This window comes from Acinetobacter indicus (assembly GCF_009914475.1).
Classification (GTDB): domain Bacteria; phylum Pseudomonadota; class Gammaproteobacteria; order Pseudomonadales; family Moraxellaceae; genus Acinetobacter; species Acinetobacter indicus.
In genome coordinates, this window is record NZ_CP045198.1 from 633,289 (window position 1) to 1,094,661 (window position 461,373).

Annotated in this window: 419 protein-coding genes, 3 tRNA genes, 3 rRNA genes, 20 pseudogenes and 1 riboswitch (2 of these 446 cut by a window edge); of the genes and pseudogenes, 256 read left to right on the top strand and 189 right to left on the bottom strand. The window is 45.2% G+C overall.

Going from position 1 to position 461,373, the window contains the following annotated elements; genetic code table 11:
* Positions 1 to 166 carry the start of a hydroxyacylglutathione hydrolase gene (gloB, locus tag GA693_RS03530; RefSeq protein WP_005177169.1) on the bottom strand. 569 nt of this gene lie to the left of the window's left edge, so only the first 166 of its 735 coding nucleotides appear in the window; it begins with the start codon at positions 164 to 166; its stop codon lies off the left edge, out of view.
* A 129-nt stretch (positions 167 to 295) separates the two neighbouring features.
* Here gloB and GA693_RS03535 point away from each other — a divergent pair, with 129 nt between their 5' ends.
* Positions 296 to 2,272, top strand: a complete 1,977-nt coding sequence (locus GA693_RS03535; RefSeq protein ID WP_160241423.1) for an acyltransferase family protein — start codon at positions 296 to 298, stop codon at positions 2,270 to 2,272.
* Positions 2,273 to 2,333: 61 nt separating this feature from the next.
* On the opposite strand, the gene GA693_RS03540 is transcribed toward GA693_RS03535, so the two are convergent.
* Positions 2,334 to 3,566: a pyridoxal phosphate-dependent aminotransferase gene (locus tag GA693_RS03540; RefSeq protein WP_005177173.1), complete on the bottom strand. Its 1,233-nt coding sequence runs from the start codon at positions 3,564 to 3,566 to the stop codon at positions 2,334 to 2,336.
* 155 nt (positions 3,567 to 3,721) lie between these two features.
* On the opposite strand from GA693_RS03540, the gene msrB reads away from it, so the two are divergent.
* Together msrB and GA693_RS03550 are read left to right on the top strand one after the other, a co-directional pair.
* Positions 3,722 to 4,141 (top strand): peptide-methionine (R)-S-oxide reductase MsrB, encoded by a 420-nt coding sequence (msrB, locus tag GA693_RS03545; RefSeq protein WP_005177175.1) that lies wholly within the window; start codon positions 3,722 to 3,724, stop codon positions 4,139 to 4,141.
* Positions 4,138 to 4,620 (top strand): glutathione peroxidase, encoded by a 483-nt coding sequence (locus GA693_RS03550; protein ID WP_005177178.1) that lies wholly within the window; start codon positions 4,138 to 4,140, stop codon positions 4,618 to 4,620. Before msrB ends, GA693_RS03550 begins: the two co-directional genes overlap by 4 nt.
* A 148-nt stretch (positions 4,621 to 4,768) precedes the next feature.
* Here GA693_RS03550 and dapC read toward each other — a convergent pair whose 3' ends face one another.
* From dapC to GA693_RS03575, 5 genes are all read right to left on the bottom strand, one after another.
* Positions 4,769 to 5,938 carry a succinyldiaminopimelate transaminase gene (gene dapC / locus GA693_RS03555; RefSeq protein ID WP_160241422.1) on the bottom strand — a complete coding sequence of 390 codons (1,170 nt, stop codon included), beginning with the start codon at positions 5,936 to 5,938 and terminating at the stop codon, positions 4,769 to 4,771.
* Between the two features lie 24 nt (positions 5,939 to 5,962).
* On the bottom strand, positions 5,963 to 8,626 hold the full coding sequence (glnD, locus tag GA693_RS03560) for a [protein-PII] uridylyltransferase (protein WP_160241421.1): 2,664 nt from the start codon (positions 8,624 to 8,626) through the stop codon (positions 5,963 to 5,965).
* A 23-nt stretch (positions 8,627 to 8,649) separates the two neighbouring features.
* A complete protein-coding gene (purT, locus tag GA693_RS03565; RefSeq protein WP_160241420.1) occupies positions 8,650 to 9,855 on the bottom strand; it encodes a formate-dependent phosphoribosylglycinamide formyltransferase in 1,206 nt (401 codons plus the stop codon).
* A gap of 190 nt (positions 9,856 to 10,045) precedes the next feature.
* Positions 10,046 to 10,393, bottom strand: a complete 348-nt coding sequence (gene ygaH / locus GA693_RS03570) for an L-valine transporter subunit YgaH (RefSeq protein ID WP_104472645.1) — start codon at positions 10,391 to 10,393, stop codon at positions 10,046 to 10,048.
* Positions 10,383 to 11,141 carry an AzlC family ABC transporter permease gene (locus GA693_RS03575; protein ID WP_045795021.1) on the bottom strand — a complete coding sequence of 253 codons (759 nt, stop codon included), beginning with the start codon at positions 11,139 to 11,141 and terminating at the stop codon, positions 10,383 to 10,385. The genes ygaH and GA693_RS03575 overlap by 11 nt, the downstream gene beginning before the upstream one ends.
* 102 nt (positions 11,142 to 11,243) lie before the next feature.
* Between GA693_RS03575 and GA693_RS03580 the strand changes: the two genes are divergently transcribed.
* Positions 11,244 to 11,738 (top strand): hypothetical protein, encoded by a 495-nt coding sequence (locus GA693_RS03580; RefSeq protein ID WP_005177204.1) that lies wholly within the window; start codon positions 11,244 to 11,246, stop codon positions 11,736 to 11,738.
* A gap of 353 nt (positions 11,739 to 12,091) precedes the next feature.
* On the opposite strand, the gene ychF is transcribed toward GA693_RS03580, so the two are convergent.
* A complete protein-coding gene (gene ychF / locus GA693_RS03585) occupies positions 12,092 to 13,183 on the bottom strand; it encodes a redox-regulated ATPase YchF (protein WP_005177206.1) in 1,092 nt (363 codons plus the stop codon).
* Positions 13,184 to 13,506: 323 nt separating this feature from the next.
* On the opposite strand from ychF, the gene GA693_RS03590 reads away from it, so the two are divergent.
* Positions 13,507 to 14,271, top strand: coding sequence for a glutathione S-transferase family protein (locus GA693_RS03590; RefSeq protein ID WP_005177208.1), 765 nt, complete (start codon positions 13,507 to 13,509; stop codon positions 14,269 to 14,271).
* Positions 14,272 to 14,330: 59 nt separating this feature from the next.
* Here the strand turns inward: GA693_RS03590 and GA693_RS03595 are convergent, their stop codons facing one another.
* The gene (locus GA693_RS03595) at positions 14,331 to 15,326 is read right to left on the bottom strand and encodes a hypothetical protein (protein ID WP_160241419.1); all 996 of its coding nucleotides are present in this window, start codon (positions 15,324 to 15,326) and stop codon (positions 14,331 to 14,333) included.
* 375 nt (positions 15,327 to 15,701) lie between these two features.
* On the opposite strand from GA693_RS03595, the gene GA693_RS03600 reads away from it, so the two are divergent.
* Positions 15,702 to 16,172, top strand: a complete 471-nt coding sequence (locus GA693_RS03600) for an Lrp/AsnC family transcriptional regulator (protein WP_104490323.1) — start codon at positions 15,702 to 15,704, stop codon at positions 16,170 to 16,172.
* A gap of 52 nt (positions 16,173 to 16,224) precedes the next feature.
* Here GA693_RS03600 and GA693_RS03605 read toward each other — a convergent pair whose 3' ends face one another.
* Positions 16,225 to 16,974, bottom strand: a complete 750-nt coding sequence (locus GA693_RS03605) for a YebC/PmpR family DNA-binding transcriptional regulator (RefSeq protein ID WP_005177213.1) — start codon at positions 16,972 to 16,974, stop codon at positions 16,225 to 16,227.
* Positions 16,975 to 17,083: 109 nt separating this feature from the next.
* Positions 17,084 to 17,650, bottom strand: a complete 567-nt coding sequence (locus GA693_RS03610; RefSeq protein ID WP_005177219.1) for a 1-acyl-sn-glycerol-3-phosphate acyltransferase — start codon at positions 17,648 to 17,650, stop codon at positions 17,084 to 17,086.
* A gap of 752 nt (positions 17,651 to 18,402) precedes the next feature.
* On the opposite strand from GA693_RS03610, the gene GA693_RS03615 reads away from it, so the two are divergent.
* The 15 genes and pseudogenes from GA693_RS03615 to GA693_RS03680 form a co-directional block, all read left to right on the top strand.
* Positions 18,403 to 18,479: transfer RNA gene (locus GA693_RS03615), tRNA-Ile, on the top strand.
* A 194-nt stretch (positions 18,480 to 18,673) separates the two neighbouring features.
* Positions 18,674 to 19,876 (top strand): tyrosine-type recombinase/integrase, encoded by a 1,203-nt coding sequence (locus GA693_RS03620; RefSeq protein ID WP_160241418.1) that lies wholly within the window; start codon positions 18,674 to 18,676, stop codon positions 19,874 to 19,876.
* A 41-nt stretch (positions 19,877 to 19,917) separates the two neighbouring features.
* Positions 19,918 to 21,126 carry an AAA family ATPase gene (locus GA693_RS03625; RefSeq protein ID WP_228718902.1) on the top strand — a complete coding sequence of 403 codons (1,209 nt, stop codon included), beginning with the start codon at positions 19,918 to 19,920 and terminating at the stop codon, positions 21,124 to 21,126.
* A gap of 3 nt (positions 21,127 to 21,129) precedes the next feature.
* Entirely contained in the window at positions 21,130 to 21,852 is a 723-nt protein-coding gene (locus GA693_RS03630; protein WP_071321205.1) for an HNH endonuclease family protein, read from the top strand.
* 1,691 nt (positions 21,853 to 23,543) lie between these two features.
* A complete protein-coding gene (locus GA693_RS03635) occupies positions 23,544 to 24,548 on the top strand; it encodes a hypothetical protein (RefSeq protein WP_160241417.1) in 1,005 nt (334 codons plus the stop codon).
* A 252-nt stretch (positions 24,549 to 24,800) separates the two neighbouring features.
* Positions 24,801 to 26,369: a type I restriction-modification system subunit M gene (locus tag GA693_RS03640; protein WP_160241416.1), complete on the top strand. Its 1,569-nt coding sequence runs from the start codon at positions 24,801 to 24,803 to the stop codon at positions 26,367 to 26,369.
* A pseudogene (locus GA693_RS15000) lies at positions 26,369 to 26,797 on the top strand (restriction endonuclease subunit S); the annotation flags it as partial. The gene GA693_RS03640 and the pseudogene GA693_RS15000, both read left to right, overlap by 1 nt.
* Positions 26,783 to 27,472, top strand: a pseudogene (locus GA693_RS15005) (restriction endonuclease subunit S); the annotation flags it as partial. The pseudogenes GA693_RS15000 and GA693_RS15005, both read left to right, overlap by 15 nt.
* Before the next feature lie 8 nt (positions 27,473 to 27,480).
* On the top strand, positions 27,481 to 28,167 hold the full coding sequence (locus GA693_RS03650; RefSeq protein WP_160241414.1) for an abortive infection protein: 687 nt from the start codon (positions 27,481 to 27,483) through the stop codon (positions 28,165 to 28,167).
* Between the two features lie 57 nt (positions 28,168 to 28,224).
* Positions 28,225 to 31,104 (top strand): type I restriction endonuclease subunit R, encoded by a 2,880-nt coding sequence (locus GA693_RS03655; protein ID WP_160241413.1) that lies wholly within the window; start codon positions 28,225 to 28,227, stop codon positions 31,102 to 31,104.
* An 82-nt stretch (positions 31,105 to 31,186) separates the two neighbouring features.
* A complete protein-coding gene (locus tag GA693_RS03660; protein WP_160241412.1) occupies positions 31,187 to 31,699 on the top strand; it encodes a hypothetical protein in 513 nt (170 codons plus the stop codon).
* Positions 31,700 to 31,779: 80 nt separating this feature from the next.
* Positions 31,780 to 32,688, top strand: coding sequence for a hypothetical protein (locus GA693_RS03665; protein WP_160241411.1), 909 nt, complete (start codon positions 31,780 to 31,782; stop codon positions 32,686 to 32,688).
* Positions 32,689 to 33,031: 343 nt separating this feature from the next.
* On the top strand, positions 33,032 to 33,238 hold the full coding sequence (locus GA693_RS03670) for a helix-turn-helix transcriptional regulator (RefSeq protein WP_160241410.1): 207 nt from the start codon (positions 33,032 to 33,034) through the stop codon (positions 33,236 to 33,238).
* On the top strand, positions 33,235 to 35,358 hold the full coding sequence (locus GA693_RS03675; protein WP_160241409.1) for a DUF3987 domain-containing protein: 2,124 nt from the start codon (positions 33,235 to 33,237) through the stop codon (positions 35,356 to 35,358). The genes GA693_RS03670 and GA693_RS03675 overlap by 4 nt, the downstream gene beginning before the upstream one ends.
* Positions 35,359 to 36,046: 688 nt before the next feature.
* Positions 36,047 to 36,217, top strand: a pseudogene (locus GA693_RS03680) (IS5/IS1182 family transposase); the annotation flags it as partial.
* Between the two features lie 54 nt (positions 36,218 to 36,271).
* On the opposite strand, the pseudogene GA693_RS03685 reads toward GA693_RS03680, so the two are convergent.
* Positions 36,272 to 36,840, bottom strand: a pseudogene (locus tag GA693_RS03685) (transposase); the annotation flags it as partial.
* A 407-nt stretch (positions 36,841 to 37,247) separates the two neighbouring features.
* Here GA693_RS03685 and GA693_RS14865 point away from each other — a divergent pair.
* Complete coding sequence (locus GA693_RS14865; RefSeq protein ID WP_228127892.1) at positions 37,248 to 37,361, top strand: hypothetical protein; 114 nt, start codon at positions 37,248 to 37,250, stop codon at positions 37,359 to 37,361.
* 133 nt (positions 37,362 to 37,494) lie between these two features.
* Here the strand turns inward: GA693_RS14865 and GA693_RS03690 are convergent, their stop codons facing one another.
* The 3 genes and pseudogenes from GA693_RS03690 to GA693_RS03705 form a co-directional block, all read right to left on the bottom strand.
* Positions 37,495 to 38,898 (bottom strand): aminotransferase-like domain-containing protein, encoded by a 1,404-nt coding sequence (locus tag GA693_RS03690; RefSeq protein ID WP_160241408.1) that lies wholly within the window; start codon positions 38,896 to 38,898, stop codon positions 37,495 to 37,497.
* Between the two features lie 209 nt (positions 38,899 to 39,107).
* A complete protein-coding gene (cydB, locus tag GA693_RS03700; protein WP_160241407.1) occupies positions 39,108 to 40,112 on the bottom strand; it encodes a cytochrome d ubiquinol oxidase subunit II in 1,005 nt (334 codons plus the stop codon).
* Positions 40,105 to 41,525, bottom strand: a pseudogene (locus GA693_RS03705) (cytochrome ubiquinol oxidase subunit I). Before GA693_RS03705 ends, cydB (GA693_RS03700) begins: the two are co-directional and overlap by 8 nt.
* Positions 41,526 to 41,851: 326 nt before the next feature.
* On the opposite strand from GA693_RS03705, the gene GA693_RS03710 reads away from it, so the two are divergent.
* From GA693_RS03710 to GA693_RS03725, 4 genes are all read left to right on the top strand, one after another.
* On the top strand, positions 41,852 to 42,673 hold the full coding sequence (locus tag GA693_RS03710) for a hypothetical protein (RefSeq protein ID WP_160241804.1): 822 nt from the start codon (positions 41,852 to 41,854) through the stop codon (positions 42,671 to 42,673).
* Between the two features lie 408 nt (positions 42,674 to 43,081).
* Positions 43,082 to 44,314 (top strand): efflux RND transporter periplasmic adaptor subunit, encoded by a 1,233-nt coding sequence (locus tag GA693_RS03715; protein ID WP_171502409.1) that lies wholly within the window; start codon positions 43,082 to 43,084, stop codon positions 44,312 to 44,314.
* Complete coding sequence (locus GA693_RS03720) at positions 44,311 to 45,534, top strand: ABC transporter permease (protein ID WP_078194314.1); 1,224 nt, start codon at positions 44,311 to 44,313, stop codon at positions 45,532 to 45,534. The genes GA693_RS03715 and GA693_RS03720 overlap by 4 nt, the downstream gene beginning before the upstream one ends.
* Positions 45,527 to 46,231, top strand: a complete 705-nt coding sequence (locus GA693_RS03725; RefSeq protein ID WP_078194313.1) for an ABC transporter ATP-binding protein — start codon at positions 45,527 to 45,529, stop codon at positions 46,229 to 46,231. Before GA693_RS03720 ends, GA693_RS03725 begins: the two co-directional genes overlap by 8 nt.
* 23 nt (positions 46,232 to 46,254) lie before the next feature.
* Here the strand turns inward: GA693_RS03725 and GA693_RS03730 are convergent, their stop codons facing one another.
* Positions 46,255 to 47,637 (bottom strand): heavy metal sensor histidine kinase, encoded by a 1,383-nt coding sequence (locus GA693_RS03730; RefSeq protein ID WP_155756615.1) that lies wholly within the window; start codon positions 47,635 to 47,637, stop codon positions 46,255 to 46,257.
* Positions 47,634 to 48,305: a heavy metal response regulator transcription factor gene (locus GA693_RS03735; RefSeq protein WP_005177241.1), complete on the bottom strand. Its 672-nt coding sequence runs from the start codon at positions 48,303 to 48,305 to the stop codon at positions 47,634 to 47,636. The genes GA693_RS03730 and GA693_RS03735 overlap by 4 nt, the downstream gene beginning before the upstream one ends.
* A 105-nt stretch (positions 48,306 to 48,410) precedes the next feature.
* Here GA693_RS03735 and GA693_RS03740 point away from each other — a divergent pair, with 105 nt between their 5' ends.
* The 3 genes from GA693_RS03740 (at position 48,411) to GA693_RS03750 (ending at position 49,724) form a co-directional block, all read left to right on the top strand.
* Positions 48,411 to 48,899, top strand: a complete 489-nt coding sequence (locus GA693_RS03740; protein ID WP_171263817.1) for a GlcG/HbpS family heme-binding protein — start codon at positions 48,411 to 48,413, stop codon at positions 48,897 to 48,899.
* Positions 48,900 to 48,909: 10 nt separating this feature from the next.
* A complete protein-coding gene (gene uraH, locus GA693_RS03745) occupies positions 48,910 to 49,311 on the top strand; it encodes a hydroxyisourate hydrolase (protein WP_004981585.1) in 402 nt (133 codons plus the stop codon).
* A gap of 158 nt (positions 49,312 to 49,469) precedes the next feature.
* Positions 49,470 to 49,724, top strand: a complete 255-nt coding sequence (locus GA693_RS03750; protein ID WP_078194347.1) for a TIGR03643 family protein — start codon at positions 49,470 to 49,472, stop codon at positions 49,722 to 49,724.
* Here the strand turns inward: GA693_RS03750 and GA693_RS03755 are convergent.
* Positions 49,721 to 49,873: a DUF2256 domain-containing protein gene (locus tag GA693_RS03755; protein WP_160241406.1), complete on the bottom strand. Its 153-nt coding sequence runs from the start codon at positions 49,871 to 49,873 to the stop codon at positions 49,721 to 49,723. The two genes, GA693_RS03750 and GA693_RS03755, sit on opposite strands and share 4 nt — an antisense overlap.
* Positions 49,874 to 49,876: 3 nt before the next feature.
* Positions 49,877 to 51,180 (bottom strand): annotated as a pseudogene (locus GA693_RS03760) (cryptochrome/photolyase family protein).
* Between the two features lie 392 nt (positions 51,181 to 51,572).
* Here GA693_RS03760 and nudC point away from each other — a divergent pair.
* The 9 genes from nudC (at position 51,573) to GA693_RS03805 (ending at position 60,640) form a co-directional block, all read left to right on the top strand.
* Positions 51,573 to 52,346, top strand: coding sequence for an NAD(+) diphosphatase (gene nudC, locus GA693_RS03765; RefSeq protein ID WP_168369535.1), 774 nt, complete (start codon positions 51,573 to 51,575; stop codon positions 52,344 to 52,346).
* Between the two features lie 120 nt (positions 52,347 to 52,466).
* On the top strand, positions 52,467 to 53,015 hold the full coding sequence (locus GA693_RS03770) for a lipocalin family protein (protein ID WP_005177261.1): 549 nt from the start codon (positions 52,467 to 52,469) through the stop codon (positions 53,013 to 53,015).
* Between the two features lie 136 nt (positions 53,016 to 53,151).
* Positions 53,152 to 54,138, top strand: a complete 987-nt coding sequence (locus GA693_RS03775; RefSeq protein WP_160241405.1) for an acyl-CoA desaturase — start codon at positions 53,152 to 53,154, stop codon at positions 54,136 to 54,138.
* On the top strand, positions 54,135 to 55,418 hold the full coding sequence (locus GA693_RS03780) for an NAD(P)/FAD-dependent oxidoreductase (protein WP_160241404.1): 1,284 nt from the start codon (positions 54,135 to 54,137) through the stop codon (positions 55,416 to 55,418). The genes GA693_RS03775 and GA693_RS03780 overlap by 4 nt, the downstream gene beginning before the upstream one ends.
* 9 nt (positions 55,419 to 55,427) lie before the next feature.
* Positions 55,428 to 56,222: a DUF1365 domain-containing protein gene (locus GA693_RS03785; protein ID WP_160241403.1), complete on the top strand. Its 795-nt coding sequence runs from the start codon at positions 55,428 to 55,430 to the stop codon at positions 56,220 to 56,222.
* Positions 56,219 to 57,415: an SAM-dependent methyltransferase gene (locus GA693_RS03790; RefSeq protein WP_160241402.1), complete on the top strand. Its 1,197-nt coding sequence runs from the start codon at positions 56,219 to 56,221 to the stop codon at positions 57,413 to 57,415. Before GA693_RS03785 ends, GA693_RS03790 begins: the two co-directional genes overlap by 4 nt.
* A gap of 25 nt (positions 57,416 to 57,440) precedes the next feature.
* Entirely contained in the window at positions 57,441 to 58,220 is a 780-nt protein-coding gene (locus tag GA693_RS03795) for a DUF1295 domain-containing protein (protein ID WP_160241401.1), read from the top strand.
* Positions 58,221 to 58,228: 8 nt separating this feature from the next.
* Positions 58,229 to 59,278 (top strand): SAM-dependent methyltransferase, encoded by a 1,050-nt coding sequence (locus tag GA693_RS03800; RefSeq protein WP_005177277.1) that lies wholly within the window; start codon positions 58,229 to 58,231, stop codon positions 59,276 to 59,278.
* A gap of 39 nt (positions 59,279 to 59,317) precedes the next feature.
* Positions 59,318 to 60,640, top strand: a complete 1,323-nt coding sequence (locus GA693_RS03805) for a sensor histidine kinase (protein WP_005177279.1) — start codon at positions 59,318 to 59,320, stop codon at positions 60,638 to 60,640.
* On the opposite strand, the gene GA693_RS03810 is transcribed toward GA693_RS03805, so the two are convergent.
* From GA693_RS03810 to GA693_RS03825, 4 genes are all read right to left on the bottom strand, one after another.
* A complete protein-coding gene (locus tag GA693_RS03810; protein ID WP_005177281.1) occupies positions 60,637 to 61,329 on the bottom strand; it encodes a response regulator transcription factor in 693 nt (230 codons plus the stop codon). The two genes, GA693_RS03805 and GA693_RS03810, sit on opposite strands and share 4 nt — an antisense overlap.
* Positions 61,330 to 61,340: 11 nt before the next feature.
* A complete protein-coding gene (locus GA693_RS03815) occupies positions 61,341 to 61,841 on the bottom strand; it encodes a chalcone isomerase family protein (protein ID WP_005177287.1) in 501 nt (166 codons plus the stop codon).
* Entirely contained in the window at positions 61,817 to 62,389 is a 573-nt protein-coding gene (locus GA693_RS03820; RefSeq protein ID WP_171065058.1) for a nuclear transport factor 2 family protein, read from the bottom strand. Before GA693_RS03820 ends, GA693_RS03815 begins: the two co-directional genes overlap by 25 nt.
* 118 nt (positions 62,390 to 62,507) lie before the next feature.
* Positions 62,508 to 63,389, bottom strand: coding sequence for a LysR family transcriptional regulator (locus GA693_RS03825; protein WP_160241400.1), 882 nt, complete (start codon positions 63,387 to 63,389; stop codon positions 62,508 to 62,510).
* A gap of 102 nt (positions 63,390 to 63,491) precedes the next feature.
* Between GA693_RS03825 and trpB (GA693_RS03830) the strand changes: the two genes are divergently transcribed.
* Both trpB (GA693_RS03830) and trpA read left to right on the top strand, forming a co-directional pair.
* Positions 63,492 to 64,703, top strand: coding sequence for a tryptophan synthase subunit beta (trpB, locus tag GA693_RS03830; protein ID WP_160241399.1), 1,212 nt, complete (start codon positions 63,492 to 63,494; stop codon positions 64,701 to 64,703).
* Entirely contained in the window at positions 64,700 to 65,485 is a 786-nt protein-coding gene (gene trpA, locus GA693_RS03835; RefSeq protein ID WP_160241398.1) for a tryptophan synthase subunit alpha, read from the top strand. Before trpB (GA693_RS03830) ends, trpA begins: the two co-directional genes overlap by 4 nt.
* Positions 65,486 to 65,568: 83 nt before the next feature.
* Here the strand turns inward: trpA and GA693_RS14870 are convergent.
* The 3 genes and pseudogenes from GA693_RS14870 to GA693_RS03845 form a co-directional block, all read right to left on the bottom strand.
* A pseudogene (locus tag GA693_RS14870) lies at positions 65,569 to 65,785 on the bottom strand (hypothetical protein); the annotation flags it as partial.
* Between the two features lie 215 nt (positions 65,786 to 66,000).
* Positions 66,001 to 67,133, bottom strand: a protein-coding gene (locus tag GA693_RS03840) for an IS3-like element ISAba14 family transposase (RefSeq protein ID WP_223155595.1) whose coding sequence is annotated in 2 segments (ribosomal slippage) — positions 66,001 to 66,881 and positions 66,881 to 67,133 — 1,134 coding nt in all. Because the reading frame shifts where the segments join, the coding sequence is not laid out codon by codon here.
* A 238-nt stretch (positions 67,134 to 67,371) separates the two neighbouring features.
* A pseudogene (locus tag GA693_RS03845) lies at positions 67,372 to 67,539 on the bottom strand (GTP cyclohydrolase II); the annotation flags it as partial.
* A gap of 89 nt (positions 67,540 to 67,628) precedes the next feature.
* Here GA693_RS03845 and GA693_RS03850 point away from each other — a divergent pair.
* The 10 genes from GA693_RS03850 (at position 67,629) to GA693_RS03895 (ending at position 77,771) form a co-directional block, all read left to right on the top strand.
* A complete protein-coding gene (locus tag GA693_RS03850; RefSeq protein WP_075166718.1) occupies positions 67,629 to 68,024 on the top strand; it encodes a transposase family protein in 396 nt (131 codons plus the stop codon).
* A complete protein-coding gene (locus tag GA693_RS03855) occupies positions 67,972 to 68,442 on the top strand; it encodes a transposase family protein (protein ID WP_104470204.1) in 471 nt (156 codons plus the stop codon). The genes GA693_RS03850 and GA693_RS03855 overlap by 53 nt, the downstream gene beginning before the upstream one ends.
* 295 nt (positions 68,443 to 68,737) lie before the next feature.
* Positions 68,738 to 69,772 carry a cupin domain-containing protein gene (locus tag GA693_RS03860; protein ID WP_160241397.1) on the top strand — a complete coding sequence of 345 codons (1,035 nt, stop codon included), beginning with the start codon at positions 68,738 to 68,740 and terminating at the stop codon, positions 69,770 to 69,772.
* Between the two features lie 25 nt (positions 69,773 to 69,797).
* Positions 69,798 to 71,018: a 3-hydroxybenzoate 6-monooxygenase gene (locus GA693_RS03865; RefSeq protein ID WP_160241396.1), complete on the top strand. Its 1,221-nt coding sequence runs from the start codon at positions 69,798 to 69,800 to the stop codon at positions 71,016 to 71,018.
* Positions 71,015 to 71,653: a maleylacetoacetate isomerase gene (maiA, locus tag GA693_RS03870; protein ID WP_160241395.1), complete on the top strand. Its 639-nt coding sequence runs from the start codon at positions 71,015 to 71,017 to the stop codon at positions 71,651 to 71,653. Before GA693_RS03865 ends, maiA begins: the two co-directional genes overlap by 4 nt.
* A 31-nt stretch (positions 71,654 to 71,684) precedes the next feature.
* Entirely contained in the window at positions 71,685 to 72,389 is a 705-nt protein-coding gene (locus tag GA693_RS03875) for a fumarylacetoacetate hydrolase family protein (RefSeq protein WP_160241394.1), read from the top strand.
* 219 nt (positions 72,390 to 72,608) lie between these two features.
* A complete protein-coding gene (locus GA693_RS03880) occupies positions 72,609 to 73,841 on the top strand; it encodes an OprD family outer membrane porin (protein WP_160241393.1) in 1,233 nt (410 codons plus the stop codon).
* Positions 73,842 to 73,972: 131 nt separating this feature from the next.
* Positions 73,973 to 75,445: an aldehyde dehydrogenase family protein gene (locus GA693_RS03885; RefSeq protein WP_160241392.1), complete on the top strand. Its 1,473-nt coding sequence runs from the start codon at positions 73,973 to 73,975 to the stop codon at positions 75,443 to 75,445.
* A 178-nt stretch (positions 75,446 to 75,623) separates the two neighbouring features.
* Positions 75,624 to 76,853, top strand: a complete 1,230-nt coding sequence (locus tag GA693_RS03890; RefSeq protein WP_160241391.1) for a CaiB/BaiF CoA transferase family protein — start codon at positions 75,624 to 75,626, stop codon at positions 76,851 to 76,853.
* Between the two features lie 249 nt (positions 76,854 to 77,102).
* Complete coding sequence (locus GA693_RS03895; protein WP_160241390.1) at positions 77,103 to 77,771, top strand: TetR/AcrR family transcriptional regulator; 669 nt, start codon at positions 77,103 to 77,105, stop codon at positions 77,769 to 77,771.
* Between the two features lie 283 nt (positions 77,772 to 78,054).
* Here GA693_RS03895 and GA693_RS03900 read toward each other — a convergent pair whose 3' ends face one another.
* Positions 78,055 to 79,212, bottom strand: coding sequence for an acyl-CoA dehydrogenase family protein (locus GA693_RS03900; RefSeq protein WP_216071806.1), 1,158 nt, complete (start codon positions 79,210 to 79,212; stop codon positions 78,055 to 78,057).
* A gap of 412 nt (positions 79,213 to 79,624) precedes the next feature.
* Here GA693_RS03900 and GA693_RS03905 point away from each other — a divergent pair, with 412 nt between their 5' ends.
* From GA693_RS03905 to GA693_RS03915, 3 genes are all read left to right on the top strand, one after another.
* On the top strand, positions 79,625 to 80,818 hold the full coding sequence (locus tag GA693_RS03905) for a mandelate racemase/muconate lactonizing enzyme family protein (RefSeq protein WP_160241389.1): 1,194 nt from the start codon (positions 79,625 to 79,627) through the stop codon (positions 80,816 to 80,818).
* Positions 80,818 to 81,987: a CaiB/BaiF CoA transferase family protein gene (locus GA693_RS03910; RefSeq protein WP_160241388.1), complete on the top strand. Its 1,170-nt coding sequence runs from the start codon at positions 80,818 to 80,820 to the stop codon at positions 81,985 to 81,987. Before GA693_RS03905 ends, GA693_RS03910 begins: the two co-directional genes overlap by 1 nt.
* A 135-nt stretch (positions 81,988 to 82,122) precedes the next feature.
* The gene (locus GA693_RS03915; RefSeq protein WP_160241387.1) at positions 82,123 to 83,490 is read left to right on the top strand and encodes an MFS transporter; all 1,368 of its coding nucleotides are present in this window, start codon (positions 82,123 to 82,125) and stop codon (positions 83,488 to 83,490) included.
* Positions 83,491 to 84,280: 790 nt separating this feature from the next.
* Here the strand turns inward: GA693_RS03915 and GA693_RS03920 are convergent.
* Positions 84,281 to 85,501: a multidrug effflux MFS transporter gene (locus tag GA693_RS03920; protein WP_160241386.1), complete on the bottom strand. Its 1,221-nt coding sequence runs from the start codon at positions 85,499 to 85,501 to the stop codon at positions 84,281 to 84,283.
* 419 nt (positions 85,502 to 85,920) lie between these two features.
* On the opposite strand from GA693_RS03920, the gene GA693_RS03925 reads away from it, so the two are divergent.
* Both GA693_RS03925 and GA693_RS03930 read left to right on the top strand, forming a co-directional pair.
* On the top strand, positions 85,921 to 87,621 hold the full coding sequence (locus tag GA693_RS03925) for an FAD-dependent monooxygenase (protein WP_160241385.1): 1,701 nt from the start codon (positions 85,921 to 85,923) through the stop codon (positions 87,619 to 87,621).
* On the top strand, positions 87,621 to 87,806 hold the full coding sequence (locus tag GA693_RS03930; protein ID WP_160241384.1) for a hypothetical protein: 186 nt from the start codon (positions 87,621 to 87,623) through the stop codon (positions 87,804 to 87,806). The genes GA693_RS03925 and GA693_RS03930 overlap by 1 nt, the downstream gene beginning before the upstream one ends.
* Positions 87,807 to 88,074: 268 nt before the next feature.
* On the opposite strand, the gene GA693_RS03935 is transcribed toward GA693_RS03930, so the two are convergent.
* From GA693_RS03935 to paaZ, 3 genes are all read right to left on the bottom strand, one after another.
* Positions 88,075 to 88,569 carry a Dps family protein gene (locus GA693_RS03935; RefSeq protein WP_005177343.1) on the bottom strand — a complete coding sequence of 165 codons (495 nt, stop codon included), beginning with the start codon at positions 88,567 to 88,569 and terminating at the stop codon, positions 88,075 to 88,077.
* A 267-nt stretch (positions 88,570 to 88,836) separates the two neighbouring features.
* The gene (locus tag GA693_RS03940; protein WP_160241383.1) at positions 88,837 to 90,261 is read right to left on the bottom strand and encodes a spinster family MFS transporter; all 1,425 of its coding nucleotides are present in this window, start codon (positions 90,259 to 90,261) and stop codon (positions 88,837 to 88,839) included.
* 200 nt (positions 90,262 to 90,461) lie between these two features.
* Complete coding sequence (gene paaZ, locus GA693_RS03945) at positions 90,462 to 92,579, bottom strand: phenylacetic acid degradation bifunctional protein PaaZ (RefSeq protein WP_160241382.1); 2,118 nt, start codon at positions 92,577 to 92,579, stop codon at positions 90,462 to 90,464.
* 261 nt (positions 92,580 to 92,840) lie between these two features.
* Between paaZ and paaA the strand changes: the two genes are divergently transcribed.
* From paaA to GA693_RS04005, 12 genes are all read left to right on the top strand, one after another.
* Positions 92,841 to 93,785 carry a 1,2-phenylacetyl-CoA epoxidase subunit PaaA gene (paaA, locus tag GA693_RS03950; protein WP_104490639.1) on the top strand — a complete coding sequence of 315 codons (945 nt, stop codon included), beginning with the start codon at positions 92,841 to 92,843 and terminating at the stop codon, positions 93,783 to 93,785.
* A 36-nt stretch (positions 93,786 to 93,821) separates the two neighbouring features.
* On the top strand, positions 93,822 to 94,112 hold the full coding sequence (gene paaB / locus GA693_RS03955) for a 1,2-phenylacetyl-CoA epoxidase subunit PaaB (RefSeq protein WP_005177351.1): 291 nt from the start codon (positions 93,822 to 93,824) through the stop codon (positions 94,110 to 94,112).
* Positions 94,113 to 94,123: 11 nt separating this feature from the next.
* Positions 94,124 to 94,879, top strand: coding sequence for a 1,2-phenylacetyl-CoA epoxidase subunit PaaC (gene paaC / locus GA693_RS03960; protein WP_160241381.1), 756 nt, complete (start codon positions 94,124 to 94,126; stop codon positions 94,877 to 94,879).
* A 28-nt stretch (positions 94,880 to 94,907) separates the two neighbouring features.
* Positions 94,908 to 95,408: a 1,2-phenylacetyl-CoA epoxidase subunit PaaD gene (gene paaD, locus GA693_RS03965; RefSeq protein WP_160241380.1), complete on the top strand. Its 501-nt coding sequence runs from the start codon at positions 94,908 to 94,910 to the stop codon at positions 95,406 to 95,408.
* Positions 95,409 to 95,447: 39 nt separating this feature from the next.
* On the top strand, positions 95,448 to 96,506 hold the full coding sequence (gene paaE / locus GA693_RS03970; RefSeq protein WP_075174494.1) for a 1,2-phenylacetyl-CoA epoxidase subunit PaaE: 1,059 nt from the start codon (positions 95,448 to 95,450) through the stop codon (positions 96,504 to 96,506).
* 24 nt (positions 96,507 to 96,530) lie between these two features.
* Positions 96,531 to 97,301: an enoyl-CoA hydratase-related protein gene (locus GA693_RS03975; protein ID WP_160241379.1), complete on the top strand. Its 771-nt coding sequence runs from the start codon at positions 96,531 to 96,533 to the stop codon at positions 97,299 to 97,301.
* Entirely contained in the window at positions 97,301 to 98,092 is a 792-nt protein-coding gene (gene paaG / locus GA693_RS03980; protein ID WP_160241378.1) for a 2-(1,2-epoxy-1,2-dihydrophenyl)acetyl-CoA isomerase PaaG, read from the top strand. The genes GA693_RS03975 and paaG overlap by 1 nt, the downstream gene beginning before the upstream one ends.
* 2 nt (positions 98,093 to 98,094) lie before the next feature.
* A complete protein-coding gene (locus GA693_RS03985; RefSeq protein ID WP_160241377.1) occupies positions 98,095 to 99,648 on the top strand; it encodes a 3-hydroxyacyl-CoA dehydrogenase in 1,554 nt (517 codons plus the stop codon).
* A 14-nt stretch (positions 99,649 to 99,662) separates the two neighbouring features.
* On the top strand, positions 99,663 to 100,889 hold the full coding sequence (gene pcaF, locus GA693_RS03990) for a 3-oxoadipyl-CoA thiolase (protein WP_160241376.1): 1,227 nt from the start codon (positions 99,663 to 99,665) through the stop codon (positions 100,887 to 100,889).
* Between the two features lie 43 nt (positions 100,890 to 100,932).
* Positions 100,933 to 102,225, top strand: a complete 1,293-nt coding sequence (paaK, locus tag GA693_RS03995; RefSeq protein ID WP_005177377.1) for a phenylacetate--CoA ligase PaaK — start codon at positions 100,933 to 100,935, stop codon at positions 102,223 to 102,225.
* A gap of 60 nt (positions 102,226 to 102,285) precedes the next feature.
* Positions 102,286 to 103,233, top strand: a complete 948-nt coding sequence (paaX, locus tag GA693_RS04000; protein WP_160241375.1) for a phenylacetic acid degradation operon negative regulatory protein PaaX — start codon at positions 102,286 to 102,288, stop codon at positions 103,231 to 103,233.
* A 70-nt stretch (positions 103,234 to 103,303) separates the two neighbouring features.
* Positions 103,304 to 103,903 carry a hypothetical protein gene (locus GA693_RS04005; RefSeq protein WP_005177381.1) on the top strand — a complete coding sequence of 200 codons (600 nt, stop codon included), beginning with the start codon at positions 103,304 to 103,306 and terminating at the stop codon, positions 103,901 to 103,903.
* Positions 103,904 to 104,010: 107 nt separating this feature from the next.
* On the opposite strand, the gene GA693_RS04010 is transcribed toward GA693_RS04005, so the two are convergent.
* Positions 104,011 to 105,645 carry a long-chain-fatty-acid--CoA ligase gene (locus GA693_RS04010; protein WP_104484307.1) on the bottom strand — a complete coding sequence of 545 codons (1,635 nt, stop codon included), beginning with the start codon at positions 105,643 to 105,645 and terminating at the stop codon, positions 104,011 to 104,013.
* 662 nt (positions 105,646 to 106,307) lie between these two features.
* Between GA693_RS04010 and GA693_RS04015 the strand changes: the two genes are divergently transcribed.
* On the top strand, positions 106,308 to 106,517 hold the full coding sequence (locus GA693_RS04015) for a hypothetical protein (protein WP_075166751.1): 210 nt from the start codon (positions 106,308 to 106,310) through the stop codon (positions 106,515 to 106,517).
* 42 nt (positions 106,518 to 106,559) lie between these two features.
* On the opposite strand, the gene bioB is transcribed toward GA693_RS04015, so the two are convergent.
* From bioB to queG, 3 genes are all read right to left on the bottom strand, one after another.
* A complete protein-coding gene (bioB, locus tag GA693_RS04020) occupies positions 106,560 to 107,561 on the bottom strand; it encodes a biotin synthase BioB (protein ID WP_104489004.1) in 1,002 nt (333 codons plus the stop codon).
* 143 nt (positions 107,562 to 107,704) lie between these two features.
* Positions 107,705 to 107,920: a hypothetical protein gene (locus GA693_RS04025; protein ID WP_005177388.1), complete on the bottom strand. Its 216-nt coding sequence runs from the start codon at positions 107,918 to 107,920 to the stop codon at positions 107,705 to 107,707.
* A gap of 120 nt (positions 107,921 to 108,040) precedes the next feature.
* Positions 108,041 to 109,117, bottom strand: a complete 1,077-nt coding sequence (queG, locus tag GA693_RS04030; RefSeq protein WP_160241800.1) for a tRNA epoxyqueuosine(34) reductase QueG — start codon at positions 109,115 to 109,117, stop codon at positions 108,041 to 108,043.
* Positions 109,118 to 109,158: 41 nt separating this feature from the next.
* Here queG and GA693_RS04035 point away from each other — a divergent pair, with 41 nt between their 5' ends.
* Together GA693_RS04035 and GA693_RS04040 are read left to right on the top strand one after the other, a co-directional pair.
* Positions 109,159 to 110,616, top strand: a complete 1,458-nt coding sequence (locus GA693_RS04035) for an NAD(P)H-hydrate dehydratase (protein WP_160241374.1) — start codon at positions 109,159 to 109,161, stop codon at positions 110,614 to 110,616.
* Between the two features lie 3 nt (positions 110,617 to 110,619).
* The gene (locus tag GA693_RS04040) at positions 110,620 to 110,895 is read left to right on the top strand and encodes an acylphosphatase (RefSeq protein WP_005177399.1); all 276 of its coding nucleotides are present in this window, start codon (positions 110,620 to 110,622) and stop codon (positions 110,893 to 110,895) included.
* Between the two features lie 52 nt (positions 110,896 to 110,947).
* Here the strand turns inward: GA693_RS04040 and ruvC are convergent, their stop codons facing one another.
* Positions 110,948 to 111,493: a crossover junction endodeoxyribonuclease RuvC gene (ruvC, locus tag GA693_RS04045; protein ID WP_045795787.1), complete on the bottom strand. Its 546-nt coding sequence runs from the start codon at positions 111,491 to 111,493 to the stop codon at positions 110,948 to 110,950.
* A 482-nt stretch (positions 111,494 to 111,975) separates the two neighbouring features.
* Here ruvC and GA693_RS04050 point away from each other — a divergent pair, with 482 nt between their 5' ends.
* Together GA693_RS04050 and GA693_RS04055 are read left to right on the top strand one after the other, a co-directional pair.
* Positions 111,976 to 112,551, top strand: a complete 576-nt coding sequence (locus tag GA693_RS04050) for an FxsA family protein (RefSeq protein WP_016658253.1) — start codon at positions 111,976 to 111,978, stop codon at positions 112,549 to 112,551.
* A gap of 116 nt (positions 112,552 to 112,667) precedes the next feature.
* Complete coding sequence (locus GA693_RS04055) at positions 112,668 to 113,303, top strand: LysE family transporter (protein WP_005177415.1); 636 nt, start codon at positions 112,668 to 112,670, stop codon at positions 113,301 to 113,303.
* Here the strand turns inward: GA693_RS04055 and GA693_RS04060 are convergent.
* Entirely contained in the window at positions 113,250 to 113,480 is a 231-nt protein-coding gene (locus GA693_RS04060) for a hypothetical protein (protein ID WP_160241373.1), read from the bottom strand. The genes GA693_RS04055 and GA693_RS04060 overlap by 54 nt on opposite strands.
* 319 nt (positions 113,481 to 113,799) lie before the next feature.
* Between GA693_RS04060 and GA693_RS04065 the strand changes: the two genes are divergently transcribed.
* Positions 113,800 to 114,036 carry a hypothetical protein gene (locus tag GA693_RS04065; RefSeq protein ID WP_370459256.1) on the top strand — a complete coding sequence of 79 codons (237 nt, stop codon included), beginning with the start codon at positions 113,800 to 113,802 and terminating at the stop codon, positions 114,034 to 114,036.
* 40 nt (positions 114,037 to 114,076) lie between these two features.
* Here the strand turns inward: GA693_RS04065 and GA693_RS04070 are convergent, their stop codons facing one another.
* Together GA693_RS04070 and metK are read right to left on the bottom strand one after the other, a co-directional pair.
* Positions 114,077 to 114,394, bottom strand: a complete 318-nt coding sequence (locus GA693_RS04070) for a monooxygenase (protein ID WP_104489002.1) — start codon at positions 114,392 to 114,394, stop codon at positions 114,077 to 114,079.
* Between the two features lie 139 nt (positions 114,395 to 114,533).
* A complete protein-coding gene (gene metK, locus GA693_RS04075) occupies positions 114,534 to 115,700 on the bottom strand; it encodes a methionine adenosyltransferase (protein WP_005177421.1) in 1,167 nt (388 codons plus the stop codon).
* A 642-nt stretch (positions 115,701 to 116,342) separates the two neighbouring features.
* Here metK and tkt point away from each other — a divergent pair.
* From tkt to GA693_RS04090, 3 genes are all read left to right on the top strand, one after another.
* A complete protein-coding gene (tkt, locus tag GA693_RS04080) occupies positions 116,343 to 118,331 on the top strand; it encodes a transketolase (RefSeq protein ID WP_005177422.1) in 1,989 nt (662 codons plus the stop codon).
* An 87-nt stretch (positions 118,332 to 118,418) separates the two neighbouring features.
* Positions 118,419 to 118,868, top strand: a complete 450-nt coding sequence (locus GA693_RS04085; protein ID WP_005177423.1) for a GNAT family N-acetyltransferase — start codon at positions 118,419 to 118,421, stop codon at positions 118,866 to 118,868.
* A 112-nt stretch (positions 118,869 to 118,980) separates the two neighbouring features.
* Complete coding sequence (locus GA693_RS04090; protein WP_005177424.1) at positions 118,981 to 119,565, top strand: YceI family protein; 585 nt, start codon at positions 118,981 to 118,983, stop codon at positions 119,563 to 119,565.
* 85 nt (positions 119,566 to 119,650) lie between these two features.
* On the opposite strand, the gene GA693_RS04095 is transcribed toward GA693_RS04090, so the two are convergent.
* Both GA693_RS04095 and exaC read right to left on the bottom strand, forming a co-directional pair.
* On the bottom strand, positions 119,651 to 120,361 hold the full coding sequence (locus tag GA693_RS04095) for a glutamine amidotransferase (RefSeq protein ID WP_160241372.1): 711 nt from the start codon (positions 120,359 to 120,361) through the stop codon (positions 119,651 to 119,653).
* A 237-nt stretch (positions 120,362 to 120,598) separates the two neighbouring features.
* Positions 120,599 to 122,110 (bottom strand): acetaldehyde dehydrogenase ExaC, encoded by a 1,512-nt coding sequence (gene exaC, locus GA693_RS04100; RefSeq protein WP_005177426.1) that lies wholly within the window; start codon positions 122,108 to 122,110, stop codon positions 120,599 to 120,601.
* 245 nt (positions 122,111 to 122,355) lie between these two features.
* Here exaC and GA693_RS04105 point away from each other — a divergent pair, with 245 nt between their 5' ends.
* Entirely contained in the window at positions 122,356 to 123,537 is a 1,182-nt protein-coding gene (locus GA693_RS04105; RefSeq protein WP_070155198.1) for a sigma-54-dependent transcriptional regulator family protein, read from the top strand.
* 57 nt (positions 123,538 to 123,594) lie between these two features.
* On the opposite strand, the gene GA693_RS04110 is transcribed toward GA693_RS04105, so the two are convergent.
* Together GA693_RS04110 and mdh are read right to left on the bottom strand one after the other, a co-directional pair.
* Positions 123,595 to 124,590 carry an alpha/beta hydrolase gene (locus GA693_RS04110; protein WP_160241371.1) on the bottom strand — a complete coding sequence of 332 codons (996 nt, stop codon included), beginning with the start codon at positions 124,588 to 124,590 and terminating at the stop codon, positions 123,595 to 123,597.
* Between the two features lie 247 nt (positions 124,591 to 124,837).
* Complete coding sequence (gene mdh / locus GA693_RS04115) at positions 124,838 to 126,010, bottom strand: iron-dependent methanol dehydrogenase (RefSeq protein ID WP_160241370.1); 1,173 nt, start codon at positions 126,008 to 126,010, stop codon at positions 124,838 to 124,840.
* Positions 126,011 to 126,464: 454 nt separating this feature from the next.
* Here mdh and GA693_RS04120 point away from each other — a divergent pair, with 454 nt between their 5' ends.
* From GA693_RS04120 to GA693_RS04135, 4 genes are all read left to right on the top strand, one after another.
* Positions 126,465 to 128,483 carry a hypothetical protein gene (locus GA693_RS04120; protein ID WP_160241369.1) on the top strand — a complete coding sequence of 673 codons (2,019 nt, stop codon included), beginning with the start codon at positions 126,465 to 126,467 and terminating at the stop codon, positions 128,481 to 128,483.
* Positions 128,484 to 128,570: 87 nt separating this feature from the next.
* Positions 128,571 to 130,286: an AAA family ATPase gene (locus tag GA693_RS04125; RefSeq protein WP_152342351.1), complete on the top strand. Its 1,716-nt coding sequence runs from the start codon at positions 128,571 to 128,573 to the stop codon at positions 130,284 to 130,286.
* A gap of 252 nt (positions 130,287 to 130,538) precedes the next feature.
* Positions 130,539 to 131,459, top strand: coding sequence for a LysR family transcriptional regulator (locus tag GA693_RS04130; protein WP_005177438.1), 921 nt, complete (start codon positions 130,539 to 130,541; stop codon positions 131,457 to 131,459).
* Between the two features lie 173 nt (positions 131,460 to 131,632).
* Complete coding sequence (locus tag GA693_RS04135) at positions 131,633 to 132,814, top strand: MFS transporter (RefSeq protein WP_228153082.1); 1,182 nt, start codon at positions 131,633 to 131,635, stop codon at positions 132,812 to 132,814.
* A 43-nt stretch (positions 132,815 to 132,857) separates the two neighbouring features.
* Here GA693_RS04135 and GA693_RS04140 read toward each other — a convergent pair whose 3' ends face one another.
* Entirely contained in the window at positions 132,858 to 133,310 is a 453-nt protein-coding gene (locus GA693_RS04140) for a DUF441 domain-containing protein (protein WP_034597660.1), read from the bottom strand.
* 151 nt (positions 133,311 to 133,461) lie between these two features.
* On the opposite strand from GA693_RS04140, the gene GA693_RS04145 reads away from it, so the two are divergent.
* Positions 133,462 to 134,172 carry a pseudouridine synthase gene (locus tag GA693_RS04145; RefSeq protein ID WP_005177444.1) on the top strand — a complete coding sequence of 237 codons (711 nt, stop codon included), beginning with the start codon at positions 133,462 to 133,464 and terminating at the stop codon, positions 134,170 to 134,172.
* Between the two features lie 21 nt (positions 134,173 to 134,193).
* On the opposite strand, the gene GA693_RS04150 is transcribed toward GA693_RS04145, so the two are convergent.
* From GA693_RS04150 to GA693_RS04160, 3 genes are all read right to left on the bottom strand, one after another.
* Complete coding sequence (locus GA693_RS04150; RefSeq protein ID WP_005177446.1) at positions 134,194 to 134,637, bottom strand: GNAT family N-acetyltransferase; 444 nt, start codon at positions 134,635 to 134,637, stop codon at positions 134,194 to 134,196.
* 92 nt (positions 134,638 to 134,729) lie between these two features.
* Entirely contained in the window at positions 134,730 to 135,065 is a 336-nt protein-coding gene (locus tag GA693_RS04155) for a type II toxin-antitoxin system RelB/DinJ family antitoxin (RefSeq protein ID WP_005177448.1), read from the bottom strand.
* A 112-nt stretch (positions 135,066 to 135,177) separates the two neighbouring features.
* The gene (locus GA693_RS04160; RefSeq protein ID WP_160241368.1) at positions 135,178 to 136,080 is read right to left on the bottom strand and encodes an RluA family pseudouridine synthase; all 903 of its coding nucleotides are present in this window, start codon (positions 136,078 to 136,080) and stop codon (positions 135,178 to 135,180) included.
* Positions 136,081 to 136,208: 128 nt separating this feature from the next.
* Here GA693_RS04160 and tsaE point away from each other — a divergent pair, with 128 nt between their 5' ends.
* The 4 genes from tsaE (at position 136,209) to hfq (ending at position 140,225) form a co-directional block, all read left to right on the top strand.
* A complete protein-coding gene (gene tsaE / locus GA693_RS04165) occupies positions 136,209 to 136,688 on the top strand; it encodes a tRNA (adenosine(37)-N6)-threonylcarbamoyltransferase complex ATPase subunit type 1 TsaE (protein ID WP_075166770.1) in 480 nt (159 codons plus the stop codon).
* Entirely contained in the window at positions 136,678 to 138,660 is a 1,983-nt protein-coding gene (gene mutL, locus GA693_RS04170) for a DNA mismatch repair endonuclease MutL (RefSeq protein WP_160241367.1), read from the top strand. Before tsaE ends, mutL begins: the two co-directional genes overlap by 11 nt.
* Before the next feature lie 6 nt (positions 138,661 to 138,666).
* Complete coding sequence (miaA, locus tag GA693_RS04175) at positions 138,667 to 139,611, top strand: tRNA (adenosine(37)-N6)-dimethylallyltransferase MiaA (RefSeq protein WP_005177459.1); 945 nt, start codon at positions 138,667 to 138,669, stop codon at positions 139,609 to 139,611.
* A 92-nt stretch (positions 139,612 to 139,703) separates the two neighbouring features.
* Positions 139,704 to 140,225 carry an RNA chaperone Hfq gene (hfq, locus tag GA693_RS04180; protein ID WP_104505486.1) on the top strand — a complete coding sequence of 174 codons (522 nt, stop codon included), beginning with the start codon at positions 139,704 to 139,706 and terminating at the stop codon, positions 140,223 to 140,225.
* A 132-nt stretch (positions 140,226 to 140,357) separates the two neighbouring features.
* On the opposite strand, the gene GA693_RS04185 is transcribed toward hfq, so the two are convergent.
* Complete coding sequence (locus GA693_RS04185) at positions 140,358 to 141,656, bottom strand: peptidylprolyl isomerase (RefSeq protein ID WP_016658233.1); 1,299 nt, start codon at positions 141,654 to 141,656, stop codon at positions 140,358 to 140,360.
* Positions 141,656 to 144,121 (bottom strand): LPS-assembly protein LptD, encoded by a 2,466-nt coding sequence (locus GA693_RS04190; protein WP_160241366.1) that lies wholly within the window; start codon positions 144,119 to 144,121, stop codon positions 141,656 to 141,658. Before GA693_RS04190 ends, GA693_RS04185 begins: the two co-directional genes overlap by 1 nt.
* A gap of 120 nt (positions 144,122 to 144,241) precedes the next feature.
* Here GA693_RS04190 and GA693_RS04195 point away from each other — a divergent pair, with 120 nt between their 5' ends.
* The 28 genes from GA693_RS04195 (at position 144,242) to pyrF (ending at position 166,368) form a co-directional block, all read left to right on the top strand.
* Positions 144,242 to 145,255, top strand: a complete 1,014-nt coding sequence (locus GA693_RS04195) for an aminoglycoside phosphotransferase family protein (RefSeq protein ID WP_160241365.1) — start codon at positions 144,242 to 144,244, stop codon at positions 145,253 to 145,255.
* Entirely contained in the window at positions 145,255 to 145,944 is a 690-nt protein-coding gene (gene murU, locus GA693_RS04200) for an N-acetylmuramate alpha-1-phosphate uridylyltransferase MurU (RefSeq protein WP_160241364.1), read from the top strand. The genes GA693_RS04195 and murU overlap by 1 nt, the downstream gene beginning before the upstream one ends.
* Positions 145,945 to 146,030: 86 nt before the next feature.
* Positions 146,031 to 146,663: a 16S rRNA (guanine(527)-N(7))-methyltransferase RsmG gene (rsmG, locus tag GA693_RS04205; protein WP_016658229.1), complete on the top strand. Its 633-nt coding sequence runs from the start codon at positions 146,031 to 146,033 to the stop codon at positions 146,661 to 146,663.
* 24 nt (positions 146,664 to 146,687) lie between these two features.
* On the top strand, positions 146,688 to 147,470 hold the full coding sequence (locus GA693_RS04210) for a ParA family protein (RefSeq protein ID WP_005177476.1): 783 nt from the start codon (positions 146,688 to 146,690) through the stop codon (positions 147,468 to 147,470).
* Positions 147,467 to 148,354 carry a ParB/RepB/Spo0J family partition protein gene (locus GA693_RS04215; RefSeq protein WP_005177477.1) on the top strand — a complete coding sequence of 296 codons (888 nt, stop codon included), beginning with the start codon at positions 147,467 to 147,469 and terminating at the stop codon, positions 148,352 to 148,354. The genes GA693_RS04210 and GA693_RS04215 overlap by 4 nt, the downstream gene beginning before the upstream one ends.
* A gap of 31 nt (positions 148,355 to 148,385) precedes the next feature.
* Positions 148,386 to 149,018, top strand: coding sequence for a MotA/TolQ/ExbB proton channel family protein (locus GA693_RS04220; RefSeq protein ID WP_005177480.1), 633 nt, complete (start codon positions 148,386 to 148,388; stop codon positions 149,016 to 149,018).
* Positions 149,019 to 149,026: 8 nt separating this feature from the next.
* Complete coding sequence (locus GA693_RS04225; protein ID WP_005177483.1) at positions 149,027 to 149,449, top strand: ExbD/TolR family protein; 423 nt, start codon at positions 149,027 to 149,029, stop codon at positions 149,447 to 149,449.
* A complete protein-coding gene (msbA, locus tag GA693_RS04230) occupies positions 149,449 to 151,173 on the top strand; it encodes a lipid A export permease/ATP-binding protein MsbA (protein ID WP_104488988.1) in 1,725 nt (574 codons plus the stop codon). The genes GA693_RS04225 and msbA overlap by 1 nt, the downstream gene beginning before the upstream one ends.
* Before the next feature lie 6 nt (positions 151,174 to 151,179).
* Positions 151,180 to 152,196, top strand: a complete 1,017-nt coding sequence (gene lpxK / locus GA693_RS04235) for a tetraacyldisaccharide 4'-kinase (protein WP_160241363.1) — start codon at positions 151,180 to 151,182, stop codon at positions 152,194 to 152,196.
* Positions 152,193 to 152,957: a 3-deoxy-manno-octulosonate cytidylyltransferase gene (gene kdsB / locus GA693_RS04240; RefSeq protein ID WP_160241362.1), complete on the top strand. Its 765-nt coding sequence runs from the start codon at positions 152,193 to 152,195 to the stop codon at positions 152,955 to 152,957. The genes lpxK and kdsB overlap by 4 nt, the downstream gene beginning before the upstream one ends.
* Positions 152,958 to 152,965: 8 nt before the next feature.
* Positions 152,966 to 153,949 carry a DNA polymerase III subunit delta' gene (locus GA693_RS04245; RefSeq protein ID WP_160241361.1) on the top strand — a complete coding sequence of 328 codons (984 nt, stop codon included), beginning with the start codon at positions 152,966 to 152,968 and terminating at the stop codon, positions 153,947 to 153,949.
* A gap of 11 nt (positions 153,950 to 153,960) precedes the next feature.
* The gene (locus tag GA693_RS04250; protein ID WP_005177501.1) at positions 153,961 to 154,302 is read left to right on the top strand and encodes a PilZ domain-containing protein; all 342 of its coding nucleotides are present in this window, start codon (positions 153,961 to 153,963) and stop codon (positions 154,300 to 154,302) included.
* Between the two features lie 29 nt (positions 154,303 to 154,331).
* Positions 154,332 to 155,105, top strand: a complete 774-nt coding sequence (locus GA693_RS04255; protein WP_005177502.1) for a TatD family hydrolase — start codon at positions 154,332 to 154,334, stop codon at positions 155,103 to 155,105.
* A 60-nt stretch (positions 155,106 to 155,165) separates the two neighbouring features.
* Positions 155,166 to 155,780, top strand: coding sequence for a TetR/AcrR family transcriptional regulator (locus GA693_RS04260; RefSeq protein ID WP_075166784.1), 615 nt, complete (start codon positions 155,166 to 155,168; stop codon positions 155,778 to 155,780).
* Between the two features lie 5 nt (positions 155,781 to 155,785).
* Positions 155,786 to 156,358: a prepilin-type N-terminal cleavage/methylation domain-containing protein gene (locus GA693_RS04265; protein ID WP_160241360.1), complete on the top strand. Its 573-nt coding sequence runs from the start codon at positions 155,786 to 155,788 to the stop codon at positions 156,356 to 156,358.
* A 142-nt stretch (positions 156,359 to 156,500) separates the two neighbouring features.
* A complete protein-coding gene (locus GA693_RS04270) occupies positions 156,501 to 156,845 on the top strand; it encodes a type II secretion system protein (RefSeq protein WP_252725315.1) in 345 nt (114 codons plus the stop codon).
* Entirely contained in the window at positions 156,842 to 157,477 is a 636-nt protein-coding gene (gspJ, locus tag GA693_RS04275; RefSeq protein ID WP_160241358.1) for a type II secretion system minor pseudopilin GspJ, read from the top strand. Before GA693_RS04270 ends, gspJ begins: the two co-directional genes overlap by 4 nt.
* Before the next feature lie 20 nt (positions 157,478 to 157,497).
* Positions 157,498 to 158,457: a type II secretion system minor pseudopilin GspK gene (gene gspK / locus GA693_RS04280; RefSeq protein ID WP_171296439.1), complete on the top strand. Its 960-nt coding sequence runs from the start codon at positions 157,498 to 157,500 to the stop codon at positions 158,455 to 158,457.
* Between the two features lie 147 nt (positions 158,458 to 158,604).
* Positions 158,605 to 159,201 carry a 6-pyruvoyl trahydropterin synthase family protein gene (locus GA693_RS04285; protein ID WP_045795751.1) on the top strand — a complete coding sequence of 199 codons (597 nt, stop codon included), beginning with the start codon at positions 158,605 to 158,607 and terminating at the stop codon, positions 159,199 to 159,201.
* A gap of 41 nt (positions 159,202 to 159,242) precedes the next feature.
* Positions 159,243 to 159,956, top strand: coding sequence for a uracil-DNA glycosylase (ung, locus tag GA693_RS04290; protein WP_005177514.1), 714 nt, complete (start codon positions 159,243 to 159,245; stop codon positions 159,954 to 159,956).
* A complete protein-coding gene (locus GA693_RS04295) occupies positions 159,953 to 161,077 on the top strand; it encodes an enoyl-CoA hydratase/isomerase family protein (protein WP_005177517.1) in 1,125 nt (374 codons plus the stop codon). The genes ung and GA693_RS04295 overlap by 4 nt, the downstream gene beginning before the upstream one ends.
* Before the next feature lie 3 nt (positions 161,078 to 161,080).
* Entirely contained in the window at positions 161,081 to 161,602 is a 522-nt protein-coding gene (tadA, locus tag GA693_RS04300) for a tRNA adenosine(34) deaminase TadA (RefSeq protein ID WP_160241357.1), read from the top strand.
* Positions 161,603 to 161,659: 57 nt separating this feature from the next.
* On the top strand, positions 161,660 to 162,091 hold the full coding sequence (locus GA693_RS04305) for an SRPBCC family protein (RefSeq protein ID WP_160241356.1): 432 nt from the start codon (positions 161,660 to 161,662) through the stop codon (positions 162,089 to 162,091).
* A gap of 27 nt (positions 162,092 to 162,118) precedes the next feature.
* The gene (cmk, locus tag GA693_RS04310) at positions 162,119 to 162,802 is read left to right on the top strand and encodes a (d)CMP kinase (RefSeq protein ID WP_016658215.1); all 684 of its coding nucleotides are present in this window, start codon (positions 162,119 to 162,121) and stop codon (positions 162,800 to 162,802) included.
* A 106-nt stretch (positions 162,803 to 162,908) separates the two neighbouring features.
* On the top strand, positions 162,909 to 164,585 hold the full coding sequence (gene rpsA / locus GA693_RS04315; RefSeq protein WP_005177527.1) for a 30S ribosomal protein S1: 1,677 nt from the start codon (positions 162,909 to 162,911) through the stop codon (positions 164,583 to 164,585).
* 160 nt (positions 164,586 to 164,745) lie between these two features.
* A complete protein-coding gene (locus GA693_RS04320; RefSeq protein WP_005177533.1) occupies positions 164,746 to 165,051 on the top strand; it encodes an integration host factor subunit beta in 306 nt (101 codons plus the stop codon).
* 25 nt (positions 165,052 to 165,076) lie between these two features.
* A complete protein-coding gene (locus GA693_RS04325) occupies positions 165,077 to 165,442 on the top strand; it encodes a lipopolysaccharide assembly protein LapA domain-containing protein (RefSeq protein ID WP_005177535.1) in 366 nt (121 codons plus the stop codon).
* Positions 165,443 to 165,687: 245 nt separating this feature from the next.
* A complete protein-coding gene (pyrF, locus tag GA693_RS04330) occupies positions 165,688 to 166,368 on the top strand; it encodes an orotidine-5'-phosphate decarboxylase (RefSeq protein WP_104488985.1) in 681 nt (226 codons plus the stop codon).
* Between the two features lie 69 nt (positions 166,369 to 166,437).
* On the opposite strand, the gene GA693_RS04335 is transcribed toward pyrF, so the two are convergent.
* Together GA693_RS04335 and GA693_RS04340 are read right to left on the bottom strand one after the other, a co-directional pair.
* A complete protein-coding gene (locus tag GA693_RS04335; RefSeq protein ID WP_160241355.1) occupies positions 166,438 to 167,346 on the bottom strand; it encodes a lysine exporter LysO family protein in 909 nt (302 codons plus the stop codon).
* Positions 167,347 to 167,387: 41 nt separating this feature from the next.
* Positions 167,388 to 168,917 (bottom strand): flavin-containing monooxygenase, encoded by a 1,530-nt coding sequence (locus GA693_RS04340; protein ID WP_160241354.1) that lies wholly within the window; start codon positions 168,915 to 168,917, stop codon positions 167,388 to 167,390.
* A 157-nt stretch (positions 168,918 to 169,074) separates the two neighbouring features.
* On the opposite strand from GA693_RS04340, the gene GA693_RS04345 reads away from it, so the two are divergent.
* The 3 genes from GA693_RS04345 (at position 169,075) to GA693_RS04355 (ending at position 173,865) form a co-directional block, all read left to right on the top strand.
* Positions 169,075 to 170,082, top strand: a complete 1,008-nt coding sequence (locus tag GA693_RS04345; RefSeq protein WP_045795742.1) for an AraC family transcriptional regulator — start codon at positions 169,075 to 169,077, stop codon at positions 170,080 to 170,082.
* A gap of 83 nt (positions 170,083 to 170,165) precedes the next feature.
* A complete protein-coding gene (zapE, locus tag GA693_RS04350; RefSeq protein ID WP_005177549.1) occupies positions 170,166 to 171,320 on the top strand; it encodes a cell division protein ZapE in 1,155 nt (384 codons plus the stop codon).
* Between the two features lie 379 nt (positions 171,321 to 171,699).
* Positions 171,700 to 173,865 (top strand): malate synthase G, encoded by a 2,166-nt coding sequence (locus GA693_RS04355; protein ID WP_160241353.1) that lies wholly within the window; start codon positions 171,700 to 171,702, stop codon positions 173,863 to 173,865.
* Positions 173,866 to 173,916: 51 nt separating this feature from the next.
* On the opposite strand, the gene GA693_RS04360 is transcribed toward GA693_RS04355, so the two are convergent.
* Positions 173,917 to 175,221 (bottom strand): IS4 family transposase, encoded by a 1,305-nt coding sequence (locus GA693_RS04360; protein ID WP_160241679.1) that lies wholly within the window; start codon positions 175,219 to 175,221, stop codon positions 173,917 to 173,919.
* Between the two features lie 181 nt (positions 175,222 to 175,402).
* Here GA693_RS04360 and GA693_RS04365 point away from each other — a divergent pair, with 181 nt between their 5' ends.
* Entirely contained in the window at positions 175,403 to 176,845 is a 1,443-nt protein-coding gene (locus GA693_RS04365; protein WP_160241352.1) for an aldehyde dehydrogenase family protein, read from the top strand.
* Between the two features lie 68 nt (positions 176,846 to 176,913).
* Positions 176,914 to 177,582, top strand: coding sequence for an SOS response-associated peptidase (locus tag GA693_RS04370; protein WP_160241351.1), 669 nt, complete (start codon positions 176,914 to 176,916; stop codon positions 177,580 to 177,582).
* A gap of 23 nt (positions 177,583 to 177,605) precedes the next feature.
* Here GA693_RS04370 and GA693_RS04375 read toward each other — a convergent pair whose 3' ends face one another.
* On the bottom strand, positions 177,606 to 178,070 hold the full coding sequence (locus tag GA693_RS04375) for a MarR family winged helix-turn-helix transcriptional regulator (protein ID WP_005177561.1): 465 nt from the start codon (positions 178,068 to 178,070) through the stop codon (positions 177,606 to 177,608).
* Positions 178,071 to 179,055: 985 nt separating this feature from the next.
* Between GA693_RS04375 and GA693_RS04380 the strand changes: the two genes are divergently transcribed.
* Positions 179,056 to 180,576, top strand: a complete 1,521-nt coding sequence (locus GA693_RS04380; protein WP_104488977.1) for a TerC family protein — start codon at positions 179,056 to 179,058, stop codon at positions 180,574 to 180,576.
* Between the two features lie 98 nt (positions 180,577 to 180,674).
* Here the strand turns inward: GA693_RS04380 and GA693_RS04385 are convergent, their stop codons facing one another.
* A complete protein-coding gene (locus GA693_RS04385) occupies positions 180,675 to 181,532 on the bottom strand; it encodes an alpha/beta hydrolase family protein (protein WP_035363003.1) in 858 nt (285 codons plus the stop codon).
* 116 nt (positions 181,533 to 181,648) lie between these two features.
* Here GA693_RS04385 and GA693_RS04390 point away from each other — a divergent pair, with 116 nt between their 5' ends.
* On the top strand, positions 181,649 to 182,110 hold the full coding sequence (locus tag GA693_RS04390; protein WP_005177567.1) for a hypothetical protein: 462 nt from the start codon (positions 181,649 to 181,651) through the stop codon (positions 182,108 to 182,110).
* A gap of 85 nt (positions 182,111 to 182,195) precedes the next feature.
* Here GA693_RS04390 and GA693_RS04395 read toward each other — a convergent pair whose 3' ends face one another.
* A complete protein-coding gene (locus GA693_RS04395; RefSeq protein ID WP_016658209.1) occupies positions 182,196 to 182,441 on the bottom strand; it encodes a hypothetical protein in 246 nt (81 codons plus the stop codon).
* A 489-nt stretch (positions 182,442 to 182,930) separates the two neighbouring features.
* Positions 182,931 to 184,223 carry a branched-chain amino acid transport system II carrier protein gene (gene brnQ / locus GA693_RS04400; protein ID WP_160241350.1) on the bottom strand — a complete coding sequence of 431 codons (1,293 nt, stop codon included), beginning with the start codon at positions 184,221 to 184,223 and terminating at the stop codon, positions 182,931 to 182,933.
* Positions 184,224 to 184,566: 343 nt separating this feature from the next.
* Between brnQ and map the strand changes: the two genes are divergently transcribed.
* Complete coding sequence (gene map / locus GA693_RS04405) at positions 184,567 to 185,361, top strand: type I methionyl aminopeptidase (RefSeq protein ID WP_104488974.1); 795 nt, start codon at positions 184,567 to 184,569, stop codon at positions 185,359 to 185,361.
* Positions 185,362 to 185,534: 173 nt separating this feature from the next.
* Here the strand turns inward: map and GA693_RS04410 are convergent, their stop codons facing one another.
* Positions 185,535 to 186,434, bottom strand: coding sequence for a LysR family transcriptional regulator (locus GA693_RS04410; protein WP_016658206.1), 900 nt, complete (start codon positions 186,432 to 186,434; stop codon positions 185,535 to 185,537).
* Between the two features lie 176 nt (positions 186,435 to 186,610).
* Between GA693_RS04410 and GA693_RS04415 the strand changes: the two genes are divergently transcribed.
* The gene (locus tag GA693_RS04415) at positions 186,611 to 186,946 is read left to right on the top strand and encodes a hypothetical protein (protein ID WP_005177579.1); all 336 of its coding nucleotides are present in this window, start codon (positions 186,611 to 186,613) and stop codon (positions 186,944 to 186,946) included.
* Positions 186,947 to 186,996: 50 nt separating this feature from the next.
* Here the strand turns inward: GA693_RS04415 and glnG are convergent, their stop codons facing one another.
* Positions 186,997 to 188,472: a nitrogen regulation protein NR(I) gene (gene glnG / locus GA693_RS04420; protein WP_005177581.1), complete on the bottom strand. Its 1,476-nt coding sequence runs from the start codon at positions 188,470 to 188,472 to the stop codon at positions 186,997 to 186,999.
* Complete coding sequence (glnL, locus tag GA693_RS04425; RefSeq protein WP_160241349.1) at positions 188,459 to 189,568, bottom strand: nitrogen regulation protein NR(II); 1,110 nt, start codon at positions 189,566 to 189,568, stop codon at positions 188,459 to 188,461. Before glnL ends, glnG begins: the two co-directional genes overlap by 14 nt.
* Before the next feature lie 350 nt (positions 189,569 to 189,918).
* Between glnL and rimO the strand changes: the two genes are divergently transcribed.
* The 14 genes from rimO (at position 189,919) to GA693_RS04495 (ending at position 205,012) form a co-directional block, all read left to right on the top strand.
* Positions 189,919 to 191,262: a 30S ribosomal protein S12 methylthiotransferase RimO gene (gene rimO / locus GA693_RS04430; RefSeq protein ID WP_005177586.1), complete on the top strand. Its 1,344-nt coding sequence runs from the start codon at positions 189,919 to 189,921 to the stop codon at positions 191,260 to 191,262.
* Between the two features lie 48 nt (positions 191,263 to 191,310).
* On the top strand, positions 191,311 to 192,039 hold the full coding sequence (gene pyrH, locus GA693_RS04435; protein ID WP_005177594.1) for a UMP kinase: 729 nt from the start codon (positions 191,311 to 191,313) through the stop codon (positions 192,037 to 192,039).
* 79 nt (positions 192,040 to 192,118) lie between these two features.
* A complete protein-coding gene (gene frr / locus GA693_RS04440) occupies positions 192,119 to 192,673 on the top strand; it encodes a ribosome recycling factor (RefSeq protein ID WP_005177597.1) in 555 nt (184 codons plus the stop codon).
* A gap of 6 nt (positions 192,674 to 192,679) precedes the next feature.
* Positions 192,680 to 193,432, top strand: coding sequence for a polyprenyl diphosphate synthase (gene uppS, locus GA693_RS04445; protein ID WP_005177599.1), 753 nt, complete (start codon positions 192,680 to 192,682; stop codon positions 193,430 to 193,432).
* Positions 193,433 to 193,435: 3 nt separating this feature from the next.
* Positions 193,436 to 194,260 carry a phosphatidate cytidylyltransferase gene (locus GA693_RS04450; protein WP_045795728.1) on the top strand — a complete coding sequence of 275 codons (825 nt, stop codon included), beginning with the start codon at positions 193,436 to 193,438 and terminating at the stop codon, positions 194,258 to 194,260.
* On the top strand, positions 194,261 to 195,457 hold the full coding sequence (gene ispC, locus GA693_RS04455) for a 1-deoxy-D-xylulose-5-phosphate reductoisomerase (RefSeq protein WP_005177604.1): 1,197 nt from the start codon (positions 194,261 to 194,263) through the stop codon (positions 195,455 to 195,457).
* A gap of 3 nt (positions 195,458 to 195,460) precedes the next feature.
* Positions 195,461 to 196,816, top strand: a complete 1,356-nt coding sequence (rseP, locus tag GA693_RS04460) for an RIP metalloprotease RseP (RefSeq protein WP_104498766.1) — start codon at positions 195,461 to 195,463, stop codon at positions 196,814 to 196,816.
* A gap of 42 nt (positions 196,817 to 196,858) precedes the next feature.
* On the top strand, positions 196,859 to 199,360 hold the full coding sequence (bamA, locus tag GA693_RS04465; RefSeq protein ID WP_160241348.1) for an outer membrane protein assembly factor BamA: 2,502 nt from the start codon (positions 196,859 to 196,861) through the stop codon (positions 199,358 to 199,360).
* Positions 199,361 to 199,402: 42 nt separating this feature from the next.
* Positions 199,403 to 199,900: an OmpH family outer membrane protein gene (locus GA693_RS04470; RefSeq protein WP_075168192.1), complete on the top strand. Its 498-nt coding sequence runs from the start codon at positions 199,403 to 199,405 to the stop codon at positions 199,898 to 199,900.
* Positions 199,901 to 199,903: 3 nt separating this feature from the next.
* A complete protein-coding gene (lpxD, locus tag GA693_RS04475; RefSeq protein ID WP_075174889.1) occupies positions 199,904 to 200,974 on the top strand; it encodes a UDP-3-O-(3-hydroxymyristoyl)glucosamine N-acyltransferase in 1,071 nt (356 codons plus the stop codon).
* 5 nt (positions 200,975 to 200,979) lie between these two features.
* Positions 200,980 to 201,465 (top strand): 3-hydroxyacyl-ACP dehydratase FabZ, encoded by a 486-nt coding sequence (gene fabZ / locus GA693_RS04480; protein WP_087662207.1) that lies wholly within the window; start codon positions 200,980 to 200,982, stop codon positions 201,463 to 201,465.
* The gene (gene lpxA / locus GA693_RS04485) at positions 201,462 to 202,250 is read left to right on the top strand and encodes an acyl-ACP--UDP-N-acetylglucosamine O-acyltransferase (RefSeq protein ID WP_016658197.1); all 789 of its coding nucleotides are present in this window, start codon (positions 201,462 to 201,464) and stop codon (positions 202,248 to 202,250) included. The genes fabZ and lpxA overlap by 4 nt, the downstream gene beginning before the upstream one ends.
* Positions 202,251 to 202,391: 141 nt before the next feature.
* Positions 202,392 to 202,478: riboswitch (glycine riboswitch) on the top strand.
* A gap of 132 nt (positions 202,479 to 202,610) precedes the next feature.
* A complete protein-coding gene (locus GA693_RS04490; RefSeq protein ID WP_160241347.1) occupies positions 202,611 to 203,861 on the top strand; it encodes a D-amino acid dehydrogenase in 1,251 nt (416 codons plus the stop codon).
* A gap of 242 nt (positions 203,862 to 204,103) precedes the next feature.
* Positions 204,104 to 205,012 carry an AEC family transporter gene (locus GA693_RS04495; RefSeq protein WP_160241346.1) on the top strand — a complete coding sequence of 303 codons (909 nt, stop codon included), beginning with the start codon at positions 204,104 to 204,106 and terminating at the stop codon, positions 205,010 to 205,012.
* A gap of 14 nt (positions 205,013 to 205,026) precedes the next feature.
* On the opposite strand, the gene GA693_RS04500 is transcribed toward GA693_RS04495, so the two are convergent.
* Positions 205,027 to 205,677 (bottom strand): A1S_1983 family putative colistin resistance protein, encoded by a 651-nt coding sequence (locus GA693_RS04500; RefSeq protein ID WP_005177627.1) that lies wholly within the window; start codon positions 205,675 to 205,677, stop codon positions 205,027 to 205,029.
* Between the two features lie 97 nt (positions 205,678 to 205,774).
* Between GA693_RS04500 and ispF the strand changes: the two genes are divergently transcribed.
* On the top strand, positions 205,775 to 206,263 hold the full coding sequence (gene ispF / locus GA693_RS04505; RefSeq protein WP_005177629.1) for a 2-C-methyl-D-erythritol 2,4-cyclodiphosphate synthase: 489 nt from the start codon (positions 205,775 to 205,777) through the stop codon (positions 206,261 to 206,263).
* On the opposite strand, the gene GA693_RS04510 is transcribed toward ispF, so the two are convergent.
* The 3 genes from GA693_RS04510 to GA693_RS04520 form a co-directional block, all read right to left on the bottom strand.
* Positions 206,251 to 206,775: a protein tyrosine phosphatase family protein gene (locus GA693_RS04510; RefSeq protein ID WP_016658194.1), complete on the bottom strand. Its 525-nt coding sequence runs from the start codon at positions 206,773 to 206,775 to the stop codon at positions 206,251 to 206,253. The genes ispF and GA693_RS04510 overlap by 13 nt on opposite strands.
* A gap of 64 nt (positions 206,776 to 206,839) precedes the next feature.
* Positions 206,840 to 207,931 carry a 3-deoxy-7-phosphoheptulonate synthase gene (locus tag GA693_RS04515; RefSeq protein WP_005177632.1) on the bottom strand — a complete coding sequence of 364 codons (1,092 nt, stop codon included), beginning with the start codon at positions 207,929 to 207,931 and terminating at the stop codon, positions 206,840 to 206,842.
* Positions 207,932 to 208,058: 127 nt separating this feature from the next.
* Entirely contained in the window at positions 208,059 to 208,949 is an 891-nt protein-coding gene (locus GA693_RS04520; RefSeq protein WP_160241345.1) for a sulfite exporter TauE/SafE family protein, read from the bottom strand.
* Positions 208,950 to 209,581: 632 nt separating this feature from the next.
* Between GA693_RS04520 and lpxB the strand changes: the two genes are divergently transcribed.
* The gene (gene lpxB / locus GA693_RS04525) at positions 209,582 to 210,751 is read left to right on the top strand and encodes a lipid-A-disaccharide synthase (protein WP_045795717.1); all 1,170 of its coding nucleotides are present in this window, start codon (positions 209,582 to 209,584) and stop codon (positions 210,749 to 210,751) included.
* Here lpxB and GA693_RS04530 read toward each other — a convergent pair.
* Entirely contained in the window at positions 210,741 to 211,679 is a 939-nt protein-coding gene (locus GA693_RS04530; protein ID WP_016658191.1) for an AraC family transcriptional regulator, read from the bottom strand. The genes lpxB and GA693_RS04530 overlap by 11 nt on opposite strands.
* A gap of 192 nt (positions 211,680 to 211,871) precedes the next feature.
* On the opposite strand from GA693_RS04530, the gene GA693_RS04535 reads away from it, so the two are divergent.
* Positions 211,872 to 213,077, top strand: coding sequence for an alkane 1-monooxygenase (locus tag GA693_RS04535; RefSeq protein ID WP_016658190.1), 1,206 nt, complete (start codon positions 211,872 to 211,874; stop codon positions 213,075 to 213,077).
* Between the two features lie 91 nt (positions 213,078 to 213,168).
* On the opposite strand, the gene GA693_RS04540 is transcribed toward GA693_RS04535, so the two are convergent.
* The 5 genes from GA693_RS04540 to GA693_RS04560 all read right to left on the bottom strand — a co-directional run bounded on the left by GA693_RS04540 (position 213,169) and on the right by GA693_RS04560 (position 218,363).
* Positions 213,169 to 213,657: a GNAT family N-acetyltransferase gene (locus tag GA693_RS04540; RefSeq protein ID WP_160241344.1), complete on the bottom strand. Its 489-nt coding sequence runs from the start codon at positions 213,655 to 213,657 to the stop codon at positions 213,169 to 213,171.
* 115 nt (positions 213,658 to 213,772) lie between these two features.
* A complete protein-coding gene (locus GA693_RS04545) occupies positions 213,773 to 214,972 on the bottom strand; it encodes an acyl-CoA dehydrogenase family protein (RefSeq protein ID WP_075174883.1) in 1,200 nt (399 codons plus the stop codon).
* Between the two features lie 26 nt (positions 214,973 to 214,998).
* The gene (locus tag GA693_RS04550) at positions 214,999 to 216,294 is read right to left on the bottom strand and encodes an acyl-CoA dehydrogenase family protein (RefSeq protein WP_005177643.1); all 1,296 of its coding nucleotides are present in this window, start codon (positions 216,292 to 216,294) and stop codon (positions 214,999 to 215,001) included.
* A 224-nt stretch (positions 216,295 to 216,518) separates the two neighbouring features.
* Positions 216,519 to 217,892 (bottom strand): ABC1 kinase family protein, encoded by a 1,374-nt coding sequence (locus GA693_RS04555; RefSeq protein WP_160241343.1) that lies wholly within the window; start codon positions 217,890 to 217,892, stop codon positions 216,519 to 216,521.
* A 165-nt stretch (positions 217,893 to 218,057) separates the two neighbouring features.
* A complete protein-coding gene (locus GA693_RS04560; protein ID WP_160241342.1) occupies positions 218,058 to 218,363 on the bottom strand; it encodes a hypothetical protein in 306 nt (101 codons plus the stop codon).
* Between the two features lie 197 nt (positions 218,364 to 218,560).
* Here GA693_RS04560 and GA693_RS04565 point away from each other — a divergent pair, with 197 nt between their 5' ends.
* The 3 genes from GA693_RS04565 to aroC all read left to right on the top strand — a co-directional run bounded on the left by GA693_RS04565 (position 218,561) and on the right by aroC (position 221,223).
* Positions 218,561 to 218,938: a lysozyme inhibitor LprI family protein gene (locus GA693_RS04565; RefSeq protein WP_227554581.1), complete on the top strand. Its 378-nt coding sequence runs from the start codon at positions 218,561 to 218,563 to the stop codon at positions 218,936 to 218,938.
* A gap of 168 nt (positions 218,939 to 219,106) precedes the next feature.
* Positions 219,107 to 220,117: a 50S ribosomal protein L3 N(5)-glutamine methyltransferase gene (prmB, locus tag GA693_RS04570; protein ID WP_045795711.1), complete on the top strand. Its 1,011-nt coding sequence runs from the start codon at positions 219,107 to 219,109 to the stop codon at positions 220,115 to 220,117.
* Between the two features lie 14 nt (positions 220,118 to 220,131).
* Positions 220,132 to 221,223, top strand: coding sequence for a chorismate synthase (aroC, locus tag GA693_RS04575; protein WP_016658184.1), 1,092 nt, complete (start codon positions 220,132 to 220,134; stop codon positions 221,221 to 221,223).
* 361 nt (positions 221,224 to 221,584) lie between these two features.
* Here the strand turns inward: aroC and GA693_RS04580 are convergent, their stop codons facing one another.
* From GA693_RS04580 to GA693_RS04615, 8 genes are all read right to left on the bottom strand, one after another.
* Complete coding sequence (locus GA693_RS04580; protein ID WP_005177656.1) at positions 221,585 to 221,887, bottom strand: cyd operon YbgE family protein; 303 nt, start codon at positions 221,885 to 221,887, stop codon at positions 221,585 to 221,587.
* A 3-nt stretch (positions 221,888 to 221,890) separates the two neighbouring features.
* On the bottom strand, positions 221,891 to 221,992 hold the full coding sequence (cydX, locus tag GA693_RS04585; RefSeq protein WP_002120988.1) for a cytochrome bd-I oxidase subunit CydX: 102 nt from the start codon (positions 221,990 to 221,992) through the stop codon (positions 221,891 to 221,893).
* Positions 221,993 to 222,018: 26 nt separating this feature from the next.
* Entirely contained in the window at positions 222,019 to 223,164 is a 1,146-nt protein-coding gene (cydB, locus tag GA693_RS04590; protein WP_160241340.1) for a cytochrome d ubiquinol oxidase subunit II, read from the bottom strand.
* Positions 223,161 to 224,747, bottom strand: a complete 1,587-nt coding sequence (locus GA693_RS04595) for a cytochrome ubiquinol oxidase subunit I (protein WP_005177660.1) — start codon at positions 224,745 to 224,747, stop codon at positions 223,161 to 223,163. Before GA693_RS04595 ends, cydB (GA693_RS04590) begins: the two co-directional genes overlap by 4 nt.
* The gene (gene cydP / locus GA693_RS04600) at positions 224,747 to 224,938 is read right to left on the bottom strand and encodes a cytochrome oxidase putative small subunit CydP (protein WP_005177663.1); all 192 of its coding nucleotides are present in this window, start codon (positions 224,936 to 224,938) and stop codon (positions 224,747 to 224,749) included. Before cydP ends, GA693_RS04595 begins: the two co-directional genes overlap by 1 nt.
* Positions 224,939 to 225,640: 702 nt before the next feature.
* Positions 225,641 to 226,258 carry an OB-fold-containig protein gene (locus GA693_RS04605; RefSeq protein ID WP_104489428.1) on the bottom strand — a complete coding sequence of 206 codons (618 nt, stop codon included), beginning with the start codon at positions 226,256 to 226,258 and terminating at the stop codon, positions 225,641 to 225,643.
* Between the two features lie 27 nt (positions 226,259 to 226,285).
* Positions 226,286 to 226,594: a Rieske (2Fe-2S) protein gene (locus GA693_RS04610; protein ID WP_171065079.1), complete on the bottom strand. Its 309-nt coding sequence runs from the start codon at positions 226,592 to 226,594 to the stop codon at positions 226,286 to 226,288.
* 14 nt (positions 226,595 to 226,608) lie between these two features.
* Positions 226,609 to 227,613, bottom strand: a complete 1,005-nt coding sequence (locus tag GA693_RS04615) for an adenosine kinase (protein ID WP_160241339.1) — start codon at positions 227,611 to 227,613, stop codon at positions 226,609 to 226,611.
* 136 nt (positions 227,614 to 227,749) lie between these two features.
* Here GA693_RS04615 and GA693_RS04620 point away from each other — a divergent pair, with 136 nt between their 5' ends.
* From GA693_RS04620 to GA693_RS04630, 3 genes are all read left to right on the top strand, one after another.
* Positions 227,750 to 228,199 carry a GNAT family N-acetyltransferase gene (locus GA693_RS04620; RefSeq protein ID WP_005177673.1) on the top strand — a complete coding sequence of 150 codons (450 nt, stop codon included), beginning with the start codon at positions 227,750 to 227,752 and terminating at the stop codon, positions 228,197 to 228,199.
* A 145-nt stretch (positions 228,200 to 228,344) separates the two neighbouring features.
* Positions 228,345 to 231,284: an insulinase family protein gene (locus tag GA693_RS04625; RefSeq protein ID WP_160241338.1), complete on the top strand. Its 2,940-nt coding sequence runs from the start codon at positions 228,345 to 228,347 to the stop codon at positions 231,282 to 231,284.
* Positions 231,285 to 231,305: 21 nt separating this feature from the next.
* Entirely contained in the window at positions 231,306 to 232,451 is a 1,146-nt protein-coding gene (locus GA693_RS04630) for a phospholipase A (protein ID WP_160241337.1), read from the top strand.
* Positions 232,452 to 232,522: 71 nt separating this feature from the next.
* On the opposite strand, the gene GA693_RS04635 is transcribed toward GA693_RS04630, so the two are convergent.
* The 3 genes from GA693_RS04635 to ilvA all read right to left on the bottom strand — a co-directional run bounded on the left by GA693_RS04635 (position 232,523) and on the right by ilvA (position 236,233).
* On the bottom strand, positions 232,523 to 233,887 hold the full coding sequence (locus tag GA693_RS04635) for a TrkH family potassium uptake protein (RefSeq protein ID WP_104489433.1): 1,365 nt from the start codon (positions 233,885 to 233,887) through the stop codon (positions 232,523 to 232,525).
* 11 nt (positions 233,888 to 233,898) lie between these two features.
* Positions 233,899 to 234,549: a potassium channel family protein gene (locus GA693_RS04640; RefSeq protein WP_005177682.1), complete on the bottom strand. Its 651-nt coding sequence runs from the start codon at positions 234,547 to 234,549 to the stop codon at positions 233,899 to 233,901.
* Positions 234,550 to 234,694: 145 nt separating this feature from the next.
* A complete protein-coding gene (gene ilvA / locus GA693_RS04645) occupies positions 234,695 to 236,233 on the bottom strand; it encodes a threonine ammonia-lyase, biosynthetic (protein ID WP_005177685.1) in 1,539 nt (512 codons plus the stop codon).
* Positions 236,234 to 236,340: 107 nt separating this feature from the next.
* On the opposite strand from ilvA, the gene rpiA reads away from it, so the two are divergent.
* From rpiA to GA693_RS04680, 7 genes are all read left to right on the top strand, one after another.
* Positions 236,341 to 237,012 (top strand): ribose-5-phosphate isomerase RpiA, encoded by a 672-nt coding sequence (gene rpiA / locus GA693_RS04650; protein ID WP_005177689.1) that lies wholly within the window; start codon positions 236,341 to 236,343, stop codon positions 237,010 to 237,012.
* 110 nt (positions 237,013 to 237,122) lie between these two features.
* Entirely contained in the window at positions 237,123 to 237,803 is a 681-nt protein-coding gene (locus tag GA693_RS04655) for a M48 family metallopeptidase (protein WP_160241336.1), read from the top strand.
* Positions 237,804 to 237,986: 183 nt separating this feature from the next.
* Positions 237,987 to 239,042, top strand: coding sequence for an N-acetyl-gamma-glutamyl-phosphate reductase (gene argC, locus GA693_RS04660; RefSeq protein WP_171502408.1), 1,056 nt, complete (start codon positions 237,987 to 237,989; stop codon positions 239,040 to 239,042).
* A gap of 79 nt (positions 239,043 to 239,121) precedes the next feature.
* On the top strand, positions 239,122 to 239,868 hold the full coding sequence (locus tag GA693_RS04665) for a DUF6776 family protein (protein ID WP_005177701.1): 747 nt from the start codon (positions 239,122 to 239,124) through the stop codon (positions 239,866 to 239,868).
* A gap of 18 nt (positions 239,869 to 239,886) precedes the next feature.
* Positions 239,887 to 240,303, top strand: a complete 417-nt coding sequence (clpS, locus tag GA693_RS04670; RefSeq protein ID WP_035363010.1) for an ATP-dependent Clp protease adapter ClpS — start codon at positions 239,887 to 239,889, stop codon at positions 240,301 to 240,303.
* Positions 240,304 to 240,312: 9 nt separating this feature from the next.
* Positions 240,313 to 242,589: an ATP-dependent Clp protease ATP-binding subunit ClpA gene (clpA, locus tag GA693_RS04675; protein WP_005177712.1), complete on the top strand. Its 2,277-nt coding sequence runs from the start codon at positions 240,313 to 240,315 to the stop codon at positions 242,587 to 242,589.
* Between the two features lie 111 nt (positions 242,590 to 242,700).
* Positions 242,701 to 243,054 (top strand): YnfA family protein, encoded by a 354-nt coding sequence (locus GA693_RS04680; RefSeq protein WP_005177718.1) that lies wholly within the window; start codon positions 242,701 to 242,703, stop codon positions 243,052 to 243,054.
* Positions 243,055 to 243,137: 83 nt separating this feature from the next.
* Here the strand turns inward: GA693_RS04680 and GA693_RS04685 are convergent, their stop codons facing one another.
* Complete coding sequence (locus tag GA693_RS04685; protein WP_160241335.1) at positions 243,138 to 243,611, bottom strand: hypothetical protein; 474 nt, start codon at positions 243,609 to 243,611, stop codon at positions 243,138 to 243,140.
* A gap of 319 nt (positions 243,612 to 243,930) precedes the next feature.
* Between GA693_RS04685 and GA693_RS04690 the strand changes: the two are divergent.
* Positions 243,931 to 245,223 (top strand): annotated as a pseudogene (locus GA693_RS04690) (MFS transporter).
* Between the two features lie 78 nt (positions 245,224 to 245,301).
* Here the strand turns inward: GA693_RS04690 and argF are convergent.
* Both argF and GA693_RS04700 read right to left on the bottom strand, forming a co-directional pair.
* The gene (gene argF, locus GA693_RS04695) at positions 245,302 to 246,216 is read right to left on the bottom strand and encodes an ornithine carbamoyltransferase (protein WP_005177730.1); all 915 of its coding nucleotides are present in this window, start codon (positions 246,214 to 246,216) and stop codon (positions 245,302 to 245,304) included.
* A 114-nt stretch (positions 246,217 to 246,330) separates the two neighbouring features.
* Positions 246,331 to 246,981 carry a TetR/AcrR family transcriptional regulator gene (locus GA693_RS04700; RefSeq protein WP_075167741.1) on the bottom strand — a complete coding sequence of 217 codons (651 nt, stop codon included), beginning with the start codon at positions 246,979 to 246,981 and terminating at the stop codon, positions 246,331 to 246,333.
* 226 nt (positions 246,982 to 247,207) lie between these two features.
* Between GA693_RS04700 and prpB the strand changes: the two genes are divergently transcribed.
* The gene (prpB, locus tag GA693_RS04705; protein WP_045795692.1) at positions 247,208 to 248,092 is read left to right on the top strand and encodes a methylisocitrate lyase; all 885 of its coding nucleotides are present in this window, start codon (positions 247,208 to 247,210) and stop codon (positions 248,090 to 248,092) included.
* Between the two features lie 4 nt (positions 248,093 to 248,096).
* Positions 248,097 to 249,236, top strand: a complete 1,140-nt coding sequence (gene prpC / locus GA693_RS04710; protein ID WP_045795691.1) for a bifunctional 2-methylcitrate synthase/citrate synthase — start codon at positions 248,097 to 248,099, stop codon at positions 249,234 to 249,236.
* 63 nt (positions 249,237 to 249,299) lie between these two features.
* On the opposite strand, the gene GA693_RS04715 is transcribed toward prpC, so the two are convergent.
* Both GA693_RS04715 and GA693_RS04720 read right to left on the bottom strand, forming a co-directional pair.
* On the bottom strand, positions 249,300 to 249,920 hold the full coding sequence (locus GA693_RS04715) for an aminotransferase (protein WP_160241334.1): 621 nt from the start codon (positions 249,918 to 249,920) through the stop codon (positions 249,300 to 249,302).
* A gap of 74 nt (positions 249,921 to 249,994) precedes the next feature.
* Positions 249,995 to 250,477: a CinA family protein gene (locus GA693_RS04720; protein ID WP_005177742.1), complete on the bottom strand. Its 483-nt coding sequence runs from the start codon at positions 250,475 to 250,477 to the stop codon at positions 249,995 to 249,997.
* A 209-nt stretch (positions 250,478 to 250,686) separates the two neighbouring features.
* Here GA693_RS04720 and GA693_RS04725 point away from each other — a divergent pair, with 209 nt between their 5' ends.
* The 4 genes from GA693_RS04725 (at position 250,687) to GA693_RS04735 (ending at position 252,331) form a co-directional block, all read left to right on the top strand.
* Positions 250,687 to 250,920 (top strand): hypothetical protein, encoded by a 234-nt coding sequence (locus tag GA693_RS04725; RefSeq protein WP_005177745.1) that lies wholly within the window; start codon positions 250,687 to 250,689, stop codon positions 250,918 to 250,920.
* Positions 250,921 to 251,097: 177 nt separating this feature from the next.
* On the top strand, positions 251,098 to 251,241 hold the full coding sequence (locus GA693_RS14755; RefSeq protein ID WP_171502407.1) for a hypothetical protein: 144 nt from the start codon (positions 251,098 to 251,100) through the stop codon (positions 251,239 to 251,241).
* Between the two features lie 118 nt (positions 251,242 to 251,359).
* Complete coding sequence (locus GA693_RS04730; protein ID WP_160241333.1) at positions 251,360 to 251,692, top strand: hypothetical protein; 333 nt, start codon at positions 251,360 to 251,362, stop codon at positions 251,690 to 251,692.
* A gap of 402 nt (positions 251,693 to 252,094) precedes the next feature.
* Complete coding sequence (locus GA693_RS04735) at positions 252,095 to 252,331, top strand: hypothetical protein (protein WP_160241332.1); 237 nt, start codon at positions 252,095 to 252,097, stop codon at positions 252,329 to 252,331.
* A 377-nt stretch (positions 252,332 to 252,708) separates the two neighbouring features.
* On the opposite strand, the gene GA693_RS04740 is transcribed toward GA693_RS04735, so the two are convergent.
* The 3 genes and pseudogenes from GA693_RS04740 to GA693_RS04750 form a co-directional block, all read right to left on the bottom strand.
* Positions 252,709 to 253,056: a four-helix bundle copper-binding protein gene (locus GA693_RS04740; protein ID WP_016658164.1), complete on the bottom strand. Its 348-nt coding sequence runs from the start codon at positions 253,054 to 253,056 to the stop codon at positions 252,709 to 252,711.
* Between the two features lie 38 nt (positions 253,057 to 253,094).
* Complete coding sequence (locus tag GA693_RS04745; protein WP_075174873.1) at positions 253,095 to 253,331, bottom strand: DUF2171 domain-containing protein; 237 nt, start codon at positions 253,329 to 253,331, stop codon at positions 253,095 to 253,097.
* Between the two features lie 377 nt (positions 253,332 to 253,708).
* Positions 253,709 to 253,873, bottom strand: a pseudogene (locus GA693_RS04750) (cytochrome b); the annotation flags it as partial.
* A gap of 203 nt (positions 253,874 to 254,076) precedes the next feature.
* Between GA693_RS04750 and GA693_RS04755 the strand changes: the two are divergent.
* Positions 254,077 to 255,237 carry an MFS transporter gene (locus GA693_RS04755; protein ID WP_160241330.1) on the top strand — a complete coding sequence of 387 codons (1,161 nt, stop codon included), beginning with the start codon at positions 254,077 to 254,079 and terminating at the stop codon, positions 255,235 to 255,237.
* Between the two features lie 48 nt (positions 255,238 to 255,285).
* Here GA693_RS04755 and GA693_RS04760 read toward each other — a convergent pair whose 3' ends face one another.
* Entirely contained in the window at positions 255,286 to 256,773 is a 1,488-nt protein-coding gene (locus GA693_RS04760) for an amidase (RefSeq protein WP_160241329.1), read from the bottom strand.
* Positions 256,774 to 256,970: 197 nt separating this feature from the next.
* Between GA693_RS04760 and GA693_RS04765 the strand changes: the two genes are divergently transcribed.
* Positions 256,971 to 257,462, top strand: a complete 492-nt coding sequence (locus tag GA693_RS04765; protein ID WP_034597534.1) for a hypothetical protein — start codon at positions 256,971 to 256,973, stop codon at positions 257,460 to 257,462.
* A 65-nt stretch (positions 257,463 to 257,527) separates the two neighbouring features.
* On the opposite strand, the gene accC is transcribed toward GA693_RS04765, so the two are convergent.
* Genes accC through aroQ form a run of 3 tightly spaced genes read right to left on the bottom strand, consistent with a single transcriptional unit; the run spans position 257,528 to position 259,804 of the window.
* A complete protein-coding gene (gene accC, locus GA693_RS04770) occupies positions 257,528 to 258,892 on the bottom strand; it encodes an acetyl-CoA carboxylase biotin carboxylase subunit (protein ID WP_005177767.1) in 1,365 nt (454 codons plus the stop codon).
* Between the two features lie 17 nt (positions 258,893 to 258,909).
* Positions 258,910 to 259,332, bottom strand: coding sequence for an acetyl-CoA carboxylase biotin carboxyl carrier protein (gene accB / locus GA693_RS04775; RefSeq protein ID WP_005177770.1), 423 nt, complete (start codon positions 259,330 to 259,332; stop codon positions 258,910 to 258,912).
* A 16-nt stretch (positions 259,333 to 259,348) separates the two neighbouring features.
* Positions 259,349 to 259,804, bottom strand: coding sequence for a type II 3-dehydroquinate dehydratase (gene aroQ / locus GA693_RS04780; RefSeq protein WP_005177772.1), 456 nt, complete (start codon positions 259,802 to 259,804; stop codon positions 259,349 to 259,351).
* Positions 259,805 to 260,865: 1,061 nt separating this feature from the next.
* Between aroQ and GA693_RS04785 the strand changes: the two genes are divergently transcribed.
* The 6 genes from GA693_RS04785 to GA693_RS04810 all read left to right on the top strand — a co-directional run bounded on the left by GA693_RS04785 (position 260,866) and on the right by GA693_RS04810 (position 264,987).
* Positions 260,866 to 261,123 carry a hypothetical protein gene (locus GA693_RS04785; protein WP_160241328.1) on the top strand — a complete coding sequence of 86 codons (258 nt, stop codon included), beginning with the start codon at positions 260,866 to 260,868 and terminating at the stop codon, positions 261,121 to 261,123.
* Between the two features lie 3 nt (positions 261,124 to 261,126).
* Positions 261,127 to 261,873 (top strand): hypothetical protein, encoded by a 747-nt coding sequence (locus GA693_RS04790; protein WP_016658159.1) that lies wholly within the window; start codon positions 261,127 to 261,129, stop codon positions 261,871 to 261,873.
* A gap of 495 nt (positions 261,874 to 262,368) precedes the next feature.
* Positions 262,369 to 262,785 carry a YeeE/YedE family protein gene (locus GA693_RS04795; RefSeq protein ID WP_016658158.1) on the top strand — a complete coding sequence of 139 codons (417 nt, stop codon included), beginning with the start codon at positions 262,369 to 262,371 and terminating at the stop codon, positions 262,783 to 262,785.
* 1 nt (position 262,786) lies between these two features.
* The gene (locus GA693_RS04800) at positions 262,787 to 263,209 is read left to right on the top strand and encodes a DUF6691 family protein (protein WP_005177782.1); all 423 of its coding nucleotides are present in this window, start codon (positions 262,787 to 262,789) and stop codon (positions 263,207 to 263,209) included.
* The gene (locus tag GA693_RS04805) at positions 263,206 to 264,081 is read left to right on the top strand and encodes an MBL fold metallo-hydrolase (RefSeq protein ID WP_005177784.1); all 876 of its coding nucleotides are present in this window, start codon (positions 263,206 to 263,208) and stop codon (positions 264,079 to 264,081) included. Before GA693_RS04800 ends, GA693_RS04805 begins: the two co-directional genes overlap by 4 nt.
* A 141-nt stretch (positions 264,082 to 264,222) precedes the next feature.
* Entirely contained in the window at positions 264,223 to 264,987 is a 765-nt protein-coding gene (locus tag GA693_RS04810; RefSeq protein WP_160241327.1) for an alpha/beta fold hydrolase, read from the top strand.
* Between the two features lie 13 nt (positions 264,988 to 265,000).
* Here the strand turns inward: GA693_RS04810 and GA693_RS04815 are convergent, their stop codons facing one another.
* The 6 genes from GA693_RS04815 to tssH are packed head-to-tail and all read right to left on the bottom strand — an operon-like array spanning position 265,001 to position 272,621.
* Positions 265,001 to 265,963, bottom strand: coding sequence for a M15 family metallopeptidase (locus GA693_RS04815; RefSeq protein WP_075167752.1), 963 nt, complete (start codon positions 265,961 to 265,963; stop codon positions 265,001 to 265,003).
* Positions 265,960 to 266,604: a hypothetical protein gene (locus GA693_RS04820; RefSeq protein ID WP_160241326.1), complete on the bottom strand. Its 645-nt coding sequence runs from the start codon at positions 266,602 to 266,604 to the stop codon at positions 265,960 to 265,962. The genes GA693_RS04815 and GA693_RS04820 overlap by 4 nt, the downstream gene beginning before the upstream one ends.
* Before the next feature lie 14 nt (positions 266,605 to 266,618).
* Positions 266,619 to 267,425, bottom strand: a complete 807-nt coding sequence (gene icmH / locus GA693_RS04825) for a type IVB secretion system protein IcmH/DotU (RefSeq protein WP_075167754.1) — start codon at positions 267,423 to 267,425, stop codon at positions 266,619 to 266,621.
* A 12-nt stretch (positions 267,426 to 267,437) separates the two neighbouring features.
* On the bottom strand, positions 267,438 to 268,802 hold the full coding sequence (gene tssK, locus GA693_RS04830) for a type VI secretion system baseplate subunit TssK (protein WP_160241325.1): 1,365 nt from the start codon (positions 268,800 to 268,802) through the stop codon (positions 267,438 to 267,440).
* A gap of 5 nt (positions 268,803 to 268,807) precedes the next feature.
* Positions 268,808 to 269,923: a type VI secretion system protein TssA gene (gene tssA / locus GA693_RS04835; protein ID WP_005177797.1), complete on the bottom strand. Its 1,116-nt coding sequence runs from the start codon at positions 269,921 to 269,923 to the stop codon at positions 268,808 to 268,810.
* 19 nt (positions 269,924 to 269,942) lie between these two features.
* A complete protein-coding gene (gene tssH / locus GA693_RS04840; protein WP_160241324.1) occupies positions 269,943 to 272,621 on the bottom strand; it encodes a type VI secretion system ATPase TssH in 2,679 nt (892 codons plus the stop codon).
* Between the two features lie 390 nt (positions 272,622 to 273,011).
* Here tssH and GA693_RS04845 point away from each other — a divergent pair, with 390 nt between their 5' ends.
* From GA693_RS04845 to GA693_RS04895, 11 genes are all read left to right on the top strand, one after another.
* Complete coding sequence (locus GA693_RS04845) at positions 273,012 to 273,650, top strand: hypothetical protein (protein WP_104483770.1); 639 nt, start codon at positions 273,012 to 273,014, stop codon at positions 273,648 to 273,650.
* A 20-nt stretch (positions 273,651 to 273,670) separates the two neighbouring features.
* Positions 273,671 to 274,174: a type VI secretion system contractile sheath small subunit gene (gene tssB, locus GA693_RS04850; protein ID WP_045795670.1), complete on the top strand. Its 504-nt coding sequence runs from the start codon at positions 273,671 to 273,673 to the stop codon at positions 274,172 to 274,174.
* A complete protein-coding gene (gene tssC, locus GA693_RS04855) occupies positions 274,167 to 275,648 on the top strand; it encodes a type VI secretion system contractile sheath large subunit (protein WP_005177804.1) in 1,482 nt (493 codons plus the stop codon). The genes tssB and tssC overlap by 8 nt, the downstream gene beginning before the upstream one ends.
* Before the next feature lie 44 nt (positions 275,649 to 275,692).
* A complete protein-coding gene (locus GA693_RS04860; RefSeq protein ID WP_005177807.1) occupies positions 275,693 to 276,196 on the top strand; it encodes an Hcp family type VI secretion system effector in 504 nt (167 codons plus the stop codon).
* 67 nt (positions 276,197 to 276,263) lie between these two features.
* A complete protein-coding gene (gene tssE, locus GA693_RS04865; protein WP_045795669.1) occupies positions 276,264 to 276,740 on the top strand; it encodes a type VI secretion system baseplate subunit TssE in 477 nt (158 codons plus the stop codon).
* Between the two features lie 11 nt (positions 276,741 to 276,751).
* Positions 276,752 to 278,557: a type VI secretion system baseplate subunit TssF gene (gene tssF / locus GA693_RS04870; RefSeq protein WP_075175233.1), complete on the top strand. Its 1,806-nt coding sequence runs from the start codon at positions 276,752 to 276,754 to the stop codon at positions 278,555 to 278,557.
* The gene (tssG, locus tag GA693_RS04875) at positions 278,521 to 279,516 is read left to right on the top strand and encodes a type VI secretion system baseplate subunit TssG (protein WP_160241323.1); all 996 of its coding nucleotides are present in this window, start codon (positions 278,521 to 278,523) and stop codon (positions 279,514 to 279,516) included. Before tssF ends, tssG begins: the two co-directional genes overlap by 37 nt.
* On the top strand, positions 279,513 to 280,931 hold the full coding sequence (locus tag GA693_RS04880; RefSeq protein WP_160241322.1) for a hypothetical protein: 1,419 nt from the start codon (positions 279,513 to 279,515) through the stop codon (positions 280,929 to 280,931). The genes tssG and GA693_RS04880 overlap by 4 nt, the downstream gene beginning before the upstream one ends.
* Before the next feature lie 40 nt (positions 280,932 to 280,971).
* Positions 280,972 to 284,787 carry a type VI secretion system membrane subunit TssM gene (gene tssM / locus GA693_RS04885; RefSeq protein ID WP_160241321.1) on the top strand — a complete coding sequence of 1,272 codons (3,816 nt, stop codon included), beginning with the start codon at positions 280,972 to 280,974 and terminating at the stop codon, positions 284,785 to 284,787.
* A 31-nt stretch (positions 284,788 to 284,818) separates the two neighbouring features.
* Entirely contained in the window at positions 284,819 to 285,778 is a 960-nt protein-coding gene (tagF, locus tag GA693_RS04890) for a type VI secretion system-associated protein TagF (RefSeq protein ID WP_160241320.1), read from the top strand.
* 1 nt (position 285,779) lies between these two features.
* The gene (locus GA693_RS04895) at positions 285,780 to 286,547 is read left to right on the top strand and encodes an OmpA family protein (RefSeq protein WP_075175237.1); all 768 of its coding nucleotides are present in this window, start codon (positions 285,780 to 285,782) and stop codon (positions 286,545 to 286,547) included.
* 400 nt (positions 286,548 to 286,947) lie between these two features.
* Here the strand turns inward: GA693_RS04895 and GA693_RS04900 are convergent.
* The 5 genes and pseudogenes from GA693_RS04900 to GA693_RS04920 all read right to left on the bottom strand — a co-directional run bounded on the left by GA693_RS04900 (position 286,948) and on the right by GA693_RS04920 (position 291,295).
* Positions 286,948 to 287,540 (bottom strand): annotated as a pseudogene (locus GA693_RS04900) (IS5 family transposase).
* Positions 287,541 to 287,808: 268 nt separating this feature from the next.
* Complete coding sequence (locus GA693_RS04905) at positions 287,809 to 288,609, bottom strand: sulfite exporter TauE/SafE family protein (protein ID WP_045795662.1); 801 nt, start codon at positions 288,607 to 288,609, stop codon at positions 287,809 to 287,811.
* A 41-nt stretch (positions 288,610 to 288,650) separates the two neighbouring features.
* The gene (locus GA693_RS04910; protein ID WP_005177877.1) at positions 288,651 to 289,142 is read right to left on the bottom strand and encodes a flavin reductase; all 492 of its coding nucleotides are present in this window, start codon (positions 289,140 to 289,142) and stop codon (positions 288,651 to 288,653) included.
* Positions 289,143 to 289,251: 109 nt separating this feature from the next.
* Positions 289,252 to 290,280, bottom strand: coding sequence for a methionine synthase (locus GA693_RS04915; RefSeq protein ID WP_104498182.1), 1,029 nt, complete (start codon positions 290,278 to 290,280; stop codon positions 289,252 to 289,254).
* A gap of 28 nt (positions 290,281 to 290,308) precedes the next feature.
* On the bottom strand, positions 290,309 to 291,295 hold the full coding sequence (locus tag GA693_RS04920) for a DUF1852 domain-containing protein (RefSeq protein WP_160241319.1): 987 nt from the start codon (positions 291,293 to 291,295) through the stop codon (positions 290,309 to 290,311).
* Between the two features lie 659 nt (positions 291,296 to 291,954).
* Here GA693_RS04920 and GA693_RS04925 point away from each other — a divergent pair.
* Positions 291,955 to 292,959 carry an OmpA family protein gene (locus tag GA693_RS04925; protein WP_160241318.1) on the top strand — a complete coding sequence of 335 codons (1,005 nt, stop codon included), beginning with the start codon at positions 291,955 to 291,957 and terminating at the stop codon, positions 292,957 to 292,959.
* 276 nt (positions 292,960 to 293,235) lie between these two features.
* On the opposite strand, the gene GA693_RS04930 is transcribed toward GA693_RS04925, so the two are convergent.
* From GA693_RS04930 to dsbD, 4 genes are all read right to left on the bottom strand, one after another.
* Positions 293,236 to 293,943: an Abi family protein gene (locus GA693_RS04930; protein ID WP_267313206.1), complete on the bottom strand. Its 708-nt coding sequence runs from the start codon at positions 293,941 to 293,943 to the stop codon at positions 293,236 to 293,238.
* A gap of 392 nt (positions 293,944 to 294,335) precedes the next feature.
* A complete protein-coding gene (gene dsbG, locus GA693_RS04935) occupies positions 294,336 to 295,076 on the bottom strand; it encodes a thiol:disulfide interchange protein DsbG (protein WP_075175219.1) in 741 nt (246 codons plus the stop codon).
* A 12-nt stretch (positions 295,077 to 295,088) separates the two neighbouring features.
* Complete coding sequence (locus GA693_RS04940; protein ID WP_160241317.1) at positions 295,089 to 295,931, bottom strand: TlpA disulfide reductase family protein; 843 nt, start codon at positions 295,929 to 295,931, stop codon at positions 295,089 to 295,091.
* On the bottom strand, positions 295,928 to 297,910 hold the full coding sequence (dsbD, locus tag GA693_RS04945) for a protein-disulfide reductase DsbD (protein ID WP_160241316.1): 1,983 nt from the start codon (positions 297,908 to 297,910) through the stop codon (positions 295,928 to 295,930). The genes GA693_RS04940 and dsbD overlap by 4 nt, the downstream gene beginning before the upstream one ends.
* Before the next feature lie 109 nt (positions 297,911 to 298,019).
* Between dsbD and GA693_RS04950 the strand changes: the two genes are divergently transcribed.
* Together GA693_RS04950 and GA693_RS04955 are read left to right on the top strand one after the other, a co-directional pair.
* Positions 298,020 to 298,691 (top strand): response regulator transcription factor, encoded by a 672-nt coding sequence (locus GA693_RS04950; protein WP_016658141.1) that lies wholly within the window; start codon positions 298,020 to 298,022, stop codon positions 298,689 to 298,691.
* Positions 298,692 to 298,693: 2 nt separating this feature from the next.
* Positions 298,694 to 300,085 carry an ATP-binding protein gene (locus GA693_RS04955; RefSeq protein WP_160241315.1) on the top strand — a complete coding sequence of 464 codons (1,392 nt, stop codon included), beginning with the start codon at positions 298,694 to 298,696 and terminating at the stop codon, positions 300,083 to 300,085.
* 23 nt (positions 300,086 to 300,108) lie between these two features.
* Here the strand turns inward: GA693_RS04955 and GA693_RS04960 are convergent, their stop codons facing one another.
* From GA693_RS04960 to betI, 4 genes are all read right to left on the bottom strand, one after another.
* On the bottom strand, positions 300,109 to 300,882 hold the full coding sequence (locus GA693_RS04960) for a TorF family putative porin (protein WP_160241314.1): 774 nt from the start codon (positions 300,880 to 300,882) through the stop codon (positions 300,109 to 300,111).
* Positions 300,883 to 301,039: 157 nt separating this feature from the next.
* Positions 301,040 to 302,707 carry a choline dehydrogenase gene (gene betA, locus GA693_RS04965; protein ID WP_104513487.1) on the bottom strand — a complete coding sequence of 556 codons (1,668 nt, stop codon included), beginning with the start codon at positions 302,705 to 302,707 and terminating at the stop codon, positions 301,040 to 301,042.
* A gap of 16 nt (positions 302,708 to 302,723) precedes the next feature.
* Positions 302,724 to 304,199, bottom strand: coding sequence for a betaine-aldehyde dehydrogenase (gene betB, locus GA693_RS04970; RefSeq protein ID WP_171066688.1), 1,476 nt, complete (start codon positions 304,197 to 304,199; stop codon positions 302,724 to 302,726).
* A 17-nt stretch (positions 304,200 to 304,216) separates the two neighbouring features.
* Entirely contained in the window at positions 304,217 to 304,801 is a 585-nt protein-coding gene (gene betI, locus GA693_RS04975; protein ID WP_034597681.1) for a transcriptional regulator BetI, read from the bottom strand.
* 230 nt (positions 304,802 to 305,031) lie between these two features.
* Between betI and GA693_RS04980 the strand changes: the two genes are divergently transcribed.
* Positions 305,032 to 307,068 carry a choline transporter gene (locus tag GA693_RS04980; RefSeq protein WP_160241313.1) on the top strand — a complete coding sequence of 679 codons (2,037 nt, stop codon included), beginning with the start codon at positions 305,032 to 305,034 and terminating at the stop codon, positions 307,066 to 307,068.
* A 12-nt stretch (positions 307,069 to 307,080) separates the two neighbouring features.
* Positions 307,081 to 307,689: a MarC family protein gene (locus GA693_RS04985; protein ID WP_045795652.1), complete on the top strand. Its 609-nt coding sequence runs from the start codon at positions 307,081 to 307,083 to the stop codon at positions 307,687 to 307,689.
* Positions 307,690 to 307,767: 78 nt separating this feature from the next.
* Here GA693_RS04985 and GA693_RS14875 read toward each other — a convergent pair.
* Positions 307,768 to 307,905, bottom strand: a pseudogene (locus GA693_RS14875) (IS982 family transposase); the annotation flags it as partial.
* Between the two features lie 54 nt (positions 307,906 to 307,959).
* On the opposite strand from GA693_RS14875, the pseudogene GA693_RS04995 reads away from it, so the two are divergent.
* Positions 307,960 to 308,061: pseudogene (locus GA693_RS04995) on the top strand (transposase-like zinc-binding domain-containing protein); the annotation flags it as partial.
* An 11-nt stretch (positions 308,062 to 308,072) separates the two neighbouring features.
* On the opposite strand, the pseudogene GA693_RS05000 reads toward GA693_RS04995, so the two are convergent.
* A pseudogene (locus tag GA693_RS05000) lies at positions 308,073 to 308,557 on the bottom strand (IS3 family transposase); the annotation flags it as partial.
* Positions 308,558 to 308,584: 27 nt separating this feature from the next.
* On the opposite strand from GA693_RS05000, the pseudogene GA693_RS05005 reads away from it, so the two are divergent.
* The 5 genes and pseudogenes from GA693_RS05005 to GA693_RS05025 form a co-directional block, all read left to right on the top strand.
* Positions 308,585 to 309,073 (top strand): annotated as a pseudogene (locus GA693_RS05005) (IS3 family transposase); the annotation flags it as partial.
* A 171-nt stretch (positions 309,074 to 309,244) separates the two neighbouring features.
* On the top strand, positions 309,245 to 310,705 hold the full coding sequence (locus tag GA693_RS05010) for a TolC family protein (protein ID WP_160241312.1): 1,461 nt from the start codon (positions 309,245 to 309,247) through the stop codon (positions 310,703 to 310,705).
* Positions 310,706 to 310,716: 11 nt separating this feature from the next.
* A complete protein-coding gene (locus GA693_RS05015) occupies positions 310,717 to 311,847 on the top strand; it encodes an HlyD family secretion protein (RefSeq protein WP_005177920.1) in 1,131 nt (376 codons plus the stop codon).
* Positions 311,847 to 312,977: an ABC transporter permease gene (locus GA693_RS05020; protein WP_160241311.1), complete on the top strand. Its 1,131-nt coding sequence runs from the start codon at positions 311,847 to 311,849 to the stop codon at positions 312,975 to 312,977. Before GA693_RS05015 ends, GA693_RS05020 begins: the two co-directional genes overlap by 1 nt.
* Positions 312,974 to 314,074, top strand: a complete 1,101-nt coding sequence (locus GA693_RS05025; RefSeq protein WP_127800767.1) for an ABC transporter permease — start codon at positions 312,974 to 312,976, stop codon at positions 314,072 to 314,074. Before GA693_RS05020 ends, GA693_RS05025 begins: the two co-directional genes overlap by 4 nt.
* Before the next feature lie 549 nt (positions 314,075 to 314,623).
* On the opposite strand, the pseudogene GA693_RS05030 reads toward GA693_RS05025, so the two are convergent.
* Positions 314,624 to 315,514 (bottom strand): annotated as a pseudogene (locus GA693_RS05030) (aldehyde dehydrogenase family protein); the annotation flags it as partial.
* Positions 315,515 to 315,691: 177 nt separating this feature from the next.
* Between GA693_RS05030 and GA693_RS05035 the strand changes: the two are divergent.
* Both GA693_RS05035 and GA693_RS05040 read left to right on the top strand, forming a co-directional pair.
* Positions 315,692 to 316,576, top strand: a complete 885-nt coding sequence (locus GA693_RS05035) for a LysR family transcriptional regulator (RefSeq protein ID WP_104471333.1) — start codon at positions 315,692 to 315,694, stop codon at positions 316,574 to 316,576.
* A 132-nt stretch (positions 316,577 to 316,708) separates the two neighbouring features.
* Positions 316,709 to 317,386 (top strand): type 1 glutamine amidotransferase domain-containing protein, encoded by a 678-nt coding sequence (locus GA693_RS05040; RefSeq protein WP_005177934.1) that lies wholly within the window; start codon positions 316,709 to 316,711, stop codon positions 317,384 to 317,386.
* 131 nt (positions 317,387 to 317,517) lie between these two features.
* On the opposite strand, the gene GA693_RS05045 is transcribed toward GA693_RS05040, so the two are convergent.
* A complete protein-coding gene (locus GA693_RS05045; protein WP_160241310.1) occupies positions 317,518 to 319,272 on the bottom strand; it encodes a bifunctional protein-serine/threonine kinase/phosphatase in 1,755 nt (584 codons plus the stop codon).
* A 62-nt stretch (positions 319,273 to 319,334) separates the two neighbouring features.
* The gene (locus GA693_RS05050; protein WP_005178046.1) at positions 319,335 to 320,144 is read right to left on the bottom strand and encodes a formate/nitrite transporter family protein; all 810 of its coding nucleotides are present in this window, start codon (positions 320,142 to 320,144) and stop codon (positions 319,335 to 319,337) included.
* A 292-nt stretch (positions 320,145 to 320,436) separates the two neighbouring features.
* Here GA693_RS05050 and cynS point away from each other — a divergent pair, with 292 nt between their 5' ends.
* A complete protein-coding gene (cynS, locus tag GA693_RS05055) occupies positions 320,437 to 320,886 on the top strand; it encodes a cyanase (protein ID WP_005178047.1) in 450 nt (149 codons plus the stop codon).
* Between the two features lie 209 nt (positions 320,887 to 321,095).
* Here the strand turns inward: cynS and GA693_RS05060 are convergent.
* Positions 321,096 to 321,359, bottom strand: a pseudogene (locus GA693_RS05060) (KGG domain-containing protein); the annotation flags it as partial.
* Positions 321,360 to 321,796: 437 nt separating this feature from the next.
* Positions 321,797 to 323,038 (bottom strand): MFS transporter, encoded by a 1,242-nt coding sequence (locus tag GA693_RS05065; RefSeq protein ID WP_016658127.1) that lies wholly within the window; start codon positions 323,036 to 323,038, stop codon positions 321,797 to 321,799.
* Positions 323,039 to 323,696: 658 nt separating this feature from the next.
* On the opposite strand from GA693_RS05065, the gene GA693_RS05070 reads away from it, so the two are divergent.
* The 3 genes from GA693_RS05070 (at position 323,697) to GA693_RS05080 (ending at position 325,154) form a co-directional block, all read left to right on the top strand.
* Complete coding sequence (locus tag GA693_RS05070) at positions 323,697 to 323,936, top strand: DUF2171 domain-containing protein (RefSeq protein WP_104471337.1); 240 nt, start codon at positions 323,697 to 323,699, stop codon at positions 323,934 to 323,936.
* Positions 323,937 to 324,026: 90 nt separating this feature from the next.
* Positions 324,027 to 324,908 (top strand): SDR family oxidoreductase, encoded by an 882-nt coding sequence (locus GA693_RS05075; protein WP_228718899.1) that lies wholly within the window; start codon positions 324,027 to 324,029, stop codon positions 324,906 to 324,908.
* A gap of 81 nt (positions 324,909 to 324,989) precedes the next feature.
* Positions 324,990 to 325,154 carry a hypothetical protein gene (locus GA693_RS05080; protein WP_016658124.1) on the top strand — a complete coding sequence of 55 codons (165 nt, stop codon included), beginning with the start codon at positions 324,990 to 324,992 and terminating at the stop codon, positions 325,152 to 325,154.
* A gap of 99 nt (positions 325,155 to 325,253) precedes the next feature.
* Here GA693_RS05080 and GA693_RS05085 read toward each other — a convergent pair whose 3' ends face one another.
* The 6 genes from GA693_RS05085 to GA693_RS05110 all read right to left on the bottom strand — a co-directional run bounded on the left by GA693_RS05085 (position 325,254) and on the right by GA693_RS05110 (position 333,552).
* The gene (locus tag GA693_RS05085) at positions 325,254 to 326,657 is read right to left on the bottom strand and encodes an iron-containing redox enzyme family protein (RefSeq protein WP_228718898.1); all 1,404 of its coding nucleotides are present in this window, start codon (positions 326,655 to 326,657) and stop codon (positions 325,254 to 325,256) included.
* 316 nt (positions 326,658 to 326,973) lie between these two features.
* A complete protein-coding gene (locus GA693_RS05090) occupies positions 326,974 to 328,137 on the bottom strand; it encodes a fatty acid desaturase family protein (RefSeq protein ID WP_160241306.1) in 1,164 nt (387 codons plus the stop codon).
* Between the two features lie 17 nt (positions 328,138 to 328,154).
* The gene (locus GA693_RS05095; protein ID WP_160241305.1) at positions 328,155 to 329,177 is read right to left on the bottom strand and encodes a ferredoxin reductase; all 1,023 of its coding nucleotides are present in this window, start codon (positions 329,175 to 329,177) and stop codon (positions 328,155 to 328,157) included.
* A 372-nt stretch (positions 329,178 to 329,549) separates the two neighbouring features.
* A complete protein-coding gene (locus GA693_RS05100; RefSeq protein WP_407646727.1) occupies positions 329,550 to 330,848 on the bottom strand; it encodes a DcaP family trimeric outer membrane transporter in 1,299 nt (432 codons plus the stop codon).
* Positions 330,849 to 330,963: 115 nt separating this feature from the next.
* The gene (locus tag GA693_RS05105) at positions 330,964 to 332,346 is read right to left on the bottom strand and encodes an aromatic acid/H+ symport family MFS transporter (protein WP_005178072.1); all 1,383 of its coding nucleotides are present in this window, start codon (positions 332,344 to 332,346) and stop codon (positions 330,964 to 330,966) included.
* Positions 332,347 to 332,637: 291 nt separating this feature from the next.
* Complete coding sequence (locus tag GA693_RS05110; RefSeq protein ID WP_104473128.1) at positions 332,638 to 333,552, bottom strand: LysR family transcriptional regulator; 915 nt, start codon at positions 333,550 to 333,552, stop codon at positions 332,638 to 332,640.
* A gap of 118 nt (positions 333,553 to 333,670) precedes the next feature.
* Here GA693_RS05110 and GA693_RS05115 point away from each other — a divergent pair, with 118 nt between their 5' ends.
* The 12 genes from GA693_RS05115 to pcaD all read left to right on the top strand — a co-directional run bounded on the left by GA693_RS05115 (position 333,671) and on the right by pcaD (position 344,897).
* The gene (locus GA693_RS05115; protein ID WP_160241303.1) at positions 333,671 to 334,780 is read left to right on the top strand and encodes a muconate/chloromuconate family cycloisomerase; all 1,110 of its coding nucleotides are present in this window, start codon (positions 333,671 to 333,673) and stop codon (positions 334,778 to 334,780) included.
* An 11-nt stretch (positions 334,781 to 334,791) separates the two neighbouring features.
* Complete coding sequence (gene catC / locus GA693_RS05120) at positions 334,792 to 335,082, top strand: muconolactone Delta-isomerase (RefSeq protein WP_005178078.1); 291 nt, start codon at positions 334,792 to 334,794, stop codon at positions 335,080 to 335,082.
* A gap of 166 nt (positions 335,083 to 335,248) precedes the next feature.
* Positions 335,249 to 336,169: a catechol 1,2-dioxygenase gene (catA, locus tag GA693_RS05125; RefSeq protein WP_160241302.1), complete on the top strand. Its 921-nt coding sequence runs from the start codon at positions 335,249 to 335,251 to the stop codon at positions 336,167 to 336,169.
* A 74-nt stretch (positions 336,170 to 336,243) separates the two neighbouring features.
* Positions 336,244 to 337,629, top strand: coding sequence for a benzoate 1,2-dioxygenase large subunit (benA, locus tag GA693_RS05130; protein WP_160241301.1), 1,386 nt, complete (start codon positions 336,244 to 336,246; stop codon positions 337,627 to 337,629).
* A complete protein-coding gene (benB, locus tag GA693_RS05135; protein ID WP_131261937.1) occupies positions 337,626 to 338,117 on the top strand; it encodes a benzoate 1,2-dioxygenase small subunit in 492 nt (163 codons plus the stop codon). The genes benA and benB overlap by 4 nt, the downstream gene beginning before the upstream one ends.
* Before the next feature lie 95 nt (positions 338,118 to 338,212).
* Complete coding sequence (benC, locus tag GA693_RS05140) at positions 338,213 to 339,229, top strand: benzoate 1,2-dioxygenase electron transfer component BenC (RefSeq protein ID WP_160241300.1); 1,017 nt, start codon at positions 338,213 to 338,215, stop codon at positions 339,227 to 339,229.
* A 38-nt stretch (positions 339,230 to 339,267) separates the two neighbouring features.
* Positions 339,268 to 340,053 carry a benzoate diol dehydrogenase BenD gene (gene benD / locus GA693_RS05145; protein WP_160241299.1) on the top strand — a complete coding sequence of 262 codons (786 nt, stop codon included), beginning with the start codon at positions 339,268 to 339,270 and terminating at the stop codon, positions 340,051 to 340,053.
* Positions 340,054 to 340,106: 53 nt separating this feature from the next.
* Positions 340,107 to 341,333, top strand: coding sequence for a benzoate/H(+) symporter BenE (benE, locus tag GA693_RS05150; RefSeq protein ID WP_087662389.1), 1,227 nt, complete (start codon positions 340,107 to 340,109; stop codon positions 341,331 to 341,333).
* A 24-nt stretch (positions 341,334 to 341,357) separates the two neighbouring features.
* Complete coding sequence (locus tag GA693_RS05155; RefSeq protein ID WP_016658116.1) at positions 341,358 to 342,044, top strand: 3-oxoacid CoA-transferase subunit A; 687 nt, start codon at positions 341,358 to 341,360, stop codon at positions 342,042 to 342,044.
* A gap of 19 nt (positions 342,045 to 342,063) precedes the next feature.
* The gene (locus GA693_RS05160; RefSeq protein WP_016658115.1) at positions 342,064 to 342,717 is read left to right on the top strand and encodes a 3-oxoacid CoA-transferase subunit B; all 654 of its coding nucleotides are present in this window, start codon (positions 342,064 to 342,066) and stop codon (positions 342,715 to 342,717) included.
* A gap of 134 nt (positions 342,718 to 342,851) precedes the next feature.
* On the top strand, positions 342,852 to 344,057 hold the full coding sequence (gene pcaF / locus GA693_RS05165) for a 3-oxoadipyl-CoA thiolase (protein WP_160241298.1): 1,206 nt from the start codon (positions 342,852 to 342,854) through the stop codon (positions 344,055 to 344,057).
* Positions 344,058 to 344,117: 60 nt separating this feature from the next.
* Entirely contained in the window at positions 344,118 to 344,897 is a 780-nt protein-coding gene (gene pcaD, locus GA693_RS05170; RefSeq protein ID WP_005178103.1) for a 3-oxoadipate enol-lactonase, read from the top strand.
* A 120-nt stretch (positions 344,898 to 345,017) separates the two neighbouring features.
* On the opposite strand, the gene GA693_RS05175 is transcribed toward pcaD, so the two are convergent.
* Positions 345,018 to 345,905 (bottom strand): DMT family transporter, encoded by an 888-nt coding sequence (locus tag GA693_RS05175; RefSeq protein ID WP_160241297.1) that lies wholly within the window; start codon positions 345,903 to 345,905, stop codon positions 345,018 to 345,020.
* Between the two features lie 338 nt (positions 345,906 to 346,243).
* Between GA693_RS05175 and GA693_RS05180 the strand changes: the two genes are divergently transcribed.
* On the top strand, positions 346,244 to 347,335 hold the full coding sequence (locus tag GA693_RS05180; protein ID WP_160241296.1) for a zinc-binding metallopeptidase family protein: 1,092 nt from the start codon (positions 346,244 to 346,246) through the stop codon (positions 347,333 to 347,335).
* 26 nt (positions 347,336 to 347,361) lie between these two features.
* Here the strand turns inward: GA693_RS05180 and GA693_RS05185 are convergent, their stop codons facing one another.
* A complete protein-coding gene (locus GA693_RS05185; RefSeq protein WP_160241295.1) occupies positions 347,362 to 348,417 on the bottom strand; it encodes an aromatic ring-hydroxylating oxygenase subunit alpha in 1,056 nt (351 codons plus the stop codon).
* Between the two features lie 237 nt (positions 348,418 to 348,654).
* Here GA693_RS05185 and GA693_RS05190 point away from each other — a divergent pair, with 237 nt between their 5' ends.
* Positions 348,655 to 349,578: a LysR family transcriptional regulator gene (locus tag GA693_RS05190; protein WP_160241294.1), complete on the top strand. Its 924-nt coding sequence runs from the start codon at positions 348,655 to 348,657 to the stop codon at positions 349,576 to 349,578.
* Here the strand turns inward: GA693_RS05190 and GA693_RS05195 are convergent.
* The 13 genes and pseudogenes from GA693_RS05195 to GA693_RS05255 form a co-directional block, all read right to left on the bottom strand.
* Positions 349,575 to 350,233, bottom strand: a pseudogene (locus GA693_RS05195) (ATP-binding cassette domain-containing protein). The gene GA693_RS05190 and the pseudogene GA693_RS05195 sit on opposite strands and share 4 nt — an antisense overlap.
* Positions 350,233 to 350,918, bottom strand: a pseudogene (gene modB, locus GA693_RS05200) (molybdate ABC transporter permease subunit). The pseudogenes GA693_RS05195 and modB overlap by 1 nt, the downstream one beginning before the upstream one ends.
* 12 nt (positions 350,919 to 350,930) lie before the next feature.
* Positions 350,931 to 351,686 carry a molybdate ABC transporter substrate-binding protein gene (gene modA / locus GA693_RS05205; RefSeq protein ID WP_160241293.1) on the bottom strand — a complete coding sequence of 252 codons (756 nt, stop codon included), beginning with the start codon at positions 351,684 to 351,686 and terminating at the stop codon, positions 350,931 to 350,933.
* Positions 351,687 to 351,697: 11 nt separating this feature from the next.
* Entirely contained in the window at positions 351,698 to 352,930 is a 1,233-nt protein-coding gene (locus GA693_RS05210) for a molybdopterin molybdotransferase MoeA (RefSeq protein WP_160241292.1), read from the bottom strand.
* Positions 352,930 to 353,853: a bifunctional molybdenum cofactor biosynthesis protein MoaC/MoaB gene (moaCB, locus tag GA693_RS05215; RefSeq protein WP_160241291.1), complete on the bottom strand. Its 924-nt coding sequence runs from the start codon at positions 353,851 to 353,853 to the stop codon at positions 352,930 to 352,932. The genes GA693_RS05210 and moaCB overlap by 1 nt, the downstream gene beginning before the upstream one ends.
* Before the next feature lie 50 nt (positions 353,854 to 353,903).
* Positions 353,904 to 354,428: a molybdenum cofactor biosynthesis protein MoaE gene (locus GA693_RS05220; protein WP_160241290.1), complete on the bottom strand. Its 525-nt coding sequence runs from the start codon at positions 354,426 to 354,428 to the stop codon at positions 353,904 to 353,906.
* Positions 354,429 to 354,431: 3 nt separating this feature from the next.
* Positions 354,432 to 354,683 (bottom strand): MoaD/ThiS family protein, encoded by a 252-nt coding sequence (locus tag GA693_RS05225; protein ID WP_016658102.1) that lies wholly within the window; start codon positions 354,681 to 354,683, stop codon positions 354,432 to 354,434.
* A gap of 2 nt (positions 354,684 to 354,685) precedes the next feature.
* Positions 354,686 to 355,723 (bottom strand): GTP 3',8-cyclase MoaA, encoded by a 1,038-nt coding sequence (moaA, locus tag GA693_RS05230; RefSeq protein WP_160241289.1) that lies wholly within the window; start codon positions 355,721 to 355,723, stop codon positions 354,686 to 354,688.
* Positions 355,724 to 355,900: 177 nt separating this feature from the next.
* A complete protein-coding gene (gene mobA, locus GA693_RS05235; protein WP_160241288.1) occupies positions 355,901 to 356,530 on the bottom strand; it encodes a molybdenum cofactor guanylyltransferase in 630 nt (209 codons plus the stop codon).
* Entirely contained in the window at positions 356,527 to 359,304 is a 2,778-nt protein-coding gene (locus GA693_RS05240) for a nitrate reductase (protein WP_160241287.1), read from the bottom strand. The genes mobA and GA693_RS05240 overlap by 4 nt, the downstream gene beginning before the upstream one ends.
* A 274-nt stretch (positions 359,305 to 359,578) precedes the next feature.
* Positions 359,579 to 361,189: a nitrite reductase small subunit NirD gene (gene nirD, locus GA693_RS05245; RefSeq protein ID WP_160241286.1), complete on the bottom strand. Its 1,611-nt coding sequence runs from the start codon at positions 361,187 to 361,189 to the stop codon at positions 359,579 to 359,581.
* Positions 361,190 to 361,282: 93 nt separating this feature from the next.
* Positions 361,283 to 363,829, bottom strand: a complete 2,547-nt coding sequence (gene nirB, locus GA693_RS05250) for a nitrite reductase large subunit NirB (protein ID WP_016658097.1) — start codon at positions 363,827 to 363,829, stop codon at positions 361,283 to 361,285.
* A 31-nt stretch (positions 363,830 to 363,860) separates the two neighbouring features.
* The gene (locus GA693_RS05255) at positions 363,861 to 365,201 is read right to left on the bottom strand and encodes an MFS transporter (protein ID WP_005178146.1); all 1,341 of its coding nucleotides are present in this window, start codon (positions 365,199 to 365,201) and stop codon (positions 363,861 to 363,863) included.
* Positions 365,202 to 365,645: 444 nt separating this feature from the next.
* Here GA693_RS05255 and GA693_RS05260 point away from each other — a divergent pair, with 444 nt between their 5' ends.
* Both GA693_RS05260 and GA693_RS05265 read left to right on the top strand, forming a co-directional pair.
* Positions 365,646 to 366,233 carry an ANTAR domain-containing response regulator gene (locus GA693_RS05260; RefSeq protein WP_160241285.1) on the top strand — a complete coding sequence of 196 codons (588 nt, stop codon included), beginning with the start codon at positions 365,646 to 365,648 and terminating at the stop codon, positions 366,231 to 366,233.
* Between the two features lie 2 nt (positions 366,234 to 366,235).
* Entirely contained in the window at positions 366,236 to 367,243 is a 1,008-nt protein-coding gene (locus tag GA693_RS05265) for an ABC transporter substrate-binding protein (RefSeq protein WP_160241284.1), read from the top strand.
* A gap of 54 nt (positions 367,244 to 367,297) precedes the next feature.
* Here the strand turns inward: GA693_RS05265 and cysK are convergent, their stop codons facing one another.
* The gene (cysK, locus tag GA693_RS05270) at positions 367,298 to 368,296 is read right to left on the bottom strand and encodes a cysteine synthase A (RefSeq protein ID WP_016658093.1); all 999 of its coding nucleotides are present in this window, start codon (positions 368,294 to 368,296) and stop codon (positions 367,298 to 367,300) included.
* Positions 368,297 to 368,594: 298 nt separating this feature from the next.
* Between cysK and plsB the strand changes: the two genes are divergently transcribed.
* From plsB to GA693_RS05310, 8 genes are all read left to right on the top strand, one after another.
* Entirely contained in the window at positions 368,595 to 371,090 is a 2,496-nt protein-coding gene (gene plsB / locus GA693_RS05275) for a glycerol-3-phosphate 1-O-acyltransferase PlsB (protein ID WP_160241283.1), read from the top strand.
* A 161-nt stretch (positions 371,091 to 371,251) separates the two neighbouring features.
* Positions 371,252 to 371,569 carry an ArsR/SmtB family transcription factor gene (locus tag GA693_RS05280; protein ID WP_005178157.1) on the top strand — a complete coding sequence of 106 codons (318 nt, stop codon included), beginning with the start codon at positions 371,252 to 371,254 and terminating at the stop codon, positions 371,567 to 371,569.
* Between the two features lie 73 nt (positions 371,570 to 371,642).
* On the top strand, positions 371,643 to 373,367 hold the full coding sequence (locus tag GA693_RS05285; RefSeq protein ID WP_104494982.1) for a SulP family inorganic anion transporter: 1,725 nt from the start codon (positions 371,643 to 371,645) through the stop codon (positions 373,365 to 373,367).
* 230 nt (positions 373,368 to 373,597) lie between these two features.
* On the top strand, positions 373,598 to 374,791 hold the full coding sequence (gene sstT, locus GA693_RS05290) for a serine/threonine transporter SstT (RefSeq protein ID WP_045794785.1): 1,194 nt from the start codon (positions 373,598 to 373,600) through the stop codon (positions 374,789 to 374,791).
* Positions 374,792 to 374,826: 35 nt separating this feature from the next.
* Entirely contained in the window at positions 374,827 to 375,501 is a 675-nt protein-coding gene (locus GA693_RS05295; RefSeq protein ID WP_005178167.1) for a YoaK family protein, read from the top strand.
* A 15-nt stretch (positions 375,502 to 375,516) separates the two neighbouring features.
* Positions 375,517 to 376,050, top strand: coding sequence for a DUF2058 domain-containing protein (locus GA693_RS05300; RefSeq protein ID WP_016658090.1), 534 nt, complete (start codon positions 375,517 to 375,519; stop codon positions 376,048 to 376,050).
* Between the two features lie 178 nt (positions 376,051 to 376,228).
* Positions 376,229 to 377,467 carry a mechanosensitive ion channel family protein gene (locus GA693_RS05305; RefSeq protein ID WP_160241282.1) on the top strand — a complete coding sequence of 413 codons (1,239 nt, stop codon included), beginning with the start codon at positions 376,229 to 376,231 and terminating at the stop codon, positions 377,465 to 377,467.
* 204 nt (positions 377,468 to 377,671) lie between these two features.
* Complete coding sequence (locus GA693_RS05310; RefSeq protein WP_075166578.1) at positions 377,672 to 378,034, top strand: NirD/YgiW/YdeI family stress tolerance protein; 363 nt, start codon at positions 377,672 to 377,674, stop codon at positions 378,032 to 378,034.
* 84 nt (positions 378,035 to 378,118) lie between these two features.
* Here GA693_RS05310 and GA693_RS05315 read toward each other — a convergent pair whose 3' ends face one another.
* The gene (locus GA693_RS05315; RefSeq protein ID WP_155757083.1) at positions 378,119 to 378,283 is read right to left on the bottom strand and encodes a hypothetical protein; all 165 of its coding nucleotides are present in this window, start codon (positions 378,281 to 378,283) and stop codon (positions 378,119 to 378,121) included.
* Positions 378,284 to 378,312: 29 nt separating this feature from the next.
* Between GA693_RS05315 and GA693_RS05320 the strand changes: the two genes are divergently transcribed.
* From GA693_RS05320 to GA693_RS05340, 5 genes are all read left to right on the top strand, one after another.
* Positions 378,313 to 380,166: an ABC transporter ATP-binding protein gene (locus tag GA693_RS05320; RefSeq protein WP_005178171.1), complete on the top strand. Its 1,854-nt coding sequence runs from the start codon at positions 378,313 to 378,315 to the stop codon at positions 380,164 to 380,166.
* Between the two features lies 1 nt (position 380,167).
* Positions 380,168 to 380,617, top strand: a complete 450-nt coding sequence (locus GA693_RS05325; protein WP_016658087.1) for a MaoC family dehydratase — start codon at positions 380,168 to 380,170, stop codon at positions 380,615 to 380,617.
* A gap of 103 nt (positions 380,618 to 380,720) precedes the next feature.
* The gene (locus GA693_RS05330) at positions 380,721 to 381,749 is read left to right on the top strand and encodes a helix-turn-helix transcriptional regulator (protein ID WP_005178175.1); all 1,029 of its coding nucleotides are present in this window, start codon (positions 380,721 to 380,723) and stop codon (positions 381,747 to 381,749) included.
* A 68-nt stretch (positions 381,750 to 381,817) separates the two neighbouring features.
* Positions 381,818 to 382,192 (top strand): glycine cleavage system protein GcvH, encoded by a 375-nt coding sequence (gcvH, locus tag GA693_RS05335; RefSeq protein ID WP_005178176.1) that lies wholly within the window; start codon positions 381,818 to 381,820, stop codon positions 382,190 to 382,192.
* A 255-nt stretch (positions 382,193 to 382,447) separates the two neighbouring features.
* Positions 382,448 to 383,629 (top strand): MFS transporter, encoded by a 1,182-nt coding sequence (locus GA693_RS05340; protein ID WP_160241281.1) that lies wholly within the window; start codon positions 382,448 to 382,450, stop codon positions 383,627 to 383,629.
* A 58-nt stretch (positions 383,630 to 383,687) separates the two neighbouring features.
* Here the strand turns inward: GA693_RS05340 and GA693_RS05345 are convergent, their stop codons facing one another.
* Entirely contained in the window at positions 383,688 to 384,881 is a 1,194-nt protein-coding gene (locus GA693_RS05345; RefSeq protein WP_045794791.1) for a PilT/PilU family type 4a pilus ATPase, read from the bottom strand.
* A 253-nt stretch (positions 384,882 to 385,134) separates the two neighbouring features.
* Positions 385,135 to 386,190, bottom strand: a complete 1,056-nt coding sequence (locus tag GA693_RS05350; protein WP_104471376.1) for a 3-deoxy-7-phosphoheptulonate synthase — start codon at positions 386,188 to 386,190, stop codon at positions 385,135 to 385,137.
* Positions 386,191 to 387,063: 873 nt separating this feature from the next.
* Between GA693_RS05350 and hppD the strand changes: the two genes are divergently transcribed.
* From hppD to GA693_RS05365, 3 genes are all read left to right on the top strand, one after another.
* The gene (hppD, locus tag GA693_RS05355; RefSeq protein ID WP_016658083.1) at positions 387,064 to 388,122 is read left to right on the top strand and encodes a 4-hydroxyphenylpyruvate dioxygenase; all 1,059 of its coding nucleotides are present in this window, start codon (positions 387,064 to 387,066) and stop codon (positions 388,120 to 388,122) included.
* Positions 388,123 to 388,273: 151 nt separating this feature from the next.
* Positions 388,274 to 389,656, top strand: a complete 1,383-nt coding sequence (locus tag GA693_RS05360) for an amino acid permease (protein ID WP_016658082.1) — start codon at positions 388,274 to 388,276, stop codon at positions 389,654 to 389,656.
* Positions 389,657 to 389,670: 14 nt separating this feature from the next.
* Complete coding sequence (locus GA693_RS05365) at positions 389,671 to 390,891, top strand: amino acid aminotransferase (RefSeq protein WP_160241280.1); 1,221 nt, start codon at positions 389,671 to 389,673, stop codon at positions 390,889 to 390,891.
* A gap of 73 nt (positions 390,892 to 390,964) precedes the next feature.
* On the opposite strand, the gene GA693_RS05370 is transcribed toward GA693_RS05365, so the two are convergent.
* Together GA693_RS05370 and GA693_RS05375 are read right to left on the bottom strand one after the other, a co-directional pair.
* The gene (locus GA693_RS05370) at positions 390,965 to 393,073 is read right to left on the bottom strand and encodes a sensor domain-containing protein (protein ID WP_160241279.1); all 2,109 of its coding nucleotides are present in this window, start codon (positions 393,071 to 393,073) and stop codon (positions 390,965 to 390,967) included.
* A 313-nt stretch (positions 393,074 to 393,386) separates the two neighbouring features.
* Positions 393,387 to 394,502: an S-(hydroxymethyl)glutathione dehydrogenase/class III alcohol dehydrogenase gene (locus GA693_RS05375; protein WP_160241278.1), complete on the bottom strand. Its 1,116-nt coding sequence runs from the start codon at positions 394,500 to 394,502 to the stop codon at positions 393,387 to 393,389.
* 123 nt (positions 394,503 to 394,625) lie between these two features.
* On the opposite strand from GA693_RS05375, the gene GA693_RS05380 reads away from it, so the two are divergent.
* The 3 genes from GA693_RS05380 (at position 394,626) to GA693_RS05390 (ending at position 397,534) form a co-directional block, all read left to right on the top strand.
* Complete coding sequence (locus GA693_RS05380; protein ID WP_160241277.1) at positions 394,626 to 396,194, top strand: phospholipase D family protein; 1,569 nt, start codon at positions 394,626 to 394,628, stop codon at positions 396,192 to 396,194.
* A 196-nt stretch (positions 396,195 to 396,390) separates the two neighbouring features.
* Complete coding sequence (locus GA693_RS05385; protein WP_005178205.1) at positions 396,391 to 396,828, top strand: hypothetical protein; 438 nt, start codon at positions 396,391 to 396,393, stop codon at positions 396,826 to 396,828.
* 196 nt (positions 396,829 to 397,024) lie between these two features.
* Positions 397,025 to 397,534 carry a pyridoxamine 5'-phosphate oxidase family protein gene (locus GA693_RS05390; protein ID WP_160241276.1) on the top strand — a complete coding sequence of 170 codons (510 nt, stop codon included), beginning with the start codon at positions 397,025 to 397,027 and terminating at the stop codon, positions 397,532 to 397,534.
* Here the strand turns inward: GA693_RS05390 and GA693_RS05395 are convergent.
* The 6 genes from GA693_RS05395 to GA693_RS05420 all read right to left on the bottom strand — a co-directional run bounded on the left by GA693_RS05395 (position 397,531) and on the right by GA693_RS05420 (position 402,941).
* Entirely contained in the window at positions 397,531 to 398,121 is a 591-nt protein-coding gene (locus GA693_RS05395; RefSeq protein ID WP_171065083.1) for a uracil-DNA glycosylase family protein, read from the bottom strand. The two genes, GA693_RS05390 and GA693_RS05395, sit on opposite strands and share 4 nt — an antisense overlap.
* Positions 398,122 to 398,136: 15 nt before the next feature.
* Positions 398,137 to 398,865: an SGNH/GDSL hydrolase family protein gene (locus tag GA693_RS05400; RefSeq protein WP_160241275.1), complete on the bottom strand. Its 729-nt coding sequence runs from the start codon at positions 398,863 to 398,865 to the stop codon at positions 398,137 to 398,139.
* Positions 398,866 to 399,032: 167 nt separating this feature from the next.
* Positions 399,033 to 399,776: an SDR family oxidoreductase gene (locus tag GA693_RS05405; protein WP_016658074.1), complete on the bottom strand. Its 744-nt coding sequence runs from the start codon at positions 399,774 to 399,776 to the stop codon at positions 399,033 to 399,035.
* A gap of 15 nt (positions 399,777 to 399,791) precedes the next feature.
* Positions 399,792 to 400,490: a histidine phosphatase family protein gene (locus tag GA693_RS05410; protein WP_016658073.1), complete on the bottom strand. Its 699-nt coding sequence runs from the start codon at positions 400,488 to 400,490 to the stop codon at positions 399,792 to 399,794.
* A complete protein-coding gene (locus GA693_RS05415; RefSeq protein WP_104487283.1) occupies positions 400,487 to 401,608 on the bottom strand; it encodes a phosphotransferase family protein in 1,122 nt (373 codons plus the stop codon). Before GA693_RS05415 ends, GA693_RS05410 begins: the two co-directional genes overlap by 4 nt.
* Positions 401,609 to 401,699: 91 nt before the next feature.
* Entirely contained in the window at positions 401,700 to 402,941 is a 1,242-nt protein-coding gene (locus tag GA693_RS05420) for an acyl-CoA dehydrogenase family protein (protein WP_127801468.1), read from the bottom strand.
* Positions 402,942 to 403,035: 94 nt separating this feature from the next.
* On the opposite strand from GA693_RS05420, the gene GA693_RS05425 reads away from it, so the two are divergent.
* Positions 403,036 to 403,953 carry a LysR family transcriptional regulator gene (locus GA693_RS05425; protein ID WP_160241274.1) on the top strand — a complete coding sequence of 306 codons (918 nt, stop codon included), beginning with the start codon at positions 403,036 to 403,038 and terminating at the stop codon, positions 403,951 to 403,953.
* Between the two features lie 87 nt (positions 403,954 to 404,040).
* Here the strand turns inward: GA693_RS05425 and GA693_RS05430 are convergent, their stop codons facing one another.
* A complete protein-coding gene (locus GA693_RS05430) occupies positions 404,041 to 404,196 on the bottom strand; it encodes a hypothetical protein (protein WP_160241273.1) in 156 nt (51 codons plus the stop codon).
* A gap of 43 nt (positions 404,197 to 404,239) precedes the next feature.
* Between GA693_RS05430 and GA693_RS05435 the strand changes: the two genes are divergently transcribed.
* Entirely contained in the window at positions 404,240 to 404,797 is a 558-nt protein-coding gene (locus tag GA693_RS05435) for a thermonuclease family protein (protein WP_160241272.1), read from the top strand.
* A 40-nt stretch (positions 404,798 to 404,837) separates the two neighbouring features.
* On the opposite strand, the gene GA693_RS05440 is transcribed toward GA693_RS05435, so the two are convergent.
* From GA693_RS05440 to GA693_RS05450, 3 genes and pseudogenes are all read right to left on the bottom strand, one after another.
* Positions 404,838 to 404,945: a hypothetical protein gene (locus tag GA693_RS05440; RefSeq protein ID WP_005178219.1), complete on the bottom strand. Its 108-nt coding sequence runs from the start codon at positions 404,943 to 404,945 to the stop codon at positions 404,838 to 404,840.
* A 63-nt stretch (positions 404,946 to 405,008) separates the two neighbouring features.
* Positions 405,009 to 406,013 (bottom strand): cytochrome d ubiquinol oxidase subunit II, encoded by a 1,005-nt coding sequence (gene cydB, locus GA693_RS05445; protein WP_160241271.1) that lies wholly within the window; start codon positions 406,011 to 406,013, stop codon positions 405,009 to 405,011.
* Positions 406,010 to 407,454, bottom strand: a pseudogene (locus GA693_RS05450) (cytochrome ubiquinol oxidase subunit I). Before GA693_RS05450 ends, cydB (GA693_RS05445) begins: the two are co-directional and overlap by 4 nt.
* Positions 407,455 to 407,870: 416 nt before the next feature.
* Here GA693_RS05450 and GA693_RS05455 point away from each other — a divergent pair.
* Both GA693_RS05455 and GA693_RS05460 read left to right on the top strand, forming a co-directional pair.
* Positions 407,871 to 408,314 (top strand): MarR family winged helix-turn-helix transcriptional regulator, encoded by a 444-nt coding sequence (locus GA693_RS05455; protein WP_104487291.1) that lies wholly within the window; start codon positions 407,871 to 407,873, stop codon positions 408,312 to 408,314.
* Entirely contained in the window at positions 408,311 to 409,519 is a 1,209-nt protein-coding gene (locus GA693_RS05460) for an MFS transporter (protein WP_160241270.1), read from the top strand. Before GA693_RS05455 ends, GA693_RS05460 begins: the two co-directional genes overlap by 4 nt.
* Positions 409,520 to 409,533: 14 nt before the next feature.
* On the opposite strand, the gene GA693_RS05465 is transcribed toward GA693_RS05460, so the two are convergent.
* Positions 409,534 to 410,514, bottom strand: coding sequence for a GlxA family transcriptional regulator (locus tag GA693_RS05465; protein WP_016658064.1), 981 nt, complete (start codon positions 410,512 to 410,514; stop codon positions 409,534 to 409,536).
* Positions 410,515 to 410,628: 114 nt separating this feature from the next.
* Between GA693_RS05465 and GA693_RS05470 the strand changes: the two genes are divergently transcribed.
* Positions 410,629 to 412,416: an acyl-CoA dehydrogenase gene (locus tag GA693_RS05470; protein WP_160241269.1), complete on the top strand. Its 1,788-nt coding sequence runs from the start codon at positions 410,629 to 410,631 to the stop codon at positions 412,414 to 412,416.
* Positions 412,417 to 412,522: 106 nt separating this feature from the next.
* Here the strand turns inward: GA693_RS05470 and GA693_RS05475 are convergent, their stop codons facing one another.
* From GA693_RS05475 to GA693_RS05495, 5 genes are all read right to left on the bottom strand, one after another.
* Positions 412,523 to 413,014, bottom strand: a complete 492-nt coding sequence (locus GA693_RS05475; protein ID WP_104471392.1) for a hypothetical protein — start codon at positions 413,012 to 413,014, stop codon at positions 412,523 to 412,525.
* Positions 413,015 to 415,081: 2,067 nt separating this feature from the next.
* Positions 415,082 to 417,442: a TonB-dependent receptor gene (locus GA693_RS05480; protein WP_160241268.1), complete on the bottom strand. Its 2,361-nt coding sequence runs from the start codon at positions 417,440 to 417,442 to the stop codon at positions 415,082 to 415,084.
* A 222-nt stretch (positions 417,443 to 417,664) separates the two neighbouring features.
* Positions 417,665 to 418,117 carry a DUF2147 domain-containing protein gene (locus GA693_RS05485; RefSeq protein ID WP_160241267.1) on the bottom strand — a complete coding sequence of 151 codons (453 nt, stop codon included), beginning with the start codon at positions 418,115 to 418,117 and terminating at the stop codon, positions 417,665 to 417,667.
* Positions 418,118 to 418,536: 419 nt separating this feature from the next.
* Entirely contained in the window at positions 418,537 to 419,931 is a 1,395-nt protein-coding gene (gene fumC, locus GA693_RS05490) for a class II fumarate hydratase (protein ID WP_016658056.1), read from the bottom strand.
* Positions 419,932 to 420,066: 135 nt separating this feature from the next.
* Entirely contained in the window at positions 420,067 to 421,074 is a 1,008-nt protein-coding gene (locus tag GA693_RS05495) for an SDR family NAD(P)-dependent oxidoreductase (protein ID WP_160241266.1), read from the bottom strand.
* A 71-nt stretch (positions 421,075 to 421,145) separates the two neighbouring features.
* On the opposite strand from GA693_RS05495, the gene tusD reads away from it, so the two are divergent.
* The 4 genes from tusD to GA693_RS05515 are packed head-to-tail and all read left to right on the top strand — an operon-like array spanning position 421,146 to position 422,540.
* Positions 421,146 to 421,514 (top strand): sulfurtransferase complex subunit TusD, encoded by a 369-nt coding sequence (tusD, locus tag GA693_RS05500; RefSeq protein WP_005178259.1) that lies wholly within the window; start codon positions 421,146 to 421,148, stop codon positions 421,512 to 421,514.
* 43 nt (positions 421,515 to 421,557) lie between these two features.
* A complete protein-coding gene (locus GA693_RS05505) occupies positions 421,558 to 421,908 on the top strand; it encodes a hypothetical protein (RefSeq protein WP_005178260.1) in 351 nt (116 codons plus the stop codon).
* 17 nt (positions 421,909 to 421,925) lie between these two features.
* Complete coding sequence (locus tag GA693_RS05510; RefSeq protein ID WP_016658053.1) at positions 421,926 to 422,210, top strand: DsrH/TusB family sulfur metabolism protein; 285 nt, start codon at positions 421,926 to 421,928, stop codon at positions 422,208 to 422,210.
* An 18-nt stretch (positions 422,211 to 422,228) separates the two neighbouring features.
* Positions 422,229 to 422,540, top strand: a complete 312-nt coding sequence (locus tag GA693_RS05515; RefSeq protein ID WP_005178263.1) for a TusE/DsrC/DsvC family sulfur relay protein — start codon at positions 422,229 to 422,231, stop codon at positions 422,538 to 422,540.
* A gap of 70 nt (positions 422,541 to 422,610) precedes the next feature.
* Here GA693_RS05515 and GA693_RS05520 read toward each other — a convergent pair whose 3' ends face one another.
* On the bottom strand, positions 422,611 to 423,510 hold the full coding sequence (locus tag GA693_RS05520; protein WP_171502406.1) for a LysR substrate-binding domain-containing protein: 900 nt from the start codon (positions 423,508 to 423,510) through the stop codon (positions 422,611 to 422,613).
* A gap of 101 nt (positions 423,511 to 423,611) precedes the next feature.
* Between GA693_RS05520 and GA693_RS05525 the strand changes: the two genes are divergently transcribed.
* Together GA693_RS05525 and GA693_RS05530 are read left to right on the top strand one after the other, a co-directional pair.
* Positions 423,612 to 424,025: a CidA/LrgA family protein gene (locus GA693_RS05525; RefSeq protein ID WP_005178267.1), complete on the top strand. Its 414-nt coding sequence runs from the start codon at positions 423,612 to 423,614 to the stop codon at positions 424,023 to 424,025.
* Between the two features lies 1 nt (position 424,026).
* Complete coding sequence (locus GA693_RS05530) at positions 424,027 to 424,719, top strand: LrgB family protein (RefSeq protein WP_160241264.1); 693 nt, start codon at positions 424,027 to 424,029, stop codon at positions 424,717 to 424,719.
* A gap of 33 nt (positions 424,720 to 424,752) precedes the next feature.
* Here the strand turns inward: GA693_RS05530 and ybaK are convergent, their stop codons facing one another.
* Together ybaK and GA693_RS05540 are read right to left on the bottom strand one after the other, a co-directional pair.
* Positions 424,753 to 425,223 carry a Cys-tRNA(Pro) deacylase gene (gene ybaK, locus GA693_RS05535; RefSeq protein WP_160241263.1) on the bottom strand — a complete coding sequence of 157 codons (471 nt, stop codon included), beginning with the start codon at positions 425,221 to 425,223 and terminating at the stop codon, positions 424,753 to 424,755.
* A gap of 75 nt (positions 425,224 to 425,298) precedes the next feature.
* Positions 425,299 to 426,924, bottom strand: a complete 1,626-nt coding sequence (locus GA693_RS05540; protein WP_160241262.1) for a Na/Pi cotransporter family protein — start codon at positions 426,922 to 426,924, stop codon at positions 425,299 to 425,301.
* A 312-nt stretch (positions 426,925 to 427,236) separates the two neighbouring features.
* Between GA693_RS05540 and GA693_RS05545 the strand changes: the two genes are divergently transcribed.
* Both GA693_RS05545 and GA693_RS05550 read left to right on the top strand, forming a co-directional pair.
* Positions 427,237 to 427,779, top strand: coding sequence for a lytic transglycosylase domain-containing protein (locus GA693_RS05545; protein WP_005178276.1), 543 nt, complete (start codon positions 427,237 to 427,239; stop codon positions 427,777 to 427,779).
* A 149-nt stretch (positions 427,780 to 427,928) separates the two neighbouring features.
* Positions 427,929 to 428,477, top strand: a complete 549-nt coding sequence (locus GA693_RS05550) for a type 1 glutamine amidotransferase domain-containing protein (protein ID WP_016658048.1) — start codon at positions 427,929 to 427,931, stop codon at positions 428,475 to 428,477.
* A gap of 67 nt (positions 428,478 to 428,544) precedes the next feature.
* Here GA693_RS05550 and GA693_RS05555 read toward each other — a convergent pair whose 3' ends face one another.
* The 9 genes from GA693_RS05555 to ftsY form a co-directional block, all read right to left on the bottom strand.
* The gene (locus GA693_RS05555) at positions 428,545 to 428,868 is read right to left on the bottom strand and encodes an ankyrin repeat domain-containing protein (protein ID WP_005178280.1); all 324 of its coding nucleotides are present in this window, start codon (positions 428,866 to 428,868) and stop codon (positions 428,545 to 428,547) included.
* Positions 428,869 to 429,132: 264 nt separating this feature from the next.
* A 5S ribosomal RNA gene (rrf, locus tag GA693_RS05560) occupies positions 429,133 to 429,247 on the bottom strand.
* A gap of 191 nt (positions 429,248 to 429,438) precedes the next feature.
* Positions 429,439 to 432,328 (bottom strand): 23S ribosomal RNA (locus GA693_RS05565).
* Between the two features lie 453 nt (positions 432,329 to 432,781).
* Positions 432,782 to 432,857, bottom strand: a tRNA-Ala gene (locus GA693_RS05570).
* A gap of 63 nt (positions 432,858 to 432,920) precedes the next feature.
* Positions 432,921 to 432,997, bottom strand: a tRNA-Ile gene (locus GA693_RS05575).
* 61 nt (positions 432,998 to 433,058) lie between these two features.
* A 16S ribosomal RNA gene (locus tag GA693_RS05580) occupies positions 433,059 to 434,595 on the bottom strand.
* Together the 16S, 23S and 5S rRNA genes with 2 tRNA genes alongside form the textbook arrangement of a ribosomal RNA operon.
* Positions 434,596 to 435,088: 493 nt before the next feature.
* Positions 435,089 to 435,748, bottom strand: a complete 660-nt coding sequence (locus GA693_RS05585; RefSeq protein WP_005178385.1) for a DUF2057 domain-containing protein — start codon at positions 435,746 to 435,748, stop codon at positions 435,089 to 435,091.
* Between the two features lie 162 nt (positions 435,749 to 435,910).
* Entirely contained in the window at positions 435,911 to 436,504 is a 594-nt protein-coding gene (locus GA693_RS05590; RefSeq protein ID WP_016658994.1) for a nitroreductase family protein, read from the bottom strand.
* A 274-nt stretch (positions 436,505 to 436,778) separates the two neighbouring features.
* Positions 436,779 to 437,879 (bottom strand): signal recognition particle-docking protein FtsY, encoded by a 1,101-nt coding sequence (ftsY, locus tag GA693_RS05595; protein WP_016658995.1) that lies wholly within the window; start codon positions 437,877 to 437,879, stop codon positions 436,779 to 436,781.
* 176 nt (positions 437,880 to 438,055) lie between these two features.
* Here ftsY and GA693_RS05600 point away from each other — a divergent pair, with 176 nt between their 5' ends.
* Both GA693_RS05600 and GA693_RS05605 read left to right on the top strand, forming a co-directional pair.
* Positions 438,056 to 439,450: a M16 family metallopeptidase gene (locus GA693_RS05600; RefSeq protein WP_160241261.1), complete on the top strand. Its 1,395-nt coding sequence runs from the start codon at positions 438,056 to 438,058 to the stop codon at positions 439,448 to 439,450.
* An 11-nt stretch (positions 439,451 to 439,461) separates the two neighbouring features.
* Positions 439,462 to 441,045 (top strand): M16 family metallopeptidase, encoded by a 1,584-nt coding sequence (locus GA693_RS05605; protein WP_160241260.1) that lies wholly within the window; start codon positions 439,462 to 439,464, stop codon positions 441,043 to 441,045.
* On the opposite strand, the gene GA693_RS05610 is transcribed toward GA693_RS05605, so the two are convergent.
* Both GA693_RS05610 and GA693_RS05615 read right to left on the bottom strand, forming a co-directional pair.
* Positions 440,969 to 441,304, bottom strand: a complete 336-nt coding sequence (locus GA693_RS05610) for a hypothetical protein (RefSeq protein ID WP_005178398.1) — start codon at positions 441,302 to 441,304, stop codon at positions 440,969 to 440,971. The two genes, GA693_RS05605 and GA693_RS05610, sit on opposite strands and share 77 nt — an antisense overlap.
* A gap of 102 nt (positions 441,305 to 441,406) precedes the next feature.
* On the bottom strand, positions 441,407 to 441,766 hold the full coding sequence (locus tag GA693_RS05615) for a hypothetical protein (RefSeq protein ID WP_005178401.1): 360 nt from the start codon (positions 441,764 to 441,766) through the stop codon (positions 441,407 to 441,409).
* Positions 441,767 to 441,990: 224 nt separating this feature from the next.
* Here GA693_RS05615 and GA693_RS05620 point away from each other — a divergent pair, with 224 nt between their 5' ends.
* The 3 genes from GA693_RS05620 (at position 441,991) to GA693_RS05630 (ending at position 443,312) form a co-directional block, all read left to right on the top strand.
* Positions 441,991 to 442,224, top strand: coding sequence for an SEL1-like repeat protein (locus tag GA693_RS05620; RefSeq protein ID WP_005178404.1), 234 nt, complete (start codon positions 441,991 to 441,993; stop codon positions 442,222 to 442,224).
* Between the two features lie 136 nt (positions 442,225 to 442,360).
* The gene (locus GA693_RS05625; RefSeq protein WP_160241259.1) at positions 442,361 to 442,735 is read left to right on the top strand and encodes a DUF2750 domain-containing protein; all 375 of its coding nucleotides are present in this window, start codon (positions 442,361 to 442,363) and stop codon (positions 442,733 to 442,735) included.
* Between the two features lie 145 nt (positions 442,736 to 442,880).
* Complete coding sequence (locus tag GA693_RS05630) at positions 442,881 to 443,312, top strand: CBS domain-containing protein (protein ID WP_005178410.1); 432 nt, start codon at positions 442,881 to 442,883, stop codon at positions 443,310 to 443,312.
* Positions 443,313 to 443,406: 94 nt separating this feature from the next.
* Here the strand turns inward: GA693_RS05630 and trpB (GA693_RS05635) are convergent, their stop codons facing one another.
* From trpB (GA693_RS05635) to GA693_RS05675, 9 genes are all read right to left on the bottom strand, one after another.
* Positions 443,407 to 444,615 (bottom strand): tryptophan synthase subunit beta, encoded by a 1,209-nt coding sequence (gene trpB / locus GA693_RS05635; protein ID WP_075167962.1) that lies wholly within the window; start codon positions 444,613 to 444,615, stop codon positions 443,407 to 443,409.
* A gap of 26 nt (positions 444,616 to 444,641) precedes the next feature.
* Positions 444,642 to 445,829 carry a vWA domain-containing protein gene (locus tag GA693_RS05640; RefSeq protein WP_104505803.1) on the bottom strand — a complete coding sequence of 396 codons (1,188 nt, stop codon included), beginning with the start codon at positions 445,827 to 445,829 and terminating at the stop codon, positions 444,642 to 444,644.
* Between the two features lie 15 nt (positions 445,830 to 445,844).
* The gene (locus GA693_RS05645) at positions 445,845 to 446,696 is read right to left on the bottom strand and encodes an AAA family ATPase (protein WP_045795395.1); all 852 of its coding nucleotides are present in this window, start codon (positions 446,694 to 446,696) and stop codon (positions 445,845 to 445,847) included.
* A 37-nt stretch (positions 446,697 to 446,733) separates the two neighbouring features.
* Positions 446,734 to 447,117 carry a hypothetical protein gene (locus tag GA693_RS05650; RefSeq protein ID WP_045795396.1) on the bottom strand — a complete coding sequence of 128 codons (384 nt, stop codon included), beginning with the start codon at positions 447,115 to 447,117 and terminating at the stop codon, positions 446,734 to 446,736.
* A 21-nt stretch (positions 447,118 to 447,138) separates the two neighbouring features.
* On the bottom strand, positions 447,139 to 447,408 hold the full coding sequence (locus tag GA693_RS05655) for a YcgL domain-containing protein (protein ID WP_374855823.1): 270 nt from the start codon (positions 447,406 to 447,408) through the stop codon (positions 447,139 to 447,141).
* A 168-nt stretch (positions 447,409 to 447,576) separates the two neighbouring features.
* A complete protein-coding gene (locus GA693_RS05660; protein WP_104472778.1) occupies positions 447,577 to 448,719 on the bottom strand; it encodes a ribonuclease D in 1,143 nt (380 codons plus the stop codon).
* A 220-nt stretch (positions 448,720 to 448,939) separates the two neighbouring features.
* Positions 448,940 to 449,536 (bottom strand): recombination mediator RecR, encoded by a 597-nt coding sequence (gene recR, locus GA693_RS05665; protein WP_005178420.1) that lies wholly within the window; start codon positions 449,534 to 449,536, stop codon positions 448,940 to 448,942.
* A gap of 12 nt (positions 449,537 to 449,548) precedes the next feature.
* Positions 449,549 to 449,878, bottom strand: coding sequence for a YbaB/EbfC family nucleoid-associated protein (locus GA693_RS05670; protein ID WP_005178423.1), 330 nt, complete (start codon positions 449,876 to 449,878; stop codon positions 449,549 to 449,551).
* Positions 449,879 to 449,958: 80 nt separating this feature from the next.
* Positions 449,959 to 451,146 carry an O-succinylhomoserine sulfhydrylase gene (locus GA693_RS05675; RefSeq protein ID WP_005178426.1) on the bottom strand — a complete coding sequence of 396 codons (1,188 nt, stop codon included), beginning with the start codon at positions 451,144 to 451,146 and terminating at the stop codon, positions 449,959 to 449,961.
* A 137-nt stretch (positions 451,147 to 451,283) separates the two neighbouring features.
* On the opposite strand from GA693_RS05675, the gene GA693_RS05680 reads away from it, so the two are divergent.
* The 5 genes from GA693_RS05680 (at position 451,284) to GA693_RS05700 (ending at position 455,532) form a co-directional block, all read left to right on the top strand.
* Positions 451,284 to 452,390: an alpha/beta fold hydrolase gene (locus GA693_RS05680; RefSeq protein ID WP_171502405.1), complete on the top strand. Its 1,107-nt coding sequence runs from the start codon at positions 451,284 to 451,286 to the stop codon at positions 452,388 to 452,390.
* Positions 452,387 to 453,259 (top strand): NAD(P)-dependent oxidoreductase, encoded by an 873-nt coding sequence (locus tag GA693_RS05685; RefSeq protein WP_160241257.1) that lies wholly within the window; start codon positions 452,387 to 452,389, stop codon positions 453,257 to 453,259. Before GA693_RS05680 ends, GA693_RS05685 begins: the two co-directional genes overlap by 4 nt.
* Positions 453,260 to 453,341: 82 nt before the next feature.
* The gene (locus tag GA693_RS05690) at positions 453,342 to 453,611 is read left to right on the top strand and encodes a YARHG domain-containing protein (RefSeq protein WP_045795400.1); all 270 of its coding nucleotides are present in this window, start codon (positions 453,342 to 453,344) and stop codon (positions 453,609 to 453,611) included.
* Positions 453,612 to 453,638: 27 nt separating this feature from the next.
* Positions 453,639 to 454,052 (top strand): HIT family protein, encoded by a 414-nt coding sequence (locus tag GA693_RS05695; protein ID WP_005178433.1) that lies wholly within the window; start codon positions 453,639 to 453,641, stop codon positions 454,050 to 454,052.
* A 346-nt stretch (positions 454,053 to 454,398) separates the two neighbouring features.
* Positions 454,399 to 455,532 (top strand): porin, encoded by a 1,134-nt coding sequence (locus GA693_RS05700; protein ID WP_160241256.1) that lies wholly within the window; start codon positions 454,399 to 454,401, stop codon positions 455,530 to 455,532.
* Positions 455,533 to 455,641: 109 nt separating this feature from the next.
* On the opposite strand, the gene GA693_RS05705 is transcribed toward GA693_RS05700, so the two are convergent.
* Together GA693_RS05705 and GA693_RS05710 are read right to left on the bottom strand one after the other, a co-directional pair.
* Positions 455,642 to 456,253 (bottom strand): YidB family protein, encoded by a 612-nt coding sequence (locus GA693_RS05705; RefSeq protein WP_005178435.1) that lies wholly within the window; start codon positions 456,251 to 456,253, stop codon positions 455,642 to 455,644.
* Between the two features lie 107 nt (positions 456,254 to 456,360).
* Positions 456,361 to 456,831: a DUF6231 family protein gene (locus GA693_RS05710; protein ID WP_005178437.1), complete on the bottom strand. Its 471-nt coding sequence runs from the start codon at positions 456,829 to 456,831 to the stop codon at positions 456,361 to 456,363.
* Between the two features lie 35 nt (positions 456,832 to 456,866).
* On the opposite strand from GA693_RS05710, the gene GA693_RS05715 reads away from it, so the two are divergent.
* The gene (locus GA693_RS05715) at positions 456,867 to 457,739 is read left to right on the top strand and encodes a DUF2797 domain-containing protein (protein WP_075174536.1); all 873 of its coding nucleotides are present in this window, start codon (positions 456,867 to 456,869) and stop codon (positions 457,737 to 457,739) included.
* A 70-nt stretch (positions 457,740 to 457,809) separates the two neighbouring features.
* Here the strand turns inward: GA693_RS05715 and GA693_RS05720 are convergent, their stop codons facing one another.
* From GA693_RS05720 to GA693_RS05730, 3 genes are all read right to left on the bottom strand, one after another.
* Positions 457,810 to 459,681: a SurA N-terminal domain-containing protein gene (locus tag GA693_RS05720; RefSeq protein ID WP_160241255.1), complete on the bottom strand. Its 1,872-nt coding sequence runs from the start codon at positions 459,679 to 459,681 to the stop codon at positions 457,810 to 457,812.
* A gap of 129 nt (positions 459,682 to 459,810) precedes the next feature.
* A complete protein-coding gene (locus GA693_RS05725; protein ID WP_005178445.1) occupies positions 459,811 to 460,083 on the bottom strand; it encodes an HU family DNA-binding protein in 273 nt (90 codons plus the stop codon).
* A gap of 168 nt (positions 460,084 to 460,251) precedes the next feature.
* Positions 460,252 to 460,719, bottom strand: a complete 468-nt coding sequence (locus GA693_RS05730; protein ID WP_005178447.1) for a phasin family protein — start codon at positions 460,717 to 460,719, stop codon at positions 460,252 to 460,254.
* Between the two features lie 186 nt (positions 460,720 to 460,905).
* Here GA693_RS05730 and GA693_RS05735 point away from each other — a divergent pair, with 186 nt between their 5' ends.
* A protein-coding gene (locus GA693_RS05735; protein ID WP_160241254.1) for a hypothetical protein crosses the window boundary here: on the top strand, positions 460,906 to 461,373 show its 5' portion. 180 nt of this gene lie beyond the right edge of the window; only the first 468 of its 648 coding nucleotides appear in the window; the start codon lies at positions 460,906 to 460,908; its stop codon lies off the right edge, out of view.

Below are 461,373 nucleotides of genomic sequence, written 5' to 3' on the forward strand. Positions count from 1 at the left end.
AGATCTGGCTTAAATTTAAACCATGTTCACGGCAATACTGTTCCACCGGTTCGGCTTCGGTGGGGTCGACCACAATCACATCTCTGGATGTAGTATGTTCCAGCAGCCAAATATAATTCTGTAACTGGTTCTGAATATCCAGCAGATGCACTTTATAGTTGCTCATCCCTCACCCCCACATAATATAATGCCCAGTATAGCCTGAAAGCGATGTTGTCGTCGCTGTGTATCCAAAATTGATCTTTGACTGAAAAGGTCTACAATAAGCCACGTTTCAATTTTCCCCTGCACGTTCATGAGTTTTGCCTATCGCGCCGATATTGACGGTTTAAGAGCGATTGCCGTCCTGTTGGTGATTTTTAATCATATTGGCCTGTCTATTTTCCCCGGTGGTTATATTGGCGTCGATATTTTCTTTGTGATTTCGGGCTATTTAATTACCTTAATTTTAAGCAAAGAAATCCAGAACCAGACTTTCTCAATTGGTCGCTTTTATAAAAAGCGGGTGGTGCGTTTGGCACCGGCCTATTTTACTGTACTGAGTGTGGTGAGTCTGGTGGCCTGGCAGGTGATGCTGCCCGATGAGCTGAGTCGTTATTTCGACAGTGTCTTTTATGCCACGTTTCTGATGGCCAATATTTATATGCAGCGTGAAGTCGGTGATTACTTCAGTCAGAGTGTCAATGAAGTGCCGCTGCTGCATTTATGGTCGTTGGGCGTTGAAGAGCAGTTCTATATTTTCTGGCCGCTGATTCTGCTGTGCTTTATGAAAAGAAGTAACCGGCAATGGGGTCTGCTGATGGTCGGATCTTTTATTCTCATGTCGTTGCTGTATGCGCAGCAGCAGTTGAGCGTGAATGCCGAGAAAGCCTATTACAGTATGCCGGTCCGCGCCTTTGAACTGCTCTTGGGTGCGCTGATCTGCTTTTTGCCACAAATAAAATGGTCAAAATGGCTGGTACAAACGCTGGTCTGGAGTTGTCTGGCGCTGTTGTTAGGCACGGCAATGTGGTTGGATCATGCCACACCATTTCCGGGCGCACTGGCGCTGATTCCATGTCTGGCAACGGCCTTGATTATTTATATCGGTCAGAGCGTGCAGTCACAGAATGTGGTACTGACCAACCGTTTTAGCCTCTGGATGGGCAAAATTTCCTATCCTTTATATTTATGGCACTGGCCGGTGATCGTGCTGTTCAGTATCTATATGCTGCCGGTTAATGCCGGTTATCAGCTGGCTATGGTGCTGCTTAGTATCGCGCTGGCCTATCTGACTTATCGTTATATTGAACAGCCGAGCAAAGGTTTTGTGATGGCTGCCAATTACAAGGTCATTCTGAGCGGTTTTGTGGCGCCGGCGCTCTGTTTTATTGGCGTGGCGCAGCTGGTCAGTCAGCATCAGGGTTTTCCGGAGCGGCTAAGTCCGCAAGTGCAAAACCAGATGGCAGCCTTAAATTCGTTTGCGCATGGCATCCGGCAGAAATGTCACAGCTTTCCCAATCCTGGAACGCTGGCCAATCCGCAAGACTGTGTGCTGGGTGTGGAAAAACCGCAGATTGATTTTATGCTGATTGGTGACTCACATGCCAACAGTTATACCGGACTGCTGGATGTCTGGGCCAAAGATGCCGGACTGCGTGGTTATGACAGCACTCAGGACACCACCATTTATTTACCGGGTGTCCAGCGTGGCCGTGGTGAGCATGAAGTGGCTGCCTTTCAAGCCCGCAATGACGCAATTGAGGCGCATTTAAAACAGCATCATTATCAGTTTGTGGTGATGTCAGCTGCCTTTAGCCAGTATCTGGATGCCGGGCATGATCTGCATCCGAGCGCAGAAGAGGACAGTCAGGTCGCGAATCATTTAGACAGTTATTTTGCCGGTTTACAGGCTGCGGTGGATAGTGCACTGGCCAGCAGCGAGTATGTAGTGATGCTGATGGATGTTCCGGTGATTGATCCGGATCAGGCCAATTGTTCATTACGCCGTGAATGGCTGGGGATTGAGCGTGAATGCGCGGTGTCGGCAGATGAATTCCAGCAGAGCAATGCACCAATTTATCAGTGGATGAGCGAATTGCAGCAGCAGTACCCACAACTGATTGTGGTCGAGCCGACCAAGGTGCTGTGTGATGCGCAGCAATGTGATTTAAGTGTCGAGGGAACGCCGCTGTATCGAAATCAGGATGATGATCATCTCAGTTTTAAAGGTTCGGAAGCGCTGGGGCAGGCCTATTTACAGCAATACGGCAATCCGCTGAAATCGCTTTAATCTTTCTCGTCTGCATAAAAAAGCCGTGAATTGGTCACGGCTTTTTTTATTGTATTTCAGCTTAGCGGATTTTCGCCAGGAAGCGGCCTAAACGGCTAAGCGCTTCACGTAATTCATTTTCAGCTGGCAGGAACACCACACGGAAATGATCTGGGGTTGGCCAGTTAAAGCCGGTGCCTTGAACCAGCAGCACTTTTTCGGCTTTCAGGAAATCCAGCATCAGTTTTTCATCATCTTCAATGGCGTAGACATTTGGGTCCAGTTTCGGGAAGCAGTACATTGCACCTTCTGGCTTGACGCAAGACACACCCGGAATTTCGTTCAGCATTTCCCAGGCAATATTGCGCTGTTCATACAGACGGCCACCCGGACGGATCAGGTCATTAATTGACTGATAGCCACCAAGCGCGGTCTGAATCGCATATTGCGCCTGATGGTTGGCACACAGACGCATAGAGGCCAGCATGTCCAGACCTTCAATATAGTCGGCTGCGCGTGAACGGTCGCCAGTAATGGCCATCCAGCCAGAACGGTAGCCGGCAATACGGTAGGCTTTAGATAAACCGTTGAATGAAATACACAGCTGATCACCAGCCAGGGCTGCAACCGACACATGTTCAATGCCGTCATACACGATTTTGTCGTAAATTTCGTCGGCAAATAAAATCAGATCATATTTTTTTGCCAGCGCGACAATCTGTTCCAGCACATGACGTGGATAAACTGCACCGGTCGGGTTGTTCGGGTTAATAATCACAATACCGCGGGTATTGGGTGTGATTTTGCTTTCCATATCGGCCAGATCTGGATACCAGTGGTTTTCTTCATCACATTTATAGTGAATGGCTGTACCACCCGACAGATTAACCGCCGCCGTCCACAGTGGATAGTCCGGCATTGGAATTAGCATTTCATCGCCATCATCCAGCAGGCCTTGCATGGCCATTACGATTAGCTCAGACACGCCATTGCCGATATAGACATCATTAACGTGCAGGTCAAAAATGCCTTTTTGCTGATAATACTGGCAAATAGCCTTACGTGCCGGGAAAATCCCTTTGGAGTCGGTATAACCGACTGCATTCGGCAGGTTCAGCGCCACATCGTTAATAATTTCCTGTGGGGCTTCAAAGCCGAAGGGGGCGGGGTTACCAATATTCAGTTTAATAATTTTATGGCCGGCCTCTTCCATTTCATTGGCCGCTCGTAACACAGGTCCGCGAATGTCGTAGCATACATGCTCGAGTTTTGAGGATTTTTTAATTTCGCGAGGAGTCGTGTTACCTGTGGACATAATTCCATCCAATTATATGTTTCTGTTAGCAAAAAATAGATTACGCAATTATCACAATCTATACTGAAATTTAGCTAGATATTTTGCAAGCTCTAGCGTAAATATGGAAGTACTGAAGCATGACATTGAATGTCAAAGATTTAAAGGAGTTAGTGATGGGAAAACTCAATAAAACAGACCGAGAATGGCAAAGAGAGTTATCACCAGAAGAGTTTCGGATTACACGACAAAAAGGAACCGAACCGGCCTTTACAGGGAAATACTGGAATAGCAAACAGGATGGGGTGTATGTGTGCCGTTGCTGTGGAGAAGCCTTATTTTCTTCCGACACCAAATACGACAGCGGCAGTGGCTGGCCAAGTTTCTACCGTCCGATTGCCCCGGGGGTTGTGGAAGAACATAACGATCAGTCGCATGGCATGGTGCGTACCGAAATTGTCTGTCATCATTGTGATGCACATTTGGGCCATGTTTTTGATGATGGACCGCAACCGACCGGCTTGCGCTATTGCGTCAACTCGGCGTCATTAGAACTAAAAACACAAGAAAAAAGTGATGAGGAAACCTATCCATGACCAACATTTATCAGTTTGAGGCTGAGTTGTTAGATGGGAAAAATAAATCATTTGCCGATTATGAAGGCAAGGTTTTATTGGTGGTGAATACCGCCAGCAAATGCGGTTTTACCCCGCAGTTTGCCGGACTGGAAAAGCTGTATGAAAAATACAAGACCCAAGGCTTTGAGGTGCTCGGCTTTCCCTGTAACCAGTTTGGTGGCCAGGACCCCGGTTCCAATGAGCAGATCGGGGCCTTTTGCCAGAAAAATTATGGGGTCAGCTTTCCCATGTTTGCCAAGGTCGATGTCAAAGGCCCGGAAGCACACGCAATTTTCCGTTATTTAACCAATAACAGCAAAGGCATTTTGGGCAACGGCATCAAGTGGAACTTTACCAAGTTTTTAATTGGCAAAGATGGCAAAGTGCTGAATCGCTATGCACCAACCACCAAGCCGGATGCGCTGGAACAGGATATTGAACAGGCCTTACAGGGTTAAGATAGGGCAGATGATTTCAGCATCAGCTTTAATTTTGGGGGTGATGCTTATCCACGCAAACAGTGCTTAATCCTGCCTAAAATAAAAAATGCGCTGAAAGCAGCCATAAAAAATCCACTCAATAGAGTGGATTTTTTAATATCAGCACTTACAAAATTGCTTTTAGGCGCTGAATCACCTGTTCGCACTGGGCGATATCGGCCACCAAGGCTAAACGGACATGGTTTTCACCCGGATTCCCTTGCTCAGTTTCACGCGATAAATACCGGCCCGGCAATACTTTAATGTGCGCTTTTTCCATCAGCATTTTGGCAAAGGCTTCATCATTGTCGACTTTGAGCCAGTAATAGAAACCGGCGTCCGGTTTCTGTAAAGGGAGTAGATGCCCCAGTTCGCTTTGGAACAAGTCAAATTTGGCGCGGTATTGCACGCGGTTGTCTTCAACGTGCTGCTCATCATCCCAAGCTGCAATAGAGGCCAGTTGATGCTGTACCGGCATGGCTGCACCATGATAGGTACGGTATTGCAAATACGGTTTCAGTAAATCGGCATCGCCGGCAACAAAGCCTGAACGCATCCCCGGCAGATTGGAACGCTTGGACAGCGAATGGAAAACCACGCAGTTTTTATAGTCGTCGCGGCCTATTTCGGCACAAACTTCGAGCAGGCCCGTTGGTGCTTCATCAAACCACAGTTCTGAATAGCATTCATCCGAGGCAATTACAAAACCGTATTGATCGGACAGTGCAATCAGCTTTTTAAACTGGTCTTTGGACAGTACCGCACCGGTCGGGTTGCCCGGCGTACAGACAAATAGCAACGCGGTTTTTTCCCAGACTTCGGCTGGTACGGCATCAAAGTCACCTAAATACTGGTTGTCTTCGGTACAGTTAATGAAATACGGCTTGGCCCCGGCCAGTAAGGTTGCGCCTTCATAAATCTGGTAAAACGGGTTTGGCATCACCACATACGGTGCATCTTCACGTTTCACCAGTGCCTGTACAAAAGAGAAGATCGCTTCACGGGTACCTGAAACCGGTAAAACATGGTGATCTGCACTGATGCTGTTCAGCTTGAAACGGCGACTTAGCCACTGGGCAATGCTGTGGCGTAATTCAGGCAGACCCTTGCTGTTCGGGTAAGTCGATAAATGCTGGAAGTTGTCAATAATGGCCTGTTTTACAAATTCCGGTGCCGGGTGCTTCGGTTCTCCAATTGAGAGGGAAATCAGCGGTAAATCGGCCGGTTGTATATCCTGAAAAAGTCGGTTTAACTTTTCAAATGGATAAGGGTGCAATAAAGACAAACTTGAGTTCATGTAATCGTTACCGATAGGTTGATGTTAATGTTGGCACACCTGATTTGAGGCTTCATCAAGTGCTGCCTTTAATTTGGCCGCAAAGCTTTTGGCTTCTTCTGCATTCATAGGCGTACCATCTTTTTTGGTGACAAAGAAAATATCTTCAGCACGTTCGCCTAGGGTGGCAATTTTAGCAGAATGAATATCCAGCCCCTGCATCATAAACAAGCCGCCGACTTTGGCAAGTAAGCCCGGCTGGTCAAGTGTCGCAATTTCCACCATGTTCTGGTTGAGTGCGGCATTCAGGCTAATGTCTACAGTATTTTCAATATCAAAATGGCGCAGCTGGCGCGGAATCAGGCGCTGCATCAGTCCCGGATATTTATCCGACTGGCTTAATGCGGTGACCAGTGATTGAATCACGGTGTCCTGACGCTCGGCATCGGTTAACAGGGTGCCAAAACGGTCCAGCACCACATAAGTATCTAAACTAAAGGCTTTGGTGGCGGTAATAATCCGCGCGTCCTGCACATCCAGATTCATGCGGTCTAAAATCGCCACGGTGGTGGCAAACAGGTTTGGCTGATCCTGAGTATAAATAAAGATCTGCACGGCATCTTGCGCATATTTACGATGCGCGCGCATCAGTACTAAAGGTGCCGGATTGTCACCGTGCTGCAAGATGGCGCGGGTATGCCAGGCAATTTCATCGGCGGTTTCTTTCAGGAAGTATTCATCGCCCAGTTCCTGCCAGACTTTTTCCACTTCTTCCAGCGAGAAATCCTCGACCAGTAATTCGCTGGCCGCAAATTTGGTGTCTTCAATCAGCATCTGATAATCCACCGGACGACCCAGGCCGGAACGGATCACATCACGGGCATGGGTGTATAGCTGGCGCATCAGCGAGGCGCGCCAGGTGTTCCATAAGGTTGGATTGGTGGCGTTAATATCGGCCACAGTTAGGGTATACAGATAATCCAGATGTTCCATATCGCCCATCAGTTCGGCGAAAGCTTTGACCACATCCGGATCGGAAATATCTTTTTTCTGTGCAGTGACTGACATCAGCAGGTGGTTTTGCACCAGCCAGGCCACCAGATTACATTCACGCTCGGTAAAGCCATGCGTGCGGCAGAAGGCAATTGCATCGGCGGCACCAAGCTCACTATGATCGCCGCCACGACCTTTGGCAATGTCATGGAAAATTGCGGCGAGATAGACAATGTCACGACGCGCCAGACGCTGGAACACCGAGCTGACCACCGGAAAATCTTTGGCAAATTCCGGTTCTTTAAAGCGGTTCAGGTTGCGAATCAGCAGCAGGGTGTGCGCATCGACGGTATAAATATGGAACAGGTCATATTGCATCAGGCCGGTAATTTGCCCGAAAGCCGGAATATAGTTGCCCAATACACCATAGCGTTTCATTGCCACCATGGTGTCATATAAACGGTACGGCGAGCGTAAAATCGCCATAAACAGCGCCTGATGGACTGGATTATCACGAAAATCGCGGTCAATGCGTTTGGCAGCCAGGGTCAGCAGGCGTAAGGTGCGGGCACGAATCCCGGTAATTTCAGGACGATTGGCCAGCAAGTAGAAAATTTCCAGAATCGCACTGGGCTTTTCAGAAAAAATCTTGTGATGCTGCACCGCCAGTTTGCCATCGACCAGTTTGAAGTTTTCATTAATTTCTTCAATCTGGCGTTCATATTGCGGCAGGCGCGGGGTAATCACCGATTCATTAAAATAGGCCAGTAACATTTCATTTAGCGTCGACACCTGCTGCGCGGTGCGGTAATAACGCTTCATGAACTGTTCAATCGGATAATTGGGTGATTTGCCTTCTTCACGGACATAGCCGAACTTGGCTGCAATATCACGCTGATAATCAAACAGCAGGCGGTTTTCATCGCGTTTGGTCAGCAGGTGCAAATAATGGCGAATTTCCCAGAGGAAACTTTCAGCCTCTTCCAGCACGCCCAGCTCAAACTCGGAAATAAAACCCAGATGCACCAGATCATAAATACGGTTGACACGGAAATGCCGTTTGGCAATCCAGCCAATCTGGTTAATATCGCGGATGCCACCCGGTGCAGTTTTAATATCCGGCTCTAAATTGCTTTCGGTATGGTTGTGCTGAGCATAGCGTTTGGCTTGCTCTTCCATCTTGGCATCAAAAAAGGTTTTATCGGTCCAGGTTTGCGACACAATCCGGCGTGGCCATTTGGCCAGATGTTCATTGCCAATAATCAGTCGTGCTTCAATTAAAGCGGTGGCCACAGTCAGGTCATTGGTGGCCTGAATCACGCAATCCTGAATGGTACGCACGCTAATGCCGGGTTTGAAATTACCGACATCCCACAGCGATGAAATAAAGGTTGAAATCAGCTTTTCCTGTTCCGGCGAGATTTCATCTTCTGACAGGATCATGATGTCGACATCGGAATAGGGCAACATTTCGCGGCGGCCATAACCGCCCACCGCAAACAGGCCTAAATCGGTCTGGTCCAGTCCGGCATGTTGCCACAGGAATTTTAGCGCCTCATCAATAAAATTGGAGCGCGCCAGAATAATGTCACGGATCGAATGTCCATTTTCAAAACATTCCCCCAGCTGATGTTCAACATCACTTCGCCACTGATTAATGGCCTGAATGTCATGGTTACTTTTTACGTAATTCAGCAAGGGTAAGGTGTTGATCATGAACAGCGTTCCGTGTTGTGCGACTAGTTTTGATTGACACTGACGTTTTGTGCAGTAGCGTAAGCCAGCTCACGTGCCTGCTCAGTGGTTTCTGCGCGGGCGGTGGCCACACCCATGCGGCGACGCTTGAAGCCTTCCGGTTTACCAAACAGACGTAAATCAGTATCCGGGTGAGCTAAAGCAAGATTCAAGCCAGAAAATGACAGGTTCTGGTCATCCACACCGGCATAAATCACTGCACTGGCAGCCACACTATGACGCGCCGTGTTCACTGGCAAGCCGAGAATCGCACGGGCATGTAATTCGAATTCACTCTGGTATTGTGAGGCCAACGTGACTAAACCGGTATCGTGTGGACGAGGTGACACTTCACTAAACCACACTTGATCGCCTTTGACAAACAGTTCTACCCCAAAAATACCGCAGCCGCCAAGTGCGCTGGTAACCTTGTGGGCAATACGTTTGGCTTCTGCTAAGGCCTGGCTGCTCATTGGTTGTGGCTGCCAGCTTTCCACATAATCACCGGCATCCTGACGATGGCCAATCGGGTCGCAGAATGAGGTTTCAATTTCACCAGTTTCTGGATGTTTAGAGCGTACCGTGAGTAGGGTAATTTCAAAATCAAAATCAATCTGCGATTCAACAATCACGGTGCCCTGATTCACACGGCCACCGGTTTGCGCATAGTCCCAGGCGGCATCGACTTCATCAAAGCTTTTTACCCGGGATTGGCCTTTGCCTGAGGAGGACATCACCGGCTTCACAAAGTTTGGATAGCCAATATCATCACAGGCTGCGCGGAAGCTTTCCAGAGAGTCGGCAAAACGGTAGGCAGAGGTTGGCAGTCCCAGTTCTTCTGCAGCTAGACGGCGGATGCCTTCGCGGTTCATGGTCAGATTGACTGCTTTGGCTGATGGAATCACGGTAGCAACGTTTTGCGCTTCAATATCCAGCAGCACTTCTGTGGCAATGGCTTCAATTTCCGGCACAATCAGATGCGGTTGCACCTGAGCAATCAGCTGTTTCAGTGCGTTAGGATCGGCCATATTAATGGTATGGGCATGATGCGCCACTTGCATGGCAGGGGCATGATCATATCGGTCGGCGGCATGCACTTCTATACCTAAACGCTGTAAAGAAATCACCACCTCTTTCCCCAATTCTCCTGAACCCAATAGCAATACTTTAAATGCCGAAGCTTGAAGAGGAGTACCAATCGTCACGCTCATGTAATTCATCCATGCTTGATTTTATGGACTTTTAGCATAGCAGAACTGCACCGCGATGTTAGTGCCGATTCGGAGAAAATCGTGATTTTGTCCAACAATTTTTAGACGCAGTGGGCAAGAGGAAATACAGTGTTGAAAACGCAGCACAACTGCAGCACTGCGTCAATGGGTCTGGTGTTGAAGTCAAAACCTAGAAGGAAAATGGAATATAGGTATAAATCAGGCCATAGGTCACGGCCGCAGTCAAGGTGGCCGGTACAATTTTCTTGTATTTAAAATACAGCCCGGCCAGCACTATAAATCCGACCAGCATGGCAAAACTTTTATTGGGCGTTTCCAGTAACGGTGGCAAGGTCGCGACCACCAGCATTGAACTGATTGCGGCAATACCAATTGAACCCAAAGCAATCTTTAGCCAGAGGGCACCCCGTTTTTGTGAGTCCTGCTGAAACTTCTGAATCACAAAAAACGGTCCAAAGCGTGAAGCAAAATTGGCGATGCCGACCACAATCCCGACCAGAATAATTTCAAGATTCATGTGAGCCTCCTGCGTATGCATCATCCGGTTGTTTTAAGACATAGTGTTTGAACAGACCTGCAAAAATGCCCGATAAAATACCAATAAAGATGGCCGCGGACAGGTCAATGAAATAGCAGGCGATAGCTGATACCACCAAAGTAACACTGACCACAAAGGTATGTTTTTTCTCAAAGGCGGCCAGCAGGAAACTCAGGAACAGGGCCGGTAACAGGAAATCCAGTGCGGCTTGTAAAAACTGCGGCAGCTTACTGACCTGATCGGCAAACAGACCGCCCAGTAAAGAACCGAGCGCCCATGACATCCAGCTAAACAGACTTAAACCCAGCATCCAGGATTCCGACCATTGTTGCCGGCGCTGCGACAGCTTGATCATGCCGGAAGCAAAGACTTCATCGGTCAGGCCCCAGGCCCAGATCGCGGTTTTCTTTAAATTGAGCCGGTCCTGAATCAGGTTGGTTAAGGCCGGGCCATAGAGCAGATGGCGAATATCCAGTGCAATGACAGTCAGGGCGGTCATCCAGATGGAGGTGCCGCTGCCTAACAGGGCCACCACCAGAAACTGGCTGGCACCGGCATACATGGTGCAGGATAAAAACAGGGCTTCCCAGGCGCTAAAACCGAATTGGGTCGCCGAAACGCCAAATGCAAAAGAAACGGGGAGATAAGTAAAAATAATGGCTTGGCTATCTTTAGCGCCTTGCCAAAAACCGGCTGGCTGTGTGGAAAGCGTTTTGTGTTCAGACACGACACACCTGAAGGAGAGTTGAACAAGGAGTCAAATGATGATTGTGTATTGTACCCGAATTCACTAGCATAGTGCCGAAATGTTTGTTGAAGCGAGCCAGATATGTGGATGTTCAAAACACGTCAATTTGTGGTTGCAACTGTACTGGGCAGTAGCCTGTTATTACAGGCCTGTGGGGGCGATCAGTCCGGTGAAAAGCCGGAAATTAAACCTGCACCGAAACTGACCAATGATGCAACGGCGTATGCAGAAGCGGCCTGGAAGCTGATGAATGAGGTGGAACCTTATGTTTATCGCAAACAGCGCAATTTAATTGAAGATAATGTACGCAAACCGGCGCGCCAGTTAAGCACCGAATGGCGCATTAACGTCAAAATGACCGATTCAGTCACCGAAGGAAAATATGCCTTATGCCGTAAAGCACTCACCAGTCTGGAAATCTGGGCGCGTGCCACTTTGGAAAGTAGCGCAACGGTAAGCCAGAAACAGGCCGATTATGAACGCGATAAACAGCAATGTGCCGATGCGATTGCCCATCCGGAACTGGGCAATACCGATCCCAAACAAAAAGGCAATGCGATTGCGACAGCATCCTGAAGCATCAATAAGCGGAGTTCTGGCTCCGCTTTTTTAATGGCGCCGCCGTATTAAATTGATCTTTGCAATCAGAATAGCGATTACATTACACAATTAGTCTGCAAGATATTGGCGCATCTTTCACGGTGCTGAACGGTTATGGTGCGCTTGAGTGCACTGAAATCAAGCGCTTTCGAGAACTGGAAAGCGTAGGGAATTCAATAACATCTCAGTAAATCAAAGAAGATATCAAGATCGGCTCGCTGATTGATTAATTTTCTTGCTTAAATTGTGGTGAGCCAAAGATTGCTCTTCAAAAAAAGAGTATAAAAAAACCCTCAAATATTTGAGGGTTTTTCACTGATATCAGGCGATTACACGTTAAAACGGAAGTGTAAAACATCACCGTCTTGTACGATGTAAGTTTTACCTTCTAAACGCCATTTACCTGCTTCTTTGGCACCAGCTTCGCCATTGTATTGTACGAAGTCATCATAGGCCACACATTCAGCACGGATAAAGCCTTTTTCGAAGTCAGTGTGAATCACACCTGCTGCTTGTGGAGCGGTTGCACCGACTTTCACCGTCCAGGCACGTACTTCCTGCACACCGGCAGTGAAGTAAGTTTGCAGACCGAGTAAGCCATAACCTGCGCGGATAACCACGTTCAGACCAGGTTCTTCCATACCCATCGCTTCTAAGAATTCAGCACGTTCATCATCTTCTAACAATGAAATTTCAGCTTCAATCTGGTTGCAGAGTGGTACTACAATCGCATTTTCAGCTGCTGCCAGTTCACGTACTGCATCTAAGTGCGGGTTGTTTTCAAAGCCATCTTCCGCCACGTTGGCAATATACATGGTTGGTTTTAAGGTTAATAAACCAAAACCACGAATCAGTTTACGTTCGTCATCGTCCAGATTGGCTGCACGTGCCGGTTTGCCTTCATCCAGCAATGGCAGGATTTTTTCTAAAACGGCTTTGGTCGCAACCGCTTCTTTGTCACCGCCTTTGGCGGTTTTGGTTAAACGGGTGACGGCTTTCGATACCGTTTCTAAGTCGGCCAGCGCTAGCTCGGTGTTGATGGTGGCAATATCGTCCAGCGGGTCAATTTTACCATTCACATGAATGACGTTTTCATCTTCAAAACAACGCACCACGTGGGCAATCGCGTCAGTTTCACGGATGTTGGCGAGGAACTGGTTACCCAGACCTTCACCTTTTGAAGCACCTGCAACCAGACCGGCGATATCCACAAATTCCATGGTGGTCGGCAGGACACGTTGTGGGTTTACAATGGCCGCCAGTTTGTCTAAACGCGCATCCGGCACCGGCACAATACCGGTGTTTGGCTCAATGGTACAGAACGGGAAGTTTTCAGCAGCAATTGCAGCTTTGGTTAAGGCGTTGAAAAGAGTCGATTTACCAACGTTAGGCAGACCTACAATACCACAATTAAAACCCATGAAATGACTCACAAAGTGTTATTCAAAAATTGTGGCTGATTTTACATGAAAGCCAGCATAAAGTCAGGTCATGGCAGGGATGTTTGTTGAAAAAGCATATTTCTAAAATATGTGCTGCGGATGGCGGGGTAATGTGTGCCGTATCTTTGTTGATTTTTAAACAAGATAGTCTGACCTAAATACACTTGATGAAGCGTTTGGCCGAATACCGGCGATTTTTGAGTAAAAAGCGCATTGTTTTTCGGTAGCAGTATGACTAAAGTAGCCAATGGATGTTGGCTGTTCAAATTATTGAACAAAAAATAAAAATTGACGGAGAAGATATGCGTATTTTGTACCAGTTTCCTTTATCTCATTTTTGTGAAAAAGCACGCTGGCTGCTGGATCATAAGGAACTGGATTATAACGCGCAGAATTTAATTCCGGGTGTGCACCGGGCTTTTGCCAAGCTAAAAACCGGACAAAACAAGCTGCCGATTTTACGCGATCAGGATCAATGGATTGCAGACAGTACCCAAATTGCCCTGTATTTAGATGAAGTGTATCCGGAGCATACCTTATTACGCCCAGACCCGACGCAGCGCAATGAAGCACTGGAGATTGACCAGTTGGCCTCGACTCTGGGCTATCACGTTCGTCGCTGGGGCTTGGCACATACTTTATCTGAAAGTGAGCAGCCTTTAGATTTGCTGATTGGTGAAAAAGGTTATTTACGTCAATTTGAAAAATACTCCAAACCCATTATGAAGATGCTGATTTCCAAAGGCTATCAGCTGGATCAGGACAAGGTTGATGAATCGGAACGGGAAATGCGCCGTTTAATAGCCGAATTAAACCAGCGTCTGATTGCCAATGGCGGCGCATATTTTGTCGGTGAGCGTTTAGGCCTGGCGGATATTGCGGTCTGTTCCATGCTGGCTCCGATTCTGGAAATTCAGGATACACCGTGGGAAAAAGAGCAGGGCGAAACCTTGTCCGAACAATTCCTGCAATTTAAACAGGAACTCAGTGATTTACCTTTAGGGCAATATGTACTGAGAATTTATCAGACCGAGCGTCATGCCCGTGTGGACTGGCGCGGTATCTAAACGGCAACCATAAAAAATACGCGCCTGTAGCGCGTATTTTTATGACTTTATCAAATCCATTAAATGAATGGGGTAGATGAATCCAGATCAATTGCAGGCAGTTGCGGCGCAAGGCTGAGCAGGTCAAAGTTGCTGCTACTGCTTTCTGTACTGGTCGATTGCAGAGCTTCTTGAAGTTCAGGTAACAGGTTGTCCAGACTCAGACTGCTGTCTGCTCCTGTACTGGCGCCTTGTAACAGATCTTCCAGATTAAAGTCAGTTGAACCAAATGCATCGCCCAAGCTGTCAGTAAGATTGCCTAGGTCAAAGTCTGTGCCACCGTCAGTCAGACCTTCCAGTAAGCCACCTAAATCAAAACCACTGCCGATGTCTGGGAGACCGCCAAGTAAGGCACTTAAGTCAAACTCACTGCTGCCACCTGTTAAGCCTTCAAATAACTGGGTCAGTGTTTCAAGGTTCAGATCACCGGTGTTATTGCCGATGAGTCCTTCAAACAGTTCAGAAATCGTTTCAAGGTTAATTTCACCCGTATTACCACCGATTAAGCCACCGACCAGTTCTGAAATTGCACCAATATCAAAGTCGCCGGCGCCACCGCCAATCAGACTACCGACCAGATCAGCAATGGTACCAATATCCAGGTCGCCCGTATTACCGCCAATCAAGCCACCAATCAGCTGGCTGATGGCTTCAAAATCCAGATCAGCAGTATCACCGCCAATCAGACCACCGATTAAATTGCTAATTGAGCCCAGATCAAAACTGCCCCCATTGGCTTGGGTCAGTTGATTAATCAGGCTAGAAATATCTAAACTGCCGCTATTATTTCCTGTAAACTGGCTGATTAAATTGCTAAGACTGCTACTGTCCAGGCTGTTTCCAGACAACAGACTTTGCAATAAGCTGTCGAGGGTTGGGGTAGAGGGGCTGGTGAGTTGTCCAAACCAGTTCGACAAGGTCGAGCTGATGCCACTGAAAAAGCTGCTGGTTTGGGTTTCGACAGTTAAAACCGGGCTGAGCTTGCTTTTCAGCAAACTGAAAGATTTAAAAGCCATGAAGACGATTCCTTGTGTTCTTATGTTTTTGTTTTGCTGGTGTTGAAACGCATCTTTTTTTAATCTATTTGTATACACTTGTAAAAGATGAACGTTCTGGAATTAGCTGTATTTGGGCAGAGAAGGCAATTTAAACGCAGTAGAGAGAAGGAAATTTTTGAGAAAACAGCGGTTTATTGAAGCTAACCGTTTATCTGTTTTTAAAAGATCAAGATAAGTGGCAGAGGTCTGATCCGTTAGGCTACAGTTGTGTCTGCACATCATATCTTGAAAAAAAATTTCAATAGATGAAAAAATAATGAGAAATAAATATTGTTGTGGTACTGATTCGGCTAAAATTATAAAGTGTCATTGCCTGCTAAAAAGAGTATAAAAATGGAACTGGATCGCTTTGATAAGCATATTCTTGAAATTTTAAGTCATGAAGATGTCAATTTAAATGAATTGTCGGAGCGGGTGAATTTGTCGGTGAGTTCGGTACATCGCCGGATTAAAAGCCTGATTGATCATAATATTATTTCAGGTTTAAAACGGGAAATTAATTACCAGAAACTCGGCTTTAGTCTGCATGTCCTGTTGCAGGTGTCGCTGAGTAAACATGATACCGATACCTTTGCCAAGTTTCTGGAAGAACTGGAAAATATTCCCGAAGTGATTAATGCCTTTTTGGTGACCGGGCAAACCGCTGACTTTATTGTAGAAGTGATTGCGCGGGATATGGAAAACTACAGTGACATTTTACTCAAACGCATTGGTAAAATTGACCATGTGGTGGCGCTGCATTCGAGCTTCGTGATTAAAGAATATAATGTTTTAAACTGCTCGAATTTGCTCAGTAAAGTTTAATTTCTAAGAAATAAAAAACGCGCCAGATGAGCGCGTTTTTTATATGTAAGTTTTAAGCATCTAAGGCAGCTAAAACGTCATCAGAGAATTCAACGTTGGTATAAACGTTCTGAACATCATCCAAATCTTCAAGCATATCAATCATTTTCATGATTTTTTTAGCCTGGTCGATGTCGGTGATTTCAGCTTTGGTTGATGGGCTCATCACCACTTCAGCATTGTCAGATTTTAAACCTGCTGCTGCTAAAGCATCCTGAACGGTACCAAACGTTTCTGGAGTGGTAATCACCAGAATTTCATCTTCAGAGACTTCAATATCTTCTGCACCGGCTTCTAATGCCACGTCCATGATCTGATCTTCTAAAGACACATCTTCAAACGTAATTTCACCACGTTTGGTGAATAAGAAGGCCACGGAACCGTTGGTGCCTAAGTTACCATCGGTTTTAGAGAAGCAGTGACGAACGTCTGGTACGGTACGGTTTAAGTTGTCGGTCATGGTTTCTACAATCACAGCCACACCGCCGACACCATAACCTTCATAGGTGACTTCTTTTAAGTCATCGTTATCTTCACCGCCAGCACCACGTTGAATCGCACGGTTAATCACATCACGTGTCATGTTGACCGATAATGCTTTTTCGACTACAGCACGTAAGCGAGGGTTGCTCCCTGCATCCGGACCGCCGAGTTTAGCAGCAGTTGTCAGTTCACGAATGTATTTGGTAAACAACTTACCACGACTAGCATCTTGTTTGGCTTTACGATGCTTGATATTGGCCCACTTGGAATGACCCGCCATGCGAAATATGCTCCTTGTAGATTGGCTGTATGCCGATCGAATTGCACAGATTCTACCATAAGCCCTTTTTCTGAAAAAAGGGCAGGGTTTTAAGTTTTAACTGAAAAATTTACGCTGTTTTCACGTCTGGAATAATAATATCCAATCCGGTGTTTTCTTTATAGAGCTGTTTGATCAGCGCGAGATCATGCGCCAGGTCGGTTGGATAAATTTTACCAAAAATCCCGCCTTGCTTGGTTTTAGAGTTGGCATACATCAGCACAATCGGCACATTGGCGGCTTTGGCAATATGCCAGAAACCGGTACGAATTGGCTTACGTGCTTCACCATTTTTGGCACGGGTCGCTTCAGGAGCAATCACCAGATTGAATTTTTCATTGCGCTGGAACAGCTCCACCATTTGTCCCACGATGTCCTGATTGGCTTTACGATCAACCGCAATACCGCCCACGGCTTCAAGTACCGGTTTAAGTGGACCTTTGAATAATTCTTTCTTGATTAATGTATGAATTTTCATGTCGAAAATTTGGAAGATGGCCAGTGATAGCACTGCATCGAGCATCGAGGTATGCTCAAAACCAATAATGACCTGTTTATCTTCCAGAATATCAGGTTCGACATTATAGCTCCATCCGGCAACTTTAAATGCAGCTTCGCCAATAAATTTTTTTAACATGGGTACAGAGTAAAACAAACGAAAGCGCATAATTTGTGCTTGTTCGGCTTTAGAGTCAAGGGTTAATTTGTGCAACTGTGCAGAAAAAATAAAGACCTGTTTAGCCGCAGAATATAATCTAACAACTTATTGTTTTTAGATATAAATTAAAAGTTATTAAGACTTAAAATAAATGAGTATATAGAAAATTACTATTAAAAAAGTGAAAAAAAAGCTATTCAGTAGATAATTTAAGCATTAGACTTTTGTCGTAGATAGGTCGTAGTTCAGGCCAATGTCCAACTTTAGGCTTAACCTCAACAGGAATAGCAAAATGACATATTTGACCGCACTAATTGTTGCTTCGCTCATTTTAATGGTGATTGTGCTTTGGTCTATTGCTGAACTTGTGTTCGAATCGCGCAAAGAAAAGTCACTGAACTCAAAAAGAGTTTAAAATTTCAGCAATACGAATACTTTATAAGTTTTTGTACTCACGATATAAAGTTATTTCAAAAAAGTATAATTTTTTATTGATTTATTGCTTTTTTATCTTAAAAAAATAAATTTCGAATTTACCTCTCATGATATGAGCGCAGTTTCAGTGCAATGCTTGATGATATGATGTTGTGCAATTTCCTGCTAATTTTTGAGCTTCTGGTTAACTGTTGTCTTACTGTACAAGCGATTTTGAAAGGGCTTGTATTTTAAAAAAATCTTCGATAGTATTCATGGCGCCTGAACTTGTTGATATATAACAATTTCAGTGAAAAGGGCCTATAGCTCAGTTGGTTAGAGCAGCGGACTCATAATCCGTTGGTCGACAGTTCAAGTCTGTCTGGGCCCACCAGTTTTTTGTAATCATATGCACAGTTTTGTAATGATTTGATATATAAACCCATGAATTATAATGATTCATGGGTTTTTTATTTCTGCTTTTTGCACAACTATGTTTGGCTATGCACAGCTTTATTTGACCCTCTTGTGTATCCAATCTTGTATCCGATACTCTTTCTGCATTACTCGGATACAAGAGATTTTGTTATGAAAAGAGCGGCTTTAGATAACATCAAACAAATCAAAGATACCCATCTTCTCAATCTTGAACCTGAGGATAAGGAGTATCGTATTTCATGTGATGCTGGGCTTTATTTTCGTGTATCACCAAAAGGAAAAAAAACTTGGCAAGTCCGCTTTAAGGATGAGGTAGGGAAGTGGAAATGGCACAGTATTGGAAGTTATCCGCAGTTATCGCTTGTAGCAGCTAAACTTGAAGCTTCAACTATTTTTCTTAAGTTACAGCAAAATGAAAAAGTATTAACAAAAAAAGAAATTGAATTGCAAAAGATTGAGGAACAACAACTTAATTTAAAAAGTTTGATGTATGACTGGCTTGATACTAAGAAAACAACTTGGGCTGCAATAACAATAAAGAAAGAAACTCAATCAATTGAAAAACGTATCTTGTCTGTTTTTGGTGAATTGGATTTCACCAAAATTTCACCTCAACAATGGCTGACATTTTTTCAGGATATGCTTAGAAGTGAAAGTATTTACAATCGTGTAGAGAAATTAGTTTCACATTGTCGCAATGCCTATGATCTTGCAAAGTTTCATGGACAAATAGAGTCGAACCCTTTGGATGGTATTTTGAAGTATCTTGATAAAGGTAGTAAAGGGAATATGAAGCATGTCAGCCTTCAGGAATTGCCAGATTTGGTTCAATCTATTCGAGGCTATAAGAATGCCCATACCGCGATTGCTTTGGAGTTACTCGTTATTCTTTTCCCACGACCCCAAGAATTACGCTATGCGAAATGGCAAGATTTTGATTTTGAGAAAAAAATATGGATAAAGCCTGCCGTAACTATGAAATGTGGTATTAGCCATGTTGTACCATTACCACGGCAAGCAATTCAATTGTTATTAGAGTTGAAAAATATTAGATCAGTATCTGACTTCTTATTTCCAAGTCGAGATAGCCTTGCACAGCCAATGAGTGAAGCAACTTTAAATAATGCTTTAAAAAATCTTGGTTATCGAGGCCGTCAAAGTCCACATGGATTTCGACATATTGCAAGTACTGCCTTAAATAATCAATTCAGTGATAAAGAACAAGTTATTGAAGCATGTTTAGCTCATAAAAAACATGGTGTAAAAGCTGTGTATGATAAATCCACGCATTTAGGGGAACGTATTGAAATTATGCAATGGTGGGCTGATTATTTAGAACAGTTATGTTTCTAATAGTGATTAAGACAAGCATTGCTTAAATCTCTATTGGATGTATGATTAATGCATTAAATAACAATGGTCTAGATACAATGAAAGTCACATCTTTAGAATTAAAGGATGTTGGGGGAATCCCATACCTAAAATTAGAGGAAATTAATCCACGAATGAATATTATTTGTGGAGAAAATGGGGTTGGGAAAACAACGGTTCTTGAAACCATAGGACATATTTTTACAAATCAACATACTCCAACTCTAAAAAAGAAAATAAATTCTGAAAATGCTTTGATTGTAGCTTTTGTTTTAGATGATCATAATAATATGCAAAATACCCAAATCACGCTTTATGAACATGAGCCTCAAAAAACTTTTCATATACCTGGGCTAGGTGCATATTCAAAGAAATTACTCTCTTTTAAAGTTGATCGTACTTTTACATATCAAAGAATTGATGCGATAAGAAAAGATGAAGATAAGAATGAACATCATACAAGTCAGCAGTCGATCACGGGAATTAATTATCATGATATAAAAACGTGGTTTATTCACCGACATTTATATTCAGTTCATCCACAAGCACTAGAAAAAGAACAATTAGAAAATTTTGAATTTGCAAAAAGTTGTTTTTCTATTTTAAATAATAATTTTACATTTAGTAGGGTTGATCCCAATGAGAATGAAATCATGATAAACACTCCAAGCGGAGAAATTTATTATGAGTATTTATCTTCTGGATTTAAGTCAACAATATCTATTGTATTCGGAATTATTAAAGAAATAGAAATGCGCTTCAAAGCACCTTACATGATTGCACAAGATTTCGATGGAATAATATTAATTGATGAAATTGAACTTCATCTTCATCCAGAATGGCAAGGTCGTATTTGCTCGGTTCTTAAAGAAGTGTTTCCTGAAGCTCAGTTTTTTATCTCAACTCATAGTCCTCATGTGGTACAAACTGCGCTTAAGGATGAAGTTATTGCACTTGAGAGAAGAAATAACGAAGTAGTAAGACGAGAATTACCAACCTCGGAATATGGTTATCAAGGATGGACGATTGAAGAAATTCTTGAAGATGTAATGGGGATGACTGATCTACGGACCCAGAAATACAATGAAGTAAAAAAACGATTTGATGAAGCATTGGAATCGAAAAACAAACAAAAAGCTCAGCTTGCATTTAATGAGCTGGAGAGAATGCTTCATCCTAACTATCCATTAAAACCAGTTTTTAAAATACAGTTAGATAGTCTTGGAGATTAATCCATGATTAAACTCCAACGTGAACCTAAACCAGCATTTCTAACTGAAGAAAAAGTTACTGAACTGACTGCAAATTTTAAAGCGAACCCTAAACTAACTGTTTGGAAACATGAAGAAATTGGAAAAACACTTTTAAGAAGTAGTGCTAATAAATGTGCATATTGTGAATGTGAACTACAAATTGAAGATTCATATATGCAGGTGGAGCATTTTAAAGATAAGGATACTTATCCTGATGATGTTATTAATTGGGATAATTTATTACCATCTTGCGGACGTTGTAATCGAAAAAAATGGACTCTGGATGTAATTGCTGAACCAATTGTAAATCCGTACGTAGACGTGCCAAAAGATCATCTCTCTCAGGAGGCTTTCAGGCTTTATGGTAAAGATGAAAAGGGAAATATTACCATCAAAAAGCTTTTTTTAAATGATGATGATCGTTTGGTATTGCCAAGATTTTTAGCGTGTAATGAAGTTAATCGACAATTATCTAAAATAGTAGCTAACCTAGCAGATATTGATGATACAAGAGATTCAATATCAACCCTATTACAGTCTTGTCAGGCCGATAAAGCATACTCAGCTTTTTTAACATCTACTTTACATGCAAATAGAGATTACTTGATGATTAAAAACCAACTTCAGACAACTGGGATGTGGGATCAGGACTTAGAAGATTTACATAATAATTCTATGTTGTTGATGTTAGATAAAAGAATTTAATCGAAATAGTCTTAATATAATAAGACAAGGCTCGTCCCTAAGGGATCGAGCCTAATGCATTTGTTAATGCTCTTTGTTGAGCAGATGATTACGCCTGTACTGGCGGTTCAATTTTTTCATGCCGACTTAGGCCATATTCCATTTCATATTTCTACTGCTAGGCAATAGTTTTATGCTTGTCTAATCTGGAAGAACAAGCCACGATTTTTTTCATGCTGGTGTAGCATTATCCTGATTTAAGTCTCAGGCAAACCCGTATAAGTTTATTTTCATCAGTGACCAAACTTCAGAATACTTACACTGTACCAATCTCGGCCTAGTCAGAGAGACCAATCCCCGACTGAGAAACACGACCAGTGTTCCATTAACCTTTCTTTTCTACATATTGTCCAACATGCTCACGCATGTGCCGACTCAAGTTTTCGCAATGAGCATCCCGACTGAAAAAATCGAAATGTTTTAGGATTCGCTTTAAGCTAGCTATCTCATTTAATACAAATCTTGCTATGAAGATTGGTATCACAATTTCCGCAAGTAAATACTTGCTTTATATGCGCTACTCACCATCGCTCCCACACTGAAAAAATACAACAGACTTTTAACCAATTTAAGCCTTTTTATTCAGTGCTTCCCAAGTTATTTCAAAGTGTCTTAATGTGCAGACCGTTTATCCTCTCGCCTGTATACATACTTCCTGTTTCCCCCGACCGTAGTTCCTTAAAAAATATCGGGATATGATGTATACATAACTTTATAAAGGGTAAAACTCTTACACTCCAATCAGCATCTATCGATTAATGCCGTTACACGTTTAAGCTATCCAGCGACCCATTCAGCTTGCGCAAAATGGTGCCAGCTTTTCCAGCGTTAGCCTCAAAGCCCTAGTACCTTACGGCACTCTCAGCAGCCATCGTGATTGGAAATGAGCATACTTTTCCAAGTAAAAAAACTTGTTCGATCAAGCATACACATTCAGCTATTAACGGAGACTATCGCACATCCTATGCTGCTCCTGACTGTATCACTTTGAACAGGGTTTCAATGTTCCACTATTTTCATAATTTCACACCTAACTTGGCTATTACTAACCAAATGACCATTTCACGATAAATCGCTTATAGGCTCCCGTTTCCTTGTCGCCCAACCACTTTTTATTTGCTTGGAACTCTTAAAAAGTGAATGAACGGATAGAAAAAGGATATTGCAATCCTTTAGCCCCCGTTGCAACGTACCGAGCGAGGTTTCCCCAGCAGTCCGCTACATCGGCAATATGAAGATGGTTAGTCTTATATTCAGGGCAATATGTATCAAAGTTTTTGAATGGTGGTCAGCCATTCAAACCACTTCAAAAAAAGAAAGTTGGAATGGATGGTCAATCCACAATTCGATTGATATGCAGCCATATTATCAAAGTTAATTTAATATATCAATAATATTGATATATTATTTAAACAAGTATAAGATTTGCTGATCAAGTTTCGTAATGCGCACTAGGAACTACTTTATTGTCACCTTACAACGTGAGGTGACAGTGCTAGCGCAATTTGATTAATGCTGATTGCTGACGCGCTCAGCAAAATGGGAAATGTAGAGAAAATTATTGTTGATGAACAATTCAAAAATGGATGAAGAAATTTGGACTTAAGTGGATTGTTGATTGACATGAAAAGTGCATAGTTGGATGACATAAAATGATTGATTACAGCCCCCACACAAAATACACCGCACAAAAAATTCAAGATAAGGTCACAAGAGGGTCATATTTTTACTGCAAATTTATAGTGCAAACTGAATTAGGTAAAATTGATATTGAAAAGATTATTCATAAATTAACCGAACGCTATTCATTAAATTTAACCAGTCGGCAAAGAACATATCGACTAAAACAAGGATTACCTGTCGCTGATCTCATTGTTCAAGACATTCTTTATAAAGATGAGTGGTTATTTATCTTGTTGATCAAAACCCCTAATAGCCATCGTCACAGCAAAGAAACCATAGGCAAAGTGACTTCAACAACTAGTTCAGCATATACATCAAAAGATAAAATTGCTGAACTTGAACCTGTCATCTGGGACAAAATTACAGTCGGGCAAGAATTAACTTTTATCCGTCATTACTATAAAGACAATGAACAATTTAATTTCATATTGAATAAACCCTATTTAAGCTTGGATTTTGGAAAATATGAGGCTGAATTAGTACGGTTAAGCCATAAAAAGTATGCTGAACATCAGACTAAGTTTTACCGTAAAAGTAACAAGAATTTCTCATGGACGTGGCGATTTAAGAAAACTGAAATAGAAAAACTAAAAAGAGAATTAACCCAAATTCTCAATCGAGTGATTTCACAGAAAGATCAGACCAAAGCGCTCAATGATCTTCTTGCATGGCAGAATTATTTTAAAATTTATGCTGTATTCAGAGGTAATCGACAACAGGCGGGACGTTTATATACCTTCGGGAAACTATTCTTTTTCAGTCGGAAAAGACAACGATGGGATCAAGCACAAATGCCTGTGATGGATTTAACAATCATCGCGCGGTATGAAACCTATGCGGATTCTTATACTGAGTATTGTATGCGTAGATATTTTTATGAATCCTTTGACGTCGAACTTCCGCGTGAAATTTCAAAAACTGAAGATTGGACATTAATTAATGCGTATATCGATGCTGAATATGGCCAACTTTAACAAACTGTCTTATTATTTATTTTGTTTATAATTAATGTTTTAAATATCTTTAATTTTGATATAGGCCTTAATTTAAATTATGATACTTGAGCCTGTTAATCTTTTAAAATCCAAATAAAACCTTATATATCAATATTATTGATATGCATTTAGTGCGACAAATTTTGTCTTTCTATATCCAATTTTGCTGAAAAAACTTTAATTTTCGGTACACTAGTCATGTTTTATTCATTTCATCGGACATGCATAACAATGACCCACGTACAACTGCAACAATTACAAAAACAACTTTGGAATATTGCCAATACTTTGCGCGGCACCATGGGCGCCGATGAATTCCGTGATTACATTCTGGGTTTTATTTTCTTTAAATATTTATCAGAAAAATCGGTGAACTTTGCCAATGAATTGCTCGATGGTGAGGAGGTCAGCTTTTTAGAATTAGATGAAAATAATGCTGAGCACGTGCCGTACATCGAAGAAATTAAAAAGAATGCCATTGCCGAAGTCGGTTATGCGCTCACACCCAAACAGCTATTCCATACCTTAGCCGAGCGTGGTCGTCAGGGCGAATTCATTTTGGATGATTTAACTGCAACCTTAAAATCAATTGAACAAAGCACGTTAGGCACCGACTCTGCCGATGACTTTGCCAACCTGTTTGAAGATTTGGATCTAAACTCGACCAAGCTTGGCAATAATGCCAGCGACCGTAATGCACTGGTGGCGAAAGTCCTGAGTCATTTAGATGATATTGATTTTGATATTTCCAATACCGAAGCCGATGTACTGGGAGATGCTTACGAATACCTGATTGGCGAATTTGCCTCAGGCGCGGGCAAAAAAGCGGGGGAATTCTATACCCCGCAAACGGTATCGACTTTACTGGCAAAGATTGTCACCCAAGGCAAAGACCGTTTACGTTCAGTCTATGATCCGACTTGCGGTTCAGGTTCGTTGTTGCTTCGGGTAAAACGTGAAGTAAAAGATGTCGACATGATTTACGGTCAGGAGATGAACCGTACCACTTACAACTTGGCACGTATGAACATGATTCTGCATGATGTGCATTTTGCCAAGTTCGACATCAAGCAGGAAAATACTTTAACCCGTCCGCAGCATTTAGATAAAAAGTTTGATGCGGTGGTGGCGAATCCGCCATTTTCTGCAAAATGGTCTGCCGATCCGTTATTTTTACAAGATGAACGCTTTGCCGCGTATGGCAAACTGGCGCCAAGTTCTAAAGCCGATATGGCTTTTGTGCAGCACATGCTGTATCAACTGGATGACAATGGCACCATGGCGGTGGTGTTACCGCATGGCGTATTGTTTCGTGGTTCGAGTGAGGGCGTGATTCGTCAGTATTTGATTGAGCAGATGAATGTGGTGGATGCCATTATTGGTTTACCCGCCAATATTTTCTATGGCACTTCAATTCCGACCTGTATTTTGGTGTTGAAGAAAAACCGTGAACATAGCGGCAATATTCTGTTTATTGATGCCAGCAATGATTTTGAAAAGCAGAAGAACCAAAACAAGTTATTGCCTGAGCATTTGGATAAGATTGTTGCGGCATTTGAAAAGCGTGAAAATATTGAAAAATATGCGCATGTGGCGACTTTGCAAGAAGTGAAAGATAACGATTACAACCTGAATATTCCACGTTATGTGGATACCTTTGAAGCCGAAGCCGAGATTGATTTAGATGCGATTGCAAGACAGCTTCAAGCTTTGGAACACGACAGCCAAAAAACCGATGCCATCATTGCGGATTTTTGCAAAGAGCTAGGTATTGTTTCACCGTTTGCGGGGGTGAAGTAATGGCTGTGCCTAAGTTACGATTTAAAGAGTTTGATGCAGACTATACAAATACAACTTTTGAGAAACTGAAAGGGTTTTCTATTCAGTCAGGAAAATCGGAAGAGAAAGGCGATACTGGAGAATTCCCTTTTTATGGTTCAACAGGTGTGATTGGTTATAAAGATATTTTTGACTATGAAGGAAAATCAATTTTAATTGCACGTGTTGGTGCGAATGCAGGATCTTTATATCAAATAGATGGAAAATATTCTGTATCAGATAACACTCTGAGACTCACTGTATCAGATGATACGAGTTTAGATTATTTACGAGAACTACTGATAAAATTTAATCTGAATAGACTTGTATTTGGGACAGGACAACCCCTTGTAACTGGAGGAATGATAAAAAAAGTTAATATTTTTATCCCCGAATTTACAGAACAAACCAAAATCGCCTCTTTTCTATCGAACGTGGATGAAAAGATTAGCCAACTCAATCAAAAACATGAACTGCTGAGCCAATATAAACAAGGCATGATGCAAAAGTTGTTTAGTCAGCAACTTCGTTTTAAAGCGGATGATGGTAGCGAGTTTGGGGAGTGGGAAAATATTTCGGTTAAAGAAATTTTCGATGTAACTAGGGGGCAGGTTTTAGCGGTTTCTAATACGGTATCAGTTGCAGATACAGATTATAAATACCCAGTTTTTAGTTCTCAAACTAAGCAAAAAGGTTTGATGGGATTCTATAAAAAATATTTATTTGAAGATGCACTAACATGGACAACTGATGGCGCTAATGCAGGTGATGTAAATTTTAGAAAAGGCAAATTTTATTGCACGAATGTTTGCGGTGTTTTATTAAGTAAGAAGGGATACGCAAATCTTTGTATTGCTGAAATATTAAATAAAGTGACTCACAAATACGTTTCCTATGTCGGTAATCCCAAATTGATGAATAATGTGATGTCAGAAATTCCTATTACTATCCCAAGTAATTTAGAAGAACAAACCAAAATCGCTAATTTTCTATCTGCCATTGACCAAAAACTTGAAGTAGTGGCACAGCAAATTGAACAAGCCAAACAGTGGAAAAAAGGCTTGTTGCAGCAGATGTTTATATAGGTTTTGTTATGAAAAAATCCAGAGAACTTATAGCAATACATTCATCTAAACATAAATGGTTGCAAGATTTAGAAAGATTATTAAGTCAAATTGATCAACAAACTAATCAGTGTGGAGATACGCTGATTGAATGTAGTAAATCGTTTATAGAAGCGATAGCTAAAAATATTATTTTAAAACTTAGACCGTATGAAAACGCTAAGGATATTAATTTATTGGATTTAGGGCGCTTGTTTAAAAAAGCTAAGGAGTGCATTTACGAACATTCAGCAATTGAAAATGTAATGCCAAAAAGCGACATAGAAAATTACTTTTCAGCACTTAATCAATGGATACGTTTTCTGGGGGAGATGAGAAATAATGTTGGTGAGATATCTCACGGCAAAATTCTTCCAAAGAGTTATTCAGTTGGAGTGGAATTAGCTCAGATTATTGCACAAACAACAGATCGATTATCATATATATTGCTTCTTCTTCTGCTTAAAATTGATCTCTCTTACACACAAAGTTACCGTTACGAGGAGTATCCTGAATTTAATAATTTTCTTGATGAGCAATTTGAATTGCCTAGTGGTTTAAGTTATAGCAAGGCATTGTTTGAGCAAGATTATGATGCGTACTCAGAAGAGTTAGATAATTATCTTGATGCGCAAGGTATCGAATATCTTGATGCGCAAGGTATCGAAGTTGCTTAAATTTTTATTATAGATAATCAAGATTGACGTGAATAATTTAAAAGATTAGAGGGTTAAATGACAGTACAAAGTGAATATCAACTTGAAAACGAACTAATTGATCAACTCAAACAACTGGGTTATTCATCAGTGACGCTCAAGGACGAAAGCCAGCTACTGTCCAACCTGAAAACTCAGATTGAACGTGCCAATGGGCTAGCGCCTCTGTCAGAAACGGAATGGAAACAAGTCATCAGTTTTTTAAACACGGGCACCGTGTTTGAACGCGCCAAGAATCTGCGTGATCTATTTCCAGTCAAATTTGATGATGGAACCAGTAAACACCTTTTTTTCCTGTCTGATGATCCTAGCAAGAATATTTATCAAGTCACCAATCAAATCACGGTAGATCATCGCGACTATAATGGCAGAACCAGCCGTTTTGATGTGACCTTACTGGTCAATGGTTTGCCTTTGGTACAGATCGAGCTGAAAAAACGCGGCATGGAAATTGCCGAAGCTTTTAATCAAACACAACGCTATATTCGTGAAGCCTATTGGGCAGGGCAAGGGCTGTTTGGCTTTATCCAGTTGTTTGTGATTAGTAATGGTGCCAATACCCGTTATTACTCCAACGGCACCACAGGCATCGAGTTTGCCTTTCCATGGGCAGATGTCCATAACAAACACATCAATGAAATTGTCGACTTTGCCGACGCTTTTTTCAATCAGCAGCATCTGACCCAAATGCTGACTCAGTACATGGTGCTGCTAGAAACCACGAAAAGCCTGATGGTGCTGCGTCCCTATCAGATTTATGCAGTACAGAAAATTGTGGAGCATGTGCAAAACTCCGATCAGAACGGCTATATCTGGCACACTACTGGTTCAGGCAAAACCCTGACCTCATTTAAAGCCAGTCAGATCATCATGCAAATGCCTGATGTGGAAAAAGTTCTGTTTGTGGTCGATCGTAACGACCTCGATACGCAAACCTCACGCGAATTTAATGCTTTTAAAGCCGACAGCGTCGACAGCACCGATAACACATCTACCTTGGTGAAACAGCTCGATCAACGTCATGACAAACTGATTGTGACCACCATCCAAAAGCTCAATCGGGCCATCAGCACTGACCGTTATTTAGAATCGATTGATTATCTTAAAAATAAAAAGGTGGTCTTTATTTTTGATGAATGTCATCGCAGTCAATTTGGTGAGACCCATCAGAACATCAAAAAATTCTTCAGCAAAGCACAAATGTTTGGTTTTACCGGTACGCCTATTTTTGAAAAGAATAGCCAAAGCAAAGCAGGTTTAAAACTGACGACCGATTACCTGTTTAATGAGTGTTTGCATAAATACGTGATTGTCGATGCCATCCGTGACCGTAACGTATTGCAGTTCCAAATTGATTATCGAGGCAAATACACCGCCAAAGGCATGGCGACCAATGAAAGTTATGAGGAAGATGTAGAAGGCATCGATACCAAAGAACTGTATGACAACCCGCAACGCCTAGAAATGATTGCCCGCTACATTGTCAATATTCACGATACCAAAACCCGTAATCGTGAATTTACCGCAATGTTCTGTGTCAGTTCGGTCGAAACACTGACCCAATATTACGACCTCTTTGAAAAGGTGCAGGCTGAAAAGCAAATTGAAGATGAAGCACAAGGTCGGATATTTAAACCGTTGACCATTGCCACCATCTTTTCCTATGCGGCAAATGAGGCTGTACCGACTGATGACTTAACTGGCTTGATTCATGAAGAAGCCGCAGATATTCCAACTCAGGTCAATTCATCCAGTCGGGATAAGCTGGATCGCTACATTGCCAATTACAACCGACAGTTTAAAACCAACTACAATTCTGGCGATCAATTTTATGCGTACTACCGCGACATTGCACAGCGCGTAAAAAATAGACAGATTGATATTCTAATCGTGGTCAATATGTTCCTCACGGGCTTTGACTCTAAGCCGCTAAATACCTTGTATGTCGATAAAAACCTAAAATATCATGGCTTGATTCAAGCATTCTCACGTACCAACCGTGTCTACAACGATAAAAAACCATTTGGCAATATCATCTGTTTCCGCAACCTAAAACGTGCAACGGATGAAGCGCTGGCACTATTTTCCAATAAAGAAACGACCAAGATCGTCCTTGTTCCAAGCTATGCGGAAATCGAACAGGATTACCAAGCAGCGGTGAGTAAACTGTTTGCCTTAACGCCCAATTACCAATCAGTCGATGACCTTGTCACTGAAGAACAGCAACTGGAATTTATTAAAGCTTTCCGTGAAGTGATGCGCTATAACGCGCAATTACAAACTTTTATTGAGTACGATCAAGACCAAACACAACTCGATAAACAGCACTTTGCGAATTTTGCCTCTAAGTATGCTGACCTATGTCGTGCCGTTAGAAAGACCACCAAGAAAGAAAAAGTATCGGTATTGGATGATGTCGATTTTCAGCTGGATTTACTGCACAGTGACCGTATCAATGTTGGATATATCATCAACCTGCTACAGCTTGTTGTTGATACGGACTCAGAGGACAAGCGTAAGAAGTACCAAGCGCAAATTTACGATTTAATCAGTAGCGATATTAGCTTGCACGATAAGCAAGACCTTATTCAAAAATTCATTGAAGAAAACATGCCTAAGATGATCAACGGCCAAAGCGTACAGGATGCCTTTGCAGAATTTTGGGATATAGAAAAAGAGCAGGCTTACCAACAGCTTTGTGAACAGGAAAATCTAAAGCCTGAAGTGATGAAACAGGTTTTGGATAATTATGAGTTTAATCAGCGTTTGCCACGTAAAGAAGAAATGAAAGAGTTGCCTAACTTTAAAGTGAAGCTGTTTGAACGGGATAATGTCTTCACTAACTTGCTGGTCAAGACACGGCAGTTGATTGAAAGGTTTTATACTGGTTTTAATTAAATAATACACTTCAAAATGTGACTTTATTTCCAGAGAGTAAGCAGTGAAATTAGACTCTATATAGCAGGAACCGTGATCACTCATGATTAAAAATATGGATTCTTTCAAGCTGTCCTATGTGTATTTCATTCCAGTGGTCTTTTTCCCATTTTTGAATATCTATCAATTTAGAAATGATCCAGATATTAAATCTTGGTTATTTAGAAATTTACTTGTCAGTTTTATAGTTATTTTGATCCCACTTTTTCTTACTTTAAGCATGATGATTACCAAGGTTTTATACAGAGATCAGGATAAAAATACAGAATATCGTTCAATAGGTTTGGGTTTGCTATGTTGTACATTTCTGACAGGAAGTAACTATTACCAATTTCAAAAATTTACAGTAGGAACAGACCTATCCATTGACTATTACCGAATGGCTATAATGATGAGTTTTCTAATCGCTTGTTTTATATCAAGTCTATATTTCATATTGAAATATAAAAAATACTCACAAAAACAATCAGTTAATTTCAATGTAAAAACAATAAGATTTATGGCGAGTACTGCCATTCCATTCTTTATCTCAGTAACTACTTTTTTTGTTGTTTAAATCATCAAAATTTTCAATATTTTAATTTTTATAGTTAATTTTAAATCCACCTTGAAGCAATATTAATTAAGAGGCTTAATATGAATAGTGAAGAAATTTCAAAATTATTTAAATTAGATCAAGTCGATTTTGAACAATGTAAAAGTGCTGAAGAGTATGAGTTGGAATTATCAAACCAAGTGGATGATTTTTTCTTTAAAAATTATTTTAAAAATGAAGAAATATTATTTGCTGCTTTTGATTTCTACTACTCTATAAATTTACTGGAAAATAGTGAAAACCTAGAAAAAATTAAAATTCTATTGAATAATAATAAAATATTTAATTACTTAGAAAATAAAAAAATGGGTGTAATTTCTCTTATAATTATAATAACAGCATATGATAAATCAACAGACTACTATATATCTAATATTAAGAATAAAGAGAATTATCAGAATAAGAAAATTAAAGAAATAGATAGAAATTATAATAAATTTATCAATAGTACAGAGGGTTTTCAAGATTTTAAATTGTGGTATAAAGATGAAATTGAATTATTTATGGCTAGTTTATTTATATCTTTAAGAGGTGCTGTTGTAAAAAATGAGATGCAAAGAAAAATTTGTGAAAATTTAATTTTAAATAACTCAAGTATAGAAAAAATATCGGATCTAGATTATATTTTTAATAAATATATTGAAAATATTGGTTATTCAAATATTAATAATAAGGAATTGGTTGAAAAAGAAAGAAACTTAAAAATAAATAAATTTGTTCGGGATGTCTATGATATCTTTCTATCTTTGATAGGTATTACATTGTCAAAAAGCTTTATATCAGAATTAGTTTTAATTTTTTATGGGAAAACAATGGATGAAAAACAAATAGAAAATATAATAAATAATAGAAATATAAGTGTATTAATTACACAATATAAGAAAGTTTATAATCGTGATCAAAGTAATAATATTATAAATATGGAAATCTTACGAGATGATAGTTTCTAGAGGCTTTGTTGCATAAACATCTAAGGCTATGATTTTGTTTAATTTATTTTTTGGGTTAAAATTTAAACAAATCTTTAAAAATCAGTATTTTGAAGAATGTTTATGTAACAAAGCCGTTTCTAGATATAAGCTATATTTTTTAAACTCTGCAATCACATAAATAGATATTAGTCAAGGTTATCAAGGCTTCATTTTTTAGCCTTATTTATACCAGTGCCTACTGTCCTGTTTTGCTCAATTATGTGCATATCCATTTCAAGAACAGAATTGAGATATGCAAATTTATGAAATTCATGATTTTTCAGCATTTCTCATGATGTTCTCTTAACAGAGAGAAGATAAAATGTTGATCAAAATTAAAGATGTCTGTCGTATTTTAAAAATTAGTAGAAATACGCTATATAACTTGCAACATAAAGATTCTTCATTTCCGAAGCCGATAAAATTTGGAGATAAAAAGCAAGCTCGAATTTTTTATCGTGAAAATGAAATAAGAAATTGGGTGTTGAGCTTAAATCCTTCAGATTCTGAGTTGGAGGGCGAAAAATGAATGCAAAAATCATTTTTAACGCACCATTTGCAGCAAGCACCGATCCGGTGACAGGCAATACAACCGAATATCATTCGATTGAAGATTTTATAAAAGGCTGCATTGATGAGCAGCATTTTAAAGTTAAGCCTGAGAGTTATATTTACTCTAAATTGCCGGATTATAACTGTGAAGAATGTGAAGCACTCCCTCTGGTTAATCCTAATGAATTAACTGAAGTAATAGGGTATGGAATCAGAGGCACGGCCAAAAAGTACGATACTAGCCAGACACCATGTAAAGAAATCGATTCTAAAAAAATATCATTCTCTATTGGTAAAGCTGGAATATTCGCAAGCAACACAAATAATAAATATATGCCGTATGTTCTAGGTACAGACAATATAGATTTATTTGTGCAACTTGCTAAGGCTGGAGAGGCCGTTGTGCTTCATAAAGATATTGATGCAGCGTATCAGATTATAAACAATGGTATGCCTGAAACAATATTTAGAATGATGGTCGGTGAGAAACCACCAGTCAATAATGCTGATTTATTTGTTCAGGTGAATGATAGCTTTAAAACACTTCCACCAAATCAGATAAAGCAATTTTTCCTTGATAAAAAACAGCAGATCATAAAATCAATCGAATCTGACCTAATCGCACAGCCTCAAGTTGAGGAGATGCCAGTGGATCGGAGAGCTGAAAAGCTGGATAACTGGCAAGCTCCGATAAGCCTGAGAAATGACACTCTCATTCAATCAAAACCTTATCCTATTGATGAGCTACCGGAAGTCGTGAGGAATGCGATTCTTGCAACCGCTGAATATGTGCAAGCTCCGGTTGCAATGGCTGCTCAATGTGTTTTAGCGAGTATCTCATTTTTAGCACAAGGTAAGGTTAATGCACCCAAAGAAACCAACAGGGAGGGTATGCCAGCCCACTTATTCTTTTTAACGGAAGGCGGTAGCGGTGGACGTAAATCATCATGTCAAAAGTTGGTTGAATTGCCTATTAGAGAGCATGAGCGACAGCAGTATGATGAATACAGAAAAAATTTAGAGGATTGGAACGCTAAATCAAAAACAGTTGAATCTAAAGAGTTCGCGCAGTGGGCTTTAGATAATCCAAGACCAACCGATCCGACCAGTATTTTTTCTGACATTACTATTGAAGCCTTGACCAAGTTTTATATTAAAGGAATTGTGAAAAATGCTTCATTGAGTAGCGATGAGGCTGGGCAGTTCTTTGATGGTCACACAATGAAGGGTGACAGGGCCAAAAGCGCGTTAGGTGCATTTACGAAAATATTTGATCAGGGCTATTGTCAGAGAAGCCGCGCTTCATCTGATGACAACGGATCGGCCTATGATGTTCGCCTAACATTCAACCTACTTGGGCAACGTGTTGTACTGATTGGAGCTTTAAATGATCCGATATTAAGAGAGCAGGGCTTTTTACCACGATTTATTTTAGCTGCTCCAGAGAGCATTGCTGGGCAAAGAACGCATACAGTTGAATTTAGGCAAAAGCTGAAAAATTCACACAATGACCCACGACTAACAAAATTTTGGAATCGGTGTAGAGATATTTTAAAAGATGAGTTGCCAGTCCTCTTAAATGATTCAGGAGAGGTTCCATATTTTCCAGTTATGCAGCTATCTAGTGAAGCAGAGTTATTAGAGCTTGAGTTCTACAATGAGTGTGAGATTTTGCAGGGTCGTGGAAAACAGTTTGAATTTATGCAGCCTTTTGCCAGTCGTGCAAACGAGCTTGCCAGACGTTTGGGCGCTGTCTTAGCTTACTTTGAAAACAAGTCTGAAATTGATGTGGAAGTTATGCAAGCAGCTTGCGCCATCATTCGACATTCTTTGTCGGAGTGGTTCCGATATTCAGATATTGAAATAGCTGATGAAAGCGATTCTGAGAAGCTGATTAAGTACCTTTTAACCAAATGCAAAAAGGAAAAAACCAACCGATTGCAAAGAACGGTAGCAATGAAAGGCGCGCCACTTCAAATAAGAAAAGCGAAGGAATTTGACCCTTGTTTGAATGAGCTGATCGAGTTTAATTATGTGCGACTGGTGACAATTAACCGCTCCACTTACATTGAATTAAATCCGGCATTGCTGAAATAGTTGCGATTTTTCGATTTATGGCTGAAACCCTTATGGCACAAGGTTATCCATGTTGCAAAGGGTGTGCGATTCCAATGCGGAGTATGCGACATGAACGGCTAGATATCGCATGTGTCGCATACGAATCGCAAGGTTAATGCGATGCGGAAAGCTAGACAAGGAAAGGATTACAGGGAAAAATCGCAAAATCTAAAATTTAGGAAGATATGAGACAATCTACATTCATTTTAAACACTAAAATCACTTCTAGTATAAAATCTAAAAGGGCTAATTTAGAAAAAAAGCTAACATCTGTCAGAATATTATCTATTGAATGTTGATATTAAATTAGTGCTGAATAAGTTCAACTATTAGTTTTAAGAAAAAATGAAAAATAAATACAAAAAGTAACAAAAAAAACTCATGTATCCGTGTTTGTACCTTCTTCATATCATTAAAAATAAATAATTATAAAACAATTACTTAGATTAAAGTATGGTAACGTCTGGGCCCACCATATAAAACAACCACTTACATGTACTAATTGTAAGTGGTTTTTTTGTTTTTAGATTCTGGTAAGCAAATAGTAAGCGGAATGAATCAACATTATTTTCCATTGGCTTTGATAAACAAACGATTTAAAAATAGAGTTTTCTGTAGGTACTCAAATTAAAGTGACAATGTGGTGGGTATAGGGCGGTCTAATATGGGCTATCATCGTCGAAGTTTGGTAGAAACTAAGATGTATTGCATTAAATTATTAGGCGATAAATTAACAGCAAGGAGTTTTCCGAGTCAGGTGAATGAGATTCATGCACGCATAGCCGTATTGAAAAGATTTACAGAATTAGGTCGTCCTCATACTCAAGTGATCACTTGAGTTCTGTTCAAATGAGCAGAGTGCTGTCTTTTAAATCTTTGTGCAACAAAGCCGTCTTCTTCTCGGTTTAATACGCAGATTTAGTGCCAACTCACAGTAAATGCGGTAAACCCGCTTGTGATTCCAGCAGTGATTCTCAACATGTCGTAAATATGAGAAGCACAGACCAAATCCCCAATCGGAATTTTCCTCAGTGAGTTCAATGAGCTGTTTAGCAATTAATGCATTGTCATCGCAAAGTTTAGCCTGATAACGGTAGCAGGTTTCACTAATGCCAAATGCAGAGCAAGCTAAACGGATACTAACCGCATGCAGGGCAACGGCTTGTTGAGCCATCTGACGTCGGCAAGATGGCTTCACCACTTTTTTGACATTGCTTCCTGAACAATCTCTGCCTTTAATCGCTCTTCAGCATACATTTTTTTTAGTCTGGTATTTTCTGCTTCCAGCTCTTTCAGTCGAGCCATCAATGAGGTATCCATACCGCCATATTTGGCACGCCATTTATAAAACGTGGCATTACTCATGCCATGTTCACGACAAAGGGTGGCTACAGGTGTGCCAGACTCCGCCTGTTTTAAAATGGACATGATCTGGCTGTCAGTAAATTTAGATGTTTTCATGCAGAATCTCCTGCTCGTATCTTAAGAGAAAATTCTACTTTTAGATCCTATTATTTTTAGGGGGGATTACCTAGTATTTGGAGATTTTAATGGGCGTTTATAGGAGTTGTTCAAATTTCCGAATCCATCTATATGTTCCAACACATAAAACAATAATAATAAGTGCAACACTAGGACGTGAGGTACGATAGGAGTTATACCTAAGGACCCAATACGAAAAAGCCCGACAGGATGTCGGGCTTTTTTATTGTGTATTCACAGATTTTATTTAATTCGGCTAATGGACGAAAGTCAAAATGCTCCATTTTAAGGGGCATTCTGTTATATTTTTTCTTCCGAAACTGTACCTATACTTCCTTAATCTGATGCTTAAAATAATGATAAATATGAGTTATGAGCAAGCATCGATGGATTTTTTATTTAAAAAAAATAAGGCATGGTTTGTATTTTTTATCATCACCATATATTCATTTCTGGGTTTTTTTATTGGCTTTGTAATTTGGGAATACGTTTTACAGTAAACCACAAGGTTTAAGAATCCATAGGATGCAGCCAAATAAAGTTCGTTTTAATTGGAAGTTGCTTTACCTAAAGAGAGTCCGCCTCGTTTTAATTTAGCGATTCCCTAAATTGCACTTGATTCAAGGATGCAGTTCAGGACTGAATCTCTGAAATCTGTTCAATCAAGAGATCGAGTGCCTTGGTATTCTGTTCATTCATTTCAAATGAACAATTGATACGGATGTGGTTCTGTTTTTTATTTTCACGATAAAAGAGAATACTTGGCGCGATGCCAATATTGTTTTGGATTATGCTTTCGTAAATTCGGCTGCTGTCTGCTTCTTCAGGCAGTGTCACCCACAGAAAATAGCCTGAGGGATAATAATGCACCGTACAATTTTCAGGTAAGTGCTTGCTGAGATATTGATAATATTGATTTTTAAGCCGTTTTAAGGTTGTACGAAGACCTTTTAAATGTTTTTCATAATGACGATGTGAAAGATAGTCTACCAGCGCATTTTGAATAAATGAGTTAACAGAGATAGTGCTCATCAATTGCAGATGCTGTATATGTTCCGAAAATTTTCCCGCATAAACCCAGCCAACACGGAAACCAGCCCCCAAAGTTTTGGAAAAAGAAGAGCAGTGCAAGACCAAGTTTTGTTGATCATAATACTTCATGGATAGAGGCCTTTTTTGATCATAATAGAGCTCTTCATAGACATCATCTTCAATCAAATAAATTTCATGCTGATGCAGCAATTTAGCCAATTCAAATTTAATCTCGTCATTGACTGTAAATCCAATCGGATTATGGCTGTTCAGCATCATTAAACAGACTTTAATTGGATAGCTTGTAATGGCTTTTTTAAAGGCCTCTATATCCAGCCCATGTTCTGGGTGTTCTGGAATGGTAATGACCTTTAAGCCCAGATTTTCAGCTGCTTGCCAAGCTCCATAGAAAATCGTTTCCTGCAGCAGAATATAATCACCTGCCTGGGTCATGGCTCTTAAAGACAGATTTAAAGCATCCAGTCCACCAGAGGTAATCACGATGTCAGAGGGATCGGTGGGAATGCCTTGCATGCAATAGCGTTGAGCGATCAGTTTTCTGAGTTCGTAGTTTCCCGGCGGTAAGCTCGGCATTTGCTCATAGCCGACTCGGAATTTTGCCTGTTGCGCCAAGGTTTGCATCAGCTTCGGAGAATAAAGCAGTTGGCTATCGGGAAAAGCGCTTCCCAAGGGAATAATTTTTTCAGATTGAATGGATTTTAAATAACGGAATACCAGTGAGTTAATCTCAATTTTTTCATTCACAATGACTTTTTTTGCGAGCGCAGCTTGTAAGGGATTCTCTGCAACAAAGTAACCTAATTTTTCTTTTGAATAGATCAGTCCTTGAGCTTCCAGTTCTTGATAGGCATTCATGACTGTAATTAAGCTAAACCCTGAAATTTCGACTTGTTGTCTTAAAGAGGGAAGTTTCTCATGTGCTTTCCAAGCCCCTGTTTCAATTAGATGTTTTAGGCTTACGGCGAGTTGTTCTGATTTATACATAAAGTGTCATGCTCATATGAGAAAGGGATAGCCGTGATGACATGGCTATCCGAGGTTTTATCCAATATGCTTTTAATAGGCCAAGCTGAGTAGCAGTCTAAAAATTCCTGCAATTAAGCCTAGGGACAGGAAACCAAAACACCATAATAATATGAACCAGACTGTAGGATTCAAACGATTTTGCATTTTTTTCATCAGGGTCACCTTGCTTAATGATAGCCTTCATCACCAATACGCACTTTGTCACGGAACACCCAGTAGGACAAAAAGGTATAAACCAGAATAATCGGAATCAGAATGATAGCACCGACCAGTGCAAATTTCATACTTGATTCAGGTGCCGCCGCTTGCCAGATGGAAACAGTTGGCGGGATGATGTTGGGCCATAAACTAATTACAAAACCCGTAAAGGCCAGAAATACCAGACCCAGCGTTAAAACAAAGGGTTGGGCATCTTTTCGCTGTGCACATGCTTTTAAAATAAGCCCAGAAAAGATCAGCACCAAAACAGGCACAGGACTGAAATAGAACAGATTCGGTAAGCTAAACCAACGCTGCGCAATTTCAGGATGGCTGATGGGTGTATAGATACTGACTGCGCCAAAGACAATCAATAAGGTAATAATGAGCTTAGGCATCAGCGCATACATTTTCGCTTGTAAATCTGCCTCGGTTTTCATGATGAGCCATGCACAGCCTAATGCGCTATACATGATAACCACCCCTAAGCCAACGAACAAAGAGAAAGGAGTCAGCCAGTCGAGTGCACCACCACTATAAATGCCATTTTGTGTTTCAATTCCTTGAATGTACGCGCCGAGAATCACGCCTTGGAAGAAGCTGGAAAAGAATGAACCCCAAATAAAGGCCTGATCCCATAGCGGCTTGCTACGATGGGCTTTAAAGCGGAATTCAAAAGCCACGCCTCGGAAAATCAAAGCCACTACCATAAAAATGATGGGTAAATATAAGGCAGATAACACGGTGGAATAGACCAGTGGAAAGGCAGCAAATAGACCCGCGCCACCCAAGACCATCCACGTTTCATTGCCATCCCAGACAGGGGCAACGGTATTCATCATAACGTCGCGTTCTTGCTGCCCTTGAATAAACGGGAACAGTATGCCAATCCCGAGATCAAAGCCATCCATCACCACGTAAATTAAGACGCCCAAGCCAATAATACCGACCCAGACCAATGCAAGATCAATCATGATGCTGCTCCTTATTTGCAGGGGTTTGGCTTGCTGAGCCATCAATTGCTTCATCGACGGCACTCAATGGCCGCATCGGCGTTTTAAAATGCCCAGGACCGGCAAGCTGCTGATCAAGGCTGTCTATATGTACGGGGCCGGCCTTGATTAATTTCAGCATGTAATAGATACCTGTACCGAAAACCACGGTATAGACCAGCACAAAAATAATCAGACTGAGGCCGACTTGTTCTGCAGTCACGGTATGTGATAAACCATGCTGGGTGCGAATGACGCCATAGACCACCCAAGGCTGTCTGCCGACTTCCGTAGTCACCCAGCCTGCGAGTAAGGCGATATAGCCTGTAGGTCCCATAACGGTGGCAAACTTATGAAACCAGCGGCTTTCATATAGCCGGTCTTGTTTACGCAGCCATAAAGCAGTCAGTGACATCAACACCATCAGCATGCCGAGTCCCACCATCACACGAAAACTCCAGAACACGATGGGAACAGGCGGACGATCTTCAGGGGCGAAGTCTTTTAAGCCTGTGACTTTTCCATCCATGGAATGGGTTAAAATTAAGCTGCCTAAGTTCGGGATGCCGACTTCTAGGTTATTGCGTTCATTCTCCATATCGGGTAAAGCGAATAACAGTAAAGGCATACCATGATCATGATTGGTTTCCCAGTGACCTTCAATGGCAGCCAATTTAGCCGGTTGATGCTCTAGTGTATTCAGACCGTGCTGATCGCCAATCACCACTTGCAGGCAGGACGTGACGAGCACCATCCAAAGTCCCATGGAGAAGGATTTCTTGACTAACGCATCGCGGCGGCCTTTTAATAAATGCCATGCAGCTGTACCCACAACCAATAAGGCAGATACAAGGAAAGCTGCGGTTGCCATATGTGCAAAGCGATAGGGGAAGGATGGGTTAAATACAATGGCCCACCAGTCAGAAGGGACAATAATGCCATTTTCGATGGCAAAGCCTTGCGGGGTCTGCATCCAGCTGTTGGACGATAAAATCCAGAACATGGAAATACAGGTCCCAATGGCGACCATCAAGGTCGCAAAGAAATGTGCCTTAGGCCCGACACGCCCCCAACCGAACAGCATGATGCCGAGAAAGCCGGCTTCAAGGAAAAAGCGCTCAGCACTTCATAAGTCAGTAATGGACGAGTGACCGAACCGGCAATACGAGAAAATTCACTCCAGTTGGTGCCGAACTGATACGCCATGACAATGCCTGATACGACTCCCATGGCAAAGGCGACGGCAAAAATTTTAATCCAGTATTTGAACAGATCTTTATAAATCGGGTTTTGAGTGCGCAGCCATTTCCATTCCAGCAGCGCCAGAAAGCAGGCCAAGCCAATCGAAGTTGCGGGAAAAATGATGTGAAATGAAACTGTAAAGGCAAATTGAATTCGTGCGAGTTCAAGTGCGGTTACCGAGGCTCATAGGACCTCCCATTTTAGACATGGGTTTCTGAGATTTTTTAAATTAACACTATTTATTTTAGTGTTATAAAGAATTATAGATCGTTTCATCAAAACTACCTACTTTGAATAATTATCAAGATTTTGCAGGACAGAGAATTCAAGATGTAGGTACAAGAACAGGTTATATAAAATATAACAGAGAAAGTAGATAAAAATACTCTGTTATATTTATACAGCACAATTCTGTAGCTACTGCTGATTTAAAAAAGAATCAAAAATGACAAATATAAATGAATCTAGATGGTGCTGAAATGTTTGTCACAAAGAGCCTGAATAAAATTCCTGAGATTATTGAACAAGGTATTCTGTCTGAAAAATTGAACAAGAAACTGACACAGAAATTCGTCAATTTAGAAGCAACTCTACTGCGTGCAAAAGTGTTGCGCGAACTCTCTAAGGAGAAAGCAGATTATATCGTGCAGTCTGCGATTCAGAATGAGCAATCAAGTTTAGCCTACTTGCTTGCTCCATTTATTCTGGGGAATTTAAATCAAACGACCATCTATCATAGCCAGGCAACAGCTCCTGTACTGAATCTATTAAGCCGATACTATCAGGCTGAGAAAAAGCAGCACTTAAAAATTGATGATGTGCTAGAAGCCTTAAATATTTATTTAGACCTGCATGATACCGACTTGGATGATGTTGATTTCTTTTATTATGCGTTGTTGCATGCTTTATGCAGAGCAGATATTTCCCAGATTTTTTTAATTACTCACTTAAAGCTTGATACTCAAAAGATTGCTGAAATTGAACAGTTTTTTAAAATTAAGATTCATTATATTCATACTGATCCGTTAGACAAGATGATGGACAGTACTGAACTCAATATGCGGAAATTGCTCTTCAAAAACAAAGATCAGCAATATATCGAATTATGTGAGAAATTTTCAAAACTCAATGCACAGTTGCTATCTGTGAGTGGTCGTTATGGTCAGACTCAAGCCAAGCAACTGGTGGAAGATATGTTTTATGCAGAGCATATTTATGAAAAATTATCGGTTTATGCCGAGTATATGCAAACCCGTTTACAACATGGTGTGTCTCGAAATCAGGCGACTTTTTTAGCCTAATTTACATTTTTGATGCGCTATGGCTTTGTTGCACAAAGATTTCATAACTATATGATTTTAAAAGTTTTGATTATTTTTTGATCCAAAATTAAATTTATTTAAATCAGATGCTTACATATTTATGCAACAAAGCCTGATGAAAGTCAAATCTATGAATTCATACTATAAGCCTTAATTTAGTCCCCACTTAAAAACAAGTGGAGACTAAATTTATGACTACAAATAATCAGACATTCATCGCATATCTTGTGAAAAAACGAAGACCTCACACCCAAGTTGTTACTTAAATTTGAATATATTAGGGGGAAATTAGCTGTTGAATGTTTATGCAACAAAGCCATTTTCATATATATTTAACTAAGAATTAATTATTCGATTAAAAAACTTTCTTTTAATCTGGCTTGGAGAATGGAATTGCTTGTTACCCACTATAAGCCTTGGATCATGATCATACTACTGGTTTTAGCTGTCAGTTTTGCTACATATCGCTGGTGGCAAGGACCATTGCTGCCTAGTTATGAAGTCGTATCTAGTCCATTGATTCAAACAGTTGTCGCTTCAGGACGGGTAGAGAAAGTATCTCGGACTCAGATTGGTAGTGAAATTACAGGGGTTGTTCTTGAGCGATTGGTTCAAGAGGGAGATCGGGTCTCTCGAGGGGATATTCTTTTAGTACTGAAATCTGATGAAATTTCAGCGCAAGTGCGGCAGGCAGAAGCTGAATTAAAAGAACTCGAAACCACTAGACGCCCGCAAGCAGAAGTTGATTTAGCGAATGCCAAAGTACAATTAGAACAGGCTCAAAGAGAGGCGTTACGCAGACGAAATACCGAATCAGGAATATTATCAGCAGAGGAAAGGGAGAAATCGATAGAGGCAGAAAGACTCGCCCGTAATAATTTGGAATCAGCTCGATTAAAAGTTGCTTCACTTGCCCCAAATAAAGTTGAAGAGACAAAATTACGCGAACGACTCGCTGCACTACAAGCGCAACTTGCCAAGACCAAAATTCGTGCAGAAGTTTCAGGTATTATTTTAACGCGTAATGTTGAGCCAGGGGATCTGGTACAACCGAGTCAGACTCTCTTCACTATTGCACTGGATGGTGCGACTGAAATACGAGTGCCATTTGATGAACGAAATTTACCACTGCTGGCTTTACAACAAAAAGCCGCAGTGATTGCAGATGCCTATCCAAATCAATCTTTTCCTGCCCATATTAATTTTATTGCTCCAAGTATTGATGCTCAACGTGGCACAGTAGACGTCCGATTAACAGTTGATCCAGTCCCAGGTTTTCTGCGTCAAGACATGACGGTATCGGTAAATGTTGAAACCAACAAGCGCGAGCGAACCTTGGTCATTCCAAATGATGCTTTAAGCAGTATAAGTGGCAACAAGGCTATGGTTATTTTAGTAAGAGATAGAAAAATTCAACGTCATCCTATCACACTGGGTTTACGTGGTTTGGTTATGTCTGAAGTTGTAGCTGGAGTGAAAGAAGGTGATCACGTCCTTACCGATGCAGAATCAGTGCTTAAAGATGGAACTCGTGTCCGAATAGAGAAAACTAAACGTGTTTTCCAGAGTCAAACGGATCAGAAAAATAGCAAAAATGAATTACCGGTGAAATTCGATTGAAAAACTTTTTTAGGCGACTTTGGACCGAGTGGACCATCGCAATCAGTTTTTTGCGAGAGGGTCGCACACAGTCGATGATGATTACCATTGGCGTCGCGGTGGGGGTAGCGGTCATTGTGTTCATTAGCGCCTTAATTCAGGGTTTACAATCGAATATTGTAGAAAGGACTTTAGGGACACAAGCGCATATTCGTTTGCTCTCACCAGATGAGGTGAATCATATTGTGCCACCAGCAGCAGGAACACTTCAGTTGTTACTAGAAGATCAGCGTGCACAACGCTTACGTTCTATTAATAATTGGCAGCAGATTACTGGGACTTTAGATCATTTACCGGTGTTGACTGCGGTTTCTCCTGTGGTCTCTGGTCCTGCATTTGTACAGCGCGGAGATGCAATTCAATCTGTTGCATTGGTTGGTATCAACCTTGAACGTTATCAACAGATTATTCCGTTGAAGCAATATATGGTGAGTGGTGAATTACGGGTCAGTGCGGATAATGTATTAATTGGGCGTCAATTAGCCAAAGATTTGGGTGTGCAAGTCGGGAGCAAATTAAGATTAGATACTGGGCAACAGAAAAATGCAGTGGTGAATATCTCTGGAATATTTGAACTGGGCGTGCGTGAATTGGATGCGCGCTATGTCTATCTGGATTTGAAACAGGCGCAATCTTTACTTAATTTGCCTGGTGGGGTCACAGTGATTGATCTGACGATCCAAGATATTTTTCAGGCGGAGCAAATTGCCTCACAAGTTGGACGCCTGGCTGGATTAAAAGCAGAAAGCTGGATTGAAACCAATGCTCAATTAATGAATGCGATTACCGCTCAAAGTCTTTCGACCAACATGATTATTGTTTTTGTAGGGATTTCAGTCGCTTTTGGAATTGCCAGTGTGATGTCGGTGAGTGTGGTGCAACGGACTCGGGAAATCGGTATTTTACGTGCAACTGGGGCTACACAAACGCAAATTTTAAGAGTTTTCTTATTTCAGGGAGCAATTTTTGGTCTGCTTGGTTCGATGCTTGGTAGTGTTGTCAGTTATTGTCTAATTTGGGGATTTAATCAGTTTGGTCCCGGTTTGTTTTATATTTCGATTTCAATCAAGCTTATCTTGTCAGCATTATTCTTGGCGACTTTAACGGGAGTTTTGGCTGCTGCAATACCATCCCGTCGGGCTGCTGCACTCGATCCTGTGGAGGCAATTCGTCATGTCTGATTCATCTGAGGAAGTACTACGTTTAGAAGCATTGCGAAAGTCCTATAATGTTGGGCAACCTAATGAAGTGGAGGTATTACATGGAATTGACCTGTGTATTCAACGGAATGACTTTGCTGCATTAATTGGTCCTTCTGGTTCAGGCAAAAGTACTTTACTGAATATTCTTGGCTTATTAGATCAGCCTAGCTGTGGTGAGTTGTACTTGTTGGGTCAGGCAACAAGTCGTATGGATGATATGGCTCGGACAGCATTACGTGGCAACAGTATAGGTTTTGTGTTTCAATTCCATCATCTTATACAGGCCTTTACTGCCTTAAATAATGTGCTTATGCCATTAATGCTGAAGCAAGGTAAGCCAGATCAATCTGCGTTGCAATATGCCCATGAATTATTGGCCGCTGTAGGGTTAGATAAGTTCGCTGACCGTAAACCCAATGAGCTTTCTGGAGGGCAACAGCAACGCATAGCGATTGCACGTGCACTGATTACTCAGCCTGCACTATTGTTGGCCGATGAACCGACAGGTAATCTTGATACTCAAACTGCTGCGGAAATGTTTGAATTATTTCGTAAAGTTCATCGCGAACATGGCTGTGCAGTATTATTGGTGACTCATGATCCTAGATTATCGGCAACCTGTGATCGAACCATTAATTTGGTGGATGGGAGAATTCAGAGTGATTCCAAAAAATGATATAAGCTCAGTGTGAATGTGAATCACGTATCTGGGAAAAGCAGTTCAAAGCATATACCTTCTGCGCTATTAATCGCCTGATACATCCCTTGATGAAGCGTCATAATAGATGCCACAATGGATAGTCCCAAACCACCTGTTTGATGATAACTTTGTCTACTGGAACTGCATTGATAAAATCGCTCAAAGATATGCGGCAAATGTTCCGGGGCAATTTCTAAACCACTGGTCACGACCGATAGCGCAATCATAGGCAGTTTGTTGATGATCTTTCGATAGCTATGCACATAAATAGTCCGGTGCTTGCCGCCATGAATCAGGGCATTGGAGAGCAGATTATACAGAGCTTGTTGTAACTGTTCTGGATCTGCCAATAGCTCAGTTGCCTCAAGCTTTAAAACAAAATTGCAGTGTTGTTCTTCGGCTTGATACTCAAAAATGCTGAAGATATTTTCTATAAAGGATTGAAGTTGGATTTTTTGTCTGTTTAAGCAAACCTTCTGCGCATCTGCACGTGCCAGAAATAACATGCTGTCAATCATTCTTTTTAAGCGTTGATAGTCCTCTAGGTTGGAAATCAGCACTTCCTGATATTGTACGGGACTGCGTTCACTCATGAGTAAAATTTCGGTTTGTCCTATTAAATTATTCAATGGTGTTCTAAATTCATGCGCAATGTCTTCTGAAAAACGATTCAGCTGGCTATATCCCAGCTCAATACGGTCGAGCATGGCATTGATATCGGAGGCTAGTTGTGCAATCTCTTGAGGGGGATAGGGCAGATTGAGTCGCTGTTCAAGTTGCTGAATATTTATCGCATGGGTTTGTTCTCGCAGGGTTCTTAATACTTTTAATCCCAGATGGCTAGCAATAGCACAAAGGATGAAAATCGCCAAGATACCTGTGAAAACATAAATGACAAGGCTTTTTTGAAAAGGTGCAATGATGCCTAAACGTTCAGACCACTGTTTGCCTGCAATTAACAGATACGGCTGGCGATTAATTTGAATAGTTTTCCAGGCAATGCGGGTGGGATAAGCATGCGCCGATAAATCTTGGAATTGAATTTGGGGCTGATGGGTAAATTCAGGTAGAGGAATGCCAAGAGGATTAATGCTGATCAGCGCCTGATCACCCTGAATCAATAAAAACAAATTATCCTGATTTCCCAACATGTTTTGATACAGCTTCGGGCGAGCGATAATCTGTTCAATATTGCTACTGTCTTGTAGTAATATTTCCAGTCGCTCAATTCGCTCAATCAAAGCCCTATCTTGCTGAGCAATTAAAATCTGGTTGATACCCAGATAGGTCATAAATGCTACACCGCACAAGACCATTGCAGCACACCCTGTAACCAAGAGTGTTAATCGGAGTTCTAGCGAACGAATCGGTTTCAACATTATTTCTCTGCCGAGATTTTATAGCCCAAACCGCGAACAGTATGAATTAACTTTATATCATGTCCCTCATCAATTTTACTACGTAAACGCCTTACCGCTACATCAATAAAATTGGTATCGGTATCAAAATTGATCTGCCAGACTTCAGAAGCTATTTGCCTGCGCGTAATAATTTCATTCGGATGGCGCAGCAGAAAGCGCAAAAGGTTGAATTCTTTTCTACTGAGTTCTATCGACTGCTCGTTACGCCAGACTTTATGATGGATCAAATCCAATTTCAGATTGGCAATTTCTAATTGGTTTTCCTGTGCATACTGCTGGCGCCTAAGTAGACTTTTAATTCGGGCCAGTAATTCAATATAAGAAAAAGGCTTGGCCAGATAATCATCGGCGCCCAGTTCCAAACCTTTGACCCGATCAATCACCTGATCTTTTGCTGTAAGAAAAATGACCGGAATTTGGGAAAATTGTCGCAAGACTTTCAGGACTGCCCAGCCATCAATATCGGGCAACATTACATCTAATATGACTAGGCTATATGCATGCATCTTTAACTTTTCCAAACCTTCTAGTCCTGAATGGACGCATTGCGCCTCATAGCCAGATTCATTTAACCCTTTAACCAGATATGAGGCGATCTTCGCTTCATCTTCGATAATTAGAATACACATTTTGTTCAGACTCATTTTAAAGATGACAACTTTGTAATGTGATTGTCATCCTTCAAATCATTCAGGTTGTATAAGATTTTTAAAACTTAATTCAGGGCAATCATGATGAACAAACTCAAAGGGCTTATTGCAACAGTAATGCTGATGAGTAGCAGTACTTTTGCACAATCCGTTCAATTCAATCAAGTTTATTCACTTGATTCTCAGTCAGCACGAACTCTTACGGATGCTGCGGTGACTGCGTGTCAAAAAATACAGCACAATATCGCTGTGGTGGTGGTGGATCGGGGCGGAAATACGTTAATGGCAAACAGGCATGAAACTGTCGGACCGCATAATTTGGGCGCAGCTGAAAAGAAAGCCTATACCGCCTTATCGACCAAAACGGCGACTATGTTGTTAAGTCAAAATGCCAATGAAAACAAGGATGCAAAAAATTTAACCACCTTATCTAATCTACTGCTGTTGGGTGGCGGCCTACCTGTGAGTTATGAAAATCAGGTGGTCGGTGCCATTGGCGTTGCCGGAGCAGGGGGTGCAAAAAATGACCATTACTGCGCTGAGACAGCTGTTAAGTCTATTTTCAATCCTTAAGGAATTCATCATGTTTAAAAAATTATTGCCACTTTCAACACTATTGTTGACCTCAATGACTTTCGCACAAACTAACCCTTTAAGTGTGCATGTGTTGAATCTAGAAAATGGTCTACCCTCAGCTCAAGTCGAAGTGGTACTCGAAAAAAGTACTGGGAATAAATGGGTGAAGTTAAATCAGCAATATACTGGTCCTAATGGCCGTATTACTGGATTGTTTCCTGAAAATCAGAAGCTTGAAGCCGGTATTTATAAAGTTACTTTTAAAACTGAGGACTGGTTTAAAAAAAATAAGCAAGATACTTTCTTTCCTGAAGTTCCTGTAATTTTTAAGGTAGATGGAAGTGTCAGCCATTATCATATTCCTCTACTTTTAAGTCCTTATGGATATTCGACTTATAGAGGTAACTAAGACTTAACAGGGCTAGTTTAACTAGCCCTTTTATTCGTGCTGAGTCCGTAAACTAGAGAAAAATCACAAAAAATTCATGATTGTATTGTTATTCTTTTAGTCAGATTAAAGTCGATAAAGCTTATTGACGCTTCGTGATGATTAAAAACGAGAATGGTATGAATCAATTTTCTGAAGAGGACTTATCCAGAATTATAGAAATGGCTTGGGAAGATAGAACTCCTTTTGAAGCTATTTTATGTGAGTATGGTTTAAATGAAGCGGCGGTGATCCGCTTGATGCGGCAAAATATGAAAGCATCGAGTTTTAAAATGTGGCGTGGACGCGTCACCGGCCGAAAAACCAAACATCTGCAACTGCGTTCACCCGACGTGATACGGGCCTATTGTTCACGGCAATACAAGCGTTTCTAAGCGTTTGATTTTGACCGCTGTCTGGACTCACGTTTACATCGTTCAGAACAGTATCTGACTTCCTCCCAGCAGCGTTGCCATTTTTTGCGCCAAGTAAAAGGACGCAAACAGTGTATACAGATTTTTTCAGGGAGATGCTGTTTTTTCATCGTTTATAACTCATTAATCTGGCTGAGGAGCTGCTGGGCATGGCTGATAATCTGAGGCCGATCTTTAAGCTTGTCCAGCTGTCGATAGATCATGCACATACGTGGATGAGTACGGAATGTCGCTTCATGCCGGATCATGAAATACCAGTACAGGCTGTTGAAAGGACAGCTGTCCGGTTCGGTACGGGTTTTGACATTGTAGCTACAGTGCTTGCAGTAATCCGACATCTTATGGATATAATTGCCCGAAGCCCCATAGGGCTTGCTGGCCATTAAGCCACCATCGGCATGCATTACCATGCCCAAGGTGTTCGGTAGTTCTACCCATTCATAGGCGTCGGCATATACTGCCAGTAAATTCCGCGGACATATTCGCGCCAGCCGAGGATTTGCCTGATAAAACCTTCCACTGCATTCAGTGGTGCATGACCGGCATAGTAGGCCGTTTCTGCGGCATCACAGACTTCTCGCGGCAGCAGCAAGCCACAGTTTAGATAAGGCGAGAGCAGGCTGTGAAACAGCATGTCTGCACCCTGAACCATGGCATCCTGATAATCTCCAAAATGCGGCAAACTGTGGGTAATGAAATGCTCCAGTGCAAGCAGAGCATTGCTACGTGTGGTGGCCCAGCGGAAGTTGTCAAGGCTGCCAGCGTGAAGCGGAAACTCGCGCTCAACCATTTGCATTACATCCAGATCAATCTGATCGCGTTCAAAATGAAGTGTTGGAGGCAATGGTGGAGTGCCTGACCATGCCTTGCGATTGGCGCTGTCATAGTTCCACTGTTGTCCAAGCGGCTGCTGTCTCTGCATCAAATAACCGGTCTGTTTACGCATTTCCCGGTAAAAATATTCCATGCGCAACGTCTGGTAGCGGCTGGCCCAGTGCCGGAACTGCTCCGGGCTACAGAAAAAACGATCGTCATCCAGACACTGTACCGGCAGTTGCAGCTGCTGGCTCCAGTGCTTTTCAATCTGCTGCTGCAGGCGGTATTCCCCGCATCGGGTCATTACCAATTCTGTGACGGGGAACAGCAGTTGCTGTGCCTGTACGAAATCCAGCAGGCTACGAATCGGACTGCCGTACTGAAAAGCATGGTAACGTACACGCCAGCCTTCCGCTTTGAGCTCTTTGGCAAAATGCCGCATTGCGCTAAAAATCAGGGCAATTTTCTGCGGATGATGGGCGACATAAGTCGCTTCCTCAACCACTTCGGCCATCAGGATCACATCCCGGGTACGGTCCAGCGCTTTGAGCGTAGCAAGCTGATGATGAAGCTGGTCACCCAGAATTAAACCGAAACGCATAGCTATTCCAGACCCGTTAAAAGAAAACCAGTGTAAATCCAGATAGTTCAATTTTTTGTGAAAATAAAAATCACCCCCACATGTTGAGCCAATTCAACTCGGCTAAATGATCGTCTTGGATTACATACATTGCACAGAAATTATGCTTGCTGCAATAACAAACCGTTCATCTCTATAACGCTAAGCCAGTTGATAAAAATCGCTTAGTATTATTCCTTTGTTCATAAGTAGTGTGGAAATTATGTGATTTTAATCAAAAAGATACAAATTATTATGGTTGTAATTCAGGCAACGTGCGCCTAGTATCTTCCGTGAAGTTACTCCATGTAAGCTTCCTTAGTTTTGTCCCATACACCTCTCTGTATGGGATTTTTTTTAATCAGGGAATTGTCATGAGCATGCATTCAAAAGCGTATATTTTTAGACAGCAGCAATTGCTGGTAGATGATCATTTCCAGTTGCCGCAAGTGGAAAGACTGCAGCACGACCTGAACCTGTCGGAAAATGGCCAGGTCATTGCACGCGATCTAAAAGAAGATGAAATAGTGCCCGAAGGTTATCAACTGGTCCCGATCCGGCAACTGGTACAGGTCTGGAGCAGGCCGCAGTTTGAACAGGCCAGCCGTGCGGTACAGTTACTGGAATGGCGCCGTAATCACCGCTTTTGCAGTAAATGTGGCCACCCGACCCAGCAGCACGCCAGTCAGTATGCCATGGTCTGTCCATCCTGTGGCTATAACCAGTATCCACGGGTGAATCCTTGCGTGATTACCATCATCACCCGGGGTACAGATGAAATTCTGCTGGCGAAAAATGCCCGCAATAAAACCCAGATGTACAGTCTGATTGCTGGATTTGTCGAAGTGGGCGAAACCTTGGAGGAGGCAGTACGCCGTGAAACGCTAGAAGAAGTGGGGCTACAGATCAAAAATATTCAATATCTGGCCAGCCAGCCGTGGCCGTTTCCCAGCAATCTGATGATGGCCTTCAAGGCAGAATATCATACAGGGGACATTCAAATTCAGGAAAATGAACTGAGCGATGCGCAGTTTTTCAAATTTGATCAGTTACCCGAAATTCCGTTCAAGGGCAGTATTGCCTATGCCATGATTCAGCATGTGATGCATGGTACCCCTGTGGCAGATGACAGCAAAGAATGGCTTTAACCCGGAAACCAGTCTAGGACTTTTTTAGCAGCACGCCTCCTGAATCACATCATTTCGTCTTCACGCTTTGTTCACATGCTGTTGAGTTATCTTAAGCCTAAAATCAAACAAGGCTAAAAAATGAAGATGCTATTCAAGTCTGTTTTGGCAGCGACAACGCTGGCGATAATCAGCTTAAGCTTTACTACGCAAGCTGAAACGGTTCCACCTCAGGCAGTCGATCAGGTAGATATCCAACGGTATGCGGGCAAGTGGTATGAAATTGCGCATCTACCGATGTATTTTCAGCGTAAATGCGTATCGAATATCTCGGCACAATACACTGTCAATGCCGATCAGACTATGGGCGTATTAAATAGCTGCCGGATTGAAAATGGTGAAATGATCAGCTCTGAAGGGGTGGCCTATCCGCAAAATCAGGGCAACAGCAAACTCAAGGTCAGCTTTTTGCCGCCAGGTTTAAGATGGATTCCGTTTACCAAAGGGCATTACTGGGTATTACGCGTGGATCCGGAATATAAAGTGGCGCTGGTCGGTGGACCGAGTACCAAATACCTGTGGATTTTATCGCGCGAACCGCAACTGGATGAAGCCACCTATCAGTCCTATCTGGATACAGCAAAATATTATGGTTATGACATCACAAAACTGATCAAATTGCCGCATTAATCTGTTACCCTTTTGCCGAACTCATTAGTCTCTCTACAGTTCGGCTTTTTTTTATTTCACTTCACATAAAATTCATATCTGACTGATTAGACTCATCAAATGGAATAAAGACAGTCGCTTGAAATAGGATGAGTTCATGTTGAAAAGTCTGATGCGATGGATAGACAGCTGGTCTACACCCACAGCGCCCGAAACACTGACGGCTGAAAACAGCAAGATTCAGTGGCTGAGGATTTTACCCTTTATTCTATTACATCTGGCCTGTCTCGCCGTGTTCTGGGTGGGAGTGTCGTGGTTTGCGATTGGCTTTATGCTGCTGTTCTACCTGATCCGCATGTTTTCCATCACCGCTTTTTTTCATCGTTATCTGTCACATAAAACTTTTCAGACTTCGCGTCCGGTACAGTTCCTGTTTGTGTTGATGGGTACCATGAGTGCGCAGCGTGGCCCGCTCTGGTGGGCGGCGCATCACCGTTATCACCATCGCTATACTGATACCTTGCAAGACCCGCATTCCTCCACGCATGGTTTTTGGTACAGCCACGTTGGCTGGTTTTTAAACGAATATAACTTTGCCACGCGTAAAGAAGTCATTAGAGATTGGCTGAAATATCCGGAACTGATCTGGCTGGACCGTTTCAGTTTAATTGTGGTGGTGCTGACCGCGGGCGGTATTTATGCGCTAGGGGAGTGGCTGGCTATGACCTGGCCGCAACTCGGTACCTCCGGCCTGCAATTGCTGGTCTGGGGGTTTGTGGTCTCCACTGTGTTGCTGCTCCATGCCACTTTGTGTATTAACTCATTGGCGCATCATTATGGCAGCCGGGATTTTGACACTGAAGATCACAGCCGCAACAACTTATTCTTGTCAATCATTACCTTGGGCGAAGGCTGGCACAACAATCACCATTATTATGCCGGCAGTACACGGCAGGGTTTTTACTGGTGGCAGATTGATGTGACCTATTACCTGCTGAAACTCATGTCTTTGTTCGGGCTGGTCTGGGGACTCAAGCCCATTCCCGCACGTGTCTATGATGTCAGTAAAATTGCCCGGGCTCGAAAACAGAAAAAAGCTGCCAAGACCGGCACTCCGACTATTCATTCAAAGGAATCACCATGAAAATTGCAATTATTGGTTCAGGTATTTCCGGTCTGTACGCTGCCTGGAAACTCAGCAAAGCGCATGAAGTCATAGTCTTTGAAAAGAATAACTACTTTGGTGGTCATACCGATACCCATCAGCTGAATATCGATGGTGAACAGGTTGCGGTGGACAGTGGCTTTATTGTCTTTAATGAGCATAACTATCCGCTGTTCTGCTCGATGCTAAAAGAACTTGGGATTCAATCGCAAAGCAGTGACATGGGCTTTTCGGTGAATAATCAGGTCAGTGGCTTACAGTACAATCCTTCAAAAAAATTCTCGTTATTGTTCCGACCTCAAAACTTTTTTAATGCAGATTTTCGCGCGATGTTGTCGGATCTGTTCCGTTTCTATGCGGCCAATAAAGATCTGGATGTGGAACAGGTCGATGCACAGCTCAGTATTGATGAGTATTTAAATCAACATGGTTATAGCGATGCCTTCCGTCAGGAACATCTCTATCCGATGTGTGGAGCGCTGTGGTCCTGTCCGGTGGAACAGGCCGGACAGATTCCCTATAAATTTGTGGTGAGCTTTTTCCAGCACCATCGCATGTTGCAACTGAAAGACCGGCCGTTATGGCTCACGGTCAAGGGTGGATCGGCTCGCTACGTTCGTGCCATTCAAGCCCAGTGCAATATCACCTTCCGTAAAACTGCTGTGCATCAGGTGTCTCGCAGCGCCAATGATGTACTGATTGAAACCCAACAAGGTAGCGAGCGTTTTGACTGGGTGATTTTCGCCAGCCACGCCGATGACAGCCTGGAACTGCTGAAAGACCCGACCGCGCAGGAGCTGGACGTGCTAGGCAAGTTCCGCTATCAGGATAACCGCATGGTGGTACATTCCGATACCTCTATCATGCCCAAATCTCGTCGCCAATGGGCCAGTTGGCATGTACACGTCACGCCGACTCAGGCCACTGAACAGACGCCATTCCAGCACAGTGGCACACATTATGGCTTTAGCTACTGGATGAACCAGTTGCAGAACCTGAACTGTAAAACCCAAGTCTTTGCCACCCTGAATCCTAATTTTGCCCTGAATCCGAAAAAAGTCTGGGTAGAACGACATTACCGTCATCCAGTGTTTGATGCCCCGGCGATTGAAGCACAGCAACGCTGGGTCGAGGTCAACGGCCAAAACCGCACTTCATACTGTGGTGCTTACTGGGGCTGGGGCTTTCATGAGGATGGGGCGCGTAGCGCATCATGGGTAGTCGATCAGCTATTGAAACAGGCCGAACAGGCCGCCTAGGAGCACATGATGCAGATGTATCCACTGGCGATTGCCTCTGCCGAAATCCGGCACCGACGTTATTTGCCCCAAGCCCATGCTTTTGAGACCCAGCTAACCTATCTATGGTTTGATCCGGATCAGCTCGCGACCTTTACCGGTAAATCCTGGCTCTGGTCTTTCAGCCGCTGGAATTTTCTGACCCTGGATGAGCGCGATTTTCTGAGCATGGAATGTGGTTCAATCCGGCAGAAAGTTGCACGCCTGCTAATCAAGCGGGAAAACTATCTGTTACCGCATGCCGCTTCCATCCGGGTGCTGGCCTTGCCGCGCACACTGGGTTTCCGTTTCAATTCCGTAGTGTTTTATCTGGTCTTTGGTGCCACCGACCAGTTGCTCTTTGTGCTGAGTGAAATCACCAACACACCGTGGAATGAACGACAGGTCTACATTCACGACTGCCGGAACAATGCAGACGAACATGCGCCGTACCAGAGTCACCAGTTTGACTTTAAAAAGGCCTTTCATGTGTCGCCGTTCATGCCGATGGGGCTGGATTATCGTTGGCGCTTCAGCTTTTCGGATCGGCAGAACGTGATTCATATGCAGCTGTTTGAGCAGGGAATCTTGCAATTCGATGCCACCCTGAAATTTTCCTTGCAGGCCATCACGGTTCCTTCACAGCAGCATCGCTATGCTGTACTGAAAGTTCTTGAACCCTTCAGGATGGTCAGCGGAATTTATCTGCACGCCTTTCGTTTATGGAAAAAGAAAATTCCGTTTTACCGACATCCTAAAAAAGAAAAAGGAAACACATTGCGATGAAGACACTATTCATGGGAGAGCAAAGCACACTGCCGGTGGTACTGCGCCACCTGCTGAAATTACGCCATGGTCAGCTGATTTTTAAAGGCGTCTGGAACGGGGCTGTCGGGGAAAATAGCGATTTACAGGCGGTGATACAGGTGCATGATGTCCGTCTGATGGATCTGCTGTTCCGTAATGGTGTACTGGGTGCTGCCGAAGGTTTTATCCGTGGCTACTGGAGCAGTGAAGATCTGGTCGATGTGATCCGCATTTTGGCACGTAACCGCGATGTGCTGGACCAGATGAATCAGAATGCAGTGGCCAAAGCCAGCCAGTTACTGTTAAAGGTCTGGTATAAATCGCGCAAGAATTCGATTGATGGCAGCCGCAAAAATATTGCCGAGCATTATGACCTGAGCAATGACTTTTTCAAGCTGTTTCTGGATTACAGCATGATGTATTCCAGTGCGGTGTTTAAAGAGCCGGGTATGAGTCTGGAACAAGCTTCGGATTATAAAAAAGAGCTGATCTGCCAGAAACTGCAACTCAAACCGATGGATCATTTGGTCGAAATTGGCAGCGGCTGGGGTGGTTTTGCCATTTATGCCGCGCAGCAGTATGGCTGCAAGGTCACCACCATCACCATTTCCAGAGCACAGTATGATGAAGCGGTCGCGCGAATAGAGGCAGCAGGATTATCCCATCGCGTGACTGTGCAGCTAAAAGATTACCGCTTACTGGAAGGCAAATACGACAAGCTGGTGTCGATTGAAATGATCGAGGCCGTAGGTGAGCAGTATTTATCCACCTATTTCCAGAAATGCCGTGAGCTGCTGAAACCGAATGGTCTGGCCCTGATTCAGGCCATCACCATTGAAGATGCACGCTATGCCAAAGCCCTGAATACCGTGGACTATATCAAGCGCTATATTTTCCCGGGCAGTTTTATTCCCTGTATCAGTGTCATGACCCAGACCGCTTCCGAACAAAAACTGCGTCTCAAACATCTGGAAGATATAGGCCAGAGCTATGCCCAGACCTTGCACTGCTGGCGTCAGCGTTTCTTGCAGCAGCATGATCAGGTCCTGCAACTCGGCTTTGATGAGCGTTTTATCCGCATGTGGGATTTTTATCTGTGTTATTGCGAAGGTGGCTTCCGCGAAGGCGTGATCAGTGATGTACATCTGCTGTTCGAAGCCAGTGCCTACTAAGCCAAGATAAAACAGGAGGGCGGACATGCTGCTGAATTTACTGGTGCTGAATGTCTTCATTATGCTGTGTAGCTGGCTGCTGGTGACCTATAACCAGCGTGCCGGACTGGTCGATGTAGCGTGGAGTTTCAGTATTGCACTCAACGTCATTATCGCGGCCTGGGTCGTGGAAACGGCTCCGCTACCGGTGCGCATGTTTCTGGGCGTGGCGAGTGGCATCTGGTTTTTACGCCTGACCTGGCATCTGCTGCGCCGTTATGCCAATGAAACTGTAGAAGATACCCGTTACGCCAATATGCGCCGGGCTATGGGCGATTACCAGCATCTCGGTTTTCTGGCCTTTTTTATGTTTCAGGCCGGACTGGTGGTGCTGTTTTCCTATCCGATGCTGGAACTGCTAAGCATTCCGGTGCAGCAGTGGAATGACTGGACCTCAGTGATGCTGATTGTGGCAGGCATGATCATGTTGCTGGCGCTGATCGGTGAGAGTACCGCTGACCAGCAACTTTACCGGTTTAAGCTCAATCCACAAAATAGGGGTAAAACCATGGATCGGGGACTCTGGAAATACTCGCGCCATCCCAATTATTTCTTTGAATGGCTGCACTGGTTTGCCTATCCGGTCCTTGGTCTGGCAGCAGGTGCCTATGGATTATGGATTTATCCGCTGCTGATGTGGCTGTTTCTGTACTACATCACCGGGATTCCCTTTAGTGAACAACAGGCGCTGGCACATCGCGGCGACAACTATAAAGACTATCAACGACGAACTTCAATGTTTATTCCGTGGCCACCCAAACAGTAGGTAAATACATGGACTTTATGATTCAACAATCTTTAAAACTGGTCGAAAGCGGCAAGCTGCCCGATTCGGTCATTCGCGCCGGCATTCGCAGCCTAAGCAAAAAACGTCTGGCACAGGAAGGGCGCTTTGACCCGGCACTGGCAGCCCGGCGCTATATGGATGTGCTGCATATGCTGAAAAACAGCGAGATTGCCATCGAGACCGACAAGGCCAATGAACAGCACTATGAACTGCCCACCGCATTTTTCCAGGCAGTACTGGGCAAGCGTCTGAAATACAGTGCCAGCCTGTTTGAACATACTCATACCACGCTGGATCAGGCGGAAGAAGCGGCACTGGCCAGCTATTGCCAGCGTGCACAGTTAAAAGATGGACAGGATATTCTGGAAATTGGCTGTGGCTGGGGATCTTTGAGTCTGTATATGGCCGAGCATTATCCCAAGGCCCGTATCACGGTGGTGTCGAATTCCTCGACCCAGCGCCAGTATATTCAGGAACAGGCGCGTCTGAAAAAACTGCAGAACCTGACGGTGATCACCTGCGACGTCAATGTGCTGCAACTGGAACCCGCGTCCTTTGACCGCGTGGTTTCGGTGGAAATGTTTGAACACGTACGTAATTACCAGAAACTGTTTGAAAATATCAGCAGCTGGCTGAAAGCGGATGGTCTGCTCTGGTGCCATATTTTCTGTCACCGTTTCCTGCATTATCCGTTTGAAGTGAAAAATGAATTCGACTGGATGTCGAGATATTTCTTTAGTGGCGGACTGATGCCGGCAGCTTCGACCTTTCTGCATTTCCAGCAGCATTTGCAATTAGAGCAGCACTGGCAATGGGCCGGCACGCAGTATGAACGCACCGCAAATGCCTGGCTGGAGAACATGGACCGGAAACAGGTCGAGCTGCAGCCCCTGTTTGAACAGACCTATGGTGCAGATGCCGCCATCTGGTGGCAACGCTGGCGGATTTTCTTTATGGCCTGTGCCGAGCTGTTCGGTTATGAGCATGGACGCGAGTGGGTGATCGGTCACTTTCTGTTTAAAAAGAAAACCGTATAATTGAATGGCGAATCGGATGGGCCAGCGGGGAATGCACCAATGTTAAAGCTGTTCAGGGACAAACACGATCATCCTCTGGGTGAGGTGTTTAACCGCTATTACTGGCTGCAAATCGGATTCATTGCCCTGTCTGTGGTGATCGGGATTGGCTGTAGTGCTTGGGTAATCAAGGGTTCCCTGCTCAGAACTGCGCTAGAACAGGAAATGTCACACTACTGGCAGCGGCTGGAACGTAATCCGGCTGCTGAACTGCCCGACACCAAAAACCTGTATGGTTACCGCTGGAGCGATGTGCCGCCAGTCCAATTTCGCCACATGCAGCTTGAGCAAGGGGTGAACCGGCATTTTGTCGATGGCAAGGAGCGCATGACCGTGTATGGTGAAAAAGACGGACAGCATGTGCTGCTGGTGTTTGGCGAAAGCAACGTCAACAAGCTGGTCTGGCTGTTTGGTCTGGCACCGCTGATGGTCAGCCTGTTTGTGCTATATAGCGTATTGTGGTGGTGGAACCGTCGGGCCCGACGTTATTTTTCCCCGATTACCCGGTTGGCCAATGCGCTGGAACATATCGACTGGGAACATCAGAAAAATCAGGCTTCGCCTTTTCAGGACATCCGCACCGACTCTAATCTGGAAGCTGAATACCTCAAGCAGGCGCTGGAAAAATATCATCAGGTATTAAGCGAATTTATTCAGCGTGAGCGTGAATTTACCGGAGATGTCAGCCATGAGCTACGCACGCCACTGACCATTTTAAAAGGCAATGTGCAGCTGTGTCAGGCACGCTATGGCGACAACAAGTCCTTTACCCGCCTGCATAACACCATTGAAGACATGCAGCTGCTGGTCGATACCTTGCTGGCCATTGCCCGCAATACCACCAACACTTTAACTGCTGAACCGACCATGCTTTCAGAATGTCTGGACAATCTGGTGCAGGATCTGGAAAGTGTCAGTCATAACAAAGGCATGCAGATAGACCTGCAAAAAGACCTCGATGAACAGCCGCGTAAACTTTATCCATCCATGACCAAAATGGTGTTTGGCAATATTCTGCGCAATGCGCTGAACTATTCACAGGGCACAGAAATTGATGTGATTCTGGAAAAAAATAAAGTGCTGATTGCTGACAATGGGGTCGGCATGCCTTTACCTAACAATTCTAAAGTTCAGGAACTGTCTGGTCAGCAGCTACAACTGGAAATCAAAGGGCATGGTATTGGATTGCAATTGGTGCAAAAGCTATGCAAACAGCTAGGTTGGCGTGTGGAGCTGTTTGACAGGCAATATTATCTTGACACTCATCAGAATGTTGATCTAGCAATGACCACTGGACTGATTGTTGTTGTGTACCTAAATTAGGCTTCATCTTCGAAAGCAATCTTTAAACCAATCCCAGATATGGTGTGAATCAGCTTTTGTTCAAAGGGTTTATCGACCATTTTGCGTAAATTATAGATATGACTGCGCAGAGCATCACTTTCTGGCTCTTCGTCACCCCAAAGCTGCATCATAATTTCCTGTTTGGTCAGTACTTTAGGAGAATGTCGCATTAGTAGCTTCAAAAGTTTAAACTGAATCGGAGGCAATTCAATGTTCTGCCCAGCTCGAGTTAGCTGTTGTGTTGCTGGGTCCAAAATTAGGTCATGAATTTGCAGACGACTGCTAGATACTTCACCCAGGGAACGTTTGATCAGGGCCTTGACCCGAACCACTAGCTCGTTAAAGTCAAAGGGCTTGACCAGATAATCATCCGTGCCGGAATTGAAGCCTTTAAGTTTGTCATCCAAGGTATCCCGAGCGGTAAGCATCAAGACAGGTAAGTCCAACCCCTCTTCATTGCGTAACCACTCGCACAATTCATAACCAGAACCATCAGGCAAATTAATGTCTAGTAGCAAGATATGGTAGCGTTGCTGTTTCAGTAATTGTCTAGCAGCACTCAGATTGCGGGCGTGATCGACCACAAAGCCATGTTCTTCAAGAAACTCGCATAGGGTAGAGGCCAGTTCATAATGGTCTTCAACCATCAGGATAAAATGTTTCGACATAGCGGCAGACACTAATTTAATAATTGCTGTTTTAATTTAGCACTAAATGGCTGGGGACCCAGCCATATATTAAAATATTGTTGTGCCAGAGGATGTTTAAGCTGCCCTAAACTTTGCTGGTTCAAAGATAAGCTCAGGGTCTGTGTAGCATGGTTGTATTTTAAACGGTAGAGGTCGCCTGATCTGACCGGACGATACAAATCGGTGATTGGGTTGAATAGAGCATGTATTTTTGCGTCTTTAACATTACGTTTCAGTAAATGTGTGGCCGCACGCTTAAATGCCCATTCCGGAATATTCTGTGTATAGGAAAAGTCCATCTGTATATTTTGTTTTTCCCAGGACTGGCTACAGTTTTGGGCAAAATAACTGGCCATACCGACCTGTTTTTGACCCACCATCAGCGGACCATTGCCGCATTGATTCAGGCTTTGTGCCTGTGCCCATGGACAGAAGCTACATCCCATCACTAACGCTGTACTAATCGCTATTTTTTGAAAGGCAGTAGCCATGAGTAGACCCCTCCAACATAAGGCAGGGAACGGTACAGGCCATTCGCAGGGTCCCAGAAATCCTGCTGGAAAATAATCTTGTTGTTTTCGTTGATCTTGATTTCACTGATACCGTAAGAGTCCATACTGCGGGTCGTGCCGAACAATTTAAAATCATAGGCCATATGCCAGTGCACGTAGGCAGAGTCCTGATGATAAGAAGCGTTTAACAGCTTGACGCTGACCTTGCTGACCCGTTTGTTCATGCCTTGAAAGTGCTCGAGTAGATTTTGACGGGATGAAAATTGCGATAGCGTATCGTTAATAAACAGCTGGTCGGCATACAGTGCTCCAGCATTTTCAACGAATTCAGGTGTGCCCAAGGTATTAAAGGCTGAGGTAAAGCGGAGGCCGATATCCTGAGCTTTAGCCTGATCCAGCGCTATCCCCTGAATACCATTTCTGGATTGGGCGTAATCGGCTGAATAACTGGGAATACTTTTACATCCGGCTAACAACAGAAGCGGCAAGGATAAGGCTGTAGCAATTAGTGTTTTTACAAGTCTCATCATCAGTGTCCGTATGAAGTGTATGTTTATACCTTAGGCAGCACAGCGTGAATAGAATGTGAAATAGACGTTATAGATGAGCAATTGAATAGAATTTTTCAAATCAAAGATTAAATGTTTAACTTTTTTCTTCGGCCATTAACCAATTAATGATATTCATAACATCACGATTTTCATTATTTTTTCTGACCATTGCATAAAAATTATAGTCACAATAGATAAAACCAAAAGGGGCAATGATCTTTCCATTTAACATTTCTTTTTCTACTAGAATTTGAGGTGCTATGGCAATTCCTAACTCAGACACGGCAGCTTCTATCATTAAATTCAGACTATCAAAATAACGGTCATTGGATTTTGGGCAAAAGCTTATTTGAAACTGATCAAACCATGTATGCCATGCACTTTTATTTGAGTGGGTATGAAGTAATGGATAGTTTAAAAGATCATTTACGGAATGAAGAAGATTTATTTCACGATTACAAATAGGACCCATGTTATCGGGAAATAACAGATATTTATTCAAAAAGTTGGGAAGTAGATGATGCTCACTGACGCTATTGATCAATATGTCAACCTTCTCTTTTTCTAACAATTTTAAGTCATTACATGTCATTAATTTGATATGGATATTGGGATAAATGACTTCGAGCTTTTCTAATCGAGGAATCAGCCAATTTGCCATAAAACTATGAGAAGCGCCTATGACAACTTCTACTTCTGAAGTTTTATTTGTTAACTCAAAGACGCATTGTTCTAAACGATTAAAAAGCTCCATACAAACGAGCGATAATTCTTCGGCATCCGCCGTCAGAGAGATGGTCGAGGAATGTCGAATAAACAATTTTTTATCCAACCATTCTTCTAACTGCTTTATTTGATGGCTAATCGCACTATGGGTGACACATAATTCTTCGGCAGCTAAGCTGAAACTTTTATTTCTGGCGACAGCTTCGAAAGCTTTTAAAGCATTAAGAGGAGGTAATGTTCTGCGTTTCATGTTGTAAAATTTTCTAACACCATAAGCTCAAAATATATCAATTATCATCAAAATGAAAATATTTTAAGATCGAACAAGTTTTGATAGTAAAAGAGATATGAGATGACAACCCCTTATACAGGTAATGGTCCTGATGACTTAGGATTTTTTGGTAAATTTGGCGGATGTTACATGCCAGAGAGCTTAATGCCAGCACTTCAAGAATTAGAGCAAGCCTTTAATAATGTTCGGCACAAACCTGAATTTTGGGCTGAATATCAGCAGATTTTAACGGACTTTGTTGGTCGTCCTAGTCCTCTTTTTTATGCAAAAAACCTAACAGCTTATGCAGGCGGCGCTCGAATATATTTCAAGCGAGAAGATTTGAACCATACGGGTGCGCATAAGATCAATAATTGTGTAGGCCAAATCTTATTAGCCAAATTTATGGGGAAAACCAGAATCATTGCAGAAACTGGTGCTGGGCAACATGGTGTTGCAACAGCAACGGTTTGCGCGCTGTTTAAGATGAAATGTACCATTTTTATGGGAGAAACAGATATTCAGCGCCAACAAATGAATGTTGAGCGCATGAAATTACTCGGTGCTGAAGTCAGAAGTGTTCAAAAGGGTCGTGGGACTTTAAAAGATGCCATGAACGAAGCATTACGTGACTGGATTCGTCATGTGGATACAACCTATTACCTGTTGGGTACTGGCGCAGGCCCTCACCCATATCCGACGATGGTCAGAGAATTTCAGAAAATTATTGGTCTAGAAGCCAGAAACCAAATACTCCTGAAAGAAAATAGGCTGCCTGATGCTCTAGTTGCTTGCGTGGGTGGGGGATCAAATGCACTAGGGTTGATGCATCCTTTTCTAGAAGACCTGAATGTCAAAATGTTTGGCGTTGAGGCAGGTGGAAAAGGAATAGATAGCGATGAACATGCCGCCTCTATTTGCAAAGGTCAGGTCGGTGTGCTACATGGCAATTTAACCTATTTATTACAAGACTTCGATGGGCAGATTTTAGAAGGGCACTCTGTATCAGCTGGATTGGATTATCCTGGTGTTGGTCCAGAGCATGGCATTCTGTTTGAAACAGGACGTGTGACATATACGGCTATAACCGATCAAGAGGCTGTAAATGCATTTCAGCTTTTAAGTCAACAGGAGGGTATTATTCCTGCGCTTGAGAGTTCTCATGCGATTGCATATGCGATTCAACTTGCTCAAGAAATGCAGCCAGAACAGATCATTATTGTCAATTTAAGTGGCAGAGGAGACAAAGACTTAAACACGGTCAAAAAATATCTTGCAGGAGCTACAGCATGAACCGTCTAGATCAAAAATTAGAGCAATTGAAACTGGAAAATCGAAGCGGTCTGGTCTGTTATTTTACTGCTGGAGATCCTAATTTTACAGCAAGTTGTCGTCTGTTAAGCCAATTGGGTCAAGCAGGGGCTGACATTATTGAAGTGGGTATTCCATTTTCTGATCCAGTGGCAGATGGAGAGATCATTCAGGCAGCGCATCTTCGGGCTTTAGATGCAGGTCAAACGGTAAAACAGACCATTGAGTTGGTAAAAGTAATCAGGCTGCATGATGACCAGACACCAATAATTTTCATGACTTATTTAAATCCGATGATGCAATATGGTTTTGAGACACTTATCGCCGAAACAGAAAATCTTATAGATGGAATATTGATTTTAGATGCTCCATATGGATATCGAGAAAAATTTGAGGTGCAATTAAATGAAAAAAATATGCATTTAATTGCAATGACAGCGCCGACTACCCCAGTTGAAAGGTTAGAGCAAATTTCAGCGCGCGCGACAGGTTTTTTATATCATATTGCAGAAAATGGCTTAACAGGAGGAGAATTAAATTTGTCTAATCTTGAGAAAAAGATGACTGAAATTAAGCCGATTTTTAATATTCCTGTTGCAATTGGTTTTGGGATCAAAAATGAAAGCCATGTTAAAGCATTAGCCAATAAAGTAGATCTTATTGTTATTGGTTCAGCGCTCGTCAATACTTTCTTTAATAAAGGGATGATCGCAACTTTAGAAAAAGTCAAAGTTTTTTCAAAAATAATTAGAGAAAATAAATAACCCGAATCCTGCTTAAGCCGATGATTCCATAATTTGAATTATTGGCTTAGGTAGTGTGCAAAATTCTGTGCCAGCCAAATTGTCTACAGCTTAATTATATGGGGAGCACTGCTCCGCAAGTGCCTACCTTTAAAGTAAATCGATAATTGTGTGATGGTCTTCCCCCCAGTTTGTCACTAGCATCTTCCATTTTTCAGAAGCCTGTTGAATGCCAATATAGAGCAATTTCAGCAAGCTATTTTTATTTGGGAAAGCCTCCTTGGTTTTAGTCAGTTTCCTGAATTGGCGATTTATTACCTTACTACTTGGCTATTAGTTATGATGCAAATCTTAAAACAAATACGCTGAGCGTTCGTACTGATTGAAATAGCCCATGTCAGCGATCTGGCAACACATGAATGCTTATCTTATACGCTGAATGAGGCGTAAGTATAAAAACTTGGCCCGTCATAAAAGAGGTGGTCCCACTTGTTTGAACAACTAAAAGCGTATTTATAAGTGATATTCCGCTCTAGTTAAGCCACCTTGTTTTGTTGGGGTAGCTGATCATAGTAAAACTCATTTGGTGTCATTTTGTCTAGACTCGAATGAGGTCGTTTCAAATTATAAAACTCAAAATATGCACTTAATTGCTTTTTCGCATCTGTGACACTGCTATAAGCTTTGAGATACACCTCTTCATATTTAACGCTCCGCCATAATCGTTCAACCATCACATTATCTACCCATCGACCTTTACCATCCATACTGATTTGAATGCCATTTGATTTCAATACATCAATAAATGCATCACTGGTAAACTGGCTGCCTTGGTCTGTATTAAATATTTCAGGTCGACCATATTTTTCAATCGCTTCATTTAAAGCCGAAATACAAAAATCCACCTCCATACTAATCGATACCCTATGCGCAAGTACCTTGCGGCTATGCCAATCAATCACAGCACATAAATAAACAAAGCCTTTTGCCATAGGGATATACGTTATATCCGTAGACCACACTTGATTACTGCGCTGAATAGCCAACCCTTTGAGCAGATATGGATATTTACGGTGAGCTTGATTAGCCTGGCTTAAATTTGGTTTGCAATATAACGCCTGAATACCCATTTTCTTCATTAAAGTACGTGTATGACGTCGTCCTATATGATGTCCTTGACGATTCAACAAATCACGCATCATACGACTGCCTGCAAAAGGATATTGCATATGTAATTCATCAATACATCGCATCAGCTTCAGATCTGATGCACTCACAGGTTTTGGGCGATAGTAATAACAACCACGGGAGACTTTCAGCAGCTTAGCTTGCTTAGATACTGAAATCTGAAGTGAGTCGTCGATTAACTTTTGTGGTTGAAGCGGCCCAGTTTCTTCAACACACCTTCTAAAAAATCAATTTCTAATGCCTGCTCACCGATTTTTGCATGTAGTTTTTTTAGATCGATGGGTGGTTCTGTTGGAGCTTTTGATTGATCGAAAGCTTGCGAGGAAGCTGAGATCAATTGATTTTTCCAGTCAATAATTTGGTTTTGATGAACATCAAACTCAGCACTCAATTCAGCAAGTGTTTTTTCTGCTTTAATCGCAGCAAGTGCTACCTTAGCTTTAAAATCATTTGAATGATTTCTTCTTGGTCTACGTGCCATAAAATACTCCATATATTGATGTTTATAACATCATTTGAGGAGCAGAATATCACTTATAGGAGTTGTTCAAATTTACGGATCCATCTCTTAAAAGACGGGCTAGATATGCCTTAGGGCGACTTGCGCGTGATTTTCCAAATGCCTTTGTGCACGGATAATGGGAGTCGGATGAAAATAGGCCTTTTGTATTAGTCAAAATTTAAACAGCCAAAGACTATATTCTATGGTAATCACTTTTTTAAAAATCACTATTATCATATAGATGTGACATGCGTGTTTGCTTTGTCTCTAGATAAAATTTATTAAAGATATTTAAACCAACTTTTAAAGGAATACGCTCAACAACATTAATTCCTAAATCAGTCAAAGATTTAATTTTGAGTGGATTATTTGTAATGAGTTTTACATTAGATCTCTTTCATAAATCAAAAAACGATCTTCTTTTTGGTTGATATTTGCACTCCAGATTTCTTGGCATTCATGCATAATCTGCGGATGAAATACATCGATTCAAACAAGCTTTCTGATCCTCAGTTCAAGCGATACACGGGCATCTCATGGTCAACCTTTGATTTAATGGTTGAGCAATTGAAGAAACATGTCCCTGCCAAAGGCAGACCGCCCAAGTTAAGCCTGGAAGACCAGGTTCTGCTCTGTCTAAGCTATTGGCGTGAATACCGAACATTGTTCCATGTCGCAACAAGTTATGGCGTGTCAGAGCCCACAGCCTCAAGAATTGTCCGTCATGTTGAAGACTGCCTGATTCGGTCCAATCTCTTTAATTTATCCAAAGATTTACCCGAGGGCGAAGGCATCGATTGGAATGTTGTGATCGTGGATGCCACAGAAATTCCAATCCAAAGGCCTAAAAAAACAGAAGAAAAGCTATAGCGGCAAGAAAAAGACCCACACCTTCAAAGTACAGGCCATCATTCATTATCAAACTCAAAAAATCCTGAGTTTATGTACGAGTCGTGGTGCCGTACATGATTTCGAACTCTTCAAACGTAACTTGAATCAGATTCCTGCAGGTGCATTTATCCTTGCGGATAAGGGTTATCAGGGAATTTATACAGTGTATCCAAATAGCTTGTTGCCATTAAAAGCAAAGAAGCGCTGTAAACTGGATTCCGAACTAAAAATCTATAATCAGGAAATCAATAAAAGAAGAATTGGAATTGAGCATGTATTTGGCAGTTTGAAAACCTTCAAAATTCTTGCTGAGCGATATCGCAATCGAGGCAAAAGACTAGCATTAAGATTCAATCTAATTGCTGGAATTTATAACTTGGAGCTGAGTAAAAAATGACTTATGAAAGAAATCTAAAATATATGAGCAAAAAATAAACTGAAACTTCATCGATGTCTGATCAATTCCGACTAAAGTCCAACCTCAAATCTTGACTCAATTTTCCGCCATTACCACGTAAAGCCCAGAGAAATAATAATTAAAAATTATTTAAATGATTGAAAAATATAAATTAATTTAAATTAAATTCGATTTTTAATTTTTTTTAACGAATCTCTAGATTTAATGACAAAACTAATTATAATGCTAAAAAGCAACCAACTGATTGGTTGAATAATCATAAAAGGGACACAACATGGAACAACTTGCTCGCTTAGAAGACCTGCCAGTGACGTATGTCGATACGCTGAAACAGAACAATCTGGTTCCCCTCTGGCCAAGTCTGCGCAATGTACTCCCTCCAGTAAAACCTGTACCGCTGACTCAGGCCATTGCCTGGAAATTTCAGGAAATCAAGCCACTGTTAATTGAGGCCGGAGAACTGACTCCAATTGAAAAAGCCGAGCGCCGGGTACTGGTGCTGGCCAATCCGGGTCATGGTTTAGACAATATGCGTGCGACTTCGGTAATTTATCTGGGGATGCAGCTGTTACTGCCAAAAGAGTGGGCACCGGCACATCGTCATACCCCCAATGCGGTGCGTCTTATTGTGGAAGGTGAAAATGCTTATACCACTGTGGAAGGCCAAAAGTGCCCAATGTCACATGGTGATTTAATCTTAACGCCATCCGGTTTATGGCATGAACACGGTCATGATGGTGATGAACCTGTGATCTGGCTTGATGTGCTGGATTTACCGCTGGTGTATTACATGGAAGCCTCTTTTGTAGAAGGTGGTGAATGTCAGCCGGTCGTGAGCGTGCTGGACAAACCACGTTATGGCGCAGGGCTGGTACCAACCAAACATCATATTCGTGCGGAAACTGATTATCCAATGCTGCGTTATCCATGGGCAGAAGCCAAACAGCTGCTGATTGATTTGGCAAAAGAACAGACCGATGCGCCAGTTCAGGTGGCGTATGTCAATCCGGAAACAGGTGAAGACTGCCAGAAAATTATTGGCTATTCCGCGCTAATGGTTCGCCCGAATGAAACCGTACAGTTACCGCCACGTTCTGCAGCACAGGTGTTTCATGTCATTGAAGGTCAGGTAGAACTCAAAATTGATGCGCAAACATTTGCACTGGATAAAGCCGATACCGCCTGTGCGCCATGCTTTGCGGCGGTCGATCTGATTAATCACTCCAGCGAAGCCTGTTTTATTTTTGTGGCCGATGAAGCACCTATTCAAAAGAAACTCGGTTTGTACTCGGTACGTGAACGTCGTTAATACTGGTTTTTAAAGGAAGAAAAACATGACAAATCAAGCAAACCCTATTTTAATTGCCGGTGGTGGCATTGGCGGTTTTGCCGCAGCCTTGGCGCTGGCCAAGCAAGGTTTTAAGGTACAGGTATTTGAACAGGCCCCAGAAATTGGTGAGATTGGTGCCGGCATCCAGCTGGGACCAAATGCCTTCAATGCTTTTGATGCGCTAGGAATTGGTGATCGTGCGCGTGGCCGTGCGGTTTATACCGACTATATGGTCATGCATGATGCGATTGATGAATATTGTGTTGGTCGCATTGAAACCGGTGAGGCTTTCCTGAAACGTTTTGGCAACCCGTATGCGGTGATTCACCGTGCCGATATTCACAGCTCGCTGGTTGAAGGGGCACAGGAAAATGGTGAAATTGAAATCATCACCGACTGCCGCATTGTCAGTGTCGATCAGGATGAAAGCAGCGTGACCATTGTTGACCATAAAGGCAATCAATATCGCGGTCAGGCGCTCATTGGTGCAGATGGGGTCAAATCGGTGGTACGTGAAAAGTATGTAGGTGACCCGGCACTGGTGACCGGTCATGTGGTGTATCGTGCTGTGGTACCACGTGATGAATTCCCGGAAGATTTACAGTGGAATGCGGCCAGTATCTGGGTCGGGCCAAATTGTCACCTGGTGCATTATCCACTGCGGGGTGGTGAAGAATATAACGTGGTGGTGACCTTCCATAGCCGAGAACAGGAAGAGTGGGGGGTAAAAGATGGTTCCAAAGAAGAAGTGCTGTCTTATTTTCAGGACATCTGCCCGAAAGCGCGCCAGCTGATTGAGCTGCCAAAAACGTGGAAACGCTGGGCCACTGCAGACCGCGAACCGATTGATACCTGGAGTTATGGCCGGATTACCTTGCTTGGCGATGCGGCTCATCCAACCACACAATATATGGCGCAAGGGGCATGTATGGCCATGGAAGATGCCGTGACCTTGGGCGAAGCCTTGCGCGTCAACAATAACGATATTGCCAAAGCCTTTGATATGTACCAGCGCGCGCGTGTCGCCCGTACTGCACGTATTGTGCTGTCTTCACGCGAGATGGGCAAAATTTATCATGCTAAAGGCGTGCAGCGCATGGTGCGCAATGATTTATGGCGCGGCCGTTCCAATGAGCGTTTCTATGATGCCATGGAATGGTTATATGGCTGGAATGTAGAAAACTGTCTGGACGCGGCGAAACATTACACAGGAACTGCAGCATGAAACTCTATGGCTTTTTCCGCAGCGGCACCTCGCACCGTACCCGTATTGTGCTGAATCTGAAAAAAATTAACTATGAACTGCAGGCCATTTCCCTGATGAAAAATGAGCACAAGCAGGACAGTTTTAAAGCCCTGAATCCACAAACCTTTGTGCCGGTGTTGGAAGTCAATGACCAGTTGCTGATTCAAAGCCCGGCCATTATTGAATGGCTGGAAGAAACTTATCCAGAGGTGGCCTTGTTGCCACAAGACCCGATGCAGCGCGCCAAAGTGCGTGCCATTGCAGCCTTGGTGGGCTGTGATATTCACCCCATCAATAACAAGCGTATTCTGGAATATCTGCGTGGGCCGCTGGGTCTGGATGATGCCCAGGTGCAAACCTGGTGTCAGCACTGGATTGATGAAGGTTTCCGCGCGCTGGAGCAACTGCTGGCAGCCGATTCACAGCGGGAAGGCTTCTGTGTTGGCAATCAGCCGACCCTGGCCGATGCCTACCTGATTCCACAGGTCGATTCATCCAAACGTTTCCAGGTCGATTTAAATCAGTATCCACGGATTCAGCAGATTTATCAAAACTGTATGGCGTTGCCTGCGTTTCAGGCCGCTGCACCACAAAATCAGCCTGATGCCGTCTAAGCACAGCAAAATTACTACAAGGAAGAACATTATGAGTTTTGTATTTAATCCCATGTCGATTGTGGGTTTGCCTGTACAGGGAACCGATGCGCTGTTTCCGGTACGCCGTATTTACTGTGTCGGACGTAACTATGCGGCCCATGCCCGTGAAATGGGATTTGACCCGGATCGTGAACCGCCATTTTTCTTCTGCAAGCCGAATGATCCTGAATCAATTGTGCCGGTCCCGGCAGATGAAGCGGTCAGCATCCCTTATCCAAGTGAAACCTCAAATTATCACTATGAAATTGAACTGGTGGTGGCAATTGGCAAGGACGGCAAGAATATTTCTGTAGAAGAAGCGGCCAGCTATATCTATGGCTATGCGGTTGGTCTGGACATGACCCGCCGTGACCTGCAAATGGCGCAACGTGAAAAAGGCCGTCCTTGGGAAGTGGGTAAAGCCTTTGATTATTCTGCACCGGTGGGTCTAATTCATACCCTGGCCGACATTGGCGAATTAAATGCCGGTGAAATTCATTTGACTGTTAATGGTCAAACCGTACAGCGCAGTGATATCACCCATTTAATCTGGAATGTGGCTGAGACTATTGCCAATTTATCCACCCTGTTTGAGCTGAAACAGGGCGACCTGATCTTCACCGGTACACCAGAAGGTGTGGGTGCTGTGGTGGCTGGCGATGAAATGCGTGCTGAAATTACAGGCCTGAGCGGTATTACCGTGAAAGTGGTCTAACAGGTGAGCTTTACGACAGGGACGTTGTAAAGCTTCTTATTTCTGCTGAGAAGCAGGATAAAAACGAAGATTTAAGGTTCTAAATCTCGTTCACAGATGCAATGGACTTGCTCAATCCTCTGACCTGATCTTGCTGTGCAGGATCAGGATAGGGGTGCATTGACTCTGCGCCATTGCAGCGATGGAACGTTGTAAAAAGCAAAGAGGATTGCTGAAATGATGAAAATAAAATTACTGACATTGGGATGTCTGGTGGCCATGTCACATGGGGCGTATGCAGATGTAGTGCAGGATGCAAAAGTACAGCTCGATTTTCGTAACTTCTATATGCAACGAAATCCGGATACAAAGCCGGTGCCTGAATTTGAACACTGGTCACAAAGTGCCAATTTAAGTATTCAGTCCGGATATGCCGATCTGGGGCCATTGTCTGTCGGGCTGGATGGTAGCGTGCGCCATGCCGAGCGCCTGATCAAAAATGATGATGAACTGGTGCGGGATGGTAGTATGCCAAATGATCCGGGCACCGGCAGACAGCAGCAGGATCAGACCCAACTTGGTCTGACTTTAAAAGCGAAAATTGCCGATACCGAAATCCGCTATGGCCAGCTGATGCCGACCTTGCCGGTGGTGCATATTGATCATAGCCGTAACCTGCCAACCACCTTTAAAGGGCTAATGCTTGAATCTAAAGATATTCAAAATACCAAAATTACCGCCGGTCGCATCACCCGGATTATGGCGCGTGATAAAGAAGATTTTGAAAAACTGACTTTAGATGTCAATAAAACCGGTGCAGTTTCAGATGGCCTAAATGTTTTTGGGGTAGATTACCGGGTCAATCCGAATCTGGATGTCAGCTATTTTTATGGCGGTCTGGAAGATATTTACCATCAACATTATGTGGGCTTAAAGCATAAGCACCAGTTTTCAGAGCAAAGCAAGCTGGTGACCGATGTTCGCGTCTATGATACCCAGGATGCCTCTAAAAGTTTGCAGGGTGAAATTGATAATCAGGCCTATAACTTTATGACCATGCTACATTATGGGCCGCATAAATTTGGTCTGGGTTATCAGCACATGTCCGGCGAAACGGCTTTTCCATTACTCAGTGGTTGGACACCGGCACCGTTTTTGACGCAATGGGGCAGTATCAGCTTCTATAAAGCCAAAGAACGTTCATTACAGTTGCGTTATGACTATGATTTTTCTGCCATGGGCATTGAGGGTTTAAACTTTATGACCCGCTATATTACTGCAGATCATATCAAGCATCCCACCATTGCCGATGTCAAGGAAAATGAATGGAATGTGGTGCTGAACTACGGCATTAAAGAAGGGTTGTTCAAAGGACTGGGCTTTCAATATATGTTCATTAAAACCGACTTTGAGGGTGCTGGGGTGAAGCTGGATGAACACCGGTTCTATACCAATTACAGCATCAAGTTCTAAGACCAAAATCGAGATTTTTTTAAATTAAAAAATCTACCAAATAGTTGGTTGTATTTTTATTCTAATTGACTTATGTTTATTGCTATCCGAGATCGCAATAAACATTCTAATTTTAACAGGGAGTAAAAGGCATGGATCAGCACCAGCAGTATACCGGGCTAAACCAGCAATTTATTAATGGGCAATGGCAACAGGGCACTTCATCGCGCCTGACGGACAATATCAATCCGTATACACAGGCGGTGTTACATCAGTTTCAGTGTGCCAGCCAGCAAGATGTTGATGCCGCCTATCAGGCAGCAAAAGCCGCACAAAAAGCCTGGGAAAATACCAGTCCAGCAGAAAAAATGGGCCTGATCCAAAAGCTGGCAAATGTGGTGGCTACACGTGGTGAAGAAATTATTGACTGGATTATCCAGGAATCAGGCAGTACCCGTTTAAAAGCCAGCATTGAGCTAGGCGCAGCGCAGGGTATTATCCAGGAAGCTGAAACCTTTCCTTTACGCGTGAATGGTGAAATTTTGCCGACCAGCGTGCCAGATCAGCAAAGCCGGATTTATCGTAAAGCGCTGGGGGTGATTGGGGTGATCAGCCCATGGAACTTCCCTTTCCATTTAAGTATGCGTTCAGTGATTACTGCCTTGGCATTGGGTAATACCGTAGTGTTAAAACCGGCCAGTGATACACCGGTTACTGGCGGAACCTTGCTGGCCAAACTGTTTGAAGAAGCCGGTTTCCCGGCCGGTGTGCTGAATGTGGTAGCCGGTGCTGGTAGTGAAATTGGCGATTATTTTGTTGAACATGCAGTACCCAGCCTGATTTCATTTACCGGTTCCACCGAAGTCGGCAAGCGTGTCGGGCAGCTGGCTGTGGGTGGCCGTTATATCAAGCGCATTGCACTGGAACTTGGTGGTAATGCACCGATGGTGGTACTGGATGATGCTGATCTGGCACAAGCGGTGGACTTAACCGTGATGGGACGTTTCCTGCATCAGGGGCAAATCTGCATGAGCACCAACCGGGTGATTGTCGATGCCAAAGTATATGACCAGTTCGTCGATTTACTGGTGCAAAAAGTAAACAGCCTCAGCATGGGTGATCCAAACGAGATGGGGACATTAATCGGCCCGATCATTAACCAGAGTCAGGTACGCAATATTGAGCGGATTATTGCCGAAGCCAAAGCCGCCGGTATTGAAATGCGGGTTGGTGGTGAAACCCAGGGCAATATTATTCCACCGCATGTGTTTATTAATGTCGATCCGCAATCTGCCTTGGCGCGTGAAGAAAGTTTTGGCCCGGTCTTGCCGGTGATTAAAGCTCAAGATGAAGCGCATGCACTGGCACTGGCCAATGACACCGAATATGGTTTATCCAGCGCCGTGTGTACCGCCAATCATGAACGTGGTGTGCAGTTTGCCTTAGGCATTGAAGCGGGCATGACCCATATTAATGACATTACCGTAGATGATCAGCCACACGCGCCATTTGGGGGCGAGAAAAATTCCGGTCTGGGCCGTTTCAATGGTCACTGGATTATTGAGGAATTTACCCGCACCCATTGGGTGACCGTACAAACCAAACCGAAAGCCTATCCGGTATAAGGTTTTTTATGCAGGCTGATGATCGGGAAACGCAACGCTTTCCGGATCATCAGCACTGTCATCCAATCTATAACTTTAGTCTAGCGCTACAAAAAATGATCAAAAAGCATTTTACAGGGCGGTAAAATTCAAACATAATCAACCAACCAGTTGATTGTATTGTAACAATGGAGTGTTTATGAACAGTAATAATCAGGGATCATTAAAAGGTTTACGTATTTTAGATTTGACCCATGCACTGGCCGGACCATTTTGTTCGCAAATGCTAGCAGATCATGGCGCAGATGTAATCAAGGTCGAGCCACTCGAAGGTGATTTCTTCCGTAAAATGGGACCTTTTCGTGCCGATGATAAAGACCGTTTCTTTGGCGGGCTGTTCCAGTCGTGTAACCGCAATAAACGCTCAATTGCCTTAAATCTGAAAAATGCTGAAGGTCGTGATGCCTTGCTGGAACTGGTAAAAAACGCCGATGGTCTGGTGGAAAACTACCGTGCCGGTGTGCTGGAAAAAATGGGGCTGGGCTACGAAGATTTAAAGAAAGTAAATCCGCGTCTTGTGTATACCTCGATTCGTGGTTTTGGTGACCGTGTGGGCGGCGAAAGTCCGTATAAAGACTGGCCAGCCTTCGATATTGTTGCACAGGCTATGGGTGGCTGGATGGGCGTAACCGGTATGGATGCCGATCATCCGGTGAAAGTCGGTGGGGGTGCCGGAGATACCGTATCGGGTTTATTTGCTGCATTTGGAACCGTATCGGCGCTGTTACATGCTAAAAATACCGGTTTGGGCCAGTATGTCGATGTTGCCATGACCGACAGTATTCTTGCATTATCTGAAATTGTGGTCAGCCAGTTCTCTTATCGCGGCGTATCGGCCAGTCCGGTGGGTAACGGTATTCCGGGGCTTGCACCTTTTGGTACCATTAAAGTCAAAGATGGGGTGATTGCCATTGCTGCACCGCATGATCCGCAGTTCCATTTACTCTGTGATCTGCTTGGCTGTCCTGAATTAAAAACCAAGCCTGAATATTTAAATGAAGGTCTGCGTTGGGACAACCATGAGGCTTTAAATGCTGAAATTGAAAAATACACCAGCCAGAAAACCAAGCAGGAATTAAAAGAACTGTTTGGTGGCCGGGTACCTTTCAGCCCAATTTATACCGGTGAAGAAATCTTTAAGGATGAACATTTTGCGGCCCGTAATATGTTACCGCAAGTTGAACATCCGGGGACAGCCGAGCTGACCGCAGTACCCGGCATTCCAGTGAAGATGTCACTGACCCCAGGTGAAGTACGTGTGCGTGCGCCAAAACTGGGTGAACATACCCGTGAAATTCTGAATGAACTGGGTTGGGATAATGCCCGTATTAGCAGTTTAATGGATTCTGGTATCCTGTTTGCCGCCTAAATAAAAATAATACTGAGATAAAACAATGGTCTAATCAGATCATTGTTTTTCTTTTATACAACGGTATGATAGATTACATAGTTGTAACAAATCGCTAAAATCAATTATAATATAACCAAATGGTTGGTTGAATATTGTGTTTTATATTCAGCAGAAAATTTAAAACCATTCATATCATTTTTTATTGAAGTACGTTTTAGTTATTCGCCAGAATATTTTAATCACGCTTTCAAAATTTAGGATAGTCAAATGCCCATGGAAAAAAACGGTCTTGCTCTTGCAACCGATGCAGAGCCAGATAGCGCTATTTTAAAGCCAAAACCGCGTAAACGCCGTGCCAATACAGAAGCTCGCCATGAAGACAAGCGTTTGCTGATTTTAAAGACTGCTGCAGAACTGTTTGCGACACAGGGCTATGAAGCGACTTCTCTGGACCTGATTGCCGAGCATGTGGGCATTCATAAGGCTACGCTATATCACTACATTACCAACAAAGAAACCATTTTATATGAATGTCTGCTTACCTCGTTTAAAGATCTGGATATTCTGATTGAAGAAATGAAAAATACCGAGGTCTGTGTGTTTGACCGTTTGCGTAAATTCGCGACGCAACTGGCAATTGCACAGAATAACGTATTTGGACGTTGTCTGATTCTGGTTGGTGCACGACCGCTGGATAGTGGTTACGGTAATGAAATTAAAGACTTCCAGCGCCGTCTGGAGCTGACCGTACGTGAATTGGTCGAAGAAGGGATTGCGGACGGTAAAATTAAACCGCGTTCTTCACGTTTATTCTCTGCGATGCTGTTTGGTGCCTTGAACTGGGTGCCACGCTGGTATAAAGAGGGTCGTGGTGAAGACATTACTGAAATTGTCGATGTATTTATGTCGACGCTGATTGATGGTATTCGTGCTTAAATCTATTCACGAAATACTCTTCAATATTAATAAGCCCGGTTTTAACCGGGTTTTTTAGTTTTATATCTCTTTTCATCTGCTGTTGAGATGTGTCAGTCCGGAGATGCAAACCCAGCAGAGATCAACTCATTTACGCTATATTTCCAGTGAATCGGATCAAGCCCGACTTGCATCTATTTATGCTGATTCAAACTTGCGAGAAGAATTTAGATATAAAAATCAGACATAAAAAAACAGGTAGAATTCTCCTTGGAAAATCCTACCTGTTGCAGGTTGTGATGGCTTACATCGAGCGGGCAATCACATCTTTCAGGGTTTCGTTTGAGCCACCATAAATACGGGCCACACGTGCATCCATATACAACTGGGCAATTGGATACTCGGTACAGTAACCATAACCACCAAATAGCTGTAAGCAGCGGTCAATAATTTCACACTGTTTTTGTGAACCCCACCATTTGGCCATCATGGCATCATTAGGTTGCAGGTCTTTACCATCGACCAGGTCTTTCACAATATTGTCAATAAACACGCGGCCAACACGCGCTTCAGTCAAACATTCGGCCAATTCAAATTTGGTGTTCTGGAAATCCCATAAGGTACGGCCTAACATTTTACGGTTTTTGGCATGTTCAACGGTCATTTCAATGGCGCGTTCTGCACAGGCAATCCCGACAATACCAATCGACAGACGTTCACGGGTAAATACATCCATCAGCTGGAAGAAGCCTTTGCCTTCTTCGCCACCAATCAGGTTTTCGGCTGGAACGCGTGCATCATCCAGGAAAATTTCGGCGGTGTTCAGGGCATTTTGACCAATTTTGTCGATGATATTATTAACCTTAAAGCCCGGACATTTATCCTTTTCGACCATAAACAGGGAAATCCCGTGTGCGCCAGAACCCGATTCACCGGTACGCGCAGCCACTAAGACTAAATCGGCCTGATCGCCCAAGGTACAGAAGGTTTTGGAACCATTCAGCACATATTCATCACCTTCACGGCGTGCGGTGGTACGTAATGCTTTTACGTCCGTACCGGCATCCGGCTCGGTAATCGCCACGGCAATCATTTTTTTACCGGCAGCAATATCTGGCATCCATTTTAATAACTGTTCATGAGTAGCAGTTCCGTGGAAAAAGCCCGGGCTGTTGAGTGCGCCTGGAATAAAACCAAAGGTGGTATCGCAAATACGCGCCTGTTCTTCCATCACCACCACTTCATGGGCAAAAGACGCACCCAAACCGCCGTATTCTTCTGGAATACTCATACAGAGCAGGCCGAGTTCGCCGGCTTTTTCCCAGACATCACGGTCAATGTAATGCTGTTTACGGAATTTTTCTGCTTTGGGTGCAACTTCTTCTTCAAAAAAACGGCGTGCGGTCACACGTAATTGATCCAGTTCTTCTGTCATCCATGGTGAGCGGTATCCATAAATCATGGTGTATCCCTTCTTTGTTCTCTCATTTAACTGTTCTTTAGAGCAGTTTTCGCTGTTTAAATTAGCGCGCAAACTGCCCGTATTTATGCATGAAGCCTAGTTTTCACAATTATATTTAATTTGTCAACCAACAAGTTGGTTGGTTTTAATAAAAATTCAACCAACTTGTTGGTTGACATTTGTGAAATTCAAAATTACATTGATGAGGAAATCAATCAGGTTCCAGTTTTTAAACCAACAAACTGGAATCTGGACAGCAGACAAAGGATGTCGAATCAATAGTTGCACTATTGATGTAAGGAAAAGCAGGGTGGGAGTGAGCTGGTACACGCCAAAGCACCACCGCGCCGCTGCTCCCAGACATCAGACAGATATGTTTAGACGTATCACGATTACAGAAAGGGAATTAAACATGCCAAAAATTGTGAAAGTTGAATGTTTTCCAGTTTCAACCCCATTAAAAAAGCCAGTCATCATGCCAAATACACGCATCACCTCGATTGATAGCGTGGTGTTAAAAATTACTGCAGATGATGGTACGGTGGGCATTTCGGACTCAGGTGATACGTCATCCTGGTATCGTGGTGAACTGCAAGAATCAATTATTGCCATGATTACCCGCGTGATTGCACCACGTATTCTGATTGGTGAAGACCCGCGCAATATTGAAAAAATTGTGGCGAAAATGGATTTGCTGGTCCGTGATAACAACCAGGCCAAAGCCACTGTCGATTTCGCTTTGCACGATTTAAAAGGCAAACTGTTGGGTGTACCGGTTTATGAATTATTAGGTGGCCGGACGACAGAAGGTTCGCGTCAGGGCTGGGTGCTGTCTGCCGGTAAACCGGAAGATGTAGCCGCTGAAGCCGACAAAGCCAAAAAACTCGGCTTTGAACTGTTCAAGATGAAAATTGGTCACGGCACCTTGCAAGACGATATTGATATGGTACACGCGGTGCGTGATACGGTTGGCCCAGATGCAGTCTTGACCATTGATGCCAACGGCTTCTGGAGCTATGAAAAAGCTCTGCATGTGATCCGTCGTATTGATTCTGCCGGTCTGGACTTAATTGAGCAGCCGCTACCACATTGGGATATTGAAGGCATGGCACGTTTACGTGCCCAGGTGAAAACCCCGATTTATGCCGATGAATCTGCACAAGAACTGCATAACCTGAAAGAAATTATTGATCGCCGCGCGGCCGATGGTCTGTTCATTAAACTGCAAAAAGCTGGTGGTCTGGTTAAAGCACAGCGCTGGTTAACCATGGCGCGTCTGGCCGGCTTACCGGTACATTGCGGCTGTATGATTGGTTCCGGTCTGGAGCACAGCCCGGCAGCACACTTATGGGTTGCTAATGAATGGGCATCGCAAGGCCTGAACGAATCGATTGGACCATTACTGATTCATGGCACCATGGAAAGTAAAAATATTAAAGCCGGTACTGATATTGCCCTGAACATTCCAAAATTTGAAAATGGCATGTGCTATCCGAACGAAGGTCCGGGTTATGGCATTGATCTGAATGAAGCCTTCCTGATTAGTAACAAAACTGCCGGTGTACAAGGCCGTAGCGTTGAGATTGGTCGAGAGGAAGTCGCATAATGCACCGCAGCGGACCATTATCGCATTTGACCGTGGTGGAATTTGCAGGTCTTGGACCTGCACCTTTTGCCGGCATGTTACTGGCCGATCAGGGCGCGCGCGTCATCCGTATTGATCGACCGGTCAAGCTGGGTAAAAAAGAGGGCATGGCCGCCTTAACCGCACGGGATAGCGATGTACTCGCACGCGGCCGTGAATCAATTGCGCTGGATTTAAAACAGCCAGAGGCGATTGAAATTGCCCTTAAATTAATTGAAAAAGCCGACATCCTGATTGAAGGTTTCCGTCCGGGTGTCATGGAAAAACTCGGTTTAGGCCCGGACATCTGCCTGGCGCGTAATCCGAAACTGGTGTATGGCCGGGTCACTGGCTGGGGCCAGACCGGGCCGTTGGCACAGAGCGCCGGACACGATATTAACTATATTGCCTTAACCGGTGCTTTACATTCAACCGCACGTGCCGATGGTCAGCCAACACCAACACCGGGTTTTATTGGTGACTTTGGTGGCGGTGGCATGCTGTTGGCCTATGGTGTTCTGGCAGCAGTATCTCATGCCCAGCAGAGCGGTGAAGGTCAGGTGGTGGATGCGGCCATTACGGAAGGTGCAGCGTTATTAACTGCATTAATTCAGGGCTGGCACTCAGTCGGCTTATGGAATGCGCAGGCCGGCACCAATAATGGCGATGGTGGTGCACATTTTTATGACACCTATCGCTGTGCCGATGGCAAATACATTTCAATTGGCCCGATGGAACCGCAGTTTTATCAGCAGTTTCTCGACAAGATGGGCCTGCTTGAAGATGCCGACTTTCAGGCACAGTGGAAGCAGCAGCAATGGCCGCAGTTAAAACAGCGTCTAGCTGAACTGTTCCAGCAGCAGAGCCGTGCGCATTGGTGCGACCTGTTTGAAGGAACCGATGCCTGCTTCGCACCGGTACTCAGTCTGGCTGAAGCACCGCTGCATCCACACAATGTGGCCCGCGGCAGCTATAGCCAGGTGAACAATATTACCCAGCCAAGCCCGGCGCCAAAATTTAGCAAAACCACGGTGGCGCAGTGTCAGCCGGTTAACCCGGTGGCGGCCAATACCCAGGCGATTTTAACCGAGCTGGACTATAGCCCAGAGCAGATTAATGCGCTGCTGGTGACTGCAGCCCAGCAACTTTAAGCAGGTGGCTTGAGTAAAAAAACGTTCCAATCTTCATTTTGAAATTATTCCGATAGTTTTGAAATAACCAGGATGCTGAAAAACAAGGATGTGCATTCAGCAAGACAAAAAGCTGAAAATAAAGTGAGAAACAGGATGACTCAACACACAGCTGAACGTATGGAAGTTCAGAATTTTATCGACAGTATTCCATTATCACGGTTACAAAAAGTTATTATTGTGCTGTGTTTCCTCGTTGCAGCCATGGATGGATTTGATATTGCTGCAGTTGGATTTATTGCGCCCGCCCTAATTGCAGAATGGTCGCTTAGCCCGGCAGATCTGGCACCGCTGTTTTTATCGGGTGTCTTTGGTTTAATGCTCGGTGCATTTATGTTTGGTCCGTTGGCTGACAAATTTGGCCGTAAGCGGATCATTATCTGGAGCGTGATTATTTTTGGTATTGGTACCTTAATTTCTGCATTTTCTCCAAACCTGACCACACTGGTGATACTGCGCTTTTTAACCGGCCTCGGTTTAGGTGGCGCCATGCCAAATGCGGTCACTATTACCTCGGAATATTGCCCAACCTCTAGACGTTCGACCCTGGTGACCGTGATGTTCTGTGGTTATACCATGGGTGCCGCCGCAGGTGGTTTACTGTCTGGACAGCTGATTCAGCTGGTAGGCTGGCAAGGGATTTTAATTATTGGTGGTCTGGCTCCGCTGTTGACCTTACCATTCTTGTATTATTTCATGCCTGAATCTTTACGCTTCATGGTCTTGAACAAATTTTCCAAAGAGAAAATTGATACAGTTATTCGCAAGATGGCACCAAAAGGCCAGGTTATTCCTGAACTGGTGGCTTCTGTTACCGAAAAGCAGAACGTGAGTGTCCGTGAACTGTTCAGTAAAGACTATTTTGCCGGTACCTTATTGTTCTGGTGTGCCTTTACCATGGGCTCGATCATCATCTACATGATTTCAAGCTGGATGCCGACCATCCTGAAAAATGAAGGCTTTGACTTGCAAAGTGCGTCCTGGATTACTTCTGCCTTCCAGATTGGCGGTACTGTGGGCGCCCTGGTGATTGCCTTCTTTATGGATAAAATCGGCCAGAGCCGTGTATTGACCATCTCTTATGTGGTGGGTGCATTCTGTGTACTGTTACTCAGCACGGGCGTTTCAAACTTAAGCACAATGCTGATTGTACTGGGTATCTTTGGTATTGGTGCCGGGATTAGTGGCTCGCATGTCGGTATTCATGTGTTCTGCTCAAGCTACTACCCAACCCATTGCCGTTCAACTGGCGTCAGCTGGGCAGGTGGTGCCGGCCGTTTAGGTTCATTTATTGGCTCGGGCGCGGTGGGCTGGCTGATGGTATCAGGCCTGTCAGGTGAGCAGATTGTCAACTTGCTGACCATTCCAGCATTCCTGGCAGCATTCTCAATGTTTATGATTACGCGTCTGATGAAAAAAAAGCAGAAAACCCAGATGGTGAGTTTGGAAAAAGCTAAGGCCTGATTTCACAATTAAGCACAACCTTCTGGGAAGCCAATAATTTGAGTCGTCAGATTATTGGCTTTTTTATATCTGGAAGATGGAGAGTGGATGATGGCGCTGAAAGAGATGACCGGGAGATCAGGAGACTTTGATTAAATACTTTTGATCGATTTAAATATCTTCATAAGCTGGCCAGGATCATTTTTAGACTGAACCAGAGATTTAAAAAGAAGGTATGAACCCAATCTGTTGATGCGGGTTTTGATATATTCTCCCTCCTCTAAATCTTCTACAACAGATGCAGACTGAGCAGGTTTTTATGACTGAGTATCTTGCTTTAATCATCATTTTTTATCATTACAGATACTTAAATAAAAAACGTTCATCACTTCTTTTATCAAAGCACTGTCGGTTTTGGGAAAAGATTTCAATTAAAAAAGAAAAATATCGCGCATCGACCAACACTGAAAATTTGGCTTTAACTTGGTGATTGATCCTGTTGAAGGATTAAATCTCTTTCTTAAACGATGAGCTTATCGGGGTAAGTGATCGCGTATTGAAAGGATTGATCACTCATTTCCATCGATCTCAATCTTTTGCCGGTGGGTCATCTCCACTGCGGCGCTGTGACGCTAGGAATTGCTTATCATCTATCAACATCAATAACGGTTTAAGTCTGGAATTTACAGTTTTTATTTTTTCTCAGCGAACAACTGCGCTGAATACACTATTTAAAATGAACAAATAAAAACCGGCCTTTAAAAGCCGGTTTTCTCATGAAATGTCATCTGTTTAGTGCATCATCTTAACCCTAGCGGGATAAGGTTGGGTAAGCCGCACGATCCTGTATATTTTGATAGGCCAAAAATAAACTGATGGTGATGGCAATCAGGGTGGTCAGACTAATATTCTGCAAAATATTAAACGGCAGGAAGAACAGAATGATCCCCATCACAAAGCCGGTCAGAAACTGGACACAACCCATTAAGGCACTGGCTAGACCGGCCTGACTGGACTGGCTATGCAGTACAATCGCAATTGAGTTGGGGCCGGTAATCCCAATCCCGCCAATTAACAGAAACAGCCCCAGCATAATCACATATAAATTGGGGAAATTCAGCCAGGCACACAGATTGATCATGACAATTCCGCTCAGCTGAATAAAACAGCCACCTTTAAACAGCTGATACACGGTAAAGGAGCGAATCAGGCGTTTATTCATGGAGGAAAATACAATCAGGCTAAATGCATTAATTGCAAATAAATAGACAAAGGTCTGTTTGGATAAGCCTAGAAAATCAATAAACAGGTTGGAAGATGCGCTTAAATAACAGTAAATAATGCCATAGGAACAGGCGCCGGCCAGCATTGGCAGGCTAAAGGTTGGTGACTGACACAGTTTTAGATAGCTATACAAAATACGCTTAAAAGGCACCACATGGCGTTTGTCTACGGGTAAGGTTTCCTGAAAATACAAATGCACCAAAATCAAGGTCAGCACGCCAATAAGGGTCAGTAAATAAAAAATACTGGACCAGTGAAAATATTGAATCAGCAACACCCCGAAGGCAGGGGCCAGTACCGGTGCTAGCCCCATCACCAGCAACATGCTGGAAAATACCTGCGCCGATTCGCGAATATCCAGCCGATCCCGAATGGCAGCACGGGCAATGACCACACCGGCACAGCCTCCGAGTGCTTGAAATACCCGGCAGATTAGCAAGACCGTTTCATTGGGCGCCAAGGCACAGCACAGACTGGCCACAATATACAGCGCCAGCCCGAAATATAAGGGTGGTTTCCGGCCAAAGCGGTCACTTAAAGGCCCATAAAATAACTGCCCACAGGCCAGACCCAGAAAATAGGCCGCCAGAGTATTGGCCACATGCTGGGTGGTTACCCCATATTCCTGGGCAATGATGGGTAAGGCTGGCAAATACATATCGGTCGATAAGGAGCTGAAAGCCGTTAACAAGGTCAGTAACAGCAGCCAGCCCCGCGAATAGGCGCGCGCGTGTTGAGTATCATCCATGAGTGCAAGATTCCTTCAAGTAAGTGGAGGATCGGCCTGATCCACTATTTCAGTCTTTATCTCAACTTGCTGGCCCACTATTGCAGCCGTTTTACACAAACTTGGATGTTTATTTGAAATTTCAATCAATAAATTACATATTTGATTGTTGTATCGACATCCACTTTTGCGATAAAAAATTAATCATTTCTTGTTAAATCAATGAATTAAGTTTTATTTGCTGGTCGAGAAGACTGAAATATTATTTTGCTAATAAATCTATCAAACGGTTGTTTGAAAAACAAGAATTCATTATGATTCTGTGAATGGATGAAATTAAACCAGCGCAGGCTGTTTTGTGGGGTCGCACCGTTGAGAAAACCGTGTGGAGCAGCACAGCCCGCGTGCTGAAAAAATGAAAAGGACAATAAGGAGTTTGTATGCACTCACCTGAAACGCAACCAAGGAAGTCTCTGTATTATCAATATAAGGTCTATCCTTATTTTCATAGCACCAGCGATACCACCGCACAGCCGGACAGTGTGACCATTGTCGGGGCGGGGCCAATTGGTATGTCGACTGCGCTGCTGCTGGCCAAGCAGGGGATTTCAGTAATTTTACTGTCGGCAGAACAACAACTGTCTGAAGGCAGCCGTGCACTGGTTTATACCAAACGCTCAATGGAAATTTTACATGCTACCGGTGCGGCTGAAAAAATCATGCAAAAAGCACTGCCGTGGACGCATGGTAATTCTATTTATAAAGGTCAGGTGGCGTTTCGCATGGCATCGCCTGTACATGAGCATGACCAGTTCGCCCCTTTAAATAACCTGCAGCAAAACTGGCTGGAAGATTATTTGCTGCAAGCCATTGAGCAGCATGACAATATTGAAGTGCGTTGGGGCAATAAAGTGGTCGCACAGCAGCAGGTAGATGACTGTGTCACTTTAACCTTGCATACCCCAGAAGGAGAATATAAGCACCATGCCAAATGGGTGGTTGCGGCAGATGGCGGCCGTTCGTTTATGCGTGAAAGTATGAACCTGCGTATGGAAGGGGCCAGCTATGAAGGCAAATTCGTAATTGCTGACATCCGCATTAAACTGGATTATCCGACCGAGCGTCTGGCCTTTTTCTCACCGGACTGGAATCCGGGCAATACCATCTTGATGCACCGTGAACCGGATGATATCTGGCGTTTTGACTATCAGCTGGATCCGAACATTAGCCCTGAAGAAGCGCTGTTACCAGAAAACCTGAATAAAGCGGTCAATGACCAGTTAAAAATGATTGGTAAAGATCATTTAAGCTGGGAAATGGACTGGAGCACAGTCTATTCCGCGCGTGCTTTAACCTTAAGCAATTATGTACATAACCGGGTGATTTTTGTGGGTGATGCGGCCCATCTGTTGCCAATTTTTGGGGTACGTGGTGCCAATACCGGTTTTCAGGATGCTTTTGATTTAGCCTGGAAGCTGGCCGCTGTGATTCAGGGCTGGGCGTCTGAGAAATTACTGGAAAGTTATACTTTCGACCGGGTGGGTGCAGCGCGGGAAATTATTGCTGAAGCCAGCAAATCAACCCGTTTTATGGCGCCTCCTACAGAAGGTTTCCGTTTGCTGCGTAATGCGGTGCTGTCATTGTCTTTAGAGCATGAGTTTGTACGACCTTTATATCATTGGCGGACTTCACGACCACATGCCTATACCCATTCACCGCTGAACAGCCAGCAGGATGATAATGCCCAGATGGCGGAACAGACTGAAAATGGTGCCTTGTTCCCGAATCTGAAATTGGACAATGGTCAGTATTTATATGATGTCATTACCGGTCAGTTTACTGTGCTGATACTGGCAGAAAAGGGTCAGTTAAGTGCAGCGTTAAGTGAAGAAATTGCCCAGTTAAAACAGCAGCTGCCCGTACAGCTGATTGCACTGACACTAGATGGACAGGAGGCCAGCGCGGCAGACCAGAGCGTTGCCATCAATGCGCAGCTTGCCGCCGAGCGTTTCTGTGGCGATGTCGGCAGTATTTATCTAGTACGACCGGATCATCATATTAATGGACGCTGGTTCAGCTATCAGCCAGGGCAAATTTCAGCAGTTTTTGAACAATTCAGCACAAGCAAGGAAGGTGTGTAATGCGTGATATTGCGATTCAGGAATTAGAGCAGGTCTATGACTATCTGGCAGAAAGTATTGATCGGGTTGCACCGGAAAAACGCGAACTGTTTTTGGTCAAACTGGCACTTTTAAGTGCCAATAGCATTCAGGATGGTTCAGCTTTTATCCAGCTGATTAATCAGGCCAAAGTTTTTGAAGACTAATATGAGATTAGCCTTTGCAAACTAGGTTTTAAAATAAAGTCAGGATTGGCCGCACTCCGTTTTATACCGGGTGCGGCAGTTTTAAAAGGATTTAAGATGGTTTGATGCTTATGACCACAGTGACATTAATCTCAAATACAGATGCGCATTTAACGCGTCTACAAGCCGCGGATTATCTGGCGCATGTTTTACCCCACTTTAGATCAGCAGCGTCTAAAATCACCCAAAATAAAACCGGAGCATCGCCCCGGTTTTATTCTTCATCTATTTATTCTTCTAACAGGCTTCTTAACATCCAGGCAGTTTTTTCATGGACTTCCAATCGTTGGGTCAGTACATCCGCAGTTGGCTGGTCATTGGCTTCTTCCACCACATCAAAAATACTGCGTGCGGTACGGGCAACTGTTTCATGGGCACGAACCAATAACTCCACCATTTCATTGGCTTTTGGTACACCTTCGACTTCTTCAATCGACGCCAGTTTTACAAATTCTTTATAGGTTCCCGGCGCCGGAAAACCCAGCGCACGAATCCGCTCGGCAATAACATCCAGTGCATTCCATTGCTCGGTATATTGCGTCATAAACATGGTGTGCAGGCTGTTAAACTGTGGCCCGGTCACGTTCCAGTGGAAATTATGGGTCATTAAATATAGGGTATAACTGTCGGCCAGAAGTCGGGAAAGCCCTTCGACAATTTTGGCCCGGTTATCTTCAGAAATACCAATATCAATATGCATCGATGCTTTTTTCATTTTCGCCATGAGTCGCTCCCAAAGCTTGTCGTTATAAGGAATCAGATGATCAACATACATGAATGTAGCACAGTTGCTGCTGCAAAAAGATTGCAGATGGTAGTAATACTGTATAAGCATCATCACCAGAAATCAGAGGAATTTTGAAGATGCTGAAAACGCGCAGATCAGGAGATAGAAAAGTCAATTTGAACAGGGAAGATGAGATAGGATGGATGATCTGCCAGAAATAAATGAAGAATGAGGCCGGCTCATTCTTCATCAGGGATGGAGCACTTAGTTCAATTTTTCATGCTGGATACTGTCACGATAATAGCGACAACCTTTATACAGCAGGAATACGCCAATCACACCGGCCACTGCATTGACAATTGAAATCGAGTTGCCAACCATCAGTGTGTTTTCAAAATAGTTATCGGTAATTAAAGCCACAGCCGTAGTACCCACACCCAAGGCAATCAGGTTGGAGATCAGCAGGAATTTGGCAGAAACCTGAGCACGGAGCTGGTTGGGGGTCAGCATTTGTGTCGCGGCAGCCGAGGCTGGAATCGGGAAGGTCGAGAAGAACATCGCCACAAAAATCAGTGCAAACGATAAGTACAGATTATCTACCTGGGTAAACAGCACACTTGGAATAATCAGCGCTGCACAGCCCAAAGCACCGGCACGAATGGCAGCATCGCTATAGCCACGTTTGGAGAAAAAGTCGATGAGCCAGCCGCAGAACAGCGCCCCCGCCGTATTCGCCACCAGAATAATACAGCCCAGGACATAACCGGTCTGACTGGCATCGAGACCAAAATGACGCATGTAATAGGCCGGTGCCCAGCCTAATAACGAATACAGCATCATGGTGTAGAAAGAGAAGCCAATAAAATGACAGAAGAAGGTTTTCTTGTGCAATTTAATAAAAGCCACCGAGTTCTTAAATGAGGCTTTAACGACTTCACCATCCTGACCGACTTTCACACCTTTACGGCTGGGTTCACGTACGGTCAGAATCATCACCAGGGCCAATAAAACACCTGGTAAACCGACAATAAAGAAAGTCAGTTGCCAGGTTTTTAATTCACCAATTATTGGCAATACCACAAAATCGACTTCTTTTAATAAGCCAATCACGTAGCCGCCAATCAGGAAGGCCAGACCAGAACCAATAAAGGCACCAATCGCATAAACACCTAAAGCACGGCCAAGTTTTTCTTTCGGGAACAGGTCAGCCACAATCGAGTAGAAGGCAGGTGACAGGGCCGCTTCACCGGCACCGACACTTAAACGTGCTAAAAACATCTGGATGAAGTTTTTACTTAAACCACAAGCCGCTGTGGCCAGACTCCAGAAGGCAATGCCGATGGAAATAATTTTAATCCGGGATTTTTTATCGGCCAGTGCGGCAATGGGTACGCCCATAAAGGCATAGAACAGCGAGAAGGCCAGGCCTTGCAATAAGCTGAACTGGGTATCACTGAGCATTAAATCAGCCTTAATTGGCTCAATCATTAAGGACAGAATCTGGCGGTCTACAAAAGACAGGATATAGGCCACCATACAGATAATCACCACATACCACTGATAGGTACTGCTGCTTTCCTGCGAACTAGGCGTGGCCGGCAGGTCAATGGGATGAGCCGCTTCAAACTGTTTACTTTCGGGTTGAATATTCCTTTCAACCGCATCTATCTCTAGAGTTTTATCATTCATTGTGCAACTTCCTGTGCTGAACGTATAAGATAATATGATACGTTTTAAACCTTGTTATTTTTGTTTTGTATCGTCTATCTTCAATTTATTCCTTTCTGCACAGCGGGTCAATCTGTTCTGAATAAAAAGATACATATTTTTAAGTATAAATAAAAAAAGGAATCATAAAGATTCCTTTTCTTGGTTCAATATAGTTCGGCTTAAGCTTCGCCACGTTCTACCAGTGTCAGAATATCGTAGGTGGCGACCAGTTCATTACGCTGGTTTTTCACTTTAATATCCCACACCACCACGCCGTGTGGCTTCTGGCTTGGGTCGCGTTGCTGTTTCGGGGTTTTCTGTTTGCAGGTCAGCTCGACCTGAATGGTATCGCCAATTTTCACCGGCTCGACAAAGCGCAGGTTGTCCATGCCGTAGTTGGCAATCACCGGGCCAGGCGCAGCATCAACAAACAGACCGGCTGCGGCAGACACTACAAAGTAGCCGTGTGCGACACGCTCTTCAAACAGCGATTCTGCCGCGGCAATTTTGTCCATATGTGCATAGAAATAATCACCGCTTAAGCAGGCGAAGTTCACCAGATCGGCCTCGGTTACAGTACGGCGTGCGGTCAGCAGACGTTCACCAACACGTAATTCATCAAACGATTTTTTAAATGGATGAACCCGATCTTCAAACACCTGAGCACCGGCGGTCCAGCTATGCCCAATCTGGGTCATGGCATTCGGTGAACCTTGAATTGCGGTGCGTTGCATATAATGTTTTACCGCGCGCAAGCCGCCCAGTTCCTCACCTCCACCAGCACGACCCGGACCACCATGCACCAGATGCGGCAATGGCGAACCATGACCGGTACTTTCTTTGGCGCTTTCCTCATCCAGCACATGCACACGGCCATGCCACGGGGCAATCTTGGCAATCAGCTGTTCAATATTCTGCTCGCAATCACGTACCACCGAGGCCACCAGACTACCTTCACCGCGTGCCACCAGACCGGCCAGTTGTGCCAGATGATCATAGGCCATCAGCGTTACCACCGGACCAAAGGCTTCAATCTGATGCAGGCTGCTGGCCTGTTCAGGCTGTTCACAGACCAGTACAGTTGGCGGATAGAATGCGCCGAGTTCGGGTTGATCGGCCTGAATACTAAAGTCCTGACGTAAATGGCTACCAAAGACAATTTGGGCTTCCTGGCTTAACTGTTCCACCTTGGCCGCCACGTCCTGTTTCTGTTTGAGGCTGGCCAGTGCACCCATGGTGACCTGATCCAGCTCCGGATTACCGACTACCACTTTTTGCAGCTTGGCAATCAAACGTTCCTGCACGGTCGCTAAAAGTTCACGTGGCACAAAAGCGCGACGAATTGCAGTACATTTCTGTCCGGCTTTGCTGGTCATTTCACGGAAGACTTCACGCACAAACAGGTCAATCGCCGTATCGCTGGCCTGTTCCGTCAGAATGGCGCTGTTGACGGAATCGGCTTCCATGCTAAAGGGAATCGAGTACTGATTCAGGTGCGGATGCGCACGTAATTTCTGGCCGGTTGCAGCAGAACCGGTGAAAGTCACGGTATCTTGTGGATTCAGCTGCTCAAACAGGTCATAAGTCTGGCCGCAAATCAGCTGTAATGCACCTTCCGGTAAATACCCGCTGGCATGAATAGCTTTAACTACGGCATGGGTCAGCTCGGCACCTTCGGTCGCCGGTTTAACAATACACGGTACACCGGCCAATAAGGTTGGCGCGATTTTTTCCAGCATGCCCCAGATCGGGAAGTTAAAGGCATTAATATGCACCGCCACGCCTGCTTTCGGGCTTAAGATGTGTTTGGCGCCAAAAGCGCCATGCTTGGACAGCGGAATCCAGCTGTCTTCCACCCAGGCGGTTTCATCGCTCAGTTCGCGGCGCACCAGACTGGAATAGGCAAACAGGGTACCAATACCACCTTCGACATCAATCCAGGCATCTTTACGGGTACAGCCGGTGGCTTTGGCCAGTTCATAAAAATCTTCTTTACGTTCCAGTAGATATTGCGCCACCTGTTTAAGTGCATTGGCACGCTGATGAAAAGTCCAGGAGGCAATCGCCGCGCCATGCTGTTTGGCATAGTCGACCACCGCACGGGTGTCGAGGCCAAAGCTGCTGACCTGATAAATGGTTTCACCGGTAATGGCATGCTGTACCGGACGGAAATCCTGACTCGCAACAAATTCCTGACCGCATACCAGTGAGCTTAAGGTCTTCAGTGCCGGGCGAACGCTTGAATAATCAGTCGCTTGCGATTCCGTCTGCGCTGTCTGGGTGTCTAACTCAAGCATGATATAACTCCTTTTATGATACGTTTTGAGTAATATTTTAGTTTTGATGTTTCATAATTTCTGACTTTAACGCGCTTTTGTCAATCATATTTCTGCTCAAATTTTGCAATAAAAAATTTTTTAAAAAATAAAAATATTAAAAAACAATAAATTGAGTTAATTTTGTGAATTATTTTATTTGATACTTAAAAATTAATATTGATTTTTAAAATGTATCGTTTTAATTTTAATACCAGAACACTTGGGATAAGTGAGGATAAAATGACAAATCAACTTCACAGCTTTGAGCAGGCAATTGAAAAGGACATTTCAATTGAACCTAAAAACTGGATGCCAGAGGCTTACCGTAAAACCCTGATTCGCCAGATTGGTCAGCATGCGCACTCTGAAGTGGTCGGCATGTTGCCAGAAGGCAACTGGATTACCCGTGCACCTAGCTTAAAACGTAAGGCCGTATTGCTGGCCAAAGTGCAGGATGAAGCCGGTCATGCGCTGTATCTGTACAGCGCAGCAGAAACTCTGGGCGCCGACCGTGATGACATGATGGACAAGCTGATTGCCGGTCGCATGAAATATTCATCCATCTTTAACTATCCAACCCTGAGCTGGGCCGATGTAGCCGCGATTGGCTGGCTGGTCGATGGTGCAGCGATTGTCAATCAGGTCGCGCTTTGCCGTACCTCTTATGGTCCGTATGCCCGTGCCATGGTGCGCATCTGTAAAGAAGAGAGTTTCCATCAGCGTCAGGGCTTTGAAGCCATGATGCAACTGGCCAATGGTACGCCAGAACAAAAACAGATGGCGCAAGATGCGGTTAACCGTTTCTGGTGGCCGGCGCTAATGATGTTTGGTCCAAGCGATGACAACTCGCCGAACAGCGCGCAAAGCATGGCCTGGAAAATCAAACGTTTCAGTAATGATGAACTGCGTCAGAAGTTTGTCGATAACACCGTACCGCAAGTGTTGCAGCTTGGCCTGAGCGTGCCAGATCCAGATTTACGTTTTAATCAAGATACTGGCCATTACGAGTTTGGTGAAATCAACTGGACCGAATTCTTTGATGTGATTGCCGGCAAAGGCCCATGTAACCACGAACGCATTGAAGCACGTCGTAAAGCCTGGGAAGGCGGCAAATGGGTGCGTGATACCGCAGCCGTTTATGCCCAGAAACAACAGACCCAGCAACAACAACAGAAAGTTGCTTAAACAGCTCACATACGGAAATGAAGAAGGAATACGCTCATGGACAATAAAAATCACTGGTCTTTATATGAAGTGTTTGTACGCAGTAAACAGGGTTTAAGCCATCGTCATGTTGGCAGCCTGCGTGCATCTGATGATGAAGTGGCACTGCAAAATGCACGTGATGTTTATACCCGCCGCAATGAAGGGGTGAGCATCTGGGTGGTGAAATCGGAACTGATTACTTCATCTCAACCAGATGAAAAACCGGAATTTTTTGATCCTTCACTGGACAAAGTCTATCGTCACCCGACGTTTTACAATATTCCAGATGGCATTGAGCACATGTAAGGAGCAGTACAATGAATCAAACTGTATTAGCGCAATTTCTCCTGCATGTGGGCGACAGCCAGCTGATTTTATCGCACCGTCTGGCCGAGTGGTGTGGCCATGCGCCGGAACTGGAGCTGGACATTGCACTGGCCAATATCGGTCTGGACCTGCTCGGTCAAGCACGTACCGCTTTAAGTCTGGCTGGTGAGATCGAAGGTTTGGGCCGTGATGAAGACAAACTGGCTTATTTCCGCACCGAACGTGAATACCGCAACCTGTTGTTATGTGAACAGCCGAATGGTGACTTTGCCCAGACCATGGTACGCCAATGGTTGATGGATCTGTACCACCTGGAACTGTTTACAGCCTTAAGCCAGAGCCAGCAGGCCGATGTCGCTGCTTTTGCGGTGAAATCTTTAAAAGAAGTCAAATATCATCTGCGTTTTTCTACCACCTGGATGGAGCGCTTAAGTCTGGGCACTGCTGAAGCGCATGAGAAAACCCAGCAGGGTTTGAACCAGTTATGGCGTTTTACTGCAGAGCTGTTTGAACAGTCCGCAGATGAGCAGCAGCTGGTCACACAGGGCATTTTACCAGACTTTGCACCTTTAAAAGCCGCCTGGACGGCACAGGTACAGACCGAACTGCAACGTTTTGGCCTGAGCCTGCCAGACACGGGTGCGTATCGTAGCGGTGCCAAACAGGGCCTGCATACCGAACACCTGGGCTTTATTCTGGCCGAACTGCAATATATGCAGCGTTCCTATCCAAATATGGCCTGGTAATTCAGCTTGATCACAGGGAGTGAGTCGCATGAATTTAATTCGACATTGTCTAGATGAATGCTGGGATGCGCTGGCGCAGGTGTCTGATCCGGAAATTCCAGTGCTGTCGGTGCTGGATCTGGGCATGATTCGCGGCGTTGAACTCAACGCGCAAGATGAAATTGTGGTGCGACTGACCCCGACCTATAGCGGCTGTCCGGCCACCGATCTGCTTAAAGATGAAATCACCGCGGCGTTCCAAAGTAAAGGTCTAACCCCGGTTCAGGTGGTGGTGGATTTATCGGAAGCCTGGACCACCGACTGGATGAGCAAAAGTGGCAAGCAGAAGTTGCAGCAGTACGGCATTGCGCCACCACAAGGCCAGTCACATCAATGTGGCACGCATGTGGCGCTCAGTGATGGCATTCGCTGTCCACACTGTCATAGCCAGCAGACCAAATTATTAAGCGAATTCAGTTCCACAGCCTGCAAAGCCTTATACAAGTGTCAGGACTGTCTTGAACCGTTTGACTATTTCAAATGTATATAAGTATGACAAGCATCGTCGGCATGCAAGAGGGATTTTCACATGAGCCAATTTATACCTTTAACCATTAAATCAATTCAGCCACAAACCGAACAGGCCATCTGTATTGCCTTTGATCTGGCACCTGAACAGGCCGATTTATTCCAGTATCAGCCAGGCCAGCATCTTACCATCCGTCATTTGACCGAGCAGGGTGAAATCCGTCGTTGTTATTCAATTTGCAGTGATCGTGCTGAAGACATGAGCATTGCCATCAAGAAAATTGATCAGGGCCAGTTTTCGACCTGGGCCAATGAGCATCTTAAAGCCGGTGATGTATTGGAAGTGATGCCACCACAAGGCGTATTTTTTCAAAAAGCAGCCAAAACTGGCGGCCAGAATTATCTTGGCTTTGCTGCTGGTAGCGGCATTACCCCAATTTTGTCGATTGTAAAATCGGTGCTGAACCATCAGCCGGGTGCGCATTTTACCTTGGTTTATGGTAACCGTTCCTGGAAACAGACCATGTTCTCGGAACAGATCATGGATTTAAAAGACCGTTATAAAGAGCGTCTGCAACTGGTCAATGTTTTCTCGCGTGAACTGAATGACAGCCAGTTACTCAATGGCCGGATTGATGCGGAAAAACTGCAACAGCTGTTTCAGGCGGGTTTAATTCATTCCCAGTTCGATCACTGCTTTGCCTGTGGCCCGGAAGAGATGATGAATGCGGTGGAAACAGTGTTACCAGAACTGGGCATCGAGCGCAGCAAAATTCACACCGAGCGTTTTAATACCGGTACTGTGCCGAAAGCCAGCGCTGCGCAAATTGAAAGCCGTAGCGAAGAGAAGGTCAATATTATTCTCGATGGCCGTGAACTGATTGTCGACGTTTCCAAACAGGATGACAGCATTCTCGATGCCGCCTTACGCGCCGGTGCTGACTTGCCTTATGCCTGTAAAGGCGGGGTCTGTGCGACCTGTAAATGCAAGGTGCTGGAAGGTGAGGTCGAAATGGCCATCAACTACAGCCTGGAAGAAGATGAAGTGGCCAAAGGCTATGTGCTGAGCTGTCAGGCACGTCCGACCAGTGCCAATGTACGCTTAAGTTTTGACGAATAAGCAGCGGACAGGGAGTCACAAGCCATGGATTATTTAAAAAGCAGTCTGGCCGCGCCGGGTGTGGTGTTAATTGAACTGAACCGCCCGGAAAAGCGTAATGCCTTGAACAATGCCACCTTAAAAGAACTGGCTGATCATCTGCATCAGCTGGATGCAGATTCCAGTGTAAAAGCCGTGGTGATTACCGGCAATCCGCAGTGTTTTGCTGCCGGGGCAGATTTAAATGAACTGGCACAACTGGATGTGGTGAGCATCCAGCAGGATCAGCGTCCATTGCTGTGGAAAGGTATTGATGAATTTTCCAAGCCACTGATTATGGCGGTCAATGGTTATGCGCTGGGGGCAGGTTTTGAACTGGCCTTGCATGGCGACATGATCATTACCGGTGAAAATGCCCAGTTTGCACTCCCTGAAATTGGTTTGGGCATGTTACCAGGCGCCGGTGGGACCCAGCGTTTGGCGCGTCTGGTTGGGCAGCAACTGGCGATGCGCTGGGCCATGACCGGAGAGATGGTCTCCGCCAATACCGCCTTGCAACACGGCATTAGCAGTCAGGTCTGTCCAAGCGGCCTTACGGTGCAATATGCACTGGAACTGGCAACAAAAATTGCAGCGCAGGCGCCACTGGCTATCCGTGCCATCAAACAGTCCTTAAAGTCGATTCATGAAGTGACCTTGAGCCAGGGCCTCAAATTAGAACGTCAACATTTTGTCTGGCTGGCCGCGACCCAAGACCGTCAGGAAGGCATTCAGGCATTTTTAGAAAAAAGAAAACCGGAATTTAGAGGTGTGTAATGGATTACCAAACAATTATTGTCGAAGAAAAAAATGCAGTGGGCTATTTGACCTTTAACCGTCCGAAGCAGCTCAACAGTTTTAATGAAACCATGCATCAGGAAGTGTCCAAGGTTATGAAGGCCTGGGCCAAAGACAGCAAGATTCGCGCGGTGGTCATTTCTGCCGAAGGTCGTGGTTTCTGTGCCGGACAGGATTTGAATGACCGCGTGGTCGATCCGAATGCCGATGCGCCAGATTTAGGCCTGTCAATTGAGAAATATTACAACCCTTTAATCAAGCTGATTACCGACATGCCAAAACCGGTGCTGTGCGCGGTTAACGGGGTTGCGGCCGGTGCTGGTGCCAATATTGCCTTGGCCTGTGACATTGTGCTGGCTGCGAAATCGGCATCCTTTATTCAGGCTTTCTGCCGTTTAGGTCTGGTTCCGGATTCAGGTGGCACCTGGTTCCTGCCGCGTCTGGTTGGCCGTGCCCAAGCCATGGGGCTGGCCATGCTGGGTGATAAAGTCAGCGCAGAACAGGCGCTGCAACTGGGCATGATCTGGCAGGTGGTAGAAGATGATCAGCTGAAAGCCGAAGCCGAGAAAATGGCCGAGCATTTAGCCAAACAGCCCACCTATGGTCTGTCCTTAATCAAAAAAGCCATTCATGCCGCAGCCGATAATAATCTGGATGAGCAGCTCATTCTGGAACGTGACCTACAGCGTCTGGCCGGCCGTTCAAATGATTATAAAGAAGGCGTCCAAGCCTTTATGCAAAAACGCACACCGCAATATACAGGATGCTAATCATGGAACAACTTTGTTTACAGCAGGCCCGTGTCGCGGTGATTGGTGCCGGCACCATGGGCATTGGTATTGCACAATTGGCCGCCATGCATGGCCATCCAACCCAGCTGTTTGATGTGGATGTGCAAAAATCTGAGGCTGCTTTGGCACAATTAAAAAACCAGCTGGAAAAACGTGTCGCGGCCGGGAAAATGACAGCGCAGCTGTTACAGCAAACGCTGGCCAATTTAACGATTGCTAGTGATCTTCAGGCACTGGCGAATGCACAACTAGTGGTCGAAGCCATTGTGGAAAAGAAAGAGGTCAAACAAGCGCTGTTTCAGCAACTGGCGGCACTGTGTCCAGCGGAAACTATTTTTGCCTCCAACACCTCATCCATTTCTATTACTGCCATTGCCGCGACAATTCCACAGCCTGAGCGTGTGGTCGGACTGCACTTTTTTAATCCGGCACCGGTAATGAAACTGGTAGAAATTATTCGTGGTCTGAAAACCTCAGCCCAGATTGCACAGGCATTGTTCAGCCTGATGCAAAGTTGGAACAAAGTGCCAGTGACGGCCAAATCAACGCCGGGTTTCATTGTCAACCGGGTGGCGCGTCCTTATTATGCCGAAGCTTTTCGTGCCTTGCAGGAAAATGTCACCACGCCTGAACAATTGGATTTTATCATGCGTGAATGTGGCCGCTTTGCTATGGGGCCGTGTGAACTGACCGACTTAATCGGGCAGGATATCAATTTTTCCGTGACCCAAAGCGTCTATCAGGAATTCTTTTATGAGCCGCGCTATCGTCCGTCTTTAATCCAGAAAGAGCTGGTGGATGCCGGCTGTTTCGGCCGTAAAAGTGGACAGGGTTTTTATGATTATCGTCAGGCTGAACGTTCACCGGCCTATCGTTTACCGGCTATGCCGAGCGTTGCACCGGGTGAACTTGAGCTTGCAGTCAATGGAAGCTGGTCACATTCTAGCGGCTTGATCTCGCGGATTCAGGCAGCCTCACAGCTGAAAGTGCAGCGTCAGCCACAGGCAGATGAAGAAATTGTACTGGGTGATGTACGCCTGCGTTTAAGCCGCGGTGAATCGGTCGAGCTGGACTATAGCAAGGACAAAGTAGTGCTGATGGACTGGCATGCTGACTGGAATGTGGCACAGGCGTTACCAATCGTGGCATCACCGGCCTGTAACGCAGCCGATATCGCCAAAGTCGAGCAGTTTTTTGCCGCGATTGATCTGATACCAATCTGGACTAAAGATCATGCAGGTCTGTATGTGCTGCGTACCATTTCCATGCTGGTGAATGAAGCCAGTGAAGCAGTGCTGCATGCTATAGCAACCGAACAAGATATTGATTCAGCAATGAAATATGGTGTGAATTATCCGCAAGGTCCATTCCAGTGGGCAGAAAAAATTGGATATAACACTATTTTACAAATTTTGAAAAATATGTATCGTATTTATGCTGAAGAACGCTACCGTTGTAGTATATATTTAAGCAAGAAGGCTGCACAGGAACGTACGCAGTCACAGCAAGAATTAGAATTTCGCCAAGCAGGCTAAGGAAACCACAGGACATGGAACAGGTATTTATTTGCGATGGAATTCGCACCCCAATTGGCCGTTATGCCGGTGCGCTCAGCAGCATCCGTGCAGATGACCTGGCTGCCTTGCCAATACAGTATTTAAAAGCCCAGCATCCTGAATTACCTTGGCAAGAGCTGGATGAGGTGATTTTAGGCTGTGCCAATCAGGCTGGTGAAGATAACCGTAATGTGGCGCGTATGGCTGCCTTGCTGGCCGGCATGCCGGACAATGTCGCGGGCATCACCCTAAACCGTCTTTGTGCCTCAGGTTTAGATGCGGTTGCCACAGGCGCGCGTATGATCAAGGCCGGTGAAGCGCGGTTTGTACTGGCCGGTGGGGTTGAGTCCATGAGCCGTGCACCTTTTGTCCAGTCCAAACCGGAAACCGCTTTTAGCCGCACCCCGGAAATTTTTGATACCACCATCGGCTGGCGCTTTATTAACCCGAAATTTAAAGCGCAGTTTGGCGTCGATAGCATGCCGGAAACCGCCGAGAACGTTGCAGAAAAATACCAGATACATCGTGCCGATCAGGACCTGTTTGCCTATCGCAGTCAGCAGAAAACTGCAGTGGCCCAGCAAAACGGGATTCTGGCCGAAGAAATTATGCCGGTTGAAATTAAAGACCGTAAGAAAAACAGCATCATCTTCCAGACCGATGAGCATCCACGTGCTGACACCACGCTGGAGGCTTTAGACAGCCTGAAAACCCCGTTTCGTAAAGAAGGCGGTTCAGTTACCGCCGGTAATGCTTCCGGGGTAAATGATGGCGCTGCCTGTGTCATGCTGGCCAATCAGGCTTTTGTGAATCAACATCAGCTAAAACCTTTAGCCAAAGTCGTGGCCTCGGCCAGTGCCGGTGTTGAAGCCAGATATATGGGCATCGGGCCGGTGCCGGCGGTACGTAAAGTGCTGGCGCTGACCGGGCTAACCCTAGATCAGATGGATATCATTGAGCTGAACGAGGCCTTCGCCGCACAGGCACTGGCGGTGACCCGTGAACTGGGCTTGCAGGATGATGATGCCCGGGTCAATCCAAATGGCGGCGCGATTGCCTTGGGACATCCACTCGGGATGAGTGGAACGCGTCTGGTGATTACCGCCATGAAAGAATTAAAACGTCGTCAAGGGAAATATGCACTGTGCACCATGTGTGTCGGTGTGGGCCAGGGCGTGGCCATGATTATCGAAAATGTGGATGAGGACACATCCAAGTAAAAAATACAGCACTCAATCAGGATGATTGAAAAGGAGTAATAAGATGAATAACAATGCAATGGAAAAAATCGAAACTGTTTCAATCGATGAGTTACGTAGCATCCAGCTACAGCGCATGAAAAAAACGCTGCAGCATGCCTACCAGAACAGCCCGGTGTATCAAAAGAAGTTTGATGAAGCAGGGGTTCATCCTGATGATTTCAACACTTTGGAAGATTTGGCCAAATTCCCGTTTACCACCAAACAAGATTTACGTGACAACTATCCGTTTGGCATGTTTGCCGTGCCACAGGAACAGATTGTGCGCGTGCATGCCTCATCAGGTACCACCGGCCAGCCGACCGTGGTCGGGTATACCCAGCAGGATATTCAGACCTGGTCAGATGTGGTAGCACGTTCCTTACGTGCAGCCGGTTTAAGTGCCAAAGATACCATTCAGGTGTCCTATGGTTATGGTCTGTTTACCGGCGGTTTGGGTGCGCATTATGGCGTAGAGCGTTTGGGTGCCACGGTTATTCCAATGTCGGGTGGCCAAACCGAGCGTCAGGCGCAGCTGATTCATGACTTTAAGCCCACCGCTTTAATGGTTACGCCATCTTACTGCCTGAATATTATTGAAGCGCTGGAAAAGAAATTTGGCACAGCCAAAGACTGTTCTATCCGTACCGGTATTTTTGGTGCCGAGCCGTGGACCAATGAAATGCGCAAGGAAATTGAAGAGCGCTTGGGCATTGATGCGCTGGATATTTATGGCCTGTCCGAAGTAATGGGACCGGGTGTGGCAATGGAATGTCTGGAAAGCAAAGACGGCCCAACCATCTGGGAAGATCATTTCTATCCGGAAATTATCAATCCGGAAACTGGTGAAGTCCTGCCAGATGGTGAACTGGGCGAGCTGGTCTTTACCACCATCACCAAAGAAGGCATGCCGGTGATCCGTTACCGTACCCGTGACCTGACCCGTCTGTTACCAGGCACGGCACGCACCATGCGTCGTATGGACAAAATCGTTGGACGCAGCGATGATATGATGATTATCCGCGGTGTGAACGTGTTCCCGTCACAAATTGAAGAGCAGATTTTACATATTCCGCAGCTGATTCCGAATTATCAGATTCATATTTGTAAACAGGGACACCTCGACACATTGCATATTCAGGCAGAAATGCGTAAAGATACCAATGATGTTATGGCGCACCAGTTGGCCGGGCAGTTAAAAGCCCAGATTAAAACCATGGTGGGCATTAGCGTGACGGTGGATGTGTTGCCGGAAGGTAGTCTGCCACGCTCAGAAGGTAAGGCGCAGCGGGTATTTGATATCCGAAAGTCTGCATAGGTTCAGTGGGCGATTGACTGCGGTCAATTGCCCTCACAAACAGGGTGTGAATACATCGCAATGAATCCAAAACTAAAACAAAGTATTGATGATTTTATTCAGCAAGAAGCCTTAAGTGGCACATCGCTGATTATGACCGTATTTGGTGACTGTATTTTTCATCGCGGTGGGATTATCAGTCTGGCTAGCCTGATCCAGCTGATGGATGTGTTTGGCCTGAATGAACGTTCGGTACGTACCGCTGTATTTCGTCTGGTACAAAACGGCTGGTTGGTATCGGAAAAAATTGGCCGCACCAGTTATTACCGTATTACCGAAAACAGCCGTCAGCGTTTTATTATGGCGGACCAGAAAATTTACAGCTTCCAGCACAAGGAATGGGATCAGAAATGGGATCTGGTACTGCTCAGTTCGGTCGAGCTGGAAAATAAAGCCATTTTAAAGAAAGAACTGGAATGGCTCGGTTTTGCCAATATTGCCACCAACGTGATGGCTTATCCGGGTTGTGATCATCTGAAACTGCAAAATCTGCTACTGAATCTGCAAATGACCGATCAGGTGGTGATCTTTAAAGCTGAAACCTTGCAGTTATGGCAGGAGTCGTATCCAACCATTAAACGCATGGTGGCAACCAACTGGCCGGTGCCTGAACTGCATCAGCGTTATGAAAAATTCATGGGTGATTTCCGTGAATTTCTGAATCTGGTTGATGCCGAAGATGAACTGGACCCGGTACAGGCCTTCCAGATCCGGATTTTGCTGATTCATCAGTATCGCCGGATTTTGCTGAAAGATCCGAACCTGCCGTTTGAGCTGCTGCCATCGGACTGGTTATCGCTGAATGCACGCAACTTAAGTAGCAACCTGTATCAGCGTGTGGTCAGTGCCGGAGAAGAATTCTTTATGGAACTGGCGCGCACGTCGGAAGGTTCAATGCCACCGGCGCATCCGCAATTCTTCAAGCGTTTTGGCGGTATTAAAATAGAAGAACCCAGCTCATTGGCTTGAGTCTATTCATAGAGCTTCCTTGCCTCGTGGTGGGGAAGCATCTACTCCGCTTATTTTAAAGGAATAAAATATGCCGTGTTACTCCATTGATGGTGTGATTCCTGTGGTGCATCCGCAGGCTTATGTGCATCCAACTGCTGTACTTATTGGTGATGTGATTATTGAAGCCGGGGCTTATATTGGCCCATTTGCTGCCTTACGTGCCGACTTTGGCCGAATCCATATTCAGCAGAATGCCAATGTGCAGGATTCCTGTACCGTGCATGGTTTTCCAGACAGCGTGACGCTGGTAGAAGAATATGGCCATATCGGACATGGGGCAATTTTGCATGGCTGCATCATTCGTAAAAACGTACTGGTTGGCATGAATAGCGTGATTTTGGATGAAGCGGAAATTGGTGAAAATACTATTATTGGCGCCAACAGTACCGTGAAAGCCAAAGCCCAGATTCCGGCCAATGTCCTGGCACTCGGCAGTCCGGCTAAGGTGGTGCGGCCACTGGAAGACAAGGAAATTGCCTGGAAACGTCATGGCACCCAGCAATATATTGAACTGACTGCACGCTGTCTGCAGAGCATGCACGAGGTTGAGCCATTGCCTGAACAAACTGCCTCACGCCGTACCTATCGCGATTTTTCCGCCGAGCATGTGATTAAAAAACAGGCTTAAGTGAATATAAAAACCTGTGATCTTTAGGTATATCGCATTGTTGATCCCATAAAAAAGCGCTGAATCTATCAGCGCTTTTTCTATCTTATCTCTACATAGACCAATATTTACACGGGCGCTTCCATCAACACCTGACCATATTGTTCGCGTAAATCTTTTTTCAGCATTTTGCCGGTCCCGCTGAGCGGAATACTGTCAACAAAAATAACCTTATCGGGAATCTGCCATTTGGCCACCTTATCGGCATAATAATCTAGTAGTTCGCTTTCGGTAATCTGGCTGTCCGGCACTTTCATGGCAATCACTACCGGACGTTCATCCCATTTTGGATGGCTGGCGGCAATCACTGCGGCCATGGCAATTTCCGGATGGCACATGGCCAGATTTTCCAGTTCTACCGATGAAATCCATTCACCACCCGATTTAATCAGGTCTTTAGAGCGGTCGCTAATGTGCAGGAAGCCGTCACTGTTCAGGCTGGCAATATCACCAGTATCGAACCAGCCATCACTGGTCAGGGCAGATTCATCTTTGCCAAAGTAACGCTCAATAATCCAGTGGCCTTTAATCTGTAAATTGCCGGTGGTCTGGCCATCACGTGGCAGCAAGTCGGTGCCTTTTTCTGCAGAAGCCAGACGTAAATCTACCCCAAATGGTGGACGACCTTGAGATAGGCGTAGCTGGGTTTTCTCTTCCGGGCTGAGCAGTTCATGCTTGGCTTTGAGCTGGTTGGCAGAACCTAGCGGACTGGTTTCAGTCATGCCCCAGGCATGAATGGTGTCGCAGTTATACTGCTCTTTAAAGGTTTTCAGCATCGCCGGCGGGCAGGCCGAGCCACCAACAACATTGCGGTTCATACTTTCCAGCGTGCTGCCAGCCTGTTTGGCTGCGGCCAGTAAACCTTGCCAGATGGTCGGCACACCCAAGGCCACCGTCACTTTATAATTATCAATGAGCTGTACCAGACTGGCACCATCCAGCCCTGGTCCCGGCAACACCAGGGTTGAGCCAACCATCGCCGCAGCATATGGCGTGCCCCAGGCATTGACATGGAACATTGGAACCACCGGCAGCATTACATCTTTGGCCGATAAATTCAGGGAGTCGGGCAGGCTGATGCCATAACTGTGCAGCAAGGTGGAACGGTGGCTGTAGAGCACGCCTTTTGGATTACCGGTGGTGCCTGAGGTGTAGCACAGGGAACTGGCCATATTTTCATCCAGTTCTGGCCAGTCAAATGTCTTGGACTGGGCGGCAATCAAATCATCATAAAACTGAACTTCAGGCAATTTTTCCCGGACCGCATCATCCGGTGCATCCAGACAGATAAAATGCTCCACCTGCGGCAAATGCTGTTTGACCCCGACAATTAGCGGCAGGAAGGTTTTATCAAAAATCACCACCCGGTCTTGAGCATCATTAATAATAAAAATCAGCTGTTCAGGAAACAGACGCGGGTTAATGGTATGGCAGACCAGACCACTCCCGGAAATCGCATACCAGCTTTCCAGGTGACGATGATTGTTCCAGGCAATGGTCGCCACACGGTCACTCTGCTCTAGCCCTAAGGCTTGCAGGGCATTGGCAAAGCGTTTGGCATTCTCTGCCACAGCGGCCCAGTCAGTGCTGCTCATGCTGCCATCGGTATTTTTTGAAATGATGGGTGTATCGCCATGATAGCGTGCTGCATGTTCAATCAGCGAGCTAATCAATAACGGTTGATACATCATACGTCCAAGCATGTTGATATCCTTATTCCATTTTTTTGTTGTTTAAATAATGTCTTGTTTCTTGACTACTTTTCCGAGGCATCATTGCCGAAAAAGGCTGTTTTTTTCATCCTAAACACTTGCGTGATGAAATCAAGAGGGGATTACAAAAAATCTGTTTTGTGCAGACTTAAACCGAAAAATGCGCTAGCTATTTGAATATAGAGTAAAAGCTTCAATAATTATGATGAATGACGTTCAAAAGAAGTCCTTGAAATAACACTTGATCTTTTTAAAAAATGTGTTAAAAAATGAGTATAACCAATTTTGGTTATGCTTGTTTCAGGATGAAATAAGCGGCAAGAAGCTGAATGAAAAAATAATCAAAAATAGGAGTGTTAGGATGCTTCAATTATTAAAAAACTTTTTCTGCTTACATATTTATGAATATGAGCAAATGGAGGAAATTGGTGCGCATATTGAGTGTCGTAAGTGTGGGGCCAATAAATCATAGAGGGGATCAAACCAGATTCAACAAAGAAGTGGGCTAGACTCACTTCTTTTTGTTTATACACTGCATCAACATTCGCGCAGGCTCATCTCCGCCTTTAAATATCTAAATCTCATTCCAAGCTGCTTTATTTACTGCCGTTTCAGGCTAAAATCCTGTCATCTCTCTATAACTGAATGTGCACATGGCCAAAGATTTTAATGCCCCGACCTATATTGTAGATGATCAGCTCAGCGATACCTTGGCCTGGCTGTGTCAGCATCAGGACTGTTTTGATGCCTTTCATTTTGATGTCATCAAGCAGGAACTCACGGTTTATCATGCCAATGGTGCCGATCTGATTAAACCGGGCATGTATCTGAATGCCAATTATGGCTTGTTGATTACCTCATAAAAAAAGCCCATCCAGAAGATGGGCTTTTTCGTGTGATGCGGATTAAACCGCCATCGCATCTACCGACAGTTCCTGAACGGTCGGTTTGGCTTTTTCCGCCACCAGTCCCAGTTTCTGGAACAGTTGACGGTCTTTACCTTCACCGGCATTCGGGGTGGTCAGCAGCTTTTCACCCGAGAACAGCGAGTTGGCACCGGCCATAAAGGCCAGGGCCTGATCTGAATCAGATAAAGATTCACGACCGGCAGACAGGCGGATATAACTGGTTGGCATGATAATGCGTGCCACGGCAATAGTACGAATCCATTCGGTGACATCGAGTTTTTCTACATCGGCCAGTGGTGTACCTTCAATTGGCACCAGCATGTTAATCGGTACAGATTCCGGATGAATCGGCAAGGTGGCCAGTTCATGTAACAGGCCAATCCGGTCCTGAGTATCTTCACCTAAACCGACAATACCGCCGCTACAGACTTTCATGCCGGCATTACGCACATGCTCTAGGGTATTTAAACGGTCATCGAAGCTGCGGGTACTAATAATATTGGCATAGTATTCGCGCGAAGTATCGAGGTTATGGTTGTAATAATCCAGGCCGGCATCTTTCAGGCGTTCTGCCTGAGACTGGTTCAGCATACCCAGCGTCATACAGGTTTCCAGACCCAGCGCTTTTACTTCACGCACCATTTCCAGCACATAAGGCATATCGCGTTCATGCGGATTGCGCCACGCTGCGCCCATACAAAAACGTGAAGAACCTGATTCCAGCGCTTCCTTGGCTTCCTGAATCACTTTTTCAACGGCAATACGTTTTTCAGCTTCCAGCTGTGAATCATAATGAGCCGATTGAGAGCAGTATTTGCAGTCTTCCGGGCATTTACCGGTTTTAATCGAGAGTAAGGTACTCACCTGAATGGTATTGGCAGCAAAATACTCACGATGTACACGCTGCGCCTCAAAAACCAAATCTAAAAACGGTTGCTGATAAAGTGCCTCAATTTCTTCACGAGACCAATCATTACGTACCGGACGCATACTGCTCATAAGTCTGTCCCTAATTATCCATATTTTGCATACTGCATATTAAGCAAAAGCGGCAGGCGCTTCATTAGCAAAATATGACGTAATCCAAAAACAAAGTCCACCTGAAGTGGACTTTGTTGAGCGAGGGAACATGAACTTCAGCATTATTCACGATGATTGCCGTGCATGTTCTGGTTTTGCAGATCGGCGCGATGCTGTTTATTCAGCATCCGGTCATCCTGTTCATGCTGGTTGTTTTTAGGGCTATCAATAGGCCCTTGGGGTTGCTGCTGTTGCTGTTTTAAATGTTCAGTCTGCTGTTCAAGTTCCTGCTTTTGCTGTTGTTTCTGCTGCTGTTGGTTTTTATGATGCGTTTGCATAATAAATTCCTCCTGATGACAACATCTTTTCTGTTGGATTCCTCTATTGAGCCACAATTCAGTACCACGCGCTGTAGGGCTTGTGTGGGGATCTGTGAGCTCAGGTAAAGAAATGAAAAATTATGCAGATTTGGTCAACTGCTCCTGAATGGCCCAGTCGATATGCACATTCACCACCTCATCATGCAGCGTTTTGGCCTGTTGCAGCTGGGCAATAATATCTGCGGAATAAGGCGCATTGCCCAGACCAATCGCAATATTGCGTTTAAAACTCTGATAACCGGTCCGTCTGAGTGGACTGCCTTCGGTGCAGGCCAGGAAGGTGGCTTCATCCCATTGCCAGAGTTCCAGCAGGCTCATCCGGTCTAGCCCATGACGCGGGGCAAAATCATCCAGCGGAGTCAGCTGGGCAAAACTGTTCCAGGGGCAAATTAACTGGCAGTCATCACAGCCAAAAACCCGGTTGCCAATCGGCCGGCGCAAATCTTCAGGAATAATTCCCTTATATTCAATGGTTAAATAGGCAATACATTTACCAGCATCCAGCACATAGGGCTCGACAATGGCTTTGGTCGGGCAGATGTCGATACAGGCACTACAGGAACCGCAGTGCGCCGTGGCCGGTTCATCAAACGGCAACTCAAGCGAGCTAAACAGCTCACCTAATACAAAGAACGAACCGGATTTTTTATGAATCAGCAGGGTATGTTTACCGGTCCAGCCCATGCCGGCACTTTCGGCCAGTGATTTTTCAAAGATCGGGGCTGAATCGGCAAAAGGGCGCGATTCAAAATCACCAACTTTGTCCCGAATCAGGCTGGCTAAAGTTTTAAGACGACCGCGCATGATTTTATGATAATCGCGGCCGCGGGCATAACGCGCAATAATGGCGCTATTGGGTGCATCTGGCACGTGTCGTGGTGTAGGCCGATCGACCAGATAATTCATGCGCACACAAATAATGCTCTTGGTGCCCGGCACCAGTAAGGCCGGGTTGGCACGTTTCTCCAGATTTTCGCCCAGAAAATGCATATCTGCCTGATAACCTTGTGCTAAATAGGCTTCCAAACGGGGTAATTCTGCTTGAGCATCGGGCCGGGCAATGACACAATCAGCAAAGCCCAGTGCTAAAGCCTGTGCTTTAATCCATGCTTTTAACTGGACGGGATCAAGTTGACTGACCGGAATATTCTGCATGGCAGGCGATGAGTTCATAATGACAAAACAAGGGAAAAACAATGCATCCACAAGTTTATCATAGCCGTGATATTCAAGCATGGGAGCAGCGCTGGTTTGCTCGGCAAAACTCGTCTTATGGCCTGATGCAGCAGGTGGCCTGGTCGATTGCCCAGCGCGTCATTCCCGTTTTACAGCAACATAAATATCAGACAGTGGCGGTTTGTTGCGGGCAGGGCAATAATGCCGGAGATGGCTATCTGCTGGCCAAATATTTACAGCAGGCCGGTTTTCAGGTGCATATTTATGCGGCTGAATTGGGTTCTTCACCTGATTTGCAGCAGGCTGAACACGAGGCTCGAGCGGCTGGCCTGGATATTCAATCTGGCTTTCAGTTTCAGCAGTCGTATGAGGTCTATGTTGATGCGCTGTTTGGGATTGGCCTGAATCGTGAACTGAGCGTTGAGTGGCAACAGATTATTCATCAGATGAATCAGCAGCGCGGCTTGAAAGTGGCGATTGATATTCCAAGTGGCCTGGATGCCAATTGTGGTCAGCCTTTACCCTGTGCGATTCAGGCCGATTTGACCTATAGCGTATTGGGTTTAAAAGCTGGACTCTTTACCGGTAAGGGCAAAGCCTACGCCGGACAGGTGGAGCTGATTGCCGCCATTCCTCCCGATCCTGAATTACACGCCATCGCTCAATTGGTACCCACCCAGATTCAGCTGCCGCCACGTCAGGCCTTTGGTCATAAGGGCAGTTATGGGCATGTGCTAGTGGTCGGCGGTCATGCCGATATGGGCGGCGCGGTAATGATGGCAGCGGAAGCAGCGTTTGCGGCCGGTTGTGGCAAAGTGACCGTGGTTTGTGATGCCAAACATCATACGGCTATTTTAAGTCGCGCTCCGAATATCATGCTGCGCGATATTAACACTCTGCAGGATAATGCCATTGAACAGCTGCTACAGCAGGTCGATGCCATCTGTTTTGGTATGGGCCTTGGACGCGATGACTGGGCTGCCCGTCAATATGCGCTGTGGTTGCCAAAATTGTTGCAGGCTAAACTGGAACGGGTACTCGATGCAGATGCCTTATGGTTTCTGGCCGCACATCCGCAGCAGTTACCTGAAGGGACCTATTTAACGCCACATCCGGGTGAGGCGGCGAAACTTTTAGCCCTAACGACAATGGAGGTTGAGCAGAACCGCTTACAGGCTATTCATGAATTACAGGCCCGTTATGGCGGCCAGTGGGTGCTTAAAGGCGCGGGCAGCTTGATTCTGGAAGATCAGCTCTGGCTATGTACTGCCGGCAATGCCGGGATGGGCACGGGTGGCATGGGTGATGTTCTGTCCGGCATGATCGCCAGTTTAAAAGCACAATATCATACTGAACTCAGTTTACATGAGATTGTCACTTTACATGCGCAAGCTGGAGATGTACTGGCGGAATCCGGTATGCGCGGACTTCAGGCACAGCAGATGAATCAGGCCATTTATCAGGTCGTGAACAGGTGAGAGATGCAAGCACTTAAAATTATTATTCAGGGAAATGTGCAGGGCGTGGGGTATCGCCGCTGGTTTGAACAGCAGGCGCAAGAACTGCAGCTAACCGGCTATGTCAAAAATCTGGACAATGGTGATGTCGAAGCAGAAATTATTGGCGAGGAAATGCAGATTCAGGAAATTCTGAAACGCAGTCTGGTTGGACCATTGCGGGCACAGGTCACTAAAATTGAGCGCATCCCGTTTGATCCGGCAGAACGTGAATACACCCATTTCCAGATGATCCGTTAAGTAGAAACTCCCGATTTGGACATCCCCTCACCGGGATCAAGATGGCTTCCAGTTAGCGCCGTCTGCTGCTAGAACGGCTACGGCCGCGCGCCATACCACCCAGGGCATTCAGTACCGCCATTTTGCTCATACTGCCGGAGGCGTGGGCATGGCAGATGGCAGCAGCCAGCGCATCAGCTGCATCAGCTTGCGGTTTAATGCTTAAATTTAACAGCTTCATCACCATCATCTGCACCTGTTCTTTATCGGCTGCCCCATAGCCGACCACAGACTGCTTGATTTGGCGGGCGGTATATTCCGCCACCTGTAAATCCAGATTGGTCAGTGCGGCAATGGCAGCACCACGCGCTTGACCCAGTTTCAGTGCCGAGTCCGGGTTTTGCGCCATAAAAACCTGTTCAACTGCGGCCTCAGTCGGGCCATGAAATTTTACAATCCGGTCAATACCACCAAAAATACGTTTCAGGCGTTCAGGCATTTCCGTGGTTTCGGTCCGAATGGTGCCGGCATCTACAAAACGCAATTTTGAGCCATCACGCTCAATAATGCCGTAACCGGTAAGCCGGGAACCGGGATCGATACCAATAATCAGTGACATGCCAAGCCTTAAAAAATTACATCAAAATGAATTATATGATTTTACAGCGGTATTGTGTGAGGGAATTTGCAGCAACCGGTGCAGATACTCAAGACTATCAACAATGCTTCAAACTCGCTGGAGCTGCTATTAAAAATAGCAGGGACAATATATAGGTTATCTTGGTAAAAAAGGCTGCATCTTCATTTTGGCTTAAGTTTCGGGGTTTATACTGTACATCTACAGTCAAAAGCCGTGCAGTACAGTGGCCGCGGCAGTGTTTATCGGGCTGTGGCTGCTGCTCGTGTATGCGGCTTATGTTTATTTTTATCGTGCTACAGCATAAAGCTCAGGTCTGTCATTGAAAATATTAATGACAGGCCTGCACTTTAAAAATAGAATAATGCCCATATTGTTACATAAGCGTGTCAAAAAAAGCTTGATGCTGATTAAGCAGTTGATGCCTGCACTCTATTTATTTTGTTGAGATTAGATTAATTTTCATGAAATTATTTCTTATTATTCTGGCTGGTTTAATTCTGGAAGTATTCGTCTGGATCGGCGTGGGTGACCTGGTCGGTAGCATGTGGTACGTGTTCTTCTGGTTTATTGCCGCCTTCTTTATTGGTATGAATCTGATCCGTAAGTATTCTGCGGGCATCATGCCACAAATGCAGCAGATGCAGATGGGACAAATGAGTGCAGATCCGGCATTAAGCAATAACTTGCCTAAAATCTTTGCAGGTTTCCTGCTGTTGATTCCAGGTCTGATCACCGATGTGCTGGCTGTGCTGATTATGATTCCGGGCGTACAAAATGCCTTTAAAGCGGCCATGATGAAAGCGATGATGAAACGTCAGCAAGCCATGATGAACCAGATGATGGGGGGCATGATGGGCGATATGAATGGCATGGGTGGTGGTGCACAAGGCCAGAATCCATTTGCTGATCTGATGCGTCAGATGCAGGACATGCAAAACCAGCAGGCGGGCCGTGACTCGACTATTATTGATGGTGAAGCGCGCGAAGTGACGCCAGAAGCAAAAAAAATTGAAATGAAAGATGTGAATAAACACTAAGCCATCTTTATTTGAAAAACCGGATCTGCAAGGATTCGGTTTTTTTATGCTTGCAGTGCTCGTATATTTTTGAACGGGCGATATAATAAATGACTTTTTAAGCTTCTCCCTGTGTTATGTCCTTACTGTTGACCATTTGTGCCTTACATTTTGTGGCACAGCTTAGTCCCGGCCCCGATATTATTCTGATTGCCAAAAGCTCGGCATCGACCACACGTCGCAATACCATTCATATTATTGCCGGAATTTCATTGGGCATTGTGCTGTGGGTGGTTTTAACCCTGCTGGGCTTTACCGTTCTGGTCGAGCAGTTTCCATGGATTCAGCAGGTATTGATGCTGATAGGCGGTTTGTTTCTGGCGAAAATGGGCTGGGCCATGCTCAGTGGCGGACTACGCAGTTTAAAACAGTCTAGTGCACTGGAGGATGTGCAGGCACAGAGCTCTGCACAGAAAAACTATTTTTTACTGGGCCTGTTCACCAATTTATCTAATCCTAAAACCCTGATTTATTTTAGCAGTGTATTTTCATTGGCGCTCAGTTCATCGGCCAGTGATTATTTAAAAGCACAGCTGGCAGTGATTATTCCGCTGCAAACCTTCCTGACCTTTGTGTTGCTGATGCTGTTATTGTCACAGCCGAAAATTAAGGCGGTGTACCAGCGTTCAGGCAGTTATATTGATATTTTATCGGGCGCCTTATTCCTGATTTTTGCCCTGTGGCTGGGCTATGACGCCATCGGTATGTTCTGATTCAGAATCTGGCTGATCCTGTTTACTAACCAAAGCAGAAACAGCCGTTTCTGCTTTTTTATGGGCAGATGAATAACGGTTTGGTGCCAGAGTGGTTTCGGTATTTTCAGAGCCATGAAAACGGCGGCTGCGGTTGGCGCGTTCGCGTAATCCGCCTTTTTTGATCAGTTGTACCATCTTCATCCTCCTGTATTTCAGTCCGCTAGTTTAAACAAAAGGGCAGCCGGATGCATCTGACTTAAGAGTAGTCCGATAAAATTATTGGCAGAGAATACGGTGTTAAAGCAGCAGCTTAAGTGTCTGAAAGCGTGCATAAAAAGATAAATAAAGTCAACAAAAGAAGGCAGGGTTTACTTAAGCTTACATAGACTCACCAGTAATAGAGCTTGCTATGCTACACAGGCTCACATAAGATAAAACAATATTACAAAAAGCGTTTTTCGCATGATGTAAAAATAAAAACAAGAATTACAGTAAATTAGGAGAACTGCCTATGCTGTACCATCAATACCATTGCTCATGTTGCAATCAAGTGGTGGCGTCAACAGAAAAAGAATGTCCAAATTGCGGTTCACACAATATTCGTAGTCCTTATGGTTTCTGGATGTTCTGTATTTTAAGTTGTCTGGCCTTTGCGGTTATTTTTAAAGTCGTGCATGTCTATTTGCAGGACCATCAGGAAACCCCGACACAGCCGACTTTATTGGAAGTCTTAAAACAGGAATCCAGCTAACTGGATTCCTTGAATCTGATGAGCTTAACTCAACTTTCGTTTAGCGGGATGACGCCAGAAAAGCGGCCTGATTCAGCACCGACAGTTCAGTATTAATGTCAAAAATTTTCCCGTGAATCTTGTCGATGCCAAAACTTTGCAGACGCGCCGTGTGCATCTGTAAATATTGTTCTGCATGATGCTTTGTATCAAACAGGTAAATCCCGCCAGCCTGCTGGGTGTCACTATTTTCGGTCCAGATTTTCCAGATGAGACCTGGTTCCTGGTTAATACTAGCTGCCAGCTCGCGATAGGCCGTGGCCATTTCTGCGCCAAAAGGGCCATTTGAAGGGAAATCAACCTGAAGAATTACCGCCATCATGTTCATCCTGTTTTAAATGTTCCATCTTATTGTAAACAGTTTATGTTTTTATAAAATGATATTTCTGCCCAGAATTGCGATAAAGCAGACAATAAAAGACCCATCACGTGGATGGGTCTTTTAATATCTTCAGAGCTTAAAGGCCAGCAGCGGCTTTTAAGATATCGACTTTGTCGGTTTTTTCCCAGGTAAAGGCAGTGTCTGAACCTTCGCGGCCAAAGTGACCGTAGGCAGCAGTCTGCTTGTACATTGGTTGTAACAGGTCCAGCATACGGGTAATGCCGTATGGACGCAGGTCAAAGTGTTCACGAACTAGCTGAACAATCAGTTCATCAGCCACTTTACCGGTGTTAAAGGTGTTAATTGAAATAGAAGTTGGCTCCGCCACACCAATTGCATAAGACACCTGAATTTCACATTTGTCTGCCAGGCCAGCAGCGACAATATTTTTCGCCACATAACGACCCGCATAAGCAGCAGAGCGGTCTACTTTCGATGGGTCTTTACCAGAGAAGGCACCACCACCATGACGCGCCATACCACCGTAGGTATCTACAATAATTTTACGGCCAGTCAGACCACAGTCACCCACTGGGCCACCAATCACAAACATTCCGGTCGGGTTGATGTGGAATTTGGTGTCAGCATGGAACATGTCCGCAGGGATGATCTTTTTCACGATTTCTTCAATCACAGCTTCTTTCAGCTGTGCTTGACTAATTTCAGGATCATGCTGGGTTGACAGCACCACCGCATCTAAACGTACCGGTTTGCCATTTTCATAGGCAAAAGTCACCTGGCTTTTCGCATCTGGACGTAACCAAGGCAGGGCACCGCTACGACGCAGTTCAGCCTGTTTTTCCATTAAGCGATGCGCATAAGAAATTGGCGCAGGCATCAGCACATCCGTTTCACGGCTGGCATAACCAAACATCAAGCCCTGGTCGCCGGCACCCTGATCTTCAGGTTTTTGACGGTCTACACCTTGGGCAATTTCCGGTGACTGCTTACCAATCATGTTAATTACGGCACAGGTTGAACCATCGAAGCCGAGGTCAGAATGATGATAGCCAATACCATTGACGGTTTGACGTACAATCGCTTCAAAATCCACATTGGCTGTGGTTGTGATTTCACCCGCAAGTACGACCGCACCGGTTTTTACAAGCGTTTCACAAGCAACCCGCGCATATGGGTCTTCTTTTAAGATTGCATCCAAAATGGCATCACTGATTTGGTCAGCCATTTTATCTGGATGGCCTTCGCTTACAGATTCCGAGGTAAATACAGCGTACTCGCGCATAAGTCCTATCACAGTTATTTCAAAAGACGCAATATGTTACATCGAGTTAGACTTTAGGACTAGCTCAATACGACCAAATTGGCTGAATTTATTTCAATTCAATGACTTTTTATCTGATATAGGCATTTAAAAAACTGATATAAAATCCAAAACGGTATAGATTCATCATCCGGATAAACTTGAGTTTTAATTCAATAAATCACTATTTTAAAAGCGGCTGTATTTTTATAATTTATATTAAAAATCAATTAATTATCTTATTTTAAACGTGTGAGGTGCATTCTACCTGTCATCTTTTGGTCGTCATCATGCTCTAAAATGAAGTCTGTTGCTGTTGAGCAGGATTGTGCAGTTTTGAATTAAATTGAATGAATTTCACAATGAGCGCTTTTTTGTATAAAAAACCATCCAAATAGGCCAGTTGTGTAACATGAAAATCCGGATGAGCTACCCGGTTATTCGCCAGAAATTCAATTTTCTCATGCCTCTAGCCAGGAATTGTACGAAAATGCGCAGGCAAACGAATAAATACCGAAAAATTACCGCTGAGGCTTTACCCCATACGCTTTTTTTAAGACAATAGACGTGTTTTGAATTCCTATTCATCTTCCTTTATTAAACGATTTATTTGGACTCTGACCTATGACGACCCCGCTTAATGAACGTCGTATTGCAAACGCAATTCGTGTATTGGCTATGGATGCCGTGCAAAAAGCAAATTCCGGACATCCAGGTGCGCCGATGGGGATGGCAGACATCGCTGACGTGGTGTGGCGTGAATTTTTAAATCATAACCCGACGAACCCGCAATGGGCTAACCGCGACCGTTTTGTTTTATCCAATGGTCATGGCTCTATGCTGCATTATGCGCTGTTACATTTAACCGGTTATGATCTTTCAATTGAAGATTTAAAAGCATTCCGTCAACTACACTCTAAAACACCAGGTCATCCGGAATACGGCTATGCACCAGGGGTTGAAACCACCACTGGTCCACTTGGTCAGGGTATTGCCAATGCGGTTGGTTTTGCTCTGGCTGAAAAGACGCTGGCAGCGCAGTTCAATAAAGATGATATGCAAGTGGTTGACCATTACACCTACTGTTTCCTGGGTGATGGCTGCCTGATGGAAGGTATTTCTCACGAAGTATGTTCACTGGCCGGTACTTTAGGTCTGGGTAAACTGGTGGTTTACTATGATGACAATGGCATTTCAATTGATGGTGAAGTTGAAGGCTGGTTCTCTGATGACACTGAACAGCGCTTCCTGTCTTATGGCTGGCAAGTACTGAAAGTTGATGGTCATGATGCAGATGCTATTCGCGAAGCAACTGTGGCTGCCAAAGCTGAAACCGCTAAACCAACCATTATTATCTGTAAAACCATTATCGGTTTAGGTTCACCAAACAAACAGGGTAAAGAAGATTGCCACGGTGCACCGCTGGGTAATGATGAAATCGTGTTAACCCGCGAAGCGCTGGGCTGGACCGATGAAGCGTTTGTAATTCCTGAAGATGTGTATGCTGCTTGGGATGCGAAAACCAAAGGTGCTGAAACTGAAGCTGCCTGGAATGCTACTTTTGCTGCCTATGCAGCAAAATATCCTGCAGAAGCGGCTGAATTAAAACGCCGTTTAAGCGGTGAATTACCAGCAGAATTCCTGGCACAGGCCGATGCCTATATTGCTGAAGTGAACGCGAAAGCAGAAACCATTGCGACCCGTAAAGCCAGCCAGAATACGCTACAGGCTTTTGGTCCATTATTACCTGAATTATTGGGTGGTTCTGCGGACCTGGCTGGTTCAAACCTGACGCTTTGGAAAGGTTGCCAGGGCGTACAAGACAATGCCGCAGGTAACTATGTGCACTACGGCGTACGTGAATTTGGTATGACCGCGATTGCCAACGGTGTGGCGCTGCACGGCGGTTTCATTCCTTATGTAGCAACATTCTTAATGTTCATGGAATATGCGCGTAATGCCGTGCGTATGTCTGCGTTAATGAAGCAACGCGTAATTCATGTTTATACCCATGATTCGATCGGTCTGGGTGAAGATGGTCCTACGCACCAGCCAATTGAGCAGATTGCATCGTTACGTGGTACGCCAAACCTGAACACATGGCGTCCATGTGATACGGTTGAAGCAGCGATTTCCTGGAAATCTGCTTTAAGCCGTGCGGAAGGTCCATCTGCGTTAATCTTCTCTCGTCAAAACCTGCCATTCCAGGCGCGTACTCAAGCACAAATTGAAAACGCGGCCAAAGGTGGTTATGTGCTGGCTGAAGAAAAAGGTGAATTGAAAGCAATCATCATTGCGACCGGTTCTGAAGTGGCCTTGGCGATGGAAGCACATGCACAGCTTGAAGGTGTACGTGTGGTGTCTATGCCATGTGCTGAAGAATTCATGCAGCAAGATGCGGCGTATCGTGAAGCGGTTCTGCCATCGAATATCCGTGCCCGTGTTGCGGTTGAAGCAGCGCATGTCGATTACTGGTGGAAATTTGTGGGTCTGGACGGCCGCGTGATTGGTATGACCACTTACGGCGAATCTGCACCAGCCAAAGATTTGTTCCAGCACTTTGGTATTACCACGGAAGCAGTAGTTGCTGCGGTGAAAGAACTGACGGCTTAATCGCTCAGAAATTTCAAAAAAGACGCTCCGAATGGGGCGTTTTTTTATGCTAGTTTTAAAGGCTGAACAATATAAAAGAAGACCCACATGACAGCAATCAGTATTGTGCCTTTGGCACAGACCAGTCAGCCGCAATGGCAAGCACTTTGGGTCGGTTATCAGGCCTTTTATCAAACCAAGTTATCAGATGAACTGAGTGCCCATACCTGGCAGCGTCTGACATCAGCCGAGTCTGCGCATATGTATGGTTTTGCAGCCCTGCTTGAACAGCAGATGGTCGGCTTTGTACATGTGATTGAACATGACAGCTGCTGGACATTCAAGCCTTATGCCTATTTGCAGGATTTATTTACCCACCCCGATTATCGCGGGCAGGGTGTGGCCAGATTACTGATTGAACAGGTCTATATGGAAGCCAAAAAACGCCAGTGCGACCGGGTTTACTGGCTGACACAAGAAGCCAATCAAACTGCACAAATATTGTATGATAAAGTGGCACACAAGACCGGATTTATTCAATATAAACAAAGTCTGTAACGGCATCCATGCGTTAATCGTTTCATTGCTGCAACAGAACGTTTTATCTGTAGCAATGAACTCTAACAAGAAATCTATACACTAATAAGCATTCAAAAAGCGAGATAAAAGCATGAACTTTAAAGCACTTGTACTTGGTTTGGCGGTCACTTCAGTAGCAACAGCTGCGTTGGCAAAACCAGTGGCGTATCAAATTGACCCGACCCATACGGCAACTGTATTTAGCTGGGATCACTTCGGTTTCTCTACGCCATCAGGTAACTTCTCTAACATTCAAGGTACCATTAATGTGGACGAGAAACAGCCAGAAAAATCATCTGTAAACGTGACTATTCCATTAAACAGCCTGAACACCAACGTCAAAGCGCTGGATGAGCACTTAATGGCAGCAGACTGGTTTGATGCAGCAAAATATCCAACTATTACTTTCAAAAGTACCAAAGTTGAAACTCAGGACAAAAAGAACTTTAAAATCACAGGTGATTTAACTGTGAAAGGTGTAACGAAACCTGTAGTTCTGGATGCGGTACTGAACAAACAAGGTCCACATCCAATGACCAAAGCGGCAACTGTTGGTTTTAATGCCACCACGTCATTTGACCGTTCAGCATTTGGTATCGCCGGTTTTGTACCCAATGTAGGTGATAAAATTACTGTAAACATCACCACTGAAGCTTCTGTTGCTGCGAAAAAATAATCGCAAGAACAGCACAAAAAGCACCCGCTTCAGGGTGCTTTTTTTATGACGATGATAAATGTAAGGACAATTTAAAGCTTTCCGGTCAGCTTTGAGATTTTAAGCCGGCCAGAAACTGGCTCAGAACCGTCGCGCTGACCTGTTGCAGTTGCGGCGCGTATTGCTGATGATTGGCGCGTAAGGCGGGAATATTAATCTGGGCCTGACGTAATTCACAGGTATGGCCAATCAGCCATTTTTCTAAACTGTCTGCAGCAACTTCAGCGTGAAATTGTAACGCCAGAATATGTGGTCCGACCCGAAAGGCCTGATTCGGATACAGGTCGGAGCTGGCCAGTAATTCAGCCTGTGCTGGTAAATCAAAAGTATCGCCGTGCCAATGCAAGACCGGTGTATCGGCTAATGCTGCCAGTGGATGATGGACGGCATCTGCCAGACTGAGGCTGCTCCAGCCAATTTCTTTGGTATGGCCGGCATAGACTTTGGCACCCAAGGCATAAGCAATGAGCTGTGCACCCAAACAAATACCAATAGTGGGTAATTTCTTTTCCAGACGTACTTTTAGTAAGTCTATTTCTTTTTGTAAGAAAGGATAGTCTGTGGTTTCATAAACGCCAATTGGGCCACCCAAAATAATCACCAATCCTTCATGCGCAAACGCCTTTTCTAGATTTTCCACACCGGCTTCAAAATACCGTACCCGTAAACCTTGTTCATACAGGACATCTTCCCACGCGCCGAGGTCTTCAAACGCAAGATGTTGAATGGCATAGACAGTGTCGGGTAAATCGAACATGGCAGATACTTCAGGCTGAAAGGGAGATTTAATGTAACGTGAAATACACTCGAACTAAAGCGTAGCGTATGAATAAAGGATAGACTTTTAACTTGATCTTCCGGTTTATACAACGCTGAAAGAGCGTGCTGCGAAAGTCATAGCATTTTATGTCGCAATAAAAACGCCCGATGCAAATACATCGGGCGCAGCTTGAAACGGTAACTTCAACGCTGTTGGAATCCTAAAGATGAGTCTTTAGAAGAAGCCAGCAGGTTTAGTTGAGTAGCTCACCAACAAGTTTTTGGTTTGTTGATAATGTTCTAACATCATCTTGTGGTTTTCACGGCCAATACCTGATTTTTTATAACCACCGAAAGCGGCATGTGCAGGGTAGATGTGGTAACAGTTCGTCCAAACGCGACCCGCCTGAATAGCACGGCCTGCACGGTAAGAAGTGTGCGCAGAACGTGACCAAACACCTGCACCTAAACCGTAAATGGTGTCATTGGCAATTTTAATGGCTTCATCAAAGTCTTTAAATGTAGTCACAGAAAGCACTGGGCCGAAAATTTCTTCTTGGAAAATTTTCATGTCATTGGTGCCTTTGAAAATGGTCGGTTCAATATAGAAACCGCTACCCACTTCCTGACGTTCACCACCACCTGTTAAAACTTGTGCACCTTCGGCACGGCCTGTTGCGATACAACCCAAGATTTTGTCTTGTTGTTCTTGTGACGCCTGCGCACCAATCATAGTTTCAGTATCAAGCGGGTGACCTGTTTTAATGCGCTTAACACGTTCAATGGCTTTTTCCAAGAAACGGTCAGCAATACTTTCCTGTACTAGCGCACGTGATGGACAGGTACAGATTTCACCCTGATTTAGCGCAAACATAGCAAAGCCTTCGAGTGCTTTGTCTAAGTAGTCGTCATCTTGCGCCATAATATCTTCAAAGAAAATATTTGGAGATTTACCACCAAGCTCCAAAGTCACTGGAATGATGTTTTCAGTGGCGTATTGCATGATCAATTGACCGACCTGGGTCGAACCTGTGAATGCAATTTTGGCAATACGTGGATTGGTTGCCAATGGGCGACCCACTTCTACACCGTAACCATTGACTACGTTTAATACGCCTGCTGGCAATAAATCTTGAATCAGTTCGACCAAAACTAAAATGCTGGCAGGGGTTTGTTCTGCAGGTTTAAGTACGATACAGTTACCCGCAGCCAAAGCAGGTGCAAGTTTCCATGTTGCCATTAAAATTGGGAAGTTCCATGGAATAATTTGCCCCACAACGCCCAACGGCTCATGAAAGTGATAGGCAATAGTATCTTCATCAATTTCAGAAATTCCGCCTTCTTGGGCACGAATACAGCCTGCAAAATAACGGAAATGGTCAATCGCCAATGGAATATCGGCAGCCAATGTTTCCCGAACAGGCTTACCATTATCCCATGTTTCAGCTACCGCCAGTAATTCTAGATTTTGTTCTAAACGATCTGCAATTTTTAACAAAATGTTAGAACGTGTTGTAGGAGATGAGCTGTTCCATTGTGCTTTGGCTTTATGGGCTGCATCTAAAGCCAGTTCAATGTCTTCTGCCGATGAGCGTGGGACTTTGGTAAATACTTTGCCATCTACAGGAGAGATATTTTCAAAGTATTCGCCTTTTACAGGGGCGACCCACTCGCCACCAATAAAGTTTTCGTATTGTGCTTTAAATTGAACTTTTGAACCGGGTTGATTGGGATCTACATAACGCATAATTCTCTTCCTTTGATGGTTTTTTATAATCTGCCGTCATCTTTACCGTTTAGCACAATCCTGTGTCTAAAATCAGGTTAAATTTACGGCTAAGGTATAAGGTACTTTGGTACGTTATTTGTTTAGCATACCAATATAAGGTTGGAAAAAGGTTGGAAAGTTGCAGGTTTACAAGCAGCGAACAAATCCTTACAAAAGTAAGCGGTACAATGGATGTAATGCCCACAGGATTGTGAGAATCAATAATGATGAAAAAACAAGACCTATTGGAAAAAAGGCAGCATATTGAACAGTTTAGACAAAGCAGCAGTTTATCGCCGCTGCATGCGCAGCAAATTCAGCAGAGTATTTTAAAATCTTGGCAACGCTCTCAAATTGCTGAAATTCCTGTTGATCGGTTGGCAGCCCCGTTAAATTATAGTCTAACGCATACACATGGTGGTTCGGCCTTACAACGTGCTGTGCAAAACTGTGCAGAAGATTTAAGACATATCGCACAGCAGTCCGACATGGTGGCAGCCGTGGGCGATGTGGGCAGTACAATTATTTGGACGGCAGCGAGCGCGCAAATGCGTAATGTGGCGGAACAGGTGCATTTTGTAGAAGGCGGGCAGTGGCGTGAAGAGTTGGTGGGTACCAATGCTTTGGCTTTGTCACTTAAAACTCAGCAAGCAAGTTGTGTGTTTTCCAGTGAACACTTTATGTCATCGTTACATGACTGGGTTTGTTATGCAGCGCCTATTTTAGACCCTTATTCCAAACAAGTATTGGGTGTAATTGATTTATCGACTACTTGGAAAAACCATAACAGTTTGGGGATGTTGGCAGCAGAACGCTGTGCTTCTTTGATTCAAAATGCACTGCTTGATCAGCAAAAACAGCAGCTTTATATTCGCGCGTTTCGCGTGCCACAGGTGTTATTTAATGGCAAAGTGGTGGTGATGACACCGCGTCAAATTGAAATATTGGTGATTTTAGCACTTTGTCCACAAGGCATGAGTTTAGATACTTTACACCAAGCTCTATATGGTGAGCGTAAAGTCAGTATGGGCACGCTTAAAGCTGAGATGTCTCAATTACGTGATATTCTAGGCGGGATGCTTGGTTCGCGTCCTTACCGAATTTTGGCGCATATAGAAGCCGATTTTTTACAAGCTGAGCAGGCTTTAGATGCTGGTTATGTGCAGTCTGCCTTACAAACGTGTGCAGGAGTATTTTTGGCGAAAACTGAAAGTCCATTTTTATGTGCATGGCGAGATTGCTTAGAATCTCGCCTGAGTGATGCCATTTTTAATGCACAAGATACCGATGTATTGCTAAAACATTTGGCACGCAGCCCTGAAGCGATTGACGCAGTGGAGCGTTTAATTGAATTGATGCCCAAGGGGCATCCTGCACATCAAATTTTATTAAAATACACAGCTTAAGGGATGCATCAAGTCATTTAGCCGTTAATTCACTTCCTTTAGTTCAAGTTTTTAGTTTTATAGCCCCTTGCGGTTTAACCAGTCAAACAAGGACTGATACACTTCCGCACGGACTTCGGGCGCAGAAAGTACCAAATCATGCACGCCATTTTCAATTTGGCAAAGCTGAATATCGCCATGCATGTGATGTCCATATTTTTGCATATCTGCAACATTTAAAATTACGTCAGTGCGTTGCGCAATCTCATTCCATTGGCGTGGATAACTACTTTGACTCGCATGCATAATTAAGGTGGGTACACCTAAATGCACACTGGCATGAATTTCTTTTTGCGCTTCATGAATTGCACGTACAAAACTTAATCGCACTTTTGGATAACGCGGTTTCTTCCATTCCAAATTAAATAACCATTCACCATGATATTGTTTGTGTAGACTTGGTACATAAAATGGATTAAGGCGGCTTGGAAATTTCATTTCTGGCAGCAATTTGCCCAATTGGCTCAAACGAGGAATGCCGAATTTTTTCTCAATCTCGCTCATATTGAAATCATAAAAAGGGCTGTTACACCATAAACCACGAATCAGTGGATGATTGGGATGATGTGCCACATATAACGTGGTGATTAATCCACCTGTTGAATGTCCTGCCAAAATTACCGAATCATGTTCTTCTGTGGCAATTTGCTCAAGTGCAGCGGAAATTTCTGCATCATATTCAGACAAGCTGCGCACATTGTACCAATGTTGATGTGACAAATGCGAACGCCCATATTTACGCAAATCCAACGCATAAAAGTCATAACCGTGCTGATTAAACTGGTCTGCCATTTCAGTTTGAAAGAAATAGTCAATAAAACCATGAATATAAAGTACGGCTTTATGGGTTTTCTGTTCGGCTTTTTTGCGTACCAAGGTAGCAATCACTTTGCCTTCATAATCCGAAGGAAAATCCAGCGTCATTTGTTGGTAATCGGCACCCAAAATATCGGGTTGATAGCTTGGTGTTGTTTTTTGTTTTTTACCTAACAGCATAAGGTGTTCGTCATCCATTTTATTTTGACTATATCCTTGATGCGCTGTGCGCATTTGTCAAATTGAATTATGCAAACCCTCTGCATCTACATCGCTTTAGTTTTATGCTGCGAGTTCATTTTGTTCTGAACAGCAAAAAAAAGCAGAACGCATCTGAGATGGTTCTGCCAAAGGGAAGGATAAAAATAAAACAGCAAAAGAGGAAAATTGAAAAAAAGATGGGAGATGCTGAGCAAATCGTGATTCACTCAGCAGGAGATTCAAATTACATCGCGGCTTTAAAAATTTCGACCACTTGTGCATGATTGGCTTTACGTGGGTTGGTGAGCATGCAGGCATCTTTTTGTGCATTTTCAGCCATAATCGCCAAGTCATTTTCTTTCACGCCTAACTCTGCTAAACCTGTTGGAATACCAATCGAGCTAGATAATTCACGAATTGCATCAATTGCGGCATAGGCAGCTTCTGTGATGGTTAATCCATCAGTATTGACTCCCATCAATTCTGCAATATCGGCATAACGCTCAGGGCAGGCAATCAGGTTAAACTCGCAAACATGCGGCAATAAAATTGCATTACAAACGCCGTGCGGCAAGTTGTAGAAACCGCCAAGTTGATGCGCCATGGCATGCACATAGCCTAGAGAGGCATTGTTGAATGCCATACCTGCCAAATATTGCGCATAGCTCATGGCATCACGTGCTTCAATATTTTCACCATTTGCCACAGCAGGGCTAAGCCACTGGCTAATCATACGAATGGCTTTTTCTGCACAGGCATCGGTAATAGGATTGGCTGCAGTTGAAACGTAGGCTTCTACAGCATGGGTTAAGGCATCCATGCCCGTTGCTGCGGTTAAACCTGCAGGTTTGGCAATCATGAGTTTTGGATCATCAATGGCGATGAGTGGTGTACAGCGCCAATCGACAATTGCCATTTTAACGTGCGTGTCTGTATTGGTAATAATACAGAAACGGGTCATTTCCGAAGCTGTACCTGCAGTGGTGTTAATGGCAATCAGTGGGGTCATTGGCACAGTACTTTTATCAATGCCTTCATAATCACGAATATGCCCACCACCTGCGGTCACTAAGCCAATGCCTTTGGCACAGTCGTGGGAAGAACCACCACCTAAGGACACAATGAAGTCGCAGTGATTGGCATTGTAGGCATCAACACCGTTATGCACGTTAATATCGGTCGGATTTGGCTCTGCACCAGCAAAGATATGGCTGGCAACGCCTGCTTCGGTGAGGTAGCCTGCAATGGTATCGGCAACGCCAAATTTAAACAGTCCTTCATCAGTCACAATTAGGGCTTTTTTGGCGCCTAAATTTTGTGCTCTTACGCCAATTTCTTTGGCACAACCAGGGCCGAAGAGTGACACACAAGGAATATAAAAACCGTTGGTTTGATCTGCAATATTTTTAAAAGCCATGCTCAGATTCCTTCTTGCATTGGATATTGGAATAATGTGTTGTTATCGCGGTGTTGAACCGTAATTTGAGTATCCATTGCTTTGTTGTGAAATCCTACCTACCAAATACCAACCCTAGTTGCTGATCAAAGAGTGTAAAATAATCACTTGAAAATTATGGATTTTTAATTTGTTTTATTATCTGAAGTAGTGCGCAGTCTATAGGCAAGAGCACAAATCTTGTTTATAGTATTTTTTGTATCTCTAATTTTAAGGTGTGAATACAGCACACACATATTTAAAGTGTAATTCAATTAATAAGTGGCTTAAGCTAGATTGAAGAATTGTCCACTTTTTGCGGATGGGAAATAAAAAACAAAAAATAGGGATGTATCACGTGATGGGTCTATTCGGTGTAATCAAATAAAAATAAGATGACACTTAGATAGACCGCACTTAAGCATGAGGAGCGTATATGCAGCCAAGTCGCCAGCATAGCCAGTTGCATGCCGTTGCACAGCAATTGGTTCGTATTTCCAGTGTGGCCGCAGAAATCTATCAAGATCAAATGGATCTGGTTGGGCATTTTACAGCACAAAATATGTTTCGAATTGATCCTTTGCAGCATCGGGTCGAATTGTTGAATGGTCTGTTTAGCCTTGAATTTTATTCGCCAAAATCGCATACAAATTTAATAGAAACCCACTTTGAATTTGCGCGGCAACAGCAAGAAGCGTTTGAAGATTTTTTCTTACATGATCTGCATTTTTTGACAGGGGATTTAAAACCGCAGCATTCCTTATTTTTGCGTAAGCAGGCGCAGCAATTGCGGCAATTGATTCTGCAGCAAGTTTATCTTTGGGTAGATGGTGCAGCACGGGTTAAGCAATTGTTGTTGCATTTAGATGCTATGCAGGCGCAAATTTTAGATCAGGCATTAATGCAGGTAGACGATCAGTATCAACCAGTATTGACCAAATTTGTGCAGCAAGGGCAGCCGATTCCTGAAGATGTTTTAACTGCTTTATCGACACTATGCGCTTTGGAATTTGTAGAGGGTGAAACCTTTTTGCCAGTGCAAGCACTGATGCTAAGTTATGATGATTTTTGTTTTAGTGCAGCAGAATTTCTACCTAAAGCCATGTATCGTATTTTAAGTATCTCATTTCCAGAGCGATTTAATTTACAGGATTTAATCGATCATCAGGACGATATTCGGCTGTTGTATCGACACGCGGTAGAGCAGAGTCATTTATTAGGCTTTGTCCGGATTATGAACCGTGCGGTCTGGGCCGAAGATAATATTCTGGCCAAGCGGCATTTTCTGGAAAAAAATACCCGCATCTGGCAGACCAAAGTTGCGCGTTTGCCACTGTTTGATTATCCACGCGCAGTCAACTGGCTGTTTCGGCAATCGAAACTGGTGCTGGACTGGCTCAGTGACAATATTCATCATTCCAGTGTCCGTGTGGCGGTGGTGGCGCTAAGTTTTGTTGATTGCAGCCAGATTCATCCACGCATTATTCTGGCCACCTTGCAGTATTTCCAGTATGCCTCGGCGCGGCTGTTTATTCAGAGCTGTGATCATTTTGCGCTGCAACATCAATGGTTTGAACATCAGCATAATTCCCGGGTGGTGCAAAAAGGCCAGCGCCAGTCACTGGAAGACCCGCGAATTAGCATCAGCCCGTCTATTTTGTATTTAGATGAATGGATGAATTTGCTGGCGATTGTTGCGGCACAGGATGAACTGCAGGTGAAACAGGTTTATGCACGTTTAAGCCGGGTGATGCAGGCCTATATGCTGCATCTGCATAAGGTCACGGCGGAACTGCCGGCTGAATTAATACAGTTTATTCATCCGGAGAGTCAGCAATCGCGTGACTTTATGCACTGTTTACGCCGTCATCAGCTGACGCTGGAACAATTTCGGCAGCTGTTTTATTTAAAGGCCGGGCCGGTGCGTGAATCGGTGTTTGATGCTTATGTGCGCGATTATCTGGTCGATTATTTTAATGAAAAAAATTACACCCCGAAAAATGTCAGCTGGAGCAGTATTTTTCAGCGCGCGGTGCGCTGGCATCATGAAGTACATAAAGCCGAAATTCTGGCCAAGCTGAAAAAACAGTTAAACGTCAGCCACTGGCCGCCCGTATCGCTACAAGGCAGAACCCAGTATCTGGGCTGGTGCTTTGAGGAATTGAACAGTCTGGACCGGATTATTCAGGAGTCGCGCAGTTTTCATCATTGTCTGGCGGTGAGTTATAGCCAGAAAATTATTGAAGGCGAATATGTGGCTTTTCATATGTCATCGCCGTGTTATCGCCAGTCCTTAACGCTGGGTTGTCATCTGCTCGATGGACAGCTGCGCTTTGATCAGCTGGAATATCCGAACAATCATAAAGCCGAACAGTTGCTGGTCAATATTGCGGAACAGTTTATTCAATGGCTGAACAGCCGCTTAAAACAGGACCCATCTGCCGGAACTTTATGACAAGTGATGTCGCCAGATGTGGTTTTTGCCTTAACTTTTTGCTGAAAAATGGGTAGGCTATAGCCGTTCATCTACGGTATAGGTCTTATGAAACAGGAAACTGCACTCAAACTCTTAAAAGCGGGCGAAAATGTATTTTTAACAGGCTCGGCCGGTGCAGGGAAAACCTATACGCTCAATCAGTACATCAACTATTTAAAAGCACGTAAAGTGCCGGTGGCGATTACGGCCTCGACCGGAATTGCCGCCACACATATGAATGGTATGACCATTCACACCTGGGCCGGCATTGGTATTAAAGATGTCTTGTCTGATGCCGACCTGAAAAATATGAAAGAGCGCAAATACCTGAAAGAACATCTGGAAAATGCGCAGGTCTTGATTATTGACGAAATTTCGATGCTGCATGCCAAGCAGTTGAATCTGGTCAATCAGGTGCTGAAATATTTTAAGGAAAGCGATGAAGCCTTTGGTGGTATTCAGGTGATTGTCGCTGGTGATTTCTTCCAGTTGCCGCCAGTGGGCAGAAATGATGAACGTAATCGCGATAAATTCTGCTTTATGTCGGAGGCCTGGGTCGAGGCCAAATTCCGGGTCTGCTATTTGACCGAGCAGCATCGTCAGGGCAATGACTTTTTAAACGATATTCTCAATGCGATTCGTCGTCAGGATATTGGCCCGCAGCATCTGCAGGCGCTGCAAAATACCCGTCAGCAGGATATTGGCGACACCTTTACCCGTTTATATACTCACAATATGGATGTCGATACCATCAACTTTAAGCATTTAAATGAAATTGATGCTGAAAGTCGCCAGTTCGATGCCAGCTGTGATGGGAATGACAAACTGATTGAAACCTTAAAATCTTCGGTGCGTGCGCCTGAAACCTTGACCCTGAAAAAACATGCCAAAGTGATGTTTGTTAAAAACAACTTTGATATGGGTTATATCAACGGCAGTCTGGGCGAGGTGATTGGCTTTGAAGAAGATGATGAATATGGCTGCCTGCCGAAAGTCAAACTGACTGATGGCACGGTGCTGCTGGTCGAACCAGAAACCTGGTCGATTGATAATGAAGCCGGAAAAACCATTGCCAGTTTCCAGCAAATTCCGTTGCGTCTGGCCTGGGCAATTACCATTCATAAATCGCAAGGTATGACTTTAGAAGCGGCAGAAATTAACCTGAGCCATACCTTTGAAAAAGGTCAGGGCTATGTGGCACTGTCACGATTAAAAACCTTAGATGGCCTGCGTTTATTGGGCTTTAACGAGCAGGCGCTGGAGCTGGACAGTCTGGCAATTAAAGCCGATCGCCGTTTTCAGGAACTGTCAGAGGAAGCAGAACAGAATTTTGCCGAAATTGACCTGACCGCACAGCATAAAGCCTTCATCCGGCATTGTGGCGGCACCTTGAATGAGGTTGAAATTGAACGCAATGAACGGAAAATCGCACGCAGTGGCGGTAAGCAGAATTATGCCTCGGCAACGCTAGATGAAACCCGGGCCTTGTTTGAAGAAGGTTATGAGATTGAAGATATTGCCCATGAACGTGGCCTGACTCCAGCGACGATTATTAACCATCTGGCGCGTTTGCATAAGGAACAGGGACTGGATATTTCGGTGGCGCATCCGGGTGAGGAAGTGGTGGAGCAAATCCGCAAAATTTATAAACGCCTGCAAAAACGTCAGCAAAGTGATCATTTTAATGATGATGGCACGATCAAGCTGCGCCCGATTGTCGAGCTGACCAGTCCGCGCATGGGCTATGATCAGGTGCGTCTGGCCTTGCTATATGTAGAATAAACTTTTCATCCTTCCGTAATAAAAGAGCATCTTAAAGATGCTCTTTTTTATGCTTATTCGTTATTTAGACGTATTTCAACTCATCTTCATCTTGCTTAAAAACAGCGCCATCTCTTAACAGCTGCCTTATTTAGAATAATGAAACCAACTCATGGAATTTATGCTAAGATGAATTTAATTCATATTTTTATTTTTAAGGCGACATTGCATTCAGCGCAGTGCATCTCCTGATTTTGAGATACTTCATTTCCCATGCTTGAAATTCGTCATTTAAAAACCTTATTGGCCTTACGCGAACATGGTTCACTGGTGGCCGCGGCCAATGATTTATGCCTGACCCCATCTGCCATTTCCCATCAGTTGAAAGAGCTGGATCACTGGTATGGGGTGGAAGTGGTTAATCGTCGCTCGCGTCCGGTGACGTTTTCCAATGTGGGGCAGCGTTTGCTGAAACTGGCAGATGATATTTTGCCGCAGATCCAGATTGCCCAAACCGATATTACCCGGATTGTGCATGGGCAAACCGGCCGGATTATTTTTTCTTCGGAATGTCATAGCTGTTTTGACTGGCTGATGCCGCTGTTAAATCAGTACCGTCAGCAATATCCCGATGTTGATTTGGATTTTGCTTCCGGCTTTGAAGCCAATCCGCATGAATTATTACAACATGCCGAATTTGATTTGCTGATTACCGCCGACCCGATTGCCTTAAAAGGCATCGAGTATTTCCCGATTTTTGAATATGAGTCGCGTCTGGTGCTGTCCAATACCCATCCATTGGTACGTGCTGCGGACATTTCGGTGCAGGACCTGGCCGAAGAAACTTTAATTACCTATCCGGTGGATAAACACCGCCTGGATATTATGGCCAAGCTGTTTATTCCGGCCAATATCTATCCGAAAGCCATTCGCACCACAGATTTAACCCAGATGTTAATCCAGCTGGTGGCCAGCGGTCGGGGTGTGGCGGCCTTACCGGACTGGGTGGTAAATGAATATGAACAAAAAGGTTGGGTCACTTCACGCCGTCTGCATTGTGTTTCGGCAGAAGGACTACGCCGCACGCTGTATGCTGGTTATCGCAGTGAAGAAAAAGAAAAAAGCTATTTTGAAGGCTTCCTGAAACAGCTGGAAAAATTTTCGCAAAAGCGTAGTCATTACTATGCACAATAACATCCGCACAAATAGCGTAATTTTTGAGTAAATAATGGTGAGGATTCAGGTCGTTGAATCATCTGCCAGCTACGCCATTTATTCAGGAAAAACATAAGATGAGATGTTTTTTTAATAAATGGCAGTTACTGAACTTGATAAGCTCAAGTCACAAGATTGAAGTGAGTAAGGGTATGTCCAAAGTACAATGGTTCAGCAGGGATATTTGGATTATTTGTGCAGGTTTTGTCGCGGCGATGCATGTCGGTAAATTACCGCCAGCGGTGCCGGTATTACAGCAGGAACTGGGGATCGGGCTGGTACAAGCTGGTTTGTTGCTGTCGCTGGTGCAAGGGGCTGGTATGCTGTTTGCACTGACCTTGGGCAGTTATGTCGAAAAAATTGGACTGAAACGCTGTGTCTTGCTTGGACTGGGCTTACTAAGCGCAGCCAGTTTGCTCGGTGGGTTTAGCCAAAGCGTCAGCAGTTTGCTGCTGCTGCGGGTAGTGGAAGGATTTGGCTTTTTACTGGTGACCTTAAGTGGTCCGGCCTATATTCGCCAGCTGGTGCCGGCAGAAGAAATTTCCGCCAAAATGGGCTTGTGGAGTGCCTATATGGGCGGCGGCATGGGGATTTCCTTATTACTGACGCCGTGGCTAATCACCATGATGGGCTGGCAAGGGGTATGGCTGACGCTAACACTACTGACCTTAAACCTGTTTGCGCTGGTCGCCACCCGAGTGCCGAAACCGCAACAATCAACCCAGAAAATTGAAGTGTTTCAGCTGATCAAAACCACGCTCAAACATCCACCAGCGTGGATGCTGGCATTGATGTTCGGCACCTATGCCGGACAATGGTTTAGTCTGGTCGGTTTCTTACCGACGATTTATCAGCAAAACGAGATTTCCTTGACGCTGGCAGGCGCATTAACTGCCTCGGTGGCGATTGCCAATGCAGTCGGGACCTTTGCCTGCGGCATCATGTTGCAGCGCGGTTTGCTGCCTAAAACTTTAGTCCAAACCGGTTTTATCATCTTGATGCTGTGTGCCTTAAGTTTCTATATCTTTCAGGCCCAGTTACCATTTTTACTGCAGTTTGCCTGCGTGTTTAGCTTTTCGTTATTTGGTGGTCTGGTCGCCGCGGTGGTCTTTGCTCAAGCCTTGCGTTTTGCGCCTAGTCCGGTGGCCATTAGTGCGACCATTGGCATGATTTTACAGTGCTCAGCGACATCGCAGTTTCTGTTGCCACCAGCAATTGCTGCGATTGTTTCTGCCACCGGAGACTGGTTCTGGGTCGGTATTGTGATGGCTGCGTTCTCGGCAATGGGCTGGCTATTATGCCAAAAGCTGTTTCAGGCCGATGTACGTGCCTAATCGTGTATCCGTATCTCTTTAAAGCCGTGTCTGTATGAAGTGGCTATTTAGAACCAATCAATAACGATAAAATGCCGGCGGCAATTAATGGTCCGACCGGCACACCGCGCAGCAAGGCCACACCGGCAACCGTACCAATCAGCAGGCCAGCGACAATATTCGGTTGATGGCTCATCAGCTGTACCCCACGTGCACCGAGCCAGGCCACAAACAGGCCTATGCCAATCGCGAGTATGGATTTCCAGTGCATAAATGATTTCAGGATTTCATCACCGGGGATTTTACCGCTGGCAATGGGCGTTAGTACGCCAATGGTCAAAATGATAATGCCAATATTTAAACCATGCTGTTGCAAGAGCGGAAAATATACTTCCAGTGGTGTGATGCGAAACACGATTAACACCGCGGCGGCAATGGTGACGGCAGTATTGTGACTAAAAATACCGCAGGCCAATAAAATAAGCAGAACAATCAGGTTTAAATCGAGGTGTGACATACAGGCTGAACACGGTGGCATGGGAGAAAAAGAGGCCATTATTGTAGCCTTTTTCAGCGGGGCCTGCTGATAGATTCCAACTCCAGCGCGGTTTCAGTATAAAATACGCCATCTTCCATATTGATACAGCTTTCACTCCACAGGTAATTCGATGACTTTAGAAAAAATGTTGCAATCGCAAGGCTTTGGTTCACGCAAACACTGCCAGCAGCTGATTCAAAATGGTGCGATTGCCATTGAGGGTGAAGTCATCACCCAACCCAAACAGAAACTGCAGTTGCAGGGTTTAAAATTTTCGGTCTATGGGCAGGACTATACCTATCGGGAGAAGGTCTATATCGCGTTAAACAAACCGCAAGGTTATGAGTGTTCACATCAGGCCACCCATCATTTTAGTGTGTTTGATCTGTTTGACGATATTTTGCTGAATCGTGGCCTGCAATGTGTGGGACGTTTAGATCAGGACACCACCGGTTTGTTATTGCTAACTGATGATGGCCAGTTTTTACAGGCGCTGACCCATCCGAAAAAGCATGTGGCCAAAGTCTATCGCATGTACACCGCAGATCCGGTCACAGATGCGCAAATCCAGCAACTGGCAGATGGAGTCGAACTGCGCAATGAAAGCGGCATTTTTGCTGCCACCGATATTTGCCGTCTGGCCGAGCACGAGCTGGAAATGACCATTCATCAGGGTGTCTATCATCAGGTAAAGCGGATGCTGGCAGCAGTTGGCAATAAGGTGGAAAAGCTGCATCGTCAGCAAATTGGCGCTTTAAACCTGCCAGAACTCGAGTTGGGGCAGTGGATCTATTTAGATGACGCCCAGGTACAGCAGGCGCGTACCCGGATGCAGGATTAAACCGGCTTTTAATAGATTGGGCTATTTTAAGAAACAGTGGTAGGTCTGAAACTCATTGTCTTTAATAAAGCCCATCTGTTCATACAGTTGATGCGATTGATAGTTGTTGTTCTGGGTTTGCAGACTAATCCGTAGTGCATTGTTATGACGGGCAAAATGAATTGCGGTATCAATCAGCTGTTTGGCCGAGCCTTGACGACGATAGACCGGCGTCACATAGACATCATCCAGAATATAATAGGTGGTACAGGCCACCGAAGAAAAGCCTAAATACAGCAGGATAAAACCGGTAATCACCTCATCTTTCACATGAATAAAAATCACGCTTTCATGATTTTCAAAACGCTGTTGTAAAAACTGGTGTGAAAGCTTCAGGTTAGAAGATGCACCATAAAATTGACGATATTCATCAAATAATACGGCCAGCTGCTCGAGATCTGCTACGGTTGCGCGTCTGACAATCATCCATGACTCCCTGCATATCTTATTGTTGTCTATGCAGCATAACCAAGTTTTTAGCAGATTAAATTAAAATATTGTTTATAAATACAACACTGTTAACTTTTGTCAGTTTCACCCAAGAGGGCATTTAATTCGGCAAACAGGTCCAGATCTTCATCGTCCAGTGGGGAAGTGTCGGTGCTGACGGGCGCAGGTGTTGGGGTGGCCTGAGTATTTTGCTGTTCTTGCTTGAGCTTTCTTAACTTGATCAGCTGCTCCAGATTAATATTCTGGTTTTCGATAGAAAAAGGAATAGATTTGGTCAGAACGACCTGTTTAAAGAACAGACGAACCGCTTGTGCCGGTGTAATCCCCAACTGTTTAAACACGGCAAAAGCCTGTTTCTTTTCCTGAGAATCCAGGCGAATTTGATAAACTTCAGTTTTTCTCATGATTTTAATTAATTTAAGTGCACTTAACTGTGTAGACACATTTTAATCTAACCATTTGTAATTTCAATATTCATACACAGGAAAAATTGAAATAAATGTAATGACAATTAGATTACAGTGTCAGGTCAAATTGGGAGCTAAACGCCATTGCTGCTTTGCTGATTGGGTCCTGAAAGCAAATATCTTTGGCCAGAAGCTGTAAAGGCGCAGAAAAATCATCTTCCCTTTTATGCTGCACCTGCGGATAAAATGGATCGTTTAAAATAGCAATTCCAAGCTGATTTAAATGCACCCGCAATTGATGCTGCTTACCGGTGACAGGTTTAAGCAAATACTTTGCCAAATGACCGTTATGCGCTAACAGCTCAATATCGGTTTCGCTGTTGGGTACTCCATCCACCACCTGCATGGTATAAAACGGCTGACCTTTTTCCATGCGGTAACGGGTGGTGCAAGGAAAACTTAAATCGGCACGAAAAGGTGCAATCGCATGATAGGTCTTGCGGACCTGACGTTCGGCAAACATTTGCTGATAAAGACCACGACTGGCCGGCTGTTTGGAAAATAGCACCACGCCGGCAGTTTCCCGGTCTAAACGGTGAATCGGGGTCAGCTGTTCATTGCCAGTTTGCTGTTTCAAACGCACCAGTAAGGTTTGCTGCACATATTGTCCGGTTGGGCTCATGGTCAGAAAATGCGGTTTATCTGCCACCAGCAAATCTTCATTTTCAAATAAAATCTGGTGTTGAAACGGTACTGTTACTTCATGGGCTAAAAAACGATAGTAAAAACAGTGTGTATGTGCCTGAAAGGGACTGTCTGTGTTTAGACGCTGACCATGTGCATCATAGACCAGACCATCCTGAAAGCGCGACAGCCATTCAGCTGCAGAAATATGCGGAAACTGCTGGCACAGGTAGGCATACACTGTACTTGCCGATGATGGCTGCAAGTAAACTTTGCTGGCGCTAACACCATTAATCATCGGGGGAATAAAATCGGCAGTGGAGCTCATGAACGGGTGCACATCTCAAATTAGGTAACAAATGCTGTGAAAAAATACAGATTCTGACGCAGTCGAATAGGCTTTTAAACGGCTGCGATGCTATCATAATTGCTGTTTTGAATCATGTCGCGAGTATTATGCAGTATTCATTTTGTCTGAACCTGAACAATGAACAAGAGACCCAAAATCTGGCTCAGGTTTTGGCGGCGCATTTCCCGCGCGGGGTGATTTATCTGATTGGGGATTTGGGCGCAGGGAAAACCACGCTGACCCGTTATCTGTTACAAAGCTTAGGTCATCAGGGATCGGTAAAAAGTCCCACCTATACCCTGGTGGAGCCGTATCAGGTCAATGGTCAGGATATTTTCCACTTTGACCTGTATCGCCTGAATGACCCTTATGAACTGGAGCTGATGGGCATCCGCGATTATCTGGATACAGCAAACGCCTTATTTTTATTTGAATGGCCATCAAAAGGTGGGGATGAAATTCCAGCACCGGACCTGATTATTAATATTCTAAAGTCTGAAGATGAACTGAGCCGCACCGCAACTCTCAACTCGTCTTCTGCCGCTTTGCAACACGCTCTGGAGCAGAATTTTACCCATGTCGGCTGATTTAAGTACACGTCGTATCCGCGCGCTTGATCCGGCACTGGCCAACCAGATTGCCGCCGGAGAAGTTATTGAGCGTCCGGCTTCTGTGGTCAAAGAATTATTAGAAAATGCGATTGATGCCGGTGCGACCGAACTGATTATCCGGGTGGAACAGGGCGGCAGTACCCTGATTGAAATTATTGACAATGGGCGCGGCATTCATCCTGAAGATCTGCCCTTGGCAGTGATGCGTCATGCCACCAGTAAAATTCAAACTGCCGATGACTTGCATGCCATTGTCAGCCTCGGTTTTCGCGGTGAAGCGCTGGCGTCCATTGCCGCAGTATCGCGTTTAAGCCTGATCAGCAGCCAGACAGATGAAGGGGTGGGCTATCAGGTCGAAGTGAATGGCACGGCTTTTGATCATCAGGAGATTGTGCCGGTGGCTGCGTCGAAAGGAACCCATATTCGGGTGCAGGATCTGTTTTTTAATGTGCCGGCACGCCGTAAATTTTTAAAAAAGCCGGGTACCGAATTTGGCCATATTGAAGAAATTGTGCGCCGTCTGGCACTGACGCATTTTGATATCCGTTTTGTGCTGGAACATAATAACAGCATCAAGCTGAACCTGCCGGTTGCTGACAGCGGCGAGCTGCGTTTTCAGCGTGTACAGCAATTGCTGGGACGACAGTTTACCGAAAATGCTTACTGGATTGATGCCGATAGTATCAGCATGCGTCTGTCGGGCTGGTTGGGCCATCCTTCCGATGCGCGGGCACAGGCCGATTTACAATATGTCTATGTAAATGGCCGGATTGTTAAAGACAAGACCATCTCACATGCGCTGCGCATGGCCTATGATGGTATTTTGCATGGTCATCAGCATGCGGCGTATTTGCTGTTTCTGGAAGTTGAACCTGAAAATATTGATGTCAATGTGCATCCAACCAAGCATGAAATCCGCTTTTTAAACCAGCGTGAAGTGCATGAGTTTGTGCGTCATTATGGCAAAGAAACCCTAGCACAGTTCCAAACTGCCAGTGCCGACTTGGCCACGGCCATGAAAACTGAAACCCCGGAGCCGGTGTTTGCGGCGCAGCCACGTTATCAGGAACAGTTCCAGCTGCATAAAGCAGCCGAAGCCATCGTGTCAGTATCTAATCAGGCGGCACCAGAATTACTGACAGATTTTAGCGATGCCCGCCCGCAAAGTGTGGATTATGCACTACCACAAGGCCAGAAAATGGCCAGTGGCCAGAATACCGGTTATAGCAATGCCTATACCGGTTCACAGCAGCTGAACAATGCGCTAAAAAGCTATCTGGCACCGTTACGTGAGCTGGATGAATCTGCATTGTCCAGCCCACAGTCGGCCGCAGGTGAGACGCAGCCAGCTCCGGTAGATGAACATCCGCTTGGGATTGCCATCGCCCAGTTACATGGAATTTACATTCTGGCGCAAAATACCGAAGGCTTGATTATTGTCGATATGCACGCGGCACATGAGCGGATTTTATTACAGCAAATGAAATCGGCTTGGGATAAGCCGGAATTCTGGACCTCACAGCAGCTGCTAATTCCTAAAGTGATTAGCATTAGCCGGATGCAGGCGATGCGGATTGAAGAGCTAAAACCGCAGCTGGCACGTTTAGGGCTGGATCTGGATCAATATGGTGATGAGCAGGTGATTGTGCGTGGGGTGCCGGCGATTTTGCATAAGGCCAATTTTGATGCGCTGATTCCTGAATTGTTGAATGATCTGGACCCGGCCGATGAAGCACAAGCGCTGCTACAAAAACGTGACCAGATTCTGGCCGGCATGGCCTGTCATGGTGCCGTGCGTGCGCATCGTATGCTGAGCCTGTCTGAAATGAACGCCTTGCTGCGCCAGATGGAACAAACCGAATTTGCCAGCCAATGTAATCATGGCCGCCCGACCTGGCGTGCCTTTCCATTGGCTCAATTAGATAAACTTTTTGCTCGAGGAGAGTAGTGGTACATGTCAAATCAATTGCCGGTCATCAATTTAATGGGACCTACTGCAAGCGGTAAAACTGCTTTGGCGTGTGAACTCTATGAACTGGGGCATTTTGAGCTGATTTCAGTCGATTCCGCTTTGGTGTATCAGGATATGGACATTGGCACCGCCAAACCAAGCAAAGCCGAGCAGGCGCGTTATCCGCATCATCTGATTGATATTATTACCCCTTTAGAGGTGTATTCTGCTGCGCAGTTTGTAGAAGATGCCTGTGCTTTAATTGATGATATGCATGCGCGTGGCAAAACCCCGATTCTGGTGGGCGGAACTATGCTGTATTTCAAGGCCTTGCTGGAAGGGTTGTCCAGTAATTTGCCAAGTGCAGATTATGCGGTGCGCGCTGAAATTGAAGATAAGGCTGCACGTGAAGGCTGGGAAGCGGTGTATGCCGAATTGTGCACGGTAGATGCTTTAGCCGGACAGAAATTTAAAGTCAGCGATAAGCAACGGATTATCCGGGCCTTGGAAGTGTTCAAGTTAACCGGTCAACCTATTACCAAACTACAAGCAGAACAGCCCAAAAATGTACCATATCGTTACACTTTTCATAATCACGCCTTGCTGCCAGATCGGGTAGAATTACATCAACGTATAGAAAAACGATTAGAAATAATGTGGTCAATGGGTTTTTTGAATGAAGTAGAGAGGCTTATTGAAAAATACGATTTAGATGAGAATTTACCCTCTATGCGCTCTGTTGGATACCGACAAGCTTTAGAATTTCTAAAGAAAAGTGATAAAAGTCTCAATAAAAAGCAGGAAATGGAGGATAAGGCCCTATTTGCAACACGACAACTTGCAAAACGTCAATATACTTGGCTCAGATCGTTGCAGGAATCGCATAAAATTCAAACATATTTTACGATAAAGCAGGCTCAAGAAGACTTGCGAAACTGTTACGGATAAAGCAAAATTTATGAACTGTCTTTTTTATAAATTTTAATTGAAAAATAAAGATAGTTTTTGCGCTGATTTTTAATTATTTTTGGAGTTATAACATGTCTAAAGGTCAAACTTTACAAGATCCGTTCTTGAATTCTCTCCGTAAAGAACGTATTCCAGTTTCTATTTTCCTTGTAAACGGTATTAAATTACAGGGTCATATCGAATCTTTTGACCAGTATGTGGTGCTATTAAAAAATACAGTAAGCCAAATGGTTTACAAACACGCGATTTCTACAGTTGTACCTGCACGTAATCCACGTCCTGCTGGTGCACCTGCTGGTGCTCAAGGTGCTGGTGGCTTCGGTGGTCAAGGTGGTGGCTTCGGCGGCGGACAAGGTGGTGGCTTTGGTGGTCAAGGCAGCTTCGGTGGTCAAGGCGGCGGCTTCGGTGGTCAAGGTGGCTTCGGTGGTCAAGGCGGCTTCGGTGGTCAAGGCGGCGGCTTCGGCGGTCAAGGCGGCGGCTTCGGCGGTCAAGGTGGCTTCGGTGGTCAAGGCGCTGGCTTCGGTGGTCAAGCTTCTGGTTTTGACAACGACTCTAAATTTGAAGATTCTCAAGAAGATGACAACAACCGTTAATCAATATTAATGGCTTAAGTCCTCTTATAAAAAACCGCTGAATTCAGCGGTTTTTTTATTGCTATTGATGGCGAGGTGAAAAGCCAGAATTAAAAAAACCAGTGCAGGCACTGGTTTTTCATTTTTTAAGACCTAGTTATTTTTACGGTCCAGGTTTGGATCTTTAATATCGACAAAGGCATTGCTGCGAATTTCACGTAACCAGCTGTCCAGTTCGGTATCAAACTGACGTTCACCTAGAATCTGGCGTGCCATACGTTCCTGGTATTCGCGGGTCATGTCCTGCTGGCGGGTATCTGTCACCTGTAGAATATGCCAGCCAAACTGGGTTTGAAATGGCTGGCTGATTTCACCTACCGGGGTGCTTTTCATTTGCTGTTCAAATTCAGGCACCATCACTCCAGGGCTAACCCAGCCCAGGCTACCGCCATCACGGGCAGAACCGGTATCGGTTGAGAAAGTACCGGCCAACACTGCAAAATCTTCACCGGCTTTGAGGCGGTTATACAAACTGTCAATCATGTGCTTGGCATTTTCTGGGCTCACCACTTCTGTTGGCTGAATCAGAATATGACGGGTTTGATATTGTGGGACCAGCGCGCGCTGTTCACCGGCTTTACGATCGACCAGTTTCAGCACATGAATACCATCATTGACTGCAATCAGCTCAGTGGTCTGACCGACGTCAAGTGCACTTACACGTGCAGCCAGTTCAGCCGGAATTTCAGAAAGGCTGCGGAAACCCATATCAGCCGATTCAACTTTGGTGGCAGCTGTGCTGAACTGCTTGTTAATGGCATTGAGGTCATTGCTGTTATTCAGTGCAGTTTTAACCTGTTCCGCGGTGGCCTGTGCATTTTCACCGGATACGCGCACATGCAACACATGCGCCTGACTGCCTAAAGCGGCCTGACCTTGCGGGGTTTTCAGGAAGTTATCGACATCCTGATCGCTAATTTTAATTCGCGACATCACGACTTGCTGACGCAGACGGTTAATTGCCAAATCTTCAGCAATACGGTTGCGTAAAGAGGCATAGGTCCCCGGTGCAATACGGTCGACTTTCTGCTGGAAATCTTCCAGACTTTTGCTGCCATTTTGTTGGGCCACACGCATCACCGCTTCATTTAAGGCTTTTTCATCAGGCTTGATGTTATAGCGTTTGACCTGTTCCAGCTGTGCCTGACGCACGATCAGTTGTTCTAAGGCCTGTTGTTGTAGATATTGAGCCGGTGGCACGGTTTTGTTCTGTGCCTGTAATTGTTGCTGCATTTCAGCAGCGGTTTGCGCTAAATCACTTTGTAGGATGACACTGTTATCCACCACGGCCACGACCTGATCTACAGTTTGTGCAAAAGCAGGTGCAGCTGAAGAAATACATAAAGCTAAGGCAGTGGCTTTAAAAAATTGTTTTAACTGTGGTGTCTTCATTAACGTTGTGTCCAAGTTTGATTAGTTCTATTAAACCCTAAAATACGGTTTTCAAGTAAAGATGCAAGTTTATTGTTGAAACTGCCGAGGCCTTTCAGGTTTAATTCGGCCATGATGGCGCGTTTCGGCTTGACGTTGTGATCGGAGACATCATCCAGATCATTATAATAAGAGCGGCCGTAGACCGAGATGCCCCAGCAGCAGGATTCATAGTTCACACCGAGTAAATATTCACGGGCGACGCTATTGTCCAAATCGTATTGGGCATGACCCAGAATACGCCAGTTGTTGTAGACCGGTTGAATGAACGAGGCCACCACCTGATCATAATGATCCTGACGGTTTGGAATATGACGACGGTTAATATAGCCGACATTGTATAAATTGCCTTGTTCACCGGTATAGAACAGGTGCAGATCGCGCTGGGCATTGTCACCGTTTGACATCCAGGCGGCATTGGCACCAATATTCAGGTTTTCGGTTAACTGGCTGGCCAGACTCACTACCGGGCCGGTGCGGCTTTCGGTATCAAAGCTGTCTTCAGTATTTTCCAGGGTCACACGGCGATCTTCAAAGAAGAAGCTTTGACCCAGGCTGGCACGAATCCGCTCTAAACCTACTTCATCAAACAGGCTGTAGCTTAAACCGAGTGACAGGAAGTTGTTGTCTTCCAGGCGGTCATGGCCGTAGAAACGGTATGGGCTAAACAGCTGGTCATAATTAATGGAAGCAGTGGCTGAATCAAAATTTGGATGGCCATCCTGCTTCTGATACGGCGCGTAGGCATAGAAGGCACGCGGGGTAATGGTTTGCAGGAAGCGACCTTCTTTTTCAAAGGTCAGACCGGCGTCCAGGGTAAACTGCGGTACCGTCACCGATTTGGTTTCGCTAGATGAATCAAACTGATTCAGCGCGTTTTGGGTGTCTTTGTCAAAGAAGGTGTTGACGTTGCGAAGTGATACTTCTGGAATCACAAAAGACCATGGGTTGCGGTAGTTATAACGTACTTTAAAATCGTTATAGATACGGGTACCACTTGGCTCATAGCTGTTCAGGTCGGTGGTACTGGCCTCCAGATTGTTAATATCTTTCTTGAAGTAAGCCGTGTCGTGGTTAAACTCGATCTGGAAACCTTGAGGATTCCCGGTTTTATAGTTCAATAAGAACTGTGGTAAACGCGCATACGGACGGTCTTCATCTGGAATAGTTGGGTCCAGCGTCTGGAAATCTTCAACTTTTAGCTGCGCTCTTAAACCCGGAATGCCATTGCGATAATTTAGTTCCCAGGCGCGGCGTAAGTTCAGGTCGGTTCTGGAGTTCGGGTTGTTGTTTAAGTCAGCAAAATAGTCTTTATCTGAAGCGTAGTTATATTCCAGATTGGTATTGAACTGCTCGTTAATCTGCCAGTTATGCAGAAAGTGAAAATCCTTACGATCTTCATCATTGTATTTATTGTCAGAGGCCAGGTAGCCGCCCCAGATCTGACCCTGACCAAAATTCTCGGTCAGATAGCGGAATTCACCTTCCAGCATCGGGCCACGGTCACCAATATAGCGTGGTGTCACGGTGGCATCATAGTTTGGAGCCAGGTTCAGGTAGACCGGTACCGCCAGTTCAACTCCACCATCATTGGTAAAGCCAAAACTCGGGGTCAAAATACCGGTAGTACGACGGTCATCAATCGGGAAGTTAAAATATGGCACTGCCAGCACCGGCACATCTTTTACATACAGTTTGGTGCCACGGGTTTCACCGCGACCGGTTTCCTGATTTAGCTTGATTTCATCGGCCTGAATTTTCCAAGTCGGTGCCTGTTCAGGCGGGCAGGTGCTATAGGTGGCATTGTTCAATACCAAGGTATTGGTTGAAGTGCGGGCAATCTTTTCCGCCATGCCATGTGCGTGCTGTTCTTCTGCAATATAGAAGCTGTTGTGTAAATCGCCTTGCTGGGTTTTCAGGTTGTAATTGATCTGGTCGCTTTGCGCCAGTAAACCGGCTTGCGCCATTTGTACCCGGCCTTCGGCACTGGCATAGGTCTGGGTCTGGTCAATGGTAATTTTATCGGCACGAATCTGGCGGCCTTGCTGGTCAATTACCACATTGCCTTCTAAAACCGAATCCCCATTAGGATTATAGTGACCATAATCAGCGGTAACGGTCGAGGTGGCTTCTTCAGCAGCAACGGCCACGGTGTCCGGGCTAATTGGCGTGACCCAGGCGCCTTGACAATAGGCTGAACTCAGCTCTTGGCCAAAACGCTGCTGGGCTTCCGGCGCGGTTTTATCGACATAATACTGTTCAAAAAACGACTGGCCCGGATAAGCATCCTGAATGCTCTGTTTGAGTTGTTGATTGGTGATGGATGAAGCGGGCTCTGTGGTCTCTGCATGACTGCTCATCGCGTGTCCACATAACAGGGTCAAGATCGCAGTCGCTAAAGGATTAAATTTAAACTGATGCTTCATTTGTCTCATTAACCAAGAGTGCTTAATCGCAATTAATTATTGTCGCATCATAGAGAAAAAGCGCAGAAGTAGCTACACTTAGCACTTTAAAAACTCAGCCTGTATTAGAATTTATTGCAAATGAATACACAACGTGAACAATTGATACAAACATGGATTACATCTGTACTCGGTCCAGATCAATTTGAAACTCATTTTTTAGCAGGCGATGCAAGCTTCCGTCGTTATGCACGAATCAAATTGAATAATAAAACATTTATGCTGATGGATGCACCACCAGAAAAAGAAGATTGTGGTCCTTTTGTGACGATTGATGAATTTTTTGATGCGCATGGTGTACGCGTGCCGCATATCATCGCCAAAGATCTGCAGCAGGGCTTTTTGCTACTGGAAGATTTTGGTGATGTATTGCTCTCGACCCTGTTAAATGAACAGACTGTCGATGACTACTATGCACAAAGCTTTAAGCAGCTGATCCAATTGCAGTCCATTGCTGGCGAAGGCCATTTCCCGGACTATTCCTATGAAAAACTGATCAGTGAAATGGAGCTGCTCACCGACTGGATGTTGCCCTCATTACAGATTCAGCCAACCGCAGAAGAGAGCGCGTTAATCAAGCGTACCTTTGCTATTCTGGCCAATGCGGCTTTGGCCCAGCCACAAGTGATTGTACATCGTGATTTTCACAGCCGGAACCTGATGAAAATTGCAGGTGAAACCGAACTTGGGGTGATTGATTTTCAGGATGCGGTAATTGGCGCCGATACCTATGATCTGATTTCAATTACCCGTGATGCCTACGTGCAGTGGAATGCAGATCGTGTCTATCGCTGGTTTAAAACCTTTTATGATTTGCTGCCGGAAAGCGCCAAGCAGGAGCGTGATTTTGAGCAGTTCAAGAAAGACGCCGACCTGATGGCGATTCAGCGTCATATCAAGATTCTGGGTATTTTTGTGCGCCTGTTCGAGCGTGATGGCAAATCGGGTTACTTAAAAGATTTGCCGCGCGTGATGTGGTATCTACTGGAAGAATCGCAGCCTTATGCCGAATTGCAGCCTTTTATGCAGTTTATTCGTGAAAAAGTTATGCCGGCATTTGAAGCCAAATATGGCCGTTATGAGGTAGCTGCCTGATGAAAGCCATGATTCTTGCTGCCGGTTTAGGTAACCGGATGCGTCCTTTAACCTTGCATACGCCTAAACCCTTGCTGGAAGTGGGCGGTAAGCCGCTGATTGTTTGGCATATCGAAAAACTGCAGCGCATTGGCGTAACCGAAATTGTGATCAATACCGCCTGGCTGGGTGAAAAACTGGCTCAGGCTTTGGGGGATGGCAGCCAGTTTGGCGTTAATATTCTCTGGTCGCATGAAGGCGAAGGTCTGGAAACCGCAGGCGGGATTATTAACGCGCTGCCGCTGCTCGGCAATGAGCCCTTTATTCTGGTCAATGGCGATGTCTGGACCACCATGGATTTTGCGCCATTATTGTCGGTACAGCTAGAGAGTCAGCTGGCGCATCTGGTGCTGGTGGAGAATCCGGCGCAGCATCCGCAAGGCGATTTCACCTTATCGGAACAAAAAGCTTATACCTTTGATCAGGGTAAATCGGGTGAAAATCTGACCTATAGTGGTATTGCCGTGATTGATCCGCAGATGTTCCAAGGCCTGGAAGGTGGCAAGCGTCCATTGGCGCCGTTATTGAAACAGGCCATGCAGGATGAAAAAATTGCCGCCAGCAAATTGCAGGGTGTCTGGGTTGATGTTGGCACTCCTGAGCGATTAAATGCACTGGATCAACAAATTCAGCAAGGTGTGTACGCTTAAGTGCATATTCACTAAGCACTCGCTGCTGTGACTTGGCAGATAAATCGGTATACTTTCAGCTAACTTTTTCGAGACGTTCATTGTTTATGCATACGTTTTTTCAGGAACTCAAGCAGGGTAGTCAGGCCTTGGGTTTAGAGCTCAGCGATGAGACTTTAAATTTATTACTCCAATATCAAGATGCTTTGGTGCTATGGAACAAAGCGTATAACTTGACCGCAATTCGTGATCCGAAAGAAATGCTGGTCAAGCATTTGCTCGACAGCCTGAGTATTCTCAACGATTTACCTGCCGGCCGTTTGCTGGACATTGGTACCGGTGGCGGTATGCCGGGCATGATCATTGCCTTATGTCAGCCGGAACGTCAGTGCGTGTTGCTGGACTCGAATGGCAAAAAAATCCGTTTCTTGAAGCAGTTTATTGCCGATCTGAAACTGCAAAACGTGGTGGCGGTCCAAACCCGAGTCGAAAATGAAGACAGTATCCGTGAGTTAGGCCAGTTTGATGTCATCACCAGCCGTGCCTTTGCATCTCTGACCGATTTTGTGGCGGCATCAAAACCGTTTATGCATGGACAGAGTATTATTGCTTCCATGAAAGGTCTGATTCCGGCCGATGAGGTTGAAGCATTGAAAGATGAGTTCAGCTGTGAAATTATCGAGCTAAAAGTTCCACGTCTGGACGAACAGCGTCATCTACTTTTATTAAAACATATTTAATTCATTCTAAGGATTGGGGTTACCATGGCACAAATTATTGCGATTGCGAACCAGAAAGGTGGTGTCGGTAAAACTACAACCGCAGTAAATTTGGCAGCATCGTTAGCTGTTTTGAAAAAGCGCGTTTTACTTGTGGATATGGATTCACAGGGAAATGCCACGATGGGTTCTGGTATCCAAAAAAACGACCTTCTATATTCCATTACCGATGTGTTGCTGGGCGAAGTGCCAATTGAAACGGCCATTACCAAATCGGAAGTGGGTTATAAGGTTTTAGGTGCAAACCGTGATTTGTCCGGTGTGGAACTGGCTATTGCCGAGCAGGAAGGGCGCGAGTTTATTCTGCGTGATGCACTGGGCGAAATTGAAAAAAGTTTTGACTACATTATTGTCGATTGTGCGCCAAGCTTAAGCTTAATTACCGTGAATGCGCTGGCTGCGGTACAGGGCGTGATGATTCCAATGCAATGTGAATACTATGCGCTGGAAGGTCTGGCCGATTTAACCCAGACCATCGACCGGATTCAGCAGGCTTTAAATCCAGAGCTGGAAATTATTGGTGTGCTGCGAACCATGTACGATGCGCGTAATGCATTAACCCGTGATGTGTCTGAAGAGCTGCAACAGTATTTTGGCAAAAAGCTGTATGACACCGTGATTCCACGTAATGTGCGTCTGGCCGAAGCACCGGCGCATGGTTTGCCTGTAATTTATTTTGAGAAAAGTTCAAAGGGTGCAGTTGCTTACCTGAATCTGGCAGCTGAAATGTTAAAGAAAAGCAAAGTGAAAAAAGGAAGTAAAGCATGACCATAAAAAAACGCGGACTCGCCAAAGGTCGTGGTTTGGATGCCTTACTTGGGTCGATCCAGAAAGAAAAATTACAACTTGAAGCCCAGTCTTTGGATCATGGTCAGCTAAAACAGATTGATGTGCATTTATTAAAACGGGGTGAATATCAGCCACGCCGTTTTATCCATGAACAGGACTTACAGGAACTTGCCGCCTCGATTGAAAAACACGGGGTCATGCAACCGATTGTGATTCGTCCGATTGATGACGAACAGCATCCGTATGAAATTATTGCTGGTGAACGTCGCTGGCGTGCCGCACAGCTGGCGGGACTCACCGAAGTTCCGGCAATTGTCCGTGACCTGACCGATCAGGTGGCGATTGCACTGGCTTTAATTGAAAATATTCAGCGTCAGGATCTGAATCCGATTGATCAGGCCATGGCCTTGCAGCGCTTCCATGACGAGTTTGGTCTGAGCCATCAGGAAATTGCCGACACCGTCGGTAAGGCACGAACTACGGTCAGTAACCTGTTGCGTTTGTTGACTTTAACTGAAGAAGTTAAAGACCTGATGCAGCAAGGGCTGCTGGATATGGGCCATGCGCGCGCCATTTTGACCTTAAAAGCCAAAGATCAGCTGAAAGTGGCTGAACTGGTGATTGAAAAGAGTTTGTCGGTCCGTCAGACCGAACAGCTGGTGCGTGACTGGAGCGCACCAAAAACAGAAAAACCAAAAGCAGAACCGGCACCGGATATTCAGCAACTGACACAACGTCTGTCAGAGCGTTTCAGTGCCAATGTCAAAATTGATCATAACAAGCAGGGTAAGGGGAAGCTGGTGATCAGCTATCACTCCTTAGAAGAACTAGATGGTATTTTAAATATCTGCTTGGCTGATTAATTTTTATTGTAGATTTATTGGGGAAAATCGAATGTGGGAATTGGTAAAAGCAGGCGGCTGGCTGATGCTGCCGTTACTGTTGTGCTCTGTGTTTACGCTGGCCATCAGTATTGAGCGTTTTTTACGTCTTAAGCGTGCCGGTGTGGTGCCGAAAGCCTTGCAATTACAAACCGGACAGCCGGTGCAAGGCGTGTTACAGCAGTTGCAGCAATCGGAAAATTTACAGCACAGTACTTTGGGCCGAATCTTTATGGCTGGTGCGCAAAATAAACACCAGTCTGAACAGTTTGCGCGTGCGCAGATGGAAGCGACAGCCTCTCAGGAAATTGGCTATCTGGAAAAAAATATTAATTTCCTCGGGACTTTAAGTGCTGTGGCGCCGTTGCTGGGCTTATTGGGGACCGTTCTGGGGATTATTGAATCTTTCCTGATGATTGATATCAGTTCAAGCAATCCGACTTTAATGATTCCGGGGATTTCCAAAGCACTGATTACCACCGCAGCGGGTATGCTGATTGCAGTGCCGGCTTTATTTGCTTACCGTTATTTCCAGCGTCTGGTACAGGAATATGTGGCCGAGCTGGAACAGCAGGCGACATTGTTTCATGCTGCGCTGTTTCATCAAACCCAGATTGTTGATGAAGACATTAAAAAAGCAGGCTAAGGTGACCTATGAAATTCAAACGCTCGCAAGTGGAAGATATTCATATTAACCTGACACCGATGATTGACTGTTTGCTGTTTATTCTGGTGTTCCTGTTACTGTCCACCAGTTTTAACCAGTTTAGCCGGATGAACCTGACCTTGCCGGAAGCGCAAGGGGTGCCACCGAAAGCCTATGACCAGAAAGTCGAGGTGGTGGTCGATGCTTCCGGGCATTATTCGGTCAACGGGCAGGCGCTTTCCAGCAAGGAAGTTGCTGATTTAAATACAGCAATTAAACAAATTTCCAATGATCGACGTGATTTAATGTTTATCATTGCGGCAGACGCGAAAGCTTCTCATCAGGATGTGATTCGTGTCATGGATGTTGCGGGACAACTGGGTTTCGTCAACATTAACATCAGTACGAAAGTACCAACTCGAGGCTATTAGTGAATCCGGATTATAAAGTCTACCTGCGTCTACTCGGTTATTTAAAACCTTTCTGGGGAATCGCGATTCTGGTTGTGGTGGGTTTTGCCATCAATGCGGCGACTGAAGTTTCAGTGGCCAAGTTGCTGGAAAAAATTATTACGGCAATTCAGGAAAAAGACTACACCTTCACCCACCTGTTTCCTTTTCTGGTGGTGTTGCTGATGTTTTTCCGTGGTGTCGGCCTGTTTCTGGGCGGCTACTATACCGCGGTCATTTCACGTAATCTGGTGTTTAATGTGCGCCAGGAAGTATTTGCCAAATTGCTGCGCTTACCGTCGCAGTATTATCTGGACAATACCAGTGGCCACATTACTGCCAAAATCATGTATAACGTGGAGCAACTGACAGCGGCCTCCACCGAATCTTTACGTACCTTGCTGCAACAGGGTTTAATTACCATCGCCTTGCTTGGTTACCTGTTTTATAGCAACTGGCGTTTGACCATCTGTATCCTGATTTTTGCCCCGCTGATTGGCCTGTTAATCCGGAAAGCCGCCAAGCGTATGCGTAAGCTGTCAATTCAGGTGCAGGATACCATGGGTGATGTGAACCATGTGGTGCAGGAAACCGTTAACGGCAATCTGGTGGTGAAAGGTTTTGCCGGTCATCAATACGAGCAGGAACGCTTTAAACAGAACTCACTGGAAAACTTGCGCCGCGGCCTGAAAATGGTAGCTGTGCAGCAGCTCAACAGTCCGGTGGTACAGCTGATCATGTCGATTGCACTTTCCATTGTGATCTGGATTGCACTGCGCCCGGAAATTTTACGTGACACCTCAGCTGGTGAATTTGTGGCCTATATTACTGCTGCCGGGATGCTGAGCAAACCAATTAAAGCGCTAACCGATATCAACGAAAAACTGCAACGCGGTATGGCGGCGGCGCATTCTGTATTTGAACTGCTGGATATGCCGGAAGAAAAAAATACTGGTACCTTAACTCCAGCCTTAAAAGGCAATATTGAATTTGATCAGGCCAATCTGGTCTATGCCGATGGCCATCATGCCATTCATGACTTTAGCCTGAATGTTAAAGCCGGTGAAACCGTGGCACTGGTCGGACGTTCAGGGGCGGGCAAAAGCTCACTGGTCAATTTGCTGGTGCGTTTTCAGGAATTATCTTCAGGCGGGATCAAACTGGATGGGCTGGATATTCATCAGATTGAACTGAATAGCCTGCGTACCCAAATTGCCATGGTCAATCAGCAGGTGGTGCTATTTAATCGTACCGTGCGTGAAAATATTGCGTATGGTCAGCTGGAAGGTGCGTCGGATGAAGAGATTATCGCGGCGGCTAAAGCGGCGTATGCGCATGATTTTATTATGGCCTTACCACAAGGCTATGACACACCACTCGGTGCGCAGGGTTTAAACCTGTCCGGTGGTCAGCGTCAGCGTATCGCGATTGCCCGTGCTATTTTGAAAAATGCACCGATCCTGATTCTGGATGAAGCGACCAGTGCATTAGACAATGAATCTGAATACTTTATTCAACGTGCCTTTGATGCAGCGATGCAGAATCGTACCACCATTGTCATTGCACACCGTTTATCTACCATCGAAAATGCCGACCGTATTGTTGTGATGGATCAAGGGCGTATTATTGAACAGGGTACCCATCAGGAACTGTTAAACCAGCAGGGTGCTTATTATCAGTTGCATCAGCGCAATTTCGAGGAATAATCAGCCATGTCATTTGCACAATTCATTCAGGACGCTTGGAACAAGCAAGCCAAATGGTTGGTTGTGCTACGGCCGTTGGCGCTGTTATATCGTGGTGGCAGTGTGCTGAATCAGAAGCTGTATGCTTCGGGGATGAAAGCAGCCTATACCGCACCAGTGCCGGTGATGGTGATTGGCAACATTACCGTAGGCGGTAGCGGCAAAACGCCGCTGCTGATTCATCTGGTTAATTATCTGCATAGCCTGAATGTGCGTGTTGGCGTAATTAGCCGCGGCTATGGCGGCAAAGGCCCATTCCCGGCCTATGTTGATTTTGAATCGACGCCGGACATGGTCGGCGATGAACCCTGTCTGATTGTACAATCTACCGGTGCGCCAATGGCGGTCGGTGCCAATCGTCAGCAGAGTATTGAATTGCTGCTGTCCAGACATGAACTGGACCTGATTATCAGTGATGATGGTTTGCAACATCTGGCGCTCAATCGCCAATTGGAATGGATTGTGCTGGACAATAACCGCGGTCTGGGCAATGAAAAAATTCTGCCTGAAGGTTATTTGCGAGAGCCGAAAAGCCGCCTGAATACAGCAACCGTGATTGAACATGCGGCACAGCCAAGTTCAGCGCTGAATATGCATCTGGAAGTGGCTGAGCCTTATTTACTTAATGCCATAGAGGGTAAGGTGTTTAATCCGCAAGAGGCTTTTTATGCCGTGGTTGGGATTGGTTTTCCGCAGCGTTTTTATCGCACCTTAGAGTCGATGGGCATCCAGCAATTCCAGTGCCACGAATTTCCAGATCATCATGATTATGAAATTGATGACTTGCAGTTTGAAGATCATCAACCGATTATTACCACCGAAAAAGATGCGGTGAAGATTTTGCCCATGCTGAAACAGTATCCTGATTTTAACCGGGAAATCTGGGTGGTGCCGGTTGAAGCGGTATTGTCACCTGCTTGTTATCAGGTTTTGCATCAACAGTTAGCGCAGCTGGGTTTGACCCTGAATGAAGGACAGTTATGAAACACATCGTTATTCCTGCACGTTTTGCCAGTTCACGCTTACCGGGTAAGCCCTTACTTGAAATTCATGGCCGTCCCATGATTTTACGGGTGGTGGATCAGGCCAAAAAAGTTGAAGGTTTTGATGACTTATGTGTGGCGACAGATGATGTGCGTATTGCCGATGTCTGCCGCGCTGAAGGGGTGGATGTGGTCTTGACTTCAGCGGATCATCCTTCTGGGACTGACCGTTTAAGTGAAGTAGCGCGGATTAAAGGCTGGGCCAGTGATGACATTATTGTCAATGTGCAAGGTGATGAACCTTTGTTGCCCGCGCAGCTGGTGAAACAGGTGGCGCAGCTCTTGGTCGATCAGCCTGGCTGTTCGATGTCGACACTGTGTGAACCGATTCATGCACTGGATGAGTTCCAGCGTGACAGCATTGTCAAAGTGGTGATGTCCAAGCACAATCAGGCTTTGTATTTTAGCCGCGCGACCATTCCTTATGATCGTAACGGGGCGAAAAATGCCGTGCCGCAATTGCATGATCAGGCTTATCGTCATTTGGGCCTGTATGCCTATCGGGTAAAACTGTTACAGGAATATGTGACTTGGGAGATGGGTCTGCTGGAGCGTCTGGAAAGTCTGGAGCAGCTGCGGGTGCTGGAAAATGGACATCGGATTGCGATTGCCGTGGCTGAAGCCAATTTACCACCGGGTGTCGATACCCAGGAAGATCTGGATCGCCTGAATACGCTTGATCTTGCGCATTTTGAATCGTAGAGCTGGCCATGCAGAATGAAGTGACTGCGCAGATTTATCCCTGGCAGCAAACAGTTTGGGATACACTAACGGGCAGATTTCCCCAGTTGGGCCATGGACTGCTGTTTTATGGTAAAAAAGGTTGTGGCAAAGAAGCTTTTGCGCAGCAGTTTCTGGCCTGGATTTTGTGCCAGCATCGTCATGAGCGCAATCTGCCCTGTGGCGAGTGCGGCAGTTGTCAATGGTTAAAATCAGATACGCATCCGAATTATGTTTATATCACGATCGATGAAGAGAATAAAAAACAAAACGCGAAAATTAAGATCGAGAAGATCCGTGATTTATTACCATTTGTGCAACAAACCGTAGATGGCTGGCGGGTTATTGTGATTGAGCCGGCAGAAGCCTTGAATATTGCCTCTGCCAATGCCTTGCTAAAAACACTGGAAGAACCCGGCGAGCGGGTGGTGATTATCCTGCTGGCCGATCATTACCTAAAGCTGCCCGCGACTATTCGCAGTCGTTTACAGCATTTTGCCCTCGACCGGATTGCCCCGGAACTGGCCCATGATTTTTTAAGCCAGCACTTGCCGGAAAGCAGCGAGCAGCAAAAACAGCTGCTGATGAACCTGTCCAATCAGATGCCGCTGCAAGCCATTCAGGTGGCCGAGCAGGACTGGTTCTTTAAGCGCGCTGACTTTGTGCAAGACTGGCAAAAATTGGTCAGTCAAAAAAATTTGCCGATGGCAATTGCGACCAAGTGGAATAAAGAGCTGAGTTTTAGTGAATTTGGTCAGATGTTTGAATACTTGTTGTCAGATTTGATTTGTGTCAAGCTAAATCAACCGGTGAAAAACATCGACCTGACACTAAGCGCGCTGGCCGAGCAGTATTCGCTGGAAGCATTATTTGATATTTATAGTGATATACAACAATCAAAACAGATGACAGAGCAGAATGTTCAAAGCAATCTGATTCTTGATCAGCTGTGTATAAAATTGATGAATCTTTAAGGGGAAACAGTATGCAGCCACGTATGGGCGGAATTATCCAGGCCAATATTCCAGATCTAGAAACGCTCTATTTAAGTTATATGCCCTATGTGGTCGATGGCGGACTGTTTATTCCTTCCAAGCAACCGGTGCAGATGGGCGAAGAAATCTTTGTACTGGCGACCTTGCCGGAACAATCACAAAAAATTCCACTGACCGGTAAAGTAATCTGGATTTCACAAAAACAGAATGGGGTGAAATTACAGGGATTTGGTATTCAACTCAGTGGTGAAAAGGGTCTGTATTACAAAGCAGAAGCAGAAAGACTACTGGCAGGACTTAAGTCTTCAAATCGAAACAGTTACACTATGTAGTCTGTTCTAAGTTGTTGTAGGAAACGCCTGTGTTTGTAGATACGCATTGTCATTTAACCATGCTCGATTTAACTCCGTATGATGGAAATCTGGATCTGGCATTGGCGCAGGCGCGAGAAGCCGGCGTATCTAAATTTATGAGTATTTCGGTCGATCTGGATGACCATATCGAACTGGCAAAAATTGCCGCACGCCATGCAGATGTCGGTTATACCGTGGGTGTGCATCCTTGTGAAGATGCGGCCACCATGGCGCGTGCCACCACAGACTATCTGGTCGAGCTGGCACAACCGGAAAAAGTCTGGGCGCTGGGGGAAACTGGACTGGATTATTATCACAGTACCGATTTTATTGCCGAGCAGAAAGACTGTTTTGCCCGACATATCCATGCCTCGCAAATTGTAAAAAAACCGGTGGTGGTACATACCCGTTCAGCCAAGCATGATACGGTTGATATTATCCGCGCAGAAAAATCAACCCATGGGATTTTGCACTGTTTTACCGAAGACTGGGAAACCGCCAAAGCGGTACTGGACTGCGGTTACTATGTCTCTTTCTCGGGTATTGTGTCGTTTAAAAATGCCCAGGATTTACGGGATGTGGCCAAGCAGGTGCCGCTAGATCGTGTCCTGATTGAAACCGATTCGCCGTATTTGGCGCCAATGCCATATCGTGGTAAATCAAATGAACCAAAATATGTCCCATATGTAGCCAAAGCCCTGAGTGATGTATATGATAAGTCACTGGAAGAGATGGCTTTCATTACCATGCAGAATTTTGAAAACCTCTTGAACCAAAAGTAAAAATCTAGAAATTTTTAAAACTGACCGATAAGTGCATAAGAGAGAGTTTATAGGGTGAAGATGGATCGTCAGGCTCAATTTCGAGCAAGAGAAACCTTAATTTTTCAAGTGGCAGAGCAGTTGCTATTAGAAAATGGCGAAGCAGGGATGACGCTTGATGCCTTGGCTGCAGAATTAGACCTGGCCAAAGGCACGCTTTATAAACATTTCCAGAGTAAAGACGAGCTGTACATGTTGCTGATTATTCGTAATGAGAACATGCTGCTCGAAATGATCAAGGATGCTGAGAAAAAGTTTCCTGAACATTTGGCCTTCTTTATGCTGCATCACTTGCATCATCCAGAGCGCACGGTACTGTTCCATCAGATTGAAGAGCGCCTGTCGACTACCGGTATGGGCATCAACCATCTGTTTAATGAGCTGTATCAGGTGCGTAAACAGCGCTTACGCCTGATTATTCGCATGACTGAGCATTATCTGGAATCAATTCAGAGCAAAATGTCGGTGCGTGACTATCTGGCTTCGATCTGGTCCTTGACGCACGGCGCGGCGGCCATTCTAAACTCCAGTTTCTATCAGCGTTACCTGGGTTCACGTGACACCTTGCGCGTGGCCTATATTGACCAGGCACTGGCCTTGCCGAAACAAGTTCAACATCTCGAACAGATCGCTTAAACCTCATGACTAGATCGCATCACTTCTCATCTGTTCGTGGTTTTACACTCATTGAATTGATGGTGGTGATTGTGGTCATGGCCATTGCCGCCTCACTGGTGCTGATGAATATTGGCGGGGTGGACCAGCGCAGCGCCATGCAGGCACGTGAAGTGTTTTTGATGGATGTGAAGAAGCTGCAACGCGAAGCAGACGATCAATCGCGTGTGCTGGCTCTAAATGTTCAAAATGCCACCGATGTGTCACCATTTCGTTATGAAGTTCTGGAATATTTGCCAGCAACCACCGCTACCGACAGTTCAAGCGTCATGCTCAGTCAAACCGCGACCCGCTGGCAAAAATATGCCGAATTTGAGATGCAAAGTTTGCCCGATGGGGTGAGCTTTCAGATTCAGCCCTTACAACACGGCTTTGAGAATGCGCAGAATGCCGCCTTGCTGCAAGGCGATGCGCCGAAACTGATCTGGCTCGGTAATGGCGAAATTAAACCGGTACGGATTCAGTTTTATTTCGAGCAGCGTCCGGTTGGGGCTGAAATCGAAATTGATCATCTGGGTAAGATCGTGAATGAAGAATAGATTATTTTCAGCCTTCTTATCGCCTGATCTGCAAAAACTGAGCCGGCTTTTTTCCAGCTGTTCAACATCCGCGTACCGATTACGAGCATATCCGCATCAGACCCGATTCAAGCGTATTGCCGGTTTTACCTTATTAGAAGTGATGGTGGCACTGGCGATTTTCGCTACAGCGGCCATGGCGCTGACTCAAGTGGCCATGCAATATACCCAGTCCACCTCTCATGCCATTTTAAGAACCAAAGCGCAGTTTATGGCCTTAAATGAACAGGCTCTAATGGAAATCCAGCAGGACTGGCTGACGGGTACGCAATCAAAACAGGTCACCCTGCAAGGTGAAAGCTGGCAAATTGATAAAAGCGCACAGCCCACCATTAGCCCGAATGTGCAGCGGGTAGAGGTGCAGGTCAGCTTATTTAACCCCGATACCGGACAAGTAGAAGCCGGGATCACCCATTTGGTGTTTTTTAATCATCGGGTGGCGCAATGATTAAGGCTAAACGCGGATTTACTCTGGTCGAGCTGCTGGTGGCCATTGCCATCTTTGCGGTGCTGTCTGCCTTAGGCTGGAAAGTATTTGATTATCTGGTCAAGGTCAAAGACCGTAACCAGTGGCATGAACAGCAGTTAGAAGGATTGCAGGGTGCCTATCAGCAAATCTTGCGTGACAGCATTCAGATTGTACCGCTGACGGCCAACATCAATAATGATATTCAGCCAGCTTTGGTACTACAAAACGGCCGTTTTAATTTTAGCAAGACCGGTGTGACCGATCCTTTGCAGCAGGGCATTGCCCCCACTGAACGGATTGAATATCAGTACCGGGCCGATGAACAAAAACTGTATCGTCTGAAATATGCCAATTTGCATCAGTCCGGGCATGATCAGCCGGTTTCCAGTGTATTGTTGGACAATGTTAGCCAGTTTCAGGTTAGTGTGCTGAATCCGCAGGAACTGAGTAACTGGCCAGACAGCAGTATTGACTTAAATGATAATCAACAAAAACGCAAACTGCCAAAAGGCATTAAAATAAATTTAACCGTACAAGATGTACAATATGAATGGATTTTTAGCCTGTTAAATACTGACTTCCTGAAATCAGACAATAAAACCACATCATAAGACAGGCAGTGAATGGGGCAATGAGACAGAACATAAAACAGCAACAGGGTATTGCGCTAATCACTATTTTAATGATGGTGGCATTGGCCACCATTTTGGCGGCGACCATTGCCAAACGTCAGGCCTATACAGCAGAAAGTACCGCTTATTTAATGCGGCAGAACCAGTCCTTGCTCTATGCCAAAAGTGCCGAAGCCTTCTTTGCTGAATTGCTCAAAGATGATGCTGAAAATGCTGCCGAGGTCGATCATCTGCAAGAGAACTGGGCCCAGCCAATGCCAGCTTTTCCTGTTGATGATGGTTTTGTGGCGGGTGTGTTGAGTGATGAATCGGGGAAGTTCAATTTAAATGCCTTGCTGAATGACAATGGCAATGTTAATGAAAATGCCAAACTGTATTTTGAACGGCTGCTGGTGCGTGTTGGCTTGCCTGCCCAAATCAGTGAAGCGGTAATTGACTGGCAAGATGCCGATGATTTACCCATCGGGCCGATGGGTGCCGAGAGTAGCTATTATCAGGGCCTACCTAATGGTTATTTACCTTCAAATTCCCTGTTTTATAGTGTCGAAGAACTGAAACAGGTACGCGGCTTTGAAGAAGGTCAATATCAGCTGTTACTGCCTTATGTCAGTGCTTTGCCGAACCGCAGTACCAGTATCAACATCAATACGGCACCGGCTTTGGTGCTGGCCAGTATTGATGACAAGCTGGATGTAAACCAGATTCAGCAGGTGCTGGAACAGCGTCAGGCCAATCTGGAGCATTTTGCCAATACGCAGGAACTGTGGGAGCTGGATGCCTTTAAACAGGTCGATGCCGCCCTGAAAGCTCAGGTCGGTGCTTTACTGGGGGTACAGTCCAATTACTTTAAGGCAAAAATTGAAGTGATGCTGAGTGAACGCAAACGCCAGTTTAGTAGTGATCTGGTGCGCGATAAAAAAACGGTTTATGTGGCCTATCGCAGCATGGCACCATTTTAAAACACAGCCTTTCAGCGCAATTTTCACTGTGCATAAAGCGAGATAGGTTTTAGCTATCAAGTTAAACAGCAAATTTAATGCTTATTCCTTTAATTTTGCTTTATAATTAATAGTCGATTCACAAATAATCTGGCCTGATCGGGACACATGTTAATTCGTAAGTTATTTAAGTTTGAAAATGCTCATATTGTGCGTAACTGCACTTCAGACCGCTGTAAACGTTCAATACACGGCCATAGCTATAAAGTTGAGCTGTTACTTAAGGCAACGAAATTAGATCATGGTCAAATGGTCTATGATTTTGGCTTGCTAAAAGGTGTGATTAAAGAAATTTTTGATTCTTTCGATCATGCGATCTGTTTCTGGCAACAGGACAATCCGGATTATATTCAGGCCTGCCAAAACTTCAGTGCGCGCTGGGTCTCTTTACCGGTGTCGCCATCTGCCGAGCAGTTTTCCCGTATTTTCTTCTTTCTGGCGCAGCAGGTGCTGGCCTCAACCATCACCCAGAATGGTGAAGGTGATGTTGAAGTCTATTCAGTAATTGTGCATGAAACCGATACCGGTTATGCGCAAAGCTTTTTAGAAGATATTGAAAACGAACAAATGGGACTACTTGCTCTGGATCAGATCGAGTTTTCAGCGCAGGTGCGCGCGGAATGGTCAGATCCCGAGATGTATGAAAAATTGAAACAGGGTATTAAATTCCAAAACCCAAGCGTAGATTTACAGGTTAAACTCTAATACACACATCCTGACATGGATATAAAGGATTTAATACAGGTATGTCTTTAACTGAACAGCAACACGCGAAACTGGAGAAGGTTCAGTTAGATGCGAGCTGGAAATATGCCCTGAGCGATTTTTTGCTGGGTGAGAAAATGGATGCCTTAAAAGCATTCCTACTCGAAGAAAAACAAGCCAATAAAGTGATTTATCCACCAAGTGGCTTAATTTTTAATGCACTAAATACCACGCCGCTAGAGCAGGTCAAAGTCGTTATTCTGGGCCAAGATCCTTATCATGGTCCGAATCAGGCACATGGCCTGAGCTTTTCTGTGCAGAGAGGGGTTGCATTACCGCCATCTTTACGTAATATTTTCCATGAGTTACATACCGACTTGGGGCTAGATATTCCCAAGCATGGCGATTTAACCCGTTGGGCGGAACAGGGTGTGCTGCTGTTAAACAGTGTCCTGACTGTTGAGGCTGCACAGCCAACATCGCATCAGAAGCGGGGCTGGGAAGAATTTACAGATCATGTGATTGATGTCCTAAATGAACAGCGTGAGCATATTGTGTTCATTTTATGGGGTGCCTATGCACAGCGTAAGGGACAACGCATTGATCCGAATAAACACTTAATCTTGAAAGCCGCACATCCGTCGCCGCTGGCGGCAAACCGTGGTGGTTTTTTTGGATGTAAAGTGTTTTCAAAAACAAATAATTACCTGAAACAACATGGCATTGAGCCTATAGACTGGCAGCTGGACGCATGACACAAACTCCCGTATTGAAACAGTATCATCCCGATTTAATTGTTGAAGAAGCACAAAATGGCTGGCGTATTGTTCGTTTGAACCGTCCAAAGTCGTTGCATGCACTGGATGAATCTATCGTGACTGCTTTACTGGAAGTCTTTCAGGACTTTCATACGGATGAGCAGGTGAAAGCCATTTGGCTCGATTCCACTACACCAAAAGCCTTCTGTGCCGGTGGCGATGTGCGCAAACTGCGTCAACTGGTGATTAATGACGAAGTTGAGGCCGCCAATAAATTCTTTGAACAGGAATATGCGCTGGATTTGTTGCTGCATAACTATGCCAAACCGGTTCTGGTCTGGGGTGAAGGTTATGTGATGGGCGGTGGTTTGGGTCTGTTTATGGCAGCGCCGTTCCGTCTGGTAACCCCGCATTCACGTCTGGCAATGCCGGAAATTAATATCGGTCTTTATCCAGATGTAGGTGCATCGCGCTTCCTGGCAGATCGGGGTGCTATTGGTCTGTTCACTGGTTTAACCGGTTCGATTATGACTGCCGCCGGTGCTTACGGAATTGGCTGGGCCACGCATATCTGTGATGTCGCACGTGACGTGGTGCTGGACCGGATGATCAATATTGACTGGGATCATTATCCGGCCGGGGATTTCCGTGCAATTGATGATACCTTGAACAGTATGCATCGTCCGGTTGGACCAGGACCATTACAGAACTCGTTAGATGTGATTCATAGCGTGTGTCGTGGAGTCAACTTTGAACATGACTATGAAGCAATTGTCGGTCTAAGTGATGCGCGTAGTGACTGGTTGCGTCAGGCCAGTGAAAACCTGCAAAAAGGTTCACTGACAACTGCAGCCCTAAGCTGGTTATTATGGCAATGGGGCAAGCAGGTGCATTCATGGAATGAAGTGTTTGAGCTGGAAACCCAGATTTCGGCCTGGAAAATCAATCATCCTGACTTTGTTGAGGGTGTGCGTGCCCGTCTGGTCGATAAGGATTTATCTCCAGAGTGGAAGCAGGGCGCTGATCGCAGTCTGAAAGGTATTCTGGCTGATGATCCACCAGTGACTTCAATTCAAAGCTGGAATGATCTACTGAAACGTCATGGTGTTATCAGCTGATTTATGTCTGATGTAGAAGCTTATTCTGATGAATACTGGATGCAGCGTGCTTTTGAGCAGGCTGCATTAGCGGCCTCGCAGGGAGAAATTCCTGTCGGGGCAATTTTAGTCAGTCAGAACCAGATTATTGGGTCGGGCTATAATGCGCCCATTTCCCTGAATGATCCTACTGCGCATGCTGAAATTCTGGCGATTCGTCAGGCCTGTAGCCACATTGAAAATTATCGCTTGCCGGAAGATACCACGCTCTATGTTACGCTAGAGCCGTGTACCATGTGTGTGGGTGCACTGATTCATGCCCGGGTAAAACGGGTAGTATTTGGCACCACCGAGCCGAAAGCTGGTTCTCTGGTTAGTGCACGCCAATTGCTGGACAGCGGCTATTATAATCATCTGTTTGAATTTGAAGCGGGCTGTTTGCAAACCCAGTGTGCAGCCCAGTTGAGCGATTTTTTCAAGCTGCGTCGTGAGCAGAAAAGACAGCAAAAATTACAACAAAAGTCCTTAAATGATCAGAATCTTTAAAGCATTTTCCTCTACACTAAGCCGTGTACGTGATTGAATCCCTTTAGGAACAATAAAATGAACGCTATTCAAATTAAAAAAGAATTTAATGCGCCTGTAGCACAGGTATTTGAATTAATGTCGAAACATGCCACCTATAACACCGCTTTTGCACCTTTACAGGTTAAGCGTGTCAAGGATTCCGCTGATCCTGAACGCCCGGATGGTGTGGGTTCAGTGCGCCGGATGGGTTTTGGCCCGGTTAAGCCTTTGCAGGAGCAGATTACGGTGCTCGAGTCAAATCAGCGGATTGAATATAAAATTATTAAAAATCCGTTGGTGAAACATCATTTGGGCGTGATTGAATTTGAGCCTGTGGCAGAAGATAAAACCCTGGTGACCTACCGGATTGAGCTGCAGGCACGCGCGCCTTTTGTCAGTAAACTCATTCTTGCCCAGTTGAAAACTGCAATTAAAATCGGTTTAAGTAAACTGGCTAAATCTGTATAAAAATCTGTAAATATGTCTGGAAACGCAATGACAGTTCAAATTATTACCATTGATGGGCCAAGTGGCTCAGGTAAAGGTACGCTTGCCGCCAAACTGGCTGCACATTATCAATTTCACTTGCTGGATTCAGGCGCGCTGTATCGTCTGCTTGGGCTGTCATTGCATAAGGCAGATTTGCTGGAAAGTCTGAGTAACGAACTAAGCAAATGCATCGAAATTGCAACAAATTTAGACATCAAATTTCAGAGCACAGCAACCGGCACTCAGGTCATGCTGGATGGCGAAGATGTCAGCCAGACCATCCGTACCGAACGTGTCGGAGAATATGCTTCAAAAGTAGCAGCAATTCCGGAACTTAGAACGGCATTGTTGGCCCGTCAGCGTGCTTTTGCCCAGGCGCCGGGGCTGGTAGCCGATGGTCGTGACATGGCCACCTCCATTTTTCCTGAAGCACAAGCCAAAATTTATCTGACTGCATCGGCAGAGTCGCGCGCGCAAAGACGTGTAAAACAGTTGCAGGGTATGGGGCTGGATGCTAAAATAAACGACATTTTAGCTAATATCGAAGCTCGCGACAAACGAGATATGGAGCGCGAAGTTGCTCCACTCAAGCCAGCGGTTGATGCTTACATCATTGACAGTTCAGATTTGAACATCGATGAAGTCTTTCAACTGATGACACGTTATGTCGATCAGCAGTTAGCAAACTAAATTTATTCAGCGAATGCATAGCTTGATCAGTTTTATACGGACTATGTAAACGCTTAACTAAACCGGCCTTGTCTGATCCAAGACCGCTGACTTTATCGGAAATATCATGACCGAATCTTTTGCAGCCCTCTTTGAAGAAAGCGAATTAAACCTCAACGTTGAAAAGGGTGCTGTCATCCAAGGCGTTGTAGTAAGCATCGACTCTGATTGGGTAACAGTTGACACTGGCCTTAAATCTGAAGGTATTGTTGACCGTGCTGAATTCTTAAATGAACAACGTGAACTTGAAGTTCAAGTTGGTGATACTGTTGATGTTGTTGTTGAAGCTCTCGACAACGGTATGGGTCAAACAGTTTTATCACGTGAAAAAGCGAAACGTGCTGAAACTTGGACTAAACTTGAAAAAATCTTTGAAGACGGCGAAATCGTTACTGGTGTTATCTCTGGTAAAGTTAAAGGCGGTTTCACTGTTGACATCGGTCCAGTTCGTGCGTTCTTACCAGGTTCTTTGGTAGACACTCGTCCTATCCGTGACACAACTCACCTTGAAGGTAAAGAGTTAGAATTCAAAGTTATCAAGCTTGACGCTAAACGTAACAACGTTGTTGTTTCTCGTCGTGCTGTTATGGAAGCTGAATCTTCAGCTGACCGTGAAGCGCTTCTTGCTCAGCTTGAAGAAGGTCAAACAGTTACAGGTACGATCAAGAACCTTACTGATTACGGCGCGTTCGTTGACCTTGGCGGTATCGACGGTCTTCTTCACATCACTGACATGGCTTGGAAACGTATCAAGCACCCATCAGAAGTTGTTGAAGTTGGTCAAGAAGTTACTGTTAAAGTACTTAAGTTTGACAAAGAACGTAACCGCGTATCTTTAGGCCTGAAACAATTAGGCGAAGATCCATGGTTAGCGATCATGAGCCGTTATCCTAAAGGTTCTATCGTTAAAGCTCGCGTAACTAACTTAACTGACTACGGTTGCTTCGCTGAAATCGCTGAAGGCGTTGAAGGCTTAGTACACGTTTCAGAAATGGACCACACAAACAAAAACATCCACCCATCTAAAGTTGTTCAGATCGGTGACGAAGTTGACGTTATGGTTCTTGAAGTTGATGAAGAGCGTCGTCGTATTTCTCTTGGTATCAAACAAACTCGTGCTAACCCATGGGAAGAGTTTGCTAAGAACCACGATAAAGGTGAAAAAGTTTCAGGTACAATCAAGTCAATCACTGACTTCGGTATCTTCATCGGTTTACCAGGCGGTATCGATGGTCTAGTTCACTTGTCTGACATCTCTTGGAACGAACAAGGCGAAGAAGCGATTCGTCGTTACAAGAAAGGTGACACTGTTGAAGCGGTTATCCTGTCTGTAGACGCTGAAGGCAACCGTATCAGCCTTGGTATCAAGCAATTGAACAGCGATCCATTCAACGATTTCTTGGCTGCTAACGAACGCGGTGCGCTGGTTAAAGGTACTGTAACTGCAGTTGACGCGAAAGGCGCGACTGTTAAGTTAGCTGACGAAGTTGAAGCAACTCTGAAAGCATCTGAAATCAACCGTGATCGCGTTGAAGATGCAACTAAGTTCTTAGAAGTTGGTCAAGAAGTTGAAGCGAAAATCATCAACGTTGACCGTAAGTCTCGCTCTATCAACTTGTCTATCAAAGCGAAAGACGAAGCTGAAGAGAAAGAAGCAGTAGCTAACTTACGTCAAGCAACAGCTTCTCAAGACAATGGTCCTAAGACTATTGGTGATCTGATCAAAGCTCAGATGAACCACTAAGTAGCCGTGGAAAAGTATGATTAATGTAATTTAAATCTTACTTTTTACACAAATACTGTAAACGGTAGCGTAGTATTAACTTATTGCGCTACCGTTTTGTATTTAAACAGGTTATTATCGGTTTTAAGTTAAAGTAGCTTGATAATTAAAGAGGTCGCAGATGACTACTGAAGCACTTAATAAGTCTGACTTAATAGAGCGAATTTCCCTAAAAAATCCACATTTAGCGGAACCTTTAGTTGAAGAAGCTGTTAAGATTATGATTGATCAAATGATTGAATCACTGTCTGCAGATAACCGAATTGAAATTCGTGGATTTGGTAGCTTTGCATTGCATCATCGTGAGCCACGTGTAGGTCGTAACCCGAAAACGGGCAAGTCAGTTAAAGTGGCGGCAAAAGCGGTACCTCATTTCAAACCAGGTAAAGCATTGCGCGATGCAGTGAACGCATCTGCAGAGAAATAATTAATTTATATCCTGAGGTGTGTTTATGCGTTACGTCTTAGTCGCATTATTGATTGTACTGTTTGGCTATTCATTGGCTCTGGTTTTACAAAACGGGACCGAGCTGTCGGTTGACCTTTTGTTCACTCAAGTTCCAGCCATGCGTTTGGGGTTGTTGTTATTACTGACCCTGGCATTGGGTGTTGTTGTTGGACTTTTACTGGGTGTGCAGATTTTCCGCGTATTCCAGACCAGCTGGGAAATCAAGCGACTGCGTAAAGATATTGACCATCTGCGCAAAGAGCAAATTCATACGGCACAGTTGGCAGCGGCTGAGGCAGCTGCAAATACGCGCCATGAAAAAACGGTAGTCGATATTCATCCGAATGATCGTTCATCTACACCTTTATAGTGGACGCTTGAATAAAGTTGAATGGCTTTTTTGAGGTCTGCAACTTGAAATATTTAACGCTTAAGAGCTGATCTCTTAAGCGTTTTTTTATACAGCCATGTTTTGAAACGCTTAGTTTGTTCTATAAGGTTTTATAAATAAGCAGTTTAATTTAACTGCTTTGCTTATATTCAATAAAATTCACTTGGTTGCCAGATTTGAAATTCGTATAATGCTTTAATTTTGTCAGTTTTAAGGGTCTTCTCATGAGTATTATCGTTGCTTTAGATGCAAAAAGTCATTACGACGCAATGACAATTGCCGAGCAGCTAGACCCAGCCTTATGTCGGGTTAAGGTCGGTAAAGAGCTGTTTACCCATGAAGGGCCAGCAGTGGTCAAAGCACTGCAAGATAAAGGCTTTGAAGTTTTTCTGGATTTGAAATTCCACGATATTCCTAATACCACGGCTCAGGCTGTATGTGCGGCAGCAGACTTAGGGGTGTGGATGGTGAATGTGCATGCCTCTGGCGGCCGAAAAATGATGGAAACCTGTGTAGAGCGCTTAAAAGCAGGGAATTACAATACCCAGCTTATTGCTGTGACTGTTTTGACCTCAATGGGTCGTGAAGATTTACGTGATATCGGTTTAGATATTGAGCCATTTGAACAGGTGAAGCGTTTAGCTGCCTTAACCAAAGACAGTGGTTTAGATGGTGTGGTTTGTTCAGCGCAAGAAGCCAAGATGCTGCGTGACAGCTTGGGTCAGGAGTTTGCTCTGGTAACGCCGGGGATTCGCCCTGAAGGTTCAGCTGCAGATGACCAGAAGCGTATCGTCACGCCTAAACAGGCGATGCTGGATGGTTCTACACATCTGGTGATTGGTCGCCCAATTACCAAGGCGGAACATCCTCGTCAAATGCTTAAAGATATTCTAGCGACGTTGTAATCTCCCTAAACCCCCCTTTTCCAAAGGGGGACTCCTCCCTTTGTAAAGGGAGGTTGGAAGAGGTTAAATCTAAATCACTGCCAGAATACTGACCACGATAGGTGCCAATACTGACAACACAAAACCACTGACCATGGCATGCGGAATAAAGTCATTGCCACAGGCCTGTTTCACCATTGGTAAGGTCACATCCATCGCTGTAGCGCCGGCAGAAGAAATGGCCGCACGCGGATAACGCCAACCAATCAGATACATCAGCACAATCGCAAAGATTTCGCGGAATAAATCATTCATCAGGGCAATACTGCCCAGTTCAGCTGTACGCAGTTCACTAATTACAATCCCGCTCATGGAATAAAAGCCATAGCCTTGCGACAGCATGATCAGATCTTTTAGGGAAATGTGTGATAGCCAGAATAAGCAGAACAGCGCCCCTAAAATCGAGCCAACAATACAGCCCACTGGCACCAGCAGGATGTTCCAGTTTAACCAGGAGTGGCCAAGTGGCGCACGTGCGAGATCAAAACCAATCATTAGCATAAAGACCAGTAATAAATGCCAGGTACTAATATGTAAATTGAGCTGCCAATATTCACTGCCCAGATAAAGCAGATAACCAGCGGCTAAAGCAATGAAGGCATAACTGATATTGAGTAAGGATTGTAGTACCAGACTGAAGGATACGCGTCCTTGGCTGGGCTGAAAACCGGCCCATTTAAACAGGCCATAACAGCAGGCGAAAGCGCCGAGACTGGTGCTAAATGAAATCAGCATTGCGCTGGTTAAAATACGTTCCGGTTGAGGGGTTTGGTTTAAAGTCTGGGCAAATTCAAGTGAAATGGCGATCAGTAGAATATAGCTGAAATAAGGTAACAGTTTCAGCATAAGCTGTTGCAGCCAGCGGGGAAACCGGGCTGCAAAGGCATAGCCGAGATAGAGACAAAATAGTAGCTGGAAAATAAGCCAAAAGGATTGCATCTATACTCGCCTAAAATCAATTCCTGCTTATTATGCCTGAATTAGCTGGCCAGCTGTTGTTTTGCACGTTTATTCAGTAAGCGATAATCAGCCGGATTCACTTTCTGGGTTTTTAACCAGTATTTCCAGGTATAGGTCGGCCAGAGGGCAAAGTTTTTACCGCCATCTTGCTGATACCAGCTGACACAACCGGATTGCCAGATGGTCCCGGCCAGCATCTCCTGAACATAACGGTTATAGTCATCATGAACCTGATCTTTAATGACTATGGCATCGGTCTGGGTACGTTCGACCAGCTTGATCATCTGCAAAATATAGTCAACCTGTGCCTCAATCATAAACACTACGGAATTATGCGCCAGCACGGTATTGGGGCCTAGCAGCTGGAACAGGTTGGGAAAGCCTTTGGTGCAAATGCCATAATAACTTTCGGCGCCATCTTTCCAGGCCTGTTTCAGCTCCACGCCATGTTCACCGACACAATCAAACGATTTCAGATAAATGCGCGGATCGGTAATAAAACCGGTGCCATAAATCAGACAATCAATTGGGCGTTCTTTGCCATCTTTGGTGATGATGCTGTGTTCAGTCAGCTCCTGAATGGCATCAGTCACCAGTTCGACATTGGTGCGATTAAAGGTCGGATAATATTTATTGGAGACCAGAATACGTTTACAACCCATAATATAGTCAGGAATCAGCTTGGCGGCGATGCGTTTGTCCTTGACCTGATATTTTAAAAAGGCTTCGGCCAGTTTCTGGGTATATTTCATTACCCCTGGTTTTACAATCGGCACCACGCGGGATTCATTGGACCAGTACAGGCGGGCGCGGTGCAGTTTTCTAAACCAGTCAAACTTTTTAAACAGCTTTTTTTCAAGCTGGCTATAGAGTCGTTCATCGCGTGGAATCACCCAGGCGGCGGTACGCTGAAACACATACAGCTGTCTGGTTTGTGGGGCAATTTCCGGAATATATTGAATGGCACTGCCGCCAGTACCAATTGAGGCGACATTTTTACCGTTTAAGTCGTATTGATGATCCCACTGCGATGAATGAAAGACCTTGCCTTTAAATTTTTCGATCCCCGGAATATGTGGAATTTGCGGCACATGCAAGGGTCCGGAGGCAAATACCACGTATTGGGCAATTAGCTTGCGCTGCTGATTGAGCTGTAAATGCCATTCGCAGTCCTGTTCCTGATAATGCGCAGACAGGACTTCAGTCTGAAACTGGCAATAATCTCTGAGCTGGAACTGATCGGTCAGGCCCTGAATATAGGCAAAAATCTCTGGCGCTTCGGCATAGCGTTTTGACCAGTCGGTTTTGGGCGCAAATGACAAGGAATACATATGCGATTGCACATCACAGGCCGCACCCGGATACTGATTTTCCCGCCAGGTGCCACCAACCTCATTGGCTTTTTCCAGAATAATAAAATCGGTGATCTGTTGCTGCAGCAGGCGAATGGCCATCGCCAAGCCACCAAAACCGGCACCAATAATGGCAATTTTAGTTTTTTGAACGGCATGATTTGTAGAAAAATCATGATTTGACAATGCATCATGCATAGTTGTATATCCTTTTCTTTTTATTTCTATGATTAGCATATAAGCGGGTCAGTGCAGATGCCATGATAGCACTGACAAAAAAATTGATATTTTCGGCAATTTAAAAATAGTGAATGATATAGTAAAACAGATACACAGACGTGACTCAAGCGCCCCTATGAAACGATCCATTCTCGGTCTCATGTACTTAATTCAAGGTATGCGAAATGCCGGAATTGATGTGGACGAGCGTTTGCAAAGTATCGGGCTGCATGCAGATGCACTGGATGCCAGTTCGGTGATTCATCCGCGACTGGAACTGGATATTCTGAAGATTATTGGCGCCGGGGTGCGACCTGAGCAGGGTATTTTTATTGGCCAGCATTATGCACTGGCCGGTTATGGTCCCTTGCTGATGTTACTGGTGACCTCTGACACTATTGCGACCGCGATTGAAAAAGGCATTCAGTATCAGGGGCTGACTCATCTGACCGGGCAGCTAAAGCTGAAACATGAAGCAGATCGGGTGGCGCTGCAATATCTGCCGAATGATCTGGATAGCGATTTGGGTATGCTGCGGGCACAATGTGAAATTTCCGGGACTTTCAAGTTTATTCAGGATCTTTACAAGATGATGAGCCTGAATGTGCCGCAAATCCGTATTGAACTGCCATTTGCACGTCCAGATCAGGCACAGGCCCTGGCGGCTTATCATGACTATTATGGTCATGACTTGTGTTTTGGCCATGACCATGCAGCGTTCTGGTTCGAGCAGTCGGTGCTGGAAGTGAAAATTCCATCCGCCGATTCAATTACCTTTAAGACCTTTGAAGAAAAGTGTATTGAAGAGCTGCGGCGCTTAAAACTGGAAGATCAGGCACCGACCTTGGTGCAGCGGGTCAAAGATTATCTGGAATTGCAGCAGGGCGTGATGCCGACTATGGCAGAAACTGCGCAGGCCTTACAGATTCCAGAACGTACCTTGCGGCATCAGTTGCAGCAGTTGAACACCAGTTATAAACAGATTCGTGAAGATTTAATTAAAGACAAGGCATTGAGATTAATTGAATATCAAGCTTATTCAATTGAAATGATTGCAGAGTTACTGGGTTATTCAGAACCTGCAGCTTTTAATCATGCCTTTAAACGCTGGTTTGGACAAAGTCCGCGCCAGTATGGGAAATAGCCTAAGCATTTTAAACCCAAAGTGGTATATTGTGCGGCGGTTATCTTCGTTATCATTTATTAACCCCAAAAGTACTGAATAATATGTCTGACTTCAACTCATCCCACAACACAGCATATACTCCATTGTCTCCGGCAGAACGCTATGCACAGGCGTTGGCGTCGGGGCAGTTCATGCCAGATGAAGCACAGGCCGAAGCGGTACACGAGCTGGATCGGGTGTGGCAAGAGTTAATTCAGCGTTATAAAGCCTCGAAAAAGGCCTTTCGCCGTTTTCGTCGTCAGACATCCCCGCGCGGTGTGTATATGTGGGGCGGGGTTGGACGCGGTAAAACCTGGCTGATGGACCAGTTCTATGAATCAATTCCGTTTCGCCGCAAAATCCGTATGCACTTCCATCACTTTATGCAGCATGTGCATCGTGAACTGAACAAACTGTCAGGGCAGCGTAACCCGCTCGATACAGTGGCTGACCAGATTTATAAAGATGCGGTGATCATCTGTTTTGATGAATTCTTTGTATCTAACGTGACTGATGCCATGATTCTCAGCGACCTGTTCCAGAAGCTGTTTAATCGCGGTATTACTTTGGTGGCTACCTCAAACATCGCGCCAGATGGCTTGTATAAAAATGGTATTCACCGTGACCGCTTTATTCCAACCATTGAAATGGTGAAAAAGAACTGTGCCATTTTAAATGTCGATGCAGGAGTGGATTACCGTTTACGCGTGTTAAAACAGGCGCAACTGTTTAAATCACCGCTGACGCATGACCATAATGTCTGGATGGCGCAGCGTTTTGATGCGCTGACTCATACCCAAACCCATTCGGATGAGCCCATTACCATCAACAACCGTTTAATTGAAACGGTGGCGCATACTGAAGATGTGTTGTGGTGTGAATTCTCGGAAATGTGCCTGAAACCGCGTAGCCCGGCTGACTATATTGAAATTGCCAACCTGTACAATACCGTGCTGGTCAGTAATGTGCCGCATTTAACCGATTATCTGGCCGATGGTACACGCCGTTTTATTTATCTGGTCGATGAGTTTTATGATCGTGGCGTAAAGCTGCTATTAACCTCAGAAGATTCGATTATTGAACTTTACCAAGGTGAAAAACTGGCCTTTGAAATTGAACGGACGCGTTCACGTTTGCTGGAAATGCAGTCAGATGATTATTTACATGCAGCACATCGTCAGATTTCAGCTGCGGGTGCATCGACTGAAGCATCTTAATACTGAATTCGACATATTTAAAAAGCGTCCAACCGGGCGCTTTTTTTGTAGCAAAAAATCTTTGCTGCTTTTATCGACATTTTGTTCAATTCATGGCTTAATCTTGGCTAATAATAAAACCCGGAAGGGCTGAAGTGCCGAATTTTCTTTACAATTCTGAACTTAAGTCTAATTCCGACATTTCAAAAACTTTATACACTGTAGGTTATATATTTCGCTTAATGATAATGTCACATCCTAAGATTATTTTATTTTTAAATAGCAATATTTATTTAATAAAAAATGATCACTATTTAGCAATGTGATAATACTATTCAGCCAAATATAAATCGGTATACTAGAATCTCTTGTATAAAAAGTAGCAATATCAGGAAAGACAATGACTGCACGTATTCAAAAAGGCAAGTTAGCGATTGCTAAAGAACTTTACGATTTCATCGAAAATGAAGCATTACCAGGTTCTGGTTTAGACAGTGACACCTACTGGAAAAACTTTGAGCAAGTCGTTGTCGACCTTACGCCTAAGAACAAGGCATTGCTTGCCAAACGTGATGATCTGCAAGCGAAGATTGACGAATGGCATCGCAATAACACATTTGAACTAGAAGCTTACAAAGCTTTCTTGTCTGAAATTGGCTACTTATTACCAGAAGTAGAAGATTTTCAAATTACGACTGAAAATGTAGATGAAGAAATTGCATTACTGGCAGGCCCACAGCTGGTTGTCCCTGTACGTAATGCGCGTTACTGCCTGAACGCAGCCAATGCACGCTGGGGTTCTCTATACGACGCACTATACGGCTTTGACGTAATCTCTGAAGAAGATGGCGCAGAAAAAGGCAAAGGCTATAACCCGAAACGTGGTGAGAAAGTTATCGCATTCGCGAAAAACTTCCTGGATGAAACTTTCCCGTTGGCGCAAGGTTCACACGCAGATGCAACAAAATATGCGGTTGAAGGCAATGCACTGGTTGTTAGCCTGAAAGATGGCTCAACTACGACTGTTGCAGATGCTGCTAAATTTGTCGGTTATAACGGCGAAGCGGCTGCACCAACTGAAGTTGTGCTGAAAAATAACGGCCTGCATGTCATCATCCAGATTGATGCCAACAGCCCAATTGGCCAAACTGATGCAGCTGGTGTAAAAGACGTTGTTCTTGAAGCTGCTGTAACGACAATTCAAGACTTGGAAGACTCAATTGCAGCTGTAGATGCTGAAGAAAAAGTTGAAGGCTACCGTAACTGGTTAGGTCTAATGAAAGGTACTTTATCAGAGTCAATCGAGAAAAATGGCAAAACCATGACTCGTACATTGAACGCTGACCGTACTTTCAAAAACCTAGAAGGCGGTGAAACTAAAGTTCATGGTCGTTCATTAATGTTACTACGTAACGTAGGTCACTTAATGACTAACCCTGCAATTTTGGTTGATGGTCAAGAAATCTATGAAGGGATCATGGACGCATTGATCACTCCATTATTGACTTTTGCTGACATTCGCGGTGAAAACACGATCAAGAACTCACGTCAAGGTTCTATGTACATCGTGAAGCCAAAAATGCATGGTCCAGATGAAGTTGCATTTGCAGTTGAATTGTTTGAACGTGCTGAACAAGTACTTGGCTTGCCTGCGAAGACTTTAAAAATTGGTATCATGGATGAAGAACGTCGTACTTCTGTAAACTTGAAAAACTGTATTGCTCAAGCTAAAGACCGTACTATCTTCATTAACACTGGTTTCATGGACCGTACAGGTGACGAAATCCATACCTTCATGGAAGCAGGTCCATTCGTTCGTAAAGGCGAAGTAAAAGGTCAAATTTGGTTCCCAGCGTATGAAAACCGTAACGTGATGATTGGTTTGAAAGCAGGTTTACGTGGTAAAGCACAAATTGGTAAAGGCATGTGGCCAAAACCAGACATGCTTTTAGACATGTACAAAACCAAAACTGAACATCCTGAAGCGGGTGCAAGCTGTGCATGGGTTCCATCACCTACAGGTGCTGTGATTCACGCTATCCACTATCACCAAGTGAACGTAGCAGACCGTCAACAAGAATTGTTGGCAACTGAGCCTTTATCTTTAGATGACTTGTTAACTCCGCCATTGGCGAAAGACACTAACTGGTCTGACGAAGAAAAAACTAAAGAGCTTGAAAACAACTGTCAAGGTATCTTGGGTTACGTTGTACGTTGGGTAGATTTAGGTGTAGGTTGTTCTAAAGTTCCAGACATCAACGATGTTGGCTTGATGGAAGACCGTGCAACGTTACGTATTTCTTCACAACACGTTGCCAACTGGTTACGTCACGGTATCGTGACACGTGAGCAAGTTGAGGAAGTAATGCAGCGTATGGCTAAAATTGTGGATCAGCAAAACGCTAACGATCCATTATATACGCCAATGTCTAACGACTTTGAGAACAACATCGCATTCCAAGCTGCGTCTGACTTAATCTTTAAAGGTGGTGAGCAGCCAGCAGGTTATACCGAGCCGCTATTGCACGCAGCACGTTTAAAATTAAAAGGCTATACAGGTGACTAATCCTGAATTTGCCTGATCTAAAAAAGCCTTCTTCGGAATAATGCCAGTCAGTTAAGAGATTGACTGGCTTTTTCTTGGGTATTTTTGAGGTTTTCCTTTTACAACTCTTGGGTAACTCCTCATCCGTCTCTCAGGTATAACATACCGATTAGATTTCTCCATTAAACTTTCCAGATGTTTGGGTAGATTACCTGCAGAAGCCAAAGAGTCGAATCTGAGTAAATTAAGAAGGGCAATAGATGCAATATGAAAACTGATCCTCAACGGGCTTACTTTGGCACGTTGAGCCATATATTTCATTTGTCTTCTTAGAACATTATAAGCAATCAAGACACCCCATAATTCTTGATAAATTAAGTCTGGCTGTTTGCTCCTTAAGTGCTTACCTTCCTGTAAATTGCTTTTAATTTCTCGGTAACACATTTCAATTTCCCAACGCTGAGCATATAACTTTGCCAAGGCTATAAGTGGGTATGTCTTTGAATCTAATAATGAAGTAATGTAACGTCTGATTTTTCCTGCCTGCTCAACTTCAATTAAACGTGCTTCCCAGTAATCTCCTAATGCTGGATTAAGTTTTTTGGCTCTTGCTGATATTGGCATCCTGATATGAAAATCATGTGGGGAATTCCGTTTAATTATGTCATAACGTAAATTATCTTTAGCTCGCATAAGCCAATGACTTGATTCTCCACGTGTTTGCCAGCCTATTAAAAAATCAGCAGAGAAATAAGCTCGATCAAACAAAGTAATACTTTGTGCTGGAGGAGATAATTGATTTGCTAATGTGAGTTCACCTTGATCCATACTGCCTATTTGGGCATCTATGATTTCATGAGTATTGGTATTCACTAGACACGTGGCTCTAACTTGTGGGTAAGGTGCTACAGCAGTTTTACCTTTAGATGAGCCAAAATGATTAAAATTCTCCTTGGTCAGTGGCATAGACCAAACCACCCCGTCAACAGCACATACACTAAGACCTTGAAAGCTTGAATATTGTTGTTGTGATTCATCAAACCATGCTTGGCTGATTAAGGAGAATAAGGCAGCTAAGGGTTCTCGACCTAAACGTTGTCGAGCTTGGACAGCTGCACTAGGAACACAATAATCTGTTGTACCAAACACGAGTTTTAATTGTTCTACCACATAGCTGATGGGTTGATTGCGAAACAAGGCAAGCCCAAGAACAAGCCAAACCACGTGCTCAGCAGGTAATTTTCTCCTTCTGATCGATGCCTTACCTGTTTGATGCAGAGATGTTTCAATCCAATTTAAGTCAATAAGTTCACAAAAATGGCTAAGTGATGGGAGAGCATGTTCAAGAGTGGATTCTAAATGTTCAGATAAAGACATAAAAAAATGAGCGTATTTACATACACTCATTTTTACTACATTTTACTAATATTTGCTTAACTGACTGGCATTACTTCTTCGGAAGGCTTTTTTTATGGCAATAATTACACACCGAATAGCACTAGAACTTTCTGTGCAGACCTTTTAGAGTGAAGGAAATCATCAAAATCTGGAAGATGTTATGGGCGCGTATCAATTTCTTGATCAACAGTTTATTGCCGGTGAATGGATCAAGGGCACTTCAACCCGAATCCTGGACAATCTGAATCCTTATACCCAAGAAAGCATTTTAAAATTACAAGGTGCCAGTATTGTCGATGTCGACAGTGCCTATGCGGCGGCTTTGGAGTATGCCGCAAAGTGGGCAGACAGTTCAGCCGAAGCACGAAAAAATCTGCTGCTGCGTGTGATTGAGATTATTCAGGCGCGTCGGGAGGAAATTATCGACTGGCTGATTCAGGAGTCGGGCAGTACCCGTTTAAAAGCCAATATTGAAGTCGATGCTGCAATAGGCATTTTAAAAGAAAGCTCGACTTTCCCGGAGCGCATGTTAACTCAGGAACTACCATCTCCCGATCCGACCCGTCAAAGCTATGCGGTACGTAAACCGCTGGGTGTGGTGGCGGTAATTAGCCCATGGAATTTTCCTTTTCATTTAAGTATGCGTTCGGTGGCTGCAGCACTGGCGCTGGGCAACACTGTGGTACTGAAACCGGCCAGTGATACGCCAATTACCGGTGGCCTGCTACTGGCTAAACTGTTTGAAGAAGCCGGTGCTCCGATGGGCAGCCTTAGTGTGCTGGCAGGTGCAGGTAGTGAAATTGGTGATTATTTTGTTGAACATGAAGTGCCGAAACTGATTTCCTTTACCGGTTCTACCGAAGTGGGCAAGCGCGTGGGTCAGCTAGCAGTGAGCAGTCCCAATTTAAAACGGCTGGCGCTGGAGCTGGGCGGAAACGCACCTTTGGTGGTGCTGGATGATGCCGATCTGGACTTGGCGGTAGAACTGGCGGTGATGGGGCGCTTTTTGCATCAGGGTCAGATTTGTATGAGTACCAATCGCATTATTGTCGATGCAAAAGTGCATGACAGTTTTGTTGGTAAACTGGTTGAACGCAGTAAAAGCATTCCTTTTGGTGATCCGAATGAAGATACTACAGTGATTGGCCCAATTATTAACCGCGATCAGGTGCAGAAGATTCAGCATATTATCCAGCAAGGACAAGAGGCCGGTGCGACACTGGTACTGCAAGGTGCCACGCGCGGTCATGTGATTCCACCGCATATTTTTATTGATGTTGACCCGGCGTCGAGTCTGGCGCAAGAAGAAAGTTTTGGGCCGGTACTGCCGGTGATTAAAGCGCAAAATGAAGCTGAAGCACTGATGCTGGCCAATGCCACACGTTTTGGCTTATCGAGCGCGGTCTGTAGCGCCAATATTGAACGTGCCAAAGCTTTTGCTTTAAAGATTGACGTCGGGATGACGCATATCAATGCCATTACCGTAGCCGATTATCCGAATGCACCTTTTGGTGGCGAGAAAAATTCCGGTCTGGGGCGTTTTAATGGTCAATGGGTCTTAGAAGAGTTTTGTCGCACCCACTGGTTAACGCTACCTAGTTAAAGCGTAGGCGCAACTTAACCGCCTGAAGGCGTATAATAGAGCTGTCTAAACTGAGCAGCCATATTTCCATGTGTGCCAACTTTAAACCGCTTACGCCACAACAGCGACAGGATTTAAATCTCCCGGATATTCCTTTTGAATATGAAGATGAGGTCTATCCGGGTTATCACTTGCCTTTACTGGTCAAATCTGAACAGGGACTGGAATGGCGTAAGGTGATGTTTGGTCTGGTGCCGAAGTGGGCGGAAGATAAGAGTATTGCCCATAAAACCTATAATGCCCGTAATGAAACCCTGTTAAAGAAACCCAGCTTTCAGGAAGCGGTGCTGAAACGCAAGTTTGGGGTCATTCCGGTAACGGAGTTTTATGAATCCAAATATATTGACAATAAACCGCAGCGCTGGGGCGTGCGCCGTAAAGATGGGCAGGCGTTTTATATTGCGGCTTTATATGAAATTTGCAAAATTCAGGATGAGATTATTCGTTCCTGCACCATGATTACCATGGACGCGATCGACCACCCAATGATGAAAGACTTTCATGAGCCGGGCAATGTCAAACGTTCGGTGATTGTGATTCCACATGCACGTTTACAAGAATGGCTTGGCCAAACTCAGCCGGATATTCAGCGTTTTGTCGAAGGTTTTCCGGTTGAAGAATTTGAATGCTCGCATGTACCAAAAATAAAAATCGAAAAAGTTAGTCCCCAACTGAACTTTTTCGATTCTTTGTCATAAGCAGTGTGCAGAATGCTGGATGATTAACGCGATAAGTTATTAAAAATATGACGCAAACTGTCCATCATTTTTTCAATCTGTAGTGGGGTTAAGCCTTCAAAGGACTGTTCCAGTACCACACCGGTCAGATCGTTAATTTTTTCGGTCATGGCATGGCCCTGATCGGTCAGAATAACCCGGGTGATGCGTGCATCATCTTCACAGGAGTAGGTCTCCACTAGGCCTTCTTCTTTCAGGCGATAGACAATTTTGGTGGTGGTCGACATCTTTGATACCACCATGTCTGACAGGTCGGAAACGCTGGCATTCGGTTTGGCTTTTAGCGCAATCAGAATACGGCGGCGTGAGTTATCCAGCCCATATTTCTTGAGTGCATGATCGACATTTAACACATATTGAGCATGGACTTGGGTTACCCAGTAATAAGGAAACTGCTCAATATTGAAGTCTTCAGTAGAAGGCAGAAATTTGGAATATTTCTTGGTCATTTAGTTATTCCTTGCATTTTTAATTGTATTTGTGTGAAATCCCATCACATTTTATTTGAAATGTCATATGCTTAGCAAGTCGTTTTAATCGTATTCGTCAATAAAAGGCTGAGGCAAAGCGTTTTTATCTGGTGATTAGCTGGCTTAGACCGGAATAGTTAGGGAGAGATCATCCCTATTTTTGTCCTGATAAATAGTCACAATCTTCTGTGTAAACTTCAGTATTTCATCTTAAAGATGCGTATTTTTAAAGTATGAGTAATGACGATGCGCGTTTTATCCAGCAATTATTCAGCCCAAAACACCCCAAAGTCTTGTCTCCTAAAAAACAACCATTTTCACTTGATCTTAATTGGCCGTTTTTTTTCTGCTTGAAATAGCGACTGATAGGGCGTTACACCTTTCTCGCGAAGCACTTTGATAAACGTATATTTGTTGCATTGTCATATATTTTTATCCGTTATTTTTGCATGAAAATGATCATGATGCTGTTAAGAGTAAAGCATTTGAGTCAGGGACTTGCTTATCTTTCTTCAGGACTTATTTTCAAGCTGTTTAAGTAAAAGTAACAAATTGAAAACTGGGCTGCATTTATTTCAGTACTAGAAATTTGAGTCCTTGAGATAGAAAATTAACATCTTGGAATTGATTTATTTAATAAGATAATAAAAATCAAACATTTATATTTGAGTTGTGAAATATAGCCCCGATTTTTGCTCTGATTGTAGTCATTTATCTCTCTGTGGTAATTTTAATAAAACCTGAAATTTAATTACAAACTTGTACTTTTTTTAAGCAGGAAACTTGGCTTAATTTAACCAATACAGGAATTTACCCCAAAAAAATTCCGAAAAAATGATTACAAAAATAGAAGATTATGCATAATGTTTTTATCTACAGTTGAAAAGGTTAAATTTATGGATCCGTCGCCGGGCCCAGGTCTACATTTCGAATTACACGCTAACCCTATCGGAGAGATGAACTAATGGAGTTTTTATTAGATCCGGGAATTTGGGTTGGTTTAATAACACTTATTATTTTAGAAATTGTTCTAGGTATTGATAACCTAGTCTTTATTGCCATTCTGGCAGAAAAATTACCTCCTGAGCAGCGTGATAAAGCCCGTGTGATTGGCTTGTCTTTGGCCTTGCTCATGCGTTTGGGGTTATTATTCGCAATCTCTTGGTTAGTCACCTTGACTCAACCGCTTATTTCGATATTTGATTTAACATTCTCAGGGCGGGATCTGATTCTCCTGTTCGGTGGTTTGTTCTTGGTCTATAAGGCCGTGACCGAATTGCACGAGAAGATGGAAGGCAAGCCGGAAGTTAAAGTGACCACCAATGTGGTTTATGCCAGCTTCACCGCAGTGGTTGCCCAGATCGTAATCCTGGATGCCGTATTCTCTTTAGACTCTGTTATTACCGCAATTGGTATGGTCGACAACATCTATGTGATGATGGCCGCCATGATTGTAGCAATGGCGGTCATGTTAATGGCGTCTAAACCGCTAACAGCCTTTGTTAACCGTCATCCAACCGTGGTAATCTTGTGTTTAAGCTTCCTGCTGTTGATTGGTATCAGCCTGATTGCAGAAGGTTTTGGTTTCCACATTCCGAAAGGTTATATCTATTCAGGTATTGGTGTAGCCATTGCCATTGAAGCCTTTAACCAGTTTGGGCAGCGTAATGCGGCAAAACATGAAGCGAAAATTCCGCTGCGTCACCGTACTGCAGATTCGATTCTGAAGTTAATGGGCGGCCGTATTGAAACTACGGACATGCATTCAAGTGAAGCACAAGAAACCTTTGCGCATGAAGAGCGTTATATGATTGGCGGCGTATTAACGCTGGCAGAACGTTCGGTTGCGTCGATTATGACGCCGCGTAACCAGATTTCCTGGGTGAACATTGAAGATACACCAGAACAGATTCGTGAGCAGGTATTGTCGGTACCGCACAGTTTATTCCCGGTGTGTCGTGGTAGCCTTGACAAAGTCATCAGTATTGTTCGTGCCAAAGAGCTACTGGATGTGCTGGATGATGAAGAAGCCTTTAAGGCGCTGGTGAAACGTCACCGTCCAATTTACATTTTTGAAAAAATGAAAGTCATTGATGCGATCAATACTTTGCGTACTTCAAAAGGTTCATTGGTATTGGTGAGTGACGAGTTTGGTAATGTGCAAGGTCTGATTTCGCCGCTGGATGTGTTTGAAGCGATTGCCGGTGAGTTCCCGGATGCCGATGAACAGCCAGATTTAATCCGTGTTAACGAGACCACCTGGAAAGCGACCGGTATGCTGGACGTTTATCAGCTTGAGCTGGAACTGGGTATGCTGGATCTGGTGGAAGAAGATGCAGGCTATATTAGTGTTGCCGGCTTAATCTTGGATAAAACCCAGGGTGATGTACAAGTCGGTACGCATCTGGACTATCAGGGTGTACACTTTGAAGTCACCGAACTGGAAGGTAACCGCATTAAAACCGTGATGATTACCTACGCTTAATTGCCAAAAGTTGGTAAATCAAAAAAGCCTCACTGATGTGGGGCTTTTTCATGTCTGGTATTTATCTAAAGTTCATTTTTCTCAAGAGCGTTACAGTTTTAGATACGCAGTTCAGCTGCAATCACCGGCCACAGGTTCTGGTGAGAGCGTTTAAACATCAGCATATGACCAATTGCCTTGTGGCCATACTGCTGCGGTTTTAGCTCAATCATTCGGGTAGCAGCATTAGGATAGAGGCGCAGTAAATCTTTGACGTTGGCTTCGGTGGCAATTTCATCATCGGAACTCCAGAGCACGCTCATCGGGCTGCGGATGTCAGCATGAAAATCTTCAAATACACTTTTACCAATAGCATTGATCACATAACCGGGTTTGCCACAAAACTCGGCCCATTGCCGGGCCACATTTTTCGGTAAATTTTCGCCCATACCAATGGCCTGGGTTGGGCCATATCCATGGGTAATGCGGGCGATCGGGAAAATGACCTGAAACATTAGTGGCGCCAGTAGTTTGGTGCGTCCTTTAAGGCCTTTGACATGGCCGGTCGAACCCGATACCGCTACAACTTTGGCCACCTTGGCATGGTTGGGGCAAATACCCAGCAGCTGGCCGCCAGCACTATGTCCCAATAAAATCACCTGTTCGGCCTGGCTCAGTTGCAATAGATGCTCGATACCGGCTGCAATGTCCAGTTGGCCCCAATCGACAATACTGGCTTGTGAGTGCTTTAATTTCCCTTGTAAAGAGCCGCCAATACCGCGAAAATCAAAACTGAGCACGTCATAACCTTGCTGGCTTAACCACTCGGCAAAAGGATGATAAAACCCTTGCGTGATGCCAGTCGCGGGACAAATTAGGACAGGGTAAGGCTGCTTTTTAGCCTGATGGGTGTAGAAGCGCCCACTCAGCTGATAGCCATCTGCGCAGGTAATATGGACGGGATCAAACGAAGTCATAGGATGAACATTAAAAAAATGAATGACTCTAATGTAAAGGAGTTTGCTGTGAATGCAGTTGCAATCTCTGACTTCGGGGTCATGCAGTAAGGCAATTCAAATAAGGACAAAACGAAATGAATGCAATGGATCTTGATGTTGCGGTGAAAGGGGCGATTCTGGCCAGCGGTATATTTTTATGGGTGGGCATGCTGACCGGGGTATGGAAATACTGGCAGATTCGGCATTCACCACAGGCGCGTGCTCATTATTATGTCGATATTGCGCATCGTAGCAGTTTGCTCTATGCGCCGGCCAGTCTGATTCTGGCAGCCATGGCTTATTTTTCGGTATGGTCCACCGAACTGAATTTGCTACTGGTGGCAATTAACCTGTTTTTCTTTGCTTTTTCAATCTTGAGTTATGCACTGCATGGTTATTTAAAGGACACCACCAATCAGTTTAAAACTCCGCATCAGTTGGGCAAATGGCATCTGCCAAAAAGTTTAATGAGTCTGGCGATGTTGCTGCTGGTACTGGGTGAGGTACTGGCCACCTTGCTACTGGTGGTGGGTGCGGGATTATATTTATGGGCTTAAGGGTGTGTTGCCAAGCAGTATAAAAAGCTATTTTTCTGATTCTGAGCAGATGGATGAAGGCTCATCCATCTGGGTCGGTTAAAAATTAAGAGTTGTGCTGATCAATGGGAGCCGGCTGTCGATATTTTTCATCGACCACAGCCCAAATATAGAAGGCGATACAGACGATTAGTGCGTAGATAAAGTATGCCGGTTTCAGGTTACCCTGAATCAATCCTTGAAAGACCAGCGTCAGCAGCAGCGCAAAGGTGGTGCTGAGGAAAGTCACTAAATTGTTATTTGCCTTCAGAGCGTTAATGAAGACTTGCTTATTGAAATGTAATGATAACATCTCCATCCCTCCTGTATTTTGATCAAAAACAGACTATTTTGATCGGATTAGTTTGTTTAGTTGTACTGCGAATTGCAGTGTATTTCAAGCGCCTATCGCAATATTTTGAAAGAACATAGTGTGTATAAATAAATGCTCGAATTCAGTTCATTTATTTACGGAATATTAGGGCATCACTGTAAAGAAGTGAGTAAAGATGTAGCATTATTTATGCCAGCTTAACAATAGGGCAGCTATTAGGCTTTGGTAGAAGGTATGCAAAAAGAGGGTAAAGAGCAGCATTGCGCTGAATTGAAGGGTTTCAGAGAATGAGGAGAAGCGAAAGTGGATGAGCTTACTTCAATTGACCTGGAAGTTGAGCAAGATTGAGCTAAACCAGACTGAAAGAAAGTGACACAATAAGAGTCAGTTTGGGTAAAACTTGACCATTATTGAGCAATTTAAAATCGGGTTTGGGTAAAACCAGACTTTAACGACTCGGGTTAAGGCTTAGTGTTTAACCTTGTCGATCACAATACAAATCAGCAGGACAATGGTAGATGGAATCAGCCAGGCCAGGTTTTGCGCGCTTAACGGTAAGTTCAGTAAAGCTTCTGGTAAAAAGCCATCTAACCCTGCCACTTTTAAGCCATCAATCACGCCAAAGAATAAGGCTACTGCAGTGACCGGACGAATTACACGCGCTGGAGAATGGAAGTTTTTCCAGAAAAAGCCCAGTAAGATCACTACAATCGCAGGTGGATAAATCGCGCTCAATACCGGCACTGAGAGTGCAATCAGTTTGGTCAGACCGAGGTTGGAAATCACCAATGAGAAACCGACTAAGACAAATACCCAAGTACGATACCTAATGCGGGTAATTTGCGAGAAGTATTCTGCACAGGCACAGGTCAGGCCAATCGCGGTTACCATACAGGCAATGAAAATCATGGCACTTAAGAACAGGGAACCTAAGTCACCAAAAGCATGTTGCACATAGGCATGCAGGATCACTGCGCCATTGGTTGCATTCGGTGCTACTTCATGACTGCCCAAGCCCAGTTTGAACAGGCTTAAATACACTAGGGTTAAACCGATACCAGAGATCAGTCCGGCAATCATGGCGTATTTGGTCATCAGCTTTTTATCGCTGACCCCACGCGAACGCATGGCATTAATAATCACAATACCAAATACCAGGGCACCCAAGGTATCCATGGTTAAATAACCATTGACGAAACCTTCCGAGACTGGACTGTTGATATAGTTATTAATGGCTGGCGGAATATGACCCGCGGGAATGAACGTTGCTGCAACACCCAGAATAATTAACGATAAAATTTTCAGGGGCGACAGGAAATAACCCACCGTATCCAGAATCTTGTTGGGATACAGCGCAACAATAGTCACCACAATAAAGTAGATCAGACTGTAAATCAGCAAGCTGCTCGGAGCTGCACCAAAATAAGAGGAGAAACCAATTTCATAAGAAACGGTTGCGGTACGGGGAATGGCAAATAAAGGGCCTACCGCTAAATAACACACCACGGTCAAAATCAGACTGGCTGCTTTGCCCAGTGGCGAACTTAAAAGCTGGATCGAACCTTCTACACGAGACAGGGCAATAATGGTCAACACCGGCAAGCCCACGGCTGTAATTAAAAAGCCGAAAGCTGCTAACCAAACGTGTTCACCTGCCTGCTGTGCAACAATAGGCGGAAAGATAATATTGCCGGCACCGATAAATAGTGCAAAGGTCATTAAACCTAAGGCAATAATATCCCGTGTACGTAAACTCGTCATAAGGGAGATAGATCGGTTAAACAAAAGAAAGCGATTCTAGAACATGGCAACTGCTTTGGCTAATTTATTTTATAAATCTTATGAATTATTTTTATATCTTGGCTTGGGAAATTGATCGGGTTGTCAAAAATTAGTGAAACTATATTGTTGATTTAATTTTTAAAAGATGAAAACTGTTAAATATCAAAAGATAAATTTGAAAAAACAGTCAATAAATATAAAGGTTTTTAATTGTTGAATATTTAAGCAGTAGTGGGTTTGTGGCAGATGGAACCGCTTGTGATCAAACAAAAGTCACTGAAAAGGACTATACTAAGCAAATGTTTCATAGGGGATTTTAAGCATGAGAGCGTCTGCCGTATCGATTAAAACCGAGCAGGATTTAGAAAAATTACGTGTTTCAGGTCGTTTGGCTGCTCAGGTTTTGGCGATGATCGGGGAGCATATCAAGCCGGGTGTAACCACTGAATATCTAGATGACCTGTGCCACGACTATATTGTCAATACCTTGCAGGTGATTCCGGCCAATGTTGGCTATTGCGGCTATACCAAAACCACCTGTATTTCACCGAATGAAGTGGTTTGTCACGGTATTCCATCTGCGTCGGTTGTGCTTAAAGATGGCGATATTATCAATATTGATGTGGCGGTAATTAAAGACGGCTACTACGGCGATACCAGTCGCATGTATTACGTCGGCACGATCAAGCCGGAAGCGAAAAGACTGGTCGAAACCACCTATGCGGCAATGGTCGCAGGGATTCATGCGGTGAAACCGGGTGCGACTTTAGGCGATGTTGGTCATGCAATTCAAACTGTCGCGCAGCAGGCCGGCTATAAAGTGGTGCGTGAATATTGCGGGCATGGTATTGGTAAAATTTATCATGAACAGCCAAGTGTACTGCACTATGGCCAGCCGGGTCAGGGGCTACAACTCAAGCCAGGTATGGTGTTCACGATTGAACCGATGGTTAATGCCGGCGGCTCCAGAGTCAAAGAGCTCAATGATGGCTGGACCGTCGTGACCACCGATAAATCACTTTCTGCACAATGGGAACATATGATTGCCGTGACTGAAACCGGCTTTGAAGTGCTGTCGCCGTGGCCGGAAGGTACTGGAGAATACCCGGAAATCTAGCTATAAAACGGCTTATTTATACTTTAAAAGTATTAAGTGATATAAATTAGCTATTTGTTAATGCTGTCTTTTGTACATATTATGTATTTATAGATTCTTGCTGTAGTTTCTAGTTTTTATAGCTTATCCATCCCTGGATAAGCTTTTTTTTTTGCCTGAAATTTGAGTTGGCTTTAACGCTGTGACAGTTTTTCCACCAGAAAATCAATAAACACCCGTACTGCCGGTAACAGGCCGCGACGGGATGGATACACGGCATGAAAAACCCCGTGCGGCGCACGCCAGTTTGGTAACACGCGTACCAGTTCGCCTGACTGAATATAGGGTTCCACAATATTGTCCGGGAGCAGGGCAATCCCACAGTCCTGACGGGCCAGTTGTGCCTGTAGCATCAGATCCGAACCCATTACGGTCGGGTTGACTTTAATTTTCTTCTGCCGCTGATGTTCATCATAGACCACAATATGCTGATCGACATGATCATCAGCCATACTGAGAATATGATGCTTGGCTAGATCTTCCGGCTGTTTCAGGTCGCCGTGCTGGTTTAAATAGGCCTGACTGGCAAAGAGATGCTGTTCAATGGTTTCAAAGGTACGAATCACCAGATTCGGATCATCATCCAGATTGCTGCGTACACGCAAGGCCAGATCAATCCCTTCATTAATCAGATCAACCCGGCGGTTACTGACCAGAAGCTGGACTTTAATTTCCGGATAGGTCTTTAAAAATTCCGGCAGAATTCTGGACATTTCATTCTGGGCAATGGAGACCGGCAGGCTAACTTTAATCAGGCCGCGCGGCTGAATACTCAGATGATCAACCAGATCATGCGCTGCCTGTGCGGCATTGGCCATCACCTGTGCATGTCGATACACGTTCATGCCAATATCGGTTACGGCAAAATGGCGGGAATTGCGCTGAATCAGGCGCACGCCCAAACGTTCTTCCAGATTGTGCACACGGCGGCTCAGTTTGGATTTGGGGATATCGGTTGCACGTTCTGCGGCGCTAAAACCGCCATGCTCAACCACCTGGGCAAAGCAGTAAAAATCATCGAGGTCCGAAAGCATGTGTAGTTATTCCATTTATGCAACGATAAGCAGATTAAATTATGATTGTTCTGGGCTGTCAATTTGATTTGTGCGGTTTTTGCAGCGTCTCTTTTCGCCTTTGTGATGCGTGGCGAGCTTAAGTTATGGCTACAAATCCTTTACACTAAGGATAAAGTCCATGAGATGATCAATACATGTCTTATCAACTGATTCAACAGCCCGATGCCGATGCCAACGTGATTTGTCCTTGCTGCCAGCAGGCGATTATTGACTGGTCACAAGAGCAGTATATTCAGCCCTGTGAGCATACGCTGTTTGTGGCGCTGGATTTGGGTTTTGAATATATTGCCGATGTATTTGAAGCAACCATGGCGCGTAGTGTCGATGAAATTCACGCACATGATGATCAGCTCAATATGTTTCAGGAACTGACCACAGCCAGCTTTCCGCATTATCTGATCATTCGCACTGATTTGGGTGTGCAGGATTTATCGCGTTATATCGGCATTGCTGTACCAGAATCCAATTAAAAAATAAGCTCCATAAGGAGCTTATTTTTTATCATAAAGATCAGGCTGGTTTAGCCTTCAATTTCTTCCTCGACATCATCATCAGCACTGTCCATGCCCAGTTCTTTCAGCTTGCGGGTCAGGGTATTACGTCCCCAGCCCAGCAGTTCAGCGGCATGGCGTTTGCGGCCACGGGTCTGTTGCAGCGCGGCATTAATCAGGGTGCGTTCAAACATCGGTGTGGCGATGTCCAGAATTTTCATTTCGCCGTTTTTCAGTTTCTGTACGGCCCATTGACCCAGCAGCTCATCCCAGTGATGGATCGAGACGCGGTCTAAATGCAGATTGGACGGTACATCGCCTGATTTTTCAATTGGAATCTGTTTCAGTTCCGAAGGTAAATCTTCCGGATAGACTTCACGGCCGGTAATCATGACGGTTAACCAGCGGCAGGTGTTTTCCAGTTGACGCACGTTCCCTTGCCAAGGTAATTGCTGCATATATTCCTGGGTTTCCGGACGCAAGATTTTCGGACTCACGCCTAACTCTTTACCGGCACGCGCCAGGAAGTGCTGCGCCAGCATTGGAATATCTTCACTGCGATGCGCCAGTTTTGGAATATGAATCCGGATCACGTTCAGACGGTGATACAAGTCTTCACGGAAACGGCCTTCGTGTACCAGCTTTTCCAGGTCTTGGTGCGTTGCTGCAACAATACGCACATCTACCTTCACCGGAATATGGCCACCGACACGGTAGAATTCACCATCGGCTAAAACACGTAATAAACGGGTCTGGGTTTCAAACGGCATATCACCAATTTCATCCAGGAACAAGGTGCCGCCATTGGCCTGTTCAAAACGGCCCTGACGCTGGGTGTTGGCGCCGGTAAAGGCCCCTTTTTCATGACCAAATAATTCGGTTTCAATCAGGTCTTTAGGAATGGCGGCCATGTTGAGCGCAATAAACGGCTTGCTGCTACGCGGTGAATGGCGATGCAGGGCATGCGCCACCAGTTCTTTACCGGTCCCTGATTCACCATTAATCAGTACGGTAATATGCGATTGTGATAAACGGCCAATGGCACGGAATACTTCCTGCATTGCCGGTGATTCACCAATAATTTCGGTCGACTGAATGGGCTGTGCGGTTTTGGCTGATTCCTGTTGCTGTAATTTGGTGATATGCAAAATGGCACGATTCACCAGCGCCAGCGCTTCATCAATATCAAACGGTTTTGGCAAATATTCAAAGGCACCAGTTTGATAGCTCGACACTGCAGATTCCAGATCCGAATGTGCAGTCATGATAATCACCGGTAAATCTGGATAGCTGGCTTTGACTTTACCGAGGAAGGTCAGGCCATCAATACCCGGCATACGGATATCGGTCAGAATTACATCCGGTGCATCGACACCCAGTTGCTCCAGGGCAGATTGGGCTTCTTCAAAACTGGTAACGTCAAAGCCTTCTTCCTTGAAGGTTTTTTCCAGTACCCAGCGCATGGCACGATCATCATCAATTACCCAAATTTTATTTCGCGACATGGTTAGACTCCCAAGGTATATATAAGCTAAATATTGTTTTTCCTGGAACAGATTGGCACTCAATCATTCCGTTGTGTTGATGCATAATATTCTGTGCGATGCTCAGGCCCAGTCCGGTGCCTTTGGCGCGCGCCGTAACCAGCGGATAGAACACCGATTCAATAATTTCTTCCGGCACACCGGGGCCGTTGTCTTCAATATCAATCCGTACCACCGAGCGATGAATCACGCCATTAATGGTGACCAGGCGCTGAATACGAGTTCTTAAAATCAGTTCGGGTTGATGTTCTACAAAGAATTCCTTGTTTTCCATCATGGCCTGTACCGCATTGACGCTAATATTCAGCATGACCTGAATCAGCTGGTCACGATCCGCCATGACTTCCGGTAACGACAGGTCATAATCCCGGATGATTTTGACTTTTTTCTTGGTCTGGTTGGCAATTAGCGAACGCACGCGTTCCAGTGGTTCATGGATATTGACCAGTTCGTAACTCGGTAACTGACGTGAACCGAGCATGGTGTCAGCCAGATTTCTGAGCCGATCGACTTCATTAATAATAATGTCGGTAAACTCGGCATATTGAGAGTCATTCAGACTGCGTGCCAGTAGCTGGGTTGCACCGCGAATCCCGGCCAGTGGATTTTTAATTTCATGCGCCACGCCGCGCACCAGTTGCCGCGCGACCTGATGCTGCTGAATCAGGTTTTCTTCTTTGGAAATTTTCAGCATCCGGTCAATCGGATTCAGTTCAATCAGCAATAAAGGATGATAGCTTTTGCCCGCATTCAGCTGCGAAGCGGTGTAATCGACATGAATGTCTTTAAAGTTGACATTAATGGTAGCTTCACGGCGGGTATAAGGCTGTCCGGTGCTTAAAGTATTTTGTAGTGCTTCGTAGGTATTAAATTCATCGGTCGGGAGATGCAGTAAATTCATTACCGGCTGTCCGGCAGCACGTAATAAACTGATATCAAACAGCGCCTCACAAGATGAATTGAGGTAAAAAATATTCAGGTTGCTGTCAACCAGTAAAATGGCAGTGGTCAAATTGTCCACTAAAAGGCGATAGTCGATAGCCGGGCTTTGATCCATTAGCGGTGGCATCCTGTATTAAAATAGCGCAATGGTATCTTCATAAAGCAATAGGTTTCTGAATTAAGAACGTTAATGATGCAAATTAAGCAAAATGCACGCCAACTTTGTTCAAATTCCTGTAAATCAAGCCAATTTATGAGAAAAATGCGCTGAAATGGACGGGTTGATTCAGGTATAGCGGATAACGCCAGTGCTGTAAACCAAAAGTGAATCAAAATGGTGCAATATTGTGTATAAGCTCGCTTTAGTGGTTGTATTTTGGTGCATTATGCAAAGAGTGGGCTATTTCTCTATTTTTATGGCCAGAAAAGTCATACAATACGCGCATTCTAGTGGAGCGCAGATTCATGAAGTCCCCCAAAGTCGGTTTTGTTTCTTTAGGTTGTCCTAAGGCATTGGTAGATTCTGAACGAATTTTAACTCAGTTAAAGACTGAAGGTTATGATGTCGCATCGGATTATGACGGTGCTGATTTAGTCGTGGTTAACACCTGTGGTTTTATTGAATCTGCAGTACAAGAGTCTTTAGACGCCATTGGCGAAGCCATGAATGCCAATGGTCGCGTCATTGTGACTGGCTGTTTAGGTAAAGACGAAGACAAGATTCGTCAAATGCATCCGAATGTCTTAAAAGTGACTGGTGCAGCAGCCTATGAAGAAGTTATGGATGCCGTGCATCAGTATGTGCCGGAGCCACCAAAGCACAATCCGTTTATTGATCTGGTGCCAGAACAGGGGATCCGTTTAACCCCGAAACATTATGCTTACCTGAAAATATCAGAAGGCTGTAACCACCGTTGTACTTTTTGTATCATCCCGAGCATGCGTGGTGATTTAGTTTCCCGTCCGGTCGGTTCTGTTCTGGAAGAAGCCGCAGCGCTGAAACGTGCTGGTGTAAAAGAAGTTCTGGTCATTTCTCAAGATACTTCAGCTTATGGTGTGGATACCAAATACAAACTGGATTTCTGGAACGGCCAGCCGGTTAAAACCAAATTCTATGACATGTGTGAAGCCCTGGGCCAGTTGGGTATTTGGGTCCGTTTGCACTATGTCTATCCTTATCCGCACGTCGATGCCGTGATTGACCTGATGGCACAAGGCAAAATCTTGCCGTACCTGGATATTCCATTCCAGCACGCCAGTCCGAAAATCCTCAAGCTGATGAAACGTCCGGCGCACAGTGAAAACACGCTAGAGCGCTTAAATGTATGGCGTGAAAAATGTCCGGATCTGGTGATTCGTTCCACCTTCGTGGTTGGCTTCCCGGGTGAAACCGAAGAAGACTTCCAGATGTTGCTGGACTGGTTGAAAGAAGCGCAGCTGGATCGTGTCGGTTGCTTCACCTATTCACCAGTAGAAGGTGCAACTGCGAATGATCTACCAGATCATGTGCCGGAAGAAATCAAGCAGGAACGTTATGAACGTTTCATGCAGGTGCAGCAGGAAATTTCAGCCGCAAAACTGCAAAAACGTATTGGTCAGACCATGACTGTGCTGGTGGATGATCTGGAAGAAGAATTCCCGGTTGCCGTTGCGCGTTCTTATGCAGATGCACCTGAAATTGATGGTAACGTGTTTGTTGAAGATATCGACAAGTCAAAAATTAAAGCAGGCGATTTGCTTGAAGTCGAAATTACCGATGCAGATGAATACGATTTATTTGCCAAGCTGATTGCGATCAAATCTGCTTAAGTACTGATATACAGAAAAAATTTAAATTAAATACTTTGGAGTTTGATGATGTTGGATTCTAAAAAGCCACGTTATGAACGTATTCTGCTGAAGCTTTCAGGCGAGGCACTGGCGGGTAACAAGGATATGGGGATTGATGCCCAAATCCTTGATCAGATGTCTTTGGCAATTGCACACCTGGTCGGTCTGGGTGTGCAGGTCGGCATTGTGGTTGGTGGCGGTAACCTGTACCGTGGCAGCCAGTTACAAAAAGACGGTCTGGTCGGTCGTGTGACTGGTGACCAGATGGGTATGCTGGCGACTGTGATGAACGGTCTGGCCATGCGTGATGCTTTAGTACGCCGTAACATTAAAACACGTCTGCTTTCAGCACTGCCAATTGGTACCGTTGTAGAATCTTATTCAAGCCGTGATGCAATTCGCCACTTAACCCAAGGTGAAGTGTGCGTATTCGTTGCCGGTACAGGTAACCCGTTCTTTACCACAGATACAGCTGCCTGCTTGCGTGGTATTGAAATTGAAGCCAATCTGATTCTGAAAGCCACCAAGGTAGATGGCGTTTATAATAAAGATCCAAGCAAATACGAAGATGCGGTGAAATATGACACCCTGACGTTCGATCAGGTGTTAGATGAAAAGCTCGGCGTGATGGATTTAACCGCAATCTGCTTATGTCGTGACCACAATGTACCGTTACAGGTATTCGATATGAATAAAGCCGGTGCTTTACTTTCAGTGGTTATGGGTGAAAAAGAAGGAACTCACGTTACGAACTAATGTACGTGGGCCTGAAAGCTCTTTATACTACACGCTATTTTAGTAATTACATCTTTAAGAATTAAGTAAGGAAGATCATATGATTAACGATCTTAAAAAAGACAGCGAACAGCGTATGCAAAAGACTCTGGAGTCTTTGGAGCAAGGTTTTGCCAAAGTTCGTACCGGCCGTGCCCATCCATCAATCTTAAACGGTGTGATGGTTCCTTACTATGGCTCAGATGTGCCGTTAAACCAGGTGGCGAACGTGGGTGTTGAAGATTCACGTACTCTTATCGTACAGCCATTTGAACGTACTATGGTGTCTGCAATTGACAAGGCGATTCGTGAGTCTGACCTCGGTCTGAACCCGATTACCGCTGATTCGATTCGTGTGCCGCTACCAGCTTTAACCGAAGAAACCCGTAAAGACATGCAGAAAGTTGCGCGTTCTGAAGCGGAAAATGCCAAAGTGGCGATTCGTAACATCCGTCGTGACGTCTTGGGCGATATCAAAGCATTATTGAAAGAAAAAGAAATTTCTGAAGATGATGAACGTCGTGCAGGCGATGATATCCAGAAAATCACCGATAAATATGTTGCTGAAGTCGACAAGCGTTTGGCTGCTAAAGAAGCTGAGTTGATGAAGGTCTAATTGTCGATGACCACATCTGAAGACTGTCAGACGCTTCCAAAACATGTTGCCATCATCATGGATGGCAACAACCGTTTTGCCAAGAAAAATCAATTGCAAAAAGGCGACGGTCACCGTGAAGGTAAAAATATTCTAGATCCGATTGTTGACTATTGTCGCAGCAAACACATTCAGGCACTCACCGTTTTTGCATTTTCAAGTGAAAACTGGAATCGTCCGCAATATGAAGTTGATTTACTCATGCAATTGCTGGAAGACACGATTCATGAGCAAATGCCGCGCATGGAAAAATACCAGATTGCCTTGCGTTTTATTGGCGATCGCAGCCGTTTATCCCCACATCTTCGTGACTTGATGTTGCATGCTGAACAAAGGACTGCTAAGTTCAGTAGCATGACTTTAACCATTGCTATCAGTTATGGGGGCATGTGGGATATGGCAGAAGCAGCCAAACAGATTGCGGCTGATGTACTGGCCAATAAAGTCGCGCTGGAACAGATTGATAGCACGCTGTTCGGTCAATATGTGTGCCTGGGCGATTTACCGCCTGTGGACCTGTTGATCCGTACGGGTGGTGATTATCGGCTGTCCAATTTCTTGCTTTGGCAGGCCGCCTATGCCGAACTGTACTTTACTCCGACCTTGTGGCCTGAGTTTAGTGTAGAAGAGCTGGATGATGCGTTTCATGTGTTTGCAGGACGCGAACGTCGCTTTGGAAAAACTTCAGAGCAAATCCAACAAGAGAAACTTGAGAATTAATACATGTTAGAGCGGATAATTACCGCATTGGTATTGGTCGCTGTGGTGCTGAGCTGTATGTTTGCAACTCAGTCCCATTATCCAATGTTTGTGCTGATGATTTTTGCAGCAGGGGTTGCGGGCTATGAGTGGTTCAAACTCATGCCAAGAACAACAAAATATGTCATCAAGCCAATGGCTTGGGGTTATGGTCTGGTGACCGCCGCTCTTTCCGCGCTTGCTTTATATTTTAGTGATATTGCGTTATTGCTGTGGTCAGCCTCGATTTTAACCTGGCTGCTCAGCCTGTATTGGGTGAAATCCTATCCTGAATATGATGGCTGGTACAATCCAAGCCTGAACTTTATTGGCTTTGTGCTGATTTCTGCCGCCGTGACTGCCATTTATGCGGTCTGGACCCATTCACCGTGGTGGCTGATGTATCTGTTCCTACTGGTTTGGGGTGCAGATTCTGGCGCTTATTTTGTCGGACGCAAGTTTGGTAAAAAGAAACTGGCACCACATGTCAGTCCAAACAAATCGGTGGAAGGTTTATATGGTGGCGTGTTTACCGCCATCCTGATTGTGCTGTTTGTAGAAATTGTCTATCTGGACTTAAGCCTGACCCAACATATTTTATTCCTGATTCTGTCCATGATAACCGTGTTTAGTTCGGTACTGGGCGATCTGTTTGAATCCATGATCAAACGCCGTGCCGGAATTAAAGACTCTGGTCGTATTCTGCCAGGACATGGTGGAGTGCTGGACCGCATTGACTCCTTGCTCGCAGCGGCTCCAATCTTTGCTGCAAGCATGTATGTACTGAAACTTATTGGCGTAGATTTATAGATGTTACAAGCTGTTTGTATATTGGGTGTTACAGGTTCAATTGGTCAAAGCACCTTAAAAATACTGCAACAACACCCTGAAAAATATTCGGTATATGCCGTAACGGCTCACAGTCGTATTGCTGAGCTGGTTGAAATATGCAAACAGTTTCATCCCAAAGTGGCCGTGGTACCTGCTGCACAGGTCGATTCCTTAAGACAGCTGTTACAGCAGGCCAATCTTGCCGATATTGAAATCCTCTGTGATGAAGCTGGTTTAATAGCTGTGGCTTCACATCCTGAAGTGGATGTGGTGATGGCGGCAATTGTTGGTGCCGCAGGTTTAATGCCAACGTTGGCCGCAGTGCAGGCCGGTAAGCGCGTGCTACTGGCCAATAAAGAAGCCCTGGTGATGTCCGGTGACCTGATGATGCAGGCAGCGCGTGATCATGGCGCTTTATTATTGCCGGTCGATTCCGAACACAATGCAATTTTCCAGTGCCTGCCGCAAAACTATTTTGAGGTCGAGCGTAATGGTCAACCAAAACTGGGTGTGCAGCAGATTCTGCTGACCGCATCGGGTGGGCCATTTTTAAATCATAGTCTGGAACAGTTACACAGTGTGACCCCGGCGCAAGCCTGTAAACATCCCAATTGGTCTATGGGTCAAAAAATTTCCGTCGATTCCGCCACCCTGATGAACAAGGGTCTGGAGCTGATTGAAGCCTGCCATTTGTTCGCAGTAAAAGAACAATTTGTTACAGTGGTGGTGCATCCACAGAGTATTATTCACTCCATGGTTCAATATGTCGATGGAACAACTTTGGCGCAAATGGGTAATCCGGATATGTGTACGCCAATTGCGCATGCGTTGGCCTGGCCGGAACGTCTGCAGACGCATGTTCCGCCGCTGGATTTATTTATCCATTCACAGCTGAATTTTCAGGCACCGGACACCACGCGTTTCCCGGCCTTAAAGCTGGCACGTCAGGCCATGCAGGCAGGTGGTATTGCACCGACCTTGCTAAATGCGGCCAATGAAATTGCAGTGGCATCTTTCTTGCAAAACCAGCTTGGGTTTACCCAGATTCCAGAAATTGTTGAACAGACCCTGAATCATCTGGCCAATCGCGCCGCAGATTCAATTGAAACCATTCTTCAGGCAGACCAGAATGCCCGTGCTTTTGCACAGCAGTGTGTGATTCAGACAGGAAGCTAAGACATGAGTGCCTTATTTATTATTGTTGCGGCCATTCTTTTGTTGGGGCCGTTAATTGCAATTCATGAATTTGGGCACTACTTTGTTGCACGCAAACTGGGGGTCAAAGTCCTGGTTTATTCTATTGGTTTTGGCCCGACAGTGCTGAAATGGACCTCGAAGAAATCCGGTATTCAATATCAGCTCTCGGCTTTGCCTTTGGGCGGCTATGTCAAAATGCTGGATGAACGTGAGGGCAATGTGGCAGAAGAAGATCTGCCTTTTGCTTTTAACCGTCAGCATCCGTGGAAACGGATCGCGATTGTCGCGGCAGGTCCTTTAATTAATCTGGTTTTTGCGATTGTACTGTTCTGGATTCTGTTTTTACCGTCTCAGGAACAGCTGAATACCCGTGTTGGGAAAGTCTTGCCACAAACGCCTGCGGCTGAAGTGAATATGCAGCCGGGTGACCGGATTACCGCAGTCGATGGTACCCAGGTTAGCACCTGGGAAAAACTGAATTTTGCGCTGGTGGATCGTGCCGGTGAAACAGGTACCATTCATATTCAGGCCAACCGCGATGGTCAGCCACAAAACTTTCAATTACCGATTCAAGATTTCTTGAAAGATCAATCTCAGTCACCACTTGAGGTGCTGGGCTTTACGCCATATCGTCCGAATATTCCAGCAGTGGTCAGCAAACTGAGTGAAGATGGCGCTGCCATTCGTCAAGGGATGAAAGAAGGTGACCAGATTTTAGCGATTGACGGTGTTGTCATGAAAGACTGGTACGATGTGGTACAAGTGGTACAGGCATCGCCAGAGAAACTGTTAAAGATTGACGTATTGCGTCAAGATCAGCGGGTACAGCTGGAAATTATGCCGCAGGCCAAACGCGACAATATGGGCAACACCACCGGTATGTTAGGTGTACAAAGTGACCCTGGAAAAATAACAATTCCTGAAGAATATAAACAAACCATTCAATATAGTCCTACAGAAGCCTTAATGATGGCGGTCGATAAAACCGGTCAAATCTCTTCGATGATTTTGAACTCCATCGTCAAAATGGTGCGTGGTCTGATTGGTTTAGATAACCTGTCTGGTCCGATTACCATTGCCAAGGTGGCAGGACAAAGCGCTGAAATGGGCTGGCAAACTTTTATTTCGTTTATGGCCCTAATGAGTGTAAGCTTGGGTATTCTAAATTTACTGCCAATTCCAATGCTGGATGGTGGACATTTGGTTTATTATTTTATAGAACTAATTCGTGGTAAACCTGTTTCTGAACAAATACAATTAGTTGGTTTAAAAATTGGTATGGTATTGCTCGGTAGCATGATGCTTCTGGCATTATTTAATGATTTTATGCGTTTATAACAACGTGGATAGGCAATAAATTTAACATTGGAAAAGACTGGCATGCAGCACACACATTTATTTATGCCTCTGGCACTGGTTAGTGCTATGGCAGCAGTACAACAAGTATATGCAGCAGATGAATTTATCGTAAGAGATATACAAATTGACGGACTTGTTCGTTTAACGCCAGCCAATGTTTATGGAATGATTCCTGTAAATAGTGGTGATCGTGTCAACGATGCCACCATTGCAAATGCAATTCGCAGCCTGTATGCCACAGGTTTATTCGATGATATTAAAGCTGCCCAGCAAGGTGATACCTTGGTGTTTCAGGTGGTAGAACGTCCGATCATTTCGAAAGTCGAATTTAAAGGCAATAAATTAATTCCAAAAGAAGCCCTTGAAGAAGGCTTAAAGAAAATGGGCGTGGCTGAAGGTGAAGTGCTGAAAAAGTCTGCTTTGCAAACACTAGAATCGGAACTTGAACAGCAATACATGCAGCAAGGTCGTTATGATGCCGATGTCAAAGTCATTACCACAGCACGTCCGAATAACCGCGTCGACCTGACCATCGAGTTTATTGAAGGTAAAGCGGCCAAAGTTTTTGATATTAATATCATTGGCAATACCGTCTTTAAAGACAGCGAAATTAAACAGGCCTTTGCAGTCAAAGAAAGTGGCTGGGCTTCTGTGATTTCACGTAATGACCGTTATGCGCGTGAGAAAATGGCAGCAAGCTTGGAAGCTTTACGTGCGCTGTATTTAAACCGTGGTTATATCAACTTTAATATCAATAATTCGAGCCTGAACTTAAGTGAAGACAAACAGCACATCTTCATTGAGGTGTCGATTGATGAAGGTGAGCAGTTCAAATTTGGTCAAACCAAATTCCTGGGTGATGCTTTATATGCACCAGAAGAATTAAAAGCGCTGCAAATCTATAAAGATGGTGAAACCTATTCGCAAGAAAAGGTTAATGCGGTTAAACAGCTGCTGCTTCGCAAGTATGGTAATGCCGGTTATTACTATGCAGAAGTGAATGTGGTGCCACAAATTAATGAAGAAACCAAACAGGTTGATCTGAACTATTACATCAACCCGGGTCAGCAAGTCACAGTACGCCGCATTAACTTCAGTGGTAACACCAAAACTGCCGATGAAGTGCTACGTCGTGAAATGCGCCAGATGGAAGGTGCATTGGCCAGTAACGAAAAAATTGATCTGTCTAAAGTCCGTTTAGAACGTACTGGTTTCTTTAAAACCGTGGATATTAAACCGGTGCGTGTTCCGAATGTACCGGATCAGGTTGATCTTAACGTTGCGGTAGAAGAACAGCATTCAGGTACCAGTACCTTGGCGGTGGGTTTCTCGCAAAGTGGCGGTGTAACTTTCCAGGCCGGTTTAAGCCAGACCAACTTCCTGGGTACCGGTAATGCCGTGTCGATTGACTTGTCGCGTTCTGAAACACAGGACTACTATAACCTAAGCGTAACCGATCCGTACTTTACCATTGATGGTGTGCGTCGCGGTTATAATATGTACTACCGTAAAACCAAACTGGATGATGACTATAACGTTAACAACTATGTGACCGACAGTTTTGGTGGCGGAATTAACTTTGGTTATCCAATTGATGAAAACCAGAGCATTAGTGCGGGCTTAAATATTGATAATACTGAAGTGACAACTGGTCCTTATGTATCGACTTATGTGGCAGATTATTTAGAAAGCCATGGTGGTCGAGAAACACAAAGAGGCGATCATTGTCCAGCAAATATCAATGCAGATGGGGAGTGTGTGGATGAAAATGGAATTCTAGTTGAAACCATCCCATATGGTCGAGAGTTTAAGGGTGACTTCCTGACTTATAACCTAAATTTAGGTTGGTCATATAATACCCTTAACCGTCCGATTTTCCCAACAATGGGGATGTCGCATCGGGTGAATGCAGAAATTGCTTTACCGGGCAGTGATGTGGAATATCAAAAAGTTACCTATGATGCACAGGCCTATTATCCGCTGGGCAAAGATTTTGTGCTGCGTGGCTATGGTAAGGTGGGTTATGGTAATGACTTACCATTCTATAAGAACTTCTATGCCGGTGGTTATGGTTCGGTACGTGGTTATGACAACAGTACCTTAGGACCAAAATATCCAGGTGTTTATTTCTCTGATATTGGAAAGACTGATCCATCTCCAGAAGAAGTGGGTGGTAATGCTTTATTACAGTTTGGTACTGAACTGGCTTTGCCGGTACCATTTAAAGGGGACTGGGCACGTCAGGTTCGTCCGGTGATTTTTGCTGAAGGTGCACAAGTATTCGATACTCAATGTAATGTTTCTAATAACGATATTTTCGTAAATGGGGATTCAGTAAGTAGTAAACAGTACTGTGAAGATAACTTTGGCTTTGACTTTGGCAATATGCGTTATAGCGTCGGTGTAGGCTTTACCTGGATTACCATGATTGGCCCATTGTCCTTAAGTTATGCATATCCGCTGAATGAAAAACCAGGTGATGAAACCAAGAATATCCAGTTTGAAATTGGCCGTACGTTCTAAGTACGGTCTGTTCATGGATGCTTGAAATAGGGATAGATCAAGATGAAGAAGATACAACTGGCTGTTTTAGGTTTTACACTGTCCTGTGCCGCAGCGGCACAGGCGGCAGGTTATGGTGTGGTCAGCTTAGAGCGTGTGGTTGAAAGCAGCAGCTATTTAAAACAGCAAAATAGTGCATTGCAACAATCGCTTAAACCTCAAACCACTAAACTTGAACAGCTGGGTAAAGAGCTGGAAACATTACAGCAACGTGCCCAGCAGTCAGCAAATTTATCTGAAGCCGATAAGCAGAAATTATCGGCGCAGTATCAGGCCAAGTTAAAAGAATTTAATACTTTACAGCAAAGTTTGCAGACCAAAGTGCAGGCTGATCTGCAAAAAATGAATGACAGTTTTGAGCAGCGCATCAAGCAGGCAGCAGAACAATTGCGTAAAGAAAATAATTTAGATGTGGTTTTGAACAAAAACTCAGCACTTGCCTATGACCCTAAGTATGATTTAACTGATAAAATGATTCAAAAGGTTAATGCAATCAAGTAATCAATGAGTTATCAACATTATCGCTTAGAAGAACTTGCTCGTCTGGTCCAGGGCGAGCTGGTCGGTCAGGCCGATTTAGGTCTCCAGGGTTTAGCGAGCCTGGAGCTTGCTAAACCGCAGCACATTGCTTTTGTCAATGCTGACAAGTATGTGGAGCAGGCAAAAGTATCTAAAGCGGGTGCTTTAATTGTCACGCCCGAGTTACAGCAGCAGCTTGATACGCATCAGAACTTTATTGTGGTGGCAAATCCGTATTTGGCGTTTGCAATTTTAACCCATGTCTTTGAGCGTAAGCACACTCAAACCGGTATTGAAAGTACCGCACAAATTCATCCCTCAGCGATCATTTCCGAAAGTGCTTATATTGGCCATTATGTGGTGGTGGGTGAAAATTGTGTGGTGGGTGATAAAACCATTATCCAATCGCATAGCAAAATTGATGATTTTGTTGAAATTGGTAAAGAATGTTTTATTGATTCGCATGTCACCATCACTGGTGAAGCCAAAATTGCTGACCGGGTCCGCATTCATGCCAATACCGTGATCGGGAGTGAAGGCTTTGGTTTTGCTCCGTATCAGGGCAAATGGCACCGCATTGCACAGTTAGGTTCAGTACAGATTGGTAATGATGTACGAATTGGTTCGAATTGTAGTATTGACCGTGGTGCGCTGGATGACACCATTTTGGAACATGGTGTCATAATTGATAACCTTGTGCAAATCGCGCATAACGTGAAAGTGGGGGCCAATACTGCTATCGCTGCAAAATGCGGTATTGCCGGCAGTACCATCATTGGCAAAAACTGTATTCTGGCAGGTGCGTGTGGGGTCTCTGGTCATCTTTCTATTGCTGACAACGTGACTTTAACCGGAATGTCAATGGTCACAAAGAGTATTTCTGAACCAGGAACCTATTCTTCGGGCACCGGTGCATTACCAAATGCGCAATGGAAACGCGCGGTGATTCGCTTTAGACAATTAGCAGATGTGCCATTGACCCAATTGCAGAAAAGACTCGATCATATGCAGACTCAAATTGAGTCCCTTGAATCAACTTTAAAATTGCGTAAATAATTATGATGACTGAGTCGAATACCCCAACATTTACGAAACCTGAATTGCCAATGCATATTCAAACCATCCGTGAATATTTGCCACATCGTTATCCATTCTTATTGGTAGATCGAATCGTTGATGTAACTGACAATGGGATTGTGGGTTATAAGAACGTTTCGATTAATGAAGAGTTTTTACAAGGACATTTCCCTGAATATCCAATTATGCCAGGGGTGTTGATTGTAGAAGCGCTGGCACAGGTTTCAGGCGTGCTTGGCTTTATTATGAATAATCAGAAACCGACTGCGGGTGCATTATTCCTATTTGCCGGTGCCGAAAAAGTTAGATTTAAAAAACAAGTGGTTGCAGGCGACCAACTTGTATTAAAATCTGAATTAGTAATGCAGAAACGTGGTATTTACAAATATAATTGTATCGCCACGGTCGATGGCATTGTTGCAGCAACCGCGGAAATTATGATTTCGCATCAGAAAACAGAGCAAGCATGAGCAATAACCCCCTCATTCACCCCACCGCTATAATTGACTCCTCTGCAGTCATTGCGCCTGATGTGCAAATTGGACCTTATAGTATTATTGGTCCGAATGTCAGCATTGGTGCGGGTACAAAGCTGCATTCACACGTGGTGGTGGGTGGCTATACCCGTATTGGTGAGCATAATGAGATTTTCCAGTTCGCAAGTGTTGGCGAAGTCTGTCAGGACCTGAAATATCAGGGTGAAGAAACTTGGCTGGAAATTGGTGACTATAACCTGATTCGTGAACATTCCAGCTTACATCGCGGGACGGTTCAGGACAAAGGCATCACTAAAATTGGTAGCCACAACCTGTTGATGGTCAATACGCATATTGCTCACGACTGTATCGTGGGTGATCACAATATTTTTGCCAATAATGTCGGTGTCGCAGGGCACGTGCATGTCGGTGATTATGTGGTGGTGGGTGGAAACTCGGGTATTCATCAGTTCTGTAAAATTGACTCTTACAGCATGATTGGTGGCGCATCTTTAATTCTGAAAGATGTACCGGCCTATGTGATGGTTTCGGGTAATCCTGCGCATGCTTTTGCTATGAATATTGAAGGTATGCGTCGTAAAGGCTGGTCGAAAAATGTGATTCAAGGATTACGGGACGCCTTTAAACTGATTTACAAATCAGGATTAACCACTGAAGAAGCCATTCAGAAAATCCGTGCAGAGATTCTGCCAGAAGTGCCGGAAGCACAGCGTTTAATTGATTCACTAGAACAGTCTAAACGCGGGATTGTACGCTAACACGCTGTTTGAAGCTGATTCAAAAAACTGCTCCAATTGGGGCAGTTTTTTTATATCCAGATTTTGAGGTTTCTTGAACATCAGATACAAATTTCTACTCGTGCTTGGCCCGGATTTTGCTCATATTCAAGCTATACAATAAAAATTATTGCGGGAGAGCGGCACTTGGTGCTCGCCGAAGGAGCAACGACCCCGGAAACTCTCAGGCAAAAGGACCGTAATAATTCAAAAATCTGGAGAGAAGCACGCGCAGTGCTCACCGAAGGGGATGGTTGGGCTGAACATCAGTTCAATCGAAGCTCTCAGGTACCCTGACAGATGGGGCATCACGTCTGGAACAGCTGTTCCAAGGAGCGTTTTATGCCGCATGTTGTTGTCATTGGTGCAGGAATTACCGGGGTCACTTCAGCCTATGAGCTGATGCGTTTGGGCTATCAAGTCACGGTGATTGACCGGCATTTATACCCGGCGATGGAAACATCGTATGCCAATGGTGGCCAGTTATCAGCCAGTAATGCAGAAGTCTGGAATCAGAAAGCCACTGTACTGAAAGGCCTAAAATGGATGTCGCAAAAGTCGGCGCCGCTCTTATTAAATCCTGCATTTGATCTGCATAAGTATGGCTGGCTGATCGAGTTCTTAAGCAATATTCGCCATTATGAACACAATACCCAGGAAACAGTGTGCCTGGCACTTCTGGCACGCAAACGTTTATTTGAAATTGCAGAACAGGAACAGATTGATTTCAATTTGGAAAAACGTGGAATTTTGCATTTTTATCATAATAAAGCGGATTTTGACTTTGCAATTCGGGTCAATGATTTGCTCTGTCAGGGCGGGCTGGAGCGTTATCAGGTCAGTCTGGATGAAATCCGACAGATTGAACCAAGTTTAACCGGACAGTATTATGCGGGTTTTTATTGCCCGGGAGATGCCACCGGCGATATTCATAAATTCACGGTGGGGCTGGCTCAAGTCACCATGCAGCAGGGTGTACGTTATATTTTTGGCCGGGATGTTCATGATATTCAGCTAGACGCCCAGCAGGTACAGCTGAGTTATCGGCCAGCCATTGAAGATCCTCTGGCAGATCAGCCGATGGTAGAAACCTTACATGCCGATGCCGTGCTGATTTGCGGCGGTGTGAGTAGTTATCAATTGGCGCGACAGGTAGGTGATCGGGTCAATATTTATCCGGTCAAAGGCTATTCCATTACCGTCAATTTACAGGATGAGCAGAGCCAGAAGCAGGCGCCTTGGGTCAGTCTGCTAGATGAAAGTGCCAAAATTGTGACCTCTCGTTTAGGCGCAGATCGGCTGCGGATTGCCGGAACAGCCGAATTTAATGGCTATAACCGCGATATTCGCCATGACCGGATTCAGCCACTGGTGCGCTGGGTACAGCGGAATTTTGATATTTCAACTGAAAGCGTGGTGCCGTGGGCAGGTTTACGCCCGATGATGCCAAATATGATGCCGGTGATTCGGCAGGGCCAGCATCCACGGGTATTTTATAATACCGGCCATGGGCATCTGGGCTGGACCTTATCTGCGGCGACAGCACTGATGATTAGTCAGGAAATTGCGCAGCATTATCCGGTGACCGGATAATGAGAACACTCAGTTGAGCTCTGTTTTAAAGTAACAGGGCTTTAGGAGAGATGCTGATCATCTGCCGGGTTCTGGCAAAATAAATCCATCAAAATAACGCAAATCGCTGTCAATTCAATGAGCTATTTGGCTTATACTCAGGCTTTAAATAAAATATTTTCGTTTTAAGATTTTGAACTGCCATTAAAAAATGGATTGAGATGCTGCCCTCCTGGGCAGACCGCGATATGTATGGATAAACGATGGCAAATATAATTCTGGTTGCGCTATTTCCTTTAATCTTTCTGATTGCGTTGGGCTATGTACTCAAGCGCTTTAGGTTTCTGGAAGATAAATTCTGGCACGGTGCAGAAAAGCTCAACTACTATCTGCTGTTCCCGGTGATGCTGTTTTTGGGCCTGGCGCATGCCGAAATTCAGGCCAGCGAAATTCGCCACATGATGCTGGGAGCGGGTCTGACCCTGCTGATTGCGGTTTGTCTGTTATATATCCTCAAGGCGCTGTATGGCACTGCAGCGGCACGTTTTGGCGTGTATATGCAGGGCATGGTGCGTTTTAATACCTATATCGGTCTGGCGCTGTCGGCGTCTTTGTTGTATCAGCAGGGTATGGCGCTGTTTGCTATTCTGCTGGTGTTTTGCATTCCTCTGGTCAATGTGCTTTCGGTTTTGGCCCTGACCAATTCAGAAGGGATGCGCTTGCAATCCATCCTGTTATCATTATTGAAAAATCCCTTAATTTTAGGCTGTATTGCAGGCGGGGTGTTTAATCTGCTGAATTTACGCTTATGGATTGGCTTTGAAAATTATTTAAAACAGATTGCCATTTCCAGTTTGCCATTGGGCTTGATGTGTATTGGTGCAGCATTACAGTTTCAGGGGCTGCGTAAAGATCTGCGGACCTTGTTATTAAACACTTTTGGACGCTTGCTGTTGATGCCGATGATTGCGTTGGCGACCTGTCTGGCATTGAATCTGCCGGCCCTGCATACCCAGATTCTGGTGATGTTTTTTGCCTTGCCGACGGCCTCATCGGCTTATATTCTGACCAAAGTTTTGGGGGGAGATAGCCAGCTGATGGCCAGTGTGATTAGCCTGCAGACTGTGTGTGCGGCGTTCAGTTTGCCATTGATTTTGTGGTGGGTGATGTAAAGAGCTGTCAGGTTTTAATCATAGAGTCGATAAATACCACTAAAACGCTCGCAGCCTTTTTGTTCAGTACGCACCGCCAGATAAGCCTTCTGAAAGTCGAGCTGGTAATTGCAGTCATGTTCATTGTCAATAATATGCTGCTTTTGCTGCGGTGAGGTATAAGCCAGTAAGGAAATGGTTTGGGTATCTAGCTTGTTGTTTGGACTGCGATAGGCCACACCTTCAATTTTAATACTGTCTTTATTCAGTTGATGAATCTGCAAATGTACCGGTTGCTTGGCCAGTTGTCCCTGTTCAAATTTCAGATAATGCTGGGTCATGCTCTGGTTCATCGAGCTAAAGAAATTTAACTGATCCAGACGCGCTTCAAACTGTTGTTTAAAACACTCGGTGGTTTTACACTGCTGCGCACGTTTAAACCAGAGCTGATGGGTATCTTGCAGAATACGCAGCGGGGCATCGGTCACCAGAAAAGCTGTCAGAAACTGGTCATTGAGCTGCTCACGAATCTCCTGTAAATCGGCATGGCAGATTTTATTGAAAGCAGGCGTGTTGGCCTGCTCGCAATTGATTTTCTGTGCATGCGACAGCGGGGTGCCCGCGGCGCCCAAAAACAACAGGGTTCCAATGATTTTTATAAGATTCATCTCGGTTTTCAACAGCATGATCGCTTATACTTTCATTAGCTTGCGTAAGCTAACTATAGCGAAAGAGAAACTGTGAATACAAGATTTCAATCGTTTATTTCTGAAGGAGTTGAATATGGTTGCACAAATACGAATTGGGCAGGGAATAGACGTACATGCCTTTGAAGAAGGCGATTTTGTGACATTGGCTGGGGTTAAAATTCCACATACCCATGCTCTGAAAGCCCACTCAGATGGGGATGTGATTTTACATGCGCTATGCGATGCCTTATTGGGTGCATTGGCACTGGGCGATATTGGACAGCATTTTCCCGATACTGATCCTGAATTTAAAGGCGCTGACAGCCGGGTGTTGCTGAAGCATGTTTATCAGCTGATTTTAGACCGCGGTTATCTATTGAATAATGCCGACATTACCGTGGCCTGTGAACGCCCGAAACTGGCCAAGCACAATCTGGAAATGCGCCAGAGCATTGCCGATGTGCTGGATGTGGATGTGACTCAAATCAGCATTAAAGCCACCACCACGGAAAAATTAGGCTTTACCGGCCGTCAGGAAGGAATTCTGGCTACAGCTACGGTGTTAATTTGTCACGCAAAGTGATCGGTTTTCATTAAGGAAATTTGCAGTTCCTGGGTTGCTTTACGGCCCTGAAGTTGTAAGGCAACAGCATGAATCAGACCGGTCCAGGTTTCATTCGGTTCCCAGATCTGGTGCAACATTTCCTGCGCGGTAGGCATGTCCATATTCATATAATACTGACGATATAAATACATCAGGCTGCTGACATGCTGATTGGTACCGCAGTGCAACCACACCATCTGATCCTGCACCAGATGATCAATCAGGTCTAAAACCAGCAGACATTGGGCGTCAGATGGAGTTTCCCAAGAAATCGGTAATTGTACATAGTTCAGGCCCAGTTCCAGACAGATTTTATCTTCATTGGCTAGATGCTGCTCGGCATCACTCAGTGCGACATTAACCACGGTGGTAATGCCATATTCTTTAATCTGACGTAACTGTTCCGCATTCGGCTGGCCGGATGTGTACAGGTGTTCATGCACAAACTGAAAGTGATCAATTTGGCTTAAAGCGGTTTCAATTTCATTCATCAGATAAAATTTCCTGCAACTGAAATGGAAACGCCATCTTGACGATGGCGTTTTTGAGTCAGTTTTAGCGGCTGGCTAAAACCTCTTTCAATGCTTCATGCATCTCAAGCAGGGATTTTTCAGTGGTTTCCCAGTCGATGCATCCATCGGTAACAGACTTACCATACTCCAAATCGCAAAGATTTGCAGGAATATCTTGACGACCGCCTTTCAAATGACTTTCGACCATAATCCCGACAATTGATTTATTGCCATCTAAAATCTGTTCGGTGATGTTTTTTAAGACCAGTGGTTGCAGGTACGGGTCTTTGTTGGAGTTGGCATGACTGGTGTCAATCATGATTTTGGTGCTGACTTTGGCTTTAATTAGCGCTGCTTCTGCATCGGCGACTGAACCGGCATCATAGTTTGGCTTGCCATTACCACCACGCAATACCACGTGCGCATAGTTGTTACCGCTGGTACGAATTACCGACACCTGACCATGTTCGTTCAAGCCCAGGAAGCTATGACCATGTTTCACAGACTGCATTGCGTTGGTCGCAACAGTTAAGCCGCCATCGGTACCATTTTTAAAGCCAACCGGTGAAGACAGGCCAGAAGACATTTCACGGTGAGTCTGGCTTTCTGTGGTACGCGCACCAATCGCTGACCAGGAAATCAGATCCTGATAATACTGTGGAGAGTTCGGGTCCAGTGCTTCAGTGGCACAAGGCAGACCTTTTTCATTTAGTTCCAGCAGCAGTTTACGGCCAATACGCAGACCTTTTTCAATATTGAAAGAGTCATTCATGTCCGGGTCGTTAATCAGACCTTTCCAGCCTACGGTCGTACGCGGTTTTTCAAAATACACCCGCATTACGATGTATAAGGTATCTTTTACTTTTTCGCTCAGCACTTTCAGGCGGTCTGCATAATCATGTGCTGCCACAGGATCATGAATCGAGCAAGGCCCAATGACCACAAACAGACGTTTGTCTTTACCATCAAGAATATTGCGGATGGTTTCACGACCTTTCAGTACGGTGTGATAAGCAGAGTCAGTCAGTGGAAGTTCTGCTTTGAGTTCAGCAGGGGTCACAAGTGGCTGGATGCTTTTAATATTCACATCATCGATATCTGAAGGTGTAATAGGGTTAGACTGTAAAGTGTTCATTGCCGTCACTGGTTTAATCGTATACAAGATTGTTTAATAGCCTGAATATAACACGAATATAGCAGCCTATTGTTATAAAAAAGATCAATAGATTACTGAAAAAAAAGTGATGAATCGCAGAGATAAATTAAACTAGCGATGTTTTTTCAGCGCTCACCACCATCGCCGCTTCAACTGGTTGTGCCGGTTTGGATTTGACCGGGTTCAGCATAAAGTTCACTCCAAGCGCAAACAGGGTAATGCCCAGCACTTTACGGATAATTTTTTCAGGTAAACGTGAACTGACTAAAGTACCGACCACAATTGCCGGAATAGAACCGACCAGTAACCACATCAGCAGTTCAAAATCGACATTGCCCGAGGTCATGTGACCCATACCGGCGACAAAGGTCAGTAAGACTGCGTGGACCACATCGGAGCCGATAATGCGGATCATCGGCAAGTTCGGGAACATAAGCACCAGCGCCATAATGCCAAACGCACCTGCACCCACCGAAGATAGGGTGACGAACACACCCAGGACAATTCCCATCACCACAATCATCGCGCGCTTGTTGGTGGCCTTCAGGTCGACCTTTTCCAGGTCTTGAGTCATATCTGGCAATTCGTGTTTGCGATATTTGTTGAAAAATTTTTCAATCTGGCTGCGGAAAATAATAGATATGCCGGTTAGGGTCAGCATAAAGCCCAAGACCATGGTCAGCACAGCTTTATAATGCGTGGACTGGCTTAAATAGTTGTCGAGTACCCAATGCGTTGCAAAAGACGCCGGGATACTGCCGACAGACAGCCAGATCACAATTGGCCAGACGATATTCATTTTTTTGGCATGGACCAGTGAACCACAGAATTTGGAAATTGCGGCATAGAGCAGATCGGTACCAATGGCAATGTGCGGTTCAATCTTAAACAGGCTGATTAAAATCGGGGTCATTAACGAACCACCGCCTACACCGGTCACACCTACACAGAAGCCAACCAAAACACCTGCCAAAATAAACTCAACTGCACCAAACATGGGGATATGCCATACATCAAAAAACGTGCTTATCTTATGACTTTCGGATATAAGTCGTTGGCATGATTAATGATTTGCTTATTCTAAAAAATGCTAAAGATGAGAAAAAGATCAACATTTATAGTGAAACAGCGTGGAGTAGATCTATCTGAAATCTGCTGGATTTAAAGCTGAAAAAAAGGGGATTTTTTAGTAAAAAGATCAGGATGTGCAGGGCCGAATAGACGGATTTTGTGATGACAGCGCAGCAAAATGGAAAGATAAAAAGATTAAAAATAGCTGGAAATTTCACTTTAAAATTATTATTTGTGTATTCAGTGTCATTACATAGGGATGACATGTGTTGGAGTTTGGGATTTTATTTGATCAATCTTTCAGCATGATAAAAAGCAGTTAATGGTCATGAAACTGCAAGTCAGGTGGAATAGAGTGAGATAAAGCGGTGAAAGCGTGATAAATGAATGGGCCCAGCACAGCATCATCAATCAAACCTGATAGTCATGCTGTATAAAAACAAAGCAGTTAAAATATAGAAAAACCTGAATTTTTTCTCAGCTCAGGACAAACAGTCGTTACAGTCACTTCAAGTAGAATATGTTAAAATTCCACGCAGCAATTGAAGGAGCAAGGTCTTGCAAAAACGAAAACTGAAAATAGGCATTGTGGTGGGAGAAGTTTCTGGGGATACCTTGGGTGCCAGACTGATCCGCCGTTTTCGTGAGCAAGGCATTGAGGCTGAATTTGAAGGTATTGGCGGCCCGCAAATGATTGCTGAAGGCTTTAAAAGCTATTATCCGATGGATATTTTGTCGGTCATGGGCATTGTTGAAGTCTTAAAAGACATTAAAAAGCTGTTTGCCGTGCGTGATGGACTGGTTGAACAGTGGAGCAAGGAGCCGGTCGATGTTTTTATTGGGATTGATGCGCCGGACTTTAACCTGCGTTTATCGAAAAGCCTGAAGCAGAAAAGTCCAAGCATTAAAACCGTGCAGTATGTCAGTCCTTCGGTCTGGGCGTGGCGTCAGGGTCGTGTTCATGGCATTAAAGCCAATATTGATCTGGTGCTGTGTTTATTTCCATTTGAAAAAGCCTTTTATCAAAAATGGCAGGTTCCGGCTGCCTTTGTCGGGCATCCATTAGCGAGTCAGTTGCCTGTCGATAATAATCTGGCCGATGCCAAACTGGAACTGGGGCTGGAAGCTTCGCAAAAGCATATTGCCTTATTGCCCGGTAGTCGTCGTGGTGAAATTGAGCGTTTAGGGCCATTGGTTCTGGCAGCCGCTGAAATTCTGGCTGCGAAATATCCAAACTATCACTTCTTAATTCCCGCCATTAACGATGCGCGTAAACAGCAGATTGAAAGTTTATTACAGCATTGTGCTGCTGATCTGAGATCACGGGTTAGTCTGCTGGAAAATACCGATACAGAATCAAAAATTGGCCGTCAGGTCATGAATGCAGCGGATATTGTTGCGCTGGCTTCAGGTACTGCAACGTTGGAAGCGATGTTATTGCATCGTCCAATGGTGACTTTTTATAAGCTCAACCGGATTACCTACTGGATTGCCAAACTGCTGGTTAAAATTCCGTATTACTCGCTACCGAATATTATTGCCGGCAAAAAAGTCATTGAAGAGCTGATTCAAGAAGAGGCTACACCAGAGCGTCTGGCGCATGAAATTGAAAAGCTGATGCATATTGAAGCTGCACAAATTCAGGTGATGCAGCATCGTACCATGCATAAACAGCTGCTATCCGGCAATTGTGAAGACCCGGTAGCGGCGATTCTGGCTATTTTATAAGAGCCTGCTGAAACTGCTGCCGGTACTGGCTTGGGGTCAGGGCAAACTGTTTTTTAAAAGTCTGGCTAAAGGCGGTTTCAGAAGAATAGCCAACTTTATAGGCAATTTGCTGGATTGAGAGCTGGCCATGACGTAAATATTGAGCCGCCAGTCTTAAGCGATGTTGCTGTAAATAGGCCAGTGGCGATTCACCAACAATCTGGGCAAACAGATTGGCAAATTTTGAGCGCGACATGCAGCATTGTTCGGCCAGGGTTTCGACGGTCCAGCTTTTTTCCGGTTGTCCATGAATGGCGGTTAAAGCATTGGACAGTTCCGGATGGGTCAGGGCACTGAGCCAGTTATTAGAATCATTCAGCTGGGCAATATAATCACGCACACATTCAATAAATAAAATACTGATCAGATGATCAAGAATTTTATCGCGGCCGGGCCGGATCTGATGGCTTTCTACTGCCAGAAACTGTAAGCCAATTTGCAACCATTCCGGCGCAGTGCTGCTCATAATATGATGAATATGCATATAGTCTGGCAAGGCATTTAACAGCGGCTTGGCCATAATGCTGTCCATTGTGCCGTGCATGGCTAAAATAAATGATTTTTCACCGGATGCTTCACCAAACTCGATGGTCTGCTGGCGTTTCTGCTGAAACAGGTCACTAATATCCAGGGCATCTAGCCACTCCAGTTGCGTGCTACTTTTGCCAACATGGCTACCGCCGGAAGGAATCAGCACAATATCACCGGCCTGCGCATAGACCTGACGCTGGGTCGATAATTCCAGATATAATTCACCACTTAGTACCACATAGGCAATAATGGCGCTGTGATCCTGATATTGAAATGCCCAGTTTCCCTGTGGATTCAAATAGATAAATTCAGATTTGTTGAGATGAATATCATCAAAAATTTTACTTAAAGCATCCATATCGGGTTGATATCTTCTTATTTGAGCCTAGCTATTTGGTCATTAAGCCTGAATTTATCGTGTGATGAAAGGCCAATTTCAGGCAATGTGGGCCAAAGACGTTTACATAGCTTTTTTGGACGTTTGCAACTGTTCTCTGTGGCTTGTTTGCTGAAATATATAGATAAGTTAAGCAGGATGGAAGTGCAGGCAATGAATGCTCCGCTACAACTCACAGAACAACAACAGCAATTTTTACTTGAAAAATCCGGTCTGGCTTTAGATAAAAAACGTTATTTATGGCTGATTAGCCCATTTTTACCGGTTTTAGGCATTGGGATTCTGGCCGGTTACCAGTTTGCACCGAAACCATTTAAAACTGTATTTGCTCTAGGTGGACCACTGTTAATTCATGTGATTATTCCTAGCATTGATACCCTGGTCGGTAAAGACGAGCACAATCCAAGCCCGGAAGAAGTCAAGCTCTTGGAGCAGGACCCGTATTATTCCCGTTTGGTAAAAAGTTTTATTCCCTTGCAGTATATCGCCAATATTTATGCGGCCTATCTGGTCTCACGTAAAGAGACTTCGCTGCTGGATAAAATTTTTCTGGGTGCGTCGATGGGACTGGTTAATGGGGTGGCGATTAATACTGCACATGAACTGAGCCATAAATCCTCCAAACTGGAGCATTATCTGTCGCATCTGGCGCTGGTGCCGTCGGGTTATAACCATTTCCGGATTGAACATCCGTATGGGCATCATAAACGCGCTGCAACCCCAGAAGATCCGGCGTCTTCCCGTATGGGCGAAACCTTTTATGAGTTCTGGCCACGTACGGTGAAAGGCTCGTTTAAATCGGCAATTGAAATTGAAACCCAGCGTTTAAAACGCAAAGGCAAGAATTTCTGGTCCAAAGACAATGAATTGCTACAAGGTTGGGGCATGAGTGCGCTGTTTCATGCCGGAATGCTGGCCAGCTTTGGGAAAGGCATTGTGCCGTATTTAAGCACGCAGGCCTTTTATGCCATCAGCCTGTTTGAACTGGTCAATTATATTGAGCATTATGGCTTGCTTCGACAAAAAGATGCGCAGGGCAAATATGAGCGTACCCAGCCGGAACATAGCTGGAACAACAATAATATTGTCACCAATCTGTTTTTATATCAGTTACAGCGTCATTCCGATCATCATGCCTATCCGACCCGTCCATTTCAGGCCTTGCGACATTTTGATGAAGCGCCTGAATTGCCAAGCGGTTATGCCAGTATGTTGCTGCCGGCGCTGATTCCACCGCTATGGTTTAAAATGATGGATAAACGCGTGTTCAAGCATTATAAAGGTGATTTAAACAAAGCCAATATCCAGCCGAAACGCCGTTTAAGCCTGTTTAAAAAGTTCGGCCTGAAGGCAGATTAAGTATAGAAAAATCCATTCGACTGTTTTAATCAGCCCTATGGTGAGTAGGGCTTTTTTGTACGCAGGCGGTTGATGTTACCCAGATTCATGTTCATTTAACGCTCTTTTCCATCCAGATTTCACAGGCATGACTATGACCGGTCTGGCCTTGTGGGGCAGACAAATGTACAAAACCGAGCTTTTCATAGAGTTTCACTGCCTGCCACAGTGATGCTGTGGTTTCCAGATAGCAGGACTGAAAACCAGCCTGTTGGGCAAAGTCAAAAGCGTGTTCCAGAATCTGTTTGGCAAACCCGTAGCCGCGTACCTTCGGCAGAAAATACATTTTCTGGATTTCTAGGCGACTTGGATCACCCTGTAAAGGTGCAGCACCGCCACCACCAAAAATGTCGCCTTGGTCATTGGTAACGACCCAATACTGTGCGTGTGGCTGTGAATACACCGCATATAAATCATCAACCGCAGCATCGGCCACGGCAAAACCGGATTCCGGCGCCAGTCCAAATTCTTTGGAAACCTCACGAATAATACGGGCCAGTGCAGGATTATCTTGGGCTTGAATCGGGCGTAAAAAATACATAAGCGCAGCGGTGAATAATAAAGAGATGAATTTTATCACTAAATATTCATCTCTTGAGCAGATTTGAGGCACATCTATTGGACTTTAAATATCACTTGATGCTGCGTTTAATATCTTATTTAAGTTCACTGGAACTTTTGCCCAGTTCACGCCGGGCAATAATCAGTTGCTGAATTTGCTGGGTGCCTTCAAAAATATCCAGGATTTTGGAATCGCGTGCCCATTTTTCCAGTAGCTCATCTTCGTTATAGCCCACAGCGGCGGCCAGCTCTACACATTTCAGGGTAATTTCATTCCCGACACGGCCAGCTTTGGCTTTGGCAATTGAGGCTTCTTTGGAATTAGGCTGCTTGTTATCGGCCATCCAGGCAGCTTTAAGCATTAATAAACGCGCTGCTTCCCATTCGGCTTCCATGCGATAAATTTGCGCGGCTATCTGGGAGCTGTGTAAATAGGCGGTCTGATAATGCTCATCCAGCTCGTGTTTAAAAATCTGCTTGATCCGTTCCAGCGATGCTTTGGCACAGCCAATCGCCATGGCCGCGACCAAAGGACGGGTGTTGTCAAAGGTCTCCATCACCCCGGCAAAGCCTTTGGAGACATCAATCTCGGCATTGCCAAGCAGGTTGCTGGCTGGCACCCGGCAATCGACAAAGCTGATGGCTGCAGTATCCGAGGCTTTAATCCCGAGTTTATGCTCCAATCGCTCTACGGTCATGCCGGGCGTGCCTTTCGGCACCACAAAAGACTTGATGGCCGCACGGCCGAGCTTTTTATCCAGCGTGGCCCAGACCACCACGGCATCGGCGCGTTCACCCGAGGTCACAAAGATTTTCTCGCCATTCAGGATATAATCATCGCCATCTGCGACCGCTGTGGTGCGAATTGCCGCTGAATCGGAGCCGCAGCCGGGTTCGGTAATGGCCATGGCGGCCCAGGTGCCGTGAAAACGCTGTAACTGCTCGTCATTGGCCACCGCAGCAATGGCGGAGTTCCCCAGACCCTGACGCGGCATACTCAGCAGCAGGCCGGTATCGCCATAACACATTTCGACAATACTTAAAGCGGTGGACATATTGACGCCATTTTTATTGCCACTGGCGGTATCGCCACGTTTATTCACCGCAGCGCCGGCGTTCATGCCATCGCCACCTGCATTCATGCCATCGACCACTGAGGCCAGCATATCCAGTTCTTTCGGGTAGGCATGTTCCGCCTTATCATATTTACGTGAAATTGGACGCAGGACATTCAGGGCAACCTCATGTGCCTGATCAATCAGCAGTTTAAATTTTTTCGGGTTCTGTAAATTCATGGGCTGTTCCTTATTTTTATGGTTATTTAGGCATGCAGGCCAGACTGGACAATCGCGGTCGCGCGCAGATCACGATACCAGCGCTCGACCGGATGTTCTTTGGTAAAGCCGTGACCGCCCAGAATTTGCACGCCATTTGTGCCAATTTGCATGGATTTTTCTGCACATAATAAGCGTGCCAGATAGGCTTCCCGATGAAAGTCCTGTCCAGCTTCGGCCAGACTGGCAGCATTCAGCACTAGCATGCGCATTGCATCAATTTCAATCGCCATATCGGCAATCATAAAAGCCACACTTTGACGATGTGAGATGGGCTCGCCAAAGGCCGTGCGCTGGTTGGCATAGTCAATACAATAGGCTTTCACGGCTTCGCAGCACCCAACCGCCATGGCACACCAGACTAAATTACCCAAATCAATAAAAGCACTATAGTCAAAATCATCATCGCCCAGACGTTCGGCTGGGGTATGCTGAAAACTGAGGGTGACTGTTTCTGTGGCCTTCAGCCCCATTGCCGGGCTTTTTTGTGCACGAATGCTGCTGTCGCGTTTCACCACAAATACTTCTGGCTGGCCATTGAATTCAGCACTTACCAGATACAAGTCCGCCGTTTCACCCAGCATTACCAGAGTTTTTTCACCCTGAATCCAGTACTGGCCCTGGCTAAAAGTGGCTTGTGTATTTAAACGCAGCGGATCAAAAGCCGGTGTAGCTTCCTGCACGGCAAAGCTGGCGCGCAGTTCCGAATCTTCTGCAAAACTGGTCAGATAACGTGACTGGATGCTTTCAGAACCCCAGCGGGTCAGGGCATTGATTACCCCAAAGGTCGACAATAAACCTGCGGTCAGGCTGAAATCACCCCGGGCCAAATGCTCGGCCATCAGAATATTAGTGACAATATTCTGCTCGCTGGCCACGCCACCCAAAGCCTCCGGCAGTGCATAATCATTCAGGCCCAAATCCTGACTGTGTCGCCATAACACTTCGGGAAACTGTTCCAGATGATCCGCCTGATGCGCCAGTGGATAAAGCACCTCTGTGGCAAACTGCTGCATGGTATCTACCGTCATTTGCTGTTCTTCGCTCAGGCTTAAATCAAACAGGGATTTTTGCTGATGGGGTAAACGCTGTCTGGGTACATCATCGTGCTTTTGAAAAGCTTTCTGGGTCACGCTTAAGGTTTTAAAGCCGGCTTTGGCCCCCTGATATAAAGATTTTTCTACAAATTTACGCAGTTTGAGCTGGTCTAAAACCTCGCTGCTGGCAAGCCGAGTGAGCAGCGACAGTCCAAATCCTTGGGCCTTGTTTACCATATTGGTCATTGTTGTTGTTCCATCATGCGGGTGATTATTTTTATGCTGACACGCGGCTGTTTAAAAAACCATGTCAGAACTGACATACTCAATTGTCAAAGATAAACGGTTGTTGCAAGATGAAACAGGAATCTAAATAGTTGCTTCTGTTTATATTTTTAATTTTTGGAAAGAGCGGGGAAGGGAGAGGATTGACCCGAATGACATTAGCTGCATTCGGGTCGGGTGTGGCTTTACTGGAATTTTTTGATCATGTCGCGCACATTGGTTTTGGCATCAATCACGGTCATAAAGGTATAAGCCCCAATAAATTTACGGCTAATAAACATAAACTCTTTCGGCGGAACACTGAAATAACGTGAAGCCATGGATTTAGAGGCCTGTTGCATCACCCGGCTATGCAGCTGGCTTTTTTTCCAGTCATAACGATGCTGATCATCCATCACACCGGCTGGTAAATCCGGGTTGTTTTCAGGACTGCTAAAGGCTTCGGTGGCCAGTAAAAAGACTTTGGCCATATCCGGCTTAATGCTTTGCGGAATGGAGTCAAAAAACTCATAACCGGTCATGGCTTTCACCATCATCTCCGCGTCATGCTGATAGCCGGCCTGAATCAGGTTACGTGCGACCGAGAGCAGGTTGTCATCAAACTGGCGAATGGCACCGAAATCCAGCAGCACAATTTTATCCTGTACATCTGCGCCATTGCCCAGACGTACTAGATAGTTACCGAAGTTTGGGTCGGTCTGCATTTCGCCCCATTCAAAAATTTCCCGCACTGCCACTTCTAAAGAGGCTTCACCAAGCAGGTTACGACGTTCTTGTGGTAAAGACAGCATCACCGGACTGTTGATTGGTACGCCACGTTCAAAGGTCATGCACAGCACCTGATTGGTACAGTAATCTTCAATAATGGTTGGAACGATATAGCGCGGGTCCTGCTTTAAACGCTCGGCAAAACGGCGTGTGGTGGCTGCCTCAATCCGATAATTGACCTCGCGGTGCATCATTTCGCGGACTTCATCAAACCACTGATCAAATTCGCGGGTTTGCGGCACCATGCGGGTCAGTTTCAGCATGTTTTTAAACAGACTCATATCCGAATCAATGGCATCGGCCACACCCGGATACTGGATTTTTAATACCAGTTCCATACCATCAGATTTACGGGTGGCGCGGTGTACCTGAGCCAAAGAGGCGGTACCTAAAGGCTCATGGTCAATGGTGAGATCATTAAGTTTGGAACCTAACTGGTCCTGTAACTGGGTTTTAATCGCAGGCCAGGCCAGGGCAACAGTCTGGTTATTCAGGGTATTCAGGGCTTGGGTGATTTCTTCAGGCAGGAAATGTTCGCCGTAAAGCGCCATCATCTGGCCAATTTTAACGATAGAGCCTTTCAGTTTGCCAATTTCTGCGACCAGATAATCGGCCTGTTCTTTCATGGCTTTTTTGCGTTTCTTTTCTTTTTCTTCTTCACTGGAAAAGATTGAACCGGCGCTGGAGGCGGCCCAACGTGTCCCGGCCAGCAACGATGCCTTCGCGATCGATAAGCGTCGATCCATAGAGGAAGTTTTCAATTGTTTAAGCTTATCGTTCTGATCTGACATGTAAATTTAATCCTTCAATCAGCAATTCGCAGAAAGGTCATAGTTTAACGAATATTAACGGGTCTTAACGTATTAAAAAAGTTCAAGTTGCTGAATGTCGAGTTAAGTTTTGCATTCTCTATGAAATAGCCTAAGCAAAATCTATAAAGATGCAATTTCGCTCACTCACATCCGGAATTTAATCTTGAGGGTACTTTTTTGTTGCAGCATCTGCTTGTTTTCATCAATGTATTTTAAAATCAGGCTTTGTACCGATTCATGCAGAAAACCATGCGCATAGCCTTTGACAATAATAATGCTGGGCAGGTTAAAGAACAGATATTTGGCATCATCCAAAGTCGCATCCTGAAAAATGCCGTGTTCCACCAGCATCTGCTGTAAAAACAGTTTTTCCTGCAAGACACGCGGTGAATCGTTGTCATTCCAGTAGTTTTGACGCATGGCCAGCAGGTTATTGTGTTTGTAACTCATATCAACAGGTTCACGGGAGTCTCATAGTCAATATAAGGTCTATTTTTGCAGATTCAATCGCAAAATGGCAGGAAATTGTGAAGATCTGGAAATTCTATCCTGTTCATCGCTATAGGTTTTTTGCTTGAAGTTCAGTAATATGCTTTACATAAATTAAAACAAAGATGATCGCTGTGTTTGGCAGCAAGGGGAATATGATGCGTTTAGCATTCATCGGGGGAATGGCCTGGGCGCTGCTGGCGGGTTCGGCCTATGCGCAGGAAAGTTATTCAAAACAGTATATTCAATGTAGCAATCATGCTTATGGGCAAACATCCGTCTTGCAAAAATGTGTCAATAAAGAACTGAAACAGCAGCAAAAACGCTTAAAGAAAAGCTATAAGTCTTACTATCGGGCCAGTGGGGCATATCAGGCCAATATTGCCCAGCAACATGCGCTGTGGGAGCAGCGTTTAAAGCAGCAATGCTATCGGGGCATGAACGGTGATGTTGCCAAATTGCAGCAATCGCGTTGTACGCTGGCACAGGTGATTGATCAGGCCAATTATTATCAGAGCAAATTTATTGCCCGTTAATCGTGTACTTACCATTTCAGGGCTTTATTCCAAATCTGGCTAAGGCCGTGAAAGTTGAGATCAATTTATCAGATTGAAATCCGGCTTTTACGCACAGAGACATTATAAAAGCGCACAAAACAAGGTATCATAAGGCGTTTTAAAAAATTGACTCTGGAGAGACCTTAGGTGGATCGACCGACTATTAGCCCTGAACATTTGCAGGAAGCCGCTGAAACATTAGTCACCATTCGTGATTTTATCCGTTTTGGTGTAACAGCATTACGTCAATATGATGCACATCTAGGTCAAGGTACAGAAGATTATTTTGCTGAAAGTTCCGCGTTGGTATTACAAACCCTGTCGCTGGACTGGAATGCCGATGCAGAAATTCTGGATGCCAAATTACTGCCGAGCGAAAAGCAGGAATTTTTAAGTCTGCTGGAGCGTCGTATTAATGAACGCACGCCAACCTCTTATCTGCTCAATCTGGCCTATTTCTATGGCAAGCCGTTTTATGTCGATGAGCGTGTACTGATTCCACGTTCGCCAATTGCTGAACTTATCGAAAACCGTTTTGCGCCATATTGTCTGGATGAAAATGGCCAGATGGGTGAAGCCAATAATAACTTGCCAGCCAATCCAAATCCGCAAATGCCACGCCGTATTCTGGATATGTGTACCGGTTCAGGCTGTATCGCAATTGCATTGGCTTATGCCTTCCCGGATGCGGAAGTGGATGCGACCGATATTTCTAAAGATGCTTTAGAAGTTGCGGCCATTAACACCGAACATCACAACATGCAGTATCAGGTGGCGCTGCTTGAGTCGGACTTGTTCTCTAAAATTCCAGCAGAAAATCAGTATGATCTGATTGTGTCGAATCCACCGTATGTCGATGCTGAAGACATGGCTGATCTGCCAGATGAATTCCGTCATGAGCCAGAGCTGGCGTTGGCTGCCGGTCAGGATGGTCTGGACTTGGTGCGTAAAATGCTGGCCCAAGCCGCAGACTATTTAACTGAAGATGGTCTGATTGTGATTGAAGTCGGTAACTCTGAATGGGCCATGAAACAGAACTTTAATACCGTCGATTTCCACTGGTTACAATTCCAGAAAGGTGGTTCAGGCATTTTTGCCCTAACCGCAGCACAGTGCCGTCAATACCGTGATTTATTCATTCAATCTGTTAATTCATAAAGGAGTCGTTGCACATGGCAGGTAATAGTATTGGACAACTCTTCCGTGTCACGACTTGTGGTGAATCGCATGGTGTAGGCCTGATGGCCATTGTCGATGGTGTACCGCCGGGCCTGGAACTGACTGAAGCCGATTTACAGCACGATTTGGACCGCCGTAAGCCGGGGACTTCCAAATTTGCAACCCAGCGTAAAGAGCCGGATCAGGTTGAAATTATTTCTGGGGTATTTGAAGGCAAAACCACCGGTACGCCAATTGGCTTGCTGATTCGCAATACCGACCAGAAATCCAAGGATTATGGCAACATTGCCCAGACTTTCCGTCCGGGTCATGCCGACTATACTTATACGCAAAAGTACGGTTTCCGTGATTATCGTGGTGGTGGTCGTTCCAGTGCCCGTGAAACCGCGATGCGAGTGGCTGCCGGTGCGATTGCCAAAAAATATCTGGCAGAAAAATTCGGGATTCTGATTCGTGGTCATGTGACCCAGATTGGCACCGAAAAAGCGGAAAAGCTGGACTGGAATGAAGTGCCGAATAACCCGTTTTTCTGTGGCGATGCCGATGCTGTGCCACGTTTTGAAGCGCTGGTGACTTCACTGCGTGAACAAGGCACCAGCTGTGGCGCCAAACTGGAAATTCTGGCTGAAAAAGTGCCTGTGGGCTGGGGTGAGCCGGTATTTGACCGTTTAGATGCCGATATTGCCCATGCCATGATGTCGATTAACGCGGTTAAAGGCGTAGAAATTGGCGATGGTTTTGCCGTGGCGGAACAGTTCGGTCATGAAACCCGTGATGAACTGACCACTCAAGGTTTCCTGGCCAATCATGCTGGCGGTATTTTGGGCGGTATTTCCAGTGGTCAAACCATTCGCGTGGCGATTGCGCTTAAACCAACCGCATCTATTACTACACCGGGTAAAACCATTACCATTGACCGTGAAGATACCGATGTGCTGACCAAAGGCCGTCACGATCCATGTGTGGGTGTGCGTGCTGCACCCATTGCGGAAGCGATGCTGGCGATTGTGCTGATGGATCATTTCTTACGTCACCGTGCTCAAAATGCCGATGTGGTGGCGCCATTTGCACCGATCGAGCCTTAATTATCCCAGATTAAAAAAGCCGGACTGAATGTTCGGCTTTTTTTATGGTAATAGGTTGTATTTGTTTGAAATCGCCTAAGAAATACCACGATCAATGAGATAAATACAGAAGTTGATTGAGCTTGAATCTAAATATTGGTTGCTTTATCACCGCCTTAAATTAACCGTCAATGTAGACATCAATTCAGATATAAATAAAAGCGTGGTTGAAGAAAAATAGATTTTAATTTTTAAAAGAGATCAGGCTGATCTTTTTTAAAGGATGTGGGAAATCATCTTGAGGTTAGGTACTGCTGATTCCATTTTGTATCAGAATGGATCTCCCAGAAATTAAAAAGCTCCCCGAAGGGAGCTTGTTTCATCAAGAAAAGAACCAGGTGTAATAGCCCCAGATCATTAATGGCCAGGCCACAAATGGACTAAACAGCCATTTCCACAGCCAGAAACGTGGGACAAAACCAACACCATGGATAAATCCGCCGGAAATGCCAATCATGATGTACATCATGGCACTGTGGCTATAATTGCCATCGGCATCCAACATGGCAGCTGGATGAAGTAATAACACGGCTGCCAATGGAAAGGCCAATAAGCAAGAAATGACCATCGCAAGTTTATTCGGTTTTTTTTCGATTACTGGAGTTTCCATTACAACCTCTGTCATGACTTATTCCTCATCCAGGTCTTGATGATGCTCGATATAGAGCGCACTCAGTACACCTGCAAAACAGGCCATCAAAATACCGAGAATCCAAGCAAAATACCACATAATCTTTACTCCTTTAGAGCATAGCCTTAGTACAGGCTATGCGAATTCTCTTTGATGTGTTTGTTGGTAATCACGCCCCACATCTTGTAGTAACACCAAGTGGTGTACAGCAAAATGATTGGCACAAAGATACAGGCTGCAACGGTCATTACCGTTAAGGTATTTTGACTAGATACCGCATCCCACATGGTTAAGCTAGATACAGGATCTATGCTCGATGGCATCAGGAATGGGAACAGGGCAAAACCTGCAGTCAGAATCGCACCTGTTACTGCCAGTGCAGAACCAGTGAAGCTTAAACCTGCTTTACCTTTAGAGGCTGCCAGAATCACAATGATACCGCCTAGAATACCCATAATTGGCGCAATCATGGTGATCGGGTAAGCCGAGTAGTTGTTCATCCAGCCCGGGTTGGCATTGGTCATCACTTCTTTGGCTAACGGGTTTGCAACGCTACCGGTGTCATATGGTGTAACCAGGGTATAACCTTGGATGCCACCGAAGTATAACCATGCACCTGCCAGCAGGAAGCAGACCAGGAACACGATACCGCTGATTTTGGTGGCTTTAGCAGAACGCTCGCGTAAAGCACCATCGGTACGTAACATTAACCATGCACCACCATGCGCACACAGCATGGCCAGACTCACGATACCGCAGACCAAAGCAAACGGGTTAAGCAGGGCAAAGAAGCTGCCGGTGTAGTTGGATCGTACAGTCTCATCCAGTTCAAAAGGTACACCCAAGAACATGTTACCGAACGCTACGCCAAATACCAGCGCAGGTACTGCACCACCGATACATAGACCCCAGTCCCAGGCAGTACGCCATTTAGTGTTTTCCAGCTTGGAGCGGTAGTCAAAGCCGACCGGACGCAGGAATAGCGCAAACAGGACTAAAAGCAGCGCCCAGTACATGCCCGAGAAGGCAGTTGCATACACCATTGGCCATGCAGCAAATAGTGCACCACCAGCAGTAATGAACCAGACCTGGTTACCGTCCCAGTGTGGGGCAATCGTATTGATTGCCGCACGACGTTCTTCATCATTTTTTCCAACGAATGGCATGATCGCCATAGAGCCCATATCGAAACCATCGGTGAGGGCGAAACCGATGAGCAGTACGCCCACCAGTACCCACCAGATGATTTTGAGTAATTCATATTCGATCATGCTTGAGTCTCCTCAGATGCTTTTTTGGCAGCTTCCAATTTTTCGAAATGGTATTTGCCGGTATGTAACGAGCTTGGACCAAGACGAGAGAATTTAATCATCAGGTACATTTCAATGATCAGCAGTACGGTATAGAACGATGCTAATGCAATGATTGAACCCCATACATCGCCAGTACTTAAGCTAGATGCAGAGAGATATGTTGGTAGAACTTCACCAATAGTCCAAGGTTGACGACCTACTTCAGCCACATACCAGCCAGTTTGCGCAGCAATCCATGGCAATGGTAGGGCAATCAGGGCGAATTTTAATAACCAAGGTTTGTTTTCTGCATTACGTTTTGCTACAGCCAGTGTTGCCAGAACGAACAGGAGTAGCATTAAGAAGCCAGAAGCCACCATGGCACGGAAGGCCCAGAACAAGCTTGGAACGTGTGGAATAGTGTCTGCTGCAGCAAGTTTGATTTGCTCATCAGTCGCATCTACCACGTTAGGTGTATATTTTTTCAGTAACAGGCCATAACCCAGGTCTTTTTGAGATTCATCAAATGCCGCTTTGAGTTCTGGTGAGGTGTCACCTGCACGCAGTTGTTCAAGTTGCTGATAAGCCACCATACCGTTACGGATACGCACTTCATGCTGGGCAATCAGGTCTTTGATCCCGGTCACTTCTTCAGTGGTTGAACGTGTGGCAATCAGACCCATCACATACGGAATTTTAATCGCATAATCGGTAGTCTGAGTTTCCTGATTTGGAATACCAAACAGGGTAAATGCAGCCGGTGCCGGGTGAGTTTCCCATTCTGCTTCAATCGCAGCCAGTTTGGTTTTTTGGACATCGCCCAGTTCATAACCAGACTCATCACCTAGTAAGATTACAGACAGGGTAGATGCCAGACCGAAGATAGCCGCAATCGCGAAAGAACGACGCGCAAATGGCAGGTCACGTTTTTTCAGCAGGTAGTAGCTCGAAATCGCCAGAACGAAAATCGCACCTGTAACATAACCGGCAGAAACAGTATGGACGAATTTAACCTGTGCCACCGGGTTGAAAATCAGCGCACCGAAATCAATCATTTCCATACGCATGGTTTCATAGTTAAACGCAGAACCAACCGGGTTTTGCATCCAGCCGTTAGCCACCAGAATCCACAGCGCCGACATGTTTGAGCCCAAGGCCACCAGCCAGGTTACACACAAGTGTTGTACCTTGGACAGACGATCCCAGCCGAAGAAGAACAGACCAATAAAGGTCGATTCAAGGAAGAAAGCCATCAAGCCTTCAATGGCCAGCGGAGCACCAAAAATATCACCCACGTAGTGCGAGTAATACGCCCAGTTTGTACCGAATTGGAACTCCATGGTCAGGCCGGTAGTTACCCCTAAAGCAAAGTTAATACCGAACAGTTTTCCCCAGAATTTGGTCATGTCCTTATAAATTTCTTTGCCGGAAATCACATAGGTGGTTTCCATAATGGCCAGAATAAAAGCAAGACCAAGTGTCAGTGGAACAAAAATAAAATGATACATCGCGGTCATTGCGAACTGGAACCGCGAGAGATCGACCACGCTTTCAGAAATCATCAACGTGTCTCCTTGATTTGGGAAGGATTGCTGGCAATACGCTCAGCAACTTGAGAGTCAAAATTTTCAGGAATGGTAGGGGCATCGAACCAGATATTTTTAATCGCCATTAAAATAACAACCTTAATTATTAAAATGGCTGCTATTTCTCGGGTTACGCGACGGTTCAAATCTTTCGGGACTAAGCTCATAGAAACAAGCCTGTTTTTTAAACTGTGTCTTATATTATTAAACAAAATAATACAAAAAATAAATAGCCTGCACAGTTAAAATAAAAATATATTGTTTATGTATTAAAATACAATAACTTATAAAAAGTTTTTTTAATTTTTAATCAAAAAAATTCCAGTTAAAAACCTGACTAAAATGCTTGTATTTATAGTAATTATTATTCTGACTAAAATGGTGCGAATTAAAATTTAATTCTGACTAAAATAGTTATATTTGAAAATTTTGACGATTTTATTAAAAATTCCAGCTTTTAATTTTTAACTTTTATTCAATAGTTGGGTGTCAAAAAATGGCTGTAAGGCTTGAGGTGTAAGCATTTGCGTGGAAAACAATCAAGCACCAAAATGAAGCAATTTGTAGCAAATATGCACAATGAAGTGCGATAAAAGTGCAATAAGCAGCGACACGGAAAATTTCTTTTTTAGTCTTCAACGTGGAGGGCAGAGTGAACAATCACAACGAACAACCACAGCGATGGTCATAATGTGCAGAACAGCTGATCTTGAGGCCAAGAGAAAGTGAATCGAGCAGCTTAAACGGAAAGAACGAACGTACACGGCAAGGAAGAAGGGAAAGCTGCGAGATACATGGCGTTGTAGCTTTATCTTGGACAAAGTAAGGATGTGTATCTGACTCGTGGCTGAAAGATGAGCGAGCTTAAATCAGCTGCTACTTTCGCCATAGAACAGATTGTTCGAGGCGGAAATTTTCTTGGCAATGTAATAGGATTTTTTTTGCCGGATTAAAATCACTTGCGCCTGAAATTCTAGTTCACCAAATTCCGGTTCGACCTGCACGTAATGCAGCTGGCCGTATTCATCACGAACCCGGGCCTGAGCCGAAAAACCGGGACGGGCATTGCCACTGGAAATGGTGGCCAGTCGGCCCAGCAAATTGACATGCTGAATGGTTTTTTGCGGTTTAATCACCTGATCCAGACAGTGAATCATAAACACGGTAAAAAACAGGGCAATGATAAGCGCCGGTAAAATCAGATAGTACGATGGAACAAAACTTTGCTGCTGCGAATAGAGCGCAAACTGCAGGAAATAGCCTGCAACACTAAAATTCAGGAGCAGAAACACGAAAATTAGCAGTTTGGAGAATTTGACATTGAGTAAGGGAGAGTCTAGCAGCCGCTGCGGAAAGAGCTGCTTGAATATCGCGCTGGGCTTGAGATTAAAATAATGCCCCACAATTTCCGCCAGGCTGAGCAAGACAAGCGCAATCAGACTTAAATGAAAAGGAATTAAGTCGATGTCTAATACAAACTCAAGCATGGCGTAACCTGCAGATGGGGCTTAAAATTATTCTGTTAAGTAAATTCCGCCATCAGAATGCACGGTAATCTCTACTTTTTCAAGTGCTTGACCTTGGCATGGGCCAGAAATACATTCCCCGGTTTCAACCACAAACAGCGCACCGTGGGTCGAACATTCAATAAATTCCTGATCCCGGTCTAAAAACTGGTTTTCCAGAAATTCAAGCTCGACCTGCAAATGCGGGCACAGGTTCTGATAGGCATAGAACATGCCATCGCGTTGGGTAATAAAAATGGTATCGCCATCTGGAAGCTCGAACGAGCGTGCTTCGCGTTCAGGGATATCTTCGGTCATGCAGATTTTATGCATTAGGCACATTCCTTGTTATAGCTCTGAAGAAGGGTTGCGTACTGTTCAACCTCTAGACGTGGACCAAATTGTGACACCACTTCACTGGAAATTAAAATGGCCAGCTCGGCAGCGGCTTTAAAGCCAAGGTTGGCATTCAAGGCATACAGGAATGCACCGGCAAAGGCATCACCCGCACCATTGGCATCAATGGCATGCACCTGACGGCCTGCAACGCTAAAGGTATGTTGACCATCAAAAATCATTGCGCCTTGTGCGCTCATTGTAATGACAACGTATTTGCTTTTTTGCTTCAGCTGTTCCAAAGCGGCTTCTGCCGTTTCGGTGCCGGTATACATCATGGCCTCCTGCTGGTTACAGAACAGCAGGTCCACGCCATCATCGAGTAATTCATCTAAACCTTGACGCGCATATTGCACCATTGCCGGGTCAGATAAGGTTAAGGCAATTTGGGTCTGGTGAGCTTTGGCAATTTCGCGCGCCTGTTTTACCGCCTGACGTGCGCTGTCCGAAGTCGATAAATAACCTTCGATATACAGCCATTTCGCGGTTTTTAAGGGTTCAAAGTCAATTTGCGCATCGGTGAGTTCTGCGGTAATACCTAAATAGGTATGCATGGTACGTTCAGAATCCGGGCTGACTAATACCATACAGGTTCCGGTTACGCCTTCACTGACCGATTTTGTGGTGGTGCGAATGCCCGCATCATTCAGGCCGTTCAGGTAAATTTCACCCAAGTTATCATTGCCCACGCGGCAGGCATAAAAGGCAGAACCGCCCAATGCGCTAAAGGCAACTGTTGTATTTGCAGCCGAACCGCCTGAAGCTTGACCTTTATAGCTTTGCGTTTGCTGTAAGTTGTTGTATAAATTTGCTTGGGTTTCGCCATCGGTCAGCTGCATGGTGCCTTTTTGCAAATTTTGTTGAGTAAGGAAGTCATCAGAGACTTGAAATTCCTGGTCAATGAGTGCATTACCAATTGCAAAGAGGTCAACAGTTGCCATGTCGTTCAATCACATCAAAAAATAAATGCTAAGTTTACACCAATGCTCAGGATTGCTGTAGATTTGTGAATAAAATTCATTTTTTAGACGGTTTTATTCATTGAGGAAAGTTAGTAAAGCAGATCAGGATAGTGAAATGAATATCGAGATAAAAGAAGCGCAAGGATTACCAGAGCAAATTGTAGAGCTTGAAAAACAGGCATCAAAAGAGGGTTTTGCTTTTGTACAGCGTTTAATTGATGAGTATCAGAGTGCCAAGAATCGTTTCGATCAGCCTGGGGAGTTTTTACTTTTTGCTTATGATCAGGACAAGCTGATCGCCTGTGGCGGCCTGAACCAGCAGTGGAATGATCAGGAAGTGGAACAGGGAATTGGCCGGGTGCGCCGTTTCTATGTATTGCCTGAATATCGTAAACACGGCGTAGGCAAGCTGTTATTGCAATACTTAGAGAAAAAGGCACGTCCTCATTTTTCGGCCTTGTGTCTGGATACCGAAACCAAATCTGCGGCGCATTTTTACCAGAAGCAGAATTATGTCTATGTCGAAAACCATCCCAATTATAATTATTTTAAATATCTGGTTTAAACGGCAGCATGAGCTTCGGACTGGGGTTTGAAAATTGCCTGGTTTGCAAATTTCTATAATTTTAGTCGGGATTTAAGCGTGAATTATATCAAGAACTAAAGCTATAATGGCTTTAGTTTTTTTATTTTGATGATTAGGAGATCGCATGACTGTAGATGTCACTGAAACCATTTCTCAAACCGTTCATCCTGCGTTTCAGTTGGTACGTCAACACCATGTTGAAGCCTTAGACATTTTAGTGTCTGAATATAAGCATCGGGTTACCGGTGCGGTACATTATCATTTGGCCACCAATCATGATGAAAATGTATTTCTGGTGGCATTTCGTACCCAGCCTATGGATTCCAAGGGCGAAGCGCATATTCTGGAACATACTGCACTGTGTGGCTCTGAAAAATTCCCGGTACGTGACCCGTTTTTCCTGATGATTCGCCGTTCATTAAACACCTTTATGAACGCCTTTACTGCAGCTGACTGGACAGCGTATCCATTTGCCACCCAAAACCAGAAAGATTTCCAGAACCTGCTGGAGGTGTATCTGGATGCAGCCTTTGCAGCCAACCTGAATCCACTGGATTTTGCCCAGGAAGGGATTCGTATCGAGCTGGAAAATGGTGAGCCTGTATATAAAGGCGTGGTCTTTAATGAAATGAAAGGCGCGATGAGTTCGCCTTCAGATCAGCTGTATCACCAGTTGGCACATCATTTGTTCCCGGAAACCACCTACCATTACAATTCCGGTGGTGACCCGAAAGATATTCCAGACTTAACTTACCAAGAGTTAGTGGATTTCTATAAATCCCATTATCACCCAAGTAATGCGGTATTTATGACTTTTGGTAATCAGTCAGCGTATGACTTGCAAGAACAGTTCCAGAGCTTGGCTTTAGCCAAGTTTGAACAGGGCGAAACCCTGTATTCAAAACCTGAGCGCCGTTTGGCTGCGCCAGTGACCGTAACTGAAAGCTATGCGGTCGATGCTGAAGATTTAAAAGACAAAACTTACCATGTTCTAAGCTGGTTATTGCCAGAAGCCAGTGATATTAAACTGCGTTTGGGCATGCGTCTGGTCGAAGGTGTGTTACTGGAAAACTCGGCTTCACCACTGCGTCATTATTTAGAAACCTGTGGTTATGCGCAATCAACCGGGCCATTTATGGGCGTGGATGATTCCAACTTTGAAATGACTTTCTTCTGTGCCATTCAAGGTTCTAATCCTGAGCATGCAGTAACCTTTAAAGAGGGCGTCTTCAAGGTACTGCAAGAAGTGGCGTCTAAACCGGTCGACAGCGATACCGTCAATGCCATTTTACACCAGATCGAGCTGCATCAGCGTGAAATTAACGGCGATGGTATGCCATACGGTTTAAGCCTGATTCTAAACGGCTTGAGCAGCGCGATTCACCATAGTGATCCGGTGCATGTCTGGGATGTTGACAGTGCCATTGAACAGGTTAAAGAAGAACTGAAAGATCCAATGTGGCTGTCTCAGTTGATTCAGCAGCACTTGATTGATAATCCGCATCGCGTCCAAATGACCCTGGTCCCAGATGCCAGCAAATCAGCCAAAGATGCCGAAGCTGAAAAAGCCCGTCTGGCTGAAATTGGTGCGCAGCTGACCGAAGCACAAAAAGCAGAAATTATCGCCCAGACCGAAGCGCTAAAAGTGCGTCAGGATACCCCGGATGATTTAAACCTGCTGCCAAAAGTCGGCCTCGAAGATGTGCCGGCAGAATTGCAAATTGTACAGGGGCAGCTACGTGAGATTATCTGCAACCGCATTGATACACCATTAAACCTGTATCATGCCGGTACCAACGGTATTTATTACCAGCAGGTCTTGGTGCGTATTCCCGATGAGATCGTGAAATCGCCTTATTTTAATCTGCTGTCGATTTTAATGGGTGAAGTCGGTGCCGGTGAATATGATTATCTGGAACTGCAACAGCTGCAAACTGCAGTGAGTGGCGGTCTGGGTATGGGGGCATCCTTACGCTCTAAGGTCGATGACAAAAACCGGATTAGTGCCTGGCTGACCTTAACCACCAAATCACTGGTGAATAATTTTGATGCCATCCGCCTGCTAAAAATTGCCTTTGAGCAACTGCGTTTTGATGAAAAAGACCGGATTATCGAGCTATTACAGCAACGTAAAACGCGCTGGCAGTCACGGGTATCGGGTGCAGGACATAGCTATGCCATGCAGGCCGCTTCACGTAACCACAGTGCTTTAGCGCTGCGTGACTATCACAATACTGGTCTGGGTGCATTGAACTGGTTAAGCGAGCTGGTCAGCAAAATTGAACAGGATGATGCTGCTTTTGATGCGCTGATGGATGAGCTTAAGCTGATTCACAGTATGTTGCTGCAAGCGCCAAAACAGTTCCTGCTGGTCTGTGAAGAGCCACAATCAGACCGTTTGATTGAAGAAATCCAGACCGTGTGGGACAAGCTGGCAATTGAACCGCACGAGGCAGCTTTAACTCAAGTGCCTGTTGAAAATAACAATGCAGATGAAGCCTGGCTGATTCAGGCCAATGTACAGTTCTGTGCGGCAGCGTATCCTGCGGTGGAAGTATCGCATCCAGATGCAGCACCATTGATGGTCTTGGCGGCGTATTTGCGCAATGGCTTCCTGCACAGTGCCATCCGTGAAAAAGGCGGCGCCTATGGTGGCGGTGCCAGCTATGATGGCAATGCCTGCTCGTTCCGTTTCTATAGCTACCGTGACCCGCGTCTGGCTGAAACCTTTAAGGATTTTGACGCCAGTGTGGACTGGTTGCTGAATACCGAGCAGTTACCGCATCAGCTGGAAGAAGCCATTCTAGGTTTGATTGCCAGCATGGATAAACCAGGCTCTCCAGCCGGTGAAGCAATTACCGCATGTTATGCCTTACTGCATGCGCGCACCCCGGCCTTTAGAACCAAACTGCGTGAGCGTTTACTGGCGGTTACTTTAGATGATCTGAAACGTGTGGCCGACGTTTATTTACGTCAGCAAACCCCGGTGAAATCGGTGGTGGCACCGGTGGCGAAACGTGAAGCGCTGCAGGAGCTGGGTTTCCAGATCAAACAAGTCAATTAAAAAAACAATAGAGGAAGTTCTATGGCGTTCAATCCTGTTGAGCGCACAAGCTGGTCGCTGAGTGTTACTGCACTCAGCGCTTTGTTTGTGACACATGTACAGGCGCTGGAAGCAACGGTGGTCACCATTCCGCCGACACCGGAGGCCTGTGTGGCGCTGGAGTCCAATGGCGAGCGTTTAGCCTGTTATGATGCTTTATTCAAGTTGCCGGAAGCAGAAAAGGCTGATCTGGTTTCCGAGCGTCAGGCGGCGCAGCAATTGGCCCCTCCACCAGAAACCGTTAAAGAAAAAATTGTGGCCGGGGTGAACAACCTGTTTTCGCTGGAAGGCTCACATATTGATCCGAATGTGTCGTTACTGGATAAACGCTGGGAACTTGCACCCGAAAGCAAGCTGGGCACCTGGAATATCCGGGCTTATCAACCGGTGTATCTGATGCCGGGCTTCTGGACCTCCGATAAAAACGAACGTCCATCCAGTCCCAATGAAAACAATACCGTTACTGAAGCACAGCAGCAGAACCTGACATCAACCGAAGCCAAATTTCAGTTGTCACTAAAAACCAAAGCGGTTGAAAACCTGTTGGGCGATAATGGCGATCTCTGGCTCGGTTATACCCAGTCCTCACGCTGGCAGGTTTATAATGGTGAAGAATCACGTCCGTTTCGTGAAACCAATTATGAACCTGAAGCCAGTTTAATGTTCAGAACTAATTATGAGATTCTGGGCTTGAATGGGCGCTTGTTAGGCCTGACCTTGAACCATCAGTCCAATGGCCGTTCCGATCCGCTGTCACGGAGCTGGAACCGGGTCATTTTGAATCTGGGCTTTGAAAAGAACAATTTTGCGCTGATGTTGCGTCCGTGGTATCGCATTGAAGAAGACCGCAGTGATGACAACAACCCGGATATTAAAAACTATATTGGCCGTGGCGATATGCTGGCATTCTACCGCTGGAAAGATCATGATTTCTCGCTGATGTTACGGCATAGCCTAAAAGGTGGAGATGATGCGCATGGCGCTGCCCAGTTTGACTGGGTATTCCCGATTAGCGGCAAATTAAGAGGGCATTTCCAGCTGTTTGATGGCTATGGAGAAAGCCTGATTGATTATAACCACCGCGCGACCTATGTCGGCCTAGGTGTATCGTTAATGAACTGGTTCTAAATGCATGCACCCGCAAAAAGCCACTGTAGACAGTGGCTTTTTTAATTTCAGTTGATAACGGAACTCGCGCATCAACCAATCTGAATATCGGTGGTGGGATGTTGCAGGCGGCTGCGTTTAGGCGTGGCAATTAAATAGGCTAAGGTCAGTGGGCCTAAACGGCCGGCAAACATCAGCAGCATTAAGGCCACCAGACTTAAGGGTTGTAATTCCCCGGTAATCCCGCGAGATAAACCCACGGTACAGGCCGCAGAAACCGCCTCAAACAGCAAGTCCATAAACTCATGTTCAGGTTCCAGCAGCAACAGGCTGAAAATCCCGGCAAAGACTAAAAATGCAGTAATTGACACCACAGCCAAGGCTTTAAAGGTGGTTTTTTCCGGTACCGAATAATGAAACACCCGCACTTCATCGGCGCGTCGTAAAAAGCTGATCACGCTTAATACCACAATAATAAAGGTGCCGACTTTAATGCCACCGGCGGTACTTAAAGAGCCTCCGCCAATAAACATTAGGAACATGGTCAGTAAATTGGAAGCATCACTCATGCTGGCAATATCCAGACTGTTAAAGCCGGAAGAACGGGGTACGGTAGCATGGAACCAGGCATTCCAGGCCTGATCGGTCAGGCTCATGGCGGCCAGCGTCGCAGGATTGCTGGCTTCGAGCAGCCAGATGGTGATAAAAGCAAACAGGTTTAAACCCAGAATAGTGGAAAGGATCAGCTTGCTGTTGGCGCTGAGTTTATGCCAGCGCCGGGTTTTTTTAATGTCCATCAGCACCACAAAGCCCACACCGCCAATAATGTAAAGCATGCTGATGGTAAAGGTAATCAGGTACTGGTCGGCAAAGCTCATTAAACTGTTGGGAAATAATGAAAATCCGCCATTATTGAAAGCCGAGACACTGTAAAAGGCGGCATAGAAAAAGGCTTCCAGAAAATCATAATCCTGCAGCCAGGCCAGGGTCAGAATAAAGGTGCCGATGCCTTCAAAAAACAGTGAATAGAGTAATACGCCTTTAATGGTAAAGCCCACCGTCGCCAGACTGGTCTGACCAATGGTTTCCTGGGCCATCATCTGCTGTTTTAAGCCAATTTTCGGTGACAGGCTCATGGCGGCCAGAATTGCGAACGTCATAAAGCCCAGCCCGCCACATTGCAGCAACAGCATAATCACAATCTGGCCAAATACGGTATAGGCCTCGCCGACATTGACCACCGACAAGCCGGTAATGGTCACCGCAGAGGTGGCAGTAAATAAAGCCTGTAACCAGCTCAGGTCCCCCTCATGGGCAAAGGGCAGTTTAAGTAGCAAGGTCCCAATCACAATAAAGCTTAAAAATCCCAGTGCGAGCAGACTCGGCGGGCTTAAATTGACCGTGGTTGCTGTGCTGGGCTTCGCCGTATTTTTATAGGCAGTCTTATTCTTCGTCATGTGGTTCATGGCTATTTAAAATGCTTGGATAAGCGTTTCAGCTGTTCAACCTGGCCTTCAAGCACCAGAATATCGCCTTGCTGCATAATTAACTGCGGATCGAGGCTGAACTGAATCTCGCTGCCGCGTTTATGCAGCAGGGTTTTCACTTCTGGCGCATGACCGATAAACTCATGATAGCGCGTACCGTTTAAGGCTTCAGTGACTTCCACTTTGACAATAAAGTGATCATCTTCCAGTGCCATATAGCGGCTGACCATCGGATAACTCAGTGACTGGGCAATGCGGACACCCATATCTTCTTCCGGATGAATAATTTTGCTGACCTGCAGATGGGTCAGAATCATGTGGTGGGCTTTGGACTTGGCTTTGACATAAATTTTTTCCAGCCCCATATTTTTCAGATGCAGCACACATAAAATACTGGCTTCAATATCTTCACCAATGGCCACCACCACCGCATCACAGTTCTGAATATTCAGCTCCTGTAGCACGTGTTCGTCGGTAGCATCGGCAATCACGGCGTGGGTAATTTCCTCGGCAATATTTTCCACATATTTTTTATTAATATCGATGCCAATCACATCATGTTTCAGGCTGACCAGTTGCGTGGCAACGGTGGCACCAAAACTGCCTAAGCCAATGACTGCAAATTGCGCCATAGTGTGTTCCTAATTACATTTTTATGGTTAGCGTGAATATAAATTTATTTTAAAGATCAGGTGGATATTTACATCATTTTTCTTAGGGTGTTTGTGTAAACCAATAAAAAAACCGCCAGCAAATGGCGGTTTTTTAAACTGGATTTTATTTCAGGAAGCGCTGATAACCTAAGTTATTGCTAATTTCCGCATATGGATAGCTAATGCTTTCCAGGGTTTCAATCAGCCCGTCCGGGTTCTGTTTGGCATCGCTGGCTTCCAGACCAACCAGCACACGGCCTTCGGCGGCGCCGTGGTTACGGTAATGGAACAGGGTGATGTTATGGGTCGGGCCTAAACGCTCCAGGAAGGTCAGCAGGGCGCCTGGACGCTCCGGAAATTCCACCCGGAACAGACGTTCATTTTCAATATCGGCATGACCGCCAATTAAATAGCGGATGTGCAGCTTAGCCACTTCATCATCAGACAGATCATCAACATCATATTGCACTTTCAAGGCTTCAAAGATGTCATGACGTTCTTTTTCACCGCCTTTCAAGCTAATGCCGACAAAGACCTGTGCGGCCGATGCATCACTGGCACGATAGTTAAACTCGGTAATATTACGGCCTTGCAGGGCGCGGCAGAAGTTCAGGAAGGAACCTTTCTGCTCTGGAATGGTGACTGCAAAAATCGCTTCTTTGCGTTCGCCCAGTTCAGTACGCTCGGCGATATAACGCAGGCGGTCAAAGTTCATGTTCGCGCCGCAAACAATCGACACGATATTTTTACCAATCAGCTCATGCTGCTCGACATATTTTTTGATGCCGGCCAGCGCCATAGCACCTGATGGTTCTACAATGCTGCGGTTTTCATCAAAAGTATCTTTAATTGCAGCGCAGATTTCATCGGTATTCACCAGCACCACATCCGGTTCGACAATCGGGCCAGAGTTATCTGATTTTTGCAGACGAATCACATCAAAGGGTTTTTCACCAATCTGTGCCACGGCGGTCCCATCGGCAAATAGACCGACCGAAGGCAGAACAATACGTTCACCAGCTTCTAAGGCTGCTTTCAGACAGGCTGATTCATCATATTCCACTGGAATGACTTTGACATGCGGAGCGACATCACCCAAGTACGCTGCTACACCGGCAATCAGGCCACCGCCACCTACGGCAACAAAGACATAATCGACATCGCGCCATTGACGTAAAATTTCATTGGCGATGGTGCCTTGGCCGGCCATCACTAGTTCATCATCATAAGGTGGAATGAAGGTCATGCCATCATCCTGGGCACGCTGAATGGCATATTTGTTGGCTACATCAAACGAATCGCCGTGTAGTACTACTTCGCCACCTAAACGTTTTACCGCCTGTACTTTAATATCTGGCGTGGTTTTAGGCATCACGATAATGGCACGAATCCCCAGTTTTTTTCCTGAAAGAGCCACGCCTTGAGCATGGTTGCCGGCTGAAGCTGTGATCACGCCACGTTCTAACTGCGCTTTAGGTAGTTGGCTAATACGGTTATAGGCACCGCGTAGTTTGAAAGAAAAGACCGGTTGTAAATCTTCCCGCTTGAAGCGGATGTTGTTATTCAGTCGTTCACTAATTCGTGGCGCTGCTTCGAGTGGGGTTTCGATTGCAACATCGTAGACTGTTGCTTGTAAAATTTGTCGAACCAAACGAGACAGCATGTTAATCTTCCATCTAACAGTTTAAAATAGGGGTTTATTGTAACAAACCCCTGTACATTTGGGCTGTAAAATCAGCATCAAATGTCAAAAAATAGTTGAGCGAAGTCATGAGTCTGTATGCAACCCAAGATGAGAAGAAACAAGCTGCGGCAAAAGCAGCCTTAAAACATTTGCCTAAAGGCGGGATTCTGGGTGTAGGCACAGGCAGTACCGTCAATTTCCTCATCGATTTATTGCCAGAATTGCAACTGGAAGCGGCTGTGGCCAGTTCTGAAGCAACGGCAGAGCGCCTGAAAAAGCTGGGCATTGAGGTCGTGGATATGAACAGCGTGGGCGGTTTAGATGCCTATGTCGATGGTGCAGATGAAATTGACCGTCATATGCACATGATTAAAGGTGGCGGTGCGGCGTTAACCCGTGAAAAAATTGTCGCGTCGATTGCGAAAAAATTTGTTTGTATCGTTGATGATTCAAAATGGGTTGAACAGTTGGGCCGTGAATTCCCGCTACCGGTTGAAGTAATTCCAATGGCACGTTCTGCCGTGGCACGCAAGCTGGTCGCACTTGGGGGTGATCCGGCGTACCGTGAAGGTGTGGTAACCGATAACGGCAATGTGATTTTAGATGTTTATAACCTGAACATCCTGAACGCACTGGAACTGGAAAAAACCATCAATGACATTCCGGGTGTGGTGTGTAACGGTATTTTTGCTTTAAACAAAGCTGATATTGCCATTGTTGCAACCAATAACGGTATTGAAGAGCGTACTGCAATTTAAACTTAACAGCTTTAAGAGTTAATCTCCCCAAGCCCCTCTTTAAAAAAGAGGGGCTTTTCTCCCTCCTTGATTAACGGAGGGCCGGGGAGGACTCTCTAAAAAGAACAATAATGACATTATCCGACCTTCCTGAAATTCAAATCACCCGTAATGTTCGTGCGACGCGACTGCGTTTACGTGTCGATGGTCAGCAGATTAAAGTCACGGCGCCTGTTTTTTGTAGCAATCGTCAAATCCAGAAATTTATTGCCGATGCCGAAAGCTGGCTGTTAAAAACCTGGCAAGCGCAACAGGCCCAGTTGCAGCGGGTTGATCAGAGCCTGCCTGCTGAATTACAACTGTTTAATCTCAATACGCCTATTCAGATTGGTTATCAGAGCCAGAAACAGAATTTTATCTGGGATGAATCGGCTTTACAGCTGTGGATTAGTGATCGACATCCTGAAGCTTATTTAAAAACTTTTATTATTGCCTATGCCAAGCAGCATTTGCCGCTGTATTTAGAACAGTTAAGTCTGGATACTGGGCTGAACTTTAACGGCTGTAATATCCGCCAGCCGAAAACCCGTTGGGGCAGTTGCTCGGCCCGCCACGATATTATGCTGAATAGTGCGCTGGTATTAATGCCAGAAGCGATTTGTCGTTATGTCTGTGTGCATGAGTTGGCGCATACCCGCCATTTTGATCATAGCCCGCGCTTTTGGGCAGAGGTGGCGCGGCATGATCCTGAGTTTCAGCAGCATCGACAATTTTTAAAACGCTTTCAGTTGCCGTATTGGTGGTTGGGGTGAGGGTGCCGGATCATCCTTGTTGAACTCACCCATTCCTCGTTCATTTTCTTGAAAAATCAGTACTCTGGTCGATCCAATAGATACATAAGACAAAAAACCATCAATACCGAGTAAAAAGGTTTAGAAAGCACAAACTTCCTGTCATACTACTGCTTTATTGAACATAGCACACTTGATTGAGGTATGAACGTGATTTCAGTAGGTATTGTCGGCGGTACAGGTTATACAGGCGTTGAACTTTTACGTCTTTTACTACGACATCCAGAGGTACAGGTCACTGTATTAACCTCACGTACTGAAGCTGGTCGCCGTGTCGATGATATGTTCCCAAGTCTGCGTGGTCATACCGATTTATGCTATTCAGATTTAAATATTGAAGATTTAAAACAGTGTGATGTGGTGTTCTTTGCCACGCCGCACGGTGTTGCCATGAAACACGCGGCCGATCTGGTTGCGGCCAATACCAAAGTCATTGATCTGGCGGCAGATTTCCGTTTACAGGATTTGGCCCAATTCGAAAAATGGTACGGCATGGAACATGCGTGTCCGGACATTCTTAAAGATTCAGTCTATGGTTTATCTGAACTGAACCGTGAGCAGATTAAAACAGCACAGGTGATTGGCAACCCGGGCTGTTATCCAACTACCGTGCAATTAGGTTTGGCGCCATTATTAAAATCTACTGAAACCTTGATTAAACCTAAAAGCATTATTATTGATGCCAAATCAGGCGTATCTGGTGCCGGCCGTAAAGCCAGCCTGGGCATGATTTACTCTGAAAATGCCGATAACTTCAAGGCTTATGGGGTGGCAGGTCACCGTCATCATCCGGAAATTGTGGAAGCATTGGAAAATATTTCTGGTCAAAAAGATGTGTTTAACCACATTGTGTTTGTACCGCATTTAGTGCCGATGATTCGTGGCATGCTCAGCACCATGTATATTGACCTGACCGATGCAGGGGATGCGACAGATGTACAGGCGCTATATGAACAGTTTTATGCGCAAGAGCAGTTTGTAGATGTAATGCCAGCAGGCAGCTCACCTGAAACGCGTTCAGTACGCGGCGCGAACCAGTTACGTATTGCGCTGTACAAGCCGCAACCGAAGAAACTGGTGGTGCTGGTGGCGCAGGACAATCTGGTGAAAGGTGCAGCAGGTCAGGCAGTACAAAACATGAACCTGATGTTTGGCTTTGCAGAGCAGGCTGGCCTCGAGGTGATTGGTCTATTACCATAAGAAACGCTTTTCGACTTCACACACATTTAGATTTCGATTTAAATGTGTGGTTTGAATGCAATCAAAACAAGAGATGACGATGCAGAATACGGATACCAATACCACGTCACAACCGACGCCACCGAAAAAACCTTTTATGCAAAGCAATTTACCTCTCGTACTCGGTGCAGCTGTATTAATGTTAGGCAGCGGCTTTTTGGGCTATTCGGTGGGGCATCGTCAGGGTTTGACTGTGGTCGGTTATGATGCCGATGCAGAGCAGCTGGTTGAAGTCGTACAGGAACAGAAAGTTCGTCTGGAAAGCCTGAATAAAACCCTGAATGCAGCGGTTCAGGAGCGTGATGTAGCGGTCAGCAATGCCAATGACCTGTATGCGGCCCTGAATCAGGCACGTAATGATAAAATCCAGGCCGATGGCATGGGCAATTTATACCGTGAAGTGCTGCGTAATCGGGGTGGTTTAAGTCTGACCATCCAGAATATTGGGATTAAACCTTTACCCGATAATGCCTATGAATATCAGCTCGATCTGGTGCAAATCAGCCCGAATAAGCGCCGTGCTTCAGGCAATGTTGAACTGCGTCTGATTCAGGGCACCGAGGTGCTGGTGGTGCCCATGGAAGACAATAATTTCAATTTTGATAATTATGAGCGCCTAACCGGCCGCTGGACCATGCCAAAAGGCTTTAGTCCGCAATTTATTGAAGTGCGTTTAACTGGTAGTACCCCTGTGACCAAGCGATTCAGCTGGGCACGTGGAAAAGCCACGGAAGCGCCTTCTGCCTTTATCTCTGAAATACCGCAAGCAGAAGCCACTGCGCAATAACTGTGAAATAAATCTCTTATGCGAAGTAACAAACGACCAATTTGTTTAAACGAAATCAAACAGTCTTTTCAGCAGTCTGGCATGGTGGACTGGCATTTTAATCCGCGTTTAAGTACGGATGAGCCGAATGAGCATGAGGACGGAGACATTGCCGTACAGACGGCGCCGCCTGAATTAAAGCGTCCACCACTATACGCTGTCGTTTTATTGAACGATGACTATACCCCAATGGACTTTGTAATTGAAATTTTACAACAATACTTTGCAATGAATCTTGACCAAGCGACTCAAGTAATGCTAACTGTACATTACGAAGGAAAAGGTATTGCAGGGGTTTATCCGCGAGACATCGCAGAGACCAAAGCAAACCAAGTCAATAATTACGCTCGATCTCAAGGTCATCCATTACTTTGTCAGATTGAGCCTAAAAACTAAGGGGGTTACATGCTCAGTCGTCAATTAGAAGTATCATTACGTTTGGCTGTTAGCATGGCTCGTCAAAAGAGACATGAGTTTCTGACGGTAGAACATTTATTATTGGCTTTGCTCGACAATGATTCTGCAGTAAATGCGCTAAAAGCATGCGGGGCAGATATTATTGTGCTGCGCAAAGAACTTGAAGAATATGTAGAACAACATACCCCTAAACTCGGTGAAAACAGCGATCAGGCACCGCATCCAACGGAAAGCTTTGACCGTATTTTGCAACGAGCAATTTTCCATGTGCAATCCAGTGGTGGTGATCGCACAGTCGAAGGCGCAGATATTCTGGTTGCGATGTATTCGGAACGGGATTCTTTTGCCGTATATCTATTAAAACGCCATCAAATTAACCGTTTAACCTTAACTCAGTATCTTTCTCATGGTACGCGTAAAGAAGAATCGCAAGCCGAAGAAGAAATTGAAGAACTCGATGGGGAAAGCTCAACTTCGGCCAATAGCGGTCCGCTGGAGCTGTATACCACCAACCTCAACAATGAAGCGGTGAAGGGCAAAACTGACCCACTGATTGGCCGTGAAAAAGAAATTGAACGCGCCGCGCAAATCTTATGTCGCCGTCGCAAAAACAACCCGCTGCTGGTCGGTGATCCGGGGGTGGGTAAAACCTCAATTGCCGAAGGTCTGGCCTGGTTAATCGTGAATGGTAAAGCGCCAAAACCACTGCTCAATTCAGAAATTTACAGTCTGGATATTGGTGCCTTGGTGGCCGGAACCAAATACCGCGGTGATTTTGAAAAACGCCTGAAACAGCTGTTAAATGCGTTAAAGAAAAAGCCGGAAGCGATTTTATTTATTGATGAAATCCACATGATTATTGGTGCCGGTTCCAGCATGGGCAGTACCATGGATGCCTCGAACCTGATTAAACCGGCGCTGGCCAACGGCACTTTGCGTTGTATCGGTTCGACCACGTTCCAGGAATATCGTCAGGTCTTTGAGAAAGACCATGCCTTGTCGCGCCGTTTCCAGAAAATTGATGTCAATGAGCCATCAATTCCTGAAACTATTGATATTTTACGTGGCTTGAAATCGAAATTTGAAGATTTCCACCATGTGCAATATGACGATAAAGCACTGGTTTCTGCGGTTGAGCTATCATCTAAATACATTAATGACCGTTTCTTGCCAGATAAGGCGATTGACGTGATTGATGAAGCCGGTGCACAGCGCCGTCTGAAAGATGAACAGGAAGATCGTCTGATTACCGTTGAAAATATCGAAGATATTGTGGCGAAAATTGCCCGTATTCCACCGAAAACGGTGTCTAAAGATGACAAGACTGTGCTTGAGCATCTGGAGCGTGATCTGAAACGTGTGGTATTCGGGCAGGATGAAGCGATTGAAGCGTTAGCATCTGCCATTAAACTGTCGCGTGCCGGTTTGAAATCGCCTGATAAGCCAGTGGGTAGTTTTGTATTTGCCGGCCCGACCGGGGTGGGTAAAACTGAAGTTACCAAGCAGCTGGCCAAATTGCTGGGTGTCGAGCTGGTCCGTTTTGATATGTCGGAGTACATGGAACGCCACGCGGTGTCCCGTTTAATTGGTGCGCCGCCGGGCTATGTCGGTTTTGATCAGGGTGGTTTGCTCACTGATGCGATCCATAAAAATCCGCATTGTGTGCTGCTACTCGATGAAATTGAAAAAGCCCATCCGGATGTGTTTAACCTGTTGCTGCAAATTATGGATCATGGCTCATTGACCGATAATAACGGACGTAAGTCAGACTTCCGTAATGTGGTGCTGGTACTCACCACCAATATTGGTGCAGAAAGTATTTCTCGTGTCAGCATTGGCTTTATGGAACAGGACAACAGTAATGACAACCAGGAAGCAATGAAAAAGGCCTTCTCGCCTGAATTCCGTAACCGTCTGGACAGCGTGATTCAGTTTAAAGCCTTGCCGACCAGCGTGATTGAAAGCGTGGTCGACAAGTTCCTGACTGAACTGCAAGCTCAGCTGGATGAGAAAAAAGTCATTCTTGAAGTAGATCAGGATGCACGTGAATGGATGGCTGAACATGGCTATGACCGTTTAATGGGTGCACGTCCAATGCAGCGCTTAATTCAGGAACACCTGAAGAAACCACTGGCAGAGATGATCCTGTTTGGTGAGCTGGCGGAACATGGCGGCAATGTAGCTGTATCGGTCAAGAAAGAAAACGGTAAAGCCACCGGTTTGAAACTCGAAGTATTTGAAGATCAAACCGCTGAACCGGCTTAATCCTGTACTTGAATATAAAAGCCCGTGTACGCACGGGCTTTTGTTTGCTTAAGGCTTACCTTTTTTGCCTTTCTATTGGAAAGCTGCGCGTCACTTGTATTGTGAGTTTTTATGGATTTTTCTATCACTAAAATTCTGACCACGGTTTGTCTGTTCTTGGTGACGGCGGTGGCGGAAATTTTGGGCTGTTACTTTCCTTATTTAATTTTGAATCAGGGGAAATCACATTGGCTCTGGTTACCAACAGTATTGGCCTTGGCGGTATTTGTCTGGCTGTTAACCTTGCATCCGGCAGCATCAGGGCGAATTTACGCCGCTTATGGTGGAATTTACATTTTTACCGCGCTGATGTGGCTGAAATTTGTTGATCAGGTCAGTTTGAGCCGTTGGGATCTGCTGGGCGGTCTGGTGGTGATGTGCGGCGCGCTGATTATTATTTTGCAGCCACAAGGACTGGTGCGTTAATTTTTCTATTGTCATTGTGGGCTGAAAATGGGAATTTACTGCGGCAGGATCTACTACCGCAGTTAGTGATTAATCGGGTTGGTTTAGAATTTACATTCCGAATTTTTTAGCTGTAACTGATACTGCTGCTGCGCCGAGCTTAACTGCAGCTCAATCCGGTAGGGATTGACGCGTTGGAACTGATGCTCAAAAATCATCTCGCAATTCTGCAGTAAATTCTTTTTCATGATTTTTTTCACTTCGCTATGGCCAACATCCTGAGCAAACTGCTCGAAATCCGGGCTGCTAATCAAACCTTTCACTTCAACTCGGTCTGCAAATAGCTGCATCTGTTCAATAATCGTATTCTGATCGACCTGATACGGCAGGGTGCGTGAATCTTCCACACTAATAATATTCAGAATTTCATTAAGTCCGGTCGTATTCTTGATTTTGTACTCGGCATCAATGATCTGTTTTTGTTGCAGATACTGGTCCAGTTCACTGGCATGGCTGGTGAATGAAAGGGCACTGAGTCCGAGGGCTAAAACTGTCGACAAATAGATTTTATTGTTCATTCGAGTCACACATTATGAGCTGTATTTTAGGTATTTATATCAACATGAATAGGGAGGATAAGCAACCACCCGATCTGGCTTCATCTTTATAAATATAAGAAATATATAATCTATTTATCTGTAAATTTTTATATTTAAAGACTTTTTAACTAAAAAATTGATCAAAAATTACATTTTATTTTTTGTGTGAAGTTTCCACTAAAAGTTATATTAGCAACGCGCTTATGCTGTATCTAAGCAAAAATATCTCCTTATGTGGCAAGAGCTTATCGCCTATACATGAGAAATTTCAATAAATTAAAAATGAGGAAGATAAACCTTGAGCCAAGCTTATACCAAACAGGAAAAAGCCAGTCGAATTAAGGGAATTATCGGGGCGGCCTCGGGCAACCTCGTCGAATGGTTCGATTTCTATATCTATGCTGTATTTGCTGTTTACTTTACCCAAGCGCTGACTGCACCGAACATGGATAGTTCTACCCAGGCCATTTATGTCTGGGGGGTATTTGCGGCAAGCTTCTTTATGCGTCCGATTGGCAGCTGGCTGTTTGGACGTATTGCCGATAAACATGGCCGTAAAAAGTCCATGTTGATTTCCATCTGCCTAATGGCCTTCAGTTCCTTTCTGTTTGCTGCATTGCCGACTTATGAGCAAGTCGGGATGGCGGCACCGTTCCTGCTGTTGCTGGTGCGTTTGTTACAAGGCTTGTCGGTTGGCGGGGAATATGGTGCGGTTGCCACCTATATGAGTGAGCTGGGTTTAAAAGGTCAGCGCGGCTTTTTTGCCTCGTTCTAATATGTGACTTTAACCGGCGGACAGTTACTGGCCAGCTTGCTGGGTGTAATTTTCCTGAGTTTTATGACCGAGCAGCAGTTGCAAGACGGCGGCTGGCGTATTCCGTTTGTGATTGGTGGTCTGGCTGCCATTGCCTCACTGCTGGCACGAAGCCGTCTGGAAGAAACGTTGTCACATGAAGACAGCGATAAAGAAGAGTCGGGCAGCTTAAAAGAGCTGTTTAAAAATCACTGGAAAACTTTCTTGCTGGTGGTGGGCTATACCTCGGCGGGTTCACTTAGTTTCTATGTGATTACGGTTTATTCCAAAACCTATCTGACCAATATCGGCATTGATTCGCAGACGGTCGGGCTAATCATGACGGGCTGTATTTTTATTCTGATGGTGGCGCAGCCATTCTTCGGGATTTTATCAGACAGGATTGGTCGCAGAAATTCGATGCTGCTGTTTAGTGGTCTGATGGCGATTGCCATTTATCCTGTTATGGCAATCGGGATGCGTGCCTTTAGTGATTCACCCATGATGGTGGCCTTGCTGTTGATTTTCCTGATGATGCTGTTAAGTCTGTATACCTCGATCAGTGGAATTGTAAAAGCGGAAATGTTCCCGCCGCATGTGCGTGCACTCGGTGTTGGTTTCTCTTATGCGGTTGGTAATGCAGTATTTGGCGGCTCAGCCCCTTCAGTGGCTTTACAGTTTAAATCAGCCGGTATTGAAAACAGTTTCTTTATCTATGTGATTGTGATGCTGGTGATCTGTTTCTTCTATAGTCTGCAAATTCCTCGTGAAGCGCGCTATTTAAAAGATGATCATTAATCCGGATTTCATGACTTGATCAAAACGAAAAAAGCACCGGGAATGAACGGTGCTTTTTTATCTTGATGCGGTTAGCAATTATTTTAAATGCTCGTTGATCAGGAATTCCATTAGGGCTTTTTGTGCGTGTAGACGGTTTTCCGCTTCATCCCAAACCACAGAATTTTTATGATCCAGCATATTTTCTGAAATTTCTTCACCGCGGTGTGCAGGCAGGCAGTGCATGAACAGACAATCTGGATGCGCTAGATCCATGAGGCGTTCATTAACCTGATAGTTGGCAAATGCCTGTTCACGGATTTTCTGTTCTTCTTCTTGACCCATGCTGGCCCACACGTCGGTCACGATTAAATCGGCATTGACTGCGGCATCTTCAGCAGAATCGACCAGTTCAACACAGTGAGCAAATTCAGACAGGAATTTTTCTTGTGGCTCATAACCTTTAGGTGCGGCCACTTTCAGCTTGAAGCCCCACATGTGTGCCGCTTCAATATACGAGTTACACATGTTGTTGCCATCACCAATCCAGGCCACGGTTTTGCCTTCGATTGGACCGCGATGCTCAAGGAAGGTTTGCATATCGGCCAGTAATTGACATGGATGATGATCGTCAGTTAAGGCATTAATCACCGGCACTTTGGAATAAGAAGCAAAACGCTCCACAATGTCATGTCCAAAGGTGCGAATCATGACAATATCCAGCATGCTTGAAATCACGCGTGCTGAATCTTCAATAGGCTCACCACGACCTAACTGGGTGTCGCGTGGAGATAAGAAAATTGCGCTACCACCAAACTGATTCATACCAGCTTCAAACGATACACGGGTACGGGTACTCGACTTCTCAAAAATCATGCCCAAAACTTTACCAATAAAAGGTTGGAAAACTTCATGCTGATGCTGCTTGCGTTTAAGTTCAATTGCGCGTTGCAAAATCTGGTTAAGTTCTAAAGTCGACAGGTCGCGTAAAGTGAGAAAGTGACGTAGAGCCATTCGTTACTCCACAATAATTGCTGAAATTGAAATCAAAACAACAATTAGTTGTTGGTTGGTTAAATAAAATAGGGAATCGGCTAATATACTATATTGAATCGAAATTGCAAAAAACTAGACGATTTGGTGACCTTGCAGAAAGTGATCGACACAGTAATGAATATAGTCATCTGTGGTTTGCGGGTCATCCTGAACAGGCAAGCCCATTAAAATCCGCCATTCCAGATTACGCAGAATGCCAAAGAACAGCTGCGCTGAATAAAGTGAATTCTCACAGCGAATCAGACCCTGGGCGGCGGCATGATCCAGCGCATGTGCAATGGAAGTTTGCAAATGCTTGGGGCCTTGTTCATAGATATAACGCGCCAGTTCCACATTGTGCTGGGTGCGCTCCAAAATTAACCTTAAAAAGGCAGAATTGGCCGGCACACTTAAATGGCTTTTAAAATTATCTAGTGTATGAATTAAATAAGCCCGTAAATCACCCTCAAAAGATTCAAAGGGTAAGCAAATGTCTTTAAAGAACTTTTCCGCACGATAATCACAAATGGCGGTAAACAGGCCTTCTTTATTGCCAAAATATTTATAGATAAAGGCCTTGGAACCACCGGCATGATGCACGATATCATCCAGCGAGACAGCATCGTAGCCATGTTCCAGAAACAGGTCATTGGCGCTCAATAATAAAGCCAGACAGCGTTCATGCCCACGCTTGGTCGGAGGGACATCTTTGCTAAAGGGTTCTAACTGAGCCAAATCATGCATAATCAGGGAGCAGGCCGCCAATTGGTAAGGAATAAATATAATTGTAGCAAATATATGACCGCTTGGCATGGAATAGCGTAGACGGAAATGTATTGACTTTTTTCTTACAGATTTACTTGAATATTTGACTAAAGTTTTAGGGACTTTATTCTAATTGGTCATGGTTTAGGCAAAGATTCTGGGTATACTCAAGCCTCAATAATTAGAAACTACTGTGGAAAGGACGATGACAGAACAAACATCTGCAGGCTTAAGATTCAGACAGGCGCTGGACGCGGAAAAGCCCTTACAAATTATCGGTACAGTCAATGCCTATGCAGCCATGATGGCAAAACAGGTCGGCTATAAAGCCATTTATGTATCGGGTGCAGGTGTCGCCAATTATTCCTACGGTTTGCCGGATTTGGGCATGACCAGCCTCGATAATGTCCTGGAAGATGTACGCCGTATTACGGAGCGTGTCGATACACCTGTGCTGGTAGATATTGATACCGGCTGGGGCGGTGCATTTAATATTGGCCGTACCATCAAACAAATGATTGCAGCAGGTGCTGCTGCGGTACATATTGAAGATCAGGTGGCGCAAAAACGCTGTGGCCATCGCCCGAACAAGGAAATTGTGACCCAGCAGGAAATGGTGGATCGTATTAAAGCGGCAGTCGATGCCAAAACTGATTCCAACTTTGTGGTGATGGCGCGTACCGATGCCTTGCAAAAAGAAGGTTTGCAGGCGGTGATTGACCGGGCCTGTGCCTGTGTCGAGGCAGGTGCAGATGCCATTTTTGCAGAAGCCATGACTGACATTACCATGTACAAAACCGTCTGTGATGCAGTCGGTGTACCAGTACTGGCGAATATTACCGAATTTGGTGATACGCCGTATTACACCACTGATGAGCTGGCTGAGCAGGGCGTGCGTATGGTGTTATATCCATTGTCGGCAACACGTGCAATGCAAAAAGCAGCGCTGGAAGTGATGCAGTCGATTCGTGAGCATGGCACACAAACCCATGTGCTGGATAAAATGCAGCAACGCAAAGAATTATATGAATTTTTAGATTACCACACCTTTGAAAACACATTAGATAAACTGTTCAAGCAGGAGAATTAAAACAATGGCTGAAGGAAAAGTACTGACTGGCGCTGGATTGCGCGGACAAGTCGCAGGGAAAACCGCATTATCGACGGTTGGAAAAAGCGGTGCGGGTCTGACCTATCGTGGTTATGACGTGCAGGATCTGGCAGAAAACTGCCAGTTTGAGGAAGTCGCTTATCTGATCTTCTTTGGTGAATTACCTACCACCGAACAGCTAACCAGCTATAAAGCCAAGCTGAAATCTTTACGTCAGTTACCAGATGCACTAAAAGAAGTACTGGAGCGTATTCCGGCCGATTCACATCCCATGGATGTGATGCGTACTGGCGTGTCGATGCTTGGCAATCTGGAAACCGAACAGTCGTTTGATGTACAGCAAGATGTTGCCGACCGTATTTTGGCCGCTTTACCGGGCATTATCTGTTACTGGTACCGTTTTAGCCATGACGGCGTACGTGTTGATGAAAATACCGATGATGATTCAATTGGCGCGCAATTCCTGCATCTGTTACGTGGTGAAAAACCAAATGAGTTGCATGAACAGGTGATGAACGTGTCGTTAATTCTGTATGCAGAGCATGAGTTTAACGCATCCACCTTTACGGCGCGCGTGTGTGCATCAACCTTGTCTGATATGCATTCATGTATTACCGGCGCGATTGGTTCACTGCGTGGTCCACTGCACGGCGGTGCCAATGAAGCGGCCATGGAAATGATTGAAAACTGGACCTCTCCAGAAGAAGCTGAGCGTGAAATGCTGGGCATGCTGGAGCGTAAAGAGAAAATCATGGGCTTTGGTCATGCTATTTATAAGGACAATGACCCGCGTAATGGCATTATTAAAGTCTGGTCAGAGCGTCTGGCCAAAGATGTGGGTGATACCGTACTTTATCCAGTATCGGTCCGCTGTGAAGAAGTGATGTGGCGCGAGAAAAAACTGTTCTGTAACGCAGACTTCTTCCATGCTTCGGCCTATCACTTTATGGGTATTCCGACCAAGCTGTTCACGCCAATCTTTGTGATGTCGCGTGTGACCGGTTGGGCGGCGCATGTGATGGAACAGCGTGCAGATAACCGTATTATCCGTCCAAGTGCGGATTATACCGGTCCAGAACTGCGTAAAGTGGTGCCAATTGCAGAGCGTACCTCGGCGGCTTAATCTACCGTGTACTTGAATAAAGCCTCATCTGAGGCTTTATTTTTTTCCGCTCCATTTTTGCGGTTATTGAGAATTGCTGAGCAGAACCGGATCTTCAATCGGATAGCCCATTTCAAACGGAATGCCTAAATATTTCACAGTCACCAGCTTTTTTGACTGTTGCGGAATGTTATAGGCCTGGTGAATGTTCAAGCCTTGCTTGTAACTGGTGGCTTGCTGGACGGTGCTGCGGAAGTTCCCTGCATTAACCTGATAGCAATATTGCCACTGCGGCACCGCTTCCGTACCATTAATCCAGTCGGCACGACGTTTGCTACTGTGCAAAACCTTAATTTGCGCCTGTTGCGTACTGACCTTGGTTAAGGGTTTTAAGCGGTTTTTAATTTTGGCCAACTCGGTATTAAAACGGGTAGGCGGCTGGTCATAGTCAATCTTTTTGGTTTTGGGATTAATATACAGCGAGTTGACCTGAACCAGCTGATTCGGCTGTTTCGATTTAAAGTTGTAATAATACAGCTGCGGTAAACGGCCACGGCCATCTTCATAATGGCGCAGCAGATAGACTTTTTGATCTTTCTGGTCATAGCCCAGCACTTCAATTCGTTGCTGGCCGCCGACGGTGGCAAAACTGATGATGGGCAGACAGGCCAAAGCAGAAAATAAGAATGGTTGAACCAGTTTCATACTTCGACTCCACATTGCAGGATATGGTTTTACTTTAAGCCAAAATCATGGAGAAAAGATGAGAAACAGTGTATCTAGGCGGGTGAAGATAAAATAAGCGCCAATACTTCCTGTGCCACCAATTGGGTCAGCTGATCCAGCCGTTCAATCGGGCTACCATCCAGCAGATAATGAAAATTATGCAATTGCTGCTGATAGTGAATGGCAATATAAAAAGTGCCTTCGGGTTTCTCTGCAGAGGCGCTGCCACCGGGTTTTAGCAAGCCGGTACAGGCCACCACAATATTGGCCTGTTTAAACAGAGCCTGGCCATGCAAGGCCATCTGCGCGGTAATTTCTGCAGACTCCGCCGTGTAATGCGCAATCAGTGCCGGATCAATCTGTAACAGGTTGGCTTTAATACTTGGGTCATAGCTGACCAGTGCCCCGAGTAAAATATCTGCGCCGCTATTTTTATAAATTGAAAACTGGCTGCATAAATAGCCTGAACTGGCACTTTCAATAAAGGCAATGGTCAGTTGCTGTTGTTCCAGCGCATCACAGCAGCGTTTCAGCATGATGAATCTCCATTTCTTCTTCTTTTCCAAGCGATTTTAAGCGAGATCAGCCTCAATCTTGTTGCGGATTCAGGCATTTAGCACTAAAGATCGCGCGTTCCGGTTTCAATTGTATAGCAGTTAGGCGAAACTCGAAATTATCGGTTTATTCTGCTGCAAAAGAATGGTAAAACTAAAAATAAAGTGCTTAGTGAAAGTAGGTTAATACAATGAAAACGATTGTGAAATATATGGTCTTAAAAGACCTCGACTATCAGTTAGGAACCTTACTTTTCCAGGAAGAATTACAGGCCGATGCTTTATATTTTGACCAGATTCCTGAAGTAATTTCTTATCAGAACCATCAGTTTAAAGTGATTAGTAAAGAACTGAAACGCGTCCAGAATGCAGCAGAGCCAGAAAACCTACAACGTATTATTGTCAAAGTCGTGACTGTGGCATAATACGGAAAGTCGCCTGCGGGCGGCTTTTTTTATCTACCTTATTTTTAAAAACTGTTGCAATAACAAAGCCTGAATTAACAAGAAAGCTGAAATATTGACCAAAGCCATACAGCGCGGCTGTCTTAAATCATGAACAATAAAAACAGTTCAACACAACAATAAAGACAGGAGTCGATGATGGCTAAACCAGAAAAAAACTCGAATGAAAAGACCCCGCAACAGCAACCTCAGCCCAAGACCGATTCACAAGTGATTCCAAATAAAAAGAATCCGCATCCACAACATCCAAGAGATAAACAGGATACCGCCGTACAGCGCTAAGTCTGGGGGATGTTTATCCATCAGCTCCTAATTTCTCATAGTTCAATCAAACGTGTTGCAGGGCAGGAAGCATCAGTATAGCGCAGAGCTCGCAGCAGTTTGATCAAGGAGATGCAAAATGAAGATCGGTTTATTATTTGGCATGTTTGCCAGTTGTACGCTGATGGCATGTCAAAGCGTACCTTCTACACCAGCACAACAGGTAGATGTGACCAAGTCCTTAGGTTTAAAGCAGTGTGAGGGGGATGATCCCAAAGTGCGTTTACAGCAGCTGAAAGAGCAACTGCAGCAGGCCGGGATAGAAGTTTATAATGAAGCACTCGGGCATGATGGTCTGGTACATATTACCGTATGTGGTGCCAGTACCGGCCAGACTGCCATCTTTACCATTTCGGCAACACAACTGGGTGCGGCGCAAGGCTTGGGTTATCAGCTAACGCCAGCACCTTAGTCAATAAAATGTGATAAGTAACGTTTTGAAATTACTTTGAAAAATATGACTTATCGTTTAAAAAAAATAAAAAATGGAAGCTTTTGCCAATGCTGGAAATCCAGGAAAATAGGACAATTTTAATCAGGAAATATGCGCTGTAAATTCTTATTTTCTCTTGACTTTTCTCTTTATGAGTTTGAGTCCATACATCCCTCGTATGGACTCTTTTTTTGCCTGGATTTTAATAGAAATGTAATTTATTAAAATATTTTAAACAATGGTAAAAATCGAGCAAAGCTAAATAACTGATATTTTTTATATTATACATCTATATATTATTTTTTCTATATTCTTAAAAATGAAACTTTTGCTACTTATATTTAAAACTAATGAATAAAGGTTAAAGTGAGGTTAAAGCAGATGAACGATGTCAGCTTGGAGTTTTTAAATCAGGCCATTGATAAGTGCCTAAAAGAGGGCAAGAAACCGAAAAAACTACGTTTGGGCTATAAATTGTATGCGCATTTTATGCATGATATACGTTTTTCCAAGGAAGTCCGAGATTCTGCACTCGATCCGGACAAGCGCCGTTATCGTGGAATCAAGCTAAAAGTGACCCAAGATGAGTATGAATTAAGTTTTGTGGAAAAAGAATAATCCGTATTTTTAAATAGATAAAAAAAGTAAATGTTATTTTTTGCTAATTTTGGTGATAGAAATTTAATATAAATTACCAAGTATTCTGGATTTATATACATGCGGGGGATGTATATTATAAATAGGTGAGCTTTTGTAATATAATGCAATTGGTCATATCACTATTTCTTGGTATAAGAATAGAACAATAATAAGAAAGGAGTATGGATATGAAAGTGAATACACGACGGTCTTTAGATATTACGGTTCTGGTGAGTGCTTCATGTATTATCACCTGTCTGATTTACTTATTAGGGCAAAACAGAGTCGTACTCTTTTAAAAATAAAAACCACCTTCGGGTGGTTTTTATTTTCCAGTTGAGATTCGTTAAACCATATTAACCTTCAATCTGACAGGCTTCTGCGCAGGCACGACAGGCGCGGGCACAGTTTTGACAATGTTCATCTTCATGCTGGCCACATTCTTCGGCACACAGTTCACAGGCTTTGGCACACAGGTCCATGGCTAAATGATGTAGCTCCGAGTTGCGAACTTCAAAGGCAACACAGAGTTTGCAGGTTTCAACACAGTCCAAACAGCGCTGGATGCAGGTTCGCATCATCTGCACATGTTCTTCGTGTAAACAGGCATCTGCGCAGCGTTGACAGGCAACAATACATTCCAGACAGGCCTGTATTGAAAGCGAAGATTGTTGAACGGATGAAAGATGCGGCAGCTGATTCATAAGCAGATCCTCGAATAAAGTCCGGTTGATATCAAAATTTATTGCGGTATTTCAATCCAGGTTTCTTGTACTTCTTGCAGGTTTTTAATCAGGATTATACGCTGCTCACAAATATCACCCACCCAGGATAGCGGGATCAGATGTGCTTTGCCTTCGGCATCCTGACTTAATTGGATTCGATCTAAATCCAGAAACTGTTCAATTTGGCCCAGATGAACGCCGTTAGCGGTAAAGACCTCCGCATGTTGTTGCACATGATGACGAAACTTGGCCATACTGCTGCCTCAAGAACAGGATTTTTTCACTCTAATGCAAGCTATCGTACAAAAGATGAAAAGCAATAAAAGCGATACAAATCAGCGGCAGATATTCACGTCGTATTAAACGGTTACATGCTTTTAAATAGAATAAAGAGAGGCGTGGGTTTTATTTATATACAAGGGTATTTTATTTATGACAGTTTTGTCCGGCTTTGTTGCATAAATATGTAAGCATCTGATTTAAATAAATTTAATTTTGGATCAAAAAATAATCAAAAATTTTAAAATCATATAGTTATGAAATCTTTGTGCAACAAAGCCGTTTTGTCCTATTTATATCAGACAGTTTAAGTGGATAAACTACCTGATTTATTCTGATTTAAAACCGATATTTATTTATCGCTCGAAATCATACTTTTTAGAACATGATCGCGGTCAATAAAATGATGTTTTAATGCCGCCAGTACATGACCTATCAATAATAGGCCTGCTGCCCAGGATAAATAGATATGTAAGGGTTTAACGATGGCTAACAGCTCCGGATTGGCTTGTACCATATATTAAATGATCTGCATCTGATCTCATCTTGAGGATTTCTTTTTTCAATCTGTTGAGTTGCGTCACAAAGCAAGTGCTAAAATACTGAAATTCGGCAGAGTTTCTCAGCAGTATCCTCAACTGCAAGCAAAGGAAAATACATGCAACCCAATGCACTCATAAAGTTCCATCACAGATTTAACATGCAAGGATTGGGCGGCTAATGCGATCACTTGCAATCAGTACACGGCTCGGTGGTTTCTACTTTTTCTACTACGCCATTGTTGGCACATTTATGCCATTTTGGAGCCTGTATCTGGAAGATCAGGGCTTCAATTATCAGGAAATCGGGATTCTGTCTTCCATTGCAATTATCACCCGGTTTTTTGCCCCTTTTATTTGGGGATGGATTGCCGATAAATCCGGTAAACGCATGTTGCTGGTGCGTATTGCCACCTGGATGGAAGCCTGTATCTGGTTCATGCTGTTTATCATTCCGAATAGTTTTCAGTCAGTCGCGTTGCTGATGCTAATTTTTAGCTTTTTCCAGAATGCCATTTTGGCCCAGTTTGAAGGGGTGACTTTATTCTGGCTGGGCGATCAACGTGAACAGCTGTATGGCAAGGTGCGTAAATGGGGATCGGTCGGTTTTATTGTTGCGGTATTTGGTATCGGCGCCTTGCTGGAAATTATTCCAATCTCCATGCTGCCGGTATTGTTGCTATGTATCGCGTTTCTGGCATTTATCTGGTCTTTTAGTATTAAAGAACCCAGCGCTGCACCAAGTTCCCAAAAACAGCTGGAGCCTTTGTGGCCAGTGTTAAAACGGCCTGCAGTAGCCTGTTTTTTCCTCATTGAGTTTATTCTGCTATTTTCGCATGCGCCGTTTTACAGTTTTTATAGCAATTATCTGAGTCAGGCTGGTTTTAGTACTTCAATAATTGGTTTGTTGTGGTCAGTAGGCGTGATTGCGGAAATTATCATGTTTGCTTATGCAACCTTTTTCCTGTCGCGCTGGTCATGGCGAACGCTGGTGATGGCCTGTTTGCTGCTGACCAGTTTACGCTGGATTGTTGTTGGTTTGGTACCTGACAGTTTTATCGCCCAGTTTTTTGCCCAGACCATCCATGCCTTTAGTTTTGGCTTATTCCATGTGATTGCGATGCGGGTGATTTTTCAGAATTTTAGCTTGGGGCAGCAAGGGCGAGGGCAAGCCATCTATAGCACTATGTGGGGTATGGGGGTGGCATTGGGAAGTATTCTGGCCGGTTATTATTGGGATATTTTTTCAGGGCAAACGGTCTTTATTTGGGCTGGCTTATCTACATTACTGGGTTTGTTACTGGTCTTTGGTTTACCGAAACAGCTACAAAAACAGGCGTAGAAAAAGCCGGTCATATCGACCGGCTGTTGAATCAGGCTATTCAAGTCTTTAAATTTTGATGTGCTGATATTGCGGGAACCACGGCTGAGCCTGTTCCAGTTGTGCAGCCAGTTGTAGTAATACATCTTCACGAGCAAAAGGTGCAATAAACTGAGAACCTAAAGGCAAGTGCTGTTTATTCCAGTACAGTGGCACAGACATCGCCGGTAAGCCGGTAATATTGGCCAGCTGGGTAAAAGGTACCCATTTCAGGTTTTCCCGTACAATCTGATCGACCAGTTTGCCTTGGGTTAACAGATGCGCCTGTCCGACTTTCAACAAGGCTTTTAACACCGGTTTTTGCCAGGCTGGCGTTTTAACTTCGCCATTCTGGGGAGCTACCGAGGCTGTGGCTGGGGTCAGATATAAATCATAACGGTCAAAGAACTGGTTCATTTGCGTGGTATAAACGCCCCAGTTATTCAGGTTGTGAATATAGTCCAGCGCAGAGGTTTTGGCACCAAATGCAGCCAGCGCCAGTGAGTCCAGCTCGAAATCATCATCACGTGAAGGATACTGTGCGCGAATCTGGCTGAGCATATAAGAGAACTGACTAAACCAGGTGGTAATAAAATCTTTGGCTAGTTGCATGCCATCAATAGCCGGCTGATCTTCAATTACTTCATGCCCAAGGCTGGTTAAGAGTTTTACAGTGTGCTCAATCGCCTGAATAGCATCTTTAGATACAGCGGTGCCAATTGGAGAGCGGGTGCTAAACGCAATTTTTAGTTTTTTTGGTGCTTGCTGCATCAGCTGCAGATATTGACCTTCCGGGCGCTGAATCTTAAATAAAGAGCTGTGTTCTTCGCCGTGGGTTGCATCAAGCATGGCAGCGCTATCCCGGACACTGCGCGTCAACACATGCTGAATGGCAGCGCCGTGCATGGCTTCACTCATGGACGGTCCCCATGGGGTACGGCCACGACTCGGCTTTAAACCGAACAAGCCGCAATAAGAGGCAGGAATACGAATCGAGCCACCGCCATCGCCGGCACCGGCCAGTGGCACAATACCGGCGGCCACAGCAGCCGCAGAACCACCTGATGAGCCTCCACTATTATGTTTTAAATGCCACGGGTTTTTACAGCTGCCCCAAGCATCCGGTTCGGTAATGCCTTTGATTCCGAATTCAGGAGTGTTGGTACGGCCAAAAGTCACAATTCCGGCCTGTTCCCAACGATTGACAATTTCAGCGTTTGTTTCGGGAATATAGCCCATTCTTTTTAAGCCTTGACAGCCATAAGAAGTTGGGTAGCCCGCATATTCCTGAAACAGGTCTTTGACCAGAAAGGGTACCCCAGCAAATGGACCAGACAATGGTCCTTGTACGCGTTGCTGGGCATGTTCATGCATCGGAATAATAATTGCATTCAGGCTTTTGCTTTGTTCGGCGCGTTGTACGGCCAGTTCCAGCAGTTCCGATGCCTGAATTTCTTTTTTTGCCACTAATTCGGCCAGCCCCAGAGCATCATATTTTAAATATTCTTGTAACTTCATTTTCAATCCTGAAAATATAAATTGTCAGAAACTGTTGTAAGAGATTTTACGCAAAGTTGCAAGGCGAGATTAAAATTTAAACAGTAAAAATTAGCGATTTTGGGGCTTAAAAAAATTGTTGAGTTATGTTTATGCACTAAGTTTATTGCAAAAAATATGCTAACGTTAGCGGGTACTTTATATCATTGAATCAATGTATGAAAAAACTTTATCTCACCAGTTTAATGTTAGTATGTTGCACTGCCGTGATGGCCAATGAAACAAAAACGACAACAACAAATAGTGCTGCCGCAACCGCTGCAAAAGCGCCTGTCAATGCCAATACCGTTCGTGTCATTACCCGTCCTGAAATTGTGGGATTGTGGGGCATGGAAATTCCAAATAACCGCAAATGTATTGAATATTATAATTTTCGGGGTGATAACGATGTCATTATCAAAAGCGGTCAGGAATGGTCGTCTGGCATCTATGACTATCAGCCGGCAGAAGATCCGGCCAGCAGTTTACCTGCCTTAATCATGCAAATTAAATATGACAATAATGAGGTCGATTGTTCCGGTTATCAGGAAGATCAGACCGGGGAGATTTCACAATATTTTGTGCAATGGAAAAACCCGCATACTATTCATTTCTGTAGTAATGAAAAAGCCGAACAGTGCTTTGCCACTTTGCGCCGTGTTTTGCCTTAAAGCTGAAATTCAGCCATAAAAAAACCGCTGAAATCAGCGGTTTTTTTATTTTCACAAGGAAACGCTTAGGCTTCCTTGTTGGCACCTTCAAGCTGCTTTAACAAATGCTTTTCCAGGTAGTGAATATCCATTGCCTGTTTGCAGAAGTTTTCATCTTGCAAGATCAGATCTTTATGTAATGGAATATTGGTTTTCACACCGGTCAAAATCATTTCATCCAGCGCCTGACGCATGCGCGCAATACTGGTGCTACGGTCTTTACCATGCGCAATCAGTTTAGCGATCATCGAGTCGTAATAAGGCGGAATGCTATAGCCCGGATAGATATGTGAATCTAAGCGGATACCGGCACCACCAGACGCGTAGAAGTTTTCAATCTTGCCTGGTGATGGCAGGAAGGTTGATGGATCTTCCGCATTGATACGGCATTCAATGGCATGACCTTTCACCTGAACATCTTCCTGCTGAATGTCGAGGCCTAAACCACCGGCAACGCGCAGTTGTTGTTCAATAATATCAATACCTGTGACCATTTCAGTTACCGGGTGTTCTACCTGAACACGGGTGTTCATCTCGATAAAGAAGAACTCGCCATCTTCAAACAGGAACTCGAAAGTACCGGCACCGCGATACTGCATCATCTTACAGGCGTTGACACAGGCTTCTAAAATATCTGCACGTGCTTGCTCTGGCAGGTTTGGTGCTGGTGCTTCTTCCAGAACTTTTTGATGGCGACGCTGTAAAGAGCAGTCACGGTCATACAGATGGATGGCATGGCCGTTACCATCGCCCAGTACTTGCACTTCAACGTGACGAGGCTTTTGCAGGAAACGTTCCATATAGACCGTATCATCACCAAACCACATTTCCGCATCACGCTGCGCCGCTTGTACCGATTCCAGCAGGGTATCGACACGTTCAACAATACGCATACCACGACCACCACCACCGGCAGCTGCTTTAACAATCAGCGGGAAGCCGATTTCTTTGGCTTCAGCCAGGGCATTTTGTGGTGTTACTGCATGAGCAGAACCCGGTACAGTCGGTACGCCGGCTTTACGCATGGCGGTAATGGCAGAAACCTTGTTCCCCATTAAGCGGATGTGTTCTGGACGCGGACCAATAAAGATAAAGCCTGAGCTTTCTACAATTTCGGCAAATTCCGCATTTTCAGACAGGAAACCATAACCCGGGTGAATGGCATCAGCACCGGTAATTTCCGCTGCGGTAATAATCGCAGGAATATTCAGATAACTGTCGCTGCTCGCGCCCGGACCGATACACACGGCTTCATCACAGAAACGTAAATGCATCAGGTCTTTATCGGCATCGGAATAGATACCGACAGTTTTGATTCCTAAAGTTTTGCAGGCCCGGGTGATGCGAAGCGCAATCTCACCACGGTTTGCAATTAAAACTTTTTGCAACATTGTGAGTCCCCGTGGTCTTAAGCGCGGTAGCGGAAGAGTGGTTGACCAAACTGAATCACTTCACCATTTTTAACTAGAATTTCTTCAATCACGCCGCTTTGAGTTGCTTCAATCGGGTTCATGATTTTCATGGCTTCGATAATACCTAAGGTTTCACCTGCAGAAACGGTTTGACCGATTTTCACAAAAGGTGCTTCACCTGGGCTTGGTGCTGCATAGAACACGCCAACCATTGGAGAAGTTTCAACTGCGCCACGTGGAGAAGATTTCGGTGCTGATGGCAGATCTGCTGCTGGAGCAGGCATTGCTGGAACTGCTGCCGCTACTACTGGACTGCGACGAGTAAGCGCAATCGCCTGATCGCCTTCTTTAACTTCAATCGCTTGTAAGTCAGATTCAATCATCAGGTCGATGAGTTTCTTGATTTTACGGATATCCATGAGACAGTATTCCTAATTAAGATTGCGAAGTGAGTTGAATTTTTTCGATAACGTAGTCAAGTGCAGCAGCATAGCCTTTTGCACCCAATCCGCAGATCACGCCTACAGCTTTATCGGACAAATATGAATGATGTCTAAATGCTTCACGTGCATGCACGTTAGACAGATGGACTTCAATAAACGGGATGGCAACGCCAAGAAGTGCATCACGTACTGCGACTGAGGTATGGGTCAGGGCTGCAGGATTAATAATGATGAATTGAACGCCTTCTTGACCTGCCTGATGAATTCGGTCGACAATGGCACCTTCCCAGTTACTCTGGAAAGTTTCTAGCGAAAATGATGCATTTTGCGCTTGTGTCATGAGCTGCTGATTTATATCCTCAAGGGTAAGGTGTCCATAAACCTCAGGTTCTCGCTTTCCTAGCAAATTTAAATTCGGTCCATGAATAACCAAAATGGTTGAACTCATCCAGCCTGCTCCAATTAATAAGTTGCAAATAGTCTTTGCAAGATGTCTGCAAAGTTTGCTTATTATGGCATGAAATTCCACATTTTTTTTATAATTTCTTTAAATTTACGTGAAAAGCATGTCGCAAAATATGGCTATATCATGCAAACTTTGCATACAATTCGCAATGTTAAAAGATTCCAAATTTGCACGAAATTACGGTTTTTTACATTGTAATGAGAATTGACCAAAACCATTCACAGGTTTGCCGCAAAATAGTTTGATGAGTTTAAGCCCAAGTAGATGGCCTGCATGTGCATCCGGTTTTATCTCTGGATTTCCCCCGGAATGCTATCCCTGAATTTGGGGAGTTTTTATCCTCCTCCTGATTTCTATATTGAATTGGCCGCGTTTTAAAATTTATACCATTCAATATATCTGCTGAGAGGTTGCCGCTATAGATTCTGTTTTATCTGGCTTTAAACTACCGTGTTGCTATCTTTATTTATTATTGAATTACAAATATTTATCTTTATTCTGTGCTTGGGATATAGTACTTAGATCAGTCATTAGCGTGCTGTTTAGATCAGTTTAGCATGTGCTTAATAGTTGGGCTGATCTTTCAGATAGAGGGTGTATTCGAGTATTTAAAGCACCAATAGGAAAAGAGCAATCCTGATTATGGATAGTCATTGTGACGAACACGAGAGCAGGTTGAAGTCAAAAGCGTTAGATTTATTTTCAGGAAGTCATTGACCAATTCTTTCATTGAAAAAGACAGTTTTGTGTCTTTCTGTACGAAAGCCGTTCAGGCAAGGTTGGCAAAATTTGATAGTTCACGTATTGCCTAAACTGGTTTGGCGAGTAGGGCCTTGATTTTAGAATTAAAAAATAACAGTATTGCTTTAATTAAGGGGAAATCTTCTTAAAAGCGACAAATATCTTAATTTAGCCTAAGTAAGACAGATCTATCTAATTCAGCCTGTGACAACCTTGTATCGGCGAAATGCTGTATAAATAGACAAATAGCCCTGATGTGCTAAGATAAAGACATTACACACAGTGTGAACAGGAGTTGTCCAATGACAGCTTATACGATTATGAAAGCAGGCAAGGTGGAGGATGATATGATTCCAAAACTGGCGATTCACGCATTCCGTGATGCTTTTAAGCAGGCATGTGCGTCTTCAACTGTGGTGTATGTGAAAGATCAGCAACTGGTACAGCGCCAGCCGAATGGTCAGGAAAGCGCAATGAAAGATGTGTCGGCGGCTTATCGTAGTGCGCAGCATCTTCCAAAAACCTTGACACGCAAAAAGAAATTACAGACCGTTCACTAATTTATGCCACAACCCCGCATCAGGATGTTTGCAGGTCCGAATGGTTCAGGAAAAAGTACCATTAAGGAATATTTGTTGCCCCATCATATTGGGGCATATTTAAATGCAGATGAACTCGAATATCAGCTTAAACACTCTGCAGTTTTGCATTTGGACCATTATCATCGGGCATTGAATGCAGCCGCTTTAATTTCCTTTCTAGAACAAAAACAACGACCGCAGGCAAATACATGGGTGCCTTTATTACGTCAGCCACCGGTGTTAATCAGTGCAAGCTGCGTACAGTTTGATCCTGCAGAAATCGATTCCTATTTATGCGCGCGTATTATTGATTATATTCGCCTGGAATTTTTACGTTTAAAGGTGAGTTTTACCTTTGAAACAGTGATGTCGCATATTTCCAAAGTAGAATTTTTACATGAGGCAAAACGCCACGGATTTAAAACCTATCTGTACTATGTTTCCACGGTTGATCCGCTGATTAATATTGCGCGGGTGCAGTATCGCGTAGAGAAGGGCGGGCATGGCGTGCCTGAACAAAAGATTAAACAGCGTTACTACCGCAGTATGGATTTATTAATGCAGGCGGTGGATGCCACAGATCGAACCTACTTTTTTGATAACTCGACGGATGGTCAAGCCGCATCTTTTCTGGCCGAGATTGAAAATGCCGAGCTGTTAAAAATAAATCCCGAGGCGCAGGTGTTGCCAGAGTGGTTTGTAGAGAAAGTTTTAAATGCTTTTGAGTAAGTCAGTTCACTTGGATGGGTACTCATCTCTATTTCTGATCAGCAGCTTTAAAACGCCAAGAAATTAAAGCCAAACTACATAATATTCTGCCGAAGTACAAAATTCCCCGAGGATATATTCGGGGGATTTGCCCAACTATCAAGATCAGCTAATAAATTCACATGATTTTTCTAGCAAACTGTTTTCCATTTACGACCTGTAAGGCGGTTTATTAAACTAAAATAGTCTTTATCCAAGTCCTATTTTTAGAGATGTGCTGGCCGCGCTAAGCCTCTAGTCAGTGGAAGCTTTTTTATTTTCCTTATTTTTTAAACGCTTCATTCTCATTCCTTTATCCCTAAAATAGCCTAAGCAATACTCTCCTTAATCAGCAAATGACAACGCAAAAGCCAGAATAAAGGAAGGGGGAGGATGGTTAGCTCTTTGTAAGAAAGGATAGCTATTTATTGATATTTTATATATTATAAAAACATATAATGTTTTGGGTGTATGGCGATGCATGATTTCCTGATTGCGTTTTTAGGTGGTCTTTTATTAGGGGCCGCCGTGGTCGGCTATTTATATGTGAACGGACGAATCGCAGGGATTAGTGGTTTGCTGGCTCAGGTGATGCAGCCAAGCACCATCTTTAAAACACCGGCGCTGTGGTTTTTATTGGGACTGTTTGTTACGCCGTTTATTTATGGAATCTGGCAGCAGCCACAGATTGAACTTGACGCCAGACCACTCATGATGGTGGTGGCCGGTATTTTGGTTGGTTTTGGGACCCGTTTAGGTTCGGGTTGTACCAGTGGTCATGGTATTTGTGGAATCAGCCGTTTATCCAAACGTTCGATGGTAGCGACCTTGACCTTTATGCTGACGGGCGTATTGACAGTGTATGTCATCCGCCATATCACAGGAGCATTCTAAAATGAAAAATATCTGGGCGTTTCTATTTGGCGGATTATTTTCATTGGGCCTGATGATTTCGGGTATGTCCAATCCGGAAAAAGTACTAGGTTTTCTGGATATTTTTGGGGATTGGGATGCCAGTCTGGCTTTTGTGATGATGGGTGCCATCGCCGTGGCTTTTATTCCGTTTCAAAAGGCAGTACGTCAGGCCGAACCTAAGACGGTGTATCATGAGGCCATTGAGTTACCGCGGCAAAATCAGCTAGATTCTAAACTGATTATCGGCAGCGCTTTGTTTGGGATTGGCTGGGGAATTGCCGGCATTTGTCCTGCACCTAGCTTTACGTTAATTGGTTTGGGCTATTATCAGGCGCTGTACTTTATTGCTGCGATGATGTATGGCATGTATCTCCATCATCGACTTTTAGGGAAAAAATCATGACCGCTACGCCAGTTGTACAACATTTTTTTGACAAAGAGACCAATACATTCAGCTATGTAGTGACCGATCCGGCCACGCAGCAATGTGCAATTATTGATAGCGTCTTGAATTATGATGCGGCTTCGGCATCTACCTCGACTGAAGGTGCCGACGCAATTATTAGCTATATTCAGCAAAATAGCCTAAGCGTTGAATGGATTTTAGAAACCCATGTGCATGCAGATCATCTGACCGCAGCCCAGTATTTAAAAGAAAAGCTCGGTGGAAAAATTGCCATCAGTAACAAGATTATTGTGGTGCAGGATACGTTTGGCCGTATTTATAATCTGGATTTGAAATATCTGAATGCGCATCAAGCCTTTGATTATCTGTTTGATGATCATGAGCAATTCAGTATTGGTGAATTAACGGCCTACAATATTCCAACACCAGGGCATACACCGGCCTGTTTAAGCTATGTGATTGGTGATGCAGTCTTTGTCGGCGATACCTTGTTTATGCCGGATTATGGTACTGCACGCTGCGATTTCCCGAAGGGTAGTGCAGAGCAACTGTTTGATTCTGTGCAAAAACTGTATAAGTTGCCAGCACAGACACGGGTATTTTTATGTCATGACTATCTGCCTGAAGGGCGTGAGGTCTTTATACACGAAACCAGTATCCAGCAGCAAAAAGCCGAGAATATCCATATTCACGATGGCACGCAAAAAGCTGAGTTTGTAGAAATGCGTAATCGCCGTGATGCCGGTTTATCGATGCCAAAACTGATTCTGCCTGCCATTCAGATCAATATGGTGGCCGGACATTTCCCTGAACCGGAAGCCAATGGCACGCGCTATCTGAAACTGCCACTCAATTATTTCAACAAATAAACTGGATCGGCCAATGCCTTCATGCAACTGGCCGATATTTTTGGCCTGATACAAAATAGCCTAAGCAAAAATACAATTTTAATAAAACACTTATCCTATAATATCGAGAAAGCCAAAACCGATGCATACAAGGAATCAAAAATGCTGCTCAATTTCCAGACTTCACAACAACATCTATCAAGCACCGACATTCCGGTTGTTCTTATTCATGGTTTATTTGGCAGCCTGAGTAATTTGGGTATGTTGGCACGTGCGTTACAGGAGCATTATCCAGTCATCCAGATTGATGTACGTAACCACGGAAAATCGGAACATCGCCAGAGCATGAGCTATACCGAGATGGCGCAAGATGTACTGGAAACCTTGGATGCGATTCAGGTACAAAAATTTATCGTGATTGGCCATTCCATGGGTGGAAAAATTGCCATGCAACTGGCTGACCTTGCACCAGAGCGAGTGGAAAAACTGGTGGTGCTGGACATGACACCATTTGCCTATCAGGAAAATCATCATGATCAGGTGTTTGATGCGCTATTTGCTGTCAAAAAAGCACAAGTGGAATCACGCCAGGATGCCACCCAGATTATGCAGCAGCATTTGCGTGAAGATGCAGTGATTCAGTTTCTGATGAAATCGTTTAGTAAAGGGCAGTGGTTATTTAATGTTGATGCACTTTATGCATCTTATCCGAAAATTTTATCTTGGCAGTCAGTCAAGGTGGATGCACCAAGTTTATTTATTCGTGGCGGCGCCTCTCCGTATTTATCTAAACCGGAACACTATGCTACCATTGAACAGCAGTTTAGTCAGGCCAATATTGAAACTGTTGAAAATGCGGGGCATTGGCTGCATGCAGAGAAAACTGCTGAAGTGGTTGATAAAATCCAGCAGTTTTTATCTGCATAAGCCCGGTATTGTTTTAATCAAGTGCATTGGCCATCAGCTGGCCTTCCGAGGTCAACTTTTCCGCCATTTCCCGGGTTTTCTTTAAGCCTGGCATCCGGTATTCGGTATGACCATAATCTTTAATGGATTTCCAGCGGCCACCCCAGGTCAGACCAACCGACTCCGCCACTTCGCCATACAGTTCATAACCGCGCATTGCCCACGGGTCACGCTCGGAAATCACCACTTTGCCATTGCGTTTAAAGGCCACATCGGCGGCTAAACCAAATTGATGATAGCTTTGATAACCACGGGCACGGGTGGTGTTTTTATTTTTGGACAGCGAGTTTTGTCGCTCCGGACTACGATAACCCTCCAATAGCACCAGCTCATAGCCGTGGCGTTCTTTCATGATTTTAAACACCATCAGCAGGCGCTGTTTATAACGCGGATTCATCTTATGCCACTTTCGGTCAGCGCTCACAATTGATGGATTGACATGAGAATGAGCATGTAAATCTTCCACCGCTGGATCATAACTATGCTGATCTGCCGGCACAGCCGCCCACTGATTTTCCAGTTGCATGGCCTCAACCACGGCGGCTTCAACCAGTGCTTCTTCTACTTCAGGTGGTGGCGACAGCATTTCACCTTCAAGCAGGGCATAAACTTGAGGATCGACTTCTCTTAAATAGTCAGCTTCAATTTTGGTGGCGCTAATCGGGCGGGTAAAGGCAAACAGGATGATGCTGGAAAACAGAAAAAATCCGGCAATCAGAATCCACCATTGCTGAATATGCCAATGGGTTTGAGTCTGTTCTGCTGCAGCCGCATGATTAAACTGTTGAGCCAGACTTTTCACCGAGCTCAACTGTTTTTTGCTGTTGGGAATAAGTGCCTGAAAACCGGATAATACCTTGGCCCGCAGTTCATAAGACAATAGCAGTGCCAAACTGCAGGCAACAAGCACAAAGGCAATAAAAATAACCGCAATCATGGATGAATAGCAGTGTCCTGTACGCTTACAGTTTCAACTTTTTCTACCGGTTTACGGGTGACCGAAATTTGGACACTGGCCTGTGGTGTTTCTTCTGGTTCTACGGCGGCCATTGGTACCACGACCGGTGCAGCCGGTTTAGCAGGAACAGCTTTGGCTGGTGCTGGAGCTGGTTTTGGTGCAGGCGGCTGTTTTGCTGTCGCCGCAGGAGCACTGGCCATGTCTTGCGGAAAGTTCGGAGCTACACGCGCTTGATTTGGCGCAGGCTGGGCAGCAACTTTTGCTGGTTGATGGGCAAAGATTTTACTTAAATCACCATCATTGGGTTGCTGAAACTCAACCGGATGTTCAGCCTGCACATCTTCGAGCTCGTCAAAACTGCCAGAGTGATCGGTCATCTGGTTTTTTAATTCTTCCAGTTCTGCCGGCAGTTCCGATGGAGTAGCCGCTGGCGCGGCCATTGCCTGAGTGGACTCTGCTAGTGTTGTCGATGGCTGGCCTGCATAAAAATAGGCATAACCGGCTAAACCGGTGACCACGACCCCCGCCACAAAACCGCCCAGACTATATAAAAGTGGCGACGGCGATTTTGGCTTGTTACTTTGTAAAATCCGTAATGAAGTTTGTTTTTCGTTTGCCATGTTTTATCTAAATTTTATGGTAAATGAATGGTGATATGCGCCTGTTCCGTGGGTGCAGTAATCACGTTTTGATATTGGCTCATTGCGCTACTGTTCTGGTTGGATAGCATGTAACGCAGGCCAGCAAAGGACAATAAGGCAAAAAGGGCTAAAAACAGCAAAATCCAGAAAAAAGGTAATTCACGGTGAATAATATGTTTGATTTGATCCGGTAAGGCAGCAAAAGGGGAAAACGCGGTTTTCTTGCCTTTCAGATAATCAATTTCATCGCCGACACGCGCCACTATATGGTTTAGTGCTTCCATCGACTCAATACGATATTTGCCCTGAAAGCCCAGCAGCATGCAGTAATGATAAACCTCTAAAGCCGCCAGACGTTCTTTGCCGCGACTTCTGAGCTGTTCCAGCATTTCAAAAAAGCGATAGCCGGCCAGCTGCGAACCGAACAGATTGAGTTGTAGGGGATTAATCAGCCAGTGATTCTGCAAATCAAAAAATTTCGGGTCTTGCTGGGTCACGATGGTTTCATCCAGCAAGGCACAATACGCATATTTAGCATCGTGAATATCATCGGCTGAAAACTGCAATTTTTTTGCTTGGGTTTCAAAGCGGTTCAGCATATCCATGATTTTTTCGCGGAATGCTTCAACATTGCCCGGCACATACTGGTTCTTGATCAGGAACACAATATAGAAGCCGTCATGAAGTAAATCGACCAGATTAGAACTATTGCTGATTTTCGGGTTGACCTGTGGCGGGGTCAGACCAGTACCAATCTGACCATCATCAAATAAGGAAGGTGCATGATGTGGAGTATTCATGAAAAAATGTCCTTAACCGTTCATGACAGCAATAAGTTCAATAGAAAGATCCTGGAAGCCAGCCGGTACATAAATACAGATCGATTCCGAGTCGAGCATACGTTGATACAGGTCATTATTCGGCTCAATTTCAAAATAACTCACTCCGGAACGTACTGGAATGGCAGTCGGCACCTGCATCAGGTGATGAATTGGAATAGCCGGTAAGGCGGACATCACACGCTGTTCAACATCAACCGTATTACCGACTTTAAAACGCAGCGGCACAATCTGGATCAGTTCATGCGCCTGCATCATCGAGCTGGACACGGCAATATACAGACGGGTATCGCGAGTAATTTTGTCGGATTCCAGACTGCCGACCCAATAAGACGGACGGATTTCTTTCAGGGCGATGCTGATATAACGGCTGGAAATAATGGTATCCAGCAATTCTCTCAGAATGACATCCAGCTGTTCAAAACTGTCCTGTAGCTGATGATGCTTATAACGCGGCAACTGATCGACTTCATAGGCCGTCGAGAAGGTCAGCAAAGAACCGGTTAAACGTAATAATTCAAAAAATAGACGTTCCGGATGAATCTGGGGATATTGCAGAACATGACTTAAAGTCGCATGTGCAGTATTTAAGGCATTCACCAGCCAGAACGAAACAATATCGCCAGAACGGAACTCAATCAGTTTCTGTTCATTTTCCCGGTTATTGGTTTGAATGGTTTTGATTTTGGCTTTAATCACATTCAAGGTACGGCGCAGGCCTTGCAGCAGGCTGTCGCTCGATTCAATATGTAAAATTGGTGGAATAAATTTGCGCTCAAACTCGAAATGGCCGGAACTGTGGCGTTTGATTTTGGCCACCGGCAAATAGATAAAGCCATCCATTTCATGATTTGGTTCAAACTGGGCATCCAGCAGTTTAAATTCGGCACGGCGTTTCAGCAGGGTAATATCTGCCGGGGTAGCGTCGGTGAATAAATCATGGGTTTGAGTGAGATGTGAATGGTAACGGCCCGGTTGAGCGCCAGATTCAAACACCACATTATTTTTATTTGGCTGTACAATCGGTAGCGCTAGATAAACCAGCATTTCACCACGCAGATTCAGGTCATCCAGCTGTACCGGTTCAGGTAGTAAATCACGTGCTGGCGCCTGATAGATTTCTCCATCTTGCCACAGCATTTCAATACTTTCTAAAGCCAGCACATGGGTATTTAGCTGAGCTTCATCAAACTTTATAGATTGCACACCATAAGCAAATGGAATGGTGGAACGAACAGTATGGTTCAGGCGCTGTTCATGATAGCTGTCTTGCAACTGAAAATGTTGCGGGCGTAAAAATAAGCCTTCGCCCCAAAGAATTTTATCTGCTTTAAACATGGCACTTACCAATCACTATTTGTTTCATTAGAGCTTTGCACACCCAGTAATTCCTGAATATTTTCAAGCGGGTTGTCATTTTTAATTACCTGAGTCAGCCATTCATGCAGCGGCATCTGACTCCATTTAATGGTTTTTTGCAGCATGTAGCTGACCGGGCTATGGGGTTCATTGGCCTGAAAGTAATCGGCAATTTCCTGTAAAACCTGCATGGCCTGTTCACGGTTGGCCAGATGGTTTTGAGGTTGCGGTTGAAAACCGGTCGGTGCATTCATGATGGGCATCGCTATGGCAGGGGCTGCTGTAGCATTGATGGCATCAGCAGTCACAATGTTATTCTGTTCAGATGCTTCAACCAGAGTCTGCGCGGCAAAGGCATCTGTTTTATATAATTTTTTAAGCGTGGAATGAATCGAATCGAGCTGTGAGTCAATGGCGGCAAAACTTGGTGCATCCAGGCCCATCAATTGATCCAGTACTTCTTTTAAACTTGACCACTGCTGCAAAATGTCCAGAAAGTGCTGGTAATTCTGGTATTGCAGCGACTTCGAGGTATTCAACAGCGCCTGATCAAACTGTTCCAGCTGTGGCGTGGCTGCTTGATCAGATGAATCTTCACTTTGCTTGCGACGCAAATTGTCCTGATACAGAAAATTGTCATAATCACGCAGGCTCAGGTGCGGTGCAGTCACAATCGGCACGGTTTTAATCAGCACCGGAATCTGGTTGATCAAACCTTGTAATAAACCAATACGCTGATCCAGATCATCATCTTCAATTTCCGGATGCAGCTGCAACCAGTATTCATTCAAGCTTCGATGGCTGAGTTGAATAGCCTGAGCAATGCCCTCAAAGCCATACAAATTGCTCCATGCTTCCAGCAGCCAGCCATATAAACGGATATCCTTGGTTTTGCTTTCCAGTAATTCAGTCGATTTGCTATGTACAAAACCCCAATCGGCCTGTTTGGGTTCGGAGACCCAATCGCCCTGATCGAGAAGCGGATCATCCTGAGTTTTGGCCTTTTTAATGGCATGAAACTCATTGGAAAAAGAATAATCTTCTCCGCAAGGCTGTTCGGCAGAAATCGGGTGTAACAATACATCGAGGTTGAGGTTCATTGCTGTTCTGAATCCTTGATCACGCTTCAGTCATCTTTGCTTTTTTACTGCTTCGTTTTTTGGCCGTTTTTTGTTCCGGATCGAGCTGATAGATGATTTCATCGTCTTTGACATCAATATGAATCAGTTGCGGAATTTTTTGCTCGGCCAGTGCCATCAGGATTTCTGTCGCCAAGGCCGGAAGCACCGAAGAATTCAGAATATTGTCGACATTACGTGCACCACTATCGACTTCGGTACAGCGACTCAGCAGTAATTCGATTAAATCGTCGGAATAGCTGACTTTGGTCTGGTACTGCTGTTCCAGACGCGCGGTAATTTTACCGAGTTTGTGCTGGATAATTTGTACCAGTAAATCATCATGCAATGGGTAATACGGCACAATCCGCATACGTCCTAAAAAGGCCGGTTTGAACTGCTTGTACAAACTTGGTTTCAGCTTTTCAATCAGCTGTTCTGCGCTTGGCCATTCATCTACCGGCAGCGGCAGGCAACTTTGCATGATGGCGCCGGAACCGGCGTTAGAGGTCAGCAGGATGGTGGTATTTTTAAAGTCAATCAGGCGACCTTCACCATCTTCGAGCATGCCTTTATCAAACACCTGATAGAACAGTTCCTGCACATCACTATGCGCTTTTTCAATTTCATCGAGCAGGACCACGCTATACGGATTACGACGTACGGCTTCCGTCAGCACACCGCCTTGACCATAACCCACATAACCCGGCGGCGCACCTTTTAAAGATGAAACCGTATGCGCTTCCTGATATTCCGACATGTTGATGGTAATCAGATGCGATTCACCACCGTATAACTCATTGGCCAAGGCCAGGGCAGTTTCAGTTTTACCAACCCCACTTGGGCCGACCAGCAGGAACACGCCTTGCGGTTTGTTTGGATCTTCCAGCTTGGCTTTTGAGGTTTTAATACCTTGCACCAGTTGATGCAGGGCATAGTCTTGCCCCATAACACGCTCAGAAAGTTTATCTTCTAAGGTCAGAACCTGCTTGATTTCATCATTAATCATTTTTCCGACAGGAATACCGGTCCAGTCCGAGATAATTTCATTAATAATCTGGGCATTGACGCGTTCAAATACCAGCGGATGTTGACCTTGCAGTTGCTGCAACTGGCTGCGTAACTGCTGCATCTGGGTCTGGCTATTTTCATCGCTTTCAGTTTGCTGTTCTAGCGTCTGAATCTGCTGAACCAGTTCCAGTTCTTGTTGCCATTGCTGTTGTGTATCGGCAATTTCCTGCTCAAGAGCAGTAATTTTCTGATTTAAACCGTCTAAACGTTCATGATGAATCGGGAAGTGTGCATGTTCTTTTTCAACAATTTCGCGTTCAAGTGTTAAATTGTGCAGCTGCGCCTGTAACTGATCGAGTTTCACCGGCTGGGCATTTTGAGTCAGCGCCACACGTGCAGCGGCGGTATCTAATACACTAATCGCTTTATCCGGGAGCTGGCGACCACTGATATAACGATGTGAGGCATGCACAGCCGTGACAATTGCTTCATCATCAATATTCAGCTTAAAGTGATTGGCCATCACCGGAATCATGGCGCGCAGCATATCAATTGCGACTTCTTCAGTTGGCTCTTCAACTTTGACCACCTGGAAACGGCGGCTGAGCGCGGCATCTTTTTCAAAATACTGTTTATATTCGGCCCAGGTGGTGGCCGCGATAGTACGTAACTCACCACGAGCCAGTGCCGGTTTCAGCAGGTTGGCGGCATCATTTTGACCGGCCTGTCCGCCAGCACCAATTAAGGTATGCGCTTCATCAATAAACAGGATAATCGGATGGGTTGACGCCTGAACTTCCTGAATCACCTGTTTTAAGCGGTTTTCAAATTCACCTTTAACACTGGCACCAGCCTGTAACAGGCCCATATCCAGCACATGCAAATGCACGTTTTTCAGCGCATCGGGTACCTGATTGTTGGTAATCTTAAGTGCCAACCCTTCTACCACCGCAGTTTTTCCGACACCTGGTTCGCCCGTTAAAATCGGGTTGTTCTGACGGCGACGCATTAAAATATCCAGCATCAGGCGAATTTCAAATTCACGGCCAATCACCGGATCAATCGCGCCCGTTCTGGCTTTTTCGGTCAGGTTAATGGTGTATTGATCCAGCGCAGGCGTTTTTTTGCTGTTTGGTGGGGTTTCAGTGGCGGCGATACTTTCAGTTTCAGCCGTTTCCGGAGCGTGAGCTGTTTCATTTTCGACACTTTTAACACACACATCTAAAAATTTGTGCTTCATGGTGTCAATTGGGAACAGGTCAAACAGGCTCGAAGCACGCACCGCAATTTGATAAAGATCAGGTGCAGTTAGCAAAGCAACCAGTAAGTGACCGCTACGAATTTGCGGATTTTGCTCGGCCGAGGCTAATAACCAGGCTTGCTCTAACAGACGAATGATAGATTTTGCAAAGATAGGTGTACGAGAATTACCCTTTGGCAGGTGACTGACACTTTCTTTTAAATCATGAATGAGATCATCTTTTAAAATTTTATATTTATCGAGAAGGAGACTCAGGTCATTTTTATGGTCTTGGGTTAATAATTCTATGAAAAAGTGTTCTATTTCAATTTCGTAGTTCTGCTGATTAATACAGGCATTGGCAGACTTTTCTAAGGCTGTTCTGGCATGACTTGATAGTTTATTAATCAAAATTTTTAAATTATTCATAACACGCTCTAGTTATAATTCCAGTCCAAATGGGTTAAAGTAGCGACCATGGGCTGAACATCGTTTTCAGTAAATAAAATAAATTTTACTTACATATCAATAATTTATATTGATATAAATATTGGGGTTGTAGTATTCTACCTAAAATTTTTTCAAAAATGAAAACAAATAAGACAAAAATAATTTTACCGGAAACAAAAATATGACAATTATTGTCGATAGTTGGCAGAATTTGTCTTGACGCCAGAAGTTTATTTTTTGTTAAATTTGCGCGATGTTTTTTTTTGATAAAAATTGTTCGTGTTCAGTTTTCAAATACACCCATTCACTATAAATGAATTTAGAAATTAGAGGCTCGTTTTGAAAAAAAGTATTCTTCTTTTTCCCCTAATGGCGACACTTTGTGCCACCCCAATTGCTTATGCAGATGAGCAGATTGAGCTAAAACGAGGCTGTATCAAGGATTATCCGCTGGTTAAGGGAGAAACTGATCAGGCATTGTTGGGGATTTATCAGCAAGTGTGTGCCAAAGAAAATAAAAAAAATCAAGAGGTGAAACAAGAACTGCAAGTTCAAGCCGCAAAACGTTTTCAGGAACTTGGTAAAAATATGAAGACCCTGCAGCTGGTAGAACAGCTGGAAAACCAGGGCGTACGCCATCCAGACCTGACTGATGCACACTTTTTAGCAGGCGTTTCGATTGCCAAAAATGCCTTAAACTATATGCGTACCGAGCAAATGCGCTTTTTATCTGACGAAGTGACCTATCCAGCGGCCAAGGAATTATCGGATACTATCCGCGCTTCAGTGCCTGCTCCGGATACCAGTTCTGCCAAGGCCATTACCAATGCATCGCTTGCCAAAAAAGCTGCAGCCCAACGTGCTGCAGCACGTAAAGCAAGCAGTAATGCAAGTCGTGCTAAAACCACACGTACCGCATCGACCAAGGCAGCAACTGCAACAAGAACAACTGCTCCGGCAGCAAAACCAGCGGCTTCAAATAATCCATTTGAATCGCTACGAAAATAATAAAACAGGATCACTGTATTATGGCTAAACGTGAAAGTGTACAAAAGAAACTTCAGCGCATTCGTCCTCCACGTGTTCAACTGACTTACGATGTTGAAGTGGGTGATGGCAAAGAAGTGAAAGAATTGCCTTTTGTGGTGGGGGTGTTGGGGGATTTCTCTGCTGCTTCTGAACTGGAAAAGACCAAATTAAAAGATAAAAAATTCATTAATGTTGACCTGGATAACATTGATGAAGTGATGGAATCTTTGGCGCCACGCGCAGCATTCGATGTGGAAAATACCTTAACTGAAGAGGGCGGTCGCATGTCGGTGGATCTGACCTTCACTTCCATGGAAGATTTCCGTCCGGAAAGCGTGGTGCAACAGGTTGATCCGCTGCGTAAACTGGTCGAAGCACGTGAGCGTTTAACCGATTTGCGTAACAAGATTTCCAATAGCGAACGTCTGGAAGATCTGCTGGATGAAGTATTAAAAAATACCGACCAGATTCGTAAATTAAGCGCGGAGGCCGATCATGACTAATGCTCAGGCCGTTCAGGCGCAAACCCAGACTGCAGAAGAACTGACTTTGCTGGACTCGATTGTCGAGCAAAGCCGGATTGCCCGCAATGAAGAAGAACATGACCGTGCCAAAAGCCTGATTGGTGAACTGGCCAAAGAAGTCATGGCCGGGACAATTACTGTTTCTGAAAACATGACTTTGTCGATTGACAAACGTATCGCTGAAATTGATGCGCTCATTTCTGCCCAGCTCAGCAAAATCATGCATCATGAGCAGTTCCAGAAAATTGAATCGACCTGGCGCGGTTTATATTATTTCTGTCAGGAAACACCGTCGAATCCGCTGATTAAAATCCGCATGCTGAATACGACCAAAAAAGAACTGGTCAAAGATTTCCAGGGCGCGACTGATTTTGATCAGAGTACCTTGTTCAAGAAAATCTATGAAGAAGAGTATGGTTCATTTGGTGGTGCACCGTATGCGACTTTAATTGGTGACTTCGAGTTTGACCGTACGCCTTCAGATATGTATCTGCTGGAGCAGATTTCGCACGTGGCTGCGGCATCGCATGCACCATTTATTTCTGCGGCAAGTCCGAGCATTCTGGGGCTGGAATCGTTTACCGATATTGACCGTCCACGTGATGTATCCAAGATTTTCGAAACTGCAGAATATGTACAGTGGCGTTCATTTCGTGACAGCGAAGATTCACGTTATGTCGCATTGACCATGCCGCGTGTATTGGGCCGTTTACCGTTCCATCCGAAAGATGGTGCAGCCACTGAAGGCTTTAACTTTATTGAAGAAGTGTCGGGCCAAAACCATGATGAATATTTATGGATGAATGCGGCGTATGCCTTTGGTACCCGTTTAACCAATGCCTTTGATATGCATGGCTGGTGTGCGGCAATTCGTGGCGTTGAAGGTGGTGGTCTGGTCGAAGGCCTGCCGGTCCATACCTTTAAAACCAGCGATGGCGAAGTGGTCTTCAAGTGTCCAACTGAAATTGCCATTACTGACCGTCGTGAAAAAGAATTAAGCGATTTAGGCTTCATTCCACTGGTACATTGTAAAAATACTGACTACGCGGCGTTCTTTGGTGCGCAATCTGCACAAAAACCGAAGAAATACGACAGCGATAGCGCCAATGCCAACTCGGCCTTATCTAGCCAGATTCAATATATTATGGCGGTTTCGCGTATTGCCCATTATTTAAAAGCCATGATGCGCGACAAGGTCGGCAGCTTTGCCTCTGCTGGCAATGTTGAAGCCTTTTTAAATGACTGGTTATCGCAATACGTCTTGCTTGACGACGGTGCCTCTCAGGAAGCGAAAGCACAATATCCGCTTCGTGAAGCATCGGTAAAGGTTGTAGAAAATCCTGCTCAGCCGGGACACTACAAGTCTGTGGTTTTCTTAAGACCACATTTCCAGTTGGACGAGTTGTCGGTTTCTTTGCGACTTGTTACTGAGTTACCTCAGTCCTCAAATTGAGGCAACTTATAATAACTTTTAACTAAAACAGGAAAATTTATAAAATGAAAGATATCTACGTACAGTTTCGAGGGAAGTATAAAGTTGATGGCGAATCGCGTGACGCAGAGCACAAAGATTGGCTAGAAGTAAATTCTTGGGCGCACAATATCCGTCAGCCTAAATCAGCGACTTCTTCAAGTGTAGGTGGTCATACTGCTGAGCGTGTAGAACACTCAGACATGGTTTTTGTTAAAGATTTGGATGCAACCAGTCCAAAACTTTGGGAAGCATGTTCTGCGGGTTATACCTTCGATGAAGTACAGATCGATTTCTATCGTGCTAACGGTGACAAGCGTATCAAGTACCTGCAAATCAAACTGAAACATGTACTGGTTTCAAGCGTAACGCCAACTGTGAATGAAGAAGGTGTTCCAACTGAATCATTCGGTTTGAAATATGCCGCAGTCGAGTGGACTTATAACCAGCAAGACATTAACGGTACCCAAAAAGGTGCAGTTACTAAAAAATGGTCACTTTCAAATAACACAGCATCTTACGCTGCTTAATTTGTATGACCACGGGAGGCTGGCGTTCTGCCAGCCTCTACCTGATTTTATGCTTAATTAGTAATACATGAATTTAGACCAGCTTTATCCGTACGGTTTTAGAACTACATTATTTGACCGGCTTTTAACTACAGAAGATTATCATTTAAAGGGGTTGTCATTACAGGAACTTCGCGAATCTGTCGCTGCAGATCTGGAAGACCTGCTCAATAGCCGCATGGCATCTTTGCATGAACAGATTGATGATTTTCCACTGGTTAAAAAGTCCATTATGCAGTTTGGGATTATTGATTTTGTCGGCTTATCGACCGCTAATCCAAGTGACCGCGATAAAATCTGCCAGTCTATTGCACAATCCATCGCGGCACATGAACCGCGTTTAAGACAGATTAAAGTTGAAATGTTATTAGATGAACAGGATATGGGGGCTTTGTGCTTGAGTATTCAGGCCTATATCAATATTCATCCTTTATATGAACCTGTGATTTTTGATGCTTTATTAAAACCAACAACACAACAATATGTTATTTCGGCACGTGCATAAGTGGGATTCCTGTGATTGAAGACTTGTTACCTTATTACGAAAAACAGCTGCAAGAATTCGGCCAGCAATCTCGTGAATTTTCCCAAAAATATCCTAAAATTGCCCAGCGTCTGTCTTTAAATCAGGAACAGATTGATGACCCGCATATCGAGCGTTTAATTCAGGCATTTTCACTAATAGCCGCACGTATTGATAAAAAACTGGCAGACAGCTACGACATTTTTACCCGTGCCTTGTTTGAGGTCATGTTTCCACAGTACCTAAAGCCTTTTCCGGCCTGTTCTGTGGTCAGCTTTGAAGATCTCAATAAAATTAAACAGCTGACCGAAGCACATACAATTCCCAAAGGCACGGCGTTAAAATCCAGGAGTTTCAAAGGCGTTCAGTGCGAGTTTTCAAGCACACACAGCGTGAATTTATTGCCAATTCAGCTCAACAAGCTGGAATTCAAGAGCAATCCGAGTGCGCATATGCACTTGAACCAGAACGCAACCTTAAGTCTGAGTTTTGAAATTTTTAATCAGGCACACACATTGCTGCAACAACAGCAGTTGCCAATTTATCTTGATGCGATTTCCAATTTTCCACTCCAGGTACTCGATGGTATTTTCAGTCCCAGTACCGGATTTTCGCTAAAAATTGGCCAGCGCCAAATTCAGATTGCTAATCCATTTCAGCTGATGGGTATGCATGAGCAGGAGAGTGTACTGCCGCTAGATGAGCATACCCATCATGCCTACCGGTTATTGCTGGAATATTTCTGCTTTCCGGAAAAGTTTAATTTCCTGAGTCTGAATCTGGATTTTCTGCATTATTTCGAAGATCAGAGCCAGTTTGAATTGCTGATTCATCTGAAACTGAATCTGAATGATCAGATGGTGATTCGCAATTATTCCGAACTGAACGTGGCTAACTTTAAATTATTTGCCACACCGGTGGTAAACCTGTTTGAGAAGCAGGCCGAACCACAAAAAATTGATCACAAGCAGCTGGAATATCCACTGGTGACCGATGCGCATCATCCTGAGTTTTATCAGATGTACAGCATTCAGGAAATGAACATGATCCGGGAAAAAACCAATCAGGATCAGGTGGTTTTTCCGGTTTATCCATTTTTTGCCATGAGTCATTATCGGCATGAAGATATTCAGTTTTATTACGCCCTAAATGCCAAGCAGCTGCATAACCGTTTTGTGGAAACGGGCTACAGTGTATTGTCAAAGCAATTACAACCGCAGCACACCAAGTCGGATTTTATTAGCGCCAAACTGCTTTGCTCAAACCGTGACTTGCCACATGAGGCTTTAAGCCAAGCCAATAATATTTTAAATCTGAATGACAGCAGTCTGGCACGGCGCGCTCTGGTACTGAAGCGTCCGAATAAGCCGTATTATTTTGAGCAGAATAAAATGGAACAATGGCGGGTGATCTCGCATTTATCCTTAAACACCTTGTCTTTGATGAAAGGCGATGCGATCAGTCATATCAAAGAGCTGCTTGAACTTTATAACCTACCAAAATCTAAAGAAAATCATTTAATTATTGACTCAATTAAAGCGGTCGAGTTTTCGTTAACCCAGAAAATGGTCGAAGCTAAACCCTTTCCTTTATTTGTCCGTGGTCTGAAAGTGCATCTGGATATTGATCCACAGGTATTTCGTGGCCATAGCCTTTATATTTTCAGTACCTTGCTCAGTCATATCTTTAACTTAAAAGTTCAGATGAACAGCTTTGTGGATGTGGTGGTGCGCGATGCCAACAGCTTACAGGAGTTATACCAATGCGTGCAGAACGTTGGTGGCAAGAAACTTCTGTAATTGCAGATCTGGTTGAACAGCCGACGGCATATGAGTTTATTCAGGCCACGCGGCTGCTGCGTCATGCGCCTGAACAGGCCGTACAGACCGACTGGAAAAAGGGCTTTCAGTTTCAGACCTCGCTCAATCTGAACTTTCCGGCGGCAGAAATTGAAACGTTGGCGGTTGAAGATGATCAGATTCAGCTGACCAATTTAATGGTGGGACTCACCGGCATTCAGGGGGCCTTACCGTATACCTATACCCAGCGCATCCGCCAGAGTCCACGTATCCAGCGTGAAGAAACCGTGCAGTTCCTCAGTTTGTTTAATAACAAACTGACCGGCCAATATATTGAAGCCAGCTTGGCTTATAACTTGCCGGTACGTTATGAGGTCGAACACGACAATCATTATCTGGATATTCTGCATGCGCTCAATGGTTACATCCGTTCACAACATGAACAGGATGAGATGGATCATTATTTTGCAGAATTTTCAGGCCTGATGCAGGGCCAGAACAACACCGCACATGCCTTAAAAACCGTGCTGAACTGTATTTTCAAAACCGATTTTACTGTACATGAATTTATTGAAGAAAAATTCAAACTGGATGATGCGCATAAAACCTGTTTAGGCGGCAGCAATCCGGCCTTGCTTGGAGTAAATACCTTTTGTGGGGAAACCATCCGCCAGATTGATGGCAAGATTGAAATTGAAGTCGGACCTTTAAACCGGCAGCAATATCAGGAATTTTTACCGGGACAGCCAGCCAGTACAAAACTGAAAAAACTCTTACAGACCTGGTGCAGTCCGACCTTAATGGTCGACTTGCGTTTGGTGCTGAGCAAAGAAGACATCCAGCCTTTATGTCTGAACTCCAGTCATCGCGCAGGGCTCGGGCAAGGGGCTTTTTTAATGCCACAGGCATGGGCAGATAATCGTGATAGCTGTTATCCGCTGTTAGGGGATCAAAGATGATCAAGTGGATCATTGGCACTTTTGTCAGTATTTTTATTCTGGTCAGCACCGCCATTATCTTTTACTGGCGCGATATTCAGCATGATCCCGATACGGCAGATATGCTGGCATTTTTTGTGTTTTTGCCTTTGGCGATTACGCTGCTGCTGACATCACCTTTCATCATTTATAGCGCAGTCCAGCGTTATAAAAAACGTCAGGAAGAACAAAAACAGCAGCAGGAGCAGGCGGCACTTGCCCAGCAACAGATTCCTGAAGAAAAAGTGGAGCCGGTCAGAACGGTGGCGCTGAACCTGTACAGTGGTTATAGCCAGCATGCCTTTGGTGAAAATGAACAGATTGTTGAAGAATTAAAAAATTTCACCAGTCCGGAGCTGGATCATCAGCTGTTAAATGCCTACGGCTTGCCAATTCTGTCCTATCGGATTAAAGACCTGGATGATGAAATTGAGCTGGACGACGATGCAGATGAATATAGCGTTGACAGCCAGCGCAGTTTACGTATACGCCGGCTGGTCCAGCAGCAGCTGGTTCAGCACAGCGATGTACTGATGCAAATTGCCGAACATTTAAAACAGTCGGCACTGTTCTATGACAGCGAGCTGGCCTATCAGTACCGTATGCATCCGGGCTGGATTGATCCCAACCATCAGGAAGATGACAGCCTTGAACCTGAGCCGGTGCAACCTGTTATGCGTTTAAACCGGATTAATATTCATGTGGTGCTGGCAGAAGATTTGCTGCATTTGTGGAATGAAATGGACAGCCAGCAGATGATCATGGAGTTTATCCAGGATTTTCAGGTGATTCCGGAGCAGATTCATATCGAGCATCATTACTGGGGCAGTAAAAATGCCTATCAGGACTGGTTTGAATTGCTGGAACAGACCGCAGCACAAACCGAAGACGTATCACTAATTGTGCTGGTCGATTCTGAAATTGATCAGGACGTGATTGATGAAAAAACCTGGCTGACCGACCATTATTTACCGGCTGAATTTGTCTCTAGCTGTATTGTGGCCTCCACCGCGGTGCAGATTAACCAGTTAGAACCATTCAAAATGCTGCAGCTGGTGTTGAATGAAAAAAATATTGCCCATTACCTGCAGCAGCATCAGATGACAGAACTGGCGCAATTCGATCAGGAACAGCCTTTTGTGCTGATGCCGGATGATCCGACCCAGATTAAAGTCGTGAAGCAGATTGAACAGAGTTTTGCTGAGTCTCAAATCGAAACTCATCATTTTTTATATACAAAACAAAGTATTGGTCATACCCAACACTTATCGAAAGTGTTTTCTTTCATGTTGGGCATGCATCTTCCAGAGGGAATTATTTCCATGATTTACAGTACCGAACATCCGGCCACCCACGTACTTTTTATGCCGGTTTCCCATGAAACCCCACAGGGCTGATGTTGCAGTATCGCGCGAATTTTAGAACAACGAGAACAGTATGTTTTATACCATTTTAGGCTATGTCTGGCAGTATGTGACTAATCCGAAAGCGATTATTGCACTGTCTATTTTTGTGGCACTCATAGCATCTTATAACACCATTCCGCGCAATCTATTCTGGGCGCTGATGGCAGTGTATATTCTGGGTGTGGTCGGATACGGGATTTATGCCTTGATCCAGCGTTATCGTCATGAAAAGCAGGGCGAAGAGCTGGCCGAAGCCATCAGTAAAGACACCGAAGCTGAATACGGCAAGCAGAAAGATAAAGAAGAATTACAGCTGATTCAACAACAAATGAAAGAATCGATTCAGCTGATCCGCAAGTCTAAACTGGGCGATAAAAAGGGCAATGCGGCCTTATATGAATTGCCGTGGTATATGGTGATTGGTAACCCGGCCGCCGGAAAAAGTTCGGCGATTTATAATTCCGGTCTGAAATTTCCCTTTGAAGAAAGCCATCAGAAAATGGTGTCTGCCGGTTTAAGCGGTACCCGTAACTGTGACTGGTTCTTTTCCACCGAAGGGGTATTGCTGGATACAGCCGGGCGTTATTCGGTCTATTCCGAAGATCATTCTGAATGGCTCGGTTTTTTAGGTTTACTGAAGAAAAACCGTTCTCAGGCGCCAATTAATGGCCTGATTGTAATTGTCAGCATTGCCGAGCTGGTTAGCCAGAGTCCGGAAAAATCAATTAAATTGGCCAAGAATTTACGTGCCCGGATTCAGGATTTAACCGAGCGTCTGGAAATTTATCCACCGGTGTATCTGGTGTTTTCCAAAATGGACCTGATTGCCGGCTTTACCGAATTCTTTGAATGTTATGAAGTGAATGAGTTTGATCAGGTCTGGGGCGCAACCTTACCTTATGATGCGGAATCTTCTCAAAATGCGGTCGAGTTGTTTGAAAAGCATTACGGCATTTTATATGACGGTTTAAAAGGCGTGAGCACCACCCATTTAAGTCGCCGCCATTCACAGAATATTTCCCCAAGCGTCATGACTTTCCCGCTGGAATTCAAGAGCTTAAAGCCAGCACTGAAAACCTTTATTGGTACCTTGTTTGAAGATAATCCGTACCAGTTTAAACCGGTATTCCGTGGTTTTTATTTCACCAGTGCCTTACAGGAAGGCACCATTGAAAGCCCGATGACCGAACAGATTGCGCAAGACTTTTTACTGACCAAGATTCCCAACAGTGAACATGGTGTGCCGACCCGTTCAGTTTCACAAAACCATGGTTACTTCCTGAAAGGGCTGTTTTCTGATGTGATTCTGAAAGACAAGAATCTGGTCAAACAGCATATTAATCCACTGCGTAAACGCCAGCGTTATGTTGGCTTTATTGCTGCATTATTTGGTGTGTCGATTATTCTGGGACTGTGGGTCTGGTCGTATCGCAATAACCAGCAGTTAATTGCCGAAGTGCAGCAAGACCTGAATAAAGTCGTGCAAATCGAGCAGCGCTCTGGCACCGAACTGGCCGGACAGCTTGAAGCCTTGCTGATTCTGCAAAACCGTATGTCACAGCTGGACAGTTTTGCTGAAGATCGTCCATTAAAATTTGGCTTTGGTTTATACCAGGGCAATGAGCTGCGTGAAAAGCTGAAGACTGAATATTTGCAAGGCGTGCAGCAGATTGTGCTGCAGCCAGCACAGCAAAACATGGCACAGTATCTGCAACGGGTAAAAGCCAATGAAGAAACCCTGAAGGCCAATCATGTCAATGTGGAAATCAAGCAGGCGGCCAACCAGCAGAAATATCTGGAGCCATCGGACAGTAATCCGCAAGATGCGTACAATGCACTGAAAGCCTACTTGATGATGAGCAATCCGGAATATCGTGAAGCTGGTCATTTAAGTGATCAGGTCACGCGTTTCTGGCGTCCGTGGTTAGATGCCAACCGGGGGGATTTGGCGCGCGGCCAAATGCTGAAAGATGCCGAGCAGATTTTATCTTATGCCATGACCCTGGCCAATGATGCCAAATTCCCGAATCTGGAAGCGGATACCTTGGTGGTTGATCAGTCGCGTCAGGTGTTATTGTCTGTGGTGCGTGGTATGCCGGCACGTGATCGGGTCTATAACGAAATTAAAATGCGTGCAGCGGTACGTTTCCCGGCCTTAACCGTCAAACAGATGGTCGGTGAGAATAATCAGGCGGTGGTGCTGGGCAGTTATGCCTTACCGGGTGTATTTACCCAGAAAGCCTGGGCAGAATATGTCGAAACCGCCATTGATGAAGTCTCCAACCGGCCAACAGATTCTAAAGACTGGGTGTTAAACAGTACCCAGTCCGATGACCTGACCTTTAGTGGCAGCCCCGATCAGATCCGTAAACAGCTGACCGATCTGTACAAGCAGGAATATATTGCAGAATGGCGTAAATTCCTGGCTGGTGTGCACTATGCCAAAGGCAAGGAATTTAAACAGTCTGCGCAGAATATTGAAAAACTGGGTGAACCGGAAAATTCACCAATCCGTCAGATGATTACCCGGATTGCACAGGAAACCTCGTGGGATAATCCGGTGGTTCAGGCAGAACTAGCCGCACCGCAAAAAGGTTTTATTGCCTGGTTTAAACGTAAAGTGTTGAACCGCGATGAAGCGAAAATGGCGGAACAGGCCGTAGCCAGAGCACAAGGACCAATTTCCAAAGAATTCCAGATGTTCTATCAGCTGGTACGTAAGCGTGATGACCAGCAGAACAAGTCTTTACTGGATGAGTATATGCAAGCGATTGCTCAGGTGCGCAGCAAGTTCAATGACCTGAAAAGTGCGGGCGATATTGGTCCATCGGCCATGACCTTGGTGAAACAGACCATCAATGATCAAAGTTCGGTGTTTAACAGTACCCAGAAACTGGTCGATGAGAAGATGACGGTGGGCTTAAATGAACGTGACCAGCAGCTATTACAAAAACTGTTGATCAGTCCATTAACGCATTCATTTGAAAGCCTGTTAATTCCGGCGCAGGATGAGATCAATAAACTCTGGACCATGCAGGCTTATCAGCCATTTAGCGCCAATTTAAGCAAAAAATATCCATTTAATTCCTCTGCGACCTTACAGGCGACCAGCAATGAAATTAGCCAGATTTTTGGTGAAAATGGCAGTATCGCCCGTTTTGTGAAAGAGCATTTAGATCCGCTGGTGATCCGTCGTGGCTATACCTTAACCTCAAAAACCTGGAAAGATTTAGGTATCAGCTTGAACCCGCAATTTGTGATGAATTTCCAGAGCTATGTCGCGCCTAGCAATGGCATGGCGACAGGTGAATTGTCTCAAACCGCGGCGCAAGCACCGGTGAATCAGTCCAACTTCCAGTTCTATCCATTACAGAATCCGCAATTACTGGCCTATACCATTGATATTGATGGGCAGCGTATGGTTTATGAAAATGGCATTCAGCAATGGGTGAATTTCGTCTGGCCAAATCCGGGTGCGATTCCGGGTGCGCGTATTACAGCGGTGGATTTAGAAGGTAAAACCCATACCGTCTTTGATGAACCGGGTGAGTACGGCATTAACCGTCTGATTGACACGGCTCAGCGTACCCAGCAAGGCGGCAGCTTTGAAATGGTCTGGAAAAGCAAGCAGGACCCGAATATTGCGGTGAAACTGAACTTCCGACTGATTAGCGGCAACTCGGGTAATATTGGCTCAAGCCGTGGCTATGCGGGTTTACAGCTGGTTGATCAGGTGGTTACCAATAAATCGGTACGTGTCGTGGCTGCGCAAACAGCACCGACACCTGCCACTGCACGCACCAATAGCACATCGCCTTTAAAAGGAATTGAAGGAGTACAGCCATGATCAGCCAGAACAGGCGAGTGGGAGAGCAGGGATGAATGAGCTGAAAACCCTGCCATTTTATTATGGTAAATGTCCGGCCCGAGGCGATTTTTTGAAAACCAAAGGCCAATCTTCACTGATTCAGGTGCTGGATCAGTGGATTACTGAGGCGCTGGAAAAAGCGATGCAGTCTCCAGAGTTTCAAAATCGCTATACGCAGCTGCCATCGCTAGATTTTTTCATTGCCAATCCGCAGGAATATAAATTTCTGGTGGCCAACTTAATTGCCAGCGAAGACAGTTCGGGGCGACAGTTTCCGATGGTGCTGAGCCATCTGCTAGATGTAGATGTCCCCCTGGAGCATTTGCTGTATGCGCCTTATCGCTATAAACAGACCCTGATTGATCTGTTTCAGAAAAACCGGGTGCTCAAGTCGATTCGTGATCCTGAGATTTTGCTGGACAAGCTGGCCAAACTGAATAACCAGATTCAGGTGTTTGATGTGCATGAAAGTGCCGCATTTTATGAACATCATACGACACATTCTTTTGCTCAGTTGATGAAAATCAGCACCTATGAGCTGGCACAAAGCATGATTGGACTGGGATTATTGCTGCAACCGGTGATCCATCAAGGCACCAGTAAATTAAATAAAGTACTGATTTTGCCGATTAATAACCATGCCTATTGCTATGAAATTGCAGCATTTTGGGTCAGTCTGATTAGCCGTTTTGTCGCCAATCAGAACACAGAATTGCTGGTCGGTTTACTGCATTATGACAAACCCTTGCTGACTTTTGGCTTTCATGGCGCAGATATTCAGGCTTTAAGCGAAATTTTTACCCAAAACCTGGACAGTTCACATTGGGTCTCATTGGTCAATGCCAGCTGGATTGATCCGTATCTGGAGCAAAATGCAGGTTTGGCGGCGTTGGAACAGGCTTTATGTGAACGCCAGCTTAGCTTAAGCCAGGGAATCAAACTCTTTAGACAGACTTTTATAGATGGATAAAATGATTAAAAATCAATTAAATACATATAAAAAACAATGGCTGTCTGTACTCTTGTTCAGTGTTAGTAGCTGGGTATGTGCACAGCCGATTGTAGTTGAAGGCGTGGTCCCGAATGAAGCCAGCAAACAGGCCATCCTGACTAAAATGCACAGTGTGTATGGTGCGGACCAAGTCATTGATAAAATTCAGGTTAAATCGGTTGCTGCACCCAATGGCTGGAGCGAATCGGTCACACGAATGATCACGCCAGACCTAAAAAAAGTGAAGCAGGGTCAATTGTCGGTACGCGGTACGCAAATTGATTTAAATGGAAAAATGTCCAATCAAAATGATATCCAGCCAACCACAAATGCTTTTCAGGGCTTGGTACAGGCGCCATATCGTTTTAATGCACAGTTATCTGTAAATCAGGCCGAACAGAAAATTATTGATGATGCCTTGAAAAACCGGATTATTGAATTTGAATCTGGCAGTGCGGTTTTAGCCGCATCTGGGACAAAAATTCTTGATGAGATGGCGATTGCCTTAAATAAGGTTGGTGGCAAGCAGGTGAAAATTATTGGCCATACTGATAGCTCTGGTGATGCCAATAAAAACCTGATCTTAAGTAAAGAGCGTGCACAGGCGGTAAAAGATTATTTGATTGGCAAAAATATTCCTGCAGATAGTTTGAGTGTGGAAGGTTTAGGCGCCAACAAACCTGTGGCAGACAACTCAACAGCTGAGGGTCGTAAAAAGAACCGTCGTATTGAGTTTGAAGTGATTTAAGTGGTCATTAAAGGAATAAGAGCCATCTACAGGATGGCTTTTATTTAATATGCTATATTTCGTATAATGTATATTATGTTAAATAGCATGTCGGGGATTGTGCCCTATACAAACTGTATGTTGGCACAACTTCACTGGAGAGATCCACCGATAGTTTAATCTCTCCAGTGAAGCATCCTAAGGAACATAATATACGTTATGCGGAAATCCGGGAGCTAAACTTATCCTGGCATGAATATATTCTTTTATCCTGGTGTGGATACAAACTTATCCTGGCATAAATATATATAAAAGCACCCTGTTGTTTTAATTTTGGTCAATCGTAACCCGCATATTATAGAACGCTACACCGGATTAAAGCCTATCAATTGTATGATCAAGTTTAGGATCTGTTGACATTTCATAATGGTAGCCAAATAAAGATACAAGCTAAGGCAACAGAATTTTCATAGCTTTGCTTTAGCTTGTCATAGCGTGTGGCAATTCCTCTAAATTGCTTTAATCTAGCAAAAGTATTCTCAATTAAATGCCTGATTTTATAAAAATACCAATCCACATGATCATTATTTGAAAGTGTATTGGATTTCTTGGGAATATTAGCTTGAGTTCCCGTTTTTTCTATCTGTTCTCTCAAGGATTCAGAGTCATAACCCTTATCGGCACAGAGAATTTCTGTCTCGTGCAGGTCTATATTGTTAACTAATTTCGGTGCCACTTTTACATCATGGGTCGTACCATCCTCTATCAAAAACTGAACAGGGTTCCCATGAGATTTAATAACTTATTATCTTTCGACCACCGGGAAAATTTCTTGAATATGGAGTTTGGCTTTCCGAAGGCAGCAGGTAAATCCCGCCACGGGCAGCCTGTACGGATTCTATAAAGAATAGCTTCAATAAAATTTCGAAGATTTTGTTTGAGATAAATACGAAAATTACGGAAAATGTTTTCTAACTTAGACCAGTGTTGATCAGTCAACATTGTACGAGGCATAGCGAGGAGTAGATTTGGTTTGGCGATTAAATTCTACTTTCTCGCTATTTTTTTTGCACAGTACAGTAAATGTCAACAGACCCTAATATTTATTGTTCTATTTTTTAATTGAGGAAACCGACTTCTTCTAAGTAAATCAAGTAATCCAAATTGAACAGGAAGCTCCTTCTAAAGATAATTATTTAGATCATGAATCTGCTGAGAAGCATACGCTCTATAATCAAACCACTATTATGAGCGTATTCGTTATCTTCCAATTGCCTTCAGCTTAACCCAAACCCTTAACCAGAAAGAAACAGCCCACAATCACCAATAACACGGCGAAACATTTTTTCAGGATTTGTGGCGATAATGCATGTGCTGTTTTCGCCCCAAGTTTGGCAGTAAAGAAACTCATAATGCTAATACCAAGAAAAGCATAAATATGAACAAAGCCAATAGTATTGGGCACATTCACCTGCGCCTGCATCCCAAAAATCATAAATCCCAAAGCACCGGCAACTGCAATGGGGAAACCACAGGCTGCAGATGTGCCTACTGCCTGTTGCATGACCACGCCATAACGGTTGAGATACGGTACGGTCAAGCTGCCACCGCCAATCCCAAAGATGGCTGAAGCAAAACCAATTCCCGAACCTGCAGCGATTTGTTGACCGGTTGAGGGCAAGGTTCGCCCCTGCTCTGCCGGCTTTTTGCTACCTGTAAACATGGTATACGCCACCCAGATCAGAAAGATTCCTACCACAATCTGCAAATGTAAGCCCGAAATTAAACCGGCAATCCCTGCACCGAAAAAGCATCCAATGGCCATAGGCGGAGCTAGATGTCTAAAGACTGGCCACAGCACTGCCTCGTTCTTATGGTGCGCCATCAATGAACTGATAGAGGTGATCACAATAGTTGCTAGCGATGTACCTAAAGCCAAATGCATAATCACATCCGGACTATAACCCATCTGCATAAACACGATATATAACAGTGGTACAATGATTGTTCCGCCACCGACCCCAAACAGCCCAGCGGCAAAACCTGCGCATGCCCCGATAATTAAAAAAATGATAATTTCCACGAAATACTGACTGAATAATTTGAAATTAAAGACAAGGCGCCTTAAGCAAGTTCCAGCTCACCAACCTGATGATAGGCACGATTAAAATACACCAGACCATGTTCTTGCTGACTGTGCTGAATGGCCAGCACACGGCACATAAAAATGCTATGCGTACCCACCTGCTGAATCTGCTCAATCTCGCAATCAAAGCTGGTCAAGGCATCTGTTAACACCGGCGCGCCGGTTTCCAGCTCAGTCCAGGTTCCATATTGAAAGCGCTCTTCAGACTTCATTTTGGAGGCAAAGACATTGGAGATTTGTTGATGCTGCGCGCCTAGCACATTCACGCTCAAGATTTTATTTTCAATAAAATGGGCGTGTGAGCGTGAAGCCTGATTCATGCAAACCAATAAGGTCGGTGGTGTATCGGTTACACTACACACGGCAGATGCGGTAAATCCATGCACACCAGACGCCCCTGCCGTAGTCACCACATTGACCGCGCTGCTGAGCAAAGACATGGCATTTCTAAAGTCTGCTGCTTCAATCATCACCGGATTCCTTCATTTTCTTGGGTTATGCTTGAAATGGTTGTTAAGCGGATGGGCCAGATGTTTTCCATCCATTCCCATCAGCTCTGCCACATGATGTGCCTGCGCGTTAAGCACTCAATTCTTGACGCACAATATCGGCGCCAGCGCTTAAAGCACGAAGTTTACCTTGCGCCACCTGACGCGATAACGGCGTCATACCACAGTTGGTCGATGGATAAAGCTTGTCGGCATCAACAAACTGCAAAGCTTTACGCAAGGTATTGGCCACTTCTTCTGCGGTTTCAATCTGGTTGGTGGCCACATCAATAGCGCCAACCATAACTTTTTTGCCGCGGATCAGCTCAATCAGGTCCATCGGTACGCGTGAGTTCTGACATTCCAGCGAAACAATATCAATTTTGGATTGTTGCAGTTTCGGGAACACGGCTTCATATTGACGCCATTCAGAGCCTAAGGTTTTTTTCCAGTCAGTATTGGCTTTAATGCCATAGCCATAGCAGATATGCACGGCGGTTTCGCATTTCAGACCTTCCAGTGCGCGTTCCAGCGTGGCCACACCCCAGTCATTGACTTCATCAAAGAACACGTTAAAAGCAGGTTCATCAAACTGGATAATATCGACCCCAGCGGCTTCGAGTTCCCTTGCCTCCTGATTCAGGATTTTGGCAAATTCCCAGGCCAGTTTTTCACGGCTTTTGTAATGACCATCGTACAGGGTATCAATCATGGTCATTGGACCCGGCAAAGCCCATTTAATTGGCTGAGTGGTCTGGCTGCGTAAAAACTTGGCATCTTCCACAAACACCGGCTGTTTCCGGGCCACCTCACCGATCACCGAAGGTACGCTGGCATCATAACGGTTACGAATACGCACCGTTTCCCGTTTTTCAAAATCCACACCTTCGAGATGTTCAATAAAGGTGGTGACAAAATGCTGACGGGTCTGCTCACCATCGCTGACAATATCAATTCCGGCCAGTAACTGTTCATGCAGTGACAGGCTCAAGGCATCCTGTTTGGCTTCACGCAGTGCATCGCCTTCAAGTTTCCATGGCGACCAGAGTTTTTCCGGTTCTGCCAGCCAGGATGGTTTCGGTAAGCTGCCTGCGGTTGAGGTTGGGAGTAAAATGCTCATCTTTAATCTTCTATCTCTATACGTTGAATTAAGCAGCGTTGGTTGCTACGGCGTAGCTGGCAGCCCACTGTTCCAGAATGTGCTGATACGGTTTAATAAAGTGTTCTTCTGTCCATTTGCCCTGTTTTACGGCCAGCTGGCTACGCTCGACACGGTCATAGACAATTTGCGTTAAGGAATAATCCGGGTACTCAAGACTAGGTTGATAGACCTGACCTGCAGTCGAGTTGGCATTATAAATTTCAGGACGATAAATCTTCTGGAAGCTTTCCATGGTGCTAATCGCGCTGATTAATTCAAGATCGGTATAATCCGCCAATAAATCACCGCTAAAATAGAACGCCAAAGGTGCAGCACTATTTTCCGGTTTAAAATAGCGAACAGTTAAACCCATTTTTGCGAAATAATGATCTGTTCTTGAGTATTCATTTTGCTGATATTCAACCCCTAACACCGGATGAATATTGGCGGTACGATAATAGGTTTTGGTGGTCGATACGCTCAGGCAGATCACCGGCTGTTTATTAAACTGTGACTGGAACGCCTCGGAATTCACCACGTACTGATACAGCTTGCCGTGCAAATCACCAAAGTTGTCAGGCATTTCCCCGGCTTTATGGCCTTGGGACAATAAAAGCACGCTAAAGTCATAATCACGTACATACGATGAAAAACTGTTTCCGATCATGCCTTCAATACGCTGATTGGTACGATGATCAACAATCGTCGATTTCAGCATTTCAATGGCTGGAAAGGCGTTACCATTGCCTTCGACATCAAGATCTGCAGACACAATATCAATTTCCAGTGAATAACGGTCACCCTTCGGATTATCCCAATGTGCCAAGGCATTAAAACGGTTATTGATCATGCGCAGCGTATTACGCAGGTTCTGTTCACGGCTTTCGCCACGCGCCAGATTGGCAAAGTTGGTTGTTAAACGGGTACTGTCCGCTGGTTGATAGTTTTCATCAAAACGAATACGTTGAATTGAACATGCAAACTGTTGACTCATCTGTTCCACCGCTTTAAATATCTAAAAATAAAAATCTGAATGTCTTTCTGGTTTTAGTTATACGTGAACCCTAAGATGAATAAAAATGATTTAATCTAAGTTAATAGTGAATTAAATTCATGTTTTGATTTGAATAGCGTTATTTAAGGCGAAAATATAGAAAAATAGACTGCCCTATGAGTCATCAATCGAGTCCAATTTTTCTTGCTGGAAAAAGGCCAAAAAGCTAGATTTAGAATCAAAATAGATTTCTTTAATTTTAATAAAAACAATTATTTATAATTTTTATTGTAGCTAAATATCTTCACATTTTGTTGAAGAAAATGAGCTTCTTGATGGAATAAAAAATTGGCTCGCCTAAATATTTGGATCTGGTCTGTTTAGGTCAAACGGCGCTTATATAAAAATGTCTATAAAAGCATCAACATGAATTTGGCTCAGTTGAAGATGAGGAAAAATCAAGGGGTTTAGCTTGTAAATGATCAGTGATTTACCTTCCTATTAAACGAATAGATGCAGTGATCTTCTGTAGCCCTATCTTCTTGAGAGGCGACTTAGCGACGCTCAGCCTCTATAAAAAATGAAAATTTAAACCGGCTCAGCTATACTGCTTAAAATACAAGCAGAATATTAAGATCAGTAAAATAAGGAAATATCCGATGACTTTTCAAAAAACAATCTTAGGCCTAAGTTTAGGTTGTGTACTGACACTGTATGGCTGTGCCAAACCCACTTCTGATCAGGCTGAAACTGAAGTCAGTACTTCTGAAATCACATCAGATTCAAATGAAACTGCCAAAGCCAGCTCAGATTTTGATCTGAATAACATCCCCATTTCGACCGCAGTGCTTGGCGAGTTTCCTTATATTGAGTTACCACAGGGTTATCGCTATCAGAATGATGAAAATCGAAAGTTTGAACGTGTGCCGTTTTGGACAGGACATGACTTTCACTGGGTTGAAGGAAAACTGTTTAGTTCGGGTATTACCGCTAAATCAGATTATAAAGAAGGCAGTTATTTAGAAATACAGCGTAATCTTGATGCGGTAATTAAACAGCTTGGCGGTGTAGAAGTTGCCAATAGTCAAATCCCCAAAGAGCTTGCCAACAGTCTGCCTGATGCCATTCGGGTGCAACATGGTTCAGGTTTGGCGGATATTTATAATTACCCTGCGCAAACGTATGTGATTCGACAAGCGGATAAAAATATTTGGTTCCATTTGGCGCAATCTGGCAACTATATAGGTTTAATGGTAGCGGAAAGTCAGCCCTTAAATATCACTGCCAAAGCACTGACGTCGAGTGCACTGAAACAAAGTCTAGATCAGAACAGTAAAGTGAGTGTGCAAATTAACTTTGCCACAGATCAAGCCGATATTTTGCCAGACTCACAAGAACAAATAGATCAGATTATTGCTTTACTGAAAGATAACGATGATTTAAAGCTTGGCATTTATGGACATACTGATAATACAGGTGATGCAGCACATAATTTAAAACTGTCTGAGCAACGTGCGCAAGCTGTAGTTGCTGCCCTAACTAAAGCAGGTATCGATTCAAATCGTCTGACAGCCAAAGGTTTTGGGGATACTCAGCCTATTACAGATAATACGACTGAAGATGGTAAGGCGAAAAACCGTCGGGTGGAGTTGGTGAAATTATAAAAGTCTAAGTGTAAAAAGACCGCTCAATTGCGGTCTTTTTTACATCTTTTTATAAATGGTGTCACGGCAGTCAACGTCTAAAACAAGCACCACAATTTTGGCGTCAATGACTTGATAGACTAAGCGATACGCGGTTTCAGCTTACCAAACTTTTTAAGTGCGGTTTTTGTGAACTCGAGCTCTTAAGTCATCTAAAGTTATCCTGATTGTTTCTTCACTTTTCGCTTTTTCTGCTAGTTGTAATAAATAAACCTCGTCCATAACACAATCCATGTTTCATAAGCTCCAAATAGGATGTTCTTCCCAATTATCAGGAAAACCCATCGCAACACGCCAATTTTCATCTTTCACAATAGGTTTTAAGAGTTTATTCAATTGATAGCACCACTCTGAATCAAATCCTGTCGGTCTTAGCAAGGTTTTTAAGATTAAGAGTACATAGAAGATACGTTTATTCGTCGGTGTAATCGGTGATTGCCAATTTGGATCTTTGTCAGCTTTAGATTTAATTGCTAATTCTTTATTCCATAACCGTCCATGATGGGCACAAATATTTCTTACATAGGTCAATATATGTAACCATTCAGCTAATTTTTCATGATGCAAAGAAAAATGCTGTGCGATAGCTTTCTTATCTTCTTTATTGTTTGCCTTATTATTTATTAAACCACTATATAAAAATGACAATGAACCAAAACTTAAAACTTCTGTCAGCATCCAGATTGGGATTTGAGGAAAACCCTCATAATTTTGTTGAAAATGCTGGATGAACGTATCTTTAGAGCGTTCAACTTCTTTATTGCATGTTTCTAAAAATTTTCTATGGTTAAATTTGGGATAAAAATTTTGTGCGCTGTATATACCAAATGCACCATATTGATGACCGAGATAATACGTTAATTTCGTTCGTAAAAACGTTTCTATAATTTCTATAGCACCGAATATTTGTAATCGTAATTCAGTATCAAATTCATATAATTGCACAATTTTTTCAAACGAAGTGCCCGGCTTGAATCGATCTAAGACATTATTTCCTGACCTTATTCGGTGATGATGCACTTGCTCAGCATATGATAAAGGCTTTTTATTCTAAGGTTTTAACATAATTCACTAAAATCGAGGCATAAAAAACCGCCAAGGTTGCGCGGACTTCAAAAGAAGAACTAAGCGTGGCGGCTGTATTAAGTACATAATAGCGGCAATTGTCATTATTAGCAAGTTATGATCAAAAACCGCCCTTAGCGACGGTCTTTTTTATATCTAATCTCCCCTAACCCCTCTTTATTAAAGAGGTGAGGAACAGCGTTCCGCATGAGGAGGATTATTTAAGCCGCAGGTGCTAACCTAAACAACACCTGCCATTGTTCATGAACCTTTTACTTCTCAAAAATCTCTCTTAAATCCTCCGTCATCCCTTGGGCGGACTTAAACTCGCCTTGCTGGTTTTTCCACACCATTGACGGCGTGGCAAAGAAACCATATTTAGCCATCAGTTCCTGATTGGCATCTATTTTTGCAGCAATATCAGCAGGGATATTCTTGGTAATTTTTAACTTGTTTTGCCCTTTGTTGGCATTGTAACTGGTAAACACCTGCTGCGGATTTTTAGCCATCAGCATGGTCGCCACTTGCCCGCGGCTCTCATCACGAATGACAGCCACCTGAATATGTCTAAGCTGTACCTTCCCCGCCTTCACCCACGGACGTGCCTTTTGCCAGAAGGTATGGCAATACGGACAATTCGGGTCTGAAAATACATATACAATCCGCGGCGCATCTTTTTGTCCGTCCTGAATCCAGGTGGAGTTCTCCAGACTTTTCCAGACATCATCCAGCACGGCGTCTTTGACATGGGTTTCAAGCGCTTTGATGGTCAGGTTCTCACCCTTGGCATTGTGCAAATCGCCAATAATGTAATATTTCTGGTCATTGGAAATAAACACGGTCGCCGGACTTTGCTGCATATGCCCGGCCCATCCGGTCATTTTTTCTGGCGCTTCAATCTGTTTGATAAATTTAAATCCTTCCTGCTCAATCTGTTTTTTCAGATCAGTCTGGGCAAATGCTGTCGTATTTAACAGCAGCAGGAACAACGCAGCGGGATAGATCATTTTCATAAGAATTTCCTGTTATTTTGAAGATGGAGCAGAAAGCTCGTTGATATAGCGACGCAGCATCGGCTGGGTCAGTTCTCCCATATGCCGATGCACGAGCTGTCCTTGCGCATTAAAGAACAAGGTGCTTGGCAAGCCGTACATATTCATCTGGGTGGCCATGTCACCTTGAGGATCAAACAGGACATGCTGGAAATTAAAACCATGCTGACGCAGATAATCCTGTACCGTGTCAGTCGTTTCGCCCTGATTCAGCATTACAAAATGAATGTCCGGATAATCCTGCTGGGCCTGATGTAAAACCGGCATTTCCCGGTGACACGGCGGACACCAGCTGGCCCACAGGTTGATGACGGTCGGTTTGCCAACCCAGTGCTGTAGCGGCACCTGTTGCTGCTGTAAATTTTGAAATTGCAGGTCAGGATACTGATTCTGCTGTGGCAAGACTGATTGAATACCCCAGTTCAGACAAAGCTGGATCGCAACAAATAGCGCGATCAATATCGCTTTAGGCAGATTGGCCAATGCCCGGTTTTTCCATAAAAACCACCCAATGCCGGCAATCAATCCACCATAAAAATGAAAGCCTTTGTCCTGAATCTTGATTATATCCAGTGGTGTCGCCAGATAAAGATCGGCATGCATCAGCACAAAAACCAGTCGTGCGGCAATTAATCCCACCCAGAATGACGTCCACAAGCTGTCACTAAAGATGCGCCAGCTAGGTTCAGGCCATTGCTGTTTCTGTCTGAAATATCGCCCTGCCCCATACACCAGCACTAATCCGGTGAGCAGCAGCACAATCTGCCACGGCAACATCAGTGGGCCTATATGCAGCGCCGTTGCAGAAACCATCATGGCGTGTTCGCCTGCTGAAGTTGCTGTAAGCGCTGAATAAGTTGGGTCGCGCTAAAGGTACCAGTTAAACGTAAAGTACGCTGTTCCTGCTGCTGACTGTCCAGGAAAATCATGGTCGGTGGACCAAGAATCTGCCAGTCACGCAGTAATTCATCTTGAGATGGATGATACTCGGTTAAATCCAGTTTAATTCGTACCACATCCTGCAAGGCTGCCTGTACATCGGTACGGGGCAGGACTTCATTTTCTACCGGTTGACAGGCCACACACCAGTCGGCATAGACATCAATCACGATACTGCGTCCACTGTTCTGCTGTAGCAGCTGTGCCAGTTCCTGCTGGGTATGCACCTTTTGCCAGCTGAGTGTTTGTTGGGCATGGACCGCACCCATCTGCTGAAGGCCATGTTGAATATGCCAAATACCAATAGCGGTCATGGCCAGCGCCAGCACAATAACGCCAACACGCGAAATTTTCCCTTGCAGATGTCTGCGGATTAAATCGAAGCAGTAAATCGCCAGTGCCAGGAAAATAATGCCCATCAACAGGAAATAGGCCACAGTCGGCAGCAATGGGCGGGCGAAATAAACCGCCAGCGCCAGCATTAAAAAGCCGAAACTGAATTTCAACCGGTCCATCCACAAACCCGGTTTCGGTAAATATTTGGCGCCAAATACAGCGGCAATAAATAAAGGAATCCCGAGGCCCAGACCCAGTACAAACAGATAGGTCGCGCCAAGTACTGGCTGATCCAACTGCGATACGAACAGCAAAGCACCGGCCAAAGGTGCGCTCATACACGGACCTACAATCAGCGCGGAAATCATCCCCATTAACGCAGCACCCACCAGCGTACCGCCCTGCTGTTTTTGCTGCCATCGGTCCAGTCGTTGTAATAAACCTTGTGGTAAGGACAGCTGATACACCCCAAACAGGTTCAAGGCAAACAAGATAAATAGCACCGCAAAGATGCCAATAAAGATCGGGCTTTGGAACCAGCGCTGGAAACTATAGCCCAGTTGTGCAACCGCCAGTCCCATCACCGCATACACTGCGGCCATACCCAGTACGAAAGCCAGCGCAATCAACGCAGCACGATAACCACGATGACGCTGTACCAGAATGCCAGACAAAATTGGAATCAGTGGCAAAGAACAAGGTAAAAAGGCCAGTAAAATACCAAAACCTAAAAAAATCAGCAGATTAAAAAATAAATGATGTTCCGAGAGTAAATTGAAAAAATACTGGTCGTTGTTCCATTCAGATTGTAATGACGCGGCGGCTGCCGTTTGTGTCTCGCCTGCGATTTCACTGGCCTGCACCGGATTGGACGCTACGACTGAAATTTCTGAAGCCGCGACAGCATCAGTGAGTTTTGTCGGCTCTGTATTCTCTACTGCGGCAATCGACTCATTTTCAATGACTGCTTCTTCGGCGGCAGCAGATGTAGTTGTCAGTACTGTTTTTTCAGGTTTACTTGGTGCCGCTTCAATTTTAGCCGGTGCATCCAGCGCGACCGGTTTGGCGGCACTTAATAAACGCCGTTCGCTTGAAGGCGCATCTGACTGGGGCAACAAGCCTTGCGCATCGGTCTGAATGGTGGCGCGTTGCACCGGATAACATAAACCGCTTTCGGCACAGCCCTGCCACTGAATTTTAAATTGCTGGTTTGGCGCGACCTTAATTGTAGTCTTGACCTGATGATAATGCACCTTGGTCTGGCCAAAGGTCGGATCGTTCTTATCTTCCGGGACCGGCAGCTGTAATTTTAGCGCACCGGCATCGCTACGCACCTGCAGCTGATCATGATATAAATAATAATTCTCGGCGATGGTCCAGCGCAGTTCCGCCTGATCATCACTAATAGAACGCGCCTGAAACTGAAACGCCTGATCGGGTGGCAAGAACTCCTGCGCCTGTGACCAAACTGGCCAGAATGCACAAAGAACCACAAGCAAAGCACTTACACGCGTAATCATGACGTCCATTTTTCTGTAGAAAACCCGATTCATTATTAAAAAGATTAAATTAAGAGAACATTAACATAGCTCATTATTTATAAAATAGGATTTCAGGTGGAGAGTAACTATGTTTGTGGTTCTGGTCGAAGATGATCCTTATATTGCCCAAAGTATCTGTTCAGCGCTGGACTATTTAAATATTTCAGTCGAGCATGTGGCTACTGCGCGTGCTGCCGATTATTTTATCCGGCAAAGTGCGGTCGACCTGTGCCTGCTGGATTTGGGCCTGCCCGATCAGGATGGTCTGGAACTGCTGCAGCAGTGGCGCCAGGATGAAATTCATCTGCCAGTGCTGGTTTTAACCGCCCGGCATCAAACCCGGCAATGTGTAGAAGCCTTAAATCTGGGGGCCGATGACTACCTGACCAAACCCTTTGAACTGGATGAGCTGATTGCCCGTATACATGCGCTGGCACGGCGTAATCGAGGTTTTTCTTCCAATCTGTTACAACTGGGCGATTTGCAGTTAAACCGCGATACCCAGGAAGTGACGTTCCAGCAGCAGCCGGTGACTCTGTCACGGCGTGAATACAGCCTGCTGGAAACCCTGATGAGCCATCCCAACCAGATTTTAAAAAATGAACAGCTGCTCGATAAACTGTATGGCTATCAGGACAGTATCGAGAGCAACGCGCTGAATGTGCATATTTATCATTTACGCCAGAAACTAGAGCCGCAGCTGATTCAGACCATTCGTGGTGTGGGCTATATGTTTAAAGTACCGGAAACCGAGAGCTGAATATGCAGAACTACAGTTTAAAATGGCGGCTGGTCAGCATGTTTATGGTGGTGTTTCTTAGCCTGTGGAGTCTGGTGTTTTGCTGGCTGTATTATGATTTGCAGCAGCGGCTGCAAGATACGCTGGATCAGCGCCTGTTTGCCTCTGCACAAATGGTGGCGCGGCTGATTCAGCATTTGCCGCTCCAGGAAATTAATCCTGACTCCTTAAAACAGGTGGCCGAACAGTATCATGCGCAAAACCTGATTGCCTGTGAGGTGTCGGTGTTTAGCTCGGATATTACCCTGGGACCCTATGTGGTGGCCCGTACCCGCGGTGCGCCGGCGCAGCTGACCGGGCAGCAACCGGGCTTTAGCACTTGGCAGGAAAATGGTGTGGAATGGCGCAGTTATGTGCTGCGTAAAGGCGATATTCAGGTGGTGGCCGCAGAACGGCTGGTGCTTAGAGCGTCGTTATTGCAACAGATTCTGCAATCGGTGCTGATTCCGCTGGTGTTATCGCTATTGATCTGTATGGCGCTGGTGATTCATATTCTGCGTAAAGAATTCCGCCCTTTAGATGATATGGCCCAGCAACTGGCAGATAAACAGCATTCGCTGTCAGATGCCGCGCATTATTTGCAACATCTGGATGCGCGTAAAATTCCCAAAGAAGTCCAGCCTTTTGTCGATAATTCCAATCAGCTGATTCAGAACCTGCATCATAGTCTGGAAAATGAAAAACTGTTTACCGCCTATGCCGCACACGAACTGCGTAGTCCTTTAACTGCAATTAAAACCCATGTACAACTCAGCCGGATGATGGTCGAGCAAAATCCGGCGCAGGCCAGCAAGCTGATTGAAAACCTGAAACAGGCGGAAAGCAGTATATGGCGCTATCAGCAGTTGCTGGAACAATTGTTATTACTGAGCCAGACTGATCATGAAGCAGCGCAAGCCGCCCCAGATTCAGATACCACCGAAGTCGCGCCGGTTTTAAGACAAGTGATAGAAGAATTAAGTCCGGTTTATCCGCATTTAAATAGCGTATTGCAGGTCGATTGGGAAAATCTGCAGACCCTGCAATTGCCACCGCTGAGCTTGCAGACCATCCTGAAAAATCTGCTGGAAAATGCCCTGTTACATGCCCAAGGCTTAAGCCGGATTGCAATTGCCATGCATGATCAGCAACTGCTGGTACAAGATGATGGTCAGGGGCTGACTGCCGCTGAACTGACCCAGATGACCCGGCGCTTCTGGCGTAAATCTGCCCAGCAACAGGGTCATGGTTTAGGGCTGGCTTTGGTGAAAGCACTGCTCCAGCATCATCACTACCAGATGGATTTAAGCCTGAACCCGCCTCAGGGTTTAAGCATTCGCATTCGGCCGGAGCAACCCTCTTCCACGCTCAATTAAAAGGTTGATGCTTGGGGACTAGATTAGAAGCTATATCTTAAGCCCCAAACCGCCTGATTTTTCTGTTTGATTTTACTGCGGTCATAGCCACCCAGAATGAAGTCGGAAAAGACATTCACATTCGGCGCAACTGCATAATCCAGGCCGACCGAGGCAAAACGAAAAGCGGTATCGGTCTGGGTATCTAAAAATTCCTGACCTTCATATTTGCCGGAGTCATTAAAATAGGAACCGGCAACGGCCAGATTTCCAGTTAATTTGTCGCTGAGCTGATGGGCATAGTTCAGGCTGACATAGGTATCGCCCTGATTCATATACACCACATCATATAAATAGGTCGACACGCCGAAGGTTAGTGTAGCTTGCTCATTCAGGTTTTTACTGACACGCAGGCCCAGTTCATTGGAGGTGGTGCTGTCCCCACCCGGATAATAATAGGTCGCATTCCACAGATCCCAAGTGAGGCCTTTAAAATCTGACACATGCCCGACAATAAAATCATGTTCCATTTTATCGGTGCTGTATTGCCGGCCTTGTTGTAAATCGCGGTATGAATAACCCAGTGTACTGCCCCAATAAGCAGCGTAAAAATTTCCATAGCCCAGGGTTAAAGAGGCCTGCAAAGCCAGGTCTTCATTTTCTGGTGCATTGGTCAGACCGCGCGACACATATTTAGATACTGCGGTCAGCTGACCAGACACATCAATAGAGAAAGACGATGCATCATTGGCCCAGCTGGACATGCTGATACATGACAGATACCCGGCGGCGACCACCGTTCTTGTAAATGGAATCATTGTTTTAAAATTTAACCTGATTAAATGTAAAAAATCCCAGCCAACCATCGGACCGTGAGCTGTGCGGATGGTTGGGTATCTGGTTTTAACTAAGAAAAAGGATGTGTATAAAAATGCACATCAAAATGATCTAAGAGATCAAAGCGTTCTGTTGCGGCTAGATTGACCGGACTGGCGTATTGGCCCGGTAAAATGGCGCCGTAGATTTGGCCAGCGCCGGTTTGGCGCGAATATGATCGGCCAGTTTTTCGGCCATCATAATGGTGGTGGCATTCAGGTTGCCGGTAATAATCAGCGGCATGATGGAAGCATCAATCACACGCAGGTTTTGCAGCCCATGTACCCGCCCGTAGCCATCGACCACCGCCATATCATCTTCACCCATTTTGCAGCTGCAAGATGGATGGAACGCAGTTTCAGCGTGGTTACGGATAAATTCGTCCAGCTCGGCATCGCTTTGTACCTGTTTGCCCGGGCTGATTTCTTCGCCGCGATAGGCATCTAAAGCCGGTTGATGCATGATGTCCCGGGTAATGCGGATGGCATCACGGAACTCGCGCCAGTCCTGTTCGGTACTCATATAATTGAACAGGATACTTGGATGCTGAAACGGATCTTTGGAGCGCAGTTTGACCCGCCCACGAGATGGAGAGCGCATAGAACCAACATGCGCCTGAAAACCATGCTGCTGAATGGCATTACTGCCATTGTAGTTAATGGCGACCGGTAAAAAGTGATACTGGATATTCGGCCAGGCAAACTCATCGGAGGTGCGGATAAAGCCACCGGCTTCAAACTGGTTACTGGCACCCACACCCTGACCTAAAAACAGCCATTCTGCGCCAATTTTTGGCTGGTTATACCATTTTAAGGCGGGATATAAGCTGACCGGTTTTTTGCACTGATACTGCAAATACATTTCCAGATGATCTTGCAGGTTTTCACCTACGCCCGGTAAATCATGAACCACCGGAATCTCCAGGCTTTTTAGATGCTGGGCATTACCGACACCGGAACGCTGCAGAATTTGCGGGGAAGCAATGGCACCCCCACAGAGCAGCACTTCTTTTTCAGCAAAGACTTGCTGTGGCTGCGCGGTACTTTGTCCCTGAAAATATTCGACGCCTATAGCCTGCTTGCCATTAAATAGAATTTTATGGGTCATGGCATGGGTGCGAATGGTTAAATTCGGGCGCTGTCTGGCCATATCCAGATAACCACGCGCTGTGCTGGAACGGCGTCCCTGCGGGGTTACGGTACGGTCCATCGGACCAAATCCTTCCTGCTGATAGCCATTTAAATCATCGGTACGTGGATAGCCGGCCTGCACCGCAGCATCGACCATGGCATGAAACAGCTCGTTATTTCCGGCTTTCGGGGTGGCGACCTGTACCGGACCGCTGTCGCCATGATAGTCATTGCCGCCAATATCACGGGTTTCGGCCTTTTTATAATAAGGCAGGCAGTCGGCATAGCTCCAATGCTCCAGTCCTTTCAAACTGGCCCATTGTTCCAGATCCATCGCATTGCCGCGGATATAACACATGCCGTTAATCAGGGAGGAACCGCCCAAGCCTTTACCGCGACCACATTCCATGCGGCGATTATTCATATACGGTTCCGGATCGGTCAGATAGGCCCAGTTATAACGCCGGCCCTGTAAGGGATAAGCCAGCGCGGCAGGCATCTGGGTACGAAAATCCAGCCGGTAGTCCGGCCCACCTGCTTCCAGGAGCAACACCGTCGTTTCTGGATCTTCGGTTAATCGAGCCGCCAGCACATTCCCGGCAGAACCTGCGCCAATAATAATATAGTCATAGTTCATGCAGCATGATCCTCCCTTAAGCTGAAAAGACAGACTGGAAAGGACTTAGCTCTACCTGAACCGATTTGGTCTGGGTATAGTGCTGTAAGGTCACCAGACCATTTTCACGGCCAACACCGGACTGTTTATAGCCACCAACCGGCATTTCTGCCGGAGATTCGCCCCAGGTATTCAGCCAGCAAATCCCTGCTTCAATCTGATGAATAATGCGATGGGCCCGGCTTAAATCTGGACTGACCACACCGGCAGCCAGACCATAGGTGGTAGCATTGGCTCTGCGGATCACTTCATCTTCGCTGTCATAGCTTAAGATGCTCATAACCGGGCCAAAAATTTCTTCCTGAACAATGCGCATTTCATCATGACAGTCGGTAAATACCGTGGGTTCAACAAAAGCCCCGTGCGCAAATTCAGCTGCCGCTGCGCGCTGTCCACCTGTTAACAGACGGGCGCCCTGTTGCTTGCCCAGCTCAATGTAATGCAATACTTTTTCCATATGGGCAAAGCTGGACAGTGGTCCGAAATTGGTGTTCGGGTCTAAAGGCTGCCCCATCCGCACATAAGGAATGCGCTGCAGAATCTTTTCTTCAAAAGCAGTTTTTAAAGCAGCAGGAATAAACACCCGGGTTCCATTGGTACACACCTGTCCAGAGCTGTAGAAATTGGCCATCATGGCGATATCGGCAGCCAGATCCAGATTGGCATCTTCACAGATAATTAACGGTGATTTTCCACCGAGTTCCATGGTGATTTCTTTTAAGCTGGACGCCGCTGCCTGTGCCATTACTTTTTTACCGGTACTCACACCGCCGGTAAAGGATACTTTGGCAATCTCTGGATGCTCAGTTAAGTAACTACCCACATCGCCACCACCGGTCACCACATTAAAGACGCCGTCTGGTACTCCGGCTTCACTATAAATTTCGGCCAGTTTTAACGCGGTAAGTGGGGTAATTTCACTGGCTTTAAACACCATGGCATTGCCTGCGGCCAAGGCCGGTGCAGATTTCCATAACGCAATCTGGATTGGATAATTCCAGGCGCCAATACCGGCCACCACACCCAGCGGTTCACGGCGGGTATAAATAAAAGAACTTTCTCTTAATGGAATTTGCTGGCCTTCGAGCGCTGGTAAAATGCTGGCATAATATTCCAGCACATCTGCCCCGGTCACAATATCGACGCTCCGGGTTTCACTTAAAGGCTTGCCACTGTCCAGGCTTTCAATTTCTGCCAGCTCATCATTGCGTGCCCGTAAAATGGCTACGGCCTGATTTAAAATGCGTGAACGCTGCATGGTGGTCATGGCTGCCCAGACTTTTTGTCCCTGTTTGGCAGACTGTACTGCCCGATCAACATCGGCCTGGTTACATGCCTGAATGGTGGCCAACACCTCAGCATTGGCCGGATTAATACTTTGGAATGTTTCAGAGGATGAAGCATCGACAAACTGACCGTGAATATAAGGTCGTTGTGTATTGAATTGCATCAATCGGTTCTCCTCGTAATTTAGTGAATATTGAGTTGCTGACGGATATAGTCGGCACAAATCTGAATAGGTAAATCGGCATCCAGTTCAGTGGTCATTAAGGAACCGCGTAACCAGAAACCGTCAATCAGTGCGGCCAGACCCTGCGCGGCGCGTTCAGCCTGCTCGCGGTCCAGCTGTTTGGCAAACTCATGCTTGATATTGGAATGCAGGCGATAATGGTTGACCTGCTGCAAACGGTGCAAGTCAGGTTGATGCATACTGTTGGCCCAGAATGCCAGCCAGGTTTTCATGGCGGCTTTATCGGTCTGTTCGGCCGAGAAATTGGCACGCACAATCGCAATCAGGCGCTGCTCCGGGGTGTTTTCTGCGGCGTTTAAACTGGCAGAAATGGCATCGCCCAGCTGTTGCAGCAAATAACGCATGGTCGCTTCAATCAGGCCATGCTTGCCCTGAAAATAATGACTGATGATGCCTGTAGACACACCTGCCCGCTGGGCAATCTGGCTGATAGATGCTTCAGCAAAACCCAGTTCATTAATGGCAGATAAGGTGGCATCAATTAGCTGTTGACGACGAATCGGTTGCATACCAACTTTAGGCATAAGATCGACCTGACTAATAAAAATCATGCACAAGGCAAGGTAACATATAAAAAACGTTATTTTAATTGAACGTTCAATTAAAATAAATTATAGTCCCGTCTGCTTCCTGATGTACAGCTCAGTTTGTTTTTCATTTGCAAATGTTTGTAATGAGAGCCATGCCTATAGTCTGGTTATGCCAAAACACACTGCGCTGTAGATCCGAATTAAAAAAATATGGTCACAGATTTATGCAAAAGAAAACTGAACAGACGACCGATAGTCTGAACAAAGTTGTCTTTTTTCTTTCGGCAACACTCATCCTGCTGTTTTCGCTGGTTACGATTTTATTTAATGACCAGGCGAATCAGCTCATTACCCAAATCTTGAACTGGGTCAGCCGGACCTTTAGCTGGTATTACCTGCTGGCGGCCACCTTATATCTGGTCTTTGTACTGTTTATTGCCCTGTCGCGTTATGGCGATATCAAATTAGGTCCCAAACATTCCAAGCCGGAATTTAGCCTGCTGAGCTGGTCGGCAATGCTGTTCTCGGCCGGAATCGGGATTGACCTGATGTTCTTCTCGGTGGCCGAACCGCTGTCTCACTATATGAATCCGCCTGTCGGCGAAGGCCAGACTTTTGAGGCTGCGCGCCAGTCAATGGTCTGGACCCTGTTCCACTATGGATTAACTGGCTGGAGCATGTATGCCTTGGTTGGCGTGGCTTTGGGTTATTTTAGTTATCGTTATAACCTGCCGCTAACCATCCGCTCGGCGCTTTATCCGATTTTTGGCAAGCGTGTTAATGGCTGGATTGGACATAGTGTTGATACCGCGGCCGTTTTGGGCACCATTTTTGGTATTGCCACCACCTGCGGGATTGGTGTGGTTCAGCTCAACTACGGCCTGCATGTACTGTTTGATGTGCCAGAAAACCTGCTGATCCAGTCGGCGCTGATTGCCGTTGCAGTCATTATTACTGCAATTTCAGTGGCTTCTGGGGTAAATAAAGGCCTCCGGATTCTGTCTGAAGTCAATATTTATGTGTCGATTGGTCTGCTGCTTTTTATTCTGGTGATGGGCAATACCGAGTTTTTACTGGCAGCGTTAATCCAGAACTTTGGCGACTATATTAGCCAGTTCCCGCAACTGTCCTTAACCAGTTTTCCGTTTCAGCAACCGAAAGAATGGATGAACAGCTGGACCCTGTTTTTCTGGGCCTGGTGGATTGCCTGGTCGCCATTTGTCGGCCTGTTCCTGGCGCGAATTTCCCGTGGCCGAACCATCCGTGAATTTGTGGCCGGTACCTTAATTATTCCCCTGCTGTTTACCCTGACCTGGCTGTCAATTTTTGGAAATAGCGCTCTGCACAGCGTCATTTTTGATGGCAATACCCAGCTGGCCACCACCGTATTGGCCAATCCGGCACATGGTTTCTATGACCTGCTTACCCAATATCCGTGGTTCCCATTTCTGGCCGGCGTCGCTACCATTACCGGTTTGCTGTTTTATGTGACTTCTGCCGATTCAGGCGCACTGGTACTGGGGAATTTCACCACCAAATTTAGCAATATTGAACATGATTCGCCGCGCTGGTTAAGTGTCTTCTGGGCACTGGCGATTGGTTTACTGACTTTGGCCATGCTGATGGCCAATGGCGTGACTGCACTGCAAAACACCACCATTATTATGGGGCTGCCTTTTAGCTTTGTGATTTTCTTTGTGATGGCGGGTCTGTACAAGTCATTAAGACTGGAAGATTTCCGTCAGGCCAGTACCAGCATGAATGCGGCACCCGTGGTCGGCAATGTCGACATCTTTAACTGGAAAAAACGCCTCAGCCGGGTAATGCTGCATGCCAATTTATCGCAAACCCAGCAAATGCTGGAAGAGGTCTGTAAACCGGCAATGCAGGCGGTGGCCACAGAATTCATCAACAAAGGCATTCAGGTCGATCTGGCGGAAAAAGCCCTGGATGATGAACCGGAACTGTCACATCTGGATTTAACCATTCAGCTGGATGAAGAAGAAAACTTCGTTTACCAGATCTGGCCAATCCGTTATGACACACCCAACTTCAGTTCACGCGGCAAACGCACCAAGAAATACTATTACCGTCTGGAAACCTATCTGTTTGAAGGCTCGCAAGGCAATGATCTGGTGGGTTATAGCAAGGAACAGGTCATTAACGACATTCTGGATAAATACGAGCGCCATTTGATGTTCTTGCACATCAACCGGATTAGTCCAGGCAAGCGCCCGCTCTTTCCAGACCCGGATCAATAAGGAATCTGTAGGATGTCTGAATCGCTTCACGCCTTTGCACTGTTTTTCTCATTATTAAACCCGTTTTTAATGAGTATTTATATGCTCGGCATTATCCGTAATTCCGAGGCCCGAGTGTTTAATCGCGCCCTGATTCAGGGCAGTTTAATCAGCTTTGTGGTGTTTATTATTTTCGCCAAAACCGGTGAAGCCTTTTTTCATGATGTCCTGCATGTCCGTTTTGAATCTTTCCAGATTTTTGGCGGGATTATTTTTCTGGTGATTGGTTATCGCTATGTGTTTGAAGGCGCCGATACCATTGGGGTGATGCGTGGTGCGCCGCATCATTTGGCTGGCACCATTGCCATGCCGTTTATGATTGGCCCGGGAACTATTAGCGCCGCCGTTATCACCGGAATTCAGCTAAACCTGTGGCAACTGGTGCTGGTGATTTTTGTGACGCTATTTCTGACCTGTAGCCTGCTTATTTTAATGAAATATGCGCATGATCATTTGCAGCATAAACATTCCAATTATATTGATTTGTATGTCGATATTGTCGGGCGTCTGGCTGCCTTGCTGATTGGGACCATTGCCATTGATATGATTGTGACCGGTGTCAGCGGAATTATGCAGAGCTAAAATAACCTGAGTTCGATGAAATCCACTTAGCCTTTTAGCATATTTTGGAAAGTTGGCTTATTGGGGTTCAAACAATAAAGCAGATTTCCAGAATGGAACGATCATTTGGCAATAAAAATATTTGAAGAATCTAAAACCGGATTGATGAAATAAAATGACAATGGTCATTTCTTCAGACAAGCTTAAAGCTGACTTTTTCAACCTGTTTTTTTGGTGGTGTTTCAAAAAGTATGCTGAAAAAAACAGGTTGGCTTTTGATAAGATAGTGAGATGCAAATAACACTAGAAATCAAATGTCCAACCTGTCTAAGTGACAGTATAAAGAAAAATGGCCTCAAACTATATGGCAAGCAAAACTATCAATGTGAAGAGCCACCAAAATTCTAGACACACATAATCATCTTTTGATGGGCCTTTTCATAATCTAATGGAGAACGCTGATCATTGGAACCATGCCTGCGTTTTGTATTGTAGAACATCTCAATATATTCAAAGATATCAGACCTAGCCTCAGTTCTTGATGCATATATTTTCTTTTTGATCCTCTCTCGTTTTAACAGTTGAAAAAAGCTCTCGGCAACAGCATTGTCATGGCATGAGCAGTGTACTGCGCAAGTCGACGACTCATACTACTTTCAAGATTATGATGCTTGAGAAATGTCTGCCATTCATGACTGGTGTATTGGCCGCCTTGGTCAGAATGGATTAGGACTTTGTTCTTTGGGTTTCTTCGCCACAAAGCCATCAATAACGCATCTAAAACCAGATCTGCCGTGATTCTGAATTTCATAGACCAGCCAACAACAAGACGTGAAAACAGGTCAATCACAACTGCGAGATATAGCCACCCTTCATAAGTGCGGATATAAGGGTGAGATTCCTTTGGTCTACTCACCCCTATATTCAAACAAATTCAGGCTGGGTCTATACCGCCTTTATTATTGATGTGTTCTCACGAGCAATTGTTGGATGGAAAGTATCTACACGGATGAATACAGATATGGTACTCGATGCACTTGAGCAAGCATTGCACGATCGAGGCATGCCAAAGAATGTGATTCATCATTCCGATAGAGGTGTTCAATATCTTTCTATTCGCTATACCAATCGTTTAGAAGCTGCAAATTTACGAGCATCAGTCGGTACAACTGGTGATTCATACGATAATGCTCTGGCTGAAACGGTGAATGGCTTATACAAAACAGAGGTGATTGAATATTTAAAAGCAGATTGGCAAGGTTTAGCAGATGTACAACTAGCGACACTCAACTGGGTAGATTGGTTCAATAAAAAGCGTGTACACAGTGCACTGGGTTATGTATCGCCTTTTGAGTTTGAAGCAATGTACTATGATAAGATTAACCCGTTAGGTCAGGTGGCCTAACTTAAATAAAAAAGTCTCCGACAAACCCGGTACGGTTCAGATAGGCTTGTGCAACAAAGCCATACAGATGTAAAAGAAACAATACTATAACTTTACACTAGTTCTATCTGCGAACCTTTGATTTATACTAGCCGGATAACATCACCGGCTTTAAATCAGTTTAGCGACTTTATGAACTTAAAGAAAAATAAAAGACAGCTTGTCTGGGGTTTAAATCTGCTTGCATCGATGATGTATGGCAGCTTTGCTCATGCGCAGAGCATCAGCTTTCAGGACGCTGAACGTCAGTTGTTGCAAAATTCTTATAGCAGCCAAGCCTATCAAAGTCTGGAACAGGCTTCAAAACTTGAAGCTGAAGCAGTGAAAGGTATAGGTCTGCCACGAGTCGACCTGAATGTTCGTGCGTATGCCTTTCATAATGAACTCGATCTGCCTTTGGGTGCATTAAAAAATAATTTAGAGCAATCCTTAACGGATGGTGTAAATAATAGAATTGATGAACTGAACTTAGGGGGGCTGGCTGACCCGCTAAAAAATAGTCTAAGACAACCTATTCAAAATGGGGTGGGCTTAATTCCTGATAGTTCGCATGTCGTGCTGGATGATCAGGTGATTCGCCCGACGATTTCAGTCATGATGCCGCTTTATACCGGTGGGCTGACAAGCAGCGCTAAAGAAATCGCCAATATTCAGGTCGGTCGTAGTCAGCTCAGCAACAAACAGCAGCAAGACACGCAGCGTTTTGAACTGATTCAAAGTTATTTTAATGTACAGCTCCAAAAGCAACTGCATGCAGCTGCGCTGTTTAATCTGAATGCCATGCAGCAGCATTATCGCAATGCCTTAAAGATGGAACAGCAAGGTTTTATCAGTAAAGGGCACCGCATGCAGTTTGAAGTGGCACGCAATAATGCCGAGCGCAGCCAGCAAAATACACAGGCCAATTTGAATGCTGCCCTGTTCCAGCTGAATAATCTGCTTCAGGAAAGTAGCATCACCGAACTTTCGACGCCTTTATTTGTCAATAAAACCGAGCCACAGGCCTTAAATTATCTGCTGAAAACCTTTAGTCAGAACTCTGCGCTGATTCAAAAAATGCAGCTGGATACTCAATTAGTTCAAGCCAATGTAAAAGCCCAGCAAGCAGCTAAAAAACCGAATGTTTTTGCTTTTGGCGAATATAGTCTGGATCAAAATGAAAACTGGATTGTCGGAGTTGCCGCACGCTATAACCTGTTTTCTGGGATCGATAAAAACAAAAATATTCAGGCTGCCGAACTCAAACGCTCTGCCACAGAACTGCTCACTGCACGCACCCAGCAGGAAATTGAAAATCTGATTTATAAATCTTATAGCGAAGCACTCAGCGCACAGCAAAGTGATGCACTTCTGGCACAAAATTTGAAAGCCGCACAGGAAAATTTACGCATCCAAGAATTGTCCTTTAAAGAAGATATGGGCACCGCCATACAGGTCATCGATGCACAAAATATGCTGAGCGGACTACGAGCCGAAACTGCCTTGAATGCTTACAAATATGTGATGTCACTGGCCACACTATTACAAAGCCATGGCTCGATTGCAGAATTTCCGAACTACATCCAACATACCAACACTCACTATATTCGCTAATGGAGCCGAACATGAACGAAGATCAAAAACCCAATGATCCTGTGAATGAAGCGGCTTCATCCAGCGATACAGAAAAATCGCCTGCGCAACAGGTAGAAACAAAAACTGAAATAGAAAACAACGCGACGACTTCGACCGAGCAACAACAAGCTCCTGAAATCGCTAAAAAGAAAAAATATTTATTGCTCGCCCTGATTCCAGTTCTGCTGGCAGTCATCGCATTTGGATTATGGAAAAGCTACCAACCGGCTCCGCTTGAATTGCAGGGTCGTGTAGAAGCTGAAACAGTTCAGGTGGCGACCAAAGTGCCAAGCCGTATTGAAGAAATTTATGTAGAAGAAGGTCAGCGAGTCAAAAAAGGCGATGTGCTGGTGCGCTTAAACAGCCCGGAAATTCAGGCCAAAAAACAGCAAGCCGCAGCGGCTTTACAATCTGCGCTGGCCTTACAATCGACTGCTGAACGTGGCTCGCAAGAAGAAAATATCGCCAGCCTGTATGCCAACTGGCAATCGCTGAAAGCACAGCAAAATTTAGCCAAAGTTTCTTATGAGCGTGGTGCAAATTTATTTAAGGAAGGTGTGATTTCACGCCAGCGCCGTGATGAATTGTATGCAGCCAGTCAATCAGCGGCACAAATGACAGAAGCAGCGTATCAGCAATACGCACGTGCCAAACGTGGCAGCACCTCGCAGCAAAAGAGTTCTGCCGATGCACAAGTAGATATTGCCCAGGCTGCGCTGGATGAAGCCAATGCATTAGAGGCAGAAACCCAATTAGTAGCACCTGTAAACGGAACGGTGTCTAAAACCTATGGCAAAGTCTCGGAGCTGGTAGCCACCGCAGTCCCTGTGGTCAGCCTGATTGAAGATCAAATGTGGGTGAGCCTGAATATTCGTGAAGACCAATATGCCCCGTTTCAGAAAATGAGCAGTATTGAAGGTTATATTCCCGCCCTAGATAAAACCGCCACTTTTAAAATCAAGCAGATCAGTGCTGAAGGTGAATTTGCCACCATTAAGACCACACGCCAAACCGGCGGTTATGATGTGCGAAGTTTTAAGCTGCATCTTGTGCCCACACCAGCGATTCCTGAACTGAAAGTTGGGATGAGCGTGTTATTTAAACTGAAAGAGACCCGATAATGTGGACGGGTATATGGCGCGAACTGCGCTATCTGCTCCGCGAAAAATGGGATCTGTGTCTGGTCACGCTCGCACCTGCACTGGTGATTATTTTATTCAGCAGCATGTTTGCTCAAGGGAAACCGGATCATTTACCGATTGCGATTATTGATCAAGACCAGAGTGCGCTGAGTCAAAGCATTTATCAGCATGTGGCGCTGAATCATACTCTTAAAATTGCTACAGTGTCGGAACAAACAGCTGAAATTGAGCGCCTGTTAAATCAAAATAAAATTTGGGGTTATATCCATATTCCCAGCGGTGCCGAGCAACGTCTGGTTCGTGCCCGGGATGCTGACATCAGTATTGCCTTTAACCAGAGTTATTTCAGTATCGGAAATACCATTTCCTCTGCCATGCTGGTCAGTACCCTGCAAGCACTGGCTGAATTTAGCGGACAGCAATATCTGGGCAACCGGCTGCCTTCTCTCGAAGCACCGTCACCGCATATCAAAATATCGCCGCTGTATAACCCGCAGCTGAATTATGAATTCTATCTGGAACCCTATGTCATTCCGGCAATTCTGCATTTACTGCTGTGTTGTTGTGTGGCATTTTCCGTCGGTCAGGAACTGAAGCGACAGACCTTAACAAGCTGGATTAGCAACTCGTCCATCTGGATGGCATTACTGTCTAAGAACCTGGTCTATGTGGCTATTTTTAGTCTATGGACCTGGGTCTGGATGTTCTGGCTGATTGAAATTCGCGGCTGGTTTGTTGCTGGCTCGCTCGCTCTGATTCTATCAGCACAATTTCTGCTATATAGCGCTTATGCATTTTTAAGCAGTGCAGTGGTTCTGGCGACCAAAGATTTAAGTAAATCTTTTGGCATCATTGCGGTCTATGGTGGTTCATCTTTGAGTTTTGCAGGTGTGACCCTCCCTTTAAATAATGCGCCCCTGTTCACCCAGTTTTGGTCCAATATTATTCCGTTTACGCCCTATGCCAAATTACAAACTGAACAATGGGTGATTGGTAGTCCATTGCATATTTCACTGCAAGCTGGATTAATGCTGCTGATCTATGCCCTAGTCTACGCTCTGCTGGCTTATCTGTTTCTTAAAAAAATAGCTAAAGGAGCAGTCCAATGAAATCCCTCTGGTTTTACTATCTGCAAGGCTTCAAGGATATTGTCAGTCACGGCGCGATCTTTACCACGCTGATTCTATCTGTCTTGTTTTACAGCTTTTTTTATCCAACCGCTTATCAGGCACAGCAGGCTGAAGCCTTACCGATTATTATTGTCGATGAAGAACAAAGTAACTTAAGCACCCGTATTATTGGTCAGGTGGCACAAAGCCCCAATGTGGAAATTGAGGCGATTACCGGCAATTTTGCCGAAGCCAAACAATGGGTTGAATCTCAAAAAGCCGATGGCATTTTACTGCTACCGGACAATTTATCGCAAAGCTTAAGGCATGGTGAAACAGGCGGCATTGGCCTGTATTTAAGCACAGCCAACTTTTTAGTGACCAAACAAATTGGTCTGGGCTTAGCCACATCGGTTGAGCAAACTTTGGCAGACTATACTGAACGCTTTGGCGAGGTCTCGGACTTTTCACCTGCCCTTTCTGTGCATCAAATTCCTTTATTTAATCCGCTATCCGGCTATGGCAGTTATGTCTTTCCTGCGGTTGCACCTTTAATTATCCACCAAACTATTCTTCTGGGTTTGAGTATGCTGATTTTGGTATATCGGGAAAGAAAAATAGAATTAAACACAAATGCATTGATTGGGATGTGTTTAGCGGTCTTTACTATTGGCTGTCTGGGATGTTTCTATTTATTCGGCTTTAGCTTCTGGCTATTTGATTATCCACGTGGTGGCAACCTGTTCGGGATGCTACTGGCTGTTCCGGTTTTTATCTATACAATAATTGGCATGACCTGCCTATTCGCCAGTTTTCTGGATCTGCCGGAACGTGCGGGTCATGTAATTGTATTCACTTCCATTCCACTGTTCTTTTTATCTGGTGCGGCCTGGCCGCATGCTGCAATGCCTATCTGGATGCAAGTCGTTGGCGAAATCCTGCCTTCCACCCAAATTGTGCAGATGTTTATTCAACTCAATCAGATGGGTGTACCTACAGAGCTAGTCTTGCCTAAATTGCTTTATCTCGGAATGATCGGCAGCTTGTGCTTTTTCTTGGCTTATCGACGTTTAATTTCAAACTGTGGAACTTTCTAGCTTGTATATTATTGAACCTGTAAATAATTTTATGTAATTGCTTTTGATAAATTTAAAGGTGATTGCTTCACTGGTCACCGAATTCAATAATAAATCGGCTCATGGCTAAACGCCAGTCACGAATATAGGAATAGAATCTGGCTATCTATTTGCGTGATACTGGTCTGATTCTTTTTAGTAAGATGTGGCTCAAATGTACCGTCACGATCTCATGGTGCGGTGGTTCTTAATCTCCCCCATGACCGCTATATTAACCAAGGGGGTCAGTTTTACACTGCCGCTAACACGAATTACCCAAATATGTAAGGTAATTCCGCTGAGTCAGAACGAAGCTTCTGGCTCATTTACCCAATCCTGAAGACGTTATGAACAACTCTTCACTTTAATTTTGTAGGTAATCCCAGTTCCTTCGGGAGCTGGGATTAATACATATAAAGCAAAAGCTTAATCATCAAAATAAGGCTGTATTGAAATGATAATCGCTGAGCCAAGTGCATCTGACTTTAGTATCCAATATTTAAAGACCACTATTTTAATTTAAACACTAAACATCAACGCCAAAGACAGGGCCATACAACGCTGACCAGCTGCGCCAACCAAGGCATTTAAGGTCTGTTCTTTATTGGCATCCGGCATCACCACCACATGGTTTTTGGCGCCCATCATTGACTGCACCCGTTTGCCATGCTGGCCTGCCAGGTTATAGACATGGGTACCGACCGCGGTTGAACCGACAAAGGAAATGGCCTTGATGTCAGAATGCGTACACAGCAGATCGACCACTTCTTTACCGCCATGCACCACATTCAGTACCCCGGCAGGAACACCGGCCTGCATCGCCAGCTCAACCAGCATCATGGTTGATAGCGGATCCTGCTCCGACGGCTTTAAGACAAAGGTATTGCCGCAAACAATGGCCATCGGGAACATCCACAATGGAATCATCGCCGGGAAATTAAACGGAGTAATTCCGGCACAGACACCTAAGGGTTGTTGCATGGTATAGGTATCCACCCCGCGCGCCACGCCTTCAATATACTCACCCATTTGCAGCGAACCGACCGAGCAGGCATGTTCCACCACTTCCAGGCCACGCTGAATATCACCTTCGGCATCTGCTAATGTTTTGCCCTGTTCAGCTGTCAGGACTTGTGCAATACTTTTTAAGTTTTGACGGATCAGCTCCTGCAGTTTCAGCATAATCCGCATACGGGCCTGAATAGGTGTTTCACGCCAGCTGGCAAAAGCCTGTTGGGCTGCGGCAATGGCGGCATTGACTTCTTCTGCAGTGGCAAACGGCACCTGACCCAGAACCTCCTGGGTAGCAGGATTGACAATATCCTGCCAATGACTGGTTCTGGAGTCGATAAATTCACCATTAATCAGCAGTTTTGCCGTGGTGATGCCGGTATTCGAATGGGGATGATGAATCGCGTTCATGGTCGCTCCGTGCTGGTTTGTTATTGTCGTTTTATCTGCCTTTACTGGCTGTTTTTAACGTATTATTTTTTACGCTGTTTCAGCAGACTAACAAAGAACACTTTTGGCACCAATAGAGATTGGCGCACGACGGTTGTGCAAATTTGCACAGAGATTTAACAGGATGTTAAACATAAAATGAAAGTTGATTGGGATCACTTACGCTTTTTTCTGGTCTTGGCCCGGGCCAAAACCCTCACCAATGCTGCGCGCCTGATGGAAGTGGAACACAGCACCGTGGCACGGCGCATTCAGGCGCTGGAAAATACCTTGGGTACCCAGCTGTTTAAACGTGAAGCCAAAGGCTATGAGCTGACTGCGGAAGGTCTGGCACTGGTGCCCCGCGTCGAACAGATGGAACAGTCTTTTATCCAGATTGATAAACGCCATGACCCTTTACAAGGCCGGGTACGCATTGGTGCGCCGGAAGGTTTCGGGACGGCGTTTCTGGCCCGGCTGCTGGCGGAGTTTTCACAGCATTATCCTTCGCTGACTATTGACCTGATTCCGGTGCCAAAAACCATCAAACTTTCACATCGTGAGGCCGATATTGTCATTTCAATTGACCGGCCCAAATCCGGGCCTTATATCATTACCCGACTCTCAAATTACTGTTTAAAACTGTACGGCAGTCAAAGCTATTTACAGCAAAACCCACCAATTAGACAGCTGGAAGATCTGAAACAGCACCGATTTGTCGATTATATTGATGATCTGGTGTATAGCTCGGCGCTGTATTCGCTGGAACGTTTGCCGCTGCAAGTGACAGCTTGTTTTCGCAGTAACAGTATTCTGGCCCAGCAGATTGCGGTCAGTACCGGCGCCGGACTGGCAATTTTGCCGCGATTTCTGGTGCATGATAAACCCGATCTGCAAGAAGTTCTGGGCGATCAGGTCAGTTTTACCCATACCTTCTGGATGTTGACCCTAGTTGATTTACAGCATGAGCCGAAAATCAAACTGGTCTGGGATTTCCTGCGCAAACAGGCCGATGTGCAGCAGGCCCTGTTAATGGGCACTTAAAATCCTTTGCAGTATCTGGAGATTGATACATGCCGATACAGCAACTGAACGTATCACAACACTTAGCGCCCATTACGCTTGCTAAATTAACAGCCGATGAACCGAATAATATGAACCATTCAGGAAAATGATATGAAGATTCTCATCGTGCTGACCTCTCATGACCGTCTGGGTGATACAGGCAAACAGACCGGTTTCTGGCTGGAAGAACTGGCCGCCCCTTATTATGCTTTTGTTGATGCTGGCGCCGAGGTGACCTTGGCCTCTCCTAAAGGTGGTCAACCGCCTCTTGATCCGAAAAGTAATGAACCCGATGCTCAGACCAAAGCCACCGAGCGTTTTAAGGCGGATACCGCCGCCATGCAAGATCTGGCGCAGACACGCAAACTCAGTGAGGTGTCGATTGCCGATTTTGATGCCGTGTTTTATCCGGGCGGTCATGGACCCTTATGGGATTTGGCCGAAGACCCGGATTCTATCTCTTTGATTGAACAAACATTGCAAGCCAATAAACCGGTGGCGTTGGTCTGCCATGCGCCGGGAGTATTACGTCATGTCAAAGCACAGGATGGCCAACCATTGGTCAAAGGCAAGACTGTGACCGGTTTTAGTAATACAGAAGAAGATGCGGTTGGGCTGACCAATGTTGTGCCCTTTTTAGTTGAAGATATGCTGAAAGAACACGGCGGACAATATTCAAAAGCTGAGGACTGGCAGGTGCATGTACAGCAAGATGGTTTGCTGATTACCGGACAGAATCCGGCATCCTCAGAGGCGACCGCAGAAGCATTATTGAAATTCTCGAAATAAGCATAGTCATCGACGTCATCGCTTTTTGTGCTTAATAGAAAACTCCTGAATGGATTATTCAGGAGTTTTTAAATTGTTCGGATTGAACAACTCTTGAAGAATGATGCCCACCGGTTCAAGCCAGCTGATGTCTAAACACTAAACATCAACGCCAAAGACAACAGCAAGCATAAAAATAACATAGCTGAAACCGCCTGCCAGAATCTAACAGGATTTTTATCCAGCAAGGAAGACTGAACCGGCTTTAAAAAATACCGGTTAGGATGCTTAAGATCATACAGAAATTCCGACAATACCTCATAGCGTTCATTTGGCATCAGGGCCAAGGCCTTATGCAAGGCTCCATCAATCCACACCGGAATATCTGGCCGATATTCTAAAATTGAATGATAACGCACCGTTTTTAGCTGTTTAAGCGTCTGACAACGCGCCAGTTCGGTGCCATAGGGTAACTGTTTGCTAAGTACATAATACAGTACCACGGCCAGTGAAAACTGGTCTGAACGGGTGGAAACCGGCCGCGAGCAAAAATATTCCGGCGCCATAAAGGCCAAGGTGCCCAAAGCCGCGGCATGTTGCGGCTGTGATTCGGAAATCCCCTTGACCAGGGTTGCACCAAAATCAATCAGTTTTAGCTCTAACTGTGCATTCAGCATGATATTTTCAGGGCGAATATCCTGATGCAGCATGTCCAGCCGGTGAAAAGCCTGCAAACCTTTAATGATCTGTTCCGTAATCTGGATGGCGGTTTCAAGCGCAATCGGCTGGCGCTGCTGATGCAGCCAGGTATTTAAGGTCTGGCCAGATAAATATTCATAGGTTTGAAAATAATAAGATTTACTGCGCTGATGCGGATAGGCCGCTAAAACTTGTGGATGCTGAATCCGTTTCGCCACCCACTCTTCCAGCAAAAAACGCTCCAGTGCCTGCGCATCCTGGGTTAAATCCAGTGACGGAATTTTAATGACCAGTTGCTGCTGCCACGTTTCATCCCAAGCCAGATATAAACGGCTACGATGGTTCTGGTGCAGTACATTTTGAATCCGGTAGCCTTCAAACTGCTGACCTATGCTTAAATCCGGGGCCTGACTTAGCTGGTTGTGACTTGGCTGAAATTGTGACTGGGCCTGTTGTGGCAGCTGCTGTACCTGCACAATTTGCAGGGTTAAATTGTCAGGACTGCCCTGCGCATCGGCCAGATGGACCAGCATTTCTGCTACCTGGTCAAGATCTAAAGTTTCGGGGCTGTGAAGTGCCTCGATAATTTGGCTGTCCGACAGATATTCATATACACCATCGGTCATCAACAGGAAAATATCATCCTGTGCCAACGGCAGACTCAAATAATCCACCTCTACTTTCTGCGCCACGCCCAAAGCCCGGCTTAAATAGCTTTCCCGGGAAGATAACCAGACCCGATGATCGACACTGAGCTGTTCCAGCTGTTGCTCACGCAAGCGGTAAATACGGGCATCACCAATATGAAACAGATGTACAGTTTCATGTTTGAATACCAGCGCGCTAAAAGTGCAGACATAGCCGCGGTCTTTATCGACACGGCTCTGACTTTGCTGGGTCTGGGCATAGAGCCAGGAATTGGTGGCACGAATCACCCGATCGACCGAAGTTTTGACGCTCCAGGAATCGGGCGTCGAAAAGTAATCGGCCAGAAAACTGGACACAGCGGTTTCACTGGCGATATGACTGACATTGCTGCTGCTAATGCCATCGGCAATGGCGCAGGCAATGCCCTTTTGCTGTGCCAGATAGCCCTCCGGAACAGCCGCGCCGTGAAAATCCTGATTGCTCTCTTTGCGGCCGGCAGCACTATATTGCCCAAGCCGAATTTGAAGTGAAGTCTGGTGTGAAGATGGCAAAGTGGACATGCGCTGTTCTCAACTGGCTGGAATCTTCCCTGATTCCAAAATTCATCCTGTGGGCTTAAAACTTAGAACTCACGTTTTGGTGCAGTGCGGACATGCGTGGTATAAAGCGCAAGACCAGTTAAAGCCAAACCACCCACCAGGTTCCCCAGCGCTACCGGTAACTCATTCCAGATAAAGTAGTCCATCACCGAGAAATCGCCGCCCATCATCATCGCGAACGGGAACAGGAACATATTCACCACCGAATGTTCAAAGCCCATGGCAAAGAACAGCATGATCGGCATCCACATCGCAATAAACTTGCCGCTAACGGTGGTCGACATCATCGCGCCAATCACGCCAAGCGACACCATCCAGTTACACAGCATGCCGCGAATAAAAATCGTGATCCAACCGGCAACGCCATATTCTTTGTAGCCCAGCGTCCGGTCTTCACCAATATGTGCAATCGCCAGACCGACCTTGTTTGGTTCGGTCGAAAAGCCGTAGGTATAGACCGCTGCCATCATCACCGCCACAATCAGGGCACCAGTGAAGTTACCGACAAAGACCACGCCCCAGTTTTTCAGGATTCTGGCCCAGGTCACGCCCGGACGTTTATCCAGCCAGGCCAATGGCGTCAGGACAAATACCCCGGTCAGCAGGTCATAGCCCAGCAGATACAGCATACAAAAGCCGACCGGGAATAATAATGCACCAATTAAAGGCACGCCGGTTTGCACTGCAATGGTGACCGCAAAAACCGCTGCCAGCGCCAGAATAGCCCCGGCCATGGTGGCGCGGATCAGCACATCACGGTTTGCCATATGTAGTTTCGATTCACCGGCATCCACAACTTTGGTTGCAAATTCGGAAGGTGCAAGATAAGCCATTGCGAGTACCCCTCAACGATTGAAATTTAGCGGTGGGATGATTTGCAAATAAAAAGCGCCCAAGACGACTTTCACGTCTTAGGCGCCATTGCCTGAATCATCCAGCATGTTTTAAAAATTTATGGCGTCGTTGCCATCAGTTCAGTGGAGATACAGCAAGGAATGTACCAACTTTGTGTGAAAGATAAATTTACGCCATGGTCAGATTCAAGATCTGAGCTGATTTTAAGCTGGCATACATTGTGCTTTTCCCTTCTCAGTGTTTTAGCCATAAGCAGTTGAGGAAATAGATATGATTAGCCACCGCCAACAAGTGACAGACATGATTTTATCTGCCAAGGTACTGAACAATATTCAGTGGTCCAGTGTGGCGCAGGAAATTGGTTTATCCAAAGAATGGGTGACGGCAGCCTGTTTGGGGCAAATGGCCTTGAATAAGGAACAGGCCGAAAAAATTGGTCAGATATTTAACCTGAGTGATGAAGCCGTGGCCTGGCTACAGATTGTGCCGTATAAAGGCTCCCTGCCGACCAGCGTTCCGACCGATCCTTTAATTTACCGCTGGTATGAAGTGGTAAATGTCTATGGTTCTACCATTAAAGAGCTGATTCATGAAGAATTTGGCGACGGGATTATGAGCGCAATTGATTTTAGTATGGATATTCAACGGGAAAGCCATGAAAATGGCGACCGGGTAAATGTGGTGCTATCCGGGAAATTTTTGCCCTATAAATCCTATTAAGATGAGTTTGTGTTGAGCTTAAAACTCTAAGCAATCACAAAAATCTGCGCTTACCTTATTCATAAAGATGATCAAGTAAAGATCAAAACCACATTCATTCCCCCATAAAAATAGGCTTAATCTTCCCGGACAAAAACGATTGCTGTTTTATCCGGTCAGATTAAGCCTATGTTTTTTAGCAAGCTGTACTAGTCCGAGGTAAAGCGTCCATAACGGTCGCGTTTACGCGTGCTGGAAGATGAGCTGCGGCCACGGCGATCGTCATCATCATCGTCGCGGTTGCGACCACGGCGATTGTCATCGTTTATATGACTTCTGGCGCCGGCACGGCGTGCTTCTTCTGACGTAAACTCATGCGCATTGCCGCTGGCATGGGCTGCGCGCCCACCACGACTGGCAATTTCTCTTTGTTCATCTGGATCCATACTCGCAAATCCACGATTTGAAGTACCCTCATTACGTGTATTGGCCATGATTCACTCTTCCTGTTATTTATTTTGATTGTCTATGTTGCGACTCTTTTAAGATAAGAGTGAAAATTAAGATAAACAGCCGCGCTTTGTTTCAGATCATTGGAATGTAGCAGGTCTTTTTTATTTTAAAAAATTAACAGGCTGTATTTAAAATAGTAAAATTTTATTCTTTTAAATATCTTTTTTAATTTTTTACCATCTTTATATTTCAGCTGTTTTTATTTAAAAAATGAAATAATAGACGCGTTAAGATGAAGTAGTTTATTTTCTTAATAATAAAAAATATTTAAATAGAGTCCATAATTTTTAAATATATTCTTTAGTCCCTTGATTTCACTTTCATTGTCTTATGAATTGCGGCTTAAATATAAAAAAAGCCAGTCAGTGAGCGCTGACTGGCGAAAAGGAAGACACAGATAAGTAGCTGAATGTCCGATTTAGTCGACCTGGGTAAAGCGGTTTAAGACAGCAATCGACAGCAGCAATAAGGCCACCAGCGCAAAGACGGTGCTCAGGCCAATGGCTTCACTTAGGAAACCGACCAGCGCCGGGCCACTTAATGAACCGCTATAGGCAATGGTCGATACCAGCGATAAAGCAGCCGCTTTAGGCATAATGTTCTGACGGCCAACACGGGAGAACATCACCGGCACAATATTGGAACAGCCAAAACCGAGTAAGGCATAGCCCAACAGGACTACTGCCCAGTGCGGCGCCATCACAATAATGCCTAGACCCAAGGCCGCACACAGCGCGCTATAGGTGATGATGTTTTTCTCGCCCCACATTCTTAATAAACGACGTCCGGAAAAACGGCCGATGGTCATGGTAATGGCAAAGAAAGTATAGGCCAGACCGGCAAAAGAAGCGTCCATCCCAAAGTTGCTAACCAGATAAATTCCGCTCCAGTCCATTGCTGAGCCTTCTGATAAAAAGGCAATAAAACAGACCAAACCAATTAACAGAATCATCGGGCTTGGGCGAAATTTCTGCTTCGCTGATGGTGCGGTGTCTTCTGGGGCTGTGTCTGATTTTTTCTCAATTTCAGACAGGCTGTTGGGAACGGCCAGAATGGCAATAAAGGCCAGCACCGCGCTCATGATTAAAGCGCTCATTAGCGGTGAAACACCCAATGACAGCAGCACAGTCACAGTCAGCACACCAAGTAAACCGCCCAGACTGCACATACCATGGAAGCTGGACATCATATTTTTCAGGCTGTTCTTTTCAACAATCACCGCCTGTAAATTAATGGCCACCCCAAATGCACCCACCGCGGTCCCAAAGATAAACAGCACAATTGCCATGCTTAAGGCAGTACCAAATACCGTCAGTAACGGCAAAATGATCATCGCTGCAACCAGCGCAATCCCGATTAAAATACGGCAGCCAATACGCTGGATTAACAGACCGGCCGCAGGCATGGCCAGCATCGATCCAATCCCCATACAGAGTAGCAACAGGCCAAAGTCTGCATGGTTTAAAGAAAGACGTTGTTGTGCAAATGGAATGAGCGGTGCCCAAGATGCCGTACTTAAACCCAGACCAAAAAAGCTGAGTTTGGTTGCCAGACCTTGTGCATTGAGCTGGGCAGATGCATCGACGACTGTGGTTTTGGAAAACAACATGTATGTGCCACCTTCTAAAAACAGGGCATCCCATTCCAAAAAATTGTCCATAGAAAAACCCCTGCACACTTATAGGAAAATCTATAAACTTGCAGGGGCTTTTGTTGGCGGAATTATACACAATTCACAGCACTGTACAGCCCTTTTTTGTCTATTTTACAAACAATTTTGTAATGACAAAAAGTACTTCATTTTTCTCGTTTTTTTGAAAAATTCCAGCTGCAATATTTTTATATAATCATTTAAAAACAAATGCTTAATAGGTTTATTGTTTTATTCAATCAGTTTAATGAGTTTTAGTGATTGCCTGAAAATTGGCTTACATACAGATACACAGCCCTGCCCTTTCAGTTTTGATTATTCCGACCGCTCAACCAGCTAGCTGTTTCAGGATTAAGCGTTTAAACCAATAAGTAGCTAGAGATCTTCTGTAGTTTATAATTTTTATTTAAAAATAATAAAATGAGATTTATAAATATATGATTTTTGATTATCTCAACTCATCTATTTCAATATAACAATAGCTTTAATTATTTAAATTTAGCCTCAATCATTTAGATATTTCATAATGTGTAATATATATCGGCATGTAGTGAATTGTTATACTCCATGGCGGAGTTGTTTCGATTTTAAATAAAGCTATTTTTATCTCTTTGAGGCGATTAAATTAAATAGAGATATTTATTTCATCTGAATTGGAGTAATAAAAATGGCTGATATTAATTTAAATAACATTCAGAAACATAGCGAAGTTATTGCCTCCTGCGGCACCCATGTCGGTACGGTCGATCATCTGGAAGGCAGCGATAAAATCAAACTGACCAAGCAGGATTCTGGCGATGGGATGCACCATTACATTCCGATCTCTTGGGTGGAAGAAATTCGTGGCAACCAGATTATCCTGAACAAGAATTCTGAAGAAGTCACCCGTCAGTGGGAAGCGGTATAACTTCTAAAAAGCACGATCTGCCCAGACTCGTGCTTTTTTATCGCTAACGATTTCATCTGATTGAGCAAAACAATAAATCGACCCAAAAATTTGGAGAACCCCATGAATCATTATCCTGACAGCCCATCTCCGCAAGAGAAACAGGAGCATCAGCCCGGTGTGCAATATAAAATGACGCCCGAACCTGAAATTATTAAAAACCATTATCAGGGCAGTCAAAAACTCAAAGACAAGGTAGCTTTAATTACCGGCGGTGATAGCGGCATCGGCCGCTCCGTGGCAGTGCTGTTTGCCCGCGAAGGTGCCAATATTATTATTCCCTATTTAGAAGAAGATCAGGATGCGCAAGACACCAAGCGTCTGGTCGAGCAGGAAGGTCGTCAATGTCTGCTGATTCAGTGTGACCTGCGCCAACATGCGGCAGTGCAGCAGATGGTGGATTTGGCCTTACAGCAATTTCCGCATATTAATATTCTGGTCAATAATGCCGCCGTACAATATCCACAAAAAACCATTGAAGATATTAATCCCGAACAGCTGCATAAAACCTTTGAAACCAACCTCTACCCGCTGTTTTATGTGACCCAGTTACTCATTCCTCAAATGCAGCCCGGTGACAGTATTATCAATACCACCAGTATCACCAGTTATCAGGGCCATAATCAGCTGATTGATTATGCCAGTACCAAAGGGGCAATTACTGCTTTTACCCGTAGCCTGTCGACCAACTTGCTGAAAAATAAAACCGGGATTCGGGTGAATGGTGTCGCACCCGGCCCAATCTGGACACCATTAATTCCAAGCAGTTTTGATGAAGAACAGCTAAAAGGTTTTGGTGAAGATACCCCCATGGGCCGTATGGGTCAGCCAAGTGAAGTTGCGCCGGCTTATCTGTTTTTAGCCTCCGATGAAGCCAGCTATATTTCCGGTCAGGTGATTCATGTCAATGGCGGTACCATTGTCAATGGTTAACAGCATTTAAAGGCACACAAGCAATGTAGATAACATTTTGAGTTTTATTGAAACATGCAGATCTATACAGGAGTGAAACTGATGTCTAGAGGTGATAAGTCGGCCTATACCGACAAGCAGAAACGTCAGGCCCGCCATATTATTGAATCGGAAAAAGAGCGAGGCCATTCCGAAGAAGAAGCAGAACGCATTGGCTGGTCTACCGTCAATAAACAGGATGGCGGCGGTAAAAAGAAATCTCACTAAATGCCCTTCTGTTCTGCTGGAACCCTTTTAAACTTCTATAAAAATGCCAATCCTTAGGATTGGTATTTTGTTAGGTGATGACAAGTAGATCATCAGATTTTATTGAATCTGCTGCAGCGCCTGCGGGAATAAAAACTGGGTCAGTTGACGCGTGGCCCATAAACCAGTGGGATTATGATGCTGATGCGGCGCCAAGTAAGGCAACAGCAGATTGATTTTTTCTTCCGCGTTACGCGCCAGCTTCAGTTGTTGCTGCAAGGCCTGCTGTTCGCTGGAATTGAAATAATCGACAATATAATCATCGGCCTGCTGCACTGGCGTTATGGCTTTGAACGGCGCACGGCGTTCGGTATAGGCTTGAGCAATCCAGTCATAAATAATCTGCTGTTCAGCGACTGAAAATACACCGAACATTTTGCCTTCTTCATTGTGAATCAGCTGCCAGAAGCGGCTTTCACTCGGATGCTGGCCGCGTTTAATCCACTGTTTATCCTGTAATACCTGAAGGAACTCGACCACTTTCTGGTCATTGCTGAGCCATTCATTCACCGATGCTTGAGCAAAGCGGCAGCGGTTATTATGAATCAGCTTGCCGACCACGGCTTTTTTCTTGAAAATCTTTTCAATCAGCGGGGTTAAATCACTGTTTTTAATAATTTCAGTCGAGCCTAGGCCAACATCATTCAGAGCATAGCCGCGTTTCAGTTTGTCAATAAACTCTGTTTTATTGGCGGCCTGACTATAGCCATATTCCAGTGCGGCGACTGAACGATGCGCGTGACCATTGTCCAGGTTATCAATGGTAATGTGCACATTAAAATACTGATGATCCAGCCCCAGTTCAGCCAGTTCATAATTACTGATCAGCAAATGCAACGGCAACTGTTCATAGCCTAAATTAAAACCAATCACTTCCGGCAGATATTGCTGCGGCGCATAGGCCAGCGCCAGTTGTACCACGGGCTGATAATAGTATTCATCTTCCAGTCCTTCGACCAGATCTTGCAGATTCAGACTGCTGAGCAATTGCTGATACATCGACACGTGATTGGCTTTGGCTGAACCGAGGCCCAGCTCTTCCAGATAAATCATGATCAGATGCTGAAAATTCGGATCAGGCCAATGTTTTAAGCTGCTATACAGCCAGGAACCATCGACATATTTTACTGGCGCGACTTTCACCAGAAAGTCATAGGCGGCGGCTACATGCTGAAAGTATTCACGCTGACCACCAGCCTGACGCCGGCTTAAATACTGCTGATAGCGTTCACAATTCTGCATATTCTGCTGAAAAAGCCAGTCTTTGATCTGGACTGGCTCATCGGGTAAAGGAATAGATGGGGAATCTATCTGGTGAAGCTCGCGCTGTAAAAGCTGGGCCGAGAGTTTTTCTTTTTCTGGTGCTGGTGTGCTTTCATCCAGAAAGAAATGAAACAGCTCCCGATAGCTTTTTTGTCGTTCGAGTTTTAAGGGGCGATAACTGTTCTGAGAGACAACTGACATCTTGTTATTTTCCATTATTTTTTACTCAAACCAGCTTAGGAGATCCGCCAAAATCACCATAGTTCAGTTTTGTTAAACCACGTTAACTTGCCGGCTGCTCAAAAATAAAGCGCAGAGATATCAGAAATTTATAAAGATAATTCAGTTACATAATCGGCAAGTCCGGGCATTTTTTCTGTAAAAATAGCTCATCCTCCTGTAGCGCTGTTGCACTCAAGTTTGAGTCTTGAGTAAAAAATGCAGCAGTTGTGCAAAATAAAAAAGACCAGAAGACATCTTATCTTCTGGTCTTATAAAAGCTGGCTAAAGTCTGCTGTTACTGGAATTTGGCTTTCAGCTGGGCCAGACCGGTACGAATCAGGTTGCTGCCCTGCCCGATTTTGTCATGCCAGTGATTTGGCACCGAACACCTGGCCAGACGCACCCAGACACTGGAAAACTGCTGGATAAAATTGGCTTCATTATAATGAATACCATATTCTGCACACAGCGCTTTAATTTTTGGCGCTACTTCGGCATAACGGTTGGCCGGCATATCCGGAAATAAATGGTGCTCAATCTGATGGCTTAAATTTCCACTTAAAATATGCAGCCACTGGGTGCCACTAAAATTACTCGAACCGCGAATCTGGCGGATATACCATTCAGCCCGGCTTTCATTTTCGGTGTTGTCGGCTTCAAAATTTTCCGCATCTTCAGTGAAATGGCCGTTAAAGATCACCGCGGATGCCCACAGGCTGCGAATCACATTGGCGACAGCATTGCCGGCAAAAACCGGAATGGCATTTGGCCCGGCAAGCAGCGGGAAAAAGACATAATCTTTGACCACCTGACGGCGCATTTTCTTTCTTAAACCGGCCGCTTCATCCCAGACCTGTTTCCAGGTTTTGGTTTTATAAACCAGTACATCTTCTAAATGCAGACGTTGCAGCCCCACATACCATTCAAAAAATACCATCAGCTGAATGGCCAGCGGAATATTCATCAAAAAACGCGGTTCCCATTTTTGTGCTTCGCTAACCCGTAGCAAGCCATAGCCGACATCGTGGTCTTTGTCGACAATATTGGTATAGGTGTGATGAATATAGTTATGGGTATATTTCCAGTCGTCTCCGGTGGCAATGGTGTCCCAGTCATAACTGGCACCGTTCAGGGTCGGATCATTCATCCAGTCAAACTGGCCATGCATGACGTTATGACCCAGCTCCATATTTTCAACAATTTTGGATAATCCCAGTAAACCAGTCCCCAATAACCATACTGGCGGAATCCAGCCGCCAAACATCAGCATCCCACGTGAGGCAATTTCACTATAGCGGACAAAATTACGGATTTTATAAATATACTGGGCATCTTTTTCCCCCAGATCGTCCATGACTTCACGGCGGATGGCTTCCACTTTGGCACCAAATTCCTGAATCTGAGCCTCGGTTAAATATTTTGACTTGCTGTTCGGATGTAACGCGGCAGGCATATTCATGTGATGTTCCCTCCAGATTATAAGTTAATCACGACAGGACTGATTGCCTGCGTCACACAAAGTTTGATTTGGGTATTATGGTTATGGTCAATTTCACCGGTCAGCAGATTACGCACGCTGCCACTGACTTTGGTACAGGAGCAGGTATTGCAGATTCCCATACGACAGCCATGGGCCGGTCTTAGCCCGGCGGCTTCGGCACTGTCCAGCAAATTGCTGTTGGCCTGAAAATCCTGCTGCGAGCGCAAGAATTGCACCGGCTGCGCCTCCAGAGTTTCATCTGCGGTCATTTGAAAATACTCGGAATGAAACTGCTCGCTTAAATCCAGCTGCTGACAAATCTGCTGGGCGGCCTGCATCATCGAGGCTGAACCACAAGCATAAATATGTCGCTCACCCAGTTGCTCGACCGTGTTTTGCAGTAAGGCCAAAGACAAATGCTGACGCTGTTCTACGGTATTAAAATGATGATATTTAAAATGCGGATACATCAGCGCCAGGGTTTTAATTTCGGCATGGAAGGCATCATCCCGGGTGAAATACAGCAGGTCTATCGGCTGGGTCGAGCTGACCACGGCTTTTTGTAATAAGGAATATATGGCGGTAATCCCACTGCCCGATGCAATAAAACATAAAGATGGAACTTGTGCCGGCAGCACAAAATTGCCCTGCGGCTGGGACAGCTCCACCACAGCCCCTGCCGGTAACCGGGTCAAGGCATTGGACATTTTACCTTGCCGTTTGATGGCCAGAATCACATCGCCGTTATCGAGCAAAGTGACAATGGAATAGCTGCGCTGCTGGCGGACCCCATTCATCGCCAGCGTGATCAGAATACTTTGTCCGGCCTGAAAACGCTGTGCCTGAAAATTCTGGTTGGGACGTAAATGAATTTTATAAAAGTCTGGACTTAATGCCTGAATTTCAACAACGCAGGCTTTGACTTTTTTCAATGCCCAGACTGGATTTATTTTTTCTGCAATAAAATCAATAAAATCTTCTCGAATCCACTCGGGTTTATACTCTACAGAAGTGCTCATAGCGGCCTCATGATTTTTTCAGTGAACGGATGTTCTTTTTTTAATGTTCATGCCCACTATATAGATTCATGATCTCGATTCCATGTGAATGCAGGACAAAACTTGTCTTTTCCTTATGTTTTAGCTGGTTTTGTCTGACAAGATTCTGCACTTTTTCGGTCCCAACTTCGATGGGAGAAGTTTTATTGTTCTGATTTGCTTTTGTGCAGGCGCAGGATTTTTCATGAAAATGTCGTATGCTTTTGTCAGACTCGGTGAAAATGCCTGATATTTTTGCTGTAATTGCCCCCACATTAGACTTAAGTCCAAAAAAAGTCTAAAACCAAAAAAGCCAGAAGTGTCCTTCTGGCTTTTTTAATGTATAGCGTGTAATTAGAAGTTATAGATGGCCACCATATTAATACGGTTATCTTCACCTTTATTACTGCCATTCGTTGCTGCTTCTAAAGCTGTACGTTCACCATAGACATATTCCAGACCTAAGCTAACCGGCTTGATCGGACTATAAAACACGTTGGCCCAAGCTTGCCAAAGATCCTTGTTAGTTTTGGTCTTATCATCTGCTGATAAAGCATCAATATAACCAGCATCCTGATCAAAACTCATATAACCATAGCCCAAGGTACCGCGTAACTTGTCATTAAACTGCTGGGTGATACCCACTGAAATTGAATCAAATTCACTTTGGTAAAGATTATCAGTTATATCTGCAACTACACCTTTATTGGCATAAGTTACAAAGCTGCTATCACCTTTAACATGATAGTAATCGGCTTTTAAGGTAGTACCCGGTACAACTTCATATTTTGCACCAAGCCCTACACCCCATGCCATTTCTTCGTCTTCTTTGACACGCTTTTCATTCCCCATCGCACGGGCGCTGACGCTCAGATTATCCGCAAATTTATGATTTAAACGCGCTGTTAAAGCAGGCAAACGCTGTTTAATACCCGTAATGGTTGCATCTTTTGGATCTTCTACTGCCAGTACCAGATTGGTTGCTGGACTGAATGTGCTGGTATAACGAACCTGCGGCGTACGTTTAATCGAACCGCCAGCATAAGCCAAAGCATCGACAGTTTCTGGCAAATAATCCGGCACTGCAAAGTTTGACCAGGTTTGACCAATTAACCAGTTGGCATAGCTCATATAAGCATGACGGATACGTAAATTATCAAATTTATCACCACCAAGGAAATCTACCTCAATTTTACCGCTCAGGGCTTTGTCACCAGCACCAACCGGTGCTTTAAAGTCCATGCCTAAACGGGTAGCAGAAAGTGTTGATTTGAACTCATCACTGCGCTCGCCTACACCTTCAAGTGGAACAGTATTAATCTGGTTATACATACGTGCAGATGAACCGCCTTCAGCCTGATAAGAACCATCCATACGGACGTTTCCATACAGGTTAAATTCAGCATTACCCAGCGTCATACCCAAGCCGCGCTTTTCAGTGCTGGCTTTTTGTGCAACAGGTGGTTGTACCGCAGTATTGGCAAGTTGGTTTAAATTCGCTTGAACCGTTTGATTTTGTTGAGCATATTGATGAACAAGTGCTTTCAGTTGTTGCACTTCCTGACGAAGCTGCTCAACTTCCTGGCTGCTTTGCGCATTGGCCATTACACTCATTGTTAAACCGACAGCAATTACTAAAGGTTTGATCATCATTGTTTTCATGGGCACACTTATCCTGTGACTATCCGTTTTTGTCGTTCCTGACAAAGTTTCATTGTTTTAAAGTTTGGCTAGCCTGAAGAACTCAAGCTAGCGGTTTGCTCAGAGATTAATGTGCAGAGCTTTTGACTGCTTTGACATTGCTGTTGGCGAAGCTTTCCTGCTTGGCTTTGGCACCATCTACCGAGACTTTCAGATTTACCATAAAGATCGCTACGGCTGCAATTAGACCAGGGATGGCAATCATCATGAAATTCATCTGGTGTGGCAGGTTTAAAGTCAGCAGTGCACCAGTCAGCACAGGCCCGACAATCGCGCCGATCCGGCCAATTCCAGAGGCCCAACCCATACCGGTTGAACGTACTGTAGTCGGGTAAAACTGTGCGACGAAAGTATATAGTAAAATTTGTGATCCAATGGTGGCTGCACCGGCAATGGCAATTAAAGTATACAGCACTGGCTGTGGACTGTTAAAGCCAAGCAGGATTAGCGCAATTGCCCCCACGGTGAACATAATGGTCAATACCGGTTTCAGATGGAAACGATCTGACAAGGCACCGCCACCAATTGCACCGACCATACCGCCAATATTCAGCGCGAACAGGAACAGCATACTTGCACCGAGTGAATAACCGGCCTGAATCATCAGTTTTGGTAACCAGCTGCCCAATGCATAGACCATTAACAGACACATGAAGAACGCAACCCAGAACATTAAGGTACTGAAGGTACGACCTTGCTGGAACAGTGCACGTAATGGGGCTTCATCACCGGCCATCACTTCATTCAGCACAAACTGGGTATTTGGCGCAATATTCTGTTCTGGAGCAATTTTCTGTACAAAGGTGCGGACCTGTTCTGTTTCACCTTTTTTGGTGAGGAACATCAGGGATTCTGGCAAGAATTTCCACAGCAGCGGTAACAGCAATAATGGTGTACCTGCTAGGTAGAACATGATTTTCCAGCCATAATCTGCCACCAGCCATGCACCTAACAAGGCAGAGGTCATCCCGCCAATAGCATAGCCACTGAACATCACGGCAACCAGAGTACTCCGAATCCGTTTTGGCGCGTATTCAGTCATTAATGCCACCACGTTTGGCATCACACCGCCAATACCTAAACCGGCAAGGAAACGTAAAATACCAAACTCAATCGGGTTACTGGCAAAAGCACCGAGGAAGGTAAAGCCACTGAAAATGGCCACACAGATCATAATGGTCTTTTTCCGGCCCAGTTTATCGGAGAGCGTTCCGAAACTCATGGCACCGAACATCATCCCGAACAGCGCGGTACTGGCCAATAGCCCTGCCTCTACCGCACCAAGTGACCATTCCTGCATCAATAGTGGTAAAGCCACCCCGTAAATAACCAGGTCATAGCCGTCGAAGATAATAATTAATAAACACCATAAAAGTACGCCCCAGTGAAATGGCGTAAATTTCGCGTTATCAACCACCGTATTGATGTTTACTGAATCTGTTGTATTCACGATAAGCCTCCTGCTTGTGAAACCGTCCAAATTTTTGTAAACAATGACCCAATGCGTTATTTTTGTCCAAAACCGATTGCATATATATTCATACCTAAAAAGTTAGGCGAAAAAATTAGTTTGATAATCAATTGTTTATGTTTTAAACAATCTATCTTTATGTAGGAAATATAAATTAAAGTTTATTTTTAAACTGTGAAACATAAAAAAAGGTCTGAACAAAAGCGCGCCGTTCAGACCTGTTGCAACTTTATCTATATAAAGGATGGAAAGAGCTAAACTTCAACGCCCTTAAATTACAGTACGATCATATTTAATCGCTTCCAGATCATAGACCTGATAAATACTGTCAAACAGTGAGCGGATATCTTCGCTTTCATCCATACTGCGAATCGCCAGGAAAATCGGGCTTTTAGCAGCATCATCGAGTAAAGGAATATAGTTCAAATGCGGCAACTGTATGGTACGCGCGCTTTCCGGGACTATACACATACCTTCGCCGGCAGCCACCAGCCCCAATGCCAGCTGAATTTCACGCACTTCTTTTAAACTGCGCGGCTCCAGACTGTATTCGGAAAACAGGCCGCGCACTTGGGTCGAAAAATTCGGTTTGGGATGGTTTGGATAGAGAAAAATATTTTCTTCGACAATATCTGAAAGGTATATACCCTGCCGCTTTGTTGCAAATATATGACTGTCATGCACAGCGACCATAAGGGGTTCTTCACGTAATAAAATACGTCGAATGGCCGGATCGGAAATGCGTAAACGGCCAAATCCGACATCTATACGACCTTCTTTTAATGCCTGAATCTGGTTGGTGGTGGTCATTTCAACCAGTTCTATCTTTAAATTAGGATGTTGTTGACGGAATAAATAGACTATTCTGGGGAGTAAACCATAAAGTAAAGAGCCCACAAAACCAATGGTCACGGTTTTCTCGACCATTCCCACCCGCTTGGTCATGGTTTTGATCTCTTCCGCATTAGACAAAAGTTTTACGGCATGCTGATAGAAAAATTGGCCTGCCGGAGTGGTCTGTAATGGGCGACTACCGCGCTCAAATAGCTGAATTCCAAGCTCACTTTCCAGATTTTGGATCTGACGGCTTAAAGGTGGTTGCGCAATAAACAGTTTTTCAGCTGCTTTGGTAAAACTCTGTTCTTCTACCACAGCAACAAAGTATCTGAGATGTCTAAGTTCCATACCCTTTCCATACCTTTAGAATATAATAAAATGCCAAAATGATCTTCGACAGTGCGTTTCTATTCTTTTAAGGTATATCACATCAGATACACAACGCAAGATTGCGAAGAGTAAAGTGATGTATAAATCCATTGAAACCATGCTTGTCGAGATTCCGACCATTCGTCCACACAAAATGGCGGTGGCGACAATGCAGACGCAAACCCTGGTATTGGTAAAGATCTCCACAGACGATGGTTTTGTGGGCTGGGGCGAAGCAACCACAATTGGTGGATTAGGCTACGGTGAAGAAAGCCCAGAAAGCGTAAAAACCAATATTGATACTTACTTTGCACCTTTACTAAAAACATTGGCTGGTTTGAACTTTGCACAAACCATGCGCGCCCTGAAAAAGAATATTAACGGCAACCGTTTTGCCAAATGTGCCATCCAGACTGCTTTACTGGACATTCAGGCACAGCGCCTCGGTTTACCACTGAGTGAAATTCTTGGTGGCCGTTTACGTGACAGCGTTCCTGTTCTTTGGGTATTGGCTTCAGGCAATACTGAAAAAGACATCGCTGAAGCGCAGAAGATGATTGAAATCAAACGTCACAATGTGTTCAAGCTGAAAATCGGTTCTCGTCCGGTTGAAGAAGATGTTGAACACGTGCTGGCAATCAAAAAAGCATTAGGCAAAGACGTTTCTATTCGTGTTGACGTCAACCGTGCCTGGTCAGAGCTTGAAGCCATTAAAGGTATTCAGCTGCTGCAAGATGGCGGTGTTGACCTGATTGAACAGCCATGCGGCATTGAAAACCTCGATGCGATGCGTCGCCTCACCCGCCGTTTCGATATTGCCATTATGGCAGACGAATCGTTAATGGGTCCAAACAGCGCTTACCAGATTGCCCGTAACAATAGTGCATCAGTTTTCGCAGTGAAAGTTGCACAATCTGGTGGTCTAATCGAAGGATGTGAGGTTGGCAAAATTGCCAAGCTGGCCAATATCGACCTATACGGCGGCACCATGCTGGAAGGCCCGGTAGGAACCATTGCTTCAGCGCATGTGTTCTCGACGTTTGAAAGCCTGGCTTACGGCACCGAACTGTTTGGTCCATTGCTACTGACGGAAGAAATTTTAAAAACACCATTGCAATATCAAAACTTTGAATTGGTGTTACCAACCACTGCCGGTTTAGGTATTGAACTGGATGAAGACAAGCTTGACCGCTTACGTCGTCAATAAAGGAGCTAGACATGCTTTTTCACGTACGCATGGATGTCAATATTCCACTCGATATGCCAGCTGAACGCGCTAATGAAATTAAAGCCGTTGAAAAGGCATATTCGCAGGAATTACAGCGCCAAGGTAAATGGCGTCATATCTGGCGCATTACAGGCCAGTATTCAAACATCAGTATTTTTGATGTTGAAAGCAACGAAGAACTGCACAACCTGCTGCAAGGTCTGCCGTTGTATCCATACATGAATATTGAAGTGATGGCGCTTAACCGCCACCCATCTTCTGTCCGTGATGATGACACCTGATTCACAGTTCATATCGGTATTTTAAGAATTTAAAGCCGCTATCGGGGTAGCGACTTTAGAAGTCCAAAGGGTAAATAAACAAGGATTGTGGCCAGCCAGATCAGCCAGCCAAACAAGCATTCAGGCAGCCACGACAACTATATACATACATTCAAGGAGTAATTGTATGGATCGTCAAACCATTGAAAATGTAGTTAAAGCTTGTAACGTGGACACTTCAGAAGGTCCAGTAAATGCACGTGTACAACAGGTACTTGTTCGTTTAGTTACAGATTTATTCCAAGCGATTGAAGACTTAGATTTAAGCCAATCAGAAGTTTGGAAAGGTATTGAAACTATCATTGATATTGCAAAAGCTGATGAGTTTGCATTGATGGGTTCTGCTGTAGGTCTTGAACACTTCCTAGACTTACGTGCTGACGAAGCTGACGCGAAAGCAGGCTTGACTGGTGGTACGCCACGTACAATTGAAGGTCCATTGTATGTTGCAGGTGCGCCTGAATCTACTGGTTTTGCTCGTATGGACGATGGTTCTGAAGAAGGCAAAATCCCGACTTTAATCATTGAAGGTACAGTAACTGACACTGACGGCAACATCATTCCTGGTGCTAAAGTTGAAGTATGGCATGCAAACAGCCACGGTAACTATTCATTCTTTGATAAGTCACAAAGCCACTTCAACCTACGTCGCTCAATCTTAGCTGACGAAAAAGGTCAATATGTTGCTCAAACAACTATGCCTGTAGGTTATGGCTTAAACCCTGAAGGTCCACTTCAAGGTGTATTGAACCAAATCTCTCGTCACGGTCAACGTCCAGCTCACGTGCACTACTTCATCTCTGCACCTGGCTACCGTAAGCTTACGACTCAGTTCAACATCGAAGGTGATAAATACCTTTGGGACGACTTCGCATTCGGTACTCGTGAAGGTCTAGTTGCTGAAGCTGTAGACGTAACTGACGAAGCTGAAATCGCACGTCGTGGTTTGAAAGGTCCTTTCAAATACATCCAATTCAACGTTGTTCTTCAGAAAGATAAAGAAGGCGCTCCTTCTACTGAAGTTGAACGTCGCCGCGCAAGCGCATAATTTGAATGGAATCGGGATGTAATCATTAGATTCATCCCGATGACTTCCCCTCCTTGGAAAGTCGGAGAAAGGACATGCCTCGTATTCCTGTAATTAACACCAGCCACTTAGACCGCATTGATGAGCTATTGGTTGATGATTTTGAATCTGGTGAATTTAAACTACACCGTTCAGTATTCACAGACCAAGCCCTGTTTGACCTAGAAATGAAATACATTTTTGAAGGCAACTGGGTTTATTTGGCACACGAAAGCCAAATTCCAAACAACAATGACTACTACACCACTTACATGGGCCGTCAGCCAATCATCATTGCACGTAACCGTCAAGGTGAACTGAATGCCATGATCAATGCGTGTTCACACCGTGGTGCACAGTTATGTCGTTACAAGCGTGGTAACAAAGCAACTTATACTTGCCCATTCCACGGTTGGACTTTCAACAACTCTGGTAAGTTGTTAAAAGTGAAAGACCCTGCCGATGCGGGTTATTCAGATTGCTTCAATAAAGACGGTTCACACGACTTGAAAAAAGTTGCCCGTTTTGAAAGCTATAAAGGTTTCTTGTTCGGTAGCTTAAACCCGGATGTTCCACCACTAGAAGAATATCTTGGCGAAGCCACCAAAATTATTGACATGATCGTGGGTCAGTCTGACCAGGGTCTGGAAGTATTACGCGGCTCATCAACCTATACCTATGAAGGTAACTGGAAGCTGACTGCTGAAAACGGTGCCGATGGTTACCACGTATCTGCAGTACACTGGAACTACGCTGCAACAACTCAGCAACGTAAAGAAAAAGAAGCTGGCGACAATATTCGTGCTATGAGTGCAGGTTCATGGGGCAAACAAGGCGGTGGTTCTTACGGCTTTGAAAATGGTCACATGCTGCTTTGGACACAATGGGCCAACCCGGAAGACCGTCCAAACTTTGCCAAAAAAGATGAATATACCGAGAAATTCGGTGCGCCAATGGCGAAATGGATGATCGAGCGTTCCCGTAACCTGTGTATCTATCCAAACGTGTACTTCATGGATCAGTTCGGTTCACAAATTCGTGTGTTACGTCCGCTGTCTGTAGATAAGACTGAAGTGACTATTTACTGTATCGCACCTGTGGGTGAAGAGCCAGAAGCACGCGCACGCCGTATCCGTCAATACGAAGATTTCTTTAACGCATCAGGTATGGCAACCCCAGACGATCTTGAAGAATTCCGTGCATGTCAGGCAGGTTATGCCGGTATTGCCCTGGAATGGAACGACATGAGCCGTGGTGCCAAACACTGGATCCAAGGTCCAGACGATGCAGCCAACGAAATTGGTTTAAAACCAAAACTTTCAGGTATTAAAACTGAAGACGAAGGTTTATACCTTGCTCAACACGAATTCTGGCTCAAACTTATGAAAAAAGCGATTGCTGACGAGAAAGAGCTTGCTGCAACTGAAGGAGAAAACGCATGAGCGACATCACTTTAGAAAAAGTTGCACAGTTCCTTTATCAAGAAGCTCGCTTTTTAGATGATGAACAATGGGATGAGTGGTTACAGTGCTACGCTCCTACTGCTTCTTTCTGGATGCCAGCTTGGGATGACGATGACCAATTAACTACAGATCCACAGTCTGAAATCTCTTTGATTTACTACCCAGACCGTCAAGGTTTGGAAGACCGTGTGTTCCGTATCAAAACTGAACGTTCGTCTGCAACCATGCCAGACACACGTACGAGCCACAACATCAACAACATCGAAATTGTTGAACGTGATGGCGATAAAGTGACTGTACGTTTTAACTGGAACACCTTAAGTTTCCGTTACAAAACCAACTACAGCTACTTTGGTATGTCACGCTACGAAATCGACTTTTCTGGCGACAAACCACAAATTTTAAGCAAGTACGTGGTGCTGAAAAACGATTACATCAACCAAGTAATCGACATTTATCACCTCTAAGACTGTATTGATTTACAGCTAGGTAAAAACCTTTCAGCCAGATGGAATTTTGGCTGAAAGGTCAAGTTTTAAAGATTTCTATAGGATATTCAGCCATGTCAAACCACAATGTTGCACTTCAATTTGAAGATGGCGTTACACGTTTTATTTCTGTTACAGATGGTGAAACACTGTCAGACGCAGCTTACCGTCAAAAGATCAATATTCCTTTGGACTGCCGTGACGGTGCATGTGGAACGTGCCGTGCGTTTTGTGAATCAGGTTCGTATGACATGCCTGAAGAAACTTATATTGAAGATGCATTGACACCAGAAGAAGCTGAACAAGGCTATATTCTTGCATGCCAATGTAAACCAACTTCAGACGCAGTATTCCAAATTCAAGCCACTTCTGATGTATGTAAAACTGAAATTCATGCATTTGAAGGTACATTGGCACGTGTTGAAAACTTATCTGACTCGACTATTACCTTTGATATTCAGTTAGATGAAGGTCAACCAGATATTCACTTCCTTGCAGGTCAATATGTGAATGTGGGTATTCCAGGCACAACAGAAACTCGTTCGTATTCTTTCAGCTCTAAGCCTGGCAACCGCTTAACTGGCTTTGTGGTACGTAACGTACCAAACGGCAAAATGAGCGAATTCTTAAGCCAAAACGCTAAAGCTGGCGACAAAATGACCTTTACGGGTCCATTTGGTAGCTTCTACTTACGTAATGTAGCACGCCCTGTGGTGATGTTAGCGGGTGGTACGGGTATTGCACCATTTATGTCTATGCTGCAAGTGCTTGAAGAAAAAGGTTCTGAGTACCCTGTACGTTTAGTCTTTGGTGTGACCAATGACTTTGACTTGGTTGCAATTGAAAAATTAAACGAACTACAAGAAAAATTCTCTTGGTTCGAGTACCGCACTGTTGTGGCGAATCCGGAATCTGCACACGAGCGTAAAGGTTACGTGACTGGCCATATCGAAAACGAATGGCTCAACGGTGGTGATGTTGATGTGTACCTATGTGGTCCAGTGCCAATGGTAGAAGCGGTACGTGGCTGGTTAGATGCAGAAGGTGTTAAACCTGCAAGCTTCCTATTTGAAAAATTCTCTGCCAACTAAGTTTGTTAGACAGTCTAGAAACATAGTCGGAGAATACAATGAATCGCTCAAAAAGATTTGAAAACAAAGTTGTAATCGTGACTGGTGCCGCTCAAGGCATTGGTCGCGGTGTGGCTTTACAAGTGGCTAGCGAAGGCGCACAAGTAGTCATGGCTGACCTTTCTCCTTATGTAGAAGAAGTGTTGGCTGAAATTGAAGAGCTTGGTGGCGATGCTGTTACTGTAAAAGCCAATCTTGAAACTTTTGCAGGTGCAGAATCTGTCGTTGCAAAAGCACTCGATACCTATGGCCGTGTAGATGTACTCATCAACAACGTCGGTGGTGCAATCTGGATGAAACCTTTCCAAGAATTTTCTGAAGAAGAAATTATCAAGGAAGTGAATCGTTCATTGTTCCCAACCCTATGGTGCTGCCGTGCCGTGTTGCCAGAAATGATTAAGAATCAAAAAGGTACGATTGTAAACGTATCTTCTATTGCAACACGTGGTATTAACCGTGTGCCGTATTCGGCTTCAAAAGGTGGTGTGAATGGCTTAACCGCTTCCCTTGCCTTTGAACACGCCAAAGACGGTATTCGCGTCAATGCAATTGCCACAGGCGGCACTGAAGCACCACCACGCAAAGTACCACGTAATGCCAACCCGCTTTCTGAATCAGAACAAGCGTGGATGCAAGAAGTGGTAGATCAAACAATTGATCGTACTTTCTTGGGGCGCTACGGCACCATTCAGGAACAAGTGAATGCGATTTTATTCCTTGCTTCTGATGAATCATCGTACATGACAGGTACGGTTGTACCTGTAGGTGGTGGTGATCAGGGTTAACCTGATCATCTTTTTTGTACAGGATCATTGCCAGACTTGCACGGAGGCAAACAATGAGTCACCTGTTAGATACCTTAAGAAAAGACTGGTCCTTATCAGCCACAGTTGCAGGATTTTTAGCTGTACTGATTTCCTATGCCGGTCCTTTAATCATCTTCTTCCAGGCAGCCCAACAGGCTCAAGTGTCCAATGCCATGATGATTTCATGGATTTGGGGCATTTCTATTGGCGCAGCCGTTGCCGGTATCTTCCTTTCAATTAAATTCAAAGTTCCGGTGGTCACCGCCTGGTCGGCACCCGGAACGGCCTTGCTGGTCACCCTCTTTCCTGATATTTCCCTGAACGAAGCCGTTGCAGCCTACATCACCTCAGCCGTGGTGATTTTCATTATTGGGATTACCGGTTATTTCGACAAATTGCTGGCCTTAATTCCGCAAGCAGTTGCAGCAGGCATGATGGCCGGCATTTTGTGCCAGTTTGGCTTTGGTCTGTTTACCGCCAGTAACAACATGCCGTTTATTGTATTTGGCATGTTGCTGGTGTTCTTACTGGCCAAACGTTTTAGTCCGCGCTATGCCATGCTGTATGTACTATTGACCGGAATTGGCCTGAGCCTGTTGCTCGGCACCATGAATCCGGTCGAAATGAGTTTTAGCCTGGCAGTGCCGCAGTTTATTGCGCCGGAATGGACCTGGAACTCGACCCTTAACCTGGCCTTACCGCTGATTTTAGTCAGCCTGTCTGGTCAGTTTCTACCGGGGATGGCCATTTTAAAGCTCAGTGGCTACGACACGCCGGCTAAACCCATTATTACCACCACCAGTATCGCTTCGCTGGCGGTGGCGTGTGTTGGCGGGATCACTATTGTCCTGGCCTCAATTACCGCCGCGCTGTGCATGGGCAAAGACGCGCATGAACTGAAAGAAAAGCGCTATATCGCCGGGATTGCCAACGGCCTGTTCTACATTTTAGGCGGTTTATTTGCCGGCAGCATTGTGATGCTGTTTAGCCTGCTCCCGAAAGAATTGGTGGCAGCATTGGCCGGTCTGGCACTTCTAGGAGCCATTGGCATCAATTTAAATGCCGCCATGCATCAGGAAAACCAGCGTGACGCAGCACTTATTACCTTCCTGGCAACTGCATCGGGTATGCAGTTTTTAGGTCTCAGCTCAGTTTTTTGGGGAATTTGTCTGGGTATTCTGGCTCATGTCATTTTAAGCAGAACCGGTTTATCAGGACTGACCTCACCTTCAAGCCCAAGCAAAAGCACGGGTCAATGAAGTTTGTTTGACTAGGAAACAACTATGATTGATAAAAGCTCAGCATCTTTAAAAGATGTGCTCTCTCAAATTAAAGATGGTTCAACCATCATGATTGGTGGTTTCGGTACAGCAGGTCAGCCTGCTGAACTGATTGATGGCCTGATTGAACTGGGCATCAAGGATTTGGTCATCGTCAATAACAATGCCGGTAATGGCGACTACGGTTTGGCCAAATTACTCAAAGCAGGCGCTGTACGTAAAATCATCTGCTCGTTCCCTCGTCAGTCTGACTCTTATATTTTTGATGAACTGTATCGTGCTGGCAAAATCGAGCTGGAACTAGTGCCGCAAGGTAACCTGGCTTGCCGTATTCAGGCTGCAGGTATGGGTTTAGGCCCAATCTACACCCCAACTGGCTTTGGTACTTTACTGGCTGAAGGTAAACCGACCTTAAATTACGAAGGCAAAGAATTCGTTCTGGAAAACCCGATTAAAGCCGATTTTGCTTTAATTAAAGCCTACAAAGGCGACCGTTGGGGCAACCTGGTGTACCGTAAATCTGCTCGTAACTTTGGCCCGATTATGGCCATGGCGGCAGATGTCACCATTGCACAGGTCGCAGAAGTGGTTGAACTGGGTGAGCTTGATCCTGAGCACATCATCACTCCGGGTATTTTTGTACAGCATGTGGTGTCAGTTGCTGCCAAACAGCCTGAACAATCAGCATAAATACGTGAAGGAGAACACGATGAGCTATACCAAATTAACACGTGACCAGATTGCTGAACGCGTTGCCCAAGACATTCCAGATGGTGCCTATGTCAACCTCGGGATTGGCCTGCCAACCAAAATTTCAAACTACCTGCCTGCAGATAAAGATGTATTCCTGCATTCTGAAAACGGTTTATTGGCCTTTGGTCCAAAACCTGCGCCAGGTGAAGAAGATCCGGAACTGATCAATGCCGGTAAAGAATATGTAACCATGCTAACCGGTGGCTGTTTCTTCCATCATGGAGATTCTTTCGCGATGATGCGTGGCGGTCACTTGGACATCGCCGTATTGGGTGCCTTCCAGATTGCAGAAAATGGTGACCTGGCCAACTGGCATACTGGTGCCCCAGATGCAATTCCTGCAGTAGGTGGTGCAATGGACCTTGCAGTTGGTGCCAAGAAAGTCTTTATCACTACCGATCACGTGACTAAAAAAGGCGAGCCGAAAATTGTAGCGGAGCTGAGCTATCCAGCAACTGGCCTGAAATGTGTAGATCGTATTTATACCGACCTGTGCGTGATTGATGTGACTGCTGAAGGCATGAAAGTGATTGAGAAAGTTGACGGTCTGTCATTTGAAGAGCTGCAATCCCTGACCGGTGCGAAGCTGATTGATGCGACACAGGGTTAAGTAATCCCTCCCAACCTCCCTGAGCGAGTTTTAAAGCACGGCTTTAAAAACTCAGCGCAAGCAAGGGAGGAAAAGTCCCCCTTTTTTAAAGGGGGATTTAGGGGGATTAAAAAAGAATTTAGGAAACAGAAAAAATGAAAAACGCATATATCATTGATGCTATTCGCACCCCATTCGGTCGCTACGCAGGTGGACTTGCTCCTGTACGTACAGATGACCTGGGTGCCATTCCCATTCAGGCGCTGATGGAGCGTAACCCAAGTGTTAACTGGGAAAAAGTAGATGACGTGATCTACGGCTGTGCCAACCAGGCCGGCGAAGACAACCGTAACGTGGGTCGTATGTCTGCGCTATTGGCGGGTGTGCCGCATCAGGTGCCTGCAACAACTTTAAACCGTTTATGTGGTTCATCACTGGATGCGGTTGCCATGGCGGCGCGTACCATTAAAGCCGGTGAAGCACATCTGATTGTGGCGGGTGGTGTAGAAAGCATGTCACGTGCACCATTTGTGATGGGTAAATCTGAATCTGCCTATGGCCGTAGCCAGAAAATTGAAGACACCACCATGGGCTGGCGCTTCATTAACCCGAAACTGAAAGAAATGTATGGTGTTGAAACCATGCCACAAACTGCAGAAAACGTGGCAGAACAGTTCAACATTAACCGTGAAGATCAGGACAAGTTTGCGTTTGAAAGCCAGCAACGTACCGCTGCCGCACAAGCCAAAGGTTTCTTTAAAAATGAAATCGTACCTGTGGTCATTCCACAGCGTAAAGGCGAACCAGTTGTGGTCGATACCGATGAGCATCCACGTGCATCAACCACGTTAGAAGGTTTGGCCAAGCTAAAACCTGTGGTCAAAGCCGATGGTACTGTGACTGCCGGTAATGCCTCAGGTATTAACGATGGTGCAGCAGCATTATTAATTGCCTCTGATGAAGCGGTAGCGGAATACGGTTTAAAACCACGTGCCAAAATTATTGGTGCAACAGTAGTCGGTGTAGAACCACGCATTATGGGCTTTGGTCCAGCGCCAGCCATTAAAAAACTGTTGGCCCAAACCGGTCTGACGTTAGAGCAGATGGATGTGATTGAGCTAAACGAAGCTTTTGCTGCTCAAGCACTGGCGTGTACCCGTGACCTTGATCTGGAAGATGGTGCCGCGAAAGTGAACCCGAATGGTGGCGCCATTTCACTGGGTCATCCACTCGGTGCATCAGGTGCGCGTCTGGTCACCACGGCCCTGAACCAGCTGGAAGCCACTGGCGGCAAATATGGCCTGTGCTCAATGTGTATTGGTGTCGGTCAAGGCATCGCTTTGATTATTGAACGCGTTTAAAGATACGATAACAAATTAAATTTCCCCTCCCTTTTTTAAAGGGAGGTCGGGAGGGATTCAATGCCAACATTTACATCTCAAGATGCTGAAATTAATTACCAAACCTTTGGTGATGCGACAAAACCTGCGCTGGTATTTTCTAACTCGCTAGGTACCAACTTTAAAATGTGGCAACCGCAAATTGACCACTTCCAGCAGGACTTTTTTGTCATTTGCTATGACACCCGTGGTCACGGCGCATCTTCTGCTCCACAAGGTCCATATACGCTTGACCAGCTCGGCCAAGACGTGGTGAATCTGCTCGATCATTTAAATATTGAAAAAGCAGCCTTCTGTGGGATTTCGATGGGTGGTTTGACCGGTCAGTGGCTGGCAATTAACAAGCCTGAACGTTTTAGCCATGTTGTGGTCTGTAATACAGCCGCTAAAATTGGTCAGGAACAGGCTTGGAATGAGCGTGCCGCACTGGTCCGTGAACAAGGTTTGGCCCCTATTGCATCAACGGCGGCCGGTCGTTGGTTTACCGAACCCTTTATCCAAAGTAACGCAGCAACTGTAGCGACTCTTTCAAACGACCTGGGAGCTGGCAGCCCTGAGGGTTATGCAAGCTGCTGCGAAGCTTTGGCTAAAGCGGATGTACGTGAACAGTTAAAAGACATTCAGGTACCGGTATTCATTGTTGCTGGTCAGCAAGACCCGGTAACAACTGTAGCCGATGGTGAATTTATGCAACAACGCATTGCCAACGCTGAACTATTTGAAATTAATGCTTCGCATATTTCCAATATTGAACAGCCAGAAGCCTTTAATCAGGCGGTGCAGGCGTTTATTCAACGTTAAACCCAGCTCGGTTGAAAGCATTTAAAAAAAGATAATCTCCGGATTATCTTTTTTTGTTTTTAGGCAATTTTTAAAAAGATTGATGATTCTACTGAGATGCCCTGCCCATCTACTTCAACTTTAAGCCCAGATCACCAGCATCGCGGCAATCACCACCAGTACCAAGCCCAGATGATCGGTTCGGGCCAGTTTTTCCTTAAAGAAAAAGGCAGAAATCAGCAAGCTAAATAGAATTTCAATCTGTCCCAAAGTTTTGACCAAGGCCACAGTCTGCATACTCATGGCACTAAACCAGCCAAGGGAGGCCAGAAAACTGCAAATACTCACCTTAAAGGTCAGTCCCAGCCGCTGCCACATGGCCTGTAAGGTATGCGGGCTAAACAGCCCCAAATACAACAACATGCTGATACATTGCAGCCCGATCACAAAACATAATACCCAGCCGGCACGATGTAAAAAGGGTAAATTCTCCAGTTCCAGACTCGCTTCACGCACCAGCAGTGAGGTAATGGCAAAACTGAGACCACTGCCCACCCCAATCGCCAACGTGCTGACAGACAGCTTGGTATTGGCCGGCCCTTTACTGAGTAAAAAGACCGCCACGCCGCCTAATACGACGCCAAGCCAGCCCAGCAGACTTAAATATTCGCCCAGTAGTGCCACGCCAATTAAAGCCGCCAGAATCGCCTCGCTTTTGGCCAGTCCGACACCAATGGCATAGTTTTTCTGCTTGAACAGTTGCACCATGAGAATGGTGGCCAGAATCTGGCAAAAAGCCGCCACAGCAATATACAGCCAGAATTTCCCGCTAAAGCGAACCGGCGTTGCGGCAGGCTGCTGCAGATATAAAAAACTCAAATAACCGACCGCAAACGGCAAGGCAAAAATAAAGCGTGCAAGCGTGACGCCATAAACGTCGACCGTCATGCTGAGCTGTTTTTGAAAGGCATTGCGCCAGGCCTGCATAAATGCAGCCATCAGGGTAAAAAGAATCCAGGTACTGGCCATGCGAGTATGAAAAATATGATCGGGAATAAGGTTTAATCTACTCCTTTCATGGCGCATATTCGACCATTTTTCATCCATTTACCGTGGCTTTGCTGAATAAATCTCCAATTCTGTCTATTTGCAGCTTTTATGTTCCTTTTAATCCGGAATGCGATGACTGCAAGGCACATGCTTGCCGTTTGCATCCACATGGTTTTTCGACTCAAAATGAGGCTAAGCGACTGATCGCATCAGGCAACTTTGTAAATCTGCTACAATTTTATAGCGGGTTTCAAATACCCTCCTGACTCAATCTATGTTTAGATAAATGGACGTATCCTGCAGGCTGAGGATCAAGAATGAAGTATTTTGAATGTGCGGTATGCCATCAGCAGATTTTTTTTGGTGCCTCATTTTGTGAATATTGCAAGGCACCCATTGGCTTTGTTGCCTCCGAAAAAGATATGGGCACCTTTCGTAAGGATAGCGAAAATGAATGGGTCAGCCTGAATGAGAGCTATCGTAATCAGAAATTTAAGCCCTGTTTTAATTATAGTCACTATCAGGTCTGCAACTGGATGATTCCCGTCGATGATGAAAATATCTATTGCGAGTCCTGCCAGCTTACCCACACCATCCCCAATTTAGATGAACCGGAAAATATCCAGTACTGGCGTTATCTGGAACAGGCTAAACGGCGGTTTTTATATCTGGCGCAGCGCATGAATATTATGCCGCGGCCAAAACGTTCTGAAGATGACCGCTATGGCCTGCGCTATGAATTTTTAATGCCCATGGAAGGCCAACCGGTGCTGACCGGCCACGCCAATGGTCTGATTACCCTCAATGCCATTGAAGCCGATGTGGTTTATCGGGAAACCACGCGCGTAACCATGGGAGAAAACTACCGTACCCTGCTCGGCCATTTTCGCCATGAAAGCGGCCATTATTATTTTGATGTGATGCAAAACCGCCATCCGGAACTGGTCGATGAATTCCGCTACTATTTTGGTGATGAGCGTCAGGATTATGGTATGGCGCTCAAACGCCATTATGAACAAGGCCCGCCCCCCGACTGGCAGGACAGCTATATCAGCACCTATGCCACCACCCATCCCTGGGAAGACTGGGCTGAAACCTGGGCGCATTATCTGCACATGATGGATACCTTGGAAACCGCCTATTTTGCCGGAATCCGGGTGCAAGGCAACGGCCGTACCCTGGCCAATCTGTACTTTACCGAATGCCCGATTGGCGGCAAGGATATTGAACATATTCTAGAAAACTGGATTGCCCTGACCTTTAATCTGAATGCGCTGAATCGTAGTATCGGGCTGGATGATGCCTATCCGTTTAAACTGACCGAGCCGGTAAAAGACAAACTGCGTTTTATTCACCGGCATGTGCTGGATAAAGCCTTTAAATCCAATCAGGCCAGTCATCCTGCTTAAGCTCACTTTCAATTCAATGAGATTTGCTACACGATATAGCGTTTACTTAGGCCCCATTCGGCCAGAATCCGGCGGTATAAGGCCGAGGAGCGATCTGCCTCAAAATGGGCTTCCATGCTTAAATCCAGCGGCAGCTCTTCCGGTTTCTGGCTTTCTACCATGTCCTGATCTTCGGCAAAAATCTGCGCATTAAAATCGTAAACCGCTTGCAGGTCACCGGTGGTATCAAAATTCCGGGTTAAAGGCACAAATAGCCGGGTCTGATTGGCCGATACCGGACAGCAGGCATTTAAGATTTTCAAGATGCCATCATTCGGAAAATAAATAGTCAAGGTCGCTGCAAAGGGTGGATAAACATCAAATTCACGCGTCCATAAAAAGCCTTCGGGTGCTAAATGCTGCATACCATGCGGATAATTGCTGACATTGGAAATATAGATACTTTTCAGGCCATAGTCAGTGCGTTCGGTATGATATTTCGGTACCACCGGATTGTCCCGATCGGCAAAGGCCTGATGATGTACCCAGGCAAAATGTGCAACATCAATAAAGCCTTCTAACTGACGGCCGCTGGAACCGGCAATATCCACACTGGGCGGTAAAATGGATTGATGCTCCGCATCTTCCCAGGTGTCCAGCACCGGAAAATTGGCTGCCTGTTCATCCCGCCCGAACAGGCTGGTCCAGACCAGACCATATTTCAGCACCACCGGAAACGTGGTCAGGCTAAAACGCTCCGAAATCTGGGTCAGGTCGGGCTGGGCCGGAATTTTGGTGCATTTGCCGGCACGGTTATAGTGCAGCCCATGATAAGGACAGATAATTTCCTCGCCCTCTACCCAGCCTTTGCTTAAAGGCACACCGCGATGTGGGCAAATATCCCGCACCAGCTGGATGTCACCACTTTCTGTCCGGTACAGCGCCATTTTCACATCTAGCAAGGTCACCTGTTGCGGCTGGCTGCTGACATCCTGAATTCGTGCCACCGGATACCAATGCTGCGCCAGAATATGCCAGTCACTGGCATCAAAGCGGCTGTCATGGGGTTGGGCAAACAGGTGGATTACAGGAATCGCATTCATAGGCTGGCTCACTTTTAAGCTATACAGGGTCAAGAACAAACGGAAATCCGCGGTTTTCTCATGTCGTTTATTGTTAATTTCCTGTTTTAAATTAAGAGCTTCTGCTTTTTCTGTCTATTAGAATGTTTTTGATGATCTGTTCTAAATATTCGAACACTTTAGTCAAAATTGGCCTGAACTGGCGCAGATCTTGCTCTTTTAAAATCTATCAATATCACGCTGGCCAGGTCTTAAATGGTGAATACCCCGTTTTCGCGTTTTTCAGACTATTTTATTGCGGTGGCGCAAACCGGCAGCTTGCGCAAGGCAGCCGAACAGCTGTTTATTTCGGTATCTGCCGTGCATCGACAAATTGTACTGGCCGAACAGGAACTCGGGATTGCGCTGTTCGAACGTCTGAATCATGGGCTACGGCTGACTTTGGCCGGAGAGTTGCTGTATGCCGATCTATTAAAATGGCACAAAGAATTTCAGCAGACCCGCATCCGTTTTGATGAAATTCAGGGCCTGCATCGTGGCAGCATTGAATTTGGCTTAATTTCAGCGCTCAGCGAAAGTTTTGTGCTGCAGTCGATGCAACACATGAGCCAGCATTATCCCTGGATTGATTTTCTCGTGCATGTGCTGGACAGTGAAAAAGTCGCGCAGATGATTCAGGCCGCGGAGCTGGATTTTGGCCTGCTGCTGAATCCGCAAGCGCATCCGCATTTAGAAGTGGTGGCTTTTGTGGAAATTCCGCTGGGTTTTGTGATTCCAGTTGAGCATCCTCTGGCAGAACAAACACCGCTGTATTTTTCCGATACCTTGCCTTATGCCCATTTAATGCCAGCACCACCGCTGATTATTCATGAATATGTCAGCGCGCTGTATAAGCACCATCAGTTTAGTCCGCGCAGCCGCATCGAATGTAATGACATTCGTATGTTAATGTCATTGTTAAAGCAGAATTTGGGGCTGGGGCTAATGAGTTATTTAGATGCACTGCCGCTCCTGGAACATCAAACAGCCATCTTTAAACCGGTTCAGGACAAAGGTTTATATCCACTGACGCTGGCCCTGTGTGTGGCACCGAAACGACAGCTTTCCCGGATTGCGCAAATCATGATGAAACAGTTAACCGAGCAGATGGAGCAGCTACAACAGCAAATTGCCGAGCTTTAACAAACCGGCTGAATCAAAGGTACTACCTTGTCCCGTTGCAAACTGCTGATGCCCTGCACTTTTTGCATTTGATACACCGTGGCCTGAAGTTCCAGCAGTTCTTCCGGATGATGGGTCACATAAATCATACCCAGCTGCAATTCGCGCTGAATGCGTTTTAAAAATGGCAGTATCTGCTGTTTTAACTGCTGATCCAGTCCGCTTAAAGGTTCATCCAGCAGCAATAACTGCGGTGCAGACAATAAAGCCCGGCCAATCGAAACGCGCTGTGCTTCCCCGCCAGATAATTGATGCGCTTTGCGTCGAATCAGCCTGGACAGTTCTAACAGCTCAACAATCTGCTCAAACTCAAATTTACGCTGTGCCAGCGGCTGTAAACCTTCTGCATATCTTAAATTCTGCTCAACATTCAAATGCGGAAATAACAGGGCTTTCTGAAAAATCAGGGCAATTTTACGTTGATGCACAGGCACAAATACCTGCTGCTGGGTATCGAGCAATAAACGGTGATTCAGCACAGTCCGGCCAGCAGATGCAGAAAGCTGGTTTTCCCGGAACCGGAGGGCCCCAGAATCCCGACAATCTGCTCTGCACAGGTCAGCTGCAGCTGTAATTTGAACTGCGCATTCTGATAATCGATCTGACAATCCAGCATCAGTTTTGCCCCAATTTACGTTGATATCTGTGCAGAATAAAATAATTGGCCAGTAAGGCGGCAAAAGCCAAGCCGGTGGATAACAGCACCAGACGCATGGCAGCAGCTTCGCCATCAGGCTGTTGAATGAGCGTATAAATAGCGATGGGAATGGTGCGGGTTTCATCCGGGATATTGCCAACAAAGGTAATGGTGGCGCCAAATTCACCCAGACTGCGGCTAAAGCCCAGAATACTGCCCATAAGAATCCCGGGCAGCACCAGCGGTAAGCTAATACTGAAAAAGACTTTCAGCGGCGCAGCCCCAAGTGAGGCTGCCACCTGTTCCAGCTGTGGATTTAACATTTGAAAGACAAACGAATCGGTTGAACCAGCAAGGGAAACGCCACCAGCATGGCAGCCAGTACTGCGCCTTTCCAGTTAAACGCCAGCTCAATGCCCCAGTGGGCCAAAACCTGTCCAATCCAGCCTTGCGGGCTAAACAGCACCAGCAATACATAGCCCAGCACTACCGGTGGTAAAACCATCGGCAGTTGTAACATGGCTTCAAGCAAAAACTTGCTGCGAAATTCATAGCGTGCCAGCATCCAGCCCAGACAAATTGCAAATGGCAGGCAAAACAAGGTCGCGACACTGGCCACTTTAGCAGACAGATATAAACCACTTAGTTCTTCGGGACTGAGCATCAAAGCAGCAACCTAGGGACGAAAACCATGTTGAACAAAAATCTTGTGAGCCGCGACGCTACCCAGATAGCGCCGGAACTTGACCGCCTGACGATTCTTTTCACCCTGTTTGGTTAAAGCCGCGGTATAGACAATGTCCGGATGGGTCTGTACCGGAAACGCACCCAGCACTTTTACTTTATCGCTACTGACGGCATCGCTGCGATAAACAATGCCGACCTGACAGGCACCGCGCTCGACAAAGGCCAAAGCAGCCCGGGCATCCGACGTGCCAATAATGCGTTTTTCCAGCCGTTTATACCAGCCCAGCTTGGTCAGACTATGTTTGGCATATTTTCCAACCGCCACCGAATCGACCTGTCCGGTACACAGCCGGCCCGTAAAGGCCTGAGGAAAATTAAAGGTAGGATGCGCCCGAAACGGAATCCGCGCATCTTTCAGGGCAATTGCCACCAGCTGGTTATAAATAATTGGTTTGACCTGACTGGCTTTGACCTTGTTGCGTTTCACCAGATAGGTCATCCAGTCCTGATCGGCCGGAAAATAAAGATCGACTTTTGCACCGCGGACAATATGTTTGGCCAAGGTCGATGAAGTGCCAAAAACCGGTACAATCTTGGCTTCTGGATGTTGCAGCTGATAATGCCGAATCACATCCGTCAATGCCGGGCCCAGACTTGCAGCTGCATACACCTGAACGGAATTGGCTCGACTGAATGTGCTTAAGCACAAGGCGACACAGATTAAACCCAGTTGGATGGTCTTCAAAACGCACTCCCTCAATGCTGTATGAATATTCCCTTTAAGCATTGGCCTTTTTGAATCGGCTGATGGGCCGGCACACGCACCAGACAGTTGGCATACATCAGATTACTGAGCATATGCGACTGCTGCTTGGCTAAACTGTGCAGTTTCAACACCCCATCTTCAAAACAGGCGGCCATTCTTAAAATCCTTTCTCTCGCATCGGGCTTTAAGTCATGTTGTATTTGCCCTGTCCACCACGCGGGCGGCTGACTTTGCCCTTGTAATACTTCTAATAAAGTTTGCGTATAGATCGAGATTCCAACATATACCGCCGCAGGATTGCCCGGCAATGCCAATAAGTGACAAAATTTGTTAGCCGATTTTCGGTATCTGGCGAAAAAAACCGGTTTCCCCGGCTTCTGTTTCACTTTCCAGAACACCTGCTCAAAGCCTACATTTAAAGCCACCGGACGGATAAAATCATAATCACCAACCGAAATTCCGCCAGTGCTGATGATGACATCATACTCCTCCTGAAGTTGCTGAAAGTATCGGATTAAGGCAATTTCATTATCTTCCACATGCACAATATGCACAGGTTGATGCCGTGCCTGACACCAGGCTGCAATTAAAGGCGCATTGGCATCAAAAATTTTTCCTGCTTGCAGATCTGCAGCCGACTGCGCGACTTCATCCCCGGTAATCAGCACGGCAACTTTAGGCTGCTGATAGACCTGCACCTGATCAATACCGGCCATGCTTAAAGCCGCAATTGCGCCGATATTTAAATATTGTCCGGCTGATGCCAGTAACTGACCTTGGGTAATTTCTTCGCCCACATCCCGGATATCTGCATGCAGTTTGAGCGCAGCCTCCAGCTGAATCAGATGGCTAGACATCCGCTGTACAATTTCCTGACGTGCCACCGTGGTGGTGCCAGCAGGAATAGGCGCGCCGGTAAAAATACGCATCGCCTGTCCACGCTGCAGCGTCACATCGGCTGATTGACCGGCCCGGATTTCACCGACCAGCTGGAACTGCTCGCCTGGCGCTATCTCTCCATCGCTACACAGGACATAGCCATCGACCGCGCTTTGGGAAAATAAAGGCAGATCAATCCCCGCATAAATATCTTCAGCTAAATAGCGATGCAGGCCCTGTTGTAGTGGCAGGGTTTCCACCTCCAGACAGGGTGTTGCCGCAATCATCTTGTCCAACGCCTGATCCAGACTGATCAGCCCGCTTTCTGCACCACAGCCTGACATTATTGATAGCCTCCTGCATGTGGAATATTTTTCTGCACATCAAAGACATGCACCAAGGCCGGTAATACCGCCAGCAAGGATTCCTTCGCGCCTTGACGGCTGCCCGGTAAAGTCATCACCAGACTATTTTCAATATAGCCAGCCACTCCACGGCTTAAAGCCGCATACGGCGTGCGTTTCTGGCCAAAACTGCGCGAGGCTTCCATCAGCCCTGGAATTTCCCGTTCTAATAGCGGAGCCAGGGTTTCTACGGTTAAATCTTTCGGGCCAAGACCAGTGCCGCCAACGGTTAAAATCAGCGGATACTGATTTTTCTGCTGTTCAATTAAGGCCAGCAACTGTTCCGGGCTATCCGGAATCACCTGATACTGAACCTGCTGGAAATTGGCCTCTGCCAATATTTCCAGAATATTCTGGCCGGCGGTATCCGGTTTTTTACCCGCGGCGACGGTATCGGACAGCACAATCACCGAGGCTGGCATCGGCTGCGCCAAGACCCGGCTAAAATGGGATTTACCGCCTTTTTTCTGTTGCAGTTTGCATTGATCCAGACACAAATCTTCCGGTTCACAATGCGGTTTCAGCATGTCGTATAAGGTCAGTCCGGCCAGACTGGCTGCGGTTAAGGCTTCCATCTCGACACCGGTCGGACCAATAGTTTCTATCGTGGCAATAATCTCGACATGCTGTTCATGCAGTTCATAATCCACATCGGCCCGGTAAATCGGTAAAGGATGGCATAGCGGAATCAGCTCATCGGTACGTTTGGCCGCCAGAATACCGGCAATACGCGCGGTTTTCAGCGCATCGCCTTTTTCAGTATTGCCCTGACGCAGCAGCTCGATACAGTGCGGCGGCGCATATAAAATGGCACTGGCCACCGCAGTACGATAGGTTTCGGCTTTCATGCCTACATTTTTCATGATGGTATTCCGGAATTATTGATTTAAAAAAATTAGGCTTAACATCGGATTTAAAGCGGCCATTGATAGGCGTTTTCGCCTGCATGGGAGTGATTGCAGCAATCGGTTTGCGTATTCGCTTCCACTGGCGGATGATCTTTACGAATACAACAGCCTTCGACATACTGGCTGCTGCCATCGCAATAAAATTCTTCTTTCCAGACCGGGACTTCATGTTTGACCCGCTCTACCGCCACCTCGCAGGCCTGAAAGGCTTCACGGCGATGCGGCGCATACGCCATGGCAATAATTGCGGTTTCACCAATGGCTAAATCCCCAATCCGGTGGATGACCCGCACATAAGACACGCCATATTGCTGCTGAATTTCCTGCTCAATCTGCCGGATCATTTTTTCTGCCACCGGTGCATAGGCGGTATATTTCAGCGACTGCACTGCCTTACCTTCATGATGGTTGCGAACTGTGCCCACAAAAATGCCAATGCCACCACATTCGGGAAAGTGCTGAATCTCATCGAAGCTGGACTGGCTGAGTGGCATATCCTGAATCCGGGCAAACTGTTTTAGATGTTGCATCGTTTAACCTCCTGCCACCGGTGACAGCAACACCAGCGTGGTACTGTGCTGCAAGGTCTGCTGGCGTGGCACAATATCTTCACCAATCGCGCAGGCACAACGTTCGACCAGAGACGCTGCCGCTGGATAACTGTGGTTTAACTGCAGCAACAAGTCCGCAATGGCCGTACCGGGCAGGCACTGCATCTGAATAGTTTCTGGCAGCGCCTGTTTTACAGCGCCAAAGGCTTCAATCTGAATCAGGATATCGTGCATACTTAACCTCCAATCATATACATGCTGATTTTCCGGGTACTCCCGGCAGTGGTTGTGGCTTGAGAATGAATGGCATGAAAGCCGGCTTTTTTCTGCCAGATATAGCTTTGTAATTGCTGCAGTAACTGCTCACGTGCCACGGGCGCCGTGTGAGTCTGTAGCTGTTCAATCAATACTTTTAAGGGCACAGGCTGTTCGGCAAACAGGCAGTTATACAGTTCACCCTGGGCACTTAAACGCAACCGGTCACACTGGCCACAAAAGGCATGACTGATGGTGGAAATAATCCCCACCGGATGGCCATCGACCCGATATTCCCGTGCCGGATTCGCGCCTTGGCTGTGGATGGCTTCGACCGGAAAATGCTGGCTTAAGCGCTGCAAAATTTCCTGCTCGGTGACTACATGCGCGGCGCTCCAGTGACCATCACCATCCAGCGGCATAAATTCAATAAAACGTAGCGGAATCTGCCGGGCTTTGCTCCACTGCAAAAGTGGCACCATCTGGTCGTCATTAATGCCTTTGATTAGCACGCTATTCAGTTTGATGGGCAAATGCGCCTGCTGCGCGGCCTGAATCCCGTCGAGTACCGGCTGTAACTGTTTTTGGGTTAGCGTAAAAAACTGCTGCGGATCTAAACTGTCCAGACTGATATTTAAATCATCCAGACCGGCCTGTTTTAATTCCTGCGCATAGCGGCTTAAATAATGGCCATTTGTGGTCATGGAAATTCGCGCCAAGCCCAATTGGCGTAAGGGCTGTAAATCCCGGATAAAATGCACCACACCCTGGCGCATCAGCGGTTCGCCGCCGGTAATCCGGATATGCTGAATCCCCTGCTCAACCATCAACTGGCAAAACTGCAGCAAGGCTTCAAAACTCAGCAACTGATGTTTCTTCATCCATTCAGGATGTTCAGGCATACAGTAGACGCATTTAAAATTGCAGCGATCGGTCACAGAAATCCGCAGTTTGCGTTTGCTCCGGCCAAACTGATCCTGAAAATATGCGGGTCTCACGGGAATCTGGGGATTGTTCACGCCTGTTATCCTCTGGGCAATTGCTTCATGGCTGTGCAATAGGCAATAGGTTTGCACGGATCACATGCCGCGCTTTAGGCTTGAATTTGCAATTAATGTTCCAACTTTGAGCTTTTGATAAAGAGAGTGTTTAAATTCTGCCCAGCACATGCTAGAAGCGAAGAAATGAGATGATTTTTAAAGAAATTTCAGCTGACGATACTGTTGCAGTTCATCCAGCGAGTTAATACTGTGAAAAAATAGCGCACGATTTTTAAATTTTGCCACCTGAGCATGCATTTCTGCGAAACAGTGCTTTAAACTGCGCTGATGTTGTGCAAGATGCGCGCGAAGTGTGGGCAAACTGCTGCGTTTCATCAGACAAAATGGATACAGCGCCTGTCCGTTCATCATCACATAGGCCACGTCGGCCTGCGGCTGTCTGGCCAGACGCTGATGCAACCGTGGCAGCACATCGGGCGGAATATAGGTCACATCACAGGGAACAAACAGCACATAGTCGGCCTGCACATGGCCCCAAGCGCTTTTCATGCCCATCAACGGGCCTAGAAAACCGCCTTCATCATCATGATAACACTGCAGATGCGGCAGCAATCTAGCGTAAATAGAACGATCGCGATGGCTATTGATCCACAATTGCTGAATTTCTGTTTTAAAGCGCCGCTGGATTTTGAGCAGCTGGATGTCATCATCAAACTTTTGCAGCAGCTTGTTCATGCCATTCATGCGGCGGGCTTGTCCGCCCGCCAGAATGACCAGATCGGTCACAGGATAATCGGCCTGCATGATGGCGGAGTTGCGATTCATGGCATTTCCTCCATCTGACAGGCTTTAATCAGCCCACGGATTTCCGGTAAACATGAGCCACAATTGCCGCCAGCTTTTAAACAGGCCGTGATCTGTTTTTCATGGCTTAACTGCTGCTCCCGAATGGTCTGGATAATGCGGTTTTTGCCAACTTTAAAGCAGCTACATACCAGCGGTCCTTCATTGTTCTGTACCGACATCGCCTGTCCGGCCAGCAAGGCTTTGCGATGCGTGGCACTTAAACGCTCACGTTTAAACAGGCTGGCAACCCAGTCCCGATCGGGCAATAAAGCGTTGGGCGCAATATACAGGCTGGCAATTAAAATTCCGTCCTGTAACACCACACTATGGCTGATGAATGCCGATGGATCTTCCAGCTGCAGCCATTCAAAGCGGCTATCTTCCAGCTGCAGCAGCTGTTTAATCTGTGCGGCGGTATGTTTAAATTTTTTCCGGTCGGCCAGTTCATAACGCACCGCTTTGGCGGTCTGAATCTTGCTCCACCACGCTACCTGCGCCAAAGTGGCCTGAACTGCCGCTTCATGACCGTGGCGAATATACAGCACGCCCTGCCAGTCGGTATAAAATGGCTGGATGCTAACCGGGGTATGTTTAAATTCGGGTTCGCCGGAAATGGCATCCACCACCGGATTGACCACTTTTCCAATTCGCGCATCGGAAGCGACCTGATCATTCCAGTGAATGGGCGCAAACAGCTGACCACGGCGAATACCAGTCGAAACTTCAACCCGCAGTACACAACTGCCCCAGCGGGATTTCAGCTCCACCGGTTCCCCATCTTTCAGGCCATATTTCAGTGCATCATTGGGGTGAATTTCACAATAGGGCTCGGCTTTGTGAGTGCTTAAATTGGCCGATAAACCGGTACGGCTCATGGTGTGCCACTGGTCACGAATCCGGCCAGTATTCAGAATGAGAGGATAATCTTCACAAGCGCCATGTACCGGGTCGATGGCCTGAGTGGCAATAAAACGGGCTTTGCCATTTGGAAAACTAAACTGTCCCTGGGTAAACAGCTGTTCCACCGGTGGATTCTGCTGAGGCGTTAATACTGGCCATTGCAACGGCTGCAGCTGTTCATACTGTTGCAGGCTTAGCTGGCTCAGACCGCTTAAATTAAAGTAGCGAAATAGCGGATAGTCCTGACGCTGTGTCACCGGACCATTTTCACAGGCCGATAAAGCCGCATGTTCCAGAAAAATCTCATGCACATGCTGATAATCGAAACCGCGAAAGCCCATGGCCTTGGCCACCTGACTGATCGCCCACCAGTCGGCCTTGGCCTGGCCCGGTGCGGGCAAAAAGGCACGCTGTCTGGAAATGCGCCGTTCGGAATTGGTAACACTGCCTTCTTTTTCGCCCCAACCCAAAGCCGGTAATAAAACATCGGCATAGGCAGTGCTATCGGTATCCTGACAGATATCCGACACCACCACAAAATCACACTGCGCCAAGGCGCGTTTGACCTGATCGGCATTGGGTAAACTCACCACCGGATTGGTGGCCATAATCCACAGTGCCTTGATTTTCTCGGCTTCTACCGCTTCAAACAGATCGACCGCTTTTAACCCCGCTTGGGTGGCAATTTTTGGACTGTTCCAGAACTGTTGTACCAGCTGCTGATGGGCCGGCTGATCCAGATCCAGATGTGCCGCCAGCATATTGGCCAGTCCCCCCACTTCACGGCCACCCATGGCATTCGGTTGTCCGGTCATGGAAAACGGTGCTGCGCCCGGCTTGCCAATTTTGCCTGTTAACAGATGGCAATTGATAATACTGTTGGCTTTATTCACCCCTTGTGAAGACTGATTGACCCCCATCGAAAACAAGGTCATGACTTTGTCAGTCTGGGCAAACTTTTCAAAAAACAGCTGTAATTTCTCGGCAGAAATCCCGGTACGCGCTGCCACATTTTCCAGCTGCTGCTCCGCGGCGCTGGCTTCTAACGCCTGCTGCAAGCCTTCGGTATAGGCAGCGGTAAAATTGTGGTCCTGATGACCATTTTGCTGTAAGTACTGCAGCAAGCCGTTAAATAATGCAACATCTTGCCCGAGCATAATCGGCAAATGTAAATCGGCCGCTTCACAGGTCGCGGTAAAGCGTGGGTCGACCACCACCACAAACAGATTGCGCTGTTCTTTGGCCTGCATCATGCGCTGATACAGAACCGGATGGCACCAGGCAGTATTGGAACCGACCAGCACCACCATCTCGGTCTGTTCAAAATCTGCATAGCTGGCAGGCACCAGATCTTCGCCAAAGGCCCGTTTATGCGCCGCCACCGCAGAAGACATACACAGCCGCGAGTTGGTATCAATATTAGCCGTGCCCAAATAACCTTTGACAAATTTATTGACCACATAATAGTCTTCGGTCAGCAATTGCCCCGAAACATAAAAAGCAATACTTTCCGGGCCATATTGCTCAATACAATGCTGGAATTTTTGCGCAATTTCGGTGGTGGCAGTCTGCCAGTCTGTTGGCTGACGGTTGTCCTTACGGCCCAGCATTGGGGTTAATACCCGTGTCTCTAGCCCCAAGGTATCGGCCAGATTGCTACCTTTAATACACAGCTTGCCAAAGTTGGCTGGATGCTGCACATCGCCTTCGACTTTCACCTGCACGCCTTGTGGTGAATGGCTGACATGAGCCCTCACCCCACAACCAACCCCACAATAAGGACAGGTGGTTTGCGTAGTCATCGTTTTTAATTCTGTGGAGCTATGCAGTTCCACCACTGGGATACTATTCATTGCTGCTGTGCTCCTTAATTATCTAAATTCACGTAATTCCCATTTTTATCTTGGCTTTATTTGAAATACGAAATTTGTGTAAGCATTCACTATCGTGAGGTGGCATGGATGCCACCGATTCCCATCATTACAGGACGTAATGTATGGGAATCTAAGATTTTTGTTACTTTTGATCTTTCAAAAGTAAGGGAGTGCCTACACGTAAACAGTTGTTTTAGCACTCCATTTGAGGCTATGACATCCTTCTTATGAAGTACTAATTACAGAGATCTAATTACCCTGCTTTCTTTAATGCAAAATCCCGACCAAATAGCAGTTTATTCCGAATCGAAGTGATTGGTGTCTGATCTACAATCAGCTCGGCATACCATGCACCATCCTCGGTATCACCAAACAGTACTGCACCAATGACTTTGTCTTTCTGGATGATGATGCGTTTATAAATCTGACGTTTTTCATCATTCAGGACAATGTCTTCAAAATCATCTTCCGGTTCAAAATTACCGGCCGAGAACACATCACAACCACTGACTTTGAGCTGGGTCGGAACAGTAGGTGCCTTAAAGGTCAAGCTACCGTGTTCTGCCAGATGCGAGGCACAAATAAAGGCTTGGCCCCACAGCGGTTCCACCAGACCAAAAGTTTGACCACGATGTTCGATACACTCACCGACTGCATAAATACTCGGGTCATAACTTTGCATGGTGTCATTGACCAGCACCCCACGCTGACAGCGCAGGCCGGCACTTTGCGCCAGGGCAATATTCGGACGGATTCCCACCGCAAACACCACCAGATCGGCATCGAGCAGCGTGCCATCGTTTAGCCGGACTTGTGTGACATGGCCATTTTCACCAAGCAGCATTTCGGTATTGGCTTCGGTCAGGATACGAATACCTTTTTCTTCAATACTGTTTTTCAACATTAAGCTGGCTTTGCTATCCAGCTGACGATCCATAATCCGGTCCATTAGATGCAGCACGGTAACGTTCATGCCACGCTGTTTCAAACCATAGGCCGCTTCAAGCCCGAGCAAACCACCACCAATAACCACGGCGTTTTGTTTCTGTTCGCAATATTCCAGCATCCGGTTCACATCATAGATATCGCGGAAGCTGAGCACACCGTCCAGCTCTGTGCCCGGAATTGGGGGAATAAACGGCTGCGAGCCGGTGGCTAAAATCAGCCGGTCATAATTCACCACTTGCCCCGACTGGGTGAAGACTTGCTTGCGTGGACGATCAATTTTCACCGCAGCATCACCGGCAATCAGCTGAATACCTTTTTCGGCATACCAGGCATGCGGATGCAGCATGATATCGTCCACCGTTTTATCACCGGCCAAGACCGGGGACAGCATAATCCGGTTGTAGTTGCCCCACGGTTCTTCGCCAATCACGGTAATCTCGTAACGATCAGGTGCCATATCCAGCAAATCTTCCAGACAGCGCATGCCCGCCAGACCATTACCCACCAGCACCAGCTTCATTTTTTCCTGTTGCACGCCATTATTGGTGATATAGGTTTTTTGTGCAGTCGGACTGACAAAAACCCGGCCCTGTTCAATTTTGCTTGGAAACACCAGTAATTTCTGGTCTTTATCTTCCAGACAGCGGCCGGTGGCCAGACTGAAATGCTGTTTATAGATTGGTGATGCCACCACACGCTCACCTTGCAAATCACCCAGAATACCGCGCGACATCACATTGGCGCCGCTAAACGGGTCCTGATTACTCAGGGCATAAACACGCTGTTCCTGCCCCACACGGAAAATTGCAATCTGCTGGCCTTCCACCAAGGCTGCCACGCCGGTATGTGGGGTAATCTCCTCCAGATGACAGACCTCTACCCAATCCAGTTCATTCATATCTTTTAAAATTGTCATCATCGTTATCCTGTACTTTGGCATCTTCTGCTGCATATCTCATTTGGTTTTTCTGGCGGATTTGCTTCAGAAGATGTGTCTTGATCTTGAAGGTTATGCCTGCATCACCGGAATCCGGCTTTCATCACGCTCGGCCGCCGTTTTCGGGCGAATCTGCCCACGTTCGGTGGCAAACTGGATGTGCGGATCGTGCTGCTGCTCGGCTTTGGCATTGATAAAGGTTTTAAAGCGTTTACGTACTTCCGGATCTTCAATCGCGGTACGCCATTCATCCTGATAAGTACCCACCACATGCTGCATGCGGCGTTCTAGTTCTTCGGCCAGACCTAAGGAATCGTGCACAATCACGTCTTTCAGATAATCCAGCCCGCCCTCCAGGTTGTCGCGCCAAACCGAAGTACGTTGTAAACGGTCTGCGGTTTGAATGTAGAACATAAAGAAGCGGTCGATGTATTTGATTAAGGTACTGGTATCCAGATCGGAAGCCAGCAGCTCGGCATGACGCGGTTTCATGCCACCGTTACCGCAAACATACAGGTTCCAGCCTTTTTCAGTGGCAATCACGCCCACGTCTTTACTTTGTGCTTCGGCACATTCACGGGTACAGCCAGATACCGCCATTTTCAGTTTGTGCGGAGAACGCAGGCCTTTGTAACGGTTTTCCAGGAAAATCGCCAAGCCAACTGAATCATCCACGCCATAACGGCACCAGGTGCTACCCACGCAAGATTTCACGGTACGCAGTGACTTGCCGTAGGCATGACCCGATTCAAAACCGGCATCAATCAGTTTTTGCCAGATTTCCGGTAACTGATGTACCTGCGCCCCAAACATATCCACGCGCTGACCACCGGTCAGTTTGGTGTACAGGCCGTATTCCTTGGCAATCTGGCCAATGGCAATCAGGCCATCTGGAGTCACTTCACCACCGGCCATTCGTGGGACCACCGAATAAGAACCATCTTTCTGGATATTGCCCAGATAGTAGTCATTGCTATCTTGCAGGCCGGCATGACTTGGTTTTAGCACAAAGTCATTCCAGCAGGAGGCCAGAATATTGGCCACAGTTGGTTTACAGATATCACAGCCCAGACCGTGACCATGTTGCTGGATTAAATCTTCAAAAGTCTTGATCTCGTTCACACGCACCAGGTGATACAGTTCCTGACGCGAATAGGCAAAGTGTTCACAAAGATGGTTATTGACCGTCACCCCTTGACGCTGCAATTCGGCTTTTAATACCTGAGTCACTAAAGGTGCACAGCCCCCACAAGCAGTTGCGGCCTGGGTACATTTCTTCAGTGCACCGAGTGAAGTTGAACCGGCTTCAATCGCCTGGCAGATATCGGCTTTAGACACGTTATTACAGGAACAGATGGTGGCGCTGTCTGGCAGCAAATCGACACCGCTGCCACCGGCTTTGGCACCTGACTCGGCAAAGCCCGGCATGATCAGGCTTTCTGGCTGTTCTGGAACTGCCAGACCATTCAGCATCATTTGCAGTAGATCGTTATATTCTTTGGCACAGCCAACCAGCACCGCACCCAGCAATCGGTTTTTTTCCGCATTAACCACAATTTTCTTGTAGATCAGCGCATCTTCATCGGCATAAAAATAGCTGAGTGAATTTGGAGTCATGGCATGTGCATCACCAATAGATGCCACATCCACACCCATCAGCTTTAATTTAGTGCTCATGTCGGCGCCAGCAAAGCAGTTCGGGTTTTGCTGCATCACATGCTTGGCGGCAATTCGAGCCATGTCATAGCCCGGTGCGACCAGACCGTAAATCTTGTTTTGCCACAGCGCACATTCCCCAATCGCATAAATATCCGGATTGGAAGTCTGACAGTAATCATTAATCACAATCCCGCCGCGCTCGCCAATGCTGAGTCCGCTTTGGCGCGCCAGTTCATCACGTGGACGAATCCCGGCAGAAAACAGGATGATATCGGTTTCCAGTTCAGCGCCATCACCAAACTTCATCACATGCTTGGCCGACGCGCCATCTTCAATTGAGGAGGTGGCTTTCTGGGTATGGACTTTCACGCCCAGATCTTCAATTTTGCTGCGCAGCACCTTACCGCCCAGGTCATCAACCTGCACCGCCATCAGACGCGGCGCAAACTCGACTACATGGGTTTCCAGATTTAGGTCTTTTAAGGCTTTGGCTGCTTCCAGACCAAGTAAACCGCCACCAATCACGACACCAGATTTGGCATTCAGACTAGCGGCTTTAATTGCATCCAGATCTTCAATAGTGCGGTAAACAAAGCAGTTTTCACGGTCATTGCCCGGAATAGGTGGCACAAAGGCATAAGAGCCCGTCGCCAGTACCAGTTTGTCATAGGCAATCACATCACCCTGATTGGTGGTGACCAGTTTATGTACCGGGTCAATAGCCGTGGCTTTGGTATTGAGGCGCAGATCAATGCCATAGGCATCGGCGAAGTCACTGCGGCATAGACTTAGGTCTTTGGCAGACTTGCCGGTGAAGTATTCGGTTAAATGTACGCGGTCATAAGCCAAACGCGGTTCTTCTGCCAAAATGGTGATTTCAACCTCATCGCCCGCAGTTTCCAAAACCGATTCAATAAATTTGTGGCCGACCATACCGTGGCCAATCATGACAAGTTTCATACAGTTCTCCTCAATAATATTCTGTGTTGGCTTAGGCTGCGTTATTGCGTTCAACAATGGCCTGTTCGAACAGGCGTTGTTCTTTTTCTTTGTGCTCCACCGAGAAGCGAATCATCAGGACAAAACTTGCGGCAATTACCACCAGTCCGCCCAGAACCATCAGGCAGGTCTGAATATCCAGTACGCCTTTTAACAGGAAGCCTGCGGCGACTGCGCCGACGTTCCCACCAGCCCCAATAATGCCGGCCACGCCGCCCAGTGCATCGCGGTCAATAAATGGCACCAGTGCATAGGTCGCGCCGCAGGCCATGTGGGTAAACAGGGCAAAAATGGTCATGACTAAAATGGCCAGCATGGCGCTGTTCATTTGCGAGAACAGAATCAGGAACAAGCCTTCCATTAAAATCATGGCAAACAGCACTTTGGTACGCCCATCCAGACCGCTTTTTAGTGCTACCTTGTCAGAGACAATGCCGCCCAATGCACGGGCAAACAGGGCCAGCAAACCGAAGATGCCCGCTGCCATGCCGGCTTCTTTCAGGCCAAAGCTGAAGTGTTCGACGTAATACATCGCCACAATGTTGTGAATAAAGATTTCAATCCCGAAACAGGCAGCATAGGCACCAAATAAAATCCAGACGCGGTAGTTACGTGCAGCATGCAGCAGAATCGCCATACCGCCTTTTTTGTCGCTGCCGACCTGAATGCCCTGTTCGCGTAATTCTTTAAAGTTGCCTTGGGTACAGTCCTGAGTCAGTTTCCAGTACAGGATGCCGACAATAATCATCATGATGCCCGGTACCAGCAAAGCAATACGCCAACCCATGGCCTGCTCGACCCCAAACATCACCAAGGCAGATAACAGCAAAGGCATCAGTGCCTGGGTCGCACCACCGCCGGCATTGCCCCAGCCTGCCGTAGTGGCATTGGCGGTTCCCACCACATTCGGTGCAAACATGATGCTGGTGTGATATTGGGTAATCACGAAGCTGGCACCAATGGCGCCAATCAGCAAACGGAAAAACAGGAAAGATTCATAACTGTTGGAAGCCGCCACCCCAAACACCGGAATACTGCCGATAATTAACAAGGCGGTATAGGTTTTGCGCGGGCCGTATTTATCACACAGCGGCCCGACAATTAAGCGGACCAGAATGGTGATGGCCACCGCGGCAATATTGATATTGGCGATCTGATCTTTGGTTAGGTTGAACTCGCCGGCAATGACTGGCATTAACGGTGCGCAGGCAAACCAGGCAAAGAAACAGACAAAAAATGCGAGCCAACTCATATGGAAGGCTCTCATCGCTGAAGTTTTAAAGTTAAATAGACTTATTTTTGTCGCTTTATTCGCTTGCAAATTTGAAGACATGACCATCTCCTACCTGAACTGAACGTGTGGGTTAACCTGCTATACGGATAGCTGCATAACAGATTCGAACAGAGCGGACGTCGTTGGCCGTCTTTCAAATTTTGGGAGTCTTCTTTGACTCAGCTGGAATAATGCAGATAGCGTGCCAACTTTTTAGAAAAACTCAGTAGCTTGCTGTTTTTTATTGGGTTTTGAGGGTTATCTATGCTGGGTGAAGGTATTCAGATGCGAGTGGCATCCCAATTTCACGGTTCTGGCAGCCTCCTGTTTTATTTTTTAAAGCTCGCTGCCTTATCTTGGTGCGTTTTGTTTCATGCAAGTGCATCTTCCCATCAAGTTCAGATTTAATTTTTGATTTCAAAGGTTTTATTTTAATAAATTCAGTTTTGGCACCATCTTTGCATTATTAAAATAACTCGTTGTACAGACTCTATTGAGAGTTGCATGCCAAAACTGAAAATCGCGTTAATTGATGATGACCTCGAGCGCGCAGAGTTCATCAAAACCTCCTTGATTCAGCATGAATTTGAGGTGGTTGCCTGTTTGATTATTAATCATTCCAATATGTTCCATTTACAGCAACTGCATGCCGATGTGATTCTGCTGGATATGGACCATCCGCATCGGGACATTATTGAAAGCTGCGTCAGCCAGTTTGATTTACCGACCGTGCTGTTCACCAAAAACAGCCACAAAGACACCATCAAAAATGCCATTGATGCCGGTGTTACTGCTTATATTGTCGATGGGATTGATCCGGCCAAGCTGGACAGCATTCTGGAAATTTCTATCGAGCAGTTTAAAAAGCACAAAAAGCTGCTGCACGATCTGGAAGAAACCAAAGGCAAACTGGCCGACCGTAAAGATGTCGAAAAAGCCAAGGTCTTGCTGATGCGAATGCATGCCTTAAGCGAAGAAGATGCCTTTGGCCTGCTACGCAAAAATGCCATGAGCCACCGGATGACCATTGGTGAAATGGCACGGCGCCTGCTCGATGCCCAGCAACTCCTGCAAAAACAATTTAAGGATTAGCCATGCATAACTTAGAAAAAACCAAACTTCAGATTGGCTATATTCCTTTGCTCGACTGCGTCGCCATTTTATGGGCCAAACAGCGTGGCTTTTTTGCCGATGCCGGCCTCAATGTCGAACTGCTAAAAGAACCGTCCTGGGCCAGTTTAAGAGACCGGCTGGCCTTTGGTTTTATGGATGCCGCGCATTGCCTGTCGGCCATGTTACCGGCGGCGGCGCTCGGCACCGACCAACTGGGGATTCCGCTGCAAACGCCGCTGGTGCTAAGTACCAATCAGGCTTACATCAGCCTGAGTCAATCGCTGTGTTTTGAACTGGGCATCCAGTCGGAAGATGATGCCGCACACATCGCCACAAAACTGATAAATGCCCATCAGCAACGCCCGATACAACTGGCGCATGTGTTTCACACCTCGATTCATCATTACTGTTTAAGAGAATGGCTGGCCTTGGCCGACCCGATTCTGGCGAAAAATATTCAGCTCAGTACGCTGCCACCGCCATATATGGTCGAAGCGATTTCCCAGCAGCAGATTGATGGCTTTTGTGTTGGCGAACCCTGGAATACCCAGGCCGAATTACAGGGCTATTCTAAAATATTGCTCTCGGGTCAGCAGGTTATTCCGCAAGTGGCCGATAAAGTGCTAGCGGTAACCGCAGAATGGGCCGCCCAGCATCCGAATACCTTAAATGCCATGACCTCTGCCATTCAGCGCGCGCAAGCCGAATTGCACCAGCTGGAAGATGCACAAGCAGTCTGGCAAATGCTAAATGAGGCCGGCATCATCCAGTTTCCTTGTTCCGCACAGGTCCATGTCGAACGCTATTATTTTATTCAGAATATTATTCGCAGTTTGGTGGATGAATCGTCAGCCCAGCCGCAAGCGCAGGATTTTGTCTGGCTCACCGAACAAATGTTGAAATGGGATGCGCTGGATGTGCCCGAGGTGGAGAGTGCTGCGGTCAGTCAACGCTGTATTTATCCGCTACCCTCAGGTCACGCCGAATAAAAAAGCCCGCAACGATGGCGGGCTTTTTTATGGCTATTTTTGCAGTCGACAGACTTAGTCGGCAGAAATATCTTCAAACAGCACTGAAGATAAATAGCGCTCGCCACCATCTGGCAAAATCACCACAATATTTTTACCGGCATTTTCCGGACGTGCAGCCAGCTGTGCCGCAGCCGCCATTGCGGCACCACTGGAAATTCCAACCAGAATGCCTTCCTGCGTTGCTGTCTTACGCGCAAAATCAATTGCTTCCTGGCTTGGAATGGCAATGACTTCATCAACCAGGTCTAAATCGAGGTTTTTAGGAATAAAGTTGGCGCCAATACCCTGAATTTTGTGTGGTGCCGGGCTAATCGCTTCACCACGTTTGGCCTGACCAATAATGGCTGATTCTGCCGGCTCAACCGCCACCGAATACAACGGCTGGTTCTGCACTTTTTCGAAATAACGCGAAATACCGGTAAGCGTACCGCCCGTGCCCACGCCGGCAACCAGAATATCGACCTGACCGCCTGTGGCTTGCCAGATTTCAACCCCAGTGGTTTTTTCATGAATGTCCGGGTTGGCCGGGTTTTCAAACTGCTGCGGCATAAAATAGACATCCGGTTGCTCCGCCACCAAACGCTCGGCTTCTTCAATCGCGCCTTTCATGCCTTTGGCTGGTTCGGTCAATACCAGATTGGCGCCCAGCGCTTTTAATACTTTACGGCGTTCAATACTCATGCTGGCCGGCATGGTTAAAGTAATCGGATAACCTTTGGCTGCTGCTACAAAAGCCAGCGCAATACCGGTGTTGCCGCTGGTTGGCTCAACAATATGCATGCCAGCTTTAAGCGCGCCACGCTGTTCTGCATCGGCCACCATTGCCGCACCAATCCGGCACTTGACGGAAAATGCCGGATTACGGCTTTCCACTTTGGCAAATACATTGGCTCCCCCGCCAATGACACGATTAATGCGCACCAGTGGCGTATTGCCAATGGCTTCGGCATTGTTGGCATAAACCGCAATCCCCAAATTGTCCGGGGCGGTAAAAGCTGTATCTGTTGTCATCATGTTTTCCTTAAGTCTTTTTTCATTTACCTCACCTTCTATCATACAGGCTTCTTTAAATTTTAAAATTCGATTTCTCTAAGATTGGTTACAATAAAAACTGAATAAGTTTCACACAAATACGGCCAGTTTTTCGTTAAATTAGGTGATCACCCCATGAAATCTATTCAGTCCAGCCTATAAATCGCTGTAAACTTAGTTCAATTTTGATCTTGACTGACGACCGTGTCAGCCCACCGGCCTCAGGTTCTACTGTAAAAACAGCCCATCCGGCCCATGAAAATATTTAGGGAATGCAATGTCTAACAAGAGTTACAGCCGAATTTATCGTAACCTGACGCAAAAAATTCTAGATAAGATTGTGACCCCGCAAGTCCTGGGCAGCACCAGCGAACTGGAACAGAATCTGGCGCAGAATCAGCTACATACCCGTATCTGCTATGTACTGCAAGATGCCTCTTTAAGTAATACTGTACTGATTGATAAAGAAGCGCAAGCGCGTGGCCTGCCTTCGGTGTTTTCACCACTGATTTTAGGCCAGTACAATGAAGATAACTCGATGCTGGCACTGAATGAGCAGGATCATCCGCACGACAGCTATCATTATTCAGCCCGACTGATTCGTCTAATTGAGGCCTTGCAGCAGCATCCGGATCAGGATGTGCAGCTAGTGCCGGTAACTGTGCTCTGGGGTCGTGCGCCGGAATATGAAGATTCCTGGTTTAAAGCGCTGTTTGCCGATGCCTGGGCCAAACCGAACAAGCTGAAACAAACCCTGAATATTTCCTTATATGGCCGTGAAAACTATATTGAGTTTCACAAGCCGGTATCGTTAAGAGCTTTGCTGGAAACTGCGCAGACCGAACGCCCGAACTTTTCTCCGGCGCATTTTGTGGTGCAAACCCTGGACCAGAACTTTAACCAGTATAAAGAAGCCATTTTAGGCCCTGACCTGTCCGACCGCCGCAACCTGATCAATAAACTAATGAAAACCGAGGCGGTGCAACAGGCGATTCGTAAAGAAAGTATTGATAAAAAAGTCAGCATGTTTGAGGCAGAAAACCGCGCCAAAAGCTATCTGACCGAAATTGTATCGGACTTTTCCTATTCGACTTTACGCTTTGCCGAGCTGGCACTGACCAAACTCTGGACCCAGCTCTATGACGGGATTGAAGTGCATCATTTCGATACCGTGCGTGAACTGGCCAAAGACTATGAAATTGTCTATACGCCGTGTCATCGCAGTCATATTGACTATCTGCTGCTGTCCTATGTAATTTTTAACCGTGGCCTGATGGTGCCGCATATTGCAGCCGGCATTAACCTGAATTTACCGGTGGTCGGGCAGATTTTACGTGGTGGCGGTGCCTATTTTATTCGCCGTACCTTTAGCGGTAATGCGCTGTATACCTCGGTATTTAAGGAATATCTGCACAGCCTGCTGTCACGCAATACCCCGCTGGAATATTTTATTGAAGGCGGCCGTTCCCGTACCGGCTTATTGCTGCCACCGAAAAAAGGCATGCTGTCGATGACGGTGCAAAGCCATTTACGCGGTGCCACCAAACCGATTGCCTTTATTCCAACCTATTTTGGCTATGAAAAGCTGATGGAAGGTACCTCTTATTTAAATGAGCTGAATGGCAAGCCCAAAGAAGCTGAATCGTTATGGGGCATTTTGAACTCGGCGCGGAAAATCGAAAAAGTATTTGGCCAGGTCTATGTCAACTTCGGCGAACCGGTGTTTCTGGACAATATTCTGCAACAGAATCAGGCCGATCAGATCCAGCTTTCAATTCATGATGAATTGCCACGTCCAGTCATCAACACGGTTGATCAGGCAGCACGGGAAATTCTGGAAAATATCAATAAAGCGGTGGTGATTAACCCGATTTCGCTGATTTCCACCATCTTGCTGAATGCACCGCAACATGCCTTAAGCCAGGATGATTTACTGCGCCAAATTGAACAGTATCGTGAGCTGCTTAAAGCCACCCATTATGATGATCGGATGATTATCACCCAGCTGTCGGCACCAGAAATTATTGAATATGCGCTGAAGCTGAAACAGGTCGAGCATTATCAGCAGGATAACCAGACCTGGATTCGTGTGGCCGAAAGTCAGCGTATTTTACTCAGCTACTTTAGTAATAATATTCTGCACTGCTTAAGCTTACCGGCGCTGATTGCCCTGCTCGTGCAGGATATGCCGGCGATCACCACAGCGCAGCTTAAGCAGCATGTCAGCCGCTTATATCCATTCCTGAAATCGGAACTGTTTTTAAAATGGTCAGCCACAGAACTTCCTGCGCAGATTGACCGTATTCTTGGCAGCATGCAGCAACTGGGCTGGATTGACGTGTCGGAGAACATTCAGCTGCTTGAACTCCAAGCAACACATCCAATGCATAGTCTGGCAACGCTGGCACGCAGCAGCCTGAACAACTTTGTGTTGATTAGCCAATTATTGCAGGAATATGCCGAGCCGTATCAGTTAGATTTAAAAGCGCTGGAAAAAATGGCCAAAACCGTATTTAAACGGCTGGCAGAGTCAGGCAATTTAAACAGCGGTTATTACTTCGACAGTGCCACGTTAAAGAGCTTTATGGGCAGTTTACAACAGCTTGGACTGCTGGAGATGCAAGGTCAGCAGTTACAACTGAAACCACAATTTGATACAGAAATATCAGATTATCTGGGCTGGTATGCCCCTGAGCTGCAACAGCAGATTGCAGATAAGCTGCTGTTCTCTGAGAAAGAAATCAAACAGTTTAAAGAGTATAGTAAAAAATAAAGTATCATATTCTCAGATATTATTGTGATACTAATCACACGATCTTATCAGTTAATTTGATATATTTTTTCACAAAAAACAATGGGGTTTTGGCGCTTTTATTCAGCGCTTTGCCCCGACTCGCTCTATACTAGCAGCAACGTGTTTTAGAGAAATTAACTATGAGTGATGGTCTTGAAATAGACGTAATGCGTGATTCTGCTGAAACTGTCGTAACGATTTTAAAATCGCTTGCCAATACCGACCGTCTATTGATTCTTTGCCATCTTTCCCAACAAGAGTTGAATGTATCGCAAATTGAGGAAATTACTCAAATTCGCCAGCCGACCCTGTCGCAACAGCTGATGATGTTGCGTAAAAGTGATGTGGTGAACACCCGCCGAGACGGTAAACAGATTTATTACACCATTAAAGATCCGAAACTGGTTGAAGTTCTCAGCACGCTCTATCGACTGTATTGCCCGGCTACCCCACTTTAATAAATTTTGCATAGGCAGATTTCTTAGCATTTTTTATGCATAATATATCTAAATTTATGATTTAGATTTTTATATGTCAGATTTTAAGTCACGCCTGCTCAATCGCTTACCCGCCTGGCAATGGTTAAAACATTATAATACCGTGACCCTGAAATCTGACCTGCTGGCCTCGCTAATTGTCATTGCGATGCTGGTGCCGCAAGGTATGGCCTATGCCATGCTGGCCGGTCTTCCACCGGTAATGGGACTGTATGCCAGTGTACTGCCGATGATCATCTATGCCTTTTTCGGCAGCAGTCCTACGCTTTCGATTGGCCCGGTGGCCATCATCTCCATGATGACCTTTGCCACTTTAAATCCCTTATTTGAAGTCGGCTCTCCGGTGTATATTCAAGCCGCCTGTCTGCTGGCGCTGATGGTTGGGGTCATTTCCCTATTGCTCGGTATGCTGCGCTTTGGCTTCCTGATCCAGCTGATCAGCCATCCGGTTATTAAAAGCTTTATTATTGCTTCGGCACTGCTGATTGCACTGGGCCAGTTAAAGTTTCTGTTTAATGTGCCGTTACAAGCCAACAATATTCCAGAATTTGTGCTGAGTGTCTTTGAATATATCGGCCTGATGCATTGGGAAAGCCTGATCTTTGGTATCGCATCCATTCTGTTTTTGGTCTTCATGCCGAAGTTTTTTAATCTGGAAGCAGTCAAACAGCGCCTCGGGGCCAGCGGATTTATTATTAAATCTTTACCGCTGGTACTGGTGGTGGTCTCCATTGCCCTGGTCTATTTCTTCAATCTGCAACAGGTCGGCATTAAAACTGTCGGTGAAATTCCTTCCGGTTTCCCGGCGCTGTCGATGCCGTTCTGGAATCTGGAGCTGGTACTGCAACTGTTACCCGGCGCCGCGATGATTGCCATGATCAGCTTTGTGGAGTCATTATCCATTGCCCAGGCCACCGCCTTGCAGCAACGTAGCCAGCTGAATAGCAATCAGGAACTCATTGCCTTGGGTGCAGCCAATATTGGGGCCGGCCTCAGTTCAGCCTTTCCGGTGACCGGCAGCCTATCACGTACCGTGGTCAATGCCGATGCTGGCGCCAAAACCTCTATGGCTGGCGTGCTGTCATCTTTGTTTATTGTGCTGGTCAGTCTGTATTTCACCGGTTTTTTCCGTGATCTGCCACTGACTGTACTGGCGGCAACCATTATTGTGTCAATCTGGAAACTGGTCGAGCTAAAACCGTTTATCGACACTTGGCGTTATTCCAAGGCTGATGGTCTGGCGATGTGGATTACCTTCTTCGGCGTGTTATTTATTGATATTTCTACCGGGCTGATTATCGGGATTGTTTCAACCTTTATTCTGCTGCTGTGGCGTATTAGCCGGCCGCATATTGCCGAAATTGGACTGGTCGAAGGCACCCAGCATTTCCGTAATATCCAGCGTCATCAGGTCATCACCTCGGCCAAAGTGCTGTCGATCCGGATTGATGAAGACCTGACCTTTTTAAACTCCAATACCTTAAAAGGTTTCCTGATTAATGCAGTCAGCCAGAAACCGGAACTGGAGCATGTGGTAATTAACGGCTCCAGTATTAGTGCCATTGATTTAAGTGCGCTAGAAATGCTGGAAGATCTGGACAATGAACTGAGAAAACTGAATATCCAGCTGCATTTTTCCGAAGTTAAAGGCCCGGTCATGGACAAACTGCAACGCTCTAAATTACTGAATCATTTAAGCGGTAAAATTTTCCTGACCCATTATCAGGCCATTCGCGAGCTGAGTCCGGACATTACCTAAGATGCCGATCCTGTCTGCTTTTCAGGCAATTATTCGCCCTAAAAAGCAGGCATAAGCATAAAAACATGAAAAAATCATGACTTTTGCATAGCTTAATTTTTCGAATATTCTATTTAAAAACAGCCATTTGATTTTTATATAAATTTTTTTTGTAAGCTATTTAAATTTTCGGTATAAAATACATCGCTAATTTTTCCCTATATTGTCCGTAATTCAGACAAGGCCTTCCTATGTTCTCAGCATTTCTGCGCTTGAGCTTAGTCACTCGAATTCTGATCGCTATCATTTTAGGTGTGATAGTTGCGGTGGCTTTTCCACAATTTGCGCCCTACTTAAGCCTGCTCGGCGATTTATTCATTAAAGCGCTTAAATCCGTGGCACCGATTCTGGTGTTTGTCCTGGTGTTATCCTCTATTGCCAATTTCAAAGTTGGCCATAGTGCGCATATCCGCCCGATTATGCTGATGTATGCCGCAGGTATGTTCCTGGCTGCCCTGGCTGCAGTAATTGCCAGCAGCCTGTTCCCAAGCACGCTGTTCCTGGATATTCCGGCCAATACCGACATGCAACCACCGGGCAGTCTGGCTGAGATTTTAAAGAATCTGCTATTAAGTTTTGTGGCTAACCCGGTAACAGCAATTAGTGAAGCTAACTTTATTGGTATTCTGGCCTGGGCTGTGGCTTTAGGTGTGGCCTTCCGTCATGCAACAGACAATACCAAAGCCTTCCTGACCGATGCTGCAGATGCTGTGAATAAAGTAATCCGTCTGGTCATTAACTTTGCGCCGTTTGGTATTTTTGGTCTGGTGGCGGTGACTTTTGCCGAATCTGGTATGAGTACCTTGGTTAGCTATGCGCAATTATTAACTGTGCTGATTGGTACCATGATTTTTGTGGCGCTGGTGATTAACCCGATGATGGTGGGCTTTGTCACCCGTTCAAATCCGTATCCACTGGTATTCAAATGTTTACGTGAAAGTGGTATTACCGCCTTCTTTACCCGCAGCTCTGCCGCTAACATTCCGGTGAACCTTGATTTGGCCAAACGTTTAGGCGTACAGGAATCAACTGCCAGTGTCGCCATTCCATTGGGTGCTGCGATTAACATGGCTGGTGCTTCTGTAACCATTACTGTGCTGTCACTGGCGGCGGTGAATACTTTAGGCATTCAGGTTGACTTTAGCACCATGCTGATTTTATCCGTGGTCGCAACAGTTTCGGCTTGTGGTGCATCAGGTGTGGCCGGTGGTTCATTGCTGCTGATTCCGGTGGCATGTGGCCTGTTCGGAATTTCATCGGACATCGCCATGCAAGTGGTGGCCATTGGTATGGTGATTAGCGTGTTGCAAGATTCAACTGAAACTGCACTAAACTCATCTACCGATGTATTATTTACTGCCGCAGTTGATCGTAGTTTGCGTTAATATATGCACTACGTCTGTTGATTAATCAATGAATTATGCCATTTCAAAAATTACCGCTCTGGGTTCAGCTGGGTGCATTTTTTCTTTCTGTGAATGCAGGAATCATTAATGTTCTAGGACTGGTGACTGTGTTGCACCAGTCCGTTTCCCACATGACCGGTAATGTCAGCATGCTGGCAATGGCACTTTTGGACTGGCAATGGTCACAGGTAATTTATCTGTTTCTGGTCGTTGTCTGTTATGTGATTGGTTCATTTTATAGTGGACTTATCTTGGGAAATAGCCACTTTCTCCTCGGACGCCGTTATGGGCTGCCGCTGAGTTTAGTGGCTATTTTTATTCTGCTGTGCTGGATTTTACTGCCGTATTTCCCGCGTTATGCATTGCTCTGGGCCTGTGTAGCGATGGGCGTTCAAAACGCCATGATCAGCTATTACAAAGGCACCATCATCCGGACCACGCATTTATCCGGGGTATTGACCGATTTGGGTCTGGCCTTGGGCTATCGCGTGCGTGGCCTGCATGTTGGCAAACGCCGGGTGATTTTGCACCTGCTGATTTTAATTGGCTTCTTTATTGGCGGTCTGGTTGCGACAGCGGTTTATCCTTTATTACAATTAAACTCTTTCCTGGTGCCGGTGGCTTTAAGCTTTAGCTTAAGTCTGGTGTACTGGGTGATTTATTTTCGTTATCGACATTTTCAGAAATAGTTCGGACATTTTCTCATGGTCAAAAATGCATTACAGGCACAGTTACTCAAAGCAGGTTTAGTCGATAATAAAAAGGCTAAAAAACTGTCTAAACAGGCGGTACATGAGCAGCGCACAGGTGTGAGTAAAGATGCTGAAGTAAAAGCCAAAATCGAGCAGGACAAACAGCAGAAAATGGCCCGTGATCAGGCGCTGGAACAAGAGAAAAAAGCCGCCTTGCAGGAAAAAGAGCTGAAAGCTGCCATCATGCAAATGATCAACCAGCATAAAATCCGCGACACCGATGGCGACAGCGTGTATCAGTTTATTGATGGCACCATTAAAAAAGTCTACATCAACCAGCAGATTTATAATGCACTGGTGGCCGGAAGTCTGGTGATTGCCAAGGAAAATGAAGCTTATGCCTTCTTGCCAAAAGCGTTGGCGGAGCGTATTAACCAGAAAATGGAAGGCTTTATTCTGGTGAATAATTCACAAAGCAACGCGGATACCACCGATGAAGAAGATCCGTATGCTGCTTATGTCATTCCTGATGACCTGATGTGGTAAGCACTACAAAGAAAACCGGCTTGGGCCGGTTTTTTTATGGGCCGTTTCATGTGATTCAGAGCCGATTAAACGTAAGCAGATGCACAGGATATGTATAAAAATTTTATTAGAGGTTATAAATTTAAACATAAACCTTTAAACTCTATCACATTTTTAAAATGAATTAAGCGAGGATCACTTGGAACAGTTTGACATCATCCAGAATCTGCAAGACTGGATAGATCAATACCCATGGCTAGAAATGCTGTCATCTCTCAGTATTGTGATTTTATTGGCAATTATTGCCAATTTTATTGCCAAGCAGGTGGTGGTACGCGGCATTCGCAAGCTTATTTCCAAACTTCCTTTTGCCCACAACGAAATTATTGCCGAACACAGCGTCATCCGCCGTATTGCCAATATTGTGCCGGCGATTGTAATCATGAACGGGATTACCACCGTTCCGCATTTGTCCGATAAAGCCATCACCTTTGTACAGATGGGTGCGCAGGCCTTTATCTTCCTGACCATTGCCCTGGCCATTGGCGAATTGCTGAATATCTTTAACCTGATTTACCAGCGCAATCCCAAGTCACGCAATAAACCAATCAAGGGCTATTTGCAGCTGGTCAAGCTGATTATCTTTATTGTCTGCGGTCTGATGATTCTGGGCACCTTCCTGAAAAAAGATGTATTCACCTTGCTGGCCGGTTTCGGTGCCATGGCCGCGGTGCTGATGCTGGTGTTCCAGAATACGATTTTATCGCTGGTGGCTTCGGTACAGATTGCCTCTTATGACATGGTGCGTTTAGGGGACTGGATTGAAATGCCATCTTTAAATGCCGATGGTGATGTCATTGATATGTCATTACATACCGTCACAGTACAGAACTTTGACAAGACCATTACCACCATTCCGACCAACAAATTAATTACCGACACCTTTAAAAACTGGCGCGGTATGCAGGAAGCCGGTGCACGCCGGATTAAACGCTCGATTCATATTGATCAGAGCAGCGTGCATTTCATGAGCGCTGAGGAACAGGCCAAGCTGAAAGAATTTATTTTGCTGGATCAGTATTTAAATACCAAAGCGGAAGAACTGGAGAAATTTAACCAGCAACTGAACAACCATGCCCAGTACAACCATCGTCGTCTGACCAATCTGGGAACGTTCCGTGCTTATGTCGAGTTTTATCTTCAGCAGCATCCGGGGATTAGCAAAAACCAGTCCCTGATGGTGCGTCAGCTACAACCGACCAGCGAAGGCTTACCACTGGAGATTTATGCTTTTACCAATACCACGGTCTGGAAAGAGTATGAAAATATCCAGTCAGATATTATGGATCATTTACTGGCAATTATTCCGGAGTTTGGTTTACAGGTGTATCAGGCGCCATCTGGAACCGATTTTAAAGAGTCGTTTAAAGCATCTTAAGTTTTTAGACTGAAACTAAACACATGAGAACCCACCGCTTGGTGGGTTTTCTTTTTCATCTTCCCTTTCGAATGTATCAGACTCATTTCCCTGTTCTTTCTTACCTAAACACTGCCCGCTGATGTTTACAATGACACAGCATTGCAGCACGCTGTTTTTACGTATACTGAAATTAAGCTTATAAAAGAAAGAGGTACATCCTGCATGAAAATTAAAATGCCGTTAATCTTCGCCAGTGTTCTGCTTGCACTTTCAGCTCCTGCCTTTGCGGATGATGACCAGAAAATTATTGCGCAAGCAGCAAAAAATATTATGACCACTGCGCAGGCACTGAAAGCCGCAGATGAAACACCAGTTACGGTGTATGGCACTATTCATAAACATATTAAAGATGAAATGTACCAGCTTCAGGATCAGACCGGCATCATCCATGTCGAAATTGATCATGATCTGGCGACACCGGCGCAATTGCTGAATCCGGGTAAAAAAGTCCGGGTGGTCGGTGAAGTGGATACACACCGTTATAAACCAACCGATATTGATGTAGTCGAGATTGAAATTCTGTAAGTTTCAGGCAGATATTTTCTGATCGAAGCTCGCAAAAAATATGAGGTTTCTTTCAACTGCAAAGCCTTATTTATCTGCCTGTTTTTAAAGCAGCACCGCCCTGAAAAGTTTTACTTTTCTTTTAAACTGGGTATTCTTGGCAATAAATCTGTTGTTTATCTCGCAAGCGGTAATCGTGATCAGTAGCGCATTGAATAGAACATGCTCTTCGTCTGTACAAGCCGCATGGCCGATACCAATGATGATCATCAATCTGCTTGCTCAAAAGGACATTGTGTATGTTTAAGTGGTTCGAGAGCCTGGTTAATCCATACCCCACCAAAGGTTTAAATAAACCACTACCTACCCGTTTTTTTCCTTTTGTCTGGCAGGCCGCGCGCGGTGTTCGTCCGTACTTATTGCTATTGGTGCTGTGTACCGCAGGTGCGGCAAGTTTTGAAGCCCTGCTCTATGCCAAAATTGGCGAGCTGGTGAACTGGCTCAGTCAAAGTCAGCCAGATACCTTTCTGGCCGAACATCAAACCAATCTGACTATTCTGACTTTTATCCTGCTGGCCAATATTTTCTTTGCTAGTTTGCAATCCATTATCAAACATCAGATTTTATATAGTAATTTCCCGATGCGCCTGCGCTGGCGTTTTCACAACTTACTGCTGCGTCAAAGTCTGGATTTTTTCCATAATGATTTTGCCGGGCGGCTATCGGCCAAAGTCATGCAAACAGCGCTGGCGGTACGAGAATTCTGGATTATTCTGGGCGATATGCTGGCCTATGTGGTGATTTACTTTATTACCATCAGCGTGGTGTTAGGCGCCATTTCACCTATGCTGATTATCCCGTTGCTGGTATGGCTGGGCCTGTTTATTGCCGCAGCCAGTTATTTTATTCCACGTTTAAGCAGAATCTCCAATAGCCAGGCTGATGCCCGCGCCGTCATGACCGGCCGCGTGACCGATGCCTATACCAACATCCAGACCGTGAAACTATTTGCCCATGCCGGCCGCGAAAGCCAGTATGCCAAAGAATCCATGCAGGAATTTATGGTCACGGTCTATAAGCAGATGCGTTTGGGCGCACAGTATGAAATCAGCATTAACCTGCTGACGGTTGTGCTGTATGTCGGTGTGCTGGGTACGGCGCTGTGGTTATGGATGAATGGCCAGGCAGAACTCGGCATTATTGCCGCCACCACCGCCATGATTCTCAAGCTGAACAGCATTGCTGAATTTATGATGTGGCAAACCTCGGCGCTGTTTGAAAATGTCGGTACCATTCAAGACGGGATGAAAACCCTCGGCCGCCCGATCACAATTGAAGATAAACCGGATGCCAAAACCTTGAATGTCGCGCAAGGTGAAATCAAATTTGAAAATGTCAGCTTTGCCTATAATGACAAAAACGTAATTGAGCAGTTTAACCTGACCATCCGTCCGGGTGAAAAAATCGGGATTGTCGGACGTTCCGGTGCCGGGAAATCGACCCTCATCCAGCTGTTACTGCATTTTTATCAGATTAATCAGGGCCGGATTCTGATTGATGGTCAGGATATTGTCGATGTCACCCAGGACAGCCTGCGTAAGAATATCGCGCTGGTAACACAGGACACGTCGCTGCTGCATCGTACCGTGGCTGAAAATATTAAATATGGCCGCCCTGATGCCAGCGATGAAGAGATGTATGCTGCAGTGGCCAAAGCCAAGGCTGAAGAATTTATTCCGCAGCTGACCGATTTACGTGGCAAACGCGGTTATGAAGCCTATGTGGGTGAACGCGGCGTGAAACTGTCGGGCGGACAACGTCAGCGGATTGCGATTGCCCGGGTATTCTTAAAAGATGCGCCCATTTTAATTCTGGATGAAGCCACCAGTGCGCTGGATTCTGAAGTTGAAGCCGCAATTCAGTCCAGTCTGGATGAACTGATGCAAGGTAAAACCGTTATTGCGATTGCTCACCGTTTATCGACCATTGCGCAGATGGATCGCCTGATTGTGCTGGATCAGGGTCAGATTGCCGAACAAGGCACGCATGATGAACTGGTGGCACTGAACGGAATTTACGCTCAGCTGTGGCAACGCCAAACTGGTGGCTTTCTGATTGAGCAACAACAATTAAAGCAAAAACAAGGAACCTGATATGTTGTATCTGGAAGATTTGAAGGTGGGTGATCACTTTGTCAGTCGTGACTACGAAATGACTTTAGAAGAAATTCAGCAGTTTGCCCACCTGTATGACCCACAAATTTTCCATACCGATGTGCAGCAAGCCGCGCAGCATCCGGTATTTCAAGGCATTGCTGCCAGTGGCTGGCATACTGCCGCGGTAACCATGCGTTTATGGACCGAATGTTTTCCGGTGGCACATGGCCTGATTGGTTCAGAATCCAGTCTGCGCTGGCCGCGTCCGACCCGTCCGGGTGACCTGATTCATGTTGATGTTGAAATTACCGCCATCAGTCCATCAAAAACCAAGCTGGACCGTGGTCTGGTCAGTTATGTGACACAGGCCTTAAACCAGCATGGTGAAGTTTTACTGATTTCGACCACCAAAATTGTGGTGTTCCGGCGGGATGCACAGGTGGCCTAAGCAGTCATTTTGTCAAACAATTTTTCTAGTTTTCCGGTTTTTTTCATGCCAATATAGGCAAGCAAATTTAAAAAATAATACTCATTAGTGCAATGGACCGTGCATGAAAACACTTTTACCGCGTCAGGATCAGGGTGTTCCTGGTGTTTATGGCTTACTTATTCTGGATGTTGTTTCCCGTTGGGGATATAACGCTGAAACCTTTTTTGCTCCCTTCCATCTGACCACTGAACAACTGGCCGATCCTGACTTTCGGATTCCGACCAGCATGGCCAATGACATGGTCAAACATGCGCTGTATCTCACCGGTGAATCGACGCTGGGCTATCATTTAGGCACGCAAATGCGCATCTCGATTCATGGCTTTATCGGCTATGCGATTATGACTGCCAATGATATTAGTGATGCTTTAATGCTGGCCAACCGCTTTATTCAGCTGCGGATGCCCTTTTTACAGCTGTTTTTCTCTACCTTTGGTGAAAAAGCCACCCTGCAGCTGCAAGGTGAAATTGATCTGGAACCGCTCAGAACCGAAATTGCGATTGCACTGATTATTGGCATGATCACCATGGCCAAAGCCATTACCGGCATGGAGCATCTTTCTGGTGAAGTCGATTTTGATTTCCCGGAACCGCTGGGCTTTGAAAAATATGCAGCCAAATTCCCGAATCACAGTTTCCGTTTTGACCAGCCCTATCTGATCTTGAGTTTTGACAAGCAGTATTTGGGGCTGAAAATGATTCATGCCGATCCTATTGCCAGCCAGATTGCCATTAACCAGTGCGAAGCCGAACTTTCTGCCTTGGGTGAACGGCGCCGCCTGTCGATGCGCGTGCGCGATATTCTGACCAATTCCGAACAGCATTATTTAAGTATCGAGCATGTCGCCGACCAGCTGCATATGTCAGATCGCACCCTGAAACGCCAGCTGGCAGCCGAAGGCACCTCTTTTTCTACCCTGGTTGATGAAGTCCGTTACCGGCATGCCACCTCGCTGCTGTCACGTACCGATTACACCCTGGAACAGATTGCCGATGAACTGGGTTATAGCGATGTCGCCAATTTTAGCCGCGCCTTTAAGCGCTGGAGTGGCCGCAGTCCAAGCAACTGGCGTAAAGATCCGTATTTATAAAACTTTTGTTTTTCTGCAAAAGCATGTATAAACATGCCAAAAATGATTTAAATAGTTAAGGAGTCATCATGAATCACCCTTCAGAACTGAAATATGCACGTACACACGAATGGGTACGCATTGAAGGTGATCTTGTTGTTACAGGTATTTCTGATCATGCTCAAGATGCACTGGGCGATCTGGTCTATGTCGAAGCACCTGAAGTGGGCCAGCAAGTAACCGCGGGTGAACAGGCCGGCGTGGTGGAATCCGTAAAAACTGCGTCTGACATTCACGCGCCAGTATCCGGCACAGTGGTTGAAATTAACCCGGCGCTGGAAGATGACCCGGATTTTGTGAATGATGAGCCGTATGGCAAAGGCTGGATTTATAAAATCAAGCCAGACAACCTGGCCGATGTCGAAAAACTGCTTTCAAGCAGCGAATATGAAGCCGGCTTATAAAAAATAATCTTGCAAGAAGATCAGCCTACGGGCTGATTTTTTTAGCTCAAAACCCCATTAAATGAATATAATTATCACAATAAGATAATTTTATTAATTAAATTTATTAAATAACATTAAAATTTACATAAATTATAGCAATACTATATTTTTACCATAAAATAATTTAAGATAGGCCTTGTCTCTCCCATATATCAATAGCGGCAGATCAGCACAACAACAAACGCCCTATTGATCCCAGCACAAAGGTTTAATATGTCAAACACCGCGTCACAGCCTTTATGGAACAAACCTTTTCTTCTGTGTTTTTCCAATAACCTGTTTCTGTTTATTTTCTATTTTGCCCAGACCACCATTCTGCCAATTTACATCCTGAATGAGCTGAACGGTTCACTGGCGCAGGCCGGTCTGGCCATGACCCTGTTTATGGTGTCCTCTATTCTGGTGCGGCCATTTAGCGGGTTGATTATTGAAAAGCTGGGCCGTAAAAAGACCTTGTTCCTGTCCGAAAGCATGTTCTGCCTGCTGTCTTTTGCCTATATTTTTGCTGACAACCTGACCCTGCTGCTGATCATCCGTTTTATTCATGGTATCTGGTTCAGTATTTTAACCACCGTTACTGTGCCAATTGCCAATGACTTTATTCCGGAGCAACGTAAAGGCGAAGGCATGGGCTATTTTGTCATGTCGGTGAATTTAGGGATTGTCCTCGGACCTTTGCTGGGCATTTCCTTAATCCAGACCTGGTCCTATAGCATTATCGCGACTGTGCTGGCGGTGATTATCAGCCTGGGCTTTGCCTTCTGTTTTATGATTCCGCTACGTGAGCCAGAAAAAAATGCGACTGCTGAAACTGTTCGCCGTAAGCTGTCGCTGCATGACTTTATGGAAAAAAAAGCCTTAACGGTTTCAGTGATGGCGATGCTGGTGGCCTTTTCCTATGCCAGCATCATGTCTTTTATTTCCACCTATGCCGAAGAAAAAGACCTGCTCAGTTATGCCAGCATGTTCTTTATTGTGTTTGCTATTTCCATGATGAGCCTGCGCCCGATTACCGGGAAAATTTATGACCGTTATGGTCCGCGCTATGTGATTTATCCTTCAATCTTAATGTTTGCCGCAGGTCTGGCATTGCTCAGCCAGATGCAGGGTGTGGTCAGTTTTATGGTCTCTGCGATCTTTATTGGGATGGGATTCGGCACCTTGCAACCATGTTTACAAACCTTGGCGATTCAGCGCGCGCCTAAATCGCGGATTGGCCATGCCACCTCAACTTTCTTCACCTGCTACGATATTGGGATTGCCCTCGGTTCGCTACTGGTCGGCTTACTGATTAGCTGGCAAGGCTATAGCATCACCTATCTGGTCTGTGCCGGGGTGGTGTTGTCGAGTCTGCTCTTTTATAAGTTTGTGGTTAATCACCCAGCCACGGCCTAAATAAAAAACGCCCAAATTGGGCGTTTTATTTTTTAAGTGATGCTAGATAAATTGCAGCTTAAGCACTCTGTTGAGGAGCAGATTCCGTATCTTCATCTTCCGGTTTTGGCTCTTCCAGCATGCTAAAGCTCATAGCTGCCGAAGCTTCGCTTGGCCGGTTACTTTTCAATTTAATCTGTAAGCGCAATTCATTCATCGAATCGGCATTACGAATTGCTTCTTCATAGGAAATCGCGCCTTCGTTATACAAATCAAATAGAGCCTGATCAAACGTCTGCATGCCCAGTTCACGCGATTTGCCCATAATCGACTTTAACTCATGGAACTGGCCTTTTAAAATCAGTTCAGAAATCAGCGGCGTATTCAGCATAATCTCGACTGCCGCACGGCGGCCTTTACCATCTTCGGTACGCACCAGACGCTGGGAAATAATGGCCTTCATATTGGACGACAGATCCATCAGCAACTGGTTACGGCGTTCTTCCGGGAAAAAGTTGATAATCCTGTCCAGCGTCTGGTTGGCGTTATTGGCATGCAAGGTGCCCAAACATAAATGCCCGGTTTCGGCAAAGGCAATCGCGTGTTCCATGGTTTCGGTATCACGAATCTCGCCAATTAAAATTACATCCGGTGCCTGACGCAAGGTATTTTTCAGCGCATTGTGCCAGGAATGGCTGTCGACCCCGACTTCGCGATGGGTAATCATTGACTTCTTATGCTTGTGCACATATTCCACCGGGTCTTCCACGGTAATAATATGCCCGGCTGAATTTTCATTACGATGATCAATCATCGCCGCCAAAGAGGTCGATTTACCTGAACCGGTTCCCCCCACCACCAGCACCAGACCACGCTTTTCCATAATAATATGCTTCAGCGATTCCGGCAGTTTCAGCTGGCTAAAGTTTGGAATTTCCGCGCTAATGGTTCGAATCACCATCCCTACATGCAGCTGCTGTTGAAACACATTGACCCGAAAACGCGATACCTCCGGCACACTAATGGCAAAGTTGCATTCCAGATCAGTTTCAAACTCGCTACGCTGTTTTTCATTCATGAGGCTGTAGGCGAACAGCTTGGTTTTTTCTGCGGTCAGCGCCTGTTGTCCCAGCGCTTTCATCATGCCCTGATGTTTAATGCTCGGTGGAAAATCCGCGGTAATAAATAAATCTGATCCCCCAAACTCAACCACTTTGCTGAGCATATGAAACATAAATTTACGCGCATCTTCGAGTAATTCTGCACTGTACATCATCAATTATTCACTATCTGTTCTGTCATCATTTTTGGCCCCAACGCGCCGGTATTCAACCGATTGGCAGCGCTGAGCATGTTGTCGATATTGCATCAATCATCCTGATTTCACAATCAATAAAAATTTCAACTTATTCAAAAAATTCAAGATAATCTGCCAATTTCATCAAACTTTTCTATTTTAATTTTAAGGTGCTGATAAAAAATAAGCCCCTGAGGTTCAGGGGCTATTCATTCAATACAATTGCAGTTTAAGCACTACGTTTTAACGGTCGTAAGACCAGTTCTTGTGCGACCTGAAACAGTAACTGTTCAGTCTTGTTCCAGCCTAAACAGCCATCGGTCACGGACTGGCCATAGGTCATCTGATCCGAGATTTTCTGTTGTCCATCGACCAGATGACTTTCCAGCATGACACCGCGAACCTGAGTCTGTGCACGCTCTGCCACAATGGTTTTTAACACCTCTGGTTGTAATAACGGATTTTTACTGCTGTTGCCATGACTGCAATCAATCACCAGCGCTGGCATCTCGCCTTTGACTTTGGCTTTGATTTTTTCAATTTCAGCCAGCTGGTAGTTCGGGCCAATATTGGCGCCACGTAAAATCAGATGTGCTTTCGGGTTGCCCTGTGATTCTAAAATACACGGTAAACCTTGCTGGCTCATGCCTAAGAACTGATGCGGATGTGAAGCCGATTGAATTGCGTCTAAAGCAATTTGTACCGAACCATCGGTACCATTTTTGAAGCCAATGCTGTACGGCATGTGGCTAGAAATTTCACGGTGAATCTGAGATTCACTGGTACGCGCGCCAATCGCACCCCAGGCCAGTAAATCGTCAAAGTAGGCCGTTGCCATCGGGCTTAGAATTTCCGAGGCAATAGGCAGCCCCATTTCAATAATTTGCAAGTACAGTTCACGTGACTTTTCCAGTCCCAATTGCATATTGGATGAACCGTTTAATTCTGGATCGTATAAGAAGCCTTTCCAGCCAACCGTGGTGCGCGGTTTTTCAATATAGGCACGCATTACCAGGAAAATCTGGTCTGCCACCTGGCTTTGCAGTTGTTGTAATTTTTGTGCGTATTCCAGTGCTGCCGCAGGATCATGGATGGAGCATGGGCCGGTAATCACCAGCAAACGTGAATCGGTACCGTTAAGAATATTCTGAATGGTTTGACGCTGCTCGGCAATTTGCTGTGCCAACGCGCCAGAAAGCGGCAATTGCGCCTTGAGCTGATAAGGTAAGCTTAAAATTGTTTCTTTGGCTGAGGATTGTTGTAATGCAGTATTTAAAGCGTTCATTGATTCTTCCTTTGGACTGTGGTTTGACAGTCCGAACTTTTATTTGAGCGATATGGGTCTAATACAGGTCAGGTTGGTCATAGCTTGACTAAAGTAAAACCAATAAAAGTTGCTAAAGTATGAATAGTTAAATGTACGCATGAGAATCTCCAAAAGATTGATTAAATTCAAGATATAAAAAAACCTGATCAGGGTTGCCGATCAGGTATCAACTGGTGGGCAACCTTATTTTGCCCGAACGCGTTCAGGCAATTATCTAAACTGCCAGAAGTAATAGTATGCGTTTGAGATTACAGGTTGCTTTAACATCTTTATTTCTTCAAAAAAGTATGTGTCTGAAAAATAAAATACGCGCTATTTCCAGCTTTGACAATAGTTTTCTGGATGTTTTTTAGCATTCTTCCGGATTTCCTTTCACATTTAGTAAAATACAGCTTTCCTCCAATTGATCTCCTATCTTCCGGGTTAAATCACGTCGAAAGACTCAAATTACTTTTGGATAAAAAATTATCCGCATTAAAATTACCTTCTATTGGATATTTACAGTCAAAACACCACCATTAAAAACCTTTTAAAATCATTAACTAATTCATTAAAAATCATAGCCCACCCACCATTTTTACAAAAAGTTACAATTATATTTCTTTCTATTCACCAATAAAACACAAAACAATATTTTATAAATATCATTACTTTAATTTATCATTAAGCCTGATTTGAGTTATAAGTTACGAAATGCGTAATCATATTACGTATTGAACAAAGATTAACTCTTGCTAAGATATTTTCATCTGGAACTCCCTGATTTCAGGAAATTCCTGCAAAAACAACAAGTGAAGCAATTGGATTGCTCACCATACATGAGGATGGAACATGCACAACTTAGCTAACCCTTTAGAGCTATGCGGATTTGAATTTATTGAGTTTGTCTCGGAAAATGGCGCTCTGGATTCAGTTTTTCAAACGCTCGGTTTTACCCAAGTGGCTAAGCACAAATCCAAAAATGTCTACTTATGGCGTCAGGGCGACATCAATATCATTCTGAACTATCAGCCAGAATCCTATGCATCGTATTTCTTTAATGAGCATGGTCCATCGGCCTGTGCCATGGGCTTTAAGACCAAAAATGCAACCCGTGCCTATCAGAAAGCGCTCGAACTCGGTGCCGAACCAATCAAAAACGTGATTGGTCCTATGGAACTGAATATTCCAGCGATTAAAGGCATTGGTGGCTCACCGATCTTTCTGGTCGACTGCGATATCTATCAGCAGGATTTCGAGTTCTTTGAAGGCGTTGATCCGCGCCCGGTGGGTACCGGTTTAAAAGAAATTGACCATTTAACCCATAATGTCTACAAAGGCCGGATGCAGTACTGGGCCAATTTCTATGAAAAAATCTTTAATTTTCAGGAAATCCGCTACTTTGATATTAAAGGTGAATACACCGGCCTGACCTCAAAAGCGCTGACTGCACCAGATGGCAAAATCCGTATTCCACTGAATGAAGACTCGGACAAAGGTAACGGACAAATTGCCGAGTTCCTGTCGGAATTTAACGGCGAAGGCATTCAGCATATTGCCTTCTCAACCGATGACCTGCTAGCGACCTGGGACAAGCTCAAGGCCTTGGGCGCCAAGTTTATGACTCCACCACCGGCAACCTATTATGAAATGCTGGCAGAACGTTTACCGGAACATGGCGAACCGACTGCAGAGCTGCAACAGCGTGGCATTTTGCTGGATGGCAATACCAAAGATGGTGAAAAACGCCTGCTGCTACAGATTTTCTCGGAAAATATGATTGGCCCGGTGTTCTTCGAATTTATTCAACGTAAAGCAGATGATGGCTTTGGCGAAGGAAACTTCAAAGCCCTGTTCGAATCGATTGAGCGTGACCAGATTAAACGTGGCGTGCTTGACGTCTCTGCCTGATTTTCAGGTGTTCTAAATCCCGACAACGCCGCTCTTGCACATGCGATTTGGCATGTGTCAGGGGCGACGCATGTTTAAATTTAAGCAATCACATCACCTGCGCCAAAACAATAACAACACAGTGATGTCGATTTTACATGGATGATAAAAGATGCAACAACATGATGGCAAACTACATAAGGGCTTGAGCAACCGGCATATCCAGCTCATTGCCCTCGGTGGCTCAATTGGCACCGGATTATTCCTCGGCATCTCCCAGACCATTAAACTGGCCGGCCCGTCGGTCATTCTGGGTTATGCCATTGCTGGCCTGATTGCATTTTTAATGATGCGTCAACTGGGTGAAATGATAGTCGAAGAACCGGTCAGCGGTTCTTTTAGTCATTTTGCCTATAAATACTGGGGCAAGTTTGCCGGCTTTATGTCGGGCTGGAATTACTGGGTACTGAATGTGCTGGTGTGTATGGCCGAACTGAGTGCCATTGGCCTGTATATCCATTACTGGTGGCCGGAGATTCCGACCTGGGTCTCGGCACTGGGCTTCTTTATTTTTATTAATGTGATTAACCTGCTGCATGTCAAACTGTTCGGCGAAATGGAATTCTGGCTGGCGATTATTAAAGTGCTGGCGATTGTCGCCATGATTGCGTTTGGGAGCTATCTGCTGGCCTCAGGCACGGGCGGTCCACAGGCGCATTTAAGCAATTTATGGGAACTTGGCGGCTTTTTCCCCAATGGTGTGATGGGCCTGGTGATGGCAATGGCCATGATCATGTTTGCCTTTGGCGGTATTGAGCTGGTCGGTATTGCCGCAGCAGAAACTGACAACCCGAAAAAGACCTTACCGAAAGCGGTCAATCAGATCGTATACCGGGTTTTATTATTCTACATTTTAACCCTGCTGATTATTCTGGCCTTATATCCATGGAACCAGATGGCACAAGGCGGCAGCCCGTTCGTGATGATGTTTGATTCTTTGGGCAGTCAAGGCGTTGCTACCGTGCTGAATTTCGTGATCTTGACTGCGGCGGTGTCGGTCTATAACAGCACCAACTACTGTACCAGCCGTATGCTTTTAGGTCTTGCGGAACAAGGCAATGCGCCGAAGTTTTTAAGCAAAATCAATTCACGCGGTATTCCGGTAAATGCGGTGATGGTTTCGGCCTTTTTCACCCTGCTCTGTGTGCTACTGAATTACCTGTTTCCAGAAACGGCGTTCAGCCTGTTGATGATGCTGGTGGTGGCAGCCATTGTGATTAACTGGGTGGTGATTTCCTATACCCATCTGAAATTTAAACGTCAGATGCTGGCGCAGCAACAGCAAACCCTGTTCCCAAGTATTGCCTATCCGTTTACCAATTACCTGTGTATTGCCTTTATGCTCGGTATCTTGGTGATTATGAGCCAGACCCCATCAATGCGTATTGCGGTCGGTCTGCTGCCGGTATGGATTGGCCTGTTATCGCTGGCCTATTACCTTAAACAGAAAAAACTGGCGCGCGATCCTGCGCTCATCAAAGCCAAAAGCTATTAATTCAGGAAGATTGTATGTTTCAACATGTCGATACCTATGCCGGCGATCCGATTCTGTCCCTGATGGAAGAATTCCAGCATGATCCGCGTCCGCATAAAGTTAATCTCAGTATCGGGCTGTATTATAACGAGGCCCAGCAGGTTCCGCAGTTGCGTGCCATCCAGCAGGCTTATCAGGACCTAAATGCCGAGCAGCAGAAGGTCAAACTGTACCTGCCAATGCAAGGTATGCCGGCTTATAACAGCGCCGTCCAAGCACTAATTTTTGGCGAAGATAGTCCGGCTTGTCAGGCCGGTCGTGTAGTGACCTTACAAACGCTGGGTGGTTCGGGCGCACTAAAAGTGGCGGCAGATTTCTTAAAACGCTATTTCCCGGCCTCTGAATTATGGGTCAGCCGCCCGACCTGGGATAACCATATTGCGATTTTCCAGGGCGCCGGCATTCGCTGTCATGAATATCCGTATTTTGATCCGCATAACGGTCAGGTGGACTTTGCTGCCATGCTGGATTGCCTGCAACAACTGCCGGCACAAAGTATTGTCCTGCTGCATCCCTGCTGTCATAACCCGACCGGTGCCGACTTGTTGCCAGCGCAGTGGGATCAGCTGATTGAGCTACTGGCGCAGAAGCAGCTGATTCCGCTCTTGGATATGGCCTATCAGGGCTTCGCCGAAGATTTTCACGCAGATGCTTATGCCATCCGGGCGATGGACAGGGCCGGCCTGAATTTTCTGGTCAGCCATTCATTTTCCAAAATTTTCTCTTTATATGGCGAACGGGTTGGCAGCTTAAGTGCGGTCTGTGATGATGCCACCACCGCCCAAAGCGTGTTAGGCCAGCTGAAAGCCACCGTACGCCGGATTTATTCCAGCCCGCCGACTACCGGCGCGATGCTGATTCAGCATGTGTTACACACGCCGACGCTGTACCAAAGCTGGCAGGACGAACTGACCGAAATGCGTGAGCGCATTCAACAGATGCGTGAGCGTTTAAAACAGCAGCTCGAACTTGCCTTACCGGGGCAATCTTTTGACTATCTGACCCGGCAGCGCGGCATGTTCAGCTATACTGGCTTGAGTGCAGCCCAAGTCGATCAGCTCAAGCAGGAGTTTGGTATTTATCTGGTGCGTAGTGGCCGGATGTGTGTGGCAGGACTAAACCAGAACAATGTCGATGCAGTGGCACATGCCATGGCACAGGTATTACAGCATAGTGATACTGCTCTCACTGCTTAAACCTCTGTTCCCTCGCAAATAAAAACGGGCCATGTGCCCGTTTTTATATTTTTATATCGTAGAAATTTGAAGATTATGAAGCGGCTTTTAACATCTGCTTAGCTTCAAGCTGATTGACAGCATTGCTAAATAAATAGCCCTGACCAAAATGGCAGCCAAACTGTTTCAGGGTTTCAAACTGCTCCTTGGTTTCAATGCCTTCGGCAATAATATCCAAGGACAAAACCGGCCCTAACTTGATAATCGCTTCGACAATGGCCTGAATTGATTTATCACTATTGATGCGGTTGACGAAATCACAGTCAATTTTCAGGCTATCTACCGGATAATCACGTAAATGGGTTAAGGAGGAATATCCGGTGCCAAAATCATCCAGCGAAATGCGAATACCGGCCTGTTTCAGTTTATGGATGGTACGAATTACACATTCAGAGCCACGCTCGGCCAGTGACTGCTCGGTAATTTCAATTTCAATTAATTGCGCCGGAATCTGATAATACTGCATCCGTTTTAACAGCACTTCTGCGTAGTTATCGCGCATCAATTCCACCGGCGAGGCATTAATTGACACCGGCACCGTCTGTAGACCTTGTTTGATCCAGCTTTGTACATCGCTAAAAATCGCCTGCTGCATCAATTCGCTGATTTTTGTGGTCAGCTCATAATCGCTAAAGGCTTCTAACAGCTCTTTCGGATAACGATAATGCTGCTGTTCATCCTGCCAGCGCAATAAAGCCTCAAAGCCAATCAGCTCACCGGTTTCAATACACACTTTCGGCTGATAAAACGGCACAATCCGCTGTTCACGAATAATCATGCGTGCCGTCTGCAGCTGCTCTGCCTTGCTTTGGACCGCCGCCAGCATGGAATGATCAAACATGCGGATGCCACCGCGGCCACCGGCTTTCAGGTCATTCAGCGCGGTATCGGCACATTTCATCAGTTCGGGAATTTCTCTGGCATCTTTGGGATACATCGAACAGCCAATGCTCATGCCGCAGTTAATGATCCGGCCGCTATAGGTAATGGGTGCATCCAGCAGTTTGGCAAACTTCTTGGCCAGTTCAATCAGCTGCTGTTCATTTTCAACCGAATGCACCACCACGGCAAACTCATCACCACCCAGGCGTGCAATACTGACCTGTTCTGAAATATATTTTTGAAAGCGTTTGGACAATACTTTTAATAAATGATCGCCGGCCTGATGGCCCAGGGTATCGTTAATATTTTTAAAATGATCCAGGTCAATCAGCATGACCCCGACCAATGTGCGGGTTTCTTTGGCGACCTGAATTGCCTGTTTGGTTTTTTTCCGGAAAGTTCGGCGGTTAATCAGCTTGGTCAGATCATCGACTTCACTGCTGAGTCTTAATTTATCTTCGGCAATTTTTTGCAAGGTCACATCACGCGATACACATAAAATACTGGTGGTTTCGCCGTGTTCGTTTAGCACTGGGGTCAGCATATTGTCCCAGTATTTCACTTCATCTTGGTGAATACTCATACCCGGGAAACGGGAATTTTTGCCTTTAATCGCCTCACGAATGGCCTGCTGACCTTTTTCACGAGCTTCGGGTGGTAATAGATCAAGCCATTTCATGCCGAAATTCTTTTCCCGCTCTTTGCCTAGCAAAGCCTGGCAACCTGAACGGTTCATATGCGACAGTGAGCCATCCGGTTTGACAATCTTGATACAGTCAACACTGACATCCAGCATATGGGTGTGGGCACGTAAGGTATCTTTGGTTTCCCGATATTTCACCGCACTGTCATGAATATTGGTACAACTGATCATCCACTGGTCACAGCCCTCGAGCTGCTGCGAATTTCGGGCAATTAACAAAAACCAGTGATAGCGCTGCTGGCGATCCCGAATCCGGCATTCTTTTTCAAAACTCTGACCACTTTTTTGCGCACTTTCCCATAAAAAACACAGATGCTCGGCATCTTCCGGGTGAATGGCATTCAGCCAGCTTTGAGCAGTCAGGCTTTGCTCATCTGAAGCAAGATACTGTTTAAAATTAGAATTATATAGATGATGTCCGGCTGAACTAACCCAAATCAGTTGTGGCATCATTTCAATGGCGCGAATAAAGTCTTTCTGAAAAGGAGATTTCTCAAGTTTAGGCGTGACCTGTTTGGACTTGTCTTTTAATACCTCAAGCAGATTAATATGACTCATATCGCATTTTCCAGGTTATAGTGCAAATAAGATCACACTTCTATACAAATATGTATTATAAGAGCTATAAAAATTATTTTTAACCCACGGTAAATAAAAATACCCAGTTTTTGTATATTCTTTTTGTAATTAAAATGGCTTAAGAATATACAATTTTCTGTGCATATTCCTGACTTTAAGCATGCAGCCTAGTTCTACTTTGTAGCGAGACTGGGCAGTTTTGATAGAAAAAAGATATCAGTTGTGATGGTTTCTGTGAGTGCAGATACAAAAAAACACCGGGTCTAAGCCCGGTGTTTTTTAGATAAGGTCATTACGACTCGAAATGAATTACACTACGAATTGATTTACCTTCATGCATTAAGTCAAATGCTTCATTAATCTGTTCTAACGGCATGGTATGGGTAACAAAAGGCTCCAGCTGAATATCACCTTTCATGGCCTGCTCGACCATGCCTGGTAATTGTGAACGGCCTTTAACGCCACCAAATGCAGTGCCCATCCATTTACGGCCCGTCACCAATTGGAATGGGCGGGTCGAGATTTCTTTACCGGCACCAGCCACACCAATAATCACCGATTGGCCCCAGCCACGATGGGCACATTCCAGCGCGGAACGCATCACGTTGACATTGCCGATACATTCAAAGGAATGATCAACACCCCAACCGGTCATTTCAACAATCACTTCCTGAATTGGGCGCTCATAATCATTCGGGTTAATGCAGTCAGTCGCACCAAACTGTTTGGCCAGTTCAAATTTTTCCGGGTTGGTATCAATTGCAATAATACGGCCGGCTTTGGCCTGACGCGCACCTTGCACCACGGCCAGACCAATCCCGCCTAAACCAAACACGGCAACGCTGTCACTTTCCTGCACTTTGGCAGTGTTATGCACCGCGCCAATACCGGTGGTTACACCACAGCCCAACAAGCACACCTGTTCATGGTTGGCTTCCGGGTTAATTTTGGCCAGTGACACTTCGGCCACCACAGTATATTCACTGAAAGTTGAGCAGCCCATGTAATGATAAATGGGCTGACCATTATATGAAAAACGGGTGGTACCATCTGGCATCAAACCTTTACCCTGGGTAGCACGCACCGCCACGCACAGGTTGGTTTTGCCCGATTGACAGAACAGACATTCACCACATTCCGCGGTATACAGTGGAATCACATGATCACCCGGTTTAAGGCTGGTCACACCTTCACCGACTTCCACCACCACACCCACGCCTTCATGACCCAACACGGCTGGAAACACCCCTTCAGGATCATCACCTGACAAGGTAAAGGCATCCGTATGACATACACCGGTATGACTAATTTTAACCAAGACTTCTCCAGCTTTTGGCGGAGCCACGTCTATTTCTACAATTTCAAGGGGTTGACCCGGACCAAATGCGACCGCAGCTCTTGATTTCATGAAATTGATCATCCTTTTGATACGTCTTTAACAGATGTCTTACAGTAACCGCTTTTTATCAACAGATTCAACCTATAACATCATGATAATCTATATGAATCAGTAAAAATTTACTTCATAAAAATGATGCCATTAAAATATTACAACATGATCTGGTTGTGCTGTCTGATTCTGGCATGTACCGGTTGTAATTCGCTTGAACAGAACTATGCTGCGCAGGATGCGCCAATTGAACCAGATTTTGAACACTGGATGCCGCGACCAGAGGCACAGGCACAACTACAACGCGGACAAACCGCCTATTTACCGCTGTATGACGGATTTATCAGTATTGCTTCACGTTTACATTTAATTCATAACGCCAAACATCATTTAGACCTGCAATATTACATCTGGACCGATGACGAAATTGGTCATTTAGTGCTGGCCGAATTACTCAAAGCCGCCGACCGCGGGGTACAGGTCCGGTTACTGATTGATGACCAGAATGGCACCCAACTGGACGATACCTTGCTGGCACTCAGCCATCATCCGAACTTTAAAATTCGCCTGTTTAATCCTTATAAATTCCGTCATTTTCGGGCACTGGATTATGCCTTCCGGATGCAGGCAGTGAATCACCGCATGCACAACAAACTGATTATTGCCGATGGCGCGATTGCCGTGACCGGTGGCCGCAATATCAGCCGGGAATATTTTGATGCCAGTGATGACTTTCAGTTTACCGATGTAGATATTCTCTTTGCCGGTAATGCGGTCAAAAAAGCCAACGATAATTTCCGTGCTTTCTGGAACCATGAACTGAGTTTTAATCTGGTCCAGCTGATGGACCAGAACAGCAATAAATACCATCGTAATAGCTTGACCTTGCTGCGGGAAAAATATGCCAGCCAGCAACTGGATGAACAGGAGGTGCAACGTCGGATCAGTTTTGCCGAGCAACAGGTGGCGCAGTATTTAAAACAGCGTTCCTATCATTGGGCCAAAGCGCATTTTGTGGCTGACCCGCCAGAAAAAATCCAGGGCAAAGCCAAAGATGAAGAGATGATTTACCATCAGATGATCCAAATTATGGGCACGCCCGATCAGCATCTGGAACTAGTATCTGCCTATTTTATTCCGACTCAACGCGGTACGGATTATATGAGCCGTCTGGCAGAAAACGGCATTGATATCCGGGTTTTGACCAACTCGTATATGGCCAATGATGTACCGATTGTACATGCCTTCTATCAGCAATACCGGCCGCAGCTATTGGCCAGTGGCATTCGACTGTATGAGTTCAAGCGTTATATTCAGCGCGAAGAACGTACCTGGTATGAAATTATTACCGGTAACGTGATTCCAGCCAAAGGCCGCAGTGCTTCCAGCCTGCATGCCAAATTCTTTGATATTGATGGCAAGGTATTTATTGGCTCTTTTAATTTTGATCCGCGCTCGGCTTTTTTAAATACCGAAGTCGGGCTGGTGCTGGAATCTGATGAACTCCAGGATGAAATTTCAGATTCATTGAATCAGTACCTGCCGCAAATTGCCTATGAACTAAGGTTAGATGAGAAAGGACAGATTATCTGGCTGGATTATCAAAAAGATGGTTCAGTGATTCAGCACAAGGTTGATCCGGAAACCACCAGTTTCCAGCGTTTTGTGATGAATTTAATGACCCATGTCCCAATCGAGTGGATGATGTAATGACATCCACATTACAGTAAATATACATTGACCAAGATAATTGAATACGAGTTGCTCTATAGGTTTGCAGCAAACCCGATACCCGGAGAGATTGTGTGATCTCTCACTTCGTATTTATCGCCAGAAGGTTTTACTCTCCTGCTACATTACTTTAAAATTCACGCTTTATTTTTCTTCTTTTTTTAGATCTCTCCCCATGCAATTTTTTGATTTAAGCCGTCAATTTAAATTAAGTGATATTCTCAGCCCGACTAAAACCCTGAATGAATTGGGCCAGCAAGAGTGGTTTCTGGCCAAAGTGCGAGTCGAACATGATTGCCTGTCCGACTCGGAGCAGCTTGAAGGTCAGGTAGTGTTGCAATCGAATGAGAATATTCAGCTGGAACTGGAATGGCTGATTCAGGACACCGGTTTTGAATTGCAGGTGTTGTTTAAGGGTGTAGAAACTGCGGCTGAACAGGAAACCTTGGTGATGGTCAAAGGTGCACAACTGGTGGATGATGCACAGCAACCGCTCTCAGCCCAAGCCCTCAGCTTATGGATTGATGGCACTTTATTACCGATGTTGCCGCAAATCCGCAAGGAAATTAAAGCCCGCCTGAATTTATGGGATTATGTGGAATACGGAGCTTAAGTCCTTTTATTCTGCTTTTACTGCTGAAACATGAAAAAAGAGCGAAGTTTTTCGCTCTTTTCTGAGCTGTGCTCGTCAGATTTCCTCTCGTTCTATTTTTAAATCCAATTTATGATGAATATGCAGTTGCGCTTTCACGCATAACAATAGTTCTGGTCTTTATTATGCTGGTTTTAACTATAAAATGAGTATAAAAATGAACAAGAATATGGATGCTCAAACCTGGGGGCAAATACGACAAGTGGTTGCGCAGGCGCAGCGCGCCAGTATGCACTGCTCCATCGCCAGTGTGAGTCCAGAAGGTATCCCGAATATCACCCCGATTGGAACCTTATTTTTAAACGACAGCTCTCCCACCGGTTTCTTTTTTGATACCTACTCTGCCACGCTGCAACAGCATCTCAAACATAATGCGCAGGCCTGTATTCAGGCCGTAAACAGTAGCCGCGGGTTCTGGCTAAAATCAATGATGTCAGGTCAATTTCGCACTTATCCGGGTGTGCGTTTATATGCCAAGATTGGTGAGTTACGCCCGGCCACTGCCGAGGAAATGCATCAGGTGCGCCGTAGAATTGCGCCGTTAAAATGGACACGCGGCAGCAAGCTGATCTGGTCGGATTTCACCCAGGTTCGGGAGGTGCATATTCATGCGTTTAGATGGGTAGAATATCCATCAATGATGCCAAAGACATCCTCTCTTTTTTAAAGCAGGCCGACATCCTTAAACAGACCGCAATAAAGTTCAGCCTTTTTCTCCACCGCTAAGGGATAGGCGCGAGATGAAGATGGCATACGGTATAAATGCAGCTCTCGACCAGCAAAGATCGCCTGTGAAGATTGGCCAATTACCGGTTTCGGCGTGCCTTCCGGCATTGATTCCATCAAGGTATCAGTGGCTTTATCACCCGTGGTCATAATGTACTGGCACAGCGGCATTTGCTGGAGCAGCCGATTTAAATCGGTCGGGGTGTGAATATGCAGAAATTTATCTGAAGCATTGCCCTTTAAACGGCTAATCCGGTAGGCGGTATCAAACAGTGCAATACCGGTATCTTTTAAAAAGTTTTGAATCAGTTCAAGCTGAAAGTTTTTATTCGGCAGGTCTAAAAAATAGTTTTTATCCTGAAAAAAGCAGATACCAAAAATCCGCCACATATCATTCTGATAATTCGGATAATAAAATTCCATTTTCCAGCGATTTTTGGGCGGTGGAAAACTGCCCATCATCAGCAGTTTGGCATTGGAGGGTAAAAAAGGCTCAAAGGGATGGGTTTCAATTTCAAGATCATCAATCATAAGGCAGCAAACTCAATTCACTTTATTCATCTTAAGCCGTTGTTTAATTTTGAGTGTTACTCCTTTGCCCCATATTTGATAAATTTCTTTACTCGGATGAAAGCCATCTTCGGCCATTTCCAGTTGCATCTGCTGATATTGTGCAATGTCATATTCAATCCAGTCCATGTTTGGCTGCTTTTGAATAAATTTATGCAGTTCACGGTTCATCTGCTTGGCATATTGGCCAAACAGCCACGCCAGCGGATTCGGTAAAGCCGGGAAAAGTTGCATCGGTGGTACACCTGCTGCAAGGATGAGCTGTGGCTGGAATTTAGCTGCAATCAGCTGATACAACTGCGCCTGCTTTTGAATCCAGATATCGGCTGGTATCAATTTGGTGACATCATTCACCCCGACCGAGGTGACCACTACATCAAACTTTTCAGTGTCCAGCTGCTGAACGCTTTGAATGACCTGCCCTGTAGTATTGCCTGTTTTGGCATGCAGTTTCCAGCTGACCTGAAATTCGGAAGTGAGTCCGGCCAGAATCGCGCCGAGCAAGGCATCTTCCTGATGGCTAACGCCAACGCCGGCAGCGGCTGAATCCCCCAGAATCAAAATGGATAAGGCCTGTCCCTGACCGCTCGTGCCTTCACGTTCGCCTTCTGGCTCTGCCAGTCTTAAGGTATTTTTCTTGACCCGGCGGCCTTGAATAATCAGGGCGGGAATTAAACCCAAGGTTGCAAGCTTCAGAAACATCGCATTGTCGATCATCTTCAAAAAAATCGGGCCTATTTTAACCAAAATAAGCCCTCTATTTTTATCTTTCTATGAAATATTTTTAAATTTTCAAATATTTAAAACAAACATTTAAAATAAAAAGTGAAAAGCGCCAAATGGAACTTTTCACTTGATATACATGTGGATTAACCGAGTTTATTGACCAGTTTTAAAGGTAAGACTTTCATGGCCAAGCCCAGTGGCAACCATGGCCATTTTGGCACATAAGCTTTTACCGGTGCTTTTTCAATTTCTGCGGCCAGTAAGCGTGAACCGGTTTGCTCATCCACTTCAAATGGTAATTTTTTCGCGCCTTCGTTAATTTCGGTACGGATATAGCCTGGGAAAATGGTGGTAACTTTAATTGGCGTATCAATCAGCTCGGCACGGATGCCTTCGGCCAGATGTGCCACGCCAGCTTTACTGGCACCATACGCCGTCAGATGTTTTGGCATACCACGCATTGCACTCATGGAAGAAATCATCACCAGATGACCAGAATTTTGGGCACGGAAAATTTCTACCGCAGCTTCACATTGCGCCAGCGCTGAAATAAAGTTGGTTTCAACCGTGGCGCGGTTAATCGCAAAATTGCCTTTGCCGATCCGGCGGCCTTCACCAACCCCGGCATTGACAATAATCCGGTCAATTGTGCCGAGCTCTTCTTTAAAGGCACGAAACACCTCAAATACCTGATCATAATTGGTCACATCTAAGGTTTTTGCGGCCACGCTCACGCCGTACTTGCTTTCCAGTTCCTGTTTTAAGCTTTCCAGACGTTCCATACGACGCGCACAAATGGCCAGATTATAGCCTTTTTGTGCAAATTCGCGGGCCATACCGGCACCAATGCCGGAACTTGCGCCGGTAATTAAAATTGTTTTGGTCATCTGTCTATTCCTTGATTAAATCCAGGTTAATAATTCTGGATGTTGTGCTTTTATAAAATGATGTTCATTCAGACTTAACAGTTGCGGCTCATTGCCGACCAGACGCAAAGTGGTCATGCTGGTATTGGCGATGGCCCAGTTCAGTGCAAAAGTCCGGTTAGGATTCAGTTCCAGAATTTTTCCAGCAACAACCGAAATGACTCCGCCCGAAGTAAACACAATCGCGTAACGCGGTTTGGTTTGGGCCAGTTCATCACACAGGTTTTGCAAGGCGGTTTCGACCCGGGCCTTGAAATGCGGCCAGGATTCTTCATATTCATGGTGATATTCACCGCCAGTCCAGCGTTCAATGGCACCTTCAAAAATTTTTGCCAGATACGCCCGCGGATTAAGCTCTTTGGCTACATCGGCCTTTAATAAATGCGGTTCATTAAAGCGCGGTTCGTATTGGGCAAACACCTGCTGATGATTAAACTCGTTCCAGTCCGGATTGGTGACCAGATGAGCTTCAGGGAAACATTCGGCCAGAGCGATCTGTGCAGTCTGCTGATGGCGCTGCATGGAGCCGGCCACCACATAGGGTTCTTCTTTTAAGATGTTGTCAAAATACTGCCCCAGCAGTTTGGCCTGCAATTCCCCATTCGGCGAAAGCTGGTCATAGCTTTCTGCACCAAAAGAAGCCTGGCCATGACGGATTAAATAAATGGTCGTCATTTCGGCAGCAGCTCCTTAAATTTGGCCATATATTTTTGTGCCAGCTCATTGGCTTCAATTTTTTGCAGCCCAATCAGTTTTAAGGCGCGGATGTGCAAGGCATGAATCACAATCCAGAAATCTTTAAAGGCCGGATTATTGGTCTGTTTATGATAATAACGGTAGTAAATCTGCTGGGCGATCACCGCCAGACGGAAAATCCCGAACACTTCATAGAAGGTCCAGTTTTCCGGTTGCAGGCCGGTTTTTTCCAGATAGTAATCGACCACCTGTTTACGGGTGAACATGCCTTTTAAATGGGTCGGCTGACGGCGGGTGGCTTTAAAAATCTGGTTATCGGTTTCTTCTACCCAGTAGGCCAAAGCGGAACCAAGATCCATCAGCGGATCGCCCAGAGTTGCCATTTCCCAGTCCAGCACGCCAATCACTTCGGTTGGATGCTGCGGATTTAAAATCACATTATCAAAACGCCAGTCATTGTGAATAATGCAGGTGGTGGAATCTGCCGGAATATTCTCGTGCAGCCATTTACGCACATATTTAAATGACGGCACATTCAGGGTTTTGGCTTTTTCATAACGGCTGTCCCAGCCTTCCACCTGACGACGGCAATAGCCCTCACCTTTACCGAGTTTTTCCAGTTCAGTGCCCTGATACGGCACCTGATGCAGCTCGATTAATTTATCAATCACATTAATGCACAGTTCCTGAACCTGGGTTTCATCAAAGTTCAGTTCTGGCGGCAGTTTGGCCCGCGGGATAATACCTTCCACGCGCTGCATGATATAAAAATCACAGCCAATCACCGATTCATCCTGACACAGCGCCACCATCTGCGGTAACACCGGATAATACGGCGCCAGATTTTTTTGTACATGATATTCACGCGCCATGTCATGCGCAGATTTGGCTTTGGTGCCTTTGGGTGGACGACGTAAAATTAAATCGGCATTGCGATAGTTCAGACGATAGGTCCAGTTGGAGGCACCGCCTGAATATTGGGTCACTTCAACGGGTTCCTGAACATCAACCCCTTGCGCCTTTAACCACTGGCTTACTGCCTGAATATCCAGTTCCTCGCCTTCACGAACCTGACCGCCAACATCAATCACTGACATGTTATTTTCCTGATTTTTCACTTTTTTAGGTCTTGCTCTATTAGAGCATTTTCAGCTGTAAAGACCCACACTGTTTCTGGTGTTTTGCCACTTATTTTTTACGACGGGTACTGTAGCCACGTTTGGCCAGTTCCAGTTTGGCAATCATGCCTTTATGCACTTCATCCGGGCCATCGGCCAAACGTAAGGCACGTGCCTGGGCAAAGAAACCGGTCAATGGCGTATCGCGGGACAGCCCGGCACCGCCGTGGATTTGCATGGCCATATCCACCACTTTTTCCAGCACGCTTGGCGCCACCACTTTAATGGCAGAAATTTCTGTTAAGGCGGCCATATTGCCTAAAGTATCCATTTTATAGGCAGCATAAAGTGTTAACAGGCGTGCCTGATCAATTGCCACACGCGCTTCGGCCACACGCTCCAAATTGCCACCGAGTTTCAGGATTTCCTTGCCAAAGGCAGTCCGGTTCATGCCGCGGTCAATCATCAGTTCCAGTGATTTTTCTGCCGCACCGATACAACGCATACAGTGATGAATACGGCCGGGTCCTAAACGGCCCTGGGCAATTTCAAAACCTTGGCCGGCACCGCCAATAAAATTGGCCACTGGCACGCGGACATTGTCAAAGCTGACTTCACCATGGCCATGCGGCGCATCATAATCGCCAAACACCGGTAACATACGTTCAATTTTCACCCCTGCAGTATCAACCGGGACCAGCACCATCGAATGTTGATGATGACGGTCTTTGCTTTCATCCGGGGTATGCGCCATAAAAATAATGATTTTGGCATTCGGATCACCCAGACCCGATGACCACCATTTACGTCCGTTCAGGACAATCTCATCACCATCTACCACCGCTGTGGCCTGCATATTGGTCGCATCAGAAGAGGCCACTGCCGGTTCGGTCATACAAAACACCGAGCGGATTTTGCCTTCGAGCAGCGGCATCAACCATTGCTGTTTTTGCTGTTCTGAACCATAACGCCATAACACTTCCATGTTGCCGCTATCTGGCGCGTTACAGTTAAATACGGTCGGGGCAATCAGGCTACGGCCAGACAATTCGGCAATATGTGCATATTCCTGCACTGACAGGCCCTGGCCCAAATTAGGACAAGGCAAAAACATATTCCACAGTCCCGCGGCTTTGGCTTTGGCTTTTAAACTTTCTAATTGCGCCGGCCACTGCCATTGCGTCCAGTCACCACCCTGATTCAGTTCATGCACCTGCTGCCAAAAGTCGGCCTCACTTGGTTCAATTTCTGTTTGAATAAACTGTTGGGTTCTTTCGAGATAATCCTGTGCGCGTGCTGACAATTCAAACATGACTGTAGCTTCCTCAATCTGTTGTTATATTGGCTTTACAACACCTTAACCTAAAAATTATTATGCATGAAATGATTTTATTGAATTAAATACTATGCACAATATTCATAATAATAGCCCGATGGATCTGGGTGCTTTTCATCGTATTGATATTAATTTATACCCGCTGTTTATTGCGATTTTTGAACAAAAAAATATTTCCAAAGCGGCGCAGCTCTTATGTATCAGCCAGTCGGCGACCAGTCACGCTTTACAAAGGCTTAGGTTACAGTTACAGGATGATCTGTTTATTCGCACCGGCCATCAGATGTTACCAACGCCGTTTGCCGAGCAGATTTATCCGACTATTAAAACTGCGCTGCTGTCTATTCAGCATATTGCCCGGCAAAAACAGCAGTTTGAACCGGCGATGGTACATACCCTGAAAATTGCCATACATGATGAAATTGAACCGATTATTTTTCCCAAACTGGTGCAGCACTTTCAGCAGCTGAACTTGGAGATTCAGTTTTTAAGCAGCAAGCTGGACCGTAAAACCATGATTAATGATCTGGCCACCCAGCAAATTGATTTTGTGATTGATCTGGAACACAAGCTGGGCGATAAAATCCAGTTTCAGGCGCTGGTCCAAGACCGTTTCGTGGTTTGTAGCCAGCGTTCATCCATAGATAAAGAATTATATTTGTCTGCGCCGCATATTGGTGTTTCTTCACGCCGTAGTGGTCTGCTGCTGGAAGATATTTATTTAAAGCGCAATCAGCTGTCTCGAACCCTATTATTACGCTGTCAGCATTATTCCACTGCCCTGCAAATTCTGGCGCAGCATGACACCGCGATACTGACTATTCCGGAAAGTATTTTGCAACATTTACATATTGACCCGAAGCTGCATATTTTTGAATCGCCTGTTGACTTGCCGAAAATTGATTTGGGGATGTTCTGGTATAAGGAGATGCAGGAGAATGCACGTCATGCATTTTTAAGAGCGGAGATTTCTAAAATTTTTGCTTAGGCTATTTCAGTAGAATAATCTTAATTATGCTTAGGCTATTTTAAATGAGGTCAGAAAATTTACTTAGGCTATTTAGATCACTCAAATTCAAGGCGCTTTATCTTCATTAAATTTCAAACATCGCTCAAGCCCTTGCCAGATCAGGCGTTGCAGCGTAGCTGATTTGTTAAAACTAGCTAATTGGCGATTTAATCGACCGGCGAATTGCGCCATTTCTTTTACACTAGCACTTTTATTTTTCACGGTTTACAGCTGGCTGGTCTGTTCAGCTGAATTGAAAGCGTCTATGTTGACTGAACTCTCCCCTTTCTGGCTGCTGGCATTCGCCGCTGGATGCTGTCTTGTTGCGTTTATGCTGTTGGGTAAGATTTCCCGCTTTGTGCAGCAACTGTTTCGACCTTTTAAAAAAGGCAGAACCTATTGGGCGCGGGTCACTGCGGTCAGCGATGGCGATACCCTCACCCTATACCGTTTTAATTTAAGACGTTCAGAAACCCGCATCCGCTTTGCCTATATTGATGCGCCAGAATCGAGCCAAAGTTATGGTCCGGAAACCCGGCGTCTGGTCAAAACTATGCTGCACCAGAAGGTGGTGCGAGTAAAAATTACCGATATTGATCGCTATGGCCGCCATGTCGGGGTGATTTATCGCTACCGTAAAAATGTCAATGAAGAACTGGTCAAACGTGGCGCCGCCTGGGTCTATGAAGATTATATTCATGATCGCAAGCAGCTGGCGCATATGCGTGCCTTACAGACTCAGGCCAGAGCACGGAAAAAAGGCCTCTGGAAAAGCAGCCGCCCGGTGCGACCAAGTGTCTATCGCAAACAGAATCGTAAATAAAATGCTCAGGTGGATTTTTAAAGTTCGAAGATGATTTAGCTTAATAAGCCCATTGCACCAGCAAACGAAAAGCTCCGGCAATCAGCGCCAACGCCACAAAACCGGCCAGCCAGAGACCAATAAACCACAGCAGCTGTGTACGTTTCATTGCGGCTCCTTGATGACTAAGGGAATAACTGACCTATAATGATGTGCTTCATGTCGATTTTCTTTAATGATAGCCATCATCCCCCACCCGGACTTTATGGCGAAAAATCCAATAGGACATCGCGCTATAACCTAGAATAATCGGAATTAAAACTAGCGCGCCAATGAGGGTAAAACGCTGACTGCTTTCCGGCGCAGCCGCCTGCCAGAAGCTGACCGAGGGCGGAATAATATAAGGCCATAAACTGATTAAAAAGCCGCTATAGGCCAGAAATACCAAGGCCAGCGTATACAAAAACGGCCGAAACTGTTGCCGCTGCCGGCAGGCTTTTAAAGCCAGATAAGTAAAGGTCAGTACCAGTATTGGCACCGGAGAGAAATACAGTAACTGCGGCAGATTAAACCAGCGCTCGGCAATGTGCGGCTGGGTTATCGGGGTATAAATACTGACGGCTGCTAAAACAATCAATAGGCCGATCAGCATCTTCGGCATTAAACGGTACATACGCTGCTGTAGCGCCTGATCGGTTTTAAAAATGAGCCAGCCACAACCTAAAGTGGCGTACAACATTACCACGCCAGCACCAGTAAACAGGCTAAACGGCGTTAACCAGTCCAAGCCATGGCCCGCATATACCCCCTGCTCGGTACGAATACCCTGAATATAAGCGCCCAAAATTACGCCTTGTAAAAAGCTGCTAAAAACAGAGCCACCAATAAAAGCTTTGTCCCACCAGTGTTTGCTGCTGTTGGCCTTAAAACGAAACTCAAAGGCAACACCGCGAAAAATTAAGGCAATTACCATTAAAATGACCGGTAAATACAGGGCGGAAAGTACCGTGGCATAGGCCAAGGGAAAAGCAGCAAACAGGCTGGCGCCTCCCAGTACCATCCAGGTTTCATTGCCATCCCAAATTGGCGCGACGGTATTCATCATGACATCCCGCTCTGCCTGCTCGGGAAAAAATGGAAATAAAATCCCGATGCCCAAATCAAAGCCATCTAACACCACATACATCAGCACCGCGAAGGCAATAATCCCGATCCACAGCAAAGATAAATCTATCATGGCTCCTGCTCCTGTTTGGGGCGCTCGACGGGCGGGTTGATCTGCTCGGTGACACTGCTTAATGGCCGTCTGGAGGCTTGAGTAAGCTCAGCATCAGAGGCTGATGATGGCGCTGAATGAATCAGTTCCGGCCCTTTGTGCATCAGTCTGAGCATGTAATAAATGCCCATCCCAAACACCACAAAATACACCAGTACAAAAATCATCAAACTCAGGCCAACCTGCTCTGCAGATACTGGCGATAAGGCATCTTCGGTGCGTAACACCCCATAGACCACCCACGGCTGGCGGCCGACTTCTGTGGTAAACCAGCCGGCCAATAAGGCAATAAAACCAGAGGGTCCCATCCATAGGGCAAAACGCTGAAAGCGACGATGTTCATATAAACGCTGCCGTTTACATAGCCACAATCCCCACAGCGCCAAAATTAGCATCAACACGCCTAAGCCGACCATAATCCGGAAACTTCAGAACACAATGGTCGAATTGGGCCGATCTTCCGGGGCAAATTCTTTTAAGCCAGTGACGGTGCCATCTAGCGAATGGGTCAGAATTACGCTGCCCAAGTTGGGAATCGCCAGTGCATATTTGGTTTCTTCGGCCTGCATATCGGGAATACCAAACAGATACAGCGGCATGCCTTTCTCATGATTGGTATTCCAATGCCCTTCCATCGCTGCCAGTTTGGCTGGTTGATGTTGCAGGGTATTCAAGCCATGTAAATCGCCCACCAGCACCTGTAAGGGAGTTAAGATCAGCATCAGCCACAGGGCCATCGAAAACGAGGTTTTTACCAGTGCATCCCGACGGCCTTTAAGTAAATGCCAGGCAGCCGTGGCAGCCACCAGCAAAGCAGAGACCAAAAAGGCGGCAATAGCCATATGCGCCAGCCGATACAGGAATGACGGATTAAAGACAATGGCCACCAGTCCTGTGGCACCAGAATGCCATTTTCGATGCTGAAACCTTGCGGAGTTTGCATCCAGCTATTGGCTGATAAAATCCAGAACATGGAAATACAGGTGCCAATTGCGACCATTAAAGTCGAGAAAAAATGTGCTTTAGGTCCCACCCGTCCCCAACCAAACAGCATGATGCCGAGAAAACCCGCTTCCAAAAAGAAAGCGGTGAGCACTTCATAGGCCAATAATGGTCCGGTGACACTGCCGGCGATACGGGAAAATTCACTCCAGTTGGTGCCAAACTGATAGCTCATGACAATGCCAGAAACCACCCCCATGGCAAAGGCGACCGCAAAAATCTTGACCCAGAATTTAAACAGGTCCTGATAAATCGGATTACGACTGCGTAACCAGCGCCATTCCAGAATCGCCAGAAAACTGGCCAGACCAATGGAAATGGCCGGAAAAATGATATGAAATGAAACTGTAAAAGCAAACTGAATCCGGGCCAGTTCCAGCGCGGTAAAACCGAGGGTCATCATGCCACCTTTCAAAAGGTCGAGCTGCGCTCAGGGTGTAGAGTTTTAAATATAGCGTTTTGAATTTTTCTCATCGCGCTTCAGCATAGGACGAAGTTGTATAGGCCTTGTGTAGGCTTTTGATCAAGAATCTTTAAGCGAGTAATTTCTGCAACTGATGAGTTTTTTGGAAGATAGAAGCGCTGATTTTTTATTCTTGCGGTTTATCAGCTGGATAGACAGGACTGGATGAGAGGAATTTTTGTAGTTCAGTTGATTGACCTTAACGCTGCTTAACAAATCTATAGCAATACACGTTGCCCCCTCATCTTTTATCATCTGTTTTTTTGAATCCTTCGCTGGCTTCCCTACTTGAAAAAATTCCGAACAGGCGTACATTGACTTTGTTTTAGTTACCCTGGTTAACTATTTTTTTTATGCCAAGCTCTCCCTTAAAATTTCGTACCGCCTTATTACGCTGCGCACGTCTGTTCAGCGATGAAGTTAATACTCTGTTATTGCCGCATCAGCTTAATTATTCCTTGTGGCAGGTGTTATATGTCATTCATTTAAAACAGCAATGTACCCAGGTTGATATTGCCGCCTATTTAAAGGTGTCCAAACCGAGCATCACCAAACGTATTCGGGTGTTGCTGGACTTGGGTTTAATCCATCAGCTTGAAAGTAGCGATAAACGGCAGAAATGCCTGACTTTTAGCTCTCACGGGCAGGAACTTTTCAAGCATTGTTCAAGCCAGATTGATCAGTTTGAACAGCAGCTGCTGCAGTCTTTTGCAGTTGCGGACATCGCCCATACCCGCGAGATCCTTAATCAGCTGAGTGAACAGTTACAACCGACCCTACAAGGTGAAGACAAATGAGTTCAGCACAAGCACCGCTATGGACCAGAAACTTTATCCTGGTCGGCCTGATCAATTTTCAACTGGTACTGATTTTTTATCTATTGGTGATTGTGATTGTCGGTTATGCCGTGGCGGAATTAAATGCCAGCATTGCCGAAGCCGGTTTAATTTCAGGACTGTTTATTGTCGGCACCTTATTTGGTCGTCTGCTGATAGGCAAATGCCTACAGCGTTTCGGTTATCGTAGCACCCTGCTTTTTGGGCTGACCGGTTTCTTGCTGCTTTCCTTAGGCTATTTTATAGAGATGGGGGTGACTGCCCTGCTCGGCATCCGTTTTATTCATGGCTTTATGATGGGAGTCGCCTCTACCGTACTCGGCACAGTCATCGCACAAACTCTGCCGCCCACCCGCCGTGGTGAAGGTATTGGCTATTACAGCATGAGCAGCACCCTGGGTACGGCGATTGGTCCTTTTGTTGCGATCTGGATGATGCTGCACACCAGTTATCAGACAATTTTTAGCTTATCCAGTGTCTTGGCGCTGGGCTGTCTGGTAGTGGCCTGTTTTATCCGGATGCCGAACCTGGCGCAGCCTAAACCTGCAGCCACCGCGACAGCAGGCAAAGGTTTTGGCTTCTGGACCCAGTATCTGGAAAAGAATGCGCTGCCCATTTCCCTGATTATGCTGTTTGCTTCCATTTGTTATTCCGGCGTGCTGTCATTTATTAACTTTTACGCCAAGGAAATTGATCTGGTCGAAGCCGCGTCCTTATTCTTTTTAATGTATGCAATCGCCATTTTGTTTTCGCGTCCGTTTACCGGGCGGCTTATGGATCGTAAAGGTGAAAATATCATTATGTATCCCGCCTTTATTGTGATGGCGATTGCCCTGTTTTTACTAAGTCAGGCGCATAACTCCAGTATGCTGCTGCTTTGTGCCGGCTTGCTCGGTCTGGGCTATGGCAATATTCAATCGGTCTGTCAGACTATTGCGGTCAAAAGTACCTCACTGGAACGTATGGGACTGGCGACCTCGACCTATTTTATCTGTCTGGATGCAGGGCTGGGCTTCGGGCCGTATTTGATCGGAATCGCGCTGAAATCGGTTAGTTATGTGCAGATGTATTTCTATAGTGCCATCGCCGCGCTGCTGTGTTTAGGCCTGTATTATCTGCTGCATGGTCGTCATGCCCAGCCGGTGCAGCCACAGTTATCACGCTAACGAAAGCAATACGCTTAAAACCGCCGGCCAAAGCGCTGGCGGTATTCCATTGGGGTTAGGCCGGTTTTTTTGCGAAATAAACGCCGGAATGAACTCGGATCTTCATAGCCCACCATTTGCATAATCCGGTCAATCGGCTGCTCGGTTTCTTCCAGCCGTTTTTGCGCAGCTTCAATACGAATAGCCTGCACATACTGATTCGGCGCCACATCTAACACTGCTTTAAAACGGCGAATGAGCGTGCGCGGGCTGATATTAAAGCGCGCCGCCACATCTTCCATATTCAAGTTTTCACTAAAATGCTGCTCCAGCCAATGCTGGATTTCTTTTACCAAACCATCCTGATGTGGCTTGCTCATACGCATCAAGGAATAGGACAACTGGTTGTCACGGCGAAAATCCAGCACAAAGGATTTGGCCGTCTGAATGGCAATTTCAAAGCCATAAAAACGTTCAATTAAATGTAGCCCCAAATCGAACCAGGCCAACCCGCCACCGGCACAATAGACATGATCGGACTGGGTAATCAGGCGATCCGCCTGCAAATGGACCTCCGGATAGCGCTGCTGGAACTGATCTTTAAAACCCCAATGCGTGGTGGCACTGCGGCCCTGTAAAATTCCGGCTTCGGCCAGAAAAAAATTCCCGGTACAGTTTCCGGCAATCAGGCATTGAGCTTGATCGGCCTGTTGCAGAACATTCATGAGAGACTGATTTTTTTCCAGAATCTGCTCGATGGAACCGGCCAAAGTCGGAATCACCAGCAAATCGGCCTGCTGGATTTCACTATAGGCCAGATGCGCCTCAATGCGTAAACCATTACTGCATTGCACCGTTTCTCCCTGTGGCGAGGCAATCTGCACCTGAAACAAACGCTGGATGTCCTGTTTCTGAATCCGGTTCCAGCTAATGCCGGCCAGACTGAATAAATCGGCCACACCGGTTATGGCCGAAGCCAGTGCACCATCATAGGCCAGAATAAAAACCCGCTTCATGCTTTCTTCCCAAATGTCGTTTTTGGCTCCTTGAGTGTCATTATTGACAATTTATCTGCCAATACAAGTCTTGTTAAGCTAAGAGCAATCAATAAAAACAGGTAACGGCATCCCATGACCGCACTCATCAATCAAAAAGATCTGGATTTTTTACTCTATCAGGTATTTTCAGCCGAACAGCTGACCCAGCTGGAACGTTATCAGGAACATGACAAAGCCACCTTCGACAGTATTTTAGATACGGCGCGCGGCATTGCAGCAGACTATTTTGCCCCGCACAATGCCAAAGGCGATGCGCAAGAACCGCATTTTGATGGTACACAGGTACATACCATTGCCGAAGTGAAACAGGCCTGGCAACAGTTTGCCCAGGCCGGTCTGTTATGTGCCCAGCATGATTATGATCAGGGCGGTATGCAGCTTCCCACACTGATTAATATGGCTGCCAATGCCTATTTTATGTCGGCCAATCCTGCCACCGTGGCTTATTCATTTTTAACCGCCGCCGCAGCGAATCTGATTCAGGCCTTCGGTACCGAGCAGCAGAAACAGACCTTTGTCCCGTCGATGTTCAATGGCCGCTTTTCCGGCACCATGGCCATGACCGAGCCGAATGTCGGTTCCTCTCTGGGTGATCTGACCACCAAAGCCATTCCACAAGCTGATGGCAGCTACAAAATTAAAGGCCAGAAAATGTTTATTTCTGGGGGTGATCAGGACATTACTGAAAATATTGTGCATCTGGTGCTGGCGCGGACTCAGGATGCGCCACAAGGTGTCAAAGGCATTTCCCTGTTTATTGTGCCGAAATTCCTGACCAATGAAGATGGCACGCTGGGTGAACGCAATGATGTCAAACTGGCTGGCCTGTTACATAAAATGGGCTATCGCGGGACAACATCGACTGTGCTGAATTTTGGTGAAAATAACCAATGCTTAGGCTATTTGATTGGTGAAGCTGGTCAGGGCCTGAAATATATGTTCAAAATGATGAACGAGGCGCGTGTCGGTGTTGGGCTGGGCGCCGCGATGATCGGTTATCGCGGTTATTTGGAATCGCTGGAATATGCCAGAAACCGTCCGCAAGGCCGACTGGCCAGTGAAAAAAATAGCGACAGCAAACCGGTCAATATTATTGAACATAGCGATGTGAAACGGATGTTGTTAGCGCAAAAGGCCTATGTAGAAGGAGCTTTGGCATTGTGCCTGTTTGCCGCGCGACTGATTGATGAACATCAGGCGGGTGGCTCGGAAGATAGCGCCATTCTGCTCGACCTGATCACGCCTGTGGTCAAATCCTTCCCGTCTGCCTATGGTCCGAAAGCCAATGATCTAGCAATTCAGGTACTTGGCGGTGCCGGCTATACCCGTGATTATCCGGTAGAACAGTATTATCGGGATAACCGCTTAAATCCGATTCATGAAGGCACTTTTGGTATTCAGTCACTGGATTTACTCGGGCGTAAATTATGGCAGCACAATGGCAAAGGCTTAAATCTGCTAATGCAACGCATCAACACCACGCTGGAACAGATTCAGCATCCGGCCATTCTGGATCTGTCCAGCAAATTCTGCAAACATCTGGCTACGGTACAAAGCACCACACAAAAACTGGGACAGGCGCTTATGCAAGGTCAAACCAATGAGGCTTTGGCCAATTCTGCCCTGTATTTAGATATGATGGCTAAAGTGATTATTTCCTGGTTATGGCTGGATATGGCCAACAAGGCGCAACAGCAGTTTGGCCAGTCTGAGTTGGCAGAAGATCAGCAATTTTTAGCAGGCAAGTTGCAAGCGGCGCGCTATTTCATTCGCTGGGAATTACCGGAAATTGAACATCAGGCCAAATTACTCAGTGAATTTGATGATACCTGCCTGTCGATGCACAGTGACTGGTTTTAAAACCGGATGATGGAAAGCAGGTTTTAAATATCTACCTTCTAAAGAAAATCCCCATGTAGTTTATTACATGGGGATTTTTTATATACTTCTAGAATGCAGATGCCGTTTAGAATTGTGCATTCAAGACATTGGCCGCCACTTTACCCTGCCACAATTCACGTAGGGTCGGTAAATAGAATTTTTCACCCAGCTCGACCAGTTCTGCATCAATTTGCGCATGAACTTCATGCATAAACAGATAGTCCAGCTCTACCGTCGCCAATTGGCTTTGTGATTTTTTATAGTCCTGACGTTTTTGCTGTGCTTGCTTCACCAAACGGTCTGCAAAAGCGCGATCTTTATATTTCGCAATAGCATTTAAACGCAGCTCAATCAGGCCCCAACCACTGAGCAGCAATTTAAACAATTCCAGATCTGCCGTGGTTGATTCCCAGGTCATGTCTTCCAGGTTTTCATTTTCAGGCAGCACCGGCAGCAGCAACTCCATCACACTTGGGAAAATTTTCTTAAAATTTAAAATAAATTTAACAGGATGCTCACCCGGATAATCGGTAAATTGCACCTTTTTCTGAACATCCGTTAAATAGATATCAAGCATTGAAAATTTTCCTAGATAGATTGCTGTTTTACAAAGCTTTATTTCTTAGCTTGTAAAACTGTAATAAAAAACGAATCGCATTTTAGCAATTATGACATCTTATTCAATGTTATTTAAGCCATGTGTCTACATGAGGACGGCTTTAGCTCTAAAATTCTTCAATCTGGAAAGATGACTTTAAACGGTTCGAAGGCTTTTAACTTTTTAAAAACTTTGATTCGGGGCTAGTAGATGGTTCTTTTCTTTATTGGGTTCTTGAGTTTGAATCTTATATTAATCAACATCTAGTTAGTAGTTCAATAAGCACGAACACTCCATATTAAAATGACACACTGTTTGCCTTCAATGCACTCTCCTCTATTATGCTGAGATATCTCAGACTTAAAAAATAACGATGCTTTTTCTTATTGCGATCCTATTTTTAGTTTTTATTCTCTATTACTACAGACTTGATCAGGCCAGCGCGACGAGCAGCGAGTTTGTATTCTACCTTTGCCTTTCATTAATCCTCCTCTGCATCGTGAACACCTGGCGTGTGTTGACTTAAGCATCGAGTAAGCATCAAAAAAACCTTCTCATCTCCCAGCGATCACAACACTGCGTATAGCGTGACCCTCTAGTTATACCTATATTTTTTCCTTTCACAAGCGGTTCATAGTACAGGTATATCATCACGGGATTAAAAAAATTAATGTGAGATGTATCGTGAAATACGGAATTTTAATTGTTCTACTGTTAAGCTGTGTAGTCAGCAGTGGCCTGAGTTTCTGGGTTGGATTCAAGGCAGATGATTCATTATTATTGATCATTGGCGGACTGCTCATTTTTGCATCAATCTTGATTGCCCTTGAAATTAAAAAAGTCAAAAAAGATCCGTTCTAAGCCAAGCCGGCAATTTTTCTATGCTCTATGGATGCGGGTATAGCGCCTATTCACGCTCTTTTAGACAATCCTGACAGCGCCGAATTTCTTCATCATCACCCGTGTATTCGACTTCAGTTGCGCCATGAAAGCTAAACAGACAAAGAAGGAACTGGATCATAATATTCTACTCTTAATAATCGGCCTCCTGTTCTGGAGGACGGCGTTGGGAGAAAATCAGAAGTTAGCCCTGATACAAATTTTATATAAATAGAAATTTTACAAGTTGTCATAATATGACATTCATAAAAATTAACATTCATTTAAATTATCTCATTTCGATAATCTAAATAAAAAATTACCCACTAAACCCAGAAGTCCTGAATAACGACTTTGTGGATGCTTTCATCGAAATCCGTATTGGATAGATTTAAGTTTTTGTTCTTAATATTGATATAACAATAACTTGCTGCAAGTCCTGCACCAATCAAAGCTAATAGTTTCATTGCTCACCTCACCTATTGGAAGATCTGGATTTAAACTATCATTCAAATTTGTAGCTTTCACATTCAATTTTGATCATTTTTTGTACAGATTGTAATTTCCGGAGCAATGTATAAAGCCATAAAAAAGCCCACCAGTGGGTTGAGCTTTTTAGGTCTTGACCAAGAGAAAGAAGCAATAGGGATGAGCGCTGTTAATACTCTTGATCTAAACCATTGCTACACGTTTCATTCTCTTCTTCATCGAGCAGGTAGTCGATTTCAGTCACCTCATGCAGGCCAAATAAAGTGAATAGAAGATGGAGCATAATTTTCTCCTCAAAAAAAATGCCTCCCTAGAGGAGGAGGCAGTAAAAAAAGAAACTACAGCGATAGATTCTGCTGGAAATTATATATAAATTTATAATTTATATATTTGCATAATATTACATATTTTATGCCAAAAATTAGCCAACCCAGTCTACTTTGAATGAATTGTTAATAGAAAATTATTATAATTTTAAGTTGAATTTCAAAGTTAAGAGGACTTCTTATTCGGTGATCAGCAGAATATCTAGAATCCCTTAATTAACGTAAGTAAATGACTGCCCTTTTTGCCTAGATTCACTATTGGAGCCGGTTTTATACCAGCCATAAAAAGGCTCACCTGTTTCCAGATGAGCCTACCGATGGATCCGAAGAAAATATTCAGATTATCCCACCCTTAAAGATGCATGGTCACACCCAGCTGAAAAGCGCGGCCCGGTAACGGCGCAATATATTTCAGGGGCGAATTATGTGGACGTGCCTCTTCATCCAGCAGGTTTGATCCATTCATAAACACATCAAAACTGGCATTTTTTAAAGTCACTTTTTTACGAATATCCAGATCCATCAGGTTGTATGCCGGCAGTGGCACTTCCTCTGACACATTTTTTCCTAAATATCGCGGTTGATCATAATAAATACTTGCCAGACGCGCTGACCAATCGGCGCGTGTCCATTCAATGTGGGCACCATAACGATTGGTCGGCATATTCGGCAAATACACGCCATCATTACTTAAACGCAAACTTTCCGGATTAGTGGCCTTATTTTTAACCAGATCAGCAAAACCACCGACCTGTACCTCACCAAAATGGTCTAAATCAAAAGTGTAGTTCATATCCACCTCAAAACCATTCACTTTAGTATCGGTTTGCTTCCAGTACTTCAGCGGTAAACGGTTTCTCATGGATGAACCGGAATGCGACAAATAAAAATAATCTTCAAAATCCATTTGATATAAAGCTACAGCGATATTCGCAGCATCCCAGTTCACATGCGTGATTAATTCCAGCCCCTGCATTTTTTCTTTGTTCAATGCCTGATTGCCTTCCTCCTGCGTCATAACCGAATAATGCGGATTGCTGGCATACAGCTCATTAATTTCAGGAGCCCGTTCTGACTTGGAATATTGCAGCCTAAAGTCCAGATAATCGGTCGCTTTAAAATTCGAACCGACATAAAAACTATTTAGAGCAAAAGATTTATTTTTTAGGGTGCTATTGGCCGCATTACGCGCCAGTTTAAAACTCTGATCCTGAATCTCATGCTGAACGTTCTCATGACGATAACCGGCATCCACTGAAAACCGCTCCCAATCCAATTTTTCCTGGATAAATACTGCCTGGGTTGTGGTTTTGACATTAGGGAGATAGCGCTGTGTTCCTGAACCGTTAACATCACGCACATTCAAAGCAGTGCCAATTTCACCGCTCAAATTTTTATAAGGCATCTGCTTTAGTACCAGTTCGGCAGCATGGCTATCAAACTGATATTCATTGGCTTTGCTTGCACCAATATATTCACCCGAGCGATTGGATAATTTTGATGCCTGAATTTGGAGATGATCAAGTACAGGCAGTGGGTCCCTGAGTAACGCATCAACCGCAAAACGGTTCTGTTTAATCTGCACCGTGACCGGCAAGCTATCATCATAAGCGCTCTGGAAAGATTTATTTTCCATTGAGAAACCCGGCACACCATAATCACTGGTTTTATAATCGGCACTAATTCCAATATAGCCATTGTCTAAAAAGTAAGTACTCCCGATTGCCATATTTTCATTTCTGGCATAGCTATTGCCCAGTTTTTTCTGATAATTGGGCGTAACATCCTGATTGGTTCGGCTTTCCACATATTTTGGCGTATTGGGCACATAATCCGGGTTGGGATCATTGATAAATTCCCGGTAGGCGCCATTCACATAGCGGGTTAAAACCGCTTGATCAGTATATTTGGCCGACTCCAAGCCATCATAATAATCATAAAAATGCTGAGGATTCTGGGCGATATCTTCTAAAACATGCTTATTTAAATATTGATGATGTGCCTTATTAAAGACCTGTTCAATTCTGGCATCGCGCTGGCAGGCGCTTGCCAAAGCAGAATCAATCCCACCTCGCTCCGAGATAATCGCTGTATCACAGACGGCTGCTTTGCTCTTTCCGGGAATTTTATAAGATGAAATCTGTTGGGTAGAAAACTGGATATTGGTGCTCAGATTTTCCTGATTATTGACATTAATGCGAATACCATGCCCGCTAAAATCGTTAAAGCCCTTTTTATATACCACATCGACATTGGCACTTTTCTCTTCCAGCATTTTTGAAATGATGCCCGAATCTATATCCACATAACCACCAATCGCCTGTCCGCCATAACGTACAGTATTGGTCCCTTTATGTACGGTCACGCTTTTAGTAAATAGTGGATCAAATGGAATATTAATATCACCGCTGATAGCATTCATTCCATTGATCGCCTGACCATTCTCCAGAATCCCGACCCGATGACCGCTCAAACTGCGTATCACTGGTGCCCCCGAATTGGGACCGAATGCGCTACTTTGCACGCCAGACATATGTTTAACAGCATCGCCCAAGGTATTGGCTGTTTCAATGCGTTCTTTAGGCGCAATGTTCAGGTTCTTGTCAGTATCATCCCCCTGAAAAATAAGTGGTTCCAGAATTGTAATCGGCTCTTCAGCCTGTGCCTGTTGCATCGCCAATAAAATTAAAGTCATGAGTGTGCTGTATTTCATGCGAGCCCCCTTTTAAAAAGTGTTATGATATAACATAACTTTATGTCTATTTAAAAAATTATTCTGGTTTTTCTGGCAGATCGAGAAAATGCAGCAACTCAATTGAGAGGAAGAAAAATGGGGGAATTGAAATATTTTGAATTCTTAGATTCTTAAAAAAAGAAAAAACCATCTAACACGAAGTTAAATGGTTTTTAGAACCCGCTCAACAGCCAAAGCTCATTAGAGCTTTTTCCAGGTCATGGCACTGGTTGTATTGCTCTGTTGCGCTTTACCAAATACTTTCATCTGGTCTTTAGCATCATTCAATTGCGCTTCAATGGTATAGGTCCGGCCATCCTGGGTATTCAGCCATTGACCTTGCTTAAACTGCTTATGGTTGCCGGTCATGCCTTTCAGCACTTCCATACCAAAAATCGGCTGGTTCTTTAAAGCCCCTTCACATTTGCCACAAACGTCCGGATTCACCGCTCCCGCCGCCGGATAATGCTTGCTCACTACTGCACTATACTGCTGTGTTTTGGAGTTTTTACGAATCACAATTTCCGACACATAATACCCGGTTCGATCATCAATCACTTTCCATGTCCCGATTAAAGGATCAAACGGCATTGCCACTACAGTTTTGGTTAAACCCGCCAATAGAGCCGCAGCCCCCAACAATCTAAAATTCATAAGCAAAAAGAGTTTCAAAAGAGTCAATAAAGAAATGAGATACGCTTCCCAGCGGCCTGAATTATATTCATTTTCCTAAATTAAATCATAATAATTTCATAAATTTTAAATATCTATGTGGTATTTAGATCCAATTTTTGCTAGATACTTCACATTTCTTTTCCAGAATTTTAGCAATTCTTTTTATTGTCACATTCAGGGCTTATGATGCAGTCAAGGTCATTAAAAACGAGAAGATGGCCTGTAATAACTAAGTAGCGCAAACTAACCCAGCATATAGCAATCCATATGTTGGGTTTTCTTTTATAGGTACTTTGCACTTTCATGCACAGGTTCTGATGGAAAAATAGTTGTGATGAAGCAAAATTTTTTAGCCCACCGAGATGGCTGCTCATATTCCATCCCGGTAGATGCAACACTTATTTCGCATTCGGTGAAACCATATTTTCTGGTCGTACCACGTCATCAAACTGTTCAGCAGTGACCAGATTCAGCTCCACCGCCACCTGTTTTAAGGTTTTCCCTTCTTTATAGGCCGTTTTCGCGACTTTGGCAGCATTTTCATAACCAATTACCGGATTCAGTGCTGTCACCAACATCAGCGAGTTATGCAGGAAATGATCAATCTTGTCACGGTTCGGTTCAATTCCGACAGCGCAGTGATCGTTAAAGCTGTTGCAGGCATCTCCCAATAACTGAATCGACTGTAACAGGTTATAGGCAATCACTGGCATAAATACGTTTAGCTCGAAATTCCCTGAAGCCCCAGCCACATTAATTGTCGTATCATTACCCAGCACTTGCGCCACCACCATGGTCATGGCTTCACTCTGGGTCGGATTGACCTTGCCCGGCATAATGCTTGAACCCGGTTCATTTTCCGGAATGCGGATTTCACCAAAACCACAGCGCGGCCCACTGGCCAGCCAGCGTATATCATTGGCAATTTTATTTAAGCTCACAGCCAGAGTTTTTAAGGCACCGGAAGCAAATACCGCAGCATCACGTCCAGCCAAAGCTTCAAACTTGTTCGGCGCAGTAACGAAAGCCAAACCGGTCAGGCTGGCCAGTTGCTGTGCGGCTTTTTCAGCATAGTCCGGATGGGCATTTAAACCGGTTCCTACGGCGGTGCCACCCAACGGCAGTTCATATAAACCGTCCAGGGCCTGATGCAAACGTTTCAAACCATGATCGAGCTGCGAGACATAGCCGCTAAATTCCTGCCCTAGGGTTAAAGGCGTTGCGTCCTGTAAATGGGTACGGCCAATTTTCACAATATCGGCAAAGGCATCGCTTTTGGCCTGCAAGGTATCTCTTAAACGGGTCACTGCCGGAATTAAGAGTTCATTGATCTGTAAACTGGCAGCCACATGAATCGCGGTCGGGAAAGAATCGTTGGTTGATTGGGCACGGTTCACATGGTCATTCGGATGGACTGGCTTTTGTGCACCCAGCGGATTGCCGAGTTTCTGGTTAGCAATATTGGCAATCACTTCATTACAGTTCATATTGCTTTGCGTGCCCGAACCGGTCTGCCATACCACCAGCGGAAACTGGCTATCCCATTTGCCTTCAATCACTTCTTCAGCTGCATCAACAATATAGTGCGACAGTTCTTGAGGAATCTGGTTCAGTTCTGCATTGGTCATGGCCGCGGCTTTTTTCACTAAGCCCATGGCGCGAATCATGGGACGAGGTAAACGTTCCTGCCCGATTTTAAAATTCTGTAAGCTGCGCTGAGTCTGTGCACCCCACATGGCCTCACTCGGGACTTCAACTTCGCCCATGGTGTCGTGTTCGATACGTGTTTGCATACTCAACCTCTATCTATTCTTGCTGTTCTCAATGCTGTTATAACGCTGCCCTGAGGCAGCGGCTATGGCGAATATAGTCATCTTAGGTCAGGCGGATAAAATTGTAAATGATAATTATTATCATTATTAAATTTATCATTGCCCGCGCAAGGTGTGCTGATAAAAGCGCCATTCATCTTCTAGCATCTGCTGAATCGAGCGTTTCGGCTGCCAGCCCAGTACCTCTTTGGCTTTACTAATATCGGCCGCGACCTGATCCAGTTCAGCATAGGGATATACATCAGCATCGACCGTTTTAATTTCAGTGCCGGTGACGCTCGAAATTTCATTTAACAGTTGCTGGATCGAAATCGCCTCGCCGGCAATATTAAAGGCTTCACAAACATGCTGTTGCTGGAATAGCCATTGCAGGGTTAAAGATACGGCCTCACAACAATCCAGTACATGCAGGAAACTACGCTCTACAGTCTTGTCTTCAGTTTGGGCCTGCTTGCGCAGCTCGATAAATTCGCGTTGCTGCGCCCCGACCTGCATCGCCAGGGGTACAATATTTTTTGGCAGTGGCGGTACCATCTCACCCAGTACCCCATGTTCAAAGGCACCAGCAATATTGCCCAAGCGCAATAAGGCAATTTTCCATTCATTGTCAGTTTTAAAGGTATCCTGAATAATTTCCTCAGCCATCTGCTGAGATTTGATATACGGATTTGGATAGGCATACTGAAATGGCAGATCTTCTTTCAGTTGCAGGCTGGATTGACCATACACGGTTAAGCTGGATAAATGCGCCAGCACACGTACCCCGGTACGCTGCATGGCACGCAGCAAACTCATGATACAGCTGACATTATCATTATAATATTCAAGCGGTTTCAGGACCGATTCTTCCAGCGATTTAAAGCTGGCCGTATGCACCACTGCATCGACCGAATACTGTTCAAAGACTTTATTTAAGGCCGGGGTGTTACGAATATCAATTTTGGCAAAAGGCACATACATGCCCGAAATATATTCAAGTCGTTCTAAGGTTTGTAAATTGGCATTGGATAAATTGTCGACAATAATGACTTCTTGCCCTTGAGCCATCAGACTTAATGCAATATGCGAGCCTATAAAGCCTAAACCACCAGTCACTAAAATCATTGTATACTACCTTTTTCTTATGAAGTCTGAATGCCCCCTGTGTTGCGGGAACATTTCATTAGTGAATTTTGATGAGTACCTTATTACTAATTACCTCCGCGCCGACCTCGATTCATGCCTGGCATGCGTTGGGTCTGGCTCAAGCCTTGCAGAGCAAGAATGAAGATTTCCGGGTGTTCTTCTATCAGGACGCTGTTATGGTCGCTAACGATTTACAATGGCTACCCGATGATCAGCGACAGTTAAAATCGGAATGGCAAAAACTGTCGATTCGTTTGCCGGTTTGTGTCAGTGCGGCACTGTTACGCGGGATTACCGATCAGGACAATGCCAAACGTCATCAACTTCATCAACACAATTTAGCCGCGGGCTTTGAATTGGTTGGTCTGGGCGAACTTGCCGATGCAGTGCAATCTGCAGATCGCCTTCTTCAATTCTAAGTGGTTCTATTTGAGAATTTGTTGCATTTAAAAGGTAAATTGTGTGAAAACTGTACTCGTCATTTTAAGCCAGGCCAATTTAAGCAGCCAGCAGGTACATGAAAGCCTGTCTGCGACTATGGTACTGGCCACTTTTGGCTGTGAAGTCAAAGTGTTATTACAGGATGCTGCCCTAAGTCTGCTCAAAAGCGATTTGGCTTTTGACCAGCTCAAACACGCCTTCAAGCTGGCCTCGAATATGGTCGAAAGTTTTGAGTTTTATGATTTAAGCCCGATTCTGGTAGAACACCAGCATCAACATTCAGCTTATGTCAGCCAGTCGCAGCAGGAAATCGAGTTTATTGAACTGAATGCGGACTTTATCCAGCGTTTTGACCACGTGCTGTACTGGTAAGCCGGAAGGAATCTGTTATGTCACAAAATACTTTATATCTGCTGCAATCCGGCTTCCATACTACCCCGGCCATGCTGGACAAAGTTTCACGTCTGTATAGTGAAGGCGATGCAGTGGTGCTGATGGGTGATGCAGTATTGGCCATTGATCACCCATTTTGTCAGCAATGCGGCACCCTGTTTGCACTGGAGCATGATCTAGAGCTGCTGGTCCAGCCATTGCCTGCCCATCTGCACAGTTTAAACTATGCTACCTTTGCCGAGCTGTGTCTGGCTTATAGCCGTTGTATCTCTTTAAAATAAACAAGCTTTGAGTGTGTTATGAATCTTGAACTGGACCAAGATGGTCATTTGGTCGATTACACCATCTGGAATGAAACTGTAGCGCAAGAGCTGGCCAAAAGCCTAGAGCTGGAACTGGAAGATTGGCATTTTGAAATTTTGCAGGCTGTGCGCCAGTTTTATCAGCAGTTTGGTCATTCTCCGGCGACCCGCCCGTTAATCAAGTTTCTGATGAAAACGGTCAGCCCTGAGATTAACAATGCCCTCTTGCAAGAGCGTTTTAACACCGGACTGGTGGCGCGGCACTTAAGTCGTCTGGCCGGTATTCCCAAACCGGCGAATTGCCTGTAATTGGAGGAAGATTCATCTGTTCAGAGGTTTAGCGCTGTAGATGAATCTGATTTCACACTGATTATGCGTTTTAGAAATGAATCTGATCGAGATGCGTTTCAATAATTCTTAACCAGGCCCGGGTGGCTGGACTCATGGCGACTGTCGTATTCCAGGCCATTCGCAAGGTCCAGTTCAGCTCAGGCTGGCACAAGCGGCTGATCTGATAATGCTCGGCCGGCAACTGCTCACAATAAACCTGAGGCAGCAGTGCAATTCCCACGCCGGAATCCACCATTTTGGCAATAAAATCCCACTGGCTGCTTTTACAGACAATTTTCGGTTCAAAACCCAGCTGCTGTGCGGCCTGTAGAATCATCTGGTTTAAAGTAAAGCTGTCGGCAAACAGTAAAAAAGACTCATCTTTCAGTTCCAGCAACGACACCGTTTCGCGTCCCTGCCATGCAGAATTCCGGGCAGATAACAAACACAGTGGCGAATCCATAATTGGAATTCCGCCCAATGCCGGTTTTAAATGACCGAGTACAATCCCGACATCAATCTGTTTATCCAGAATAGCGGCTTCAATCCCGCTGGCACCTACCTCTAAAAAGCTCAGTTCAATAGCCGGGTACTGCTGATGAAACTTGGCAATTAACCGGCTTAATAGCACCGAACCCAAGGGCGGCAAACCCAGCGTCAATTTACCGCGTTCCAGTGCACGAACTTCCGCCACCGAATCATAAATCGCCTGCTCCAGTTGCAGCATTTGTAGCGCATGCTGATAAATCTGCTCGCCCAGGTAAGTCAATTGCACTTCACGTTTACGCCCAGCTTCACCTTTATGAAACAGCGCAGTGCCCAACTCATCTTCCAGCCCCCGAATGGCCTTGCTAATTGTAGGCTGGGTCAGACACAAAGCATCTGCTGTGCGGGTAAAACTTTGCAATTGCACCAGTTTGACCAGTATTTTCAGACTTTTTAAATCCACCATCATTCCCAATAGGCATAATTATTTTTTTATTATTCATAATCATCCAGACAGGTCAAATCTAAAATACAGTCGTGTTTAACCTTTAGGGCAATTCAGCGATGTGGTCTCTTTCCCGTGTTGCCGTCCTCAGCATACAAATTGCGCTGCTGATCCTGATCTGGTGGCTCGGTGCGCTGATCCAACAGATATTCCAGCTGCCGGTTTCAGCGGGTGTGATTGGCCTGATCCTGTTACTGCTGGCGCTGTTAAGTGGCATATTTCAACTGCAATGGATCAAGCAAGGCGCCGATTTTATGCTGGCCGAGCTGATGCTGCTGTTTATTCCCTGTGTGGTCGGCATTATCAATGATCTAGACTTACTGCTAAGCCAAGGCTGGCAACTGCTGCTCTCGATTACGCTCGGCACCTGTGCGGTAATGGTCGCCACAGCCTATAGCGTGTGCTGGGGTTTTAAACTGGAACAGCGGCTCAGGAAAAATACCAACAATACCGCATATGTGTCAGGAGATTAAGATGAACCTGATCGCAAGCCTGTGCTTTATCTTCACCCTGCTGGGTTATATCGTGGCCAAACAGCTGTATCGTCGTTATCCGGTGCTGCTGTTTTTACCCTCTATTCTGGTTCCGGCTGGATTAATCTGCGTGCTGCTCTATTTCGGGATTTCCTATAACAGCTATATGCAGTACAGCCACTGGATTGTCTGGATGCTCGGGCCAGCCACGGTGGCTTTTGCCATTCCGATTTATGAATATCGTGCGCTGATTCAACGCCATCTGCTGGCCATCAGTCTGGGGATTGTGATCGGTATGTGTGTCGGCATTATCAGTGCTTTTTATCTGGCGCAGCTGTTTCAGCTGAATCAGGAAACCACATATAGCCTGATGGCGCGCTCTATCTCTACACCCTTTGCGATGGAGTTAAGTACACAGGTGGGCGGCTCGGTTGAACTGGTAATCCTGTTCACCATGATGACCGGCTTTGCCGGCGGTTTTATAGCAGATGCCGTCTTACTCGCACTCAAACTGAATTCACATTTTGCTCAGGGTGCAGCCTTAGGTAATGCCGCGCATGGTTTTGGTACTTCTAAAGCCTTTATGCGCCATCGTGAAGAAGGTGTGGCCGCCTGCTTAAGTATGGTACTGGCTGGCATATTTATGGTGATTTTTGGACCTGCCCTGATTCATGGCGTGGTCCGGTTTTTATAACTGAATCCGCTGCTAAAATAAAATCAGTGCAGATTAAGACTCATCCACCACATCGGCAAACTGGGCATTTAACACCCGGGCCAGATCATCCGGCTTTAAACCAATGTCCAGTCCACGTTTGCCACCGCTGACATAGATTTTTGCCAGACTTTGCGCACTCTGATCAATCACGGTTTTTAAACGTTTCTTCTGCCCAATCGGGCTAATTCCGCCAACCAGATAACCGGTTAAACGTTCAGCATCTTTAGGCTCTGCCATATGCAGTTTTTTACAGCCCACCGCGATAGCAACTTTCTTTAAATTTAACTGCACATGCACCGGTAAAATCGCCACATAATACTGTTTATCATCAGTTACCAATAAGGTTTTAAATACTTCGACCAGCGCTAAACCCAGCTTTTCCGCTGCTTCCAGCCCAAAACTTTTGGCGTTCGGATCATGCTCATATTCATGAATGCTATAGTCAATTTTATTGGATTTTAAAATTTTACAGGCCGGTGTCATTTTAGTTGCCCAGTGATAAACCTCCTCGCAGTATAAAAGCTTCTGCTGCAGAAGTTAATCACTATATAGCTTAGGCTATTGAGTGGCAGCATGATATTTCCGCTTTTCCACATCATCCAGCATGCTCTCGGTTTCCTGCAAGACATTGGCCAAACGCTGGGTATGCGCAATCAAACGGTCCAGCCAGCGCTGTGCGGCGAGCAATTCCAGACTGCGCGCAGCACTCAGATGTTGCACCGTGGCATATTCAATCACTTTTTCACGCGCTTCGGCACGCTGCTCTTCCACCCATTGTTTCAGGTTTAACAGCTCACGATTTAAAGATGCCACTTCGGTCAGACGGTTAAACTCATCGACATACTGAAAGTGATTGTCCAGCACATGAATATAATCCAGCCCCATCTGATAAATAGTCGGCTGGGTGCGGATATGCTCGGCATGTTCCACCGCTTCCAGATCGCTGCGCAGCACACGTAAATACACCATCAGGCGCAGCATCGCCATTAAACGCTGCTGATCCAGCTCATTTTCACTAACCGATAAATCTTCCAGATACTGCTGCACCCGTTTTAAGATTTCATCCAGTTGCTGTAATTCGCTATTGGAGGGCAAACGACCTTCCTGAATCGCGCGTTTCAGTAAAATCAGGATATGCCCAATCGACCAATAAATCACTTTAGAAGCGGCATTAATCGCTAAAGCCGGCACCGAAAAACTGGCCTGATCCAGATAACATAAAATTGAAGGGGTGCGGTCTGGAATTAAACCGACAATCAACTGTTCAAACTGTTTTAAAAAGGGCAATAAAAATAAGGTTCCCAGCACACTAAAGGCGGTATGAAACGCAGCGACAATAATAACATCATCCCAAGTGCCGACCTGTGAATGTTCCGCCAGCCACAAAAAAGCCGGTTTCAACAAGATAAAAGCCAACACGGCCGAAATCACGTTAAACACCACATGCACGGCTGCGGTGCGTTTGGCATTGGCAGTCGAGCCCATGGCTGCCAGAATCGCGGTCGCCACCGTACCAATATTTTGTCCAATCACCAGACCTAAGGCTTGGGATAAATCAATCGCACCACTGGCTAAAGCGGCCAAGGTCGCAGTAATGGCTGCACTGGAAGATTGCAGCAGCACGGTCATCACCAGCCCGACCAGCACTAAAATCAGCTGTGTGGTAAAAGAATTATTGGAGAAAACCGATAAATCAACCCGCTCGGCAAAACCGGACATTGCCACCTGCAGCAAGTCAATCCCAAAGAAAATCAGGCCGAAACCAGCAATGGTTAAACCGAATAAAGACAGTCGCCCACGGCTGAATAATTTAAAGATGGCCCCTAAACCAATGAGTGGCAAGGCAATATGGGCAATGGAAAATTTAACCCCCAAAAAAGCCACCATCCAACCGGTGCTGGTGGTGCCAACATTGGCGCCAATAATCACACCAATGGCCTGACTAAAAGTCAGAATACCAGCACTCACAAAGCCAATGGTGGCCAATGTGGTTGCCGTTGAGGATTGCACAGCCAAAGTCAGGCCGATGCCAGAAAAAATGGCTTTAATCGGTGAACCTGTAAATTTAGACAGCCATAAACGCAATGACTCCCCAGCCATCTCTTTCAGACTGTCTGTCATTAAGGTCATTCCAATCAGGAACAAACCGATCCCGCCACACAACTGTGCAATCACTTCTAGCATGTAACTACCCAATAAATATTTTTATTTTCAACCATCTAAGTATATAAGAGATTATGCGATGAAAGCCGCTTTATACCCTAAAAGTTGCATAGTGACATCAACATGAACAGCACAATAAGTAGAAAGATGATCTTCCAATGCACTCTAAAGATATTTCAAACACGTAGTATTGGAGCGAAAACTTAACAAAACAGCGGCGGTTCCAGGCCGCCGTTGGCTTGACGGATATCGCCCAGCTCACTAACATCCTTAAACATATTCGCGAGCACTGGCTAATCTGGTGCAGCATCACTGCTTTTTTCTGATTTTAAAATGAAACTGACCATCCCATTATTATTGAAAACCTCTTTTATTGGCCTCAGTGCTCTTAGCCTGATTGCCTGCTCACCTTTAGGAGGCGGCTCCGTTGCCAAACGTTCCGCTAAACTTTCAGTCGGTATCCAAAAAGCCTATTCGGTTGCACCTGACACCGCTAACCGTGTTGCGCCGATGATTGTGCAACATGCAGAACGTTATGAAATTGATCCACTGTTACTGGCCGCGCTGATTCGCCAGGAATCCAGCTATCGCAGTCATGTGGTATCACCGGCTGGTGCGGTGGGCTTAACCCAAGTCATTCCGCGTTACTGGCAGCAAAGCTGTGGCAGTAATTTGTTTGATGAATCTTCCAATATTCAATGCGGCTCTTACATTTTAAATCGCTATAACACGAAAGCCGGCAGCTGGCCCAAAGCCCTAGCCTATTATAATGTTGGCCCTACCGGTTATCATTCCAGCTGGAAGATGAAACGCCAAGGCAAACGTTATGCCAAACAGGTTAAACAGCATCAAAATGATTTAAAAGGCGCACTCTAAGCCTTTTTATCCTGTGATTTTTTAAAAGCTCCTGATGGGGCTTTTTTACATCATTGCCAAGCAATTACATATTCCCGTCAAAACCAGTACAGTGCCTTGAGCCTCAGTTGTTAACGTAGCAAAAGAATTCACGAAACGAGGATGGGAAAATGCCAAAGAAAGTATTATTCATTACGTCCAATCAGGGTGTGGAGCAAGATGAGCTGATCAAACCCTTTGAATATTTGAAATCTAAAGGCATTGAAGCCATACATGCAGCAGAAGAACAAAAAGAAGTTCAAACGGTCAAGGCTGATAAAGATCCTGGTCTAAGCACCGAACCGGAAACAACGCTAGATAAGGTCAATCCGGAAGATTATGATGCACTGGTCATTCCCGGTGGAACGGTCAATGCCGATACGCTGCGGATCAACCCCGAAGCGCATAAAATCATCCAGCACTTTACCGATCAAGGTAAACTGATTGCCGCAATCTGTCATGGTCCGTGGGTTTTAATTAATGCCGAACGGATTCGCGATAAAAACCTGACGTCTTATAAAACCATCAAGCTGGATCTGGAAAATGCCGGCGCGAAATGGGTCGATGAAGAAGTCCATCGCTGCAATACCGGTGGATGGGTATTGATCAGCTCACGTAATCCGGATGATATTCCTGCATTTAACCAGGCGATTGTGCAAGAATTGGAAGCTGAAACCTAAAGATTTTTAATCATATCCATAAAAGAAACCTCATCTTCGGATGAGGTTTTTTATCAGAATCGGGAGATTAAGCAAGCCCTTTGAGCTGTTTTAAATAGGCCACCACTTCCTCATTACCGGCCATTTCAGCAAGTTCCAGTGCCGTATGTGGACTACGATGCTCCATATCCGCCCCTTTGCTCATCAGCAGTTTCACCACGTCCAGATGATCATTTTCTGCCGCCGCCTGCAAGGCACTATAGCCTTCCTCATCACTACCATTGGCATCTGCACCTTGCTGTAAGGCTTGCTGTACCTGCTCCAACTCACCTAGTGACGCCCAATATACAATTTCAGGAAGATGTAGCTCATCATCATCTTCAGGGATCGGAGAGAATGAATTCAGTTTCATAAAGTGCTCTTAGAATCGTAATTTGATCATATTGATCTTAAGATTTTAGCTAAATCTGGGGATATATATGGATTTAAATTGTTAGCTTTAATTTTTAGATAAAAATTGGGTTCTATGCGCTGGCTGATGAGGCATTTATTTAAATAGAAGCAGGAAGGAACAGCAAAAAATCAAAAGCGACCTTAAACAAGATGAGGAAGCCCAGATAAATTTTACCCATAAAAAAATCCCCCTCGCTTTTGCTAGGGGGATTTTGAATTAATGAGCTGGCGATGACTTACTCTCACATGGGTAACCCCACACTACCATCAGCGCTAAGAGGTTTCACTTCTGAGTTCGGGAAGGGATCAGGTGGTTCACTCTTGCTATTGTCGCCAGCACAACTGTTATGGACTTGTTCGGGTCTTAGTTACTTTGCTTAAGCTTGATGCTTTTGCATGTAATGCCTTACTTTGTTCCAAATGAGTTATTAACGGATTGGCTATTGGGTCTGAATTTTATTGTGTCGCATTAACTAAATCAAGGATTAGTTTAGAATTCAGCTTGATACAACAACTGTTTGGGTGTTGTATAGTCAAGCCTCACGAGCAATTAGTATTGGTCAGCTTCACATATCGCTATGCTTCCACACCCAACCTATCAACGTCCTAGTCTCGAACGGCTCTTTAGAGGAATAAATTCCTAGGGAAATCTTATCTTGAGGTAGGCTTCCCGCTTAGATGCTTTCAGCGGTTATCCCTTCCGAACATAGCTACCCGGCGATGCGACTGGCGTCACAACCGGTACACCAGAGGTTCGTCCACTCTGGTCCTCTCGTACTAGGAGCAGATCCTCTCAAATTTCCAGCGCCCACGGTAGATAGGGACCGAACTGTCTCACGACGTTCTAAACCCAGCTCGCGTACCTCTTTAAATGGCGAACAGCCATACCCTTGGGACCTGCTTCAGCCCCAGGATGAGATGAGCCGACATCGAGGTGCCAAACACCGCCGTCGATATGAACTCTTGGGCGGTATCAGCCTGTTATCCCCAGAGTACCTTTTATCCGTTGAGCGATGGCCCTTCCATACAGAACCACCGGATCACTAAGACCTACTTTCGTACCTGCTCGACTTGTGGGTCTCGCAGTTAAGCGCGCTTTTGCCTTTATACTCTACGCGTGATTTCCGACCACGCTGAGCGCACCTTCGTACTCCTCCGTTACTCTTTAGGAGGAGACCGCCCCAGTCAAACTACCCACCAGACATGGTCCTCGTCCCGGATCACGGGACAGAGTTAGAACCTCAACATTACCAGGGTGGTATTTCAAGGACGGCTCCATTGGAACTGGCGTTCCAACTTCAAAGCCTCCCACCTATCCTACACAAGTAAGGTCAAAGTTCAATGTCAAGCTGCAGTAAAGGTTCACGGGGTCTTTCCGTCTAGCCGCGGGTACACTGCATCTTCACAGCGATTTCGATTTCACTGAGCCTCTGCTGGAGACAGCGCCGCCATCATTATGCCATTCGTGCAGGTCGGAACTTACCCGACAAGGAATTTCGCTACCTTAGGACCGTTATAGTTACGGCCGCCGTTTACTGGGGCTTCGATCAAGAGCTTCGCTTACGCTAACCCCATCAATTAACCTTCCAGCACCGGGCAGGCATCACACCCTATACGTCCACTTTCGTGTTTGCAGAGTGCTATGTTTTTAATAAACAGTTGCAGCGGCCTGGTTTCTGCGGCTGTCAACCGCTCAGGGAGCAAGTCCCATCACCGTCAACAGCGTACCTTCTCCCGAAGTTACGGTACCATTTTGCCTAGTTCCTTCAGCAGAGTTCTCTCAAGCGCTTTGGTCTACTCGACCTGACCACCTGTGTCGGTTTCGGGTACGATTCCAGTGTAACTGAAGCTTAGAGACTTTTCCTGGAAGCATGGTATCAGCCACTTCGCTAGTAAACTAGCTTGCTATCAGCTCTCAGCATAGAGCACCCCGGATTTGCCTAAGATGCATGCCTACAGCCTTCCACCTGGACAACCAACGCCAGGCTGACTTAACCTTCTCCGTCCTCTCATCGCATTACACTGAAGTATTGGAATATTAACCAATTTCCCATCGACTACGCCTCTCGGCCTCGCCTTAGGGGTCGACTCACCCAGCCCCGATTAACGTTGGACTGGAACCCTTGGTCTTTCAGCGAACGGGTTTTTCACCCGTTTTGTCGTTACTCACGTCAGCATTCGCACTTCTGATACCTCCAGCAGACTTCTCAATCCACCTTCATCGGCTTACAGAACGCTCCCCTACCACGTATACAATGTATACATCCGCAGCTTCGGCACATAGTTTTAGCCCCGTTACATCTTCCGCGCAGGCCGACTCGACTAGTGAGCTATTACGCTTTCTTTAAAGGGTGGCTGCTTCTAAGCCAACCTCCTAGCTGTCTATGCCTTCCCACATCGTTTCCCACTTAACTATGATTTTGGGGCCTTAGCTGGCGGTCTGGATTGTTTTCCTCTTGACTACGGACGTTAGCACCCGCAGTCTGTCTCCCGGATAGTACTCATCGGTATTCGGAGTTTGCATCGGTTTGGTAAGTCGGGATGACCCCCTAGCCGAAACAGTGCTCTACCCCCAATGGTATTCGTCCGAGGCGCTACCTAAATAGCTTTCGGGGAGAACCAGCTATCACCAGGCTTGATTAGCCTTTCACCCCTATCCACAAGTCATCCCCTGGCTTTTCAACGACAGTGGGTTCGGTCCTCCAGTTAGTGTTACCCAACCTTCAACCTGCTCATGGATAGATCGCCTGGTTTCGGGTCTACACCCAGCAACTATACGCCCTATTAAGACTCGGTTTCCCTACGGCTCCCCTATGCGGTTAACCTTGCTACTGAATGTAAGTCGCTGACCCATTATACAAAAGGTACGCAGTCACCACACGAAGTGGCTCCCACTGCTTGTATGCATGCGGTTTCAGGATCTATTTCACTCCCCTCACAGGGGTTCTTTTCGCCTTTCCCTCACGGTACTGGTTCACTATCGGTCAGTCAGGAGTATTTAGCCTTGGAGGATGGTCCCCCCATATTCAGACAAGGTTTCACGTGCCTCGCCCTACTCGTCATCATTATGTGTGCCCTTTCGTGTACAGGACTATCACCCACTATGGTTGCACTTCCCAGAGCATTCCACTAAAACACACATAACTTAATGGGCTGTTCCCCTTTCGCTCGCCGCTACTGAGGGAATCTCAATTGATTTCTTTTCCTAAGGGTACTGAGATGTTTCACTTCCCCTCGTTCGCCTCAATACACTATGTATTCATGTATTGATACCTACCTTATGGTAAGTGGGTTTCCCCATTCAGACATCTCCGGATCAAAGGATATTTGCCGCCTCCCCGGAGCTTTTCGCAGGCTATCACGTCTTTCTTCGCCTCTGACTGCCAAGGCATCCACCACATGCACTTAATTACTTGACTATACAACCCCAAACAGTCGTTAATCCCTACAAGTAGGATTAAGACAATTAAATAAATAATCAATTATCTATTTAATCTACAGTTCGAAGTCCCGTGCACTTAAGCACCGTACAGCTTCAATCTAAATTCATATACCAAAACGCTTGATTCAGTTAATTTGCTAGTTCTCAATTCAATCTACGTTCATCAACCCGTCATAACAACGCGTTAACGTATATTGATTGAGTGAACAATTTATTTCAGACTCAATTTTGCCAATCTGTTAATGATTCACTGCATCCTCGTCGGACTGCAGTCAACTGTGATAAATCACAGAAGTTAACAAGACGCGCATATTACGCTAACTTCTTATTAATTTCTATAATCTAAGACTTCGTTCGATTAAAGCCTGCGCAAAGCATAGCTTTTTGCTTAAATTCCAAGGAAAAACGTTGTTTTTCTGATCTTGAAATTTGGTGGAGACTAGGAGAGTCGAACTCCTGACCTCCTGCGTGCAAAGCAGGCGCTCTACCAACTAAGCTAAGTCCCCAGCTTATCATTTAAGTCAATGTTCTGATTTCTATTCGCTCTGCAATTGCTTGCTTGTCGTTAGTGGTGGGTCTGACAAGACTTGAACTTGTGACCCCACGCTTATCAAGCGTGTGCTCTAACCAACTGAGCTACAGACCCTCAGATACATCGTCATGAAGAACAACTTGTTGTGGATTCTTACTAATCGTCAATCTTTCGTTAAGGAGGTGATCCAGCCGCAGGTTCCCCTACGGCTACCTTGTTACGACTTCACCCCAGTCATCGGCCACACCGTGGTAAGCGTCCTCCCTAAGGTTAGACTACCTACTTCTGGTGCAACAAACTCCCATGGTGTGACGGGCGGTGTGTACAAGGCCCGGGAACGTATTCACCGCGGCATTCTGATCCGCGATTACTAGCGATTCCGACTTCATGGAGTCGAGTTGCAGACTCCAATCCGGACTACGATCGGCTTTTTGAGATTAGCATCACATCGCTGTGTAGCAACCCTTTGTACCGACCATTGTAGCACGTGTGTAGCCCTGGCCGTAAGGGCCATGATGACTTGACGTCGTCCCCGCCTTCCTCCAGTTTGTCACTGGCAGTATCCTTAAAGTTCCCATCCGAAATGCTGGCAAGTAAGGAAAAGGGTTGCGCTCGTTGCGGGACTTAACCCAACATCTCACGACACGAGCTGACGACAGCCATGCAGCACCTGTATCAGAGTTCCCGAAGGCACCAATCCATCTCTGGAAAGTTCTCTGTATGTCAAGGCCAGGTAAGGTTCTTCGCGTTGCATCGAATTAAACCACATGCTCCACCGCTTGTGCGGGCCCCCGTCAATTCATTTGAGTTTTAGTCTTGCGACCGTACTCCCCAGGCGGTCTACTTATCGCGTTAGCTGCGCCACTAAAGCCTCAAAGGCCCCAACGGCTAGTAGACATCGTTTACGGCATGGACTACCAGGGTATCTAATCCTGTTTGCTCCCCATGCTTTCGCACCTCAGTGTCAGTATTAGGCCAGATGGCTGCCTTCGCCATCGGTATTCCTCCAGATCTCTACGCATTTCACCGCTACACCTGGAATTCTACCATCCTCTCCCATACTCTAGCTAACCAGTATCGAATGCAATTCCCAAGTTAAGCTCGGGGATTTCACATTTGACTTAATTAGCCACCTACGCGCGCTTTACGCCCAGTAAATCCGATTAACGCTCGCACCCTCTGTATTACCGCGGCTGCTGGCACAGAGTTAGCCGGTGCTTATTCTGCGAGTAACGTCCACGCATCTAGGGTATTAGCCTAGAGCGCCTCCTCCTCGCTTAAAGTGCTTTACAACCAAAAGGCCTTCTTCACACACGCGGCATGGCTGGATCAGGGTTCCCCCCATTGTCCAATATTCCCCACTGCTGCCTCCCGTAGGAGTCTGGGCCGTGTCTCAGTCCCAGTGTGGCGGATCATCCTCTCAGACCCGCTACAGATCGTCGCCTTGGTAGGCCTTTACCCCACCAACTAGCTAATCCGACTTAGGCTCATCTATTAGCGCAAGGTCCGAAGATCCCCTGCTTTCCCCCGTAGGGCGTATGCGGTATTAGCATCCCTTTCGGAATGTTGTCCCCCACTAATAGGCAGATTCCTAAGCATTACTCACCCGTCCGCCGCTAAGCTAAGGTGCAAGCACCCTCGCTCCGCTCGACTTGCATGTGTTAAGCCTGCCGCCAGCGTTCAATCTGAGCCATGATCAAACTCTTCAGTTAAAATCATTTCGAGTTTTATAAGTAAAACTCTTAAACTTGGCTCATCAATTTTCTGACTTAAATTTCGCTCAAATAAACTTCGAGTAATTTAAACCAATCAATCAATGAAAATAATTTCGATTAATCAACCAGTAAAAATCCACACAAGTTGTTCTTCATAATCTCTTAATGATCTTTCCAACACCTCGTCAGTGCCAGAAGCTGGACTTAATAAACTTAACAACTCAGCACTTCGTGCTTCGTTCGTTTTCGTGTATCTCGTCGGTATGGGGTGCATTCTAGAGAAATTTAAAAGCTTTGCAAGCACATTTTATAAAGTTTTAAGAAAAAAGTACCTGTCTGGTTATTTTTAAACCAGATTGCTGCATATTTCATCTGTATTACTAAGTTTAGCTAAGTAATTATAAAAATAAAGTAGTCCACTTAGACTTTAAATCTATAAATAAAAAACCAGCCGAAGCTGGTTTTATAATCTTTTCATTTTATTGCGGTTTTAATTGGCCTGTTCTGCCAGCCACGACATAAATTTTTGTCGTTCTGTTTTAGACGCTTGTTGCCACAGCTGAATCAGTTGCTGATCTGCACCGGCAACATTGCTAACAGTTGCAACGGGTTTGGTTGTCACGACTGCTTGCGGACTATACACCGCTGCTGGTTGTGTCACCGATACAGGTGCGGCCTGCGCAGATTCTGTTGAAGAAGTACTAAATAAGTTTTGTAAAATGCCACGGTTTAAATCTTTGGCTCCAGCCTGCTGCACCAGCAGCTGATTTTTCGCATCAAATAAACCGAATACCGGCTGCTTGGCAAACTCCTTGGCATCATCATGCGTTTTTGGTGGATTCACCAGCCCTAAACGGTATGTGGCTTTATCTTGTAAAACCGGAGTTTTAATATGCACGATGCCCGAACGTACAATATCGTGTGAACCAATGCCCGGATGCTCTTCAAAAAACTGTACATAACGTACGCTCAGCACATTCTCGCCAGGCTGCACGCTATAGTTATGATTACTGCTAAACAGACGGCTTTTCACTTCCTGACCATTTAAACCTTCAACCTTAATTTCTTCCGGTGCCGTAATGGTCACTGCGGAAAAAGCTGTACTACTTAAACTTAAAGCCAGTGCTGCGAAGGATAAACGTAAAGCCATGCTGTTCACTCTAGTCGATTGTTCAATTTTAGTTGCACTATGCAGCGCTGAAATGACAGTTTTATGACAAAAATGGGGAAAGCCCAATTTCTCTCTTTTTAGTGTCGTTTTGCCATAAAAAAGAGCGCTGAATGCGCCCTTTCTTTGGTTTAGCTATGCAACTTAGTGAAAAGTTTTAAAACGATCTGCATCATTCATAAACTCTTTATCACCCGCTGGTGCTTCAATTGAACCGAACACCAGTTGCGCTCTTAATTTCCAGTTGGCTGGTACATCAAAGGTCGCCGCAACTTCTTCATCAATAATCGGGTTGTAATGCTGTAGCGATGCACCAATGTTGTTTTCTGCCAGCGCAATCCAGGTTGCAAACTGGGCAATCCCTGTTGAATGCTCTGACCATACCGGGAAGTTATCTGCATATAGTGCAAATTGTTCTTGCAGTGCTTTCACGACATCTTGGTCTTCATAGAATAACGCAGTACCAAAACCTGCGGCAAAGCTGCTGATTTTGCTGTCAGTTGATGCAAAGTTTTCAGCCGGCACCATTTTACGCAAGGTTTCACGTACAATTTCCCAGAATTTGGCATGTGACTCACCAAACAGAATCACCACACGTGAAGTTTGCGAGTTAAACGAAGATGGGCTTAAACGAACGGCTTCTTTAATAATTTCTTCAATTTTCGCTTCGTCTAGCGCCACATTTTTACCAATTGAGTAAATGGTACGGCGTTTAAGTAAATGATCTTTAAATGACATATCTTTTTCCTTGGTATGGTCTTGTGTTTATAACAGATGGATTTATCTTAACGGCTGCCTGGGCTGGAAAATAGCCCCAGTTTTATAACAATGTGTTGCATTTATGGAACAATAACCGCGCTTATCGTAGATTTTATGAAAACAAGTTAAATTTTAAAGCACGTCAAAGCGGATGGAGCATCATTCCTGCTCTAGGTTTAGATCAATTATTAGGTTTTCTTCCAGTTTAAAGGATATATAAAAAACTCCGCAAATCGCGGAGTTTTTGAGCTGCTTATTTGTCTGTTTCAAACAGCGCTGCCACAAAGGACTTGGCTGAAAATGGACGCAGGTCATCAATTTTTTCACCCACCCCAATAAAGCGGATAGGCACATGGGTACGGCTGGCAATATTAAACAGCACACCACCTTTGGCGGTACCATCCAGTTTGGTAATAGTTAGACCGGTCAAGCCGACCGCTTCATCAAACATTTCAACCTGGTTAATCGCATTCTGACCGGTACCGGCATCTACCACCAGCATTACTTCGTGCGGTGCAGTGGCATCAATTTTTTGCATCACGCGTTTAACTTTGGTCAATTCCTGCATCAAATGACCTTTGTTATGCAAACGTCCTGCAGTATCGGCAATCAAGACATCCATACCTTTGGCACGCGCACTTTCAAAGGCATCAAAAATAACCGAAGCACTGTCTGCACCATGACCTTGTGCGACCACAGCAACATCATTACGCTCGCCCCAGATTTGTAACTGTTCAGTCGCTGCTGCACGGAAGGTATCACCAGCGGCCAGCATGACTTTCTTGCCTTCACCTTGTAAACGTTTGGCCAGCTTACCAATGGTGGTGGTTTTACCCACACCATTCACGCCCACCACCAGAATGACATACGGATTTTTATTCGAATCAATATGTAACGGTTTAACACGCGGCGCCAGTAAAGCCACCAGCTCTTCCTGCAAGGCTTTATACAGCGAGTGTGAATAAATCAGATCGCCACGCGCAGTACGTTCAGTCAGGTTGGCAATAATGGTTTTGGTGGCATCAACACCAATATCGGCCACCAGCAATTGCTCTTCAACTTCTTCTAAAAGTTCATCATCAATTTCTTTGCCACCAATTAAGATGTTGACCATCCCATCGGCAAAGTTTTTACGGGTTTTGGTTAACCCTTCTTTCATACGGCTGAAGAAACCGCCTTTTGATTTCTCTTCAGCTGCTTCTGTGGCTACAGGCGCAGAAACAGGTGCTTGTTCTACTTTAGGTGTTTCAACGATAGGTACATTTACCGCAGGTAAACTTGGTAAAGTGACATCGTCATCCCCGATATCAGCATCAATCAAAAATTTATTTTGCCCATTAGATTGCTGTTGCATGCCGAATCCTTGAAAAGCAGTGCGTTAAAAAGTTGGATTCTAACATAAACTGCCCGCTTTGACTTGTCATTGCCAATCATGTGTCGCAGGCTGCAAAAAGTTACAGGATTCCCTTGCTTTCACTGCCCCGTTTCTGAAGAATGAAAGCAAATACAGATGCATTGCGGATCATCTTTGTGATACTGAACAATAAAATTTTGCCTGCTGTGGTTCATCATTTAAAACAACAACGTTTCGCCCTTACCCTACTTCTGATCGGTTTCTCATCGAATGCTTTGGCGGCCAATACTCAAAGCGAGCTGGCACGCAGTACCGTTGAAACCACGTTAAAAAACGGTTTAAAAGTCATTATTCGTGAAGATCATCGTTCGCCAATGGTGATGACTCAAATCTGGTACAAAGTTGGTAGCAGTGATGAGTCGGGAAATTTACTCGGTATTTCCCATGCACTGGAACACATAATGTTCAAAGGCACACATAAAGTGCCGAATGATGAGTTTACCCGACTCAGCCGGATTTACGGCGGTCGGGTCAATGCCTCGACCTTTACCAATTACACCAATTATTATCAGCTGTATCCAAAAACCTATTTTCCGATGGCGCTGGAGCTTGAAGCCGACCGGATGCGTAATTTATTGCTGCGCCAGCAGGATTTTGCCACCGAAATCAAAGTGGTGATGGAAGAACGGCGCCAGCGTACCGATGACAATCCGCGTGCTTTGGCTTTTGAACGGTTTAAATGGATTGCCTACCCGACCAGTCATTATCGCCAGCCAATTATTGGGCATATGAAAGATCTGCAAAATATCCAGCTGGAGGATTTACGTCAGTGGTACAAGCAGTGGTATAGCCCGAATAATGCCATTTTAATTATTGTCGGCGATGTTAATGCTGAAGCGGCTTTGCTCCAGGTACAAAAATACTTTGCCGATATCCCAGCGCGCAGCCTGCCAGCCCGCAATGATGTCCGCGAATTTGAACGTCTGGGCTATCGGCACATGGAACTGAATTTTCCGGTTCAGGTGCCGAATTTGTATATGGCCTGGAATGTCCGTTCGCTAACGACTGCGACCAATCCGCAAGATGCCTATGCGCTCACCATTATTCAACATTTATTAGACAGCGGCATTTCTTCGCGCCTGCAGCAGCGTCTGATTCGTGAGCAAAAACTCTTAAGCGCCTTAAGCGTCAGCTATGATCCATATAATCGTGGCGACAGCCTGTTTACCATTTCAGCTTTACCGGTGGATGGCGTGGATCTGGCCCAAGCCGAACAGGCGATTCAGGCTGAAATTGAACGCCTGAAAACCGAGCTGGTGCATGAACCGGAAGTAAAACGCGTGACAGCCAAGTTTGTGTCGAATTTGCTTTATAGTCAGGATGATCTAGCGGGACAGGCCAAGATGATGGGTAATCTGGAGGTGAATGGATTGAGTTATCGCCTGATGGATGAGCTGCCCCAGCATTTTGAAACCGTACGCCCGCAAGACATTCAACGCGTCGCCAATGTCTATTTTGTGCGTGACAATTTGACCACCTTATATTTGCGTCCACACAGCAAGTCACCCTAAAGGATACCGACATGCCCTATTTCCGTTCCTGCGTTCTGGTGGCCAGCTTATTTGCGATCAGTTCTGCGCAGGCCAATGTCAATACCACCACCGAAGTGGATGAAAATCCAAATACCTTACAATCTCTGCCGCTGCTGCAAAGTCTCAGAAATATTAATCAGCAGAAATTGGATTATCGCGCGCCTTATGTGCATGACCTGAACAACCGTTATCAGGTCAGAACCCTGTTTGTGGAAACACAGGACTTGCCAATTCTGGATATACAGCTGACCTTTAATGCCGGTGCCGCGCGTGATCGGGAAATTGAAAGCGGCTTATACGGCGTGGCCAATATGGCCGCCCAGCTCTTAGATGAAGGCACGCCCAAATATAACGCACAACAAGTGGCTGCCGTGTTTGAACAGGCCGGTGCGCAGTTTAGTGCGCGAGCCTATCGAGATATGTTTATTGTCAAATTACGGGTGCTGTCTGACCCGGAAAAACTGGAACCGGCTTTAGCCATGATGATGGAACTGCTCAAACATGCCACCTTTGAAAAACAGAGTATTGGCATGGTGGTCAGCAATAACCAGCTGGGGCAAAAACAGCTGAAAGAAAATCCCAGCCGGATGATGGAGATTCAGCTGTATCGCAGCTTATATGGGCAACATCCTTATGCCCAGCCAATTAACGGCACCAATGGCAGTATTCAGCGGATTCAGCCCAAACATCTGCAACAGTTCCGTGAGCAGTTTCTGGTGGCGCAGAATATGAATATTGCCATTACCGGAAAAATGCAGGCCAAAGCAGCTTTAAATCTGGCAGAACGTATTGCCGGCAACTTAGCGCAAGGTCAGGCGGCTGCACCACTCCCCACACCCATCACAGCAAATGGCTTTCAGATTGTACACATGCCCTATCAGTCCAGTCAGGCGCATATTGTGCTCGGTCATATTGGCACCACACGTCATGATCCAGACCGGCTGGCTCTAGAAGTGGCCAATCGTATGCTCGGCGGTAGTGGTTTTCATTCTGTTTTGATGAAAGAACTGCGGGTAAAACGTGGCTATACCTATGGCGCATCTAGCAGCATGAGCTTTAGTCAGGCACCGGGTGTATTTCGCATCAGCTACTCAACCCGGCAAGATCAGCTAATGGACAGTATTCGTGTCGCGCATAAGGCACTGGTCGATTTTGTCCGTGAACCGATTGATCCGAAACAGCTGGAAGAAACCAAAAACGGCTTGTTAAGAGCCTATCCCAACCATTACAGCAGCAATGCCAGTATTAATGCCCAGCTCGGCAGTTTGGGATTTTATGGACAATCGGCACAGAGCCTGAGTGAATATTCAGTGCAGCTCAGTAAAATTAGCGCCGAAGATGTGCAAGCTGCGGTACGCCGGCATCTGCATCCGGAACATCTGACCGTGATTGTAGTCAGTGAAAGTTTAGACAAAGCGGCTTTAGAACAAGTTTTACGACACAATTTACAGACCACCGGCGGTCAATCGCTTCCTCAGGTTGAAGATATTCCGGCGATTAATACGCCTCCACATCCAGGGGAGGAAGTTGTTTTGCCTGACCCAGTTCCATCTGATGGGCCTGCATCAATTTAAGATATTGCCCATAACGCACCTGTGGCTGCTGCATTAAGCGCACAGCCATCTCCTGAGTTTCAGGATACATCGACTGCTGTGACAGATACTCAATATTCTGAAATTGTACGGACCCGACCGGGCGATAAAGTGCAATGGAAGATAACAGGAGAATAATGACAATAATGCTGACCACTACCCCATTATAAATTTGCTCTAACGTGAGTCGTGATTTTAATTGAATGAATAATTGAGAAATTTTTTGTATTGCGTCATGCATAGCCTACCTCGAATAGCCGTAGTGTAGGATGCTAGCGGTATTTGCACAAGATAGATGACCCAATTTTACCCGAACTGGCGAGTAAAATTGAGCCACTGCTGCTTAAGTCATCAGCGCGCGGAATACGGTATACAGGATAATACCCGCGACAATGGCCAGCACAATGAAGATGGCAAAGATACTGACCCCTTTTTCGGCATCAGCCGGATGCAGTTCATCATCATCGGCAATGCTGATTAGCTCACCATTATAAATACGGTAGAATTCTTCACGCTGCTGTGGATCGAGTGTACTGGTAAAGTCATGCACACGTTTACGCTGCGCCAGACAATACTCACCTAAATGAATTTCCTGATGGAACACCGCCTCATCGAGTTTTTTACGGTGATGATGGGCCAGCTCGATAATCTGCTCCGCACGTAAAGGCAGATCAAAGTTAAAACCGTCTATTGTATTTGTCATGTGGCTCTCCTTTTTATGTTACCTTTCTTATATGCATATCATAATAAAATTATAGAGTGTTCAATGTTTAATCATGTAAACTTGAAATATCACGGATCTGCCCCATCTCTTAGTTGACATTTCCACGAATGTGTAATATTAGTTTAACACAACCTCGATAAACTATTATTTAGACTGGCTATACAGTCTTTATTGCGATCATAATTAAAATAAAGGAGTTTTATATGATTCAGAGTATCTCTCACCATGATCTTGAAATTGCATATGCAAATGCGGTTAACACCATTCAATCACAGATGAACTTCCAAGATGCTGTGGCTGAACTTGAACAGGTTGCCCGCGCGGGTCATGGCAAAGCCGCTATGTTCTTAGCTGAACTGTACTATCAAGGCTTCCGCGTAGAACGCGATTCACTCAAAGCACAGTACTGGCAGAATATGGCCACCATGCAAGCATAAACAGACGTCACCTAGGTGGCGTTTTTTAATGCCTGAAATTTGTTTTTTATATTTGTTTACGATTTAACGCAAAGCTTAAACGCTTTATTCATCTGAATTTCCTACAATACAGGCACCACATTAGTGTTTATATGACATGAACCAGATTAAGTCTTTAAAACCCGCTGCCCAAGATATTCACATGAAAATCAGTATTCTAAAATCAATGATGTATTGCGGGGTACTTTGGGGGCTATATCATCAGGGTTGGGCCATGACCTCCGATCAGGATGATTTTATTTTTCCCTTTTGGTTAAACGGTGTCCAAGCCTATAAATATGCCAAGAAACACTGGCCAAACTACACTCCGCGCCAGATTAGCCCGCAGGATTTTCAGAATTCTTTGCTACCGACCTTAACCCGTTTAAAAGTCACACCGGCGCTGTGTCATTGTTCCAGCCAGCAATTCAAGCTGACCACACAGCAAATGAAACACTTTTTCTTTAATGATACCCAGTTAAAGACCGCTTAACGTAGAGATTCATGCACCATCAAACCTCAACGAAAACAATATGACTGCTGATTATGGCCTCTAATGATAAAACTATTGGCATTTTTCAAAATTGAGGTTAAGTTAGAACCCATACCAAGAACAAAAATGGCAAGGACCAGACAGAATGACCAATGTAACACACGTATTAAAAGATAAGCATAGCCAGGAAATATACACCGTTAGTCCGGAAGCAACTGTACTCGAAGCAATTTCAATTATGGCCGATAAAGGCATCGGGGCGCTTGTAGTGACCCATGAAGGTCAAGTGGTCGGGATTTTATCCGAGCGTGACTACACCCGTAAAATTGCCCTGATGGAACGCTCCTCTTATGACACCACTGTCAACGAGATTATGACCGCAAAGGTACTGACCGTGACCCAAAGCACCAGCGTAGAAGACTGTTTAAGCCTGATGACCGATCGTCATTTACGTCATTTACCGGTAGTAGAAGATGGCAAACTGGTCGGACTGGTGTCGATTGGCGACCTGGTAAAAGCAGTGATGGATGATCAACGTAAACTGATCGACCAGCTACAACAATATATTGCCAGCTAAACAGACAATATAAAAAACAAAAAACTCTCCTTCAGGAGAGTTTTTTTATGGCCAGTCTTTTAAAAACTGTTCTTTTAAAAGAGACTAAACAGGATTAATTCAAGCCCAGCTTGTGTGCCACATAGTCTGCATCTTTATCGCCGCGACCGGACAGGTTCACCACAATATTGGTGTCTTTGGACATTTTTGGCGCTTCACGTATCGCCCATGCGACCGCATGCGAGCTTTCCAGTGCCGGCACAATCCCTTCAACCCGAGACAGCTGAATAAAGGCGTCCAGACATTCCTGATCAGTAGCAGTGGTATATTCGACACGACCAGCATCTTTCAGGAAGCTGTGCTGTGGCCCTACACCCGGATAATCCAGCCCAGATGCAATCGAGTGTACCGGGAGTGGCTCACCCTGCTCATCTTCCAGCACATAACAGGCCATACCGTGTAACTGACCCGGTTTGCCTAAAGTGAGGGTTGCAGAGTGCATATCGGTATTCAGGCCATGACCGGCTGGCTCAACACCAACCAGTTTTACTTCCGGATCATTCAGAAACGCGGTAAAAGCGCCCACAGCATTAGAACCACCACCGACACAAGCCACAATATAATCCGGCTGTGCACCAAAACGTTCCTGCGCCTGAACTTTAATTTCATCACCAATAATGGCCTGGAAATCACGTACCATCATCGGGAATGGATGCGGTCCCACCACCGAACCAATCGCATAAATATAGTTTTTCGGATCTTTTAAGTATTCTTCGAAGGCGCTGTCTACCGCATCTTTTAAGGTTGCAGTGCCGCGGGTCACGGAAATCAGCTTGGCGCCCAGAATTTTCATTTTTACGACATTGGGATGTTCTTTCTCAATATCGACCTGACCCATGTGAATTTCGCATGGAATACCCACCAGAGCACAGGCGGTTGCCAATGCCACGCCATGCTGACCAGCGCCAGTTTCGGCAATGACTTTGGTTTTGCCCATATATTTGGCCAGCAAGGCTTCACCTAAACAATGGTTAATTTTATGTGCACCAGTGTGGTTTAAATCTTCACGTTTTAAATAGATTTGTGCCCCGCCCAACTGCTCAGATAAACGCTTGGCATGAAATAGCGGACTTGGACGACCCACATAATGTGCGAATAGCTCAGCCAGTTCCTGCTGAAATTCCGGAGTCTGACGAATTTCTTCGTAGGCCACTTTAATATCATCCATCGCCGCTTTCAGATGCGGTGGAATAAACTGCCCGCCATATTCACCAAAAAAGCCATCTTCATTGGGTAAGGCAACGCCATTCATCTGAGAGTTCATGCAGTATTCCTTCTATTTTATGAAGCTTAACGCGCCAAATAACGGGTTAAATCTTCAATCCCCTTTAACGTCATGGGATACATATGATTTTCAAAAATTTGCTGAATTAAACCGATGGTCTGGGTGTAGTGCCAATATTGCTCTTGTTCCGGGTTCAGCCAGGCGGTTTTATCAAAATGCTGGCGTAAACGGCGCAACCACACTTGCCCGGCCTCATCATTCATATATTCCACTGAACCCCCAACGGCATTCAGCTCATAAGGTGCCATACTGGCATCCCCGACCACAATGACACGATAGTCGCGTCCGTAGGTGTTGAATAAATCCCAGGTATTCATACGGGTGTGTGAACGGCGTACATTGTCTTTCCAGACATAATCGTACAGGCAGTTATGAAAATAAAAATATTCCAACGTTTTAAATTCGGTTTTGGCCGCACTAAACAGCTTTTCACACTGGGCGATGTGCGCATCCATGGAGCCGCCGACATCAAACAGCATTAACACTTTAACCCGGTTACGCCGTTCGGGTACCAGTTGCACATCCAGAATACCCTGTTTGGCGGTTTCACGAATGGTGCCATCGACATCTAGCTCTTCAGCCGCGCCCTGACGGGCAAACTTGCGCAGACGGCGCAGCGCCATTTGCATTTGCCGTGAACCGAGCAGCTGGTCATCATCCAGATTACGGTATTGACGCTGTTCCCAGACTTTAACCGCTGAACGTTTACGGCCCGGCCCGCCTATACGCACCCCTTCAGGATGATCACCATAGGCACCAAACGGCGAGGTTCCACCGGTCCCAATCATGCGGTTACCGCCCTGATGCTTTTTATGCTGTTCGCGTAAACGCTCTTCCAGCATTTTCATCAGCTCTTCCAATGAACCGGCTTTTTTCAGTTCTTCGCGCTGCTCCGGGGTTAAATGCTTTTCCAGCAGCTCCAGATCAAACCAGTCTTTCGGCAGCTTATGGACCTGATTCAGCAATTCATCCAGATCAAAGGTCGAGATACCATCAAAGTAATCTTTCATGGCCCGGTCGAACTTGTCAAAAAAGCGCTCATCCTTGACCATAATGGTTTTGGCCAGATGATAAAACTCATCCTGATTGGCAAAGACCAGACCTTCTGCCACTGCACGGTTCAGGTCAATCAGTTCGCGGGTGGTGACCGGGATGCCGTATTTTCTTAAGGTATAAAACAATCGCACAAACATGTGGCGATTACTCCCTTAACGACGGGCCATAAAGGCTAAGCGTTCCAGTAACTGAACATCCTGCTCGTTTTTAATCAGCGCGCCATACAATGGTGGAATGGCTTTGGTTTTGTCAGCATTACGCAGAATATCGTCCGGCATGTCATCCGCCATTAACAGGCTTAGCCAGTCAATCAGCTCAGAGGTTGAAGGTGGTTTTTTCAGGCCCGGAATCTGGCGTAGTTTAAAGAATACCTGTAAGGCTTCTGACACCAAAGTCGTGGAGATATTCGGGAAATGCACATTGATGATGTCGCGCATGGTGGCTTCATCAGGGAAATCAATATAATGGAAGAAACAGCGACGCAAGAAAGCATCGGGCAGTTCTTTTTCATTATTGGAAGTGATGATCACAATCGGACGCTGCGTTGCGCTAATGGTTTCGCCAGTTTCATAAACGAAAAAGGACATTTTATCCAGCTCATGCAGCAAGTCGTTTGGAAACTCGATATCGGCCTTGTCAATCTCGTCAATCAGCAGTACACAGCGCTCTTCACTGCTAAACGCTTCCCACAGTTTGCCCGGCTTAATATAGTTTTTAATATCATAAACCCGGTCATCCCCCAGCTGGCTATCACGTAAACGCGACACGGCATCATATTCATACAGGCCTTGCTGGGCTTTGGTGGTCGATTTGATATGCCAGGTAATCAGTTTCAGTCCCAGGCTTTGCGCGACCTGCTCGGCCAGTAAGGTTTTACCGGTACCCGGTTCACCTTTAATTAACAGGGGCTTTTGTAAACGACGTGCCGCCTGCACCGCCAGCTTTAAGCTGTCAGTGGCGATGTATTGATCAGTACCAGTGAAGTGTTGTGTATCTACAGACATGAGATAACCTTATTTCAATTTAAACTTATTTTTGTAATTAAAGCGCTGTGCTGTTGTTCTTGGCAGCAAGACCTGCCTTACGCTGGCTATATTTAGACCAGAAATAACCAACCACCAGTCCTAAACCAATCACCACCAGAATGGCAGATAAATTGGACCAGACCAGCGGCATTTCCTTGGTTAATACACCAAACAGCAAACCAAAGGTGGCCGGTGCAATACCTGCATTATGCCCTTCGGAAATGGTAGGCGTCAGCAAGATGGCAAAGACCACAATCCAGCTTACGCCGCCAAGTGGATGAGGCAGACGTTTGGCAATTTCATACCAGCACCATAAAATAATCAGGCTACCCAATAGATAGACCGTAACGGCAATGGTATTTTCAGGAATTGATTCTAAAAAAGTCATTAAATTTTCCATCACTCAACTCCTGAATTTAACTTAGGCACCGCGTAAGCCTTCTGGCTCAACCGCATTCGGATTAATTAAACCTTCTGGCGGCATTTGAATAAAGAAGCCTTTGGTTTGAATCGAATCCATGACATGCAAAATATTGGCCCGCGCGAGTTTACGGTTTTCATGCAATTCTAAATCCATGACAAACGTTGCACGACCAAATGCAGTACGCAGTACTTCCGGTACCACTTCAAGCGGATCTGCCGCTTCTGCTTGATCATCTTGGCTTTCAATACGAGCGACATAAAGATACATTTCATCTTTTTTGCTCGATTTATAAATTGAACAGAACATATTCAGCACAATACTCGTTTAACTCAGGCCAAAGCATACATCAAAAAAAAGACGGATACATTAGTGATTATTAACGCATCAGTCGTGATTGTGTACAAATCATAATTCTGGCAGCAGTTTGCTGTTTTTTTAATCCATCACTTTCATATGATTGGATAAATACTGCTGATCTTGATGCAGCACTTCAATCAGCGGCTTGGTCAGCAGATCATAACGCCAGCCCAATAAATAGCTTGGTAAATCCTGCTCATCATTTTTAAATACCACATGCTGATACAGGGCATTCAGCCATTTTTTCCGCATCAGCACTTCTTTAGGGATGCCGGTTTCATTGACGCCGCGTTGAATCACCTGCTCAATGTGCTGCCCGACTTCTTTGGAAGAATGGCGAATTGGACGCGCCATGCGCAGCGGCCAATGCTCTGGATCGGGCAGGAATTTCAACAGGTCTAAAATAGTTTTGCCATGTTCACGTAAAATATTCGGACGGATTTCCTTCACGTGTGACAGCTGGAAATTATTTTTCGGATTTTTTTCAACCAGATCCAGTAAGGTGGTATTTTTCAGAATAAAGCTGCGTGGCTGGTTTAAAGCCTTAACCATCTGTTCACGCCAGACCACCAATTGCTGCAACTGCATGAGCTGACGGCGTGAATGGCGGTAATTGCCGACATCCTGATACAAACGCTCTAGCGGTGTATCTTCCCCAATTTCCTGGGTTAAATGACGGCAATCTTCTACCACCAGATTCAGTAACGATTTTTGCTGCAAGTCCTGCTGTACTTTTTCTGCCAGTTGCATTAAATACAGCACATCATTGGCTGCATATTGCAACTGTTCCGGTGATAATGGTCGCGCCAGCCAGTCCGAACGGGTCTGATCTTTGTCAATATCGACTTCCAGCACCTGCTTTAAAGCATTCTGATAGCTGACCTGCAAACCATAGCCCAAAAAGGACATCCCAACCTGGGTATCAAATACGTTTTTTAGTGATTTTTGCTGGGCATAATGATAGATCAGGTCAATATCTTCGCCGCAAGCATGGAAAATATTCTGCTGCGCCTGGAAGATTTTTTCCCAGAACGCCGAAAGATTCAGCGTTGTTCCATCCAGCAAATAAACTTTTCCTGCGACATTAATCTGGAACACCCCCAATTTGGGCCATAAGGTATCAACCTTGATGAATTCGGTATCCAGTCCATAGGTAGAGTTTTGACTCATTAATGTTAAAACATTTTCAAAGTCTTGTTGCTGTTGAATAAATTGGAACATAGCAGAGAGAGTCGTTAAAGTTTCTCAAGGGGTATTTTAACCAATAAATATAATTTAGCTATAAAAAAATAAAACTTACGGTATATTTTGCTGATTTTTTTTAAAGTTTAAGCTCAAGATAAACAAAAGTTTATATTTTTTATATCTTAGTTAAAGTTTCAATATTTGATTAAGACCCAATTTAAAAAGTTGAAATCTGATGAAATAAGCACCGGAGTACTTATTTCATGCGCATACGGTTATGGACAGCCTGACTTAAAGTGTGACTGTCGATATATTCCAGTTCACCACCTTGCGGCACGCCCTGGGCAATCCGGGTCATCTGCACCGGTAAATGCTTGGTCGCTTCGACCAGATAATGCGCCGTCGCCTGACCTTCTACCGTGGCATTGGTCGCCAGAATCACTTCTTTGACCTGACCCGAGCTTAAACGGTGAATTAAAGCTGGAATCCCGATTTCTTCCGGGCCAATCCCGTCAAGCGGCGATAAATGCCCGCCCAAGACATGATATTTACCGCGGAAGCTGCCACTTTGTTCAATTGCCATGACATCGGCTGGTGATTCCACCACGCAGAGTAATTCTTCATCACGCTCCGAAGATGCGCAGATATTGCACACTTCATCTTCGGTTAAAGAATGGCAGATGGAACATTCGTGAATATGCGTGGTCGCCTCATTTAAGGCATAAGCCAGACCCAGCGCGCCTTCACGGTTTTTCATGATCAGGTGCAAGGCCATGCGCTGGGCCGATTTTGGCCCAACACTTGGCAAAATACGCAAGGCTTGTACCAGTTGATCAAAACGATCGCTGAACACAAATGCGCTACCTTAGAACATGCCTGCCAAACCTGGTGGTAAGCCCATACCAGAATTCGCTGCTTTCATACGTTCTTCAGAAATGGTTTCTGCCTGACGCGCTGCATCATTCATGGCCGCAGCAATCAGGTCTTCAATCATGTCTGGATCGTCTTGTAACAGTTCAGGATTGATTTCAATACGCTTCACCACGTTACGGCAGGTCATGGTTACTTTGACCAGACCACCGCCCGCTTCGGCATGCACTTCAGTTTGTGCCAGTTCTTCTTTGGCTTTCTTGATATTGTTTTCTACTTCTTTCTGCATGCGCTGCGCTTGCTGCATTAACATATTAATGTTCATAAAAATCTCCGAACAAAACTGACATCTTTGGCTAAGCACTCTACACGAAAATTCAGCAAAAAGATGTCAGAATTTATAAATTAAATCAGGTCTAAACCACGGCTAAGGTCGCGAATAATATCATCAATATCTTCCAGACCCACAGAAACACGAATTAAACCTTCTGAAATACCGGCTTGCTGTTTGGCTTCGGCAGACATACGGCCATGTGAGGTGGTGGCAGGATGGGTAATCGTAGATTTTACATCGCCAAGGTTACTGGTAATCGATAAGAAACGCGTGTTATCAATGACGGTCCATGCACCTTCACGCTCACCTTTCACCACGAACGATACAACACCGCCAAAACCGCTTTGTTGCTTTTTCGCTAATTCATGCCCCGGATGCTGCGGCAAACCGGCGTAATATACGGTTTCCACTTTTGGATGGGCATCCAGCCATTCTGCCAGCTTCTGTGCACTAGCACAGTGGGCTTTCATTCGCAGGTTCAGAGTTTCCAGACCTTTAAGGAAGACCCAGGCATTAAACGGGCTCATCGAGTTACCCAGGGTACGAATCACGCCATTAATTTCTTCCAATAACTGATGATTACCGACAACAGCACCACCCAAGGCACGGCCCTGACCATCAATATATTTGGTTGATGAATAAATGATTAAATCCGCACCAAATTTAATCGGCTGCTGTAAAACCGGGGTACAGAAGGTATTGTCAACGGCAAACAAGGCATTGGCTGCATGGGCAATATCAGCAATCGCTTGCAAATCACCCACTTGTGCCAATGGATTAGATGGGGTTTCAATAAACAGTAAGCGTGTATTTGGGCGAATCGCCTGCTGCCAGGCCGCTAAATCTTCCAGATCAACAAAGGTTACATCTACGCCAAATTTCATGACATATTTTTCAAATAATGAAATGATCGAACCGAATACCGCGCGTGAACACACCACATGATCGCCGGCTTTTAAATAGGCCAGGGTAATTGCATGTACTGCAGCCATACCTGAACTGGTGGCCACGGCACGTTCTGCGCCATCGAGCACTGCTAAGCGTTTTTCAAAAGTATGGACAGTCGGATTGGTATAACGGGAATAGGTATTCCCTTCAATTTGCCCAGAAAATTTGGCGGCTGCATCAGCTGCACTTTCGCAAACAAAAGACGATGTTAAAAAGATGGGTTCACTATGCTCACCCTCGAAGGTACGGTCATGACCAGTACGAATTGCCAAAGTATCTAACTGATATTCGATCTCGTCTTGTTCGCTCATCTCGATTTTCGCCCTTAGACTACCGTTATAAGAATTGCCAACATTTTGAGCGCCCAAGGTGTTTAAGGTCAAGGTAAAATATGGAAATATCGCTTAGACTTCATCCAACTCAGCGTCATGACAAGCAGATAGAGGCTATGAACCCAGTACAGAAAAAATTTGCAGATCAACGCAAGAAGTTAAAAAACTTATCGACCCGGCTTTTTAACAGCAAGACTTTGGTGATCTCCCAAACCACACCGTATGAGATCATTGGCGAATACCAACACGCACAAATCCGTTATTACGCTTCACCCAATAAAGCCTATCAGGAGCCGCTGGTCTTTGTTGCGCCGCTGGCGATTAATATGGCGATTTATGATTTGTATCCCTATCGCTCTTTAATCAAGCATTTCCAGCATAGCGGTTTTGATGTCTACCTGATTGACTGGGGACGTTTAAACTATACCCATCGTCATTTAAATTTTATGTACTTTATTAATGCTGCGATTCCGCATTGTATTGAGCAGATTCGACAGCACTCCCATAGCGAGCAGATTTCCCTACATGGCTGGAGTATGGCCGGCGTCTTTGTGATGCTGTATACCGCCTATCGTCAACCTCAGATTGTGAAAAACCTGATGGTGCTGGGCAGCCCGGTAGATAGTTATGCTTCCGGTCGCATCGGCCAGCTGTTTAAACGCAGCAACCAGCTGATTTCACGTAATCACAAATTAAAACAGGCCTTACATCAGGGCTCTATTCCCCCACATTTCATTCATACGCCCGGCATCATCAACGCTTTAGGTTTTAAAATTCTAGATCCTAAAGGCTGGCTGGACAGTCAGCGCCAGCTGTTGCTCAACCTGCATGATCCGCAAATACTGCATGAACATGCCACGCTGGGGAATTTCCTGAACAATATGATTGATTATCCGGGCGGGATTAATCAGGACATGGTACTGAATGTCTGGCTGCAAAATCCGCTGAAAAACGGCATTATCCGCCTGAAGGATGAACATATTGAACTAAAAAATATTCGCTGTTCTTTATTTGTCGGGGCCGGGCAAAGCGACCAGATTGTGACGGCTGCCGCTGCACAGCCTTTAAGCCAGTTGACAAGTAGTACAGATGTCACGTTTACTCTTATTCCGGGTGGTCACTTAGGCCTGATGTCCAGCCAGAAAAGTGCCAATGAATTCTGGCCCAAGCTGACCCGTTGGCTCGAGCAAAGATCAACAAAAATACACAAGGAAACCGCATGATTCAGTCCGTTGCATTTATTGGTTTGGGCGCTATGGGATACCGCATGGCCGCACATTTACCCCAGCATTTTGATACAGTCTATGTCTGGAACCGTAATTTTGCCAAAGCCGAGCAACACGCAGCGGAATATGCTACACAGGCGGTTCAGCTTGAACAGGCCGTACAGGCCGATGTGATTTTTTCCTGCCTGCCGACCAGCCAGGATGTAGAACATCTGTTAGAGGGTTTGACGCTAAAAGCCGGCTCTATCTGGGTAGACTGTACCAGCGGTGTGCCTGATTCTGCCAAAAAAGTGGCTGCGCAGCTCAAAGCACAACAGGTAGATTTTCTGGATGCACCTGTGAGTGGACAAACCATCGGTGCAGAAAAAGGCACCTTAACCGTGATGGTGGGCGGGGATGCGCAAGCTTTTGAAAAAGCCCTACCCGCGATGCAGGCTTTTGGGCAACTGATCAAGCATGTCGGTGAACCGGGCGCTGGTTTTGCTGTTAAAGCCATTAACAACATGTTGATGGCTGTCAATTTATGCGCCGTTGCCGAAGGATTTACCACCTTAAAAGCGCATGGGGTAAACTTAAACGAAGCGCTGGATTGTATTAATGCCTCAAGCGGCAAAAGCGCGGTAACGGAAATGGTATTACCCCAGCGTATTCTTAATCGCGCATTTCCACTAACCTTTGCCCTGCCGCTACTGGCCAAAGACACCGGAATTGCTTTAGACTTGGTACGCGATGCAAAACTTTCAGCACCGGTACTCGGACTGGCCCAAAGTTTGATTCAGGCTGCCAATGCTACTGCTGAACCAGATAGCGACTTCTCCAGCGCCGTTAAAATGTATGAGGACTGGAACAAGATTACAATTGAGTAAGATCTGGCCATTGAATAATCAGAATAAAACCTAATATTGTGAGTAGATGCTTACCCACAATGTTATTACAGAGGAAACTCGTATGAATAAGCTCACTGTTGCATTATTGACCAGTCTTGCAACATTCATTGGGGCAAATACCACGGCTTTTGCTTCAGCACAGGAATGTCAAAAGCTGAAAAATGATCATGATGTAATTTATGCATCAAAAGGCTTCTGCTTTAAAGATCCTGAAGCCAAAGCCAAGTTTGGCAATGACAACTGCTATACCACCAAGCCAAAATTTTCTGAAAGAGAGCAACAACGACTTGACGAAATCAAGGCGCGTCAGAAAGAATTGAACTGTAAATAATTCAATGCATTGATTAAAGGAAATATCATGGCTTACGATGATCAAAATATTTTTGCAAGAATCCTGCGGGGAGAACTGCCTGCAATTAAAGTCTATGAAGATGAACAGGTTCTTGCGTTTATGGACATCATGCCTCAGGCAGATGGTCATACACTGGTCATCCCGAAATCACCTGCGGTTACCCTGCTCGACTTAGATCCACAAGTCGCAGCCTACACCATTCAGGTGGTGCAGAAAGTTGCCAAAGCCATGGAAAAAGCCTTAGGACTAGATGGAATTGTATTGATGCAGCTGTCTGGCGCTGCTGCGGGACAAACTGTACCGCATGTTCATTTCCACCTCATTCCTACCTCGGTACATCAACTCGGTAAACATGCTGCGCAGATGGGTGACCAGGAAAAAATCATGCAACTGGCTGAAAAGATTAAGGCAGTGCTTTAAAATATTTTCCCCGGTGAAATGTAAAAATGAATGGAGCGACTGCTCCATTTTTTTAAGCAGAACTTCTGCTAAACCTATTTTTATGACACTAAGGTGTCAATTAGCTTGCAATTAAGTTATTCATTTCATAAATTTTTTCTAAATTTAAAAACCTGTTCACTTAAAATTTGCGATTAAAGGTAAGTTTTTGATCTGATTTGTTCTTTTTAATATTTTTGAAATATTTCCTTAATATTACTGTCGCATTTGTAAGGAATACTTAGCACCAATAGAGAACGGGGGTAGATCAATCCTACTTCTGAACAATGTTTAGGACTAAAAACAATAGTCTGTATTGGAGCTACACATGAAAAAAACGCTTTGCGCATTAGCAGTTGGGGCAACCTTATTTACACCAGCATTAGCTATGGCTGCTGATGTAAAAGTATATGGTCGTGCACACGTATCTTTAGACTATCTTGATGATGGTGCAGACTACAACGAAGTTGGACTATCTTCAAACTCTTCTCGTTTAGGCTTCAAAGCTGAACAAAAATTAGAAAACGGCATGACTGTTTTTGGTCAAATCGAACAAGAAATTAACTTCGCTAGCGGTTCAGCAAATGATGATTTAGAGTTTGCAACTCGCGATACTTTCGTTGGTTTAAAAGGTGATTTTGGTCAGGCACGTGTAGGTCGCTTTGACAGCCCGTTTAAAGTTGCTCGCGGTCCAGTCAACTTCTTTGGTGACCAATTAGGTGATATCCGTAACGTAACACGTGAAGGTAAGTTACGTTTTGATGAACGTAATGCCAATACGATTGAATATAAATCACCAAAATTTGGTGGTGGCTTTAACGTTTTAGCTGCTCTTTCTTTACATGAAGGTAATAGTGCTGGTTTCACATCTACAACCTCACAAAAAACTACAGTCATTAATACTGTAGACGGTCCAGTTACAGTTGTTGTTCCAGGCACTACAACAACAAATACTAAAGCTGATCGTGATGATAAAGCTTATGACTTAGCTTTAACTTATAAAGAAGGCAAAGTCGATTTTGCTGCTGCTTATGAGCACTATGAAGAAGATGCAAACCGTGGTGAACGTGATGGCTTCCGTGTTGCAGCTGCATATAAAATCACACCTGAATTAAACTTCGGTGGTTTATATCAGTATTTAACGCATGATAACGATGCTGACAACCCAGATGCTCAAGTATTTGGTGTAGCAGCGGATTATAAGTTTGCGCCAAAAACTTATTTACGTGGTCAAGTGTTCCACCGTGATGTAGATGCAGATGATGCAAATGCAACTCTTCTTGCAGTGGGTCTTGAACATCGCCTAGACAAAGCAGTACGTGTGTATGGTAACTTGGCTACTGTACTGAATGATGAAAACTCAAATCTGACTCCATGGGCTCAAGGCCGCTCAAATAGCGTAGGCGGTGTTGATGGCGAAGATGCATTCGGTCTTTCTCTAGGTTTCCGTTACGACTTCTAAGTCTAACCTCTACCTAAAAAGCAAAAAAACACGCTTCGGCGTGTTTTTTTATATCCAGATTTCTAGATTAAAAAGCCAACCTCAGGTTGGCTTCATTATATAAACAGACTTATCTTTTCAGGAAACCTGACACCATATTCAGTACATTCTGAATATCATTATTGGCTTCAGTTTTACTGGTCTGCTCACCCTGTGGAGTTAAAGAGTCAATAATCTGTGGCAACACCTGTGAAATTGCGCCATAAATATCCTGTTTAGGGGCATGGGTTTGCTGCGCTACCTGTTCCACTTCTTCATCATCAAACAGATTCTGGACTTCCTGCGGATTCACACTGGCATTCTCGCCCGGCCCGGTCGAAACCCAGTCATCCACCTGGCTGCTTAGGCCCTGACCTTTTAATTTGTCCAGTGCACCTTGCAAACCACCCTGCTTTTGAATCCAGGCCAGCACCAAAGGCAATACCGCAACCAGAAGAGAAGTTTTAGAACTACCACCTAGCCCCTGACTGGAACCACCGAATTGGCCCAGCACAGAGCCTAAAATCCCACCCAAACCGCCTTGCTGGCTTTGCCCACTCTGCTGGTGATTATTTCCAAGTTGACCTAGAACTGAACCGAGAATACCGCCTAGCCCAGCACTTTGTTGGGATTGCTGCTGATTAGAATTTGAACCTAAGGCCTGTTTCGCCAAAATTTCCACAATATTGCTTAAGTTTGTCATGATTTTTGTTTCTTCCTTTAATGACATTCACTCAGCATACGATGCTTCATTCATCTGAAACATCCGAAATTGTTATGTTTTTGCAAAAACTGCAGAAAAGCTGAGCATTACCAGCGATATTTATCCCAGTTTTCCGGGTTAGCCCAGAATTTGGAATTAAACCAGTCCGGTACATGCTTATAGGTCAAAATATTAAATTGCCACAACATTAGGTCATGCTGCGGCTGGCTTTTATCCATCAGTTGGGTAAAGCCCAAGGCACGTAATAAAGGTTCATCTTGACGTTTAGTCACCACCACCATACGTTTGGCCAGCAAATCACGCAGTTTCACCAAAAGCTGCGATTTCTGCGCGCTGCTCAAATCTGCCATTTCTTCAGTATCGAGTAGTACAAAAGCCAAATCAAAACGCTGGGTAAAAGGCAGATTTAAAAGCGTAGTTACGTTAAAATATTGCCATTGAATTGTCTGATGATGATCGTATTGTTCAAGATGTTGACCAATACACAATGCAGTAGAAACTGGCTGCTCCTGGGTTAAATCGTCTAGCATAGAAGTGATGACATTCATCTCAGCCATGACTGCATTCCTTATGATGAAAGTGAGTATTTTTTATGGAACTACAAGGCATTTGCCATAAAATGCATGCAGGTCTAAAGGACCTTAGTGTAACTGATCAACAGACACACCGGGCAAATGTTGAATATAAATTTATTCTGGATCGCTCAGAAATCGAACTGCCTTTTCGCTTGGGTCAAGAAATAGAAATTGAATGGACCGGCAATATTTACTGTGTTTCTTGCGGCAGCAAAACTCCAAAATCCTATTCACAAGGTCACTGCTTTAAATGCTTTAAAACCAAAGCGTCCTGTGACATGTGTATTATGAAACCGGAAACCTGTCATTATCATTTAGGCACTTGCCGCGAAGAAGAATTTGCACGATCTGTCTGCTTCCAACCGCATGTGGTGTACCTAGCCAACTCCAGTGGCTTAAAGGTCGGAATTACCCGTATTGGCCAAATGCCAACACGCTGGCTGGATCAGGGCGCAACTCAGGCCTTACCGATTATGAAAGTCGGCTCTCGTCGTTTATCTGGCCAGCTGGAAATCATGTTTGGCTCACAAATTGCCGATAAAACTGACTGGCGCAAACTGCTCAAAGGTGAAGCTGAACCGGTCGATTTAATTGCGACCCGTGACCAGCTGATTGAAGAATTTGCACCTAAAATCAGCACCATTCGTGAAGAATTTAACCAGAATCTTGAGTTTAATGAAACGCTGGAATTGATGGAGCAGGAACGTCCACGTGAGTTTATTTATCCGGTGGAACAGTATCCTGAAAAAATTAAATCGCATAATCTGGATAAGACCCCGGTGATTCGCGGCAAACTTTTCGGGATTAAAGGACAATATTTAATTTTAGATACTGGCGTAATTAATATCCGTAAATATACCGGCTATGAACTGATTATCCGTACTGAATAAACTTTTCACCAAAATATAAGCACAATAAAAAAACCGGCGTTTGCGCCGGTTTTTTATTATGCAGTCAGACTTATTCAATATCTGCTTTAGCTTTCAGATACTGGGTATAGTCATCCAGTTCTTGCTGGGCGCGCAGCTGTTGATACAACTTGGCAAGCTCCTGTAACTGTTCAGGCGTTAAAGCATTTGAAGTGGTACGGTTCACATTCGATACCGCTACAACGACCAGTTCATTTGGCAAAGCTGCCGTGGTCACAGACCACATCCCTTGCTTCGGTGGCATCAAGCTAAATGCAGCACGCTCAATTTCACGCTTTAAACGACCTTCAGCACGGGTAAATACACCAGCATCTTCAAAACGGATTTGCTGCTGAGCCAAGACTTCTGCAGCCGGTTGCGTCTTGAACTCATCCAGTGATTTCTGGATTTTGGCTTTGGCTGCATTAAAGGCTTTTTCTTCAATCAGTTTGGCACGTACACGTGGTGTTGCTTCAGCCAGGGTTTGCACACCCGCAGCATGATACTCACGTACTTTCACCCAAACCACATTACCATTGGCCATTTGAATGTTACTTGAAGCGTTACGATCGCCGTTTTTCACATCATCATTAAACAGTTTCACCTTCACACTTGGATCAGATAATACTGGATGCTGAGAGGCCAGACTAAAGCCTTTTACCGATTCAACCTTGGTGCCTTTGACTTCCTGAGATACCACATCCAGCACATCACTACCCACCACCATCTCATTCAGGCTATTTACCGTATCCGAGAAGGCATTTTGCTGTTTGGTCTTTTTCAGTTCTGCAGTTAAACGGGCTTTTTCCGCCTCAAAAGAAGGCACCTGAACTGCATCGGTTTCAACCTGAATTAGATGATAACCATATTGGGTTTTCACCGGCTGAGAAATCTGACCTGATTTCAGACTGGTGACTGCCTGATCAAAGGCATTGCCAAAGGCACCCACGTCATAAGCCTCAAATAAGCCACCCTTGTCTTTAGATTCCGGGTCTTCTGAATATTTCTGTGCAGCAGCGGCAAAACTGGTGCCCTGCTGGATTTCAGCATACACCTGATCCGCCAGTTTTTTGGCAGCTGCATCATCACGTGCATCGGTGGTAATTAAAATATGTTTAACCTCACGCGCTGCATTTTTTTGCTGGGCTTCAACAAACTTGTCATAGGCCTGTTGCAATTCTGCATCGGTGATTGCAGCTTCAGTCGCGGAAATATGTGCTGGCGTCAGAACAATAAAGTCGACATCAACATTGGCGACCTGCTTAAACAGGGTCGAATGTTTATTGTAATAATCACTGATTTCTTGCGCTGAAACCTGAATATTTTTCTTATATTCATCCAGTTTAATGCTGGATAAATGCAAGGTACGCTGTTCGGTTTGTAAATTGGCAATCTGCTGGATATCCAGCTCGCTCACTAAGGCATGATCCATAAAGCTCGCGCTAAGCATTTTCAAGGCATGATCCTGACGCAGGTTCTGGATTAAAGCCTGACTGCTCATGCCCACTGAACGCAGGTAATTGGCATACAGTGCTTCAGAAAACTGGCCATTTTCCTGAAAGCTTGGTTGCTGGGCAATCATCTGCTCAATTTGCGCATCGCTTAAGGAAATACCCAAATGTTCAGTCTGTTGTAACAGCAAGGTGCGTGCAATCAGAGTATCGAGTGCTTTATTTTCAATATACGCCTGATTCAACAAGGTCTCATCGCCCTGTGTATAGCTGAGATATTGTTGTTTTAATGAGTTGGATAAGGCTTCTAATTCCTGTTTGGAAACCTGTTGCCCATTTACTGATTTTGCCGAGTCGGCAGAATTGCCGCCACTAAAATATCCTTCAATACCTACAAGTGCTAAAGGGATCAGAAACAGAACGAGCAAAACCTTGCCCAACCAGCCCTTAATAACATTACGAAAAGATTCCATAAGTATTCCAATATTTTACTTGTGCAGGATTTTAACCGAAAACCCTCAGCGAATGAATGTATTAAAACCCGAAACTCTGATTATTAATAAAAAACGCGCCAGGAGGCGCGTTTAATACTGCTTAAAAGATCAAGCTACAGAATCTTTTAAACCTTTACCCGCTTTGAAGCTAGGTACTTTGCTTGCTTTAATCTCAAGTGTTTCACCAGTTTGTGGGTTACGGCCTGTACGAGCAGCACGTTCTTTCACATTGAAAGTACCGAAGCCCACTAAAGTCACTGTGTCGCCTGCTTTCAGCGCTTCAGTGATTGAAGCAATTGTAGCGTCTAAAGCCTTACCAGCGTCAGTCTTAGACAATCCCCCTTTCTCTGCAATTGCATCAATTAATTCTGATTTATTCATGAAGATTACGTCCTCTTAATATCGTTTATTTAAGGTCCAAAGATTTCGCTTAAGTTACCGTAATGCCTTTATAGCAATGCTTTGAGGGTAAAAGCAATACTCTCCAGACGCATTTATACAAAATAAGTTGCAAAAATCTGCCAAAAAATGCCAAAGCTGTCGAGATTTTCACTTTTTCAGGAGTTGTTCTTTTAATTGCTTATTTTCTTCAATTAAAGCATCGACTTTGCTGTGCAGTTGCAGCACCAGCTGCTCTAAATGCTGGATATCTTTCACGGTTACCAGCCCTATACGGTTCAAGGAATGATGAACACTATGGTCAATCATCCGTTCGACCTTATCTTTGGTATCGACCACCGATTCTTTGGCCTTTTCAGAAACTTTTTCTACGGTCTGATCGGCAATTTCGGTGGTTTTGGATTCCAGTTCTTCCCCCACCTTGACCAGTGAGTCAAATAATTTATTGCCTTCTTCTTCAGCACGGGAAAACGCGCCTAAGCCGGCCAGCCAGATCTGTTTGGTATATTTGCGAAAATCCAGCGCCGATTTACGCCCAGAACGTACTCTTGCTTTGTTTTTAGACGCTTTTTCATTTTCGTTTTGTGGTTCTGGCGATTCTACTGCTGCTTCATCCATTCGCATTTCTCCTGCTTATTTTGTATACCATTCAATATCATAAACCAACAAAATGCTCCTATAATAGCAAATTAAGCACTTGAACGTTTTGTTAAACTGTTCTACAAAGCAAGAATATTATGTATTACTTCCTGGTAATGCACCGCTTGGATATGCATGACTCGATCTGGTTAGGGACTAAATTGTATGAATGAATCGCAACAAAGACAAAATGAATCACATTTGTTGCTGACGATGGTGATGATTGTTCTGGAAACAATCTTTAGCTTTATCTTGAAATATGATCGTGTCGTTGCACTTCAGGCCAAAAAATTTGTAGACCAGAAAATTGCAGTCAAAATTAACAGCTATATCCCCTATTTTGACTTTTATGTGCAGTTTAGTGAACACGGCATCCTGTTTGATCTAAAAGCACCTGAAAAAGCCGTTGAGTTAGATGTCCGCACCACATTGCTGGATTTGATCAAGATTTTTGTCTTGGGAAATCGTCGCAGTATTCGTACCATGCGCATTGAAGGCGACCCGACTTTAAAAGATGAGTTCCGCGACCTGCTGACTTTATTCAGTATTCCTAAAGTGCTGTCGGACTGGCGTCAATGGCTGGCCGATCCTGAACACGAGCAGGAACTGGAAACCTCTAAACGCCGGATTGCC

Bases quoted from the DNA above. Each gene is read 5' to 3' on its own strand.
- GA693_RS05590 (WP_016658994.1), bottom strand. From the start codon at position 436,504: ATGTCATTTAAAGATCATTTACTTAAACGCCGTACCATTTACTCAATT.
- GA693_RS05655 (WP_374855823.1), bottom strand. From the start codon at position 447,408: ATGTATCTTTATGTCGCTCGTATTGAAAGCCAAGATGATCAAGCAGAA.
- GA693_RS03875 (WP_160241394.1), top strand. From the start codon at position 71,685: ATGAGTTTTGTATTTAATCCCATGTCGATTGTGGGTTTGCCTGTACAG.
- GA693_RS04320 (WP_005177533.1), top strand. From the start codon at position 164,746: ATGACTACTGAAGCACTTAATAAGTCTGACTTAATAGAGCGAATTTCC.
- paaX (WP_160241375.1), top strand. From the start codon at position 102,286: ATGAATCCAAAACTAAAACAAAGTATTGATGATTTTATTCAGCAAGAA.
- GA693_RS03665 (WP_160241411.1), top strand. From the start codon at position 31,780: ATGAATAGTGAAGAAATTTCAAAATTATTTAAATTAGATCAAGTCGAT.
- GA693_RS03920 (WP_160241386.1), bottom strand. From the start codon at position 85,501: ATGGATGATACTCAACACGCGCGCGCCTATTCGCGGGGCTGGCTGCTG.
- GA693_RS04285 (WP_045795751.1), top strand. From the start codon at position 158,605: ATGTTAATTCGTAAGTTATTTAAGTTTGAAAATGCTCATATTGTGCGT.
- cydP (WP_005177663.1), bottom strand. From the start codon at position 224,938: ATGAGCTTAGTCCCGAAAGATTTGAACCGTCGCGTAACCCGAGAAATA.
- GA693_RS05025 (WP_127800767.1), top strand. From the start codon at position 312,974: ATGAAATCCCTCTGGTTTTACTATCTGCAAGGCTTCAAGGATATTGTC.
- dsbG (WP_075175219.1), bottom strand. From the start codon at position 295,076: ATGAAAATGATCTATCCCGCTGCGTTGTTCCTGCTGCTGTTAAATACG.
- GA693_RS04010 (WP_104484307.1), bottom strand. From the start codon at position 105,645: ATGCTTGGACGTATGATGTATCAACCGTTATTGATTAGCTCGCTGATT.
- dsbD (WP_160241316.1), bottom strand. From the start codon at position 297,910: ATGATTACGCGTGTAAGTGCTTTGCTTGTGGTTCTTTGTGCATTCTGG.
- GA693_RS04910 (WP_005177877.1), bottom strand. From the start codon at position 289,142: ATGATTGAAGCAGCAGACTTTAGAAATGCCATGTCTTTGCTCAGCAGC.
- GA693_RS05705 (WP_005178435.1), bottom strand. From the start codon at position 456,253: ATGACAAACTTAAGCAATATTGTGGAAATTTTGGCGAAACAGGCCTTA.
- GA693_RS05465 (WP_016658064.1), bottom strand. From the start codon at position 410,514: ATGAAGCGGGTTTTTATTCTGGCCTATGATGGTGCACTGGCTTCGGCC.
- GA693_RS05555 (WP_005178280.1), bottom strand. From the start codon at position 428,868: ATGAAACTGAATTCATTCTCTCCGATCCCTGAAGATGATGATGAGCTA.
- GA693_RS04025 (WP_005177388.1), bottom strand. From the start codon at position 107,920: ATGCAAACGCATCATAAAAACCAACAGCAGCAGAAACAACAGCAAAAG.
- GA693_RS05470 (WP_160241269.1), top strand. From the start codon at position 410,629: ATGACCGCACTCATCAATCAAAAAGATCTGGATTTTTTACTCTATCAG.
- GA693_RS04740 (WP_016658164.1), bottom strand. From the start codon at position 253,056: ATGAATCAGCTGCCGCATCTTTCATCCGTTCAACAATCTTCGCTTTCA.
- tssA (WP_005177797.1), bottom strand. From the start codon at position 269,923: ATGAACCTCAACCTCGATGTATTGTTACACCCGATTTCTGCCGAACAG.
- GA693_RS03895 (WP_160241390.1), top strand. From the start codon at position 77,103: ATGCCCATGGAAAAAAACGGTCTTGCTCTTGCAACCGATGCAGAGCCA.
- GA693_RS04545 (WP_075174883.1), bottom strand. From the start codon at position 214,972: ATGAATTTACAGAACCCGAAAAAATTTAAACTGCTGATTGATCAGGCA.
- GA693_RS03740 (WP_171263817.1), top strand. From the start codon at position 48,411: ATGAACAAACTCAAAGGGCTTATTGCAACAGTAATGCTGATGAGTAGC.
- GA693_RS05210 (WP_160241292.1), bottom strand. From the start codon at position 352,930: ATGTCAGGCTGTGGTGCAGAAAGCGGGCTGATCAGTCTGGATCAGGCG.
- GA693_RS04470 (WP_075168192.1), top strand. From the start codon at position 199,403: ATGAAGAAGATACAACTGGCTGTTTTAGGTTTTACACTGTCCTGTGCC.
- GA693_RS04820 (WP_160241326.1), bottom strand. From the start codon at position 266,604: ATGGCAAACGAAAAACAAACTTCATTACGGATTTTACAAAGTAACAAG.
- GA693_RS03860 (WP_160241397.1), top strand. From the start codon at position 68,738: ATGGAACAACTTGCTCGCTTAGAAGACCTGCCAGTGACGTATGTCGAT.
- GA693_RS05525 (WP_005178267.1), top strand. From the start codon at position 423,612: ATGTGGTCTCTTTCCCGTGTTGCCGTCCTCAGCATACAAATTGCGCTG.
- GA693_RS04800 (WP_005177782.1), top strand. From the start codon at position 262,787: ATGAAAAATATCTGGGCGTTTCTATTTGGCGGATTATTTTCATTGGGC.
- GA693_RS05330 (WP_005178175.1), top strand. From the start codon at position 380,721: ATGAAAACACTTTTACCGCGTCAGGATCAGGGTGTTCCTGGTGTTTAT.
- gspK (WP_171296439.1), top strand. From the start codon at position 157,498: ATGAGACAGAACATAAAACAGCAACAGGGTATTGCGCTAATCACTATT.
- GA693_RS04260 (WP_075166784.1), top strand. From the start codon at position 155,166: ATGGATCGTCAGGCTCAATTTCGAGCAAGAGAAACCTTAATTTTTCAA.
- tssB (WP_045795670.1), top strand. From the start codon at position 273,671: ATGGCTAAACGTGAAAGTGTACAAAAGAAACTTCAGCGCATTCGTCCT.
- mutL (WP_160241367.1), top strand. From the start codon at position 136,678: ATGTCGGCTGATTTAAGTACACGTCGTATCCGCGCGCTTGATCCGGCA.
- GA693_RS04135 (WP_228153082.1), top strand. From the start codon at position 131,633: ATGTCCAAAGTACAATGGTTCAGCAGGGATATTTGGATTATTTGTGCA.
- GA693_RS04560 (WP_160241342.1), bottom strand. From the start codon at position 218,363: ATGAGTTACAAACACAATAACCTGCTGGCCATGCGTCAAAACTACTGG.
- metK (WP_005177421.1), bottom strand. From the start codon at position 115,700: ATGCGCGAGTACGCTGTATTTACCTCGGAATCTGTAAGCGAAGGCCAT.
- rseP (WP_104498766.1), top strand. From the start codon at position 195,461: ATGAGTGCCTTATTTATTATTGTTGCGGCCATTCTTTTGTTGGGGCCG.
- ung (WP_005177514.1), top strand. From the start codon at position 159,243: ATGTCTTTAACTGAACAGCAACACGCGAAACTGGAGAAGGTTCAGTTA.
- GA693_RS05180 (WP_160241296.1), top strand. From the start codon at position 346,244: ATGAAGTATTTTGAATGTGCGGTATGCCATCAGCAGATTTTTTTTGGT.
- GA693_RS04395 (WP_016658209.1), bottom strand. From the start codon at position 182,441: ATGTTATCATTACATTTCAATAAGCAAGTCTTCATTAACGCTCTGAAG.
- GA693_RS04940 (WP_160241317.1), bottom strand. From the start codon at position 295,931: ATGATGGTTTCTGCAACGGCGCTGCATATAGGCCCACTGATGTTGCCG.
- clpS (WP_035363010.1), top strand. From the start codon at position 239,887: ATGCGAAGTAACAAACGACCAATTTGTTTAAACGAAATCAAACAGTCT.
- GA693_RS04685 (WP_160241335.1), bottom strand. From the start codon at position 243,611: ATGAACAATAAAATCTATTTGTCGACAGTTTTAGCCCTCGGACTCAGT.
- paaB (WP_005177351.1), top strand. From the start codon at position 93,822: ATGGACAATAAAAATCACTGGTCTTTATATGAAGTGTTTGTACGCAGT.
- GA693_RS04745 (WP_075174873.1), bottom strand. From the start codon at position 253,331: ATGGCCAAGTTTCGTCATCATGTGCAACAACATGCGGAGGTCTTTACC.
- GA693_RS04790 (WP_016658159.1), top strand. From the start codon at position 261,127: ATGCCACAACCCCGCATCAGGATGTTTGCAGGTCCGAATGGTTCAGGA.
- GA693_RS04815 (WP_075167752.1), bottom strand. From the start codon at position 265,963: ATGATTGCGGTTATTTTTATTGCCTTTGTGCTTGTTGCCTGCAGTTTG.
- GA693_RS04680 (WP_005177718.1), top strand. From the start codon at position 242,701: ATGGATTTTTCTATCACTAAAATTCTGACCACGGTTTGTCTGTTCTTG.
- GA693_RS03910 (WP_160241388.1), top strand. From the start codon at position 80,818: ATGCACCGCAGCGGACCATTATCGCATTTGACCGTGGTGGAATTTGCA.
- GA693_RS03640 (WP_160241416.1), top strand. From the start codon at position 24,801: ATGACCCACGTACAACTGCAACAATTACAAAAACAACTTTGGAATATT.
- GA693_RS04510 (WP_016658194.1), bottom strand. From the start codon at position 206,775: ATGAATGAAATTGAAACCGCTTTAAGCCAAATTGATCACTTTCAGTTT.
- benE (WP_087662389.1), top strand. From the start codon at position 340,107: ATGAGTCACCTGTTAGATACCTTAAGAAAAGACTGGTCCTTATCAGCC.
- tkt (WP_005177422.1), top strand. From the start codon at position 116,343: ATGACGACCCCGCTTAATGAACGTCGTATTGCAAACGCAATTCGTGTA.
- tssH (WP_160241324.1), bottom strand. From the start codon at position 272,621: ATGAATAATTTAAAAATTTTGATTAATAAACTATCAAGTCATGCCAGA.
- GA693_RS05350 (WP_104471376.1), bottom strand. From the start codon at position 386,190: ATGAACGCTTTAAATACTGCATTACAACAATCCTCAGCCAAAGAAACA.
- paaC (WP_160241381.1), top strand. From the start codon at position 94,124: ATGAATCAAACTGTATTAGCGCAATTTCTCCTGCATGTGGGCGACAGC.
- GA693_RS04535 (WP_016658190.1), top strand. From the start codon at position 211,872: ATGAATGCTCCGCTACAACTCACAGAACAACAACAGCAATTTTTACTT.
- glnG (WP_005177581.1), bottom strand. From the start codon at position 188,472: ATGTCGCGAAATAAAATTTGGGTAATTGATGATGATCGTGCCATGCGC.
- GA693_RS05710 (WP_005178437.1), bottom strand. From the start codon at position 456,831: ATGGCTGAGATGAATGTCATCACTTCTATGCTAGACGATTTAACCCAG.
- aroQ (WP_005177772.1), bottom strand. From the start codon at position 259,804: ATGAGTTCAACCATTTTGGTTATTCATGGACCGAATTTAAATTTGCTA.
- GA693_RS05480 (WP_160241268.1), bottom strand. From the start codon at position 417,442: ATGAAATACAGCACACTCATGACTTTAATTTTATTGGCGATGCAACAG.
- sstT (WP_045794785.1), top strand. From the start codon at position 373,598: ATGTTCTCAGCATTTCTGCGCTTGAGCTTAGTCACTCGAATTCTGATC.
- GA693_RS04365 (WP_160241352.1), top strand. From the start codon at position 175,403: ATGGGCGCGTATCAATTTCTTGATCAACAGTTTATTGCCGGTGAATGG.
- tssC (WP_005177804.1), top strand. From the start codon at position 274,167: ATGACTAATGCTCAGGCCGTTCAGGCGCAAACCCAGACTGCAGAAGAA.
- GA693_RS04145 (WP_005177444.1), top strand. From the start codon at position 133,462: ATGACTTTAGAAAAAATGTTGCAATCGCAAGGCTTTGGTTCACGCAAA.
- benC (WP_160241300.1), top strand. From the start codon at position 338,213: ATGTCAAACCACAATGTTGCACTTCAATTTGAAGATGGCGTTACACGT.
- GA693_RS05225 (WP_016658102.1), bottom strand. From the start codon at position 354,683: ATGCACGATATCCTGATTCAGATTGAAGCCTTTGGCGCTGTAAAACAG.
- GA693_RS05615 (WP_005178401.1), bottom strand. From the start codon at position 441,766: ATGACAAATACAATAGACGGTTTTAACTTTGATCTGCCTTTACGTGCG.
- GA693_RS05420 (WP_127801468.1), bottom strand. From the start codon at position 402,941: ATGTTTGAATTGTCAGCACGCGCACAGGATTATCTCGAAAGAACCCAA.
- GA693_RS14865 (WP_228127892.1), top strand. From the start codon at position 37,248: ATGGATTTTTTATTTAAAAAAAATAAGGCATGGTTTGTATTTTTTATC.
- GA693_RS04410 (WP_016658206.1), bottom strand. From the start codon at position 186,434: ATGCTTTCGGACCTCGATGATTTTTACTGCTTTGCCCAGGTGGTTGAG.
- ygaH (WP_104472645.1), bottom strand. From the start codon at position 10,393: ATGAATCTTGAAATTATTCTGGTCGGGATTGTGGTCGGCATCGCCAAT.
- GA693_RS05425 (WP_160241274.1), top strand. From the start codon at position 403,036: ATGCACAATATTCATAATAATAGCCCGATGGATCTGGGTGCTTTTCAT.
- GA693_RS04390 (WP_005177567.1), top strand. From the start codon at position 181,649: ATGAATGCAATGGATCTTGATGTTGCGGTGAAAGGGGCGATTCTGGCC.
- GA693_RS05700 (WP_160241256.1), top strand. From the start codon at position 454,399: ATGAAAAAAACGCTTTGCGCATTAGCAGTTGGGGCAACCTTATTTACA.
- GA693_RS05085 (WP_228718898.1), bottom strand. From the start codon at position 326,657: ATGTCAGTTGTCTCTCAGAACAGTTATCGCCCCTTAAAACTCGAACGA.
- GA693_RS04495 (WP_160241346.1), top strand. From the start codon at position 204,104: ATGGCAAATATAATTCTGGTTGCGCTATTTCCTTTAATCTTTCTGATT.
- murU (WP_160241364.1), top strand. From the start codon at position 145,255: ATGAAAGCCATGATTCTTGCTGCCGGTTTAGGTAACCGGATGCGTCCT.
- GA693_RS03905 (WP_160241389.1), top strand. From the start codon at position 79,625: ATGCCAAAAATTGTGAAAGTTGAATGTTTTCCAGTTTCAACCCCATTA.
- GA693_RS03855 (WP_104470204.1), top strand. From the start codon at position 67,972: ATGCCACAGAAATTCCAATCCAAAGGCCTAAAAAAACAGAAGAAAAGC.
- GA693_RS03795 (WP_160241401.1), top strand. From the start codon at position 57,441: ATGCTGCTGAATTTACTGGTGCTGAATGTCTTCATTATGCTGTGTAGC.
- GA693_RS05285 (WP_104494982.1), top strand. From the start codon at position 371,643: ATGTCAGATTTTAAGTCACGCCTGCTCAATCGCTTACCCGCCTGGCAA.
- GA693_RS05725 (WP_005178445.1), bottom strand. From the start codon at position 460,083: ATGAATAAATCAGAATTAATTGATGCAATTGCAGAGAAAGGGGGATTG.
- GA693_RS04210 (WP_005177476.1), top strand. From the start codon at position 146,688: ATGGCACAAATTATTGCGATTGCGAACCAGAAAGGTGGTGTCGGTAAA.
- catA (WP_160241302.1), top strand. From the start codon at position 335,249: ATGGATCGTCAAACCATTGAAAATGTAGTTAAAGCTTGTAACGTGGAC.
- GA693_RS04960 (WP_160241314.1), bottom strand. From the start codon at position 300,882: ATGATTCCATTTACAAGAACGGTGGTCGCCGCCGGGTATCTGTCATGT.
- nirD (WP_160241286.1), bottom strand. From the start codon at position 361,189: ATGACAATTTTAAAAGATATGAATGAACTGGATTGGGTAGAGGTCTGT.
- GA693_RS04095 (WP_160241372.1), bottom strand. From the start codon at position 120,361: ATGTTCGATTTACCCGACACTGTCTATGCCATTCAACATCTTGCGTTT.
- paaK (WP_005177377.1), top strand. From the start codon at position 100,933: ATGAATAACAATGCAATGGAAAAAATCGAAACTGTTTCAATCGATGAG.
- GA693_RS04980 (WP_160241313.1), top strand. From the start codon at position 305,032: ATGCAAAAGAAAACTGAACAGACGACCGATAGTCTGAACAAAGTTGTC.
- GA693_RS04325 (WP_005177535.1), top strand. From the start codon at position 165,077: ATGCGTTACGTCTTAGTCGCATTATTGATTGTACTGTTTGGCTATTCA.
- GA693_RS04860 (WP_005177807.1), top strand. From the start codon at position 275,693: ATGAAAGATATCTACGTACAGTTTCGAGGGAAGTATAAAGTTGATGGC.
- gcvH (WP_005178176.1), top strand. From the start codon at position 381,818: ATGAATCACCCTTCAGAACTGAAATATGCACGTACACACGAATGGGTA.
- GA693_RS03600 (WP_104490323.1), top strand. From the start codon at position 15,702: ATGGAACTGGATCGCTTTGATAAGCATATTCTTGAAATTTTAAGTCAT.
- GA693_RS03710 (WP_160241804.1), top strand. From the start codon at position 41,852: ATGTTTGTCACAAAGAGCCTGAATAAAATTCCTGAGATTATTGAACAA.
- paaZ (WP_160241382.1), bottom strand. From the start codon at position 92,579: ATGCTTGAGTTAGACACCCAGACAGCGCAGACGGAATCGCAAGCGACT.
- map (WP_104488974.1), top strand. From the start codon at position 184,567: ATGAGAGCGTCTGCCGTATCGATTAAAACCGAGCAGGATTTAGAAAAA.
- paaA (WP_104490639.1), top strand. From the start codon at position 92,841: ATGACAAATCAACTTCACAGCTTTGAGCAGGCAATTGAAAAGGACATT.
- GA693_RS03975 (WP_160241379.1), top strand. From the start codon at position 96,531: ATGGATTATTTAAAAAGCAGTCTGGCCGCGCCGGGTGTGGTGTTAATT.
- GA693_RS05670 (WP_005178423.1), bottom strand. From the start codon at position 449,878: ATGAACATTAATATGTTAATGCAGCAAGCGCAGCGCATGCAGAAAGAA.
- GA693_RS03580 (WP_005177204.1), top strand. From the start codon at position 11,244: ATGTGGATGTTCAAAACACGTCAATTTGTGGTTGCAACTGTACTGGGC.
- GA693_RS05720 (WP_160241255.1), bottom strand. From the start codon at position 459,681: ATGGAATCTTTTCGTAATGTTATTAAGGGCTGGTTGGGCAAGGTTTTG.
- GA693_RS04370 (WP_160241351.1), top strand. From the start codon at position 176,914: ATGTGTGCCAACTTTAAACCGCTTACGCCACAACAGCGACAGGATTTA.
- GA693_RS04380 (WP_104488977.1), top strand. From the start codon at position 179,056: ATGGAGTTTTTATTAGATCCGGGAATTTGGGTTGGTTTAATAACACTT.
- GA693_RS04340 (WP_160241354.1), bottom strand. From the start codon at position 168,917: ATGCATGATGCATTGTCAAATCATGATTTTTCTACAAATCATGCCGTT.
- GA693_RS04130 (WP_005177438.1), top strand. From the start codon at position 130,539: ATGCTTGAAATTCGTCATTTAAAAACCTTATTGGCCTTACGCGAACAT.
- GA693_RS05640 (WP_104505803.1), bottom strand. From the start codon at position 445,829: ATGTTTGTGCGATTGTTTTATACCTTAAGAAAATACGGCATCCCGGTC.
- GA693_RS05155 (WP_016658116.1), top strand. From the start codon at position 341,358: ATGATTGATAAAAGCTCAGCATCTTTAAAAGATGTGCTCTCTCAAATT.
- cydX (WP_002120988.1), bottom strand. From the start codon at position 221,992: ATGTGGTATTTTGCTTGGATTCTCGGTATTTTGATGGCCTGTTTTGCA.
- GA693_RS04450 (WP_045795728.1), top strand. From the start codon at position 193,436: ATGTTAGAGCGGATAATTACCGCATTGGTATTGGTCGCTGTGGTGCTG.
- pcaF (WP_160241298.1), top strand. From the start codon at position 342,852: ATGAAAAACGCATATATCATTGATGCTATTCGCACCCCATTCGGTCGC.
- GA693_RS05475 (WP_104471392.1), bottom strand. From the start codon at position 413,014: ATGCTTGATATCTATTTAACGGATGTTCAGAAAAAGGTGCAATTTACC.
- GA693_RS05010 (WP_160241312.1), top strand. From the start codon at position 309,245: ATGAACTTAAAGAAAAATAAAAGACAGCTTGTCTGGGGTTTAAATCTG.
- GA693_RS04550 (WP_005177643.1), bottom strand. From the start codon at position 216,294: ATGACCAATATGGTAAACAAGGCCCAAGGATTTGGACTGTCGCTGCTC.
- GA693_RS05415 (WP_104487283.1), bottom strand. From the start codon at position 401,608: ATGTCAGTGATTGATGTTGGCGGTCAGGTTCGTGAAGGCGAGGAACTG.
- GA693_RS05410 (WP_016658073.1), bottom strand. From the start codon at position 400,490: ATGACGACCATTTATTTAATCCGTCATGGCCAGGCTTCTTTTGGTGCA.
- GA693_RS04245 (WP_160241361.1), top strand. From the start codon at position 152,966: ATGCAGAATGAAGTGACTGCGCAGATTTATCCCTGGCAGCAAACAGTT.
- GA693_RS04090 (WP_005177424.1), top strand. From the start codon at position 118,981: ATGAACTTTAAAGCACTTGTACTTGGTTTGGCGGTCACTTCAGTAGCA.
- mobA (WP_160241288.1), bottom strand. From the start codon at position 356,530: ATGAATCGCAACTCCGCCATCATGCAGGCCGATTATCCTGTGACCGAT.
- fumC (WP_016658056.1), bottom strand. From the start codon at position 419,931: ATGCAAACACGTATCGAACACGACACCATGGGCGAAGTTGAAGTCCCG.
- GA693_RS04655 (WP_160241336.1), top strand. From the start codon at position 237,123: ATGACATTATCCGACCTTCCTGAAATTCAAATCACCCGTAATGTTCGT.
- GA693_RS05360 (WP_016658082.1), top strand. From the start codon at position 388,274: ATGCAACAACATGATGGCAAACTACATAAGGGCTTGAGCAACCGGCAT.
- GA693_RS04925 (WP_160241318.1), top strand. From the start codon at position 291,955: ATGACTTTTCAAAAAACAATCTTAGGCCTAAGTTTAGGTTGTGTACTG.
- GA693_RS05650 (WP_045795396.1), bottom strand. From the start codon at position 447,117: ATGGAAAATTTAATGACTTTTTTAGAATCAATTCCTGAAAATACCATT.
- glnD (WP_160241421.1), bottom strand. From the start codon at position 8,626: ATGATCAACACCTTACCCTTGCTGAATTACGTAAAAAGTAACCATGAC.
- GA693_RS05530 (WP_160241264.1), top strand. From the start codon at position 424,027: ATGAACCTGATCGCAAGCCTGTGCTTTATCTTCACCCTGCTGGGTTAT.
- pcaF (WP_160241376.1), top strand. From the start codon at position 99,663: ATGGAACAGGTATTTATTTGCGATGGAATTCGCACCCCAATTGGCCGT.
- GA693_RS04920 (WP_160241319.1), bottom strand. From the start codon at position 291,295: ATGAGTCAACAGTTTGCATGTTCAATTCAACGTATTCGTTTTGATGAA.
- GA693_RS05695 (WP_005178433.1), top strand. From the start codon at position 453,639: ATGGCTTACGATGATCAAAATATTTTTGCAAGAATCCTGCGGGGAGAA.
- icmH (WP_075167754.1), bottom strand. From the start codon at position 267,425: ATGAATACTCCACATCATGCACCTTCCTTATTTGATGATGGTCAGATT.
- GA693_RS03620 (WP_160241418.1), top strand. From the start codon at position 18,674: ATGAAAAGAGCGGCTTTAGATAACATCAAACAAATCAAAGATACCCAT.
- GA693_RS03850 (WP_075166718.1), top strand. From the start codon at position 67,629: ATGAAATACATCGATTCAAACAAGCTTTCTGATCCTCAGTTCAAGCGA.
- tssK (WP_160241325.1), bottom strand. From the start codon at position 268,802: ATGTTTAAAGCAGATAAAATTCTTTGGGGCGAAGGCTTATTTTTACGC.
- GA693_RS05690 (WP_045795400.1), top strand. From the start codon at position 453,342: ATGAATAAGCTCACTGTTGCATTATTGACCAGTCTTGCAACATTCATT.
- GA693_RS04105 (WP_070155198.1), top strand. From the start codon at position 122,356: ATGATGAAAAAACAAGACCTATTGGAAAAAAGGCAGCATATTGAACAG.
- purT (WP_160241420.1), bottom strand. From the start codon at position 9,855: ATGAGCGTGACGATTGGTACTCCTCTTCAAGCTTCGGCATTTAAAGTA.
- pcaD (WP_005178103.1), top strand. From the start codon at position 344,118: ATGCCAACATTTACATCTCAAGATGCTGAAATTAATTACCAAACCTTT.
- GA693_RS04360 (WP_160241679.1), bottom strand. From the start codon at position 175,221: ATGTCTTTATCTGAACATTTAGAATCCACTCTTGAACATGCTCTCCCA.
- rsmG (WP_016658229.1), top strand. From the start codon at position 146,031: ATGCATACGTTTTTTCAGGAACTCAAGCAGGGTAGTCAGGCCTTGGGT.
- tusD (WP_005178259.1), top strand. From the start codon at position 421,146: ATGAGTACCTTATTACTAATTACCTCCGCGCCGACCTCGATTCATGCC.
- GA693_RS04595 (WP_005177660.1), bottom strand. From the start codon at position 224,747: ATGATTTCTGAAAGCGTGGTCGATCTCTCGCGGTTCCAGTTCGCAATG.
- GA693_RS05175 (WP_160241297.1), bottom strand. From the start codon at position 345,905: ATGGCCAGTACCTGGATTCTTTTTACCCTGATGGCTGCATTTATGCAG.
- zapE (WP_005177549.1), top strand. From the start codon at position 170,166: ATGTCTGACTTCAACTCATCCCACAACACAGCATATACTCCATTGTCT.
- GA693_RS03735 (WP_005177241.1), bottom strand. From the start codon at position 48,305: ATGTGTATTCTAATTATCGAAGATGAAGCGAAGATCGCCTCATATCTG.
- GA693_RS04605 (WP_104489428.1), bottom strand. From the start codon at position 226,258: ATGCTTGAGTTTGTATTAGACATCGACTTAATTCCTTTTCATTTAAGT.
- GA693_RS05685 (WP_160241257.1), top strand. From the start codon at position 452,387: ATGATTCAGTCCGTTGCATTTATTGGTTTGGGCGCTATGGGATACCGC.
- GA693_RS03715 (WP_171502409.1), top strand. From the start codon at position 43,082: ATGGAATTGCTTGTTACCCACTATAAGCCTTGGATCATGATCATACTA.
- GA693_RS04620 (WP_005177673.1), top strand. From the start codon at position 227,750: ATGAATATCGAGATAAAAGAAGCGCAAGGATTACCAGAGCAAATTGTA.
- GA693_RS05455 (WP_104487291.1), top strand. From the start codon at position 407,871: ATGCCAAGCTCTCCCTTAAAATTTCGTACCGCCTTATTACGCTGCGCA.
- tssG (WP_160241323.1), top strand. From the start codon at position 278,521: ATGCGTGCAGAACGTTGGTGGCAAGAAACTTCTGTAATTGCAGATCTG.
- GA693_RS04635 (WP_104489433.1), bottom strand. From the start codon at position 233,887: ATGACGAAGAATAAGACTGCCTATAAAAATACGGCGAAGCCCAGCACA.
- GA693_RS04150 (WP_005177446.1), bottom strand. From the start codon at position 134,637: ATGATTGTCAGACGCGCAACCGTAGCAGATCTCGAGCAGCTGGCCGTA.
- GA693_RS03780 (WP_160241404.1), top strand. From the start codon at position 54,135: ATGAAAATTGCAATTATTGGTTCAGGTATTTCCGGTCTGTACGCTGCC.
- bamA (WP_160241348.1), top strand. From the start codon at position 196,859: ATGCAGCACACACATTTATTTATGCCTCTGGCACTGGTTAGTGCTATG.
- prpB (WP_045795692.1), top strand. From the start codon at position 247,208: ATGACAGAACAAACATCTGCAGGCTTAAGATTCAGACAGGCGCTGGAC.
- GA693_RS03725 (WP_078194313.1), top strand. From the start codon at position 45,527: ATGTCTGATTCATCTGAGGAAGTACTACGTTTAGAAGCATTGCGAAAG.
- GA693_RS05070 (WP_104471337.1), top strand. From the start codon at position 323,697: ATGGCTGATATTAATTTAAATAACATTCAGAAACATAGCGAAGTTATT.
- GA693_RS05345 (WP_045794791.1), bottom strand. From the start codon at position 384,881: ATGTACAGTGCAGAATTACTCGAAGATGCGCGTAAATTTATGTTTCAT.
- GA693_RS04185 (WP_016658233.1), bottom strand. From the start codon at position 141,656: ATGAAGACACCACAGTTAAAACAATTTTTTAAAGCCACTGCCTTAGCT.
- benB (WP_131261937.1), top strand. From the start codon at position 337,626: ATGAGCGACATCACTTTAGAAAAAGTTGCACAGTTCCTTTATCAAGAA.
- rpiA (WP_005177689.1), top strand. From the start codon at position 236,341: ATGAGTCTGTATGCAACCCAAGATGAGAAGAAACAAGCTGCGGCAAAA.
- GA693_RS04730 (WP_160241333.1), top strand. From the start codon at position 251,360: ATGAAGATCGGTTTATTATTTGGCATGTTTGCCAGTTGTACGCTGATG.
- GA693_RS04220 (WP_005177480.1), top strand. From the start codon at position 148,386: ATGTGGGAATTGGTAAAAGCAGGCGGCTGGCTGATGCTGCCGTTACTG.
- GA693_RS05015 (WP_005177920.1), top strand. From the start codon at position 310,717: ATGAACGAAGATCAAAAACCCAATGATCCTGTGAATGAAGCGGCTTCA.
- GA693_RS03925 (WP_160241385.1), top strand. From the start codon at position 85,921: ATGCACTCACCTGAAACGCAACCAAGGAAGTCTCTGTATTATCAATAT.
- ispC (WP_005177604.1), top strand. From the start codon at position 194,261: ATGTTACAAGCTGTTTGTATATTGGGTGTTACAGGTTCAATTGGTCAA.
- GA693_RS04715 (WP_160241334.1), bottom strand. From the start codon at position 249,920: ATGAAACTGGTTCAACCATTCTTATTTTCTGCTTTGGCCTGTCTGCCC.
- hppD (WP_016658083.1), top strand. From the start codon at position 387,064: ATGCACAACTTAGCTAACCCTTTAGAGCTATGCGGATTTGAATTTATT.
- GA693_RS04845 (WP_104483770.1), top strand. From the start codon at position 273,012: ATGGCGACACTTTGTGCCACCCCAATTGCTTATGCAGATGAGCAGATT.
- GA693_RS03770 (WP_005177261.1), top strand. From the start codon at position 52,467: ATGAAGATGCTATTCAAGTCTGTTTTGGCAGCGACAACGCTGGCGATA.
- GA693_RS05680 (WP_171502405.1), top strand. From the start codon at position 451,284: ATGAACCCAGTACAGAAAAAATTTGCAGATCAACGCAAGAAGTTAAAA.
- GA693_RS03630 (WP_071321205.1), top strand. From the start codon at position 21,130: ATGATTAAACTCCAACGTGAACCTAAACCAGCATTTCTAACTGAAGAA.
- GA693_RS05080 (WP_016658124.1), top strand. From the start codon at position 324,990: ATGTCTAGAGGTGATAAGTCGGCCTATACCGACAAGCAGAAACGTCAG.
- GA693_RS04515 (WP_005177632.1), bottom strand. From the start codon at position 207,931: ATGAACACTTTACAGTCTAACCCTATTACACCTTCAGATATCGATGAT.
- glnL (WP_160241349.1), bottom strand. From the start codon at position 189,568: ATGGATCAAAGCCCGGCTATCGACTATCGCCTTTTAGTGGACAATTTG.
- GA693_RS04035 (WP_160241374.1), top strand. From the start codon at position 109,159: ATGCATCCACAAGTTTATCATAGCCGTGATATTCAAGCATGGGAGCAG.
- GA693_RS03535 (WP_160241423.1), top strand. From the start codon at position 296: ATGAGTTTTGCCTATCGCGCCGATATTGACGGTTTAAGAGCGATTGCC.
- GA693_RS03790 (WP_160241402.1), top strand. From the start codon at position 56,219: ATGAAGACACTATTCATGGGAGAGCAAAGCACACTGCCGGTGGTACTG.
- GA693_RS04625 (WP_160241338.1), top strand. From the start codon at position 228,345: ATGACTGTAGATGTCACTGAAACCATTTCTCAAACCGTTCATCCTGCG.
- GA693_RS03625 (WP_228718902.1), top strand. From the start codon at position 19,918: ATGATTAATGCATTAAATAACAATGGTCTAGATACAATGAAAGTCACA.
- GA693_RS03675 (WP_160241409.1), top strand. From the start codon at position 33,235: ATGAATGCAAAAATCATTTTTAACGCACCATTTGCAGCAAGCACCGAT.
- GA693_RS04520 (WP_160241345.1), bottom strand. From the start codon at position 208,949: ATGTTTGGTGCAGTTGAGTTTATTTTGGCAGGTGTTTTGGTTGGCTTC.
- trpB (WP_160241399.1), top strand. From the start codon at position 63,492: ATGACAACCCCTTATACAGGTAATGGTCCTGATGACTTAGGATTTTTT.
- GA693_RS03650 (WP_160241414.1), top strand. From the start codon at position 27,481: ATGAAAAAATCCAGAGAACTTATAGCAATACATTCATCTAAACATAAA.
- GA693_RS05050 (WP_005178046.1), bottom strand. From the start codon at position 320,144: ATGGCTTATCTTGCACCTTCCGAATTTGCAACCAAAGTTGTGGATGCC.
- GA693_RS04120 (WP_160241369.1), top strand. From the start codon at position 126,465: ATGCAGCCAAGTCGCCAGCATAGCCAGTTGCATGCCGTTGCACAGCAA.
- GA693_RS05020 (WP_160241311.1), top strand. From the start codon at position 311,847: ATGTGGACGGGTATATGGCGCGAACTGCGCTATCTGCTCCGCGAAAAA.
- GA693_RS05315 (WP_155757083.1), bottom strand. From the start codon at position 378,283: ATGATCATCATTGGTATCGGCCATGCGGCTTGTACAGACGAAGAGCAT.
- GA693_RS05510 (WP_016658053.1), top strand. From the start codon at position 421,926: ATGTCACAAAATACTTTATATCTGCTGCAATCCGGCTTCCATACTACC.
- GA693_RS04530 (WP_016658191.1), bottom strand. From the start codon at position 211,679: ATGGATGCTTTAAGTAAAATTTTTGATGATATTCATCTCAACAAATCT.
- GA693_RS03775 (WP_160241405.1), top strand. From the start codon at position 53,152: ATGTTGAAAAGTCTGATGCGATGGATAGACAGCTGGTCTACACCCACA.
- GA693_RS05035 (WP_104471333.1), top strand. From the start codon at position 315,692: ATGAAAGTTGATTGGGATCACTTACGCTTTTTTCTGGTCTTGGCCCGG.
- GA693_RS04665 (WP_005177701.1), top strand. From the start codon at position 239,122: ATGCAGAATACGGATACCAATACCACGTCACAACCGACGCCACCGAAA.
- cydB (WP_160241340.1), bottom strand. From the start codon at position 223,164: ATGATCGAATATGAATTACTCAAAATCATCTGGTGGGTACTGGTGGGC.
- uraH (WP_004981585.1), top strand. From the start codon at position 48,910: ATGTTTAAAAAATTATTGCCACTTTCAACACTATTGTTGACCTCAATG.
- GA693_RS05440 (WP_005178219.1), bottom strand. From the start codon at position 404,945: ATGAAACGTACACAGCTGCTGTGGTTTATTGGTCTCTGGCTGGCCGGT.
- GA693_RS05310 (WP_075166578.1), top strand. From the start codon at position 377,672: ATGAAAATTAAAATGCCGTTAATCTTCGCCAGTGTTCTGCTTGCACTT.
- GA693_RS04765 (WP_034597534.1), top strand. From the start codon at position 256,971: ATGAAAAAACTTTATCTCACCAGTTTAATGTTAGTATGTTGCACTGCC.
- rimO (WP_005177586.1), top strand. From the start codon at position 189,919: ATGAAGTCCCCCAAAGTCGGTTTTGTTTCTTTAGGTTGTCCTAAGGCA.
- GA693_RS03865 (WP_160241396.1), top strand. From the start codon at position 69,798: ATGACAAATCAAGCAAACCCTATTTTAATTGCCGGTGGTGGCATTGGC.
- fabZ (WP_087662207.1), top strand. From the start codon at position 200,980: ATGACTGAGTCGAATACCCCAACATTTACGAAACCTGAATTGCCAATG.
- GA693_RS04540 (WP_160241344.1), bottom strand. From the start codon at position 213,657: ATGTATTTTTTACGCCCGATTCAAGCCCAAGATAATCCTGCACTGGCC.
- cydB (WP_160241407.1), bottom strand. From the start codon at position 40,112: ATGATTGATCTTGCATTGGTCTGGGTCGGTATTATTGGCTTGGGCGTC.
- GA693_RS04155 (WP_005177448.1), bottom strand. From the start codon at position 135,065: ATGAGAAAAACTGAAGTTTATCAAATTCGCCTGGATTCTCAGGAAAAG.
- aroC (WP_016658184.1), top strand. From the start codon at position 220,132: ATGGCAGGTAATAGTATTGGACAACTCTTCCGTGTCACGACTTGTGGT.
- GA693_RS04265 (WP_160241360.1), top strand. From the start codon at position 155,786: ATGACTAGATCGCATCACTTCTCATCTGTTCGTGGTTTTACACTCATT.
- GA693_RS04610 (WP_171065079.1), bottom strand. From the start codon at position 226,594: ATGACCGAAGATATCCCTGAACGCGAAGCACGCTCGTTCGAGCTTCCA.
- GA693_RS05645 (WP_045795395.1), bottom strand. From the start codon at position 446,696: ATGTCTGTAGATACACAACACTTCACTGGTACTGATCAATACATCGCC.
- GA693_RS03605 (WP_005177213.1), bottom strand. From the start codon at position 16,974: ATGGCGGGTCATTCCAAGTGGGCCAATATCAAGCATCGTAAAGCCAAA.
- GA693_RS04805 (WP_005177784.1), top strand. From the start codon at position 263,206: ATGACCGCTACGCCAGTTGTACAACATTTTTTTGACAAAGAGACCAAT.
- GA693_RS04700 (WP_075167741.1), bottom strand. From the start codon at position 246,981: ATGCATGATTTGGCTCAGTTAGAACCCTTTAGCAAAGATGTCCCTCCG.
- dapC (WP_160241422.1), bottom strand. From the start codon at position 5,938: ATGAACTCAAGTTTGTCTTTATTGCACCCTTATCCATTTGAAAAGTTA.
- GA693_RS03900 (WP_216071806.1), bottom strand. From the start codon at position 79,212: ATGATTTATGGATACCGCTCACCATGGATGACAGAAGAACTGGATCAA.
- prpC (WP_045795691.1), top strand. From the start codon at position 248,097: ATGGCTGAAGGAAAAGTACTGACTGGCGCTGGATTGCGCGGACAAGTC.
- GA693_RS04735 (WP_160241332.1), top strand. From the start codon at position 252,095: ATGAACGATGTCAGCTTGGAGTTTTTAAATCAGGCCATTGATAAGTGC.
- queG (WP_160241800.1), bottom strand. From the start codon at position 109,117: ATGCAGAATATTCCGGTCAGTCAACTTGATCCCGTCCAGTTAAAAGCA.
- GA693_RS05610 (WP_005178398.1), bottom strand. From the start codon at position 441,304: ATGCATGACGCAATACAAAAAATTTCTCAATTATTCATTCAATTAAAA.
- GA693_RS05095 (WP_160241305.1), bottom strand. From the start codon at position 329,177: ATGAGCACTTCTGTAGAGTATAAACCCGAGTGGATTCGAGAAGATTTT.
- brnQ (WP_160241350.1), bottom strand. From the start codon at position 184,223: ATGACGAGTTTACGTACACGGGATATTATTGCCTTAGGTTTAATGACC.
- GA693_RS05545 (WP_005178276.1), top strand. From the start codon at position 427,237: ATGAAACTGACCATCCCATTATTATTGAAAACCTCTTTTATTGGCCTC.
- GA693_RS04785 (WP_160241328.1), top strand. From the start codon at position 260,866: ATGACAGCTTATACGATTATGAAAGCAGGCAAGGTGGAGGATGATATG.
- GA693_RS05065 (WP_016658127.1), bottom strand. From the start codon at position 323,038: ATGGACAATTTTTTGGAATGGGATGCCCTGTTTTTAGAAGGTGGCACA.
- ychF (WP_005177206.1), bottom strand. From the start codon at position 13,183: ATGGGTTTTAATTGTGGTATTGTAGGTCTGCCTAACGTTGGTAAATCG.
- GA693_RS04985 (WP_045795652.1), top strand. From the start codon at position 307,081: ATGTCTGAATCGCTTCACGCCTTTGCACTGTTTTTCTCATTATTAAAC.
- GA693_RS04305 (WP_160241356.1), top strand. From the start codon at position 161,660: ATGAACGCTATTCAAATTAAAAAAGAATTTAATGCGCCTGTAGCACAG.
- GA693_RS04880 (WP_160241322.1), top strand. From the start codon at position 279,513: ATGATCAAGTGGATCATTGGCACTTTTGTCAGTATTTTTATTCTGGTC.
- GA693_RS04755 (WP_160241330.1), top strand. From the start codon at position 254,077: ATGCGATCACTTGCAATCAGTACACGGCTCGGTGGTTTCTACTTTTTC.
- tagF (WP_160241320.1), top strand. From the start codon at position 284,819: ATGAATGAGCTGAAAACCCTGCCATTTTATTATGGTAAATGTCCGGCC.
- nudC (WP_168369535.1), top strand. From the start codon at position 51,573: ATGAGCATGCATTCAAAAGCGTATATTTTTAGACAGCAGCAATTGCTG.
- benA (WP_160241301.1), top strand. From the start codon at position 336,244: ATGCCTCGTATTCCTGTAATTAACACCAGCCACTTAGACCGCATTGAT.
- GA693_RS05260 (WP_160241285.1), top strand. From the start codon at position 365,646: ATGCCAAAACTGAAAATCGCGTTAATTGATGATGACCTCGAGCGCGCA.
- GA693_RS05380 (WP_160241277.1), top strand. From the start codon at position 394,626: ATGATGCCATTAAAATATTACAACATGATCTGGTTGTGCTGTCTGATT.
- trpB (WP_075167962.1), bottom strand. From the start codon at position 444,615: ATGAACTCTCAGATGAATGGCGTTGCCTTACCCAATGAAGATGGCTTT.
- benD (WP_160241299.1), top strand. From the start codon at position 339,268: ATGAATCGCTCAAAAAGATTTGAAAACAAAGTTGTAATCGTGACTGGT.
- GA693_RS05485 (WP_160241267.1), bottom strand. From the start codon at position 418,117: ATGAATTTTAGATTGTTGGGGGCTGCGGCTCTATTGGCGGGTTTAACC.
- cysK (WP_016658093.1), bottom strand. From the start codon at position 368,296: ATGACAACAGATACAGCTTTTACCGCCCCGGACAATTTGGGGATTGCG.
- GA693_RS04015 (WP_075166751.1), top strand. From the start codon at position 106,308: ATGGCCAAAGATTTTAATGCCCCGACCTATATTGTAGATGATCAGCTC.
- ruvC (WP_045795787.1), bottom strand. From the start codon at position 111,493: ATGTCACTGATTATTGGTATCGATCCCGGTTCCCGGCTTACCGGTTAC.
- accB (WP_005177770.1), bottom strand. From the start codon at position 259,332: ATGGATATCCGTAAAATCAAGAAACTCATCGACCTGATGATTGAATCT.
- GA693_RS04190 (WP_160241366.1), bottom strand. From the start codon at position 144,121: ATGAAGCATCAGTTTAAATTTAATCCTTTAGCGACTGCGATCTTGACC.
- paaE (WP_075174494.1), top strand. From the start codon at position 95,448: ATGAGCCAATTTATACCTTTAACCATTAAATCAATTCAGCCACAAACC.
- GA693_RS04140 (WP_034597660.1), bottom strand. From the start codon at position 133,310: ATGTCACACCTCGATTTAAACCTGATTGTTCTGCTTATTTTATTGGCC.
- gspJ (WP_160241358.1), top strand. From the start codon at position 156,842: ATGATTAAGGCTAAACGCGGATTTACTCTGGTCGAGCTGCTGGTGGCC.
- GA693_RS04055 (WP_005177415.1), top strand. From the start codon at position 112,668: ATGTCCTTACTGTTGACCATTTGTGCCTTACATTTTGTGGCACAGCTT.
- GA693_RS04160 (WP_160241368.1), bottom strand. From the start codon at position 136,080: ATGAGCTCCACTGCCGATTTTATTCCCCCGATGATTAATGGTGTTAGC.
- GA693_RS05160 (WP_016658115.1), top strand. From the start codon at position 342,064: ATGAGCTATACCAAATTAACACGTGACCAGATTGCTGAACGCGTTGCC.
- GA693_RS05550 (WP_016658048.1), top strand. From the start codon at position 427,929: ATGCCAAAGAAAGTATTATTCATTACGTCCAATCAGGGTGTGGAGCAA.
- GA693_RS05400 (WP_160241275.1), bottom strand. From the start codon at position 398,865: ATGTTTCTGAAGCTTGCAACCTTGGGTTTAATTCCCGCCCTGATTATT.
- GA693_RS05435 (WP_160241272.1), top strand. From the start codon at position 404,240: ATGTTGACTGAACTCTCCCCTTTCTGGCTGCTGGCATTCGCCGCTGGA.
- GA693_RS03690 (WP_160241408.1), bottom strand. From the start codon at position 38,898: ATGTATAAATCAGAACAACTCGCCGTAAGCCTAAAACATCTAATTGAA.
- GA693_RS05620 (WP_005178404.1), top strand. From the start codon at position 441,991: ATGATTCAGAGTATCTCTCACCATGATCTTGAAATTGCATATGCAAAT.
- GA693_RS04500 (WP_005177627.1), bottom strand. From the start codon at position 205,677: ATGCTGTTGAAAACCGAGATGAATCTTATAAAAATCATTGGAACCCTG.
- GA693_RS04225 (WP_005177483.1), top strand. From the start codon at position 149,027: ATGAAATTCAAACGCTCGCAAGTGGAAGATATTCATATTAACCTGACA.
- ispF (WP_005177629.1), top strand. From the start codon at position 205,775: ATGGTTGCACAAATACGAATTGGGCAGGGAATAGACGTACATGCCTTT.
- catC (WP_005178078.1), top strand. From the start codon at position 334,792: ATGCTTTTTCACGTACGCATGGATGTCAATATTCCACTCGATATGCCA.
- GA693_RS04565 (WP_227554581.1), top strand. From the start codon at position 218,561: ATGCGTTTAGCATTCATCGGGGGAATGGCCTGGGCGCTGCTGGCGGGT.
- GA693_RS05040 (WP_005177934.1), top strand. From the start codon at position 316,709: ATGAAGATTCTCATCGTGCTGACCTCTCATGACCGTCTGGGTGATACA.
- cynS (WP_005178047.1), top strand. From the start codon at position 320,437: ATGATTAGCCACCGCCAACAAGTGACAGACATGATTTTATCTGCCAAG.
- GA693_RS05090 (WP_160241306.1), bottom strand. From the start codon at position 328,137: ATGAATATGCCTGCCGCGTTACATCCGAACAGCAAGTCAAAATATTTA.
- paaD (WP_160241380.1), top strand. From the start codon at position 94,908: ATGAATTTAATTCGACATTGTCTAGATGAATGCTGGGATGCGCTGGCG.
- GA693_RS04125 (WP_152342351.1), top strand. From the start codon at position 128,571: ATGAAACAGGAAACTGCACTCAAACTCTTAAAAGCGGGCGAAAATGTA.
- GA693_RS03660 (WP_160241412.1), top strand. From the start codon at position 31,187: ATGATTAAAAATATGGATTCTTTCAAGCTGTCCTATGTGTATTTCATT.
- GA693_RS05715 (WP_075174536.1), top strand. From the start codon at position 456,867: ATGGAACTACAAGGCATTTGCCATAAAATGCATGCAGGTCTAAAGGAC.
- argC (WP_171502408.1), top strand. From the start codon at position 237,987: ATGAACGTGATTTCAGTAGGTATTGTCGGCGGTACAGGTTATACAGGC.
- tadA (WP_160241357.1), top strand. From the start codon at position 161,081: ATGTCTGATGTAGAAGCTTATTCTGATGAATACTGGATGCAGCGTGCT.
- argF (WP_005177730.1), bottom strand. From the start codon at position 246,216: ATGGCTCTACGTCACTTTCTCACTTTACGCGACCTGTCGACTTTAGAA.
- GA693_RS03805 (WP_005177279.1), top strand. From the start codon at position 59,318: ATGTTAAAGCTGTTCAGGGACAAACACGATCATCCTCTGGGTGAGGTG.
- GA693_RS04195 (WP_160241365.1), top strand. From the start codon at position 144,242: ATGAATACACAACGTGAACAATTGATACAAACATGGATTACATCTGTA.
- GA693_RS05405 (WP_016658074.1), bottom strand. From the start codon at position 399,776: ATGACCAAAACAATTTTAATTACCGGCGCAAGTTCCGGCATTGGTGCC.
- ftsY (WP_016658995.1), bottom strand. From the start codon at position 437,879: ATGCAACAGCAATCTAATGGGCAAAATAAATTTTTGATTGATGCTGAT.
- GA693_RS05110 (WP_104473128.1), bottom strand. From the start codon at position 333,552: ATGGAACTTAGACATCTCAGATACTTTGTTGCTGTGGTAGAAGAACAG.
- GA693_RS04630 (WP_160241337.1), top strand. From the start codon at position 231,306: ATGGCGTTCAATCCTGTTGAGCGCACAAGCTGGTCGCTGAGTGTTACT.
- frr (WP_005177597.1), top strand. From the start codon at position 192,119: ATGATTAACGATCTTAAAAAAGACAGCGAACAGCGTATGCAAAAGACT.
- GA693_RS03550 (WP_005177178.1), top strand. From the start codon at position 4,138: ATGACCAACATTTATCAGTTTGAGGCTGAGTTGTTAGATGGGAAAAAT.
- GA693_RS03815 (WP_005177287.1), bottom strand. From the start codon at position 61,841: ATGGCTACTGCCTTTCAAAAAATAGCGATTAGTACAGCGTTAGTGATG.
- lpxK (WP_160241363.1), top strand. From the start codon at position 151,180: ATGTCATTTGCACAATTCATTCAGGACGCTTGGAACAAGCAAGCCAAA.
- clpA (WP_005177712.1), top strand. From the start codon at position 240,313: ATGCTCAGTCGTCAATTAGAAGTATCATTACGTTTGGCTGTTAGCATG.
- GA693_RS05585 (WP_005178385.1), bottom strand. From the start codon at position 435,748: ATGGCTTTACGTTTATCCTTCGCAGCACTGGCTTTAAGTTTAAGTAGT.
- GA693_RS04555 (WP_160241343.1), bottom strand. From the start codon at position 217,892: ATGTCAGATCAGAACGATAAGCTTAAACAATTGAAAACTTCCTCTATG.
- GA693_RS04215 (WP_005177477.1), top strand. From the start codon at position 147,467: ATGACCATAAAAAAACGCGGACTCGCCAAAGGTCGTGGTTTGGATGCC.
- GA693_RS04060 (WP_160241373.1), bottom strand. From the start codon at position 113,480: ATGGTACAACTGATCAAAAAAGGCGGATTACGCGAACGCGCCAACCGC.
- GA693_RS05730 (WP_005178447.1), bottom strand. From the start codon at position 460,719: ATGGATGAAGCAGCAGTAGAATCGCCAGAACCACAAAACGAAAATGAA.
- GA693_RS04795 (WP_016658158.1), top strand. From the start codon at position 262,369: ATGCATGATTTCCTGATTGCGTTTTTAGGTGGTCTTTTATTAGGGGCC.
- ybaK (WP_160241263.1), bottom strand. From the start codon at position 425,223: ATGACACCGGCCTGTAAAATTTTAAAATCCAATAAAATTGACTATAGC.
- GA693_RS04915 (WP_104498182.1), bottom strand. From the start codon at position 290,280: ATGAGCATTTTACTCCCAACCTCAACCGCAGGCAGCTTACCGAAACCA.
- moaCB (WP_160241291.1), bottom strand. From the start codon at position 353,853: ATGAAAAATGTAGGCATGAAAGCCGAAACCTATCGTACTGCGGTGGCC.
- GA693_RS03820 (WP_171065058.1), bottom strand. From the start codon at position 62,389: ATGAGACTTGTAAAAACACTAATTGCTACAGCCTTATCCTTGCCGCTT.
- GA693_RS05325 (WP_016658087.1), top strand. From the start codon at position 380,168: ATGTTGTATCTGGAAGATTTGAAGGTGGGTGATCACTTTGTCAGTCGT.
- GA693_RS04760 (WP_160241329.1), bottom strand. From the start codon at position 256,773: ATGAAGTTACAAGAATATTTAAAATATGATGCTCTGGGGCTGGCCGAA.
- GA693_RS04270 (WP_252725315.1), top strand. From the start codon at position 156,501: ATGGTGGCACTGGCGATTTTCGCTACAGCGGCCATGGCGCTGACTCAA.
- pyrF (WP_104488985.1), top strand. From the start codon at position 165,688: ATGAGTATTATCGTTGCTTTAGATGCAAAAAGTCATTACGACGCAATG.
- GA693_RS03785 (WP_160241403.1), top strand. From the start codon at position 55,428: ATGCAGATGTATCCACTGGCGATTGCCTCTGCCGAAATCCGGCACCGA.
- GA693_RS05295 (WP_005178167.1), top strand. From the start codon at position 374,827: ATGCCATTTCAAAAATTACCGCTCTGGGTTCAGCTGGGTGCATTTTTT.
- GA693_RS03595 (WP_160241419.1), bottom strand. From the start codon at position 15,326: ATGGCTTTTAAATCTTTCAGTTTGCTGAAAAGCAAGCTCAGCCCGGTT.
- GA693_RS05385 (WP_005178205.1), top strand. From the start codon at position 396,391: ATGCAATTTTTTGATTTAAGCCGTCAATTTAAATTAAGTGATATTCTC.
- GA693_RS05675 (WP_005178426.1), bottom strand. From the start codon at position 451,146: ATGAGCGAACAAGACGAGATCGAATATCAGTTAGATACTTTGGCAATT.
- plsB (WP_160241283.1), top strand. From the start codon at position 368,595: ATGTCTAACAAGAGTTACAGCCGAATTTATCGTAACCTGACGCAAAAA.
- GA693_RS05220 (WP_160241290.1), bottom strand. From the start codon at position 354,428: ATGCAACATCTAAAACAGTTTGCCCGGATTCAGGATATGCCACTCAGC.
- miaA (WP_005177459.1), top strand. From the start codon at position 138,667: ATGTCAAATCAATTGCCGGTCATCAATTTAATGGGACCTACTGCAAGC.
- GA693_RS03890 (WP_160241391.1), top strand. From the start codon at position 75,624: ATGAACAGTAATAATCAGGGATCATTAAAAGGTTTACGTATTTTAGAT.
- ilvA (WP_005177685.1), bottom strand. From the start codon at position 236,233: ATGCTGTCTCGTTTGGTTCGACAAATTTTACAAGCAACAGTCTACGAT.
- GA693_RS04640 (WP_005177682.1), bottom strand. From the start codon at position 234,549: ATGGCGCAATTTGCAGTCATTGGCTTAGGCAGTTTTGGTGCCACCGTT.
- GA693_RS04955 (WP_160241315.1), top strand. From the start codon at position 298,694: ATGCAGAACTACAGTTTAAAATGGCGGCTGGTCAGCATGTTTATGGTG.
- GA693_RS03670 (WP_160241410.1), top strand. From the start codon at position 33,032: ATGTTGATCAAAATTAAAGATGTCTGTCGTATTTTAAAAATTAGTAGA.
- GA693_RS14755 (WP_171502407.1), top strand. From the start codon at position 251,098: ATGGCTAAACCAGAAAAAAACTCGAATGAAAAGACCCCGCAACAGCAA.
- GA693_RS05630 (WP_005178410.1), top strand. From the start codon at position 442,881: ATGACCAATGTAACACACGTATTAAAAGATAAGCATAGCCAGGAAATA.
- GA693_RS03885 (WP_160241392.1), top strand. From the start codon at position 73,973: ATGGATCAGCACCAGCAGTATACCGGGCTAAACCAGCAATTTATTAAT.
- GA693_RS04040 (WP_005177399.1), top strand. From the start codon at position 110,620: ATGCAAGCACTTAAAATTATTATTCAGGGAAATGTGCAGGGCGTGGGG.
- GA693_RS04335 (WP_160241355.1), bottom strand. From the start codon at position 167,346: ATGCAATCCTTTTGGCTTATTTTCCAGCTACTATTTTGTCTCTATCTC.
- mdh (WP_160241370.1), bottom strand. From the start codon at position 126,010: ATGGCTTTTAAAAATATTGCAGATCAAACCAACGGTTTTTATATTCCT.
- cmk (WP_016658215.1), top strand. From the start codon at position 162,119: ATGACAGTTCAAATTATTACCATTGATGGGCCAAGTGGCTCAGGTAAA.
- GA693_RS05280 (WP_005178157.1), top strand. From the start codon at position 371,252: ATGAGTGATGGTCTTGAAATAGACGTAATGCGTGATTCTGCTGAAACT.
- hfq (WP_104505486.1), top strand. From the start codon at position 139,704: ATGTCTAAAGGTCAAACTTTACAAGATCCGTTCTTGAATTCTCTCCGT.
- GA693_RS03880 (WP_160241393.1), top strand. From the start codon at position 72,609: ATGAAAATAAAATTACTGACATTGGGATGTCTGGTGGCCATGTCACAT.
- GA693_RS05320 (WP_005178171.1), top strand. From the start codon at position 378,313: ATGTTTAAGTGGTTCGAGAGCCTGGTTAATCCATACCCCACCAAAGGT.
- GA693_RS04085 (WP_005177423.1), top strand. From the start codon at position 118,419: ATGACAGCAATCAGTATTGTGCCTTTGGCACAGACCAGTCAGCCGCAA.
- GA693_RS04385 (WP_035363003.1), bottom strand. From the start codon at position 181,532: ATGACTTCGTTTGATCCCGTCCATATTACCTGCGCAGATGGCTATCAG.
- tsaE (WP_075166770.1), top strand. From the start codon at position 136,209: ATGCAGTATTCATTTTGTCTGAACCTGAACAATGAACAAGAGACCCAA.
- GA693_RS04070 (WP_104489002.1), bottom strand. From the start codon at position 114,394: ATGGCGGTAATTCTTCAGGTTGATTTCCCTTCAAATGGCCCTTTTGGC.
- GA693_RS03930 (WP_160241384.1), top strand. From the start codon at position 87,621: ATGCGTGATATTGCGATTCAGGAATTAGAGCAGGTCTATGACTATCTG.
- accC (WP_005177767.1), bottom strand. From the start codon at position 258,892: ATGTTGCAAAAAGTTTTAATTGCAAACCGTGGTGAGATTGCGCTTCGC.
- trpA (WP_160241398.1), top strand. From the start codon at position 64,700: ATGAACCGTCTAGATCAAAAATTAGAGCAATTGAAACTGGAAAATCGA.
- GA693_RS04615 (WP_160241339.1), bottom strand. From the start codon at position 227,613: ATGGCAACTGTTGACCTCTTTGCAATTGGTAATGCACTCATTGACCAG.
- kdsB (WP_160241362.1), top strand. From the start codon at position 152,193: ATGAAACACATCGTTATTCCTGCACGTTTTGCCAGTTCACGCTTACCG.
- GA693_RS03985 (WP_160241377.1), top strand. From the start codon at position 98,095: ATGGAACAACTTTGTTTACAGCAGGCCCGTGTCGCGGTGATTGGTGCC.
- GA693_RS05625 (WP_160241259.1), top strand. From the start codon at position 442,361: ATGAACCAGATTAAGTCTTTAAAACCCGCTGCCCAAGATATTCACATG.
- GA693_RS05240 (WP_160241287.1), bottom strand. From the start codon at position 359,304: ATGAATAGTATCCCAGTGGTGGAACTGCATAGCTCCACAGAATTAAAA.
- GA693_RS05390 (WP_160241276.1), top strand. From the start codon at position 397,025: ATGAACAAGAATATGGATGCTCAAACCTGGGGGCAAATACGACAAGTG.
- GA693_RS05460 (WP_160241270.1), top strand. From the start codon at position 408,311: ATGAGTTCAGCACAAGCACCGCTATGGACCAGAAACTTTATCCTGGTC.
- GA693_RS04005 (WP_005177381.1), top strand. From the start codon at position 103,304: ATGCCGTGTTACTCCATTGATGGTGTGATTCCTGTGGTGCATCCGCAG.
- tssM (WP_160241321.1), top strand. From the start codon at position 280,972: ATGTTTTATACCATTTTAGGCTATGTCTGGCAGTATGTGACTAATCCG.
- betA (WP_104513487.1), bottom strand. From the start codon at position 302,707: ATGAACTATGACTATATTATTATTGGCGCAGGTTCTGCCGGGAATGTG.
- GA693_RS04355 (WP_160241353.1), top strand. From the start codon at position 171,700: ATGACTGCACGTATTCAAAAAGGCAAGTTAGCGATTGCTAAAGAACTT.
- GA693_RS03590 (WP_005177208.1), top strand. From the start codon at position 13,507: ATGCGTATTTTGTACCAGTTTCCTTTATCTCATTTTTGTGAAAAAGCA.
- GA693_RS04950 (WP_016658141.1), top strand. From the start codon at position 298,020: ATGTTTGTGGTTCTGGTCGAAGATGATCCTTATATTGCCCAAAGTATC.
- GA693_RS04295 (WP_005177517.1), top strand. From the start codon at position 159,953: ATGACACAAACTCCCGTATTGAAACAGTATCATCCCGATTTAATTGTT.
- nirB (WP_016658097.1), bottom strand. From the start codon at position 363,829: ATGAAACTTGTCATGATTGGCCACGGTATGGTCGGCCACAAATTTATT.
- bioB (WP_104489004.1), bottom strand. From the start codon at position 107,561: ATGAGCAGTATGCGTCCGGTACGTAATGATTGGTCTCGTGAAGAAATT.
- GA693_RS03940 (WP_160241383.1), bottom strand. From the start codon at position 90,261: ATGAATGATAAAACTCTAGAGATAGATGCGGTTGAAAGGAATATTCAA.
- GA693_RS04725 (WP_005177745.1), top strand. From the start codon at position 250,687: ATGAAAACGATTGTGAAATATATGGTCTTAAAAGACCTCGACTATCAG.
- GA693_RS03935 (WP_005177343.1), bottom strand. From the start codon at position 88,569: ATGGCGAAAATGAAAAAAGCATCGATGCATATTGATATTGGTATTTCT.
- GA693_RS05300 (WP_016658090.1), top strand. From the start codon at position 375,517: ATGGTCAAAAATGCATTACAGGCACAGTTACTCAAAGCAGGTTTAGTC.
- GA693_RS03750 (WP_078194347.1), top strand. From the start codon at position 49,470: ATGAATCAATTTTCTGAAGAGGACTTATCCAGAATTATAGAAATGGCT.
- GA693_RS05045 (WP_160241310.1), bottom strand. From the start codon at position 319,272: ATGTCCACTTTGCCATCTTCACACCAGACTTCACTTCAAATTCGGCTT.
- betI (WP_034597681.1), bottom strand. From the start codon at position 304,801: ATGCCTAAAGTTGGTATGCAACCGATTCGTCGTCAACAGCTAATTGAT.
- GA693_RS04490 (WP_160241347.1), top strand. From the start codon at position 202,611: ATGCCGCATGTTGTTGTCATTGGTGCAGGAATTACCGGGGTCACTTCA.
- GA693_RS04375 (WP_005177561.1), bottom strand. From the start codon at position 178,070: ATGACCAAGAAATATTCCAAATTTCTGCCTTCTACTGAAGACTTCAAT.
- uppS (WP_005177599.1), top strand. From the start codon at position 192,680: ATGACCACATCTGAAGACTGTCAGACGCTTCCAAAACATGTTGCCATC.
- exaC (WP_005177426.1), bottom strand. From the start codon at position 122,110: ATGCGTTATGTAGATCCCAATCAACCCGGTTCAAAAGTTCAATTTAAA.
- rpsA (WP_005177527.1), top strand. From the start codon at position 162,909: ATGACCGAATCTTTTGCAGCCCTCTTTGAAGAAAGCGAATTAAACCTC.
- GA693_RS03655 (WP_160241413.1), top strand. From the start codon at position 28,225: ATGACAGTACAAAGTGAATATCAACTTGAAAACGAACTAATTGATCAA.
- lpxA (WP_016658197.1), top strand. From the start codon at position 201,462: ATGAGCAATAACCCCCTCATTCACCCCACCGCTATAATTGACTCCTCT.
- GA693_RS04110 (WP_160241371.1), bottom strand. From the start codon at position 124,590: ATGGATGACGAACACCTTATGCTGTTAGGTAAAAAACAAAAAACAACA.
- cydB (WP_160241271.1), bottom strand. From the start codon at position 406,013: ATGATAGATTTATCTTTGCTGTGGATCGGGATTATTGCCTTCGCGGTG.
- paaG (WP_160241378.1), top strand. From the start codon at position 97,301: ATGGATTACCAAACAATTATTGTCGAAGAAAAAAATGCAGTGGGCTAT.
- GA693_RS03610 (WP_005177219.1), bottom strand. From the start codon at position 17,650: ATGTTAAAAAAATTTATTGGCGAAGCTGCATTTAAAGTTGCCGGATGG.
- GA693_RS04345 (WP_045795742.1), top strand. From the start codon at position 169,075: ATGAAACGATCCATTCTCGGTCTCATGTACTTAATTCAAGGTATGCGA.
- GA693_RS05115 (WP_160241303.1), top strand. From the start codon at position 333,671: ATGTATAAATCCATTGAAACCATGCTTGTCGAGATTCCGACCATTCGT.
- lpxD (WP_075174889.1), top strand. From the start codon at position 199,904: ATGAGTTATCAACATTATCGCTTAGAAGAACTTGCTCGTCTGGTCCAG.
- GA693_RS03810 (WP_005177281.1), bottom strand. From the start codon at position 61,329: ATGTCGAAACATTTTATCCTGATGGTTGAAGACCATTATGAACTGGCC.
- GA693_RS04720 (WP_005177742.1), bottom strand. From the start codon at position 250,477: ATGCTGAAACGCTGCTGTGATGCGCTGGAACAACAGCAACTGACCATT.
- GA693_RS05375 (WP_160241278.1), bottom strand. From the start codon at position 394,502: ATGAAATCAAGAGCTGCGGTCGCATTTGGTCCGGGTCAACCCCTTGAA.
- GA693_RS05255 (WP_005178146.1), bottom strand. From the start codon at position 365,201: ATGTCTTCAAATTTGCAAGCGAATAAAGCGACAAAAATAAGTCTATTT.
- GA693_RS05540 (WP_160241262.1), bottom strand. From the start codon at position 426,924: ATGCTAGAAGTGATTGCACAGTTGTGTGGCGGGATCGGTTTGTTCCTG.
- GA693_RS04580 (WP_005177656.1), bottom strand. From the start codon at position 221,887: ATGACAGAGGTTGTAATGGAAACTCCAGTAATCGAAAAAAAACCGAAT.
- GA693_RS05365 (WP_160241280.1), top strand. From the start codon at position 389,671: ATGTTTCAACATGTCGATACCTATGCCGGCGATCCGATTCTGTCCCTG.
- GA693_RS03825 (WP_160241400.1), bottom strand. From the start codon at position 63,389: ATGAAACGCAGAACATTACCTCCTCTTAATGCTTTAAAAGCTTTCGAA.
- GA693_RS03635 (WP_160241417.1), top strand. From the start codon at position 23,544: ATGATTGATTACAGCCCCCACACAAAATACACCGCACAAAAAATTCAA.
- msrB (WP_005177175.1), top strand. From the start codon at position 3,722: ATGGGAAAACTCAATAAAACAGACCGAGAATGGCAAAGAGAGTTATCA.
- GA693_RS05100 (WP_407646727.1), bottom strand. From the start codon at position 330,848: ATGATGATCAAACCTTTAGTAATTGCTGTCGGTTTAACAATGAGTGTA.
- GA693_RS04050 (WP_016658253.1), top strand. From the start codon at position 111,976: ATGAAATTATTTCTTATTATTCTGGCTGGTTTAATTCTGGAAGTATTC.
- maiA (WP_160241395.1), top strand. From the start codon at position 71,015: ATGAAACTCTATGGCTTTTTCCGCAGCGGCACCTCGCACCGTACCCGT.
- tssE (WP_045795669.1), top strand. From the start codon at position 276,264: ATGAATTTAGACCAGCTTTATCCGTACGGTTTTAGAACTACATTATTT.
- GA693_RS05340 (WP_160241281.1), top strand. From the start codon at position 382,448: ATGTCAAACACCGCGTCACAGCCTTTATGGAACAAACCTTTTCTTCTG.
- GA693_RS05495 (WP_160241266.1), bottom strand. From the start codon at position 421,074: ATGATTTTAGTGACTGGTGGTTTAGGCTTTATAGGCTCGCATATTGCA.
- GA693_RS04415 (WP_005177579.1), top strand. From the start codon at position 186,611: ATGTCTTATCAACTGATTCAACAGCCCGATGCCGATGCCAACGTGATT.
- GA693_RS05265 (WP_160241284.1), top strand. From the start codon at position 366,236: ATGCATAACTTAGAAAAAACCAAACTTCAGATTGGCTATATTCCTTTG.
- GA693_RS04895 (WP_075175237.1), top strand. From the start codon at position 285,780: ATGATTAAAAATCAATTAAATACATATAAAAAACAATGGCTGTCTGTA.
- GA693_RS05515 (WP_005178263.1), top strand. From the start codon at position 422,229: ATGAATCTTGAACTGGACCAAGATGGTCATTTGGTCGATTACACCATC.
- GA693_RS03915 (WP_160241387.1), top strand. From the start codon at position 82,123: ATGACTCAACACACAGCTGAACGTATGGAAGTTCAGAATTTTATCGAC.
- GA693_RS05605 (WP_160241260.1), top strand. From the start codon at position 439,462: ATGCCCTATTTCCGTTCCTGCGTTCTGGTGGCCAGCTTATTTGCGATC.
- GA693_RS03540 (WP_005177173.1), bottom strand. From the start codon at position 3,566: ATGTCCACAGGTAACACGACTCCTCGCGAAATTAAAAAATCCTCAAAA.
- GA693_RS03800 (WP_005177277.1), top strand. From the start codon at position 58,229: ATGGACTTTATGATTCAACAATCTTTAAAACTGGTCGAAAGCGGCAAG.
- GA693_RS05185 (WP_160241295.1), bottom strand. From the start codon at position 348,417: ATGAATGCGATTCCTGTAATCCACCTGTTTGCCCAACCCCATGACAGC.
- GA693_RS03755 (WP_160241406.1), bottom strand. From the start codon at position 49,873: ATGAAAAAACAGCATCTCCCTGAAAAAATCTGTATACACTGTTTGCGT.
- GA693_RS04810 (WP_160241327.1), top strand. From the start codon at position 264,223: ATGCTGCTCAATTTCCAGACTTCACAACAACATCTATCAAGCACCGAC.
- pyrH (WP_005177594.1), top strand. From the start codon at position 191,311: ATGTTGGATTCTAAAAAGCCACGTTATGAACGTATTCTGCTGAAGCTT.
- GA693_RS04250 (WP_005177501.1), top strand. From the start codon at position 153,961: ATGCAGCCACGTATGGGCGGAATTATCCAGGCCAATATTCCAGATCTA.
- GA693_RS05660 (WP_104472778.1), bottom strand. From the start codon at position 448,719: ATGTTCCAATTTATTCAACAGCAACAAGACTTTGAAAATGTTTTAACA.
- GA693_RS05370 (WP_160241279.1), bottom strand. From the start codon at position 393,073: ATGAGTCATATTAATCTGCTTGAGGTATTAAAAGACAAGTCCAAACAG.